Raw genomic sequence first — 349115 nt, 5'->3', positions numbered from 1 at the left:
CAGGTGGTGGCGTTGCTCGCAGCGCAGAAAGATCTCGACGGCTTTGTCGCCACTCCCGGAACGAACGCAGCGGTCCTTGCCCAGATCGATGGTGTCGCCAAGAAGCATGGTTTTGCAAATTACGCCGAGTATACGATCTTGTTCGACAATATCGGTCTCGCAATGGCGGGCATCGATCCGAAGACGAAGACCTATGTGGGGCCGGTTGCCGTGATCAAGCAGAAGATCGCCACCGTTCAGGCGGACAAGAGCCTGTCAGCCGAAGACAGGAAGGAGGCGATCGACGATCTCAATGCCAAGATGGCGTCGCCACCGCCAGCTGTTGAAAACAAGGGCAATATCGATCTCGCGATCAAGTATTACGACAAGCTCGCCGTCGCGCTGAAGGACGACTGATCGTCGGAATGGCGGCCTGCGTTGTTGGTCGTACATGCACCATAAGCGGGTAATGGCCGGAAGATCGGTAACCGAGCAGCCGGGGGAAGGGACGACCGGCCGCTGCGATCATTCAGCCACGATTCAGCTGCAGCATTCCATCCTCTGCCAACCGGGCTCGTTGAACCGGTTTCGCTCCGCGATCGACTTTCCCTGGTCGCTCCAATTTGCCGAGGAGATCTTCATGCGTTCCATCCTTCGCCCCGCCATCGTCGCCCTGACCATCGCAGGCCTTGCGACGATTCCCGTCACTGGCGCTGCATATGCGCAGGCGCAGAAACAGCCCGCCGCAAAACAGACGCCGCCCACGCCGGCACCCACCGCAGCTCCCGCACAAAATGCGCCGGCGCCAAAGCAGATTGCGCTGACTGACAAGCAGATCGAGCAGGTGCTGGCCGCACAGAAGGATCTTGATGCGGTGACCGCAAAGCTGCCGCAGCAGGCGCCAGACAAGCCGGATCCCAAAGTGGTCGCGCAGCTCGATGACGTCGCCAAGAAAAACGGCTTTGCGAACTACGGCGACTACAACGACGTCGTCGAAAACATCATGCTGGTGCTGGGCGGCTTCGATCCGCAGACCAAGAAATATGTCGGCCCCGAAGTGGTCTTCAAGCAGCAGATCGCGGCCGTGCAGGCCGACAAGAAGATGCCGGCCAAGGACAAGAAAGCCGCGCTCGCCGATCTCAACGCCGCGCTCAAATCGCCGCCGCCAGCAGTCGAGAACAAGGGCAATATCGACCTCGTCGGCAAATATTACGACAAGCTGGCCGCAGCGATGCAGAACGACGAGTAAGTCCGCCATTGCCATCGCACGGCTTGGACTTCTGAAGATCGGGGCCGCTATGCGGTCCCGATTGTCGTTGGAGGCCTGGCCAACGCTACGAAATAACGCCTTGGCGTGCTCCGAATTGTTGTCTAAGCCCTCGTTATTCCGGCTTTCACGAGCCTTTCATTGACGCGGGAGACCGACATGTCGAATCCGAAAGAAGTTCCCGCCCTCCCGCTGAAGGGCTACAGCCTGTTGGACTTCCAGCCTGATCCGACCGTGGTCGGCATCTCCTTCGACACCGAGGCCGGTGTGTTCATGTTCGTGGCCACCAAGGAAATCCTCGACATGCTCGGCCAGGCCTTCATCCACAAGGCCGCCTCAATGCCGTCACGCGAGCAGAGCTGAGACAAAGCTGTTTGCCACTCCGGAATCGGGTGGCGAATGGCTGAAAATCGTCGCAAACTCCGGACCTCACCACATCGGATGCTGATGCGATCGATGGAGGCTCATATGACCGACGTTCAGTTCACTCTCTTCGACACCGCCATCGGCCGCTGCGGCATCGCATGGGCCGATCGCGGCATCGTTGCTGTGCAATTGCCGCAGCCGGACGAAAAACAGACCCGTGTGCGCATCAAGCAGCGCCATGCGGAGGTCGTCGAAGCCGCGCCGCCGCCTGCGGTACAGGCAGCCATCGACGGTATCGTCGAACTGATGACCGGCAAGCCGGTCGATCTTCTCGATATCGATCTCGATCTCACCGACGTCCCCGAATTCAATCGCAACGTCTATGCGATTGCCCGCCAGATCCCGCCGGGCGCAACGCTGACTTATGGCGATATCGCCAAGAAGCTCGGCGGTGTCGAACTGTCACGCAATGTTGGGCAGGCGATGGGGCAGAATCCGTGTCCGGTGATCGTGCCGTGTCACCGGGTGCTGGCTGCCGGCGGCAAGCCGGGCGGATTTTCGGCCAATGGCGGCGTCGAGACCAAGCTCAAGATGCTCGCCATCGAGGGCGCGTATGTGAATCACACGCCCTCGCTGTTCGACTAGATCTGCCGCAAGATTGCCGCAGGCCTGACGCAGGATTTTCGCAAGCTGACGTGAAATCGCGTCAGGCCGCTTTTCGACCCTAACCCTTTGGCGGAACGGAAATCTTGACCGCTTCCCGTTGCAGCATCTTGTTGTGGAAAGCGTCGAGTTTCGGGAACGCCTTGTGCCATCCGCAATCCGGGAAGCGGAAGTCGGCATAACCGAGCACGCAGACGAGCGCGATCTGCGCCGCATCCAGCGGACGCGTCAGGATGTCCGGATGATTTTCGAAACGTGCGAGCCCCTGCCAGGCGCGATCCCACTGATCGTCATACCAAGCCTGCCACAGAAGCTCTTTCGGGCGCACGCCGACCTCGTAGCGGCACAGCAGCATCGCATCCGTCATGCCCTGCAGCATCGAATGCTCGCTCTTCACCTTCCAGCGCGCCGGACCCGAGGCCGGGATCAGCTTGTTGCCGCCGGCGAGCTCGTCGAGATATTCGGTGATGACATAGGAATCGACGATGACATTACCATCATCGAGGATCAGCGCCGGCAATTTCCTGACCGGGCTGATGTCATGCGAATAGGTCTCGTTCTTCTGCGTCGGTGCGACTGAAGCCGCCACCAGTTCGATCTTGTCGATCAGTCCGAGTTCGATCGCCGCGATGCGCACCTTGCGTGCAAAGGGCGAACCCGGAGAAAAAGTCAGCTTCATTTTTGGTCCTTTACTCAGTTCTATTGGTCGTCATTGCGAGCGCAGCAAAGCAATCCAGTCCTTGCTTTGTGGCCTTCTGGATTGCTTCGTCGCTTTCGCTCCTCGCCATGACGAGGAGAGTGATGCGCCTTAAGCCGCAACCACTTTCTGCTTCTGCTCGCCGAGCTTCTCGATGCCGAGCGTCATGACGTCGCCGACTTCGAGGAATTTCGGCGGCTTCATGCCGAGGCCGACGCCGGGCGGCGTGCCTGTGGTGATGATGTCGCCGGGCATCAGCGTCATCATGCCGGACAGATACGAGACAATCTGCGGCACGTTGAAGATCATGGTCGCAGTCGAACCCGTCTGGCAGCGCTTGCCGTTGACGTCGAGATACATGCTGAGCTTGTGCACGTCGCCGACTTCGTCTGATGTGACCAGCCACGGGCCGAGCGGGCCGAACGTGTCGTGTGACTTGCCCTTGGTCCACTGACCGCCGCGCTCGATCTGGAAGAAGCGCTCGGAAACGTCATTGCAGACGCTGTAGCCGGCGACGTGCTTCAGCGCATCGGTTTCGGTCACATATTTGGCTTTGGTGCCGATGACGATGGCGAGTTCGACTTCCCAGTCGAGCTTGGTCGAGCCGCGGGGCTTTTCCACATCGTCATTGGGGCCACACAGGCTGTTCAGCGCCTTCATGAAGACGATGGGCTCCGACGGAATTGGCATGTTCGATTCAGCGGCGTGGTCGGCATAGTTCAGGCCGATGGCGATGAACTTCGGCTTGCCGCCAACGGGCGAGCCAATGCGCGGCGAGCCGCTTACGGCAGGCAGCGACGCCGGGTCGAGCGCAGCGAGCTTGGCAAGATTGGCAGGCGCAAATGCATCGTCAGCCAGATCTTTCACCTGGCCGGAGAGGTCACGCAGCTTGCCGTCCTTGTCGATCAGTCCCGGCTTTTCGCTGCCGAACGCGCCGTATCTTACGAGCTTCATTGTCGTCTCCCTTGGGGCTTGCCTGAAAGGTTGTGGAACAGGGCGCGGGGAAATTCAACCGCGCGACAGAAAGGTCAGAGCCGCAAAAATCAGTGCTGCAGCGCGGCAAATCTGAAAGCATCGCCCTCGCGCATGATGTGGCCGGCACCGAAGTGACCGCCGATCACCAGTGTCGGCGTATCCGCAAAACGCGAGAACAATGCGCGCCGCGATACGGCGGATTGCAGGGGATCGGCATCCGCCGTGGACGACCAGTCGAGATGCGCCATCTGCACCGGATGATGTGCGGCGTCGCCGGTCAGCAGCGCTTCCTCGCCCGCGGATTTGATATGCACGCTCATATGGCCGGGGCTGTGGCCCGGTGTCGGGATCAGCGTGACCTCGTCCGAGAGTTGCGCATCGCTGGCAACGAGATCCATCAGCCCGGCATCGGCGATCGGCTTTACGGAATCGTTGAACACGGCGAGATGCGACGCCGTATCGCTATGCGCCGCCCAGTAGTTGTATTCGTGCTGCCCAAACACATAGCGTGCATTCGGGTATGTAGGAACCCATCGGCCATCGACCAGTTTTGTGTTCCAGCCGACATGATCGACATGCAGATGCGTGCACAGCACCGTGTCGATACTCTCCGGCGGGAAGCCCGCCGCCGTCATGTTCTCGAGGAACGGCGTGTGCAGGTCATTCCACGTCGGAACTGAACGGCCCTGCTTGTCGTTGCCGAGACACGTATCGACGACGATGCGCTGCGTCGGTGTTTCCACGACCAGCGCATGGATCGACATTTTCAGCCGGCCTTCAGGAGTTGCAAATTCCGGCATCAGCCACGGCAGCGCATGGACCTCATCGGGGCCAACCTGCGGGAGAATGAAGCGTGTGCTGCCAATCGTCTCGCCTTCGATGATCCGCGTGATCCTGACCTTGCCGACCGTCCATTGCATCAGGCGTTCACCCCATTGTTCTTTTTAGGGCTGGAAAGATGCGGGTTTCCGGCGTGGCGCGCAATGGATCATCTCGCCGGGCTGCGCGTTGTCAGAGTGCAACACCGGGCCCTGCAGCGAGGAGCGTGCGATGCCAGAACTAGCGATTTCATCCGAGAAAGTCGGCTTCCTGATCGAGAAGGCGCGGCAGTTCGATGCCAAGGATATCGCCTCGGATTCCGATTCCGGTTCGAACGGCGCCGATGACGATATGATCGATGTGTTGGAGGACAATGGCGAGGATCCCGTGGCGCGGGAAATCGCGGGCTTCATCAGCGCGCTCACCGAAGACGAGCAGATCGATCTCGTCGCCCTGATGCGGCTGGGACGCGGCGACGCCACTATCGAGGAATGGAGCGACTTGCGCCGCGAAGCCGCAGAAGGCCGCAACGGGCGCACCGCGCGCTATCTGCTCGGCGAGCCTTTGCTCGGCGATCTCCTCGCCGAAGGCCTGGAAGAATTCGGCGTCGATTGGTCCAGCGAACGCACCACGCCGGTCCATTGAGCGCGTAACACAAAAACAAAAGGCGATCGGCATGCGAGCCGATCGCCTTTTCGCGTCTTGAGATGTCGTCGAGTTACATCGTGCCGGGGAAAGCGCCGCCGTCGAGAACGATGTTCTGGCCGGTGATGAAGCCGGATTTCGAACTGCACAGCCATGCACATGCCTGACCGAATTCATCGGCTTCACCGAAGCGACCCGACGGATTTTCGGCGGCGCGCTTGGTCAGGATTTCGTCGACCGAAAGACCTGTCGCCTTGACCTGACCGGCGGCAACGCCCTTCAGGCGGTCGGTGTTGAACGGGCCCGGCAACAGGCCGTTGATGGTGACATTCGCGCGCACGGTCTTGCGCGACAGGCCGGCGATGAAGCCGGTAAGGCCGCTGCGGGCGCCGTTCGACAGGCCGAGCACATCGATCGGCGCCTTCACGGCGGCCGATGTGATGTTGACGATGCGGCCGAACTTGCGCTCCATCATGCCGTCCACCGTCGCCTTGATCAGCTCGATCGGGGTCAGCATGTTGGCGTCGATGGCCTTGATCCAGTCGTCGCGGGTCCAGTTGCGGAAATCGCCGGGCGGCGGGCCGCCGGCATTGTTGATGAGGATGTCGATCTGGCCGGCTGCCTTCAGCGCGGCTTCGCGGCCTTCGACCGTGGTGATATCGCCGACGACTTCGGTGACCTCGACGCCGGGATAGGCCTTGCGGATATCGGCAGCGGCCGCCGCCAGCACGTCACCGCCGCGTGCAGTCATCGTGACATGCACGCCTTCTGCGGCCAGCGCTTCGGCGCAACCACGGCCGAGGCCCTTGCTGGATGCGCAGACAAGCGCGCGGCGGCCTTTGATTCCAAGATCCACGATATCACTCCTGAAGTTGTCGAACTGGCGAAGAAAAGAGGGGGCCAGTCTAGCCCGTCGCAAGCGGCCTGATAAGGGCGCCGATGTCAGAGCCGATGCGCGCGTTTCCATTGCTCTATGGTGGCAGTCACGTCCGGCGGCAGCGATTTGACGCCCTTCTGCCCGGCCAGCGACAGCAGGGGCCGCAGCTGTGAGCCGGTCATATAGGCTGGCTGCCTGTCGGCCGGCACAAGCTGGTCGAAGATCAGCACCAGCGTCACCGCGATCAGGCCGACGCGAATGGCGCCGAGCAAAGCGCCGCCGAGCCTGTCGCCGATGCCGATCTCGTGGCCGATCATGTCGTTGATCGCCATGCGCAGCAGCGAGCCGAGCACGATGCCCGACACCAGGAAGATCGCGAAGAACAGCAACGAGTTCTGCGTGGTCGGGGCGCTTGCGCTACCGGACAGTTGCGGAGCGATCAGCCCGGTGATCCAGACAGCCATCGGCATGGCGATCAGATAGCCCAGGATGGTGACCGCACTGCGCAACAATCCGGCGCGAAAGCCGATGACCATGGCGACGATCAGGCCGACATAAACGACGACATCGAAACTGTTCATCGCGGCTTCGTCCCCATGCGGCAATTCCGCGTCAAAGAAATCGGCGGAGCGCGGCGGTTTGCGATCGCGGCAATGCCGGGTATCACTAGGGCAAAATCAAAGGGAAATGCCATGTCCGGGATATTCGACGTCAGTAAAGAAACCATCCTCATCACCGGAGCCTCGCAGGGCCTCGGCCGGCAATTTGCGCGCGTGCTGTCCGCGCATGGTGCAGCTGTGGTGCTCGCAGCGCGGCAGATGGGCAAGCTAGAGAGCCTGCAGAAGGAAATCACGGACAAGGGGGGCCGCGCTGTCGCGGTGTCGATGGATGTCACCGACAATGCCTCGATCGCAAACGCGTTTGATGCCGCTGAAGCTGCGCTCGGGCCGGTCAGCGTGCTGATCAACAATGCCGGCATCGCGGTGGAGAAGATGGCCATCGATCAGACCGAGGCGGATTGGGACGCGGTCATCGGGGCCAATCTCAAGGGCGCCTATTTCGCGGCGACCGAAGCCGCGCGCCGCATGATCGCGCATAAAGTGGAGGGCAATATCGTCAATATCGCTTCCGTCCTCGGCTTCGGGCTGACCAAGGCGGTGTCGCCTTATGCGATCTCCAAGGCCGGCATCGTGCAGGCGACCAGGGCACTGGCACTGGAACTCGCCGCGCACCGCATTCGCGTCAATGCGCTGGCGCCAGGCTACATTGATACCGACATCAACCACGCCGCGTGGGACACGCCCGTGGGCGAGAAGCTGGTCAAGCGCATCGCGCAGCGCCGGGTCGGTCATGAGAGCGATCTCGACGGTGCCATTCTGCTGCTGGCCTCGCAGGCCTCGCGCTACATGACCGGGAGCGCCGTGACTGTGGATGGTGGCTTTCTGCTGAACTAGGCCGCCAAAGGGCGTCCAGCGGGCCTGAAAAGCGAGCTTCGGCGATTGCAATTCGTGCTGCGCCGGGTTGTGCCGAAACAGGGCAGATCGGCGTTTTCCCGGACCGTCATAAAAGCGCAAAAAGATCGTCGCTGCCCCTTTCCAAAGCCGGCCGGCATTGGTACATACCCCTCGCACCGAGGGCTTTGCCCCGGTTGTCTTCTCAGGAAGCCTCCGGACTGGGATCGATCGACGCCTTGGCGTTGGCCGACTTCGTTTCGTCTCTGGTTTTCCGAAAGGTTTGGCGCGGGGTGGAGCAGCCCGGTAGCTCGTCAGGCTCATAACCTGAAGGTCATAGGTTCAAATCCTATCCCCGCAACCAAACATTCGCCCGCTATTCCAATAGGATAGCGGGTTTTTTGCTGCCTTGAATTCCCTTGGGTCATTCGGCAAATCGTCACCGTGAAAAAAATGTTGCGCTGAGATGGTGGACCTCGTCCGATATCAGTTAGATCACGCATCAGGGCGATTTCGCTCTGAGGTGTTTTCACCGCCTGCCAGAGTTCATCGTCGATAATCCTGAGTTCTGGAACCTCAACGACAATCCACTCTGATTCCGCGTTCCTGCGCGACACCCGCCGCCCGGTGCTCGGGTCTTTGACGTGGCGCTGTCTGTTCCACACCAGCCCGCCGACATACAACTCATGTTGATGAGGCCAGTGCCGCGCTTTACGTGTCCGCGGATCGTTGTGCCATTCCATAGATTTTCATCGGGACTGACGGTACTCTCAGCATTTAGAGCTTCGCGATCGCGCGCAGGCTGATGCCAGACGCGAATTCCTTGAAAATGCGTCGCGCCACAATTGCCTGCGCTTCATCGATCTCGCGATCGCCGCGGATCGGCTCGCCACGTTCGTCCAGCTTTTTGACGATGCGATAGCCGTAGCAGAGTCCACCGCCGGACTTCCCGTCTTCGACGCGGCCACGCAGGCCTCTATGTCGTCCACCGCTCCACGACTGGTGCGTATCGCTCAAATTCCAAAGCATGCCTTGCCAACAGACCCAGGTTCAGGATCTAAGCGCCCGTGCAATCACCGGGTCAAATCGTTCATAGTGACATTGAAGATACTGCTCGCTCCATGCTGTCTTGATGTTGTTCAACCTGCGCTGCCAGCGGATAGGGCTTGGCAAATAGAGTGCAGGCCGCAACAAGACAATGAGTGCGAAGTTTTCCTGCGCTAGTATGACGGCTGATAGCTGTCCCTCGTTCCTGAGCAACGGAGCTGCGGGGCAATCTTGTGAAAGGCTCCAAGCTAAGGGTGGGCTCCAATGGATGGTCGGCGTAGTTTACGGGGAGCCATCTATAGCTATCGAAGAAAAGCGCCGGCATTGGTTGATGCTGGCGCCTTGAGGGAATCTCGATCTACCCAAGGTGGGGAAGAGGCTTACGTTAGCCTTCGATGACCCCAGTCTTGAAAGCCGAACAGGTCAGAATCCAGGGGTATGAATAAAATCGGCTCAGAGGATTCGATGAGAAGCAAACCTTCCAAAAATCTGACAGGGCATGGCCGAAAGAGAGTGGGGTCAGACGAGATTCTCCCGGTGACAGAAAGCATAGGCTATCAGATTCGAATGACCCATCGGGTTCTACAGAGATATCTGCAGACAAAGATCGAGCCACATGGGGTCACCTTGGGCATGTGGTATTACTTGCGGACGCTCTGGGAAGAAGATGGGTTGACCCAGCGGGAACTCTCGCTGCGCATCGAAACCATGGAGCCAAGCACACTAGCCGCGATCCAAGTGATGGAGCGTAAGGGGGTAGTACGGCGAGTCCGTAGCCTAGAAGACCGGCGCAAATTGCATGTGTTCTTGACGCCCAAGGGAAAGGCTCTCAAGACCAAATTGCTTCCTCTCGCTAGGCAGGTAGCTGAGGATGCGACGGTTGCACTCAGCCCGTCAGCAATTAAGGCTCTGTTTCACGCTGTTGCGGAAATCCGAAAACAGGTCAAGTTCAAGCTGACCGAAGCTGAGCTCGACAAGAGCTAATATACGGCCGTTGCTGCCGAGCGATCGAATACAGCGGGAGACCTTGGTGAGAAGATCGAGTCTCTCGGACTTGCTACGTCAACAGATCGTTCGAGCAAGGACGGATGTGCGTCGGCGGTCTTTCGGGTTGAAATCCTGAGGATCTGCATGTCAACGATCGATCGCCACATCGTAACCGAACAGCTCACGGCACTGGGGTGATCTTTGCCGACCCGCCGGCAATCCCGATAGTCCGGCAACCGGAGATTTCCGCGATCTGACCGACCGCCGAGCCCACCGTGCCGGCCGCGGTCGATACGACTACAGTATCACCGGGACGCGGACATCCGACGTCCAGCAGTCCGAAATAGGCGGTCACCCCGTTGAGGCCGGTGACACGTAGCGACAGCGAAAGCGGAAGATCGTCTTCTCTAACCCTTCGTGCAGCATCGATGAGGTGATCGCGGACGGCCGAGCCGACACGCCCGTCCGATCTATCCGACTTCATCGCCGCCAGAGAATCCTATTTGCGGATGTGTTCATACGCGAACGCCTGGATGCCGTCATCTCCCCGCAGATGCGCACCGCGCTTGCTCCGCTGCATGGCGGAGACATCATCCACGAAACCGCGGTCTGCGAAATCAATATTGCGGGCTGTCCCGGCGTGACGGTACCGGCTGGTATTACGCATCCGGCGCGCCGTTCTGGCTGATTGTCGTGGGGCACCAATGGGCCGAGGCCGACTTGCTGGCTTATGCCTATGCTTATCAGCAATCCAGCTGACACCGACGCGCGCCGAAGCTCGATTGAGCCACAGGTAATCCTGCAGCCTGCACGCACAAAACGCGGGCTGGACCGAAAGCGTCCCGGGGCTGTTCGTTCGGACGCAGGGGGCAGTCCGCTGCAGAGGTCCGCCAGTGTCTGCAGACTGCGAATCTGCAGCGTGACCGCGGACTGTCTCAGATGCAGTTTTTTGGCCGCAGCCGTGACCGAGCGATCGCGGTGAACGGCGGTCAGCGCGCAACTGGCGACGGATCAATTCCCGCGGAAACCGGCTCACCAGCCTCGCAACTTCTATAAGGAAAACTTTGCTCCGGCCAAAGATAAGAATATTTTACTAATTCTACAAACTGGGATGTTGTTGGTGCGCGGACGGCCGAACGGCACGACGCTTTGAAAATGGCTCCGCAGAGGGCAGCGATGAGGGAACGGCTATGGATGAACGCGTGACATTGCGTTCGCATCTCGATCGCGCGGGGGCGAAGACGCCGAACCGGCTTGCGATCGCCGCCGTGATCGAGGGAATCGCCGCTGCATCCATCGACCTTGCCGACGTCATTGCCGACGGCCCGCTGGCCGGCATTACGGGTCGTCTCAGCGGCGTGAATTCCGACGGCGACGCGCAGAAGGACATCGATCTTGTCGCGGACAGGATGATGCGCCGCGCGCTGCTCGTGACCCCCGTCGCCGCCATTCTGTCGGAAGAGGCAGAATTGCCCGAAATCCTCGATGTCGCCGCGCCGCTCTGTGTCGCGATCGATCCGCTGGATGGCTCCGCCAATCTTGAGAACAACATCTCGGTTGGCACCATCTTCTCGATCCGTCCGCGCGGTAACGATGTGGTTTCCACCTTCTTCGAGCCCGGCACAGCCCAATGCGCCGCGGGCTTCGTGGTCTACGGTCCCCAGACCACGTTGGTGCTGGCGCACAACGGGCGCGTCGATATCTTTATTCTCGACCGCCGCGCACGTGAATTCCTGCTTGTCGCACAAGGCGTCAGGATTGCGCCCAATACGCCGGAATTCGCCATCAACGCGTCGAACCGGCGGCACTGGCACGGTCCGGTGCGGACCTATATCGACGAATGCCTGGCCGGCATTGGGGGCGACGGCGGTGCCGATTTCAACATGCGCTGGATCGGCTCGCTGGTCGCCGAGTCACTTCGCATTCTCGTCCGCGGCGGCGTGTTCCTTTATCCGGCCGACGCGCGCCCCGGATACCGCGAAGGGCGCCTACGCCTTTTATACGAAGCGCACCCGGTGGCTTTGGTCATGGAGTGGGCCGGAGGCTCCGCAACCACCGGCCGTCGCCGCATCCTCGAAGTTTCGGCGCGAACACCGCACCAGCGCGTGCCGCTGATCATGGGCTCGATGCGCGGCGTTCGCGACGTTGCGGCCGTTCACGAAGGCATCGAACCGATGTTCGACAATAGCGACGCACCGCTGTTTGCGCGGCGCGGCCTGTTTCGCTGAGCCGGGGGCAGAGCAAAATGTCGCGCAGCTATCCCATTATATCGATCACTGGTTCGTCGGGTGCTGGCACCACCTCGGTGAAAAAGACGTTCGAGAACATTTTCCGTCGCGAGAAAGTCGCCGCCGCCTATATCGAGGGCGATGCGTTTCATCGCTACAACCGCGTCGAGATGCGCACGAAGATGCTGGAGGAAGGCGAGAAGGGCAACAAGCATTTCAGCCACTTCAGCCCGGAAACCAACCTGTTTGAGGAGCTGGAGAAAGTCTTCCGCGACTACGGCGAATCCGGCACCGGCACCGCCCGTCATTACGTGCACGACGAGGACGAAGCCAAATTATACGGAGCGGCACCGGGGACCTTTACCGAATGGGGCCCGCTGCCGGAAAAGTCCGACCTGCTATTTTACGAAGGCCTGCATGGCGCTGTGGTGACCGACAAGGTCAATATCGCCCAGCATGCTGACCTCAAGGTCGGCGTCGTTCCCGTCATCAATCTGGAGTGGATCCAGAAGCTGCATCGCGACCGCAAAGATCGCGGTTACACGCAGGAAGCCGTCACCGACACCATCCTGCGGCGGATGCCGGACTATGTGAACTACATCTGCCCGCAATTCGCCGAGACCGACATCAATTTCCAGCGTGTGCCGACGGTCGACACCTCGAACCCTTTCATCGCGCGGTGGATTCCGACGCCGGATGAATCCATGGTGGTGATCCGGTTGAAGAATCCGCGCGGCATCGATTTCCCCTATCTGCTGTCGATGATCCCCAACAGCTTCATGTCGCGTGCCAACTCGATCGTGATCCACGGCTCGAAGCTGGATCTGGCGATGCAGCTCATCCTCACCCCGCTGATCCTGCAATTGATGGAACGCAAAAGGCGCACGGTATGAATATTCAGAGTCCCGCTCCCCAGATGGATCAAACGACCGTTCCGCACGCGGATATGGCGAATGCGATTCGCTTTCTCGCGATCGACGCAGTGGAAAAGGCGAAGTCGGGCCATCCCGGCATGCCGATGGGTATGGCCGACGCGGCGACGGTGCTGTTCTCGCGCTTCCTCAAATTCGATGCCGCCGATCCGTCCTGGCCAGACCGCGACCGCTTCATCTTGTCCGCCGGCCACGGCTCGATGATGCTCTACGCGCTGCTGCATCTGACCGGATCGGCGGAGGTGACGCTCGATCAGTTGCAGTCGTTCCGGCAATGGGGCTCGAAGACACCCGGCCATCCCGAATACGGCCACACCGCGGGCGTCGAGACGACCACCGGCCCGCTCGGCCAGGGTTTAGCCACGGCGGTCGGCATGGCCTTGGCCGAACGCCTGATGAATGCGCGCTTCGGCGATGGTCTCGTCGATCACTACACTTACGTGATCGCCGGTGACGGCTGCTTGATGGAGGGCCTCAGCCACGAGGCGATCTCGCTGGCGGGACATCTGCGGCTCAATCGTCTGATCGTGCTGTTCGACGATAACCAGATCTCGATCGACGGCGCGACCTCGCTGTCGTGTTCGGACGATCAGCTTGCGCGCTTCGCTGCATCGGGATGGTCGGCCTGCCGTGTCAACGGCCATGATCCCGAGGCCGTGGCCGCGGCCATTGCACGGGCGCGCGACAACGACCGCCCATCGCTGATCGCGTGCCGCACGGTGATCGGCTTCGGCGCGCCGAATCGGCAAGGCAGTGAGAAGGCGCATGGCGCGCCGCTGGGCGCGGACGAGGTTGCGAAGACGCGTGACGCGCTGCACTGGCCGCACGCCCCGTTCCACGTTCCCGATGTGGTGGCGCGACAATGGCGCGCGGTCGGGGCGCGCGGACAGACGGCGCATGCGGAATGGGTGGGGCGCGTTGCGCGTCTCGACGGCGCTGTGCGGGATTACTTTCAGGCCGCGCTGAAGGGCCAGCTTTCCGGCGGATACGACAATGCGCTGGCCAAGATTCGCGCCCATTTCTTGCTGGAGCGACCGAAGATCGCCACCCGGCAGGCCTCGCAACTCGTCATCGATGTCATTGCCGATGTCCTGCCGAATCTGCTCGGCGGATCGGCTGACCTCACCCATTCGAATCTCACGCGCGCCAGGATGCAGGCGCCGATCCAGCACGATGCCTTCGACGGCAGCTACGTCCATTACGGCGTGCGCGAGCACGCCATGGCGGCGGCGATGAACGGCGTCGCTTTGCATGGCGGCCTCATTCCCTATGGCGGCACCTTCCTGTGCTTTGCCGATTACAGCCGCCCTGCGATCCGGCTGGCCGCGTTGATGGGCATCCGCGTCATTCACGTGATGACGCATGACTCGATCGGGCTTGGCGAGGACGGCCCGACCCATCAGCCGGTCGAGCACTTGGCTTCCTTGCGCGCGATTCCGAATCTGCTGGTGTTCCGCCCCGGCGATGCCGTCGAGACCGCCGAGGCCTGGGATTGCGCGTTGCGGACGCCGCATGCGCCGTCGGTGCTTTGCCTGTCGCGTCAGGCGCTGCCTGTGTTCCGCGAGGGCATCGATTCCACCAATCCTGTCGCGCGCGGTGCCTATGTCGTCATCGAGCCGGAAGGTGGTCGCGACGTCACCCTGATCGCGACCGGCTCCGAAGTGTCGATCGCGATTGTCGCGGCCAAGCTGCTTGCCGATGACGGCATCCGCGCCGCGGTGGTGTCGGCGCCGTGTTTCGATCTGTTCCGGCAACAGCCCGGCGACTATCGGGCGGCAATTCTCGGCAGTGCTCCGCGCGTCGGTGTCGAGGCTGCGATCGAAGGCGATTGGGCGCGCTGGCTTGGCGATGGCGGTGAGTTCGTCGGCATGACCGGATTCGGCGCCTCGGCGCCTGCGGATGATCTGTATCGCGAATTCGGTATCACCGCCGCGGCGGTCGCAACGGCGGCGATGCGCTGCATTGCCCGCTCGCGCATCGCTGCCGCCGAATGAGTTGTTCGGGACAAGACAACGAAATGGAGGACCTATGGCACGCATTACACTGAGGCAACTGCTCGATCACGCCGCCGAACATGGCTACGGCGTGCCGGCCTTCAACATCAACAACATGGAGCAGGGTCTGGCGATCATGGAGGCCGCCGCCGAGGTCGATGCGCCGGTCATCATCCAGGCCTCGCGCGGCGCGCGCTCCTACGCCAACGACTTCATGCTGGCGAGGATGATCGATGCGCTGGAAGAGATGCATCCGCAGATCCCGCTGTGCCTGCACCAGGACCATGGCAATGAGGAATCGACCTGCGCTACCGCGATCAAGCATGGCTTCACGTCAGTCATGATGGACGGCTCGCTGAAGGCCGACGCCAAGACTGCTGCTGACTACGATTACAATGTCGACATCACGCGTCGCGTGGTCGATATCGCACACTGGATCGGCGCCTCTGTCGAAGGCGAACTCGGCGTACTCGGTTCATTGGAGCATGGCGGCGGCGAGCAGGAGGACGGCCACGGTGTCGAGGGCAAGGTCAGCCACGACCAGTTGCTCACCGATCCGGATCAAGCGGTCGATTTCGTCCGTGCCACCAAGGTTGACGCGCTGGCGATCGCGATGGGGACTTCGCACGGCGCCTATAAGTTCTCGCGCAAGCCGGACGGCGATATTCTCGCCATGACGGTCGTCGAAGAAATTCACCGCCGGCTGCCGAATACGCATCTGGTTATGCACGGCTCGTCATCGGTGCCGCAGCCGCTGCAGGACATCTTCAATCAATTCGGTGGCGAGATGCCGCAGACCTGGGGCGTACCGGTCGAGGAAATTGTGCGCGGCATCAAGCACGGCGTCCGCAAGGTCAATATCGACACCGACTGCCGCCTCGCAATGACCTCCGCCTTCCGGAAGGTTGCCGCGCAAACCAGAAGCGAATTCGATCCGCGAAAATTTCTGAAACCGGCGATGGATGCGATGCGCGACCTCTGCCGCGAACGCTTCGAACAATTCGGTACCGCGGGCCACGCCGCGAAGATCAAGGTGATTCCGCTGGCCGAAATGGCGAAGCGTTATCGCAGTGGCGCGCTCGACCCGAAGATCGGCAACATCGCGCAAGCTGCCGAGTGAACAGACCTTATTCCATCCGGTGACGCCGGATCCAAACGAGGAGGCCACCATGAATGAACATGCTTCGATCACGATCCGCGGCAAAGACCGCTACAAGTCCGGCGTCATGGAATACAAGAAGATGGGCTATTGGGAGCCCGACTATGTACCCAAGGACACCGACATCATCGCATTGTTCCGGGTGACGCCGCAGGATGGCGTCGATCCGATCGAGGCTTCGGCAGCAGTGGCCGGCGAATCTTCGACCGCGACCTGGACCGTGGTGTGGACCGATCGCCTCACGGCTGCGGAAAAATACCGCGCCAAGTGTTTTCGGGTCGATCCGGTGCCGAATTCGCCCGGCCAGTACTTTGCCTATATCGCCTACGATCTCGACTTGTTCGAGAACGGCTCGATCGCCAACCTATCGGCCTCGATCATTGGCAATGTGTTCGGCTTCAAGCCGCTGAAGGCTCTGCGATTGGAAGACATGCAGCTTCCGGTCGCTTATGTGAAGACGTTCCAGGGCCCGGCCACCGGCATCGTAGTCGAGCGAGAGCGTATGGACAAGTTCGGCCGCCCACTGCTTGGCGCGACTGTGAAGCCGAAGTTGGGTCTGTCCGGTCGAAACTACGGCCGCGTCGTTTATGAGGCGCTGAAGGGCGGGCTCGACTTCACCAAGGACGACGAGAACATCAACTCGCAGCCCTTCATGCATTGGCGCGAGCGTTTTCTCTATTGCATGGAGGCGGTCAACAAGGCGCAGGCGGCGTCCGGTGAGATCAAGGGCACCTATCTTAACGTCACCGCCGGCACCATGGAGGACATGTACGAACGCGCCGAATTCGCCAAGCAGCTCGGCTCCGTCATCATCATGATCGACCTCGTGATCGGCTACACTGCGATTCAGTCGATGGCGAAATGGGCGCGCAAGAACGACATGATCCTGCATCTGCACCGCGCAGGGCATTCGACCTATACGCGGCAGCGCAATCATGGCGTCTCGTTCCGCGTCATTGCCAAATGGATGCGGCTCGCCGGCGTCGATCATATCCATGCCGGGACGGTCGTCGGCAAGCTCGAAGGCGATCCGGCGACGACGCGCGGCTATTACGACATCTGCCGCGAAGACTACAATCCGATTCGGCTCGAACACGGCGTGTTCTTCGAGCAGAACTGGGCCAGCCTCAACAAGATGATGCCGGTCGCATCGGGCGGCATCCATGCCGGCCAGATGCATCAGTTGCTCGATCACCTTGGCGAAGACGTCATCCTGCAGTTCGGTGGCGGCACCATCGGCCATCCGATGGGTATCCAGGCCGGCGCCACCGCCAACCGTGTCGCGTTGGAAGCGATGATCCTCGCTCGCAACGAAGGCCGCGACTACCTGCATGAAGGCGAGGAGATTCTTGCCAAGGCGGCGATGACCTGCACGCCGCTGAAGGCGGCGCTGGAGACTTGGAAGAACGTCACCTTCAACTACGAATCCACTGACATGCCTGACTACGCCCCCACCGCTAGCGTCTCGCTATAAGGAGCACGATCATGCGCATTACCCAGGGCTGCTTCTCGTTCCTGCCCGATCTCACTGATGAACAGATTTCAAAACAGGTGCAGTATTGCCTCGCCAATGGCTGGGCCGTGAACATCGAATTCACGGACGATCCGCATCCCCGCAACAATTTCTGGGAAATGTGGGGCCTGCCGATGTTCGATCTGCGCGACGCCGCTGGCGTGCTGATGGAATTGACCGAATGCCGCAAGGTGTATGGCGATCGCTACATCCGGCTGTCGGCGTTCGACTCGAGCCATGGCTGGGAATCGGTGCGGCTCTCCTTCATCGTCAACCGTCCGAAGGAAGAGCCAGGCTTCCGGCTCGAGCGGCATGAGGTGGAAGGCCGCAACATCCGCTATACGACCAAATCCTATGCCGTCGATCGACCCGAAGGCCAACGCTACGGTGGGTCGTGAACACGCTGACGGTGGTTGATAGCGTCGGCGACGTGTCGCCCACGACGCAGGTCGATCTGCGCCGTGAGTTCGACGAGGTCGGCATCGGCGAGGTGCTCGATCAGCTCGATCGTGAATTGATCGGGCTGAAGCCGGTGAAAACGCGGATTCGCGAGATTGCTTCGCTGCTGCTGATCGAGCGCATCCGCAAGCGCATGGACCTGGCGTCGGGCAACCCGACGCTGCACATGTCGTTCACCGGCAATCCCGGCACCGGCAAGACGACGGTGGCGCTGCGCATCGCCAGCATCCTGCATAAACTGGGTTTCGTGCGGCGAGGGCAGGTGGTGTCGGTGACGCGCGACGAACTGGTCGGGCAATATATCGGCCATACCGCGCCGAAGACGAAGGAGATACTGAAAAAGGCGATGGGCGGCGTGTTATTCATTGACGAGGCCTATTACCTGCATCGGCCTGATAATGAACGCGATTACGGCCAGGAGGCGATCGAGATACTGCTGCAGGTGATGGAATCGCAGCGCGAGAATCTGGTGGTGATCCTCGCCGGCTACGGCGACCGCATGGACAAGTTCTTCGGCAGCAATCCCGGCTTCCGCTCGCGCATCGCCCACCACATCGATTTCCCCGACTATGCCGACGACGAATTGCTCGCCATCTCCGAATTGATGCTCGGGGATATGAACTACAAATTCAGCGCCGATGCGCGCGCAGCGTTCGTCCGCTACATCGCGCTGCGCAAGACCCAGCCGCTGTTCTCCAACGCCCGTTCGATCCGCAACGCGCTCGATCGCATGCGGTTGCGTCAGGCCAATCGGCTTGTCGCCGATCTCGACCGCGTACTGAGCGTCGATGACATCATGTCACTGGAGGCTTCGGATGTGCTCGCGAGCCGGGTGTTCTCGAACGGTTCTGGCGGGTAATCGCGCCCGACCGAGCACGCTGCCGACTAGTCGAGGTCTATTTTGGTGAACCTTGGTCTTCCTAGCAGCACGGCTCAAACGAAAACACCAACAGATTTCCGCGCCAATGTCTTCCGCGTGGCACTGATCTGTCCCTGCATAGCCAGACCAGGCTCAGCGCAATAGCATGAAAGCTCAATGAAACGCCGTGAAAGAGACATAGCTCTATCAAACCCCAGCTGAGAAGTTTGCAGAATGTGTTGCAGCGATTTTCGAGGAAGGCAAAATCGACCTTCCTAAGGGAGAGCGGCGACATTCTGAGCGACACGGTGGTGGCAACGAGCATCTCGTTTCGCGAGAACCAGATCGGGAGGGGATTTCGCGCCCCACAATGCGCCGACGCAGCAGTTGGTGATTACTCTAGAGGTATGCTCGCATTCAATACTGCGACTGGCACGATCCTCACAGTGATGACGGATAACGTTGTGACCGCATCAACTATTCTCCCGGCGATGTCGGCAGGACCAATCGCACCAAAAGTGCTTTTCGACAGCGCGGTTAGCATGTTGCTCAAGGAGAGAAGCGGCCGGTGATTGCTGGCGCGATATCAACTGGATACTTATGCTGGCTAGAGCGCTTTAGTGACGGATTCTGGCGCAAAGCAGACGCTTCGGTCATCGATGCATAATTTGTTTGAGGAATGCACGGGTTCGATCCTGTTTCGGATCCGAAAAAAAGCCGGCCGGCGCGCCTTCCTCGATGATCCGTCCAGCGTCCATGAACACCACGCGGTCGGCGACCGTGCGCGCGAAGCCCATCTCGTGGGTGACGCAGACCATGGTCATCCCTTCGCGGGCGAGGCCGACCATGACGTCGAGTACCTCCTGGATCATTTCCGGATCAAGCGCGGAGGTAGGCTCGTCGAATAGCATGATCTGCGGTTTCATGCACAGCGCACGCGCGATGGCGACGCGCTGCTGCTGGCCGCCGGAGAGCTGGCTCGGATATTTATTGGCCTGTTCGGAGATCCGTACGCGCTCAAGAAAATAGCGCGCGACCTCGTCGGCTTCCTGCCTCGTTGCGCCGCGGATCTTGCGTGGCGCGATGGTGAGGTTCTGCAGCACGGTCAGATGCGGAAACAGGTTGAACTGCTGGAATACCATGCCGACATCGCGGCGGACCACGTCGACATTGCGCGTCGAGTGATCCAGCTCGACGCCATTGACCATGATGCGGCCGTCGCGATGTTCTTCCAACCGGTTAATGCAACGGATCATGGTCGACTTGCCGGACCCCGAAGGCCCGCAGATCACGACGCGCTCGCCGCGCGCCACCGTGAAGTCGATGCCCTTGAGCACCTGGACGTCGCCATACCATTTGGTGACGCCGGACATCTGGATGATCGGCGCGGATGTATCCGCAGGCGCTTGCTCCATGGTGCTCTCCGAAACGTTGCTCATGACGCCATCCAGCCGCCATCGACGAGAATGTTTTCGCCCGTCATGAAAGTTGCCTCGTCTGAGGCCAGAAACAGCGCTGCATTGGCGACGTCGTCGGGACGGCCCAGCCGCGGCATCGGCGTACGGCTGGTGGAGTAGTCCATCCAGCGCGGCTCCGCGGCGCGGCCCGGTTTGCCGGTGACGATCTTGCCGGGCGCGACCGCGTTGCAGATGATGTGATCCTTCGCGTAGTCCGCCGCGATCTGCCGCGTCATGTAGACGACCCCGGATTTGGAGGTGCCATAGGCGATGTCTTCCGGGCAGGCGATCATGCCGTGTTGCGAGGAGATGTTGACGAGGCGGCCGCGGGCCTCATTGCGAATATCCTGCGTCAGCATCTGGTTGACGGCGGCGCGCGACATCAGGAATACGCCAGTGAGATTGACCGCCAGCGTCCTGTCCCATTCGGCGAGGCTGGTGTCGGTCAGACGCTTGCCGGTGCCGATGGCGGCGTCGTTGACGAGCACGTCGAGGCGGCCGTAGCGCGCAACGGTCTGTTGGACGGCGCGGACGGTGTCGTCCTCCGAGGCGACGTCGATCTGGATGAAATCGACCTCATAACCGTCTGCACGCAGCAGCTCCAATGTCGGAGTGCCGCCTTCGCGCACGTCCATGGTGAGATCCGCGAGCATGAGCTTCGCGCCCTCGGCAGCAAACCGGCGGGCGATGGCGCGGCCGATGCCCGAGGAGGCGCCGGTGATCAGAACCGACTTTCCAGCCAGACGTTTGCTCAAGCGGGTTCTCCTGCCTGCGGCAACCAGCCGAGATAGTCGCGCGCCGCATCTTCCAGATGATACTGAGGCGCGAATCCGGCATCCGCGGCCAGTCGCGCAATGTTCAGCGGCGCACGGTCCTTCGGCAGGCCGTAGATCACGTTGCCCTCCGCCTCGATCTCCGCCATCCGCCAGCGGAAGCCGGGCATGTGCGTCGCGATGATCTCGCACCATCGTGGCAGATCGGACAACACACCGCCGCTGACGTGATAGGTGCGGTGCTTCAGCGTGTCGGAGGCGCTCACCCTCGCGACGCCGCGGGCAGCGTCGCGAGAATAGATCCAATCGCCGGCCATGCTGCGCGGGAGAATCGCTTCACGGCCGTCGAAGGCCATACGGAGCACCTGATAATGCGGACTCAGCGCATCGCGAACACCGGTCTGTAATTCCCATGGGCCAAAGACCGGCCCGAGCCGAATCACGCGTACATCGAGCTTGTGAAGGTCGGCGATCCGCAGCGCCGCCTGTTCCGATGCAAGCTTTGTGATGCCGTAGAGCGCGGCTGGCGCCGGCGGCGACAAATCCTCCTCGAACAGGCCCGACGCGGCCGGTTGCGAGAAGCCGTACACTGCGACCGAACTGAGCACGGTGATGCGCTTGATGGCGGGTCGCAATGTTACGCGTTCGAGCAGATTGACGGTGCCACCGATATTGACGTCGACGATCTGGCGCGCAGCGTCATGCTCGCGCTGGGCATTCGGCGTCATCGCGGCGGTGTGGATCACGCGGTCGATGCCGGCCGTGTTCAACGCGCGGTCGACGTCGTCGGCGCTTGTGACATCGCCGGTGACCAGCGTAGCGCCGGCAAGCTCGGCGCGCATCAGCATGTCGTGGCCGGGGGCCGAGAGGTCGAACAAGATAACGGTCTCGCCGTCGGCGATCAGGCGTTCGGCGAGCGCGAGCCCGATGAAACCGCTGCCGCCGGTGATCAGTGTGGCCATGTCAGCGGGCTTTCAGTGCTTGCCGTTCCAGCCGCGCCACCCAGCGCGCGAACGGATACAGAATGACGAAGAAGATCACCGCGGCCGCCATCAGCGGCGTCGGGTTGTAGGTTTGCTCCTGGGCGACGCGGGCTGAGCGCAGCAGTTCAGGCAGCGCGACCAAGGCGGCAATTGGTGTCGCCTTGACGAGTTCCAGCGAATTGCTGGCGAGCGGCGCCAGCACGTTGCGGATCGCCTGCGGCAACACGATGGAGAACACCACATGCAGCGGCTTGAAACCGAGCGCTCGGGCAGCCTCGGTCTGGCCGTGGGGCACGGACAGGATGCCGGCGCGGAAGATCTCGCCATAATAGCCGGAATTGTTGAGCACGATGGCCAGCACCGCCGCGGTGAAGCCGCCGAGCGTCAGGCCCAGAAACGGCATGCCGTAGAAGATCAGGATCAGCAGCACCACTACGGGAAACGACCTGAACAGGTCGATATAGATCAGTAGCGCGATATTTACCCAGCGGTTCTTGAAGCTGTACAGCACGGCGATGGCGAGGCCGGCGAGAATGCCGAGCGGCAGCGCCACCACCGCCAGCGAGACAGTATAGATCAGCCCCTGCAGCAGCAGCGGATAGACCCGCAACAGCGACTCCCAGTTGGCGAAATTGTCCAGGAAATCTTGCATGCGATCCGCTCAACGCCCCGTGCTGTAGCGATATTCGATCCACCGGCTGGCGATCACCAGCGGCAGGAAGAAGGTGAGGTAGAACGCCGCGGCCAGCGTCAGCGGCGAGGGATTGGCGACCAGCGCCATCACGCTCTGCGCCTGTCCTAGCGTTTCCGGGAGCGATACGGCGGTGCCGAGCGCAGTACCCTTGCTGATGGAGATGGCGCGGTTGGTCAGAAGCGGGATCGCGAGGCGAACGGCCTGCGGCAGGATGATCGTGATCAGCGTCCGTAGCCGGCTGAAGCCGAGCGCGCTCGCGGCATCCCATTGTCCGCGCGGCAGCGCCATGATCGCGGACCAGAAGATCTCGGTAGCGAAGGCCGACAGCACCATGCCGAGTGCCAGCACAGTGGTTGCGAAGGGGGACAGCGTCGGGCCCAGATAAGGCAGGCCAAAATAGATGAAGACGATCACGACGAGCTGCGGCAGCGTGCGCAGCACATCCACATAGGCCGTGATGGCAAAATTGACCGGGCGCAGGTTCGCACATCGCACCAGCGCGAGCAGCAGGCCGAACAGCGTGCCGCAGACAATAACGAGCAGCGAGACGATGACAGTCGTGCGGAAGCCCGCGAGCACCTGCGGGAAGGCAGTCGCGATGACCTGGGCGTTGAAGTAGTATTCGACGATCCGATCCATCGGGTCTCCGCTCCAGCAACTGGATCGGAGCGGTGCCGATCCAGTTCAGGCAGCTATCTTGTCAGAGCAAGTGCCTTACTTGCACTTCGGAACGTGCGAGGTCGGCTCGAAACCCTTGAAGCCGGGAGGGCCGTAGCCGAAATACACGGTGTCGATGGCTGAGCCGGCATCGGGCGCCGCGCCATACCACTTCTCGTGTAGCTTGCGCAGACGGCCATCCAGCTTCATGCATTCGATGACGGTTTCGACCTTGTTGCGATATTCGGTGTCTTCCAGCCGGAACGCATAGGCAAAGTTGCGGCCGTTGAAGTCCTTGAAACCGACCTTGATCGCCTTGTTCTGGCTGGCGGCATAGACGGTGGTCGGGATCTCATTTAGCGCTGTGAAGGCGCGGCGCGTCAGCACGGCCTGTACTGTGTCGGGGAATACATCGTAGCGCTGCACTTCGAAGCCGTATTTCTCGGCATTGGCGGTGGCCCAGGTATCCGAGATGGTGCCGCGATTGACAGCGACCGCCTTGCCCTTGAGGTCCTCGAAACCCTTCATCTCTTCGGCGGCGCGGATGATGAAGCCGTTGCCGGTGGAGAATAGCGGCTCGGTATAGAGCATGCGTTCGGAGCGTTCGGCAGTGAGGTTGAGCGGGTTGACGAGGAATTCGGCGCGCTTGGCGAACAGCGCTGCGAACAGGCCGGAGAAATTGATGTCGACGATCTCGACCTTCGGGCGGCCGAGATCTTTGCCGATCTCGTTGATCAGATCCGCACCGAAACCCTCGGGGCCGTTGGGGCCGCGCACCATCCACGGCGCGACGCCGAAGTCGGACGCGACCACCATCGGCTTGTCGGATGGATGATCGGCTTCCTGCGCGCTGGCGCCGCCGGCGAATGCCGCAGTCGACAGCATCAGCGCGAACAGCCAATCCGTGGGTTTCAGTCTCATGGGGACGTCCTTTCGGGTGCGGATGTGGTGGAGATCAGGGCGTGGGGGGATGAGTGGCCTGCCAGTGACGGGCGATGTCGCCGCGCCGGCAGACCCAGGTGTTGTCGTGCCTGGCGACGTGGTCGAGGAAGCGCTGTAGGCCGGCGGCGCGGCCGGGATGGCCGATCAGGCGGGTGTGGAGTCCGACCGACATCATCTTCGGCGCGGTGGCGCCTTCCGCGTAGAGCATGTCGAAGGCGTCGCGCAGATAGACGAAGAAATCATCCGCCGTTGCCATCGCGCCGCGGCTGAACTTTGCGTCGTTGTTGGCAAGACCGTAAGGCACTACGAGATGCGGCTTGCCGAGCACACGTGTCCAGTACGGCAATTCGTCGTTATAGGCGTCGGAGTCGTAGAGGAAGCCGCCTTCCTCGACCACGAGGCGCCGCGTGTTCACACTCGGCCCATAGCGGCAATACCAGCCGAGCGGACGCTCGCCGGTGGTGCGCGTGAGGCTCTCGACGGTCTTGCGTATGCGCTCGCGTTCGTCGGCCTCGGACAGCAACGGATGCCGCTCCCAGCGCCAGCCATGGGCGCAGACGTCGTAGCCATATTCCTGAATGGCGGCGCAGGCCTCGTTGTTGCGTTCCAACGCCAGCGCGCAGCCCATGACGGTGGCGATCATGCCGCGCTCGGACAGAAGGCGCAGCACGCGCCAGAAGCCTATGCGGCTGCCATATTCGAACATCGACTCGGCGGCGAGGTCGCGGCCCTCGAAGCCGCCACCGCCACCTTCGGTCAGGGCTGCTTCGGTGACGCCGTCGCCATCGGCGAACGACGGCTCGGAGCCTTCTTCGTAGTTGATGCAGAAGTTGAGTGCGATTCTTGCTGCGCCCGGCCATTGCGGATGCGGCGGGGTGCGGCCGTAGCCGACGAAGTCGCGGGTGAGGTGATCATCATGCGGCATCATTGCGATCCCTATGCGCTCGGCGGCATCACGGCGCGAATGTCGCCAGCGATATCGACGAACACGTCGTCGTCCTGACGGCCGGTCATACCCATGGCGACGGCAAATTCCATGGCCGCGCCGAGAACGGTCATGGGATGATGCCAGACATTGCGGGCGAAGGTGATGCTTTGATGCGCTCCGGCGATGAAGCACCGCAGGGTGGCCACATCAGGCAGGCCATCCGGGCCGGCATTGCACACGATCGCCAGGTATTGGCTGCTGCCGAGCGGGATGAAAGTCTGGGCGGAGAACGGATGACGCTCCAGCGTCGTGATTGGCAGGGGCAGACTGCCGAGCCTGGCGGCGCTGCTGATCCAGAAGGAAAAGGTGGCGGCGTCCTCGGTGCGATCGTCCGATGTCGGAAGATAGCGCCGGCGCACGTCGATCGGTCGCTCAGCTACATCGCCGAAGGCGGCAAAGGCGGCCGGGGACAGCGATTCGGCCGCGACGGTGTGGGAAGCAATGTGGTTTGGCGTCATTCAGGCGGGACATCTGGTTGGTCGGCGTTGCGGAGCGGCTTGATATTCCACTGGTATACCAGTGAACCGCCCATGCTGATTTCAGTCAAGCTGCGAAGCCCGGGAAGCTGCGTCAAATTTGGACGGAGTCCGACAAAATTGCGGGCAGCTGCAGAATTTTCGGACATGCACCCGCAGGGATTCTGCCTGATCTCGACCTAACCGTGAGGCTCGGGCAGGAAGATCCCGAACCGTTCGAGCAATCCCTGCCGCACATTAGTGAGATGCAGGATCATCGCCTGACGGGCTGCGGCAGCATCACGATCGATGATGGCATCGATAATCGCCAGATGCTCGCGGGTGGCGGGCAGCAGCCGGCCAGGCTGGCGCTCTACATTGCACATCCGGATCTTTTGCCGGATTTCTCCAATCAGCTTCTCAAGCGAGCGATTGCCGCAATGCCGCGCGATCTGGTCATGAATTTCATCGTCGAGGGTCCAGTGAGCCGTCCCGGACACTGTCGACGCAGCAATGATCTTCTCCAGCGCAGCCCTGATCGGTGCAAGGATATCCAGCGCGATGCGGGTCGCCGCAATGAACGTCGCTTCGCTCTCCAGCACCATGCGAAGATGGACCAATTCGAGCAATTCCGCCATCTCGATTGTGCGGACCACCACAGTGCCGTTGGACAATTGCTCGAGCCTGCCTTCGCCCAGCAACCGGCTGATGCCAGCCCGCAGCGGTGTCCGCGAGACTTTCAGCCGCAGTGCAAGCCGGCGCTCTTCGATCACCTCGCCGGGCTGCAGCTGTCGCGACTCGATCAGGTTGTGCAGCTTCAAATAGGTTGCGTCTGTTATGCTGCCATTGGTCCGTGCCGGGCGTTTGCTGGTTGATTTCTTTGCTTTGTTGACAGAAGGCACGGACGTTGCTTTCGACGATTGGATAGAAATGCCGCCATATCGGTAGACGTACGGTACGTTCTCGCCGCTGGCCGAGCCGAAGCTCTGGATGAGCCATCCATTCTCAATTGGTGTCACCTTTTATGCAAGACTTCGCGAAATTCAGACGAAGCGCTCGTCAGCCAGTTCTCATGGAGCCCGACGATCAGGTCGCGCATACGCGGCGACTGCGCACTGATGCGACCGTGGGCGCCGTAGGGCGCATTGTCGGATATCTGCTCCCGGATCGCGGCCATCACGGCGTCGATGCGGCGCAGGCTGGCCTCTGCGCGCGGGCGAGTTGCATTCTCGTCCATCGCGACGCTGAGCTGTTCGAGCCTGGTGAGTACCCGCCCCTGCAACTGGCTAAGAGAGGTGCAGGCCTGGCTAGCTACGCCATTAGCGCCTCGACAGCAATGCGATGACAGTTATAGCGAGCAGCAGCGAGAGGCCCTTCCAGACCATGTTCGGATTGCGCTCCAGGAGAGGCACGGTCGGCGGATTGAGAAACTCCGCCTTCGGATTGCGCAGGTCGTAAACATATTCGGAGAGTTCGTCGTAGCGCTTCGCCGGGTCGGCGTGCACGGCCTTACGCAACACGCCGTCGATCCATTCCGGGATATCGCTGGCATTGTTGAGCAGCGATCGATAACGCAGCTTGCGGTGCTGCGCGGCGTTCGTAGCCTTCGCGACCTCCGCTCCGTAAGGCAGCGTCCCGGACAGCATCTGATAGGTGAGGGTCCCAAGCGCATAGAGGTCGGATTGCGATGTGGCGCGCTTGCCGAAAAACAACTCGGGTGCGGTGTATTGCGGCGTGCCGAGAATGTCGCTGTGCTTGCCGGGTGAATCAGCTTCGGCGACGCCGTTGACGCGGGTCGAGCCAAAATCGATGATCTTCACCGTGCCCGTCTTGTCGATCATGATATTGTCTGGCCGAATGTCCTGATGGATCATCTCCATCCGATGGAACGCCTGCAAGCCGCGTGCTATCTGCTCGGTGATGCCGCGCACGGTTTCCAAATCCGGCTTCGGATTGTCGAGCATCCACTGCTTCAGCGTCTGGCCTTCGATGAATTCGGCGACGATGTAGAGGTAGTTGCGCTTGCGGGACTGTCGGCACGGCTTCAGCACATGCGCGCTGTCGATCCGCCGCGCCACCCATTCCTCGATCATGAACCGCTTCAGATAGACCGGGTCGTCGCGCAGATCGATCGACGGAATCTTGATGACAACCTGTTCGTCGCTCTCGAGATCGACCGCGAGATAGATGTGGCTGCGGCTGCTGCCATGAAGTTCGCGCACGATCCTGTAGCCGTCGAACACCGCGCGAGCTTCGAGCAGTGGCGGCAGCGGCAATTGCGGCATCAGAATGTCGCTGGCCTCACCATCCGGCACCGCATCGATCCGCACGATCTGCACGGTGAGGTTGTCCGGGCTGTTCTGCGCATAGGCCTCGTCGACGATCAGCCTCGCGGCAGCATCGAGATCGTCGGCGTGATCGGCAATCGCCGAAGTGATGAAGCGCGCCCCGACGAAATCATAGACGCCGTCGGTGGCGAGGACGTAGACGTCGCCGGCATCGATCTGCAGAGCCTGATAGTCGATCTCGATTTGCGGGTTCACGCCAAGCGCGCGGGCGAGGTAGCTCTGCTCGGATGAGATTACGACGCGATGGTCGGTGGTAAGTTGCTCGAGTGCGCGGTCCGATGCGCGATAGATGCGGGAATCGCCGACATGAAAGAGGTGCGCTGCGCGTGCGCGTATCACCATTGCACTCAGGGTGCAGACATAGCCGCGATCCTTGTCGTAATGGTAGCGGCCGCGCTGGGTCTGGGATTGCAGCCACGAATTGGTCGCAGCGATGACGCGTTGCGCCGATGTCTTCACGGACCAGGATTCGGAGGTGCAGTAATAATCGGTGAGAAATGACTTGACCGCAGATTCGCTGGCTTCGCCGCTGACCGCGCTGCTGCTGATGCCGTCGGCGATGACGACGGCAATGCCTTTGAGGCTCAACAGCGGCTCGGTCGGAATCAGGGCGCCGTGGAAATCCTGATTAGTGTCCTTGCGGCCCTTGTCCGAATATTGGCCGACCGAGATCGTCAGTTCACGCGGCATGGGTCACACTAATAAAATGACGCCCCAGCTGGAGAAGCCGGGGCGTCGTGTTGCGAGGATTGCGGGTCGGCCTAGCGGGCGAGACTAGCAACGCGCTTCGGAGCTGTCTTGATGTGCGTTGCATACAGCGTCAGGCCGGTAAAGGTAAGGCCGCCAATGAGGTTGCCGAGCACGGTCGGAATCTCGTTCCAGATGATGTAATCCATGATCGTGAACTTGCCGCCGAGCATCAGGCCGGCGGGGAACAGGAACATGTTGACGATCGAATGCTCGAACGTCATCGCGAAGAAGACCATGACCGGCATCCACATCGCGATGACTTTGCCGCTGACTGTCGTTGAGATCATCGCGCCGACCACGCCGGTTGAGACCATCCAGTTGCAGAGCATGCCGCGGATGAACAGCGTCAGCATGCCGGCTGCGCCATACTGCGCATAGCCGAGCGTCCGGCCTTCGCCGATATGGCCGATCACCTGACCCACCTTGTCCGGCGGCGTCGAGAAACCGAAGGTGAACACGATTGACATCATGATGGCGACGATGATCGCACCCATGAAGTTGCCAACGAAGACGAGCCCCCAATTGCGCAGCACGCCGCCGACAGTGACGCCGGGGCGCTTGTCAAGCAATGCGAGGGGCGTCAGCACGAAGACGCCGGTGAGCAGGTCGAAGCCGAGCAGATAGAGCATGCAGAAACCGACCGGGAAGAGGATCGCGCCGATAATCGGATAGCCTGTCTGCACCGTGACGGTGACGGCGAACACCGCGGCGAGTGCCAGGATAGCCCCGGCCATGAAGGCGCGGATGATGGTGTCGCGTGTGGACATGAAGATCTTGGATTCGCCGGCATCCACCATCTTGGTCACGAATTCTGAAGGGACGAGATAGGCCATTACTTGGAAACTTTCCTTGGAGCGGGGTTGGTTGATGGGGCGTGCGCCTATGGGGCGGCGGCGACGCTCATATTGAGATAGATGCGGCCGTTCTCGAGTTTGACCGGGAAGCTGCGCGCGCAGCCTTTGTCAGCGCCCGAGGCTTCGCCATCATCGAGGTTGATGATCCAGTTGTGCAGTGGGCAGGCGACCTTGCGACCGTGCACGATGCCTTCGCTAAGCGGACCACCCTTGTGCGGGCAGCGATTTTCCAGCGCGAACACCTCGTCGCTGGCGGTGCGGAATACCGCGATCTCGCGCCGCGGAGTCTTCACCGTGCGCGCGCCGCGTTGCGGGATCGCGCGCAGTGGGCCGACGTCGAACCAGAAGTCGTTGGATGGGACCATTGTCATGTTCATTCTGCCGGGACGGCTATAATCGAGTTGAGTGTTGCGAGCGGCGTAAATTCATGCTGTTCGCGGCCGGCGGCGCGTTCGGCCCAGGGATCCCTGCGGACCGCGCGCTGTGATTTTTCGAAGCGCGCCAGCAGCGCGCGGCGGTTGTCGGCATCATCCATGATCGCCGCGCGTACCTTGTCGAGGCCGGCATTTTCGACCCACTTCCAGACGCGCTCGAGATAGCCCGCTTCCTCGCGGTACATCTGCATGAAGGCAGCGATGTACTCGATCGCCTCGTCCTCCGTATCGACATGGCCGAGCAGATCGGTCTGGCGGACATGCAGGCCCGCCGCACCGGCGATGTGGATGTCGTAACCGGACTCGACGCAGATCACGCCGATGTCCTTCACCGTGGATTCCGCGCAGTTGCGCGGGCAGCCCGAAACGCCGAGCTTTACCTTCGCAGGCGCCCATGAGCCGCACATGAAACGTTCGAGCTTGACGCCGAGACCAGTCGAGTCCTGCGTGCCGAAGCGGCACCATTCGGAGCCGACGCAGGTCTTCACCGTGCGCAGGCCCTTGGCATAGGCTGCGCCGGAGACGAGGCCCGCACTGTTGAGTTGCGCCCACACCGCGGGCAGATCTTCCTTGCGCACGCCCAGCAGATCGATGCGTTGGCCGCCGGTGACTTTCACCGTCGGAATCTTGAAGCGGTCGGCGACGTCGGCGATGGCGCGCAATTCGTCAGGAGTAGTCAGGCCACCCCACATGCGCGGTACGACGGAGAAGGTGCCGTCCTTCTGGATGTTGGCGTGGACACGCTCGTTGATGTATCGCGACTGCGCATCGTCAGTATATTCGCCCGGCCACGCGCAGAGCAGGTAATAATTCAGCGCTGGGCGACAGGACGGACAGCCGCAGGAAGTTTTCCACGCCAATTCTTGCATCACGGCGGGAACGGACTTCAACTCCTTCGAGAGAATGAAGCCACGGACTTCGCTGTGGGTGAGGTCGGTGCATTTGCACATCGGCTTGCGGCCGGCGGCGGAGTAATTGTCGCCGAGCGTGGCCGCGAGCAGCGATTCCACCTTCGCCGTGCATTGGCCGCAGGAGGCCGATGCCTTGGTGCGGGCGCGCACATCGTCGAGGGTGGTGAGGCCGTGTGCGGTGATCGCCTGCGTGATCGCGCCCTTGCACACGCCGTTGCAGCCGCAGATTTCGGCATCGTCCGACAACGCTGCAACAGCAGCGACCGGATCGAGTGCGACGCCGCCCTGATAGGCCTGGCCGAGGATCAGAGCGTTGCGCATGGCGCCGATATCGACGTTCTTTTTGAGCAGGTCGAAATACCACGAGCCGTCGGCCGTATCGCCATAGAGCACCGCGCCGATGATGCGGTCGTCGCGCAGGACGACACGCTTGTAGATGCCGCGGGCAGGATCGCGAAGCACGATCTCATCTTTGACGTCGCCTTCAGCGAAATCGCCGGCCGAGAACAGATCTACGCCGGTGACTTTCAGCTTGGTCGAGGTGGTCGAGCCGATATAGCCGTCTACGGTTTCGCCGGCGAGGGTCGCCGCGAGGGTCTTCGCCATGTCATACAGGGGCGCGACAAGGCCGTAGCACTGGCCGCGATGCTCGACGCACTCGCCGACCGCACAGATGCTGTCGTCGCTGGTCCGCAGATGATCGTCCACGACGATACCGCGCTTGACGTTGAGGTCGGCGAGCTTGGCGAGTGCGGTGTTTGGGCGGATGCCGACCGCCATCACGACGAGATCGGCCGGTAGGGTCCGACCATCGTCGAGCCGGACTGACTCGACACATGTGTCACCGAGGATGGCTGCTGTGTTGGCTCCGGTCAGCACCTCGATGCCGCGCGCCTCGATCGCCTTTTGCAACAGATAGGCGGCGTTGGGATCGAGTTGGCGCTCCATCAGTGTTGGCATCAGATGGACAACGGTCGTTGTCATGCCGCGCATGGCCAGGCCGGCTGCAGCCTCGAGGCCGAGCAAGCCGCCGCCGATGACGACGGCGTGGCCGCCCTTGCCAGCTGCATCGAGCATCAAGTTGACGTCGTCGAGATCGCGATAGGTGACGACGCCGGGTAGTTCCGCGCCGGGTACCGGAATGAGGATCGGCTTCGAGCCGGTTGCGATAATCAGCGTGTCATAAGTCTCGACTGCGCCGGCCTGTGTGGTGACGGTTTTCGCAACGCGATCGATCGCGACGACGAGTTCGCCGCGCCTGAGATCAACCTTGTTGGTTGCGTACCACTCATCGGTGTGGATCAGAATGTCGTCATATGCCTTCTCGCCGGAGAGCACCGGCGACAGCATGATGCGGTCGTAATTAACACGCGGCTCCGCGCCGAACACCACTACGTCGTAGCGGTCTGGTGCGCGTGCGAACAGCTCGTCCATGACGCGGCCGGCGGCCATGCCGTTGCCGAGGATGACGAGCTTCTGCTTCTTTGCGTTCGGTTGATCGAGCATGTGCAAACCTGTTTGGACCGCTGTCGATCGGAAACAGGAACTCGCACACCAAACCCGGTAGGGATGGAGTCACGATGACCGCTTCGCACCTGACAATCAGGAAGCGAGCTGTGTCCCTGCGCTTGAAACCAGCAGCGGTTTCAGCATCCGGCGGACGGCGGTCATCATTGACGTGGATATTATTAGCAAATGGCGTGCCAACGTACCTGTCGTCTAACATTCTGATTTTTCGACTATTTCTAAATGAGCTCGGCTGTCGCAGATCAGTCGTGCCATTAAAACGAGCGGCATTACTGATTTCCTAGGCAGGTGATTAAATCTTGTGCGGTGCGCTTCAGGTTCGAGGTGGCTCCCGATCTGTGCAGACAACAGGTTCGAAGGCGGACGCGCGCTGGCGAAGATCTCGTCAATTTATTGGTGGTTTGTTGCGGTAGTGAGCTGGCCGTTCTCGGTGCTCGGCCGGGCACGGCGACGCAGCACGTAAAGCGTGCCGAGGGCAGGGCGCCCTGCTTCGAGGCGCAGCTCGGAATTCTCCTTGCATGCGATTTCGAAGTCCTTCGCGGCGCAGGTTTCGAAATATGTCTCGCTATGGGCGAACCTGCCTGACGAGAGCAACGTGAAGTCGCCGTGACCCGCGTCCTCGATGCTTGCTGCGAAGAGGCCACCCGCAGGGAGCACGCGCGCAATCAGGCCGATGAGTTCTTCCAGCCGGCCGAGATAGATCAGAAGATCGGCAGCGAAGACGAGGTCGAAGCTGCGCGGGCTGTCCGCGAGATAGCTCACGACATCGGCCTTGATAAGGTCGTGATAGGCGTTCCGCCGTGTTGCGATGGCGAGCATCTTCCCCGACAGGTCGATGCCGGTCAGTCGCGCGCCGAACCGCCCGAGTGGCTCTGCAGCCAACCCCGTTCCGCAGCCGAGATCCAGAATGGTCGCGAGTGTCGGTCGGCACGACGCAACCATATCGGCGAGTTGCTGCGGCACCTTATAGCCAAGAATGTCCACAAGCTTGCTGTCGAAGCCTGCGGCGAATTCGTCGAAGTGCGCTTCGACATAGGCTGCCGGCGCGCGATCATGTGTCTGTCCACCGACGGCATCCAGCAAGTAGCGTTGGACAGGATCGTCCGGCTGGCCTTCCAGTCGCAGATGTCCGACCGTGGCAGCGGCTTCATGCATGCCATAGGCGCTGAACAACGCGAATGCGGTGCGCAAGACCTCATCCAGTGGTTCGGTCTCTTGTTCCGCAAGCGTCGGGTAGCGGTCGATGGCGCCCTGAATGTCACCGTCCAGCATCGAGGCAAAGGTACGCGCACGGGCGTAGAGACGCAGTGTCACGCCTTCCAGCGGCACAAAGCCGTTTGCGGTTGCCAAGGCATCGGCGCTCTCGCCAAACCGGCCGGCCATGTAGAAGGCTTGTCCGAGGCAAAGATACGTGACCGCGTCGATGCCGCCCCAGGATAGTGCGTATTGCAGATGCATGATCGCCTGCTCGGGACGGCGGGAGCCGAGATACAGCACGCCCAGGCCGAGATGAGCGTCGCCAAGCGAGGCATCGCCCGACAGAGCGCGCAGATAGGCCGCTTCAGCATCATCGATACGCTGCAGCCGGTAGGCGAGGCTCGCATATTGCAGCCATGTCGTCGCGTGGTCCGGATCGATGGCGAGCGCGCGCAACGCACTTGCTTCCGCCAGTTCGTCGCGACCGCTCAATTGATAGTCCGTCGCGAGCTCACGCCAGGCGGTGACGTCCGTCGGCATCAGTGCAAGTGCAGCAAGAAGCGCGTCGATAGCGACGTCATGCTGGCCATGGTTGCGGTTGATCGTTGCAAACTGCCGCAGCACAGAACATGCATTGTCGGAATGCTCCATCAGCAGCGCGAAGACGGCGTGCTCCTTCATCCAGCGATGGATCTGATCAGCGGCGTGCTGGGCATCGGGGAGTTCAGGCGTGGCGGAATTCATCGAGACGATCGGGAAGTTTGATCCAGAGGCGTGCGCTATGCTGCTTCTGCCCAATGCGCGCCACGAAGGCAATGTCTCGATAGTTCCGTAGAGGTTGTGTCGTGATCGAGAGGTTGTGTGCGAGTACTCGTCTAAGGTTGGATGATCTGATCTGTTGCCGCAGGTTTCAATCCGTATAAGCTGGCTGAAAAGAAACCGATCACTGGGTGGAAATGGAGAAGGCGCGGTGAAATCACCCGTCGTAAAGCGATCGATCGTCGTTGCCGGACACAAGACGAGCGTCAGTCTTGAAGAGGCGTTCTGGACGGCGCTGAAGGAGATCGCCGGCATGCGCCGGATCACGATGTCGCAGCTCGTCGGCGAGATCGACAAGAACCGACAGCAGAACAACCTGTCCTCGGCGATCAGGCTTTACGCGCTGGCCCATTACCAGGCCCTCGTCCCGCAGTCCGGGCTGTCGTAGACGTCCGGTAAGCCCTGCGGCGGACCGGCTGGCGGCAAGGCGCATCTGCGCCTACATTCGGTCCAGCCACTTCCACATCAGTCAGGGCCTCTGCATGACCGTTCACCAGCGCAATTTGTCCACCCCCATCGATCCCGTGAAGCTCGACCGTCTGGCCGAAGTCGCCGTGAAAGTTGGGCTGCAACTGGCGCCGGGGCAGGATCTGCTGCTGACTGGCCCCGCCGCGGCGCTGCCGCTGGTGCGCAAGATCGCTGAACATGCCTACAAGGCCGGCGCAGGCCTGGTGACGCCGTTTTTCTCCGATGAAGAGATGACGTTGGCGCGCTACCGCTACGGCCACGATGTGTCGTTCGATCGCGCCGCCGGCTGGCTTTATGAGGGCATGGCCAAAGCGCTCGGCAACAACACCGCGCGCCTTGCCATCGTCGGCGACAATCCGATGCTGCTGTCGAACGAAGATCCCGCCAAGGTCTCGCGCGCCAGCAAGGCGAATTCCATCGCCTATCAGCCGGCGCTGCAGAAGATCGCCGGCTTCGACATCAACTGGAATATCATCGCTTATCCCACGCTGTCCTGGGCCAAGCAGGTGTTTCCCGGTGACGAAGACGACGTCGCCGTGCAGAAGCTTGCGGACGCGATCTTCGCGGCGTCGCGCGTCGACAATGCCGATCCCATCGCCGCCTGGGCCAAGCACAATGCTGCGTTGCGTAGCCGCACCGAATGGCTGAACGGCCAGCGCTTCCATGCGCTGCATTTCACCGGGCCGGGCACCGATCTTGTGGTGGGTCTTGCCGACGGCCATGAATGGGAAGGCGGCGCGTCGACCGCCAAGAACGGCATCATCTGCAACGCCAATATCCCGACCGAGGAAGTCTTCACCACACCGCATGCTGCGCGTGTCAACGGCCATGTCCGATCAACCAAGCCGCTATCCTATCAGGGCACACTGATCGACAACATCGCGGTGCGCTTCGAGGACGGCAAGATCGTCGAGGCGAAGGCCTCACGCGGCGAGGAAGTGCTCAACAAGGTGTTCGACACCGACGAAGGCTCGCGTCGGCTCGGCGAAGTGGCGCTGGTGCCGCATTCGTCGCCGATCTCGGCGAGTGGCCTCTTGTTCTACAACACGCTGTTCGACGAGAATGCCGCCTGCCACATTGCGCTCGGCCAGTGCTATTCGAAGTGCTTCGTCAATGGCGGCGATCTCACGCCCGAGCAGATCGCGGCGCAGGGCGGCAACAAGAGCTTCATCCATATCGACTGGATGATCGGCTCCGGCGAGATTGACATCGACGGCGTCGACACCGACGGCCGTCGCGTGCCTGTGTTCCGCAAGGGCGAGTGGGCGTAACGCTGCAGCTATGATCTGAACGGGCGCGGAAACTGAGTCTTCAAATCTATGGCCCAGCCCCACCGCGTCGGCTTTCTCCTGATCGACGGCTTCGCGCTGATGTCCTTCGCCTCGGCGATCGAACCGCTGCGCGCCGCCAATGTGCTGGCCGGCAAGAAACTGTATCAGTGGCTGCAGATCTCGACCGGCGCCGACGCGATCCTGGCGTCGAACGGATTGTCGGTGGCGTCCGATCACACCATTGCCGACAGCGTGCGTTACGACACGGTGCTGGTTTGTGCCGGCGGCAATCCCGCTGGTTTCGATGATGCCAAGACGCTGGCGTGGCTACGTCGCCTCGCGCGCTCGGGCTGCGCCATCGGCGGCGTCTCCGGTGGGCCGTTCATTCTGGCCAAGGCCGGCATACTCGATGGCGTTCGCTGCACGATCCATTGGGAGCATCTCGATGCATTCATCGAGGCCTTTCCCGAGATCGAGCCGACGCGTACGCTGTTCGAGATCGATAGCAACCGGCTCACCTGCGCCGGTGGTGTCGCCGCGCTCGACATGATGCATGCCATCATCCGCCGCGATCACGGCCAGGCACTGGCAGCGAAAGTCAGTGACTGGTTTCTGCAAACCGCCGTGCGTCTCGGCGACGACAGCCAGCGCATTTCATTGCGCGAGCGCCTCGGCACCAGCAATCGCGCCGTGCTCTCGGCGATCACCGTGATGGAACGGCGTCTGGCCAGCCCTGCGCCGCGCGACGAGCTGGCGAAGGCGGCCGGTGTGTCCGTGCGCCAGCTCGAGCGGCTGTTCACCGCGCATCTCGGCGTAACCATCGAGCAGCATTACCTGACCCTGCGTCTCGCCAAGGCCCGCGCGCTGTTGCAGCAGACCAGCATGCCGGTGGTCGAGGTCTCGGCCGAATGCGGCTTCGCCAGCGCCAGCCATTTCGCACGGATGTATCGGCGGGCCTTCGATGTGCCACCGTCGCAGGACCGGATGTCGGGGAAGAGCAAGGCGAAGTGAGGCCTAGCTCCGCCGCGGATAAATAATCACAGACAAATACGTCATAGGCGCCTTCACCAGTTCTTCCGGGCCGTGCCGCGCGGCTGCGTCGAAGAACAGCGTGTCGCCGGGCTCCATCAGATAGGTCTGATCGGCGTGGCGATAACGCACCTTGCCGGTCAGCATGTAGATCATCTCGACGCCGGCATGGCGGAAGTTGCTATAGGCCTCGGCATCCTCGTTCAGCGTGATCAGATAGGGCTCGACGCCGAGCTCGCCGTGGATCGACTGGCCAAGCAGTTGATAGTGATGGCCGGACTTGGTGCCGCGTCGCTCGATCTTGACGCCCGTACCGGCTTTCACGAAAGAGCAATCGCGCTCTTCCTCAGTCTCGCGAAAGAATCTGGAGATCGGAACGTTGAGCGCTTTTGAGAGTGCATTCAGCGTGCCCAGTGATGCGGAGATGCTGCCGGTCTCGATCTTTGACAGCATGCCGGTCGAGATGCCCGCCGATGTGCTGAGCTCGGCCACCGTCAGCTCCAGCTCCTTGCGGAGCTGCCGCACTTCATTGCCGATCTTGGATTCCAGCGAGCCACCGACTTCCAGCGGCGCGTTCGAACCGGTGCGCAGCTCCTCCAGCTTTGAGCGCGCGGGCGATGATTTCGTTGTCTTCGGTTTCGCTTTCACGATGGCGTTTCCTGCAGCGTTGATTTCCCGACAATAGCAATATTTCTTGTCAGGAAAACTATTTTCTCTGTGGTTGACATGGCGGTTTTGTTTCGGGCAAGGTCCTCGCGCATTCAACGAGCGAGACGCGAGCCATGTGCGGCATTGCCGGTCTGTTTCTGAAAGATCAAAGCCTCGCGCCTGAGCTTGGCGGGCTGTTGTCCGGAATGCTCGAAGCGCTCAGCGATCGCGGCCCGGACTCGGCAGGCTTTGCAGTCTATGGCGACGGCGATGTCGGACAGATCAAGCTGACGCTGCGTGCCGCGCCGTCGTTTGATTTCGCTGCATTGGTGGCGTCGCTTGGCAAGGTCGCCGGTGCGCCGATTGCGTATCAGGTGCATGATACTCACGCCGTCATCAGCATCCCCACCGATCGCGAGGCTGCCGTCGCATCTGCGCTCCTCGGCCTGAAAGATGTCGATATGGTCGCGCGCGGCAAGCGCATGGCCGTATTCAAGGAAGTCGGTCTGCCCGCCGATGTGGCGAAGCGTTTCGGCCTGAACGCGATGACCGGCACCCATGCCGTCGGTCATACGCGCATGGCAACTGAGTCCGCCGTGACAACCAATGGCGCACACCCCTTCACCACGGGCACGGACCAGTGCCTCGTGCATAACGGTTCGTTGTCGAACCACAATGACGTTCGCCGCGAGTTGATCCGCCAGGGCATGACGTTCCGCACGGAAAACGATTCCGAGGTCGCCGCGGGCTATATCAGTTCGCGGATGGCGGCAGGCGCATCGCTGCAGGACGCGATGACGTCGTCGCTGTCCGCGCTCGACGGCTTCTACACATTCGTGATCGGCACCGAGTCAGGATTCGGCGTGCTGCGCGATCCCATCGCCTGCAAGCCGGCCGTGATGGCCGAGACAGATCGCTGGGTTGCTTTCGGCACCGAATATCGTGCGCTGGTCGATCTGCCGGGTATCGATGTCGCCAGGGTCTGGGAGCCCGAACCCGCCAAAGTCTATTTGTGGGAGCGTCACTGATGCCCACGGTCGATCTCGCTTCGTCGCCGCTGCGTGAACTTAACGGCGCTCTGCACAGGCTGACACCCAGCACCAACGAGACACACTGGACCGTCACCAATCCGCGCGGCCAGCACAATATCGCGGTCGGTCTCGATTTTCCGGTCGAGATCGAGATCGACGGACACGTCGGCTATTACTGTGCCGGTATGAACAAGCAGGCGCGCGTTACCGTGCGCGGCAACGCCGGGCAGGGTGTCGCCGAAAACATGATGTCGGGCCGCGTGCATGTCACCGGCGATGCCTCGCAGGCTGCTGGCGCCAGCGGCAATGGCGGGTTGCTGGTGATCGACGGCAATGCGTCCGCGCGTTGCGGCATTTCCATGAAGGGTATCGATATCGTCGTGAAGGGCTCTGTCGGCCATCTCTCGGCCTTCATGGCGCAGGCCGGCAAGCTCGTGGTGCTCGGCGATGCCGGCGAGGCGCTCGGCGACTCCATCTATGAGGCGCAGCTCTATGTGCGCGGCTCCGTCGCCAGCCTTGGGGCGGATTGCATCGAGAAGCCGCTCAAGGACGAACACAAGACCGAGTTGAGGCGGCTGCTCGATGAAGCCGGCGTCGAAGGCGTCAGCCCCGACGAGTTCAGGCGCTACGGCTCGGCGCGTAAGCTCTATCACTTCCACATCGATAACGTCGGATCATACTGATGAGCGCGCAAGACCGCTGGATCCATACGCCGCCGCGCAAGTCCGCGACCTTCGACGATGCTGCGATCGCGGAAATCCGTCGTGCGGCCGCGACCGGCATCTATGACATCCGCGGCGCCGGCGCCAAGCGCAAGCTGCCGCATTTCGACGACCTGCTGTTTCTCGGCGCCTCGATCAGCCGCTATCCGCTCGAGGGCTACCGTGAGAAATGCGCCACCGATGTCGTCATCGGCGCGCGTTTCGCCAAGAAGCCGATTCATCTGAAGATTCCGATTACCATCGCCGGCATGAGCTTCGGGGCACTGTCGGGTCCCGCCAAGGAAGCGCTCGGCCGCGGCGCGTCGGCGGTGGGCACGTCGACCACGACAGGCGATGGCGGCATGACGCCGGAGGAGCGCGGTCATTCCGATCTGCTGGTCTATCAGGTGCTGCCGTCGCGTTACGGCATGAACCCGGATGACCTGCGCAAGGCCGATGCCATCGAGGTCGTGGTCGGGCAGGGCGCCAAGCCCGGCGGCGGTGGCATGTTGCTCGGCCAGAAGATTACCGAGCGCGTCGCCGGCATGCGCCGTCTGCCCGTCGGCATCGACCAGCGCTCGGCCTGCCGGCATCCGGACTGGACCGGGCCTGACGATTTGGAGATCAAGATCCAGGAATTGCGCGAGATCACCGACTGGCAGATCCCGATCTATGTGAAGGTCGGTGCCTCACGCCCGTATTACGACATCGCGCTCGCGGTGAAGTCCGGCGCCGATGCCATCGTGCTCGACGGCATGCAGGGCGGCACGGCTGCGACGCAGGACGTCTTCATCGAGAATGTCGGCCTGCCGACCATGTGCGCGATTCCGCCGGCGGTGAAGGCGCTGCAGGACCTCGGCATGCATCGCAAGGTGCAGCTCATCGTGTCCGGCGGCATCCGCAATGGCGCTGACGTGGCGAAGTGTCTCGCGCTCGGCGCGGACGCGGTGGCGATCGGGACCGCCGCACTGATCGCGCTCGGCGATAACGATCCGGCATTGGAAGCCGAATACCAGAAGCTCGGTACCACCGCCGGCGCTTATGATGACTGGCATGAAGGCCGCGATCCCGCTGGCATCACCACGCAGGATCCTTTGCTGGCCGCGCGGCTCGATCCCGTGATCGCCGGCCGCAAGCTCGCAAACTATCTCTCTGTGATGACGCTGGAAGCGCAGACCATCGCACGCGCCTGCGGCAAGAGCCACGTCCACAATCTCGAACCGGAAGATCTGGTGGCACTGACAATGGAGTCGGCAGCCATGGCGAGGGTCCCTCTCGCTGGAACGAACTGGATCCCCGGCAGCAATATCTAACGAGCCGTTATGGCTGGATGACCTTCGGAGCGTGTGTCAATGACGACCTGGACCGAACTAGCCAAGCAACACGATCTCAAATATTTCCTCATTGCCTTTGTCGATCTGTTCGGCGGCATGCGCGCCAAGCTGGTGCCGGCCACGGCCATGGACGGCGTGGCAAAGTCCGGCGCGGGTTTCGCGGGATTTGCAGCCTGGTTCGATATGACGCCAGCCGACCCCGATGTCCTCGTGATGCCGGACATGGATACGCTCACATTGCTGCCATGGAAGCCCGGCGTCGCCTGGGTTACGGGCGATCTCTATATGGGCGGCAAGCCCGTGGCGCAGAATCCACGTCAGGTGCTGAAAGGCCTCATTGGGAAGGCGGCGGAGCAGGGTGTCGAACTCAAGACCGGCGTCGAATGCGAGTACTTCCTGATCTCGCCGGACGGTACCGCGATCTCCGATCCCGCCGATCAGCAGGCCAAACCGTGCTACGACCAGCAGGCGCTGATGCGGCGCTACGAGATCGTCGCCGAAATCTGTGATGCGATGATTGCGCTCGGCTGGAAGCCCTATCAGAACGATCATGAAGACGCCAACGGCCAGTTCGAGATGAACTGGGAGTTCGACACCGCGCTGAAGACCGCCGATCGCCACGCGTTCTTTAAGTTTATGGTCAAGTCGATTGCCGAAAAGCACGGCTACAAGGCGACCTTCATGCCGAAGCCGTTTGCCAATCTCACTGGCAACGGCTGCCACGTCCATGCGTCGCTATGGTCGACCAAGGACGGCTCGAACGTATTTGAAGATGAGGCCGGTGAACTCGGTCTGTCGAAGACCGCCTATCACTTCATCGGCGGCCTCGTTCATTCGGCCGAAGCGGTTTGCGCTATCACCAATCCCACGGTGAATTCCTACAAGCGCATCAATGCGCCGCGCACGCTCTCGGGCGCGACATGGTCGCCGAACACGGTGACCTATGGCGGCAACAACCGCACGCATATGATCCGCATTCCCGATGCGGGCCGTTTTGAATTCCGTCTGCCCGATGGCGCGGTCAATCCGTATCTGCTGCCTGCGGCACTGTTGGCCGCCGGCCTCGACGGCATGGCCAACAGCCGCGATCCCGGCCCGCGGCTCGACATCAATATGTATACGGAAGGCGCGAAGGTACCGAAGGCAAAGCAGCTGCCGCTAAACCTGCTCGATGCATTGCGTGCGCTCGAAGCATCCGACGTGTTGAAGGATCAACTCGGCGAGGCCGTGGTCGGTTCGTACCTCAAGCTCAAACACAGCGACTGGAATGAGCACTGCCGTCAGCTCACCGAATGGGAGCGGCAGACGACTTTGGACTGCTGATACCGCACGTCTGTCGAAATTGCGTGCTATGAGTTCTGCCTCAGGAGTGTCATTGGGTTGACGCAACGTTGGCGCAGGATCATTTCACACCATGACCACCGGCGTCAGCGCGTTTTACGACGGCATTTCAATATTTTACGGCTTCGACCGGGTGATGGACCCGGCGTTGTACAAGCCGCTGCCGGATGACTGGATCATCGGCGTCGCCGATATCGTCGAATCCACCAAGGCCATCGCCGAACAGCGCTACAAGGCCGTCAACATGGCCGGCGCTGCCGTCATTGCTGCCGTGACCAACGCGTTGGACGGCCGCGAATTCCCGTTCGTGTTCGGCGGCGATGGCGCGAGCTTCGCAGTCTCACCGGACGATCTCGATCGCGCCCGCGGGGCTTTGGCGGCGACGGCCACCTGGGTGAAGCACGATCTCGATCTCGTCATGCGCGTGGCCCTGGTGCCGATCAAAGACATCCGCGCGCAGGGGCTGGATGTGCGCGTGGCGCGCTTCGGTCCATCGAACAACGTGTCCTATGCGATGTTCTCCGGTGGCGGTTTGGGCTGGGCGGAAGCTGCGATGAAGCGCGGTGAATTCGCGGTGACGCCGGCACCGGTCGGGACCTATCCCGATCTCTCCGGGCTCTCATGTCGTTTCGAGGAAATTCCATCGGCGCACGGTTTGATCCTGTCGGTGCTGGTGACGGCCGCAGCGGGCGCCGAGCCATCCGCATTTCGCCGCGTCATCGAAGACATTATCGCGCTGGTCGAACGCAGTCCAAATGCGGGCCGTCCCGTACCCGCAGGCGGTCCCGCGATGACGTGGCCGCCCGCGGGTCTCGGCTACGAAATCCGAGCTGGCCGCGGCGCGAAATCGCTTTCGCGCTTTCGTATCTGGGTGACGACGCGAACGCTGTTCGTTTTTGTGTTGATGCGTTTTGGCATTAGCGTCGGCGGCTTCGTGCCGAAGACCTATGTGCAGCAGTTGGTCGAGAACTCGGATTTCCGCAAATACGACGATAGCCTGCGCATGATCCTGGATTGCACACCCGATCTCGAACGTGCGCTCGAGCAGCATCTTGTCACGGCAGCCGCGGAAGGAACGGTGCGCTATGGCCTGCATCGGCAGGATGCGGCGATGATGACGTGTTTCACGCCGTCAGCCATCCGCAGCGATCACGTTCATTTCATCGACGGCGCGCGCGGCGGTTATGCCTCGGCGGCCACCGCGTTGAAGGCCATGTCAGTCTGAGAGAAGCGAACTGAGTTACCGGCCGACGCGGGTCCAGTTCTCGCCACCGCAGAATGCGCCGACACAGCCTTCGACCTTCAGCGTGTTAGGGCCGACCAGCGCCACGTTGCTGGTATAGATCTTCCCGTCATCGGCATTATAGATCCGGCCCGACCACGTGTTCGCTCCGGTAGGGCGCATGTCGTAGAAGAGATGAATGCCAATCATCGAGCGCTTGGCCAGCGCGGGATCGGGATTCTTGTCGTCGATCGGCGGTTTGCCGGTCTGCGGATCGATCTTGTCGCGCAGCGAAACGACGGTGCCGCACAGGATGGTGCCGCATTTGCTGACCCGCACCTGTGCATCGCCGGCCTGGGTCTGCCAGACACCCGTTGCTTCGCCGCCCGATTGGGCTTGCGCAGCGGAGCCTGCGAACACTGCACCCAGCAATGCGATCATAACAGTGAATCTGGCGGCCATGCGTGTCTCCTCGGATCAGGCGGTCTGCATAACAAGAAATGGGATTTGTGCAATGCCGCGGCGATGCGTTTGAGACTACTCAGTGTCTCAAATGATCATGATCGATTCAATTTGACGCAGCTTGCTCAGGTCAACCGGTGGCGGTCACCACGGCAGCCCGCACAGGTCCATCTCGCCTTCATGCGGCGCTCGCTTCAGGTAGGAGACCAGCGGCGTCATGACATCGAAGCGTACCCGCTCGCCGTGCTGTTCGGCATAGACCTCGCCGATGAACGGCTTCCAGTTGCGGCGCGTGTAGAAATCCAGATTGTGCGGTTCACAGAATAGCAGCGCAAAATCGGTGGCGCGTTCGTCTTTCAGCGTATGGAGTGCGGCGGTGAGCGCCAGACTGGCCAGACCGCGACGACGATAGTCGGGATGCGTCACAACGCCGCCGATGCCGCCAATCCGCGTCTTGCGATCCTTCCATATGCCTTCGCGCCGATACAGGCCGACATGGCAGACCGGCTGTCCGTCGTCCTCCACGATGACCCGCAATTCGGGATAGGCGAAGACCACGTGTCCCCAGGGCAGTTTCTCGACCGCCTCGCGCGGCCAAACCAGGTCGAACAGCGGTTTGACGCTCGGCCATGAGGCATCGCCGGTCACAATCTCGATTTCGATGCTCATTTCGGTCGCCACCTCTGCGCTTTGTGCAGCCCTTATAGGTCGGTCCGAGGGTAGTAAACCTGTCGAATCCAGTGCTTATCTGAGAATAATATTCTAGGGATCAAGGAAACGTTGGAATGACTGAGGCGGAGCTCTCCAAATACCAGCGCTGGGCGATTTTGGCCGGCGCGGCGACGCTGCTCAGCTTGGCCATGGGCATGCGCCAGAGCTTCGGCCTGTTTCAACCCTCGATTCTGCGCGACACCGCCATCACCACCGCCGACTTCTCGCTGGCTACAGCTCTGCAGAACGTCATCTGGGGCATCTCGCAGCCTTTCATTGGCGCCATCGCCGATCGTTTCGGCACCCGTCACGTGATGATCACCGGCGTTTTGATTTATGCCGCCGGTCTCGTCTTGATGATGGTCGCGACCACGCCGTTGGTGTTCACGCTTGGCGCCGGCCTGTGCGTCGGCCTCGCGCTGTCCTGCACGGCATCGAGCATGACCATGACGGTGGCCTCACGCTCGGTGTCCGCTGCCAAGCGCAGCGTCACCATGGGTGCTGTGTCGGCCGCCGGTTCGCTCGGTCTCGTCATCGCGTCGCCGCTGGCGCAGACGCTGATCTCGACGGCGGGCTGGCAAGTGGCGCTGATCGGCTTTCTCGGCCTCGCTGCGGTGATGCTCCCCGCTGCGCTGTTTGCCGGTCAGTCCGACAAGATCGAACGCGCACCGGCGGATGAGCTGCAGCAATCTTTGGGAGAAGTGGTGCAGTCCGCGCTCGGCCATTCCGGCTATATCGTGCTGGCGCTGTCGTTCTTTGTCTGCGGCCTGCAGCTTGTATTCATCACCACGCATCTGCCGAATTATCTGGCGATCTGCGGCCTCGACGCGTCGCTTGGCGCCACCGCGCTGGCAATAGTCGGTCTGTTCAATGTGTTTGGCTCCTATGCCTTTGGCTGGCTTGGCGGCCGTTATCCGAAGCAGATTTTGCTCGGCGGAATTTACATCGTTCGCTCGTTGGCGCTCGCCACTTATTTCTATTTTCCGGCGACGCCGACCACGACCATGGTCTTCGCAGCCGTGCTGGGATCGCTGTGGCTCGGCGTGGTCCCGCTGGTGAACGGCCTCGTCGCGCAGCTGTTCGGGTTGCGCTTCATGGCGACACTCACCGGCATCGCCTTCCTCAGCCATCAGGCAGGATCTTTCCTCGGCGCCTGGGGCGGTGGCATGATCTTCTCGCATCTCGGCAATTATGATCGCGCCTGGCAATTCGCCGTCGTGATCGGGATGATCGCCGGATGCTTCCAGATGCTGATGAATGTGAAGCCGCCAGTGCGGCGCGATGCCGTCTCCGCCGCAATGCCGAGCGCGGCCTGATCGCGAAGCGATCGGGGATCGCAAAGATGGGAGTGTCGGAGCCGGGCGGAACCTTCTATAAGGGTTCCCGTTAAGCCAACTCTCCCATTATTGCGGATCTTGACCCATGACCTTCACGCTTCCCAATCTGCCTTACGCCTATGACGCGCTCGCGCCGCATATGTCGAAGGAAACGCTGGAATTCCATCACGATAAGCACCATCAGGCTTACGTGACCAACGGCAACAACCTGCTGAAGGGCACCGAATTCGAAGGCAAATCGCTTGAAGAAATCGTGAAGGGCTCGTTCGGCAAGAATGCCGCGCTCTTCAACAATGCCGGCCAGCACTACAACCATCTCCACTTCTGGAACTGGATGAAGCCGAACGGCGGTGGCGACAAGCTGCCCGGCCGTCTGGAGAAGAAGATCACCGAGGATCTCGGCGGTCTCGAGAAGTTCAAGACCGACTTCGCCGCTGCAGGCGTTGGCCAGTTCGGCTCCGGCTGGGCCTGGCTCTCGGTCAAGAACGGCAAGCTGGAAATCTCCAAGACCGCGAACGGCGAAAGCCCGTTGGTCCATGGCGCGACCCCGATCCTCGGCGTCGACGTCTGGGAGCACTCCTACTACATCGACTACCGCAACCGTCGTCCCGACTATCTCAAGGCGTTCGTCGATCACCTTGTGAACTGGGAATATGTCGACGAGCAGTTCGGCAAGGCGGTCTGATCGCTTTCGATTTGCGTTTAATGACGCGCGGGAAGGGCGGTGGCGCAAGCTGCCGCCTTTTTTCGTTGTCGTGACGTTTTCGTGTCTTGCTCGGCCCGCTGCGACTTGCCGCCGCAGACACGCTGCGGCAAAACGGAATGACGGGAGCCACCAAGCGCAGCGGGTATTCGATGAATTATGTTTTGGTTTTTGTCGGCGGCGGGCTTGGCGCCACCTTGCGCCATGTCATCAACATGACCTGCGCTCGCTGCATGGGAGCGGCGTTCCCGTGGGGCACCTTCATCATCAACATCACTGGCTCCACGGTGATGGGCCTGATCGCCGGCTATCTGGCTTACAAGGGCGAGGCCTCGCAGCCCTGGCGCCTGTTCCTGATGACCGGCATTCTCGGCGGCTACACGACCTTTTCGGCCTTTTCACTGGATACGGCAGTGCTCTATGAGCGCGGCGAATTGGGCCTCGCCCTGGCCTATGTGCTGGGCTCGGTGGTGCTGTCGATTGCCGGGCTCTTTGCCGGCCTGGCGCTGGTCCGCCATTTCGCCTGATCCGCTCCGGGCTTGCGGTATGTTATAATATAACATAAATGACAGTGAGGCGTTTTGGCGCCGGGTTTCCACTGGCTCAGGCCCGATTTCATGGCGCATTCCCATTCCCACGGTCATGACCACTCCCATGGTCACGCGCACGGTCACGGTCATGCCCACAGCCATGGCCCGGCAAGCCCGCATCCGGCCCAGCCCGCGCCCTGGTCGATCCTGCGCATGACGTTGCCCGCACGGCTGGGGGCTGCGCTGGCGGTCTCCGCAGCGCTCTGGGCGGTGGTTCTGCTGGCGATGAGGCCGTCATGACAGCACAGCTCGCTTTCCAGAACGTCACACTGGGCTATGACCGGCATCCGGCGGTGCATCACCTCAATGGCGAGATCGCCGCTGGCAGTTTGCTCGCGGTGGTTGGGCCGAACGGCGCCGGCAAATCCACGCTGTTTCGCGGCATCGTCGGCATCCTGAAGCCGCTGACGGGCGCGATCACACTTGGCGGCCTGAAGGCGCGCGACATCGCCTATCTGCCGCAGAGCGTCGACATCGACCGCACATTCCCTATCTCGGTGTTCGACTTCGTCGGCACAGGGCTTTGGCGCACGACCGGGATATTCGGCGGCCTTGGCAAGACCGCACGCGAGCAAATTGGACGGGCCCTCACCGCTGTTGGCCTCAACGGATTCGAGAACCGCAATATCGGCACGCTGTCCGGCGGCCAGATGCAACGCATGCTGTTCGCACGTGTGCTGCTGCAGGATGCACGGGTGATTGTGCTGGACGAGCCGTTCAACGCCATCGACGCGAAGACTTCGGCCGACCTGATCGCGCTGGTGCGCCACTGGCACGCTGAAAAGCGCACGGTGCTGGCGGCGTTGCACGATATGGAGATGGTGCGCGCGCATTTCCCGGAGACGCTGCTGCTGGCGCGCGGCTCCGTGGCCTGGGGATCGACCCAGCAGGTGCTGACGGCGGATAACCTGCTGGAGGCGCGGCGCATGTGCGAAGCCTTCGACGATGGCGCCGGCACCTGTGTTGTCGATGCCGCACACTCGCGGGCGGCCTGATCGACATGCTCTACGATGCGCTGATCGCGCCTTTCCTCGAATTTGAATTTATGCGGCGTGCGTTGGCCGGCGTGGTGGCGCTCGCGCTTGGTGGTGCGCCGATCGGCGTCTTCCTGATGCTGCGGCGGATGAGCCTTGTGGGCGATGCCATGGCGCATGCGATCCTGCCAGGGGCGGCGGTAGGCTTCCTGTTCTCCGGGCTCAACCTGTTTGCGATGACGTTTGGTGGCCTGATTGCAGGCTTTTCCGTCGCACTGCTCGCTGGTCTCGTGTCGCGCGTGACGGTTATCAAGGAGGATGCGTCACTGGCGGCGTTCTATCTCGTCTCGCTGGCGGTGGGTGTCACCATCGTTTCGATGCGCGGCACTAATATCGATCTGCTGCATGTGCTGTTTGGCAATATTCTCGCACTCGACGATCAGACGCTGCTTGTGATCGCGTTCAACGCGACGATCACGCTGGTGGTGATGGCGGTGATCTATCGTCCACTGGTGATCGAATGCGTCGATCCGGTGTTTCTGCGCACTGTCTCGCGCGCCGGTGCACCCGCGCATCTGGCGTTTCTCGCGCTGGTCGTCGTTAATCTCGTCAACGGCTTTCACGCGCTCGGTACGCTGCTCGCGGTGGGGCTGATGATCCTGCCGGCGGGCATCGCGCGGTTCTGGTCGCGCGATATCACGGGGATGATGATGATCTCCGTCGCGAGCGCGATGATCTCCGGTTACTTCGGTCTGGTGCTGTCGTTTCAGACCAAGGTGCCGTCCGGTCCCGCGATCATTCTGGTCGCCGCGGTGCTCTACGTATTTTCGGTTTTGTTCGGCAATGTCAGTGGCTTGGTGAGGCAGTTATTCCCCGGCCGGCATCTTGAGGCGTAGGTGTGTCAGTCATGCGGAAATCCAGCATATTCGTGCTTTCTGCTATCATGTCGCTCGTCGCTGCGATCGTCCCGGCGCGTGCGCAGGACAAGATCGATGTCGTCGCGAGTTTCTCCATCCTGGGTGACTTCGTGCGCAATGTCGGTGGCGAGCGAGTCGCTGTCACGACCCTGGTCGGCCCGAATGGCGATGCGCATGTCTACACACCGACGCCGCGTGACGCGAAAAAGATCGCCGACGCGAAGCTCGTTATCGTCAACGGCCTCGGCTTCGAAGGCTGGCTGCCGCGGTTGGTGAAATCATCGGGTGGTAAGGCTGTCATCGTCACCGCAACCCAGGGCATCGCACCGCGCAAGCTCGATTCGCACGAGGATCCGCACGCCTGGCAATCGGTGGGCAATGCCAAGGTCTATGTCGCAAACATTCGCGATGCGCTGGCCAAGGCCGATCCGGCCGGGGCCGACATCTACAAGGCGAACGCCGAGGCCTATCTCGCGAAGCTGACTGCCCTCGACAGTGACGTGAGGGCGGCTGTGGCTTCCATCCCCGCGGCGCACCGCAAGGTGATCTCGACCCATGATGCCTTCGGCTATTTCGCGGCGGCCTATGGTATCGAATTCATCGCGCCGCAGGGCGTTTCGACGGATTCCGAGCCCAGCGCCAAGGATATCGCGGTTATCATCACTCAGCTCAAGATCTCGAAAATTCCGGCGGTTTTTCTGGAAAACATCGCTGATCCCCGGCTGATGCGCCGGATCGCCGCCGAGACCGGGGCAAAAATCGGCGGAACGCTGTATTCGGACAGTCTGACGGCCGAAAACGGCGATGCACCCACTTACATTGATATGGTCAGGCACAATATAAAGGCGCTGACGAGCGCGCTGACCAGTTAGCGCAGGGGCACCCCTGCCGCCGGCGCTGCCCACAAGCTGCAAAGACCCGCCGGAGAGATCATGTCTGAAGCGACTGCCAACAAAATTCCCGTGACCGTGCTGACCGGCTATCTCGGCGCCGGCAAGACCACGCTGTTGAACCGCATCCTGTCGGAAAACCACGGCAAGAAATACGCTGTGATCGTCAACGAGTTCGGCGAGATCGGTATCGACAACGATCTCATCATCGGCGCGGATGAAGAAGTGTTCGAGATGAACAACGGCTGCGTCTGCTGCACTGTCCGCGGCGACCTCGTGCGCATTCTCGACGGTCTCATGAAGCGCAAGGGCAAGTTCGACGCGATCATCGTCGAGACCACGGGCCTCGCGGATCCGGCCCCGGTGGCGCAGACCTTCTTCGTCGACGAGGACGTGCAGGCCCATGCGCGGCTCGATGCCGTCGTGACCGTGGCCGATGCCAAATGGCTCAGCGACCGCCTCAAGGACGCGCCGGAAGCCAAGAACCAGATCGCCTTTGCCGACGTCATCGTGCTGAACAAGATCGATCTCGTGTCGAAGGCTGAGCTCGCCGAAGTCGAGGCGCGCATCCGCGCCATCAACCCCTACGCCAAGCTGCACAAGACCGAACGCGCGCAGGTGAAGCTGTCCGATGTGCTGGAGCGTGGCGCCTTCGATCTCGATCGCATTCTGGAGATCGAACCGGAATTCCTCAACGCGGACGACGGTCACGATCATCATGACCACGATCACGGCCATCATCACCATCATGATCACGGCCACGGTGGTCTGAAGCACTATCACGACGAGGATATGCACTCGATGTCGCTGCGTACCGACAAGGCGCTCGATGCATCGACCTTCATGCCGTGGCTGCAGGATCTGATGGCCAAGGAGGGCGGCAAGATTTTGCGCTCCAAGGGTATCCTGTCGTTCTCCGGCGACGACGACCGCTACGTGTTTCAGGGCGTGCACATGATGCTCGAAGGCGATCATCAGCGGCCGTGGAAGGACGGCGAGAAGCGCGAAAGCCGTCTTGTCTTTATCGGTCGCGATCTGCCCGAGCAGCTGATCCGCGACGGCTTCGAACGCTGCATCCCCGCCTGATGATGTCCGATTTCAATCCGCTGCAGGAGCAGGAATCCATCGTTTCGGTCACCGACCGCGTGTTGCCGGTGGCCATCGGTGCGTCGGTCACATCCGTGCATTTTCTCGGCGACAAGGCAGCCTTTGTCGGCGCCGAAGAGAAAGTCACGCTGGTTGATCCGGCAGGCGCGATGTCGCCGGTCGAGGTCGCGTTCGGTGGCATCCTGTGCTCGACCTCCGACGGCAAGCGCATCGTGATGGGCTGCGACGACGGCAAGGTCGTCGTGCTCGACCGCGACGGCACAGTCTCGACCTTTGCGACCGACGCCAAGCGGCGCTGGATCGACAGTGTAGCTTTGCATCCCGACGGCGCTGTTGCGTGGTCGGCGGGCAAGACGGCCTTCGTGCAGGCGCCGAAGGGCGAAGTGAAATTCTTCGAGGTGCCATCGACCGTTGGCGGTCTGGCATTTGCACCCAAGGGGCTGCGGCTCGCGATTGCACATTACAACGGCGTGACGCTGTGGTTTCCCAACATGGCCGGCAATGCCGAAGTGCTGGAATGGGCCGGTTCGCATCTCGGCGTGACTTTCAGCCCGGACAACAAGTTTCTGGTCACCGCGATGCATGAGCCGGCGCTGCATGGCTGGCGTCTCGTGGACGGCAAGCACATGCGCATGACCGGCTATCCCGCACGCGTGCGCTCGATTTCCTGGAGCGCCGGCGGCAAGGGGCTGGCGACCTCGGGCGCGGATACGGTCATCATCTGGCCGTTCGCGAGCAAGGACGGCCCGATGGGCAAGGAGCCGGCGATGCTGGCGCCGCTCAAGGCCAAGGTCACCATGGTGGCCTGTCATCCCAAGCAGGACATCCTGGCCGCCGGTTACAGTGACGGCACCATCCTGATGGTCCGCATGACCGATGGCGCGGAAATTCTGGTGCGGGCCAACAAGGGGCAGCCCGTCAGCGCGCTGGCCTGGAATGCCAAGGGTACGCCGCTGGCTTTTGCCGATCAGGACGGCGACGCCGGGCTGCTGGAGCTGTAGCTCTTTCGCCTCCCCTGTGGGGAGAGGGAGTTCACGACGGTTGGTGCGAGGCGGCATTGTCATCCGCCCGTCACTTCCTGTACGCATGCAGACATCATGCGATTTTTGGCGACATTCCAGACTTACGACTTCCTCGACACGCTGCTCAGCCTGGCCACGGCCTTTGTGCTGGGCACGCTGATCGGTGCTGAGCGACAATATCGCCAGCGCACCGCGGGCCTGCGCACCAATGTGTTGGTGGCGCTCGGGGCGGCCGCTTTCGTCGATCTCGCAATGCAGCTGCACGGTGCCGATGGCGCGGTGCGCGTGATCGCCTATGTCGTCTCCGGCATCGGCTTTCTCGGCGCGGGCGTCATCATGAAGGAAGGCACCAATGTGCGCGGCCTCAATACGGCGGCGACGCTGTGGAGTTCGGCCGCGGTGGGCTCCTGCGCCGGCGCGGACATGATCGCACAGGCTATCGCGCTTACGTTTTTCGTGCTGGCCGGCAATACGCTGCTGCGGCCGCTGGTTAATGCGATCAACCGGGCGCCGCTGGACGCGAAGTCGTCGGAAGTGACCTATTACGTGCGGCTCACGGTCTCGCCCGAGGTGGTACCCGAGATGCGCGAGCGCCTGCAGGAGGCGCTGGAAGCCGCAAAATATCCGGTCGGCGATGTCGATGTGATCGAGCAGAGCGACACCCAGCAGGAGATCGTCGCCACGCTGGTCTCGACGGCCGTCGATCCCAAGGAGCTGGATGCCGTGGCCGCCCGGCTCGAGGCGTATGCCGGCGTGCGCAACGCCACATGGGACGTCAGCACCAAGGACTAGCCGTCCAGAAGAAGTCCAGGGCGCCATAGGCGATCTGCGACTTTCCGGCTCGGGAACTTTGGCGGCCGGCTCCCGTTGTCACGGCACATTAACTGCGGTGGATGCCATGATCCCGACGACCCAGACGCGCGTGTTCCGGACGTATTTCACGATCGCGATCTTGGCGACCGCAGCAGGATTGGGCGCATCGACGTCGGCAATGGCGCGGCTCACGCTGACGCCACCATCCGCTCGATTTGCCCAGGCGACGCCGCCACTGCAGTCGACGCCGGGTGCCGAAAACAAGCCGTCGGCCCCCGCAGAACCCGCGACCACCGGCCAGCGCCCGCAGGAAACGCCGCCGCAGCCGGCGCGTCCGGATGCAGAAGCACGCGATGCCGGCGCCAAGCCGGCACTGCCGCCGGCGCCGGCTGAGAAGACCGCGCCGCCGATCACCACGAAATAGCGGAGCTTTCCAGGTCGCTGTCAAAGTCCCTCATGGTGAGGAGGCGCGTTTGCGCCGTCTCGAACCATGAGGCCGGGTTCTCCCAGTGTGCCGCCATCCTTCGAGACGCGCGCGAAGAGCGCGCTCCTCAGGATGAGGACGGTGTTTGTTGACGCTGCCCGCACAATAGTCTCGCCAGTTTCATCGACCGCCTTCATACTCCCTGCCAACAGTTTCATAGGGGGCACCATGAAGATCGAAGATATCAGGCGTAACGCCTATTCGATGCCGCTGACCAATCCGTCATTCCCGCGCGGGCCCTACAAATTCTACGACCGCGAATATTTCATCATCAGCTATCGCACCGACATGGACGCGCTGCAGGCCGTGGTGCCGGAGCCGCTGGAGATCGTCGATAACATCGTCAAATACGAATTCATCCGCATGCCGGACTCCACGGGCTTCGGCGACTACACCGAAACCGGGCAGGCGATTCCGGTCCGCCTCAACGGTGTCGAGGGCGTCTATATCCACTCGATGTATCTCGACGACGATGCGCCGATAGCCGGTGGCCGCGAGCTGTGGGGCTTTCCGAAGAAGCGCGCGACGCCGAAGATCGCCGTGGAAAGCGACGTGCTGGTCGGCACGCTGCATTACGGCTCGGTGCTCTGCGCGTCAGGCACCATGGGCTACAAGCACCGGCCGGTGGATCATGACACGGTGATGCATGCGCTGACGGTGCCGAACTTTATTCTGAAGATCATCCCGCATGTCGACGGCTCGCCGCGCATCTGCGAACTGGTGCGCTATCACCTGGAAGAGATCAATCTCAAGGAAGCCTGGACCGGGCCTGCCGCGCTTGGCCTGTTTCCACATGCGCTGGCGGATGTGGCGCGGTTGCCGGTGAAGGAGGTCGTGTCGGCGCTGCACTTCAAGTGCGACCTGACGCTGGGATTGGGCGAAGTGGCGTTTGATTATCTGGCGAAATAGGAAGCGGGCGCCTCTGCCCGACCCTCATGGTGAGGAGGCGTTCTTGCGCCGTCTCGAACCATGAGGCCGAGGTGTCGAAGTGTGCGGCCATCCTTCGAGACGGCGCTGAAGAAGCGCCTCCTCAGGATGAGGGCTGAGCATGTGGTGGTTTCCGTAAGTGAGGTAACTTGCGTCGAGCAAGTTGCTTCAATATCGCGAAGTCGCCACGGATCAGCGCTTCTTTCTTCGCCCTGCTCCAGCGCTTGAGTTTACGCTCATTCTCGATCGCGTCGGTGATGCGCTCAAACCATTGCGAATACAACAGTTCGACAGGTCTGCGTGTCGACGTATAGCCCGGGAACGTGCCGGCGTTGTGCTGGGCTACTCTGATGTCGAGCGAGGTGCGTGTGATGCCGATATAATAACTCCCGTCGGCACACCTCACGATATAGAGAAACGCACCGTCCAGCATGGATCGGCTCCATTCTCTGAGAAATTGAAAGTTCCAATCTCAAGAATGGAGCAGTCGTTCGCACTGTCAAGTTGCTCTGCAGCCCAACCCTCATGGTGAGGAGGCGCTTCTTCAGCGCCGTCTCGAACCATGAGGGCACGGAGCCGAAGCCCGCGGCCATCCTTCGAGACGCAAATGGCGGCTGCGAGATGCAGCCGCCATTTGCTCCTCAGGATGGGGCGGAGTGTTCGCTACCGCACCAGCACGTTCTTGAACTGCCACGGATCGCTCGTATCGATATCTTCCGGGAACAGGCCCGGGCGGCCTTCGAGCGGCGTCCAGTCGGTGTAGTAGCCCTTCACCGGGCCGAGATAGGGTGTCTGGATCTCCAGCAGACGCTCGAAGTCGATCTCGTCGGCTTCGACGATGCCTTCGGTCGGGTGCTCCAGCGCCCACACCATGCCGCCGAGCACGGCCGAGGTCACCTGCAGGCCGGTGGCGTTCTGATAGGGCGCGAGTTCACGCGTCTCCTCGATGGAGAGCTGCGAGCCGAACCAGTAGGCATTGTTGTCGTGGCCGTAGAGCAGCACACCGAGTTCGTCGATACCGTCGACGATTTCGTTTTCGTCGAGGATGTGGTGCTTCGTCTGCATCTTGCCGGAGCCGAACATCTCGTGCAGCGACAGCACCGCATCGTCCGCCGGGTGATAGGCATAGTGGCAGGTCGGCCGAAACACCGCGGCGCCCGACGCGTCACGCACCGTGAAATAATCGGAGATCGAGATCGACTCGTTGTGGGTGACGAGGAAGCCGTATTGCGCGCCGCGCGTCGGGCACCAGGTGCGCACGCGCGTATTGGCGCCGGGCTGCATCAGGTAGATCGCAGCGCCGCAGCCGGCCTCATGGGTGTGTGCATTCTCCGGCATCCACTTTTCATGGGTGCCCCAGCCGAGTTCGGACGGCTGCACGCCTTCCGAGAGGAAGCCTTCGACCGACCAGGTGTTGACGAACACCTCCGGCGGCTTCGGCGACTTGGAGCGCTGCGTGTCGCGCTCAGCGATGTGGACGCCCTTGATACCGGCCTGCCGCATCAGATCCGCCCATTCGGCCTTGGTCTTCGGTTGCGGGGCATTGAGCTTCAGGTCGGAAGCGACATTCAGCAGCGCCTGCTTGACGAAGAAGGAGACCATGCCGGGATTTGCGCCGCAGCAGGAGACCGCCGTGGTCGAGCCGGGCTTGCGGGCCTTCTTGGCGGCCAGCGTCGTTTCGCGCAAAGCGTAGTTGGAGCGCGCTTCGGCGCCCTTCGATGCGTCGAAATAGAAGCCGAGCCAGGGCTCGTTGACCGTGTCGATGTAGAGCGCGCCGAGCTCGTTGCAGAGCTCCATGATATCGACCGAGCCGGTATCGACCGACAGGTTGACGCAAAAACCCTGGCCGCCGCCCTCAGTGAGGAGCGGCGTCAGCAGTTCGCGATAATTCTCCCTGGTCAGCCCCTGCTGGATGAAGCGCAGGCCATGCTTGTCGCACAGCGCCTTGCGGCCTTCATCCTTGGGGTCGAGCACGGTGATGCGCGACTTGTCGTAGTCGAGATGCCGCTCGATCATCGGCACCATGCCCTTGCCGATCGAGCCGAAGCCGACGATCACGATGGGGCCAGTGATCTTCGCGTAGATCGGCGAGGCGGGGGATGAGGACATCAGCTTCTAACTCCAGACAGGATCAAGATGAACGCGCTGCGTCGTGCGCGGTTGGGAAAGGACAGTGACGATGTGACATCAGAATGAAATTTCGGGAATGAAATCTCGATGCCGGTATTAAATGCAGCTCAGCGCCGTATGCCGACCGAGAGAACGGTCAGCGAACGTGGTTCCCCCGAGGGCGTCTCGAATGTAATGGACTGCCCCGCAGAAAGGCCGATAAGCGCGGCTCCGATCGGGGTCAATACCGAAATTCGCCCGGTGTCCACGTCGGCGGAGGTCGGATAGACCAGTGTGACGTGCTTTTCCTGCCCGCTGATATCGTCGCGGAACGTCACATCGGACTCCATGCCGACGATTCCGGGCAATGGATGAGTGTCGGGCACGATCGTCGCGCGCTCAACTTCGCCGGCCAGAAAGTCGGCGGTCACAGGGTATTTCTCTGCAGCGGCCTCGGCCAGTACGCCGAGACGCTCACGGTCGCTGCGGCGGAGTGTGATGGGCGGCAGCTCAGTGCGAAGGGAATGGATCATGGGTTTCACAGCCAAATGACGCCCGGCGCGCAAAGCGCCCGAGCATGCCAAGAATGATGAGGATGCTGAAATCGAACAAGCCCGGACGGCACGCGCGCGTGCGCCCGGGTCACATTCCTGCTTGAAGGTGACCGGCGCGGAGCAGTAAGCGGTTGCGGGGCAGGTTCGTCATGATGGCCGAAACCTATGTATCCTGCAGTGAAAGTCAACCGGCGATGGCGCCGTTGCTAGCAGCGACGTCCAACGGGTGTGTCTGACGCGCGGTTGACGATCAGCTGCGCCGCTTGGCGGTGACTTCGATTTCGACTTTCATCTCGGGCTTGTAGAGCCCGGAGACCACGAGGAGCGTGGCAGCGGGCCTGATCTCGCCGAGATGCGCGCCGGTCACCGCGAACACCTTGTCGGCGTCGCTGGCGTCGGTGATGTAGTAGATCGCACGCACGATATCGGCCATGGCAAAGCCGGCCTCTTTCAGCGCGGCTTCAATGGTCTTGAAGCAGTTCTGTGTCTGTGCCGTGACGTCGGCCGGCAAGATCATGGTGGTGTAATCGTAGCCGGTGGTTCCGGACACGAAGCAGAAATCGCCATCGACCACGGCGCGGCTGTAGCCAGCGGTCTTTTCGAATGGCGATCCGGTGGAAATCAGTTTGCGCGTCATTACCGGGCTCTCCTGCAGAGGTGAGCTCCGCAATGCCGTGTCTTGGTGGTCAAATCAAGCCGCGTGGGCCAGATCGGCAGGCTCAGCAGCCTTGCGGACCCATTTACCGCTTCCGAAGATGATGCCGCGGGCGCCATCCAGCGCTCCGGGCTTCAGCTCGAGGCCGAGCAGGCGATCACGCTCGAACGGCCCGGGCAGCGCCAGATCGGTCATTTTCTGGGGCATGAAGCCGAAGCGGGCGTAATAAGGCGGATCGCCGAGCAGCACGATGGCGCCATGGCCGCGCGCCGAGGCCTCGGCGATCGCGTGATTCATCAACGCGGCGCCAAGGCCAAGGTCGCGGGCACCCGGATCGACCGCCAGGGGGCCGAGCATCAACGCAGCTCGGCCCCCGGCATCGACATGCCAAAGCCTGATCGTGCCGACCAGCCTGCCTTGCACCACCGCCGAGAAGGCCAGGCCTTCGGCGGGCAGTCGTCCGTCACGCAGTCGCTGGCAGGTGCGGGCATGGCGCGAAGCGCCGAAGCACACATCCAGCAGAGATTCACGGGCGGCGACGTCGGAGCCACGTTCCGCACGGATCTCGTACGAAGGGGCTGCGATGGGCAAAGCAACAGTGTTGTTGGTGGCGGTCTCGTGCAGATCGGTCATGGCATGTCGGTCCCCACTCCGTTTTTCACACGGAGTGTTGTCATCCAGAATTGGAAGGTGACGGGATGAGAGCCGGCGGGCCGGCTCTCCGATTAGTCATATCCGGGGTGGATGCCGGATATAGTGAGCGAACTTAAATTTGCAACGCTCAGATATGGAAGGTGCGCAGCGGCGGGAAGCCGTTGAACGCCACTGCCGAGTAGGTCGACGTATAGGCGCCGGTGCCTTCGATCAGCAGCTTGTCGCCGATCTCGAGAGTCACAGGCAGCGGATACGGCAGCTTCTCATACATCACGTCGGCCGAATCGCAGGTCGGGCCGGCGAGCACGCAGGGCGTCATCTCGGCGCCGTCATGCGGCGTCTTGATGGCGTAGCGGATCGACTCGTCCATGGTCTCGGCGAGACCGCCGAACTTGCCGATGTCCAGATACACCCAGCGCACGTCGTCCTCGTCGCTCTTCTTCGAGATCAGAACGACTTCGGCTTCGATGATGCCGGCATTGCCGACCATGCCGCGACCCGGCTCGATGATGGTCTCCGGGATCGCGTTGCCGAAATGCTTGCGCAGCGCGCGGAAGATCGAACGGCCGTACTGCACGACCGCCGGGACTTCCTTGAGGTACTTGGTCGGGAAGCCGCCGCCCATATTGACCATCGACAGGTTGATCCCGCGCTCGGCGCAGTCACGGAACACCGAGGAGGCCATCGCCAGCGCACGGTCCCATGCCTTCACCTTGCGCTGCTGCGAGCCGACATGGAACGAAATGCCATAGGGCTCCAGGCCAAGACGCTTGGCGAGGTCCAGCACGTCGACAGCCATTTCCGGATCGCAGCCGAACTTGCGCGACAGCGGCCACTCGGCGCCGGCGCAATCGTAGAGAATGCGGCAGAACACGCGGGCGCCAGGAGCCGCACGCGCGATCTTCTCGACCTCAGCGGCGCAGTCGACCGAGAACAGGCCGATGCCGAGCGCGTGGGCGCGCGCGATATCGCGTTCCTTCTTGATGGTGTTGCCGAAGGAGATGCGGTCCGGCGTGGCGCCAGCGTCGAGCGCCATCTGGATTTCCTGCACCGACGCACAGTCGAAGCACGAGCCCATCGAGGCCAGCAGCGACAGCACTTCCGGCGCCGGGTTTGCTTTCACCGCGTAAAACACGCGGCTATCAGGCAAAGCCTTCGCAAAGCTCTGGAAGTTGTCGCGCACGACTTCGAGGTCGACGACGAGGCACGGCTCGACATCGGTGCCCTCGTTGCGGCGGGCGCGGAGGAATTCCTGAATACGTTCGGTCATAGCACTCTCCCAAACGGCCCCGCGAAAGGGTCACGTTCAAAAAATGATGACGGTTCAGCGCTTTCGGACCCAGGCACGCGATGGAGGCGTGACAAAGCCAAAAGTACAGACCGTAAGTGCTGCCGTGGATTGGTTGGGGGTGACCCTACCGCACACCTGGCAATGAAGGACAAGCCTCTTCGGTATTCGCGCTGGCTGTTGGAAAGCCAGCAGAGACCAAAAAAGCCCGCTCCGTCGTTGCTTTAAGTCGCGTCCCCCGTTGAGAACGAGGTGCGCCGGTTCGCCTCCGGCTGCCAGTCACGGTTGCAAAGAACAAAGTCACCTTCAACGGCATCTCTGGAGAGAGATGCTGGCCTTTCGCAAAACTCCGCGAACGACCCTCGGCTTCTTCATCCCTTGGCGGCTGTCCGGCCTCTTGTCCGGATACCTACCGACTGACACACGACCACAGGCACGTGCGAAATTGGGCAAGACCGGAAATAGGTTCTTTGACCCTGGTACGCAACAATTTTTTTGGGCTGTGGGGCATTTTATTCAACGCCATCGCGCAGCGTTGCAAACGAGACGCACTCAGCGCGCTCAACATGAACGGATGTTAAGTTCAGTTAAGGAATTGGCGTAGTCTGGGGCTGGTGTGGAGTGCTGAACTACACCAGCGTCATGGTCCTGTAGTCGTCCTCTCGTCCCGCTGTCATCTCGCTCTCGGTTGTTGTCCTTCGCGAAAGCGGAGAATCCCATAAACGCTGTAGCCAGCGACGAATCGCGAACCGCGTCGGTTACTGGGGCGCTCAATTCAAGCACGCAATTGCGCGCCTGGCCGGGCGATGACAGTCGAGTGTGAGGAAGCCGGAGAGTGGAGCTGCGCGGGCGCAGAGCGATCAGCCGCGGCGGGTGAACGGCTCGATCCGTGCGGCGGTGCGCAGGAAGGCGACCATGATGGCGACGCCGCACAGGAACAGGCAGACCTGCAGGATGTGCTCGCCGGTGGTGGAGAGGCCGAACAGGATCGACAGCGCCCAGCCACCAGCGAAGGCGGCGCCGAACACTTCCGCGCCGATCAGGATCGCCGCCGAGATGACGGTGATGACGCTGGGCCAGTAGATGCGGCGAGGGGCGGTGGAGGTGGTCATAATCTCAAGGTCCTGTTTCGAGCCGCAATCTAACGAAAAAGCCTGCTGCGGCAAGCACTAAAGGGCCCAAAAAAGCCCCATCGCGTGGTATAGATCGACGCATTCTCTGGGCTTCAAAGCAGGATTTCTTATGTCAGAAACGTCGATCTCGCCGGTTGCGTCGAAAGGTCTCGAAAATCCGCTTCTGAAAGCCTGGCAGACCCCGTTCGAGACCCCGCCGTTCGACGAGATCAAGCCCGAGCACTTCATGCCGGCCTTCGAACAGGCGTTTTTCGACCATTCGGCGGAGATTGCCGCGATCGTGAACGATCCGGCCGCGCCTGACTTCGCCAATACGATCACGGCGCTGGAGCGCTCCGGCAAGTTGCTCAGCCGTGTGGCGTCGGTGTTCTACGATCTGGTGTCGGCGCATTCCAATCCGGCGATCCTGGAGATCGACAAGGACGTGTCGTCGCGGATGGCGCGGCACTGGAATCCGATCATGATGAATGCCGTGCTGTTCGGCCGCATCGTGGCGCTGCACGACAAGCGCGCCGAGCTCGGCCTTACCACCGAGCAGATGCGTCTCCTGGAGCGGACCTATACCCGCTTCCACCGCTCCGGCGCCGGCCTCGACGAGACCGCCAAGGCGCGGATGGCCGAGATCAACGAGCGTCTCGCGCATCTCGGCACCAGTTTCAGCCATCATCTGCTCGGCGACGAGCAGGAGTGGTTCATGGAGCTGGGCGAAGGCGATCTCGATGGGCTCGCCGAGAGCTTCGTCGCCTCGGCCAGGGCCTCGGCTGACGAGCGCGGCATGACTGGCAAGGCGATCATCACCACGTCGCGGTCCTCGATGGAGCCGTTCCTGAAAAGCGCGGCGCGGCGCGACCTGCGCGAGAGGGCCTACAAGGCCTTCATCCAGCGCGGCAACAATGGCAATGCCAATGACAACAACGAGACGATCGTCGAAATCCTGAAGCTGCGCGAGGAGACAGCGAAGATCCTGGGCTTCCCGACCTTCGCGGCCTATCGCCTGGAAGACTCCATGGCGAAGACGCCGGAGGCGGTGCGCGGTCTGCTGGAGCGGGTCTGGAAGCCGGCGCGTGCCCGCGCGCTGGCCGATCGCGATGCGCTGCAGGAGCTGATCGCGGAGGAGGGCGGCAACTTCAAGCTCGCCGCCTGGGACTGGCGCTATTATGCCGAAAAGCTGCGCCAGCGCCGCGCCAATTTCGATGATGCGGCGATCAAGCCGTATCTGACCCTCGACAACATGATCGCGGCGCAATTCGACACCGCGACGCGCTTGTTCGGCATCACCTTCGCCGAGCGCAAGGACGTGCCGGTCTGGCATCCCGACGTCCGCGTCTGGGAGGTCAAGGATGCCAAGGGGGCGCTCAAAGCCATCTTCTATGGCGACTACTTCGCCCGCCCGTCGAAGCGCTCCGGCGCCTGGATGACCTCGCTGCGCGACCAGCAGAAGCTTGACGGCGACGTGGCGCCGCTGGTGCTGAACATCTGCAACTTCGCCAAAGGCACCGACGGCCAGCCATCGCTGCTGTCGCCGGACGATGCGCGCACGCTGTTCCATGAATTCGGCCATGGCCTGCACGGCATGCTCTCCAACGTCACCTATCCCTCGCTGTCGGGGACGTCGGTGTTCACCGACTTCGTCGAACTGCCGTCGCAACTCTATGAACACTGGCAGGAGCAGCCGCAGGTGCTGCAGACCTTCGCCAAGCACTACCAGACCGGCGAGCCGCTGCCCGACGATCTGCTCAAGCGCTTCATCGCGGCCCGCAAGTTCAACCAGGGCTTTGCCACGGTGGAGTTTGTGTCATCGGCGCTGATCGATCTCGAATTCCACACCCAGCCGGCCTCGGCCTCCGCCGATGTCGCGGCCTTCGAGAAGAAGGAGCTGGAGAAGATCGGCATGCCCGAGGAAATCGCGCTGCGACACCGGCCGACGCAATTCGGGCACATCTTCTCCGGCGATCACTACGCGTCTGGCTACTACAGCTACATGTGGTCCGAAGTGATGGATGCGGACGCCTTCGGCGCCTTCGAGGAAGCCGGCAACATCTTCGATCCCGCAGTGGCCAAGCGGCTGCATGACGACATCTATTCGTCGGGCGGCTCGGTCGATCCCGAAGCAGCCTATATCGCGTTCCGCGGCCGTGCCCCCGCGCCGGATGCGCTGCTGCGGCGGCGCGGTCTGCTGGAAGAGCCTGAGGCGGCGTGAGGCAGGTGTCGTGACCTCTCAATTTGTCATCCCCGCGAAGGCGGGGATCCATAACCTCCGAGCATGTGATGAAGCGATGCGGTTAGCCCCACGGATCAACAGTAAGACGGCGTGTATGGATCCCCGCCTTCGCGGGGATGACATGCGGAGGTTGTTGAGGTCGCTAGCGGGAATCTTCGCCCTGCTGTTCGCCTTCACAGCCGGCATCACCGTTGCCTCCGCCCATCCCCACGTCTTCGTCACGGCATCCAGCGAACTGATCTACGCGCCGGATGGCACCATCACCGGCGTGCGCCATGCCTGGGTGTTCGACGACATGTTCTCGACCTATGCGCTGCAGGGAATCGAGAGCAAGACCAAGGGCGTTTATACCCGCGAGGAGCTGGCGCCGCTGGCCCAGACCAATGTGGAGTCGCTGAAGGAATTTGCCTTCTTCACCTTCGCCAAGGTGGAAGGCAAGAAGCAGCGCTTCAACGATCCCGTCGACTATTATCTGGAGAAGCGCGACGCCGCGCTGGTGCTGCACTTCACGCTGCCGTTCAAGACACCGTTCAAGGCCAAGAAGATGGAACTCGAAATCTTCGATCCGAGCTTCTTCGTCGATTTCGGCCTCGAGAAGAAAGACCCCATCAAGCTGGCCGGCGCGCCGGCCTCCTGCACGATGGCGATCCAGCGCCCGTCGGACGGCGCCGCCAAGGCGCAGACCATGAATGAAGACACTTTCATGAATGGCGAGAACAGCAATTACGGCGCGATGTTCGCCAACAAGATCACGGTCGATTGCCCATGATGCTCCAGAAAATGACGATGCGCCGCGTGCTGTTGGCTTGCGCTGTGCTGGCCGCAGCGTCAGTGATTGCCGATGGCGCGCTGCATGATGTGTTGGCGCAGAACCCGTTCGGTGCGCCGAAGGGTGTGCCGGACTCACAAGTTGGCGGCATCATTGGCTGGCTCCTGACGAAGCAGTCCGAATTCTATCGCGCGATGTCGGCGACCATCCGTGCCGCCAAGTCCGACGGCAGCGCGGTGTGGACGCTGCTGGGGATCTCCTTTGCCTACGGTATCTTCCACGCCGCCGGCCCCGGCCATGGCAAGGCGGTGATCTCGTCCTATCTGGTCGCCAATGAAGAGACCGCCAAGCGCGGTATCATATTGTCCTTCGTCTCGGCGCTGATGCAGGCGCTCGTCGCCGTGTTGATCGTCGGCATTGGCGCATGGTTGCTAAATGTCACAGCCAAGACCATGTGCAGCACCGAGCGCTGGGTGGAAATCGCCAGCTACGGGCTGATTGCGGCATTCGGCGCGCGGCTGGTCTGGAGCAAGGGGCGCGGGTTCTTCCGCGCCTTGCGGCCGTCGCTGCCGGCTGCGGGGGCGCAGCTCGCGATGGCGCATGCCAGTGCGTCCGCGCATTCCCACGATCATGGCCATGACCACCATCACCACGAGCACGCTCACGGCCACGCGCATGCTCATGCGCACGCCCATACGGCGCATGCCGAGGCGACGGCTTCAGCACATGCGCACCATGAGCACAGTCATCACGATCACGTTCATGACGAGCATTGCGGCCATTCCCATGGCCCGACGCCGGATCAGCTCGCTGGCCCCGGTGGCTGGGCGCGTGGATTATCGGCGGTGTTCACGGTGGGCATCCGGCCGTGTTCCGGCGCGATCCTCGTGCTGGTCTTCGCGCTGGCGCAGGGGATGTTCTGGGCCGGCATCGCTGCGACTTTCGTGATGGGCCTGGGAACCGCGATTACCGTGGCAACCATTGCCGTCATCGCCGTCTCCGCCAAGGGTCTCGCCGGCCGTTTGGCCGGGGGCCGCGATGGCAGTGGCGCGCTGGTGATGCGGGGGATTGAGTTCGGCGCGGCGGCGCTGGTGATGCTGTTCGGCGTTGGCCTGCTGCTGGGTTATGTCGCGGCCGAACGCGTCACCTGTTTCTGATCGCTGTCCTGCCCTGATGGACAGTCCGTCGTCTTGACAAGGTCCAGCCAAAGCGCGAAGCCACCGGCATCATGACAAATGTCGTTTCCCTCGAGCAGCCACTGGCCTCCACCCTGGAGATACCGGAACGCGTCGGCGTCTTGCTGGTCAATCTCGGAACTCCCGACACCGCGGATACCCGCGGCGTGCGCGTCTATCTGAGAGAGTTCCTGTCCGATCCGCGCGTGATCGAGAACCAGGGCCTGCTGTGGAAGCTGATCCTCAACGGCATCATCCTGACCACGCGCCCGCGCCGCAAGGCCAAGGACTATCTCAAGATCTGGAACACGGAGAAGAACGAATCTCCGTTGAAGACGATCACCCGTGCGCAGTCCGACAAGCTCGCGGCGTCACTCGATAGCCATACCCATCTCGTGGTGGATTGGGCGATGCGCTACGGCAATCCGTCGATCCGTTCCCGCATCGCTGACCTGACTGCAAAGGGCTGCGACCGCATTCTGGTGGTGCCGCTCTATCCGCAATATTCGGCGGCGACGTCTGCGACGGTCTGCGACGAAGTGTTCCGCGTACTCGGCACCATGCGTGCGCAGCCGACGCTGCGGGTCACGCCGCCCTATTATGACGAGCCGGATTACATCGGCGCGCTGGCGACCTCGATCGAGAAGCATCTGGCGACGCTGTCATTCGTGCCGGAAATGATCGTGGCGTCGTTCCACGGCATGCCGCAGAAATACATCGACAAGGGCGACCCCTATCAGGCGCAATGCGTGGCCACAACCGAAGCGCTGCGCAAGCGGCTCGGACCGGACGCGCCGAAGCTGCTGCTGACCTTCCAGTCCCGTTTTGGCTTCGATGCCTGGCTTCAGCCGTATACGGACAAGACCATCGAGCAGCTCGCCAAGGACGGCGTGCGTCGCATTGCCGTCGTAATGCCTGGCTTCTCGGCCGACTGCCTGGAGACGCTGGAAGAAATCGCGCAGGAGAATTGCGAGATCTTCATGCACAATGGCGGCGAGCAGTTCTCTGCGATCCCCTGTCTCAACGACAGCGACGAGGGCATGGACACGATCCGCCAGCTTGTGCTCCGCGAGCTGCAGGGCTGGATCTAAGGGCGCTCCAACCCATCCACGTCATTGCGAGCGCAGCGAAGCAATCCAGAAGCCACAGGCGAAGACTGGATTGCTTCGTCGCAAGGGCTCCTCGCAATGACGGCTGAGAGGTCCGTGGCTCGCGATCACGTCGGCGCTCTCGCTTTTCCCGATTTCGAACCTTAAAATCCTCCACGCCGACAAAACAACGAGGCGCCATATGTTGCGCGTCCATTTTGCCGCAGGGAGACTTTGATGTCCGGTTACGACATTTTCGCCATCGCCGTTGTGCTGCTGATCATCTTCACGCTGTTTGCCGGTGTGAAGACCGTACCGCAGGGCTATGACTGGACCATTGAGCGCTTCGGCAAGTTCACCCGCACGCTGTCGCCGGGCCTCAACCTCATCATTCCTTATTTCGACCGCGTCGGTCGCAAGATGAACATGATGGAGCAGGTGATCAGCATCCCCGAGCAGGAAGTAATCACCAAGGACAACGCCACCGTCACCGTGGACGGCGTCGCGTTCTTCCAGGTGTTCGACGCGGCCAAGGCAAGCTACGAGGTCTCCGACCTCAATCAGGCGATCATCGTGCTGACCATGACCAATATCCGTTCGGTGATGGGCTCGATGGATCTCGACCAGGTGCTGTCGCATCGCGACGAGATCAACGAGCGGCTGCTGCGCGTCGTCGATGCCGCCGTCTCCCCATGGGGCCTCAAGGTCAACCGTATCGAGATCAAGGACATCGTGCCGCCGGCCGATCTGGTCGAGGCTATGGGCCGGCAGATGAAGGCCGAGCGTGTCAAGCGCGCCGACATTCTGCAGGCTGAGGGTCAGCGCCAGTCGGAAATTCTCCGTGCCGAAGGTGCCAAGCAGGGCCAGATCCTGCAGGCCGAAGGTCGCCGCGAGGCTGCGTTCCGTGACGCCGAGGCACGCGAGCGTTCCGCAGAGGCCGAAGCCAACGCAACGCGGGTGGTGTCGGAGGCGATTTCGAAGGGTGACGTTGCGGCGCTGAATTACTTCATCGCCGACAAATACATCAAGGCATTCGGCCAGCTTGCGGAATCGCCGAACCAGAAGGTCATCATGCTGCCGGTGGAAGCCATGAGCATGCTGGGCTCGCTGGCCGGTATCGGCGAGATCGCCAAGGCGACCTTCGGCGAGAACTCGACCTCGGCCCAGGCTGCCGCGCGCCGCAGCGGATCAGTGCCGCCGGCGGGTACAACGCCGCCGCGCAGCTAGGGATTTCGCAATGGCCGAAATGTTCGTCACTTTGGGGAGCTGGAACTGGCTGATCTTCGGCGTGCTTCTGATGGCGCTGGAGCTGCTGGCGCCCGGCGTCTTCATGTTCTGGCTCGGGCTGTCCGCATTCCTGGTCGGCGTGCTGTCCTTCATCGTCACGCCGTCCTGGCAAGTGCAGATCCTGCTGTTCGGATTGTTCGCGCTGGCAGCCGTCCCGCTGTGGCGGCGGATTGCGCGCCAGAAGCCCGGCGCCAATCCGAACCCGTTCCTCAACAAGCGCAGCGACGCGCTGGTCGGCCGTATCTGCACGCTGGATCGGCCGATCATCGACGGCGAGGGCATCGTGCGCATCGACGATACGGTGTGGCGCGTCAGTGGCCCGGATACGCCGGCAGGCACCAAGGTGAAGATCGTGAAGGCGGATGGGGCCAGTCTGACGGTGGACGTGGCCTGATCAGTCAGCCGCCAGCGATTTGCTCCACCGCTCCGCAAAGTGATGCAGTGGCAGGAAGGTGTCCTGCAACTCCCGGCCTGTATCCGTCAGCCCATAGCCGTCCGGCTGCAGCGCGATCAGACCCGCGTCTCTGAGATCGCTCAGGCGTGCCTGGAGAACGGTAGGGGAGGCGTCGTCGCAAGCCTTGCGCAGCGCCCGCGAGGTCAGGGAGCGCTCACGCAACTCCCAGAGAATGCGCAGCGTCCAGCGCCGGCCCAGCAGGTCGAGCAGCGCCATGATCGGTCGGCCGGTCGTTGAGCCGCGCACACCGCGTCTGGGCGGCTTGGAAACGGACTTTGCCATCACATTACTCTCTTGCAGGGCGCTACAAAATATGTAGCATGTCGCTACGATTATTGTAGCGCAGGAGTTGGGCATGTCACGCATCGCGCCGCTGCAGCCGCCTTATGCTTCCGACATTCAGACGCAATTCGATGCGATCATGCGCGGGGCGCCGCCGCTGATGCTGTTTCGCGTGATCGCCGGTCATCCGAGGGCATGGAGCAAATTTCGCGCAGCTGGCCTGCTTGATCGCGGACCGCTGTCGCTGCGGGAGCGCGAGATTGTCATAGATCGCACCTGCGCACTGACCGGATGCGAATATGAATGGGGCGTCCATGTCGCAACCTTTGCAGACGCGGCGAAGCTGACGGAAGCGGAGGTGAGGGCGACCGTTGACGGTGACTCACAGGCGACATGCTGGTCGTCAGCGGAACAAGCTCTGATCGCAGCAGTCGATGCGCTGCATCACCGCGCCACGCTCAGCGATGAGGAGTTCAAGACGCTGGCCGCTCACTACGATGACGCGAAAATCTTCGAGATCATCCTGCTGTGTGGATTCTATCGTACGGTGTCGTACATCGCGAACGGCTTGGCATTGCCACTCGAAGCGAATGCGGCAAGGTTCCTGCGAACTGCCAGCTAACGTGGCTTACGCCACGCCTGCCCGCAGCAGATCATGCAGATGCACGATGCCGACGGGCTTTCTGGCGTCCGTCACCAGCAGTGCGGTGATCTTCGACGAGTTTAGGATTTCCAGCGCCTCGCCGGCGAGCAGGTCGCGGCTGATGGTCTTGGGATTCTTGGTCATGACTTCATCGACCGAGACCGTCATCAGGTCGGCGCGCATGTGACGGCGGAGATCGCCGTCGGTGACGATGCCGACCACATGGCCGTTGCCATCGGTGATGCCGACGCAGCCAAAGCCCTTCGAGGACATTTCCACCAGCGCATCGGACATCTTGGTGCCGAGCGGCTTGAGCGGCACGGCGTCGCCCGAATGCATGAGGTCGCGGGTGTATTTCAGCATTGCGCCGAGCTTGCCTCCGGGGTGCAGCACGCTGAAATCCACCGACGTAAAGCCACGGCCTTCCAGCAGCGCGATCGCCAGCGCATCGCCCATCGCCAGCATCATCAGCGACGACGTCGTGGGCGCGAGATTATGCGGGCAGGCCTCGCGCGCCTTCGGCAGCGTCAGCGCGACATCGGCGGCCTCGGCCAGCGTCGAGGTGGCTTCGGAGGTGATCGCGACCACGCCGATCCTGAAACGCTTGGCATAGGTGATGAGGTTCTTCATCTCCGGCTGCTCGCCGGACCAGGACAGCGCCATGATGACGTCGTCGGGCGTGATCATGCCGAGATCGCCATGGCTGGCTTCGGCGGCGTGCACGAAAAAGGCGGGTGTACCGGTCGATGCGAAGGTCGCGGCGATCTTGCGGCCAATATGACCGGACTTGCCGAGGCCCGTGATGATCAGGCGGCCTTTGGCCTTGAGGATCAGGTCGGCGGCCGCGACGAAGGCCGGGCCGAGGTCGGATTGCAGCGCGGTTGCCAGCGCAGTGACGCCGCTGGCTTCGGCCTCCAGCGTACGCAGCGCCGAGGCAATCGCTTCAATGGCCTGATCGCTCATCGCTGCCGTCGTTTTCGTCGGAAGGCCGGGTGTCTTGGAGAGGGGCATCAATCGCATCCTGGGGCCGTAAATTGTCCGGCTGTGTCGCCGTCCTCTTAGCACGGCTGGGCCTGCCTGGCGAAACCCCGCCGATGCGATCTCAACGGGCCATTAACCATAAGCGTTTTAACTCCCTTAACCATGAGTTGTCGCGCGCGCCTCCGGCGTCGCTCTTGGTGGATTTTGTAAGCTTTTGATGGTGTTGGAGTTTTTCTGATCGTGAGGATGGGTCGAGTACGCGACCGCCGTAACCGCGCCTGGGCCAACGGCGCGGTTTCGGCATGTCTGTGTCTGAGCCTCCTGATGCCATCTCCGGCATTCTCGCAAGCATTGACGTCAGACCTGCTAGCGCCGGTCCCGGGCGGCTTCGTGTCACCGCAGAATCTGCCCACGCGCCGGACGACGGATGCGCCGCTTCAGCCAAATGGAACGCTGCAGACCAGCCAGCTATCGCCGGATCGCATCCCGCAGTCGATCATCACGCCGGCGGTGCCCGCTGCATCGGGCGCCGCCGGCACCGGGTTCGATGCGCTCAACCGCAAGCGCAAGCAGACCAAATATTATCCGGGCGCGAAGAAACCGAAGCCGCCAGTGGGGCCTGGCAGTCCGCCGCCGCCGCTGGTGCCCGAAACCCGGCCGTCACCACCATCGGCCAAGGCGGCCAAGCCCCCCGTTGCGCCGTCGGTTGCCGGCACCGTGGTGGGCCAGCCGCCGCGCCGGCGATTGCCGATTGATCCCGATCCTTATGCCCCGACCGGCGTGCGCGTCGGCAGCTTTCTCGTGAAGTCAGCCGTGGAAATCTATGGCGGTTTCGACAACAATCCGGCGCGCTTCGTGCAGCCGAAGGGGTCGTCGTTCTACAAGGTCGCGCCGGAGCTGCTGGCCACAACCGACTGGACGCGGCACTCGATCATCGTGGATCTGCGCGGATCCTTCACCGGCTATGAGAAGCAGTTTCCCGCAGCGCCATTCCAGACTTCGCCGGCACCCGAAAATGTCGATCGCGCCGAATTCAACGGCAAGATCGCCGGTCGTCTCGATGTCGCCCGCGACCTGCGCGTTAACAGCGAAATGCGTATGCGGGTCGGTGCGGATAATCCGGGCAGCCCGAACATTCAGGCCGGCTTGAAGGAGTTCCCGCTGTTCACGACGACTGGTGGGTCGCTCGGGGTCGAGAAGGACTTCAACCGTCTTCAGATCAAGGTCGATGGTCTCGTCGATCGCACCGTCTATCAGGATTCGAAACTGACCGACGGCACCCAGACCAACAACAACGACCGTAATTTCAATCAGTATGGCGGCGTCGGCCGCGCCACCTATGAAGTGCTGCCGGGTCTGAAGCCATTCGCCGAAGTCCAGGGCGATGTCCGTGTGCACGACGATCGGGCGGATCGCTTTGGCTATCTCCGCGATTCCAGCGGCGGCTATATCAAGGCCGGTACGACGTTCGAATTCACGCGTCTGCTAACGGGTGAAGCGTCGATCGGATATGCAGCGCGCAGCTATACGGATACGCGGCTGGAGGTTCTCAAGGGTCTGCTGACGTCAGCGTCGCTGATCTGGACGGCCACACCGCTGACGACCGCGAAATTCGTCTCGACCACGTCGATCGACGAGACGACCGTTCCCGGCGTTCCCGGCATTCTCACGCGCACCTATACGGTCGAGGTCAATCACGACTTCCGGCGCTGGCTGACGGCCACGGGCAAGTTCACTTACGTGACGCAGGACTATCAGGAAAACTTCCGCTTCGATAAGATCTACTCGCTGCAGGGTGATCTCGTTTACAAGCTGAACCGTGAAATCCAGCTCAAGGCGCAGGTGCGCCGCGATATCCTGGATTCAAACATCCTTGGCGCGAGCACGGCCTCGACGGTGGTGATGCTGGGTGTGAGACTGCAGCGATAGCGGTCAAAAATCGCTGGGCGCCACGTCGCTCGTCCTAATTCCACTTCCGCATGAACTTGGCCGTCTTCCGGCGAAATTTCACACCGGAGCCATCGGGCAATCGGATGGCGATGAAGCCGGCTGCGATACAGGCCTCGCGCTGCGGCATGTGCTCATCGGGCGCGCGCTCGGTCTCCCACCACGATGCCCGGTGCGACGCGCGCGGCAGCGCGTCGTCGATGATCTCCTCGATCGCATCCATGCTCAGCACGAATTCGTCCTTGGTCTGGCTGGCCAGGTAGGCACGGAGCAGGTCGTAGTCAGGCACGGAATTGTCCTCGGTATAATCTCGCAAACGTCATACGCGCCCGCGCGATCAGGCGCTACAGCGCGATTTCGGTAAATCGACATCGGAAGTGCGTCATCCGAGCATTTTCCGCAACCGTTCGTTAACGCCGTGTGGAACCCAAAGCCGGTACTTAAGCGCTCGGCAAGCATTCGCGTGCGATCCGTGGGGTACGGAGCACATGATGAAGTCGGGGAATGCAAGCACGGGAATTCGACGCTGGCCGTTATCGGCCAAGCTGTTGATTCTGTCGTCGCTGGTCACGATCATTGGCTTTTCGGCCGTTTGCGGCACTGTGATGCTCGATATGCGCCGCGGCGAGGAAGCGCTCGCGCGACAGACTGCCGAGAACCTCGCCACCTCCATCGATTCTGATATAGGTCGAACCGTTGAACAATACGATCTGTCGTTGCGCGCTGTCATTTCCGGCATCAATACGCCCGAGATCGACAAGCTCAGCAAGGAAATGCGCCAGCTGATCCTGTTCGACAATGCGGCATCAGCGCGCCAGTTTGCATCCATTCAGGTGTTCGATGCGCATGGCGATCTTATCATCGATGCGGCATCGCTCGATCCTGCCAAGCAGAGCAGTGCCGACGAAGAGTTCTTCAAGGTACACAAGTTCGACGGCGAGCGCGGGCTCTATGTCAGCAAACCGATGCTGCACCGGGGCGCGTATTCCGTCGTGCTGAGCCGCCGCATCACCGACGTCGATGGCGATTTTGCCGGCGTCGTCGCGGGTGCCATCCGGTTCGCCTACTTTCATGATCTGTTCGGCCGCTTGCGGCTGAACAAGGACGACAACATCACAGTGATCCGCCGCGACGGCGTCGTCATCATGCGTACGCCGTTCGATCTCGACGTGGTCGGCAGGGATCTGAGCAAGGCCCCCGGCGTGATGCGGGCGCTGAGCCGGTCCAACGGGTCGTATTCGGGCGTCGGTGTCGTTGACCAGATCGAGCGCCTCTACGTGTGGCGCGACAGCGGTCGGCCGTTGCTCGTGATCGTCGGCCGGCCGTGGGCCGGCATCTACAGTCTGTGGTATCAGCAGGCGATCAAGATCGGCGGCATCATGCTGGCGCTGATTATCTTCATCACCGCGGTGACACTGTTCCTGGCGCGCGAAATAGGCCGCCGCGCACACGCAGAGCACAAGCTCGAAGAACTGGCCACGACCGATGGTCTCACTGGACTGCGCAATCGCCGCAAATTCGATGCGGCGATGGAGCTGGAATGGCGCCGTGCCATCAGGCATTCACGGCCGATGGCACTGCTGTTGATCGACGCCGACCATTTCAAGGTTTTCAACGACAGCTTCGGTCATCAATCCGGAGACACCGCCCTGATCGCGATCGCGAATTGCATCGCAGGAGCGGCGAAGCGCGCCGGCGACTGTGCCGCGCGCTATGGCGGGGAAGAGTTCGCCGTGCTGCTACCCGGTGCGACCGTGCAGGATGCCTATGAGGTTGCCGAAACCATTCGGCGCCGCGTCGAGCAGGTGCCGGCGGATCCCGCGATGCTCACGGTCAGTGTCGGCGTCGCCAGCGTGAAGCCGCTGGTGACGATGGAGTGGACGGGATTGGTGGAGGCCGCCGACAAGGCGCTCTATGCGGCGAAGGCCGCAGGCCGCAACCAATGTGTCATCGCAGGCGATGCGCATCAGGCGATTGCAGCCTAGCGCTTACTCTCCGAGATAACGCAGCATTTCGGCGCGCAGACCTTCGCGCAGATCAGGGCGTTGCAGGCCGAACGCGATATTGGCGCGCAGGAAGCCCGACTTCGAACCGCAATCGTGTCGCTCGCCTTCGAATTCCACGCCGTAGAACGACTGGCTCTTGGCGAGGCCGATCATCGCATCGGTGAGCTGGATTTCGCCACCCGCGCCGCGCTCCTGGGTCTCCAGAATCTTGAATATCTCCGGCTGCAGGATGTAGCGGCCGGTAATCGACAGGTTGGACGGCGCGGTGCCCTTCGGGGGTTTCTCGACCATCCCGTCGATGGTGAAAGCAGCCTCGTGGGTTGGGTGGCGCTCGCCGACACCGCAGATGCCGTATTGATGCGTCATGTCCATCGGCACTTCCTCGACGGCAACGAGGTTGGATTTTTCGCCAAGCGCTCCCGCGATATCGACCATCTGCTTCAGGCAGCCCGGGGAATTCAGCACCAGCTCATCCGGCAGCACCACGGCGAAGGGCTCATTGCCGACGATATCGCGGGCACACCACACAGCATGGCCAAGCCCGAGCGGGGCCTGCTGGCGCGTGAAGCTCATGGCGCCGGCGGCAGGCTGGGACAGCGCCAGCTGTTCGATCTCGGCAGACTTGTTGCGGCTCTTGAGTGTCTCGTCGAGCTCGAACATGCGGTCGAAGTGATCTTCGATGATGCCCTTGTTGCGGCCAGTAACGAAGATGAAATGTTCGATGCCGGCCTCGCGGGCTTCGTCGACCACATATTGGATCAGCGGCCGATCGACGATGGTCAGCATTTCCTTCGGCATCGCCTTGGTGGCGGGGAGGACGCGGGTGCCGAGGCCGGCGACCGGAAAAACGGCTTTGCGAATTTTCATCAGGGGACTTTGCAATGACCTTGGAGGGGAACGACGCAGGCAGGCCAACGAAGATTGCGCCTGCTGGTTCCGTTTGCAACCGGGAACAAAGGCGGATGTGTGGTGCCGGGCTACATGTCTGCAATTATCCTTTCTGCCGCGCGGCACGTCCGCCCAGCCAGGCAAAACTGGAATAGTGTTAAGCTGATGGAAACCCTCGCCGGGCCTCCTGTCATGCCACAGTCATGACCAAATTCCGGTCAGATTCCCGAGATGGATAGTGATGAAATCTGCGACGAAGATGGCGCGAAGCCTGACATGCGGTGTAGCTGCGCTCGGCGCAGTTTTGCTTACGGCGGCCCTGCCCGTGGCGGCGCAGGCGCAGAGCAAGAGCGGCCCTTTCAGCCTGTTCGACAATATCTTTAGCGGATCGTCGCAGACCCAGGACCCGCCGCCACAGGCGGCACTGCCCGGCGCGCCCGGAGCGCAGCCCTGGAGCGGCGAGGACGGCGCATCCGGCCATCCGCTGATGACTGCACAGGCAATCCGCGAGGCCGCTGGTAATTTCGACAACTGCATTGCCGGACTGTGGCCTGATGCCGCACGCCGCGGCATCTCGCAGGACAGCTATCAGCGTTTCACCGCCGGGCTGACGCCGGATCTGCGAATCATGGACCTGATGGATTCGCAGCCGGAATTCACCAAGGCGATCTGGGACTATCTCGACATCCTGGTGAACGACAACCGCATGGCCAAGGGCCGCGAGGTGCTGGCGCAGTACAAGACGATCTTCGATGCGGCCGAGAAGGCCTACGGCGTCGATCGCTACATCGTCGCGTCGATCTGGGGCATCGAGTCGAACTACTCGACGATGATCGGCGATCGCAGTGTGCTGCGCTCGACGGCGACGCTAGCCTGCGTCGGCCGCCGCCAGGCCTATTTCAAGGATGAGTTTCTGGTCGCTCTGGAAATCCTGCATCGCGGCGATCTGAGGCCTGAACAGATGCGCGGCTCTTGGGCCGGAGCATTCGGGCCGACCCAGTTCATGCCGACCGCGTTCAAGCGCTTTGCGGTGGACGGCGACGGCGATGGTCGCCGTGACGTGGTGGACAATCCGACCGATCTGATTTTCTCGACCGCCAACAACCTGAAAAAGGATGGCTGGCAGAGCGGCCAGACCTGGGGCTACGAAGTCGTGGTTCCGCAGGGCTTCAACTACATGCTGGCCGACAAGGCCAAGGCGATGACCCTGCCGCAATGGGAGCAGCTTGGCCTCAAGCGTGCCAACAACCAGCCGTTCCCGCGCATGACGGAAAAGGCCTATCTACTCGCGCCCGCCGGTTCGCAGGGGCCGGGCTTCCTGATGCTGACGAATTTCCGCGTCATCATGAAATACAACCCGGCTGAAGCCTATGCGATGGCGATCGGCCATTTTGCCGACCGGTTGCGCGGCGGTCCGCCTTTCGTGCAGCCATGGCCGCGTCAGGAGCGCGTGCTATCCCGCGCAGAACGGCTTGAGCTGCAGCAGCTGCTGGCGCAGCGCGGCTTCTACAAAGGCACGCCGGACGGCCAGTTCGGCGGCCAGACCCGTGAAGCCTTGCGCAATTTCCAGGCCTCCGTCGGCGCGCCTGCTGATGGGTTTGCATCGTCGGAGATGCTGGATCGGCTCCGGGTGAGATAAGCGCCGTGCGCAGAGGGCCATAGCGCATAACATTATACCGCAGTGCAGCATGCATGCTACGCTGGTCCCCTTGGATGCATTCTTTGGGGACTATCGATGTTGAACAGGCGCACGCTGCTGGCCGGATTGTCGGCAAGCCTTCTTCCATTTCAGGCCAAAGCGGCCTGGCCGGAACGGTCCATCACCCTGCTGCACGGTTTCGCGCCGGGCGGCGGCACCGACGCAACCTCGCGTGTGCTCGCCGAAGGTCTGTCGAAAATTCTCGGCCAGACCGTGGTGGTCGAAACCAAGCCCGGCGCCGGCACGACGCTCGCCGGGGCGCAGCTCGCCCGCTCGGCGCCTGACGGCTACACGATCTCGCTGATCACCGCGACCTATGGCGCGTCGTCGGCCTTCTACAAGAGCCTGCCTTACAAGCCGGTCGATGACCTCAAGGGTATCTGCCAGGTCTCCGAAGCGCCCTACATGTTCTCGTGTAATGCGGACGCGCCCTTCAAGAATCTCGCCGAGTTGATCGCTTCTGCAAAGAAGCAGCCGGACAAGCCGCTCACTTACGGCACGCCCGGTGTCGGCTCGGGCCCGCATCTGATCGTCGAGCAGATCGGGAGTTGGCCGGCGTGAAGTTTCAGCACATTCCGTTTCGCGGCGGCGCTCAGGCCGTTGTCGAAGTCCTCGCGGGGCGCATCGACTTCATGGTCGATCCGCCGATCTCGATGATCGAGCAGATCAAGGCCGGCAAGTTCCGCGCACTCGCGGTGACGACGGCTGAACGCTTCCCGTCTTTCCCCGATATTCCCACCGTGGCCGAAGCGGGCTTTCCCGGCTACGCCGCGCCGGGCTGGTACAGTCTCGTCGGCCCGATCGGGCTTCCCGATGACGTGGTGACAAAGCTGAATGCCGCGACGGTGACGCTGCTCAAGGATGAGGGCGTGAAGGAGCGGCTGCTGTCGCTCGGTAGCCAGGCTAAGGCCTCGCAGCCGAAGGAGGTGATCGATCTCCTTGCCTCCGACGTGAAGCGCTGGAGCGAAGTGCTGGAGAAGGCGAAGATCGAGCGGATCTAGAACGCACACAGGCGCGCCGCATCGTGCGGCGCGCCTGTCTTTGAACGGCAGGTTATTCCGCCGCCTGCTGCGCCACGGTCGGCGCATTGCCGGCGACTGTGGCCCGGCGCATGTCGCGCGGCTGCGACTGGTCGTAGCGGCGGACTCGATGCATGGTCTGGCGATTGTCCCACATCACGAGGTCATGCAGCGTCCATTTGTGGACATAGACGAATTGCGGCTGCGTGGCGTGCTCGTTGAGATCGCGCAGCAACACGCGGGCTTCGGGCACCGACATGCCCTGGATCGCGCCGGCATGCGACGACAGATACAGCGATTTGCGGCCATGCACCGGATGCATGCGCACCAGCCGCTGCAGCACCGGCTTGAACATCTCTTTCTCTTCGTCAGTGTAGTCGAGAAAACCGAGCGCGCCGCGCGAGGTCATCAGCGAATGTTCGCAGATCATGTCCTCGATCTCGGCCTTGGTGTCGTTATCAAGCGCATCATAGGCGGCGCGCATGTCAGCGAATTCGGTGTTGCCGCCCTTCGGATTGACCACGCGTGCCGACAGCAGCGAGAATTTCGCCGGAATGGGCCGGAAGGAGCTGTCCGAGTGCCACAGGCAGTTGCCCAGATTGAAGAGATGAGTGCGGCTGTCTTTTGGCAGCGGCTTGCCGTCCTTGCCGAGATTGGATACGTCGGCGAGCCCCGATGTGAGCCGGTAGTCTTCCTTCTTGGTGACGGAGCCGCCTTTTCGGTTCTCTCGCTCGCCGAAATTCTGCGCGAAAGCGAGTTGCTGTTCGTCGGTGATATCCTGCTTGGGGAATATCAGAACAGCGTAGTCATCCATGCCGCGCTCGATGGCAGCGGCGTCATCGGGGCTGATGGGCCTCGTCAGGTCGACGCCGGTCACTTCGCCGACGAACAAGGGATGCAGTTTGCGGATCGTCACGGGCATTGCAGATTTCCTCCGTGTGGAATGGTTGACCCATTCGATTGCGGCTTCCAGCGATGCCGTGCCGCTTGAGAAAAATGCTACGCCCCCAAAGTGCGAAGTCAACCGGTGTGAATGCCGTCACGCATTGCGTGCCATGAGGCCGCCGTCGACCGGGATCACCGCGCCTGTGATATAGGACGCGGCCGGCAGGCACAGGCTTAGCGTCATATGCGCGACTTCTTCCGGATCGCCGTAGCGGCGCAGCACCGTGCGGCGCTTGGCGAAGATCACCTTGTGCTCGTCGCTGATGCGTTCGGTGATCCCCGTCGTGATCGGGCCGGGACAGATGCAGTTTACCGTGATGCCGTCGCGGCCGAGTTCCACCGCCAGCGAGCGCGTGAGACCCGTGACACCGGCTTTTGCTGCGGAATAGGGACTGTGCAGTGCGGTGGCGCCGAGCGCTTCGGTGGACGCGATGTTGACGATCCGCGGCGAGGGCGATTTGCGCAAGTGAGGCAATGCGGCGCGGATGATGCGCTGGTGCGAGGTCAGCATCACGGCAATGGCGCGATCCCATGCGGCGTCATAGCCGTCCTGATCGATCGCGGTACTCACCGAGATGCCCGCATTGTTGACGATGATATCGAGGCTGCCGAAATGCGCGGCGACGTCACTGACCACTGTGCGAATCCGATCGGGATCGGCGACATCGAGGGTCCATGCGTGTGCGCTGCCGCCACCTGATGTGATCGCATCCGACACTGCCGCAATCCCGTCCGCCGAAATATCCGTGACGGCAACATTGGCGCCTTCGTCGCCGAACACGCGCGCCGTCGCGCGGCCCATGCCGCTTGCAGCGCCGGTGACGAGAACTGTGAGGCCGCGCACCGAGCGGCTGAGTTGTTTGTAATCCGACAAGGCATCCTCCGAATTGTGCGCCTTCATGATGAGGCTTGATTGAAGGCTTGCACCGATCGCCGGCGCGGTCAAACATGTGCCGATAAAATCAAGAAGGACGATCAGGGATGAACGAACTCGATTTCAGCGGTCAGCAGGTGCTCATCGTCGGAGGATCAAGCGGCATCGGCAACGGCATGGCGCAGGCATTTCGCGCGCGCGGTGCACGCGTGCATGTGTGCGGTACGCGCGCCAAGGCCAGCGACTACACGATCGATGAAGGTTCCGATCTCGACGGCCTCGGCTACAGCCAGCTCGATGTTGGCAACGCGTCGGCCATCGAGGCCTTCGATCCGAAGCTCGATCGGGTGGATGTGCTGATCCTCGCGCAGGGTGCTGTGATCTATCGCCGCGGTGAATTCGAAATGGATGGCTTCCGCAAGGTGATGGAAGTCAACCTGATCAGCCTGATGGGCTGCGCGACGAAATTTCACGCGCAACTGAAGGCCAGCAAGGGCCGATTGATCATTGTCAGTTCCACCGCGGCCTATCATGCGACCAAGGGAAACCCCTCCTACAATGCGTCGAAGACCGGCGCAGTTGGGCTCACGCGCACATTGGCGCAGGCGTGGTCGGAAGACGGCATCCGTGTCAACGGTATCGCGCCGGGGCTCGTTGACACCAAGATGACAAAGGTCACGACAGCGAATCCGAAGCGGCTGGAAGGCGCGATTGCCAGGATCCCGCTGCAGCGCCTCGGCACGCCTGCCGACATGGCCGGCGCCGCATTGTTCCTGGCGTCGCCGCTGTCATCCTATGTTTGCGGTCATACGCTGGTCGTCGATGGCGGTTTGATCCTTTAAATTGACGGCGTCTGCATCGCGGCGGAACCAGTACTGGCTTCAGGCATTACACCGGCGAGAATTTCCTCACGGAGTAATCGACATGGACAAGGACCGTATTGCGGGCGCAGCCAAGGATGCAGCTGGCAAGGTTGAAGGTGTGATCGGCCGAGCCACGGGCGATGAGCGGACTGAAGCCTCGGGCCGCGCGCGCGAAGCGACGGGCACCGTGCAGAATCTGTATGGCCAGGCCAAGGACGCCGTACGCGATGCATCGGACGCGGCCACCAGCTATGCCAAGGATGCACTCGACAGCGACGTCTATCGCGACGGCACCCAGGCGATCACCGACAAGGTCCGCGACAATCCGCTCGGCTCGCTGCTGATCGCAGGCGGTATCGGCTTTGCGCTGGCGATGCTGATGACGCGTCCGCCGCGCCGTCGTCCGAACCGTTTCGGTTATTGATAGCAGATCACGGCTGACATAGCGGACGCCGCAGAAGCGTCAGCAGCCGCATCCGAGAAAACGTCCAAGAAAATATCCAGAAGCAAAAATCCCTCAGCCCGCAAAGGCTGAGGGATTTTTTTGACTCTGAAATTTCGCGTCGGAATTTTTCGCGCTATTAACGCGTGAAGAAACCGGAGGGGGCGGAGGCGGCGGGCCCGACATTGGCTGGCGGGCGCGGTCCGGGTGCCTGGGCTGGGCGGGGGCGCTGGGGCGCCTGCTGGACGGGCGCGCGGCGCGGCGCATCGTCGAAGCCAAAGAAACTACCGAAGGATGACGGCGCTTCGGTGGCGATGACGGGCTTCGGCTTTTTCTTCGGTGTGGCCGGCGGCGCCATCACCGGAACGATGCCGTCCGGCCCGGTCGCCGCAGCGGTCGTGCCGCTCGTGCCTGATGTGGTCGGGGTGACTGCGGCCACAGGCACATCGCCCTTGGCCTGTTCGCGGCCGATCTCGCGGCGCGGCCAGGCGAAGTCGTCGGCGCGGCCGGCCGGCGCGGCGAGTGGCTCGCCTTTGACCAATACACGCGCGACCAGTGCATCGACACTCACCGGCTTCACGCCGGGGCCGCCGAGCAGTTGATCGGTGCCGACGGAGGAGGCGACCAGCGGCACGATAGGGCCGGCCAGCGGACGCGGCGCCGGCGCGCCGGGCACGGCATTGAGGTCCGGCGTCGCAGGCTCGCTCGGCAGCGCGATCGGCGCGGAGCGGCCGGAGAGCAGGCGGGTGATTTCGCGCTCGACGTAATGCGCCATCTTGCGGGCGCCGGCCTTGGTGAAATAGACGCCGTCGGCCGAACGCAGCCGGCGGATCTGGCCTTCGAAATCCGGGCCCTGCTGCAGGAAGCGGCCGGCCTCGTCGACGAAGCCGTCCCAGATATCGACATAGGTGATGCCGGCCTTGGTCGCGGCGTCGCGATAGAGATTGTCGAGATAGAGCATGTCGGCGGTCGCCTTGGTGCCGCGCACCGCGGGCAGGCCGACCCACAGCACGGGCACGCCCTTCGCCTTCACGACATTGATCATCTCCTCGATCTTCTTCGAGTAGAGCTCGCCCCAGCGCTCGTCGCGGAAATCGACCATGCCGCCGGTGCGCGCGCCGCGCTCGGTGACGATCGAGCCGGGATCGGGAATATCTGCATCGTCAGCCTCGGGCTCGGCCGGCTTGTCGCCGGGCTTCAGTTCGGCGGCGCTGTCCTTCTTCTCGTCCTTCTTGGCGCCCTTCTTCTCGGCGGCCTTGTCGGGCTCGCGGATTGCGACGCGGTCATTAAGCCCGAGCATGACGACAATGGCGTCGGGCTTCTCGGTGGCGAGAATGCCCTTGGCCGCCGCGGCCCAATCGGCGGGATCGCCCTTCGGCTGATAGCGCAGGAGGCCGGAGACGGTCTTGTGCTTGCGGATCACGCCCATGTCGGGCTGTTCGGCATAGGCGTCCTCGAGGCCGTAAGCGAGCCAGTCGGCCATGCTGTCGCCGAGCACCAGTACGTTGCGCTCGGCCGGGGCGTCGCGTTTTTCCGGCGATGGTGCGCGTGAATAGTCCTCGCGCGGAGCGGCCCGTTTCGGCGCCTGTTGTTGTTGGAACGGCGCGAAAAACGGGCTGTCATTGCCGCCGCCGAACCAGCCGAAGCCGCCACCGCCGCCTTGCGGCACATTGCGCTGCGGACGCGGAGGAGGTTGCTGCGGACCGCCGAAACCGAAGAACTGCGCGGAAGCCGGCGCCACGATGCCGATCAGGAGGCCCAGCGCGACGGCGAGCACCATCAGCGTGCCCTTTTCGGCACGCCAGTGATCGATCCGCCATCTCGGCATATTGGGCTTCTGTGACATGCGCCTCGACCGCAATCGCAGGGTCCGCAGACCCGGGTTCCCGCTCGACATACTACCGGATTCGGGCCGCAAGCGGGCAGCCGCGATCCCGCCATCAAGCGCCGCCCGGCGTTAACGTCAAGCAAATCCCGGAACTTTTAGCGGCAGGGTGAACGGCGAGGCCGCCACAAGGCCTGTGCCGAACAAAGCGGCAATCCCGGAGTTGTCGTGACAAATCAGGGAGGTTTGCCATGAAGTCACTGCTGCTCGCCGTTGCGCTCGTTTTCGCGCTGCCCTCATGGGCTTCCGCAGATACCCCGGGCAAGGACTGGATGACCGCACAGCAGGTCACCGAGAAGCTGCGCAGCTTGGGCTACACGGAGATCAGAGAGCTTGAGGCCGACGACGGCCATTGGGAAGCCGATGTCGTGAAGGACGGCCGGACCTTCGAGGTCCATGTCGATCCGCATAGCGGCGCGCTCACCAAGAACGAGCCCAAGCACTGACTCCGGCAGGCTAGTCTATTTCCACAGCCCCAAAGACTGCCATTTGGCGGGCGGAATGACCGTTCCTGTCTTGTAGGTGAAATCCAGCACCGTCTTGTGGTCCGGCGTCGCCTTGCAGGTGAAGGCGACCTGCATCCATTTGCCGCCCGCGCGATAGGCGCCGCCCTTGGCGATCAGCGTATTGCCGAGATGCTGCGGCGGCACCAGCGCGTCGGATTTGGCGCGCTCGACACGCGGGCCGCCCTTGCTGATCCGGCGCATCGCCTCGAAGTCGCAGACCTGCTCCAGCCGGGTCTTCGGATCGAGCTTGCCGAGGGCCGCCATGAAGCGGGCGTCGTTGGCATGGGCCAGGGGGACAAACGCCACAAGGCCGAGCGGAAGAAGCAGGAATTTCATGCGGGACGGGACAACACGTTTGGAAGGGTGAACCGGCGGGATGACATTCGCTTAGCGTGTCCGGAGGTTGCTGGCTACCCACTCTGGGATGCGCTGCGCGCCCGGTCGCGCTGTGCGAGTCCCGGTCATGAATGGGGTCGACGCGCGCACGCGCCGTCTGTCCCGCGCCGCCGCGCAAGTTGGCCTTCCGGTGGTCCCCTTTGATGTGAGGGGGATAGAGCGCCGAAAGGCGCAACTTTGTAGTGACGCCGCAGGAGTCGAAGCTGTGGGTGAAGCTGCGTGCGCTGAAGCCGCTCGGTTTTCACTTTCGACGGCAGGCGCCGACCAAGCACGTCATCGTGGACTTCGTGTCGTTTCGTGAGTGTCTGGTCATCGAAGTCGATGGCGGACAGCATAATTTCGATGAGGCGGCGCGTCGGGATGAAGCGCGGGATGCGTTCTTGCGCGGCGAGGGATTTCGCGTGATGCGGTTCTGGAATTTCGAGGTGGATCGGAATCTGGATGGCGTGATGGAGTCGATAATCGGAGCTCTGGGCTCCCCCCACCCGGCCGGCCTTACGGCCGTCCACCCTCCCCACAAGGGGGAGGGATAAGAAAAGAGCCGCGGCAACTGAGTTGCGCGGCTCTTGAAGCGTGGTGTTTGAAACTGCGGCCCTCACCTCGGCAGCGTCGTCGTCCCCATCAGCGCCTGATCGATGGCGCGGGCGCACAGGCGGCCTTCGCGGATCGCCCAGACCACCAGTGACTGGCCGCGGCGCATGTCGCCGGCGGAGAACACCTTGGGCAGCGAGGTCGCGAAATCGGTCGTCGGGGCGCGGACGTTGCCGCGCTGGTCGAGATCGACGCCGAGGGTCTTCAGCATGCCTTCGTGGACGGGATGGACGAAGCCCATGGCCAGCAGCACGAGATCGGCCTGCAGCGCAAATTCCGAGCCGGGGATCGGCTTGAACTTGTCGTCGACTTGCACGCAGTTCAGCTTGGTGACCTTGCCGTCTACGCCTTCGAAGCTTTGCGTCAGCACGGCGAATTCGCGCTTGGCGCCTTCGGCCTGGCTCGACGAGGTCCGCATCTTCAGCGGCCAGTTCGGCCAGGTCAGACCCTTGTTCTCCTGCTCGGGCGGAGCCGGCATGATTTCGAGCTGGGTCACCGACAGCGCGCCCTGACGCAGCGAGGTGCCGATGCAGTCGGAGCCGGTGTCGCCGCCGCCGATGACGACGACATGCTTGCCGCCGGCCAGGATCTCCTTGACGTCGCCGAGCGGCTCGTTGCCGACGCGGCGGTTCTGCTGCGGCAGGAAGTCCATCGCGAAATGGATGCCGTCGAATTCGCGGCCGGGGATCGGCAGGTCGCGGCCGTGCTCGGCGCCGCCGGTCAGCGCGATGGCTTCATATTCCTTGAGCAATTCGGCGGGGTCGATGGCGCCGGGTGATGTGCCGCCGACAGCCTTGCCGTAATGGAAGGTGACGCCTTCGCCTTCCATCTGCGCGACGCGGCGATCGATGATGTGCTTTTCCATCTTGAAGTCGGGAATGCCATAGCGCATCAACCCGCCGGCCTTGGCGAACTTCTCATAGACATGGACGTCGTGGCCGGCGCGCGCGAGCTGCTGTGCGCAGGCCATGCCGGCGGGACCGGCGCCGATCACGGCGACCTTGCGGCCGGTCTTCACAGCGGAGACCTGCGGCTTCAGCCAGCCATTGTCCCATGCCTTGTCGACGATGGCGCATTCGATGGTCTTGATGGTGACCGGGTTGTCATCGATGTTCAGCGTGCACGAGGCTTCGCACGGTGCCGGACAGATGCGGCCGGTGAATTCCGGGAAGTTGTTGGTCGAGTGCAGGTTGCGCGAGGCTTCTTCCCAGTTGCCGCTATAGACGAGGTCGTTCCAGTCCGGGATCTGGTTGTTGACCGGGCAGCCGGGCGTGCCGGGCTGAACCGAGCCGGTGCCGTGGCAATAGGGAATGCCGCAATTCATGCAGCGCGCGGCCTGATCGCGGGTGTCTTTCTCACTGAGCGGAATGACGAACTCGTTATAGCCCTTCAGGCGCTCGGCAACCGGCGCATACTTGCGGTCGTGACGATCGATTTCCAGAAAACCCGTGATCTTGCCCATTACAACTGACGCCTCTGAACTCTTAAGTTCCAAATTCCGTCCTCATCCTGAGGAGCGGCCACTTGGCCGCGTCTCGAAGGATGCGTGATTTGTCCCTCATGGTTCGAGACGGCGCTGCGCGCCTCCTCACCATGAGGGCCTTTTCCTTACGCGCCGATCGCGATCTGCGGTTCGGCCTCGGCGCTTTTCGCTTTCAACTCGCGCAGCGCGCGGCGGTACTCGACCGGCATCACCTTGCGGAATTTCGGCAGCCAGGTTTTCCAGTCCGCGAGGATCATCGCAGCCTTGGCCGAGCCGGCATATTTCGCGTGACGTGTGATCAGCACATGCAGGCGCTCGATGTCGCTATCGAGCAAGTTGGCGAATACGTCCACCTTGCCATGGGCTTCGAGATCGCCGGAGTGGTGATAGGTGTTCTCGGCGATCATCTCTTCCGAGAGGACCGGTTCGAGTTCGACCATCGCCATGTTGCACAGCTTCGGGAAGTCGCCGGTTTCGTCGAGCACATAAGCCACGCCGCCGGACATGCCGGCCGCGAAGTTACGGCCGGTCTTGCCCAGCACCACGACGATGCCGCCGGTCATGTATTCGCAGCAGTGATCGCCGGCGCCTTCGACGACGGCCACGGCACCCGAGTTACGCACGGCGAAACGCTCGCCGGCGACGCCGCGGAAGTAGCACTCGCCCTCGATCGCGCCATACATCACGGTGTTGCCGACGATGATGGACTCTTCGGGCACGATGGCGGAGTGAGCCGGCGGGCGCACGATGATCTTGCCGCCCGAGAGGCCCTTGCCGACATAGTCGTTGCCTTCACCTTCGAGATCGAAGGTGATGCCCTTGCACAGCCAGGCGCCGAAGGCCTGACCGGCGGTGCCCTTCAGCGACACCTTGATGGTGTCGTCGGGCAAGCCGGCATGGCCATAGATCTTGGCCACCGAGCCCGCCAGCATGGCGCCGGCCGAACGGTTGGTGCTGTTGATCTTGGTGTCGATCTTCACCGGCGCACCGCGGTCGAGCGCGGGCTGCGCCTGCCTGATCAACTCGCGATCGAGCACGGCTTCGAGGTGATGGTCCTGATCCTCGGTGTGATAGATCTTCTGGCCGGGCAGTTCGGGCTGGCGCACGAACAGCTTGGAGAAGTCGAGACCCTTGGCCTTCCAGTGCGATACAAGGGCCGACTGGTCCAGCATCTGCACCTGGCCGACCATCTCGTCGAAGTTGCGATAGCCGAGCTGGGCCATGATCTCGCGGACTTCCTCGGCGACGAAGAAGAAGTAGTTGATGACGTGCTCGGGCTGGCCGGTGAAGCGCTTGCGCAGCACCGGATCCTGGGTGGCGACGCCGACCGGGCAGGTGTTGAGATGGCACTTGCGCATCATGATGCAGCCGGCCGCGATGAGCGGCGCGGTGGCGAAGCCGAATTCGTCGGCGCCGAGGAGCGCGCCGATGACGACGTCGCGGCCGGTGCGGAAGCCGCCGTCGACCTGGACAATGATGCGGCTACGCAGCCGTTCGCGCACGAGGGTCTGATGGGTTTCGGCAAGACCGATTTCCCATGGCGAACCCGCATGCTTGATCGAGGTCAGCGGCGATGCGCCGGTGCCGCCTTCGAAGCCGGCGATGGTCACATGGTCCGCGCGTGCCTTGGCGACGCCCGCGGCAACCGTGCCGACGCCGATTTCCGACACCAGCTTGACCGAGACCTGGCCCGTCGGATTGACGTTCTTGAGGTCGTAGATCAGCTGCGCGATGTCTTCGATCGAATAGATGTCGTGATGCGGCGGCGGCGAAATGAGACCGACGCCCGGGGTCGAGTGGCGCACGGCGGCAATCGTCGCGTCGACCTTGTGGCCGGGCAACTGACCGCCTTCGCCGGGCTTCGCGCCCTGCGCCATCTTGATCTGCATCATGTCGGAATTGACGAGATATTCCGTGGTGACGCCGAAACGTCCCGACGCGACCTGCTTGATCGCCGAACGCATGCTGTCGCCATTCGGCATCGGCTTGTAGCGATCCGACTCCTCGCCGCCTTCGCCGGTGTTCGACTTGCCGCCGATCCGGTTCATGGCAATGGCCAGCGTCGTATGCGCCTCGCGCGAGATCGAGCCGTAGGACATGGCGCCGGTCGCAAAGCGCTTGACGATGTCCGCGGCGGATTCGACTTCGTCGAGTGGCACAGGCTTGCGCTTCTCGTCTTCGGCCGTCTTGATCTTGAACAGACCGCGCAGCGTCAGCAGACGCTCGGACTGTTCGTTGAGGATCTTGGCAAAGGCCTTGTAGCGATCCTGCGAGTTGCCGCGCACCGCATGCTGCAGCAGCGATACCGACTCGGCGTTCCACGCATGGTCTTCACCACGGCTGCGATAAGCGTATTCGCCGCCGACATCGAGCGCGGTCTTGTAGATCTGGATTTCGCCGAACGCCTCGTTGTGGCGGCGCACGGTTTCCTCGGCGATTTCGGCGAGGCCGACGCCTTCGATCTTGGTGTGGGTGCCCGTGAAGTACTTGGTGACGAATTCCTGACGCAGGCCGACGGCGTCGAAGATCTGCGCGCCGCAATAGGACTGGTAGGTCGAGATGCCCATCTTCGACATGACCTTGAGCAGGCCCTTGCCGATCGACTTGATGAAGCGCTTGACGATTTCGTAGTCGTCGAGCTGCACCGGCAGCCGGTCCTTCATGGCGATGATGGATTCGAAGGCCAGATATGGATTGATCGCTTCCGCGCCATAGCCGGCGAGGCAGGCGAAGTGATGCACTTCGCGCGGTTCGCCGGATTCGACGACCAGGCCCACCGAGGTGCGTAGGCCGGTGCGGATCAGGTGGTGATGCACGGAAGCGCAGGCCAGCAGCGACGGGATCGGAATGCGATCCGAGCCGGCCATGCGATCGGACAGGATGATGATGTTGACGCCTTCGCGCACCGCAGCTTCGGCGCGGGCGCACAGTTCATCCAGCACCTGCTCCATGCCTGCCGCGCCGAAACCGGCATGGAAGGTGGTGTCGAGGGTGCGCGAGACGAAGTGCGACTCGGCGACATCGGTGATCGAGCGGATTTTTTCGAGATCCTGGTCGGTCAGGATCGGCTGGCGCACTTCGAGACGCTTGGTGGTGGCGACGCCCTGCAGGTCGAACAGGTTCGGCCGCGGTCCGATGATCGAGACGAGGCTCATGACGAGCTCTTCGCGGATCGGATCGATCGGCGGGTTGGTGACCTGCGCGAAGTTCTGCTTGAAATAGGTGAACAGCGGCTTCGGCTTGCTCGACAGCGCCGAGATCGGCGTGTCGGTGCCCATGGAACCCGACGCTTCCTCGCCCTGCGACGCCATCGGCGTCAGCAGGATGGTGACGTCTTCCTGGGTGTAGCCGAAGGCCTGCTGGCGATCGAGCAGCGGCAGGTTGGAGCGCTGGCCCTTGGCCGCCGCGTCCGGGAGTTCTTCCAGAACGATCTGGGTGTGTTCAAGCCACTCGCTATAGGGATGACTTGCGGCCAGCGTCGCCTTGATCTCGTCGTCGGGGATCAGACGGCCCTGGACGAGGTCGACCAGCAGCATCTTGCCTGGCTGCAGACGCCACTTGGTGATGATGTCTTCTTCCGGAATCGCCAGCACGCCCATTTCGGACGCCATCACGATGCGGTCGTCCTTGGTGACGAGATAACGTGCGGGGCGCAGACCGTTACGGTCCAGCGTCGCGCCGATCTGGCGACCGTCGGTGAAAGCAAGCGCAGCAGGACCGTCCCACGGCTCCATCATCGCGGCGTGATATTCGTAGAAGGCGCGGCGCTGCTCATCCATCAGGGGATTGCCGGCCCAGGCTTCCGGAATCATCATCATCACGGCGTGGGGCAGCGAGTAGCCGCCCTGCACCAGGAATTCGAGCGCGTTGTCGAAGCAGGCGGTGTCCGACTGGCCTTCATAGGAGATCGGCCACAGACGGCTGATGTCCTTGCCATACAGTTCGGACTCGATCGACGCCTGACGCGCCGCCATCCAGTTGACGTTGCCGCGCAGCGTGTTGATTTCGCCGTTATGCGCGACCATGCGGTAGGGATGCGCCAGCGACCAGGTCGGGAAGGTGTTGGTCGAGAAGCGCTGATGCACGAGTGCCAGCGCGCTTTCGAAATCCTCTTCGTGCAGGTCGGCATAGTAGCTGCCGAGCTGGTCGGCGAGGAACATGCCCTTGTAGATGATCGTGCGACACGACATCGAGCACGGATAGTAGCCGGCAAGGCCGCGCTCGCGGCGCTGATAGATCGCCTGCGAGATCGACTTGCGGAGAATGTACAGACGACGTTCGAATTCGTCCTCGTCGGCGATCTTGGCTTTGCCGATGCCGATGAAGACCTGCATGTTGGCAGGCTCGGTCGGCTTCACGCTTTCGCCGAGCGAGGCGTTGTCGGTCGGCACGTCACGCCAGCCGAGCAGCTTCAGGCCTTCGGCCTTGATCTGGTCGCCGATGATGCCCTGAATGACTTTCCGCCACGCGGTATCACGCGGCATGAACAGCGCGCCGATGGCGTATTGGCCAGGCTCCGGCAGGCTGAAGCCGAGTTCCGCCGTCTTGCGGACGAAGAACTTGTGCGGGATCTGCACCAGAATACCGGCGCCGTCGCCAAAGCGCGGATCTGCGCCGGTCGCACCACGGTGCTCGAGGTTGCAGAGGATGCTGATCGCGTCAGACACGATCTGATGCGACTTGCGGCCCTTGATGTTGGCGATGAAGCCGACGCCGCAGGCGTCCTTTTCCTGCGACGGGTCATAGAGGCCCAGCGCCGGCGGACGATAGGTATGGAGTTCCGGTTTGATGGCGGTGTCTTTCACGTTAGCCGATTTGATAGCCGGGGCCGCCGAATGCGTGCCGGTTTCGATCAATTGGCGCTCGTGCTCTGATCCGCTCATCTTCGTCCTCTCAACCCCCGTCGGGGTTCTGCCACCCTTGTCGGCGCACCTTTGACGCTCGCGGAACCCGTTCGGGCTACCGCTCGCGCGTCTTGCGAGCCTCGTTTTCAGAATTCAGACTGGTGGTGCCCATCGTCCCCGGCGGCCACCCCATATCTCGCCTTAAAGGCATTTCGTCTCAGCAGGCGTGTTTTTAGTCGCGACGCCTGCTTATGTTGCAAACCCCGTGCCGGATTTGCCACCAAAAATTGCGACAGTGATGCTGTCCTAACCAGGACTTTGCCAAATTTTTATCTAGCACACAAGCGCGCTTGAGTCCGTCGTCGCATAGCAACAACGCATGCCAAATTGTCCATGTCTCGAAGACACATTCAGCCCGGAGGTGCCGCGTTCCGGTCAAAGGCTGGCCCAAGGGCTGCCGGATTCAGCAGTGAGGTTGCGCAGTGCTCGTTAACGCCTGTGGCAGCGGTGCTGGCAGGCGAGCGAAGCGTGAGATTCAGGAAGTTGAATACTCTCCGGGCGCGGGGGCGTCGAAGGAGCATGCAATGAAGGTACTTGTGGGATGTCTGGCCTCGGCCGGTCTGTTGCTGGCGAGCGGCGCTGTACAGGCACAGGCGCTGCCGCCGATGCGCGGCGACGTTGCCGCTGTGGCGCAGGTATCCGATGTCGGCGGTCCCTATGCGGCCATGCCGCCCGTGGAATATGCGGAGCCGCGCCCCTATGGCGTGTTGCGCCGCGGTTATGATCTGGCGGTGCTGCCGCTGCGCGAGGTCTATTCGATCCTCCGCGAGGCCGGCTTCTCTGCCCTCGGCATGCCGCAGCAACGCGGCCTCATCTACATGGTTGCGGCGATCGACCTCGACGGCGAGGACGGCCGGTTGGTGATCGATGCGCGCAGCGGACGCATTCTGCGCTTCATTCCGGCCTATCGCATGGGCGACCGGATGAGCGAGGAGATCGACACGCGCTATGGCCCGCAAGGCGCAGTGCCGACCCTGCCGCAATATCGCCGCCCGCCGTTTACGGCCGGAACGGCAACGCCCGCGCCGAAGGTTGCCAGCCGCACGACGAGCGTGCCGCTGCCGAAGCGGCCACCGGTGCGCGCGGTTGCGGCGCCGGCTAAGCCTGTTACGCCAGCCGAGACCAAGCCGGTCGCAGTCAAACCACCTGAAACGCCGCCGGCCGCTGCGCCCGTGCAGCAATCGGCCGTAACTGAGCAGAAACCGGCCGAGACGAAGGCGCCGGAAACGACGGGTGCTGCGCCGTCGACCTCTACTGCCTCGAAGCCGGAGGCCGCAGCACCGACGGTTCCGCCTCCCGCGACGGAAGCAAAGCCTACAGAGCCTAGTAAGCCTGCGGACACTCCTCCGCCCGTCCAGGGCATGGAATAGTTAGTGGAGCGCTGCGCACATAATAAAACGCCCCGGATTGCTCCGGGGCGTTTCATTTACAGCTACACTTACTTTACTTCACAAAGTCGCGGTTACGCGGCGACTTTCTCGGCCGAGCCGTCGACCACCTGCGGTGCGCTCACCGCGCTGGTGGAAATCGGAATGCTGCGCGGCTTCTTGGCTTCGGGGATCTCGCGGACAAGGTCCACATGAAGCAGGCCGTTCTCGAGTGAGGCGTTCTTCACCTGCACGAAGTCGGCAAGCTGGAAGGCGCGTTCGAAGGCCCGCGCGGCAATGCCGCGATAGAGCACTTCGGCCTTGCTGCCATTCTCGTTGGCAGCCTTCTCGCCCTTGATCGTCAGCGTGTTTTCCTTCGCGACGATGGCGAGCTCGTTCTGCGCAAAGCCTGAAACGGCAACGCTGATACGGTATTCGTTCTCGCCGGTGCGCTCGATATTGTAGGGCGGATAGCCCGGCGCTGCGTCACCTGTGCTCTGATCGAGCAGATTGAACAGGCGGTCGAAACCGACGGTGGAACGATAAAACGGGGTGAGATCATAGCTACGCATTGGATAGTCCTCCATTGAGCGACTGTTGCAATAACCCGCCCGCCATAAGGGCCGGGCTTTCGTGTCATGCAGCCTAGAGAGGCCTGCATGAAGCTGATATGGGAGGGGGCTGGCGGCTCGCAAGGGGGCCGAAAGATTCGCGCCGACCTGATCTCCCGCCCTTGAAATCCCGCGTTTTTCGCCTAACCGGTCCCCCGCCATGACGCTCGTCTCCATTCCCGCCAACCCCGTTCCCGAGGGTGCCGTGTCCGGCACCATCAAGACGCCGGACGGCGCTGAGCTACGTTTTGCGCGCTGGGCGCCGACGACCGGGCGCAAGGGCACGGTCTGCGTGTTCAGCGGGCGCGGCGAATATATCGAGAAGTATTTCGAGACCGTGCGCGACCTGCGCGACCGCGGCTTTGCAGTGGCCATGATCGACTGGCGCGGGCAGGGGCATTCGTCGCGGCAGTTGCGCGATGGCCGCAAGGGTTACGTGCGCAGCTTCTCGGATTTCGAGATCGACGTCGAAAGTTTCGTGCAGCAGGTGGTGATGCCGGATTGCCCGCCGCCCTATTTCGCGCTGGCGCATTCGATGGGCGGCGCGGTGATGCTGCGCGTGGCGCATTCCGGCAAGCGCTGGTTCGACCGCATGGTGCTGTCGGCGCCGATGATCGATCTGCCGGGCCGCTCGACGTCACTGCCAGCGCGGCTGCTGTTGCGTGTCATGCGCTGGACCGGGCAGGGCGGCAACTACATTCCTGGCGGCAATGGCGAACTGGTCGGGACCTCGTCATTCCCCAATAACAAGCTGACCAGCGATCCGGTGCGCTATGCGCGCAACGCGGCGATCCTCGAAGAGGATCCGACGCTCGGCATCGGCTCGCCGACGGTGGCTTGGGCCGATACGGCGATCCGTGGGATGCACGGCTTTCGCGAGGCCAGCTATCCCGTGAAGATCCGTCAGCCGATCCTGATGCTGGCGGCCAGCAACGACCAGGTGGTGTCGACGCCGGCCATCGAGGAATTCGCCTATCACCTGCGTGCCGGCTCGCATCTGGTGATCGCCGGCTCCCGTCACGAGATCCTGCAGGAGCAGGATCGCTATCGGCAGCAGTTCTGGGCGGCGTTCGATGCGTTCGTGCCGGGCACGCCTCTGTTCAAGTAACGAAAGCCACTCATGCTCGGTATTCACGGCCTCTGGCTCTTCATCCTCTCCGGCATCCTCCTCAACATCACGCCGGGGCCGGACACGGCCTATATCGTCGGGCGCAGCGTGCAGATGGGCTGGCGCGGCGGCGTCGCGGCAGCGCTGGGGATCAGTGCAGGATGTCTGGTTCATGTCTTCGCCGCGGCGGTCGGATTGTCGGCGCTGCTGGCGGCGTCATCTTATGCTTTCACTGCAGTGAAATGGATCGGTGCGGCCTATCTGCTTTACACCGGCGTGCAGATGCTGCGTGCGCGGGCATCGACAGTTGCAACGAACGACGCCGCGGAAAAGCCGCTGCTGTCGCTTCGGCAGGTGTTCTGGCAGGGCGCCTTCACCAACGCGCTGAACCCGAAGGTCGCGCTGTTCTTTCTCGCCTTCCTGCCGCAATTCGTCGACGTGGATGCGCCCAGCAAGGCGCTCGCCTTCATCGTGCTTGGGCTGATCTTCATCAGCACGGGCACGATCTGGGGACTCGGCACGGCCATTGTCGTTGCGAAAGCCGCCAGCCGCGTCCGGCGATCCGGTCAGGCAATGGTCTGGATCAACCGCGCCCTCGGCGGCGTGTTCATCTATCTCGGCATCCGCGTGGCGATGCTCGAAATACGCTAGCGTTTACTTCAGCACCGCGAAAGTGGCGGTGACGGAGAGATAGATCCCGAGCAGCAGCATCGCGATCAGGAACCAGCGGCGGAACTGCTCGGGCTCCATGCGGTCGCGCACAGCCTGGCCGATGAACATGCCGGCAAAGGCGGTGATCATTGCGACAATGCCGGGCACCGCCGTCGCGGCCGTGAGCAGACCGGCGCTGGTGAGGTTGAACGCCTGGGCCATCGTGGCGACGGTGAAATAGAGGCCGAGCGCCTGCACCAGTTCGTTTTTCTCCATGCCGATTGACTGCATGAACGGCATGGAGGGAATGACCTGCACCCCGGTGGCCGCGGAGACCACGCCGGTCAGCACGCCGGCGATACCGCCGACCCACTTCTCGTTTTGCGGCGCCGTCTTGAACTGGAATTTCACCAGCGTCACCACGGCATAAATCACCAGCAGTACGCCGAGCACGATCGAGCCGTATTTGGCGTAGGGGCCGGTCATCAGGCTGCCGCAGAGCCAGATGGCCACCGCAGTGCCGATCAGCAGCGGCCACAGCCGGCGAATGATGTCGCGCAGATAGGGGCCGGCGAAGGTCTGCCAGATATTGGTGACGATGGCGGGCACGATGACGATGGTCAGTGCCTGCACCGGGGTCATGGTCACCGCCAGCAGGCCCATCGAAACGGTCGGGAGGCCGAGGCCGATGACCCCTTTGACGAAGCCGGCAAGAGCGAAGACTGCAGCAATCAGAATGAGCATGGAATCGATCATGGTGCGACACATTGACCGATCGGCCCGGCCGGCACAATCTGGAGGTTACGGAGACTGCCTTCGTTCAGAACGAAGGCAGATACGGAGAGTGTCATGCATGCCGACCTTGTCGATCTCAGGCTGTTCGTGGCGGTCGCCGAGGCGCGCAGCATCACCGCGGGTGCCGCCGCTGCCAATCTGGCGCTGGCTTCGGCGAGTGCGAGGATCAAGGGGCTGGAGGCAACGATCGGCGTGCCATTGCTCAAACGCGGGCGGCGTGGTGTCACGCTGACGGCGGCCGGCGAGAGCCTGCTCGGCCATGCCCGCATCGTCATGCAGAATGTCGAGACCATGCGCGGCGACATGGCGGCCTATGCCAATGGCATGAAAGCCAGTGTATCGATGCTGGCTAATACGGTGGGCCTGTCCGAGCATCTGCCGAAGGCGCTGGCGAGTTTCCTGCGCGAGCACCCCAATGTCAGCCTCGAGGTCGAGGAGCGCGAGAGCGCCGATATCGCCCAGGCGATCGCCGTCGGCATCGCCGATTTCGGCTTCGCTGCCGAGCATACGCTGCCAGACAGTCTGGAACGCTTCACCTTCAACGAAGACCGGCTGATGTTGGTAACGGCGCCGCGCAGCGATCTCGCTGGCCGCCGACATATCGATTTCCATGAGATCATCGACCGCGACTTCATCGGCCTCACCAATGCGACCGCGCTGCAGAACCACATCGGCAAATATGCGGCGAAGCTGGGCGCGCGACTGCGCTACCGGGCGCAGATGCGGGATTTCGATGCGATGTGCCAGATGGCTGCGGCGGGGGTCGGCATTGCGATTGTGCCGGAAGTCGCCGCACGGCGCTGCGCACGGTCGACGGCGTTGGCGTTGATCCGGATTCGCGATCCCTGGGCCAATCGAAAGCTGGCGATCTGCTTTCGCAGCCTAAAGACGTTATCCCGTCCCGCGCAGCAGATGATCGAGCATCTGCGGGCTGCAGCGCGGGCGTAGCAATGCCCGATCAGGCGTTGAGGATCTTCAGCGCGGCCTCATGCACGCGCGGGTCGCCTGCAGCGACGATGCGGCCACCGTTCTGCGCGGGTTTGCCCTCCCATGTCGTCACGACGCCGCCAGCGCCGGTGATGATCGGGATCAGGGCTGCAATATCGTAGGGCTTCAGCTCGGTCTCGATGACGAGGTCGAGATGGCCAGCGGCGAGCATGCAATAGGAATAGCAATCGCCGCCGTAGCGCGTCAGCCGCACACCTTTTTCGACGTCGTGAAATTTTGCACGATCGGCGTCGCCCATCAGCCGCGGGCTGGTGGTGAACAGCGTGGCGTCTTTCAGCGATGCGCAGCGGCGCACGGCAAGCTTGCGGGTGGTGTTGTTGGCACCCTGGTAGCGCGCCGAACCACTGTCGCCGCTGAAGCGCTCGCCGATATAGGGCTGGTGCATCATGCCATAGACCGGTGTGCCCCGATGCAGCAGCGCGATCAGCGTGCCCCAGATCGGGAAGCCGGAGATGAAGGATTTGGTGCCGTCGATCGGGTCGAGCACCCAGACATATTCGGCGTCTTCGCGTTCGGTACCGAATTCCTCGCCAACAATGCCGTGCTGGGGGAAGTTGGCCTTGATCAGCCGGCGCATCACCGCTTCGGCGGCGCGGTCGGCTTCCGTGACCGGGTCGAAATCGGTGCTGTTCTTGTTGTCGATACTCAGCGAGGTGCGAAAGAACGGCAGGATGGTCTCGCCCGACGAGGTCGCAAGACGACCAATGAAGGCGTTGAAGTCGATGACCGTCACGGAGAGGTCCTTTGTTGCGGCTGCTGATGGGGACGTATCGCTTCCTATACAGCGCAGGGCAACGACTCGCATCTGCGGTGATCGAAATCTCTCTGCGATTCCCTAAGCCACAGCACTGAATCGGATTGCGATTTCCCTAAGATTCCTGATGTCCGGCATCAGAAATTGGCCAATGATATGAATATGTGATCATTTCTTAAATAGGTCAAAGCTACTGTCATTTCTATATCGCATTGATTTTGCTTGTAGAAATTATGACGCCTATGCCTGAACGGTGCGATCACCATGCGAAATTTGCATGGAAATTTGCCCGAAAACTCTTGCACTTGGTGCGTCGCGGCTGCATATTGTTGCGGTGCGGTAGCGCTTGCGCTATCGCTGCCCTCCTTGGGCGTTTCCTCCCTAGACTTGGACCGCTTGCTATCGCAAGCGGTCCTTTTTTCTTGTCGGAGGAGTTTTGCATCACGGCGTGCCGACGTGGCTGCCGGCGATTGTCTTGTGTCGCCTGGCCTGTTCGTCGTCTGGCACCCCGACAGCCTCGGGCCCATTGCGACGTCAGTCATCAAGCAAGACTTATTCGGCTGAGAACCTCAAGCCGGTGTCCACGTCGTGGCGGTTACTTCAGCGACGTATTGATGTCGCTGAACTTGCCATTGAGGTTGGTGCCGAGTCCGTTGACGACGGCGATGATGGCCAGCGAGATGCCGGCGGCGATCAGCCCATATTCGATTGCAGTCGCTCCCGATTCGTCCGACCAGAATTTCTTGATCATGTTCTTCATGTTCTCTCCTGCCATGTTGCACGGTTCCAATCCGCGGAACCACGCTGGCGTGGATAACCTAAAGTTGTATGAATCGCGGTGGTAGAATCCTGCCCCATCTCTAAATCCAGCGAAAATTGACAATTTGTCGCACGAAATAAGCGCTGTCGTGACCCGGCGGTCACGGTTCCAAATACCCCACCTGATTGAGTGACGGTTCGAACCCCGGCGAGACGTTCGGCCCCGGCCTATTCGGCGGCGGCCTGGAATGGGCCCAGGCTGTCCAGCGGGATCTTCGCCAGCGCATCGGCCAGGACGGTAAAATCGGCAGCAATCTGATCGAAGCGGGCAGTTCGCTCACGGCGGCGTTCGTCCATATAGATCGCCCGGTTCAGCTCGATCTGGATGGCGTGCAGCCCGCTGGCCGGGTTGCCGTAATGCTCGGTAATGAAGCCGCCGGCATAGGGCTTGTTACGGCCCAGCGAATAGCCGAGGCCGCCGAATGTGCCTTCGACCACCTCGGCCAGGATAGTGGCGCAGCTGGTGCCATAGCGGTCACCGACGACCACGTCCGGGCGGCGCGGCTCCTCACGGGAAATTCCGATCGAGGGCATCGAGTGGCAATCCACCAGGATCACCGTGCCGAATGTCTGGTGCGCCTTGTTGATCAGGCGGCGCAGGGCGCGATGGTACGGCTTGTACAGCGCCTCGATCCGGGTGAGGGCGTCATCGACGTCGAGCCGCTCGCGGTAAATCTCCTGGCCGTCGCCGACCACCCGGGGAATCGTGCCAAGGCCGCCGGCGACCCGCATCGAGCGGGTATTGGCAAAGCTGGGCAGCCGGCCGTTGAACATCCGCGGATCGAGCTCATAAGGCTCGCGGTTGACGTCCACATAGGAGCGCGGGAAGTGCACCCGGACCACCGGGAAGCCGTGATCGCTCAATCCCGCGATCAATTCGTCCATGAACGAATCTTCCGAGCGGCGCAGTGCCGTCACGTCGATGCGGGACGCACTGAGAAACTCCGCTGGATAGACCGAGCCGGAATGCGGGGAATTGAAAATGATCGGGGCGCGCCAGTTGGCCGGCTCGACGATCTCGAAGGGAGGCGACAGCTCACCGTCAAACTGGGTCATCGTCGCGCATCGTCCCTGCAGCCGCATTCTTCGGTTTGCCCAGTCTGGCAGAAAACCGGCGCTTTGTGAGGCTGCATTGTCGATAACCGAAACAAGTCTGCCAAGTTAAAAACCTTCCGCAGGCGCGGCGATCACGAGAAACGCGCTCATTTGTTGTGTTTCACGACGTTCTGGCGCACCATCTTGAGACGCTTATGCACAGTCTGCGCCGATCACCTTCACCCGAAATTTACCAGACCTCGGGCTTAGTGGGCGAACAGGTCCTCTCATTCGGGTTCGACGTCCAACCGCCATGCACAAAATCCTTCTCGCAGAAGACGACAACGACATGCGCCGCTTCCTGGTGAAGGCGTTGGAAAACGCCGGTTTTCAGGTGTCGCACCACGATAACGGGATGTCAGCCTATCAGAGACTCCGCGAGGAACCCTTTGAAATGCTTCTAACGGACATCGTGATGCCGGAGATGGACGGGATCGAACTGGCGCGCCGCGCCAGCGAACTCGACCCCGACATCAAGATCATGTTCATCACCGGTTTCGCCGCCGTGGCGCTGAATTCCGACTCGGAAGCGCCGAAAAACGCCAAGGTGCTGTCCAAGCCGGTCCACCTGCGCGAATTGGTCAGCGAAGTGAACAAGATGCTGGCGGCCTGAGGGCAGCCCGCTTTCCTGGATTTCTTTCTTGGATTTCCTGCAAATCAGGCAAGGATTGGTACTCCGCCGTCCTTGCTTGTCCGGGTTTGACCCGTTATAGACCCCACACCCGTAACGACCGGTTCTTAGGGCGCGTAGCTCAGCGGGAGAGCACTTCCTTGACATGGAAGGGGTCACAGGTTCGATCCCTGTCGCGCCCACCACGCACCTCACACTTTCGAAGACTGCCGGATTGGCGCCTTTTCAGGCGTCGGGAGACGTTTCTTTCCCTAATGCTCCGATTAGTGACAGTTTTATTTCGGAACCAGTCGTGTTCATGCCGTGACTCGGCTATAGCTCAATGGTCCAGCACTTTTCGACCGGAAGCTGATGCCAACGAAGACCCGGCCGGTAATCGGCGTGATCGGCAACGCGTATCGCATTGAGAACAGGTTCTCCGTCCAGGCGGTCGGAGAAAACAACCTTCGTGCGGTTGCTGAAGTGGCCAATGCCCTGCCGATGATGTTTGCCGGCACCCCCGACATCACCGATATCGGCCAGGTGCTCGATCTGGTCGATGGCATCCTGCTCACCGGCGCTCGGGCCAATGTCCACCCGACCCGGTTCGGCATGGAAGCCCATGCCCGTCACGAGCCCTATGACAATGGCCGCGATGCGGTGGCTCTGGCCATGATCGAAGCTTGTGTCGCGCGCGGGGTCCCGATCTTCGGCATCTGTCGCGGATTGCAAGAGATGAACGTTGCGTTCGGCGGTTCGCTGCATCCCGAGATCCGCGAGATTCCTGGCCGCATCAATCATCGCATGCCGCGGCTCGAGAGCGGCGAGATCCATCCCGATCCGGCGGTCGTATTTGCCGATCGCCACGACGTGCATCTGACCAGCAACGGCACCTTCGCCAGCCTGCTGGGGCGCGAGACCATCACGGTCAATTCCCTGCATGGTCAGGGCATCGATATCCCTGGCGAGCGAGTGGTGATCGAGGGTATTGCCGAGGACGGCACCATCGAGGCCATCCGCATTGCCGATGCGCCGAGCTTCGCGCTCGGTGTGCAATGGCACGCCGAATATGATCCGCAGATCAATCCGATCAACCGCACGCTGTTTCAGGCGTTCGGCGAGGCGGTGGCCGCTCGCAGGCAGCGTGGGGCCTTCACGGCTGCGGCCGCGCCGCTATCAGCAGGAATGCGCTGAGCGCGGCTGCGACACAAAGCACAGCACCCGCGACCGTCGCTGCGGCAAATGCGGTGATCAGCGCCGGCCCCTTTGCCGCCATGACCGATCCGATCAGCGCCGTGACCACAAGGCCGCCTGTGCGTGCGACCGCGCTGTTGAAGCCCGATGCTGACCCGGTGTGACGCGCATCGACGGACATCAGCACGGCCGTCGTCAGAGGTGCGACAGCGCCGGCCATGCCGATGGCGATGACGACCATGGCGGGGAAGACGCTGGTCCAGTAGCTGGTGTCGGGACCGATTCGGAGCGCCAGCAGAAAACCCATCGCCACAATCACCGGTCCCAGCGTCAGCATGATCCTCGGGCCGGTTCTGGCTGCGAGCGAGCCAGCGAGCGGTGATGTCAAAGAGATGACAAGCGGCAAGGGCAGCAGCGCGGCACCGGCCTGTGTCGCCGTGTAGCCGGCGGCTTCGATCAGGAGAAAAGGCATCAGGACGAACAGCCCACCGAGTGCGCCGTACAACAAGAATGTCAGCAGCGTCAGGCCGACGAAGCTCGCCGACCCGAACAGTGCGAGCGGCATCATCGCGCGTTCGCCCTTACGGCCTTCGATCCACACGAACACAAGCAAGAGCAGGGGTCCTGCGACGAGCGCGCCAAGCGTGAAACCCGTCCAATCATGTGACGTAGCTTCGGTCAGACTCCAGGTCGTCAGGCCAAGTCCCACAGTCGCGAGGATGGCGCCGAGACTATCGAGCGGCTCGTCGCTGTCGTGTCGATCGCGGGGGATGCCTAGCCAGGCAAGCGCCATTGCCGCCAATGCGATCGGCACATTGATGAGAAAGATGAGATGCCAGCTGCCGATGTCGATCAGCCATCCGCCCAACACCGGTCCGAGCGCGCCGGCGGCAGCGCCGCTGGCAGCCCAGATGCCGATAGCGCGGCCCTTGGCTTCGCCGGAAAACGTCTGGCCGAGGATCGCCAGGCTGTTCGGCATCAGCATCGCCGCGCTGACGCCCTGAAGGAAACGCGCGGCCAGCAGCAGAGGCAGGCTGGGCGCCACAGCGCAGGCCAGCGAGGCCAGCGCGAACAGGCCGACTCCGCAGATCAGAAGCCTGCGGCGGCCGAAGCGGTCGCCTGCTGCACCGCCGAGCAAAAGAAGTGCACTGAGCGGCAGCAGATAGGCATTGATCACCCATTGCAGGTCGACGGCATCGGCCTGAAAACTCGCAGCAATGGCCGGAAGTCCGACATTCACCACCGATCCGTCGATGAAGGCCAGGCTGGAGGCCAGAATCGTGGTGGTGATCACCAGGCCGGGATGGCTGATATCATCGATCTTTTCCGTGGCGCCGGCGGCGCCTGCGTCACAAAGCGCATGCAAGGCGTTACTCATGACCGGGTTGTAGGGGGAACGGGAGCTCAGAACAAACCATTGTCCTCCGATCGGGCAATTCCGTTTTGGCCCCGATTGTGCAAGCATCCCGGGCGGTCGTGCCGGGGCGCTCGGTAAGAGAGTCGTCGGCGTGAGATCGGACTGTGTTGAGGAGAGGGACTATGAAACGAATTTATCTGTTGGGGACCATGATCGCCGCGGCGGTCTGCACGACGCAGGCGGGCGCTCAGGAGCTCACCGGCACGCTCAAGAAGATCAAGGACACCGGCGCCATCACCATCGGCTTCCGCGATTCCTCGGTGCCGTTCTCTTATCTGGATGACAATCAGAAGCCCGTCGGTTTCGCCATGGATATCTGCTACAAGATCGTCGATGCGGTGAAGAAAGAGCTGAAGAACGACAAGATCGAGGTGAAGCTCAATCCGGTGACCTCTGCCACCCGTATTCCGCTGATTGCCAACGGCACCGTCGACCTCGAATGCGGCTCGACCACCAACAATGCCGATCGCCAGAAGCAGGTCGCGTTCACCAATACGCACTTCCTGACGGCCAGCCGCTTCGTTTCGAAGAAGGCCGCCAAGCTCGACAAGATCGACGATCTGAAGGGCAAGTCGGTGGTCTCGACCTCCGGCACCACCAACATCAAGCAGCTCACCGAAGCCAATGCCGCGCGTAATCTCGGCATCAACGTCATTCCCGCCAAGGATCACGCCGAAGCATTCCTGATGGTCGAGACCGACCGTGCTGTGGCCTTCGTGATGGATGACATCCTGCTTGCCAGCCTTGCTGCCGGTGCGCGCGATCCGAGCGCCTATGTGATCTCCAAGGACGCGTTCTCGAAAGCTGAGCCCTACGGCATCATGCTCCGCAAGGACGATGCGCCGTTCAAGAAGGTTGTCGATGCGGCCACTGCCGAGCTCTACAAGAGCCCAGAAGGCGCTAAGATCTATGACAAGTGGTTCACGCAGAAGATTCCGCCCAAGGGCCTCAATCTGAACGTTCCGATGGGAGCCGAGCAGAAGAAAGCGTTCGCCAGCCCGTCGGATTCGCCTGATCCCGACGCCTACGCAGCCAACTAACTCTTGCTTACCTCTCCCCGCTTGCGGGGAGAGGTCGTCTTACATGCGCGTAGTGCGTGTAAGACGGGTGAGGGGGAGGCAGCGAGTAAAACACTGGCTCCCCCTCACCCGTCTCGAACGACCCTCGGTCGTTCGATCCACCCTCTCCCCGCAGGCGGGGCGAGGGAAGAAGCAATGGCCCGGCCATTGCATGGGTTTCTGCCTGAGGTTGCCAGGTTTTCGCGTGGACGGCGCGTGGGGGTGAATGCGTGAACTATAACTGGAATTGGGGAATCTTCTGGGATCAGACGCCTGATGCGACGGGGACCTATTTTGGCTCGCTGATGAGCGGCCTTCAGGTCACGATCCTGCTCGCACTCTGCGCCTGGTTCATCGCGTTCGTGATGGGCTCTCTGATCGGCATCATGCGGACCCTGCCGGCGCGCTGGGCGGTGTTTGTCGGCAATGCCTATATCGAGATGTTCCGCAACATTCCGCTGCTGGTGCAGCTGTTCATCTGGTTCTTCGTCGTTCCCGAACTTTTGCCCGGCGATCTCGGCATCTGGATCAAGCAACTGCGCAACGGGCCGTTCATCGCCGCGATGCTCGGGCTTGGCTTCTATATGTCGTCGCGCGTCGCCGCGCAGATCACCGCCGGCATCAACGCGCTGCCGAAAGGTCAGCGCATGGCCGGCACGGCTATCGGCCTCACCACCTGGCAGACCTATCGCTACATCCTGCTTCCGCTGGCCTATCGGATCATCTTTCCGCCGCTGACCTCCGAATTTCTCAACACCATCAAGAACACGGCGCCCGCACTCACCATCGGTGTGCTTGAACTGACGGCACGGGCGCGGTCCATGCAGGAATTCTCGTTCCAGGTGTTCGAGGCCTTCTCGGCCGCAGCCGCCATCTACCTCGTCCTCAGCGCCGTCGTGACGATCGGAATGCGCATCCTCGAAAAGCGCCTGGCGATCCCCGGCTTCAACGAGGGGAAATAAGCGATGTTCAGCAATTTCGATTACGACGTCATCTGGCGCAGCCTGCCCTATCTGTTTCAGCAGGGCATGGCGTTCACCCTCACGCTGACGGCTATTGCGACGGTCTTCGGTCTCATCCTCGGCACCTTGATCGCGATGATGCGGCTGTCGTCCAGTGCCGTGCTGTCGGGCTTCGCGGTGAGCTACGTTAATCTGATGCGCTCGCTGCCGCTCGTGCTGGTGATCTTCCTGTTCTACTTCCTGATGCCCTATGTCGGACAGTGGATCATCCGCTCCGATCAGCCCGTGCAGGTTGGCGCCTACGCCTCGACCATCGTCACCTTCACGCTGTTCGAGGCAGCTTACTTCTCGGAGATCATGCGCGCCGGTATCCAGTCGGTGCCGCGGGGGCAGGTGATGGCCGGCTATGCCATCGGCCTCAACTATCGTGAGGTGATGCGCCATGTCGTGCTGCCGCAGGCATTCCGCAACATGCTGCCGGTGATCTTCACCCAGACCATCGTGCTGTTCCAGGACACATCGCTGGTCTATGTGCTGTCGATCACGGATTTTCTGGGTGCAGCGTCCAAGGTCGCACAGCGCGACGGTCGTCTCACCGAAATGTATCTATTCGCGGCGCTGGTCTACTTCCTGATCTGCTTCACCGCGTCATTCTTTGTGAAGCGCTTGCAGAAGCGCATCAGCATCATCCGCTAGCCACTTTCGCTTTCAGTCTTTGCCTCCAACTATCGGTCGCTCATCATGCCCATGATCACCATCGAAAAAGTCAGCAAGTGGTACAACCCGCAGTTCCAAGTGTTGAAGAACTGCACGACGGCCGTTGAGAAAGGCGAGGTGGTCGTCGTCTGCGGTCCCTCGGGATCTGGCAAGTCGACGCTGATCAAGACCGTGAATGCGCTGGAGCCCGTGCAGCAGGGCACCATCATGGTCGATGGACTGAATGTGACGACGATGAAGAAGGACCTGCCGAAGCTGCGCTCACGCGTCGGCATGGTGTTTCAGCACTTCGAACTGTTTCCGCATCTGAAGATCGTCGAGAACCTGTGTCTCGGCCAGACCATCGTGCTCGGCCGCTCGGAAGATGCGGCGAAGGCCAAGGCGATGAAGATGCTGGAGCGCGTCGGCCTCACGGCGCATGCGCAAAAATATCCCGGCCAGCTCTCCGGCGGTCAGCAGCAGCGCGTCGCCATTGCGCGCGCACTGGTGATGGATCCGATCTGCATGCTGTTCGACGAACCGACCTCGGCGCTCGATCCCGAAATGATCAACGAAGTGCTCGACGTCATGGTCGAACTCGCAAAGGAGGGCATGACGATGATGGTGGTGACCCACGAAATGGGCTTCGCCAAGAAGGTCGCCAACCGCGTCATCTTCATGGATGCCGGCGAGATCGTCGAGGACGCGCAGAAGGAAGACTTCTTCGGCCATCCGCGCAGCGATCGGGCGCAGCAGTTCCTGTCGAAGATCCTCGCGCACTGACGCATGCAGTGTGGCGCTTGTGCCTCAAGTTTATGCAGATTCTTGAATGCTGCATGACGGGGCAATTAACGAATGTGTCAGAAATGGAGTGGTATCCTTCAACCGTGAGGGCGAGGGCCTGTTGGTCCGCTGATTGAACTCCACCGGAGCGATCGGGTCTTTGTCCTCACGGACAGTTCCGCGACGCCCCGTTCTCTGCCTCTGCCCAATGCTTCTCTGACCGTCATCCAACGACCCGAGCCGAGGCTGCGCGAGCCATGCTTGCGCGCGTCCTGACTTGGCCCTTCTCCGGAAAGTGCATCGCATGATCAAGATCAACAGTGTCGGCAACAAATTGGGTCTTGCCGGTCTCGTTGGCATCTTGCTCTCGGCGGGCGTTGTCGCAAACCAGATGAGGACCGAGAGCGCGATCTCGGAGGTCAATCGTCTGGCTGATGTGCAGCAGAAAATCGCCGATAGCGCGATGGAGGCCGACGGCCAGATGCGCGCCATGCAGGTGGCCAGTCAAGGCCTGCGTATGGCCATCACGACGCCCGAGATTGACAAGAACGCGGCCGAGATCAGGGCCGCCAAGGCTGCGCAGGACCGCATCATCGATGCCGCGTCCGCCCTGGCGACCAAGCAGGAATACAAGGACAATTTCGCGAAGATCAAATCGCTGACGTCAACCTATCTCGCCGCTGCCGACGAGATCGTCGGTCTGCAGAAGAAACTGCTCGAGCTCTATCGCAACCGCAACGTCGCCGTCATCGACTGGAACCGGCATCTCGACCAGCTGCGCCTCACCACTGCCGTGACCGAGGCGACGAACTGGCCTGAAGTCGATGGACAGCTCAAGATCGCGGACAATGCCATCAACGCTGTGCAGGCAGCCGCATGGCGTTATGCGTCGATGAATGAAGTCACGCAGAAGGGCCAGATCATCACCAAGGCCAAGATCCTCACCGATGCGCTGGCCAAGGCCAGCGTTTTCGAAGACAGCGAGCTCGTGCAGAGCGGCCTGATCCAGCTCGGCACCGACATGAAGAAGTTCATGACGGCCACCGATGAAGCGATCGGCAGTAACGACCAGAAGACCGATATCGTCCGCACCAAAATCACGCCCGCCGCTGCGGCAGCATCTCAACTGGTCGCGCAATCGGTCTCGTCGGCCAAGGCTGCGGTTGGAGAGGCCCGGGCGCAGGCCGCCGAGGAAATGGCACGATCCGGCCAGGTCAATCTCGCGCTCGGCCTCGCGGTCGTGCTGGTGCTGATCTGCACCATGGTGTTCTCTTTCGTCGGCGTCGCACGGCCGATGACGCGTTTGAATGGCGCCATGGGCAAGATGGCGGCCGGCGATCTCGATGTCGTCATCCCCGGCGCCAAGCGTGGCGACGAAATCGGCGATATCGCCAAGACCGTTACGGTCATTCGCGCCAATGCCGAACAGAAGGCACGCGACGAGGCGGCGGCCCGCGTCGATCAGGACAATCTGGCCGCGGCGTCGCGCAAGCGCGAAATGGTCGAGCTCGCCGGGACGTTCGAACGCGCCGTCGGCAATATCGTCGACAACGTCTCCTCGGCGTCGAATAGACTCGAGGAGTCCGCGGGCGCGCTGACGGCAACGGCTGAACAGGCTAAGGAGCTGACCGCTGCAGTCGTTGCTGCGTCGGACGAAGCATCCACCAATGTTCAGGCGGTTGCGTCATCGACCGAAGAGATGTCGTCATCGGTCAACGAGATCAGCCGGCAGGTCCAGGAATCTGCGAATATCGCCAACTCCGCCGTGGCGCAGGCGCGCAAGACCAATGACCGCGTGGCGGAGCTGGCCAAGGCTGCGGCCCGGATCGGCGATGTCGTCGAGCTCATCAATACCATTGCCGGCCAGACCAACCTGCTGGCGCTCAACGCCACCATCGAAGCGGCGCGCGCCGGCGATGCGGGCCGCGGCTTTGCGGTGGTTGCGTCCGAGGTGAAGGCGCTCGCCGAACAGACCGCCAAGGCGACGGGCGACATCAGCCACCAGATCAATGGCATCCAGGCGGCGACCCAGGAATCCGTCGGCGCTATCAAGGAGATCGGTGACACCATCGGCCGCATGTCCGAGATCGCCTCGACCATCGCCTCTGCTGTCGAGCAGCAGGGCGCGGCAACCCAGGAAATCTCGCGCAATGTTCAGCAGGCCGCGCAGGGCACGATGCAAGTGACGTCGAACATCACCGATGTACAGCGCGGTGCCAGCGCGACCGGATCAGCTTCGACGCAGGTGCTGTCGGCGGCGCAGTCGCTGTCCGGCGAAAGCGCGCGACTCAAGCTCGAAGTCGGCAAGTTCCTGGACTCCGTCCGGGCCGCATAGATTCGTGCTTCTCCCATGATGGGGGAAGCCGCAACGAAGACGGCGCCCGTCGCCGAAGCCAGATCAAGTCCTACCTAGGAAGCCAATGATGTCGCTGTTCAATCTCCGTATCCGCGGTCGCCTCTATGGCGGTTTCGGCGCGTTGGTTCTGTTTGGTCTCGCCAGTTCGGGATTTGCCGTCTGGCAGATGACGGAGGTTGGAACGCAGGTCGATTCCCTGAATATTCTTTCGGCCAACACGATCCGGGCCTCGGAGATCGCCTCCGAACTGCACGCGATCCGCGGTGCCGTGTTGCGCTATTCATTCGATCAGGATGAAGCAGCGCTTGCGGACGCCGACAAGCGTCTCGCCGGCGTCACCGCCAGCCTGGATACGGTGATCAAGACCAGTCGTTCGGAGGAACGCCGCGCCGTCTACCGAACCATCGAGAAGGACGTTGCCGACGTGAAGGCGCAGCGCCAGGCGCTTGGCGAGGCCATCAAGCAGATGGTCGCCGGCCGGGAAGTGCTGCAGGAAGCCGGCGACAAGCTGTCATCCAGCCTGCGTAAGCTGGTGATCAGCACGCGCAACACCATGTATGGCCAGGGTTCGACCAAGCTCGAATCCGACACGCTGATGGTGCAGATCGCGAATTGGCGCTTCTTCGTCAGCCGCGACGAGAAGCATATCGAATCTTTCAAGGATCACGTCCGCATCGCGGAGCACCAGATCGGCGAAATGGAAAAGATGCAGATGCCGCCGACGCTCAGCGCGTTGTTCGGCACCATCCGCAGCAACCTGAAGAGCTACGCCGCCCAGTTCGAGAAGGCTGCCGCCAGCCTGCAGACGGCAGACGGCATCTTCAACAAGTCGATCAGCCCGACCGTCGTGAAAGCGATCGGGAAGGTCGAGACCATCAAATCCGACATCCAGCAGGTTCAGTCGCAGACCGTCGCCGCAACCAGCAACCGCATGTCGACGACTAGCATGCTGCAGCAGATCGTGGCCGGCGTCGCTACTGTGGTCGGTCTAGCGATTGCCTTCCTGATCGCGCGCGGCATTATTGGCCCTCTGTCGGGCCTGACGGCTGGCATGAAGCGGCTCGCCGACGGGGATTTCAGCGTGGTGTTGCCGGGTCTCGCCCGCAAGGACGAGGTCGGCGACATGGCACGCGCAGTCGAGACCTTCAAGGTACGGGCCGAGGAGAAGGCACGCGCCGAGGCCGAAGCCAAGCTGACGCAGGACCAGCAGGCAGCGATTCAGCGACGCCGGGACATGATCCGTCTCGCGGACGATTTCGAGGGCGCCGTCGGCAGCATCGTCGAGAACGTGTCATCGGCCTCGAGCCAGCTCGAAGAATCGGCGGGCGGACTGACTGCGACCGCCGAGCAATCCCGACAGCTCACCGCCATGGTGGCCGCAGCCTCCGACGAAGCCTCGACCAATGTGCAGGCGGTGGCGTCATCCACCGAGGAGATGTCGTCCTCGGTCAACGAGATCAGCCGTCAGGTTCAGGAGTCGGCCAATATCGCCAACTCCGCGGTGGCACAGGCCCGCAAGACCAATGACCGCGTGGCTGAGCTTGCCAAGGCCGCCGCGCGGATCGGCGATGTTGTCGAGCTGATCAACACGATTGCCGGCCAGACCAATCTGCTGGCGCTCAATGCCACCATTGAAGCGGCGCGCGCCGGCGATGCCGGTCGCGGCTTCGCGGTTGTTGCATCGGAAGTGAAGGCGCTCGCCGAACAGACGGCCAGGGCAACCGGCGACATCAGTCACCAGATCTCCGGCATCCAGGCCGCGACCGAAGAGTCGGTCGGCGCCATCAAGGAAATCGGCGACACCATCGGCCGCATGTCGGAGATCGCGTCGACCATCGCATCTGCCGTCGAGCAGCAGGGCGCGGCGACGCAGGAGATTTCGCGCAACGTTCAACAGGCGGCGCAAGGTACAATGCAGGTGAGCTCGAACATTCTGGACGTGCAGCGCGGCGCGAGTAACACAGGTTCGGCGTCGTCGCAGGTCTTGTCCGCTGCGCAATCGCTGTCCGGCGAAAGCGCGCGGTTGAAGCGCGAAGTCGGCAAGTTTCTGGACTCCGTTCGCGCGGCATAGGACAAAACGTCACACGATCACGCGCTTTCGCCTGACGAGTAAGATACAACTAGCAAACAGCCTGGATGCGTCATCGCATCCGGGCTGTTTGTTTTGGTGAGTCAAACGATGACACGCGCGACAAAAAGTCATTCCACTTTAAAGCGTTTGCGCGGCTGAAATTAACCCGAAGTTCTCGCAACCTAACGATGATCGGATTCGAGATTGCCTCTTGCGTTGCGGGCGCGATTCGCGACGTGCAAGGTCGGCTATCAGTGGTTCTCCCAAGAAGGGCACGTCGCATGTCGCTATTCAATCTCCGCATCCGTGGCAGGCTGTATGGGGGCTTCGGTGCGCTCGTCTTGTTCGGGTTGGGCATGGCAGGTTTCGCCGTGTGGAAACTCACGGAAATTCGCGACGACGTCTCGGCGATGAATGCCCAGTCCGCCAATGCGATGCGCTCGATGGAGATTTCGGCGGAACTCCAGGCACTTCGCCGCGCGATGCTGCGCTACACGTTCGATCAGGACGAGGCGTCATTCGCTGAAGCCGAAAAGCTGCTGACTCAGGTCGGTGGTGTGCTGGAAGAGACGATCAAGGCGAGCTCGGAGGAGCGTCGCGGGGTCTATCGCGAGGTCGAAAAGACGATCAATGATTTGAAGAGCAAGCGAGTCGATCTCGGCAACACCGTCAAGGAGATGATCGACGGCCGCAAGGCGCTGCTTGCCGAAGGTGAAAAGCTTCAGACGGACCTGAAGAAGCTCGTGCTCTCGACCCGCAGCTCACCATTTGCGCAAGGGGCGACGACGCTGCAATCCGAAACCCTGCTGGTCCAGATGGCGAACTGGCGGTTCTTTGCCGGCCGCGATCAGGACAATGTGACGCTGTTCGCGAACAGCGTGAAGAATGCGCAGCAACAGATCGCCGAGATGGAAAAGTTCGACATGCCGCCAAGCCTTGCGGCGCTGTTCGAGTCGATCAAGAAGGGACTGGTCAGCTACTCCAGCGTGTTCGATAAGGCGTCCAACAACCTGTTGAAGATGGATCAACTCTATTACAACGCGATCACGCCGATGGTGGTCAGCGCCATCCGCAAGACCGACGGCATCAAGGCCGCGATCCAGCAGGAGGTCGTGAGCGCGACGACAGCCAATGAGCAGCGCATTTCCGGTACGATCACGCTGCAGCAGATCGTGGCGGGTGCGGCGACCATCACTGGTCTGCTGATTGCCTTCCTGATCGCGCGCGGAATCATCGGGCCGCTGTTGGGTCTGACGGCGGGCATGAAGCAGCTCGCCGAGGGCAATTTCGGCGTGGTGCTGCCGGGGCTCGGCCGCAAGGACGAGGTCGGCGACATGGCGCAGGCTGTCGAGACCTTCAAGGTCAAGGCGGAAGAGAAAGCCCAGGCGGAAGCCGAGGCACGGATCGCGCAGGATCAGGCGGCGGCCTTGCAACGCAAGCAGGATATGATCCGGCTCGCCGACGATTTCGAAGGTACGGTCGGTGAAATAGTCGAGGCGGTGTCGTCCGCGTCGACCGAATTGGAAGCCTCGGCGAGTACGCTGACGTCGACAGCGGATCGGTCGCAGCAGCTCACCACGGTCGTCGCAACGGCGTCGGAAGAAGCCTCCACCAACGTGCAATCGGTGGCGTCTGCCACTGAGGAAATGGCGTCGTCCATCACCGAGATCGGCCGTCAGGTCCAGGAATCCGCACGTATTGCCAACGAGGCCGTGGACCAGGCGCAGAAGACCAATGATCGCGTCGGCGAGTTGTCGAAAGCTGCCGGCCGCATCGGTGCGGTGGTCGAACTGATCAACACCATTGCGGGGCAGACCAACCTGTTGGCGCTCAACGCCACCATCGAGGCAGCGCGTGCAGGAGACGCCGGCCGCGGCTTCGCAGTGGTCGCGTCCGAGGTGAAGGCGCTCGCCGAGCAGACCGCCAAGGCCACCGGCGAGATCAGCCAGCAGATCGCGAGCATCCAGACTGCGACCGATGATTCGGTCTCGGCGATCTGCGAGATCGGCACGACCATCGGCAAGATGTCGGAGATCGCGTCCACGATCGCTTCGGCTGTCGAAGAGCAGGGCGCGGCGACGCAGGAGATTTCTCGTAACGTGCAGCAGGCTGCGCAAGGCACGATGCAGGTCTCGTCCAACATCATCGATGTGCAGCGTGGCGCGAGCGAGACCGGCGGCGCGTCGTCTCAGGTGCTGTCCGCAGCCCAGTCGCTCTCGTCGGATAGCAACCGTCTGAAGCATGAAGTCAGCCGCTTCCTGAACTCGGTGCGCGCGGCCTGAGTTCTCCAACATCGCAATTCACTGGCTTGAGTAACGGTGCGTTCTCCGCACACCGCCACTCAAGCCGCTGTATGCTCCGAGAGAATTCAGGGCCTCGAAATATCCCGTGCAGGGCATTGCATGATGAGATTGCAATTTTAGATCGTTAATTCAGAACCTTTGATGCCTGAACTCGAACTCCATCGCTGTCTGAAAAGTCCGAATTACTCGATGACCATTGCGGTACCGGCTCAATTTGAGTGATTGCATCATCGGCGCGTTAACGTTTGTGTCAGAAGCGCGGTGGTAGGTTCCTGCCCATGAGCAGGTGATTTGATCGATCATCGAACGTATCGCCCGCTCATATGAGCCGATGACGCTTCTCGTTCAGGATCGGCTCACGCCAAGCTTCGCGGGCCCGTCGGATTGCCGCCGGGCTGCGCCAAAAATGACAACCGCTTAGCATTCGACCATTTCACGCGACGCCGGACTCCGTCCGGCGAAGGACGACCCGACTCATTTTTCTGCCGCTTCATTCCCAGGAACTGTCATGGCCTTCATCCAGAATCTGCGTATCGGCACGAAGCTCGCGATTGCGTCCGGGCTCGGCATCATTCTCCTCGGTGTCATGATCTATATGCAGACGATGGGAAGCGCAGGCGTTCGCCAGTCATATCAGACGGCCGGCATCTATCAGGGCATTGCGCAGAACGCTGCCGAGGCCAAGGCCTCGTTTCGCGGGATGCAGATCGGCGTGCGTGACTTTCTCGGGGCAACGAAAGTGGCCGATGTCCAGAAGGCCGCCGACTATTTCACGGCGCGTACTACCGCCGGCCTTAAATTTTCGGCTCAGATGCTCAAGCTTGCGACCGCACCGGACGAGCGCGAGCGCATCGGCAAATTCCTCGACATGATGACGACCCTCGGTAAGGGCGGCGACAAGATCGGCGTAATTCGCACAGATATCTTGAATCTGCAGGCGACGCGCAACGAAGCTGGCGAATTGTCTGCGGATGCCTCCGCGCGCATCACCGCACTGGGTGCGGAGATCGTGAAGCTCCGCACCGACGTGCTGCTACCCATGAGTGCAGAACTCGACAAGCTGGCCGATACGATCGTCAATCTGGCTAAGGAGAAGGTCGAGCAGCAGACGAACGCTGCGGCGAACGAGGCCGCTGCGACCGAGCGAGACTCGCTAATTCTCGGTGGTGTGGTCGCCCTGATGCTGATCGGGACCTGTGTGTTCTCGGTGTTCACCATCGGGCGTCCGATGCGCGCGCTGAGCCGTTCGATGGAAGAACTCGCCGAGGGCAATTTCGGCGTGGTGTTGCCGGGCTTGGGCCGCAAGGACGAGATCGGCGACGTCGCTGGCGCCGTGGAGAAGTTCAAGGTCAAGGCACAGGAGCGCGCCCGCGCCGAAGCCGACGCTCAAAAGCAGCAGGAGCAGATCGCCGCCGAGCAGCGCAAGCGCGAGATGATCACGCTGGCGAACAATTTTGAGAGTGCGGTCGGCGAGATCGTCGAAACAGTGTCGTCTGCATCGACCGAACTCGAAGCGTCGGCGGGCACGCTGACGTCGTCTGCCGAGCGTTCGCAGCATTTGACCACCATGGTGGCAGCCGCTTCGGAAGAGGCCTCGACGAACGTACAATCCGTGGCATCGGCGACCGAGGAAATGGCGTCATCGGTGAACGAGATCAGCCGCCAGGTTCAGGAATCTGCGCGCATTGCCAGCGAGGCCGTGCAGCAGGCCCAGAAGACCAACGACCGTGTCGGCGAGCTATCCAAGGCGGCCAGCCGTATCGGCGACGTGGTCGAGCTGATCAATAGCATCGCGGGGCAGACCAACCTTCTGGCGCTCAATGCGACCATCGAAGCCGCCCGCGCAGGTGAGGCGGGCCGTGGCTTCGCCGTGGTGGCGGCCGAGGTGAAGACGCTCGCGGAACAGACCGCCAAGGCGACCGGCGAGATCAGCACGCAGATCGGCAGCATCCAGTCCGCAACAGACGAATCGGTCAGTGCCATCCGCGAGATCGGCGTCACCATCGGCCGGATGTCGGAAATTTCGTCCACGATTGCTTCGGCCGTCGAAGAGCAGGGTGCCGCCACCCAGGAGATTTCCCGCAACGTGCAGCAAGCCGCGCATGGCACCCAGCAGGTCTCGTCCAACATTACGGATGTGCAGCGCGGCGCCAGCGAGACCGGATCGGCCTCGTCGCAGGTTCTTTCGGCAGCACAGTCGCTGTCGTCGGACGGCGCGCGGCTAAAGGTCGAAGTCGCGCGGTTCCTCAACTCTGTTCGCGCGGCCTAGGCCGTGCGGGACCAGAACTGATCATTCTATCGAGCGATAACAGGACGTCCAGCCATGCTCTCGAACATCTCTATCAAAGCCAAGATCACCATCGTTATCGCTTTTCTGTTAATCGCAATGACTGGGATGGGGGCGCTTGCTGTCAGCAAGATGCAGACGATTAACGCCAATGCGTCGGACATCCAGAAGAACTGGCTTCCAAGCGTCCGTGTGCTCGGCGGGCTGCGGGCGACGACCATCGATTACCGCAATCTAGTGCGCGCACACATCCTCGCAGCCAATGCTGACCAGATGCAGAAGACCGAGGCTGGTATCGACACCATCGTCAAGCGGGCCGCCGATGAGCGGACTGCCTATGACAAGTTGGTATCGAGCCCTGAAGAGCGCGCAATCTTCAACGACTGGAGCAAGGAGTGGGACAACTACGTATCACGCAGCCAGGAAATCTTTGTCCTCGATCGCAAGAATCTTGGCAAAGGCAGTCAGGAAGCCCATGAGCTCAATCTGAATGTGATCAATCCGCTGGGATCCAAAGCCGATTTTGCCCTGCGCAAGGCCATCGAATTCAACGACAAGGGTGCGGCAGCATCGGGACAGAAGGCCGATGAGAGCTATGGTTCGGCGCTGATGACGGTAATCGTGATCATTGCGGCGACCGCGGTCATCGGCATCGGTGTCGGCATTTATCTGGTCAAGGACGTGTCGTCGGGTATCGCTTCGATCGTGCAGCCGATGCAGGCGCTGAGCGCTGGCGATCTCACGGCGCATGTGGCGCATCAGGGCGAGAAGACCGAGATCGGCGCGATGGCCGACACGCTTCAGGTGTTCAAGCAGGCGCTGATCGACAAGCGCGCGGCAGATGAAGCTGCCTCTGCCGACGCCGAAGCCAAGATCGAACGCGGTCGCCGCGTTGACAACATCACCCGCGAATTCGAATCGATGATCGGCGAAATCGTGGAAACCGTATCGTCGGCATCGACCGAACTCGAGGCCTCCGCAAGCACGCTGACCGCGACTGCCGAACGTTCCCAGGACCTAGCCACTACAGTGGCGGCAGCGTCCGAAGAAGCCTCCACCAACGTCCAGTCGGTGGCGTCGGCCACTGAAGAAATGGCCTCGTCGGTCAACGAGATCAGCCGACAGGTGCAGGAGTCGGCGAGCATCGCCAATCAGGCGGTCGACCAAGCGCGGCGTACCAACGATCGCGTCAGCGAACTCGCCAGCGCTGCATCGCGCATCGGGGACGTCGTCGAGCTCATCAACAATATCGCCGGCCAGACAAACCTGCTGGCGCTCAACGCAACCATCGAGGCGGCGCGTGCCGGTGAAGCGGGCCGGGGCTTCGCGGTCGTGGCTTCCGAAGTAAAGGCATTGGCCGAGCAGACCGCCAAGGCGACCGGCGAGATCTCGACGCAGATTTCCGGTATCCAGGCGGCGACGCAGGAATCGGTCGGCGCCATCAAGGAAATCGGCGACACCATCGGCCGGATGTCCGAGATTGCCTCGACCATCGCATCGGCGGTGGAAGAGCAGGGTGCCGCGACGCAGGAGATTTCGCACAACGTCCAGCAGGCGGCACAGGGTACCATGCAGGTCTCGTCGAACATCACCGACGTGCAGCGTGGAGCGTCCGAGACCGGCTCTGCGTCGTCGCAAGTGCTTTCGGCCGCACGGTCGCTGTCATCGGACAGCACACGTCTCAAGAACGAAGTGGGCAAGTTTCTGAACTCGGTGCGCGCTGCCTGACGGGCTTGAACACAAGTGTACAGCGTAGGAAAGCCGGCGCGTGAGCGTCGGCTTTCCTACGCGATAGTGTTGTTATGCGTGTGCGCCACACTCATTCGAGAAGTCATGCACAAGAAGCAGTCATGATGCACCGCTCCTTAACTTTATCCGGACAATCTCGATCACGAGATCGTTGAAAGCTATCGACGCTCGGCCGGCAGCTCCAATGCATGCCGCGTCTTCAAACCCAGAAAATGCCATTCGTGCAGTTGCGCGCCAACGGTCAAAAACCGAGGGACCATCACCTATGTTTGCCAGCCTGTCCATCCGCACCAAGATCACTCTTGTCGTCTCGTTCCTGCTGCTTGCCATGTCTGCAATGGGCGCGCTGGCCATCAAGCAGATGTACACCATCAACGGAGCGACATCCGACATCGTCACGAGCTGGCTGCCGAGCGTGCGCGCTCTGGGTGAAGTCCGCGCTGCAACGATCAGCTATCGTTCGGTGGTTCGTGGACATCTGCTTGCGACCGATGCCGCAGATACGAAGGTCCAGGACGACACGCTGGTGCGTTACGCCGAGATGCTCGACAAGGCGCGCAAGAGCTATGAGCCGATGATTTCGTCGCCCGAGGAGCGCGCGATGTATAGCGAATTCAGCAAGCTCTGGAGCGAATACATCGCGGCGTTGCAGCCGGTTCTTGCGTTGTCGCGCAAGAACGCTCGTGATGAAGCGCGAGATATGAACGTGAAAGTCAACCAGATTGGCTTCAAAGCGGACGAAGCCCTGCAGAAGGATGTCGAGCTCAACAACAAGGGAGCTTTGACAGCCGGAGAACTGGCGACGGACAGCTTTGGGGTCGCCATCAAGATGGTGATCGGTTCGCTCTTGTTTGCGATTGTTGTCGGCATCGGTGCGGCTATCTTGCTGGTGCGCGATGTCTCCGCCGGCATTACGTCGATCGTGCTGCCGATGCAGGCGCTTGGCACAGGAGATCTGACAGCAAATGTTCCGCATCAGGGCGAGAAAACCGAAATCGGTACGATGGCGGATTCGCTTCAGGTATTCAAACAGGCGCTGATCGACAAGCGCGCGGCGGATGAAGCCGCAGCGGCCGATGCAGAAGCCAAGATCGAGCGCGGTCGCCGCGTCGATAGCATCACCCGCAACTTCGAATCGATGATCGGTGAGATCGTCGAGACGGTGTCGTCGGCATCGACCGAACTGGAAGCCTCGGCAGGTACGCTGACCGCCACGGCGGAGCGCTCGCAGGAATTGACCACGACGGTTGCTGCAGCCTCCGAAGAGGCATCGGCCAATGTGCAGTCAGTGGCATCGGCAACCGAGGAAATGGCCTCGTCGGTCAACGAGATCAGCCGACAGGTGCAGGAGTCGGCTGCGATCGCAGGGCAGGCGGTCGATCAGGCACGCAAGACCAATGATCGCGTCGGCGAGCTCGCCAGCGCTGCGTCGCGGATCGGCGATGTGGTCGAGCTGATCAACAACATCGCAGGCCAGACGAACTTGCTGGCGCTCAACGCCACCATCGAAGCGGCGCGTGCCGGCGAAGCCGGTCGCGGCTTCGCCGTCGTCGCCTCCGAAGTGAAGGCCCTCGCTGAGCAAACTGCCAAGGCGACTGGCGAGATCTCCACGCAGATTTCCGGTATCCAGGCGGCGACGCAGGAATCGGTCGGCGCTATCAAGGAGATCGGAGACACTATCGGCCGGATGTCCGAGATTGCCTCGACCATCGCATCGGCGGTGGAAGAGCAGGGCGCGGCGACGCAGGAGATTTCGCGTAATGTCCAGCAGGCGGCGCAGGGCACGATGCAGGTCTCGTCGAACATCGTTGATGTGCAGCGTGGTGCAACGGAGACTGGATCTGCCTCGACTCAGGTTCTCGCTGCGGCGCAATCACTGTCCTCGGACAGCACGCGACTGAAGGATGAAGTCAGCAAGTTCCTGAACGCGGTGCGGGCGGCCTGATCATGGCTTGTAGGGTGGGCAAAGGCGCTCTTGCGCCGTGCCCACCGCAGCGCTTTCGATGATGGTGGCGGGCACGCTGCGCTTTTGCCCGCCCTGCGGAGGTCGAGCGTTCTATCTCGTACTCGCCGACACCAGCCCCGCGATGTCCATATAGGTGCGCACCAGCGGGGCGACGAAACGATGCGCCGATGTCTTCGACACCAGCGTATCGTGCAGGATCAGGTGATCGATGCCGGTATTGATGAAACACGCCATGGCATCGCGCGGGGTCTCGACGATCGGCTCGCCCTTCACGTTGAACGAGGTATTGAGCAATACCGGCACGCCGGTGAGCGCATCGAATTCCTTCAGCAGCCGATAGAGCACCGGATTGGTATCCTCCGTGACAGTCTGGATGCGCGCCGTTCCATCGATGTGCACGATGGCTGGAATCTTCTCGCGCCATTCGGGGCGCACCGGGGCGGCGATCAGCATAAACGGCGAATCCTGATCGCCTTCGAAAATCTCTCTGGCGCGCTCGGCGAGCACAATCGGCGCGAACGGACGGAACGGCTGACGGTGCTTCACGCGTGAGTTGAGGATATCCTTCATCTCCGGCCGGCGCGGATCGGCGATGATGCTGCGATTGCCGAGCGCGCGTGGGCCATATTCCGAGCGACCCTGAAACCAGCCGATCACTTTCTGGTCGGCGAGTAGCCTGGCCGTATCGCGGCAGATATTGTCGCTGCTTACCGCACTGGTCTGCGCCTTGACCAGCGTGCGCTGGGTCGCTGCCTCGACGTCGCGATCTGTATAGGCACGGCCGGTGTAAGAGTGGGTCATTACATAAGAGCGCGGCTGCTTCTGTACCTCCAGCAGGCCGTAATAGGCGCAGCCGATCGCGATGCCGTTGTCGCCGGCGGCGGGCTGGATCCAGACATTCTCGAAGCCGGCTTCGCGGGCGATGCGGCCATTGGCGACGCAGTTTAGCGCGACGCCGCCGGCGATGCAGAGGTTCTTTGCGCCGGTCGTTTCGCGCAGCCAGCGCGCGCGGGCGAGCAACACCTTCTCGGTGTCGTCCTGCACGCGCCAGGCGAGATCCTCCCAGTGCCGCATGGACGGATGGGTGTCCCACTTGCCGTCGCTGTCGGCGATATAGGGCTGGTTATATTCGGGGGTCCAGCGCGGCACGCTGAGCACGTTGTCGGTGATGTCCATCAGCGGCTTGACCTGGTCGCGGCGGCCATAGGGCGCGAGCCCCATCAGTTCACCGCATTTGTTCCAGTCGCCGAACACATAGGTTGAAGCCCTGCTGTAGAGCGCCCCAAGGCCCGGCATGTTGTAGAATTCGTCGCTGAGGAAGCCGCGGTCCGGCTCCATCCAGACTTTCTTCAGACAATCGAGCTGCGTGCCTTTGAACGTGTAATAGCTCTCGGATTCCCGGGCGAGCTTTGAACCCGGCTCGCTGTCCGGATAGGCCTCCATGACGTCGGAGCGATAGCTGCCGACGCCGTCGACAATCATGATTGCTCCCTCCTCGAAGGGGCAGACGGCAAACGCGCTATAGGCGTGCGCCAGATGATGCGAGATCGTTTTGACCTTGCCGGTGCGCGCCCGAAACAGCGGATGGACGCTGGCGTCCTGCCGTTCATATTCGGGCAGGAAGCCCGGCATGTCCTGATAGATCAGGCGGTCTTCCATCTCCGGAACCGGCAGGATGTAGCAATTGCTCACAACCAGCTCGACGTCGTCCAGCGTGATGCCTTCGGCGTCGAGGACGTAGTCGATCACTTCCTTGTAGAACCCCGTCGCGTGTTTCTCGCGGGTAATCCGCTCCTTCTCGATCGCATAGGCCAGCGCGCCGTTGCGCAGCAGGCAGGCGCTGACGTCGTGATCGTAGGTGTTGAGACCGAGGATATAGCTGGGTTTGGGCATGAATCAGCTTCTGACAATTCGCGGGAAGGGACGAATGATGGGATCGAGCTGCTAACGCAGACGCGGCGGGTGGGGCTGACCGCATATTCGCAGTTGCGAGGTGCAGCGATCAGCATAGTGCGAGGCAATATGAAGAGAAGATGAACGCAGGAGGTCAAAAGCGAGGTGACGCGTGAAGGTGCGCATTCGTTCGTAGTGACAGCGTTGCCGGCAACTTGACCGCCGTTCGAGCTTGACCCTATTGTAAAGTTGTTCGTGCGTGCACGCCTTGTGATGGCCATATTACTATTCTGGTTTCAGCACCTGTGTGAATCAAGAATTGCTCACTGAACGATTCGAGGCCGGAAGCATTCTAAAGCCGTGCTTCTGCAGAATGGGAGTTCCTAAGAATGGCTCAAACCAAAACGACGCGCCATAATATCGTGACCCGCTGCCTGGCAGCGATGGCGCTTGTGTCTGTCTACTGCGTTGGTCTGATCGGCGCATCCACGGTGTTGCTCACCACGAGCAGCACCTCGGCGGAAGCCCGTGGCGGTGGTCGCGGTCGTGGCGGCGGCGGTTGGGGCCGTGGACGCGGTGGCGGCTTCTATCGTGGCGGCGGTCGTGGCTATGGTCGTGGCTATGGCTTCTACGGTGGACCGCGCTTCGTGGCGCCGGGCTGCTATTTCAGCCGTCGCTGGGGCCGGGTGGTCTGCCCGTACTAAGTCATAAGCGCTACGGCGCTGAATGAACGAGATAGAGAGGCGCGCCGGGTAACCGGGGCGCCTTTTGCTTTCCAGGCTCGCCTTTCTCCAGGAAACGGGCCTCTCCTCCGAGAATGATTTGTCGAAAGCTGCCCTCCTTGCACAATGCTGAGGTCGCTTTTGGCATGCCATCTTGTGCTTTCTCATCCAAATTCCAATGTGGGCATGGCAAGCTTGCGCGCCCGCGCATGGCAATTCGGTCCTCCCATCCTGGAACCTTCATGAGCGCCCTGTTCTCTCCCTTCAAGCTGCGCGACCTCACGCTGCCAAACCGCATCGTCATTGCGCCGATGTGCCAGTATTCTGCCGAAGATGGCCGGGCGACCGACTGGCACATGATCCATCTCGGCAATATGGCCCTGTCGGGCGCCGCAATGCTGGTGATCGAAGCGACCGCCGTGGAAGCCATCGGCCGCATCACACCCGGCGATCTCGGCCTCTATAATGACGCGACCGAAGCCGCGTTGAAGCCGGTGCTGGCGGCAATCCGCAAGCATTCGAACATTGCCGTTGGCATGCAGATCGCTCACGCAGGCCGTAAGGCGTCGAGCCACGCCCCATGGGATGGCGGCCAGCAGGTCCCGCTCGACAAAGGCGGCTGGGTCGCCCAGGCGCCCTCGGCCATTCCGCAGAAACCCGGCGAACTGGCGCCGCAGGAGATCGACGTTGCCGGCCTCAAGCGCATCCGCGATGCCTTCGTGGCCACGGCGAAACGCGCCGAGCGGCTCGGCATCGATGCGCTCGAGATCCACGCGGCGCACGGCTATCTGCTGCACGAATTCCTGTCGCCGATCTCCAACCAGCGCACGGACAATTATGGTGGTTCGCTGGAAAATCGCATGCGCTTTCCGCTCGAAGTATTCGACGCTGTGCGCGCAGCGTTTCCGGCCCACAACCCGGTTGGCGTCCGGGTCTCGGCGTCGGACTGGGTCGAGGGCGGTTGGGATGTCGAGCAGACCATCGTCTTCGCCAATGAGTTGAAGAAGCGCGGTGTCGACTGGATGGACGTGTCGTCCGGTGGTGTCTCGCCGCAGCAGAAGATCGCGCTCGGGCCGGGTTATCAGGTGCCGTTCGCCGAAGCCGTGAAAGCGGCGACGGGACTGCCGACGATTGCGGTGGGGTTGATCACCGAAGCGCAGCAGGCTGAAGACATCGTGGCCTCCGGCAAGGCCGATCTGGTCGCCATCGCACGTGGCATTCTCTACGACCCGCGCTGGCCGTGGCACGCGGCGGCGCATCTCGGCGGCCAGGTACAGGCGCCGCCGCAATACTGGCGCTCGCAGCCATCGACGCAAAAGGCGCTGTTCGGCGATACGACGTTCGGCGGCCGCTGAGCCACTTCAAGGCACCTCACTTTCAACACCCACACATTGTCCCGCAAGCCGGGTGCGATGTGTGGGTGTTTGTCGTTGCTCCGCGTCCACTCCGCGAATGGCAGCCCTGCGGCAGCATCGTGTTTACATGACAGAATGTCGCACCTACACAGCGCAAAATTCTGCGCCGTAAAATAATCGTGGCATCCGGCGCTGCCCGCCTGTCGAGAGGAGCCCCGCCATGGCCCGCCATTTCTTATGGCTTCTGCTGATCCCCTTCGTCGGCCTGCTCTGGGTCCCGTTCTACAATTTTCATGATCCGGTGCTGTTCGGCTTTCCGTTCTTCTACTGGTACCAGCTCGCCTGGGTGCCGATGACCGCCTTTCTGACCTGGCTCGCTTACCGGACTTACGCCAATGAAGACTGAGCTCGATATTCCCGCCGTTGCGGTCTTTCTGTTCTTCTTCGCGCTCGTCACCGTGATGGGCTTCGTCGCCTCGAAGTGGCGCCGCCCGAAAACGCTGGCCAGTCTCGACGAATGGGGCCTTGGTGGCCGCCAGTTCGGCACCTGGATCACCTGGTTTCTGGTCGGCGGCGATTTCTATACCGCCTATACGGTGATCGCCGTGCCGGCACTGGTCTATTCGGTCGGTGCTTACGGCTTCTTCGCGCTGCCTTACACGATCCTGGTCTATCCCATCGTGTTCATGGTGATGCCGAGGCTGTGGCAGGTCGCCAAGGACAACGGTCATGTCACTGCCGCCGACGTTGTGCATGGCCGCTATGGTTCACGCATGCTGGAAGCAGCAGTCGCCATCACCGGTGTCGTCGCCACCATGCCCTATATCGCGCTGCAGCTGATCGGTATGGCCACGGCTGTGAAGGCGCTTGGTTTCGAAGGCGAACTTCCGCTGATCGCGGCCTTTGTCGTGCTGGCGCTCTACACCTACTCGTCGGGCCTGCGTGCCCCGGCGCTGATCGCCTTCGTCAAGGATATCATGATCTATATCGCCGTCATCGCGGCAGTGTCAGTGATCCCCGGCAAGCTCGGCGGCTATGCCGCAGTGTTCGACGCCGCCGATCAGGCATTCAAGGCCAAGGGCTCGGGCAGCATCCTGCTGCAGCCCAGCCAGTATGTCGCCTATGCCACGCTGGCACTCGGTTCGGCGCTCGCAGCCTTCATGTATCCGCATACTCTCACGGGCATTTTCGCCAGCAAGAGCGCCACGACCATCCGCAAGAACGCCGTACTGTTACCGGCCTATACACTGATGCTCGGCCTGCTGGCGCTGCTCGGCTATATGGGCCACGCCGCCAAGTTGAAGCTCGCCAGCAATAATGACGTGGTACCGGCGCTGTTCCAGACGCTGTTTCCGAGCTGGTTCGCAGGCTTCGCTTTTGCGGCGATTGCCATCGGCGCGCTGGTCCCTGCGGCCGTGATGAGCATTGGTGCGGCCAATCTCTTCACCCGCAATTTCTGGAAGGCCTATGTCAATCCGCAGGTCGATTCAGCGGGCGAAGCAGCCGTTGCCAAGATCGCGTCGCTGGTGGTGAAGGTCGGCGCGCTGCTGGTGATCATCTATCTGCCGACGCAGTTCGCGCTCGACCTGCAGCTTCTCGGAGGCCTGTGGATCCTGCAGACGTTGCCGGCCTTGATCTTCGGCCTGTTCACCCGCTGGTTCACCGCGCCGGCATTGCTGACCGGATGGGTAGTCGGCCTGTTTGGCGGCACATATCTGGCCTGGACGGACGGCCTCAAGCCGCTGCACATGCTGTCGATCGGCAGCTTCCAGGCGACGGTCTATGTCGGGCTGATTGCCCTCGTCGCGAATATCGTGGTCGCAATGCTGGTCAATCTGGTGGTGCCGAAGCCGGTCGCAACGGCCGAGGCGGCAAGCACGTAAGGGCGTCCCCGTAAAGCCCGCGCGCGCATTGTTTCCGGCGCGCGCTGGCTTTATTGTCCGCGCGAATGCCCGCCATCCCTGTGCGGGACCGCCGGATGGAGCTTGCCTGAGTGACTGAATCGATGCGCATCGGCACGCGCAAAAGCACCATGGCGCTGGCCCAGACCGAAGAGATCGCGCGCCGGCTTGCGGTTGTCGCGCCGGAACTGGCCGTCGAGATCGTGAAATTCGAGCCGGTCGGCGACCGTGACCAGACCAGCAATCTCCTGAAGCATGGCGGCAAGGGCGGCGCTTTCGTCGGCGAAATTCGCGCGGCCGTGCTCAAGGGTACGCTGCATGCGGCGATGCATTCGCTGAAGGACATGCCCGGCAATGAAGACACGCCGGGTCTCGTGATCGGCGCCACGCTGGTGCGCGATCCGCCGACCGATGCGCTGGTGCTGCGCGAAGGCGTCAGCCTCGACCATCTCAAGCGCACGCATGGCAAAGGCTTCAAAATCGGCACCAACGCCGTGCGCCGCGCGGCCTATATTCGGCGGCTATTTCCCGAAATCGAGGTGATCCACTTCCGCGGTGCTGCCGATACGCGCGTGCGCAAACTCGACAATGGCGAGATGCAGCGGCTGCCTGATGGTGACGAGGTCGGCCCCGCCGACGCGCTGATCATGGCGCGCTCGGGTCTCGAGCGCGTTGGATTGGCGTGCCGCATCGCACGTGATTTCACGCCGCAGGAGATGTTGCCGGCCGTGGGGCAGGGCATCGTGGCAGTCGAATGCGCGGCGCATGATTGGGCCTCGCGGCGTCATCTGTCGTTGATCGACGACCCTGCGGCGCATCTGTCCTGCGATGCCGAGCGCGAGGTGCTTTGGGTGCTGAACGGCCACTGCAATTCGCCGATCGCCGGTTATTCGGTGATCTCGGGGCACGAGATGTCGCTGACCGCATCGGTTCTGGATGAAGCCGGCGGGCAGTTCATTGAGGTAACGCGCATCGGGCCGGCGGATCGTCCGCGCGAACTGGGGCGGGCCGTCGGGCTGGAGCTGCTCGACAAAGGCGCCGGCGCGCTGATCGAGGCCAATCGGCCGGCGGAGTAGGTTCTTCCTGACCTCGCCCCGCTTGCGGGGAGAGGTCGATCATTACATGCGAAGCATGTGATGATCGGGTGAGGGGGAATCAGTGTTTCTCTCGCTGTCTCCCCCTCACCCGTCTTCGCTTCGCGAAGCCACCCTCTCCCCGCAAGCGGGGCGAGGGCACGAGCGTCCCGCTATGTGCTCTCCGCTATCCCCACCGACCACAGTGCAAACGCATAGACGATCGCGATCTCATCCAGCCGGTTGAATCGTCCGGACGCGCCGCCGTGACCGGCGCCCATATTCGTCCGCAGCAGCACCGGGCCTCCACCCGTCATCGTCGCGCGCAACCGTGCGATCCATTTCGCCGGTTCCCAATAGGTGACGCGCGGATCGGTGAGGCCGCCCATCGCGAGGATCTTCGGATAGTCTTTCGCCGCGACCTGATCGTAAGGCGAGTAGGACAGGATCGTCTTGAAATCCTCCGGGCTTTCGATCGGATTGCCCCATTCCGGCCATTCCGGCGGGGTCAGCGGCAGCGTGTCGTCGAGCATGGTGTTGAGCACATCGACGAATGGCACTTCGGCGACGATCCCGGAGAACAACTCACCGGAGCGGTTGGCGACCGCACCCATCAACATGCCGCCGGCGCTGCCGCCGTGGCCGACGATGTTTTTCTCCGAGGTATATTTCGCGGCGATCAGCGCCCGGGCACTCGCGGCGAAATCATCGAATGAATTCGTCTTCTTGTCGCGCTTGCCGTCGAGATACCAGCCCCAGCCCTTGTCGGCGCCGCCGCGGATATGCGCGACGGCATAGACGAAGCCGCGATCGACCAGCGACAGCCGGTTGGCGGAGAACGACGCCGGCATCGCCATGCCGTAGGAACCATAGCCATAGAGCAGCAGCGGAGCCTTGCCGTCCCGTGCCAGGTCCTTGCGATGTAGGATCGACACCGGGACTTCGGCGCCGTCATGTGCCTTGGCCATGATGCGCGTGGTGACGTAGTCAGCGGGGTTGTGGCCGGACGGGATTTCCTGACGCTTCCGCAAGGTGCGTTCGCGCGTTGCCATGTCGTAGTCATAGACTTCCGACGGCGTCGTCATCGAGGAATAGGCGAAGCGAAGCGTGGTCGTATCGAATTCGTAGCCGCCCATGGTGTCGAGCGAATAGGCGGCTTCGTCGAAGGCGATGGCGTGTTCGTCTTTGGTGGTGAGATCGCGAATCACAATCGACGGCAGCGCATTGGCGCGCTCCAGACGGACGAGATGGCCGGCAGTGAGATCCATGTCGAGGACATAGATGCCCTCGCGATACGGGATTAGATCTTTCCATTTGGCGCGCGCGGGCGATGTCAGCGGCGCCGTCACGATTTTGAAGTCGATGGCGCCGTCGGCATTGGTCAGGATGAACAGCTCGTCGCCGCGATCGGCCAGCGAATATTGCACGCCCTCTTCGCGCTTCGCCACGAGGCGGGGGGGCATGTCCGGTGCTGCGAGATCAATCAGTTGCTGTTCGGAGGTCTCATGATCGCCGCCCGCGATGACGCAGAAGCGGCCGCTGGCGCTTTCATGGATGTGGGTGAACCAGCCGGAATCCTGCTCCTCGAAGATCAGCCTGTCGTCGGCCTGTTTGGTGCCGAGCTTGTGCAGCCAGACCTGCATCGGACGATGATTGTCGTCGAGCTTCACATAGAAGAAGGACTTGCAATCGAGCGTCCACACCACGCCGCCATCGGTCTCCTCGACCACGTCGTCGAGATCACTGCCGGTGGCCCAGTCACGCACGCGAATGGTGAAATATTCCGAGCCCTTGACGTCGGCACTCCAGGCTTCCAGCGCATGATCGGGTGAATGGCGGGCGCCGCCGAACTTGAAATATTTGTGGTCGGCGGCAAGCCTGTCGCCATCGAGAATGATGGTGGCCTCGCCGCCATCCCGCGGCATGCGGCCGAATAATTCATGCTGGCCGCCCTCGCGGAATTTCCGCAAATAAGCATAAGGGCCATCCGGCGACGGGACGCTGGAATCGTCTTCCTTGGTGCGGCCGCGCATTTCCGCAACCAACTTGGTCTGCAGCGCCGCCGTGCCGCCGAGCAGGCTCTCGGTATAGGCGTTCTCGGCCTCCAGATAGGTGCGGATCTCCGGCTCCAGCACGCTGGGATCGCGCAACACCTCCTGCCATTTGGCATCCTTCAGCCAGGCATAGTCATCGGTCACAGTGATGCCGTGGGTCGTGAAGGAATGCGGATGACGCGGCGCAACCGGCGCGGGCATGGAGGATGTCTGCTTTGTCATGAACGCTCTTTTCGCGGAAGCCTGATCGGATATGATTACGGAACACGCGCGCATCGGCGCCTGCCCCGCATATTGGATATTCCATGGATATAGAGATTATCGACCGCCTTGCCATCCGCGATCTGATTGAAAACTGGGTAGTCTGGCGCGATGCCGGCGACTGGGATCGCTTTCGCACTGTCTGGTTTGACGATGGCCGTATGGTGGCCACCTGGACCCAGGGCACGGCCGACGAGTTCATCGCCATGAGCAAGGCTGGCTGGGCCAAGGGCGTCTCGATCATGCATTTCCTCGGCGCGCAATCGATCGATCTCGCTGGCAACCGCGCAATTTCGCAGACCAAGATGACCATTGCCCAGCGCGCGCTGGTGCACGGCGTCAATGTCGACGTGATGCTGACCGGACGCTTCTATGATTTCCTCGAAAAGCGTGACGGCAAATGGGGCATGGTGCTGCGCCAGCCGATTTATGAAAAGGACCGCATGGATCCCGTCGTACCCGGTGCGCCGCTGAAGCTCGATACGGATCTGCTCGCGAGCTTCCCCGAGGGCTATCGCCATCTCGCTTATCTGCAGAGCCAGATCGGTTATCAGATCAAGCCAGACATGCCCGGGCTGCGCGGCGACGCGGTGGAGGCGCTTTATGCCAGCGGCCAGAAGTGGCTGAACGGCGAAAAGCTGGATCGGTAGCCGCCTTACCCTCAGCCGTCATTGCGAGGAGCCTCTTGGCGACGAAGCAATCCAGTCTTTCCTTGTCGCTTTCTGGATTGCTTCGTCGCTCCGCTTCTCGCAATGACGTGGATAGTTGATAAAGAACAAAAAAGACTGGGAGAAACAACATGCCCGACTTCATCACCCTCGATGCACTGGTCCGTAACACCGCCGCATCCAAGCCGACCAAGATCGCCGTGATCGACGCTGATCGCCAGATCGACTACGCCGCGTTCGACGCACTGATCGACCGTATCGCCGCGTCATTGCAAGCCAGTGGCCTCAAGCCGCGCGATGCGATCTCGATCTGTGCACTCTCCTCCATCGAATATGCTGCGGTCTTCCTCGGTGCACTGCGCGTCGGTGTGGCGGTGGCGCCGCTGGCGCCGTCATCGACACCCGCGGATTTCGCCGCAATGGTGAAAGATGCTGCGGCAAAAATCCTGTTCATGGATGACTCGACGGCGGCCTCCTTTGCGGATGCTGCGATCGATCCGTCGGTCCAGCGCATTGCGCTTGACGGCGGCAAGGCTGGAAAACCGTTCGCGCAATGGCTCGCGCCGGAAGGTGCGACGCCAGCGCCAGTGACGATCGATCCGGAATGGGTCTTCAATATCATCTATTCCTCGGGCACGACCGGTACGCCGAAAGGCATCATCCACACCTGCTGGATGCGCTGGCGGCAATATGGCCAGCTCGATCCGCTCGGCTACGGGCCGGATGCGGTCACCGTGCTGTCGACGCCGCTCTATTCCAACACCACGCTGGTCTGTTTCAATCCGACACTCGCCGGTGGCGGCACCCTGGTGCTGATGAAGAAGTTTGATGCGCGCGGCTTCCTTGAACTCAGCGCCAGACATCGGGCGACCCATGCGATGCTGGTGCCGGTGCAGTATCGCCGCATTATGGCGGTGCCGGATTTCGACAGTTTCGATCTGAAGTCCTTCGTGATGAAATTCTCGACCTCGGCGCCGTTCGGGGCAGCGCTGAAGACCGACGTGCTCAAGCGATGGCCTGGTGGACTAACCGAGTATTACGGCATGACCGAAGGCGGGGGCACCTGCGTGCTGCTGGCGCATGAACATCCGACCAAGTTGCACACCGTCGGCCAGCCAGCGCCAGATCATGAGATCCGCCTGATTGACGAGGACGGCAATTTCGTTGCCCAAGGCGAAATTGGCGAAGTGGTCGGGCATTCGCCCGTCATCATGCAGGGCTATCTCAACCAGCCCGGCAAGACCGCCGAGACGTTCTGGCACGACGCTTCCGGAAAGCGCTATGTCCGCACCGGCGATGTCGGGCGCTTTGACGAAGACGGCTTTCTGCAGCTGATGGACCGCAAGAAGGACATGATCATTTCCGGCGGTTTCAACATCTATCCGAGCGATCTCGAAGCCGTGCTGACGAAACACGACGACGTGCTCGAAGCCGCTGTTGTGGCCATGCCCTCGGAAGAGTGGGGTGAGACACCGGTCGCCTTCGTGGTGATGAAGGCGGGTGCCTCGGTCGATGCGCCGGGACTGAAGGCTTGGACGAATGAGCGTGTCGGCAAGTTCCAGCGACTCAACGATGTCGTGCTGGTCGATGTGTTGCCGCGCAGCGCCATCGGCAAGGTGCTGAAGCGCGAGTTGCGAGACCGCAAGCTGGCGGCGGATTTGTCGGTTTAGAGCACTGGCCTATCAGGTGTCGTCCCCGCGGAGGCGGGGACCCATAACCACGGTCAGTATGGTTCAAGCGGCAGAGTTATAGCCGCAGCGTCTTTTCTAACTCTTCGGCGTGTATGGGTCCCCGCCTCCGCGGGGACGACGGCTGAGTTTGGGGTCGCCGCCTCAATAATGCGGCGGAGGTTCATTCCGCGGCGCACCGCTGTTGCTTTCGGCCTCCTGCAGCCGCTCGCCGAGCGTGGCAACCTGCCGCGTCAGCATGTCGATCTGTTTCCACTGGGCGGTGATCGTCGTATTCAGCGTCTCGATCGTGTCGTCCTGATAGGCGACGCGAGTTTCGAGTGCGTCGATACGTTCGCGTAAGCCTGTCAGGTCTTTTGCGGTATCACTCATCGGATGCGCTCTCCCGCAGCATCGCAAAATCTTCCGAATTGATCGGCAAGTCAGGCTTGATCGACTGGCTTTCGACGAGGCCATGACCGAGCGCGACGCGCTGGTCAAACACGAAGCATTCGCCGCGCCAGCGGCTCTCGGCCTCAGGGATCTCCTCGAGATACTTCAGGATGCCACCCTTGAGGTGATAAACGTCGGCGAAGCCGCGCGACAACAGATACGAACTCGCCTTCTCGCAGCGGATGCCGCCGGTGCAGAACATCGCGATTTTCGTGTGCTTGGCGGGATCCAGCGTACGCGCCACGAAATCCTTGAACTGGCCGAAGCTTGCGATCTCCGGATCGACCGCGCCCTCGAACGTGCCCATCGCCACTTCGAACGCGTTGCGCGTATCGAGCACCAGCGTGTTCCCGTTAGCGATGAGATCGTTCCAGTCGGCGGCGTCCACATAGGTGCCAACCGTCTTGGTCGGATCCGTCTGGGGATCGCCGAGGGTGACGATCTCCTTTTTCAACCGCACCTTCATGTGCAGGAACGGCATCAAGCTGGCGCGGGAGAATTTCAGCTCCAGATGGTTCAGTCGGCCGCTGAACATCACGCCGGTCTCAAGTTCGTGCACCAGCGCATCGATGGCGGCGTCTGTCCCGGCCACGGTGCCGTTGATGCCCTCGTCGGCCAGCAGGATCGAGCCTTTGATGCCGAGATTGACGCAGAGTGCGCGCAGCGGCTCGCGCAATTGCCGAAAATCCGGCAGCGCGGCGAATTGATAGAGGGCGGCGACCTTGAACATGGCGGGGGTTTACCAGCCGGACCCGCGAGGGGGAAGTCCGGGAACTGGCCGAAATATCGTTGCCATCAGGGCTTTGGGCCGGATGCTCCCCTGCGCAGGTATTGACCTATGTCATACCCGGCGAAACCAGCGCAACGCGTAGTGCCAGAACGCAAAAACCGGCCCCTTACGGGACCAGCTTCTTTTGCAGCGTCACCTGCGACCGACGAGGAGTTAAAACTCCGCCGGTTGGAATTGGTTAAAGTTTGCGGTTCGCAAAATCCGACGCCTTGTCGGCGGCGTCCTTGGCAGCCTGCTTGGCATCGCCGACGGCCTTCTGCGCGTGGCCCTTGCCTTCCTGGATCAGGCCTTCGCCCTGCAGGCGGTCAGAGCCGGTCGCTTCACCGATGCCCTGCTTGGCCTTGCCGATGGCTTCGTTTGCGGTTCCCTTGATCTTGTCTGCGGTGGCACCCATGGGATACTCCTGTCATGTAGCAGACGCAGTTCCGAGACCATTCTCGATACGCGCTGCTTGAGCTTCGCAGAGACAATTGCCAGCTCAATTGAATGTTCCTCACTCCCGGGGGCGTGATGCCGCATGCGGTGGCAGCATTTCTTCGGAACCCAAGAAGGCATTGAAATGTCCGGTCACGGCCACGATCACACTCATCCGCACGATCACGCGCATGATCATTCTCACGACCATGATCCGGATCGCTGGAAGCACGACGGCATTCGCGTCATTCCGGCTGACAACCTCGATACCAACGTGCCCTCGACGAAAGGTATGGACCGCGCGGCCGCGATCAATTTCGCGCGCGTCGGTGCGCAGAAGCTCTGGGCCGGCACCGTGTCGATCCAGCCGGATGCCAAGACTGGAGCGCATCATCACGGCCATCTCGAAAGCGTCATCTATGTGGTGAAGGGCAAGGCGCGGATGCGCTGGGGCGATCGCCTGCAGTTTACCGCGGAGGCCGGTCCTGGCGATTTCATCTTCGTGCCGCCGTACGTGCCGCATCAGGAGATCAATGCCAGCGCTGAAGAAGTGCTGGAATGCGTGCTGGTGCGCAGCGACGGCGAAGCGGTCGCCATCAATATCGATATCGAGCCGGTGGAGAAGCCGGAGACGGTGTTGTGGGTCGATCCTACGCATCCCGATGGGGCGGTGAAGAAATAGTTATCTTACCTCGCCCCGCTTGCGGGGAGAGGTCGCTTTCCGCATGCGCAGCATATGGAAAGCGGGTGAGGGGGAGTCAGTGTTTCACTCGCTGACTCCCCCTCACCCGTCGCGACAAGCTTCGCTTGCCGCGCCACCCTCTCCCCGCAAGCGGGGCGAGGGAAGAAGGCTATTTGATCTCGGGCAGTCCCGGCGAAAACGCCAGCGCGCTCTCGATCCATTTTGCCACGCGCAGCGTGCGCAGATCGTTCAGATAGGGGCCGACCACCTGCAGGCCGAGCGGCAGATGGTTCTTGCCGAACCCAGCCGGTAGCGACAGCGCGGGCACGCCGATCAGGGTCCATGGCGCGCAATATTCGGCATCGCCGGTATAGCTCAGCCCTTCCGGTGCTTCGCCATAGGCCGGCAGCGTCAGCACCGCATCGTAATTCGTCATCTGCGCGGTGAAGTCCGCGCGCAGCTTCATCTGCAACGCCTTGGCCTTGAGATAGGCTGCCACGCTGATGGTGCTGCCGGTCTCCACCAGCTTCTTCAGGTGATCGCTGGTCTTGTCGGGATAGCGCGCGACGAGATCGCCGAAGATCACCGCGCCTTCGGCGGCCAGAATGATGTTGATCGCGTCCCAGTTGCTGCGATCGAGTTCGGGCAGTTCCAGTTCTTCGATGACAGCACCCGCGCTGCGCAGTCGGGCAACGGAGGCTTCGAACACCTGTTGCTGTTCGCTCTCGGCCTTGGCGAATTTGGCAAAGCGCACCACTGCAAGACGCGGGGACGGCAGCGGCGGTACACCGCGCTCGACGGAGATTTCGAAACCCGGCACCGGCGCGCCATGCGGATCGCTGTCGCTGGTGCCTGCGATCAGTGACAGCGCATAGGCGACGTCATCGACCTTGCGCGCGAAGAAACCGATGTGGTCGAGCGACTGGCTGAGGTGGTGTGCGCCGCTGCGGGGGATAGCGCCGAAGCTCGGCTTGAAGCCGACGACGCCGTTGAAGGCAGCGGGACGGATGATGGAGCCCAGCGTCTGCGTGCCCAGCGCCAGGGGCACGATGCCGGCAGCGACGGAGGCTGCCGAGCCGGAGGACGAGCCACCCGGTGTGTGCTTGCTGTTCCATGGATTGGTGGTCGGGCCGGGATGGCGCCAGGCGAATTCGGTGGAGACGGTCTTTCCGAAGATGGTGGCGCCGAGATTGCGCAGACGTTCGACGACCCATGCATCGGCCGTTGGCACGTGATCGGCATAGACGGCCGAGCCATTGGTGGTCGGCATGTCGGTGGTGGCGATGATATCCTTGACGGCGACGGGAATGCCGGAGAGCGGCCCTGGCTTGCGCACAGTGTCGGTGGGGAGGACCTCAAAGGCCTTCAGTATGGGCTCGGCGGCCTTGGCCTGTGCGAGCCGCTCCGATGCGTAGTGATCTGCCGCAGATGTATTGCCCTTGAACAGCCGCAGCAGGTCCAGAACCCCCGCGCCAGATGTTGCAGTGCGCGCGGTTGCATTCGTCATGTCGTGTCGTCCTGAACGTTTCTTCTGGGATAAAGAGAGGCGCGCGGCCGCGAGGCTGCGCGCCTTCGATATTACTTCATCGCCAATGCGGGCTCGATATATTTCTTCACGACAAACTTGTCATAGTCGGGCTGGGCCGCGAGATTGCCGAGCGCGATCTGGGTATCCATGGAGATCTTCAACGAAGGAGCAGAAATATCGACGCTGTCCGGATAGACGCCGTCGGCCAGCATACGCTTGACGGCGGATTCAATCACGGCCGGATCCAGCGTTGGAAATTCCTTCTGCGCAATGGCTACGGTCTTGGCAGGATCTTTCTTCATGAAGCGCATCGCCATTTCCATGCCGTTGGTCACACGTTGCGCCAGATCCGGATTGACGTCATTGCGCGCCGTCACCGACGAAAATGCATAGGCGCCGTAGCTCTTCGGGAAGCCGTAGACCACCTTCATGCCCTTGGCGACCACCTGATCGAGGCCGGGTTCATACATCACGGCGACGTCAGCCTGCTTGGCGAGGAACGGACCCGGTTCGCTGCCGATCGCGACGGGGATCATCTCCACATCGGTCTTGCCGTCCATGCCGTTCTCCTTCAGCAGCTTCAGGAACAGCGAGGTGCTGGTGGTCGGCATGGTGCCGACGACCACTTTCTGGCCTTTCAGGCTCTTGACGTCAGTGAACTTGAAATCCGGCGCGGTCGCGATCCACACGGCGGCGCCGTTGACCACATTGGCGATGATGTCGACCGGCGCGCCCTTGGAGGCCGCAATGGCTGTCCATTCCGGGCCATGGATCGAGAACTGCGCGCTGCCGGAGATCACCGCCGAGAGTGCGACTGTGGGCGAGCCTGCGGTTTCCTTGGTGAGGTCGAGGCCCTGCGCGGTGAAGAAGCCCTCATTGATGGCGACATAGAGCGGCAGGTACAGCATTGACTGGAAGGCCTGCGACAACACCACCTTCTTGTTCTGCGCCATCGCTGGCGTGGCGAGCAAGACTCCAGCCAGCGCGACTGCGCCGGTGATACGCTTCAACAACGACATAGAACGTCTCCGTTATGGTGGAAGAGAGGGGTTAAACCTGGACCTGATGCGAGGTGGTCGCTTGCTTCCACGGCAGCGAGGTGCGCTCGATGATGTCGATGACGTAATAGAGCACGAAGCCGAGGATCATCAGCGTGAACAACCCGACCCAGACCGAGTTGAGGTCGTACAGACTGGAGGCGAGGAAGATCATGTGGCCGAGGCCGCGCTGCGACGAGATGAACTCGCCGACAACGGCGCCGACCAGGCCGAAGCCGATATTGATGCGGAAGGTGGCGATAATCGACGGCAGTGTGGACGGCACCACGGCCTTCCAGAACACCTGATGCTTGTCGGCACCCATGGAGATCATCAGCGACTGCAGATCGACGTCGGCATCCTTGGCCGCCTGATAAGCGGCGATCAGCGCTACCAGTGCAGTGAGTGAAACGGCAAGTGCGACCTTCGATATCAGGCCGGTGCCAAACCACAGCACCACGATGGGCGCGAGCGCGATCTTCGGCACGGAATTGATGGCAACGATGAAGGGCTCGACCAGCTTCGCGACGAACACCGAATACCACAGTGCGAGACCGAACAGCGATCCGAAGATGGTGCCGATGATGAAGCCCAAAATGGCCTCGAATAGCGTGTACCAGGAATCCGACAGCAGTTCGCCGCTCAGGATCAGCTTGTAGAACGTGGCGAAGATGCCAGATGGCGACCCCATCAAAAATGCCGAGATATAGCCGGCATGGACGCCAAGCTCCCATAGCGCGAAGAACACTGCGACGGCGAGCAATTGCAGCACGGCGCGGCCGAGCGTGGTGTCGAAGGTCGATCGCTTCTTGCGGGACTTGCGCGGAACAGACTTTTTGCGTGCAGGCGTACCGGACATCACGAGGGTCATGATGTTTTCTCCGTCTGGATATCGAGTTCGGCGCAGAGCGTCTTGAAATAGGTCGAGAATTTCGCGTCGTTGCGCGCGGTGATGGGCGAGGTTGCCTCGATGTCAATCTCATGCACGACCTTCACCCGCGCCGGGCGGCCGGAGAGCACGACGACGCGCTTCGACAGCGCGACCGCCTCGTCGATGTCATGGGTCACGAGGATGACCGTCTTGTTGTAGGTCTGTACGGCATCCTTCAGCACGCCTTCGAGATACAGCCGCGTCTGATAATCCAGCGCCGAGAATGGCTCGTCGAGCAGCAGGATGTCGGGATCCATGATCAGCGTACGGATCAGCGCCACGCGCTGGCGCATGCCACCGGACAGGGTCTTGGGATAGGCGTTCTCGAAGCCGGCGAGGCCGAACTGCCTGAGATACTCGCGCGCTTTCTCCTCGGCCTCCTTCTGGTCGACGCCGCGAGTCTCCAGCCCGAGCAGCACATTGCCCATCACCGTGCGCCACGGAAACAGCAGGTCTTTCTGCATCATGTAGCCGACGCGGCCGCGCAGGCTTTCGATTTCCTTGCCGCGATAGGTGATAGTGCCGCCATCGGGCTCCAGCAGGCCTGCGATGATGTTGAAGATCGTCGTCTTGCCGCAACCGCTAGGACCAATAATGCTGACGAAATCGCGTTCGTTGATGGTGAAAGAGAGATCGTCGAGCACATTGACGTCGCCGCCCTTGCCGGCAAACGACTTGCTGATGTTCTGGACGGTGAGTTGAACTTGTTTCGGCGACATGATGCGGTTTCCTGGGTACCGCACACACGCAAGCTGCGTGCCATCTTGGGCACGAAAAAGCCTCAAGCAATCGCGCAGGTTTTCTGCTGAGTGCTTGAGGCTTGAAGTGTTTTGCCCCGGCTTTGGGCAGGCTGGATTTATTCTCGGCGATAAATTGAGCAGGTGTGGCGAAGTGTATTTTTGGCGAACACTTTAGGCGACCTCGCGCTCCGTTCTCTCGTTCGTCATGGCCGGGCTTGTCCCGGCCATCCACGTCTTGCTCGCCTCGGCCAAAACGTGGATACGCGGGACAAGCCCGCGCATGACAGCTGATAGGTCCGAGATCAGCCAGTCACCGCCATCACTGCTTCCTTGATCTTCGCCAGCGCGTAATTGCCGACCATGGCGGCGTCCACATGCGGCAGGTTTGGGATTTCGTCGGCAGCGACCACGCAATCGACGATGGCGGGTCCGTCACAGGCCAGCGCGTCGGCGATGGCCTTCTTCAGATCGCCCGGCTGCTTGGCCGTAAAGCCCTGCGCGCCGCAGGCACGCGCCAGTGCGGCGAAATCGGGATTGGGGAATTCGATGGCTTCGCGGAACGGCGCCAGGCCGATGCTTTCGGCTTCCAGCGTGATCAGACCCAGTGCCGAATTGTTGTAAACGATCACCTTGATAGGCAGCTTGTGCTGCACAGCGGTCATGAATTCGCCCATCAGCATGTTGAAGCCGCCGTCGCCGGTGAGCACGATCACCTGTTTGCTGCGATCGAGGATCTGCACGCCGTTGCCCTGGCCGACGGACGTGCCGACCGCGGCATTGTTGAACGAGCCGATGATGCGCTGGGTGCCGTTCTGGCGGATCCAGTTGGCCGACCACAGCGTGTTCAGACCGGTGTCGAACACGAAGATTGCATCGGGCCGTGCGAGATCGCTGGCGATGCGCGCGACGGCCTGCGGGTGGATCTTGTTCTTGCTACGGGCCGGGTCGGCCTGCTTGTCGAGCATCTCATCCCACTTCTTGCGGGCGTGACTGGTCGTCTCGAAGAACTGGCCGTCGGTCTTGGTCTGCACCCTGTCCAGCAGCATCTTCAGCGCTGGCCGTGCCGAGCCGATGACGCCGAGGCTCGTCGGTGTGCGCCGTCCCAGTGCTTCGGCGCGGACGTCGATCTGGATGACATTGCCCTTGCGCGGCAGGAAGTTGGAATAGGGATAGTCGGTGCCCACCATGACGAGCAGGTCGCAATCATGCACAGCATTGTAGACGGCCTTGGTGCCGATCATGCCGAGACCGCCCATCCATCGGACGTCATCGAACGCCATGATCTCCTTGCCGCGCACCGAATGCACCAGTGGCGCCTTCAGCCTGTCGCTGAGCGCACGCAGGAGTTCGGCGCTGCCGATGGCGCCATGGCCGCACATGATGACAACGCTGCCGGCTTCGTCGATGCGGCGGGCGGCTTCCTGTATGGCGGCATCATTCGGCAGAATCTCGCCGCGCGGTACCAGCGTGGCAAGGCTCGCGGTTGCGCCTTCGGCTTTCGAAGACAGCACGTCGACAGGCAGCGTCAGATGCGCGACGCCGGGCCCTGCATAGGCGGTGGAGATGGCCTGATGGATCACGCCGGGCGCCTGCGCGGCGGTGGTGATGGTCTGGGTGTAGAGTGCGACGTCGCGAAACAGCAGGTCCGGCTCGGTGGTCTGGAAAAAGTCAACGCCTTTTGCTGCTCGCGCCATTTCGCCCGAGAGTGCCAGCACCGGGGCATGATCGCGCGCAGCCTCATAGAGGCCGGCGACGAGATGCGTGCTGCCGGGCCCGGTGGAGCCGGCGCAAACGCCGAGCTTGCCGGTGAGCTTGGCCTGGCCTGCGGCGGCCAGCGCCGCGCCTTCCTCATGCCGTACCCCGACCCATTCGATCTTGCTGCGCCGGACCGAGTCCGCCAGCGGATTAAGCGAGTCGGCGATCAAGCCGAAAATCTGCTGTACGCCAATCGTCTCAAGCACATGGACAATCTCATCCGCGACAGTTTTCGACATGGGAGCTCCGATTTCTAGAATTGGCTCTCCGCCGGGAGGCGGGCTGATGCAGCTATGCGGTCGGTCCAATTGTGATTGAAACCGAATGGTCGCACAGCAGCAATAGCTGAACCGCGAAACGGTTTCATGATGGTCAATTATGTTTGCGCAATGCTTGGAGAAATGCGCGATGTGTTGAACGTTTGTTACGTGTATCGGAAGATCGGATCGTCATAGGCGATGGCCGGAAATACGTCCTTGTCACTCCAGTAGTCCTGGTTGTGCTGCCACTCCTGCTTGTCGCCGCGCTTCGGCAACAGGTGCATGCCGCGCATGATGTAGCCGGGATTGAAGTCCTCCGGATCGATCCAGGGCAGTAGCGGCATGTCGCTGTCCTCCGGCCGCAGCATCGGCGTCACCATGGTCGTGCCGGTCTCTTCCATGTGCTTCAGCAGCCCGCAGACGAAGTCGGCGACGAGATCGACACGCAATGTCCAGCTGGCACGGAGATAGCCGAAGATCCACACCATGTTCGGCACGCCGGTGAACATCATGCCGCGATAGGTCACAGTGTCGGAGAAATTCAGCGGTGCGTCATCGATGGAGAAGGCGATATCGCCGAGCATGTTGAGATTGAAGCCGGTGGCGGTGACGACCACGTCGGCGTCGATCGTCTTGCCTGATTTCAGCGTGATGCCGTGTTCGGTGAAGGTCTCGATCTCATCGGTGACGACGGTCGCCTTGCCGGCCTTGATGCTCTGGAACAGATCACCATCGGGGATGAAGGCGATGCGCTGGCGCCAGGGCCGATAACGCGGCGTGAAATGAGTGGCGATATCGTATTCCTTGCCGAGATAGGCCTGTACGCCCTTCAGCAGTTCCTCTTTCACCACCTCCGGTTCACTGTTCGTCCGCTTGGTAAAGGCCTGCTGATCGAACAGGATCTTGCGGCGGACGATCTCATGGACCCATTCTTCGTCGACATCCAGCTCGCGCAGCGTCTCTGCCAGCGCGTTGGCATTGCGGCCGGTGATGAAGAAGGTCGGCGAGCGCTGCAGCATGGTGACTTCGGCACATTTATCGGCAATGGCGGGCACCAGCGTCGCGGCAGTCGCGCCGGAGCCGATCACGACAACCTTCTTGCCGGTGACGTCGAGATCTTCCGGCCAGGTCTGCGGATGCACCAGGCGGCCCTTGAACCGGGTCATGCCCGGCCATTGCGGCGTGTAGCCCTGATTGTGGTTGTAATAGCCCTGACACATCCAGAGAAAACGCGTGGTGAAGTTCAGCGTCTCGCCGGTGTCGTGACGGATGACGGTGAGCGTCCAGAGCTTGTCGGCATTCGACCAATTGGCAGATAATATCTTGTGCCGATAGCGGATATGCCCGTCGAGGCAGTTCTCCATGATGACGTCGCCCATATAGCGCAGGATTTCCGCGGCGGTGGCAATGGGCGCTGAGGTCCAGGGCTTGAAGCGATAGCCGAACGTATGCAAGTCGCTGTCGGAACGGATGCCGGGATAGCGATGGGTGTGCCATGTCCCGCCAAAGCTCTCCTGCGTTTCCAGAATCAGAAAACGCGTATCCGGATTCTGCTTGGTGAGATGATAGGCGGCGCCGATGCCGGAGATCCCAGCACCGACGACGATGACATCGACATGTTCGGCTGCGTTTTCGACGGACGAATCTGTGGCGATTTTCCCCTGGGCGTTCATGGGCTCCCGATCTTTTTCGCGCCGCCTCCTTGCTGAGGGCGGTTTGGGACAAGGGTAAGTGCCGGGAGAGCATTGCCGCAAGGGCTATTCCAGGGGAGCTGACAGGTGCGAGTAAACAGCACAACCCCACGCGGACAATAATTCCAGGAAATCAACGTTTGAAGACGATATTTCATTGGGTTGCGCCAGGTAATTCGGCACCTTTAAGGAGAAATTTAGATCGTCTGGGCAGGATGGCACGCGTCAAGTTGAGGAGTGTGCATCGTGATCAGCCCTGCATCCTGGACGCCTTGGTACCAGCCATTCGCGACGCCTACAGCACCGTCTCCGCCCGATGCTGCAATGCCGTCGCCGCCAGCCACGGCCGACTTCGATGTGCCGGACGCAACGGGCAAACCTGCCAAGACGACGACCGCGAGCATCGGCGTGTCGCCGGTGGTTCTCGCCTTTTTGCTGCGGATGCAGGAATTCAACCTCAAGGTCCTGTCGGGGACCGATGGCAATGACGTGATGCGTGCCGGGGGTGGCGCGCTGGTCGACGCCGGCGATGGCAACGACCGTATCCACGTCTGGTCAGACAGCGTGGTCGATGCAGGCGCCGGTGATGACGTGGTCAAGGCATGGTCGGGAGCCGGCTTCTTCGGCGGCTCAGGCAATGATCGCATCGATGTCTGGTCTGACAGTATCGTCGATGCAGGTTCGGGCGATGATTTCGTCAGGGCCTGGTCGAACGCCCGGGTGTCGGGTGGTTCCGGTCATGACCAGATCGCGGCATGGTCCGACAGCCAGGTCGATGGCGGCAGCGGCGATGACATGATCTCAGCCTGGTCAAACTCCATCGTCGCAGGCGGCGCCGGCAACGATGTCATCAGTGCATGGTCTAACAGCCGCGTGGCGGGCGGAGCCGGCGATGATGCGATTTCAGTGTGGAGCGATTCGGTGGTGAGTTTCGCCGCCGGCGATGGCCGGGACACAATCAACGCGTCGATGAATACGACACTCGAACTCGGCGCCGGGATTTCCCGTGACAAGACCCATGTCGCAATCTCGGGCAGCACGGCAACGATCACCTTCGATGGCAGCGAGGATCAGATCACGTTGAATCTCGATCCGCGCAGCCCCGCGATGCTGGCTTTTGCCGATGGCTCGACCATGGAGGTCAAGTCCGAACCCATCCGATTGATGCGCCTCGCCTGACGGCGAGGCTAGCCACGCGGGCGGCTTATGTTTCGGCCGCTGGAGCCACTGTCGGCGCCTGGGCCTTGCGCCTCGAGAACAGGATGCGCTGATACAGCCAGCCGATGGCCACCAGCACGAGGCCGAGGCACATGAAGGACAGTGCGCGATAGACGCCTGTCAGCGACGACATGTCGACTAGGAACGCTTTGAGGATCGTCAATGCGATGACCACGGCGGAGGCGAGCCGCGCGCGCTGCGAGTTGAACAGGATGCCGATGCCGAGCAGCACGACGCCAAAGCCGAGCCACGCGATCGACAACGTATATTGCTCGGCGTCGGTGATTGAAGCGTTGTAGAAGATCGGTCCGTGATAGATGCGGCGGATTTGCAGCGTCACATAGGCCAGCGCCAGTACGAGCGCACCGCCAGCGATGGTGTTGCCATAGGCGGGCTTGCGACGGCCCGCTACGGCGTAGGACAGCAGCAGAGCGAGCACCGCGGGCAGGGCATAGCCGAGCAGCAGCAGGTTGAAGATTACGCCGCCGACATCGATACGCCAGATGCCGGGATTGGTGATGAACAGCAACCCGCCGAGACTTGCGACGCCGGCGAACAATGTCAGCAGCCCGGCACTGACGCTGTGCACGATGCTGCGGCTCCGCTCCCACAGGCGTTCCAACCCGATTGCCATGGCCAGCGCGACGCAGACCTGCAGCGCGACTTCGGTGAGGCTCGAGGAGGACCGATAGACATCGCCGCCATTTACGAAGTGGCGGATCTCCATAAAGGCCAGCAGCACCGTGAACAGGATCGCTGCGGACTCCACCATGCGCAGCGGTGCATCGTCGCCGCGCCGGCGCATCAGGATGCTGGCGGCCCAGAACGATGCGGCGGGCACGCCGTAACCCCACAGCAGCCAGTTGAAGATCGGCGTGGTGCCGACGAGATCGCCGACAACGCGGGGTTCCCAGCCCATCCGGGCGACGACAATGCCAGCGAGGATGGCTGCGAGCCAGCGCAGGAACGGGATCGGCCGTTGCATGGAGATCCAGGCGGTGCCCAGCGCCATCAGCGACAGCGCGATGGTGAGCCAGCCCTTCTCCAGTGCAAAGGTCAGCCCCAGCGCCAGCGCGCCGAGCGTCCCGGTGGCGAACAGCGCGGTGGAGATCGTGAGACCCGGACGTGGCTCGCGCTTGCCGAGCAGTTCGGTGGCAGCCGCGAAGGCTGCGCCGATGATGATGGCGAGAATGGCGAAGGGGATCGAGCGATCGAGATGCGCGATGCGGGCATAGAGCGCGATCAGCAGCGCCAGCGGCGTGAATACCGCTGCGCCCGACCAGATCACCGGAATAACGGCGCTAACGGATCGGCCCTGTGCGAGGAAGCCGAGCACGCCGAAGCCGAGGGCGAAAACCGCCGCGGAGGCGAGATGCAACGACACCGAGCTTTCCACCGGGCTGGCGCCGATGCCCGCCAGTGGCCCGCCGGGCAGCACCAGCATGTCGAGATTGCCCTGGATGGCCCACGCCAGGAAGACCACGGCGACGAAGCCAGCGGCCACGGCAACCGCCGCGGTGGCCGCTTGTGCGTACCATGCGACGAACAGCGTGCCAGCGACGATCAGCGCGAAGGTCACCATGGCCATGTCGGCATGGAAGCTCGAGAGCACCACCAGTGTCGCGCTGAGCAGGCTCGCACTGAGGGCGCCTGACGAGATGCCTTCGATGCGGCCTTCTTCAGCCGGCGGGCCGTACAGGAAGCCGCAGACGACCAGCAGCGAGGCAAGCAGGAAGCCGGCCAGGACATGGAACGCATGAGGCGCGAGTGCCGGTGTGCCGGCGTCGAGGCCCGGCAGGGTCCACAGCGTCGCGAAGACGATGGTGGTCAGCGCCAGCCAGCGCCACAGCCGGATACGCGCGAGGCTGAAGGCAGCCGCCATGACGATGGCGAGATAGATATACAGCGCCCAGTAGTCCGGCTTGCCGGACGACACCAAAACCGGCGTGACGAAGGCGGCGGCAATGCCGAGGCCCGCGAGCGCCGGGCCGTGCAGCAATGCCGCGGCCATGGTGCACATGGCGACGATGCCGAGCAGGGCGAAGGCTGTGCCGGGGACGAGGAAGTTATACAGCGCATAGGCCGCATAGACTGTCGCAAAGGCGACGGCGGTGCCGGCCGCTGTGAGGATCGCCGGAATATTGGCGATGGGCAGCGGTGCAATCGCAGACAGGCTTTCCTTGCGGCGCGCAAATTCGCCGACGGCAAGCAGTGCCAAGGCGAACAGGCCGCCGAGCAGCACGCGCACTTCGGGGCCGAGCAGGCCGGCCTCGATGGAATAGCGCACCATGAAGAAGCCGCCGAGTGCCAGCGTGAGGCCGCCGACCCAGACCACCCAGCGCGTGCCGATGCGTTCCTCGAAGCCGGGGCCAGCCGTAGGGGCTTCCACAGGCGCGGCGGGTTCGGGCGCAGTGCGAGCAGGGACGTCCGGCTGGATCGAGGGGGCGGCCTCGCGGATTACCTCGGTCGATGTCTCTGAGAGAGCAGGTGCGGATGCAATGTCCGGTGCGGTCGCTGTGAGGTCCGGTGTTGCTGCGGCGATCGTGGTCGCCACACGCGGTATCGCCTCATAGGCGTCGACCCGGGCGCGCAGCACCTTCACTTCATTGCGCGCCTTGCGCGCGAAGATGAAGGCAACGATGGCAATCACTAGCGTGACGAAACCGAAATCATCGAACATCGACTATCAAACCTTCAGGAAGCAGGGCACACGCCAATCATGCCCCGGAACGGCGCCCGGGGACATGGCCATCGGTATGTGTTGTCGTGGAGAACTTTAGTTCACGCGCTGCGCGTAATTGCTGGAATTAATCCAGATCGAGGCGGAACGGCTTGCCGATCACGGTCAGATTGCCGGGGCCCATCTCGTCGAGCGCGCGGACCATACGGCCGCCGCGGCCCAGCGCCTTGTCGGCGAGGGTCACGAGCAGGCGGTTGGGGGAGGCGATTGGCGAGGCCGCGCGGATTCGCAGCGCGATGTCGCGCTCGTCGCGGTCCGGATTGAGCATGCAGGCGGCGGCAAAGGCGCTGGCGGTGGAACGCGAGATGCCGGCATAGCAATGGATCACCAGCGGCGAGGCGCGATCCCAGCCGCGGACGAAGTCTAGCACCTGCGTGATGTGGCCTTCGTTGGGCGCGACAAAGCCGTCCATCGCCTCGGTGATGTCGTCGACCTGCACCCTGAGATGATTGGCCTCCGAAATAGATGGCGGTCGCTGCACCTGCGCGACATTGGCCATGATGGTGAGCACGTGGCTCGCAGCCGTGTCCTTCACGGTGGGATGCAGATCGGCGAGCGAGCAGACGTGGATCATCGGGGAACCTTTTGTTGAGCGTCGTTATAACGCTCCGTTCTCTCCACGTCATGCCCGGGCATGACGGAGTTTAAATTACGCCAGCAGCGCCTCAAACCTTGCCAGAAACCGCTTCTCAGCCTTCCCCGCCGACCACGGCGTCAGGTAATCTTCCACCATGGCTTCCGAGAGGCCGGGATCCTTGCCGAACAGACGCTTTGCCTCGGCTTCCTTGAAGCCTGCAAGGCGTGTGGCTTCCAGATAGGCGGCGCCCATATCGGCGGCCTTGATCTGTTTGGTGATCCCGGGCTCCAGCGCCGGCGGCAGGCCGAAGCGGATGTGGATGGCGCCGAGCAGGCGATTCTCGATCACCTTGTAGTCGCCGCCAATCACCGCCTTGAACGGCGAGATCATGTCGCCGATGACATATTCCGGCGCGTCATGCAGCAGGGCCGCGAGCCGCACGCGCTCGTCGGCGCGCGGCATCTGCTCGCGCAACACGGCTTCCACGAGAAGCGTGTGCTGTGCCACCGAGAAAATATGCGCGCCGTGGGTCTGCCCGTTCCAGCGCGCGACGCGCGCGAGCCCGTGGGCAATATCGGCAATTTCGATATCCAGCGGCGAGGGATCGAGCAGATCAAGCCGCCGGCCCGACAGCATGCGTTGCCAGGCGCGTGTGGCGACGTCGCGGGAAAATCTTTGGTCGAATTTCGATTTGGCCATCGGTTCTTGTTCTTGAGTTTTTTGCTGCTACTTCGCCTTGAGGCGCGGCTTGCGCTTCAGGCCCATGCAGGCCTCGTGGCAAAAGCAGGTCACGAGATGATCGTTGACCATGCCTGTGGCCTCCATAAAGGCATAGACGATGGTCGGGCCGACGAATTTGAAGCCGCGCCCCTGCAGGTCTTTCGAGATCTTGGCCGATAGCGGTGTCGAGGCAGGCACGCTGCCATGGGTCTTGAAATTGTTGACCAGCGGCTTGCCGTCGACGAAGCCCCACAGATATTTCGAGAAGCCGGCGCCTTCTTCCATGATTTTCAGATAGCCCTTGGCGCTGAGGATCGCGCCTTCGATCTTGGCGCGGTTGCGCACGATGCCAGCATCATTCATCAGCGCGTGAACTTTTTTCTCGCTGTAGCGCGCGATTTTTTCCGGCTGAAAGTCATCGAATGCTTTGCGGAAATTGTCGCGCTTGCGCAGGATGGTGATCCAGGAGAGGCCGGCCTGGAAGCCATCGAGGATCAGCTTCTCGTAGAGCGCGCGGTCGTCATATTCGGGGACGCCCCATTCGGTGTCGTGATAGGCGACATAGAATGGATCTTCACCCGGCCACGGGCAGCGCGTCTTGCCGTCGGCATGCGTGATCGCGGGTTTGCTCATGCCGAGATCTTTTTCATGCGGGGGTCTTCTTCGTGGCTAGCGCGCGCACGGCAGCGGCGTCGGCGAGATGAATAGCGATGTCGCCGGCCAGGAAAGCGGCATCGGCATCGAGCGCATCACTGGCGCGGTCGGTGCGGATCATGGCGAGGCCACGGCCATCGGCAGACGAGCCCATGGTGCCGATGGGCTTGTCCGCAGCGCGGATTTCGGTGCCGGCGGCCGGCGCCGCGCCATCCAACGTGACGCCGACGATGCGCGTGCGCGCGGTGCCGCGATGCTGCATGCGGGAGACGACCTCCTGGCCGATGTAACAGCCCTTGTCGAAATCGACGCCGGAGAGCTTGTCCATATTGGCTTCGTGCGGGAACGCATCGCCATAGGCGAAGTCCGCGCCCCCACGTGGCACGCCGAGGCTGATGCGATGCGCCTCATAGGCCGGCGCATCGACCAGTTCGGCACCGACCAGCGCGGCCGTCTTCGCGGCGAGATCTGCCGGCACGAGGATGCGGTAGCCGAGCGCGACGTTGCGCGGATCGGCAAAGGCGAGGTCCGGCTTCATGCCGGGCTCGCCGTCCCACACCGCAAGCACGCCGAGCGCGTCGGAGAGATTTTCCACGGTCACCTTGGCGCGCAGCTTGTAGAAGCCGAGCTTGGTGGCCAGCGGTTGTGCCAGTTCGCGCGGGCAGTCGATCAGGAGGCCGCCGCCATGGCCGGCCGGCGCTTCGGTGATGAGGAAGTCGGCGATGATCTTGCCCTGGGGCGTTAGCAGCGCGCCAAACCGTGCGGTGCCCGGCGTTACCACCTCGATCTCGGAGGTTACGAGGTTGTTGAGGAAACCGCGGGCGTCGTCGCCGGCGATTTTCACCACACCCCGATCGGGGAGAAACGCTGCTTTCATTGGGAAAATCTCGAAAAATCCAATAAACGAGCCAGGAAACGAGGGTGAATCACGGCTGGCGGATATGACAGCTAAAGTTAAGCCGCTAAGATGCCGACAACAAGGCCCGCGCTCATCCTGCGCGGCATTCACAGGCTGTGACGAGACCAGATGACCCAGACATTCGATACGATTTTGAAGAACGGCACCGTCGTCAATCAGGACGGCGAGGGTGTGCGCGATATCGGCATTCGCAATGGCCGAATCGCGGCCATCGGATCGCTCGGTGCGGCCTCGGCCGCTGAAGTGATCGACTGCAAGGGGCTGCACATCCTTCCGGGCGTGATCGACACCCAGGTGCATTTCCGCGAGCCGGGCCTCGAGCAGAAGGAAGACCTGGAGACCGGATCACGCAGCGCCGTGATGGGCGGCGTCACCGGCGTGTTCGAAATGCCGAATACCAATCCGCTGACCATCGACGAGGCGACCTTCACCGACAAGGTGAAGCGGGGTCATCATCGCATGCATTGCGATTACGCCTTCTTCATCGGTGGCACCCGCGAGAACGTGAAGGACCTGCCGGAGCTCGAACGCGCGCCCGGCTGCGCCGGCGTGAAAGTATTCATCGGCTCGTCCACCGGCGCGCTGCTGGTCGAGGACGATGACAGCCTGCGCCGCATCTTCCAGGTCATCAAGCGCCGCGCCGCCTTCCATGCCGAAGACGAATATCGCCTCAATGAGCGCAAGAACCTGCGCATCGAAGGCGACACCCGTTCGCACCCGGTGTGGCGCGACGAGACTGCGGCGCTGATGGCGACGCAGCGGTTGGTCAACCTTGCGCGCGAGACCGGCAAGCGCATTCATGTTCTGCATATCTCGACGAAAGAAGAGATCGAATATTTGCGCGAGCACAAGGATGTCGCGTCCTGCGAGGCGACGCCGCATCATCTGACCATGGCGGCGCCGGAGTGCTATGAGCGCCTCGGCACGCTGGCGCAGATGAACCCGCCGGTGCGCGATGCCAGCCATCGCGACGGCATCTGGAAAGGTATCAGTCAGGGCATCATCGACGTGCTCGGCTCTGATCACGCCCCGCACACGCTTGAGGAAAAGAAGAAAGTCTATCCGGCGTCGCCCTCGGGAATGACCGGCGTGCAGACGCTGGTGCCGATCATGCTGGATCACGTCAATGCCGGCCGCCTGTCGCTGGCGCGCTTCGTCGATTTGTCGAGCGCCGGTCCCGCACGGCTCTACAACATCGCCATGAAGGGCCGCATCGCGGCGGGCTATGATGCCGACTTCACCATCGTGGATCTCAAGCGCACCGAGACCATCACCAATGACTGGGTAGCCTCGAAAGCCGGCTGGACGCCCTATGACGGTGTGAAGGTCACCGGCTGGCCCGTCGGCACCTTCGTGCGCGGCCGCCGCGTGATGTGGCAGGGCGAGCTGGTCACGCCGTCGCAGGGCGAGACGGTGAAATTCCTGGAAACGCTGAAGGCTTGAACTCTTCACCCTCCTCTGGAGGGGGAGGGCGATGCGAGCGAAGCTCGCAGCGGGGTGGGGTGAAATCACGAGCGACGTAGTGTGTGGCCTCACCCCACCCCGTCTCGCATCCGCTTCGCGGATTGCTCACCGACCCTCCCCCCTTCGGGGGAGGGTAAGAAATCTTACTGCCGTGCCAGTGTCAGCGAGAACTCGCCATTGCGCACGCGGCCCGGAAGACCCTCGACAAACTTCGCCACGGCGTCTTCGCCATAGGTGCCGACGAGCTCGGCAAAGGCTGCGAACAGGCTGGCCTGCGCGAGGCAATCGCCATCGACGCCGTCATGCCGTGCTTCCGCCCAGGCTTCGTTGAGATAGCTCAGCGCGGCCTGCTTCTGTTCCTGATCCGGTAGCGGATCGCGGGCGGGGCGGTACGACAATGATTCGCTCATGAAATTCCCAAAACGGTCTTCGGTGCGCATCAAAGCGAAGCGCGCCTCGCAAGTTCGAATCGAGATTTACCACGCGGAGCAGGTTCCGCGAGCGACATCTTTAAGAAAGGTTAACGACAGTGACTCACATTGTCCGACATTATGTTAACAGCGGGAACCGGTCATCTTGACCGGTTGAGGAAGCCTATGGACGCAAACAGTTTTTCGTCTTTCGCGAGTCCCGGCGATGCTGCGCGCGCAGCAGAGTTGCGCCGCGTCAAGGTGATTGCGGCGCTGGTGCTGGCGAGCTGTCTGGTGGTGTTCATAACGGCAAAAATCCTGCTGCCGATTCATCCCGCGTTCGGATTCGTTGCGGCCTTTGCAGAAGCGGCGACCATTGGCGGATTGGCGGACTGGTACGCCGTTGTCGCGCTGTTCCGTCGGCCGCTGGGTCTGCCGATTCCGCACACCGCGATCATCCAGGCGAATCAAAATCGCATCGCCGACAAGCTGGGTGAATTCATTGAGGTGCATTTCCTCGAAGCCGGGCCGGTCGAGGCCAAATTACGTGAGGTGGATTTTGCGAGTTTCGTTGCAGACTGGCTGAGCGATAAAAAGCGTAGCGCGGATCTCGCGCGTTTCTTGCTGCGGCTGTTGCCGGAGGCGATGTCGGCGACGGAAACGTCTGGTCTCAAGACCTTCATCACGCGCCGCGTGATGACCCAGCTGCAGTCGGTTGATCTCGCGCCCATCGCTGCCGGCACCATGCGCGGCTTCATCCGGGATGGTCGCCATCAGGGCCTGCTCGACAATCTGCTCGGCGCGATGCATGGCGCGCTGACCGAGCCGGACACGCTGGCTGTCATCAAGAACAAGATTCGCGACGAGCTGCCGACGTTGCTCAAACTCTATCGCGCCGATGCGTTCCTGCTGAAGCGCATCGTCGCGTCGGCCACGACCTTCTTCGATGATGTACGCAAGGATCCTGCGCATCCGTTCCGTGGTGAGTTCGACCGCATGCTGTTGTCCTTCGTCGATCGGCTGGAGACCGAGCCCGGCTTCACCGGTCGCATCGATGGGTTGAAACGCGATCTGCTGGCGCGACCCGAGCTTGCCGAACTTGGACGTAATCTCTGGAACAATGCGCGCAGCTTCATCGAGCGCAGTGCATCAGGTGAAAGCAATGTACTGGCGCATCATCTCGCCAATGTATTCGTCGAGGCCGGTGCAGCGCTGCGCGCAGATGCCGAGATGCGCGGCGAGATCAACCAGGGCATCGTCGTGGTGCTGCGCACGTTCATCGCCGATCAGAAAAGCGGCGTGTCGAGTTTTATCGCCGATCAGGTGAAGGGCTGGGACATGCAGCAGCTGATCGGTGTCATCGAAGTCAATATAGGCCGCGATCTGCAATATATCCGCTTCAACGGTTCGCTGATCGGCGGGCTCGCCGGGCTGGCTCTCTACACGATCGAATATTTTTTGCGACTGCTGTGAGAGCAGTTTCGCATTGCGGAAGTGAGGCGCGGGAGGGGGTATCGGGATGCGCTTGAACTACCGCAAACCCGACCTTAACTTGAGTGAACTGATAGTTGTTTCGGTGCGTTGTGTGATTCCCGCCCCGTGAGGCTGCTTTCAAATCAATCGATATGACCGGCCAACGCGCCGGCGAGAGGAAATCAGATGTCGGCTACGGCCCAGGCGCAACGTCCCCCATCGAAAACCCTGATGTTTCTTGAAGGCCGTGCGGTTCACGAATTCGGCGCCTTTCTCGGCGCGCTGCCGCTGTTGAATCTTGCGCCGCGTGGCGATGGTCATCCGGTACTGGTACTGCCGGGCCTTGTGGCCTCGGATGTTTCGACAGGTCCGCTTCGCACGTTCCTTAAGGGCCGCGGCTATGCCGTCAGCGGCTGGAAGCAGGGCCGCAATCTCGGTCTGCGCGACGGTGTGCAGGGCAGCATGGTCGAATTGCTGAAAGAGATGAACGAGACCCACGGCCGCAAGGTAAGTCTGGTCGGCTGGAGCCTCGGCGGCCTTTACGCACGCCAGCTTGCCAAGATGATGCCGGACCGCGTCCGCTCGGTGATCACGCTGGGCAGCCCGTTTGCCGGCCATCCGAAATCCACCAATGCCTGGCGCGTCTATGAATTCGCCAGCGGCAAACGCGCCGATAACACCGACGACGATTTCGGTGGTTCGCTTGCCGATACGCCGCCGGTCCCGACCACCGCGATCTACAGCCGCACCGACGGCGTCTGTGCCTGGCAGGGCTGCATGGAGAAGCAGTCGGCGATGTCCGAGAGCATCGAGGTCGAGAGCAGCCATTGCGGCATGGGCCATCACCCCGCCGTCGTCTATGCAGTGGCGGAGCGTCTCGCGCAAAAGGAAGGCGCGTGGGCACCGTTCGATCGCTCTGGCTGGCGCAGTTTGGTTTATCCGGATCCGAACAGATAGAGGCACACACTCCACTTTCCGCCGTCATTGCAAGCGTAGCGAAGCAATCCAGAAGGCCGCAAGCGAAGACTGGATTGCTTCGTCGCAAGGGCTCCTCGCAATGACGTGGAGAGGTTCGCGGGTTACTCAGCCGCCTTGGTCACGATCCTGATCTCAGATGTCAGTGTCCGGTGTACCGGGCACTTGTCAGCGATCTCCATGAGCTTTGCGCGCTGCTCGGCGTCGAGCTTGCCGTCGATCGTGATGACGCGCTCGATCTGGTCGAGCATGCCGTCCTTGGTCTCGCATTCCTCGCAATCCCTGGCGTAGATCTTCTTGTGGTTCAGCGTCACCGTGACGTGGTCCATTGGCAATGCCTTGCGTTCGGCATAGAGCCGCATGGTCATCGCGGTGCATGCGCCGAGCGCGCTGAGCAGCAGATCATACGGACCGGGTCCGGTGTCCTCGCCGCCGGCGGCGATCGGCTCGTCGGCGAGTATCTGATGCGGGCCGACAGTGATGACCTGCTGGAATTTGCTGGCGCGCGTCTCGCTCACCACCACCTTGCGCGGCTCTTCAGGCAGGCTCGCTACGGGCGTGACGGCGACCGCATTGAGATAGCGTCCGGCCCAGGCGGCGATGACATCGGCGACATAGATCGCGTCATGCTTTTGCGTGAGCAGATGATCGGCGCCGGCCAGCGAGACGAAGCTCTTGGGATGTTTGGCAGCGACGAAAATCTTCGTGGCGTTGTCGATGCCCACTGTGTCGTCGGTGGGCGCATGCATGATCAGCAGCGCCTTGTGCAGCCTGGTCACCTTTGTGATCAGATTGTGCTCGGCGATATCGTCGAGGAATTCACGCTTGATGCTGAATGGCCGGCCGGCGAGCTTGACTTCCACCTCACCCTTTTCGCGGATCGCGTCGACATGTTCGGCGAACATGTCGGTGACATGCGCGGGATCGGAGGGCGCCGCGATGGTGACAACGGCCTTGGCTTCCGGCACCTGTTCAGCGGCGGCGAGGATCGCGGCGCCGCCGAGGCTGTGGCCGATCAGGATTGCCGGTGCCTGGCGTATTTCCCGCAAATGGTCGGCGGCCTTTACGAGATCGGCGATATTCGACGAGAACGTGCTATTGGCGAAATCGCCCTCGCTGGAGCCGAGGCCAGTGAAGTCGAAGCGCAGCACGGCGATGCCCTTGAGCGTCAGCGCCGCGGAGATACGCCGAGCCGCGAGCACATCCTTGCCGCAGGTGAAGCAATGCGCGAACAGCGCATATGCATGGACAGCGCCATCGGGCAGGTCCAGCGCCGCCGCCAGCATATGGCCGGCCGCGCCGGGGAATTGAAAGCGTTCAGTTGGCACGGTGGGCTCCTGTCGTGACAGATGCCTCTTTCTACACCGATTCCATCCAATCAATCAGCGGGTACCCAACACCCGTGCGAAAATGAGGCCGAGCTGCCGCTCTCTTCGCGCTGCACCTCGGGTTGAACTTTAGTTCTGCGCGGCCACTCGAGCACGCGCTTGCCGGCCTCCGATGTCGGTGCTAGATGTCGGGTCATCGTACAACTTTTGGGGTGCGCAGCCGACACAAGCTGATGGACGGCGGGCCGGCACGCTCCTAGAATTGTGACAAGATCGACCCCGCAAAGGGGCGAACCAGAATAATGGCCAACGCGCCGCATCGGGAAATTCACAGGGAGGATTTCGTCCATGAAGAGAAGAGATGTCGTCAAAGGCGGACTGGCCGCGCTCGCGGTTGGCGCTACCGGTCTTGGGCGGTTCACGCCTGCGCAGGCGCAGGCCAAGATGGTCCTCAAGGCCTCTGACGTCCACCCGCTCGGCTATCCCACGGTCGAATCCGTGGTCCGCATGGGCAAGAAGCTGGATGCCGCCACCAGCGGCCGGCTCACCATCCAGATGTTTCCCTCCATGCAGCTTGGCGGCGAGAAGGAAGCCATCGAGCAGGCCCAGGTCGGCGCTCTGCAGATCGCGCGCATTTCCGTCGGCGCCGTCGGCCCCGTGGTCGATGACGTCAACGTCTTCAACATGCCGTTCGTGTTTCGCGATTCCAAGCACATGGAAGCGGTTCTCGATGGCGAGATCGGCACCGAGCTGCTGAACAAGATCACGGCCAACGAAAAAACCGGTCTGGTCGCGCTTGGCTGGATGAATGCCGGCTCGCGCAACATCTATAACAGCAAACGCCCGATCAAGACGCTCGCCGATCTCAAGGGTCTCAAGATCCGGATGATCGGCAATCCCTTGTTTATCGACACCATGAATGCGCTCGGCGGCAATGGTGTCGCCATGGGCTTCGATCAGGTGTTTAGCGCCATGCAGACCGGCGTCGTCGATGGGGCCGAGAACAATCTGCCATCCTTCGTGGCGCAGAACCACTTCCAGGTCGCCAAATACTTCTCGATGACAGAGCATCTGATCATTCCGGAATTGCTGGTGTTCTCGAAGGCATCATGGGCGAAGCTCACGCCGGACGATCAGGCGCTGCTGAAGAAATTCGGCCGCGAAGCGCAGCTCGAGCAGCGCGTGCTCTGGTACGAGGCGGAGAAGACCGCGCTCGACAAGATGAAGGAAGTCGGTACCGACATCGTCACGTCCATCGACAAGCAGCCGTTCCGCGATGCCGTGAAGCCGGTGTGGGACAAATATGGTGCGAAATACGCCGAGATGACCAAGCGCATTGCTGCGGTGAGCTAGCGGCATGTTCTCAATGTGTCGTCCCCGCCTTCGAGGGGACGACAGGATAGGCCAGCGCTTCCGTCGCGTTACCTGAGGTCTTCATGTCTGACGTTATTTCCAAACTGCCGGCTGCATCCAATCATCACGCAGATACGGCCAGCCATGGTGCGGCTTACGCGTTCCGCCGCGCCATGAACTCACTGTACTGGTCCGGTGCCGTGTTTTCTTGCCTGGCGCTTGTGCTGATCTCCGCGATTATCCCTTGGGCTGTTTACACCCGCTACATTTTGAACAGCGCGGCGTCGTGGCCGGAGCCGCTGGCGGTGTTGCTGACGATAGCGGTGACTTTCATCGGCGCCGCCAACTGCTATCGCCAGCGCATCCACATGAACATGACCGTAGGTACCAACCTGCTGCCGCCTCACGCGCGTGTCGTAGCTGCTTTCATCAGCGAGTTGCTGATGGCTGCGGTGGCACTGTTCATGGTGATCTGGGGCATGAAGCTGGTGATGACCACCTGGGGCAATTCGGTGGATGAATTTCCCTGGTTGTCTGTCGGGATCACCTACATGCCGATCCCGGTTTCCGGCGCGATGATGTTTCTCTTTGTCGTCGAACGCCTGACCATCGGTCCGCCGCCGCAGGATGGCAGCGACGCACACATACCTCTCGACTAGCTTCGCCGATCAGCTCCAGCCAGAACAAAGAAAATCCGACATGGACATCGCCGTTCTTCTGCTCAGCATGTGTTTGTTCTTCGCCGTCGGTATGCCGATCGCCTTCGCGCTGGCGCTCTCGGCGCTGGTCGGTGCACTGTGGATCGATCTGCCGGTCGCGGCCGTGATGCAGCAACTCTCCAGCGGCGTCGGCAAGGTGTCGATGCTGACTGTGCCGTTCTTCGTGCTGGCCGGCGCCATCATGGCAGAAGGCGGCATGGCGCGGCGGTTGGTGGATTTCGCTGCCGTGGTGGTCGGCTTCACGCGCATTCGCGGCGGCCTCTCCCAGGTCAATATTCTGGCCACCACCATCATGTCCGGGATCTCCGGCTCGTCGGTCGCGGATACGTCGGCGATTGGCTCGGTGATGATCCCGCAGATGGCGGCGAAGGGTTATCCACGGGTGTTCGCCACTAACGTGACGATCTCCGCCTCGGTCCAGGCGATCCTGGTGCCGCCGAGCCACAATGCAGTGATCTATTCGCTGGCGACCGGCGGCGTGGTCTCGATCACCAGTCTGTTCCTGGCAGGCATCGTGCCCGGGCTACTGCTTGGCTTCGCAATCATGCTGTTGTGTCTCTACTTTGCCTATCGCGATGGTCATCCGAAGGGCGAGCCGGTGCCAGTGAAGCAGGCGCTGAAGATGCTGGGGGATGCCACCTGGGGCATCGTCACGCTGGTGATCGTACTCGGCGGCATTCTCACCGGCGTGTTCACGCCGATCGAGGCTGGCGCTGTGGCGTGCGTCTGGGCCTTCTTCGTCACGATGTTCATCTATCGCGACTACAAATGGTCCGAGCTGCCGATGCTGACCTACCGGACGCTCCAGACGGTGGCGATGGTGCTGACGCTGGTCGCGACCGCGTCATGCTTCGGCTATGTCGCTGCGATGATGCGGATGCCGGCGCATATGACCGAGTTCTTCGTCGCCATCTCGTCGAATAAATACGTGCTGCTGATGTGGCTCAATATCATGCTGCTGATCCTCGGCACTGCGCTCGATCTCGCGCCGCTGCTGCTGATCTGCACGCCGATCCTGCTGCCGGTGGTGAAGAGTTTCGGGATCGACCCCGTGCATTTCGGCATCGTGATGCTGCTCAATCTCGGCATCGGCCTGCTGACGCCTCCGGTCGGTACCACGCTGTTCGTGGGCTGCGCCATCGGCAAGGTCTCGGTGGACGAGGTGATGCGCGGGATCTGGCCGTTTTACTGGGTGATGTTCGCGGTCTTGATGCTGGTGACTTACGTACCGTGGTTCTCGATGGCGCTGCCGCACGCGTTCGGCTTCAGGTGAGCTACTGGACCGGATCGACTGACAACTGCTTGTAGCGTTCCTTGCCGTTCAGCAAATGCCGGCGCATCGCATCGCGAGCCTTGCGCGGCGAACGGGCGCTGATCGCATTGACGATGACTTGATGCTCCTTCTCGATGCTCTCGAGATAGCGCTTCTGCAATTCGACTTTGCCATCGAAGGTGCGGATGCTCTGGCGCGGGATGATAAGACCGCCAAGGAATTCCAGAAAACCGACAAAGCGCGCATTCTGCGTGGCGACAGCAATGGCGAAGTGGAAGTCAAAGTCCTCCTTCACCGCACGGTCGCCATTGGCGATGGCGCGGCTGAAGGTAGCCGCGGCCTTGGCAATGGCTCGGATCTGGGCAGCGGTGGCGCGCTCGCTGGCTATAGCCGCGGCCTCCATCTCGACGGCCGTGCGCAGTTCAAGAATTTCGATCACGCTGCCAAGCGAGCCCAGGCCGTCGGGGTCGATGGCATAAGGCTGCTGATCGGGCTCGCTGTTGACGAAGGCACCGGCGCCTTGCCGGGTGGTTACAAGACCCCGGGCGCGGAGTGCCGCGATCGCCTCGCGAACGACCGTGCGGCTGACGCCCATGGCCGCCATCATGGCCTGCTCGGTCGGTAGGCGCGCGCCTGCGGGCAAGCGGCCTTCGATGATCTGGGCAGCGATGCGCTCGACGACTTCCTCAGTACGGCGGCGCACGGGATTGAGCGGTCGCAGCAAAGGCGTGCCTGCGGCCCCATTGGTTGTCTTGCGCTTGGTGCGTGGCTTAGCTTGTCCGGTCATCGTACAACCGGGCTATCATCGCCGATGTCGCTGCGCAAGCTTGCGGCACGCGTCATTGCGCTGCACGCTCTTACATTGTTTCGAGTTCGGGGAGCTTGAGATCGCATTCGACCCAGGCGCCGTTAATGGTGAAGCGCTGGAACGGCGAGTTGGGCACCGGAGCCTGCAATGGGGCGAGGAACTGCGCGTCGGCGGGGCTGCGGAGGTGAAACTGGATATGGCTGGCGGAAAGGGCGTTGCGCGACAGCCAGATCATGCCGGAAAACAGCTCGATCAGCAGTTGTCCGTATTTATCGAGACCGGCACTCCCGAAGTCGTAGGTCGGCGACACGGTCATGAAACGGCAACGCAGCACGGGACCTTCGAATTTGGGCATCAGAAGTTTGCTGACCTGACAGAAGGCCTGCGGAACGGTGCCGTCGTAGAGACCGTACAACCCACCCTTGCCGCCCTGCATGACAGGGTCCAGCGCCGCGAAAATACCCTGGGTGTAAGTGGAGAAGTCTTCCTCGGCTGCCTCGGCAGCCTTCCGCCACTGCGACTTCAGTGAAGCCCAGCTTCTGTCGGCGTCGGTGATCGGCACGAGCCGCATCTCGAGGTCCCCCCGCCGATTTACACACGGCCGGATGCAACCCTAGCTATATACCCTCAAGATTTTGATAACGCGGGAACTTGGCGCCAGCGGCGTTTGCGCGCCAGCGGACGTCTACAGCGCGTTCAGGCGCCAGCGGACTGTAGTCCGGCTGCAGCTGCGGCCACGATCGACGCCACCACCTGCTTCCAGGTCTTCGACGACTGCGGGCGATGAGAGGAGGCTTTGAAGCGCATGGTCTTGTCCGGTTGGGCCGCGCATATTGCTGCGCAGCCGAGCGTCCTCAGGGACGACACCCGGAAAATCGTGCCTTGCGCGGGGGAAGTCGATCCCCCGGCAAAAATAGCAATACCCGCGCTGCTCTCGTGCCGGACGGCGGTTGGCTTGTTCTCTGCCGGCAATGAACGGCAGTGAATTATTCTCGCTGCCTCAACCCATCGCGGGAGCTTGCTCCTGCACTGCCGCCGGTTCCTGGCAAACATCGACCCAGCTGGCCCCGGTCAGTTCGGCCATCCGTGCCGGGGACATCCGCACCGAACTGTTGACCGAGCCCGCCGCCGGCCACACCTCGGCGAATTCCCTCAGCGACACGTCGCAGTAGACTTGTAATGGCGTTGCCAGGCCGAACGGGCAGACGCCGCCGACCGGATGGCCGGTGAGGGCAACGACCTCATCGGCCCCCAGCATGCGGGGCTTGCCGCCAAGTGCATCGCGTGCCTTCTTGTTGTCGAGCCGCGCTGTACCCTTGGTCACCACCAGCACCACCCGGTCGCCGACCCGCACCGACAGCGTCTTGGCGATTTGGCCGGGTTCGACGCCCAACGCCTCGGCGGCGAGAAGGACCGTGGCCGAGCTTTTGTCAGTGACGGTGACGAATAATTCGGGGGCGTTGGCAGTTAGAAAGGCGCGGACGGACTCAAGGCTCATGATGCGGTCTCGGTGACATACCGCCACGCCCTCTCACATGTCGCCGACAAAGTGAAGTCACATCCGTGCATTGGGGAACTGGGGCGGCGCTGCCGCGCCATTCCCTCACGCCGGTTTTGACCTTATACGGGCTCTTGTCCGGCTGACCGTGCCGGGCGATGTTCTGGAGCCTACCCCTCGATGCTGCCGGCCTATGTGATCCATGCCAAGTCGTTGCCCGAGCGCACGGAGCATATCCAGCGTGAGCTCGACCGTGCGGGCATCAAGTTCGAGTGGGTGCTGGATTTCGATGCCGACGAGATCACCTCCGATGTCGATCGGGCTTATTTCGCCGAAGGCGCCGATCTCACGCTGCGGCAGAAATCCTGCGCGCTGAAACATGTCGTCGCCATGCAGCGCATCCGCGAGCGCGGCCAGGATCTGGCGCTGATCTTCGAGGATGACGCATTGCTGGTGCCGGATTTCTGCGACCAGTTGAAGCGCGTGCTCGATGAAGCTGAAAAGTGGCCGCGGCCGCGAATTCTGCATCTTGGCGCCGCGACCAATTTTTACACCCCGGCGTCGGAGTTGCGCCCGGGGCAGATCGTCTATCCCGGCAATCGCGTGCGCAACATGGAAGCCTATGTCCTGGGCGCGCCGGAGGCCTCGGCGCGACTTGACTGGATCGCGCGGCATCCCATGCACGAGCCTATCGACATCGCCTTTAACACCGGCGATCCTGCCATGGGCATCCCGTTCCTGTGGCCAGAACCGCCGCTGGCCGAGCAAGGCTCGCTTAATGGCGTGTTCAAGAGCTCGCTTGATCGCAAAGGGCATGCGCAATTGCAGCTGCGCATACAGTTTGCCGTGCAGAAATTCAGGCGGCGTTATTTGAAGCGGTGGCTGAAGCTGAAGTAGTTGGCGGCTTCCGGTCGGTCATTCCGGATGGAGCATTGCGCACCAACGCGCCGAGCAATCCCACTGCCAGACAGTACAGCATCCCCTGCGTCACCGCCGAGATGTGGCTGTTGAATAAAGAGCCAATCACGTTCTGCAACACGACCGCCTGGCCGAGGATGCTTGCATAATCGCGCGCGAGAAAAAGCCGTGCATGCGCGATCCACATGGCCCATAGCAGCAGCCCGCCGATCAGGCCGACCTGAAGCACGGTATGAAGCGTTTGATTGTGCGGATCGGGCGTGGCTTGGCCATAGGGCGACGGCTTCGTCGCCTCCATGCTCTGATACAGCGGCTTGATGCTCCCCGTGCCGTGACCGACGATGGGCGAGGCCTTCACGAAGCCGACTGCCTTACTCCAGAAATCCAGCCGCGATGCAGTCGAGATTGTTTCGCCGCCTGCGGTCTGGCCGCTATTGGCGTTGATGTCCGAGTTGATCTCTGCGATCCGGCGCTGGGCTTGTGGCGAGGTCAGCAGTGCGATGCCGATCACGATCACGGCTGCGACCGCGACCATGGCGGAGCGTCGCCAGCCGCCGGCGTGTATGACGAATAGACCGAGCAATGCGGCGGCCATGATTGCGCCGGTCTTCGACACATAGATCAGGAAAATGTCGGCAAAGAACAGAAGCGCGAGCACGATCATCGCAATGGCGCGGCGGGTATCCTGCATCCAGATACGCGTCGCGCCGATCGCCAGAGCGAAGGCACAAAGTGCGAAGCAGCCGGATTGAACCGCGTTGTCCTTGAAGGGCACGCCGGGCGCCTTGAACCAGCCCCACGGTCCCGTGGGCCACAGGAACGCAGCCCATGACAGGGCGAGAAGACAAATACAGGCGGCAAGAAAGCCATAAGCGATTTGTAACGCTTGTTTCGGCGTAAATGCCGTTGCCATCACCAGTGGGATCAGCAGCAGCTTGGCGTAGGGACCAACCCATCTGATCGCGCCGCTGAGCGGCTGCATCGACCAGAGCACGCCGACCAGGATCAATGCGAACAGCGCGACCGGCAGATAGGCCGCCGGCCTCCGCAACGCGGCGATGAAACGATCGCGGTCGAGTGTCAGCAGCGCGAGCACTGCAAAGATCGACACCGCGATAGCCTGACCGCTGGTTGAGAACGGCAGCGAGAAGCCGGTGGCAATGGCAGCGATCTGCCGGGCATCCGCAAGTTTGCGCGGCAGATCGTTGTTCGTCATATGCCCAGGAGTTTCCGTGCGTTGTTCTTCAGGACCTTCGGACGCACCTCGTCGCGAATGTCGAGCTTGGCGAAATCGGCCATCCAGCGATCCGGCATGATCACCGGCCAGTCGGAGCCGAACAGCATCTTATCCTGCAGGATAGAATTGATGTAGCGCACCAGGATCGGCGGGAAGTATTTCGGCGACCAGCCGGACAGGTCGATATACACGTTGGGCTTGTGGGTCGCGACCGACAGCGCCTCTTCCTGCCAGGGGAAGGAGGGATGCGCCAGAATGATCTTCATGTCGGGAAAGTCGACCGCAACGTCGTCCATATACATCGGGTTGGAATATTTCAGCCGCATCCCCATGCCGCCTGGCATGCCGGAGCCGACGCCTGTCTGGCCGGTGTGGAACAGCGCGATAGCGCCGCCTTCCTGGATCGCCTCATAGAGCGGATAGGCCATGCGGTCGTTGGCGTAGAAGCCCTGCATGGTCGGATGGAACTTGAAACCCTTCACACCGTATTCGGAGATCAGCTTGCGTGCCTCGCGCACGCCGAGCTTGCCCTTGTGCGGATCGATCGACGCGAACGGGATCAGCACGTCGGCGTTCTCTTTGGCGATCTCCAGCATCTCGTAGTTGTTGTAGCGGCGGAAACCGGTCTCGCGCTCGGCGTCGACCGGGAAGATCACCGCGGCAATCTTCTTGTCGCGGTAATAGGCGGCTGTTTCCTGCACTGTCGGCGGATGCTTATGCGGCGACTTGAAATACTCGGCCATGCGGGCCTGGAAATCATCATAGCCGTCGTCGGCGTGGCAGCCGCATGGCTCTTCCGCATGGGTGTGGATGTCGATGGCGACAAGGTCGTCCGGATTGAGCAATTTCATGTCCCGCGTCTCCCGCACTTTCATCATTATCGTTGGCGGTTGCTCTAGCAAACCGGCCTGCTGAATGAAAGGCGCGGAACGCTGCCGACCTAGCCGGTGGAGAAGGACTGTGTCCGGATATCCTGCGCGGTGCGGCGGAGCGGGATCAGGTATTTCTCCTTTGCCGTCGCCTCGTCCATTGTGCCCGAAATGGCATTCACGCTGATCGCCGCGACGACCCGGCCGCCGTGGTCGCGGACGGGGACGGCGATGCCGCAGATGGCTGGATCGAGTTCACCATCGACCCAGCCATAGCCTTTGGCCTCGACGCGTTCGAGCTCGCGTTCCAGCAGCACGGGATCGGTGATGGTGCGTGGGGTGATATGTTTGAATTCGGTGGTGGCGAGATAGTGCGCACGCTGGTCCGGTGGGAGGGCCGCCAGCAGGACGCGGCCGAGCGACACAACGTGGGCGGGTAAGCGGCTGCCGACGGCGAGATTGGCCGAGAGAATGCGCTGCGCCGGCAATCGCAGCGCATAGACGATCTCGGTCTCGTCCAGCACGGCCAGCGAGCAGGATTCGCCGATTTCGTTGCGCAGGTCTTCCAAAGCGCGTTGCGCGTAGCCCCAGTAAGGCAGTGCATTGAGGTAGGAAAGGCCAAGCCCCAGCGCCCGCGGGCGTAGGCTGAAATAGCGGCCATCGGCTTCGCAATATTTCATCACGATCAGCGTCGCCAGCATCCGGCGCGCCGTCGCGCGGCTGAGGCCCGCGATCGCGGCGACTTCCGAGAGCGTGTGTCGGCCCGGTGGGCGACCCAGCGCTTCGACGGCCGCAAAACCACGGGCGATCGCCCGAACGAAACCGTCACTGTCTTTGGCCATGCACCATCCTACCGGTTCGGACTTGTCAGTCTTGGGAAACCGCGCCTATAATTGTTCGTAAGGCGGCCATAAAGTTCGCCTGGTGAACGTTAGTGGAGAAGGCGCTATGGCGCAAGCGGAAGTTTTTGAAACCGATTTCTGGAAGGACGCGAACCTGCGCAAGGTCTGGGACGAGATCGTCCCGGGCGAGCCACGCAAGACGCTGCCTTATGTCCTGACGAGGGAGGCGATCCAGCTTTATTGCCGCTCGGTCGGCGAGAACCACCCATTGTATTTCGATGAGGCTTACGCGAAGGCGTCGCCCTATGGCGGTCTGATCGCGCCGCCATCGATCCACATCCTGCTCATGTTCTCCTGCACGCCGGCCGACGACTGGATGCGCACACCTGGCACCGTCAATGCCGGCCAGTCCTGGAGCTACAACATCCCGGCACGGCCCGGAGACACCATCACCCTGCAGGCCCGCGCGCTCGACAAGTTCATCAAGCGCGAGCGGCTGTTCGTGGTCCACGACAACGTGTTCTTCAACCAGCGTGGCGACGTCATCTGTTCTGGCCGCGGCCAGACCATCCGCCCGATGTGAGCGTGGCAAGGAGATCAACCATGACAATCAGCTTTGACAAACTCTCCACCGGCGACACCATCGACGGTCCGAGCTTCGCAGTGTCCCGCGAGTCGATCCGGTTCTTCTGCGACGGATCGCTCGACTACAATCCGCTGCATCTCGACGACAACTACATGAAGAACTCGTTCGGCAAGACCAATTTCGGCGGCATCATCATGCATGGCATGAATAATTTCGGGCTGATCACCCGCATGCTGACCGACTGGGCCTATCCCGCAGGTGCAATCCATCGCCGTCTCGAGACGCGCTGGGTCAAGCCGGTGAAGCCCGGCGACACGATCCAGCCGGTCGGCATCATCAAGGCCAAGCAGACCACCGAGAAATCGCGCTGGGTGCTGATCGACGTGCTGGTGAAGAACCAGAACGACGAGAAGGTCGCTGTTGGCGAGGCGATGGTTGAATTTCCGCTGACAGCCTAGTGGCTCAATGCAACGGCGTGCGGCATAGTCCGCACGCCGGACAAGAACAGGCAAGGGATCGAAATGAAGAAGCTCACGAGGCTCGCCCTGTCGTGTCTGGCGATGACTTTTGTCATGTTGTCAGGCGCGCTGGCGCAGAATTTTCCAGTCAGTCAGATCAAGATCATCGTGCCGTTTCCGGCAGGCGGCACGACGGACATTCTCGCACGGTTCGTTGCGCAATATCTCGGCGAGAAGCTCGGTGTCACCACGATCGTCGAGAACCGGCCCGGCGCATCAGGCACGATCGGTTCGGAAGTTGTGGTGAAGTCGCCTGCCGATGGCAGCGTGTTGTTGGTCACGGCCACGCATCACGTGATCAATCCAAGCCTGCGCAAGAGTCTGCCTTACGAGACACAGAAGGACTTCTCGCCGATCGCCCTGATCGCGACGGCGCCAAATGCGCTTGTTGTAACCAGGGACTTTCCGGCTAAGTCGGTCGCCGAGTTGATCGAACTGGCGAAGAAGCAGCCCGGCAAGCTGTCCTTCGGATCGGCCGGCGTCGGCGGCGCCAATCATCTGTCGGGCGAATTGTTTAAGCAGATGGCTGGAATCAATATCGAGCACATCCCTTACAAGGGCGCCGCACCGGCGATGAACGACCTGATCGGCGGCCATATTCCGATCATGTTCGATACGCTGCCGACCGTTTTGCCTGCTGCGGAGGCGGGCAACATCCGTGTGCTCGCGGTTACCAGCCTGACCCGAGCGGCCTCGCTCCCCAACGCCCCGACCCTCGATGAGGCCGGCGTAAAGGGGTTCGAGGCGACCGCCTGGTTCGGCATGTATATGCCGCAGACCAATGGCAGCCCGGCCTATACGAAGCTGGTCGCGGCCATGAAGGACATCCTGGCGGCCCCCGCGACCCGCGAGAAATTCGCCACCCAAGGCGTCGAGCCGGGCAAGCTGACGGGAGCTGCATTCACGGCTTTCGTCGATTCGGAAATCAAGAAGTGGGGCGCCGTGGTGAACACCGCGAATGTCCCGCGAGAGTGATCCCGTACCGGTTTGAGGGTTCGGCGGCTGTTCCCGGACCCTCAAGCCACCAAAATACCTGCAAATATCGATCCGGTGGTCGCCAGATGCCCGGATCGGATTGACAGTCCGGCGCCCGATGGCTTAGAAACCGCGGGTCCCGGGCGACTTGGTCGCCAGCGGGTTCAAGCTCATTTTCGCTGATTTCGGCCTGCTGCGCACGGCCTTTGACGTCAGTATCGCAAGCTATCAGGATTGACCGATGAAAGTCCGTAACTCGTTGAAATCGCTGCGTGGTCGTCACCGCGACAACCGCCTGGTCCGCCGCAAGGGCCGCGTCTATGTGATCAACAAGACCCAGCGCCGTTTCAAGGCTCGCCAGGGTTGAGTTGCTGAGCGGCCGGCATTTTGCCGGCTGGCCTCACGACATCACAGGTGTTTGACGCGCTGCTGCTTTGCAGCGCGTTTTTTCGTGTCTAGACTTGTGGCATGGCATTGAGAATCCCGGCCGCAGGTTTTGGAATTCTGCTGAGCGCATTTCTGGGCGCAGCACCCGTCTACGCGCAGGTCAAAGATCCGCAGATCGTGACCCCGGATGCGCCGAAGAAAATTCCCGAGCCACCCGCCAAACTGCCGAAGGTCAACGCCGACAAGACGCGCGGCCTTGATTTCCTGTTTGGTGCGCTGAAAGCGGCGCCGGACGAAGCCAGTGCCAAACACGTCGAAGGCCGGATCTGGGCCCTGTGGTCGCAGACCACGAGCGACACGACCGCGCTGCTGATGACCCGCGCCAAGACAGCGCTGGACGCCAAGCAGGTCGATCTGTCGCTGCAGTTGTTGAGCGCGGTGGTGAAGCTGCGCCCCGATTACGTCGAGGGCTGGAATCGGCGCGCGACGCTGTATTACCTGCAGAACGATTACACCCGGTCGCTGCAGGATATCGAGCAGGTGCTGATACGCGAACCCCGGCATTTCGGTGCTCTGGCAGGGCTTGGCATGATCATGCAGGAGCTTGGCGACGACAAGCGTGCGCTTGATGCGTTCCGCAAGGCGCTTGCGGTCAATCCGCATCTCGAAAAGGTGCCGGAGCTGGTCAAGACCCTGACCGAGAAGGTCGAAGGCCGCGATATCTGAAATTCCCCGAAAGTTGGGGCGCTCGCTGGACATCGCGGGAACGTCGCCCTGCTTTGATGCATCCCTGCTGCCCGCGATGGAAAAACAAGACATCGTCGCCGGGGAATCAAACTTCTGACACAGGAAACGGGCGAAAAGGGCGTTTTCCGAGCCACAGGAAGGGACACCTTTTGGCGCCGAAGTCATTTCCGCTATTTGCTTTGCTATGTGTGTTGATGGCCGCGCCGATGGCTGCTGTGACCAGCCCTGCGCTGGCGCAGAAAGCTGATGCGCCGCCTGCACCTGCAGCTTCGACGCTGTCCCCCGATCAAGCCAAGGCTGCGCTCGACACGTTGCAAGACGACGTCAAGCGCAAGGAAATGATCGATAGGCTGCGCGCGATCGCCACGGCGACACCCGCATCGCCGGAGAAGAAGCCTGCCATTCCGCTCGACGCCGACAGTCTTGGCGCGCAATTGCTGGTGACGATTTCCGATCAGCTCGGCGATATTACGCGCGAGGTCTCGACAGCCGTGCAATCGGTCACGCGCTTTCCGGCCCTATGGTACTGGCTGCAGCGCAGCGCCAACGACCCCGCCACGTATCATCTTCTGTTCGACATCGCCTGGAAACTTGTTGTCGTATTCGGCGGTGCGCTGGCGGCGGAATGGCTCATGGTCTGGCTGCTGCGCAAGCCGCAGGCCGCGCTTGAGGCGCGCATTCCTTTCGTCGCCCGTGCGCCGTCCTCGCTCATCGAACGTGCCGATCCACCGTCGTCCACGGCCGACTTCACCGAGGCGCCCGATCTCAACAAACGGCGGCGCAGCCTGACCCGGGCGTGGCAATCGCTGCTGCGGCTTCCCTATGTGGTCGGGCGTCTTCTCCTCGAATTGTTTCCGATTTTCGTCTTTACCGGCACAGTATCGCTGCTGCTCGGCACCCAGATCGGCGATGCCGGGATCACCCGCCTCGCGATCCTTGCGATCGTAAACAGCTATGTGGTGGCGCGCGCCATCATCTGCGCGATGCGCGCCTTGTTCGGGCCGCTCGCTCTGTTCAGGGTGAAGGAGGAGACCGCAGCCTATCTCGAAATCTGGACGCGTCGCATCGTCGGCGTCGGCGCCACCGGCATCGCGATCGCCAATGTTGCCCTGATGATGGGCCTCTATCGCTCGGCGCATTTCGCGCTGATCAAGCTCGTGATGCTGGTCGTGCATCTGTTTGTCGTCGTCATCGTCCTGCAGTGCCGGAAGCCCGTGGCCGATGCACTCCGCGCGCCGATCGGCGCTACCGGCTTCCTGAGCGCGATGCGCAATCGCCTCGCCAGTCTCTGGCATGTGCTGGCGATCGTCGTCGTGATGGCGGCTTGGACCATCTGGGCGCTCAATATCCAGAACGGTTATTCATTGCTGCTGCGATACATCGTCGGCACGGTCATTGTCGCGCTGGTGGCCCGGCTTGTCTCGATGATTGCGCTGAGTCTCATTGATCGCGGTTTCCGCATCAAACCGGAAATCCTGCAGCGCTTTCCCGGCCTTGAGACGCGTGCCAATCGTTATCTACCCCTGTTGCGCAAGGTCGTCGCAACGATCATCGCGGTGATCGGCCTCGTTGCCTTGCTGGAAGTGTGGGGCGTCAATGCCATTGTCTGGTTCTATGGCGGCCAGATCGGGAGTCGGGTCGTCTCGGCTGTCATCACCGTCGGCATCGCGGCCATTGTCGCTGCGGTTGTGTGGGAAGGTAGCAATGCGCTGATGGAGCGGCAGCTTGCGGCGCTGACGCGCGATGCTCATTTCGCCCGCGCGGCGCGTCTGCGCACGTTTCAGCCGATGCTGCGCACGACATTGCTCGGCGTAATCATTGCGGTGGTTGCGCTCACCGCGTTGAGCGAGATCGGTGTCAATGTCGCGCCGCTGCTTGCTGGTGCCGGCATTCTCGGCATTGCCATCGGCTTCGGTTCGCAGAAGCTGGTGCAGGACGTGATTACCGGCTTGTTCCTGCTGCTGGAAAGCACCGTGCAGGTCGGAGACAACGTCACGGTGTCGGGCCTGTCGGGTGTCGTCGAAAACGTCTCGATCCGTACCATCCGGCTGCGTGCCGGCGATGGTTCGGTTCACATCATTCCCTTCAGCGCGGTGACCACCATCACAAATGCCAGCCGCGGTGCAGGCAACGCGGCCGTCAGCGTCAGCGTCGCTTACAAGGAAGATACCGACCGCGCCGGCCAGTTGCTGAAGGACATCGTCGAGCAGATGCGCAATGAGGCAGCTTTCAAGCCGCTGATCCGCAGCGATCTCGAATTGTGGGGCGTCGACAAGGTCGATGGTTCGATGGCGACGATCGTCGGGCAGATCCGGTGTACCGATTCTGGCCGCTGGGCGGTGCAGCGCGAATTCAATCGCCGCATGAAAATCCGCTTCCAGGAAGAAGGTATCGAGATCGCGTCACCCGGACAGACCGTCCTGATGCAGTTGCCGCCGCCCACCACTGAAGCTGCAGAGGACAATGACGCCGATATCCAGCAGAGCAAGTCAGCGCAGCGCCGCGCGGGCTAGTGATTGTCGCGGCTTTTCGAGGATGCGGTAGCTCCGGATTAGCCAAAGTTGCGGCTACGTGGGGGCGCAATGTCAGCCATATTCGCCATCCCGCCACGGCCTCTCTGGCAGATGGACGAGCCGGAAGACAAGGACAATCCAGAATAGGTGCGTTGGTCGATCTAGTGCAGGACGTTATTGCCGTGCCGGATAGCACCGAACTGGGGTGAAGCGGCATAAAGTTGCTGCAACTCCGCTTCCAGTTGCTCGTTGACCATCAGCAAAGCCTTGAGCGCACCGCGCAAGTCGCCATTGCAGGTAGAAATGATTTCGTCGATCACAGCATCGGTTGGGCGGGCGGTCATGGGACTATCTCCAGTTCGGATCATGGCGTCAGTCCGCCGCCTGATCGTGGCGATAACCGGGCGGGAACGAATGCGTTCCTGTGGATAGTGTGGACAGTCCTTGCAGGCCGTTTGTCGCGGTCGCCGTGGCAAAGCCGCCAAACGCCCCCATATCCACAATATTGTTTCCCGCCACGGGCCTTTCCTCAGTGAGAAAATTTGTGATTGTGCTGCTCGCGCTACTCGTTGTTCCCATCGTTGTGTCGGCCGCCAGATACTGGATGGGTGATCGCTCGGTAGATTGGCAGAGCGCGGATCGTTCCAGCGCGGGCCTGTTGCCACCGCCCGCCGCGCATCCCGAGGCGCTGGTGCGCGTCTTTGCAGCGCGGACGGTGCGCTGGCGCGGTATTTTTGCGGTCCATAGCTGGATCGTATTCAAGGAAAAGGGCGCGTCGCGCTACACCCGCTACGATTATACGGCGTGGGGCGAGCCGATCCGCCTGAATGGTTTTGCCGCTGACGGCCGCTGGTTCGGTGACGTGCCGAGCGCCATCGCGTCCGCCGATGGTGACGCGGCCACGGCGATGATCCCGAAAATTCAGGCGGCGATCGCTGGCTATTCCTGGCGCTCCTACGGCGACTATCGGGCTTGGCCGGGGCCGAACTCCAACACCTTCGTCGCGGCAGTTTTGGCCGCCGTGCCCGAATTGCAGGTGGCATTGCCGCCCACCGCCATCGGGAAGGATTTCCCCTATGCCGGCAATGCCTTTGGCTGGACACCTTCCGGCACCGGCGTGCGCGCCACATTGGGCGGCTATCTCGGTGTTACCGCAGGCTGGGTCGAAGGGGTCGAGCTCAATCTGCTGGGTGCCGTATTCGGCCTCGACATCCGCCGGCCCGCGATCAAACTGCCGGGCATTGGTCGTCTTGGCGTCAGTGCGTAAATGACGCGCGGCGCGAAACCCTCAGGGTACCGTCGCGTAGCTGAACCGTGCACAAAATTCCTCGGATATCGGCGATGATATCGGTCACTGTGGTGGCCGTGCTATGCGTGCTGGCCGTGGCCACGCAGGTCGGCGTGCTGGTATTCGAGCGTAAATATCGGCCAACGGGTGAGCTTGTCGACGTCACGGGTGGCCGTCTGCATGTGGTGCAGATCGGACCACGCGACGCATCAGGCCCGCCGATTGTCCTCATCCACGGTGCCACGTCGAGCATGGAGACCATGCGGCTGCCGCTCGGCAATATGCTGGCAGAAAAACACCGCGTTATCCTGATCGACCGTCCCGGCTTTGGCTGGAGCACGCGTGACGATTTGTCGAACTCTTCTCCGGCGATGCAGGCGAGGATGATCGATGAAGCGCTTGAAAAACTCGGCGTCGATCAGGCGATCGTTGTGGTGCATTCGCTTGCCGGCGCACTCGGCGCGCTGATGGCGCTGGACTATCCGCAGCGTTTCGCAGGACTGGTCATGCTGGCGGGTGTCACTCATCCCTGGCCCGGTGGCGTTGGCATCTATAACGAGGTCGTCACCACTCCGGCCATAGGCAAGCTGCTGGCCTATACGATCACGCTGCCGCTCGGCTATTTCTTGACGGACATGGCCGGACGCGCAGTGTTTGCGCCGCAGCCGATGCCGGAAGGCTATATCGCGCAGACCGCGACGCAACTTGTACTGCGGCCGCACAACTTCCTTGCCAATGCCTGGGATCTAGTAACGTTGAAATCTGCCGTCATGGCGCATGCATCGCGCTATGCCGATATCAAAGCTCCGACCGTCGTGATCGCAGGCTCTGCCGACACCATCGTATCGCCGGAGATTCATTCGCGTCATTTCGCGAAAACCGTGCCGGGCGCCAAACTAATCGTGCTGCCGAACGTTGGTCATATGGTGCAAAACGCTGCACCTGATCTTATCATGAGGGAGATCGAGGGCATGATCTCGGCCGCTGACACAAAACCGAAGGCCGCCTTGCGCTAACCTCCCGTTCGATCGACTTCAACCCAAATTGAGGAGAATTGCATGACCACGACTTTCGGTTCGGCCAAATGGCAGGGCGGCATCAAGGACGGCAAGGGATCGATTTCCACCAAGAGCGGCGCGCTCAGTGACTATCCGTATGGTTTCGCCAGCCGCTTCGAAGGCAAGCCTGGCTCCAATCCTGAAGAGCTGATCGGTGCGGCCCATGCCGCCTGTTTTACCATGGCGCTGTCGCTGATCCTTGGCGAAGCAGGGTTCAAAGCCGACAATATGGAAACCAAGGCGGATGTGACGCTGGAGAAGCAGGGTGACGGCTTCGCGATTACCAAAGTGCACCTCACGCTGTCGGCCTCTATTCCCGGCGCCGACAAGGCGAAGTTCGACGAACTCACCGCCATGGCAAAGGCCGGCTGCCCGGTGTCGAAGGTGCTGAACGCAGAAATCACGCTCGACGCGACACTGGTGTAGTTCTCAGGGTCTTGGCACCTGCCGCGCACTCCCTCGCCCCGCTCTTGCGGGGAGAGGTGGGGTGAGGGGCTCTTCGATCCGTGAGTGAAGTGCGTATGGTGGGCTTTGTGCGATGCCTCTCACCCGCCGCTAGACGCGGCGACCTCTCCCCGCAAAGCGCGGGGAGAGGTTAAGCAAGTGAACTACATATCCGCGTCGTTTGGCCCGACATAAGCGATGCGGACCATGTTGGTCGCACCTGGTGTGCCGAGTGGCACGCCAGCGACAATGATGACCCGCTGGCCGGCTTTGGCGAAGCCGTCTCGGAAGGCGATGCGTCCGGCGCGATCGACCATGTCGTCGAGGTCCTTCGCATCCTCCGCCACCACGCAGTGTACACCCCACACGACCGAGAGCTTGCGACCGGCGGCGAGGTTCGGCGTGATCGCTACCACCGGCGGCTTCGGCCGTTCACGGGCGACGCGGACGGCGGTGGATCCTGAGCTGGTCCAGCAAATGATCGCAGACAGATCCAACGTCTCTGCGATTTGTCGTGCGGCGTCCGCAATGGCGTCACCGACGGTCGGCTCGGGTTCGGGGCGCTGGGCCATCAGTACGGTGCGATAGGTCGGATCGCGCTCTACTTCCTCGCCGATGCGGTTCATCGTTGAGACGGCTTCGACCGGGAATTTGCCGGCGGCGGATTCGGCCGACAGCATGACGGCGTCCGCGCCTTCATAGATGGCCGTCGCGACGTCGGAGACTTCGGCACGAGTCGGCACTGGGCTCTGGATCATCGACTCCAGCATCTGCGTAGCGACCACCACCGGTTTGCCGGCGCGGCGCGCCATGCGCGTCATGCGCTTTTGTAGACTTGGTACCCGTTCCAGCGGCAGTTCGACGCCGAGATCGCCGCGCGCGACCATCAGCGCGTCGGACGCTTCCAGAATGGAATCGAGACGGTCGATCGCCTGCGGCTTCTCGATCTTCGACATGATGGATGCGCGGCCGCGCACCAGCCGCTTGGCTTCATGCACGTCCTCGGCGCGCTGCACGAAGGACAGGGCTATCCAGTCGATGCCGGTCTCGAGTGCGGCTTCCAGATCCAGGCGGTCCTTCGGCGTCATGGCCGACACCGGCAGGTCTGTATCGGGCAGGCTGACGCCCTTGCGGTCGGAGATGCGGCCGCCGACCACCACGCGCGTTACCGCGCGGTCGTTCGATGTCTCCTCGGCAATCAGCCGCAGTTTGCCGTCGTCGATCAGCAGCGCATGGCCCGGGCGAAGTGCAGCGAGAATTTCCGGATGCGGCAGGTGCACGCGGGTGGCGTCGCCGGGCGCGGGATCGGAATCCAGCACGAAGCTCTCGCCGTTCTTGAGCTGCACACCGCCTTCGGCAAAGGCGCCGACGCGCAGCTTCGGGCCCTGCAGATCGACCAGAATGCCGATCGGGCGGCCGTAGCTGCTCTCGACATTGCGGATGGTCTTCACCAGCTCGCGCATCTTGTCATGCGGCGTGTGGCTCATATTGATGCGGAACACGTCGGCACCAGCCTCGAACAGCTTGCGGATCATCGCGCTGTCCGAGGAGGCAGGGCCGAGCGTGGCCAGAATCTTGATGCGGCGTTGACGTCTCATTGTTTGCCTCCCGGCGGTACTGATGGCGGCAGGGTCGTTGACCCGCCCGGGGGCGCGCCACCTGGCGTGTTGGGCAGACCGGGGAAGCCCGCGCCGGGGGCGCCCGGAGGCGGTCCGGTCGGCCCCGGAATGCCCGGCAGCTTCGGCGGTTGTTCGTTGGTTTCGGTCAGTTGCACCGTCCAGGCGCGCTGTTCGCCGGTGTCGACCTCGAAGAAGCCGGTCCGGTCAAAGCCGCGCGCGAGGCAGTTTTCGGTGCCCTTGATGGTGAATTCCTTGTCGCGGGAGCACATGAAGGCCTGACCCGACCACTCACCACCCCGGTCGTAATCGAGTGCGTAGATATAATAATACCGCGCAACCAGGGTTCCGCGCAGCAAGGTCTCGCAGGCTCGCGACGAGACATTCCACCAGCCCTCGGTGGTCCAGCCTTCGGCATCCTTGTAGCCCAGCGCGATCCCGACCCGGCTCGAGGTGTTGTTGCACAGCCGGAAATCAGCCGCCGCGGGGGTCGCCCACAGGCACGACAGGGCCAGCGCCAGCACCGGCAACAGGCCGGCGAGGGGGACGCGTCGAAAGGGGCGGGAATGGGAATCTCTTGCGGTCATGCGGCGAAGCTATCTCAATTCGTTGACGATTTCGCTTGACCCGGCGGGCCTGTCAACGGTCGCGGAACCAATTCTGTCCCGTCAGGCGGTTTGCGTTGTGATATGGCAAAATCTGTGACAGCGCCCATGTTACACGAAGACGACAGGCCGGTATCGGGTGCAACAGCGAGACCATTCATGGCGATTGACGACAAGATCCAGACCGAACTCGAGGCCGCCGCCTTTCGCAGGCTGGTTGACCATTTGCGCGGTCGCACCGATGTGCAGAATATCGATCTGATGAATCTGGCCGGCTTCTGCCGGAACTGCCTGTCAAACTGGCTGAAGGACGCTGCCGACGCCAAGGGCGTGGCGATGACCAAGGATGAGAGCCGCGAAGCGATTTACGGCATGCCTTACGAGACCTGGAAATCGCTGCATCAGGCCGAGGCCAAACCCGAACAAATTGAGGCCATGAAGAAAGTGCACAGCGGGCACTGACGATTTCTCGTCTTTTTGAGGCATGAAATCAAAGCTGTGGGGGCGCTGTGGATGACCGCGAAGGCGCCTTGACGCAAGGCGCCGTGGTCTTGAGTGTCATTTCCTTAAGATTAATGCGCGCATAACGCTGCGCACTAAACCCACCCCATATCCGCTTAAAGCAACATCAGTTCACCAGGAGTTTTCGATGGCCACCTCTGCTGCGTCCGTGCTGGACGATCAGGCGACACATTCTTTCGCCAAGGATCAGCTCAAGGCTATCGTCGAGCGTATCGAGCGCCTTGAAGAAGAAAAGAAGACGATCTCCGACGACATCAAGGACGTCTATGGCGAAGCCAAGGGCAACGGCTACGACGTGAAGGCGCTGCGCACCATCATCCGCATGCGCAAGCAGGACGCCAACGAGCGTGCCGAGCAGGAGACGATCCTCGAGACCTACCTGCAGGCTCTGGGAATGTTGTAAGGCGCTTAGCGCGCCAATACTCAGCCAAACACTCAGGTGTCATACGCGGCCAAAAGCGCGAAGCGCGTCTTCGCGCTAGACGACCCGCGTATCCATCTAGCCACAAAAAATCGATGGATGGCCGGGTCAAGCCCGGCCATGACACCATTATAGTCTGAGAAATTCGCGCGTTTAACGCAGCGACGCCGTGCGCATCACAAATGCTGTCGTCGCAAGCGAGGCTGTTGCCGAGCCGGTGAAGCGCTCGCAGACCAGACCGAGCTGCGGATCATCCGAGAAAGTCATCGCCACCACCGCCTGCGGCTTGACGAAGTGTGCGCGCAGGATGGTCATGTCGCCGTCGCCCATCACTGAGGCTGACATCGACGTGGTGGCGCTCGGCGCGAGGATCATTGCTCGCATCCAGACATGGTTGTCGGGAATGACTGCTGCGGTCAGCCGGGTCGCTACGGTGACGGTGCTGTTCTGGCCTTGAGCGCCCTTCACGACGACGGTCGTGATGTTATTCACCGCCATCGGGTTCTTGGCCACGGAGGCCGGACGCATGCTGCGTGGGATCGGCGCGCTGGCGGCAACGACATTGGCGCGATCAACCGGGGAGTTGGCCGGCGGCGCATAGGCCATCGCCTTGGCGAAGCTGGACTCGGTGGCGGCCGGCTGCGGATCGACCACATTGGCCAAGGCCTGGCGTGCGGTGATCGCGGCGACCTGCTGCGGCGTGGCCTGTTTCGGCGCCGGCATATCATCCCAGAAGCCGCGGGCATTGATAATATCGGCCGGCGTCTGCGGCCGGTTGTCGGCCTTGGTCGCGGGCGCCGGAATCGGTGCCTTCGGGCGCGGTACCGGAACGGTCTCGGTGTCAGCCGATGCGAGCTGATAGGTTGCCGCTGCGGCCGGCTTGGAGCGCGGCATCGGAATGGGGTCCGAAGACTTCGCCTCAGCCAGCTTCGTTTCGGCCTGCTTCGTGTCGACCGGTTTCGCAGGCATCGCGGCGGCCATCATGCCGACAGGCGATGGCTTGGCGGGTGCGATCGCGGCCGCTGCGCTCTCGTCTTCGTCGTCATTCGACTTGCCACCACGGAACAGCGAGGCGAACAGGCCCGGCTTGCTCTTGGCGAAAGCTGCACTATCGCCATCGCCGCGCTTCTCGATCTCAGCCATCGCCAGCTGATAGCCTGCCAATGGACGGCCGTCGGTGGGGAGATGCACGGTGCGGCCGTCGGGGAAGACGCGCGCCAGCTGGTCATGCGTCATACGCGGCCAGTGACGGATGCTGCCGGTGTCGAGATGTACGAAAGGCGAGCCGGAAGTCGGATAGAAGCCGACGCCGCCGCGCTGCAGGCGCAGGCCGGCGAAGCGGATCTTTTCCAGCGCCACGCCGGGAATGAAGAAGTCCATCGCATGGCCGAGCATATGCTGGCTGGCGCGAGCGACGCCGGACGAGCGGCGGCGGAGCATGGCGTTGGTGGTGGGAGAGCGATAGGCGGAGATAATCTGGATCGGCGCCTTGCCGTCGACGTCGCGGTAGACCTCCCAGAGGATGTCGAACAGGCGACGATCCATGTTGGTCTGGTCCTGGCTGCGCCAGTCGCGGAGGAAGTAGTTGATCTTCTTCATCCCGTCGTCGTCATAGCGGCCGTTGCGCTTGAACGTGACGGTGAGGTCTTCGCCTGAATGGGTGTGGTGGAACGAGAGGGTGCGGGTTTCGTCGAGAGCGGTGGCGTTATGGACGGAGCTGGCGCCTGCCATCAGCAGAACTGACGCGAGGCCGGCATGAAAGCCAGCGCGCGATGTTCGCAATCTCGTTTTGCGTGCGAAACCGCTCAGCACGTATGAACCCACCCAAGTCGACAACTCTCTCGCTACCCCATGCGGCGACAGAGAGTGAACGTACTCTTAAAACGGGAGGGTTAACCGAGATTTACAACCCATCCCCCCAAGCGGGCTTTTCAGCCAGCCATTAAACTTAACCCATTGAGTATGGCGAAAAATAGCCCGCTGCCGGGTTCCAGATGGACGATGGTTAATCTGGATAAAGGGCGAAACGTAAAAAGGGCTCCACCGGAAGGTGAAGCCCTTGATAAGTCTTCAGAATATTAGCGCCGACGTCGCAGTTTAGCGGGTTACCGTGCGGCGCGGCTTCTGGCCGGGTGCCACCGGTTGAGGTGCCGGGGCACCGCCGCCGAACAGGCGCTCGAAGAAGGACAGGCCGCCATTGCTGGCCATGCGCGAGCCGTTGTCGTTGAAGGCCACGCCTTGCGGGATATCCGCGCGCGGGCGCGAATAGCTCGGCTGGGCCCGGGCGACGACCTGTTCCAGATCCTTGTTCTTGCCGCCGCGGAGCAACTGCATCATCTGCGCGTCACGGCCGTAGATGTCCTTGCGCAGCTGCAGCTTGCCAGCGTCATCGACGAAGGCGGTCTGGTACGTGATGTTCACCGGGATCGGCGTCGGGAATTTCAGATCGATCTCGCTGCGGCCATACATGCCGCGAACCTTCTCTGGCGTGTAGTGCTCGTTCGGCATCGTGATGTTCAGCAGCGTCGCGGCATACTGATCCGGATTCTGCACGCGCATGCAGCCGTGGCTGAAGGCGCGCTCGTCGCGGCCGAACAGGTTCTTGTCCGGTGTATCGTGCTGATAGACGAGGAACTTGTTCGGGAAGTTGAAGCGGATGCGGCCCAGCGCGTTGGCTTCACCGGGCGGCTGCGCAATGTGGATGCTGCCGTCGGAATTGCGCGTCAGCTTCAGGCCCATGCGGTCAAGCACCGTCGGGTCCTGCTGCAGAGCGGGCAGGTATTCGTTGTAGATGATGGACGGCGGCACGTTCCAGGTCGGGTTGACCGTGATGTACTTCATCGTCTCGGTCATCAGCGGCGTGGCGTGATTGCCCGGCTTGCCGACGACGACGCGTGTGGTCCAGACCTGCGCGCCGTTCTGCATCACTTTCAGCGTATAGTCCGGGATGTTCAGCATCACATAGGCATTGCCGACTGCGGACGCGCCGAGCTGGCGTGGCAGCCAGCGCCAACGCTCCATGTTGACCAGCACCGTATCGATGTGGCGGTCGCGCTTCGGCGAATTCATCGCACGCACGGTGGCCTCGTCCAGCACGCCGGTGGCCTTCAGATCGTTGCTGGCCTGATACTTGCGAACGGCTTCGGCGACGGCAGCGTCGTATTTGGTCTCGGCCGGAGTCTCGACATTGAGGCGCGCGCGCAGCAACGGCACGCGCGGGTCGTCCATCACGGTCGGGTTCGGATTTTTCTTCGTGGCCTTGGCGAAACGCAGAGCCGGGCCTTCGCCGATCGGCTGTACCGCCGTTGCGGTTTCGCCGCGCAGTTCCGCGAGCTTCTTCTTCAGCTCCTGATAGCCCTTGTGCGGCGGGTTGTAGGCGTCGAGGGCTGCCGAAGCGTTCTTCGCCGTCGAGATATTGGCGAGCACTTCCGCCGGATCGGTCGGATGCTCCGGATACATGATGTCGCCAGTCACCTGCGACCAGTGCATGCGGCCGCTCTGTGCCTGGCGGGCGTAATCGAGCATGCTGGCGGTGAGCTTCAGCTCCGCCTCGGCGAGCGCATCGGGCGTATTCGCCGCGGTGAAATCCGGCACCGGATAGTCGGCGGCGTCGAGGCCGTCAGAAGCGGCGTCCTTGAGGCGCGCAATGACGCCCTTGGCGGCAGGGGTCGTTGCGCCGCCCTGGGTCCAGATCGGTGCGAAGTCACGTGCGGTGTAGAACTTCTCGACCGCGGCGCGCTCGCCCTTGCGGTCGAAATAGCGAGTGGACTTGGCGACGAACATATCGCGCAGTTTCTCGGCGACGGGCTGATCGCTGGACGCAACGGTGGTCGCGGGCTTGGCGATGTCCTTGGCGACATCCTTCGGCGGCTCGGCTGCGGGCGCAGGAGGTGCCACGGCAGTCGTGGCAGGCGGTGTCGCAGCGGCGGGCGCGGTTACAGCCTCGCTCGGCTTCACATCCGCAGGCGCTTGCGCGGCCTCAGTTGCCTTTGGCGTATCGGTCGAGACCGAACCGATGGTCTTCTCGGACGTCCGGGTCGCGTCCGGCACGGACGCGGTGGTCTCGGCCTTTGGTGCATCGGCCTTGAAGTCGGCAGCGGTCGGCGGGGCAACATTGGCGGGTTCGGGGCGCGGCACCGCCGCATCGATGGCGAGTTCGGAGACACTGTCGCGGGGCGCTGCGCTCTGGGCAGCAGCTGCGGCGCCAGCGGAAACCGTCAGGAATGTCGCGGCCACGGCCATCAGCACGCGGTCGAATCCCGAGCGGCCCTTGGAATAGTCTCGCATTCTCGCACCTCGTTAGGTGAGCTGTTCCGGCATGGAACAGTTCTAGTCTGACATCATCAGCTTCGGTTGAAGCAGTCGCGCTGTTTTGCCTGCTCGCTCCGATTCAGAGCTCTTTCTGTGCAGACGATACACGCGCCCGGCACAAGCGCTAGCGCTTGTCGGACAAGTCACAACAAACTGACCTCAACCTCCCCGGTTTGCAACGCATACCGAGGTTTCACTGATGCTTTTGACTTTGTGTGTCACCAGACCGCAACGGTTCAAGTTCCATAGCGATCGCAACAACATGTTCAATCGCGTGGGAGGCGAGAAGTTCAGTTCGACGGTGCGGAATCCGCAATCGATGAATCTTTCTCCGCTGCCTCATCGAGCTTGCGGTAGAGCGTCGACCGGCCGATTTTGAGGCGTCGTGCGACTTCCGACATCTGGCCGCGATAATGCGCAATGGCAAAGCGGATGATCTCGGATTCGAGCTCTTCCAGTGCCCTTACCTCGTTCTCCGCTGTCAGCATGGACAGGCTTCCCGCGGCGAGCGATATCGGGGCTGCGTCGATGCCCGGTACCATGGTCGGCGCCATCGTGTGGAAGACGGGGTCTACAATCAGCGGCGCGACCGCCGATGCCACGATCGATGGAGCGTACGCGGTCGTTTGCGGGAAGTCGGCCAGTCCGAGTTGATCGCCTTCGCTCATCACCACGGCGCGGTAGACGGCGTTTTCCAGCTGCCGGATATTGCCCGGCCAGTCGAGCTGCGTGAGCATCGTCATGGCGTCGCCAGCGATGCTGGTAATCGGTTTGTTCTCCTCGGCGCAGAAGCGCGCCAGGAAATGTCGCAGCAGATACGGAATGTCCTCGCGGCGCGCCCGGAGCGGCGGCACCGTTAGCGGCAGCACATGCAGGCGATAGAACAGGTCTTCGCGGAATTGCCCGGCTTTGACGAGATCGAGCAGCTTGCGGTTGGTAGCCGAAATGATGCGGACGTCGACCTTGACCGGCTTGCGCCCGCCCACGGCCTCGACCGAACCTTCCTGAAGCGCGCGCAGCAGCTTCACTTGTGCCGATAGCGGTAGTTCGCCGACTTCGTCGAGAAACAGCGTGCCGCCGTGCGCCTCGACAAACTTGCCGAGATGCCGGTCGGTGGCGCCGGTAAACGCGCCCTTCTCGTGGCCGAACAGGATCGACTCCACGAGGTTGTCGGGAATGGCGCCGCAATTCACGGCCACGAACGGCTTGCTGCTGCGTTCGCCCGAGCCGTGGATGGCGCGCGCGATCAATTCCTTGCCGACGCCGGACTCGCCTTCGATCAGCACGGGGATCGTAGATGTCGCCGCCTTGCGTGCGGTGCGCAGCACGGCGTCCATGCCGGCATTGCGGGTGATAATGTCGGCAAAAGTGAGTTTGCCTTCGCGGCTGTGCCTGATGCGCTGCAATTCGCCTTTCAACGCACTGGTATTGAGCGCATTGCGCAGGCTCACCTGCAGACGTTCGACGCCGACAGGTTTGACGACGAAATCATGCGCGCCGGCGCGCATGGCGGACACAACATTCTCGATACCGCCATGGGCGGTCTGGACGATGACGGGGATGCTGAGGCCGCTATCGCGGATCTTGTCGAGCACGCCCATGCCGTCGAGGCCGGGCATCATCAGGTCGAGGACCAGAGCATCGATGGCGACCGCTTCGGGATCAATCAGCCGGGCCATGGCAGCGTCGCCGCTATCGACCGTGATGGCCTCATAGCCGCAGCGCTGCACCATGTTTTCGAGGAGGCGGCGCTGGACGGCGTCGTCATCTGCGATGAGGATTCGTTCGGCCATGGCAACTCCAGAGCGGGTATGTCCCGATTTGAGCCACCATGGCGATCAAAGCCTTAATGCTTTCATAACACCGGGGCGAGGTAAGCCGTCGCATAGGGCCAGACTTCGCGGGCACCGCGATAGATCATGTCACCCGCCACATAGAGAATGATGGCGAGGCCTACATAGGCGATCCAGCGGTGCTTCTGCAGCAGCTTGGCGATGAAGGAGGCGGCGAGACCCATCAGTGCGATCGACAGCACCAGGCCGAAGATCAGGATGCTCGGGTGTTCACGCGCGGCACCGGCGACCGCGAGCACGTTGTCCAGCGACATCGACACATCGGCGACGGTGATCTGCCAGATCGCCTGGCCAAGCGTCTTGCGCGGGCCGTTAGCCGTGCCATCGGCATTGAGCTGGTTCTCGAGCGCGTCGAAATCGTGCTCATGCCCGGCGCGCAATTCGCGCCACATCTTCCAGCACACCCACAGCAAGAGGATGCCGCCGGCCAGAAGCAGACCGATGATCTGCAGCAGTTGGACGGTGATGCTGGCGAAGCCGATGCGCAGGATGGTGGCGGCGATGATGCCGATTAGGATGGCTTTGCCGCGCTGTTCCTTGGGAAGGCCGGCGGCCGCAAGGCCGATCACGATGGCGTTGTCGCCGGCGAGAACCAGATCGATCATCACGACCTGGAAAAGTGCAGTCATAGCTTCAGCGGTGAAGAAGTCTGTCATGTGGGCCACTCCGTATGAACGTCCAGTCCGACATCACAGTTCGGGTGAACTGCCAGAGGGGCCCGGGCCAGGACGTGCTTGTTAAAAGTCGTGCTTGCAAACATGCGGGTTTGATCCCGCGGTTGATCCGATCCGTTACTCGGGTTGATCCGAGAGGGTGACAAGCCGAACCATCTGGTCGGGCTCGATGAGAATGGTGATGCCGACCCCGATGAAGGTCAGGACGCCGGCGACATCGAACCAGGTCGCGCGCCGCGCGAAGTTCCGCGGAATCAGCGCGCCACCGGCCATCAATGCTGCAAGTGCGAATAGCAGGGTGGCGACCGTCGGCGCCAGCGCATCGAGCGAGACAAAAGCGCGCAAGGCCAGTGCTGCGGTCAGCGCCAGCAAAAGGGTTGCGGCAAACAGCTCCTTGACCCGGTGAGGGGCAGGAGGCGCATAATTGCGGCCAATGCTATTGCGATCCGTAAAGGCCATCGTTGTCCTGTCGGGTATCGTTTCATCCCGTCCGCAACGTTCTTGCAGCTCGATAGTCGTGCTACAGGAAGTCGTCAGATCTTTAATTCATACTGGATAGTTTCGTAATCATGAAACGTGGCGAAAATCAAGAGGATTTCGCTGGAGTGCAGCGCGGCAAAGCCTTGCCGGAAGCGCGGCAGTTGCGAAAACAGGCTGGGGATTGGCTAAAAGCGCGACGCGCGGAAGCCGGGTTGTCGCAGGTCGATCTCGCCGCAAAACTTGGTCTCAAATATTACACGTTCATCTCGCAGGTTGAGAACGGCTTCAGTCGGGTGCCCACCGAAACGATGGAAGCATGGGCCATTCAGCTCGGTCTGGAGCCGGCCGCCTTCGCAAAACATTTGCTGGTCTATTACGAGCCGGAATTGCACCGGCTGCTGTTTGGAGCACCCAAATGAACGTCATCGCATTTCAGCGCAAACCGCTGCAGGGCGCGTGGAGCGAGACCGAGCTCGCAACGCTTGCCGACACGATCAATCTCGGGCATCGCGGCCGCGAATGGGAGACTGGCATCACTGAGAACGGCGATGCGCAGCTCTATCTGCTGGGACCGCAGCCGGAGCAGGCCTGCGAATTGTGCGTATCGCGCGTGGATGGCCAGTACATTCTCGAAGACGGCACCGGGCGCTTGTTGTTCGAGCATTGCAGCCTGCCGCTGGTGGCGGCGCATGCCCGCACTGCGCTGCGCGGGACGCGATGGTGGCTTGTCGCACGGATTGTCATGGTGTGGTGTACGATTCGCCATATGCTTCATGACGAGATCGAACCCTTGATGACCGAGGGCGAAGAACTGCTTGTCCATTTCGCTCCGCAGCTCGCTGCTTTCGTGTGACGGCTGCATCCAACCGAAAGTATTCATGACGAAATCTGCGACTGCTCGGACTGCCAAGCCTGCTCGAAAGACCGCTTCTCGCAAAACTGTTTCGCGCAAATCCGCTCCGGCCAAAAAAGCGGTGAGCAAGCTGGCGTCGAAATCATCGACCAAATCGCCGGGGGGCAAGCTGCCGGAATGGAATCTTGCGGATCTCTACACGGCGATCGACGCGCCGGAGATTGCCGGGGATCTCGACAAGATTGACGCCGAATGCGCGGCATTCGAAGCCGATTACAAGGGCAAGCTCGCGGAAGAGACGGCTAAGCCCGGCGGTGGTGTGTGGCTCGCGGGCGCTGTTCGCCGTTATGAGGCGATTGACGATCTCGCCGGCCGGCTCGGCTCCTATGCCGGTCTCGTCCATGCCGGCGACAGCGTCGATCCTGCGATTTCGAAATTCTACGGCGACGTCTCCGAGCGCATCACCGCGGCGTCGGTGCATCTCCTCTTCTTCGGCCTCGAACTCAATCGTGTCGACGATGCCGTGATCGAGCAGGCGATGCAGACGCCCGAGCTTGGCCACTACCGGCCGTGGATCGAAGACAGCCGCAAGGACAAGCCCTATCAGCTCGAAGACCGCGTCGAGCAGCTGTTTCACGAGAAGTCCCAGACCGGTTATGGCGCCTTCAACCGCCTGTTTGATCAGACGATCGCAGGTCTGCGCTTCAAGCTCGGCGGCAAGGAGCTGGCGATCGAGCCAACGTTGACCATGCTGCAGGACCGCGCGCCGGCCAAGCGCAAGGCGGCCGGGCAAGCGCTGGCGAAAACCTTCAAGGCCAATGAGCGCACCTTTGCGCTGATCACCAACACGCTGGCCAAGGACAAGGAAATCTCCGACCGCTGGCGCGGTTTCCAGGACATTGCGGATTCCCGCCATCTCAACAATCGCGTCGAGCGCGAAGTCGTCGATGCACTGGTGTCGTCGGTGCGCGCAGCCTATCCGCAGCTGTCGCATCGCTATTATCAATTGAAGGCGCGCTGGTTCGGCAAGAAGAAGCTCGCCCATTGGGACCGCAACGCGCCGCTGCCATTCGCACCGACCGGCACGATTCCATGGTCGGACGCGCAGGACATGGTGCTGACCGCCTATGGCGCGTTTTCACCTGACATGGCCAATATCGCCAAGCGCTTCTTCACCGATCGCTGGATCGATGCGCCGGTGCGCCCGGGCAAGGCGCCCGGAGCGTTCTCGCATCCGACCACGCCGTCGGCGCATCCCTATGTGTTGATGAACTATCAGGGCAAGCCGCGCGACGTGATGACGCTCGCCCACGAACTCGGCCATGGCGTGCATCAGGTGCTCGCCGCCCGCAACGGTGCGCTGATGGCGCCGACGCCGTTGACGCTGGCCGAAACCGCCAGCGTGTTCGGCGAGATGCTGACCTTCAAACGGCTGCTGTCGCAGACCAAGAGCGCCAAGCAGCGTCAGGCGCTGCTGGCGGGAAAGGTCGAGGACATGATCAACACCGTGGTCCGGCAGATCGCGTTCTATTCATTCGAGCGCGCTGTTCACACCGAGCGGCGTCACGGCGAACTCACCGCGCAGCGGCTTGGCGAGCTTTGGCTCAGTGTGCAGACTGAAAGCCTCGGGCCCGCGATCGAGATCAAGCCGGGTTACGAGAATTTCTGGATGTACATCCCGCATTTCATCCACTCGCCGTTCTACGTCTACGCCTATGCCTTCGGCGATTGTCTCGTGAACTCGCTCTATGCAGTCTACGAGAACGCCCAGGAAGGTTTTGCAGAGCGCTATCTCGCTATGCTCGCGGCCGGCGGCACCAAGCACTATTCCGAACTGCTGAAGCCCTTTGGTCTCGACGCCAAGGACCCGGCTTTCTGGGATGGCGGCCTCTCGGTCATCTCAGGGATGATCGATGAGCTGGAAGCGATGGGGTAGGGTGGGCGTAAAACATTTGTTGAACGGGCATCTAAAAAGGTGTATTCTGGCATTTCTCAACTAAGTTTAGGGTGTTCGCCATGAATGAGATGCCTCGCAAATCCGCGACAGCAGAGGGCGAGTTTGTTCAGATCAAGAAGATCGGCAACTCTCTCGGCCTCATCTTGTCGAAGGATATTCTCTCTCGCCTCAAGTTGAGCGAGGGCGACAAGCTTCATATCGTCGAGCAGACTGAGCGGGGGATCAAGCTCTCGCCGTACAACCCGAAGCACGCCAAGGCGATGGAAATCGCTCGGCGTTCGTTCAGCACTTACGCTGACACTTACAAGGCACTCGCAAAATGAGTGAGCCGGTTTGGCTCGATGTGGAGATCCTCATCGATCTCCACTCCGAGCAACTGGCGCTTTTCGGTGGTCCTGAAGGCATTCGCGATCAGGGTATGCTTGAGTCGGCGTTGGGGCGGCCTGTCAACAAGTTTGCGTATGGTGAGACTGATCTCGCCGCGCTTGCAGCCGCTTATGTCTTTGGCATCGCGCGCAATCATCCCTTTGTCGATGGAAATAAGCGCGCGGCCTTTGGTGCAATGATCGTCTTTCTGGGTCTGAACGAGATCGATTTTCTTGTCGCGCCCGAGAGCGCCACGGCCATGATCCTTTCCGTTGCGGCGGGCGAAGTCAGCGAAGCGAGTCTCACCCGATGGATTCGCGATAACTGGCCCGCATCATAATGCCCGCCTAATGCACTGCGGTATGCAAAGATTGCCGTGGTATGCCAGCAACCGTTGCTCTCCATATCCAATTGCGCTAATTCCGTGGCAACATACGAAATACGAGGCGGGAGACCCTGATGTCCGATCACAGCGAAGTCGCTTACACCACGGCCGATGGCAACGACTATCCGGCGCATGAGCAGACCTATGAGGGCTTTCTCATGCTGGTGAAGTGGGGCACCATCGGCGTCATCGCCATCGTGGCCCTGATGGGCATCTTCCTCACCTGATCTATCGCCGATTGCGCCGCCCGACACGGGTGGCGTCCTGTCCTATTTGCTCACGCGCGTGCCTTGCGCCGCCGGAGGCCCCATGAAGATTGCCGTTGCCAAGGAAATCGATCCGTCCGAACCGCGCGTGGCGATCTCGCCCGACACGGTGAAGAAGTTCAAGGCGCTCGGCGTCGATGTGGCGATTGAGCCTGGCGCCGGCATCAAGTCCGGCCTGCCCGATTCGGAATACACGGCCGTGGGCGCCACCATCAGCGCCGATGCGGTGAAGGACGCCGACATCGTCATCAAGGTGAAGCGTCCTGAGGTGTCCGAACTCGCCGGTTACAAGCGCGGTGCGCTGGTGATCGCGATCATGGACCCCTATGGCAACGACGCCGCACTGAAGGCAATGGCCGATGCCGGCGTGTCGGCCTTCGCGATGGAGCTGATGCCGCGCATCACCCGCGCGCAGGTGATGGACGTGCTGTCGAGCCAGGCCAATCTCGCCGGCTACCGCGCCGTCATCGAGGCCGCCGAAAGCTTCGGCCGCGCTTTTCCGATGATGATGACAGCCGCCGGCACCATTCCGGCCGCCAAGGTATTCGTAATGGGCGTCGGCGTTGCCGGCCTGCAGGCGATCGCGACCGCGCGCCGCCTCGGCGCCGTGGTCACCGCGACGGATGTGCGCCCGGCCACGAAAGAACAGGTCGAGAGCCTCGGCGCGAAATTCCTGGCCGTGGAAGACGACGAGTTCAAGAACGCGCAGACCGCCGGCGGCTACGCCAAGGAAATGTCCAAGGAATATCAGGCCAAGCAGGCCGCGCTCACCGCCGAGCATATCAAGAAGCAGGACATCATCATCACCACGGCGCTGATCCCGGGTCGTCCGGCGCCGCGTCTGGTCACCGCCGAGATGGTGGCGTCCATGAAGCCCGGTTCGGTGCTGGTCGATCTCGCGGTTGAACGCGGTGGCAATGTCGAAGGCGCCAAGCCCGGCGAAGTCGCTGACGTCAACGGCATCAAGATCGTTGGTTATACCAATGTCGCCGGCCGCGTCGCCGCCTCGGCGTCGAGCCTCTATGCGCGCAACCTGTTCTCGTTCATCGAAACGTTGGTCAACAAAGAGACCAAGGCGCTCGCGGTGAACTGGGACGACGAGCTGGTCAAGGCAACGGCTTTGACCAAGGACGGCGCCGTCATTCATCCGAACTTTCAGCCGAAGACCGCTTAAGGAGCGCTGCCATGGATCATGCCTCGCTGGTCAGCCCGTTCGTCTTTCAGCTCTCGATCTTCGTGCTCGCCGTGTTCGTCGGCTATTTCGTGGTGTGGTCGGTGACGCCCGCGCTGCATACGCCGCTGATGTCGGTGACCAATGCGATCTCCTCGGTGATCGTGGTCGGCGCACTGCTCGCGGTCGGCGTCAACATGGTCGGCAGTGGCGGCGCCTTGGCGCGCGGCTTCGGCTTCGTCGCGCTGATCTTTGCATGCGTCAATATTTTCGGCGGCTTCCTGGTCACGCAGCGCATGCTTGCGATGTACCAGAAGAAAAAGAAGTAAGGGCAGCCCGATGAACGCCAATCTCGCCGCACTGCTCTATCTCGTCGCGGGCATCCTCTTCATCCTGTCGCTGCGCGGGCTGTCCAGCCCGGCGTCCAGCCGGCAGGGTAATTTCCTCGGTATGGCCGGCATGGTCATCGCCGTGGGCACCACGCTGGCCGCGCATCCGCCGGCCGATGGGCTCGGCTGGGTCCTGGTGATCCTCGGTATCGCCATTGGTGGCGGCATCGGCGCGGTCATCGCCAAGCGCGTGCCGATGACCTCGATGCCCGAACTGGTCGCGGCCTTCCACTCGCTGGTCGGCATGGCCGCTGTGCTCGTTGCCGCCGGCGCGTTCTATGCGCCGGAAGCCTTCGGCATTCTCGATCCGGTCACCAAAAAGATCGTCGGCGCGAGCCTCGTCGAAATGTCGCTCGGCGTCGCCATCGGCGCGCTGACTTTCACCGGCTCGGTGATCGCGTTCGCCAAGCTCTCCGGCCGCATGAGCGGCTCGCCGATCATCCTGCCGGCGCGTCACATCATCAATATCGCGCTCGGCCTGGCGCTGGTGTTCTTCATCTTCGGTCTGGTCCGTTCGGGCAGTGCCGTCGACTTCTGGCTCATCACCGTCATTGCGCTGGTACTCGGCGCGCTGCTGATCATCCCGATCGGCGGCGCCGACATGCCGGTCGTGATCTCGATGCTGAACTCCTATTCCGGCTGGGCAGCCGCGGGCATTGGCTTCACGCTGGGCAATTCCGCGCTGATCATCACCGGTGCGCTGGTCGGCTCGTCCGGCGCGATCCTGTCCTACATCATGTGCCACGCGATGAACCGTTCCTTCATCTCGGTCATCCTCGGCGGCTTCGGCGGTGAGACCGCGGCGGCCGGTGGTGGCTCGGGCGAACAGAAGCCGGCCAAGCTCGGCTCGGCGGACGACGCGGCCTTCATCATGAAGAACGCGCAGAAGGTCATCATCGTGCCCGGCTATGGCATGGCGGTGGCGCAGGCCCAGCATGCGCTGCGCGAAATGGCCGACACGCTGAAGAAGGAGGGCGTCGAGGTGAAATACGCCATTCACCCGGTGGCCGGCCGTATGCCGGGCCACATGAACGTGCTGCTGGCGGAAGCCAACGTGCCTTATGATGAGGTGTTCGAACTCGAGGACATCAATTCGGAATTCGCGCAGGCTGACATCGCCTTCGTTATCGGCGCCAACGACGTCACCAATCCGGCGGCGGAAGACGACAAGACCTCGCCGATCTACGGCATGCCGGTGCTGCAGGTGTGGAAGGCCGGCACCGTGATGTTCATCAAGCGCTCGCTGGCGTCCGGCTATGCCGGCATCGACAACCCGCTGTTCTATCGCGACAACACCATGATGCTGCTCGGCGACGCGAAGAAGGTGACGGAGAACATCGTCAAGGCGATGTAAGTCCCACCCTGATGACCTTCATCAAAACGCCCGGCTACAAGCCGGGCGTTTTTTGTTTGAAAGGTCAGCTCGCAGCGTCTTCCTTTGGCAAGCGATACAGCGCGCACAGCTTGTTGCCGTCGGGGTCGCGCAGATAGGCCAGATAAAGCTTCACGCCGCCTTCGCGGATGCCCGGCGGCTCTTCGCAGGTGGTGGCGCCATTGGCGATGCCGGCGGCGTGCCAGGCATCGGCTTCTTCCTGCGATTTGGCGAGAAAGCCGATGGTGCCGCCATTGGCAGCGCAAGCAGGCTCGCCATTGATCGGCTTCGACACCGAGAAAGTACCCGTCTTGGTCCGCCAGAAAACCCGGTGGCGATCGACGGCGCCGGGCGGGACGCCCAGCGTGCCGAGCAGCTTGTCATAAAACGACTTCGCGGCTTCGAGGTCGTTGGTGCCGATCATGACATGTGAAAACATCTCGCTTCCTCTCCCACTTTCTTGCAAACTCACCTTCAGGCGATACGCAACTATACGCATCATATGCAGTTTGGCGAGACGGCATGATCCCGCCGCGCAATCGGTTTTGTGGGTCTGCAATGGCGGCGTGTCGCTTGCTGCCGAACCCGTTTTCAATCAGGACACTTGCTTGATGTCAGCACATCCCATGCCCAGATCGTCCTGGATTTTCCCCACGTTGGCCGTTCTGCTTTTTATCGCGACGTCGATCCCTTCGCTCGGGATCGGATTCACGGAGACGACTGCTGGCATTGTGTTCGCGGTTGTTCTGCTGGTCATCCTGTTCGGCACGGTGTTCGCCGCCGTGCATCATGCCGAAGTCATCGCACACAAGATCGGCGAACCGTTCGGCACGCTGTTGCTGACACTGGCCGTGACTATCATCGAGGTGGCGCTGATCGCCTCCATCATGCTGGGTGACAAGGCCGTCCCGACGCTGGCGCGCGATACTGTCTTCGCGGTGGTGATGATCGTTTGCAACGGGTTGGTTGGCATCTGCATCCTCGTCGGAGGGTTGCGTTACCGAGAGCAGGATTTTCAGGTCACGGGCTCGAATATTTATCTCAGTGTGCTGATTGTGATGGCGACGATCACGCTGATCCTGCCGAATTACACCCTGACCACTCCGGGACCGTTCTACTCGAACGCACAGCTCGCTTTTGTCAGCGTCGCCACCATCATGCTCTATGCGGTGTTTCTCTACACACAGACCATCCGACATCAGGATTACTTCGTCGCAGACGGAAGTGGCGAAGGTGCCGTAGGCGGGCATGTTTCCAACCGTCTTCTGGCCGTCAGCGCCGTTTTGCTGCTGGTCTCGTTGTTGGCGGTGGTGCTGCTGGCGAAGAAATTCTCGCTGGTGGTGGATGCCGGCATTGAACGGATCGGCGCGCCGGAAGCCTTTGCCGGTATCCTCGTGGCGCTGCTGATCTTGCTGCCGGAAAGCGTCGCCGCCATTTCTGCCGCGCGTGGCAACGATCTGCAGAAGAGCATCAACCTCGCACTCGGTTCATCGCTCGCCACCATCGGACTGACGATACCTGCGGTTGCGGTGGCAGCCTATGCGTTGAACAAGGAACTGGTGCTCGGTCTCAGTGCGCAGAAGATGGTGCTGCTGGTGATGACCTTCGTGCTGAGCATGCTGACCTTTGGCACTGGACGCACAAACATCCTGTTCGGGCTGGTTCACTTGGTTGTGTTTGCGGTATTCATCTTCATGGTATTTGTGCCGTGACCACTTTGGAGAATGAGACGATGCTCGCTGCCCAGTCCGACGTTCAGCAGGACACGCCCGAAGTTCGCGTCACCGAATGGCGGCTCGCGCCTGGCGCGGCGACTGGTCACCACACCCATGGGATGGACTATGTGATCGTTCCGATCACCACGAGCGTGATGACCATCGTTGCGCCGGACGGCACCCGTTCGCAGGCGCCGATCACGACCGGCAAATCCTATTTCCGCAAGGCAGGCGTCGAGCATGACGTTCTGAATGAAACCGACAAGGAAATCGTGTTTCTCGAGGTCGAGGTTAAGAAAGCTTAACCTGGTCTGCCTCCAGCGGCTGCCGGTTCATTGTGTTTAGCCTGCTGAGGACGACCTGAAACAATTCAATGCGACGGATTGGAACTTTGCCTTCGATCCGTCGCGATTGATCCCTGAATCAGCCTCAAATTCCCAGCATGAAGCAGCTTGGGGAAGAGGCCGGTCCATGCTGCACAAGTATCTCTCGAAGTTCACCATCGATATCTTGCCGTCGATTCTGGCGACGATCGTGGGTGCCTACATCGTCAATCACTACATCATCCCGAAGGCGAGCCCGGATCGGCCCGCTGCGGCTGTCGCATCGACGCCTGCCGAGCCGAAGCTCGACACCAAGGCAGCGACAGCCAAGCCCGCCGAGAATTCTGCCGACCTCGCCAATCTGCCTGAATCGGTCCCGACCAAGGCCGGCGACAAGCCGGTGGTCGAGAAGGCCAGCATCGAAAAGCCCGAGGCGGCCACGACACCCGAGCCGCGCCGCCATCAGCCGGCATTGCGCGAGAAGGCAGCGGCCAAACCCGCGCCGGCTCCGGCCGCGCCTGCGCCAGTCCTTGCCACCGTGGGCACTGCGCCGGCGGCGAATGCCAGCGCGGATGAACGCCGCGACGCCAACGATCTCGCCCGTGCTGCCATCGAGCGCCTGAATCGCAGCGAGCCGCGACCCCAGGAAGCTGCCCGTGCGCCTGAGACTCCGCGTGCACCGGAGGCGCCGCGGGTGCAGGAAGCCGCGCGGACTGTTTCCCCTCCGTCGATGCAGCAGCTGCCGCCGCCGATCGTGGTGGCGACGCCAAGCGTCGAGAAGCTCGATCCTATGCCTTCGCCGCAGTCTGAGCGTTCCGAAGCGCGGCGCATGCGTCCGCCTGGCGAGATCCCGGCGCCGCAGCCGGTGGACCTGCAGGGGGATGCTGCTGGCACACCGCGATCTGAGCGCACCAACGTGGCCGAAGATGTGCTGTCTGCGGCAAAGTCGGTGTTCAATTCGGTGATCCCGCGCCCGTTCGAGCGGTAAGGGAAACTGTGGATTTTCCGCGCCCCGCTCTCACGCATGCAGGGCGACGTCGTATTGGTATCAGCCTGACTCCTGCCAGCTTTAGCTAGCCCGCGCGTCCACCCATGCGGGCGAGGCCGCTCCGCGCTGCATCGTCCTTCGGGCGCAGCGCGACAGCGCGGCTGTAGGAGTCTGCGGCCTTGGCCCTGTCGCCAAGCTTCTCATAGGTCGCGCCGCGGGTCAGCCAGACCTGGGCATTGCCCGGTGCCACCTGCGAAGCCTCGTCGAGATCCGCTGCGGCTTCCTGATGTTTCCCGAGGGCGAGATAGCATTGCGCGCGGCCGAGCAGGGGATCCGCCTGCTGCGGCGTCAGGCCGTTGGCTGACGTAAAATCCGCGATGGCGAATTCATATTTCTTCTCGGACTGATAGAGCAGCCCGCGTTGGTAGAAGGTCTGCGCACTGTGCGGATCGAGGTCGAGTGCCTGATTGAAGGCCAGCAGCGCGTCATCGGGTTTGCCGGATTGTGCGAGCGCCTGCGCGCGTGCAGCGTGGATCTGTGCATCCTGCGGATTGGTCTTGCCGGAATTCGCGGGCGGCGGGGGCGCCAGAGCCGTGGTCTTCGGTTCGTCCTTGTCAGACCCTGGTGTTAGTGACGACAGGTTGAACGAGCATCCGGTGCCGCACAGACCCGTAACGATAAGGGCAATCGCGGTAAGGCCGCGGGCGCCGAAGCGGGACGGGGACTCGCGGACGGGACATTCCATGCAGGGCCAATCTCACGCAGCGACCAATGACCTATTGGTAGCGCGACATCGGGCAAAATGCACCCGATCAAGACCAGCGCGCCAAAGAAGTAGTTCGCGCAAAAAAAAAGCAACTGCGCAAAAAAATAACGCGGGCTTTGGCCCGCGTTATCAAACTCGGTGGATGAAGTGCGCTTAGCGCGCCGGACGCGGAGCGCCCGCGCCGCCAGCGCCAGGACGGCCGCCACGATCGGCGCCAGGACCCGCGCCGAACACCGGCTTCGGCTTCATCGGCAGCAGGCCTTCACGCTGCAGCTTCTTGCGAGCCAGCTTGCGTGCGCGACGCACAGCCTCAGCCTTCTCGCGAGCCTTCTTCTCAGAGGGCTTCTCGTAGTGACCGCGGAGCTTCATCTCGCGGAAAATACCCTCGCGCTGCATCTTCTTCTTCAGCGCCTTGAGAGCCTGATCGACGTTATTATCGCGAACGAGAACCTGCACGCGGCATCCTCTTTTCAATTGATCGGATTTGAATTTCGGTAAAGTGAAGGGCCGACAAAGGCCATGCCCTTAACCTCAAGGGCGCCGATGTACCAGATGAAATGGCGAATGTCCACCTTGCGGCGCCGTCATTTTAACCTTCTGGGCCGGGAAAATAACGTATTTTTTCCGAATTTTCCCGGGTGGGGATAGGGCAGGTTCCCTGTCTCGACAGGTATTGGAGCACGGACGCATAATTCCCGCGGCGACTCAGCCGGGACGCCGATTACGACCGGAGAGCATCATGAATGGGAAAAAATACGCGGCCGAGCTGATTGGCACCTTTTGGCTCACATTTGCAGGCTGCGGCAGTGCCGTAATCGCGGCAGCATTTCCGCAGGTCGGTATCGGTCTCGTCGGCGTCTCGTTGGCCTTCGGCCTCAGCGTCGTGACCATGGCCTATGCCATCGGCCACGTTTCGGGCTGCCATCTCAATCCTGCGGTCACCGTGGGCCTTGCGGCGGGTGGACGTTTTCCCGCCGGCCAGATTCTCCCTTATGTGATTGCGCAGGTCGTCGGTGCGGTTGCAGGTGCGGCCGTGTTGTATGTCATCGCCAGCGGCGCTGCCGGTTTCGACCTTGCCAAGGGCTTTGCGTCGAACGGCTACGGCGATCATTCGCCCGGCAAATACAGCATGGTCGCGGGCTTCATCATGGAAGTGGTGATGACCATGATGTTCCTATTCATCATCATGGGCTCCACGCACGGCAAGGCGCCCGCGGGCTTTGCGCCACTGGCGATCGGGCTTGCGCTAGTGATGATCCACCTTGTCAGCATTCCGGTCACCAACACGTCGGTGAATCCGGCGCGCAGCACGGGGCCGGCATTGTTTGTCGGCGGCTGGGCACTGCAGCAGTTGTGGCTGTTCTGGGTGGCGCCGTTGGTTGGCGGTGTTCTCGGCGGCGCGATCTATCGCTGGCTGAGTGACGAGCCCGCTGGCGTAGTGGAAGGCAAGGCGGCCACCTAACGCATGAGGCGGTGAAGCCGGCGTCGTTACGTCGCCGGCTTCACCTCAACCACGTGGCCCATCTTGCGGCCGGGCTTCGGTGCGCCCTTGCCATAGAGATGCACGGTGGCGCCGGGGACGGTGAGCCACTTGCCGTAGTCGAGAATATCGTCGCCGATCAGGTTGATCATGGTGACCTGGCCGTGGCGGACGGGTTTGGCGAGCGGCCAGCCGGCGATGGCGCGGATGTGCTGTTCGAATTGCGACACCGAGGCTCCATCGAGCGTCCAGTGGCCGGAATTATGCACGCGCGGCGCAATTTCGTTCACGACAAGCGTCGCGCTGTCCTTACCGGGCACGACAAACAGTTCGACGGCAAAGACGCCGACATAACCCAGCGCAGTGCCGATCTTCTCGGCGATCTCACGCGCCTTTGCGGCAAGCGTGTCGGAGATGCGTGCGGGCGCATAGGAGAATTTCAGGATGTGATCGCGATGCTCGTTTTCGGTGACGTCGAAACATTCGACATGGCCGTCGGCGCCGCGTGCAGCGATGACCGAGACCTCGCGTTCGAACGGCACGAAGGCTTCAAGGATCGCGGAGTTGGTGCCGAGATCCTTCCAGACCTGATCGAGATCGTCACCCTCGCGGATGATTGCCTGGCCCTTGCCGTCATAACCGAAGCGACGCGTCTTGATGACAGCTGGCAGACCGATCTTCTTGACCGCTGCATGAAGCTCGCCAGCGTTCGAAACGCCTGCGTAATCGGCCGTGCCGATACCCAGTGACGTTACAAAATCCTTCTCGGCCAGACGATCCTGCGTGGTCTGCAGGATTGTCTGTGCGGGCAGAACCGGGCGCCGCGCGTCGAGGATCATCGCGGTGGCGGCCGGCACGTTCTCGAATTCGTAGGTGATGACGTCGCAATCACTGGCGAACAGTTCGAGCGCCTCTACATCAGCATATTCAGCGCATGTCGCGTTCTGCACCACATCGAAAGCCGGCGAATCCGGATCCGGTGAAAAAACCTGACAGCGGAGGCCGAGGCGTGCTGCGGACATCGCCAACATGCGACCGAGCTGGCCGCCACCGAGAATGCCGATCGTATCGCCCGGCTTGAGAACCTTCGTCACCACAGCGCTCACGCTGCACCTTCCGGCTTTTCAGCCACAGCATCGGTCTGCGCCTTGCGCCAGGCGGCGAGCTTTGTCGCCAGTGCCGTGTCGTGCAGCGCCAGCACGCTCGCTGCGAGCAGTGCCGCATTGATCGCGCCGGGCTTGCCGATGGCCAGCGTGCCGACGGGCACGCCGCCCGGCATCTGTACGATCGAATAAAGCGAGTCGACGCCGGATAGCGCCTTGGATTCCACTGGCACGCCGAATACCGGGAGTTCCGTCAGCGCCGCGGCCATGCCGGGCAAATGCGCAGCGCCGCCGGCACCGGCGATGATGATCTGGAAGCCCGCCGCCTTGGCGCCCTTGGCGAATGCGACCAGCCGGTCCGGCGTACGGTGGGCCGAGACGATGCGCGCCTCATGGGATACGCCGAGCGCGGTCAGCGTTTCGGCGGCGTGGCGCATGGTTTCCCAGTCCGACTGGCTTCCCATAATAATGGCGACGGGCGCGGTCATTCCGTATTTTCTTTCGCGAATCCAGAAAGATAGGCTGGAAATACAATGTCGTCCCCTTGCGTGGCAAGGAGCGTGGCAAACATGATCTCGTCTTGGTGAAGACTGGCAAGCCTTGTAACAAATCCCATGCAAAAGAAAACCCGAACGCCTGCTGCAAAGTCGGTCAAACGTTCCATGAAGCCGGCATTTCGGGGTTCCAAGGCGTTGGTGTCGCTGCCGAAAAGCTGCGCGTCGGCGGCCGCGCTGACGATCCGGCGGCTGGAGGCGCAACTCACGGAGGCGGAGGCGAAGATTGCCGAATTGCGCGCTTCGGCGGAAACCGATTTCCTGCTCGACATTCTCAACCGCCGTGGCTTTGCCCGCGAGCTGACCCGCGCCGTGGCCTTCATCGCCCGCTATGGCGGCGACGGGTGCACTGATTGTGCTCGATGTCGACCGCCTCAAGCCGATCAATGACGCCTTCGGTCACGCGGCCGGCGACATCGTGCTAAGGCCGTGGTTGGCGTGTTCCGGTGGCATGTCCGCGCATCCGACGTGATCGGGCGGCTGGGTGGTGATGAGTTCGTGCTGTTGCTGTGGAATGTCAGCGAAGCCGATGCGCACGCCAAGGCGCAGGTTTGGAAGCCGCGATCAACCAGCTCACTTTCGTTTTCCGCGACATCAACGTGTCGGCTGGCGCCTCTGCAGGCGTCGCACTGCTGAGTCCTGATGCCGATGGCGAAGCCGCGTTGGTTCAGGCCGACAGGGCGATGTATGTGCGCAAGACCGCGCGACGTGTGAAAGTGTAGTTAGCCGATCGCCGGCGTTGGCGCCTTCACAACGCGCTGAGGTCGCTTGGCACTTCGCCAAAGGCGCGGATCACCTGGGCGTCGCCGAACTCGCCGATCATCGGATCGCCGGTACGGCTGAAGGCCAATGCGCCGATTGAACCTGGCGCACGGGACAATAGTTCGGCGCGGCTGATGGCGCCGGATGCGCTCTGACATTCCTCGGCGGCACCGGCGGCCGGCGAACCAGAGTCGTCGTGCAGGAAGGGCAGTGCGACATAATAGGTGATATCGGCCATGGTGCCCTCACGAGTCGATTGATCTCGGCACAAGAATGTTCTTATTTTGTTCTTATTGTCAAGTTTCGACAGCGCGTTTGCAGTCGCCCCATTCCGCTCCTGTTAGGCCGCAATAGCTGGCTTGCGCGTTGCGAGCGTCACGTCGGCTAGCGCGAGCGCCATGGCGATCAATTCGCGGAGCCCAGCAGTTTTCACCGCGCCACAATGCGATGCTGGCCAGAATTAAGTCTGGCTGTCGTGCCTACGATGCCGCGCGAAAAGAGCGGCGGCCGTCGCGAAGCAAGGTTTTGACGACGGGCGAGTTCAACGCCCAGCCTGCTGCATTCACCGCGAGTTAAAGAAAGCCGATCCATCGATCATCGCGCGTTGAGTTCGCAGTCCTGGCCGTTCTTCAACCCACAGCCACAGCGCGACGCGTTGTCTCAGGCAATAATATCCGGGGTGATCTGGTCTTCGATAAAGGAGATCCGGTCTTTCAGCTGAAGCTTCCTCTTCTTCAACCGTTGCAGTCGCAAAAGATCGGGTGCCGGTGAATGTTGCAAGGCATCGATAGCGGCGTCGAGGTCGCGATGTTCCTGCTGCAATCGGGCGAGTTCTAACGGGAGTTCGCGATCTTCGTCGTCGTTCATGTTTCTAGCTGACTGGATTCGCAAGTCATTTGCGAGGAATTTCTAGGATGACTATCGCCGGTGCAGGCGCACCACGCAAGCCGTCCGGTTCCATGTTTTTGCGGCGCGATCAGGTCACGATTCGTTTCACACGATACCCGAAACTCAAAATACACTTTTCAATACCCATCGACAGATGTCCACTGTCATGTAGAATTCATCGTCCAACCGAACGTATCCTGAGGTTCAATCCTACCGAGGAGTTTTCGAATGGCACTACAGGCGCATCTCGTCGAACTGGAACGCAAGCACAAAGTTCTCGAAAGCGAATTGCACGAAGCGCTCGTGCACCTGTCTACCGACGATCTCCGCATCGTCGAACTCAAGCGTCGAAAACTGATGGTCAGGGACGAAATCCAGCGTCTCAAAAACGGGGCCAGCGAAACGGTGCACTGATCAACGGCTGCACTGATCAGCGAACGATAAATCACAGTATCGACATCGCCGTCTACGTCACTGCTTTTGCTTTTGCGTAGGTGCGATGACGTCTTCCCCTCATCCCGCGATAGGTTTGCGACGAAGCTCCAGTATTCGGTTGGCCTGGATCGCTTCGCCTGCAACCTTTCGCGTTCAATGTCCCGCCATCTCAGCCACGTAGTCCGCGATGGCCAGCGATGATGTCAGCCCCGGTGACTCGATGCCGAACAGGTTGATAAGACCCGGCACACCATGGGTCTGGGCACCTTGGATCATGAAATCCTGCACCGCGACTGCGGGCGGCACGATCTTCGGCCGCATTCCGGAATAACTTGGCATCAACGCGCCGTCCGGCAAACTCGGCCAGTAACGCCTGATGGCCGGATAGAACCTCTCTCCGCGTGCCGGATCGACCGTGTAGTCGATGTGATCCACCCACTCGACGTCAGGGCCGAAACGCGCCTGGCCGGCCAGATCGAGCGTCAGATGCACCCCGAGGCCGCCCGGTTCCGGCACGGGATAGATCAGCCGCGAGAACGGTGCTTTCGCATTGCAGCTGAAATAACAGCCTTTCGCCAGATAAGCGGGCGGTATCAGGTCGAGCGGCATGCCGTCGAGCATGCGGGCGATCGCGGTTGCGGACAGGCCTGCGGAATTGATCAGCATGTCGCAGGCTAGTGTCATCGGAGCTTCGCCGCCGACATCCAGTTCGAAACCGTCGGCGGTGACCCGGCCACGTTCCAGGGGAGCGAGGAATGCGAAGGCCGCGCCGGCGGCTTCCGCTTCACCGCGCAGCGACAACATGTAGCTGTGGCTATCGACGATCCCCGTGGAGGGGGACAACAGCGCGGCTTCGCAAGCCAATGCCGGCTCCAGCGCCCGTGCCTCTGTCCCGGATAATTGCTCGAGATCAGCGACGCCATTGGCTTCGGCATGCGCTTTGATCGACGCCAGTTTGGCGATCTCCTTCGGACGTGTGGCGACGATCAGTTTCCCGGAGTTGCGATGTGGGATGCCGCGATCGCGGCAATAATCATAGAGCGCCTGTTTTCCAGCGACGCAGAGCCGTGCCATCAGGCTTCCGGCCGGATAATAGATGCCGGCATGGATGACCTCGCTGTTGCGCGACGAGGTCACGGTACCAATCGCGTCCGCGGCCTCCAGCACGATCACCTCGCGTCCCGCTTCCGCCAGTCGCCGGGCGATCGCAAGACCCACGACGCCGGCGCCCACCACCACGCATTCAACCTTGTCCATGTCGCGTCCGATAGTTTGCTGCGCCGGTCAGCTGCGGTTCGACCTTGCGCATATGGCGCATTAGTAAAACATTAAGCATCACAGCTAATTACCACCAAATTTCGCCGCATTCTGCAGGTGCGACGATACGCATTTACCTGATCCACATACCTGTAACCAAACACTCACGCTGCGAATACGCGGGTGTGTAATGACTGGCAAGATCGGGCGATCAGACAGCAAGGCGGCAGTGTCCGTCATCGCAGTCGCGTGCCTTCTCGGCAGCATTGCCGGAGCCCACGCAGAATCTCCGGCGGTTCATTATATCAGTGAACTCGACCCGCAAATGATTTGGCAGATCCTCATCGGTGGATTTGTCGCGCTGGCATTTCTCGCCGCCATTGTGCTGTGGGTCGCCTCGGCACTGCGCAATGTGCGTCGCGAGCAGCATCGTCGCAATGCGTTTGTCGGTTCTGCCCTCAATCATCTCGGCCAAGGCATCGTGATGCTCGACGACCAGAAGCGGGTCGTGTTTTGCAACGATCGCTATCTTGAGATCTACGACCTGACGCGCGCCGACATCACCAAGGATATTACCGGTCCAGAATTGCGTGAGTTACGCCGCCAGCGTGGCAAGCTCGATCTGGCCACCCAGAGCTTCTACGAGCAGACTGTTTCCGCCGGCGAGTACATTGCCGAAATGCCCGGCGGGCAATCCGTTCACGTCAAGTTCAGCCGGCTTCCCAATGGCGGCGCCATTGGCATTCATGAGGACTGCACCGAGCAGCGTTTCCTGCAGCGCGAGCTTGCGACCACCAAGCAATTCCTCGAATCTGTCCTTGATCACGTCCCGATCTGCGTCGCGGCCAAGACCATTGACGATGGCCGCTATATCTTCGCCAACCGGGCTTTCGAGACCTTCTCTCGGCTCTCGCGCGATAAGATCGTCGGCAAGCGACCGGATCAGATATTCTCCGCACAGTCTGCGAAAGCGATTGCCGAAGCCGATGCCCTGGCAGTGGAGACGCGCAGTCAGTGTCGCAGCGAGTTCAATGTGGAGATTGGCTCAGACCTCCGCACGCTGGATAGCAATCGCGTGATTGCCTTTAACGAACGCAATGAGCCGGCATTTCTGATTGCGCTGTTCGAGGATGTGACCGACCGCAAGTCGCTGTCCAAGGAACTGGAGAACGCCAAGAAATTCCTTGAGACCGTGCTCGACAACATTCCTGTGTCGCTAATGGTGCAACAGATCAGCACCGGTCGTTATCTGTTCGCCAACCGCGGCGCAGAGGTCATTTTGGGTCGCAAGCGCGAAGACGCTATCGGTCTGACCGTTCCCGAAATGCTTCGCCCGGAAGAAGCGAAGCTGATCGTCAGCCGGGATCAGGCGGCGATCAGGGGCCGAACACCGATTGCGGAAGAGCATCCGATCAGCACGCGCGACGGATTGCGGCTGTTCCTGACCCGGCGGGTCACCGTGCTCGACGAAGCAGGCGAGCCGCAATATCTGATCAAGACCCACGAAGATGTCACCGACCGCCGCCAGACCGAGGCGCGGATGGCGCATATGGCCTATCACGACGGCCTGACCGATCTGCCGAACCGCGCGGCCTTTTTGCAGGCTCTGTCGCAGATGATCGATGCCTGCGGCGAAACCTCGGAGGAATTCGCCGTGCTGTCGATCGATCTCGACGGCCTGAAGGAGGTCAACGATGTCTTCGGCCATGCCATCGGTGACAAGCTGCTGATCGAAGTGTCGCGTCGTGTCGATGCAGCCGTGGGCGGCGGAGTTGTGGCGCGGCTCGGCGGTGACGAGTTCGGCGTGATCATCGACGGCGCGCAGCCCGCGGCCGGGCTGTTGATCGCAGAGCGGATCTCCGCGGCCCTTGCGGAGGAATTCCCGATCGAGGGCAAATCGGTGCGGACAGGCGTCACCACGGGCATCTCGCTGTTCCCGCGCGACGGCCATGACCCGGCCGCGTTGCTGGCGAATTCCGGCGCGGCGCTGTTCCGTGCCAAGTCGCAGTCGCGCGGTTCGATCAGCATCTTCGAGCCGCAAATGGACCAGCAACTGCGCGATCGCCGCGTGCTGCATCAGGACCTCTCGGCCGCGATCCGCAATGGCGAATTGTCGCTGCACTACCAGCCCCAGGCTCGCGCTGGCCAGACCGTCGTCGATGCCGACATTACGGGCTTCGAGGCGTTGGCGCGATGGATTCATCCGACGCGCGGTTTCGTGCCGCCCGGAGACTTCATTCCGCTGGCCGAAGAAAGTGGCCTGATCGTCGAGATGGGCGAGTGGATCCTGCGTCAGGCCTGCCTTGAGGCGGCCTCATGGCCGGTACCGCTGCAGATCGCGGTCAACCTGTCGCCCGCCCAGTTCATGCATGGTGATCTCGTCGGCCTCGTGCATTCGATCCTGCTCGAAACCGGCCTGCAGCCCGGTCGCCTTGAGCTGGAAATCACCGAGGGTGTGCTGATCGAGGATTTCGATCGCGGCGTCGCGTTGCTACGGCGGTTGAAGGCGCTCGGCGTGCGCATCTCGATGGACGACTTCGGCTCCGGCTATTCCTCACTGACCTATCTGCAGGCATTCCCGTTCGACAAGATCAAGATCGACCGCGCTTTCGTGATCAATCTGGGGCTCAATCCGCAGTCCGCCGCCATCGTGCGCGCGGTCATCGGGCTGGGCCATGGCCTCGACGTCGCGATCGTTGCGGAAGGCGTCGAGACCCACGAGCAACTCTGCTTCCTCGCCAGCGAAGGCTGCGACGGCGTACAAGGCTATTTCATCGGGCGTCCTGCCCCGATTGCGCAATATGCTGCGCTGGTCGGACGGATTGCCGCCGCTGCGCCCGCCGCGCGCATGGTCGGTTGAGCGACAGACCGTTGCGAAGTGCTGATGCTGTTGAGCCCGCGGCGTTCCGCGGCTAGCTTGCGGTTATGACGAATCTCACTGCGACAGTCGCGGATCCGGCGGCCAGCGATGCGCCGGCCATCGCCTATCCCACGCCCTTGCTGCGGATCGACGGCGTCACCAAGAAATTCGGCGCGCATAGCGCAGTCGACGATCTCTCTTTGGACATCAAGGCCGGTGAATTCTTTGCGCTGCTTGGCCCGAGCGGCTGTGGCAAGACCACGTTACTGCGCATGCTGGCTGGTTTCGAAGCGCCGGACACGGGCAAGATCGAGTTGAACGGCGAGGATATCGCCGCGGTCTTGCCGCATCAGCGGCCCGTCAACATGATGTTCCAGAACTACGCGCTGTTTCCGCATCTCAACGTGCGCGACAATATCGGTTTCGGTCTCAAGAGCGCTGGCCTGACGCGTCTCGGCATCGATACGCGGGTTGCCGAGATGGTGGCGCTGGTCAAGCTCCAGGGACTGGAGAAACGCCGGCCGGATCAATTATCGGGTGGCCAGAAACAACGCGTGGCGCTCGCCCGGGCGCTGGCGCGGCATCCGCAATTGTTGCTGCTTGATGAGCCGCTGGCAGCTCTCGACAAGAAACTGCGCGAGGAAACCCAGGTCGAATTGATGGCGCTGCAGCGTCAGCTCGGCACCACCTTCGTGATCGTTACCCACGATCAGGAGGAGGCGATGACCATGGCCGACCGCATCGGCGTCATGAATGATGGTCGCCTGCAACAGGTAGCGACACCGCGACAGCTTTATGAGGTGCCCGCATCGCGCTGGGTCGCGGAGTTCGTCGGCGACATCAACATCATCGAGGGCGGTATCACGCACCGTGATAGTCATCGCCTGACCATTGCAGGCCGCGATGTCGGAACCCTGTTTGCGATCGAGCCGCGACAACCTGTCGGCGACGCGGTCATCTGCGTTGCGATCCGCCCGGAGAAGATCCGGTTGTCGCGTCGCGGGCCGGCGACGGACCTCGTCAATAGCGGCGCCATGAACAGCCTTGAGGGTGTCATTTCCGACGTCGGCTATCTCGGCGGTCGCTCGCTCTACAAAGTGAAGCTCGACCGTGGAGCCACATTGCGGGTCGCTCTCGCCAATACGGCGCGGCTCGATGTCGATGCCTATTCGATCGGCGAGCGCGTTGCGGCATGGTTTGCCCCCGATGATTGCGTGGTGCTGGTTCAATGAGCGCGCGCCGCATCTTCACGGCGCCGGCGCGGCTCGCTGCCATCCCGCCCTATGTCTGGATGATGCTGTTCTTTCTGGTGCCGTTCGGTTTCGTGCTGAAGATCAGCCTGTCGCAGACAGCGATTGCGCAGCCGCCTTATCTGCCGGTGTTTGGTCTGTCCGAAGGAATCGCCGGGCTAAAGGCCTCGTTTGCGGCGCTGTCGCTGGATAATTTCCGGCTGCTCGTTTCGGACAATCTCTATCTCGCATCCTATCTGCGCAGCGTCCTCGTCGCCGTCGTGTCGACCTTGATCTTGCTCGCGGTCGGTTATCCCATCGCCTATGGCATGGCGCGTTTGCCGCGACGCTGGCAGGGCATTGCGATGATGCTGGTGATCGTGCCGTTCTGGACCTCGTTCCTGATCCGCATCTATGCCTGGATCAACATCCTGCAGCATGACGGCTTGCTCAATAAGGTCCTTCTTGCGCTGCACGTCGTATCGACGCCAATCGTGTGGCTCTCCACCGACAGTGCGATGTATCTCGGCATCGTCTATTCCTATCTGCCTTTCATGATCCTGCCGCTCTATGCCACGCTGGCGAAGCAGGACCCGTCGCTGATCGAGGCCGCCGCCGATCTCGGCGTCTCGCGCATCGACGCCTTCTGGCTGGTGACGGTTCCCTTGTCCCTGCGCGGCGTCGGCGCCGGTGCACTGCTGTGCTTCATTCCGATCATGGGCGAATTCGTCATTCCCGATCTGCTCGCCGGATCGAATTCATTGATGATCGGCCAGACGCTGTGGCTCGAATTCTTCACCAACAAGGATTGGCCGGTCGCCTCTGCCACTGCCATCGTGTTGCTTGGACTGCTGTTGATCCCGTTATTGGTCTATGACCGGCTGCAGCGCCGGCAGTTGGAGGCGCGCTGATGGCCGTGCATCCGCTCCGCCTGTCGCGCTTCAATGTCACGTCGCTGGTGCTTGGCCTGGCGTTTCTCTATCTGCCGATCGTCATTCTTGTCATCTACTCGTTCAACGCCTCGCGGCTGGTGACGGTGTGGGGCGGTTGGTCGACACGCTGGTACACCGAATTCTTCAACGACCGTGCGATGCTCGATGCTGCCTGGATGAGTCTCCGTGTGGGTGTCGTGTCGGCAACACTGGCAACGCTGCTCGGCACTTTGGCCGCGATAGCGTTGACGCGTGGTGCGGGGTTTCGTGGTCGCATGCTGATGTCCGGGATGCTCTACGCGCCGCTGGTGATGCCCGAGGTGATCACCGGCCTGTCACTGCTGCTGCTGTTCGTGGCGCTGGATGCCGGGCGCGGCTTTGTCACGGTGACCATCGCCCACACCACACTGACCATGTGCTTTGTCGCTGTCGTGGTACAGTCGCGTCTCGCCGGGATAGATCGCAGCCTCGAGGAAGCGGCGATGGATCTCGGCCGCGATCCGCTCCGCGCCTTTATAGCCGTTACGTTGCCGCTGATCTGGCCGGCCATTGCCGCCGGCTGGATGCTGGCCTTCACACTGTCGCTCGACGATCTCGTCATTGCGAGTTTTACGACCGGGCCGGGTTCGGCGACGCTACCGATCCGGATCTATTCGGAGGTGCGTCTCGGCGTGAAGCCGGAGATCAACGCCATCTGCACGCTGATCGTCGGTTTCATCGCCGTCGTTATCGTGCTGGCATCGCTGGTGTCTAAACTGTCGAGCGCCCGGGGCGAAAGCGCCGCGCCGTTGTAAGGCAAAAAGTTAATTCGCCTTTGGTGCTGCATCCGCAGGTGCCGCCGCCGCAGGCGCATCGGCGGGCTTATCCGACTCTGCGGCGGGTGCCTGCTTCGGCACGCCCGTAAAGCGCTCGATCACCGAGCGTACGGCGTCGCGGGTCTTGCGATCCTTCACTGCATCCAGCAAAGGCGCCGCACCCGGCGATCGGCGGATCAGGCTTTCCGGATCGGGAAAGATCAGCGGATCATCCCACGGGCCCTGGATCACGAAAGGCAGCTCGAAGCCGCCGGTGCCGTTGGTTGCCGGATTGAGACTGGCAATGCCCTTGAAATCATATTCGCGCGCCGGCACCGACGCGGTACCGGTCAGCGTCAGTTTCGCAGCGGGACCATCGATACGGATATCCTGTGCGGTAGCGATGCCGTCGTTGAATTTCACGGACATGTTGAGCGTGTTGAACGGCGTCGAACCCGAGCGGAAATTACCGGCGCCGGACAGCGGACGTCGCTCCAGCCTTTTCAAAAGCTGTTCGACGTTGAAGCCGCTGATGGCGCCGTCATGACCGGTCAGCGTCGCGGTGCCGTCAAGCGATTGCGCGAGACCGAAGGGCGATGAGCCCGAGGCCTCCAGCATCATGCTGAGATTGCCGCGTCCGGTGAGCTTGTTGACGCCGAACAGATCGCTGGCACAGGCCTGCAGGTCGACATCGCTGAACTGGAACTGGGCCTTCACATCGGCGACTGCATCGGAATGGGCAACGTTGAACGAACCGCGGACGATGCCGCCATACATCTGCGCTTCACCCACCGACAGCGCCAGTGTACCGCCGCGCAGATTGGCGCCGAGCGCGGTGCGGCCAAGCACTGAGGAGCCGACGGTGACTTTGGCGGCCGACAGGCGCATGTCGAGATCGGTGGTGGACAGCGCGTTCAGGTCGAACAGCTGCCGGTTCCAGTCACGCGCGCCGGAGGCCAGCAGCCGCACGGTGGACACGTAGGGCGTGAAGTCGAGCGCGCCGGCGGCCAGCGTCGCCTGCAGCGTCTGACGGCCGGTGTTGCTATAGGTCATGACGCCTTCGGCGCTGTTGCCGTCGAGTTCGACATTGACGTTGGTCAGCGCGATCGACGGGCCGACCAGGCTGGCGCGTGCCTTCAGGGCAAAGCGGCTGAAACCGCCAGAGCCGGGTGGTGCCTGACCGACCCAGCGCAGCGCATTGCGCAGCGACATGCTGTCAGCGGTCAGCGTGCCTTCCATGACCAGGCTGGCCTTGTTGGCGACGGTGCCGTCGAAGGCCAGCTTGATCGGCGCGCCGGCGATGCGTGCCTTTACGCCGGAGCGTTCGCCGGACAGTGCCGCAATGAAGTCGCTGACGCTGAGGCTGCCGTCGATGCGCTCGCCGCGCCAGTCGAACTGGCCTGTTGCCGCGAATGAGCGTGAGATCGATGGCCAGGCCAGTGAGAGGTCGATGTCGCCAAGACGCTCGGTGTTATGCGGATCCTGATAATGCAGCACGCCGTCTTGAATCCGGATCTCGGAGAACGACAGCGGCTGCTCGGCACCCGGCCTCATGGTGCGGGCGATGGACTCGATGAATGGCGTCCAGTTGCTTTCGCCGGAGGCCTCGCGGATCACGCTGATACGTGGCCGCAGCATCATCATGTCGGCGATCTCGAAGCGCTGCAGCAGCAGCGGCAGCAGCCGTAGATTGGCTGTCAGCACATCGACCGTCAAAGCGGGATCGATCGACCCGCCGCCTTTCAGGCCGACATCGTGAAACGAGACATAGCTGCCCGGAAAAACCGAGACATCCACCGCGCCGTTGACGACGAAGTCCAGCCCGGTTACGGCCCGGATCTGTGCCTCCACGGCATGACGCAGCGTATCGCGGTTGAGCAACCACGACATGGCAAACAGCCCGATCACTGCAACACCCAGGAGCGCCGCAATCGGCATCCCCAGGCGTCTTATTCCTTGGGCACTCGTCAATGAACTATCCGGGTTTGTTGGTGGTCACACATAGCGGGGCGGCATCCATGTGCGCCCACGTCCAAGGCCCTCAATTTGAAGGGTTTTCTTGACGCTTTCAAGGCCATAGCGGGGGTGATGGGGTCGCAGTCCCCCGCGATTGACCTGCCGCGGAGTTTCCGCCTAATAATCCACGACATAGCCGCCCGCGCCCGCTGGGTTCTCAGCGCATTCCTGCATCAGGTCGATTCCCATGAACAAGGTCTACCCCGACGCCAAATCGGCACTCGACGGCATTCTCAAGGACGGCATGATGATCATGTCCGGCGGCTTCGGCCTCTGCGGCATTGCCGAGGACCTGTCGGACGCCTTGCGCGATTCCGGGGTCAAGGACCTGACTGTGGTGTCCAATAACGCCGGCGTCGACGGCATCGGCCTGTCGCGCCTGCTGGAAACCCGCCAGATCAAGAAGATGATCTCGTCCTATGTCGGCGAGAACAAGCTGTTCGCCCAGCAGTATCTGGCCGGCGAACTGGAACTGGAATTTTCCCCGCAGGGCACGCTGGCCGAGCGCATCCGTGCCGGCGGCGCCGGCATTCCTGGCTTTTACACCAAGACCGGCGTTGGCACGCTGATCTCGGAAGGCAAGCCGACCATGGAATTCAATGGCGAGACCTACATGCTGGAGCGTGGTCTGTTCGCCGACATTGCTATCGTGCACGCCTGGAAGGGCGATACCGCCGGCAATCTCGTCTATCGCAAGACCGCCCGAAACTTTAACCCGATGATGGCGACCGCCGCCAAGATCACCATTGCCGAAGTCGAGCATCTGGTGCCGGCCGGCGAGATCGATCCGGATCACATTCACACCCCCGGCATTTTTGTGAAGCGCATTGTCGAGGTCGGTACCGGCAAGAAGCGGATCGAAAAAGTTACCTCGCGTCAGCGTCCCGCGTAACCGCCAAAAGCAAAAACAGGAGAGAACGATGGCTTGGACCCGTGATCAAATGGCAGCGCGCGCGGCTAAAGAATTGCGCGACGGATATTACGTCAATCTCGGCATCGGTATTCCGACGCTGGTGTCGAACTACATTCCCGAAGGCGTGGACGTCCAGCTGCAGAGCGAGAACGGCATGCTCGGCATGGGCCCTTTCCCCTATGAGGGCGACGAAGATCCGGACCTCATCAATGCCGGCAAGCAGACCGTCACCGAACTGCCGGAGACCAGCTATTTCTCGTCGGCGGATTCGTTCGGCATGGTCCGTGGCGGCCATATCGATCTGTCGATCCTTGGCGCCATGCAGGTCGCCCAGAATGGCGACCTCGCCAACTGGATGATCCCAGGCAAGATGGTGAAGGGCATGGGCGGCGCGATGGACCTCGTCGCCGGCGTCAAGCGCGTCGTCGTCGTGATGGAGCATTCGGCCAAGGACGGCGCCAAGTTGCTGAAGAGCTGCAACCTGCCGCTGACCGGCGAGCGCGTCGTCGACATGGTCGTGACCGATCTGGCAGTGTTCACCATCGACAAGCACGGCAACGATGGCATGGCCCTGATCGAACTCGCCGATGGCGTGACGCTCGATGAGGTGAAGGCCAATACCGAAGCTGAATTCCGGGTCGCGCTGACCAACACCTGAACGATTGCGCATTCCGAACGTTGACATGATGCCCGGCCTCGTGCCGGGCATTCGTGTTAGTATCTGCCTTTTCATCTCTTTAGTTGAGCATGATCTTTCGGAAAACTGGTTTCCACTTTTCCGGGTCATGCTCTAGGAAGCCGACATGCGCGCCAGTCTCGAAGACCGTTTCTTCCTGCTTCTGATCGTCGTGGTCACGTTGGCCTTCGGCTGGATCATGAGCTCGTTCTACAGCGCGATCCTGTGGGGCGTGGTGATCGCGATCATGTTCGCACCGATGCACCGGCGCCTGGAGCGCCGGATGCCGAAGCATCCAAATTCGGCAGCTCTGCTCACCGTAGGTCTGATCGTGTTGATCGTGATCCTGCCGCTGACATTGGTTGGCGCATCGTTGGCGCAGGAAGCGGCCGTCGTCGTCGGTAAGATGAAGTCGGGTCAGTTCAACCTCGGCACGTTTCTGCAGCAGATACTCGATGCCGTCCCGCAATGGGCGAAGGGACTGCTGGATCGCTTCGGCGTTGCCAATCTTGGCGGCATGCAGGACAAGCTGACTGAGGGCCTCGTCAAAGGCAGTCAGTACTTTGCATCGCAGGCGCTGAACATCGGTCAGAGCACGTTCGACTTCATCATCAATCTCGGCATCATGCTTTATTTGCTGTTCTTCCTGTTCAAGGACGGCGAAGCGTTGTCGGAGCGTGTGAAGAATGCCATTCCGCTGCGGCCGGAGTTGCGTGACGATCTGATGGAGAAGTTCACGGTGGTGATCCGCGCCACGGTGAAGGGCGGCATTCTGGTCGCGCTGGCACAGGGCGCGCTCGGCGGGTTGATCTTCTGGATCCTTGGCATCAATGCCGCGTTGCTGTGGGCCGTGCTGATGGCGTTTCTGTCGCTGTTGCCCGCGGTGGGGGCTGGCCTCGTCTGGATGCCGGTCGCGCTCTATCTGCTGGCTACGGGCTCCGTCGTTCAGGGCGTGATCCTGATCGCCTATGGATTTCTCGTCATCGGTCTGGTCGACAACATCCTGCGCCCGATGCTGGTCGGCAAGGACACCAAGCTGCCGGATTATCTGGTGCTGATCGCGACGCTCGGCGGCATCGACGCCCTAGGCCTGAACGGTTTCGTTGTCGGTCCCGTGATTGCGGCGATGTTCGTGGCGGCCTGGGCGATCTTTGCGGAGTCTAGAAAGAGTGTGGACAGAGAAGTCGCTTAATCTCGGAGAAGAGCAATGAGCGACGTTTCTCGTGAGTACAGGGACATTATTGAAGCCTATCTCAGTGAGAAAATGGCCATAGGCGATCTCGTTGATGTTTACCTGAGAAAGTTCAAGAGCGACTATCGCAAGATTCCGGATGAGGAATTTTACGTGCTCGATGAAATTTTTGCTTGCCTCGATTGCTTAACAACAGACGTGGATTTGATTGCAGAAAAACCGGATTTCTACTCAATGAAAATCAACTGAAGGATCACCTAGTCAAAGCTCTCGCGCGGCTTTCGTAAATACCGCAGTCTGGACTTACACTGGCCCGCTAGGCACGTCGGCGAAGCGGGTCAGCCACACGACGGGACCGATGCTCGCAGCGACGACCAGCAGTGCGGCGAGTGCGCCCTCTTCGAAGCTGCCCCGACTGGCATATTGATAGATCGATGTCGCGAGCGTTTCGACATTGAGCGGTCGCAGTAACAGCGTTGCCGGCAATTCCTTCAGGCAATCCACGAAGACGACGATGACGGCGCCGAACAATGCCGGACGCAATAGCGGCAGTTGAATCACGCGCAGCGTGGTGATTGCCGGCGCGCCGGCGGCGCGGGCGCTGTCGTCGTAATCGACGGGGATGTGCTCGAAGCCGGCCTTGATGAAACCGGTCGGCACCGCCAGGAACCGGATCACATAGGCGATCACCACGGCGGCGCCAGAGCCGACCATGACAAGCCCGGGCGAAGCGAGACTGAGCCATCCGGCGAGCTTGCTGAATCCATTGTCGATGAACAGCACCGGCGTCAGCAGACCCAGCGCCAGCACCGTTCCGGGCAGCGCATAGCCGGTCTGAGCGACAGCGACCGACAGGTTGGTCAGCCGCGAAGCACGCCAGCGCTGAGCGACGATCACCACAAGCCCGAGAAGCAGCGCGGCTCCCGTGGCAATTGCGGCCAGTGCAATGGTGTGGCCGGCATCGCGCCAAACCGTCGTTTCCATCGACAGCAGACCGCGACGCAGGCCTTCACGCAGCAGATAGAGCAAGGGCACGGCGAAGCCGAGCAGGGAAGGGATGAGACAGGCGGTGAAAGCGAGCCATCCGCGTGCACCCGTCAAAGGCGTGCGCGGTGCCAGTCTCGGATTCTCCGAAGAGAATTCCACGCTGCCTTCGCGGCGGCCGAAGCGCTCGATGGCGATCAGCACCCCGACGATGGCGAGCATGAACAATGACAGCTGCGCAGCACCTGCAAGGCTGCCGCGGTTGAGCCAGGTCGTGAAAACCGAGACGGTGAGCGTACGAATGCCCAGATATTCGCTGGCGCCGATATCGTTCAGCGTTTCCAGCGATACCAGTGCGAGGCCCACAGCGAGGGCGGGGCGCGCCATCGGTAGCGAGACACGGCGGAACGTCGTCCAGCGATCCGCACCGAGTATCTTCGCGGCTTCAGCAAAATCGGCGCTGCGATGCTGGAACATCGCGCGGGCAGAGAGATAGACGTAAGGATACAACACGATGCCGATTACGAAGATGGCGCCGGGCAACGAACGCAGGCTCGGCAGCCACCCGATCGCGCCGGGCAACGACATTGCCGTTGCCAATGCGCGATGGACGAGGCCCAGCGGCTCGAACAGGTCCACATAGACGTAAGCGGCGAGATAGGTCGGAATCGCCAGCGGCAGCGGCAAGAGCCAGAGCATGAGCGTGCGGCCGGGGAAATCGTGCGCCGAGACCAGCCATGCGGTGCCGGCACCGACTGTGAGCGTAACGATACCGACGCCGATCAGGAGGGCTGCGGTGTCGCGCAGCGCCTGCGGCAACACATAGGCGATCAGATGCTGCCAAAGCTCAGGCTCCGGCTGCATCGCCAGTAGCGCGATGCTGATGACAGGCGCAGCCACAAGGAGCGCGGTCGCGAGTGCAATGAGGATTGCTGTGAGTTCGGTGCGGGAAGGCCTCACGGGCGTGCATGCCCGCGTGAGCACTCTCCACATGTCATCCCCGCGAAGGCGGGGATCCATACCCCAAGGAGAAGTAAGTCAGAAATTGCCGTAGCCACAGCGCCCTACCGAGAGTTCGGTGCGTACGGGTCCCCGCCCTGTGTGCGCTGCAGGCACACAAGGCGGGGACAACATACTGATAGGCTGTGTATCATCGCGTCCTACGGAGCAATAGCCGGGCTCAATTATCAAACCCGACCTTGTCCACCAGCGTCGACGCGGCCTTGCGGTTCGCAGCAATCTTGGCGATGGGCATCGGGTCGGCATTGAGCTTGCCATAGCCCGCGATCGTCGGATTGATCGTGATGCCGGCACGCACGGGATATTCGTAATTGGCGTCGGCATAGACCTGCTGGGCATGCTCGCCGGCGAGCCATTCGATCAGTTTCATGGCGTTGGCCTTGTTCGGCGCATGTTTGGCAAGCAGCACGCCGGACAGGTTCACATGGGTGCCGCCGCCTTCGAAGGTCGGCAGGATCACTTTGGTGGCTTCGGCCCATGGCTTCTTGTCGGGATCGGCATTCATCATCAGCGCCCAGTAATAGGTGTTGCCGATGCCGAGATCGCATTTACCGGCCGCAACATCTCGCGCGGTCTCGCGGTCGCCGCCCGAGGGCTTCTGCGCCAGATTGGCCTTGACGCCGCGCAGCCATTCTTCGGCCTTGGCTTCGCCGTGCTTGGCGACATAGGCGGCGAACAGCCCGTTATTGTAGATGTGTTGGCCGGAGCGGATGCAGATCTTGCCCTTCCACTTCGGATCGGCCAGTTCCTCATAGGTGATGGCGTCCTGCTTGACGCGATCCTTCGACGCATAGATCACGCGGGCGCGCATCGAGATGCCGGCCCAGTGGCCGTCGGGATCGCGATATTGCGCCGGCACGACCTTCTCGATCACCTCGGATTTCATCGGCTGCGTCACGCCCGCCTGCACGGCCTCGTCGATGCGGCCGATATCTACGGTCAGCAGCACGTCCGCCGGGCTGTTGGCGCCTTCGGCCTTCATGCGTTGCTCGAGGCCCGAGCTCGCCGAGATCACATTGACCTTCACACCGGTGTCCTTGGTGAAGGCCTCGAAGATCGGCTGCACCAGCTTGGTCTCGCGATAGGTATAGACATTGACCTCTTCGGCCGCCTGCAGTGCGGATGAGCCAAGGGCGGCGAAGAGGACGGCGGTGGCAAGGGCGTGGTGCTTGATCATGAAATGGCTCCGGCAAGGGGCATATCGACAATGTCAGGTGGAGTAGCGCAGTGGGCGTTCGAATGTCAGTGACTGAACGTCGCGTGACAAAAGATTAGATTGATTCCAGATTCGAAAGTGGGCCGCAGATAAGCAACAGCTTACCTGCGGTCCGAGATGAGAGATCTTAGAAGTTAGCCGTCACCGAAGCCCGGAACGCACGCGGCGAGCCCGGCGTGATGTTGTTGGCCGCATCGGCGGTGGCGTAGTAGCTGGTATCGAACAGGTTCTCGATGTTCAGCTGGGCACGCCACGTCTTGTCGAGCCGGAAGTAGATTGCGGCATCGACGCGGGTGAAGGCTTTCAGCTTCACTGTATCATCCGACGTAGCGAAGAAGTCGTCGTAATGGATGATACCGAGGCCGGCACCCCACATCTCATTGAACTGATATTTGTTCCACATGGTGAAGGTGTTGAACGGCACCAGGCCGACGCGGTTGCCCGCGACGATCGTGGCGGAGCTGGCATCGACGATGCGTGCGTCGGTGTAGGCGTAGCCGCCGGTGACTTGCCACTGATCGGTGACATAGCCGGTTAGGCTGAGCTCAGCACCCTTGGTGTTGGTCTTGCCAAGGGCGACGACCTGGCCGCCCACGATGAACCTCTGGTTCTCCCGGTCGAGGTCGTAGATTGCCGCGGAGGCCTGCAGCCGCGGGGTAATGTCCCACTTCACGCCGACTTCGTTATTGATGAACTTCTCCGGCACGGTGACGGCGAGCGATGGCGTCAGCGAGCTGAACTGGTCGCCGGCGCTTGGCAGATACGAAATGCTGTAGCTGCCATAGACCGAGACGTTGTCGACCGGCTTGATAATCACGCCGGCGCGTGGCGACACCAGGTTATCCACGCGGCTGTCTACGGTGCCGCCCGGATTGAGGTTCTGCGACGTGAGGTCGAAGCGATCGTAACGAACGCCGCCGATGAACTGCAGGTAACGGCTGACCTCGATCTGGTCCTGAATGTAGAACGATGCGACGTCGAGTGTCGCATAGGAGTTGTTGTCGGAGGCGTTGTTGTGGATGAACGACCACGGGGCAAAGGTGGTCGGGCTGGACGCGGGAACGAGCAGGGTCGTGCCGCCGTTGATCTGGCCGGTGTTGCGGAGGCTGAAAGTGTTCTGTCGCCCGAACTCGGTACCGAAGACGATGGTGTGTAGCACGGGGCCGGTATTGGTCTTGTAGGTCCAGTCGGTCTGGTTGAACAGGTTCTCGCGCTGAGCCAGGTTATTGTAGGCCGAGATGGACGCGCGCCCCGCGGGGTCCACGAAGAACGTCGTGGTCGGGAAGACGTTCTGGTAGAACTTGTCGTAATTGGCGTAGCGCGATGAATTCTTGACCGAGAGACCGTTGTTGAAGTCGTGGTCGATCACGGCGTTTGCGATATGGACGTCCTGCTTCGAATAGCTCTGGTCCGGATTGCCGAAGAAGGTTGAGGCATTGGTCGCAAACGGCACGGTCGGGCGTGCATTCGTGGGAGCCGGCACGGTGCCCTGTGCCGGGATGCCGCGATCCGCGGTGCGGTCGTCATGCAGATATTCGTAGCTGAGCTTGACCTTGGTGTCCTCGCCGCGAATCGTCACGGTCGGGTTGATGCCGTAACGCTCAAGATGGCCGTAGTCGCGATAGGTTCCGGAATTCTCGTACATTGCGTTGATACGCGCAGCGACATTCTCGTTCACGGCGCCGCCAGTATCGATGGTGACGCGCTTGTTGTCGAACGATCCGCCCTGAACCGTCACTTCGCGGATCGAAACACCATCGGCTTCCTTCTGCACGCGATTGATGACGCCGCCGCCGCCGCCGCGGCCGAAGATCATGGCGTTCGGCCCCTTCAGGACCTCGATGCGCTGGGTGTTGTAGAGATCGCGGAAATACTGCACGTCGTCGCGGATTCCGTCGATAAAAAAGTCGGCATTGGTGCGCTGGCCACGAATCACCACGTCATCGCGATTGCCTTCGCCCTGATGCGGAACGACGCCCGGCACATAGCGAACCGCTTCGCCAATGCTGCGGAAATCCTGATCCCGGATGAATTCCTTCGTCAGTACCGTGACGGATTGCGGCACGTTGAGGAGCGCGGTGTTGGTTTTGGTGCCGCTCGAAATATTGCGGGTGATGTAGCCGACCTGGCCGGACTGTGCGTCCTGAGGGTTGACGCTGAGCGGCTGGCGAACCGGCTGCGGCGCGACGGGACGCGTGCGTGCGTGGCCGGATGCGGCGCGCTGCGGCTGGGCGCGGCGCACGCGCGGTGCGCTGGGAGCGTCGACTTGCACCGGCGGCAATGTCGATGCGCCGGAATTCGCATTCTGTGCAATCGCCGGCTCTGCGATACAAAATCCCGCCGCGATGATGGCCGCCGCGCTCGTCGAAATCAGAAAAGCTTTGCGCGCCGCCGTGCCGCGCCCCCCGATAGAAGTCCTGGAAGTCATTACTACGCCCCTGAAATATTCTCCGCTCATGCAAATGCCGGCGGTCCTTGTGCTTCCTCGGAAACACTTGGACACATCTGCAATTCGGAGTATTAGGCGCGAATTAGATGGCGTTTAGAATAAATCGAACTTCGAGGGATATGCCCAAGGTGTGTGATCTACGCACCAATGGCGTCTATATAATTTGTAATCGTTCTAAACGAGGAGAGGCGGCTAGCCTGCGCCAAACGATTGGTTACTGGACAAGCGCTGCAATGCGCGTAAGCGCCGCAGTCACCGACACCTGGGATAAGGGAATATCGGGATGCCTCCGATGTTGTCTGACTGACTGCTTTCCGAATGTCCCGCAGGCACGAGATTGAATGATGCGTGTTCTACTGATCGAAGACGATGCCATGTTCGGCAAGGCGCTGGTGCGCGGCCTGAGCGAGAATGGCATGAGTGTCGACTGGGCGCGCAATGGCCGCGATGGCTTCGCCGCGATGGACCGGTCGGAATATGCGGTCGCACTGATCGATATCGGTCTTCCCAAGATGTCCGGCCTGGACGTGCTCAAGGCGAAAAGGAAAGCCGGCATGACCACACCGGCCCTCATCATCACCGCGCGGGATGGCGTGTCCGACATGGTGGCGGGCCTCGATCTCGGCGCAGACGATTACATCGTCAAGCCGTTTGAATTGCCGGTACTGCTCGCGCGAATCCGCGCAGTCACGCGACGTGCGAATGGCCGCGTGATATCGCTCATGACGTCCGCGGAGATCACGCTGGATCCATCGACGCAGGTGGCGACATTCCGCGATATTAAGCATCTGCTGTCGGTGCGCGAATTTGCGGTGCTACAGGCTTTGATGGAACGCCCCGGGCAAATCCTGTCGCGCAGCCAGATCGAGAGCCGGATCTACGGTTGGGGCGAGGAAGTCCAGAGCAACGCAGTCGACGTGCTGATCCACGGACTGCGCAAGAAATTTGACAAGGACATTGTCCGCAATGTCCGCGGTGCGGGCTGGATGGTGACCAAGGAGGGCGCATGACGTCGTTGCGAAAGACCGTGATGACTTACGTCACGGGACTGCTCTTCTTCGTCGGCGTTGCTGCGGCCGTCACGTCCTATTATTTCGTCAAATACGAGGTGAACAGTTTTCAGGACAACGCTCTTCACGAGGTTGCGCTTACGGCGGGCATGGTGTTCCGGCATGATATCGAGCCGCGGATCGATGCCGAATTGGAAGACCAGCTGGTGATCCAGATCTGGGATCAGGCAAAGCAGCCCATTCATCGTTCAGGCCCATCGGTCGATATCCCGTTTCAGTCGGAACTCGGCTATGCCGACGTGACCGCGGGTGGAGAGCGCTGGCGCGTGTTCAGGTCGCGCGACGCGACGCATGCGATCCAGGTCGCGCAGCGCTGGAGTGCGCGCGAGGAAGTGGCCGCCTATGCGGCCGCGGGCGCCGCGGTGCCGCTAATCGCCGCCATTCCGATCGCATGGTTGATGATCTGGTGGGCCGTGAAGCGCGTATTGTCCGGGCTTGGAACACTGTCGGCTGATATCGGCCAGCGCAGCGCCGATGCGAAGGATGCGCTAAGTCTCAAGGACGTTCCGGTCGAGGTCGCTCCGCTTGTGACAGCGATGAACTCGCTGATCGAGCGACATCAGACCGCGCTGGAGACCCAGCGTCGCTTCGTGTCCGATGCGGCGCATGAATTGCGGACTCCGCTCGCGGCGCTTCAGATCCAGATCGATAATCTGCGGGTACGGGAGCTCAATGCGCCTGAACGTGAGATCGCGCAGGACCTGCTCGACGGGATTCGAAGGGCCTCCTATTCGGTCAACCAGTTGATGACCATGGTTCGCGCCGATGCCGGCATCGAAAGCGCAGCCGAGATTGTCGATGCGGAGGCATTCGTGCGGCTGGTAGTGTCCGGCTTCGTTTCCATCGCGGAGGCCAAGGGCGTCTCACTCGCGATCGAGCCGGGGACGCGTGATGAATTGAATGTTCGTGCCGCCGATCTCCGGCTGATCGTCTCGAACCTGCTCGACAATGCGGTGCGCTACACGCGCGCCGGCGGCGCGGTCAGCATCAAGGCTGAGCGCCGAGGCACGGATTTCGTCATCGAGGTGATCGACAGCGGATGTGGAATACCGGAATCCGCCGTGCCGTATCTCTACGACCGCTTCTTCCGTGCGGCGCCGATGGATATCGACGGCACGGGGCTCGGATTGGCGATCGCCCGGACGGCGGCGGATCGTAACGGCTTTAGCCTCGATATCGCAAACCGCGACGATGCTCAGGGCGTCAGGGCTGCCGTCTCGATCCCACTCGGAGACGTGTCGAATGAAGTCAGGCAGTTCGAAGCCGCGTAATCGCGTTACGCGTCGTCACCTGGAAGAGCGTTGGCGAGCGCACGCAATGCCTCGGGTTCGCGCAGCACGATGCGCTGCCGGCTGCTTTCGATCAGCCCGCGCTGTTCCCAGGTGCTGAGCGTGCGGCTCACGGTGAAGATCGTGGCGCCAGTCATCTCAGCGATATCCTGCCGGCTCAACTGGAAATCGATCTCGATACCTTGCGCGGTCTTGCGGCCTGATTGGTTCGCCAGTCGCAGCAGGGCGTGAGCAACGCGCTGCTCGACCTGCTGGGTCGACATCTCGACCACGCGCGTATGAGCCTCCTGCAACCGGCCACCGACGGTCTTGAGCGTATTGGCGGCGAGGGCGGGATAGTCGGCAACCAGCCGCGTCCAGATCGTGGTGGGCCACACCAGAACTACGCTGTCATCCACCGCCGTTGCGGTTGCCGGATAAGCCGTCAGTCCCATCGCCTGACCGATCCCGAAGATCTCGCCGGTCGCGACATAGCGCACGATCACCTGTTCGCCGGCGGGCGTCATCTTGGTCGCGCGGATATGGCCATGGAGCAGCAGATAGAACGAATGGACGTCCTCGCCCTGCTCGAAAATCACCTTGTTCTTCGCGACGCGGATCGAATGCGCCTCGCGCAGGATCGCCTCGCAGGCTGCGGTGTCGAGACTCTCGAACAGCGGCAGATGCGCGACCATGGAGCTGTCGACCGCCGACATGCGTTCTCCGTCAAATTCCCGTTCCGGTCACTTCTAGACCGTGATTGCGGGCGTCGATCAAGCGGAAGTTTGCGCTGGCGCAATGTCGAGGCCGGGCGGCAGGCCTAATTTGGCGCATCCGGCTGAAATGACCGGAGTTTACGGAGAAATACGATGCGCAAGGCTCTTATGCTTGCAACCGCCGCCGTCCTTTTCGCTCTGACAGGCGCCGCCGGCGCTGCGGAGGTCGAGGTCAAAATGCTCAACAAGGGCGCTGACGGGGCCGCCATGGTGTTCGAGCCCGCATTGGTCAATGTGCAGCCCGGCGATACCGTGAAATTCGTGTCGACCGACAAGGCGCACAGCGTTGAATCGGTCAAAGGCATGCTACCCGCCGACGCGACGCCCTTCGTTGGCAAGATGAGCCAGGACCTCGTGGTGACCTTCGACAAGCCCGGCGTCTACGGCGTGAAATGCGCGCCACATTACGGCATGGGCATGGTGGGACTGGTGGTGGTCGGTACGCCAACCAACGCGGCTGAAGCCAAGGCAGTGACGCATCCCGGCAAGGCCAAGACAGCGTTCGCGGCGCTGTTCGAGAAAGTCGCTGCGAAGTAACACGCCCCAAACGGGAGAGTAACGATGACGCTTCTTCGTGTTCGCTCCATCGCCGATTGGCCGTTGCTCTCGGCCGGCTTCCGCCCTTTCTTCCTGCTCGGTGCGTGTTATGCCGGCTTGGGAATTCTGGTCTGGATGCCGGCCTTCCATGGCCGGCTGGCGCTGGCCACCGGTTTTGCGCCGCGCGACTGGCACATTCACGAGATGCTGTTCGGCTTCATGTCGGCCGTCGTCACCGGCTTTCTGTTCACGGCCATTCCGAACTGGACCGGCCGGTTGCCAATCCGCGGCTTGCCATTGCTCGGGCTGGTCGTCCTCTGGATCGCGGGACGGATTTGCCTGACGTTTTCGGCCTATACCGGCTGGCTCGTGGCGATGCTGGTCGATGTGAGTTTCCTGACGCTGGTCGCTGCCGCTACAACCCGCGAGATCGCGGCGGGCCACAACTGGCGCAATCTGCCGGTGGTCGGCATCGTCGCGTTCCTGCTGGTCGGTAACATCGCCTTTCATATTGAAGCTCATCTTGCGGGCGCCGCAGACGTCAGCATCCGGATCGGCGTCGCGGTCGTGGTGTTGCTGATCTCGCTGATCGGCGGCCGGATCATTCCGAGCTTCACCCGCAACTGGCTGGTGCGTGAGAATCCCGGTCGGCTTCCAGTGCCGTTCGCGCGTTTCGATATGGTTGTCATTGCCGTCAGCGCCGCTGCGCTGGTGCTGTGGATCGCGCGACCCTTTGCCGAACTAACGGGAGCAGTTCTCGCGCTGGTTGGCTTGTTGCAGATCATGCGTCTCGCGCGCTGGGCCGGCAATCGGACTTGGCGCGAGGGCCTGCTGCTGATCCTGCATATTGGTTACGCTTTCGTGCCGCTGGGTTTCCTGCTGAATGCCGCAGCGGCAGCAGGATGGGTCGCGCCCAGCGCCGGCCTGCATGCATGGATGGCAGGTGCGGCCGGCGTGATGACGCTGGCTGTCATGAGCCGCGCAACACTGGGGCATACTGGCCAGGCACTGCGCGCCTCACGCACGACGCTGATGATCTATGCTGCCGTCATCGTGGCGGCACTGGCGCGGATTGGCGCCGTGATCGCGCCGGCTTACAGTCCGCCGCTGCTCCATGTTGCAGCATTGACGTGGGTCGCGGCCTTTATCGGCTTCGCCGTCTCATTCGGTCCGCTGCTGATCGGCTATCGCAAGCCACGCCGTTCCGACGCGGCGATGGCGCTCAGTCGCTAAATCGGTGAAGGCCGCTCAGGCTTTCATTGCTGCATTCGAAAATGCCACCTCGATCAGCGTGCCCGAGCTCGGCGCGGTCTTGATCTGGAAGCGAGCGTTGTTGGCCTCGACGAGGGCCTTGGTCAGCGACAGGCTGACACCCGAGCTCTCCGAAGAATCAGCCGGCGTCGAACTCCGGAACGGCTCCATCGCGGCGGCGAGTTCGTTGTCGTTGAGGCCGTGACCGGTGTCTCGGACGCGCAGTACGATCTCACCGAAGTCCGACAATGCGGTGGAGACGATCACCTGACCGCCGGCATTGGCGAGATGGATCGAGTTGCCGATCAGATTCAGTGTGATCTGCCGCAGCGCGCGGGCGTCGGCAACGACGGTCGGCAGCAGATGCGCCAGCGAGGTACGGATGATGATGCGGCCGCGATTGGCCTGCGGCTGCATCACCGCGACGCATTGCTCCACCATCTCGTTGAGGTTCTGCGTGGTGAAAGCGAGGTCGATCTTGCCGGTCTCGATGCGTGACAGATCGAGCAGATCGTTGACGATCGCGATGACGCGTTCGCCCGAGGCGCGAATGTCTTTCATGTATTCGACATAGCGCTCGTTGCCGAGCGGGCCGAAGCGCTGGTCGACCATCACTTCCGCGAAGCCGATGATGGCATTCAGCGGTGTACGGACCTCGTGGCTGATCCGCGCCAGCACATCCGCCTTGGCCGTTGCCGCACGATCGGCCTGGCGGCGTGCATTCAGCAGTTCGGTTTCGGTCTTCTTCGTCTGCGTCAGGTCGCGGAACACGGCAAAGAAGTTCGGTCCATCCGTGCGCGTGCGGCCGATGGTCATCGACAGCGACACGAGGCCGCCGGCGCGCACCTGGCCCAGCGCCTCACGGCCATGATCCATCAGGCTGGCTACGCCGGATTCCTTGACGCTTGCGAGATAGTCCTGCACCACGCGGCGGCTTTCTGCAGCGAACAGGTCGGTCAGATTCCGCTGCGTCAGTAATTCGCCGCTATAGCCGAACAGCGCCTCGGCGCTGCGGTTGCAGGAATTGATGTTGCCTTCGGCGTCGAACATGATGACGCCTTCGGCCGTGGTATCGAGGATGGTGGCCAGATCTTCGGCATCGATATGGCCGGCGGGCAAGGGCGCGTCCGCAACGGGCGGAGCGATCGTAACAGGGGCGGCGACAGGCTCTGCCTTGGGCGGAGCGAAAATCAGCGCATGTGCCGGTTCGTTGTCCCATGAAATCGTGTACAGGCGCGCTTCGGCGGGCACGGTGTTGCCGGACTGGTCACCGCCTGAAATCGTGACGGCGGTGCCGTCATCGGAGGTGCTGGCTGCAGAAGAGACATCAGCTCCGACATAGAGCGCATCGAGGCCACCCGCTTCTTCCAGCGCGTTCAGGCTCGGATAGTTCATCCGGGCGAGGAAGGCGGGATTGGCGAATAGCAAGCGATCGAGGCGATAGATTAGGACGCCGACCGGCATCAGGTCGAGCAGCACCTTGTCGCGCATCATCTCGCCGCGCGGTGCAGCCGGTGGCGCTGTCAGCCAGGCAGCCTGTGACGCCGCCTCAGTTGGCTGAGACAAGGTCTGGGCAGCCGTCGGTGCATCGTCCGTCTCGCTGTCCGCTTCGGGTGTGTTCGTGCTCGTGATCAGTCCCGTTTCCGACTCAAGCCGCGCCGACAATTGCCGCGCAAGCTCGTTGAAGGCGCTGTTCTCGACAGGCGTCAGTGCCGGCGATCTGGGATCGCCTGGTCGAAATGGCACGACGTTCTCGGGTGGTTGCACGGTGCTGTCCGGTGTGGTTGGCGGTGGTGTCTGTTCTGGTATCGGGGTGGTGGTGAGGGCAATCGGTTCATCGAGACTGTCGCCGACAGGGCCGGCCTGCGCGACATCGGCGGATAATGGTCGGGGCGGTGGATCGCCGATGTGATCATGTCGACGTTGCTCGGCGAGCCGCGTCATTCCATCGAGATCACGGCAAACACCGAAACCGCGATAGCCGGTGAAATTGCGCTCGTGATCGAACAGCGGCAGGCCAGAGAGTTCGACAGGCAGGCGGCCACCGCCATCCACCGGCCAGAGCAGCGTGATGCCACTCCATGTCTGCTGCGTGGCCATCGCCTTGACGACGTGGCTGTCGGGATCGAGGTTGAATTCGGCTGTGAGATCGTTCCACTTGTGGCCAAAGCTTGCCGCTGTGCGCGGGCCGATCAGGTGGATGAACTCGTCAGAGTTGAGTGTGAAGCGCTTCTCCGCATCGATCTGCCATACGAAACGGAGCGGCGTCGTGCGCGGCTCGATCTCTGGCAGCGCAACGGACGCAGGTTGGTCGGCAACGGCTTCGACGGCGGGCGACTGCGCATCAGTCTCAGTCGGTGCGTCGGCATGTGCGATGGTTTCGGCGATCACCTCTTCGAGATGTACGTCGCGATCGATCTCGGCGTTTTCCGGCTCGATCGGAGCGTCGATGTCGATAGCGTTTTCGCTCGGGTCTTTTTCCCCGGGGGCTTGGTCGAATTCGACGAAGAGGTCGCTCGGCTCTGTAAGGGCGCTCTGCGGTTCAACGCTGGCTTCCGGCTCTGCCGGAGCCTCGAGTTCTTCTTCGCTCGGTGCCGGATGCACAGCGCCCGGCGCGATCAGCGCCACCAGTCCGACATCGGCGCCGCTGCCCACGCGCTGCAGTACCATGCGGCCAAAGCCGATAGGCGTTTCTATGCGCCCGTCCTTCAGCGCGCCGTCGCGCGCATGATCGAGGCCGGCATCGGAGAGATTGCGAAAACCGAGCAGCGCCCGAGCCATTTCGTTGGCGCCGACGAACAGGCCGTCGCGTGCAAAGGCGGCGATCGGGGTGTCGCTTCCCTCGACGAGATTTTGCAGCCGTTCGACCAGCGGCATGCCGCGGCCGCCGAGCGGCTCCGCTGCGACAACGAGAATGCCGCTGCCGCCATCGGGAAATTCAAGCTGCGAGCAGGCGCAGGTCATCAGGCTGCCCAGCGCCGCGCCGAAGCCGCGCAAGCGCTCCAGCCGCATTGCGCCACTGGCCGGCAGCCGTGAGCCGAGCTGGGCTATCTGGCGGCGATGGGTATCGGCGGGGCCGAAAGTCCTGGCAAACAGGTCCGCTGCATTACGGGCGCCGAACAGTCGCGCGCCGACCGGATTGGCCCACAGCACACGGGTGCCGTCACGCGACCACAGCCAGACCGGCTGGTTGCTGGTGGCGTGTACGGCCAGCCGTGCATCGCCAACGCCCCGCAACTGAAAATCCGCATTGTTCATCGGCACTTCATGACTGACTCGTTGGGCGCCCGTCCGGTATCCGCGTCACAGATTGCGGGCCAAACGATGACATCCTTAATAATTCGTTAGTATCGCCCGCGCGGACGCGCAGGTCCACGTCCCCCGCCCATTCCAGCAGGCCAAAGCAGCAATAACGTTAATCCGCTCCGAGGGTTCGGCATTCTGCCGAACGGAGGGGCTGGGCCATGCGTTGGCAGTTGCAAAACAAAAACAAAGGTCCACGATGGGATCGGACGAGGACGGGACGCCGCGTCACATCGGCGATGCCAAGCTCGGCTAGATTGCAGTGGGCGACACGGGAGACGGGGCCGTGGACGGCTTCGTCAATGCAAAATGGAGCGGGACATGACCGACCAATTCGAAATTCCGAAGGAAATGCGCGCAATGGCCGAAGCCAGCTTCGACCAGGCCAAGCAGGCATTCGAGAAGTTTCTGGCCAGCGCCCAGAGCACGGCGTCGTCGATCGAGAACCGCGGTGAGACCGTGCGCGCCGGCGCCAAGGATGTCAGCACCAAGGCGATCGCCTATGCCGAGAAGAACGTCGCTGCGTCGCTGGATTATGCCCAGCAGTTGCTGCACGCCAAGGATCTCGGCGACGTCATGCGGCTCCACAGCGAATACGTGCAGTCGCAGATGAAGTCGTTGGCAGAGCAGGCCAGCGAAATGGGCCAGATCATGAGCCGCGCTGCCATGGACGCCGCCAAGCCCAAGAGCTGACCGACCCCTGCGCTCTCCGTTCTGCAATCAATGGTTGATATTGAGCGAGTTCCATGACGTGGGCGCGCATTCGATCCGGGTCTCATGCGATTCTGCGGTGCAATATTCTGTTGCGCCGCACAATTCCGACATGATATTGCGGTAAGCACAATGACGCATCGCTGATGGCGATGCCGCTCTGTTTCCCGCCAGCTGATGAAAGGCACCGGTGCCTTTCGCAGCCTCCACGGGTTTATTGATTTCACCCCCCACCACGAAGGATGCACGCTATGGCCGAATCGACCGATCCGTTCTCATCTTCCGTTATCCCGTTCCAGGTGCCGGAGCAGGTCCGCGCATTCGCCGAAAAGGGCGTCTCGCAGGCGCGCGAGGGTTATGCCAAGTTCAAGGACGCTGCCGAGACCCATAACAGCACGGTTGAAGCTGTGTTCGGCACGGCCACCAAGGGCGCTGCCGAATATTCGGCCAAGCTGCTCGACATTGCCAAGACCAACACCAATGCGGGTTTCGACTTCGCCCAGTCGCTGATCGGCGTGAAGTCGCCGTCGCAGGCGATGGAGCTGTGGACCGCTTTTGCGCGCAGCCAGGTTGAAACCTTCACCGGTCAGACCAAGCAGCTCGCCGAACTCGGCCAGAAGATCGCCACCGAGACCGCCGAACCGATCAAGACCGGCGCTTCGAAGCTGTTCCAGCCGGCCGCCTGAGCCGATCGCACCGCCAAATAATCGAAAGCCCGGGCCGCAAGCCCGGGCTTTTGTTTGCGCCAAAAATCATCATCGCGGCCTTGCCAAAGTGATGCGTTGCACCTAGTTTCCCGCCTGTTCGGGACCCCCTGATTTTGGGGCCGGTCAGGATGCAGTTGTAGCTCAGTTGGTTAGAGCGCCTGTTTGTGGAGCAGGAGGTCGGTGGTTCGAGACCACCCAACTGTACCATACAAATCAATCATTTAGCCGATTCGAGCGTGGCCGTTGCTTTGGGCTGCGACAATGTCTGACCGCTTGGGTCGGGCCGGCAATGCCGGCGCGCCGGTCAGATCATTCAGCGTGCCCACGATCTGCTCGGGGCTGTAGGGCTTGGGCACGAACAGCCCGCCTTCGGGCAACTCGACGTCGTAAATGCCCGCGTGCTTCCGCCAGGCCGGTCGTGGAACTCGATTGCCATCGTTCCGTTGGCTTCCCAACGACAGGGAGGCAATCATGATCGACGCTGATATCAGCAATACCGCTATTGCGATGATGTGCGACATCGCGCGCGCCTCTGGGCCCGATCTCAATGCCGAAAAACGTGCCGTGCTTGACGGGCTGATTGCTCAAGGGCTTGTCGAGGTAATCGATCAAGCCAAGCCGGCAGCGGGGCCGAAATTTAGGATCACGTTGAAAGGGCAGCAGCTCCTTGATGAGCGCGGCGTTGGCGTCAATGAGGCCTGATGCGGTTTTCTGCGTTGTTGTTACTTGCCTTTGCAGAGGACGTCGCTGACCCCGCCGAGAACCGCCTTGGTCCAGATTGCATAGCCGGCATCATTGAGGTGAATGCCATCGGTTGTGTATTTCGCCGGCATGGACGGGATGGTGACAAGGCTCGCGCCAGCATCGCCAGCGATGGTTGGCAGCAACGCGTTGTAGTTGTCGATCGCCTGATCGTTGATGCGCGCGCTATCAGATTTGCCGGCTTCAACAGGTGTCACAGTCGCGATGGCCATTCGTGGAGCCGTGGATTTCAGCGTCGCGAGCAAAACGAGATAGTTGGTCCTGTATGAGTCCGCGTTCACAGGGACCGCAGCATCGTTGAGTCCGAGGGAGACGACGACCATTGCGGCCTGTTTCCCACCAAGTGCTTTTGTCAGCATGGCATCGAGACCGCTCGATGTCGTTGATCCGTCGATTCCGGCATTGACGATGGGCCGACCGCAGACGGCACGGGGGAAGGTTGCGCGTTTGACGATACTGTCGCCGAGGATGATGACGGGATCATCGACCTGTTTCAATGCTGCCCTGATCAGAAGTGGGCGCGGCGGCGTCGCGTCATTTCCTTTGGGCCATGCCGCCCAGCCGCACAACCCCACGAAGCCGATAATGCCAATACGGGTCCAGTTCATGATCGTGGACCGCCCGCGCAGGTTCGGAGTATCGCTTTTGTCTCACTGTTCATCTTGGACCGTCTCTCGCACGAGGTCGCGACGGGGCAACGGCGCCGCGATGTCCGGGAGAAACTACAGGGCCGGCGCGAAGGCAAGCCCGATCCCCGTCACGTCCACCTTGCCAAGCTGGCAATCGTCTCCGACACTCCCACGATAACGTGCAACCAGGGGGGACTAATGTCGGTACGTCCAGGGATTTTGAGCGGGTCGCTCGCCATGTCACTCATGATCGGCGCGTCGTTCTTGGCGACGCCGTCGCAAGCCTATACCGAGGATCAGCAACAGCTCTGCACCGGCGATGCCTTTCGGCTCTGCAGCTCAGCCATTCCCGATGTCGATCGCGTGACAGCCTGCATGATCCAGAAGCGGGCGCAATTGAGCCCGGGCTGCGCGCAATTCTTTCGGGCAACGCCGGCCAGCGTGCGCAAGCCCGCGGTCAAGTCGCGAAGGGCGAAAAAACCGACTCGCTCGAGCTGATCAGGCTTCGCTTTCATGTGAATGGACGTTTAGTCAGCATGCAGAACGGCGTGATCTCGCCGAGTCGCTGCACCGTGACGCCATCGATCGTGGCAAAAAAGTGAACCCGTGACAAACTGACACGTTGGGTATCACGACACGAAACAACATCTCCAGACCACGAGGAGCGTCATTTTGAGCAGCGAAACCAATATCGACTACAAGGCCGAACTCAATCGGCATTTGGCCTGGTTCGAAACCAAACTTCCGCCCCGACCGGCTCGATTTGTGGGTTGGTTGCGCAAGCCCTCATCGAAGCTCGTGCGATTCCCGCTTGGCATTTTGCTGATTGTCGGTGGGATTTTCAGCATTCTTCCTGTGCTCGGCCTCTGGATGTTGCCGCTCGGACTCATCCTCATCGCGCAGGATATTCCGCCGCTGGAAAAACCGGTGGCGCAGTTTCTCGGTTGGCTTGAGCGAAAGTGGATCGAACGTCAGCGCGCGAAGGGCATTGCTATCGAAGGCCCGGATTCAACTCGTTCCAACGGCGCTGATAGCAAGATTTGAGCGTCTGACTTGATACCAGAGTGCGACAAAGTGGCGACAAGCGTACTACACCTGACTCATTTCGGGCCTGTTGCGCCGCACTGTGTGACTCAAAAACCAACATTCCAAACAAATCAGGCACATATCCTTGAATTACGCGTAAATATGACTTTAACGAATCAGCAGACTGATTCATTTTCGCCTCCTGGGGTCAATCTGGAGGCCAACATATGAACGTCATAGTTTTCGCATCGCGTAAAGGCGGCTCGGGGAAGAGTACCCTGGCTGCACATCTTGCTGCTCAAGTTCATAAATCAACGAAGCCTTGCTTGCTCATCGACGCGGATCCACAGGGTTCGTTGACGCTGTGGCACAAGCTGCGGGGAACAAATGAACCGCCGCTGAAGATCGCAAATCGCAGCGTGACCGAAATGGTTGCCGCCGCGAAGCGTGACGGTTTCGAATGGGTATTCATCGATACGCCGCCGAACACATCGGCTGTGGTCGACGATGCCATCAAGAACGCGACCATGGTGATCATTCCTGCGCGTCCCGGCGTGTTCGACGTCGATGCGGTGCAGGCGACGATCCAGTCCTGCCGTTCGGCCCGCAAGCCCTATGCGGTTGTCATCAACGGTGCGCCGGCACGCCGTGACGATTCCGAAAGCCGTATCGTGACGATCGCCCGCGAAGCGCTCGCCAAGTTCAAGGCTCCGGTGTGGTCCGGTCAGATCACCAACCGTGCAGATCTCCTGCTCGCGCTTGGCAACGGCGAAGGCGCCCGCGAATATCAGGCAGAAGGTCGCGCAGCCAGCGAGATTGGGAAGCTGTGGGCGGCGATCGAACGTTCGATCAAGGCTATTCGCGGCAACGGATCGGCGACCGGCGCGATGCACAAGCAGGCGGCCTGATAGCCGTTCTGCTCTTTTGACCCCAGAAAAAGCGCGCGAGACCTTCGCGCGTTTTTTGTCGTTGGTATGGCCGCGACGGTGGGGTGTTCACGCCTATGCTGAAATGGCGATATCTCCGGTGGGCGAGGTCACCCCTTGGGTGACTTCACGGAAGTTGTCTATGTCAGCCGGACGGCCGAGCAGATAGCCCTGCGCCTCGTCGCATTTCTCGTCGCGCAGGAATGCGAACTCCGCTTCGGTTTCCACGCCTTCGGCGAGCACCGGCAGCCCAAGCCCGCGGCCGAGGCCGAGGACGGCGCGCACGATTGCTGCTGCTTGACTGTTGGTGTTCACCGACCTGATGAACGATCCGTCGATCTTGATCTTGTCGAAAGGGAATGCGCGCAGGTTCGACAGCGACGAGTAGCCGGTGCCGAAGTCATCCATGGCGATGTGAACGCCGAGCGCCTTGATCCGGCGAAGTGTCAACAATGCGCGATCGAAGTCGCGGATCAGCGCAGTCTCGGTGATCTCCAGTTCGAGCCGATGCGGGGGCAGGCCGGTTTCCAGCAAGACCTCATGGACGGTTGCGACAAAGCTATCGTGGTGGATCTGAACCGCCGAGACATTGACCGCGATGGTCAACGGATGCTTCCACGTCGCTGCTTCACGGCAGGCGGCGCGCAGCACCCATTCGCCGATGCCGAGAATGGCGCCGGTGTCTTCCGCAATCGGAATGAAGATGTCGGGGCGAATATTGCCGCGGACGGGATGATTCCAGCGCAGCAGTGCCTCGAAGCCGATCACACGGCCCGACTCCATGGTGCCCTGGGGCTGATAGACCACTTTCAGCTGATTGGCATCGATGGCGTTGCGCAGATCGTGTTCGAGCAGCCGGCGGTCGCGCACGGCTTCCCCCATTGCAGGTTCGAAGAAGCGCCAGGTCGCGCGTCCTTCGGATTTGGCACGGTAGAGCGCGGTGTCGGCGCAAGCGAGCAACGTGTCGCGATCACTGGAGTCGTCTGGGCAGAGTGCGATGCCGACACTGGCGGTGACGCTGCCGAGTTCGAAGGTGGCATCCTTGCTCCGGAATGCTTCCAGTATCCTGTCGGCGAACTGACTCGCAGCTGCGGGCGAGGTCAGGTTCGGCAAGAGAATGGCGAACTCGTCGCCGCCAAGACGCGCCATCATCTCGCCTTCGCCAAGCAGGGCGGTGATGCGTGCCGTTACGCTCTTGAGGACCTTGTCGCCGGCGGCGTGGCCGAACAGGTCATTGACCTGCTTGAACTGATCGAGATCCAAAGCGAGTACGGCGAGCGAGCGGTCCTTGGATAGTGTCGCAATCTCCTGATCGATTCGATCATGGAAAGTGCCGCGATTGGGTAGTCCGGTCAGGGAGTCGTAGTGGGCGAGATAGCGGATGTGCTGTTCGGCCTGCTTGCGTTCGCGGAGGTCACGTACGGCGATGACCTGATGTGGCTTCCCCGCAAAGTCGATTCCACGCAGGATCAATTCAACCGGAATCGTCTGGCCGTTGCGCTGCCGCAGGCTCGCTTCCACCGATTTGTCAGGCTGGCTCATGATCTGCGTCCGCGTATCTCCATCGGGGAAGCAGTCTTGCAGACGCCCGCCAATCAGCAATTCAGCGGACGATCCCGCCAGCGCGGCGAAGGACGTGTTGACCGTGACGATCGCGTCGCCGTCGCACACCAGCAGGCCTTCGACGGCAGCATTGGCAAGTCCGCGCATGCGGTCGGCTTCGAGATCGGAGCGGCGGTGATCACGGATATCCAGCACGATGCCAGCCAGCGCCAGGCCAATGATGGCGAAGCTGATCAATGAGACGCCAAGTGCGAGCCATCCGGCGGGGATGGTCAGCGGCGAGACGGCGATGGTCGGATCCGGGGTGATCGTGACCGCACTCATCGCCGCGAAATGGTGACTGCAGATCGCGAGCGTCAGCAGCAGCGCGCCGCTGATCTTCCAGCGCAGGGTGGCGCCATGCAACCCTACCGGAAGCGCGATCGCACCGAGCACGGCTCCCAATACAATCGAGACGATGACGAGCGTCGTATCCCAGTCGATGCGCGCCTGAAGTTCGAAGGCGGCCATGCCGGTGTAATGCATCGCCGCGATGCCGCCCGCGACGACGGCGCCGCCGATCCAGAGGCCGGCACGAAAATTCGGGATCAACGATACGGCGAGGCCGGCGCCGGTCAGCAGCAGCGCGGCGATCAGCGAGACGACCGTAAGTACAATATTGTAGCCGCTCGGCATCCCCGGCGAGAATGCCAGCATCGCTACGAAATGCGTGGCCCAGATGCCGAAGCCCGTGGAGATCGCGGATACCGCGAGCCAGACGAGGCGCATCTGGCCTGTGGCGCTTCGCGCATGACGGAGCAGGTTGATAGCAGCGAGGGACGCGATCGCGCAGATGATGGCCGCGAGTCCGACGAGCCTGAAATCATGGGCATTGGCGATGCAGTTATAGATCGTAAGCATGTACAGATACCGCGAGCGGGATTACCGCAATTGCGCGGGACGTTAGATATAAGTACGTAAAGACACGTAAATACCGGCGATCGGCGCTATTAGATCGCCCCGTGCGCTATCGCTGCGCATGCTTATCCAGTCGTAAATTTTGCGGATATTCGCCGGCCCTTGATGACCTAAAGGTGTGGCCGCATTTCAGCGCCACCCTCACCGGGCAAAAACCGTAACGACTGATCAACCGTCTTCTAACATCGTGCCCGCACGTCGCATTCGCGTCACCGGTCGACGCGGCTGACCACGTCCATCAACTCGGCAATCTTGCGGCGTTGATCGGCCTTGTCGCCTGACGAGATCGCGTGCTCAACGCAATGCGCGACATGGTCGCGCAGGATCTCTTCCTCGACGCGTCGCAACGCTGCGCGGGCCGCGGCGATCTGCGTAACCACATCGATGCAATAGCGGTCGGCCTCGACCATGCCGGCCAAGCCGCGGACCTGGCCTTCGATCCGTTTGAGGCGTTTTAAACAGGACGTCTTGATCTCGCTGCGCATGAGGTCCATATACCCCCATAGGGTATATGTTTCAAGAGGCGAGGTCGCGGTGGCAGAGACAACTCACACGCATACGGGGCACGATGCCCACGCCGGTCACACGCATGGCGCATGCTGTTCGCATGGTCACCATCACGCCGAGGCTGCGCCGACCAAAGTGCTCGATCCGGTCTGCGGCATGACCGTCGATCCCGCCACCGCCAAGAACCGTCTGATCTATCAGGGCCATGAGTATTTCTTCTGCAGCGCGCGCTGTCGCGAGCGGTTCAATGCGGATCCCGAGAGTTTTCTGAAGCCGAAGGAGCCCGCGCCGCCCGCGCCAGCCGGCACCATCTATACCTGCCCGATGCACCCGGAGATCCGTCAGGAAGGACCCGGGAGCTGTCCGATCTGCGGCATGGCGCTGGAGCCGGAGCAGGTCTCGCTCGACGACAAGCCCGATCCTGAACTGATCGACATGACCCGGCGCTTCTGGATCGCGCTGGCACTGACATTGCCCGTGTTCGTGCTGGAGATGGGCGCGCATCTCGGCCTGATGCAACTGGTATCGCAGACCACATCGAACTGGATCTCGTTGGTGCTGGCGACACCCGTGGTGCTGTGGGCCGGCGCGCCGTTCTTCGAACGTGGATGGCGCTCGGTGGTAACGCGCAATCTCAACATGTTCACGCTGATCGCCATGGGCACCGGTGTGGCGTGGATCTACAGCGTCGTGGCCACCTTCGCGCCCGGTCTGTTTCCCGACACGTTCCGTGACCATCACGGTGCAGTGGCGGTCTATTTCGAAGCCGCTGCGGTCATCACAGTGCTCGTTTTGCTCGGACAGGTGCTCGAGCTGCGTGCGCGCAATCAGACGTCAGGTGCGATCCGCGCGCTGCTCGGGCTTGCGCCGAAGACCGCGCGGCGCATTGGCAAGGATGGTGATGAGGACGTTGCGCTCGACGCCATCGCCATCGGCGATTTGTTGCGGGTGCGGCCGGGCGAGAAAATTCCGGTCGACGGCGTCGTTACCGAGGGGCGTTCGTCGGTGGATGAATCCATGGTCACCGGCGAGTCCATGCCGGTGAGCAAGGCCGAAGGCGCGCGCGTCATCGGCGGCACCGTCAACCAGAGCGGCGGCCTCGTGCTGCGGGCCGACAAGATCGGCCGCGATACGATGTTGTCGCGGATCGTCGACATGGTCGCGAAGGCACAGCGCTCGCGCGCACCGATCCAGCGTCTCGCTGATCGTGTCGCCGGCTGGTTCGTGCCGGCCGTGTTGGTTGCTGCCATTCTGGCATTTGTGGCCTGGGCGATGTTTGGCCCGGAGCCGCGGCTCTCGTTCGCGCTTGTTGCTGCGGTCACTGTGCTGATCATCGCGTGCCCCTGCGCGCTCGGTCTCGCAACGCCCATGTCGATCATGGTCGGCGTCGGTCGCGGTGCCCAAGCCGGCATTCTGGTGCGTGACGCGCAGGCGCTGGAGCGGCTGGAAAGCATCGACACCATTGTGATCGACAAGACGGGTACGCTGACGGAAGGCAAGCCGAAACTGCTGAGCATCACGCCGGCGGAAGGGTTCAACGAAAGCGACATTCTGCAACTTGCGGCAAGTATCGAACGTTCCAGCGAGCATCCGTTGGCGCAAGCCATCGTCAATGAAGCAAAGCAACGCAATGTGGTGCTGAGCGATGCCAGTGACTTCGCCTCGCCGTCCGGCAAAGGTGCGTCGGGTGTGGTCAATGGCAAGCGCGTTGCGCTGGGCAATGCGATGCTGATGGACGAATTGAAAGTGGACACGACGCGCTCCGACGGCGTCGCCGAACTGGCGCGGCAGAACGGTGCGACTGCCATCTTCGTTGCTATCGATGGCAGCGTCGCCGGTGTGATGGCGATTGCCGATCCCGTAAAGCCATCGGCGCAGGACGCCTTGAAGAAGCTGCGCGCCGACGGCCTGCGGATCGTCATGCTCACCGGCGACAATGCGACGACGGCTAAAGCCGTGGCAAAGACACTGGGTATCGATGAGGTCGAGGCGGGTGTGTTGCCGGAGCGCAAGAGTGACGTGGTCACACGTCTGCGCGGCGAAGGCCGCCGGGTCGCCATGGTTGGCGATGGCGTCAACGATGCGCCTGCGCTGGCTGCTGCGGATGTCGGCATCGCCATGGGGACCGGCACCGATGTGGCGATCGAGAGTGCTGGCGTGACACTGCTGACCGGCGATCTGATGGGGCTGGTGCGCGCGCGCGAACTATCAAAGGCTGTGATGAGCAATATCCGTCAGAATCTGATTTTCGCCTTCATCTACAATGCGGCCGGCGTGCCGATTGCGGCCGGTGTGCTGTATCCGATCTTCGGCATCCTGCTGTCGCCGATGCTCGGCGCTGCCGCGATGGCGCTGTCCTCGGTGAGCGTGATCGGCAATGCGCTCCGGCTGGCGAAAGTGAAGCTGGACTGACAATTCGCGGGCGCAAAAAAAAGCCGGACTCAAACGAGTCCGGCTCTGAGGTATTGGCCTCGAGAGGCCGACACAATCACCTTCCAAGAGGGATTACTGAGACTTCGCACCACTGGAGGAGGGGGACAAATGCGCAGCGCAAAATCTCAGCGTCTGAGAAGTATGATCCCTGAAGGTGGCATGCAGCAACGCATCACTTGGCATGTCTGACATGCTGGGAAGCGTGGGCATATCTGCCCTGAAATATTGCGGGTTAGGACGGCCAGCGCTGCGCCTTGCTGACGATGAAGTCGCGGAACACCTGCACACGGGCGACCGTCTTCAACTCTTCGGGATAGACAAAATAAGTGTCGAGTTGAATCGAGTCCGACTCACTGAAGAGCTGAACCAGACGATCGTTTTCTTCGACCAGGTAGTCCGGCAATGCTGCAATGCCCAAGCCCTGCTGGCAGGCGCGCATCAGGCCCAGAATATTGTTGACCTTGAAGTAGGGTTCGCGCGGGCCGGAGCCGTTGCGCCCGGCATCGATCAGCCAGCTGCGGTTTTGCAGGTGCGGTGACACCTGGGCGTCGCTGAGCATGATGATGCGGTGCCCGTCGAGTTCGTCGAGGGTGCGCGGGGTGCCGAAATGCTTGATATATTCCGGCGAGCAATAAGCGTGGAATCCCATGGCGAACAGCTTGCGCTGGATCAGGTCCGGCTGGGTCGGCTTACGGGTGCGGATGGCCACATCGGCTTCGCGCATCGACAGGTCGAGTTCTTCGTCGGTGACGATCAGCGAAATGCGGATTTCCGGATAAAGCGCGGTGAACTCGCCAAGGCGCGGGATCAGCCAGTTGATGCCGACGCCCGGGGTTGTGGTCACCTTGAGGTCGCCGCTCGGCCGCTCGCGGCTGTCGGTCAGCTTTGCGCGGGCCGCCTGGAGTTGCATGAACACGTCATGGGCGGTGCGGAACAGCAGGTCGCCCTGTTCGGTGAGGATCAGACCGCGGGCGTGGCGGTGGAACAGCGAGACCGCCAGCTCCTGCTCGAGCGCGCTCACCTGTCGTGAGACTGCCGACTGCGACAGGCCCAGTTGCTCGCCTGCATGCGTGAAGCTCCCCGCTTCCGCCGCCGCGTGAAACACCTTCAGCTTGTCCCAGTCCATATCTGTAAATCCGTCGCGGGTTCGTTTGATCATCATTCGGCCGCTGCGCGGTCATGAGCATGCGCGGCAAGATAGCGTTCGGCTTCGAGGGCGGCCATGCAGCCCATGCCGGCGGCGGTGACCGCCTGCCGATAGGTTTCATCCGCCACATCGCCGGCGGCGAAGACGCCGGGCATCGAGGTTGCGGTGGAATTCGGAGCCACTTCGACATAGCCCGAGGGCTTCAGCTTGATCTGGCCCTTGATGAGTTCGGTCGCGGGCGCGTGGCCGATGGCAATGAAGACGCCGTCGGCTGGCACCTGAGTGATGGCGCCGGTCTTGACGTTTTTTAGGCGCACATGGGTGACCTTGGCCGGGCCTTCGGTGCCGCAGATCTCGTCGAGCGCCGAGTCCCAGACCACCTTGATCTTCGGGTGCTTGAACAATCGCTCCTGCAGGATGCGTTCGGCACGGAAATGGTCGCGGCGATGCACGACGGTGACCTGCGAGGCGAAATTGGTCAGGAACAAAGCTTCCTCGACGGCCGTGTTGCCGCCGCCGACCACGATCACTTCCTTGTTGCGATAGAAGAATCCGTCGCAGGTGGCGCACGCTGATACGCCGCCGCCCTGGAATTTCTCTTCCGACGGGATGCCGAGCCAGCGCGCCTGTGCGCCGGTGGCCAGGATCACGGTTTCGGCCAGATAGACGTCGCCGCTGTCGCAGGTCAGGCGGAACGGGCGGTGGCTCAGATCCATGTCACTGACCAGATCGGTGACAATCTTGGTGCCGACATGATGCGCCTGCTTCTCCATCTGCTCCATCAGCCAGGGACCCTGGACGACGTCGGCGAAGCCCGGATAGTTTTCGACATCCGTGGTGATGGTCAGCTGGCCGCCGGGCTGAATCCCCTGGATCAGGACGGGCTCGAGCATCGCGCGTGCGGCGTAGATAGCGGCAGTGTAGCCAGCCGGGCCTGAGCCGATGATGACGACTTTGGCATGGATGGGGGCGGCCATGGTCGAGTCCCTTTCTGAAGGGAAATTGGTCATTGCTGAGGCGAAATGTGCCGGCGAACACGTCGCTGCGGCGTCGAAAGTCTTGTCTGCTAGTGTAGAATATCTGGCGAGCCATGCAAGAATTGCAATTCGTCCCGGCAATTTTTCCCCCGGAGACGCTTAATTTCTGCGATGCACGCGCAATAAAATTGCGCAAGTTGCGGCTCCTGCGCTAAGAGAGTTCAAACGGTTTGTTTGAATACCAGCCAGGATCCGCGCCGCGTGCCGAAAAGCCTAGACGACATCGACCTCAAAATTCTCAGCGAAATCCAGGCCGACGGCCGAATCACCAATGTGGAACTCGCCAAGCGCGTTGGCATCTCGCCGCCGCCCTGCCTGCGGCGGGTCCGGACGCTGGAAGAGGCTGGCTATATCCAGGGCTACCGCGGGTTGCTGGATCCCCGATTGCTCGGTTTCGACGTTACCGTGTTCGCCTCGGTCCACCTGTCGAGTCAGGCCGATGCCGATCTCAAGGCGTTCGAGGATTTCGTCCGCAAGGAGCCGTTGGTGCGGGAGTGCTGGATGCTGTCGGGCGAGATCGACTTCATCCTGAAATGCGTGGCGCCCGACATGGCGACCTTCCAGGATTTCGTCGGCCATCTCACGGCCGCGCCGCATGTCCGCAACGTCCGCACGTCTCTGGTTCTGCAGAATTCGAAATACGCAGCCGCCGTGCCGCTCGAGCTGAGGGCCGCGGATTAGCAGTACTTTCTAAGAGCGAAGGGCGCTGACCGTGAAGTCAGCGCCCTTTCTTTGTGTAGGATGGGTAGAGCGAAGCGAAACCCATCACCTGAATGTGTGCACCGATGGGTTTCGCGAAGACGCTCTACCCATCCTACCGTTCAATCAGCTCTTCTTGCGCAGTATCGCGTCGAGGCTGATCGGGCCCCCGCCTGACGTCGCAAGATAGAGGCAGGAGAAGCAGAACAGGATGGCAGCGGTGCCGCCGTTCAGCAGCGGCAGGAAAACCGGATCCGCGCCTTTAAACATGTGGCCGAGGAAGTAAGCGAAAGCCATTTCACCGGCGAGGATGAACGCAACTGGACGCGTGAACAGGCCGAGCAGCAGCAGCGCACCGCCAACGAGTTCAAGCGTTGCGGCGACCTGGATCAACGGCGGAATATTCGCGAAATAAGGCAGAACCGGAAATTTGAAGATCTTGGCGATGCCATACTGCAGCAGCAGCAGGCCGGTGATGAAGCGGAAAAGGCTTAGTGCAGCAGGCTGAAATTTAGCGAAGGCTTGGTCCATGTCATTAGTCCCCCTGTGATGACCATCGTTTCTAGCATTACTGCAATGCAAAATGCTGGTCACTCTCGTGTGAAAACACGTGAGCTGTGGAAGTATTCCAGAAGTTTCCGTGAGTAGCGATGGCTGGATACCGCCATCGGGGGATAATAAAAAAGCCGCGCATGATGCGCGGCTTTCTTGTTTCGCGTTGAGCGCTGTCGATCAGCGCCACTCGACCTTGGTGATCTCATAGGCCTTGGCCCCGCCGGGAGCGACGACTTCGACCGATGCGCCTTTGCTCTTGCCGATCAGCGCACGCGCCAGTGGCGAGGTAATCGAGATGCGACCTTTCTTGGCATCAGCCTCGGGCTCGCCGACGATCTGCCAGACCGCCTTCTTCTCGGTGTCCTCATCGATCAGCGTCACGGTCGCGCCGAACTTGATGGTATCGCCGGACAGCTTCGAGATATCGATGATATCGGCGCGGGCGAGCTTGTCTTCGATATCGCTGATGCGGCCTTCATTATGCGACTGCTCTTCCTTGGCGGCGTGATACTCGGCATTTTCCGAGAGGTCACCATGGGAGCGCGCTTCGGCGATCTGCTCGATGATCCGCGGACGGTGCACCGACTGACGTTCCTTCAGCTCGACCTCCAGCGCAGCGTAGCCACCTGCTGTCATCGGGACCTTCTCAACCATTCTCTTCGTCCTCTAACGTCATGCGGAACGCGGCGGCGCGCGCATGAAACCATTCGTTCTGCAAGATGTCGGCTTGGCTGCGCTTGCAGCCAGTTCAGACGCCGGCTTCGAGTGCCGAAACAAAACAAAGACGCGACCGGTGAGTTCCGGTCGTGCCTTGCCTAGCTGATCTCGTCGGACCTGCAGTCCGCCCGAATTCAGGCTTCGGAAAAGTAACTCTGCAATGTGCGGACCTCAAGGTCCCCGCCCAGATAGGCCCGGACGCCCTGTGCAGCCGCCACGGCACCCGAAAGAGTGGTGTAATACGGTACTTTATGCAAGAGGGCAGCCCGCCGCAGCGAGCGGCTGTCGGCCAGGGCCTGCGGCCCGTCGGTGGTGTTCAGAACCAGCTGAATCTCGCCATTGGTGATGGCATCGACGATGTGCGGCCGGCCTTCCAGCACCTTGTTGATCTTCTCGGCGGGGACGCCGTTGTCGACCAGGAAGCGCTGGGTCCCCGACGTCGCGAGCACCTTGAAGCCGTTCGACGAGAGCAGCTTCACGGCATCGAGAATGCGCGTCTTGTCGCTTTCGCGCACGGACACGAATACGGTGCCACTGCGCGGCACGCGGGTGCCGCCGCCGAGCTGGCTCTTGGCGAAGGCGATTTCGAACGAGCGATCGATGCCCATCACTTCGCCGGTGGAGCGCATCTCCGGGCCGAGCACCGTATCGACGCCGGGGAAGCGCGCGAACGGGAAGACCGATTCCTTGACGCCGACATGGTCGAGCTTGCGCTTCTTCAGATTGAAGTCGGCGAGCTTCTCGCCGGCCATGATACGCGCGGCGATCTTGGCCACCGGCATGCCCATCACCTTGGCAACGAAAGGCACGGTGCGCGACGCGCGCGGATTGACTTCGAGCACGTAGATGTCGCGATCCTTGACCGCGAACTGCACGTTCATCAGTCCGACCACGTCGAGGCCGAGCGCCATGTCGCGGGTCTGGCGTTCGAGCTCGGCGATCATGTCGTCGTCGAGCGAATGCGGCGGCAGCGAGCAGGCCGAGTCGCCGGAGTGAATGCCGGCTTCCTCGATATGCTCCATGATGCCGACGATGAAGGTGTCCTTGCCATCGCACAGGCAGTCGACGTCGACTTCGATGGCATCCGACAGGTAGCGATCGAACAGCAGCGGATTGGTGCCGAGCACCGTATTGATCTGGCCGGTCTTGTCGTTCGGATACCGCGCCTTGACGTCGCCGGGCACCAGCTCCGGCAGCGTGCCGAGCAGGTAATCGCCGAGCTGGCTTTCCTCGCGAATGATCTGCATCGCGCGGCCACCGAGCACGTAGGACGGACGCACCACCAGCGGCAGGCCGAGATCGGCTGCGACGAGGCGGGCCTGTTCGACCGAATAGGCGATGCCGTTCTTCGGCTGCTTCAGCTTGAGCTTGTCGAGGATACGCTTGAAGCGATCGCGATCTTCGGCAAGATCGATGGCATCCGGCGAGGTCCCGAGGATCGGCACGTCGGCGGCTTCCAGCGCGCGCGCGAGCTTCAGCGGTGTCTGGCCGCCGAACTGCACGATCACGCCATGCAGCGTGCCGTTCTGACGTTCGGTGTCGATGATCTCGAGCACGTCTTCGGCAGTCAGCGGTTCGAAATACAGGCGATCCGCCGTGTCGTAGTCGGTCGACACGGTTTCCGGATTGCAGTTGACCATGATGGTCTCGTAGCCGGCGTCAGCGAGCGCGAAGCAGGCGTGACAGCAGCAATAGTCGAACTCGATGCCCTGGCCGATACGGTTCGGGCCGCCGCCTAGAATGATGACCTTGTTCTTGTCCGAGGGCTGACTCTCGTCAGCGAAGGCGCCGGCGAAGGACGACTCATAGGTCGAATACATGTAAGCGGTCGGCGAGGCGAATTCGGCGGCGCAGGTATCGATACGCTTGAACACCGGACGCACATCGAGCGAGCGGCGCAGGGCCTTGACGTCGGCCTCGGTCTTGCCGGCGAGCACGGCGAGGCGCGCGTCGGAGAAGCCCATGGCCTTCAGCGTCCGCATGCCGAAGGCGTTGGCGGGCAGGCCGTTGGCCTTCACCTTGGCTTCCATCTCGACAATGCCGCGCATTTCCGCAAGGAACCACGGATCGATCTTGCAGGAGTTGAAGATCTCCTCATCGGTCCAGCCCAGACGCATGGCCTGGCCAACCTGCAACAGACGGTCCGGCGTCGGTGTGCCCAGTGCAGCGCGGATGGCGTTCTTGTCGTCGCCGCGGCCGAGATCCTCGATCTCGATTTCGTCGAGGCCGGTCAGGCCGGTTTCAAGTCCGCGCAGCGCCTTCTGCAGTGACTCCTGGAATGTGCGGCCGATGGCCATCACTTCGCCGACCGACTTCATCGAGGTGGTCAGCGTGCGCGATGCGCCCGGGAATTTCTCGAAGGCGAAACGGGGAATCTTGGTGACGACATAGTCGATGGTCGGCTCGAACGACGCAGGCGTTGCGCCGCCGGTGATGTCGTTGGCGATTTCGTCCAGCGTATAGCCGACAGCGAGCTTCGCTGCGACCTTGGCGATGGGGAAGCCGGTGGCCTTCGAGGCCAGCGCCGACGAGCGCGACACGCGCGGATTCATTTCGATCACGACCATGCGGCCGTCGGCAGGATTGACGCCGAACTGCACGTTGGAGCCGCCGGTCTCGACGCCGATCTCGCGCAGCACCGCCAGCGAGGCGTCGCGCATGATCTGATATTCTTTATCGGTCAACGTCAGCGCCGGCGCGACGGTGATGGAGTCGCCGGTATGCACGCCCATCGGATCGAGATTCTCGATCGAGCAGATGATGATGCAGTTGTCCTTTTTGTCGCGGACGACTTCCATCTCGTACTCTTTCCAGCCGAGCACTGACTCTTCGATCAGCACTTCGTTGGTCGGAGACGCGTCGAGGCCGCGCTCGATGATGTCGAGGAATTCTTCGCGGTTATAGGCAATGCCGCCGCCTGTGCCGCCCATGGTGAAGGACGGGCGGATGATCGCCGGCAAACCAATTTCGGACAGCGCCATCAGCGCCTGGCCAAGGGCGTGCTCCTGATAACGCTTGCGGCGGTCACCTTCATGCAGCACCCACTGGCGTTCATGTTCGGCCAGCGCGTCGCCCGTTAGCTTGGCTTTTTCGGCCTGGTGCTGCTCGCGATACTGCTTCTTCAGCGCGGATGCGTTGGCGAGCCGCGACTTCGGCGTCTCCAGCCCGATCTTCGTCATCGCCTCGCGAAACAGCTGGCGGTCTTCAGCCTTGTCGATGGCTTCGGCGGTGGCGCCGATCATCTCGACGTCGAACTTCTCCAGCGTGCCCTGCTGGCGCAGCGACAGAGCGCAGTTCAGCGCGGTCTGGCCGCCCATGGTCGGCAGCAGCGCAAAACCCTTGGAGCGGTCGCCGCGCTCCTTTTCGATGATCTTGGCGACGATCTCGGGTGTGATCGGCTCGATATAGGTCGCGTCCGCCAGTTCCGGGTCCGTCATGATCGTGGCCGGATTGGAATTGACCAGAACGATCCGGTAGCCCTCTTCCTTGAGCGTCTTGACGGCTTGCGTGCCCGAATAGTCGAACTCGCAGGCCTGGCCGATCACGATAGGACCGGCGCCGATGATCAGGATGGTGGATATGTCGGTGCGTTTTGGCATTTAAACTCGCGGTGGTGACAAATCGGCACAAAAAAAGGGCGCGCATACGCGCGTCCCTCGGGCCCGGGCGCCAAACCAGCCATTGACCCCTCAGGGAGCCATAGGCCGATCCTCGCGCGCGGCTGTCTTTAGACCACTATAACGGGGCGGGGAAGGCTTTTGAAGGTGCCATCAACCGGCAATTTGGGCCGGTTTCGGGCGCTTCAGAAGGTGTCCGGCGAGGACGAGCACGAGGGCTGCCGCCTCGGCGCAGCCGCCGATCCAGCCGAGGTGGTTGGAGCTCAATGTCGACAGCACCACGCCGCCCAACGCGCTGCCGCCGGCAAAGCCGATATACATGGCCGAGGCGTTCAGCGAGAGCGCGATGACCGAGGCTTCCGGCGTGATGCGCACGAGATGTGCGACCTGTCCGGGATAGAACATCCAGCCGGCAATGCCCTGGGTAAAAATGAAGACCAGAAACAGCGCACCCGCGGTGGCGGGCGGCGCAAATATCAGGGCCACCGACTGCAGCGTCAGTGACAGCATCATGCCGATCAGGCCCAGCGTCGAGGTCCGGAGCGGCCCGATACGGTCGGACATCGCGCCGCCCAGGGTATTTCCGATGGCCGCGGCGACGCCAAAGACCAGCAGTGCCAGACTGATTCCGTTGGCGTCAAAGCCAAGTCGGTGCAGCGGCACAGCCAGGTAGGTGAATGAGGTAAAGCCTCCGAGGCCCCACATGCAGGTCACAGCAAGGGTTTTCAGCACTTCGGGATGGCGCGCGACGGCAAGCCTCTGACCGAGTGTGGCAGCAGTGCGTGGCAAACCGCGGGGCAATCCCAGCAGCAGCCCGGCCAATGCGACGGCGCCGAGCGCAGCGACCATCACGAACGTCGACCGCCAGCCAAAATGACTGCCGACCCAGGTTCCGAGCGGCACGCCCAGAACCGTCGCCACCGTCAGGCCGGAGATCACCAGCGACGCGGCGCGGCCACGGCGTTCCGGTGCAGCGATCGCGATTGCGACGGCCATGGCGGTTGGCATGCACAGTCCGGCGCCGACAGCCATCAGCATGCGCGATAGCAGGAGAGTGCCGAATGTGGTCGCAACGGCGGCCAGAAGATTTCCGACGATAAAGCAGACCAGCGCCAGGGAGACGACGGTGCGGCGGTCAAAATTGCTGAACAGCACAGCCAGGATCGGCGAGCCGATGGCATAGGTGATGGCGTAAACGGTGACCAATTGTCCCGTAGCCGCCAACGTGACGTTCAGGTCCGTTGCCATGATTGGAAGAAGACCAGCAATTACAAATGCTTCGGTCCCAATCGCAAATGCCGCAAGGGCCAGCCAGAAAACGCTCATCGCCAAATCCTTAGTTCAAGGTCTGTTGAACTATTGATGCGGCGGTGCAGAATGTCAAATGGTTCAAGAAATATTGAACATTGCGGCAGCCGGCCGGAATCAGTATTGAGGAGTCATGAGCCGCATTCTCCCGCATCCCGCGCGCGAACAGATCGAATTGCCTGGCGTGATGGATTGCCTGAGCGATCCGATCCGGCTGGCGATCGTCTACAATCTGGCCAAACGCGAGAAAGAGGTCGGAGAATTGCGCTGCGGCGATTTTTACGGCCTCAGCGGCAAGTCCAATCTCGCCTATCATTTTGCGAAACTGCGCGAGGCCGGCCTGATGGAAACGCGCGCGGTGGGGACGGCGAGGTTGATGAAACTGCGCCGCGAAGATCTCGAGAGCAGATTTCCGGGTTTGCTGGATGCGGTGCTCGCATCGGCCGAGCGCGATGCCGAGCGCCTGCAGCTTCCGGTGCTGGAATTCACCGAAGCCTGACAGCGCCGACCCACTGGTAAATGTCTGAAAGGTTGGAGGCCCAGCCTGGACTTGAACCAGGATAAAGAGCGATGCATCGCCCCCGCGTAGACATTTCCGCCACCGGGCCGAGCACAATGTTACCGATCACGGGGTGGCGATCCACCTCAAGTTTCGTAAACCGTCTGTTAACCTTAATCGTCCGTTTGCCCCAGCCGATACCTCAGAATGCGTGATGGGCGACAAAGGTCATGCGCGAGGAATTGTGGCCGATATTGACCGGCGCCCGCGAGGCCCGGAAACCGGCCGCGGTCAGCTTGGCCAGCATCTCCGCCTCGCTGTAGCGCTGCAGGCCGACCTTGGTGCGCAGCTGGCGGTAGTCCGAGAGGGCCGTGCGCACGAGGCCCACGAAAGCATCCCAGAGAAAGCCGTGTTCCCGGGCGAGCTTCAGCAACGCCATGACGTCGGTCGCCATGCCGACATCGGGCTGCAGGATGTCGCCGACTACCAGCTTGCCGCCAGGCGCCAGCAGCCGCTTGATGATCGCAAAGGCATCGTCGAGTTCGGGGCCTGTCATGTACTGAGCCACCGAATTCATGACAGCCAGGTCGATCGACTGCGCCGTCATGTTGCGCAACTCTTCCAGCGACCGGACCCGGATTTTGGTGTTGGGCGCGAAGCGGGCGACCAGTCGGCCGCGAACGCCAGGCGCGGGCTCTGCCAGGATCAGCTTGCTGCAGGCATTGGCCACTTTGGCGGCCGAGAGTGCTTCGCCGCAGGCGTAGTCGAGCACGACGGCATCCTGAGAGGCGATGTAGCCAATGATATCGCGGGCGATGACCTCGAAATGCACGTCACGATGCAGCTTGCTCGCATAAATCGTATGCGTGGAATCGTAATAATCGATCCAATCTTCCATCGTCTGCCCGGCCCGATTGTTGTTCCCGTGTCGGGAACCCCTATATTTGTGATGCGTTGAAACGGTCTAGAGCGTTTTCAGGCGCGTGGGAAACCGCCTTTCCTTCAAGAACCGCAGTTTTCGGAAATTTGCAGTGCTTTCCGTCAAGACCACTCCGATTTTTCCTGAAATCTTCCGCCCTGACGACAACCCTCCAGCCATCAAATCATCCGACACGGGAAGGTAAGTAACGTGAGCACCAAGACATCGAAAATCGCTGCCGAAATGAATACCCCGACTGACCTCTCAGCCGACGCCGTGGAGAAGGTGGCCAAGGCGCTGAACGGGTTGCTCGCCGACGCTTTCGCGCTTTACCTGAAGACCAAGAATTTTCACTGGCATCTCAGCGGGCGCCATTTCCGCGACTATCACCTGATGCTCGACGAGCAGTCCGACCAGATTTTTGCGACGACTGACCCATTGGCAGAGCGCGTGCGCAAGATCGGCGGTCGCACGCTGCGTTCGATCGGCGAAGTCGCCAAGCTGCAGACCATCAAGGACAATGACGAGGCTTATGTGCCGCCGGTGGAGATGCTGCGCGAGCTGATGAACGACAACAAGAAGATGGCAGCGGCGATGCGCAAGGCTCACGAGGTCTGCGACGACGCCAAGGACATCGCCAGCGCCAGCCTGCTTGAAAACTACATCGACGACACCGAGCGCCGCACCTGGTTCCTGTTCGAGGCGTCGCAGCAGGAAGGCGGCAACGAGGCGTAAGCTTCGTTCCCGATTGAATATGTCAAAGCGCCCGCTTCACAGCGGGCGTTTTCATGTGGAGATGCTGCCGTTGTTCGGCACAAGCGCTGGGCCGCGGTTATTCAGGCTGAATACCGAGCTCCTGAATCGTCTTGCCCGTGGCGACAAGCTCGGCGTCGAAAAAGCGCTTCGCGCCCGCAGGCGTCACCACGTCACCGGAGGCGACATCGAAGCCTAGCACGGGCGCGCGCTCCTGCACGTCCGGCGATTTCAGTGCCTGCGCAATCTCGGCACTGAGTTTGTCGACGATCTCGGCAGGTGTCCCGGTCGGGGCCATCATCATGAACCAGCCTTGCAGATCCGCGCCCTTCAACGTCTCGGCAACTGCGGGCACATCCGGCAATGAATCGACGCGCTTGTTGCCGGCAATGGCGAGTGCCCGCAGCGTACCGGCCTTGATGAAGGACTCAGCCACCGATGCGGACTGGATCGTCACCTGGGTGCGTCCGGTCAGGCTGTCCTGGATCGCGTTGGTGATGGTGTTGTAGGGGACCAGCACGAAACTGGTGCCCGCCTGCTTGTTGATGGTCTGTGCGATCAGGCCGGAAATGTTGCGCGCGCCGTCGACCGCCATGCTCAGGGAACCGGGGGCGGATTTTTCGAGCGCAATCAATTCCGCCAGCGTCTTTGCTTTCACTTCGGGATTGACGAGCAGCACGTGGTTGCTGCGCGCCACCATCGCCACCGGCACGAAATCCTTCACGGGATCGTAGGGCAGCTTCTTGAACGTATAGGGATTGGTGACCAGCGCCGCCGACGTCGCGAACAGGAAGGTGTAGCCGTCGGGCGCGGCGCGCGCGACCGTCTGTGCGCCGACGAGGTTCGCGGCGCCCGGGCGGTTCTCAACGATGAATTGTTGTCCGAGCGAGCGGGAGAGTTTTTCGGCGACGATGCGGCACAGCACATCCGGGCTGTTGCCCGCCGCTTGCGGCACCACGATCGTCACCGGCTTTTGCGGCCATGATTGCGCATAGGCGGGCAGCGAGAGGCAAAGAATGCCACCGGTCAACAACAAACGACGGGACAATGTGAGCATGGATTTCCTCCTGAAATGGTTGGCCTGCGATTTTTGATCGCTTGTTGAGGCGTGCTTTTTGAACGAGCGGGTCTTGTCGTGCGAAGCAGCCCGCGGCGCTGGTGGCGCGTGCTGCCGCTTGCATCAGGCCTCGTCGGCCACGCCGTTGCGCAGCACGCCGAGCCGATCGATCTCGACTTCGACGATATCGCCCGGCTTGAGCCAGAGCGGAGGCGTGCGCTTGGCGCCCACGCCGCCCGGCGTGCCGGTGGCGATCACGTCGCCCGGCTCAAGGCGGGTGAAGGACGAGCAGTATTCAATCTGACGCGGGATATCGAAGATCATCTGATCGATGGTGGCGTCCTGTACGACCTGGCCATTGACGCGGGTCTGCAGCCGCAGCGGCGCAACATCGCCGAGTTCGTCCGGCGTCATCATCCAGGGGCCGAAGCCGCCGGTCTCCGGAAAATTCTTGCCGGGCGTGAACTGATGGGTGTGACGCTGGAAATCGCGCACGCTGCCTTCATTGTAACAGGCATAGCCGGCGATATGGCTCCACGCATCGGCCTGCGTGATGTGTCGTCCAGGCTTGCCGATGATGATCGCGAGTTCGCCTTCGAAGTCGAGGTGGGTCGAGACCTTCGGCCGGATGATATTGGTGAGATGGCCGGTCTGGCTGTTGGCAAAGCGGCCGAACACCGTGGGATTGTCGACTTCGGCGCGTCCGGTTTCCTTGCGGTGCATTTCATAGTTCAGGCCGATGCAGAGGATCTTGTCCGGATTCGGAATCACCGGCAACCAGGTGATGTCAGCGGTCGGGATGCGCTTGGCCTTGCCGGCTGCATCACGCACCACGGACAGCGCGTCGGCTGCAATGACGGATTTGAGATCGGGATAGCGCGCTCCAAGAACCGCGCCGATGTCGAGCGCCTCGTCGCCCTCGATCACACCCCAGGTCTTGCTGGTGCCGATCTGAAAACTTGCCAATTTCATCGTGATGTCCTCGCTCTGGAAGCTGTGTGTCCGTGGGGAATGTTGGTGTGGCGACGCTGTGCGGCCGGTCTGATCATCGGAGCCGCTCCGCAAGATCGGTGAGTAGCGCGTCGAGCGCGCTGGTCTCGCTGGCGACGCCGAAGACGTAGTGGTCGGGCCGCACGATTGCGGCGCGACAGTCGTGACGGTCGAACCATGCGGCGAGAACGCCGTCCTCTTCAGTAAGTACGTCATCGGCGGCGGGGCCGATACGAATTGGCCTGATGTCCAGCCGAGTCATGATCGCTTGCAGGTCGGGACCGGGCTCCAGTTCGTTGCGCATATCGAGCACAAGCCGCCATCCGGTGCCGGCGACGCTATCGAGACGGCGCCGTCCTTCTGCGGTCCTGATCCATGGCTGTGGAAACAACGTGCCATGCGCTGCGCAAAGCGGGAACGCCAATAAACCAGTCTGCAATGGCGGCACGATTTCCTGACGGGTGATGGTGCGGGGTTGGCCGCCGCCCTCCGCAAGAATGCGCTCGTCGCGTGCTGCTGCGGCGTCGGGATCGCGTTCGCAGATTACATGGCCGATGGCCTTGATGTGGGAAGTGAGCTGGCGCACATGCTCGCCGCGCTCCTCGCCGTAGCTATCGAGCAATTTTGCATTGGATTGTCCGCGGAGTACGCGGTCGAGCTTCCAGACGAGATTGCCGACATCGCGGATGCCCTGGCACATGCCCTGGCCGATGAACGGCGGCTGCTGATGCGCGGCATCGCCGGCGAGGAAAATGCGGCCGCGTCGCCATTCCTGCGCGACCAGCGCGTGAAACCGGTAGCTTGCAGCACGCCACAGCGTGGCATCATCGGGCGTAATCCAGCGCGCGAGCAATCGCCAGACCTGCGCGGCCGTTTCCATCTCGCGCGGATCTTCGCCGGGCAGCAGCATGATTTCGAAGCGGCGATGATTGCCGGGGCCGATGATGAAGGTCGTGGGCCGCGACGGATCGCAGAATTGCGCGGCGGTCTGCGGCAGTTTGCTGAGGGAGGCGTCGTTGACCTGAAGATCGACGACAAGCCAGGGCTCATCGAAGACAAGATCCTCGAATGCGATGCCAAGCTGTTGCCGGGTGCCGCTCGATGCGCCGTCGCAAGCGATGACATAGTCCGCGGTGACATCGCGCGTCGTACCGCGACCGTCGCGCAAATGCAGTGTCACACGATCGGTCGATTGTTCGAAGCCGAGCAGTTCGGTGCCCAGCTCGACCTCGACGCTGTCATAGGCCGCGGCATGTTCGCGCAAGGCAGCTTCGACCGGCGGCTGCGTGAACACCATGCTGGGTGTGTAGCCGAGCGGATAAGGCTCCGCGACCATGTCGATGCGGCGGATCAGCTGCCCTTTGGCGCCGAAATGTTGGGAGGCGGGGAACGGAGCAACGTAAGGCAGCACGCGCTCTGCAGCGCCGAGATTGTCGAGCAGGCGCAGGATCTCATGATCGATCGCGATCGCACGCGGCTTGTCATAGACCTCTAGCTGACGGTCGATGGCTAGCGTGCGGATGCCCAAGTCGCCAAGGAGACTGGCCGCGACGGCGCCCGATGGGCCGTGACCGATCACGACAACCTGGAAGTCGTTCTGTGGCCGTTCGGATGAAAGTGTCACGCGGCACTCCAGTCAGCATAGGGAACCGCGGTCTGTGCCGCCTTGACGTGATCGGCCTTGGGCGGGGCGATGCCCCAGTGATCGGTGCGGCCGGGTGGCCAGACCCATTCCGACGGGCCGCGCACGACATAGCTGTCATCGACCTGCAGAACTTCGGCGGTATATTCGATGACGATCCCGACCGGATCGATGAAATAGGCAAACACATTGTCGCCGGGGCCGTGGCGGCCGACGCCCCAGGCAATGGGAAATCCGGCATCGATCATGCGACCCGAGCCCCGCATCACCGCTTCGAGATCCGGCATCAGGAAGGCGACGTGATTGAGCCCGTTCACGGCAGCGTCGGCGATGACGATGGCGTGGTGGTCGCTGTTGCAGCGAACGAAGGCCATGATCTTCGAGCGGTCGGTGAGACGAAAGCCGAGGGCCTTTTCGTAGAACGCGGCGAGATCATCGACACCGGTGCTGTTGATGTTGACATGCGCGAGGCGTGTCGGCCGGTTGGCCGATGACGGAGCTTCGGCATGTTGCAGGTCGCCATGAATGAAGCGCAGTACGCCGCCGTCCGGGGCGCGGATGGTCATCAGTGTGCCCCCATCTGGCGCCGGATTTAGTGCCGGGCCGGAGAGCAGCGTGGCGCCGTGTTTCACCGATGCTGCGGCGACCGTGTGGAAATCGGCATCCGAATGCAGCCGGAACGTAATGGCCCTCAGCGCGGGGCGATCGCCCTGCTGCAAGGCGACGACATGGTGATCGGTGCCGCTGGCCCGCAAGTAAGTGACGCCTTCGTGGCGCGTCACGAGGTCGAGTCCCCACACAGATGTGTAGAACTGCTCGGATCGCTGCAGGTCGGGCGTGTCGAGATCGACACTGCGCAGGGCTGTGATCGGGAAATGGGTCATTGCGAAGCCTGCTCGTCAAGGCCGAGGAAACGTCTTGCATTGGCATGAAGGACGAGATTGCGCGTCGCCTCGTCGCCGATCGCTGATGCGGCGCGCGTTGCCGGCGCGCGATCGTGAAATGCGAACGGGTAGTCTGTGCCGAGCATGATCTGCGTCGCGCCGAACTTGGCGATCAGATGCAGCAGCGTCGGGTCGTCATAGACCAGCGCGTCGTAATAGAGCCGGCGTGCCTGCAAGATCGGCGATTCCTGGATGCTCTCCTGCAGCACAGGAAATACCTGATATCCCTCCTGAAGCCGCGGCAGCAGCGAGGCGAGCGTGCCGCCGCCGTGGCTGAACGCCATGCGCAGGCGCGGGTGGCGCAGCAAGAGGTTCGAGGTGATGACGGATGCCGCGGCAAGGCCGACATCGGTCGGATAGGCCAGTACCTGCTGCAACTGCGCGGGGCCGACGAGGCGATCCATGCCGCAAGGCCGCAGAGCATGGACGAACACCGCCATGTCGAGCTTCTCGACCTCGGCGAAGAATCCGTCGAAGTCGGGAGACCCGATCGGCTTGCCGTTGATGTTGCTGCCGATCTCGATGCCCGCAAAGCCGAGTTCGTGCTTCAGCCGATGCAGCTCGGCAATGGCGCGGTCGATGTCCTGCAGCGGTACCGCGCCGAGGGCGACGAGGCGGCCACCGGAATGCATGACCATCTCGGCCATCTGGTCGTTGATGTAGCGGAGGAGATCATTCGCCGCTGCGGGCTCCATCCAATAGGACAGTAGCTCCGGCATCGGCGAAATGGCCTGCACGCCGAGTCCCATCTCCGCCATATCCGTGACGCGCTTGGCGACATCCCAGCAGCGATCCGACACCGTGCGATAGATGCGGCCGGCCATCATCACATGCTTGTGGCAGGGTTTGGCATCCGCCATCGACGGCCAGTCGGCCGGCACCGCCGCGCCCAGGTAGGAAGGGAAGGAGGACGGCACGACATGTGCGTGGACATCGATCCCGCAGCTGCATGGGGAGATGGCGCTCATAGGCACTGTGATCGGGCAATGCGCGGCTGGACAGTTGCGAAAACTGCCGATGCCTCAGGCGCTTGCTGAGCCTTGCCAAACATTGTCGCGCCTCCCGCCAGTCATCTCTCAGGACCTTGGGGAACTAATATCTATAGAAATCGGCTCGTACAATAAAAATTTATAGATTTTTCTGAAATCAGAAAAAGTGTATAGAAATCGAAGCCGACAGGCAGATGATTCCGGGATTGAAGCACGTGGACACAACCTCACTGGAATTGGCTTCGCCGCCGTCCTCGACCCAGGCCAGCACGGTCTATGACCGGTTGCGGGAGGACCTGCTGTCCGGACGGCTCGAGCCGAGCCGGAAACTCCAGATGCGTTTCCTGACCGAGCTGTATCAGACCGGTCAGACGCCGCTCCGCGAGGCGCTCAACCGGCTGACCGCCGATGGTCTGGTGGAGTGCCGCGAGCAGCGCGGATTCTATGTCGCGGATATCAGCCGCAGCGAACTGGCCGAACTGACCAAGACCCGGTGCTGGGTCGAGAGTCTGGCGCTGCGGGAATCCATGGCGGCCTCGACGCCGCAATGGGAGGAGCAGCTTCTGCTCGCGCAACATCGCCTCGGGCGAACCCCGCGCTCGCTCAATGCCGAACACTTCGAAGACAATCCGGAATGGGAGCGGCTGCACCGCGTCTATCACCGCACCTTGATCGGGAATTGCGGTTCGCAGTCTCTGATCGCGTTCTGCGGACAACTCGCCGACCAGCTCTACCGCTATCGGCGTCTGTCGATCCGCAAGGCCTTCCCGTCACGCCATGTGACGGACGAGCATCAGGCGATCATGACTGCAGTTTTGAGCGGCGATGCGGACCACGCCGTGGATCTGCTCACCGCGCATTACAGGCAGACCGCTGAAGTCATTCTCCAGGACAAGCAGATCTTTTCTGAACTGCATGAGGGCGAAGACGCGGCATCGTAGCGGGCACGGACGCAGGCCGAGCAAGCACCTCTGCGGACATGAAAAAGGCCTCGCGACGCATGCAAGGCCTTGGAAACATGTCTGCAAGATTTGGTAGGCAGAAAATTTGGTAGCGAGGAGTGGACTCGAACCACCGACCCCAGGATTATGATTCCCGTGCTCTAACCAACTGAGCTACCCCGCCACGGCATCCGGAGGGGACAAATTGTCCCCTGGCGAATGCGCGGCATATAAGAAGTCGAGGGACTCGATGTCAAGCAAAGTAGCGCCTCAAATCGGTGCCTGAATAGATGTTCCCGCAACCCGGCCGCCGATTTGGAGATCGGGCAGCTATCGCCGCCCGATCAGGCACTTATGGCCACGTCTAGCCGCCGTCGAAGGCCTTTTTCAGGGCGGCCAGATCGAGCTTGACCATGCCCATCATGGCCGTCATGGCACGCTTGGCGCCCTCGCCATTCTCGCTGGCAAGCATTTCAGTAAAGCCGTTCGGCACGATCTGCCAGGGCACGCCCCAGCGGTCGTTGATCCAGCCGCAGGCATTTGCCTTGCCGCCATTTGTCAAAATGGCGTCCCACACACGATCGACTTCGGCCTGGTCTTCGCAATGGATGGTGAAGGACACGGCCGTGCTGAATGTGGCGGGGCTGCCGCCATTGAGGCCAATGAAGCTTTGGCCGGCCAGCGTGAAGCCGACCACCAGCACGTTGCCTGCTTTGCCGCCGGGATAATCGATCGGGGCGCGCTGCACGCGATCGATGGAGGAATTGGGCACCAGCGAGCAGTAGAATCTGGCGGCTTCCTCGGCCTCGGTCTCGTACCAGATGCAGGGTGAGATCTTTGACATCGCTGCTATCCCTCTCTCGATCAGGCCTGAGCCATCGCAGATTGCGCGGCGGCCATGTCCATCCACATCACTTCCCAGATGTGACCGTCGGGATCCTCGTAGCTGCGGCCATACATGAAGCCGAAATCCTGCGTGGGTGTTGGATCGGCGCTGCCGCCCGCACCCACGGCCTTCTTCACGAGACCATCGACTTCGTCGCGGCTGTCGGCGGAGACGCAGATCAGCACTTCGCTCGAGGTCTTCGCATCGACGATCTTCTTCGAGGTGAACTGGCGATATTTGTCATGGGTCAGCAGCATCGCGTGAATGGTGTCGGAGAACACCATGCAGGCGGCGGTGTCGTCGGAGAATTGCGGGTTTTTGGTCGCGCCGACCGCTTCATAGAAGGCGACCGCGCGGGGCAGGTCGGTGACGGGCAGGTTGACGAAGATCATTTTGCTCATCGGATGAACTCCAGTGGGTATGCGTTGTGAGTGTTCTCTTGGCGATTGTCCCGCAAAGGACGGTTGGCCCGGCCGCGATCCGACATCGGCTCCAAAATTCTTTCGATATTTTTGCCGGCGGAATTTTTCTCCCCTGCGATCAATATTCTAGCCCGGCGATCTCCGCGTGCAGACGGAATGTCGCATGGCTCATCCCGATTGCGAATTGCGGCGGCGGTGAAATCATCGTTGATTGCCAAAGACGCAAGACGCGTTCGCAGTCAGGTTCGAAACATGTCCTTTTCCTGGGTTTGTTCCGGGCTAGACTGAACGACAATAAAAATACAGCCGGTCCGGGCATCACCCCCGGAATCGCAGAGGGAGAAACACATGTTGCAACGCAATCGCCTTGCTATGTCCGCTGCTGTCGCGCTCATCGCGGCCGCCACCCTGTTCAGCGGTGCAGCCCAGGCGCAGGACTATCCGACCAAGCCGATCACATTGATCGTGCCATGGCCCGCCGGTGGCTCCACCGACATCTCGATGCGCGCAATTGCGGACGCGGCGTCGAAACACCTCGGTCAGCCGATTGCCATCGACAACAAGGGCGGCGGTGGCGGCACGGTCGGCCCGGCCACCATGGCGGCGGCTGCGAAGCCGGATGGCTACACCATCTCGCAGATTCCGATCACCGTGTTCCGCCTGCCGCTGATGCAGGACGTGTCGTGGAATCCGGACAAGGATTTCTCCTACATCATCCATCTCACCGGCTACACCTTCGGCATCACCACCAATGCGGAGTCGCAGTTCAAGACCTGGAAGGACGTGGTCAATTTCGCCAAGGCCAATCCGGGCAAGGTGACTTACGCGACGCCGGGCACCGGCACATCGCTGCATGTCGGCATGGAGCAGATCGCCGCCATGGCCGGCATCAAGCTGACGCAGGTGCCATTCAAGGGCGGCGCTGAAACCAACGCTGCGGTGCTCGGCAATCACACCATGCTGCAGGCGGATTCCACCGGCTGGCGGCCGCTGGTCGATGCCGGCAAGCTGCGTCTGTTGATGGTGTGGACCGACAAGCGCTCGCCGAATTTCCCGGATGCGCCGACGCTGAAGGAAAGCGGCTATCCGATGGTCTATGACTCGCCATTCGGCATTGCCGGGCCAAAGGGCATGGATCCGAAGATCGTCGCCAAGCTGCATGACGCCTTCAAGAAAGCCATCGAGGATCCTGCCGTCATCGCGACGCTGGCGAAATACGACATGGTGCCGAACTACAAAAACACCGAGGACTACAAGAAATTCGTTGTCGAGGTCACCAATTCAGAGCGCAAGGTGATCGAGGGAATCGGGTTGGGCAAGAAGCCGAATTGATCGTCGAATAACGACGTCAGGCGCATGCGATGGGGTTCATCGCATGCGCCTTCATTTCATGTCGATGTCCCGGGACAGAAACGATGACTGATCAAACCCGCCCGCCATTCCGGCTCAACAATTCAGAACTCTGGACCGGCGTGCTCGGCATTGCGCTTGGCGTGTTCGTCATTCGCTCCGGCCTCAAGCTGAAGCTCGGCACCATCAACGATCCCGGCTCCGGCTTCATGCTGTTCTACATTGGCCTGCTGATGTGCGCTTTCGCGCTCACCATCATTCTTGCTTCGGTAACCGAAGGCGGACCGACCTTTGGCTCGCGGTGGGAAGGTGCAAGCTGGGGCAAGCCGGGCGCGATCATCGTCATCCTTTCGGCCTATGCTTTCGCGCTCGAACCGCTCGGCTTCCTGATCTCGACCATTCCGTTGATGCTGCTGCTGTTGCGCGTGATCGATCCCGTGCGCTGGACGCTGGCGATCCCACTCGCGGTGCTGGCGCCTGTTGGTGTGTGGTGGGTGCTGAAACGTGGCCTGCTGATCCAGTTGCCTTCGGGCATGTTTGAAATCGGCTGACGGGAAACACGGATCATGGATGTTCTCGTCAATGTCATGCACGGCTTCGGCGTCGCGCTGCAGCCCGTCAATATTCTCTACTGCTTCATCGGCGTCTTCATCGGTACCCTGGTCGGCGTACTGCCCGGCATCGGGCCGATCTCGGCGATGTCGCTGCTGCTGCCGGTGACTTTGTCCGGCACGCCGGAATCCGGCATCATCATGATGGCCGGCATCTATTACGGCTCGATGTATGGCGGCTCGACCACGTCGATCCTGGTCAACATCCCCGGCGAGGCGGCCTCCGTCGTCACCTGTATCGACGGCCACCAGATGGCGAAGCAGGGCCGTGCCGGTCCGGCGCTCGGCATCTCCGCGCTCGGCTCCTTCATCGCCGGAACTTTTGCGCTGGTGATGCTGATGCTGGTGGCGCCGTCACTCGCTTCGGTCGCCATTGCCTTCGGCCCCGCGGAATATGCCAGCCTGATGGTGCTCGGCTTGGTCGTGCTGACCTTCCTGACACAAGGCTCGATGGCCAAGGCGCTGCTGATGGCCTGTATCGGCATCGTACTTGGCCTCATCGGCCTCGACAGCATCACCGCGCAGCCGCGGCTGACCTTCGGCCGGATCGAGCTGATCGATGGTATCGGTCTCGTGCCCGTGGTGATGGGTCTGTTCGGGCTCGGCGAGGTGCTGCTCAACACCGAGCAGGTGATCAAGCGCGACATCATCAATGCCAAGATCACGCAGCTATTGCCGAACAAAGAAGACTGGAAGGCCAGCGCCGGGCCGATCGGGCGCGGTACCATCCTCGGCTTCTTCCTCGGCATCCTGCCGGGCGGCGGTGCCGTGGTCGCGTCCTTTGCGTCCTATGCGCTGGAGAAGCGGCTGTCGAAACATCCGGAGCGCTTCGGTCATGGCGCGATCGAAGGCGTTGCCGGACCTGAGGCAGCGAACAACGCGGCCGCCGGCGGTGCGTTCATTCCGCTGATGACCCTCGGCATCCCGCCGAACGTGGTGATGGCGCTGCTGCTCGGCGCTTTCGTCATTCACGGGCTGCAGCCCGGCCCGCTGCTGATCACGCAGAACCCCGGACTGTTCTGGGGCATCGTTGCCAGCATGTATATCGGCAACCTCATGCTGCTGGTGCTGAACCTGCCGCTGATCGGCATGTGGGTGAAGCTCTTGAAGCTGCCTTACAACGTGCTGTTCCCGCTGATCATCCTGTTCACGATCATCGGCGTCTATTGCAGCAGCAACAATGTGTTCGACGTCTATGTCATGATCGGCTTCGGCGTGATCGGCTACTTCATGCGCAAGTTCGGTTACGAGCCCGCGCCGCTGGTGCTGGCCTTTGTGCTTGGTCCGCTGCTGGAGAACAATCTGCGCAAATCACTGATCCTGTCGCAGGGCAATCTCATGACGTTCATCGAGCGGCCGATCTCGGCGGCTTGTTTGCTGCTGGCAGTGGTGCTTCTGATCGCGCCGCTGCTGCCTGCACTGCGCAAGAAGCGCGAGATGGTCGCGCTCGACGAGGGCGCGTAGCCGGGAGGCATTTTTCATGGACACCGAACTGGCCAGGACATTCCTTGCTGTTGTGAGCGCCGGGAATTTCGTAACTGCGGCGGACAAGCTCCATGTCACGCAGTCCACGGTCAGCGCGCGGATCCAGACGCTGGAGCAGTTGCTGCGCGTGACGCTGTTCGTCCGCAACAAGGCCGGCGCGACGCTGACACCCGCCGGCCGCCAGTTTCAGAAACACGCGTCCACGCTGGTGCGAACAGTGGAACATGCGCGGCAGGATGTCGGCATTACGAAAGGCTTCAGCGGTACGCTGACCGTCGGCGGTCGCATCGGGCTGTGGGAGGAGCATCTGCTCCACTGGCTGCCGCTGATGCGCGCGAAACATCCGGATATCGCGATCCGCGCTGAGAGCGCTCTCGAAGCCGAATTGATGCAGGGCCTCGTCGAAGGCAGGATCGATATCGGCGTGATGTATACGCCGCAGAGCCGGCCTGGCCTCAAGGTCGAGCAGTTGTTCGATGAGCAGCTCATTCTGGTCTCGACGAGCACGCACAGCGCGCCGGAGCCGCAGTCGGGTTACGTCTATATCGACTGGGGCCCGGAATTCTACGCACGCCACATGGCGCTGTTTCCGGATTTCGCCGGGCCATCGCTCACCGCCAATATCGGTTGGCTCGGGCTGCAGCATGTGCTGGAGAATGGCGGCTCCGGATATTTCCCGCGCCGCATCGTTGCACCCCAGCTGAAGGCTGGGCGGCTGCATGCCGTCGCCGATGCGCCGGAATTCTCGATGCCGGCCTATGTCGTCTATCCCGGCGATCGCGACGATGCGATCATCGCCGAAGCGGTCGCACTCATGCATCGCCTCGCGCGTGACGCGGCCAACAAAAAGCCCGTGCCTGCAGGGCAGGCGAGGGCGCCGAAACGTCCGGAAAGGCGGACGTGATGCGGGGGGCAGGCGCGGCTAGGTGCCGGACGGATATCCCGATGTCGCAACGATGGCCGCGATCTGATCGGCGCTATGCCGGGAGCGCTTGGTGGCTGTCAGGCGTGCGATGATCGCCGCTGCAAAGGCGAACAGCGCGAGAGCGACCGATACGTCGGGGTGGATGATCGTTTTCATGGTCGGCTCCTGCACGATCGAGGGGCGGCATCGCTCCTCGGGTTCCTTCGAGCCTAGGACTGCTATAAATTTTGACAACCGAATATTATTGACGCTTGCAATCGGATTTATCGATTTTAAATCGACCCGAGCCGAATGACACCCGATCGTCTTGCACGACGTCGCGCTGCTGCGCCTTCGGCACGCCGTTCAGGTCGCAGCAGATAGTTGGCAGGGCTCCGGGCATCGCCGTCAGTCCATCGATTGAAGGAGATCGCTGCAAGAAGGATGTGGCCATGTGCGCGCACAGCCATCAGCGCTGCGCGCGATTCAAACCGCGTGTGGAAAACAGGATATCGCGATGTGCGATGAGACAGAGCGGGCGATCGATGTGATCGCAAGCGTCCGCGTTGCATTCGGACAAGGCCGCCGCGCCTAACGCATGCGATGGGATGCAATTGATTCAATGCGAGGACGAACAACGCGCGCTCGACAAATATCAGCCGCAGATTCGTCCGATTAAAGATTCACGCTCCGGCGAAATGAGTGGGGGCTGCATCATGGCGTTTGTCGGACCTGAATTTCCCATCAATTCCACCACCGCCAATGACCAGGCGGGCGCAACCCAAACGCTGTTGTCCGACGGACGTATTCTTGTCACATGGACGGCGACGGACGCCAGCGGTCATCAGCCGCATACAATTCAGGGCCACTATTTGTCGGCGGACGGTACGCCTCAAGGACCTGATTTTCAGATCACGATCGATCGTAGCGGGGATCCGGGAGCGCCTTCGGTCACCGCGCTCTCCGACGGCCGCGCCTTTGTCGCATGGCAGTCCTATATCGCCGCCGACAATGTCACCGAAGTTCGCGGCACCCTCATCGATGCGGAGGGGCATCCCGTTGCAGATATGGTGGTCAATTCATCAACTGCGATTTCGCCGCAAATGCCTTCCGTCACGACGCTTGCCGATGGCCAGATCTTGCTGACCTACGTGTCCGCAGACGGCGGGGATCCGAAATATCTCGGCGATATCCGCGGGAGGATCCTCCACGACGACGGGACCGTTGCTGTCGACGACTTCACCGTGAATACGACCACTTGGGGTACGCAATATGATCCAAAGGTGACGGCGCTGCCCGACGGGCGGGCGTTCGTCACATGGAGGTCGTACGATCCGGACGAGGGGCGCTACAACGTTTCCGGCCAGTTCGTGAACCCCGATGGCAGCGCGAGCGGGCCGGACTTTCGCATCGTGCCGGGAGCCCAGTTCAATCAGAGCGACGCGTCTGCCGCGGTTCTCGCGGATGGACGCATTCTCGTGGCCTGGACCGCGCAGGAACCGGATGGTGACAGCAACATTCATGCGCGCCTGCTGAACCCGGACGGATCCGTGGTTGTGTCCGATAATATCGTCAATGCGAATTTTGACGGCGGTCAGGATTCCCCGTCGATCGCCGCACTGCCGGATGGTCGCGCCGTCATCATCTGGCACGCCACCGATCCCGTCACCGGAGCCAGTGATCTCTATGGTCGCCTGCTGATTCCGGGCGCTTTCCCGATCGGCAACGATTTCCTCGTTAATTCGGCAGGTGGCCTGGCGGAAACCGGACCGCATCTCCTGACATTGTCAGATGGACGTATTCTCGCGACCTGGACCTCGTTCGAGCAGGGACCGGCTGCAGACGACATCCACGGCCGCATCATGTCGTTCAACACGATCGCGAATGGTACGCCCGGCGATGACGTGCTGCCCGGCACCGCGGATAACGATATCATTCACGGCGGCGATGGTCGCGACACAATACATGGTGCGGCGGGAAACGACGTCCTGCATGGCGACGGCGGCAACGACTTTCTCTACGGCGATGCGGGCAATGATTTTCTATTCGGCGGCGATGGCGACGACCGTATGTGGGGCGGTGACGGCAATGACATTTTCGTCGGCGGCAAGGGCGCGGATGCTTTCGCCGGCGCGGCCGGCATCGATACGGTGCGCTACGAGACATCGTCTGCCGGTATTCATGTCGATCTGACACTCGGTACGGGCAGCGGTGGCGATGCGGCCGGTGACAGTTTCAGTTCGATCGAGATCGTCATTGGTAGTCGCTTCGACGACACGTTGATCGGCGACGGTGCCGCCAACACGTTGTCAGGCGGCAGCGGCAAGGATGTGCTGGACGGTCGCGCCGGCAATGACGTGCTGGATGGCGGCGAAGGCAACGATGCGCTGACCGGCGGCGCCGGCAATGACATCCTGCACGGCGGTGCCGGTAACGATCAGCTTTGGGGCAATGCGGGTGACGATATCCTCGCCGGCGGCGCAGGTGCCGATGTGCTTGCTGGCGGCGCCGGCAACGATACGGCGGACTACAGCACGTCCATCGCCCAGGTGAATATCAATCTGGCGACAGGTGTCATTCAATGGGGAGATGCCGAAGGTGACCGGCTCAGCTCGATCGAAAATCTGATCGGGAGCGGGACTATGGACCTGCTGACGGGTGACGCAGGCGACAATCGGATTTCCGGTGGCGGCGGGAACGATCTGATCGATGGTGGCGGCGGAAACGATAGTCTTGATGGCGGCACCGGCAACGATACGCTCACAGGCGGGCTCGGCGCCGACATCCTGACCGGTGGAGCTGGCGCGGACAGTTTTGTATTCAAAGCTGTGCAGGACAGTCTGCCCGGAGCTGCCGATCAGATCACCGACTTTTCGTCGATCGTCGCAGACACGGCCGACTGGATCGATCTGTCGGCAATCGATGCCAACAGCAAGGCCGCCGGTGATCAAGCGTTCGCCTTCGTCGGAAGCGCCGCTTTCACACATATCGCCGGCGAATTGCGCTTCGCCGATCATCTTCTTCAAGGCGATGTCGATGGCGATGGTGCGGCCGACTTCGCGGTTCAGGTGAACAGCGCTGTCTTGAAGGCAGGTGACTTCGTCTTGTGATGTCCGCGATGTGAGTGTCGTCGCGCGGCCACCGGCGTCGCGGCCGCTTTCGCGTTACGCTGCGGTCGACGTCCGCGACGTGACGCCCGGCATCAGCTGAAACGGTTGCTCGATCACGATGCTCGGGCAACCCAGCGACGCCGCGACCTGGCTGGTCGAGGCGACCACCGCATGGTCGATCTGCGAGCCGGGAATCTGGGCCACGATCAGTTGCGCGATGCAGAGCTGTTTGGTGCCGCGCAGGTCTAGATCGACCCGGTAGGCAAACAGCGCATGGACGATGTCGCGCCGGTCGCGGATCACGATCAGCCCGTTGTCGCCGCCGTCGGCATCGGTTCGCCGGCGCACGAAATCCAGCCATGTGTCCAGCGTAACGCTGGCATCGTGCAGATAGACGAGCGGATAGGCCGCGCGAGCGTCCGCCCAAGCCATTGGTTGCGCCTGATATTCCTCATTCATCGCCGGATTCCCGCATGGCCTGCGAAATTGGCGGGGATGGGCTGGTTCGGCATTGATATGGGTCAAAGCGTCCACGATTGATCCATGTCAAATGGTGTAGAGTGATTTTCAAGACCTGCCACATATGACCAAACCGAAGATGGACAGTGCCATGACCTTCGCGGAACCAGCGGCCGAGACCTGTGCCGGAGAGCGCGACTGCAAGCACGGCCGCAGCACCAACGGCTGCGACGATTGCAAGGTGCGCCTGTTCAGCGTCTGCGGCGCATTGGAACCGGCGGAACTCGACGAGCTCGATCGCCTCAGCCAGGTCAAGAATTTCCCGGCCAAGGCCATGCTGTTCGATCAGGGCGCGCTGGCCGGTAGCGTGTTCAACGTGACCGAAGGCATCGTCCGGCTCTACAAGTCGCTGCCCGATGGCCGTCGCCAGATCGTTGGCTTTGCGCTGCCCGGCGACTTTCTCGGCCTTGCGCTGATGGACCGCTATGGCGTCGCCGCCGAGGCCGTAACGCCGGTGCGAGTCTGCCGTTTCTCCCACGCCCAGTTTCTCAGCTATGTCGACGGCAAGCCGCATCTGCTGCGCCGCCTGCATGAATTTGCCGGCCATGAACTCAGCCTTGCGCAGGACCAGATGCTGCTGCTCGGTCGCCGCACGGCTGACGAGAAGGTCGCCGCCTTCCTGCTGAACCTGCAGGCGCGCTATGGCCGCATCGGCGCGATGTCGGTCAACGTGCCGCTGCCCATGAGCCGCCAGGACATCGCCGACTATCTCGGCCTGACCATTGAAACCGTCAGCCGCACGCTGACCAAGCTCGCCAAGGAAAAGACCGTGCTGGTGGTGCCCGATGGCGTGCGGCTGCTGTCCACCGACCGGCTGGATCAGCTCGCCGCGGCGTAATGCGGCTCTGCATTTTGATGCAGCTCAAGGTGAGCGTGTCCTGCCGCGCTCACACTCTTCTCCGTCACTCAAGGAGAAGAGATATGCCTTTCGACAGTATGCTGGTCGCCGCCGCCGTGGTCACGATGTTCGTCTGCTTCGCGCTGCCGCTGGCCTGGGTCTCGCGCCGAACCTTCGGGCATTCCTGAGCACTTCGGCAGCCTGCCGATGCCCCTCATAACCGGCTGATTTGTCCTCCAAAACATGCCATGAGTCCTGACCCCGGCGACGGTTGCGCCGCGTCTGGGCTCTTGTGTGTGCGAAGGAGAACAAATGGCTGCTCATGTGAGTCCGCTGGCCGGCAAAACCATCGATCCGTCCCTGCTGGTCAACGTGCCTCGGCTGGTGACGGCCTATTTCGTCGGCAAGCCGGATCCGTCCATCCCCGCCCAGCGCGTCGCTTTCGGCACCTCCGGCCATCGCGGCTCCGCGCTCCATAATTCCTTCAACGAGAACCACATCCTCGCCGTCAGCCAGGCGATCTGCGATTACCGCAAGGGTGCCGGCATCGACGGCCCGCTCTTCATCGGCATCGACACCCATGCGCTGGCTGAACCGGCACTGGTCAGCGCGCTGGAAATCTTCGCCGCCAATGGCGTGCATGTGCGGATCGACCAGGATGACGGTTATACGCCGACGCCAGTGATCTCCCACGCTATCCTCACCTACAACAAGGGCCGCTCGTCTGGTCTGGCCGATGGCGTCGTGGTCACGCCGTCGCACAACCCGCCGGAAGACGGCGGCTTCAAATATAATCCGCCGAACGGTGGCCCGGCCGATACCGACATCACCGGCATCATGGAGGAAGCTGCCAACGGCTTCCTCGAGAACGACATGGCCGGCGTCAAGCGCATCCCGATCGCGCGTGCGCGCAAATCCGAATTCGTGAAGCGCTATGATTTCATTACGCCCTATGTGACCGACCTCGCTGATGTCGTCGACATGGAGGCGATCCGCGCATCAGGCGTCAAGATCGGCATCGATCCGCTCGGCGGCGCCGGTGTGCATTACTGGCAGCCGATCATCGAGCGATACAAGCTCGATGCGACCATCGTCAATACCGCGATCGATCCGACCTTTCGCTTCATGACGCTGGACTGGGACGGCAAGATCCGCATGGACTGTTCATCGTCCTATGCGATGGCCAAGCTGATCGGCATGCGCGACCGGTTCGACGTCGCTTTCGCCAACGACACCGATGCCGACCGCCACGGCATCGTCACCCGCACCGGCGGCTTGATGAATCCGAACCATTATCTGGCCGCGTCCATCGACTATCTGTTCGCGCACCGTCCGAACTGGCGCAAAGATGCGGCGGTGGGCAAGACCATCGTCTCCAGCGCCATCATCGACCGCGTGGTGAACAAGCTTGGCCGCAAGCTCGTCGAGACGCCGGTCGGCTTCAAATGGTTCGTGAACGGTCTCGTCGATGGTTCGTTCGGCTTCGGGGGCGAGGAAAGCGCCGGCGCCTCGTTCCTGCGCAAGGACGGCACGGTGTGGACCACCGACAAGGACGGACTTATTCTGGGCCTGCTCGCTGCGGAGATCACCGCGGTGACGAAGGAGAATCCGAGTCAGCGTTTCGAGAAGCTCACGCAAGAATTCGGCGTGCCCTATTACGAGCGCATCGACGCCGCGGCCACGCCCCAGCAGAAGAATGTGCTGAAGAAGGTCACGCCGGAGCAGATCGGCATGACCGAGCTCGCCGGCGATGCGGTGACCAAGACCGAGAGCAAGGCGGCCGGCAACGACCAGTCCTTCGGTGGCATCAAGGTCTCGACCGCCAATGGCTGGTTCGCCGCGCGTCCGTCGGGCACGGAGGACGTTTACAAGATTTACGCCGAGAGCTTCCGCAGCGCGGATCATCTCAAGCAGATCCAGCACGATGCGCAGGCGGCGATCGGCAAAGTGTTTGCCAAGTAATTCCACACGCAATCACAAACTCGTCGTTCCGGGGCGCGCGCTTCTTCGCGCGCGAACCCGGAACCTCGTGGTGTTTGGCGCGATCAGAGATTCACAGAATGAGGTTCCGGGTTCGCTCGCAAGAGCGAGCGCCCCGGAACGACGAGTATGTTTCTCAATGCCCGCTTGTCCGCCACCGCAGCAGGCGCTGCTCGACGATCGACATCGCCAGCGCGGTGACATAGCCGATCACGACGAGCAGGATCACGCCGGCGAACAGATCCGGCGAACGAAACGCGCGCGCGGAGAGCAGCACCCAATGGCCGAGGCCGTCGAGGCCGGCGAGGATTTCGCAGACCACCGCCAGGATCAGCGACACGGTCAGGCTCAGTCGCATGCCGGAGATGATGTCGGGACTGGCAGATGGCAGAGCTATCTTGAAGATCACCGCGAGGCGCGACATGTGCAGCGAGCGCGCGACCTCATAGAGACGCGGCTCTACTGCGCCGAAGCCGTGGACGGTCGCAAGCAGCATCGGCCAGATTGCGCCGAAAGCGATGACGAACAGGGCCATGCCCTGGGTCAGCCCGAACAGAGCGATGGCGACGGGAATGATCGCCGATACGGGCAGGGGCCGCAGGAATTCCAGCGACGGAGCGACATAGCTGCGCATCGCCTTGGACGAGCCGATCATGGCGCCGAGTGCGATACCGACGACCGATGCGACCAGCCAGCCATAGAACATGTGTTCGAGGGTGCCGATTGTCTTGTCCAGCAACGTGCCATTGCTGAAGCCGCGCATCAGCGCGGCCCATGCGCGATCGGGGCCGGGGAGGAACACCGGCGAGACCAGTTTCAGATTGGCGATCAACTGCCATAGCGCGATCAGGCCTGCAGCAACGGCGAAGCTGGCAAGGCGCCAGAGGGTGAGTGCCCAGTTCATCGGACCTCTCCCGCCAGCGCTGCGGGACCAAACAGATGCTGCTGCGCTGCCAGCAATCCGGCATTGAGTGCATAGCCGATCAGGCCGATCCATAGCAGATAAGCGAGCATCAGGTCCGGGCGCAATGCTTGTTGCGCAATCATGATGCCGGCGCCGAGTCCGATGGGATTGATCGCGATCTCCACGGTGACCGCGACGATCAGCGCGATGCCGGCGGCGAGGCGGAAGGCGAGAAAGATGCGCGGCAGTGCTGCGGGAATGATGATCTTGCGGACGCGGTCGCCTGGCGATAGCCGCAGCGCGCGGGAGACTTCGATCAGTCGCGGCTCGATGCTGCGCACGGCAGCGCGGCTGAGGATCAGGATCGGCCACACACAGGCAAAGGCGACGATCACAATTTCCATGCGATAGCCGAAGCCGAGCGCGATCAGCGCGATCGGTAGCAGCGCGATGGAGGGGATCGGCCGCAGGGATTCGATGGTGACTTCCATCAGCCGATCCAGCGGCTGGAAGATACCGAGTGCAATTCCGAAGAACAATCCGATGGCGCCGCCGACCACGAGGCCGGCAAAGGCCGAAGCCAGCGTATCGCGTGTGGCTGCCAGGATCGAGCCGTCGCCGAACGCCTGAAACAGCGCCAGCACCACGGCGCTCGGCGGTGCCAATGCATCGCTGTGGATATCGACAGAGCGCGCCCAGATTTCCAGCGCGATGAGCAGGCTCATCGGAAGGATCGCCGCTTTCAGGCGCTCGGACCTCATGCTTCCGATGCCTTGATGAAGTCGAACAATTCGCGGCGCAACCGCAGGAATTCCGGGTTCTCGCGCGTGGTCAACTGATCGCGCGGGCGCGGCAGGTTGATCTTGAGATCGATACCGATGCGGCCGGGATGCGGCAGCAGGCCGACGACGCGGTCGCCCAGATAAATGGCTTCTTCGAGATCGTGAGTAACGAAGATCACCGTAGCCTTGCTGGCATCGAGCAGCGACAGGACCTCGTCCTGCAGGCCCTGCCGTGTCATGGCATCGAGCGCGCCGAACGGCTCGTCCATCAGGAGCGCTTTCGGTTCCTGTGCCAGACATCGCGCGATCTGCAGCCGCTGCTGCATGCCGCCGGACATCTCGGCGGGATATTTCCCGGCGTGATGGGGCAATCCGACTTTCTTCAGCAACTCGTCGATGCGGGCGGGGCGTTGTGCCTTCGGCATGCCGATGGTTTCGAGCGCCAGCGCGATATTGCCGGCGGCGGTGCGCCATGGCAGCAGTGCCTTGCCGTAATCCTGGAACACGATGGCGACATCGCGCCGTGGCGCGCGCATCGGCTCGCCGTCGAAGCTGACATGTCCGGATGTCGGTTGGTACAGGCCGGCGGCGAGGCGAAGCGCCGTCGTCTTGCCGCAGCCGGAGGCACCGATGATGCAGAGGAACTCGCCGGGCTTCACGTCGAGGGTGACGTTTTCGATGATCGTCTTGCCGCCGAGATCCAGCGTGACATGGGAAAACGTGATCTGCGACTTTTCGAGTTGGGCCGGTGGGATGTCCTTGCGGAGGGCAATGGATGTCATCGCGCTCAATCTCCCTGTCCGGGCGGATAAACGTAAGCGAGCGTCGAGTGCAGATGCGACGTCAGCATGGCCTGCGCAGCACCAGTCTCGCGCGCAAGCACGCGATCGGCCAGAAGCTGATGGGCCGCGACAAAGCGGCTGCCGCTGTCGAAACCGCGCATCATCACCCGGCGGTAGCGATAGGCCTGATCGTAGAGCTCCGAATGCGCGGCGAGCAGGCGCTGCGATCCGCAGGCCGCCAGCAATGCGGTGTGAAATCCCTTATGGAGCTTGTCAAAATCCGGCGCGCCTTCGCGGAATTCATCGCCGGTCCGGTCGATATGCCTGCGCATCTGGTGAAGCGCGCCGAGGATGCCAGCCTCCCAGGCATCGTCGCCATGTTCGATGGCCAGCCGCAGCGCCTCCATCTCCACCACGCTACGCATTCGTGTGATGTCGGCCAGATCCTCCCGGCTGATGTCGGCGACGCGAAAACCGCGCTGGCCGATGCCGATAATGAGGCCGCGTGAGATCAGGCGTGACAGTCCTTCGCGCATCGGCGTGGCGCCGATCTCGTAACGCTGCACGAGATCGACGATGCCAAGCCGCGTGCCTGGCGCGAGATTGCCGGCAATGATGTCATGCTGGAGCAATGTCGCTGCACGTTCGCTCAGCGTATCCGAGCCGGATACATCGATTGGACTGCTAAGGGGCTGGCCCGCCATTCAGTTTGACCTATTTCAGAATCAGTTTGTTGAGATCGAGTTTGGTCTCCAGCATTTTCTGCGAGGACATGACGTCGATCCACCATGCCAGTTGCTCGGGCTTCAGCACCGGCTCTGACTTGTTCGGCGGCGATGCCTTCACCAGTTCGATGGTCTGTTTGGTGAATTTGGCAATCGCGGCTGAGGTCTTGTCTTTGTCGCTGTTCACGATCGCCGCACCTTCGGCGATGGCAGCGCGAAATTTCCTGACGGTGTCGGGATTCTTCTCGGCCCATTCGCGCGAGGCCGCATAGAAGATGATCGGCTCCGTGCGCTCGAGTTCCGACGCGTAGCGTGCGCCGATGCTGCCGCTACCAGCCGCCAGCATGCGCGATACCGTCGGCTCGGCGGTCAGCACGGCATCGACACCGCCGGACTTGATGATGTCCGGCATGGTCGGGAAGGTCACTTCGACGAAATTGACCTTCCTGGGATCTACACCCTTGTCGACCAGCCATTTGACGAACAGCACGTGAAGAAACGCACCGAGGCCCGGTGCGCCGACCTTCTTGCCGATGAAATCCTTCGGCTCCTTGATCGTGATGCCGTTACGCACGAAGGCGGTGATATTGGCGTTCGAGGTCGGGCTCATCACCGTTGCGCCGGCGACCGCGACGAGATCGAGGCCGCCGTCGGCAGCCTGCAGGAAGACGGTGGAGGTCGGACCGCCGATCTGGATCGAGCCGGACAGAATGGCCGCCGGGATATTGGAGTTGATGCCGATGGGAATCATCTCGGCATCGAGCCCGTGCTTCTTGAAGATGCCTTCATCGACCGCGACCATCGCCGAGGCGCAGTCTGTTGTTGCAGTGCAACCAATCTGGAGCTTGGTCTGGGCATGCGCGGTGCTCGTCACAGCGAGCGTGGCCAATAGGGCTGCCACCGTCCACCTGGTCATGGTCGTCTCCCTCACCCGAGCATTTTTCGATCGTGAAGCAATCTTTGCGATCGCCTCTTGTTTATCGATATTTTTTTTGATCATATATTTTATCGAAAAACAAGCAAGTGGGAGAACGCTCGTGAAGCTCGCGACATTTCGTGCCGGCGGTCAGCAGGATGGCCAAGCCAGGGTCGGTATCGTTCACGCCAACGATACCAAGCTGTTCGATCTCGCCGGCGCCGCGGCCCGCGATGGAGGCAATCCGGCCTTCGACTCGATGCTGGCGCTGATCGATGCCGGTGAGGCTGCACTCGATGCGGCGCGCAGTGCCTTCGAGAAACACGGCAACGACGCCTCGCTGTCCGTGAATGTCGCCGGTACAGACATTCTTGCGCCATTGCCCGAGCCGCGGCAAATGCGCGATGGCATGTCGTTTCCGCTGCATATCCGGCAGTCGCCGCGTGGCCAGTTGAAGCTGGCCGCCCGTGCGAAGGGTGACATGGAAGAATTGGCACGGCTGGAAGCCGAGCCGCTCGGCGAATTGCCCGAAGTGTATCGCCGCCAGCCGATCTACTACATCACCAATCGCTTCAGCGTACGCGGCACCAACACCACGGTGAAGTGGCCGCGCTACAGCAAGGTGATGGACTACGAACTCGAATTCGGCATCGTCACCAAGACCAAGGGCGCCAATATTTCTGCGGCCAAGGCGAAGGATCACATCTTCGGCTACACCATCTTCAACGATTTCTCTGCGCGCGACGCGCAGCGGTTGGAGATGGAAGGCCGGCTCGGCCCGGCCAAGGGCAAGAGCTTCGACGGCGGCAATGTGCTGGGGCCGTGGATTGTCACGCCGGATGAGATCGGCGATCCCTACAGACTGAAGATGGAATGCCGCGTCAACGGCAAGGTGCGCTCGTCCTCGACCAGCGAGGGCATGTTGTTCTCCTTCGAGGAGATCATCGCCCATGTGACGCAGGACGAGACGCTAATGCCCGGCGAATTCATCGGCTCCGGCACCGTCGGCAACGGCTGCGGCCTCGAACTCGGCTGGTATCTCGAACATAATGACGACATCGAGCTCGAGGTCGAGAAGATCGGCGTGCTGAAGAACAAGGTCGTGCGGCAGGACGTGTAGTTCACCTCCGCCACATACTGTCATTCCGGGGCGTGCGTGCATCTTGCACGCGCGAACCCGGAATCCCCGCATGTTTTGCGCCGAACATTTCGAGATTCCGGGCTCGGTCCCGTCGCCTCCGGCGCCGGCTCCGCCCCGGAATGACGAGCTAGATCAAAATAAAAACAACCCAGAGGAAATCCCATGTCCCGTCGCCTCATCGACATTTCCGTTCCCCTGCAGAACGACGTCCCCGCCGATCCCCCGGGCAATCATCCCACCATCAATTATGTCGATCACCAGCAGGGCCTGCCGCGGATGCTGCAGTTTTTCGACGGGCTGAAGGCCGAGGATCTGCCGGACGGGCAGGGCTGGGCGGTGGAGCTGGTGCAGCTCTCGACCCATAACGGCACGCATCTCGATGCGCCCTATCATTTCCATCCCACGATGAATCGCGGTGAGCGCTCGTGGACCATTGACGAAGTGCCGCTGGACTGGTGTTTGCAGCCCGGCGTGAAGCTCGACTTCCGGCATTTTCCGAACGGCTATGTCGCGACGGCCAAGGATGTCGAGGACGAGCTCAAGCGCATCGGCCATACGTTGAGCCCGCTGGAGATCGTCGTCGTCAACACATCTGCCGGCGTCAAATACGGTCAGCAGGACTATGTCATCTCCGGCTGCGGCATGGGCTATGAGGCCACCATGTATCTGCTGGAGCGCGGCGTGCGCCTGACCGGCATCGATGGCTGGAGCTGGGATGCGCCCTTCGTTTACACCGCGAAGAAATATGCTGAGACGAAAGATGCGAGCCTGATCTGGGAAGGCCACAAGGCCGGCCGCCACATCGGCTATTGCCATCTCGAGAAGCTGCACAATCTCGAACAACTGCCGTCCACCGGCTTCATGGTGTCGTGCTTCCCGGTGAAGATCGAGAAGGCATCGGCGGGATGGACAAGGGCGGTAGCGATTATCGATTGACGCGAACTGCCCGGGCCCTTGCTCGGAGATGTACTGACAGACTCCGTTCTCTCACAACGTCATGGCCGGGCTTGTCCCGGCCATCCACGTCTTGGCAGCGTGTGCAAAAGACGTGGATGCCCGGGACAAGCCCGGGCATGACGGCGTGTTAAACGGCCGCTTCATGCCCAAAATACGCCCGCTCCAGCCGCTGCGGCAGGTGCGCTTCCGTTGTCGCAGCTTCGAGCACAATACGCCCCTGGGACAGCGCATAGACGCGGTTCGCCGCAGCCAGCGCTTTCTCCACCAGTTGCTCCACCAGCAGTACGGCGGTGCCTTGTTTCTGCAATTGCGCGATCACCGTCAGCACGCGGTCGACCAGCACCGGCGAGAGGCCCGCAGAGGGCTCGTCCAGCATCAGCAGCCGTGGTCGCCGCACGAGACCCTGTGCCACCACCAGCATCTGCTGTTGTCCGCCCGAGAGCGACGCCCCGCGCTCGTGGCGTTTCTCCGCGATCTCCGGAAAGAACGACAGCGCCTCATCAACACGCGCGTTGCGCTCGCCGCGTGGCAGGTCATAGGCGGCGAGCAGCAGGTTTTCGGTCACCGTCTGCTGCGTGAACACGCGGTGGCCCTCGACCACATGCACGAGGCCAGCACGCGCCGCCTCGCGCGGCGTTCCGTTGCTGATATCGCGGCCGTCGAAGCGCACGCTCGCAGCATTGACCGGCAGCAGGCCGGAGATGGCGCGCAACAAGGTCGACTTGCCGGCGCCGTTGGGGCCGAGCAATGTCACCACTTCGCCGGCTGCGATATGCAGGTCGATGCCATGGAGCACGCGGATCTTGCCGTAGCCGGATTCCATCGCGGTGACTCTGAGCAGCGGTTCAGCCTCCGAGGTAAGCACTGACGACCTCCTTGTGAACGCGGATTTCCGCCGGCGTACCGGCGGCGAGGATCTTGCCGAGGTTCAGCACCGTGACCTGATCGCAGATGTCGAAGATCAGGTCGGCGTGATGTTCCACCAAGAGTACGCCGGTGCCGCGGCGGCTGATGGCCTTGATCAGCGCGCCGAGCCTCGTGATCTCGTCGCTGGAAAGACCGGCGGCAGGTTCGTCCAGCAGCAGGAAGTCCGGCTGCAGCATCAAGGCCCTCGCGATCTCGATGAAGCGCAACTCGCTGTGCTGCAGGCGATCGGCGCGGACATCGGCCAGCGCCTCCAGCCCGACAACGCCGAGCATCGCGCGCGCCTGTGCGGTCAGCTTGCGTTCGTCGCGGTGATGCCGCGGCAGCGACAGCAGCGCCTCGGCAAATGTCGCTTCGCCCTCGATGGTGCCGCCGACCATCACATTTTCAAGCACCGAGGCTTCGCCGATCACGCGGGGTGTCTGGAAGGTACGCGCAATGCCCTTGCCGGCGCGCAGCTCGGGCATGCCGGGCGGCAGCGCGTCGTCGCCGAGCGTGATGGTGCCGCCCTTGGCGGCGTAGTAGCCGGAGATCACGTTCAGCGTGGTGGTCTTGCCGGATCCGTTGGGGCCGATCAGGCCGTGGATCTGGCCGGGCTTCACGTCGAGGTCGAGCCCGTCGATGGCGCGGACATTGCCAAAGGTCAGGACAACGTCACGCAACGTAAGAGTCCTGGTGGTGGCCGTCTTGCGCAGGACGTCTGACAGTCCCGCGATGCGCGGCACGATGGCGCGGTTGCTGGCGAGCGGACGGCGGCTCTTGAAATCCAGCAATGCCGCGATGCCGCCGGGCATCACCAGCACGATCAAGAGCAGCAGCACCGCATAGAGGAAGGTCGACCACGCCGCGAGCGGCGCGGCGATCTCCGGCAAGATCGTGAGAATGATGGTGCCGAGCATCGGGCCGAGGATGGAGCCGCGACCGCCGATCAGGATGGCGATGAAGAACAGGACCGAGAGGTCGAAGGTGAAAGCGTCCGGCGTGATATAGGTTTGCAGGCTGGCGAACAGCCCGCCGGCAAAGGCCGCCATCGCGCCCGCCAGCAGGAAGATCGACACCAGTAATTTCGGTTTCGAGATCCCGGTGGCTTCCGCCGCGACATCCGCATCGCGGATCGCGATCAGTGCGCGGCCGAACCGGCTATAGGCGATATTGGCGCTGAGCCATGTCGCCACCGCCGCGAAGCCGATGCACAGATAATAAAAGCCCCATGGCGTGTTGAACGGCGCGGAGAATTCCGGGCCGACGATGCCGATGCCGCCGCCGGTGACGCTCTGCCAGGCCAGCGCGATCTGTGTCACGATGGTGGCGAAGCCGAGTGTGGTCATGGCGAAGTAGAAGGTGCGCAGCCGCATCGCCGGCAGGCCGACGATGACGCCGAACACCGCGCCGACGCAGCTTGCAATGATCAGCGCGCCATAGATCGGCACCGGCGGCAGCACATTGCCGGCGGCGAGTACGCTGGTCGTGTAGGCACCCAGCGTCAGCAGCGCCACATAGCCGATGGCGAGATGGCCGGCGAAGCCGACCACGAGATTGAGCCCGGCGACCAGCACCCAGTAGATCGCAGCACGGGTGCCGATCAGTGCCCAGTAGTCGTTGCTGACGAAGGGCAGGATCATCGCCAGCGCGAACACGCCGAGGAACGGCAGCAGCGCGGGCAACACCGAATGCTTCGTCGTGACCTCGCGCGATGTCGGGATATCGGTGATTGCCGTCATCACACCCTCCGCGCCGTTGCGGAGCCGAACAGGCCCGAGGGCGCTGCCAGCAACACGATGATGAAGATCGCGAACACCGCGACCGACGAGAAGATGCCGCCGACCAGGAAATTCGCCGCCTGCTGGAACAGGCCGAGCGCGAGGCCGCCGATCAGCGCACCGCGATTGTTACCGAGGCCGCCGAGCGCCACCGGCACGAAGCCGTAGAAATTCAGCAGCGCACCATTGGCGAAGAAGGCCAGCATCAGCTCGCCGCCGGCGAAGCCGGCCACGCCGCCGATCACGCCGGCTAGGGCATAGCTCGCCACGCGCAGGTTACGCTCCGGCAGGCCGAGCGCACGCGCCGCAAAGTTGTCTTCCGCGATGGCCATGAAGGCGTGGCCCACCAATGTGCGGCGATAGAGATATTCGAGGCCGAGAATGGTGAGGCCGCAGGCCACAACAGGGAGCCAAAACTTTTCGTCCCACACGCCAGTACCGAGACCGACGATGCGCGGGAAGGGCTGCGGCTCGGTGCCCCATTTGATCGCGGTGAGCTGCTGGATCATCAGCGCCAGTGCGAGCGTCGACAGCACATAGAGATGCTGTTCGAGGCTTTTCAGCACCGGCCGCACCGCGACGAATTCCGTGATGACGCCGATGATCGCACAGGCGACCAGCGTCAGGGCGAAGCCGACCAGCGTAGGCATCCCCATTTTCAGCATGAACAGCGAGCCGAACACGCCGCCAAGCATGGCGAGCTGTCCGGCGGTGAAGCTCATCACCCGCGAGGTCGAGAACATCGTGTTGTAGGTGATGCCGACGAGCGCATAGATTGCGCCCGCCGCGAGGCCTGAAGCTATGATCGAGCCGAGCATGTGTGTCGTCCTCGCGCCGGCTTACGAGTAGCCGGGGGCGAGGGCGAAGGTGCCGTTCTTGGCGGAACGCGCTTCCGACATCACGATCTCGTCGGTCGGATAGCCGTTATGCTGGGTGGGTGAGAACGAGTAGTTGCCGAAATAGCCGGGATATTTCGACAGCGAGTTCCAGTATTTGACGATGCCCTCGCTGTCGGTCGATCCGCTGGCTTCGACAGCCCTGGCGATCAGCTCGACGGCGTCGATACCGCCCGCGATCCACCACAGCAGCGTGTCGTTGAGCGGCACCTTGGCCTTGTTCAGGCGATCGACGAGATCCTGACTCTTCGGCGGCAGTTTGCCGGCTGAATCATAGCTGCAGCTCTTGTAGCCGATGGCGTAGACCTTCTCCCAGTTGGCAGGCTTCTCGATCAGGCTGGCGAGTTCGCCGGATGCCAGCGACGGATGACCGACAAAGGCAACGTCCCAACCCATTGATGCGCGGGTGTTGAACATGCGCGCTTCCATGCCGGTGGAGACGCTCCACACCACGATGACCTGCGCAGCGGCATTCTTGGCGCGCAGCATGTCCGGCGTCATGTCGGGCTGCGTCGCGTCGATATTGGCCTGATAGACGACATCGGCGCCGTCTTTCTTGAAGGCCTCGACCGAGGCTTTCACGGCGGTGACGCCGTAGCCGGTGGTGTCGCCGATCACGGCGATCTTGCTGACTTTCAGCACCTTGAGACAGTAGTTGCGCACCGCATCGTCCCACTGGCCGTTGGACGGCGCGATCCGAAACGCGGCGGGGAATTTCGCGGGGTCGATCAGCGTATCGACGACGCAAGGGTGCAGGTCGGGCATCTTGGCGCGGGCCATCAGTGGCGTCGTGGCCAGGGCTTCGCCGGAATTCACCGGCCCCCAGATCGCATGGACCTTGGCCTGGCTGATGAGTTCCTGCGTAGCGTTGACGGCCTTTGTGGGATCGCCCTGCGTGTCACGGGTGATGATCTCGATCTTGCGGCCCTTGACGCCGCCGGCGGCATTGATGGCTTCCGTGGCAAATGTGACGCCGCGGTTGAAGCCGACGGTCGGCGCCGAACTCGGTCCGGTCATGGCCGCGAGCCAGCCGATCTTGATCGGTTCGGACGATTGCGCAATGGCGGGACGTGCGAGTGGAAAACTTGCTGCGCCGAGTGCGCCGGCGCCGCCCAATAGAATTCCACGACGAGAAATGCTCATCTTGACTTCCTCCCTGTGTTTTCCCTTTGCGGTGCCTGTCATTGATGCAGGCATCCGTTTCGTCCGCCCGGTCACTGCCGGATTATATGTGTGGGTGATGTCGTTGGTCGGTCAGATACTCCGGATCGTCATGACATATGCCGATGTTGCGCGGTGGCAGAGCGCGACGCGCAGATCCATCTCCATCGCCTCAGGCTGACCTGTCGCGGTGGCTTTGGCAATCGGCTTGTGATCTTTGACGATGGCAAGGACGTTGCCAAGGGGCTGGTCGTTGCAAGTCACACGGTGCTGCCCTGCAGTCCCGCTCGTCTGTTGCAACGCAATGATGCGCGCCGTCGTCAGGTCGCGCTGAAGCCGCCATCTGCCGATAGCACATGGCCGACGATATAGCCGGCATCGTCGGACGCGAGCCACACCACGGCTTCGGCCACTTCATGCGGCTGTCCCATACGCCGGATCGGCAGGCCTGCTGCGACGGCCGACATGTCGGCGATCCCCGAGGCCAGCATCATGTCGGTGACGACGCGGCCCGGTGCCACTGCATTGATGCGGATGCCGCGCGGCCCGCATTCCATCGCTGCCGAACGCATCAGTGAGATCACCGCGGCTTTCGATGCGGAATACAGCGCGAGACCGGGATTGGGATTGCGGATGCCGCTCACCGAAGCATTGATGACGATGCGGCCGCCGCCATTCAGTTCCATGGCCTGGATCTGGTGCTTCAGGCCAAGAAACACCGAGCGGACATTGGCGTCGAACACGGTGTCATAGACCGCCTCTGTCTGCTGCTCGACCGGCGCTCGCCGTTCCTGATAACCGGCATTGTTGAAGGCCACGTCGAGCCGCCCGAAACGGGACATCACAGCCTGCACCAGGCTGGCGACCTCGGCCTCCTCGGTCACGTCGGTGCGGACGAACAGCGTTTGGGCGCCGAACCGGCCGCAGTCTTCGGCGGCAGCCTGTCCCTCGGCCTCGCGGCGGCCTCCGATCACCACTGCAGCTGCGCCTTCCTGCGCCATCAGCAGCGCGGCCGCCCGGCCGATGCCGGTGCCGCCGCCGGTCACGAGGCAGATGCGTCCGGCCATGCGGTCGCGGGGGCGGAACTGGGCAGCGCTGGTTGTCATGGTCATTCCTTGCACGGACCGTGCTAACACGGTCGTTATTCGTCGCCAGCAATATAGTTGTATCATGCAACTATCGTCAAGGAGCCTGCGATTGTCCGATATTGACGCCGATTTGATTGATCACATCCGCGCCGCGTCGCGTCTGATGGTGCGCGAACTCGGTTTCATGCAGGCAACGGTTGCAGCGACCGACTATCCGCCATCGGCGGTGCATACGCTGCTGGAGATCGGCGCGCGCGAGGCGATGACTGCGGTCGAATTATCCGCGTTTCTCGGGCTGGAGAAATCCAGCGTCAGCCGGATGATCCGCAAGCTGATCGACGCGGGCGAATTGAAGGAAGCCGCCAGTGCCGGCGACGGCCGCGTCAAGCGGCTGTTGCTGACGGCCAAGGGGCGGCGGACCCGCGAGGCGATCGAGGCCTATGGGCAGCGGCAGGTCACCAATGCCTTGCAGCAGCTGGCCCCGGCCCAGCGTCAGAAGGTGGCCGAAGGTCTCGCGCTCTATGCGGAGGCGCTGGAAGCGCATCGGCTGGCAGATGCACAGACGCCGGACCGGACATTGGCCAGGCGGTCTTGAACCGCTACAGTCGAATCCGGCACACTCGACCGGCTTGACTGGTTCGCATCGTGCAAAAGTAAGTCGTGCCAAAGCAAAAAGAAACAGGGATGGAATTATGCCGGGCCACAAGAAGACCCCCGATCAACTCCGCAGCGCACGCTGGTTCGCGCCGGACGACCTGCGTGCCTTCGGCCATCGCTCGCGCGCCATGCAGCAAGGCTATGCGCCGGTGGAGTGGGCCGGGCGTCCCGTCATCGCCATTCTCAATACCTGGTCGGAAGCGCAGCCGTGCCACATGCATTTCAAGACCCGCGTCGATGACGTCAAACGCGGCATCCTGATGGCCGGTGGCTTCCCGATGGAGCTGCCGGCGTTGTCGCTGTCGGAGAGCTTCCTGAAGCCGACCACGATGCTCTACCGCAACATGCTGGCGATGGATGCCGAGGAATTGCTGCGCGGCCATCCCGTCGATGGCGTGGTGCTGATGGGTGGCTGCGACAAGACCACGCCGGGGCTTCTGCTTGGCGCCACCAGTGCTGGCTATCCCGCGATCTATCTGCCGGCTGGCCCGATGCTGCGCGGCAACTGGAAGGGCAAGACGCTGGGCTCCGGCTCCGATGCCTGGAAATACTGGGACGAGCGCCGTGCGGGGAAAATCTCCGACAAGGAATGGGTCGAGGTGGAGGGCGGTATTGCCCGCAGCTACGGTACCTGCATGACCATGGGCACGGCCTCGACCATGACGGCGATCGCGGAGTCCATCGGCATGACGCTGCCCGGCGCCTCGTCGATCCCCGCTGCCGATGCAGGCCACATCCGCATGGCTAGTGAATGCGGCCGTCGCATCGTCGAGATGGTGTGGGAAGATCTGACTCCGCAAAAGATCCAGACGCGCAAGGCCTTCGAGAACGCCATCACTGTGGCGATGGCCATGGGCTGCTCGACCAATGCGATCATCCATCTGATCGCGCAGGCGCGCCGCGCCGGTCAGGATATCGGCCTTGACGATTTCGAGATCGCCAGCCGCAAGGTGCCTGTGATCGCCAATGTGCGCCCGTCCGGCGACACCTATCTGATGGAGGATTTCTTCTATGCCGGCGGCCTGCCGGGACTGATGAGCCGCATCAAGGAGCATCTGCATCTCGACGTGATGACCGTCACCGGCAAGACGCTGGGTGAGAACATCGCCGGCGCTGAAGTCTATAACGACGACGTCATCCGAACCGTCAAAGATCCCATCTACGCCGAGGGCGCGCTCGCGGTGCTGAAGGGCAACCTCGCGCCCGATGGCTGCGTCATCAAACCGTCAGCCTGCGAGCCGCGCTTCCTCAAGCATACCGGCCCGGCGATGGTGTTTGACGACTATCCCAGCATGAAGAAGGCGATCGATGACGAGAGCCTCGATGTGACGGCCGATCATGTGCTGATCCTGCGCAATGCGGGTCCGCAGGGCGGGCCGGGCATGCCGGAATGGGGCATGCTGCCGATCCCGAAGAAGCTGGTGAAGCAGGGCGTGCGCGACATGGTCCGCTTGTCGGATGCGCGCATGAGCGGCACCAGCTATGGCGCCTGCATCCTGCATGTTGCGCCGGAATCCTTTATCGGCGGTCCGCTGGCGTTGGTCGAGAATGGCGACATGATCACCCTCGACGTCGATGCGCGCACGATCAATCTCGACATCTCCGATGCCGAAATGGAAAAGCGCCGCGCGGCGTGGAAAGCCCCGGAACGCAATTACGAACGCGGCTATGGCTGGATGTTCACCAAACATATCCAGCAGGCCAATGAAGGCTGCGACTTCGACTTCCTGCGCACCGACTTCGGCGCGCCGGTCAAAGAACCCGTGATTTATTGAGTGAGTGATCCCATGACCAAGCTCAGCGACGCGACCCGCGCCAAACTCAAGACCATCTCCACCGCCACCGTGGCCACCGCGCTCTACAAGCGCGGCTTCCGCAATCAGTGCATCCAGGACGTCCATCCGCTCGGACCGAACCAGCCGACACTGGTGGGCGAGGCCTTCACGCTGCGCTACATGCCGGCGCGCGAGGATCTCAACAAGCTCGACGTGTTCAGGGATCGCTCGCATCCCCAGCGCAAGGCTGTCGAGGATTGCCCGCCCGGTGCGGTGCTGGTGATGGACAGCCGCAAGGATGCGCGTGCGGCCTCCGCTGGCGCGATCCTGATCAACCGGCTGGCGCAGCGCGGCGTTGCCGGTGTCATCACCGATGGCGGCTTCCGCGACTCCGCCGAGATCGCCAAACTCGGCTTCCCCGCCTATCACCATCGTCCGAGCGCACCGACCAATCTGACGCTGCATCAGGCCATCGAGATCAACGGCCCGATCGGCTGCGGCGATGCGCCGGTGTTTCCCGGCGACGTGATCCTCGGCGACAGCGATGGCGTCATCGTCATCCCCGCGCATCTTGCCGACGAGATCGCCAACGAGGCCTTCGAGATGACGGCCTTCGAGGATTTCGTCACCGAACAGGTGCAGAAGGGCAAGGGCATCTTCGGTCTCTATCCGGCGACGGATGAGCAGACGCTGGTGGATTTCGCGGCGTGGCGGAAAGAGAAGGGGCGGTAGGCATCGCGTCAGGATGGAACCAGAGGCGGTTCTTGGCTTTGTCTTGGAGAGGTGCGCCGGTGCGCATCATCCATCACTCAGCCGGAAAGAGACGCTATGCGCAGCCTCATCGTCGCGGTCGGACTGTCGCTGCTGGCGCAGGGCGCAGCCCTCGCCAAGGATTCCGACAAGCCGTCCAGGGCTTTCAATGCCGAGACGATCAACGCCGCCAATTTCACCGGCAAGCTGCCGCCCGACGAGAAGCTCAGCCCGCTGGCGGTGAAGCTCCAGGTGCTGCTCGATCGCGCGCATTTCTCGCCGGGCGAGATCGATGGGATGTTCGGCGACAATGTGGAGAAGGCACTGCTGGCTTTTGCGGAAGCCAACAGCCTGCCGTCCGGCAAGGCGCTGACGCCGGAGATCTGGGCGAAGCTGCAGGCGGGATCATCGGACCCGGTCATGACCGACTATGTGCTGACCGAGAAGGACGTGAAGGGCCCATTCCTCGACAAGCTTCCAGTCAAGATGGAAGAGATGAAATCGCTGAAGAAGCTGGACTACACCAGCGCCCGCGAAGCCCTCGGCGAACGCTTCCATATGAGCCAGGATCTGCTCGAGACGCTCAATCCCAAAGCAAAGTTCGACAAGGCCGGTGAGACCATCACCATCGTCAAGCTGTCGGATCGCAAGCCCGACAAGGTCAGCCGCCTTGAGGTCGACAAGGTCCGGCAGACCGTGAAGGCCTTCGCCAAGGACGGCGCGTTGCTCGCCTTCTATCCCGCCAGCGTCGGCAGCGATGAGAAGCCGACGCCATCGGGTGCACTGAAAGTGACCTCGGTTCACGCCAACCCGGTCTATCGTTACGATCCGAAATACAAGTTCAAGGGCGTGGAATCGTCGAAGCCCTTCACCATCAATGGCGGCCCCAACAATCCCGTCGGTGCCATGTGGATCGGCCTGTCGGAGAAGAGTTATGGCATCCACGGCACGTCGGATCCCTCCCGCGTCAGCAAGAGCGATTCCCATGGCTGCGTGCGTCTCACCAACTGGGACGTGGAACGCCTCGGTGCGTCCGTGAAGAAGGGTGTGGAAGTCAGCTTCGTCGACGGCAAGCAGGCGGCGAAATAGGTTCGCCGGCACAGCGCAAGTTTCCTGCGGTCATTCCGGGGCGTGGGCGGCGCCAGCCGCACGCGAACCCGGAATCCCGGAGTGTTTTCCGCTGAACATGCTGGGATTCACCGCCACTCCAATTGGAGTGGCTGAGGTTCGCCATACGCCGCCTTCGGCGTCTCCTCGCGCCCTCAGGCAAACCAATTGGTTTGCCGGGGAATGACGGTGTGGGGCGGCAAGACAGCGGTCAAACATTTTTTCCTATATCGTTGACAATATCCCCATCAGGTTTATATTCCCCTCCGTCCTGCCCCACCGAGAGGGGCGATCGCGATCGTCACGTTCGCGGGGTGGGATGCGGTGGACGCCGGAGATGCGGCGTCACGCGGTTCATGGGGGAACGTCTGTCTTCGGGCAGGACGGATCTGCGCCAGCACTGCCACTGGCAAGGAGACGGCCGACCTTGAGATGGACAGAGCCCTGGACAGTGTGACGGACGACCAAATCGAAACGCGTTCGGCCAAGAGCTTGAGGCTACCCTGTCCCTCCGCCCTGGGACACTAATTTTGGTGATGGGGCCGTTCGCCAAGGCAGATGTGCAGGCAACCGAAAAAACACCGCAGGCGGAACGCCGGGCACTCGCTCGGCGCCTCCGAAAGTCCTGATGCACTCACAATTGCGGAAGACCGCATTCGCATCAGGCCCAAGGGTGCAACGGGCACCCGGCGTTCCGCACGCCCTCTCGCAAGGGGGCGGGAATGCAAACCACGACGGCGCCCCCGCGCCGCAAACAATGGGGGCGATGACGCATGTCTGATGAGCAGTGGCTGTTTGACATTCTCGGTTTGCGATGGCGCGACGGCGCCAGAAATATCCCTCCCCCGCGCGAAGCGAAGCTTCGCTAGGTGGGGAGGGTCGGCCGATAGGCCGGGGTGGGGGAGCCACAAGCGACGCTCTCACGTGGGGCACCCCCACCCGTCACGTTTGCTCGCTGCGCTCGCAACGCGCCACCCTCCCCGCAAGGGGGAGGGAGAAGGAAGATGCTATCCCCTGAAATCCCGCACCCGCTTCACCATCTGCTCCACATGGGCGATCGGCGTTTCCGGCTGGATGCCGTGGCCGAGATTGAAGATGAAGCGTCCGCTGGCATAATTCGCCAGCACGTCATCGACAGCGCGATCGAGCGCGGCGCCACCGGCGATCAGTACCAGCGGATCGAGATTGCCCTGCACCGCGACGTGGCTCTGCACCCGCTCGCGTACGAAGGACGGCTCGGCGGCCCAGTCGATGCTCACAGCATCGACACCGGTTGCGCCGACATAGCTCGGCAGCAGTGCGCCCGCGCCGCGCGGGAAGCCGATGATCTTCGCATCCGGCACCTTGGCGCGCACGCCGGCGATGATGCGCTTGGTCGGCTCCACCGACCAGCGCTGGAATTCCGCTGCCGGCAGCACGCCGGCCCAGGTATCGAAAATCTGCAGCACATCGGCGCCGGCCTTGAGCTGGCCGAGCAAGTAAGTGATCGAGTTCTCGACGATGGTGTCGATGATTTTTGCGAAGGCCTCCGGATGCCGATAGGCCATCATCCGCGCCGGCGCCTGATCCGGCGTGCCCTTGCCGGCGACCATGTAGGTCGCAACGGTCCAGGGCGCGCCGCAGAATCCGATCAACGTAATTTTCGGATCGAGCTGCGCGCGCACGCGGCGCAGTGCTTCGAACACCGGCTCGAGCTTGGTGAAATCCGCTTCGGGCGAAAGCGTCGCAACCTTCTCGGGCGTATCCAGCGGATCGAGCCGCGGGCCTTCGCCGACCTCGAAGCGCACCGAACGGCCGAGCGCATAGGGGATCACCAGAATATCCGAGAAGATGATCGCGGCATCGAAGCCGAAACGCCGGATCGGCTGCAGCGTCACTTCGGTGGCGAAATCCGGATTGAAGCACAGATCGAGGAAACCACCGGCCTGCGCGCGGACCTCGCGATATTCAGGCAGATAACGCCCGGCCTGTCGCATCATCCAGAGCGGCGGCACCGCCTGGCGCTGGCCGGCGAGGACATCGAGGAACGGCTTGCGGGGCGTGGACTGGGTCAAATGCTTGGGTTCCGGAAACTGGTGCCGAACGGCATGATTTTGCCGCCTCTGATACACCGCCGCTTCGCTCTTGGCGAGGCGCGGCAATTCCGCAAAACCGGCGATTCACCTCACGTTTTGACGCATCTCAAGGTGCCATCGCGCTGCAAGCGGCATATAGACTGTACGAACATCATGAGCGAAAAGACCATGAACATCATGACCCCGATCGTCAGTCCAGAAATCGAACAGAATCGCACCCGTGCCAAGGTCTGGTTCGAATCCCTTCGCGACCGTATCTGCGCCGAGATCGAGGCGCTGGAGCGCGAGGCGCCGCAGGCGCTGTTCCCGGGCACGCCGGCCACGTTCACCTACAAGCCGTGGACCCGCGCGACGGGCATCGGCGGCGGCGTCGGCGGCTTCCTCTCGGGCGGCCGGCTGTTCGAGAAAATCGGCATCCATACGTCATCCGCGAACGGCAAGCTGTCGCCGGAGATGGCGCGGCAAATGCCGGGCGGCGGATCGCAGCTCGATTACGTCTCCAGCAGCATCAGCCTGATCATGCATCCGCGCAGCCCGCGCGTGCCGACCGTGCACATGAACACGCGCTTCCTGTCGACGGCAGTGGGCTGGTTCGGCGGCGGCGCGGATCTGACGCCGATGCTGCCGGAGCAGCGCAAGGTCGATGCGCCGGATACGATCACGTTTCACGATGCGATGCGCGGCGCCTGCGATGCGCATGACCCCGCTTACTACAAGAAGTTCAAGGCCTGGGCCGACGACTACTTCTTCCTGCCGCATCGCGGCGTGGCGCGCGGCGTCGGCGGCATCTTCTTCGATCAGCTCAACACCGGTGATTTCGAGAAGGACTTCGCGTTCACGCGCGATGTCGGCTCCGCCTTCCTCGATGTCTATCCGCGCATCGTGCGTGCACGGATGCAGGAAGCCTGGACCGAGGAAGAGCGCGCGCAGCAGCTCGAAACGCGCGGCCTCTATGTCGAGTTCAATCTGCTCTACGACAAAGGCACGATGTTCGGCCTGCAGACCGGCGGCAACGTCGAGAATATTCTGAGCTCGATGCCGCCGCTGGTCAGCTGGAAGTAATTTCCTTCTCCCCGCTTGCGGGGAGAAGGTGTCTTGAATGACCGAAGGTCATTCAAGACGGATGAGGGGGAGCCAGAGAGTGAAACACTGGCTCCCCCTCATCCGTCTTCCACATGCTTCGCATGTGAAAGTCGACCTCTCCCCGCAGGCGGGGAGAGGCTAAGAAGCCACCTGCTCCGCTTCGATCGCACCCTGCACGGCCCAGGACAGATCGGTGTTGAGCTGGAACGCGACCGAGCCTTCATCGATGATCGCCTGCGGATTCTTGGCAAGCTTGCCGGCTTCGTCGAGCGCGCTGCGATAGTCCGACTTCAACGCGGCGAGATCGGCATAGGCCGGGAAGTCGTAGAACGACAATTCCTCCGGCGCGAGGCCGGGCTTCTTGGCGAGCAGGCGCTTGAGAATCTGGCCGCCGGAGAGATCGCCGAGATAGCGCGTATAGGCGTGGGCAATCAGCAATTCGCCGTCGCCCTTGGCGGCATCCGCGATGCGCTTGGCATAGGCTTCGCCGGCGGGCAGCATCGGCACAGCCGAGAAGTCGCCATCGCACAGCACGTTGAGATCGGCTTGAATGGCCGATGCACGATCGAGCCGATACTGGGCGAGTGCGGCGAGCGCTGGCGTGTCGCGATGGCTCTCAAGTCCGGCTTCCAGCGCCTGATAGGCCGCCAGCAGGTTCCGTTGCAGCAAGACATAGCCCTTGCGGCTGACGTCACCGCGCAACATGTCCTTGATGATGCCGGAGCGCTCGGCTTCGGTGTGAAGCACCTTGGTGCCGAGATAAAGGGCGGTCACGACGCTGACGGGCGCAGTGCTATCTGCCGAGGCAGCAGGCATTGAATTCTCCGATGACTGATAAAGGGATGTGTTGGCGCTCGGGCTGGTGACACCATATCACCCTCGCTGGATGCCACAAGGTGAGGCCAGGCCTGTTGCTACAGCGCGCGGCTGCGGGACTTGCGGCGTACCGGCGCAGATTTGCCGGTTTCCGTCGCAGGCAGGAACTGCGCGCCCTGTGCGGCGAGGAATGCGCGCATCGCCTGCGCCGGCGGCAGCAGCACCTTGTCCTTGCGATTGAGCACGAACCATTGCCGGATGATCGGCAGCCCGATCACATCCAGCATCACCAGTCGCCGCTGCTCCAGTTCGGTGGCCACCGTATGCGCGGAGATGAAGGCGATGCCGAGCCCGGCCATCACGGCCTGTTTGATGGTCTCGTTGCTGTCCATCTCCATGCCGATCGTGGCGCGCAAGCCTGCGCTCTCGAACAATTGCTCCATCAACCCGCGTGTGCCCGAGCCGAGCTCGCGCGTCAGGAAAGTCTCGCTTGCCAGATCGCTCATGGAGAGGCGCGCCTTGCCCGCGAGGCGATGGTCGCTTCGCGCGATGATCACATGCGGATGATCGCCGATCAGGTTCACATCCATGTCGATCCCGGCCGGCGGCCGGCCCATGATCGCGATATCGAGATCGTAGTTGCGCAGGCCTGCGATGGTCTCCTCGCGATTGCCGACCGTCAGCAAGATCTCGATCTTGGGATGGAGCTTCGCGAAGGCGGAGATGGCGAAGGGCACGAAGTATTTTGCGGTGCTCACGGCGCCGATGGAGATGCGCCCGCCGGTCTTGCCGGCCATCATGTCCAGCGATGTTGCGCAGGCGGCCATCGCCGCCTCGATCCGTTCCGACAGCGCCAGCACCTCACGGCCGGCATCGGTGAGGACCATCCCGTCGCCAGTGCGCTGGATCAGCGGCAGGCCGGCGAGGCCTTGCAGGTTGCGCAGTTGCAAGGTGACAGCCGGCTGTGTCAGGCGCAGCTTCAAAGCTGCCGCCGTAATACTGCCGCTGGCGGCGACGGCGGCCAGTGCACGCAGCTGGCGGATCGAGATGTCGCGGAAGCGCTTCGTCATATAAGGAAAACTTTCGCCGCCTGATTTTTACGAAAGTTCCTTTATTTGGCCCAGCCGGTCAATATCTGTGGGCAAAATGGCCCATTTCTGCCATTCCCGGGCCTTCCGGACGCGGCCATGTGCCAGAAGAAGCCCAGTATTTTGCGGAGATTGCGATGACCGACCACATGCCCCTGTCCCGATATACGGCTGACTACGCCGGACAGGACCCGCTGCGGCTGGCCGTGGCTGCTGCGGTCGATGCCTTCGCCAAGGCCTCCATCGAAATCTCCGACCTGATCGGCTGCGGCGCGCTGGCCGGGATCACCGGCGAGGCGCAGGGAGCGCAGAATGCCGATGGCGACGTGCAGAAGGATCTCGATGTCCGCGCCGACGAGATTGTTCGTACCGCGCTGAAGCCGGTGTCCTGGGCCGCGCTGGCCTCCGAGGAAGCCGAGACGGCGGATATCCGCGACGGCGGCGGGCTGCTGGAGATCGCCTACGATCCGCTCGACGGATCGTCGAATATCGAAACCAATATGACCGTCGGAACGATCTTCTCGATCATGCCGACGTCGAAGGACGCTGTGCCGTTCACGCAGAAGGGCAGCGCGCAGATTGCTGCCGGCTTCGTCGTCTATGGTCCGCAGACATCGCTGGTCCTCACGCTTGGTGATGGCGTCGAAATCTTCACGCTCGATCGCGCCGCTGGGAGCTACAAGCGCATTCGCCAGCGCGTGCAGATCCCGGCCGAGTGCTCGGAATATGCCATCAATGCGTCCAACCATCGCCACTGGGAAGCGCCGGTGCGCGACTTCGTCGAAGAGTGCCTCGCCGGCGTCGATGGCCCGCGTGGCAAGAATTTCAACATGCGCTGGATCGCAGCACTGGTCGCCGAGGCTTATCGCATCCTGATCCGGGGCGGCGTGTTTCTCTATCCGTCCGATGCGCGCAAGGGCTATGCCGATGGCCGGCTGCGTCTCGTCTATGAAGCGCATCCGATGGCCTTCATCGTCGAACAGGCCGGCGGCGGCGCGACCACGGGCCGTACCCGTATTCTCGATCTTGCGCCGACGGCAATCCATCAGCGCGTGCCGTTGATCATGGGTTCGATCAGCAAGGTGAGACGTATCGAGACCATGCATCTCGATGCCAGCGCGGGACAAGCGCAGGCTGCAGCTGAATAGCGGTGTGCGCACGATACATCCTGTTTTGAGCCATTCAAAACATGACAGGCTTGAGGGCTTCTAAGTCCAACCAGCCCGAAACAAGTTGAGCATGATGTGGCCGCGGCCTAGACAAACGCAGGGGTCGCAAAGGATACGCGCATGCTTCCGCAGCAGGTCAAGGTCTCCGATATCACCGATGAGAATTCGGCACAGACCTATCTCAACCAGGCCATCATGACGACGTTCTGCCGCGTACTCGACAGTTCGCGTCTGCCGCCCGATGTGGTGATGCGTCTTCTGGCCACCGCGATCGGCGCGACCTATCGCGAAGTTGCTGCTGCCCATCAGGACGGCCAGTGCCCCTGCGGATGGCGCCCGGTCCCGGATGCCGATATCGAGGCCCTGCGATCGTCGCTTGAAGACGCGGCTGCGCCGAAGATGGCAGACGATCTGCACAGTATGGTGATCGCCGGACGGGCGTAACCGCCGGCCGATCTGCCCTGAAATAAGGCTGCATTTGCGCGAAATGGGCCACTGCGGATCACCGCAGAAGGCAATTCTGCGTCTGTTCCGCTCTCCCGATCACGTGATTGGGCCAGCGCGATCGACATATGGCAATCCCTTTAAACCTAAACTACTTTGGCCCGATCCTTGAATGTCGAGGAGATCGCGATCGGTGCAAAGTGACCTCATGACATCCTCATCCGCTGCAGTTCTCGACCACACCCCGGCCAATTCGACCGTCTGGCGCGAAGTCGCACGCGCGATCGCCGATATCGGTGCCAAGCGCTGTTTCGGCCTCGTGGGCGGCGCAAACTTCAAGGTAACGCTCGGATTGACCGAGTTCGGTGTCGAGTTTGTCGCTGCGCGCCACGAAGGCGGCGCGGTGAGCATGGCCGATGTGGCTGCGCGTCTCACGCGCGATCTCACGATCGTCAGCGTAACGGCGGGGCCGGGTCTGACCAATGCGATCACCGGCATCGGCGAAGCCGCCAAGAGCGACACGCCATTGCTCGTTCTCGCAGGCGACGTGGTGCTCGGCGACAAGCAGTCGGCATTTGCCTTCAATCAGTCGGAACTCGTTCACGCGGTCGGCGGCGAGTGGCGGCAGATCGCCGATGCGCAGAGCGCGTATGCCGACACCTGGAAGGCCGCGTCGTTGGCGCTGCGCGAGCGCAAGCCGGTCGTGCTCAGCCTGCCGATCAATGTGCAGGAGATGCCGGTCACGGCGACGATGGGCAAGAAGCATTTGCCTATCATGCCGCGGGTCACGATTAATCCGGCGAAGCTGGATGAACTTGTTGCGACGATCCGGACGTCGAAACGGCCGCTGATTCTGGCGGGTCATGGCGCTGTCGTGGCCGATGCGCAGCCGCTGCTGGTTCAACTGGCCGACAAACTTGGCGCGTTGCTGGCGACGTCGTTGCAGGCGCATGGGATGTTTTCCGGTCATCCGTGGAATCTCGGCGTGGCCGGAGGCTTCTCCTCGAAAGCAACGGCTGAGCTGATCGCGCAGAGCGACATGATCCTCGCCTTCGGCATGTCGCTGAACATGTGGACCACGAAGAAGGGCAAGCTGATCTCGGACTATGCTCAGCTCGTGCAGATTGATGTCGAGAAAGGCCGCATCGGCGTGCATCGCCCCGTCGATCTCGAGCTCGAAGGCGATGCCTCCGCTGTGGCCACTGCCGTGTTGCAAGCGTTTGACAAGACGCCGCCCAGCGAGGCCGGCTGGCGGACGCCAGAGGTTGCCGCGGTGATGACTGCCAGGGGCAACCATAATCTGGCCTATGACGACACCAGCACTGCCGACCACATCGATCCGCGCACGCTGAGCAAGGCGATGGACGATATCCTGCCGAAGGATCGCACCGTCGTTGTCGATGGCGGCCATTTCGTCGGCTGGGTGACGCGCTATATTTCCGCGCCGGACCACAAGGGTTGGTGCATTCCGATTGCGTTCCAGTCCATCGGTCTCGGCCTTGCCGGCGCGATCGGTGCGGCAGTGACGCAGCCGGAGCGGCTGACTGTGCTGGCCGTCGGCGATGGCGGTTTCCTGATGTCGATCGCGGAACTTGAGACCGCGGTGCGGCTGAAGAAGCGCATCTGCATCTTTATCTATAACGACAGCGCCTATAGCGCCGAAGTGCATCACTTCGGGCCGGAAGGCTACAACGCCGGCATGGCGCAATTCCCGGTGACCGACTTTGCGGCCATCGCGCGCGGATATGGCGCCGATGGCGTTGTTGTGCGGACGCTCGCTGATCTCGATGCGGTAAAGCGTTGGGTTGCCGATGGCGCGCAGGGGGTGTTCATCGTCGACGGCCGGATCAATCCGAAGCTGATCGCGGATTGGTACAGCGAAATGTTTAGCGGCGCGAACCTCTAACGAATTTCCTATGCAAATCTCTCCCCACGTCGTGGCCGGGCTTGTCCCGGCCACCCACGCCTTGTTGTGCGTGAACGAAGACGTGGATGCCCGGGACAAGCCCGGGCATGACGGAGTGAATGGGGCGATGAAAAGTTAAACGGCCACGCTCGTTGGCTGTCTCGCCACCTCAAGATTCCCCAACCATTCCTTCGCAATCGTGAGATCTGCCTGCGAAAGCTGATGGCCAACCGGCAGCGTGCGATGCTGCACATCGGCCCCCGCCTTTGTCAGCATCACGGCAAGCCGCTGCGAATTGCTCGGCGGGATGATCGGATCGGATTGGCCCGACACGATCAGTACCGGCTTGCCAGCGAGATCTGCCACCGGTGGTTCATGTAGAGGGACCATCGCCCGCAACAATATGCCGCCGGCCAGCGCCTCGGGGCGCAACAGCATCATTGCCGCGGCGATATTGGCGCCGTTGGAATAGCCGAGCGCGATCGGTGCTTTGAGCCCGTAGCGCTTGCGGGCTTCGACTACGAAGTCTGCAAGGTCATTGGCGCGACGCCGAACGTCGTCCTCATCGAACACGCCTTCGGCGAGCCGGCGGAAGAAGCGCGGCATGCCGTGCTCCAGCACCTGACCGCGGGGCGACAGCAATGCTGCGCCGGGCGCAATCGCCTCGCCGAGCGGCAGCAGATCGCTTTCATCGCCGCCAGTGCCATGCAGCAGCAGGAGCGATGTTGCTTCGTGCCGGTTGCCCGGCACGAAGCGATGGATGTGGGACAGGTCGTTGCTCATGACGCCACCTTTTCGGTATCAAGCGACGGCAATACGCGCTCGATCTCGCCGCGATGCTTTTCGAGAAACGCGGGCAGTTTCAGATGCTCGCCGAGGGATTCGACGGGCTCGTCCACGGCGAAGCCGGGGATGTCGGTCGCAATCTCGAACAGCACGCCGCCGGGTTCGCGGAAATAGACCGAGCGGAAGTAGTTACGGTCCTTCTGCTCCGTCGGCTGCTGGCCGTGGGTCTTCACCAGCTTGTTGGCCATCACCTGCTGATCGGCATCATCGACGGCGCGGAAAGCGACGTGATGCACCGAGCCACGACCCTGACGACCCGGCAGGAAACCGCCGGCCTCGTAGATGTCGACAATGCCACCTTCGACACTGTCGGCACTCAGCCGGATGATCGAACCTTCACGTGCGGTTTCCTTGAAGCCGAACACGTCGGTGAGGATCGCGCTGGTCTTCTCGGCCTTCTCCAGCAGAAGCGTCACGCCATGGAAGCCTCGGATCGCGTGCTCCGCCGGAACGTCGCCATTGCTCCAACCGGGCTCGTTCTCCGCGCCGGCAACGCCGACCAGAGCGAGGCTCATGCCGTCCGGATCGGTGAAGGGCAGCACGGCTTGGCCGAAGCGCTTTTCGAGCGCCTCATGGGCAATGCCCTTCTCGATGAAGCGATGCGTCCAGTAGCCGAGCGAGCGGGCCGGGACCCGGAACGAAGTCTGCTGGGTTTGGCCCACGCCGCCACGGCCGGGGGCCGCATGCTCCCACGGGAAGAAGGTCAGGATGGTGCCCGGCTTGCCGGTCTCATCGCCGTAGTAGAAGTGGTAGGTGCCCGGATCGTCGAAATTGACGGTCTTCTTGACGAAGCGCATGCCGAGCGCGCGGGTGTAAAAATCGAAATTCCGCAAGGCGTTACCGGCGATTGCGGTGACATGGTGGATGCCTGACATGGTCTGTCTCCTGGTTAGGAAGGCGTCTCGTCTTCCGTTGCCGGGATAATTGGGTCATCCCCGTTCAAAGACAATCTGGCCATTTGTGACATGACTGTCTATGAATTGGGGACAGTCGGGAATGCTCCATGGATAAGCTCAACAGCCTGCGCGCCTTCGTCAAAGTCGTCGAACTCGGCAGCTTCTCCGAAGCAGGGCGGCAGCTGCGACTGTCGCGCTCGGCGATCTCGAAATATGTCGGCGAGCTCGAACAGGACCTCGGCGTGCAATTGCTCAACCGCACCACGCGCCATGCCAGCGCGACCGAGAACGGTCAGGCCTATTTCGAGCGCGCGCTGACCATCCTCGCCGATCTCGAAGCCGCCGATCAGGCGGTGGCGCAGGCGCAGTCGACGCCGCGCGGATTGCTACGCGTCAATGCGCCGATGTCATTCGGCACGCTGCAGCTCGGGCCTGCCATTGCCGACTTCATGGCGCAGTGCCCAGAGTTGCAGATTCAACTCGTGCTGTCGGACGATCAGGTCGACCCGATGCAGGGCGGTTTCGACGTGACGCTTCGCATCGCCGATCTGGAGTCTTCAAGTCTCATCGCGCGAAAAATCGTCGCCATCGATCGCGCGGTTTGTGCGTCGCCGGACTATCTCAAGCAACATGGCACACCGAAGCTGCCGGAGGATCTGCGCAGCCACGCGCTGCTCACCTATGGCTTCCTACTCACGGGCAATCAGTGGAAGCTGACCGGCAGGGATGGCAACGATCACTGGATCCAGCCGAGCTGGACGCTCTGCGTCAACAATGCTGAAGTACTGCGCGATGCCGCGATCAAGGGCAGGGGCGTCGCGCTGCTGCCGACCTTCATTGCCGGCGACGCGTTGCGTGCGGGGACGTTGCGCAGTGTACTCTCCGCCTACAAGGCGCCGCCGCTGACGCTCTATGCGATCTATCCGCCCACGCGGCATCTCGCCGTAAAAGTGCGGCTGTTCATCGATTTCCTGGTGGCGCGCTTCAGCGGCGTGCCGGAGTGGGATGAGAAGCTCTAGCGCCAGATCGCACGCATCCGCGAATTGATGTCCATACGCACGCCCTGTGCTGCCGCACGCGCCGGATCTGCCGCAGCCACCTGCGGCCAGGTCGTGCGTTCGAACAGGCCGAGCAGCGCTTCGGGAATGAAGCGGGTGCGCGACGCATAGACGTGTCGGTCACCTTGTGCGTGCTGGCCGTGGGTGAAGAAACGCTGCGGTACCATCAGATGCAGATCGTCCTTGGCGCGCGTCATCGCCACGTAGAGCAGCCGGCGCTCTTCCTCGATCTCCGCCGATGTCCCGGTGCCCAAATCCGACGGCATGCAGCCATCGACCACATTCAGCACATAGACAGACTTCCATTCCTGCCCTTTGGCGGAATGGATGGTCGAGAGGATCAGATAGTCCTCGTCGAGCAGCGGCACGCCGGACTGATCGCTGGTCGCGTCAGGCGGATCGAGCGTGAGTTCGGTGAGAAAACGTTCGCGCGACGGATAGCCTGACGCGATCGCTTCGAGCTGGATCAGATCGGCGCGACGCGTCAGCGAATCCTCATGAATGCGATCGAGATGCGGCTCATACCAGCGCCGCGCCAGTTCCAGTTCGGCGGGCCAGCCCGCACGGCGTGACTTGATCTCGCCGATGACCTCGACAAAGCCGCGCCAGTCGGCTGCTGCGCGGGGCGGGGCCGGCGCGTGAGCGAGGGCGTCGATCGGATCGGGTGCCGCGATCATGTGATCCAGCGCGCGCTGTGCGGAAGCTGGTCCCACACCGGGTAGCAATTGCATCAGCCGGAAACCGGCGACGCGGTCACGTGGGTTCTCCACGAAACGCAGCAGCGCCAGCATGTCCTTCACATGCGCGGCGTCGAGAAACTTCAGGCCGCCAAATTTGACGAATGGAATGTTCCGCCGCGTCAGCTCCACTTCGAGTGATCCGCTGTGCGACGACGTCCGGAACAGCACGGCCTGTTCCTTCAGCTTCATGCCGCCTTCGCGATTGTCGAGCACACGCGCAACGATGGCGCGGGCCTGATCGGTCTCGTCCCGGATGGTGACGAGTTGCGGCTTGGCGGAGGAGACGCGATCGGTCCAGAGATTCTTCGTATAGCGTTCACGCGCGAGATCAATCACGCCATTGGCCGCCGCCAGGATCGGTTGCGTCGAGCGATAGTTGCGGTCGAGCGTGATGATGTCAGCCGGCGGGCTGAACTGCCCGGGGAAATCCAGAATGTTGCGTACGGTGGCGGCGCGAAACGAATAGATCGACTGCGCGTCATCGCCGACAACGGTGAGGCCCGCCCCGTTGGGCTTCAAAGCCATCAGGATCGCCGATTGCAGGCGATTAGTGTCCTGATATTCGTCCACGAGCACGTGATCGAAGCGACCGCCGATATCGCTAGCCAGTAGCGGTTCGCTCGCCATCTGCGCCCAGTATAGAAGCAGGTCGTCGTAATCGAGCACGTTCTGCTTCTGCTTGGCTTCGACATAGCCGGCGAACAGTTCGCGCAACTCGGCTGACCACGCCGCGCACCACGGATAGGATGCGCCGAGCACCTGATCGAGTTCGGTCTCGGAATTCACGCAGCGGGAATAGATCGCGAGGCATGTGCCTTTTGTCGGGAAGCGCGTCTCGGTTTTGGAGAAGCCGAGTTCGTGCCGGACCAGATTCATCAGGTCGGCGGAATCCTCACGGTCGTGAATGGTGAAACCGGGATCGAGTCCGATTTGTTCGGCATAGTCCCGCAGGAGCCGCGCGCCGATGCCATGGAATGTGCCAGCCCAGGCCAGCGCATCGGTCATGACGCCGGTATTGTCGCCCATCACTTGGCGCGCGATGCGCTCGACGCGGCGGCTCATCTCGTTGGCCGCGCGCCGTGAGAAGGTCATCAGCAGGATGCGGCGCGGATCGGCGCCGTTGACGAGCAGATGCGCCACGCGATGGGCGAGGGTGTTGGTCTTGCCGGAACCGGCACCGGCGATGACCAACAGCGGAGCAGACGTGACGCTGTTCCCATGCGGGAACACGCCATGCTCGACGGCACGGCGTTGTTCTGGATTGAGGGCGTCGAGATAAGAGGCTTGAGCGAGCAAGGCATGTATCCGAGGTGACGAATCACGCTCGCTGATTCCTGCTTTGTTCGCAATGGACGGTTTGAGGCGCTTTTTTCTCAGCTGTCATCACCCGCGAAAGCGGGTGATCCAGTAAACGCGGTTGTTTGCGAAATGCGCTGACGGCGCCTTGTACTGGATCGCCCGGTCAAGCCGGGCGATGACATCCGAATTTGTAGCGGCTTAAGCCGCCCGCACTTCGCGGAGGAACACATCCACCTGCGTGCGGAGGTCTTCGCCGTTGCGTGACAGGTCCGCGGCCGACTCCACCACGCGCGACGCGGCGAGGCCGGTCTCGCGGGCGGCGTCATTGACGCCGGCAATGTTTTGCGAGACCTCGCCGGTGCCGCGGGCGGCTTCGGCGACGTTGCGGGCGATTTCGAGCGTGGCTGCGCCCTGTTCCTCGACGGCGGCGGCGATGGCGCTTGCGATCTCGCTGACGCGGCCGATGGTCGAGGTAATGCTCTGGATCGAACCCACCGAGAGCTTCGTGGCACTCTGAATCGCGCCGACCTGTGCCGAGATTTCGTCCGTTGCCTTCGACGTCTGGGTGGCCAGTGCCTTCACTTCGGATGCGACGACGGCGAAGCCGCGGCCGGCTTCACCTGCGCGGGCCGCTTCGATGGTGGCATTGAGTGCGAGCAGGTTGGTTTGCGCGGCGATCTCGCTAATCAGCTTGACGACGTCACCGATCTTCTGCGCGGCCTCCGCAAGGCTCTGCACTTCGCTATTGGTGACGTTGGCCTGCGATACCGCATCGCCGGCGACGCGGGCAGATTCGTTGACCTGCTGTGCGATCTCGCTGATCGAGGCGTTGAGCTCCTCGATAGCAGCGGCGACTGCCTGAGCGCTCTGCGTGGCCTCCTCGGATGCTGCCGCGACAGCTGCGGTCTGCCGGGTGGATTCCTCGGCGGTGGCCGCCATCGATTGCGCGGTGTTGCGGAGTTCGCCGGCAGCCGAACCGACGGCGGTGACTACGGTACCAACGCTGCCCTCGAAGCGCGAGGCGAGAGCACTCATGGTGTCGCGGCGATCAAGCTGGGCGCGCTCGCGCTGCTCTTCCTGGGCGGCGCGCAGCTGCTCGGTTTCGATCAGCCCGGTCTTGAAGATTTCGACGGCGCCGGCCATCGAGCCGATCTCGTCCTTGCGGCCTGCACCCGGCACCGCGATCGTGTGATTACCGCCCGCAATGGTCCGCATCGCAGTTTCGAGTGCGCGGATCGGCTTCGCCATCGAGCGGCCCATGAAGGTTGCGATGGCACCGGCGAGCAGCAGCACGCAGGCAGAAATGATGGCCAGCCAATTCAGCGAGGATCGCATCAGGCTGTGATATCCGCTGGTATCACGGGTGATTTCGAAGACGGCGATGTTGTCGCCCGAAAAGCTCTTGATTGCGCCGAAGGTCGTGGCAACGGGCTTGTTGTCGAGTTCGCCATATTGGGTCACAACTTCGCCGGCAAGCGCGCGACGCAGCATATCGACACCCGGAGCAGCCGACTTCAGGGTGGACGCCAGCGTCTTGCCGGCCTGGCCGTCGATCTGGTGAATGCCGACATCGACACCGAAACGCGACTTCATGGTGTCGACGAAAGTCTTGCCGAACGGAGCGCCGACATCGATCGTGCCGAGAATGGTATCACCATCCATCGCCGGTGCTACGCCAAAGACGTTGAGCGCATCACGGCCGGGCTCGATGCCGCCGACCGACTTCTTGCTGGTCATCGCCTGCACCACCATCTTGCGGCGCTCGGAAACGTTGTCTCCGAAGGTGCCGGGATTGTGGATGCGGGCGAAGCTGATGGCCGGCGGTGTTTGAATGGTGATCAGTTCGAGGCCGCGCGGCTTGATACGCTGATGGGCCTCCTTCAGGTTCGCGAGCGCACTGGCACGATCGTTCGCCTTGATGGCGTCCTTGATCGGCTGTGACGACGCGATCGACTCGGCAACTGCGAGCAGCGTGCGCGTTTCGGCATTCAGCGCTGCCGTGAGATTGGCGTAGTCATCATGCGCTTCGCGACTAAGGGCTGTATCGATGATCGCCTGTTGCTGCCACATGCTGAAGGCAGCGAGCGCGCCGCACGATCCGGCAGCGACGAGCGTGATGGCGACAATCATACGTGCTGAAATAGAATTGAGTGCTTGCATCGACATGCCCCTTGGACCGCGACAAGCAATTTTGCTGCGGCACTGAAATTCCACGTGAAAATAGGGAAGCCGAGTGAAGGAGCCCTTAATTACCTCTGATGTGTAGGTATCCTGGTATCATGATTCCATTATGCCGCAGCAGATTTTGGCTTCGGGCGATGCCAGCATCAGTCGTGATCGAATGTGCGACGATACTAGTGGAGCCGAGACGAGCCATTCCCCGGCGCAAGGCACCGGTCCACATGCGAGAGAAGAACCGCCGATTTGAGGGGCTTCTGGAGGCGACAGACGGCGCCGAGCTCGGTGGACATCGCGAGAAAATCGGGCGCGGACACGCCTGCCGGTGAGGGCGCGTGACCTGACATGACGATGATCGGGATCTCTGGGCGGCACCGATGCGCCAGCTTCATCGTCTCCAGCCCGTTCATCCCGGGCATGAAGATATCGATGATGAGCAGATCGAAATCGGCGTTGCGGAGAATGTGGCGCGCGCGCGGGCCGTCACTCGCGCAGGTGACGCGGTGTCCTTCGCGCTCAAGCATCAATTTGGTGAATATCTGAACGACCTTGTCATCGTCGACGATCAGGATGCTTGCCATCTGCCGGTCCCCCGGATGCCGTCGCGCCAGTGCGGAGCATGGTTGTCTGGTTACGCACGCATCGCTACATGCCACGTTGCAAATGTGGCTTCTCGTTAAACGCCGCATCGAGCAGCGATCTGTGGACCTGAATATGTCCGTCATAGCTGACGAAGCCGAGCTTGCGAAACTTGTTCATGAAGAAGCTGACGCGCGACCGCGTGGTGCCGATCATCTCCGCCAGCATTTCCTGACTGATGTCGATATCGATGGGATGGCTGGCACCTCCCTCGCCATAGTGAGCGAGGATCAGCAACAGGCGCGCGAGGCGCTTCTCGCTTGAATTGAACAACTGATCGATCAAGTCTTCTTCGATGCGGTTGTTGCGCGACAGAAGATAGGCGACGAAGAATTCTGCGAAAGCCGGCTCGTCGCGCAGATGGGCGAGCATCACCGACTTGTTGATGGTAACGATGGTGCAGTCTTCCATCGCCGTCGTTGTGACGGTGCGCAGCGGATGACCATTCAGGCAACCCTCACCCAGGAACTGTCCGGGTTCGAGCAGGCCGACGACAGCTTCCTTGCCTTGTTCGGACAGGACCGTGAGCTTGATACGTCCACTCAGGATGTAGCAAACAGAATCTGCCGTCTCACCCTGACAAAAGATGTTCTGGTTTTTCTTGTAGTCGGTCGTAACCCTTCCGATGCCGGGACAGGTCAGAAAATACGGCGCATCGAACTCGGCTACAGCAGGAACCTTCAAGGCAGCTAGCCGTGTCATCGCGAATCTCCGGAGATCGATCTTTGCAGGTCAGCGTAAATCTATTCAAGGTTGTATTGTTCCCGCCAGATCTAGTTAAATTGCCGGTATAAGAGATCAAAACGCACATGCGTGAGTGGGAGGATTGATGGGGTCATCAATCCCGATGTGCATATAGATACCACCAGGCGCGTGAGGCGGCGTAGTTACGTCATCGGATTCACTGCCTTGAAACAACTTCCCTCCATGTTGCTACGCAACTTAACGCGCAGATCGTCTGTCATGTCCGCAACACACGCTGCCCTAGAATTACGAGGGTTAACGAAACGTTTCGATCGGCCAGCTGTCGACGGACTCGATCTCACGGTTCGTGCTGGCGAATTCTATGCGCTGCTGGGTGCCAACGGAGCCGGCAAGACGACGACATTGCGCATGGTCGCTGGATTGCTGCGTCCCGATGCCGGATCGGTGTCGGTACTTGGTATCGACGCGCTCGCCGATCCCGTTGCGGCAAAGCAGATCATGGCCTGGGTCTCTGACGAGCCGATGATCTATGACAAGCTGACGCCGCTCGAATATCTCGAATTCGTTGCCGGTCTATGGGGCTGCGATGCTGAAACAGCAGAGCGCACGTCGCATGGATTGTTGGCATCGCTAGGTCTTGGTCCACATCTGCATGAGCGATGCGAAGGCTTCTCCAAGGGGATGCGCCAGAAGGTGGCGCTGGCCGGCGCACTGGTGCACGAACCTCGGCTGATCATTCTCGATGAACCTTTGACCGGGCTCGATGCCGTGTCGGCGCGTCATGTCAAAGGCCTGCTGCAGGATCGGGTGCGCTCCGGCTGCACGGTGATCATGACCACGCATATTCTCGAAGTCGCCGAACGCATGGCCGACCGGATCGGCGTGATCGCCGCAGGCAGGCTGATCGCCGAAGGTACGCTTGCCGAATTGCGTCAGCAGAACGGACAGGGCGACACCAGCCTCGAGGACATGTTCGTGGCGCTGGTGGACGGCGCGCCGGTTGCCGCATGACACCATCCGCCAGCGTGATGTGGTTTGCCGGCCATGAAGTCCGGCTGGCGTGGCGAGAGATGCTGGGCATGCTCACGGCGGGCCGTCGCTGGCGTCCGCGCAGCGTTTCGCTTCTGCTGATTGTCTTCGTGATCTTCCTGCATTTGCCGGCTTATGCGGTGGTCGGCCGTTTCGCAGATGTGCAGACGCCGCTCGATCAATCGACAGCGATTGTCATCACCGCCAGTATCTTCCTCGCCTGGGCGCTCGTTCTGTCGCAGGCGATCGAGTCCGTCACCCGCGTATTCTACGCGCGCGCCGATCTCGATCTCATCATGTCGTCGCCGGCGCCGCTCACCAACCTGTTCTCCGTCCGCATCGCGGCCATCGCTTTGACAGTGACCCTGATGGCGGTGCTGCTGGCGACGCCGTTTGTCAACGTACTGGTGATTGGCGGCGGTGCACGCTGGTTCTCCGCCTATGCCGTCGTCATCGCGATGGGCCTTTCTGCATCGGCGTGCGCCATCGCCATCACCGTCGGATTGTTTCAGCTCTGCGGTCCTGCGAAGACACGACTGGTCGCGCAGATTATTTCAGCTGTGACGGGCGCAGGCTTTGTCATCGCATTGCAGGTTGCGGCGATTCTCTCTTACGGCACGCTGTCGCGTTTCGCCGTGCTGACCTCCGATGCCGCAGCCGCCTTTGCACCTGAAGCGAACAGCATCGTGTGGTGGCCCGCGCGCGCGATGCTTGGCGATATCGCAGCACTGGTGCCGCTGCTGGCGGCCGGGTTGATCCTGCTTGGCATCACGATGGCGATCTTCTCGCCGCGATTCAGCAGCTACGTGGCCAGTGCCGTGCCATTGGCGCAAGTTCGTCGCAAGAAAGTCGCAAGACCGTTCCGGACGGGATCCCGGCGTAACGCCTTGCGTCGTAAAGAGTTTATCCTGTTGTGGCGCGATCCGTGGCTGGTCTCGCAAACGCTGATGCAACTGCTGTATCTGCTGCCGCCGGCCCTGATGCTGTGGCGCAGCTTCGGCGAGGGCGCCGGCGCCTTCATCGTGCTGGCGCCGGTGATCGTGATGGCGGCCGGTCAGCTCGCCGGCGGCCTGGCCTGGCTGACGATCTCCGGTGAGGACGCCGCGGATCTGGTGACGACCGCACCGCTTCCGGCAAACACGATCATCACGGCCAAGGTCGAAGTCGTGCTGGTGATCATCGCCGTCGTGTTCACGCCGATGGTCGCAGGTCTGGCGCTGGTCTCGCCGCGGCTGGCGGCAGTGACAGCGCTGGCGACCGTCGTGGCCGCGGGATCGGCTACCGCCATCCAGCTCTGGTTCAGGGTGCAGGCGCGGCGCAGCCAGTTCAGGCGACGTCAGACGTCATCGCGCATTGCGACCTTCGCCGAAGCTTTCTCGTCGATCGGCTGGGCTGCGACAGCGGCGCTGGCACTGGTGCTGCCGATTGCCTCTGTGATCTCGGGTGCCATGACGGCAGGTCTCATGGCGCTGACGTGGAAGATCAGTCCTGTCAGGACCTGAAGCAACAAAGCCATCCGCGGATACGGGTGGCTTTGAAACTAACAACGGTCTCGAGACGACGATCAGGCCACCATCGACATCGGCGCGATGGCGGGGGTGGCTTCGCTAAAAACCTCTTCCGTGACCACGGTAAAACGCACCAGCGGCGTCGGGCCGAAATTGGTGGAGATAGCGACGTCAGCAGCGTCGCGACCGCGGGCCATCACGATGCGCCCGATGCGCGGATGATTGTGACGCGCATCGAAGGTGTACCACTTGTTTCCGAGATAGACTTCGAACCAGGCGCTGAAGTCCATCGGCGCGGGATCGATGGGCACGCCGATATCACCGAGATAGCCGGTGCAGTAGCGCGCTGGAATGTTCATGCAGCGGCACAGCGTGACGGCCAGATGAGCAAAGTCACGGCAAACGCCGATGCGTTCCTCATGCCCTTCGAAGGCGGTGCGATCGTTGCGGGCATGGTGATAGCCGAACTCGATGCGCTGATGCGCGTAATCGACAATGGCCTGAACGCGCGCCGCGCCGTCTTCGATATGGCCGAACAGCGACCAGGCAAGATCTGACAGCTTCTGCGTGTCGCAATAGCGGCTGCCGAGCAGGAAGACCATGACATCGTCAGGCAGTTCGCCAACCGCCTGCAACGGCCCTGATGGCGGAGCTGCATCCGGCAGTCCGCTATCGGAGATGAGAAAGTCATTCTTGATCTCGATCAGCCCGGGCGGCGCGACGATGCGCGTGCAGGTATTGCCGAACATGTCGAGATAGTCGTGCGCCTGTACGTCATGGGAAAACTGGATGCGGTGCGGGCTCTGCAGATCCTTCGCGCGCGAAGGATGGATGCTAAGCATCAGGATCATAGGCGTTTCCTGCAAACACTGGAAAGCGATGTCGTAGCCCGCGCGAATCTTCACTTTTACGTCTCCACTAGCTCGGCAAATCAGGAATTCATCGTTGCCAGACAAGTGTAGTCACCAAACATCGTTCCGAGGTTCAGTGACAGGAATGTGCAGAAAATGTGGGCAGCGAGGCCGCACCAGCCCCGCTGCGCCATAAGCTACTTCTTCAGGGACAACAGCAGCAGCGAGCGGGCGGTCACCTGATACATGTGGCCGAACGGGAAATCCTCGCCACCCTTCGTATCGGGAATGTTGGTATCCACCAGAAGTTCCCAGGCTTGTCCGCCAAACGCCTCAGGCATCGTGAAATCGACCAGTCCTTCGAAGCCGTTGAGAATCATCAGCATGGTCTGATCCTCCGCCGGCTTGTGAATGCCGGTCTTCTGTGCACGGCCGTCCAGCAGCATGCCGAAGCATTTCATGTTGCCGTCTTGCCAATGTGCGTCTTCCATCGGGCCGCCATTGGCGTTGATCCATGTCACGTCGCGAACATCGAGGTCAGGGTCGTGCTCGCCGGTCAGGAAGCGGCTGCGACGCAGGACCGAGCAGCCGCCGAGCAGTTTGATGAGCCGCTTGGTGAAAGCGAGCAGGTCCTTGCCCTCGGTCGTCAGGCTCCAGTTGAACCAGGAAATCTCGCTGTCCTGGCAATAGGCATTGTTGTTGCCGTTTTGTGTGCGGCCGAATTCGTCGCCGCCGAGCAGCATCGGCGTGCCCTGAGAGAACAGCAGCGTCGCCAGCATATTGCGCTTCTGGCGCTCGCGCAGGGCGATGATGGCCTTGTCGTCGGTCGGGCCCTCAACGCCGCAATTCCATGAGGCGTTGTTGGAGGAGCCGTCCTTGTTGTTCTCGCCATTGGCCTCATTGTGTTTCTCGTTGTAACTCGCCCAGTCGTTCAGCGTGAAGCCATCGTGGGCGGTGACGAAATTAATGCTGGCCCAGGCGCGGCGACCCTGATGGTTGAACATGTCCGCAGACGCGACGAGACGCGGTGCCAGAGCCGAGACCGGCGCTTTGCCGCGCCAGAAGTCACGCGCAGTATCCCGAAACTTGTCGTTCCATTCCGCCCAGCCGGGCGGGAAACCGCCGACCTGATAACCACCGGGGCCGATGTCCCAGGGTTCGGCGATCAACTTCACTGTCGTCAGCAATGGGTCCTGATCGACGGCTTTCAGGAAGCCGCTCTGTTCGGTGAAGCCATAGACTTCGCGCGCCAGGATGGTGCCGAGATCGAAGCGGAAGCCGTCGATATGCATCTCCCGCACCCAGTAGCGCAGGCTGTCCGCCACCATCTGGATGACGCGGGCATTGGACAGGTTCACTGTGTTTCCGGTGCCGGTGTCGTTGATGTAATAGCGTGGCTTGTCCGGAAGCAGCCGATAATAACTGGCATTGTCGATGCCCTTGAAGGACAGGGTCGGGCCAAGCTCGTTGCCTTCGGCGGTGTGATTATAGACGACATCGAGGATGACCTCGAGCCCGCCGGCATGCAGCGCTGACACCATCTCCTTGAACTCGCGCAGCGAGTTCGGCACGTCCGACGCGTAGCGCGGATCGGGCGCAAAGAAGCCGATGGAATTGTAGCCCCAGTAGTTCACCAGCTTCTTGTTCAGCAGATAGTCGTCATTGATGAAAGTATGGATCGGAAGCAGCTCGACCGAGGTGATGCCAAGGCCGCAGAGATAATCCACCACAGGCTTGCTGCCGAAGCCGGCATAGGTGCCGCGCAGCTTCTCGGGCACGTCGGGATGCAGCCTGGTGAAGCCCTTGACGTGGGTCTCGTAGATGATGGTCTGGTCCCATGGCACCGGCTGCCGGCCGGCCTCGCCAGCCCAGTCGAAATCGCGATCGACAATCACGCATTTCGGCATGAAGGGCGCCGAGTCGCGCTCGTCGAAGGTGGTGTCGTCGCCGGTTTCCATCTTGTAGCCGAACACGGCCGGATTCCATTCGAGCTGACCGGCATGGGCACGGGCATAGGGATCGAGCAGCAGCTTATTCGGATTGAAGCGATGGCCCTTTTCCGGCTCATAGGGGCCATGGACGCGGTAGCCATAGAAAGTGCCGGGGCTGACGTCGGGGATGTAGCCGTGAAACACCTCGTCGGTATATTCCGGCAGCTCGATTCGCGTTTCCTTGTCGCCGTCGAACAGGCAGACCTCGACCTTGGTGGCGTTGGCGGAGAAGAGCGCGAAGTTGGTGCCCTTTCCGTCCCAATGCGCGCCAAAGGGATAGGGAAGACCTTCTTCGACTACTCTGTTCGTCACGATTGCCCCACTGTCTGGTGATGAAAATGCGCGGGATAACTGCGTCGCCGCATTTCCGTTGCAATGCAATCAGGTTGTTTCGGAATATATCTTGGCCTGCGAGGGTCGCTAGCCCGGAGTTTTGCTTATGACCGACGTCTCCCGTCACAAACGCATCGCATTGCTGGGCGCGCCAGTCGAAGTCGGGGCCTCGCAGCGCGGGACCTTGATGGGGCCGGCGGCCATGCGGACGGCAGGCCTGGGGCCGCTGCTGGAAGAGCTTGGCTTCGAGGTGGAAGACCACGGTGACCTCATGCCACCGTCTGTGCCTCTGTCGACCGATGCGCCGCCGGAGAATGCCAAGCATTACCGTGTGATCCAGAGCTGGATCCAGGCGCTGAGTGCGCGTGCCTACACGCTTGCCAAATCGGGCGCGCTGCCGATCTTCGTGGGCGGTGATCACAGCCTGTCTATGGGATCGGTCAATGGCGTGGCGCGGCACTGGCACGAGCAGGGGCGCGAATTGTTCGTGCTGTGGCTCGACGCGCATGCCGATTACAATACGCCGCACACGACCATCACCGGCAACATGCACGGCATGTCCGCGGCCTTTCTGTGCGGCGAGCCCGGTCTGGATGGATTACTCGGCGCTGAGCCGCGCGCATCGATCAAGCCCGATAATCTCGATCTGTTCGGCATCCGCTCCATCGATAAGCTCGAGAAAGAGCTAGTCCACACGCGCAAGGTGGCCATCGCAGACATGCGGCAGATTGACGAGTTCGGTGTTGGCGTCCTGATCCGCCGCGTCATCGAGCGGGTCAAGGCGCGCAACGGCGTGTTGCATGTGTCCTTCGATGTGGACTTCCTCGATCCCGCGGCAGCGCCCGGCGTTGGCACCATGGTGCCCGGCGGCGCCACCTATCGCGAGGCGCATCTGATCATGGAGCTGCTGCATGATTCCGGGCTGATGTGCTCGCTGGATGTCGTCGAGCTCAATCCGTTTCTCGACGAGCGCGGGCGTACCGCACGGGTGATGGTCGAGCTGGTCGGCAGCCTGTTCGGGCAGCAGATCACCGATCGGCCGACACCGAGCAACGCAATTATACCGCCCGGCTAGCTCGCGGTCGGCAAAACCTCGATTGGTTCCGGGTCTTTGCGCGCGTTACGCATGATCGTTTTGTTATCGTCTCGGAACTAACCCTGCAGCGCGGGATTGCTCCCTCATGGTTCACACACGAGGAGCACGTCATGATTAAGCATCTTGCCATCATCGCCGTTGCTGCGGCGGGCATTAGCAGCGCAATTCCAGCCAAGGCCCAGGAGTTCGGCGTTGGCGTCGGTCCGGGAGGCGTTACGGTTGGCGCCGTCGGCCGCGACCGCTATCGCGACGACTATGATCGCGGGTACTACCGCGATCGTCGTGACCGCAATGAGACCGTGATCATCAAGCGCAGCCGCGACCGCGATCGTGGCTATTACGATGGCGGCGTCGAACGTCGTACTGTCATCGAACGCTACTAATATTGCACCGAACGAGAGGCGGCCCTTCCTCGGAAGGGCCGTTTTTTCGTGCGTGATGGAAGCCTCAGAACATTGAGTGACAGGACCATGGCAACTGCAGCGACAGTCTGGTGGCAGGCCGGCACCATCTATCAGATCTATCCGCGATCGTTTCAGGACTCCAATGGAGACGGTATCGGCGATCTCGCGGGCATCGTCGGCCGGCTTCCTTATCTGCGGCAGCTCGGCATCGACGCGATCTGGCTGTCACCGATCTTCCCATCTCCGATGGCAGACTTCGGCTATGACATATCAGACTATATCGGCATCGATCCGATCTTCGGTACATCGGCCGATTTCGACGCGCTGGTGGCTGCGGCTCACGGTCATGGTCTGAAGATTATTCTCGATCTGGTGCCGAACCACACCTCGGATCAGCATCCGTGGTTTGTCGAAAGCCGGTCGTCACGCGATAATCCCAAACGCGATTGGTATATCTGGCACGATCCGAAGCCGGACGGCAGCGCGCCGACCAACTGGATGTCCGAATTCGGCGGCAGCTCCTGGCAGTATGACGAGGCCACAGGGCAATATTACTATCACGCCTTTCTCGACAAACAGCCGGACCTGAATTGGCGCAATCCTGCTGTTCGCAACGCCATCTATGAGGTGATGCGGTTCTGGATGCGACGCGGCGTCGACGGCTTCCGCGTCGACGTGATCTGGCATCTCATCAAGGACGAGGAGTTTCGCGACAACCCGACAAATCCGAGTTTCACGGCCGGGCGCCCGCCACACGAGGCTTTCCTGCCGCTCTATTCGACCGATCGGCCGGAGACGCTGGACGTGGTCGTCGAAATGCGCCGCGTCGTCGATGAATTCGACGATCGCGTGCTGATAGGCGAGATTTATCTCCCCTTCGATCGGCTGGTCGCCTATTACGGCAGTGACCTGTCAGGCGCTCATCTGCCGTTCAACTTCGCACTGCTCTCCGCGCCGTGGAATGCTTTCGCCATCGGCGAATTGATCGCGCGCTACGAAGCCGCGCTGCCGCTCGGCGCCTGGCCTAACTGGGTGCTCGGCAATCACGACCGGCCGCGCGTCGCCAGCCGGGTTGGCATGGCTCAGGCGCGCGTCGCCGCGATGTTGTTGCTGACGCTGCGCGGGACGCCGACGCTATATTATGGCGACGAGATCGGTATGAAGCAGGTGCCTATTGCACCGGATCAGGTTCAGGATCCGTTCGAAAAGAACGTGCCTGGGATCGGTCTCGGCCGCGACGGATGCCGCACGCCGATGCAATGGGGTGCCACCGAGCACGCGGGTTTTACGACCGGCGAGCCCTGGCTGCCGCTGGACACGGACTACCACCATCAGAATGCGGCTGCTCTCGCGGCCGATCCCCATTCGATTCTCAGCCTCTATGTGAAGCTGATCGACTTGCGCAAGCACATGCCTGAACTGGTGTTCGGCGGCTATGAGCCTGTGGACGCTGAGGGCGATGTGCTGGCCTATCGGCGCGTCTATGACGCGCAGACGGTTCTGATCGCCCTCAATCTCAGCGGTGAGCCCGCATCATTGCATGTGGGGGGCGGTGAAATCCTGCTGGCGACAGGCCTCGATCGCCATGGTGAGAATGTTTCGGGCGCACTGGAGTTATCAGGCAATGAAGGCGTAATCGTCAGGCTGCGGTAGATATCCGCGTTCCGCGACCACATGCACGGCAAGAAAAAGCGCCGCCGATTGCTCGGCGGCGCTTCCTGATTTCGCAGTGGACCAGAGAGGCTCAGTCCAGACCAATCGTGGTCAGGTCCTGGAACCAGTGCTGGGCCTGCACGAACTTCTTCACCTTCGGCGACAGCGCATGCGGGTTGGTGTCGTGAACGACCCAGACCAGCACGGCGTCGTCGACGATCTGCGCATGGGCTTCGGCCAGCAACTCGTCCTGCTTCTTCGGATCGAAGGTGTTCTTGGCTTCGTCGATCAGCGCATCGACCTTCGGGTTCTTGTAGCCGCCCCAGTTCACGCCGACCGGTGCGATCTGGCCGGAGTGAAAAAAGCGGACGATGGCGTACAAGGGATCCGAGGTGACGTAGGCGATGTTGTTGGACGTGATGCCCTTCATGCTCTCGTCAGCCGCGCCCTTGCGCCACGCGGTGTAGAGCACTTCGAGTTCGACGACCTTGAATTCGACCTCGACGCCGATTTCCTTGAAGCTCTGCTGCAGGAATTCGTTGATCGGCAATGACAGCATTTGGCCGGTGCCGCCATTGGCGATGATGAAGGTCGCCTTCAGCGGCTTCTCCGGGCCGTAGCCGGCTTCCTTCACCAGCTTCTTGGCTTCGGCCAGATCATATTTGATCTTGAAGGTCGGCTTGCCGAACCACGGGCTCGACGGATCGACCTGGCCGATGGCGGGCTTGGCGAGACCGTTCATCAGCGCGACGACGGCATCGCGATCGATGGCGAGGTTCAGCGCCTTGCGCAGGCGGACGTCGGTCCAGGGCGAACCCGGCAGCACGCTGAGGTGATAATTCCAGACATGCGGCGTGACGTTGTCGACGATCTTCATGCCGGCGCCCTTGAGCTGCGGCACAGCGTCGGGAGCAGGGGTCTCGATCAGATCGACCTGACCGGCGAGCAGGGCATTGGTGCGGGTGAGCGCTTCCGGCATCGGGACGAGCACGAGCTTGTCAGCTTTCGGGATACGCTTCTTGTCCCAATAGTCGGAGTTTTTGCTGAGTTCGGCGAGTTCACGCGGCACGAGCTTGGTCAGCTTGAACGGACCGGTGCCCGAGGGCTGCGATGCGAACTTGTCCCAATCCTTGCCGACCTTCTCGTACTGCGCCGGGCTGGAGACCAGGAACCAGAGCATCTGATAGGGGAAGAAGGAGTCGACGTTCTTGGTGGTGATCTCGACGGTGCCGTCATCGATCTTGGCGTAGCTCGCGACCGAGGGCAGACGGGTCTTGACCTGCGCGCTCTGGCGCTTGTCGAATTGCGGCGCCTTCTCGTTCAGCACCTTGTCGAGATTCCAGATCACCGCATCGGCGTTGAAGTCGCTGCCGTCGTGAAACTTGACACCCTTGCGCAAGGTGAAGCGCCACTTGGTCTTGTCGGTATCGTCGACCTTCCATTCGGTGGCGAGGCCGGGAATGAGTTTGCCGGGACGATCGGCGACATCCATTTCCCAGGCGACGAGCGGATCGTAGATCGTGTAGCCGGTGAACTGGTAGCCTCCGGCGCCGCGATCAGGCTGGCCTGTGGTCAGCGGCACGTCCGCCATCGAGATGCCATAGCGCACCACCGTTTCGGCTTGCGCCGGCGCGGCTGCGCTTATGACGGCGGCGATGGCCGCAACAAATAACGAGCTTCGAACGCGCATAAACCAGACTCCGTATGGTGGGATATTGTCCGCTAGATACCTGCAATCCTGATGCCAGATTGGGCATATCGGACGGTTGGTGTGTGCTGGTGTGCTGCAGTGCCGCAGTTTGAGTCATTGCGCTGCAAGGTTGCAGGCCTTGGCACAAGCGTTGCATAAGAATTAGCCAGTTTAGAACAAGCCAACACTGGCGAAAGCCAACGTGTCATCCAAAGCCAAGAGGGACTGATTACGATGCGTATCGAAAAGCCGACAAAGAGCCGTCTCGCGACAGCAGTCACCTTGCTGACGCTCGCCACGGCCCTGACCTTGCCACAGGTGGCGCGCGCCGAGACGGTGCTGCGCATCGGCATGACCGCTGCCGATATTCCGCGCACGCTTGGCCAGCCCGATCAGGGCTTCGAAGGCAATCGTTTCACCGGCAATACGATGTATGACGGCCTGACCGGCTGGGATCTGTCGTCCGCGACCAAAGCGAGTGTTGTTATCCCGGCGCTCGCCACTGAGTGGGCAGTGGACGACGCCGACAAGAAGAAGTGGACCTTCAAACTGCGTCCCGGCGTCACTTTCCACGACGGTTCGGCCTTCAATGCGGATGCCGTGGTCTGGAATGTGGACAAGGTGCTCAAACAAGATGCAGTCCAGTTCGACGCCAGCCAGGTCGGCGTGACCGCCTCGCGCATGCCGACCCTGGTGTCGGCCAAGAAGATCGACGACATGACCGTCGAGCTGACCACGAAGGAGCCGGACTCCTTCCTGCCGATCAATCTCACCAACCTCTTTATGGTGAGCCCGACGAAGTGGCAGGCGCTGTTCGACAAGGCCGAAGGCGCCGATGCCAAGGCCAAGTCGCAGGCCGCATGGGCGGCCTTCGCGCGCGAAGCCTCCGGCACCGGCCCGTGGAAGATGTCGAAGTTCACGCCGCGCGAGCGTCTCGAACTGGTGAAGAACGACGCCTACTGGAACAAGGACCGCGTTCCGAAGACCGACAAGATGGTGCTGCTGCCGATGCCGGAAGCCAACGCACGCACCGCTGCGCTGCTGTCCGGTCAGGTCGACTGGGTCGAGGCGCCGGCGCCTGACGCGGTCAAGGAAATCACCGCACGCGGCTTCAAGATCGAGAAGAACGAGCAGCCGCATGTCTGGCCGTGGCAGTTCTCCCGTGCCGAAGGCTCGCCGTGGAACGACATCCGCGTCCGCAAGGCCGCCAATCTCTGCATCGATCGCGAAGGCCTGAAGGACGGTCTGCTCGCCGGGCTGATGGTGCCGGCGACCGGCACATTCGAGCCCGGTCATCCATGGCGCGGCAAGCCGAGTTTCGAGATCAAGTATGATCTGAAGGCAGCACAAGCGTTGATGAAGGAAGCCGGTTACGGTCCCACCAAGAAGCTCGAAGTGAAGACGCAGACCTCGGCGTCCGGCTCCGGCCAGATGCTGCCGCTGCCGATGAACGAATATCTGCAGCAGGCGCTGGCGGAGTGCTACTTCGACGTCAAGCTCGACGTCATCGAATGGAACACGCTGTTCACCAACTGGCGCCGCGGCGTCAAGGATCCCTCGGCGAACGGCTCCAACGCCACCAACGTCACCTATGCGGCGATGGATCCGTTCTTCGCACTTGTTCGCTTCCTGCAGTCGTCGATGGCGCCGCCGGTCTCGAACAATTGGGGCTTCATCAACAATCCGAAGTTCGATGAACTGGTGACCAAGGCACGCACCACCTTCGACGCGACGGCACGTGACGCGGCGCTCGCCGAGCTTCATGCTGCTTCGGTCGACGACGCAGCCTTCCTTTACGTGGCCCACGACGTCGGTCCACGTGCGCTGAGCCCGAAGATCAAGGGCTTTGTGCAGCCGAAGAGCTGGTTCGTCGACTTCTCGCCGGTGTCGATCACGCCGTAAGCAACAAGTGAATATCGGCCGCACATTGTGCAGTCGATATTCGCACGAACCTCTCCACGTCATGGCCGGGCTTGACCCGGCCATCCACGCCTTCTTCGCTGCAAAGACGTGGATGCCCGGGTCAAGCCCGGGCATGACGAACGAGGAGGCAGAGTTTCTGAATCGAAGGTGATCAGTGTTCGTCTACATCGCGCGACGCGTCGTCTATGTGATTCCTATCGTCCTCAGCGTGGCGCTGGTGTGTTTCCTGCTGGTGCACATCACGCCTGGCGATCCTCTCGTTGCCATTCTTCCCGCTGACGCATCGCAGGAGCTGGCGCAGCAACTGCGCGTCGCTTACGGCTTCGATCGTCCGCTGCCTGTTCAGTTCGGCCTTTGGCTGTGGCGCGCGCTACACGGCGATCTCGGCAGCTCCATCGCCACCGGACGTCCTGTTCTGGCGGAGGTGATGAAAGCCGTCGGCAATACCGTGACGCTGGCCATCGCCGCCGCCGTCATCGGTTTCACGCTCGGTTTGTTTTTCGGGCTGATCGCCGGCTATTTCCGCGATACCTGGATCGACAAGGTCGCGACCTCGATCGCCATCGCCGGCGTGTCCGTGCCGCACTACTGGCTCGGTATGGTGCTGGTCATCATCTTCTCGGTGCAGCTCAACTGGCTGCCTGCGGTAGGCGCCGGGCCAGGCGGTTCGGGCTCATGGGCCTGGGACTGGGAGCACATCAAATATCTCGTACTGCCGGCGATCACGACCTCGGTCATTCCGATGGGCATCGTGACACGTACGGTGCGTGCGCTGACCGGCGATATCCTGTCGCAGGATTTCGTCGAGGCGCTGCGTGCCAAGGGCCTGCAGGAAACCAAGGTGTTTCGTCACGTCATCAAGAATGCGGCGCCGACGGCGCTGGCCGTGATGGGCCTGCAGCTCGGCTATATGCTCGGCGGTTCGATCCTGATCGAGACCGTGTTCTCGTGGCCCGGTTCGGGGCTTCTTTTAAACTCCGCGATCTTCCAGCGCGACCTGCCGCTGCTGCAGGGCACGATCCTGGTGCTGGCGCTGTTCTTCGTGTTCCTCAATCTTCTGGTCGATATCGCGCAGGCGTCGATCGATCCGCGCATCAAGCGGAGCTGACCATGCTGGATATCCTCTCATGACCGCGATGACGGACACTGCATTGCAGGCGGCGCCTGCCACCAAGGCTCGCGGCTATTGGGCCACGGTGGGCCGCCGCATCGTGCGCGACAAGGTCAGCATGGCCTGCGCGTTCATTCTGCTGCTGATCTTCCTGGCGGCGATCTTTGCGCCCTATCTGCATCTCGCAGATCCCTATCAGGGCTCGATGATTCGCCGTCTGCGTTTCATCGGCACACCCAACTATCCGCTCGGCACCGACGAACTCGGCCGCGACATGCTGGCGCGCCTGATCTATGGCGGGCGACTGTCGCTGCTGATCGGCATCCTGCCGGTGATCCTTGCCTTCTTCATCGGGACGGGGCTTGGCGTTGTGGCCGGCTATGTCGGCGGGAAGCTCAATACCGCAATCATGCGTACCGTCGACGTGTTCTACGCGTTCCCGTCGGTACTGCTGGCCATTGCGATTTCCGGCGCGCTGGGTGCCGGCATCGTCAATTCGATCGTGTCGCTGACCATCGTCTTCGTGCCGCAGATCACGCGTGTCGCTGAAAGCGTCACCACCGGCGTGCGCAACATGGATTATGTGGAAGCCGCGCGTGCCTCCGGCGCGAATGCCTTCACCATCATGCGGGTGCACATGCTCGGTAACGTGCTGGGCTCGATCTTTGTCTACGCCACCGGCCTGATCTCGGTGTCGATGATCCTCGCTGCCGGCCTGTCGTTCCTCGGCCTCGGCACCAAGCCGCCGGAGCCGGAATGGGGTCTGATGCTGAACACGCTGCGCACCGCGATCTACGTCAATCCATGGGTAGCAGCACTCCCCGGCGCGATGATCTTCGCCGTGTCGATCTGTTTCAACCTGCTGAGCGACGGCATGCGCAGTGCCATGGACATCCGGAACTGATGGCATGAGTGATATTGTAGAAGAAATCGACAAGCTGGAGCCGCTGGAAGACATCGGCGGTGTTGCGCAGCCGTTGTTGCAGGTGGTCAGCCTGACCAAGCATTTCCCCGTGCGCGGCGGGCTGTTCGCGCCGAGCAAGACCGTGCGCGCGGTGGACGATGTGTCGTTCGCCATCGCCAAGGGTGAAACCGTTGGCATCGTCGGCGAGTCCGGCTGCGGCAAATCGACGACGGCGCGGTTGCTGATGCATCTAATGCCGCGCAATTCCGGCGATATCATCTATGACGGCCGCACTGTCGGGCGCGAGCTCTCGTTACGCGAGCTGCGCCGCGGCATGCAGATGGTGTTCCAGGACAGCTATGCCTCGCTCAACCCGCGTCTGACCATCGAAGAATCGATCGCCTTCGGACCGAAGGTGCACGGCATGGCGGATAAGGCCGCGCGGCTGCTGGCGCGCGAACTGCTCGGAAAGGTCGGTCTGCGGCCCGAGACGTTCGCCAATCGCTATCCGCATGAAATCTCCGGCGGCCAGAGGCAGCGCGTCAACATCGCGCGTGCGCTGGCGCTGTCGCCGCGTCTCGTCATTCTCGATGAAGCGGTCTCGGCGCTCGATAAATCGGTCGAGGCACAGGTGCTCAACCTGCTGGTCGACCTCAAGCGCGAATTCGGCCTGACCTATCTGTTCATCAGCCACGATCTCAACGTGGTGCGTTACATCTCCGACCGCGTGCTGGTGATGTATCTCGGCGAGGTCGTTGAACTCGGCCCGGTGGACGAGGTCTGGGACGGGCCGGCGCATCCCTATACGCGGGCGCTGCTCGCCGCGATGCCGTCATCCGATCCCGACAATCGCACGGAAACGCCGCCGATCACAGGCGATCCGCCGAACCCGATTGATCCACCGTCTGGTTGTCGTTTCCACACACGCTGCCCCTTTGCCGAAGCGATGTGCGGCGAGGCGACGCCGAAGCTGACGGAAATCACCGTGACCGGCCACCAGGCCGCCTGTTACATGGCGATCCGGGGTTCGGGACACAGCAAAGCACCTGCTGCAGGAGCGCACTGACATGACCAAACCGACTGCCAAGCAGATCAAGGCGCTGACCGAAGTCAGCGGCCTTCCCGCATCCGACGAGGTTGCGGAGCGCATCGCCAATTCGATCGGCCCGGCCTTTGAAGGCTTCGCGGCCGTCGCCGGGACGCTGCCGTTTGATCTCGAGCCCGCGACCTTCCTCTCTGTTCAGAATACGAAGGCTGCCAAATGAGTGTCGCCGAACCCGCATTGCTGTCGCTGACGGACGTCGCTGACGCGATCGCCACGAAGAAAATTTCGTCGCGCGAAGCTACGCAGTCCTGCCTCGATCGCGCTGTGAAGTCTCAGCCGAGCCTCAACGCCTACATGTCGATCGAGGCCGATGCAGCGCTGAAGGCGGCGGACGCGGCCGATGCGTCGCTCGCCAAGGGGCAGAGTCGCGGCGCACTGCACGGCGTGCCGCTGGCGCACAAGGACATGTATTACGACGAAGGGCACGTCGTGACATGCGGCTCGCATATTCGCCGCGACTGGGTTGCGACCACGACGGCAACGTCACTGCAACGCCTGAAGGATGCCGGCACGGTGCGGCTCGGTTCGTTGCAGATGGTTGAGTTCGCCTATGGCCCGCTCGGTCACAACGTGCATTACGGCGCCGTGCATAATCCCTGGCATGTCGATCACGTCACGGGTGGTTCGTCGTCGGGTTCGGGCTCGGCCGTCGCAGCGCGTCTCACATTTGCGGCGCTCGGCTCCGACACCGGCGGCTCGATCCGTCTGCCGGCACATTTCTGCGGCGTGTCCGGCTTGAAGACAACGGTGGGTCTGGTTAGTCGCGCCGGCGCGATGCCGCTGTCGCAATCGCTCGATACCGTCGGCCCGCTGGCACGTACGGTAGAGGATTGCGCGCTACTGACCGGCCTGATGGCTGGTGCCGATCCGCTCGATCCAACCACCAGCACGCGCCCTGTGCCGGACTACATGGCGGCGACGCGTGCGTCCGCCAAAGGCATGACGGTCGGCATTCCCAAGGCATTCTATGTCGACGATCTCGATGCCGATACCGCTGCGATCCTGCAGAACACCATCGCGACGCTGAAGGATGAAGGCGTCAAGATCGTCGAAGTCGATCTGCCCAATCAGGGCCAGCTCACGGCGGCCTGCCAGTTCGTGCTCGCGACGGAAGCTGCGGCGATGCACAAGCGCTGGATGATCGAGCGCCCGCAGGATTACGGCGCGCAGGTCCTGATGCGGTTGCAGAACGGTCTCGCGATCACCGGCGTCTCCTATATCGAGGCACTGCGCTGGCGCGGTCCTGCACTTGCGGCCTATCTTGCTGCGGTGACCGGCACTGATGCGGTGCTCGCTCCGGTCTCGCCTGGCGCGGCTCCGACCATTGCCGAGACCGATGTCGGCAACAGCTCGGGTGCTGAAGCGATGATCCAGCGCCTGACGCGCTTCACGCGCCCGATCAATTATCTCGGTCTGCCCGGTCTCTCGATTCCGGCGGGTTTCACCAAGTCGAAACTCCCGGTGGGCATGCAGCTGATCGGTCGCCCGTTCGATGAAGCGACGTTGCTGACCATCGGTGCGGCGTTCCAGCGCGCCACGGACTTCCACAAACAGTGCCCGGAGTTGGCATGAGTAATCTCATCGAGGTTCGCAATCTCAACGTCCGGTTCGGCGGCGAACGGACCGTCTATGCGGTGAACGATCTCAACCTCACGCTCGGCGAAGGCGAGGTTCTCGGCCTGCTCGGCGAGTCCGGTTCGGGCAAGAGCGTCACCTTGCGCGCGCTGATGCGGCTGCTGCCGAAGAAGCGCACGCAGATCACTGGCACGGTCAATGTGCTCGGCAAGGACGTGCTGGCACTCAACGATGACGAACTCTCGGCATTTCGCGGCCAGACGGTGTCGATGATCTTCCAGGAGCCGGCGCTGGCGCTGGATCCGGTCTATACGATCGGCCAGCAGATTGCCGAAAGTGTGATGCGGCACGAGGGGAAGAGCCAGGCCGAGGGCGTGAAGCGCGCGCTCGAAATGCTCGAAGTCGTGCGCATTCCGTCGGCCAAGCGTCGCCTCGATGCCTATCCGCACGAGATGTCCGGTGGCATGCGGCAGCGCGCAATGATCGCGCTGGCGCTGGCCTGCAAGCCGAAGATCCTGCTCGCGGACGAGCCGACCACTGCGCTCGATGCCACCGTGCAGATCCAGATCCTGCTGCTGCTGCGCGAGCTGCAGCGCGAATTCGGCATGTCGATCATCTTCGTCACGCACGATATCGGCGTGGCCATCGAAATCTGCGATCGCGTGGCCGTGATGTATGCCGGCCAGATCGTCGAGCAGGGCACGCTAAGCCAGATCGTACGCTCGGCCGTGCATCCCTATCCGCAGGGGCTGCTGGCCTCCACCGTGCACGGCGCCAAGCGCGGGGCGCGTCTGGAGACGATTCCGGGTACGCCGCCGTCGCTCGACAAGCCGCCGGTGAATTGCTCCTTCGCGCCGCGCTGCAAATTCGCCCAGCCGCGTTGCGTCGAGGCGGCGCCGCCGAATGTCGAACTCGCCGACAATCGCGTGGTGCGGTGTATTCTGGCGGAGCAGGCGGCAGCGGCACTGCCGGCCTGACGCCTTCTTACCCCGCCAAATTCTTCAGCAGGAACGTCAGCGCCGTCTGCGCGAAACTGTGCATGTTGCCGGAGCGGTCGTTGCTGCCGGTCTCCAGCGTCATGACCTCGTTTCGCGGGCCGGCGACGGCCATGCAGCTATGGCCTGCGGCGTCGCCATAACGATTGCCGGAGGGGCCGGTGGCGCCGGTTTCCGACAGGCCCCAGTCACAGCCGAGGCGGGTGCGGATCTGCGTCGCCAGCAGTTGTGCGTAGGGCTCTGAAGACGAGCGCATGCCCGGTATCCGAAACACGTCATCGGAAATATCCATCAATACGCGCCGTGCATCGCGCGTATAGATCACGCCGCCGCCGATGAAATAGGCGGAGGCACCGGGCACTGCGAGCAGTGCAGCGGAAATCAAACCGCCGGTCGAGGATTCAGCTATGCCGATGGTCTGCTTGCGCGCGATCAGCTCAATGGCAATCTTCTCGGCGAGGGGAATGAGATCTCTCATGACTTCTTCCCCCAAGGTTTTGACCAGGGCCTGATCCACGGCTTCTTCGCCAGTGCCCCATAGACAGCGCGAATGAAATTCTTGCTGGCGGTCTCGTTCGGTGCCCATTTGGCGTCGAGATCGGCAAATGGCTTAGCCGCCAGAACCTCGTCTTCCGTCTTGCCCTCCTTGATCAGCTTGGCCATGCGATCGCGCGCCGTCACCAGCATGGTGCGATAGTCGACCAGCGCAGCCTTGTTCGCCAGCGGACCGTGGCCGGGAACGATCTTGGTGGTGTCGTTCGCCAGTTTCAGATAGGCGTCGGTCGCTGCAATTATGCCCTTGATATTGCCGCCGTTGAGAACGTCGATATTGGGATAGCGGCCATTGGTGAATGTATCACCGGTCGCAATGACATTGGCGCTCTTGAAGTAGACATAGGTGTCGCCATCGGTATGCGCGTTGTCGGGATGGCGCAGTTCGGCGATGCGGCCGCGCAGGCTGAGCTTGAGCTGATGCGTGTAGGTGTTGGTTGGCAGCGCCGCCTTCGGCGCGGGCGGATTCTGTGCGCCGGTCAGGAAATTCGTGGTGCCTTTTTTCAGGCGGGTTCTGACCTTGACGTTGGCAACGATGGTCGCGCCTTCGTTGGCAAAGGCCTCGTTGCCGCCGGTATGGTCGCCGTGGAAATGCGTGTTGACGAGATACTTGACCGGCTGCGGTGTCACCGCGGCGATGGCCGCCTTGATCTTGTCATGCAGCGGGGCAAACTGGCTGTCGACGAGGATGGCGCCCGATTTGGCCGTGGCCAGCGTCATGTTGCCGCCCTGGCCTTCGAGCATGTAGACGCCGTCACCGAGATCCGTGGTCTTGATCTCGACCTTTGAGAAGTCGGGTGGCGGCGGTGCTGCCGGCGGTGTGGACGCCTGCTGTGCGAGCGCGGGCGCCAGCGCCAGAAGGGTGAAAACCGCGGCCAGTGTCGTCCGATTCATCGCAAGCTCCATTCCGAAACAGGCCAGACTTCTAGCATGTTTCGGATGGCGATCTGCTCGCGAACACGTGATGTCGACGATGCCGATCAGCGGCCAGAACTGTCACGTTCCGGCGGGACCTGCGAGAGCAGCCAGTCGCGAAAGGCCTTCAGCTTCCGCGAGTCGGAAGAGGCTTCGGGGGACACCAGATAGAAGCCGGCGTCGGCGGGCATGCGCATGTCGAAGGGCACCACCAGCCGGCCCTTGGCGAGATCGCCCTCCACATAGGTGGTGCGGCCGATGGCGACGCCGAGCCCGTCGATCGCAGCCTGCAGGGTCATGAAGATCATGTCGAAGGTCAGGCCGGGCTGTTTCGAAATATCGGTTGGCAATCCGGCCGCGGTGAGCCAGAGCCGCCAGTCATCGTCATAGCCGCCGCTCGAATGCAGCAGCGTATAGCCGGCAAGGTCCTGCGGCTGTCGCAGCGCCTTTTTGCCGGTCAGGAGCGCCGGGCTGCACACCGGAAACAGATGATCGGCGGTGAGCCAGTCGGCACGCAAGCCCGGCCACTGGCCGCGACCGTAGCGGATCGCAGCATCGACATCGCCGCTCTTGAAATCGACCATGCTTGTCGACGTCGTGATGCGCACATCGATATCGGGATGGGCTTTCTGGAACGCTGAGATGCGCGGCAGCAGCCATTTCGACGCCATCGATGCCAGCGTGCTCACGGTCAGCACGTGATCATTGTCGCGGCGCTTGAGTCGGTCTGTGGCAAGACGCAGGTCGTTGAAGGCGGCGCGAACGCCCGGCAGGTAGTCGTGTCCTTGCGGGGTGAGTGCGAGCGCGCGGTTCTGCCGAACGAACAGTTTGAGACCGAGTTCGTCCTCCAGCCGCTTGATCTGATGGCTGATCGCCGTCTGCGTGACGTTCAACTCGCTCGCCGCATTGGTGAAGCTCAGATGGCGTGCGGCGGCTTCGAAGGCGCGCAGCCCGTTGAGTGACGGCAACCGGGTGCTCATCCGCGCTCTCTCCCTGGCGATCCACTGCTCTTGCCACACATGAGTTTGTGTCATGTGACGCGGTGCACAATGTCGTTTGTGCAATGTGAGAATGAAGCCGATATTTTCTAAGTAAATTTAGCTTCAGGAGAGCAAAATGTCTACTTGCACCCATGAATCGATGACAAATCATCATGCCCCGCTCAGCGTGGCGGCCATCGCTGAGACATTCCACGTCTGGCGGGAGCGCGCCCATCAACGCCGCGAACTGGCCCATTGGAGCGAGCGTGACATCCACGACGCCGGCCTTTCGGTGGGCGACGTGATGGCCGAGGCCAGCAAGCCGTTCTGGCGCGCGTAAAGACGGTCCGATCGTCCGGGAGCAACTGTCATGCAACATCTCGACCTCGATGACCTCGGTCAGTATTCCGATGTGGTGATGTCACGCAGTGGCGCCGCGGTGACGGTTCGGTTTGTCGAGCTTCACGATGCGGACGCGTTGCAGGCCTATTTCCGCGGCCTGTCGGTGCGGTCGCGCTACAATCGCCTGATGGGCGCCGCCAGCGAATTGCCGGCGGGGCAGCTCGATAAGTTCATCCATGTCGGCGAGGCCGACAGTTTCTCGGTCGTCGCGACGATCTCGCGCGATGGCTCGGAGACCATTGTCGGCGAGGCCCGCTACGCGTTCGATGAAGCGACGTCCCATTTCGAACTGGGCCTGTCCGTGGCCGATTCCATGCAAGGGCAGGGCATCGGCGCGGCACTCATGTCCAATTTGGAATGCCGTGCTGCTGCGCTCGGAGCCGACCACCTCTTCGGAGATACATTGCGCTCAAACGAGGCAATGCTCGTACTGGCCCGCAAGGCCGGCTTCACATTCGCGCCGACGCCGGGCGATTGGAAGCAGGTGCGCTTCGTAAAGCAGATCGATGCGGCGCCAACCGCAAACCCATGTGCGGTCTGGCGCCTCGCAGCGCAATCCCTGCAGCCGATACTTGCCTAAGCGCGGCAACGCTCGCCACGTTCAGGCAAGGTGTGATGCGACGAAGCAATTCAATCCGTCTCTAGCTCAGGATTGCTTCGTCGCATCTGCGTGTCTTGAAGACGGCGCCTATGCCGTTCCTTTCGCGAAGTCTGTCGATGTGGCCACGTCGCGCCACGCAGCCAGTTCCTTTTCGACAAAAGCATGCTTGCTCTCAATCCGCGCAACCGTGTCGCTGCCAAGCGGCAGACGGATCGGAGGAGTCTTGGCAGCTGCAAGCTGCATGAAGGTCTTCGCCAGCTTGCTGGGATCGCCGGGCTGCGCGTGATTGACGTCGGCGGCGTGGTTGCGGGTCTTGCCGACGGTGGCGTGATAGTCGCCGATCTCCAGTGCGGTACGCACCAGCGAGTTATCGTCCAGAAAGTCGGTGCGGAAGAAGCCGGGTTCGACCACCGTGACATGGATGCCGAGCGGCGCGACTTCGGCGGCCAGTGCTTCACTGATGCCTTCGACCGCGAACTTGGTCGAGCCATAGACGCCCCAGCCGGGGAAGCCGGCATATCCGCCGACGGATGAAATGTTCATAATGTGACCCGAGCCCTGCCGGCGCATATGCGGCAGCACGGCACGGGTGACGCCGAGCAGGCCGAACACGTTGGTGGCATAGAGGCGTTCGACTTCCTTGGCACTGGCTTCCTCGATCGCGCCGAGCAGGCCATAACCGGCATTGTTGACCAGCACATCGATGCGGCCGAATTTCTTCACGGCCTGACCTGCGGCCTCATGGGCCTCGGTCTCGCTGGTGACATCGAGCCGCGTCGCCAGTAGGCGCTCATGGGTGCCGAGACGTGCATTGACAGCATTGGGATCGCGGGCCGTTGCCACAACGGCATCGCCCTGGGCCAAGGCTTCTGCCGCGATGAGGGCGCCGAAACCGCGGGATGCTCCTGTGATGAACCAGACACGCATGGTGGTCTCTCCTGTGTTGGCCCCGCGTTAGTACAGGGCTGATGGGCAACACTTAGCGGCTCGCCAGAACTGAAATAATCCTCTATTTATTCCATGTGTTCATGAGCTGGATTCAATAATGAGCTTGATCGGCCCGGCTGACCTCGCGACCTTTCTGGCGATTGCCCGGCATCGCAGCTTTCGCAATGCCGCCGTTGAACTTGGCGTGTCCGCCTCCGCGCTGAGCCACGCCTTGCGCGGCATCGAGGAGCGTCTTGATGTCCGGCTGGTCAATCGCACCACCCGCAGTGTCGCGCTGACGGAGGCGGGTGAGCGGTTGTTCGCGCGGGTCAGTCCGGCATTCCAGGACATCAATGATGCGCTGGAGGACCTCAATCATTTTCGCGGCAAGCCGGCGGGGACGTTGCGCTTCAATGCCGCCCGGCAATCCGCACAACTCGTGCTGCTGCCGATCGTCACGCGATTCCTGAAAGCCTATCCGGAGATCAATGTCGAGATTGCCGTGAATGACGGTCTTGTCGACATGGTCTCTGCCGGTTTCGATGCGGGCATCCGCTTCGGCGAAACCGTTGCGGCGGACATGATCGCGGTGCCGATCGGCCCGCGGCAGCGATCGGCGGTCGTTGCGTCACCCGGCTTCCTCAAGCAGCACAAGCTGCCGCAGACGCCGCATGAGCTGAAAGATCTGCCGTGCATCCGCTATCGCTTCTGGGGTGGCGCGCTCTATCGTTGGGAATTCGAGCGCGGCGGCATCGAGGTCGAGATCGACGTCGCGGGCGCGCTCACACTGAACGATCAGGATCTGATGGTGGACGCCGCGCTGGACGGAGCCGGACTGGCTTACGTGTTCGAAGGGCAGGTCGAGGAGTTGATCGCCAAGCGAAAGCTTGTTCGAGTCCTCGCTGACTGGTGCCCGGCCTATCCCGGCTTCTTCATGTATTATCCCAGTCGCCGACAATTGCCGGCGGCACTGCGGGCGTTTGTCGATTTTGCCAGGACGGTGGGTTGAAGTTTCATGCGCTTTGCTCTCAGTCGTCATACGCGGGCTTGACCCGCGTATCCATCTTGACCGCATGCGCATCGTTCCGACAGGTGGATTGCCGGGTCAAGCCCGGCAACGACGTGGGAGAGGCTATTCCCTAGTTGCCAGAGAAGTTTGGCTTGCGCTTCTCGATGAAGGCTTGCACCGCCTCGCGGTGATCTGCCGTCATGGTCGTGCGGATCAGCCTCTCCGCCTCATGATCCCGCGCCGTCGTGAAATCGAATGCGAGCGCTTCGTCGAGATTGTCCTTCATGTAGCGCAGCGCCAGCGTCGGCCCCTGCGCCATGCCGCGCGCCAGTGTGAAAGCCTCGTCCTGCAGCCTGTCGTCTGGCACCACGCGGTTGAACAACCCGATGGCTTCGGCGCGGCTTGCATCGACTTTTTCGGCGGTGAACATCAGCTCGCGCGCGCGGGCCGTGCCGACAAGACGCGTCAACAGCCAGGCGATGCCGTAATCGCCGCTGAGACCAACGCGCAGATAGCCTGTCGAGACGAAAGCCGATTGCGCGGCGATGCGGATATCGCAGGCCATGGCGATGGCAAGACCGGCGCCGGCCGCGGGGCCGGGCAGGGCGGCAATGGTTGGCTTGCGTACGGCAACGAGGGCGCCGGTCAGCAGGCGCTGGCGCTCCTGCAGATCGGCGACACGCTCGTCAAACGACATTTCCAGCACGGCCTGCTTGCGATGGGCGCCCATGCCCTTCACGTCGCCGCCGGAGCAGAAGGCGGTGCCGGCGCCGGTAATCAGTAGCGCGCCGACATCAGGATTTTCGCCGCAAGTGCGGATCATTGTGCGCAATGCAGGCGTGAGATGGTCCGACAGCGAGTTGCGCGCTTCCGGCCGGTTCAGGGTGATGACGGCAACGCGCTCGCGGATCTCGCACAGCAGCTCACCGGTGCCGGTGTCGATGACCTGTACGGCTTCACTCATGTGTCTCGCCCCCGCTATCGCGTCAGAATTTTTCGACCCATGGACGGATTTCGAGCTCCGAACTCCAGGCACTGCGCGGCTGCTGTAGCACGTTCCAGTAATTCATGGCGATGGCATCGGGGTCGAGCATCGAGTCCGGCCTGTCCGCTGGCTCAACGCGGACTGAACTGCGAATGCCGCCATCGATGACAAAGTGGGCGATGTGGATCCCTTGCGGTGCAAACTCGCGGGCCAACGACTGCGCCATTCCGCGCAACGCGAACTTGCCCATGGCGAAGGGTGCCGATTGTGCGAAGCCTTTGATACTCGCGGAGGCACCAGTGAACAGGATGGCGCCGTGCTTGTTGGGCAACATGCGCTGCAATGCCTGTTGCGCGACCAGAAATCCGCCGAAGGCGCTAACGGCGATGGATTGTGCAACATCGGGAGGTGCGAGCTCGATGAAGGGCCCACGGGCGCGTTGGCTGGCGTTGTAGACGACGATATCGGGCGCGCCGATCTGGCGTTCGACATCTGCAAACAGTTTGGCGACATCCGCGGCCTGGGTCGCGTCGCAGGCAAAGGCCTTGGCGCCGGTTTCCTGGCACAGCGCATCCAGCTTGCCGGGATTACGGGCGGCGAGTGCGACGCGGATGCCCCGTTTGGACAGCAGCCTCGCCAGCGATGCGCTGATGCCCTCACCGACGCCGACGATCAAAGCGGTTTCGTAATGCGGAATTTCCATGGATCAAATCTCCGGCTGGGGCACTTTATTCGCTGGCGCGGCAGGCGCATGATGAAGATGGAAACGCAACTGCCAAACACAAGAGGCCGTCATGAACGCCCACGCCCAGATTGCCGCCAATCTGATCGCACCCGACACGTCCGGCATGAATTTCTACCGGGCCGATCCGGCACTGACCGATTTGCTGCGTATTCATCTGCCGGAGGATCTGTTCAACCATATCGAGCCGCATCTCGATCGGCTGGGCGGTCTTGTCGGTGGGCCGCTCGATGAAGCCGGGCGGATGGCCGACAAGCATGGACCCGTGCTTCACCAGCGCGACAAGTTTGGCCAGGACGTGCAGTGGGTCGAATATCACCCGGCCTATCGCGAGCTTGAGAACGCAGCTTTCGGTGAGTTTGGCATTCACGCTTTGTCGCATCGCAAGGGGATCATGGGCTGGCCCTCGACCTATCCGGTGACAGCCAAGCACGCCTTTACGTTCCTGTTCAATCAGGCCGAGTTCGGCATGGGGTGTCCCATCAATGTCACCGATGGCGCAGCGAAATTGCTGTCGAATTACGGCGACGATGCGCTGAAGGCCAAATATCTCGACAGGCTGACGCAGACCGACATGAGCAAGCTGACCCAGGGTGGTCAGTTCATGACCGAGAAGGAAGGCGGCTCCGACGTCGGCAAACTGACGACATCTGCCGTGCAGGACGGCGATCACTGGCGTCTCACCGGCGAGAAGTGGTTCTGCTCCAATGCCGATGCGAAGGTCGTGATGCTGCTGGCGCGGCCGGAAGGCGCGGTCGGCGGCACCAAGGGTGTCGGCCTGTTCCTGATGCCGCGGACGCTCGATGACGGCACGCCCAATCACTACCGGATCGTGCGCCTGAAGGACAAGCTCGGCACGCGGTCGATGGCATCAGGTGAGATCAAGCTTGAGGGCGCTATCGCTTATGCCGTCGGCAAGCTCGATCGCGGCTTCGTGCAGATGGCCGAGATGGTGAATTCGTCGCGCCTGTCGAATGGCGTGAAGTCGACCTCGCTGATGCGCCGCGCCTGGCACGATGCGATGGCAGTCGCGCGCGGCCGTGTCGTGTTCGGCCAGCGCATCATCGACATGCCGCTGGCGCGGCGGCAATTGATGAAGATCATGGTGGCGACCGAGCAGGCGTTGTCGATGAGCTTCCTCACCGCGGATGCGCTGGACCGTGCCGAGGCCGGCAGTCAGGATGCTGCGGCACTGCTGCGTATCCTGACGCCGACGCTGAAATTCCGGGCCACCCGCGACGCGCGCAAGGTCTGCGGCGATGCGATGGAGATACGTGGCGGTGTCGGCTATATCGAGGAATTCGCCACCGCGCGGCTGCTGCGCGATGCGCATCTCGGCTCGATCTGGGAAGGCACCGGCAATATCGTTGCGCTCGATGCGCTGATGCGTGCGGTTGGGCGGCATGGCGCGGAAGCCGCGCTTGCGGCCGATCTGCATGCGCGGCTGGACGATTCTCCGAGCGTGCCACAGGCATGGCGGGATCGCCTGCGCGGTCTGGCAGACAAGGCGATCGACTTTGCTCGTGAGGTGGCTGCACGTTCGGACAATGAGGGCGATGCCCGTCGCGCAACGAGCTCACTATATCATGTGGCTAGCGCCATCGCGATGACATGGGAAGCGCACCGCATCCACGAGCAACGTGGCGATGCGCGGCGCCTGCTGCTGTCGCGCCTCGTCATCGATCATCGCCTGATGACGCCCGATCCGTTTGCTGTGATCGAAAGCGAAACGCAGAAACAGATCGTCGCGCATCTGCTGGGTGAGTGCGATGTCAGCATGGAGGAGGCCAGTCGGCTGATGCTGGCCTGACCTGATCGCAGGGACTATGAGCGCGGACCGTTATCTTTCAGGAACTTGAGCAGCAAGCGGCTGACCTCTTGTGGTTGTTCCTGCTGCACCCAATGGCCTGCGCCGTCGATCAGGTGCACCGCGCGCATATTCGTGCAGGCGCTGTTTTGCATCGTCTCGATGGCGCCGGGACGCTGATAGATGCCCCAGTCCTGCTTGCCCGAAATGAAAGCTGAAGGGACGTCGATGGTGCGACCGGCAAACGTCTCGTAGTCGGCATTGAACGCGCCTGTCGTGTTGCAGCGGTACCACTGCAATCCGCCCTGGAAGCCGGTGCGGGCATATTCATCGGCATAGAAGGCCAGTTCATTGTCCGGCAGCCATTTGCATGATGCGATCTGTTCAGGCGGCGGCATCTCTGCCGCGACGGTCTCGGCCATGGTCTGGTCGCGGTCCATCACATAATAGGTCGGCAGTTTCGCCAGCTCACTCGCGGTCCAGCCTTGCAATGGAGTGGGCGTGTTGCCCGGCCAGTCCGCGCTCTTGTGATGATAATAGGCGCGCAGGAAATCACGCACGCCTTGCGGCGCGTGTTGCATGTGAGCATTGGCTTCGCGTGTGGCGTAGTACCACTGATAGTGGATACGCGGCCGCGGCAGTGCGACGAGGTCGCGATGCACGGGATCTTCGGCCTTTGGCAGTGCCGGCTGATCGGCGGTGCCGAATGGCAGCGGCGGAGGCCCGGCAAAGGGCGCGCTCATCAGCACGACGGATCTGAAGATGTCCGGCCGCACCAGCGCACACCAGGCTGCGACCGAGCTGCCATAGTCGTGTCCGACCACGGCGTCGACATGGCGATAGCCGAAGGCTGCGACCAGCCCGACCGCGTCGCGCACGAGGTTGAGCAGATTGAAGGGACGCAGATCGCCATCATAGTCCGCGCTCCAGCCGGTGGTGCGGCCATAGCCGCGCTGGTCCGGCGCGATGACGTGATAGCCGGCAGCGGCAAGCTGCGGCATTACTTTGCGCCAGCTGAAGGCCAGTTCGGGAAAGCCGTGCACCAGCAGGATGCAGGGCCGGCCCGTGGTTTCGAAGCCGGCCTCCAGCACATGGACGCGCAAACCGTTGATGTCCTCGACAAAGCGCGAGCGAATTCCAGCCGGCAGAATGTTGGGATCGATGGGTGTCACGTCGCCTCCATGCTGCACTTGTGCGGCAGCGTGAGTGCACTCCAGCGCAAGCACCGTGAAAAGACAACTAGCGTTTGAAGCGGGCTACCAATTCGATATGGGGCGTATGCCGGAACTGGTCCACGGGTGTGACGCGGTCGAGCTTGTAGCCGCCATCGATCAGGATCTTTGCATCCCGTGCGAAGGTCTGGACGTTGCACGACACGGCGACGACGACGGGGATCTTGCTTGCCGCGAGCCGTTCGACTTGTGCCTGCGCACCCTGACGCGGCGGATCGAACACGACAGCGTCAAAGTCGCGTAATTCCTGCGGCACCAGCGGACGGCGAAACAGGTCGCGCATCTCCGCCTTGATCGGCTTCAGGCCCTTGGTCTCCTTGATGGCCTGCTGCAGCGAGGTGATGGCGCCACCGTCGCTGTCGAAAGCTGTAATCTTCGACTTGGTGGCCAACCGCAGCGCGAAGGGACCGATGCCGCAGAACAGGTCGGCAATGTTCTTCGCGCCTTTGCAGAGTTGGAGCACAAGCGCCGCCAATGTCTCTTCACCGGCGGCCGTGGCCTGCAGGAATGAGCCCGGCGGCAGTGTAACCTGCGCGCTGCCCATCGTGACCATAGGCGGTACGCGCATCAGCACGAGTTCACCATGCCGCGTGAGGCGTGCCAGTTTGTGCGCCTCGGCGATGCGCGACAGCGCTGTGATGATCGCGGTCGGCAATGGCCCGGTGCCGCGGACGTCGATATCGAGTCCGTTACTGGCCGCTGTTACCTGAATGTCCAGTGGCTTGCTGACCGGCTTCAACACCTCGGCCAGCGCGCGCGCGGCATCGAGCGCGCCATCCAGTGCTGGATCCAGGATCGGGCACGCGTCGATGGCGATGATGGCGTGGCTTGCCGATGCCGCGAAGCCGACACGCAGTCCGCCATCGCTGCCACGGCGGGCATGCAACGTCACGCGGCGGCGGCCTGCACCATGGGCATCGACGATCGGATCGACCGGGCAGGTGATCTTCGCCTGTGCCAGCGTGTCGATCACGATCTGGCGCTTCCAGGTCTGATAGGGATCGGGCTGCCAGTGCTGGATGGCGCAGCCGCCGCAGCGCGTGAAATAGGTGCAGAACGGATCAATTCGTTCCGGGCTGGCGGTGTCGATCTGCAGCAATCGTCGGCGCTCCGGATGTTCGTCGTCGCGTTCCGTCTCGACGATCTCATGCGCCAGCGTGTAGGGCACGAACAGCGACGCGCCACTGGTGAGGCTGACGCCGTCGCCGCGCTGGCCGACATGATCGATGGTCAGGCGTTCAACCACGCCGGGCACCCATGAAGAACTCGATATTGCCGTCACCGCCGGTAATCGACGACGGGAAGACCTCGATATCGGTGCAGCCGAGCGTCCTGGCAAAATCCGTGATGTCGTCGCAGATGGCCTGATGCACGGCAGCGTTCTTGATGATGCCGCGCTTGGATTGCTTCCGGTCGGCCTCGAATTGCGGCTTGATCAGCGCCAGCAGACTCATCGGCGCCGCGGCGAGCGATAGCGCGACAGGCAGCACCGCCTTGAGCGAGATGAAGCTGACATCGATCACAACCACATCCGGGCGGGCCGGCAGGCGCTTGTTCTCATAGCTGCGGATATCCGTTTCTTCCATCGAGATGATTTTCGGATGGCCGTGCAGCGATGGATGAAGCTGACTGTGCCCGACATCGATGGAGAACACCATGCTGGCGCCGTTGGCCAGCAGCACTTCTGTAAAACCGCCGGTGGAGGCGCCGACGTCGAGGCAGACGTGGTCCTCGATCTCGATCGGATATAGCTCGAGCGCGCCGGCCAGCTTGACGCCGCCGCGCGAGACCCAGGGATGCGCCGGTTCAGCCTCGATCGCGGCGTCGAGCAGCAGCGGTTCTGACGCTTTAGCGACTGCTTTGCCGTTGGCCTTCACAAGCCCCGCTTCGATGGCGGCTTGCGCACGCGCGCGGCTTTCGAAAATTCCGCGGTCGACGAGAAGAGTATCGGCGCGTTTGCGCGGCGCGGCAGCAGTGTTCTGAGATTTCGTCATGGTCAGTACGATGCAGCAAGTTTCAAACAGGCTTCGAAGCTCGTCAGATCCTGCCAGAGATCATCGGGTGCTTCACGGGGGACGATCATGGACGCGCCATAGAGATCGAGCGCGTGGATCATCATCAGATTGTCGGCGAGGCCGAAATTTTCGACGGTGAGCCCGTTCGCATCGACCAGATGGCCATCCTGCTCGGTGATCTCCGTCATACGGCGGACGCGGTCGAGATAGAGCGCAGGGTCGTTGCAATAGCCGAAGCAGAGCTTGCCGTGCCCGGCCATATAGCCAAGCTCGAACACGGTGCCGGCATCGGCGCTGGGGCCGCGAAACGGCGTGAGATTGGCGATGATAATGTCGCAGTGGTTCATCATCGCTTCGTTGCCATGAAATATCTGGCGTGAGGCGTCGCCGGCATTGATGTCGATGGCGTTATCGAGCGGGAAGAACCCGTGTGCGCCGTAGCGCTTGCAGAGCGCAACCTTCTGCCGGCCGATCTCGGCGGCATTGGGCAGGAACACGTCGGGGCCTGCGAGATAGATATTCATATGGTCCCCGTCTCATGGTGAGCCGCGCCGACATTGACGAGCCAATTCAGACGAGAACGAGGCAATCCGGCGGTTCCTGCCGAATTGCCTCGTTGTATTCTCTTCGCAATTGCAAACGCGATGTCGCGTTCAGATCAAGCGAGCTTGACGGTCTCGGCCTTGAAATCCTTGCCGAGGGTCTCGAACACCTTCTTGACGATCCCCTTGGAGTCCAGACCCGCTTGGGCATACATCGCTGCCGGCGTGTCGTGATCCTGGAACATGTCGGGCAGCACCAGCGAACGCATGCGCAGACCGCCGTCGAGCATGCCGTTGTCGGCGAGCAGCTGCATCACATGCGAGCCGAATCCACCAATCGAACCTTCTTCGACGGTCAGAAGGATCTCATGATCGCGGGCGAGCTTGAGGATCATGTCAGTGTCGAGCGGCTTCATGAAGCGCGCGTCGGCAATCGTGGTCGACAGGCCGTGGGCGGCGAGTTCGTCGGCGGCCTTCTCACATTCGGCAAGGCGCGTGCCGAACGACAGAAGAGCAACCTTGCTGCCTTCGCGGACGATGCGGCCCTTGCCGATTTCCAGGGGGATGCCGACTTCAGGCATCTCGACGCCGCGGCCTTCGCCGCGGGGGTAGCGCAGGGCGCTCGGTGAATCGTTGATGGCGACCTGGGTCGCGACCATGTGCACCAGTTCGGCTTCGTCGGAGGCGGCCATGATGACCATGTTCGGCAGGCAGCCGAGATAGGCATTGTCGAATGAGCCCGCATGGGTCGCACCATCCGCACCGACCAGTCCGGCGCGGTCGATGGCGAAGCGCACGGGCAGGTTCTGGATCGCCACGTCGTGGACAATCTGGTCGTAGCCGCGCTGCAGGAAGGTCGAGTAGATCGCGCAGAACGGCTTGTAGCCTTCGGTGGCGAGGCCAGCCGCAAAGGTCACCGCATGCTGCTCGGCGATGCCGACGTCGAAGGTGCGGTTCGGGAACGCCTTGTTGAAGATGTCGACGCCTGTACCCGACGGCATGGCCGCGGTGATGGCGACGATCTTGTCGTCCTTCTCGGCTTCCTTGACGAGGCTCTGGCCGAACACGTTCTGATAGGCCGGGGCGTTGGGCTTGGACTTCGACTGGGTGCCGGTGGCGACGTCGAATTTGACGACCGCATGATATTTGTCAGCGGCGGCTTCGGCCGGACCGTAGCCCTTGCCCTTCTGGGTCACGACGTGAAGAAGGATCGGGCCGGTCTCCATGTCGCGGACATTCTGCAGCACGGGCAGCAGGTGATCGAGGTTGTGGCCGTCGATCGGGCCGACATAGTAAAAGCCGAGCTCTTCAAACAGCGTGCCGCCGTTGACCATGAAGCCGCGCGAATATTCTTCGACGCGCTCGGCACGGTCAGCGATCAGTTTCGGCAGATGTTTGCCGAGCTGCTTGGCAGCATCGCGCAGCGAGCGATAGGTCTTGCCCGAATACATGCGCGACAGATAGGCCGACATGGCGCCGACCGGCGGCGCGATCGACATGTCGTTGTCGTTGAGGATGACGATGAGGCGGGAATTCATCGCGCCTGCGTTGTTCATGGCTTCATAAGCCATGCCGGCCGACATCGAACCGTCACCGATCACGGCGATAACGTTGTTCTTGCCGCCGGAGAGGTCGCGGGCGACCGCCATGCCGAGGCCGGCGGAGATCGAGGTCGAAGAATGCGCGGCGCCGAACGGATCGTATTCGCTCTCGCTGCGCTTGGTGAAGCCGGACAGACCACCGGCGGTGCGGAGCGTACGGATACGGTCGCGGCGACCGGTGAGGATCTTGTGCGGATAGGCCTGATGGCCGACATCCCAGATGATGCGGTCGCGCGGCGTATCGAAGACGTAGTGGAGGGCGGTGGTCAGTTCGACAACGCCGAGGCCGGCGCCGAAGTGGCCGCCGGTGACGGACACCGCATCGATGGTTTCCTGACGAAGCTCGTCGGCAACCTGACGAACCCGCTCGATCTTCAGCTTCCGGAGATCTTCCGGAGTCTTGATGGTATCGAGCAACGGTGTCTTACTAAAATCGGTCACGGCACTATTCCAATTTTACATGTCCGGGACTGCGTCTGGCTTCGGGGCCGTCGCGTTTCCGCGCGCCCACCGGACAACCGCAGCCTCCAGAACCGGGAAGCCTGTTTCGAGGCCTTATAATGGGCTTCGATTTTTCAGTGTGATATCTAACATGCTTGGCGGCGACTTCATCTGATCATTTTTGCCAGATGAATGAAGCGCTTATCTACGTTAACGGCCGGCGTTTCAGCCTGCTCGTCAGCGCATAGTCCTAGTCCCTTTACACCAAAGCGATGGCCAAAGCCAACCGCCGTGCCCGCGGGGGTGGCAGCACAAAGGCGCTATGGACATTCGCGCGGTGTGCCTAGCCGATGCGCCGGGCGACCGGTTCCGTCTCATGGGAACCCGTGTGGGGAGGGCTCTTCACGCCCAAATCGAGCTTTTTCCATGCGTTTTCGCGGGTAGTGGGGGGGCCATCGACCAACGCCAAAGTTGTAGCCGGCTGACTGACACGCCCCCTGAGAGGCACAGGCCCGCAAACGATCATGAAGAAATCGTAGGCATGCGGCCGCTCATTGGCCATGACGAACTGGAAGTGCACCCGGAAGAACTTCCAGCGGAACCGGTTGTAATGTTCCGGGCGGATGATTTCGCGGAACCGGACGGGGACGATGGTTGGATTCCGCCGGGCCGGGCCGGCGTCGATCCCGTGACCGGCGATGGGATCGAACGGAAAGAAGTTCATCACGTCCTTGCGGGATTGGCAGTCGATCCAGTCGATGGAAGGCTCCACGGCCAGCAGCCGCAAATTGTCGCGAAAGCCTTGCGCGACTCTATGGAAGCCGACGATCGGCATATTGCCGCCGAGCGTCAGCAGCACGACACGAGGGCCGTGGCTGCCGAGTTCCGGATCGAGCTTCAGCGCGCGGGCGAGGATTTCGGAGCCAAGGAACGAGCCGGAGCTGTGACCGACCAGCACGATTTCCTGCGCTTTGGTAGACTTGGCGACCTGGACCAGATGCTGGGCGAAGCGGTCGATCCGGGCGTCCCAGTCCGGCCGGTTGCCGTGGGAAAACTGCCAGGTGAAGATCGTGTCGGCCATCAGATAGAGCAGATAAGTGTGCTTTTCGGTGTATTTCAGCAGCGAGCCGAGCACCGCCACGAACACCGCCACAGCGCCGCAGCCCACCAGAAATCCGTGTATTCCAAGCGCCTGCAGCCCTAGCGCGAACAGCCAGGCGATGCCCGCCGACCAGATCGCTCCGTTGAGCAGTAGGACGTGGGGCCAGCTGATGAAGGTGGCGAAGCGCCAATGCGCCTTCCAGAACCGGCCCATCGTGCCGGAGAAGACAAGGCCCCAATAGATGGCGATGGCGTGGATCAGCGTGCGCCAGATAGGCACGGCCAGATCACGCTGGATCATGTCTTCCCAGCGCAGGAAGTCGTAATCGGTTGTGGTCTGCCAGCCGTCGCCGGAGGTTTCGATGCGCCAGGAGGCGGATTCATGCGCGAATTCGCCGTCCGTATGACCTTTCGGCCGGCTGACCGAGGTGGTCAGGCCGTAGAGCCGACCGAACTTGCGCAGTTCGGTCCGAAACATGCGGTAATACTGCGAGAGGCCCCGCGGATCGTATCCCTGCACATAGATGACATGACGGTGCTGGACGCGCACGCTGGTTCCCCGGACTGACGGCGGACTATAAACAGGCCGCGCCATGCGCCAAGCGCTAATTCGGCCGCGGGGTGGTGCGAGGTCTCAGCCCGCGCGATTTCCTACTGGACGTCCAGCGGCTCGGTGCCGACCGCTTTGCCGGTGGAATCCGTGGTGATCTTGTCCACGCGGGCTTCGGCCTGACGCAGCAATTCATCGCAGCGCCGCTTCAGCGCCTCGCCGCGCTCATAGATGGCGACCGACTCTTCCAGCGGCACCTTGCCGTCTTCGAGGCGCTTCACGATCGATTCCAGTTCTTCGATCGCGGTCTCAAACGTCAGCTTCTTGACGTCAGCATGGGTGTTCTCGGCCATTCGGTTTCCCGTGTGCGCATTTTGGAAGGACGGAGTCAAAGATATGTTTGAGGGCGTATTGTGGCGGGTACGTTTTGCGACCTGCGCCCCTTCAGCGCGATGCCCCCATCAGCGCAGAAACATGGGCCGCAGCCGATTCTTTCAAGCCCTGCAGATCATAACCACCCTCGAGTACCGAGACAATGCGGCCACCGGCGGTGCTGTCGGCGAGATCCATCAGCTTGCGCGTCACCCAGCCGAAATCCTCGGCGTCGAGATTGAGCGACGCGAGCGGATCGCGGCGATGCGCATCGAAGCCTGCGGAGATGATCAGCAGTTCCGGTGCGAATTTCTGCAGTTGCGGCAGGATGAGATTGTCGAAGGCAGAGCGGAATTTTGCACTGCCGTCGCCATCATGCAGCGGTGCATTGACGACCGTGTCGTGCTCGCCGCGCTCCTGCGATGCACCGGTACCGGGAAACAGCGGCATCTGATGTGTCGAGCAATACATCACTGTGGGGTCGGCCCAGAAAATGTCCTGCGTGCCATTGCCATGGTGGACGTCGAAATCCACGACGGCCGCGCGGGTAATGCCGTAGGTGCGCTGCGCATACCGCGCTGCAATCGCGGCCTGATCGAAGAAGCAGAAGCCCATCGGCTTGTTGTGCTCGGCATGATGGCCGGGCGGGCGCGTCGCGACGAAGGCATTGCTGTGCTCGCCTTTCATCACCGCGTCGGTCGCCGCGATTGCGCCGCCGACGCCGCGCATCACCGCTTCCCAGGTGCCGGGGGACATCGACGTGTCGCCGTCGAGATAGACGAGGCCGCTGCTCGGCGCGACATGGCGCAATTCATCGATGTAATGATTGTCATGACAGAGGCTGACGACGTCGAGATTGCCCTCCGGCGCGTCGCCCCGCACCAGCGCGTTAAAGCGGTCTTCGCTGAGTGCCTGCGCCACCGCGCGCATACGGTCGGGGCGTTCAGGATGGCCGGGCGGGGTGAGGTGATCGAGCGAGGCCGGATGGCTCAGAAGAAGTGTCGTCATGCAAATGGTCCGCAAGCGCAGGGTGCGCTGGTATGATGAGACGATAACCTAGCCGGTCAGGTCAGGTTCCGATAGGGGGGCATCGTTGGTGCGGTCGTCCCCTAACAAAGCTACCGATCAGAATTATGGATCGCTTTCTTCACATTCGATTCATGTCATTTCATCGACACCGCCTGACGCCGCGGAATTGAAACGCGCGTTAAGTCGCGGCTGCTATCGGTGGAGGCCGCGGCATTCTGCGGAGAAGGTGCGCATATTCCATCGTCGGACTCCGCAGTTGTGCTCGCGTCTGGGGTGTTCGTACGCGATGAGTGAATCGAAATATCCAAGGCGCGTACCCCATCTCTTGCGTTCGGTGTGGCCGTTCGTTGCCATCGTCTTGCTGCAGGCATTTCTCGCCGGCACCAGCATCCACATTCTGTCGTCGGTCCGCGCCTATGTCACCGGCGAAAGCCGATGGTCGAAGGGGCAGATGGAGGCGGTGCATTCGCTCAGCCTCTATGCCGAGACCGGCGACGACAAATATTATCGTCTCTATCAGGCGAGCATCGCCGTGCCGCTCGGAGATCTCATCGCGCGCCGCGCGCTCGAACAGCCGGTGCCGGATCTGCGGGCTGCCTATGACGGATTCCTGCAAGGCGGCAACGATGCCGCAGACATCCCCGGCATGATCTGGCTGTTTCGCAATTTCAGCAAGGTCGTCTATCTCGCCCGAGCCATCGAGACCTGGCACGCCACCGATCCCGTGATCCAGAATTTGGTGGATACGGCCGACGCCATTCACGCCAGCGTCACCGATGGCAAGGTGGGATCGATGCGCCTCGCAGCCCTGAAGGCGCAGATCGACCAGATCAATGAACAGACCTCGCCGCTGGCAGTGGAGTTCTCCCGGCGTCTCGGCATCGGCTCCCGCGCCATTCAAGGCATTCTGCTGGTCGCCAATGTGTTCACCGCGGCGCTGTTGATCCTGCTCGGCATCTGGCGGACACGTAATCTGCTGATCCAGCGTCAGCGCTTCGAGACGGCGCTGAAGATCGAGAAGGAGCGTGAGCAGAAATACATCTCACGTCTCGCGTTCCAGGCTTCGCATGATGCACTGACGGGGCTGGCGAACCGCCGCGAATTCGAGCGTCGGGTCCAATACGCATTGCCGCGGATCGACGCCGATGCGCGGCCGCATGCACTGATGTTCCTCGATCTCGATCAATTCAAGATCGTCAACGACACCTGCGGCCATGCTGCCGGCGATCATCTGCTGCGGCAGGTCTCGGGCATACTGAAAAAACATCTACGCCCGGACAATCTGCTGGCCCGCCTTGGCGGCGATGAATTCGCCGTGCTGCTGGAGCGCTGCGAGCCGGATCGTGCAGCGGCGACCGCCGAGCGATTGCGGCGGACAGTGGAGGAGCTGAACTTCGTCTGGAACGGACGTTCGTTCAACGTCACCGTCAGTATCGGCCTCGTCTGTATCGCGCAGCCCGAGGTGACACTGGAAGAAGCGCTGCGCGCGGCCGATGCAGCTTGTTACATGGCCAAGGAGAAAGGCCGCAATCGCGTTACACTGCATCAGCCCAGCGATTCCGAATTGCTGCAGCGGTTCGGCGAAATGAACTGGGTACAGCGCATTCACGATGCGCTGGAACAGGATCGCTTCTGTCTCTATGCCCAGAAGATCATTCCGCTCAGCGAGCGCGAGGATGGCACTCTGCATGTCGAACTGTTGTTGCGGCTGCGCGACGAGGCGGGGCAACTGGTTGCGCCCGGCCATTTCATTCCCGCGGCGGAACGTTATGGTTTGATGACGCTGATCGATCGCTGGGTGGTCAGGAATGCGTTCATCATTCTCGCCGCGCGATTGGTCGAAGGTGCGACGCCGGTCTCGACCTGCGCCATCAACCTGTCCGGCGCGACATTCAAGGATGAAAGCTTTCTGGACTATGTCCGCGAGCAGTTCCGCATCTATCGGATACCGCCGACCATCATCTGCTTCGAGATCACCGAGACAAGCGCCATCGCCAATCTCGCCGACGCCAATAAATTCATCCAGGTGCTGCAGCAGATCGGTTGCCGCTTCTCGCTGGACGATTTTGGCAGCGGCATGTCGTCCTTCGCCTATCTCAAGCACCTGCCTGTGGACTATCTCAAGATCGATGGCTCCTTCGTCAAGGACATGCTCACCGATCCGATCGACCGCGCCATGGTCGAGATGATCAGCCATATCGGCAAGATCATGGGCAAGCGGACGGTGGCGGAATTTGTCGAGAGCGACGAGATCATCACGGCGCTCACGGAGATCGGCGTGGACTTTGCGCAGGGCTATGCGGTGGGCCGGCCGGAGCCGTTCGATGTCCATAGCGAGATCGACCGGAGGAACGTGGCGTAGAAGGTGAAGGCCGTTCAATTTCATGATCGTCATGGCCGGACAGCGCGAAGCGAGCTTCGCAATATTCCCAGGCCTCTCCCCACGTCATGGCCGGGTTTGACCCGGCCATCCACCTTGTCTTGTGCGACGGTGGGCGGGCCAAGCTGGATCCCCGGGTCAAGCCCGGGGATGACACCTGTGGGTGCGGTGCCTCCATCGCAGATTCAAATTTCAAACAGCCACTGCGCTCCAGACATGCGTCATCGCCCCCATTGTTTGCGGCGCGGGGGCGCCGTCGTCTCTTGCATTCCCACCCTCTTGTGAGAGGGCGTGCGGAACGCCGGGTGCCCGTTGCACCCTTGGGCCTGATGCGATGCGGTCTTCCGCAATTGAGAGTGCATCAGGACTTTCGGAGGCGCCGAGCAAGTGCCCGGCGTTCCGCCTGCGGTGTTTTTTCGGTTGCTTGCACATCTGCCATGGCGAACGGTCCCATCACCAAAATTAATGTCCCAGGGCGGAGGGACAGGGTAGCCGCAAAGCACTTGGCCGAACGCGTTTCGATTTGGTCGTCCGTCACACTGTCCAGGGCTCTGTCCATCCCAAGGTCGGCCGTCTCCTTGCCAGTGGCAGTGCTGGCGCAGATCCGTCCTGCCCGAAGACAGACGTCACCCATGAACCGCGTGACGCCGCATCTCCGGCGTCCACCGCATCCCACCCCGCGAACGTGACGATCGCGATCGCCCCTCTCGGTGGGGCAGGACGATGGGGAATATAAACCTGATAGAGATGCTGTCAACGGGATTTAGGAATAAATGTTTTGGTGCGTTCCGCGCGGGTCTATCTCACACTCGTCATTCCGGGTCGCGGGCGGCTCTCGCCGAACGCGAACCCGGAATCTCGACATGGGACTCTCTGATCGTGCCAAACACACCGGGATTCCGGGTTCGCGCTCTGCCGGCTTCGCCGGCGACGCACGCCCCGGAATGACGAGCTTGGATCGAGATTCCGGGGCCGGAGAATGACGAGCCATGATGATTCCGGAATGACAGCCTGGGGCAGACAGTCGTTCCGCTAATCCACCCGCGCAATTCGCCCCAGCGGCATCGGCGACACCGGGCTGTTGGCCTTCATGTAGGCGTTCAGCGCATCGACATCATAGACGCCGACCAGCGGCTCCTTGCCTTCCTTCAGCACCGTGAAGCCATCGCCGCCGACGGCGAGAAAGCCGTTCACGGTGACGCGATAGTTGGCCGCGGGATCGATCACCTTGCCGTCCAGCATCATCCGCTCGGGTGGAACGCGCTGGCCGGCGGCTGCACTGTTATTCCAGGCGTAGCTGAAGCCTTTCGATACCTGCAGGATGCGCGGCCGACTCGGCGTGTTCCATTGCTGTTCAAGCATCGCCTTGATCTGCGCACCTGTGAGCGTCAGCGTCACCAGCTGATTGCGGAACGGCTGCGCCGCGAAGACGTCGCCATAGGTGACGGTGCCATCCGACGATTTCACGATATCGGCGCGGATGCCGCCGGGATTGGTGAAGGCGATCACGGCGCCGCCGAGAGTGCTCGCGGATGTCGCCGCAAGATGTGCGTCGGCTATGATATTGCCAAGCGGGCTTTCGCCGGTCGTCATGTCGGGCATGCGTGACAGCGTTGCGGTGATCGACCCCGCAGGACGGCTGGCGATCGGCGCGGCAACCTTGTCGTAGGCGGCAAGCAAGGCCGTCTGGGCGGGATCTGCGGGATAGGTTGCCGTGCGCACGATGACGTTGTCGGCCTTGGCGCTGATGACGTCCTGCGTCGTGCGATCGAGCTTGAGATCGATGGTGGTAACCAGCGTGCCGTATTTGTCGCCCGACGTGACGAGTCGTCCGTCGATCTGGCAAGTATAGGCGCGGTGGGTGTGACCGCTGACGACGACGTCGACCGCCTTATCGAACTTCTTCACAATATCGACGATCGGTCCGGAAATACCCGGACATTCATTGTAGTCGCCGGTGGGGAAGCCGCCTTCATGGATCAGCACCACGATGGCTTCAACGCCCTTTGCCTTCAGTTCGGGCACCAGCGCGTTGACGGTGTCCGCTTCATCCCTGAATTCGAGACCGGCAATGCCGGGCGGCGCCACGAGGCCGGGCGTGCCTTTCAGCGTCAGGCCGATGAAGGCGACGGGAATGCCGTCGAATGTCTTGATCTGATAGGACGGCAGCAGCGACTGGCCGGTCTTGGTATCGATGGTCGAGGCGGCGAGATAGTTGAACGTCGCGCCGGCAAAGGGATGCGGGCCTTGGCAGCCATCGACGGGATGGCAGCCACCGTTCTGCATGCGCAGCAGCTCCTCGCGCCCTTCGTCGAATTCGTGATTGCCGACCGAGGCGATCTCAAGGCCCATCATCGACAGTGCCTCGATGGTCGGTTCGTCATGAAACAGCGCGGAGAGAAATGGGCTGGCGCCGATCAGGTCGCCCGCGGCCACGAATACGCTGTTCGCTTTGCCGGCGCGGAGCTGCTTGACCAGCGTCGCCATATGCTCGGCGCCGCCGGCGGGCACGGTGATCTTCTTCGTCCTGTCGGCGGGATCGTCGATACTGATACCGCCGGGGGCAGGGCGCAGATTGCCGTGGAAGTCGTTGATGGCAAGGACGGTGACGTCGACGGGGGTGGGGGGTGTCTGGGCGTGGGCGGCCGGTGCTGCACATAATAGTGCGCCAGCTAGAACAGTGCACGCAGCGAGCGCTGCATTCTTAACCTCTCCCCGTGCTTTACGGGGAGAGGTCGGATCGCTCTTGCGATCCGGGTGAGGGGCGGCGCAAGGGCATTGCCATTCGGGAGAGCTATCGGGTCGCATGATTTTGAGCATCTTGTGTCGATGATTGAGGACTTTGGCGTCTCAGTGCGACAGCGATGTGATCCGCTAGATCTCCATCGATGCTGGCATGGTGCCATGCCCCTCACCCGCCGCGAAGACGCGGCGACCTCTCCCCGTAAAACACGGGGAGAGGTTAGATTACCCCTTCTTGCGCGCGAAGAATGCCTTGAACGCCGCGCTCGCTTCCTGCGACTTCATGCGCTCGCCGAACAGATGGCTCTCCTGATCGATGCGCCGCGTGAGATCCTCGGGCGGGAGCTTCAGCAGCCGGCGCGAGATTGCCACGGCTTCCACCGGCAGTGCGCAGATCTCGCGGGCGACCTTGCGCGCCTCGACTTCGGTGTGACCGGGCGGCACGATTTCGTTGATGAAACCAGCGGCCTGGCCATCTTCCGCCGTCATCGTGCGGCCCATCACCAGCGCGGCGAAGGCCCGCTGATGACCCATGGTGCGCGGGAACAGCAGGCTGGAGGCGGCTTCCGGCACCAGGCCGAGATGAATGAACGGCGTTGAGAAGGTTGCGGTGGTCGAGGCCAGCACATAGTCGCAGTGGAACAGCATGGTCGTGCCGATGCCGATGGCAATGCCATCCACCGCGGCGATGATCGGCTTGGTGTTCTGCGCCAGCGAATACAGAAACTTCACGGCGTTCGACGCGCGTGGGGACTCGGCCTTTTCGGCGCTGTCCTTCAGAAAATCCTGCAGGTCGTTGCCCGCGGTGAAGGCGCCGGAGCCGCCGGTGATGATCATGCAGCGGATATCGGGATTGTTCTGCGCGGTGTCGATCGCGTCCGACATGGCGTGATACATGTCCTGCGTCAGCGCGTTCTTCTTTTCCGGCCGGCGCAGCGTGATCACGCGCGTGGCCTCGTCGTCGGTCACGATCAGATGTTCGGTCATGTCAATTCCCTGGCATAGCCCATAGCGCCCCGCAAAAAGCGCGGCTGCCGCGTTTCCTCTGCCGGATATTACATCAATCCGCTGCGGCCGATATGGTGGGCGATGGTTTATGCCAGCAAAACAGCATCGGCCGACATCACGGATTCACTGGAGTCCATCACGGTGCGTTCAAGCGAACCAGCCTGCACCGCAACATTCTCGGCGAAGAACCGCGCAACTGTCACATAGCGTGCAGCGTCGCCGTCGCCATCGCGTGCGGCAAGGGCTTCGTTGGCCAGCATGCATCCGCCGAGCGCGGAGCCGAACAGCCGCAGATAGGGCGTGGCGCCGGACAGTGCGTCGTTCGGCGCCGAGGCCAGCTTCTCCAGCAGCCACTTGCTCGAACGCTCCAGCGAGCCGAGCGCGTCGCGGAGTTTTGCGCCGGTGGTGCCGAAGGCGGGATCGTTGGAGGCCTCGACGCGCGACACGATGCCTCCGAGTTCGTCCAGCAGTGCCCATACGGATTCGCCGCCCGATGCCGCGAGTTTGCGCGTGACGAGATCGATCGACTGGATACCGTTGGTGCCTTCATAGATCGCGGTGATGCGCGCATCGCGGTAGTGCTGCGCAGCGCCGGTCTCCTCGATGAAGCCCATACCGCCATGGATCTGCACGCCCAGTGACGTCACTTCATTGCCAATATCGGTGGAGAAGGCCTTGGCAATCGGTGTCAGCAATGCGCCGCGCGCGGCCGCTTCGGTGCGCACCTTGGCGTCGGGCGAACGTGCGGCGATGTCGAGCGCCACGGCGGTGGCGTAGCAGATGGTCCGCGCGGCGGCGGTGAGCGAGCGCATCTGCATCAGCATGCGCTTGACGTCGGGATGCACGATGATCGGGTCCATGCCCGCAGTCTTGCTGCCGATGCCGCGGCCTTGTTTACGCTCCTGCGCGAAGGCCAGTGCCTGCTGATAGGCGCGGTCGGCAATGCCGACGCCTTCAAGCCCGACGCCGAGCCGGGCCTGGTTCATCATCGTGAACATGCAGAGCATGCCGCGATTTTCCTCGCCGATGAGGTAGCCAACCGCGCCGCCCTTGTCGCCCATGGTCATGGTGCAGGTGGGGGAGGCGTGCATGCCGAGCTTGTGCTCGACGCCGGAGGCATGGATGTCGTTGCGTTCACCGAGCGAGCCATCGGCATTGACGAGAAATTTCGGGATCAGGAATAGCGAGATGCCCTTGGTACCGGCGGGGGCATCGGGCAATCGCGCAAGCACGAAATGCACGATGTTGTCGGTCATGTCGTGATCGCCATAGGTGATGAAGATCTTGGTGCCGGAGATGCGATAGCTGCCATCGGCCTGACGCTCGGCACGCGAGCGCAGCGCGCCGACATCGGAGCCGGCCTGCGGCTCGGTGAGCTGCATGGTGCCGGTCCATTCGCCGGTGACCAGCTTTTCCAGATAGATCTTTTTCAGCTCGTCGCTGCCATGGGCGTCGAGCGCCTCGATGGCCGACAGTGTCAGCAGCGGGCAAAGGCCGAAGGCGATGTTCGACGCGCTCCAGATTTCGGTGCAGGCGGCATTGATCGCCAGCGGCAGGCCCTGGCCGCCGAAAGCTTCGGGGCCAGAGACGCCGTTCCAGCCGGCGGCAGTCCAGCGCGCATAGGCATCGGGCCAGCCGGGGGCGGTGGTGACTTTATTATCCGCGAGCTTGATACCGTTCTTGTCGCCCACGGTATTGAGCGGCGCCAGAACGTCACTGGCAAAGCGGCCGGCCTCTTCGAGCACGGCAGCGGTCATATCGGCGTCGAAATCGCCGTAATGGCCGGCTTTCAGGGCCGCCTGCAGGCCGGCGCCGTGATTCAGGGCCAGCAGCATGTCGTTGATCGGTGCTCGGTAGGTCATGGCATCTCGCTCCCAGAAATTCTTTGGGTACACTTTTTCAGCTTTCCGCCGTCTTCCCACGAAACGGGCGGCTCCTCAACACGCCAAAGGGCGCATCCGGGGCCCGCTGTGGCTAGGGCGGGAAGATTCGACCCTTCGCAAGGGGAGGCGAGATCCGCCAACTTCTGCTGCAATATCAATGGCTATTCTGAAGCTGACTTGTGCGATACGAGGCATTCATGTTGACGCGGATCAAAAGCTGGGCACGACACATCAAGACGGACACGCATGCCGTCTATCTCGCCGCGCGCGATCCGCGGGTGCCGTGGTTTGCGAAAGTTCTCGCGATCGCTGTCGCCGCCTATGCGCTGTCGCCGATCGATCTCATTCCGGATTTCGTGCCGGTCCTTGGCTATCTCGACGACCTGATCATCGTGCCGCTGGGTGTCTGGCTCGTGGTGGCGCTGGTCCCGGGCGAGGTGATGGCCGAGTACCGGATCAAGGCGCGCGAAGCTGCAGAACGCCCGACCAGCAGATCGGGCATGATCGCCATCATCGTGTTGTGGCTCGCCAGCGCACTCCTGCTCGGGTGGCTCGGCTATCGCTACTGGACGCGGACCTGATCGCCCACGCCCGTCAGAACCTGACCTTCACACCGGCATAGAAGGCACGCGGCCGCGCCGGGCTGACCGAACGTGCGTCCGTGAACTGGGCGCCGCCATTGGCAAAATTCGGCACCGAGTCGGTCTCGAAGAAAGTCCCGTAGGTCGAATAGCGTCGGTCGAGGATGTTGTCGACGCGGGCGAAGACCTGCACGGATTTGTCGATCTGATACGACGCGTGGGCATTGAAGACGGTATAGGCTTCAAGTTTCGGCGCCTGGTTGGAATCGTCGCCGACGAAATACTGGCTGCTGACGAACAGCGCATCAGCCCCGACCTTGAAAGCGTCGGTCAGTGCATAGTCGAACCCGGCCTTGACGCGGTGACGCGGGATCGCCGGAATCTGGTTGCCGGGCAGGATCTGGACGTTGCCGTCGTCATCCTTGAACGGGCTGTTTGATCCGATCGCGAGCGGATCGAGGAAGCGCGCATCGACGAAGGCATAGCTCGCATAGAGCTGCAGGGTCGGTGCACGCAGCGTGACCTCCGCCTCGATACCCTGCCGGCGCGTCGAGCCGACATTCTGAAAATAGCCATAGCCTTGCAGCACCGGGCTCGGGATTGCGAGAATGTCATCGGTGTTGGTGGCGCGGAAGGCGCCGAGCTTCCAGCCAAGCGTGCCGACATTCAGCTCCTTCGTGCCGCGCAGACCAGCTTCGATCGTATGCGAAACCACCTGCTTGAGCGGCGGATCGGAGATCAGGAAGGCACCGACGATGCAGGGATTGGCAGGGTCGGCGCAGCCGAGTTCCAGCGGGGTCGGCGCGCGGTTGGCTTCCGAATAGCCGGCATAGGCCGTCAGCTCAGGCGTGATCTTGTAGGTACCGCCGATGATCGGATTGAAGCGATTGAAAGTGTGGTCACCGTTGAGCGCGGTGCCGATCTGATCCTCGAGCACGATCTGCGCCGTGTTGAAGCGACCGCCGCCGGTGATCGAAAAGGCATTGGTCACATCGAACGTGTCGAGCGCGTAAATGCCGCCATAGCGATTGGTGGTCCGCAACGACACCGGGCCGATCGCGATCGGGTCGCCGGACTGACCGAGGGAAATCCCGCTGCCGGTGACGATGTAATCCGGGCCGATGGTGCCGAGTTCGGCGCTGGCCGTGAAGTGACTGGCGCTGGACGAATAGCTGGCGCCGACGACAAAGCGGTTGTTATGGCCGAACAGCTGATCGGTATTGGTCGCCTGCAGGGAGCCGCCCACCGTGGTCGAGCGCGTCGAGGTGCGGTCATTCTCGCCAAGAACCGCGCCGGGCGCGAAGGGATTGGCGATTTGTGCGCCGTTCAGGCCGTTGGCCGGCGTGTCGTCATCGCCGAAGCACAAGAGGGTCGGATCTTCGCAGGGCTGGGTGCCGGTTGGATTGCCATCCTGGGTCTTGTTCCGGAAGAAGCGAAGATGCGCCGCCGCCTCCACCGTCCAGGTCGGCGTCGCCTCGACCTTGCCAGTGAAATTGAGATAGCCGACGCGGTTATTCGAGGTTTGCGGTGTCGTATAGGTGGCGCCATAATTCTGCTGCAGCAGTTCGACCGGAACGGTCGCCGAGGCGCCAAACTTGTTGTTGGCGACGCCCATATTGAGGTGAAGCTCGCTGCTGTCGCTGCGATAGCCGACATCGCCGTAGAAGCGTCGGACGTCCGACGTCGCGAAGTTGCGAAAGCCCTTGTCATGCAGGCCTTCGAGCGCGCCATAAACGGCGAAGCCCTCGACCTGCTTGCCCCATTGCGCCGAGCCCTGGATGCGGCCGAACGAGCCGCCCATCGTGCTGAGCTCGGCTCCCTGATAGTTGAAGCCGTCCTTCATCTGGATGTTGACCGCGCCGCCCAGCGCGTTGAGGCCGAACGCGGGATTGTTGGTGACCACGGTGACCGATCGGATTGCCGCGGTCGGGATCAGGTCCCAATTGACGGTGTCGCCGAAGGCCTCGTTGATACGCACGCCATTCTGGTAGACCGCGAGCCCCTGCGGCGTACCGGCCACCGGCGACGCCACGAAACCGCGAAATTGCAGGTCGGGCTGGAAGGGATTGCCCGCGACTTCGTTGATCAGAATGCCGGGCACTTGCTGCTGCAGCGCATCCGTGACGTTCAGGGAATTGGCACGTTCGATCGCGCGGGCATCGACATAATTGATACTCGCCGTGACCTTGTCGACGTCGATGCCGGAACGCGACGTCGGTGTGGTCGGATAGACGTAGACCGTACGCGGCCGCTCGGCGACCCGCTGGGTGGTCTGACGCCGGGGGCCGCGTTTGCTGGCGGTGGCGGGGGCGGACACCACCACCGGAGGCAGCACCTGCGGCTCTCCAGGTGGACTTTGCGCAAAAGCCGTTTCGGAAACCGGTAGAAAACCCGTCGACAGCGAAGCCACGACCAGCACTCTTACGCGCATCTGTTTCACCCCATTCCGCGTCGGCGCTCTGATGGCACCGTTCGGTAGCGTGATACTAGCGAGTGTGAGAGGCTGCGCTATCTGCAAATGTCGAAATCCGTCTCAGTTATTTTCCCGATAAAGTCGGGACAAATTCCCGATCGCGCGTTACAGGCGGATTTGGCAGCGGCTCCGTCACGGGAATGATAGCCTCGACAGTCACGCCGTCCACGTCAGATCTGACCGTGAGCGTCCCGCCCAGGGCCCAGACCCGCTCTCTCATGCCGACCAGACCAAAGCCGCCATTGCGATCAGGATCGAGGCCGCGGCCATTGTCACGCACGCGGACCAATACATTGTCATAGTCAGGCTTCGCCGCCGCCCCCATCACCGGTTCGATCACCACGCTCACGGCAGAGGCTTGCGCGTGGCGAAACACATTGGTGAGTGCCTCCTGAACGACGCGATAGGCGGTTAGTTCGGCAACCTCACCAAGGGGAGCAAGCGTCGGCGATACCAGGCTCTCGATCATGACCTCCGGATGGGATTCGCGCCAGAGACGCAGCAAGACCGTAACGGCACCGGACAAGCCGAGATCCGTCAGCCCGACTGGCCGCAATCGCTCGAGAATGCGGCGATTGAACTGCTGCAAGACATCGACCTGCGCCAGAATGGCAGTGCCATGCCTCGACAAGGCACCCGTGCCCGACGGATCGTGATCGGCGAGGCGCATCACTGCGCCCGCATGGGCGCGCAGGGCGAACAGATACGGCCCGAACTCGTCATGCAGTTCGCGTGCGATATCCTTGCGCTCGATATCCTGCAGCGAGACGGCCCGTTGCGCCAGACGCCGCCGGTCCTCGAGCACATCGCCCAATGTGGCAGCGAGATGATTGAGCCGAATGCAGAGTGCGGCGAGTTCCGGCGCGCCCGCGGGGGCGACGCGTGCCTGATAGTTCCCCGCTTCGATATCGACCATGGCCTGCGACAATGCATCGAGCGGCGCCAGCGCCCGCCTGACGACCAGGCTCGTGACGACGAACAACACCATTGCAACGATCAGACTGAGTGTCAGCTGGGTGACGATGCCGTCCCATATCTCCCGCATCTCGTCATCGGGATGCGAGGTGATCAGCAGCGTCTGCCGCTTCTCGCCAACCATCACCGATGCCGACTCCGATATCCGCTCGGGATGGATCAATGACACGAACCACGATGGCGGAGAACCTGCACCGTCGCTCCGATCCCGGCCGTCACTCTTCGGGGACGGCATGTTCCCATCGCTTTGCCTGATAATACTGACATGTCGCAATCGATTGAGATCGGCGACAATTTTATCGAGCCGCGCATTCGGATCCTGCGCTTCGCTCAGGCCGGTTCCGATACTTTCGATGACTTCACGCGTCAGCCGGATCACGCTCTGGTCCTCGGCCTGGACGCGCGGGCCAGCTTCCAGCGCGAGCCGCACGACATTGGCGACCAGGCCAAGAGCGAGCACGAGCGCCACCAGAAGATTGATCCGCGCGCGCAGCGAAAGATTCTGCCACATGACCATGCTTTCACTCGCATCTCGCCTGCATGCCGCGACTATAAACTTGACAGCGAAATTCGACGGCGATCATATCGGATCGAGGCGACCTTCGATTGTCAATCATGTCACTCCAAAGGCGCGCGGCTGATGCAGCGCAGCAATCGAGGAGCAGGTCGAGACTTGCTGACAGAGTTTCTGGCCGACAGAGTTTACGGGGTTAACCCATGCGCGTTCTGATCGTCGATGATCACCCCATCGTCACATCGGGCTGCCGCGCTGTGTTCGCGGACGATCCGGAGATCGAACTGCTGGAAGCCTCCGATGCCTCCAGTGGAGAGCAGGTTTTCCTGACCGGCGACCCCGATATCTGCATCATCGACATCAATCTACCGACAGTGTCCGGATATGAACTGGCGCGGCGCATCCTGCTGCGCGACGACACGATGCGCATCATCATGTTCAGCATGAATGACGACCCGATCTTCGCGGCCCGCGCGATCGAGAGCGGCGCCAAGGGCTATGTCTCCAAGACCGGCGACCCCCACGATCTGCTGGAGGCCGTCTATGAGGTTGCGCGCGGCGGCGTGTATCTCCCACCGGCGATGGCGCGAAGCCTTGCCTTTGCCGGACCTGCACTGACGCAAAGCCCGCTGTCGAAGCTGAATTCGCGCGAGATGGAGATCCTGCGACTGCTCGGTGCCGGCAAGAGTCTCGCCGAGATTGCATGGATGGTTCACGCCTCCTACAAGACGGTCGCCAATACATCGTCACTCATGCGGCAGAAGCTCGGCGTCCGCAGCTCAGTCGAACTGGTGCGCTTCGCCATCGAGCGTGGCATCGCCTGACCGGGCGTCCCTGACCAGACATCACTTGTTTCGGCGATGTCGCATCGCTGCCGCACCCAACCTGTAGAGTCATGACCATGCAGACAGTTTCGCTCAATCGATCATATGGCGGCACACAGGGTGTCTACAAACACGCCAGTCGCGAGACCGGAACTGACATGACATTCTCGGTCTATGTGCCGCCGCATCAGGACGGCGCCAGGCTGCCCGTGGTCTGGTATCTCTCGGGCCTCACCTGCACCCACGCCAATGTCACCGAAAAGGGCGAGTTTCGCGCCGCATGCGCCGAATTGGGGTTGATCTTCATTGCGCCGGACACCAGCCCGCGCGGTGCCGATGTTCCCGGTGACGCCAACAATGCCTATGACTTCGGGCTCGGCGCCGGCTTCTATGTCGATGCCACCCAGGAGCCGTATGCGCGCAACTATCGCATGTGGAGCTATGTGACCGAAGAGCTGCCACAGCTTGTGGCCGATCAATTCCCGATCGATGGCAGTCGTCAGTCGATTCTCGGCCATTCCATGGGCGGGCATGGCGCGCTGACCATTGCGCTGCGTCATCCCGATCGCTACCGCGCGGCCAGCGCTTTCGCTCCGATCGTGGCGCCGTCGCAGGTGCCGTGGGGGATCAAGGCGCTTGGCGGTTATCTCGGCGACGACAAGTCTGCCTGGCGACAGCACGACGCGGTTGCTCTGATCGAGGACGGCGCGCGATTCCCCGAATTGCTGGTCGATCAGGGCGACGCCGACAATTTTCTGACCGAACAATTGCGGCCTGAATTGCTGCAGAGCGCCTGCGACAAGGCAGGCATTGCGCTGACGCTGCGCCATCAGCCCGGCTACGATCACAGCTACTATTTCATCTCGACCTTCATGGCCGATCATCTGCGCTGGCACGCGGCGCGGCTCAAGGGGTGAGCTGCGGCTCGCGTTACTGGGGCTGCGGGGCGCCGTAATTCGGAGCGAGCAGGCGGTTGCGCACCAGATAGCTCGTCGCGCGCGACCAGCTTTCGTCGGTGTTGCCGCGCAGGTCAGCGCTCATTGTGGCGACCAGCCGCCCGGTGTGAACATTTCGCAAGGTGATGTTCATATTGAGGATCAGGTTCGAGACTTTCTGTACGAGCCCCGTAATGACGAGGTCGGCACCGATCTGCTGCGCGAGTTGTACGTCACAGCCGCCGCATGCCTGTAAGTTCCGGCCTTGCGCCGCAACATTGAGGGATGACATGTCCAGCAGCTCGAAACGGCCGGATTGCTTCATCTCCTCGCGAAGCTGGTCGGCAGCATGGAGTAGTCTTGCCTGCTCGTCGCTGCGGCGTCCCTTCACCTCGCCTTCGAGGCTCGTATCCAGCCATTCGAAATTGAACACCGCCACTTTAGGCGCTGCGGCGTGAGCCGTCGCTGTCATCATCAGTAACAGCACGGTGATCGATAGGGCTCTCATCGCGGACCTCGCATCATTAAAATGCAACGCGTCGGCAGAATCCGAGGTTGCAAGCTACGATAATTGGTTCATGTTTCAAGCACGAGACCCTTCACCGGCGCCAAGCCGGGAAGGAGTATCCGGAGGGAACATGATACGGTGGTTGATCGGCGCGATCAGTCTCTGCGCCGTGACGTCGTCTGCGCTGGCGGCCGAGCCGCTGACGATCAGCATCGGTTATCTCGGTCAGGTCGGCATCAAGGCAACTCTTTCGCTGGTCGAATTACCGTCCGAGAACGATGGCATCGCCGGCGCGCGGCTCGCCATCGAGGACAACAACACCACTGGCAGGTTCCTGAAGCAGCAGTTCGGGCTGGACGAGGTCCGTGTGAAGGAGGGCGACGATGTCGCCGGAGCCGCACGCGATCTCGCTGGCCGCAGCACCTTCATCATTGCCGACCTGCCGCCCGATGCATTGCTGCAGGCGGCCGACGCGGTGCGTGACCGCGGCGGCATCCTGTTCAATGTGGGCGCTGCCGACGATCGGCTGCGCGAGGCGGACTGCCGGGCCAATGTGATCCATATTGCGCCGACGCGATCGATGCTGGCGGATGCACTGGCTCAGTATCTGGTGTGGAAGCAGTGGAAACGCTGGCTGCTCGTGGTCGGCTCGCATGACGACGATCGGCTTGAAGCCGACGCCTATCGCCGTGCCGCCGCCCGGTTCGGCGCCAAGATCGTGCAGGAACGTGTCTTCGAGGACACTGGCGGCGCACGGCGTACCGATAGCGGCGTCACACTGATCCAGCGCCAGATCCCGGTCTTCACACAACAGGCACCGGCCTATGACGTCATGATCGCCGCCGACGAGAGCGAAGTCTTTGCCTCCTATTTGCCGTATCGCACCTGGGATCCGCGGCCGGTCGCGGGATCGGCGGGCCTGGTGCCGACTAGTTGGCATGCTGCACAGGATCAATGGGGCGCGGTGCAGATCCAGAACCGCTTCACCAAACTGAATGCGCGCCGCATGACAGCGCGCGACATGCAGGCCTGGCTCGCGACCCGCATGATCGGCGAAGCCGCGTCCCGCACGAATTCGGGCGACGGCAAGGCCATTCTGGCGTTTCTGAAGTCGCCCGATTTCTCCATCGCCGGCTTCAAGGGGCAGCGGCTCACGATCCGCGACTGGAACCTGCAGCTACGCCAGCCGATCCTGCTGGTCGACGGGCGCATGGTGATCTCGGTCTCGCCGCAGGACGGCTTCCTGCATCAGGTCTCGGAGCTCGACACGCTCGGTATAGATCGTCCGGAAAGCAAATGCAGGCTGCAATGATGATGAACAGATCGAAGATGCTGTGTCGTGTCTGGCTATGTGGAGCGGCGGCATGGCTTGCAACGGCAGTGCCTGCATCGGCCTTTCTCGCTTATGTGTCGAACGAGAAGAGTAACACTGTCTCGGTGATCGACACCGATAGCTGGACCGTCACCGCGACCATCAAGGTCGGTCAGCGTCCGCGCGGCATCGAACTGACGCGCGATGGCAAATCGGTACTGGTCGCGGTCGGTGACGACGACACCATCCAGATCATCGACGTCGCCAGTCAGAAGGTGGTCGACTCGCTGCCATCCGGTCCGGATCCCGAGCTCTTTACCCAGGATGCCGCGGGCAAGATTCTCTATGTCGCCAACGAGAACGACAACACGGTGACGGTGATCGATCTCGAAAAACGCGTGCGCATGGGCGACGTGCAGGTCGGTGTCGAGCCGGAAGGCATGGCGATCAGCCCCGATGGCAAGATCCTGATCAACACGTCCGAAACCACCAACATGGCGCATTTCATCGACACCGCGACGCGCGAGATCGTGGCCAATGTCCTGGTCGACGCGCGCCCGCGCTTCGCCGAATTCAAGCGCGACGGCTCGGAACTGTGGGTGTCGTCCGAGATCGGCGGCACGGTGTCCGTGATCGATCCCGCCAAGCGGGTCGTGACCGACAAGATCGAGTTCAATATTCCCGGTCTGCGGCGCGAAGCCATTCAGCCGGTTGGCATCGGCATGACCCGGGATGCCAAAACCGCTTTCATCGCGCTCGGCCCTGCCAACCGGATCGCTATCGTCGATGCGGCGACCCACAAGGTGATCAAGTATCTGCTGGTGGGCCAGCGGGTCTGGCACATGGCGTTTACCCCCGATGAGAAATATCTGCTGGTCACCAATGGCGTCTCCAACGATGTCTCGGTCATCGACGTCGCGGCGCAGAAAGTCATCAAGACCATTCAGGTTGGCGAATTGCCCTGGGGCGTCGCCATGGCACGGCCATGACCACAATCGACACATCCCGCCCTGAACAGATCGCGCACGACGCGCCGGAGCCAATTGACGTTTCGGCGATCACACCCGCTCTGTCGGTCGCAGGCATCAGCCATTGCTATGGCCGTCGGCAGGCGCTGTCGGATGTCTCC

General features: G+C 61.9%; 327 protein-coding genes, 4 tRNA genes and 4 pseudogenes (2 of these 335 cut by a window edge). 176 read left to right on the top strand and 159 right to left on the bottom strand.

Going from position 1 to position 349115, the window contains the following annotated elements; translation table 11 throughout:
* The 4 genes from AB8A50_RS17775 to AB8A50_RS17760 form a co-directional block, all read left to right on the top strand.
* Positions 1-396, top strand: the 3' portion of a protein-coding gene (locus AB8A50_RS17775; RefSeq protein ID WP_439078462.1) for a hypothetical protein. The gene continues 144 nt to the left of window position 1, outside the view; only the last 396 of its 540 coding nucleotides appear in the window; the start codon falls outside the window, past its left edge; it ends in the stop codon at positions 394-396.
* A gap of 223 nt (positions 397-619) precedes the next feature.
* The gene (locus tag AB8A50_RS17770) at positions 620-1228 is read left to right on the top strand and encodes a hypothetical protein (RefSeq protein WP_439078461.1); all 609 of its coding nucleotides are present in this window, start codon (positions 620-622) and stop codon (positions 1226-1228) included.
* A gap of 177 nt (positions 1229-1405) precedes the next feature.
* Positions 1406-1609: a hypothetical protein gene (locus tag AB8A50_RS17765; RefSeq protein ID WP_068729147.1), complete on the top strand. Its 204-nt coding sequence runs from the start codon at positions 1406-1408 to the stop codon at positions 1607-1609.
* A 105-nt stretch (positions 1610-1714) separates the two neighbouring features.
* Positions 1715-2257 carry a methylated-DNA--[protein]-cysteine S-methyltransferase gene (locus AB8A50_RS17760; RefSeq protein ID WP_093757381.1) on the top strand — a complete coding sequence of 181 codons (543 nt, stop codon included), beginning with the start codon at positions 1715-1717 and terminating at the stop codon, positions 2255-2257.
* Positions 2258-2336: 79 nt separating this feature from the next.
* Here AB8A50_RS17760 and AB8A50_RS17755 read toward each other — a convergent pair whose 3' ends face one another.
* The 3 genes from AB8A50_RS17755 to AB8A50_RS17745 all read right to left on the bottom strand — a co-directional run bounded on the left by AB8A50_RS17755 (position 2337) and on the right by AB8A50_RS17745 (position 4867).
* Complete coding sequence (locus tag AB8A50_RS17755; RefSeq protein ID WP_439078460.1) at positions 2337-2954, bottom strand: glutathione S-transferase family protein; 618 nt, start codon at positions 2952-2954, stop codon at positions 2337-2339.
* A 129-nt stretch (positions 2955-3083) separates the two neighbouring features.
* A complete protein-coding gene (locus AB8A50_RS17750) occupies positions 3084-3926 on the bottom strand; it encodes a fumarylacetoacetate hydrolase family protein (protein WP_439078459.1) in 843 nt (280 codons plus the stop codon).
* Positions 3927-4015: 89 nt separating this feature from the next.
* The gene (locus AB8A50_RS17745) at positions 4016-4867 is read right to left on the bottom strand and encodes an MBL fold metallo-hydrolase (protein ID WP_439078458.1); all 852 of its coding nucleotides are present in this window, start codon (positions 4865-4867) and stop codon (positions 4016-4018) included.
* A gap of 130 nt (positions 4868-4997) precedes the next feature.
* Here AB8A50_RS17745 and AB8A50_RS17740 point away from each other — a divergent pair, with 130 nt between their 5' ends.
* Positions 4998-5411: a DUF3775 domain-containing protein gene (locus tag AB8A50_RS17740; protein ID WP_439078457.1), complete on the top strand. Its 414-nt coding sequence runs from the start codon at positions 4998-5000 to the stop codon at positions 5409-5411.
* Between the two features lie 73 nt (positions 5412-5484).
* Here the strand turns inward: AB8A50_RS17740 and AB8A50_RS17735 are convergent, their stop codons facing one another.
* Both AB8A50_RS17735 and AB8A50_RS17730 read right to left on the bottom strand, forming a co-directional pair.
* Entirely contained in the window at positions 5485-6267 is a 783-nt protein-coding gene (locus AB8A50_RS17735) for an SDR family oxidoreductase (protein WP_120287227.1), read from the bottom strand.
* 86 nt (positions 6268-6353) lie between these two features.
* Positions 6354-6869 carry a CvpA family protein gene (locus AB8A50_RS17730; RefSeq protein WP_439078456.1) on the bottom strand — a complete coding sequence of 172 codons (516 nt, stop codon included), beginning with the start codon at positions 6867-6869 and terminating at the stop codon, positions 6354-6356.
* 111 nt (positions 6870-6980) lie between these two features.
* Between AB8A50_RS17730 and AB8A50_RS17725 the strand changes: the two genes are divergently transcribed.
* Positions 6981-7742, top strand: a complete 762-nt coding sequence (locus tag AB8A50_RS17725) for an SDR family NAD(P)-dependent oxidoreductase (RefSeq protein ID WP_439078455.1) — start codon at positions 6981-6983, stop codon at positions 7740-7742.
* A 284-nt stretch (positions 7743-8026) separates the two neighbouring features.
* Positions 8027-8103: transfer RNA gene (locus tag AB8A50_RS17720), tRNA-Met, on the top strand.
* On the opposite strand, the gene AB8A50_RS17715 is transcribed toward AB8A50_RS17720, so the two are convergent.
* Both AB8A50_RS17715 and AB8A50_RS17710 read right to left on the bottom strand, forming a co-directional pair.
* Positions 8060-8482, bottom strand: a complete 423-nt coding sequence (locus tag AB8A50_RS17715) for a recombinase family protein (RefSeq protein ID WP_439079990.1) — start codon at positions 8480-8482, stop codon at positions 8060-8062. The genes AB8A50_RS17720 and AB8A50_RS17715 overlap by 44 nt on opposite strands.
* A 34-nt stretch (positions 8483-8516) precedes the next feature.
* On the bottom strand, positions 8517-8768 hold the full coding sequence (locus tag AB8A50_RS17710) for a hypothetical protein (RefSeq protein ID WP_439078454.1): 252 nt from the start codon (positions 8766-8768) through the stop codon (positions 8517-8519).
* Between the two features lie 456 nt (positions 8769-9224).
* Between AB8A50_RS17710 and AB8A50_RS17705 the strand changes: the two genes are divergently transcribed.
* Positions 9225-9770 (top strand): MarR family winged helix-turn-helix transcriptional regulator, encoded by a 546-nt coding sequence (locus AB8A50_RS17705; protein WP_439078453.1) that lies wholly within the window; start codon positions 9225-9227, stop codon positions 9768-9770.
* A 202-nt stretch (positions 9771-9972) separates the two neighbouring features.
* On the opposite strand, the pseudogene AB8A50_RS17700 reads toward AB8A50_RS17705, so the two are convergent.
* Positions 9973-10152: pseudogene (locus AB8A50_RS17700) on the bottom strand (NADP-dependent oxidoreductase); the annotation flags it as partial.
* 67 nt (positions 10153-10219) lie between these two features.
* Between AB8A50_RS17700 and AB8A50_RS17695 the strand changes: the two are divergent.
* Positions 10220-10532 (top strand): annotated as a pseudogene (locus AB8A50_RS17695) (amidase); the annotation flags it as partial.
* 147 nt (positions 10533-10679) lie between these two features.
* On the opposite strand, the pseudogene AB8A50_RS17690 reads toward AB8A50_RS17695, so the two are convergent.
* Positions 10680-10766: pseudogene (locus tag AB8A50_RS17690) on the bottom strand (helix-turn-helix domain-containing protein); the annotation flags it as partial.
* A gap of 197 nt (positions 10767-10963) precedes the next feature.
* Between AB8A50_RS17690 and AB8A50_RS17685 the strand changes: the two are divergent.
* The 7 genes from AB8A50_RS17685 to cbbX are packed head-to-tail and all read left to right on the top strand — an operon-like array spanning position 10964 to position 18917.
* Positions 10964-12001 carry a class 1 fructose-bisphosphatase gene (locus AB8A50_RS17685; RefSeq protein ID WP_439078452.1) on the top strand — a complete coding sequence of 346 codons (1038 nt, stop codon included), beginning with the start codon at positions 10964-10966 and terminating at the stop codon, positions 11999-12001.
* 17 nt (positions 12002-12018) lie between these two features.
* Positions 12019-12894 carry a phosphoribulokinase gene (locus tag AB8A50_RS17680; protein ID WP_184511866.1) on the top strand — a complete coding sequence of 292 codons (876 nt, stop codon included), beginning with the start codon at positions 12019-12021 and terminating at the stop codon, positions 12892-12894.
* Entirely contained in the window at positions 12891-14927 is a 2037-nt protein-coding gene (gene tkt, locus AB8A50_RS17675; protein ID WP_439078451.1) for a transketolase, read from the top strand. The genes AB8A50_RS17680 and tkt overlap by 4 nt, the downstream gene beginning before the upstream one ends.
* 34 nt (positions 14928-14961) lie before the next feature.
* Entirely contained in the window at positions 14962-16047 is a 1086-nt protein-coding gene (gene fba / locus AB8A50_RS17670) for a class II fructose-bisphosphate aldolase (protein ID WP_439078450.1), read from the top strand.
* A gap of 49 nt (positions 16048-16096) precedes the next feature.
* On the top strand, positions 16097-17560 hold the full coding sequence (locus tag AB8A50_RS17665) for a form I ribulose bisphosphate carboxylase large subunit (protein WP_439078449.1): 1464 nt from the start codon (positions 16097-16099) through the stop codon (positions 17558-17560).
* Between the two features lie 11 nt (positions 17561-17571).
* Positions 17572-17997: a ribulose bisphosphate carboxylase small subunit gene (locus AB8A50_RS17660; RefSeq protein WP_068729086.1), complete on the top strand. Its 426-nt coding sequence runs from the start codon at positions 17572-17574 to the stop codon at positions 17995-17997.
* Positions 17998-18002: 5 nt separating this feature from the next.
* Complete coding sequence (cbbX, locus tag AB8A50_RS17655) at positions 18003-18917, top strand: CbbX protein (protein ID WP_439079989.1); 915 nt, start codon at positions 18003-18005, stop codon at positions 18915-18917.
* A 653-nt stretch (positions 18918-19570) separates the two neighbouring features.
* On the opposite strand, the gene AB8A50_RS17650 is transcribed toward cbbX, so the two are convergent.
* The 15 genes from AB8A50_RS17650 to AB8A50_RS17580 form a co-directional block, all read right to left on the bottom strand.
* On the bottom strand, positions 19571-20356 hold the full coding sequence (locus tag AB8A50_RS17650; RefSeq protein WP_439078448.1) for an amino acid ABC transporter ATP-binding protein: 786 nt from the start codon (positions 20354-20356) through the stop codon (positions 19571-19573).
* Entirely contained in the window at positions 20353-21129 is a 777-nt protein-coding gene (locus tag AB8A50_RS17645; protein ID WP_089266337.1) for an SDR family NAD(P)-dependent oxidoreductase, read from the bottom strand. The genes AB8A50_RS17650 and AB8A50_RS17645 overlap by 4 nt, the downstream gene beginning before the upstream one ends.
* Positions 21126-22109, bottom strand: coding sequence for an NAD-dependent epimerase/dehydratase family protein (locus AB8A50_RS17640; RefSeq protein ID WP_439078447.1), 984 nt, complete (start codon positions 22107-22109; stop codon positions 21126-21128). Before AB8A50_RS17640 ends, AB8A50_RS17645 begins: the two co-directional genes overlap by 4 nt.
* 1 nt (position 22110) lies before the next feature.
* Complete coding sequence (locus tag AB8A50_RS17635; protein ID WP_320447159.1) at positions 22111-22782, bottom strand: amino acid ABC transporter permease; 672 nt, start codon at positions 22780-22782, stop codon at positions 22111-22113.
* Positions 22783-22791: 9 nt separating this feature from the next.
* A complete protein-coding gene (locus tag AB8A50_RS17630) occupies positions 22792-23463 on the bottom strand; it encodes an amino acid ABC transporter permease (protein ID WP_439078446.1) in 672 nt (223 codons plus the stop codon).
* A gap of 75 nt (positions 23464-23538) precedes the next feature.
* Positions 23539-24402 (bottom strand): substrate-binding periplasmic protein, encoded by an 864-nt coding sequence (locus AB8A50_RS17625; RefSeq protein WP_439078445.1) that lies wholly within the window; start codon positions 24400-24402, stop codon positions 23539-23541.
* 34 nt (positions 24403-24436) lie between these two features.
* Positions 24437-25348, bottom strand: a complete 912-nt coding sequence (locus AB8A50_RS17620; protein ID WP_439078444.1) for an allantoinase PuuE — start codon at positions 25346-25348, stop codon at positions 24437-24439.
* Positions 25349-25359: 11 nt separating this feature from the next.
* The gene (locus AB8A50_RS17615) at positions 25360-25869 is read right to left on the bottom strand and encodes an ureidoglycolate lyase (RefSeq protein ID WP_231077836.1); all 510 of its coding nucleotides are present in this window, start codon (positions 25867-25869) and stop codon (positions 25360-25362) included.
* A gap of 197 nt (positions 25870-26066) precedes the next feature.
* Entirely contained in the window at positions 26067-26687 is a 621-nt protein-coding gene (locus AB8A50_RS17610; RefSeq protein ID WP_231077835.1) for a GntR family transcriptional regulator, read from the bottom strand.
* A gap of 194 nt (positions 26688-26881) precedes the next feature.
* Entirely contained in the window at positions 26882-27103 is a 222-nt protein-coding gene (locus tag AB8A50_RS17605) for a hypothetical protein (protein WP_439078443.1), read from the bottom strand.
* Between the two features lie 82 nt (positions 27104-27185).
* The gene (locus tag AB8A50_RS17600) at positions 27186-28904 is read right to left on the bottom strand and encodes a protein kinase domain-containing protein (RefSeq protein ID WP_439078442.1); all 1719 of its coding nucleotides are present in this window, start codon (positions 28902-28904) and stop codon (positions 27186-27188) included.
* 71 nt (positions 28905-28975) lie between these two features.
* Positions 28976-29797, bottom strand: a complete 822-nt coding sequence (locus AB8A50_RS17595; RefSeq protein WP_089265759.1) for a formate/nitrite transporter family protein — start codon at positions 29795-29797, stop codon at positions 28976-28978.
* Positions 29798-29844: 47 nt separating this feature from the next.
* On the bottom strand, positions 29845-30189 hold the full coding sequence (gene nirD, locus AB8A50_RS17590) for a nitrite reductase small subunit NirD (protein WP_374725601.1): 345 nt from the start codon (positions 30187-30189) through the stop codon (positions 29845-29847).
* Between the two features lie 2 nt (positions 30190-30191).
* The gene (gene nirB, locus AB8A50_RS17585) at positions 30192-32669 is read right to left on the bottom strand and encodes a nitrite reductase large subunit NirB (protein WP_439078441.1); all 2478 of its coding nucleotides are present in this window, start codon (positions 32667-32669) and stop codon (positions 30192-30194) included.
* 411 nt (positions 32670-33080) lie between these two features.
* Positions 33081-34631, bottom strand: coding sequence for a methyltransferase domain-containing protein (locus AB8A50_RS17580; protein WP_439078440.1), 1551 nt, complete (start codon positions 34629-34631; stop codon positions 33081-33083).
* A gap of 226 nt (positions 34632-34857) precedes the next feature.
* Between AB8A50_RS17580 and AB8A50_RS17575 the strand changes: the two genes are divergently transcribed.
* The 3 genes from AB8A50_RS17575 (at position 34858) to AB8A50_RS17565 (ending at position 37456) form a co-directional block, all read left to right on the top strand.
* Complete coding sequence (locus AB8A50_RS17575; protein ID WP_089265762.1) at positions 34858-35094, top strand: ribbon-helix-helix domain-containing protein; 237 nt, start codon at positions 34858-34860, stop codon at positions 35092-35094.
* Positions 35095-35188: 94 nt separating this feature from the next.
* Positions 35189-36445: an aminopeptidase gene (locus AB8A50_RS17570; RefSeq protein ID WP_439078439.1), complete on the top strand. Its 1257-nt coding sequence runs from the start codon at positions 35189-35191 to the stop codon at positions 36443-36445.
* A gap of 48 nt (positions 36446-36493) precedes the next feature.
* Positions 36494-37456, top strand: coding sequence for a GlxA family transcriptional regulator (locus AB8A50_RS17565; RefSeq protein ID WP_439078438.1), 963 nt, complete (start codon positions 36494-36496; stop codon positions 37454-37456).
* Positions 37457-37459: 3 nt separating this feature from the next.
* Here AB8A50_RS17565 and AB8A50_RS17560 read toward each other — a convergent pair whose 3' ends face one another.
* Positions 37460-38122, bottom strand: a complete 663-nt coding sequence (locus AB8A50_RS17560; protein WP_115032930.1) for an XRE family transcriptional regulator — start codon at positions 38120-38122, stop codon at positions 37460-37462.
* A 134-nt stretch (positions 38123-38256) separates the two neighbouring features.
* Between AB8A50_RS17560 and AB8A50_RS17555 the strand changes: the two genes are divergently transcribed.
* The 5 genes from AB8A50_RS17555 to AB8A50_RS17535 all read left to right on the top strand — a co-directional run bounded on the left by AB8A50_RS17555 (position 38257) and on the right by AB8A50_RS17535 (position 43754).
* The gene (locus AB8A50_RS17555; RefSeq protein WP_439078437.1) at positions 38257-39150 is read left to right on the top strand and encodes a class II glutamine amidotransferase; all 894 of its coding nucleotides are present in this window, start codon (positions 38257-38259) and stop codon (positions 39148-39150) included.
* Positions 39150-39836, top strand: a complete 687-nt coding sequence (locus tag AB8A50_RS17550) for a protein glxC (protein WP_439078436.1) — start codon at positions 39150-39152, stop codon at positions 39834-39836. The genes AB8A50_RS17555 and AB8A50_RS17550 overlap by 1 nt, the downstream gene beginning before the upstream one ends.
* On the top strand, positions 39836-41167 hold the full coding sequence (locus tag AB8A50_RS17545; RefSeq protein ID WP_093757228.1) for an FMN-binding glutamate synthase family protein: 1332 nt from the start codon (positions 39836-39838) through the stop codon (positions 41165-41167). The genes AB8A50_RS17550 and AB8A50_RS17545 overlap by 1 nt, the downstream gene beginning before the upstream one ends.
* 39 nt (positions 41168-41206) lie before the next feature.
* Positions 41207-42511 carry a type III glutamate--ammonia ligase gene (gene glnT, locus AB8A50_RS17540; protein WP_439078435.1) on the top strand — a complete coding sequence of 435 codons (1305 nt, stop codon included), beginning with the start codon at positions 41207-41209 and terminating at the stop codon, positions 42509-42511.
* A 91-nt stretch (positions 42512-42602) separates the two neighbouring features.
* Positions 42603-43754 (top strand): DUF3095 domain-containing protein, encoded by a 1152-nt coding sequence (locus tag AB8A50_RS17535; RefSeq protein WP_439074591.1) that lies wholly within the window; start codon positions 42603-42605, stop codon positions 43752-43754.
* A 15-nt stretch (positions 43755-43769) separates the two neighbouring features.
* On the opposite strand, the gene AB8A50_RS17530 is transcribed toward AB8A50_RS17535, so the two are convergent.
* A complete protein-coding gene (locus AB8A50_RS17530) occupies positions 43770-44213 on the bottom strand; it encodes a DUF2147 domain-containing protein (protein ID WP_092145969.1) in 444 nt (147 codons plus the stop codon).
* A gap of 144 nt (positions 44214-44357) precedes the next feature.
* Positions 44358-44882, bottom strand: coding sequence for a GNAT family N-acetyltransferase (locus tag AB8A50_RS17525; RefSeq protein ID WP_093757224.1), 525 nt, complete (start codon positions 44880-44882; stop codon positions 44358-44360).
* 116 nt (positions 44883-44998) lie between these two features.
* On the opposite strand from AB8A50_RS17525, the gene AB8A50_RS17520 reads away from it, so the two are divergent.
* The 12 genes from AB8A50_RS17520 (at position 44999) to AB8A50_RS17465 (ending at position 54670) form a co-directional block, all read left to right on the top strand.
* On the top strand, positions 44999-46240 hold the full coding sequence (locus AB8A50_RS17520) for an MFS transporter (RefSeq protein ID WP_093757223.1): 1242 nt from the start codon (positions 44999-45001) through the stop codon (positions 46238-46240).
* Between the two features lie 106 nt (positions 46241-46346).
* The gene (locus AB8A50_RS17515; protein ID WP_093757222.1) at positions 46347-46946 is read left to right on the top strand and encodes a superoxide dismutase; all 600 of its coding nucleotides are present in this window, start codon (positions 46347-46349) and stop codon (positions 46944-46946) included.
* Positions 46947-47116: 170 nt separating this feature from the next.
* Positions 47117-47491: a fluoride efflux transporter CrcB gene (crcB, locus tag AB8A50_RS17510; RefSeq protein ID WP_089265774.1), complete on the top strand. Its 375-nt coding sequence runs from the start codon at positions 47117-47119 to the stop codon at positions 47489-47491.
* Positions 47492-47581: 90 nt separating this feature from the next.
* Positions 47582-47794 (top strand): hypothetical protein, encoded by a 213-nt coding sequence (locus AB8A50_RS17505; protein ID WP_439065090.1) that lies wholly within the window; start codon positions 47582-47584, stop codon positions 47792-47794.
* On the top strand, positions 47791-48549 hold the full coding sequence (locus AB8A50_RS17500) for a metal ABC transporter ATP-binding protein (RefSeq protein ID WP_439078434.1): 759 nt from the start codon (positions 47791-47793) through the stop codon (positions 48547-48549). The genes AB8A50_RS17505 and AB8A50_RS17500 overlap by 4 nt, the downstream gene beginning before the upstream one ends.
* A 5-nt stretch (positions 48550-48554) precedes the next feature.
* On the top strand, positions 48555-49424 hold the full coding sequence (locus AB8A50_RS17495) for a metal ABC transporter permease (protein ID WP_439078433.1): 870 nt from the start codon (positions 48555-48557) through the stop codon (positions 49422-49424).
* A 47-nt stretch (positions 49425-49471) separates the two neighbouring features.
* Positions 49472-50317, top strand: a complete 846-nt coding sequence (locus AB8A50_RS17490) for a metal ABC transporter substrate-binding protein (RefSeq protein WP_439079988.1) — start codon at positions 49472-49474, stop codon at positions 50315-50317.
* 60 nt (positions 50318-50377) lie between these two features.
* Entirely contained in the window at positions 50378-51421 is a 1044-nt protein-coding gene (locus tag AB8A50_RS17485; RefSeq protein WP_068729004.1) for a CobW family GTP-binding protein, read from the top strand.
* Complete coding sequence (locus AB8A50_RS17480) at positions 51421-52443, top strand: WD40 repeat domain-containing protein (RefSeq protein WP_439078432.1); 1023 nt, start codon at positions 51421-51423, stop codon at positions 52441-52443. Before AB8A50_RS17485 ends, AB8A50_RS17480 begins: the two co-directional genes overlap by 1 nt.
* Before the next feature lie 96 nt (positions 52444-52539).
* Entirely contained in the window at positions 52540-53256 is a 717-nt protein-coding gene (locus tag AB8A50_RS17475; protein WP_089265780.1) for an MgtC/SapB family protein, read from the top strand.
* 106 nt (positions 53257-53362) lie between these two features.
* The gene (locus AB8A50_RS17470; protein ID WP_175367751.1) at positions 53363-53701 is read left to right on the top strand and encodes a hypothetical protein; all 339 of its coding nucleotides are present in this window, start codon (positions 53363-53365) and stop codon (positions 53699-53701) included.
* Positions 53702-53929: 228 nt separating this feature from the next.
* Positions 53930-54670 carry an acetoacetate decarboxylase gene (locus AB8A50_RS17465; protein WP_184512077.1) on the top strand — a complete coding sequence of 247 codons (741 nt, stop codon included), beginning with the start codon at positions 53930-53932 and terminating at the stop codon, positions 54668-54670.
* Positions 54671-54791: 121 nt separating this feature from the next.
* On the opposite strand, the gene AB8A50_RS17460 is transcribed toward AB8A50_RS17465, so the two are convergent.
* The 7 genes from AB8A50_RS17460 to AB8A50_RS17430 form a co-directional block, all read right to left on the bottom strand.
* Positions 54792-55121, bottom strand: a complete 330-nt coding sequence (locus tag AB8A50_RS17460; protein ID WP_439078431.1) for a GIY-YIG nuclease family protein — start codon at positions 55119-55121, stop codon at positions 54792-54794.
* A gap of 230 nt (positions 55122-55351) precedes the next feature.
* Complete coding sequence (locus AB8A50_RS17455) at positions 55352-56797, bottom strand: homospermidine synthase (protein ID WP_089265782.1); 1446 nt, start codon at positions 56795-56797, stop codon at positions 55352-55354.
* Between the two features lie 128 nt (positions 56798-56925).
* A complete protein-coding gene (rnk, locus tag AB8A50_RS17450; protein WP_309942932.1) occupies positions 56926-57330 on the bottom strand; it encodes a nucleoside diphosphate kinase regulator in 405 nt (134 codons plus the stop codon).
* Positions 57331-57601: 271 nt separating this feature from the next.
* A complete protein-coding gene (locus AB8A50_RS17445) occupies positions 57602-57988 on the bottom strand; it encodes a RidA family protein (protein WP_089265784.1) in 387 nt (128 codons plus the stop codon).
* 54 nt (positions 57989-58042) lie between these two features.
* A complete protein-coding gene (locus AB8A50_RS17440) occupies positions 58043-58639 on the bottom strand; it encodes a GNAT family N-acetyltransferase (protein WP_439078430.1) in 597 nt (198 codons plus the stop codon).
* Positions 58640-58787: 148 nt separating this feature from the next.
* The gene (locus AB8A50_RS17435; protein WP_068728986.1) at positions 58788-59930 is read right to left on the bottom strand and encodes a type III PLP-dependent enzyme; all 1143 of its coding nucleotides are present in this window, start codon (positions 59928-59930) and stop codon (positions 58788-58790) included.
* Between the two features lie 878 nt (positions 59931-60808).
* Positions 60809-61060, bottom strand: coding sequence for a hypothetical protein (locus tag AB8A50_RS17430; RefSeq protein WP_068728984.1), 252 nt, complete (start codon positions 61058-61060; stop codon positions 60809-60811).
* Positions 61061-61190: 130 nt separating this feature from the next.
* Here AB8A50_RS17430 and AB8A50_RS17425 point away from each other — a divergent pair, with 130 nt between their 5' ends.
* The 6 genes from AB8A50_RS17425 (at position 61191) to AB8A50_RS17400 (ending at position 68015) form a co-directional block, all read left to right on the top strand.
* Positions 61191-63281: a M3 family metallopeptidase gene (locus AB8A50_RS17425; protein WP_439078429.1), complete on the top strand. Its 2091-nt coding sequence runs from the start codon at positions 61191-61193 to the stop codon at positions 63279-63281.
* A 142-nt stretch (positions 63282-63423) separates the two neighbouring features.
* Entirely contained in the window at positions 63424-64071 is a 648-nt protein-coding gene (locus tag AB8A50_RS17420) for a DUF1007 family protein (protein ID WP_175367759.1), read from the top strand.
* Positions 64068-65228, top strand: coding sequence for a nickel/cobalt transporter (locus tag AB8A50_RS17415; protein WP_439078428.1), 1161 nt, complete (start codon positions 64068-64070; stop codon positions 65226-65228). The genes AB8A50_RS17420 and AB8A50_RS17415 overlap by 4 nt, the downstream gene beginning before the upstream one ends.
* 71 nt (positions 65229-65299) lie before the next feature.
* On the top strand, positions 65300-66337 hold the full coding sequence (gene hemH / locus AB8A50_RS17410; RefSeq protein WP_439078427.1) for a ferrochelatase: 1038 nt from the start codon (positions 65300-65302) through the stop codon (positions 66335-66337).
* Positions 66338-66571: 234 nt separating this feature from the next.
* A complete protein-coding gene (locus AB8A50_RS17405; protein WP_089265787.1) occupies positions 66572-67561 on the top strand; it encodes an SPFH domain-containing protein in 990 nt (329 codons plus the stop codon).
* Positions 67562-67571: 10 nt separating this feature from the next.
* Positions 67572-68015, top strand: coding sequence for an NfeD family protein (locus AB8A50_RS17400; protein ID WP_089265788.1), 444 nt, complete (start codon positions 67572-67574; stop codon positions 68013-68015).
* Here the strand turns inward: AB8A50_RS17400 and AB8A50_RS17395 are convergent, their stop codons facing one another.
* Positions 68016-68357: a winged helix-turn-helix transcriptional regulator gene (locus tag AB8A50_RS17395; protein WP_089265789.1), complete on the bottom strand. Its 342-nt coding sequence runs from the start codon at positions 68355-68357 to the stop codon at positions 68016-68018.
* A 73-nt stretch (positions 68358-68430) separates the two neighbouring features.
* On the opposite strand from AB8A50_RS17395, the gene AB8A50_RS17390 reads away from it, so the two are divergent.
* Complete coding sequence (locus tag AB8A50_RS17390) at positions 68431-68979, top strand: carboxymuconolactone decarboxylase family protein (RefSeq protein WP_089265790.1); 549 nt, start codon at positions 68431-68433, stop codon at positions 68977-68979.
* Positions 68980-68985: 6 nt separating this feature from the next.
* On the opposite strand, the gene AB8A50_RS17385 is transcribed toward AB8A50_RS17390, so the two are convergent.
* Positions 68986-69963, bottom strand: a complete 978-nt coding sequence (locus AB8A50_RS17385; RefSeq protein ID WP_410001886.1) for a KpsF/GutQ family sugar-phosphate isomerase — start codon at positions 69961-69963, stop codon at positions 68986-68988.
* A 342-nt stretch (positions 69964-70305) separates the two neighbouring features.
* Between AB8A50_RS17385 and AB8A50_RS17380 the strand changes: the two genes are divergently transcribed.
* On the top strand, positions 70306-71910 hold the full coding sequence (locus tag AB8A50_RS17380) for an outer membrane beta-barrel protein (protein ID WP_439078426.1): 1605 nt from the start codon (positions 70306-70308) through the stop codon (positions 71908-71910).
* A 34-nt stretch (positions 71911-71944) separates the two neighbouring features.
* Here AB8A50_RS17380 and AB8A50_RS17375 read toward each other — a convergent pair whose 3' ends face one another.
* Positions 71945-72217 (bottom strand): hypothetical protein, encoded by a 273-nt coding sequence (locus tag AB8A50_RS17375; protein WP_089266229.1) that lies wholly within the window; start codon positions 72215-72217, stop codon positions 71945-71947.
* A 199-nt stretch (positions 72218-72416) separates the two neighbouring features.
* On the opposite strand from AB8A50_RS17375, the gene AB8A50_RS17370 reads away from it, so the two are divergent.
* Complete coding sequence (locus AB8A50_RS17370) at positions 72417-73913, top strand: sensor domain-containing diguanylate cyclase (protein WP_439078425.1); 1497 nt, start codon at positions 72417-72419, stop codon at positions 73911-73913.
* Positions 73914-73916: 3 nt separating this feature from the next.
* Here the strand turns inward: AB8A50_RS17370 and AB8A50_RS17365 are convergent, their stop codons facing one another.
* Positions 73917-74801: a UTP--glucose-1-phosphate uridylyltransferase gene (locus AB8A50_RS17365; protein WP_068728967.1), complete on the bottom strand. Its 885-nt coding sequence runs from the start codon at positions 74799-74801 to the stop codon at positions 73917-73919.
* A gap of 262 nt (positions 74802-75063) precedes the next feature.
* Between AB8A50_RS17365 and AB8A50_RS17360 the strand changes: the two genes are divergently transcribed.
* The 3 genes from AB8A50_RS17360 (at position 75064) to AB8A50_RS17350 (ending at position 77522) form a co-directional block, all read left to right on the top strand.
* On the top strand, positions 75064-76461 hold the full coding sequence (locus AB8A50_RS17360) for a lytic murein transglycosylase (protein ID WP_439078424.1): 1398 nt from the start codon (positions 75064-75066) through the stop codon (positions 76459-76461).
* Between the two features lie 96 nt (positions 76462-76557).
* A complete protein-coding gene (locus tag AB8A50_RS17355) occupies positions 76558-77082 on the top strand; it encodes a Bug family tripartite tricarboxylate transporter substrate binding protein (protein WP_439078423.1) in 525 nt (174 codons plus the stop codon).
* Positions 77079-77522 carry a Bug family tripartite tricarboxylate transporter substrate binding protein gene (locus tag AB8A50_RS17350; protein WP_439078422.1) on the top strand — a complete coding sequence of 148 codons (444 nt, stop codon included), beginning with the start codon at positions 77079-77081 and terminating at the stop codon, positions 77520-77522. Before AB8A50_RS17355 ends, AB8A50_RS17350 begins: the two co-directional genes overlap by 4 nt.
* Positions 77523-77574: 52 nt before the next feature.
* On the opposite strand, the gene AB8A50_RS17345 is transcribed toward AB8A50_RS17350, so the two are convergent.
* Complete coding sequence (locus tag AB8A50_RS17345; RefSeq protein ID WP_439078421.1) at positions 77575-78462, bottom strand: TauD/TfdA dioxygenase family protein; 888 nt, start codon at positions 78460-78462, stop codon at positions 77575-77577.
* A 117-nt stretch (positions 78463-78579) separates the two neighbouring features.
* On the bottom strand, positions 78580-79359 hold the full coding sequence (locus tag AB8A50_RS17340; RefSeq protein ID WP_439078420.1) for an SDR family NAD(P)-dependent oxidoreductase: 780 nt from the start codon (positions 79357-79359) through the stop codon (positions 78580-78582).
* Positions 79360-79466: 107 nt separating this feature from the next.
* Between AB8A50_RS17340 and AB8A50_RS17335 the strand changes: the two genes are divergently transcribed.
* Both AB8A50_RS17335 and AB8A50_RS17330 read left to right on the top strand, forming a co-directional pair.
* Entirely contained in the window at positions 79467-80201 is a 735-nt protein-coding gene (locus tag AB8A50_RS17335) for an SDR family NAD(P)-dependent oxidoreductase (RefSeq protein ID WP_439078419.1), read from the top strand.
* 82 nt (positions 80202-80283) lie between these two features.
* A complete protein-coding gene (locus tag AB8A50_RS17330) occupies positions 80284-80646 on the top strand; it encodes a CsbD family protein (protein ID WP_089266232.1) in 363 nt (120 codons plus the stop codon).
* A 157-nt stretch (positions 80647-80803) separates the two neighbouring features.
* On the opposite strand, the gene AB8A50_RS17325 is transcribed toward AB8A50_RS17330, so the two are convergent.
* Positions 80804-82492: an SGNH/GDSL hydrolase family protein gene (locus AB8A50_RS17325; protein ID WP_439078418.1), complete on the bottom strand. Its 1689-nt coding sequence runs from the start codon at positions 82490-82492 to the stop codon at positions 80804-80806.
* Between the two features lie 248 nt (positions 82493-82740).
* Between AB8A50_RS17325 and AB8A50_RS17320 the strand changes: the two genes are divergently transcribed.
* A complete protein-coding gene (locus AB8A50_RS17320) occupies positions 82741-82995 on the top strand; it encodes a PepSY domain-containing protein (RefSeq protein WP_093757199.1) in 255 nt (84 codons plus the stop codon).
* A 15-nt stretch (positions 82996-83010) separates the two neighbouring features.
* On the opposite strand, the gene AB8A50_RS17315 is transcribed toward AB8A50_RS17320, so the two are convergent.
* A complete protein-coding gene (locus tag AB8A50_RS17315; protein WP_439078417.1) occupies positions 83011-83391 on the bottom strand; it encodes a DUF930 domain-containing protein in 381 nt (126 codons plus the stop codon).
* A gap of 269 nt (positions 83392-83660) precedes the next feature.
* On the opposite strand from AB8A50_RS17315, the gene AB8A50_RS17310 reads away from it, so the two are divergent.
* Complete coding sequence (locus AB8A50_RS17310) at positions 83661-83984, top strand: endonuclease domain-containing protein (RefSeq protein ID WP_439078416.1); 324 nt, start codon at positions 83661-83663, stop codon at positions 83982-83984.
* 62 nt (positions 83985-84046) lie between these two features.
* On the opposite strand, the gene AB8A50_RS17305 is transcribed toward AB8A50_RS17310, so the two are convergent.
* Positions 84047-85504: a glutamate synthase subunit beta gene (locus AB8A50_RS17305; RefSeq protein WP_231079153.1), complete on the bottom strand. Its 1458-nt coding sequence runs from the start codon at positions 85502-85504 to the stop codon at positions 84047-84049.
* A gap of 146 nt (positions 85505-85650) precedes the next feature.
* Complete coding sequence (gltB, locus tag AB8A50_RS17300) at positions 85651-90408, bottom strand: glutamate synthase large subunit (protein WP_439078415.1); 4758 nt, start codon at positions 90406-90408, stop codon at positions 85651-85653.
* A 545-nt stretch (positions 90409-90953) separates the two neighbouring features.
* Between gltB and AB8A50_RS17295 the strand changes: the two genes are divergently transcribed.
* Positions 90954-91799, top strand: coding sequence for a hypothetical protein (locus tag AB8A50_RS17295; RefSeq protein WP_439078414.1), 846 nt, complete (start codon positions 90954-90956; stop codon positions 91797-91799).
* A gap of 92 nt (positions 91800-91891) precedes the next feature.
* On the opposite strand, the gene AB8A50_RS17290 is transcribed toward AB8A50_RS17295, so the two are convergent.
* A complete protein-coding gene (locus AB8A50_RS17290) occupies positions 91892-92368 on the bottom strand; it encodes an Hsp20 family protein (protein WP_170849586.1) in 477 nt (158 codons plus the stop codon).
* A 199-nt stretch (positions 92369-92567) separates the two neighbouring features.
* Here AB8A50_RS17290 and AB8A50_RS17285 point away from each other — a divergent pair, with 199 nt between their 5' ends.
* Positions 92568-93515 carry an alpha/beta fold hydrolase gene (locus AB8A50_RS17285; protein ID WP_439074617.1) on the top strand — a complete coding sequence of 316 codons (948 nt, stop codon included), beginning with the start codon at positions 92568-92570 and terminating at the stop codon, positions 93513-93515.
* Between the two features lie 12 nt (positions 93516-93527).
* Positions 93528-94166, top strand: coding sequence for a LysE family translocator (locus tag AB8A50_RS17280; protein ID WP_439078413.1), 639 nt, complete (start codon positions 93528-93530; stop codon positions 94164-94166).
* 3 nt (positions 94167-94169) lie between these two features.
* On the opposite strand, the gene AB8A50_RS17275 is transcribed toward AB8A50_RS17280, so the two are convergent.
* The gene (locus tag AB8A50_RS17275) at positions 94170-94922 is read right to left on the bottom strand and encodes a sulfite exporter TauE/SafE family protein (protein ID WP_439074619.1); all 753 of its coding nucleotides are present in this window, start codon (positions 94920-94922) and stop codon (positions 94170-94172) included.
* Between the two features lie 93 nt (positions 94923-95015).
* Between AB8A50_RS17275 and AB8A50_RS17270 the strand changes: the two genes are divergently transcribed.
* A complete protein-coding gene (locus AB8A50_RS17270) occupies positions 95016-95909 on the top strand; it encodes a LysR substrate-binding domain-containing protein (RefSeq protein WP_439078412.1) in 894 nt (297 codons plus the stop codon).
* 10 nt (positions 95910-95919) lie between these two features.
* Here the strand turns inward: AB8A50_RS17270 and hisN are convergent, their stop codons facing one another.
* The 3 genes from hisN to AB8A50_RS17255 all read right to left on the bottom strand — a co-directional run bounded on the left by hisN (position 95920) and on the right by AB8A50_RS17255 (position 98598).
* Positions 95920-96702, bottom strand: a complete 783-nt coding sequence (gene hisN / locus AB8A50_RS17265; protein ID WP_439074621.1) for a histidinol-phosphatase — start codon at positions 96700-96702, stop codon at positions 95920-95922.
* Positions 96703-97318: 616 nt separating this feature from the next.
* A complete protein-coding gene (locus AB8A50_RS17260) occupies positions 97319-97483 on the bottom strand; it encodes a Flp family type IVb pilin (RefSeq protein WP_170849584.1) in 165 nt (54 codons plus the stop codon).
* Between the two features lie 227 nt (positions 97484-97710).
* Positions 97711-98598, bottom strand: a complete 888-nt coding sequence (locus tag AB8A50_RS17255) for an N-formylglutamate amidohydrolase (protein WP_089265808.1) — start codon at positions 98596-98598, stop codon at positions 97711-97713.
* 292 nt (positions 98599-98890) lie between these two features.
* Between AB8A50_RS17255 and cpdR the strand changes: the two genes are divergently transcribed.
* The 3 genes from cpdR (at position 98891) to AB8A50_RS17240 (ending at position 100441) form a co-directional block, all read left to right on the top strand.
* On the top strand, positions 98891-99250 hold the full coding sequence (cpdR, locus tag AB8A50_RS17250; RefSeq protein ID WP_015669438.1) for a cell cycle two-component system response regulator CpdR: 360 nt from the start codon (positions 98891-98893) through the stop codon (positions 99248-99250).
* A gap of 128 nt (positions 99251-99378) precedes the next feature.
* Positions 99379-99453: transfer RNA gene (locus AB8A50_RS17245), tRNA-Val, on the top strand.
* 166 nt (positions 99454-99619) lie between these two features.
* Positions 99620-100441 carry a gamma-glutamyl-gamma-aminobutyrate hydrolase family protein gene (locus AB8A50_RS17240; protein ID WP_089265824.1) on the top strand — a complete coding sequence of 274 codons (822 nt, stop codon included), beginning with the start codon at positions 99620-99622 and terminating at the stop codon, positions 100439-100441.
* Here the strand turns inward: AB8A50_RS17240 and AB8A50_RS17235 are convergent.
* Positions 100401-101819 carry a DHA2 family efflux MFS transporter permease subunit gene (locus AB8A50_RS17235; protein ID WP_439078411.1) on the bottom strand — a complete coding sequence of 473 codons (1419 nt, stop codon included), beginning with the start codon at positions 101817-101819 and terminating at the stop codon, positions 100401-100403. The genes AB8A50_RS17240 and AB8A50_RS17235 overlap by 41 nt on opposite strands.
* 161 nt (positions 101820-101980) lie before the next feature.
* Between AB8A50_RS17235 and AB8A50_RS17230 the strand changes: the two genes are divergently transcribed.
* The 10 genes from AB8A50_RS17230 (at position 101981) to AB8A50_RS17185 (ending at position 118068) form a co-directional block, all read left to right on the top strand.
* Entirely contained in the window at positions 101981-102898 is a 918-nt protein-coding gene (locus tag AB8A50_RS17230) for an amino acid ABC transporter substrate-binding protein (RefSeq protein WP_093757187.1), read from the top strand.
* A 248-nt stretch (positions 102899-103146) separates the two neighbouring features.
* Positions 103147-103878, top strand: coding sequence for an amino acid ABC transporter permease (locus AB8A50_RS17225; RefSeq protein ID WP_068728920.1), 732 nt, complete (start codon positions 103147-103149; stop codon positions 103876-103878).
* Positions 103879-103881: 3 nt separating this feature from the next.
* Positions 103882-104574 (top strand): amino acid ABC transporter permease, encoded by a 693-nt coding sequence (locus tag AB8A50_RS17220; RefSeq protein ID WP_068728918.1) that lies wholly within the window; start codon positions 103882-103884, stop codon positions 104572-104574.
* A 51-nt stretch (positions 104575-104625) separates the two neighbouring features.
* Entirely contained in the window at positions 104626-105357 is a 732-nt protein-coding gene (locus tag AB8A50_RS17215) for an amino acid ABC transporter ATP-binding protein (protein WP_120288011.1), read from the top strand.
* 304 nt (positions 105358-105661) lie between these two features.
* Entirely contained in the window at positions 105662-107692 is a 2031-nt protein-coding gene (locus tag AB8A50_RS17210; RefSeq protein WP_439078410.1) for a methyl-accepting chemotaxis protein, read from the top strand.
* A gap of 88 nt (positions 107693-107780) precedes the next feature.
* Positions 107781-109784 (top strand): HAMP domain-containing methyl-accepting chemotaxis protein, encoded by a 2004-nt coding sequence (locus tag AB8A50_RS17205; RefSeq protein WP_439078409.1) that lies wholly within the window; start codon positions 107781-107783, stop codon positions 109782-109784.
* A 281-nt stretch (positions 109785-110065) separates the two neighbouring features.
* Positions 110066-112066 (top strand): methyl-accepting chemotaxis protein, encoded by a 2001-nt coding sequence (locus AB8A50_RS17200; protein ID WP_439078408.1) that lies wholly within the window; start codon positions 110066-110068, stop codon positions 112064-112066.
* A gap of 529 nt (positions 112067-112595) precedes the next feature.
* Positions 112596-114356, top strand: a complete 1761-nt coding sequence (locus tag AB8A50_RS17195) for a methyl-accepting chemotaxis protein (RefSeq protein WP_439078407.1) — start codon at positions 112596-112598, stop codon at positions 114354-114356.
* Positions 114357-114410: 54 nt separating this feature from the next.
* Complete coding sequence (locus AB8A50_RS17190) at positions 114411-116102, top strand: methyl-accepting chemotaxis protein (protein WP_439078406.1); 1692 nt, start codon at positions 114411-114413, stop codon at positions 116100-116102.
* 286 nt (positions 116103-116388) lie between these two features.
* Positions 116389-118068 (top strand): methyl-accepting chemotaxis protein, encoded by a 1680-nt coding sequence (locus AB8A50_RS17185; RefSeq protein ID WP_175367783.1) that lies wholly within the window; start codon positions 116389-116391, stop codon positions 118066-118068.
* A gap of 111 nt (positions 118069-118179) precedes the next feature.
* Here AB8A50_RS17185 and AB8A50_RS17180 read toward each other — a convergent pair whose 3' ends face one another.
* Positions 118180-119982 (bottom strand): carbamoyltransferase family protein, encoded by a 1803-nt coding sequence (locus AB8A50_RS17180; protein WP_439078405.1) that lies wholly within the window; start codon positions 119980-119982, stop codon positions 118180-118182.
* A 389-nt stretch (positions 119983-120371) separates the two neighbouring features.
* Between AB8A50_RS17180 and AB8A50_RS17175 the strand changes: the two genes are divergently transcribed.
* The 5 genes from AB8A50_RS17175 to hemC all read left to right on the top strand — a co-directional run bounded on the left by AB8A50_RS17175 (position 120372) and on the right by hemC (position 125036).
* Positions 120372-120686: a hypothetical protein gene (locus AB8A50_RS17175; RefSeq protein ID WP_089265834.1), complete on the top strand. Its 315-nt coding sequence runs from the start codon at positions 120372-120374 to the stop codon at positions 120684-120686.
* A gap of 260 nt (positions 120687-120946) precedes the next feature.
* Entirely contained in the window at positions 120947-122059 is a 1113-nt protein-coding gene (locus AB8A50_RS17170; RefSeq protein ID WP_439078404.1) for an NADH:flavin oxidoreductase/NADH oxidase, read from the top strand.
* Positions 122060-122279: 220 nt separating this feature from the next.
* The gene (locus tag AB8A50_RS17165) at positions 122280-122465 is read left to right on the top strand and encodes a DUF3311 domain-containing protein (RefSeq protein WP_093757178.1); all 186 of its coding nucleotides are present in this window, start codon (positions 122280-122282) and stop codon (positions 122463-122465) included.
* Positions 122455-123942 carry a monocarboxylate uptake permease MctP gene (gene mctP / locus AB8A50_RS17160; protein ID WP_439078403.1) on the top strand — a complete coding sequence of 496 codons (1488 nt, stop codon included), beginning with the start codon at positions 122455-122457 and terminating at the stop codon, positions 123940-123942. Before AB8A50_RS17165 ends, mctP begins: the two co-directional genes overlap by 11 nt.
* Positions 123943-124052: 110 nt before the next feature.
* The gene (gene hemC / locus AB8A50_RS17155) at positions 124053-125036 is read left to right on the top strand and encodes a hydroxymethylbilane synthase (protein WP_439078402.1); all 984 of its coding nucleotides are present in this window, start codon (positions 124053-124055) and stop codon (positions 125034-125036) included.
* Positions 125037-125206: 170 nt separating this feature from the next.
* Here the strand turns inward: hemC and AB8A50_RS17150 are convergent, their stop codons facing one another.
* Positions 125207-127309 carry a S9 family peptidase gene (locus AB8A50_RS17150; RefSeq protein ID WP_439078401.1) on the bottom strand — a complete coding sequence of 701 codons (2103 nt, stop codon included), beginning with the start codon at positions 127307-127309 and terminating at the stop codon, positions 125207-125209.
* Positions 127310-127392: 83 nt separating this feature from the next.
* On the opposite strand from AB8A50_RS17150, the gene AB8A50_RS17145 reads away from it, so the two are divergent.
* Both AB8A50_RS17145 and AB8A50_RS17140 read left to right on the top strand, forming a co-directional pair.
* Entirely contained in the window at positions 127393-127998 is a 606-nt protein-coding gene (locus tag AB8A50_RS17145; RefSeq protein WP_439078400.1) for a nuclear transport factor 2 family protein, read from the top strand.
* A 149-nt stretch (positions 127999-128147) separates the two neighbouring features.
* On the top strand, positions 128148-129686 hold the full coding sequence (locus tag AB8A50_RS17140; protein ID WP_439078399.1) for a class I adenylate-forming enzyme family protein: 1539 nt from the start codon (positions 128148-128150) through the stop codon (positions 129684-129686).
* A 162-nt stretch (positions 129687-129848) separates the two neighbouring features.
* Here the strand turns inward: AB8A50_RS17140 and AB8A50_RS17135 are convergent, their stop codons facing one another.
* The 3 genes from AB8A50_RS17135 to AB8A50_RS17125 all read right to left on the bottom strand — a co-directional run bounded on the left by AB8A50_RS17135 (position 129849) and on the right by AB8A50_RS17125 (position 131320).
* A complete protein-coding gene (locus AB8A50_RS17135) occupies positions 129849-130076 on the bottom strand; it encodes a SlyX family protein (RefSeq protein ID WP_439078398.1) in 228 nt (75 codons plus the stop codon).
* On the bottom strand, positions 130069-130866 hold the full coding sequence (trhO, locus tag AB8A50_RS17130; RefSeq protein ID WP_309943049.1) for an oxygen-dependent tRNA uridine(34) hydroxylase TrhO: 798 nt from the start codon (positions 130864-130866) through the stop codon (positions 130069-130071). The genes AB8A50_RS17135 and trhO overlap by 8 nt, the downstream gene beginning before the upstream one ends.
* A 238-nt stretch (positions 130867-131104) precedes the next feature.
* Positions 131105-131320 carry a CsbD family protein gene (locus tag AB8A50_RS17125; protein WP_089265843.1) on the bottom strand — a complete coding sequence of 72 codons (216 nt, stop codon included), beginning with the start codon at positions 131318-131320 and terminating at the stop codon, positions 131105-131107.
* 165 nt (positions 131321-131485) lie between these two features.
* Between AB8A50_RS17125 and AB8A50_RS17120 the strand changes: the two genes are divergently transcribed.
* The gene (locus AB8A50_RS17120; RefSeq protein ID WP_184512042.1) at positions 131486-132022 is read left to right on the top strand and encodes a cupin domain-containing protein; all 537 of its coding nucleotides are present in this window, start codon (positions 131486-131488) and stop codon (positions 132020-132022) included.
* A gap of 169 nt (positions 132023-132191) precedes the next feature.
* Here AB8A50_RS17120 and AB8A50_RS17115 read toward each other — a convergent pair whose 3' ends face one another.
* From AB8A50_RS17115 to AB8A50_RS17090, 6 genes are all read right to left on the bottom strand, one after another.
* Positions 132192-133529 carry an amidase gene (locus AB8A50_RS17115; RefSeq protein WP_439078397.1) on the bottom strand — a complete coding sequence of 446 codons (1338 nt, stop codon included), beginning with the start codon at positions 133527-133529 and terminating at the stop codon, positions 132192-132194.
* A 71-nt stretch (positions 133530-133600) separates the two neighbouring features.
* A complete protein-coding gene (locus AB8A50_RS17110) occupies positions 133601-134569 on the bottom strand; it encodes an ABC transporter substrate-binding protein (protein ID WP_439078396.1) in 969 nt (322 codons plus the stop codon).
* A 31-nt stretch (positions 134570-134600) separates the two neighbouring features.
* A complete protein-coding gene (locus AB8A50_RS17105; RefSeq protein ID WP_439078395.1) occupies positions 134601-135458 on the bottom strand; it encodes an ABC transporter permease in 858 nt (285 codons plus the stop codon).
* Entirely contained in the window at positions 135455-136237 is a 783-nt protein-coding gene (locus AB8A50_RS17100) for an ABC transporter ATP-binding protein (protein ID WP_439078394.1), read from the bottom strand. The genes AB8A50_RS17105 and AB8A50_RS17100 overlap by 4 nt, the downstream gene beginning before the upstream one ends.
* Before the next feature lie 323 nt (positions 136238-136560).
* Positions 136561-138252: a thiamine pyrophosphate-dependent enzyme gene (locus tag AB8A50_RS17095; protein WP_439078393.1), complete on the bottom strand. Its 1692-nt coding sequence runs from the start codon at positions 138250-138252 to the stop codon at positions 136561-136563.
* A 185-nt stretch (positions 138253-138437) separates the two neighbouring features.
* Positions 138438-139946, bottom strand: a complete 1509-nt coding sequence (locus AB8A50_RS17090) for a flavin-containing monooxygenase (RefSeq protein WP_439078392.1) — start codon at positions 139944-139946, stop codon at positions 138438-138440.
* Positions 139947-140210: 264 nt separating this feature from the next.
* Here AB8A50_RS17090 and AB8A50_RS17085 point away from each other — a divergent pair, with 264 nt between their 5' ends.
* Entirely contained in the window at positions 140211-141143 is a 933-nt protein-coding gene (locus AB8A50_RS17085) for a hypothetical protein (protein WP_439078391.1), read from the top strand.
* A gap of 25 nt (positions 141144-141168) precedes the next feature.
* Here AB8A50_RS17085 and AB8A50_RS17080 read toward each other — a convergent pair whose 3' ends face one another.
* The 5 genes from AB8A50_RS17080 to ygfZ all read right to left on the bottom strand — a co-directional run bounded on the left by AB8A50_RS17080 (position 141169) and on the right by ygfZ (position 146750).
* Positions 141169-143862, bottom strand: a complete 2694-nt coding sequence (locus AB8A50_RS17080) for a DUF2339 domain-containing protein (RefSeq protein WP_439078390.1) — start codon at positions 143860-143862, stop codon at positions 141169-141171.
* Positions 143863-143989: 127 nt separating this feature from the next.
* Positions 143990-144496, bottom strand: a complete 507-nt coding sequence (locus tag AB8A50_RS17075) for a tyrosine phosphatase family protein (protein WP_089265850.1) — start codon at positions 144494-144496, stop codon at positions 143990-143992.
* Between the two features lie 75 nt (positions 144497-144571).
* Positions 144572-145198 (bottom strand): YfbR-like 5'-deoxynucleotidase, encoded by a 627-nt coding sequence (locus AB8A50_RS17070; RefSeq protein WP_439065046.1) that lies wholly within the window; start codon positions 145196-145198, stop codon positions 144572-144574.
* Between the two features lie 27 nt (positions 145199-145225).
* Positions 145226-145852 (bottom strand): DNA-3-methyladenine glycosylase I, encoded by a 627-nt coding sequence (locus AB8A50_RS17065; RefSeq protein WP_439078389.1) that lies wholly within the window; start codon positions 145850-145852, stop codon positions 145226-145228.
* 13 nt (positions 145853-145865) lie between these two features.
* Positions 145866-146750, bottom strand: a complete 885-nt coding sequence (gene ygfZ / locus AB8A50_RS17060; protein WP_439078388.1) for a CAF17-like 4Fe-4S cluster assembly/insertion protein YgfZ — start codon at positions 146748-146750, stop codon at positions 145866-145868.
* Positions 146751-146900: 150 nt separating this feature from the next.
* Here ygfZ and AB8A50_RS17055 point away from each other — a divergent pair, with 150 nt between their 5' ends.
* Entirely contained in the window at positions 146901-148235 is a 1335-nt protein-coding gene (locus AB8A50_RS17055; protein ID WP_439078387.1) for a dihydroorotase, read from the top strand.
* Between the two features lie 164 nt (positions 148236-148399).
* Here the strand turns inward: AB8A50_RS17055 and AB8A50_RS17050 are convergent, their stop codons facing one another.
* The gene (locus AB8A50_RS17050; RefSeq protein ID WP_068730348.1) at positions 148400-148666 is read right to left on the bottom strand and encodes a hypothetical protein; all 267 of its coding nucleotides are present in this window, start codon (positions 148664-148666) and stop codon (positions 148400-148402) included.
* A 186-nt stretch (positions 148667-148852) separates the two neighbouring features.
* On the opposite strand from AB8A50_RS17050, the gene AB8A50_RS17045 reads away from it, so the two are divergent.
* Positions 148853-150139 (top strand): DUF445 domain-containing protein, encoded by a 1287-nt coding sequence (locus AB8A50_RS17045; RefSeq protein ID WP_439078386.1) that lies wholly within the window; start codon positions 148853-148855, stop codon positions 150137-150139.
* 186 nt (positions 150140-150325) lie between these two features.
* Complete coding sequence (locus AB8A50_RS17040) at positions 150326-151096, top strand: esterase/lipase family protein (RefSeq protein WP_439078385.1); 771 nt, start codon at positions 150326-150328, stop codon at positions 151094-151096.
* 122 nt (positions 151097-151218) lie between these two features.
* Here AB8A50_RS17040 and AB8A50_RS17035 read toward each other — a convergent pair whose 3' ends face one another.
* Positions 151219-152442, bottom strand: a complete 1224-nt coding sequence (locus tag AB8A50_RS17035; RefSeq protein ID WP_439078384.1) for a bifunctional alpha/beta hydrolase/OsmC family protein — start codon at positions 152440-152442, stop codon at positions 151219-151221.
* 348 nt (positions 152443-152790) lie between these two features.
* On the opposite strand from AB8A50_RS17035, the gene AB8A50_RS17030 reads away from it, so the two are divergent.
* The 3 genes from AB8A50_RS17030 to AB8A50_RS17020 all read left to right on the top strand — a co-directional run bounded on the left by AB8A50_RS17030 (position 152791) and on the right by AB8A50_RS17020 (position 155787).
* On the top strand, positions 152791-153795 hold the full coding sequence (locus tag AB8A50_RS17030) for a TRAP transporter substrate-binding protein (RefSeq protein WP_089265858.1): 1005 nt from the start codon (positions 152791-152793) through the stop codon (positions 153793-153795).
* A gap of 83 nt (positions 153796-153878) precedes the next feature.
* Positions 153879-154454, top strand: a complete 576-nt coding sequence (locus AB8A50_RS17025) for a TRAP transporter small permease (RefSeq protein ID WP_439078383.1) — start codon at positions 153879-153881, stop codon at positions 154452-154454.
* Between the two features lie 40 nt (positions 154455-154494).
* On the top strand, positions 154495-155787 hold the full coding sequence (locus AB8A50_RS17020; protein WP_089265860.1) for a TRAP transporter large permease: 1293 nt from the start codon (positions 154495-154497) through the stop codon (positions 155785-155787).
* Position 155788: 1 nt separating this feature from the next.
* Here AB8A50_RS17020 and AB8A50_RS17015 read toward each other — a convergent pair whose 3' ends face one another.
* From AB8A50_RS17015 to AB8A50_RS17005, 3 genes are all read right to left on the bottom strand, one after another.
* A complete protein-coding gene (locus AB8A50_RS17015) occupies positions 155789-156574 on the bottom strand; it encodes a FadR/GntR family transcriptional regulator (protein ID WP_089265861.1) in 786 nt (261 codons plus the stop codon).
* 70 nt (positions 156575-156644) lie between these two features.
* A complete protein-coding gene (locus AB8A50_RS17010) occupies positions 156645-157166 on the bottom strand; it encodes a hypothetical protein (RefSeq protein WP_089265862.1) in 522 nt (173 codons plus the stop codon).
* A gap of 429 nt (positions 157167-157595) precedes the next feature.
* Positions 157596-158093: a YbaK/EbsC family protein gene (locus AB8A50_RS17005; RefSeq protein WP_439078382.1), complete on the bottom strand. Its 498-nt coding sequence runs from the start codon at positions 158091-158093 to the stop codon at positions 157596-157598.
* A gap of 180 nt (positions 158094-158273) precedes the next feature.
* Here AB8A50_RS17005 and AB8A50_RS17000 point away from each other — a divergent pair, with 180 nt between their 5' ends.
* A complete protein-coding gene (locus tag AB8A50_RS17000) occupies positions 158274-158990 on the top strand; it encodes a glycosyltransferase family 25 protein (protein WP_089265863.1) in 717 nt (238 codons plus the stop codon).
* On the opposite strand, the gene AB8A50_RS16995 is transcribed toward AB8A50_RS17000, so the two are convergent.
* From AB8A50_RS16995 to AB8A50_RS16985, 3 genes are all read right to left on the bottom strand, one after another.
* Positions 158950-160227 carry an O-antigen ligase family protein gene (locus AB8A50_RS16995; RefSeq protein WP_439078381.1) on the bottom strand — a complete coding sequence of 426 codons (1278 nt, stop codon included), beginning with the start codon at positions 160225-160227 and terminating at the stop codon, positions 158950-158952. The genes AB8A50_RS17000 and AB8A50_RS16995 overlap by 41 nt on opposite strands.
* The gene (locus AB8A50_RS16990; protein ID WP_089265865.1) at positions 160224-161099 is read right to left on the bottom strand and encodes an amidohydrolase family protein; all 876 of its coding nucleotides are present in this window, start codon (positions 161097-161099) and stop codon (positions 160224-160226) included. The genes AB8A50_RS16995 and AB8A50_RS16990 overlap by 4 nt, the downstream gene beginning before the upstream one ends.
* A gap of 89 nt (positions 161100-161188) precedes the next feature.
* Positions 161189-161959 (bottom strand): IclR family transcriptional regulator domain-containing protein, encoded by a 771-nt coding sequence (locus AB8A50_RS16985; protein ID WP_089265866.1) that lies wholly within the window; start codon positions 161957-161959, stop codon positions 161189-161191.
* A 106-nt stretch (positions 161960-162065) separates the two neighbouring features.
* Between AB8A50_RS16985 and AB8A50_RS16980 the strand changes: the two genes are divergently transcribed.
* The 6 genes from AB8A50_RS16980 to AB8A50_RS16955 all read left to right on the top strand — a co-directional run bounded on the left by AB8A50_RS16980 (position 162066) and on the right by AB8A50_RS16955 (position 167685).
* Positions 162066-162542, top strand: a complete 477-nt coding sequence (locus tag AB8A50_RS16980; RefSeq protein ID WP_093757153.1) for a MaoC family dehydratase — start codon at positions 162066-162068, stop codon at positions 162540-162542.
* Positions 162543-162562: 20 nt separating this feature from the next.
* Positions 162563-163003 carry a MaoC family dehydratase gene (locus AB8A50_RS16975; RefSeq protein ID WP_439078380.1) on the top strand — a complete coding sequence of 147 codons (441 nt, stop codon included), beginning with the start codon at positions 162563-162565 and terminating at the stop codon, positions 163001-163003.
* 63 nt (positions 163004-163066) lie between these two features.
* Positions 163067-164038, top strand: a complete 972-nt coding sequence (locus tag AB8A50_RS16970; RefSeq protein WP_439078379.1) for a Bug family tripartite tricarboxylate transporter substrate binding protein — start codon at positions 163067-163069, stop codon at positions 164036-164038.
* Positions 164039-164279: 241 nt separating this feature from the next.
* Positions 164280-164405 carry a type B 50S ribosomal protein L36 gene (ykgO, locus tag AB8A50_RS16965; RefSeq protein ID WP_055038661.1) on the top strand — a complete coding sequence of 42 codons (126 nt, stop codon included), beginning with the start codon at positions 164280-164282 and terminating at the stop codon, positions 164403-164405.
* A 101-nt stretch (positions 164406-164506) separates the two neighbouring features.
* The gene (locus tag AB8A50_RS16960; protein WP_089265870.1) at positions 164507-165151 is read left to right on the top strand and encodes a tetratricopeptide repeat protein; all 645 of its coding nucleotides are present in this window, start codon (positions 164507-164509) and stop codon (positions 165149-165151) included.
* 227 nt (positions 165152-165378) lie between these two features.
* The gene (locus AB8A50_RS16955; RefSeq protein ID WP_439078378.1) at positions 165379-167685 is read left to right on the top strand and encodes a mechanosensitive ion channel domain-containing protein; all 2307 of its coding nucleotides are present in this window, start codon (positions 165379-165381) and stop codon (positions 167683-167685) included.
* Positions 167686-167846: 161 nt separating this feature from the next.
* Here the strand turns inward: AB8A50_RS16955 and AB8A50_RS16950 are convergent, their stop codons facing one another.
* Positions 167847-168029, bottom strand: a complete 183-nt coding sequence (locus AB8A50_RS16950; protein WP_439078377.1) for a hypothetical protein — start codon at positions 168027-168029, stop codon at positions 167847-167849.
* Between the two features lie 200 nt (positions 168030-168229).
* Between AB8A50_RS16950 and AB8A50_RS16945 the strand changes: the two genes are divergently transcribed.
* The 3 genes from AB8A50_RS16945 (at position 168230) to AB8A50_RS16935 (ending at position 170457) form a co-directional block, all read left to right on the top strand.
* Entirely contained in the window at positions 168230-168952 is a 723-nt protein-coding gene (locus AB8A50_RS16945) for a DUF3750 domain-containing protein (RefSeq protein ID WP_439078376.1), read from the top strand.
* 74 nt (positions 168953-169026) lie between these two features.
* Positions 169027-169989 carry an alpha/beta fold hydrolase gene (locus tag AB8A50_RS16940; protein WP_439078375.1) on the top strand — a complete coding sequence of 321 codons (963 nt, stop codon included), beginning with the start codon at positions 169027-169029 and terminating at the stop codon, positions 169987-169989.
* Positions 169990-170031: 42 nt separating this feature from the next.
* Complete coding sequence (locus tag AB8A50_RS16935) at positions 170032-170457, top strand: OsmC family protein (RefSeq protein ID WP_175367812.1); 426 nt, start codon at positions 170032-170034, stop codon at positions 170455-170457.
* 182 nt (positions 170458-170639) lie between these two features.
* Here AB8A50_RS16935 and pyk read toward each other — a convergent pair whose 3' ends face one another.
* Both pyk and AB8A50_RS16925 read right to left on the bottom strand, forming a co-directional pair.
* Positions 170640-172073, bottom strand: coding sequence for a pyruvate kinase (pyk, locus tag AB8A50_RS16930; protein WP_089265874.1), 1434 nt, complete (start codon positions 172071-172073; stop codon positions 170640-170642).
* Positions 172070-172678 carry a DUF1036 domain-containing protein gene (locus AB8A50_RS16925; protein WP_439078374.1) on the bottom strand — a complete coding sequence of 203 codons (609 nt, stop codon included), beginning with the start codon at positions 172676-172678 and terminating at the stop codon, positions 172070-172072. The genes pyk and AB8A50_RS16925 overlap by 4 nt, the downstream gene beginning before the upstream one ends.
* Positions 172679-172855: 177 nt before the next feature.
* On the opposite strand from AB8A50_RS16925, the gene AB8A50_RS16920 reads away from it, so the two are divergent.
* A complete protein-coding gene (locus AB8A50_RS16920; protein WP_089265876.1) occupies positions 172856-173158 on the top strand; it encodes a DUF1244 domain-containing protein in 303 nt (100 codons plus the stop codon).
* A 187-nt stretch (positions 173159-173345) separates the two neighbouring features.
* Positions 173346-173621, top strand: a complete 276-nt coding sequence (locus AB8A50_RS16915; protein WP_068728829.1) for a DUF2312 domain-containing protein — start codon at positions 173346-173348, stop codon at positions 173619-173621.
* Positions 173622-173792: 171 nt separating this feature from the next.
* Here AB8A50_RS16915 and AB8A50_RS16910 read toward each other — a convergent pair whose 3' ends face one another.
* From AB8A50_RS16910 to AB8A50_RS16890, 5 genes are all read right to left on the bottom strand, one after another.
* Positions 173793-175451: a DUF882 domain-containing protein gene (locus tag AB8A50_RS16910; RefSeq protein WP_439078373.1), complete on the bottom strand. Its 1659-nt coding sequence runs from the start codon at positions 175449-175451 to the stop codon at positions 173793-173795.
* Positions 175452-175736: 285 nt separating this feature from the next.
* Positions 175737-177926: a L,D-transpeptidase family protein gene (locus tag AB8A50_RS16905; RefSeq protein ID WP_439078372.1), complete on the bottom strand. Its 2190-nt coding sequence runs from the start codon at positions 177924-177926 to the stop codon at positions 175737-175739.
* A gap of 314 nt (positions 177927-178240) precedes the next feature.
* A complete protein-coding gene (locus tag AB8A50_RS16900; RefSeq protein ID WP_439078371.1) occupies positions 178241-179743 on the bottom strand; it encodes a sigma-54-dependent transcriptional regulator in 1503 nt (500 codons plus the stop codon).
* 62 nt (positions 179744-179805) lie between these two features.
* A complete protein-coding gene (locus AB8A50_RS16895) occupies positions 179806-180459 on the bottom strand; it encodes a TerC family protein (protein ID WP_439078370.1) in 654 nt (217 codons plus the stop codon).
* A gap of 135 nt (positions 180460-180594) precedes the next feature.
* Complete coding sequence (locus AB8A50_RS16890) at positions 180595-180936, bottom strand: hypothetical protein (RefSeq protein WP_439078369.1); 342 nt, start codon at positions 180934-180936, stop codon at positions 180595-180597.
* A gap of 110 nt (positions 180937-181046) precedes the next feature.
* On the opposite strand from AB8A50_RS16890, the gene AB8A50_RS16885 reads away from it, so the two are divergent.
* The 9 genes from AB8A50_RS16885 to AB8A50_RS16845 all read left to right on the top strand — a co-directional run bounded on the left by AB8A50_RS16885 (position 181047) and on the right by AB8A50_RS16845 (position 187698).
* Complete coding sequence (locus tag AB8A50_RS16885) at positions 181047-181376, top strand: helix-turn-helix domain-containing protein (protein ID WP_089265882.1); 330 nt, start codon at positions 181047-181049, stop codon at positions 181374-181376.
* A complete protein-coding gene (locus AB8A50_RS16880) occupies positions 181373-181810 on the top strand; it encodes a hypothetical protein (protein ID WP_439078368.1) in 438 nt (145 codons plus the stop codon). The genes AB8A50_RS16885 and AB8A50_RS16880 overlap by 4 nt, the downstream gene beginning before the upstream one ends.
* Positions 181811-181835: 25 nt before the next feature.
* Complete coding sequence (locus AB8A50_RS16875) at positions 181836-183746, top strand: M3 family oligoendopeptidase (protein ID WP_439078367.1); 1911 nt, start codon at positions 181836-181838, stop codon at positions 183744-183746.
* 80 nt (positions 183747-183826) lie between these two features.
* Positions 183827-184090 (top strand): AbrB/MazE/SpoVT family DNA-binding domain-containing protein, encoded by a 264-nt coding sequence (locus tag AB8A50_RS16870; RefSeq protein ID WP_244527965.1) that lies wholly within the window; start codon positions 183827-183829, stop codon positions 184088-184090.
* Positions 184087-184473: a type II toxin-antitoxin system death-on-curing family toxin gene (locus AB8A50_RS16865; protein ID WP_439078366.1), complete on the top strand. Its 387-nt coding sequence runs from the start codon at positions 184087-184089 to the stop codon at positions 184471-184473. Before AB8A50_RS16870 ends, AB8A50_RS16865 begins: the two co-directional genes overlap by 4 nt.
* A gap of 119 nt (positions 184474-184592) precedes the next feature.
* Complete coding sequence (locus AB8A50_RS16860) at positions 184593-184745, top strand: aa3-type cytochrome c oxidase subunit IV (protein ID WP_089265886.1); 153 nt, start codon at positions 184593-184595, stop codon at positions 184743-184745.
* 82 nt (positions 184746-184827) lie between these two features.
* A complete protein-coding gene (locus tag AB8A50_RS16855) occupies positions 184828-185958 on the top strand; it encodes a Re/Si-specific NAD(P)(+) transhydrogenase subunit alpha (RefSeq protein WP_120287134.1) in 1131 nt (376 codons plus the stop codon).
* Positions 185959-185969: 11 nt separating this feature from the next.
* Positions 185970-186284, top strand: a complete 315-nt coding sequence (locus AB8A50_RS16850; RefSeq protein WP_089265888.1) for a proton-translocating transhydrogenase family protein — start codon at positions 185970-185972, stop codon at positions 186282-186284.
* Between the two features lie 10 nt (positions 186285-186294).
* Complete coding sequence (locus AB8A50_RS16845) at positions 186295-187698, top strand: NAD(P)(+) transhydrogenase (Re/Si-specific) subunit beta (protein WP_093757128.1); 1404 nt, start codon at positions 186295-186297, stop codon at positions 187696-187698.
* Between the two features lie 64 nt (positions 187699-187762).
* On the opposite strand, the gene AB8A50_RS16840 is transcribed toward AB8A50_RS16845, so the two are convergent.
* Positions 187763-188155 (bottom strand): VOC family protein, encoded by a 393-nt coding sequence (locus tag AB8A50_RS16840; protein ID WP_089265890.1) that lies wholly within the window; start codon positions 188153-188155, stop codon positions 187763-187765.
* Positions 188156-188327: 172 nt separating this feature from the next.
* On the opposite strand from AB8A50_RS16840, the gene AB8A50_RS16835 reads away from it, so the two are divergent.
* The 3 genes from AB8A50_RS16835 (at position 188328) to AB8A50_RS16825 (ending at position 190742) form a co-directional block, all read left to right on the top strand.
* A complete protein-coding gene (locus tag AB8A50_RS16835; RefSeq protein WP_439078365.1) occupies positions 188328-189428 on the top strand; it encodes a calcium:proton antiporter in 1101 nt (366 codons plus the stop codon).
* A gap of 20 nt (positions 189429-189448) precedes the next feature.
* Positions 189449-189736, top strand: a complete 288-nt coding sequence (locus AB8A50_RS16830; protein ID WP_068730343.1) for a cupin domain-containing protein — start codon at positions 189449-189451, stop codon at positions 189734-189736.
* A gap of 166 nt (positions 189737-189902) precedes the next feature.
* The gene (locus AB8A50_RS16825; protein ID WP_439078364.1) at positions 189903-190742 is read left to right on the top strand and encodes a hypothetical protein; all 840 of its coding nucleotides are present in this window, start codon (positions 189903-189905) and stop codon (positions 190740-190742) included.
* Positions 190743-190827: 85 nt separating this feature from the next.
* On the opposite strand, the gene AB8A50_RS16820 is transcribed toward AB8A50_RS16825, so the two are convergent.
* Together AB8A50_RS16820 and rpsU are read right to left on the bottom strand one after the other, a co-directional pair.
* On the bottom strand, positions 190828-191487 hold the full coding sequence (locus tag AB8A50_RS16820; protein WP_244558428.1) for a tetratricopeptide repeat protein: 660 nt from the start codon (positions 191485-191487) through the stop codon (positions 190828-190830).
* A gap of 174 nt (positions 191488-191661) precedes the next feature.
* Positions 191662-191964: a 30S ribosomal protein S21 gene (gene rpsU / locus AB8A50_RS16815; protein ID WP_089265892.1), complete on the bottom strand. Its 303-nt coding sequence runs from the start codon at positions 191962-191964 to the stop codon at positions 191662-191664.
* 283 nt (positions 191965-192247) lie between these two features.
* Between rpsU and aqpZ the strand changes: the two genes are divergently transcribed.
* Complete coding sequence (gene aqpZ, locus AB8A50_RS16810) at positions 192248-192970, top strand: aquaporin Z (protein ID WP_120287132.1); 723 nt, start codon at positions 192248-192250, stop codon at positions 192968-192970.
* A 26-nt stretch (positions 192971-192996) separates the two neighbouring features.
* On the opposite strand, the gene AB8A50_RS16805 is transcribed toward aqpZ, so the two are convergent.
* A complete protein-coding gene (locus tag AB8A50_RS16805; RefSeq protein WP_439078363.1) occupies positions 192997-194082 on the bottom strand; it encodes a 5-(carboxyamino)imidazole ribonucleotide synthase in 1086 nt (361 codons plus the stop codon).
* Between the two features lie 8 nt (positions 194083-194090).
* Positions 194091-194579 (bottom strand): 5-(carboxyamino)imidazole ribonucleotide mutase, encoded by a 489-nt coding sequence (gene purE, locus AB8A50_RS16800; RefSeq protein ID WP_068728790.1) that lies wholly within the window; start codon positions 194577-194579, stop codon positions 194091-194093.
* 126 nt (positions 194580-194705) lie between these two features.
* On the opposite strand from purE, the pseudogene AB8A50_RS16795 reads away from it, so the two are divergent.
* Positions 194706-195367: pseudogene (locus AB8A50_RS16795) on the top strand (GGDEF domain-containing protein).
* 26 nt (positions 195368-195393) lie between these two features.
* Here AB8A50_RS16795 and AB8A50_RS16790 read toward each other — a convergent pair.
* Positions 195394-195645, bottom strand: coding sequence for a hypothetical protein (locus AB8A50_RS16790; RefSeq protein ID WP_439078362.1), 252 nt, complete (start codon positions 195643-195645; stop codon positions 195394-195396).
* A gap of 422 nt (positions 195646-196067) precedes the next feature.
* Positions 196068-196274 (bottom strand): YdcH family protein, encoded by a 207-nt coding sequence (locus AB8A50_RS16785; protein ID WP_068728782.1) that lies wholly within the window; start codon positions 196272-196274, stop codon positions 196068-196070.
* 249 nt (positions 196275-196523) lie between these two features.
* On the opposite strand from AB8A50_RS16785, the gene AB8A50_RS16780 reads away from it, so the two are divergent.
* The gene (locus AB8A50_RS16780) at positions 196524-196709 is read left to right on the top strand and encodes a YdcH family protein (protein WP_068728781.1); all 186 of its coding nucleotides are present in this window, start codon (positions 196524-196526) and stop codon (positions 196707-196709) included.
* A gap of 174 nt (positions 196710-196883) precedes the next feature.
* On the opposite strand, the gene AB8A50_RS16775 is transcribed toward AB8A50_RS16780, so the two are convergent.
* Positions 196884-197987, bottom strand: a complete 1104-nt coding sequence (locus AB8A50_RS16775; RefSeq protein WP_439078361.1) for an NAD(P)/FAD-dependent oxidoreductase — start codon at positions 197985-197987, stop codon at positions 196884-196886.
* Positions 197988-198177: 190 nt separating this feature from the next.
* Here AB8A50_RS16775 and AB8A50_RS16770 point away from each other — a divergent pair, with 190 nt between their 5' ends.
* The 4 genes from AB8A50_RS16770 (at position 198178) to AB8A50_RS16755 (ending at position 203802) form a co-directional block, all read left to right on the top strand.
* Positions 198178-200847: a sensor domain-containing protein gene (locus AB8A50_RS16770; protein WP_439078360.1), complete on the top strand. Its 2670-nt coding sequence runs from the start codon at positions 198178-198180 to the stop codon at positions 200845-200847.
* 65 nt (positions 200848-200912) lie between these two features.
* Positions 200913-202079, top strand: coding sequence for an ABC transporter ATP-binding protein (locus AB8A50_RS16765; RefSeq protein WP_439078359.1), 1167 nt, complete (start codon positions 200913-200915; stop codon positions 202077-202079).
* Positions 202076-202987, top strand: a complete 912-nt coding sequence (locus AB8A50_RS16760; protein WP_089265900.1) for an ABC transporter permease — start codon at positions 202076-202078, stop codon at positions 202985-202987. Before AB8A50_RS16765 ends, AB8A50_RS16760 begins: the two co-directional genes overlap by 4 nt.
* The gene (locus AB8A50_RS16755) at positions 202987-203802 is read left to right on the top strand and encodes an ABC transporter permease (protein WP_175367826.1); all 816 of its coding nucleotides are present in this window, start codon (positions 202987-202989) and stop codon (positions 203800-203802) included. Before AB8A50_RS16760 ends, AB8A50_RS16755 begins: the two co-directional genes overlap by 1 nt.
* Before the next feature lie 9 nt (positions 203803-203811).
* Here the strand turns inward: AB8A50_RS16755 and AB8A50_RS16750 are convergent, their stop codons facing one another.
* Entirely contained in the window at positions 203812-205740 is a 1929-nt protein-coding gene (locus AB8A50_RS16750; protein WP_439078358.1) for an AsmA family protein, read from the bottom strand.
* Between the two features lie 265 nt (positions 205741-206005).
* On the opposite strand from AB8A50_RS16750, the gene AB8A50_RS16745 reads away from it, so the two are divergent.
* From AB8A50_RS16745 to AB8A50_RS16730, 4 genes are all read left to right on the top strand, one after another.
* On the top strand, positions 206006-206710 hold the full coding sequence (locus AB8A50_RS16745; protein WP_068728766.1) for a CoA transferase subunit A: 705 nt from the start codon (positions 206006-206008) through the stop codon (positions 206708-206710).
* Between the two features lie 28 nt (positions 206711-206738).
* Entirely contained in the window at positions 206739-207389 is a 651-nt protein-coding gene (locus tag AB8A50_RS16740; protein ID WP_068728764.1) for a 3-oxoacid CoA-transferase subunit B, read from the top strand.
* A gap of 145 nt (positions 207390-207534) precedes the next feature.
* Positions 207535-208599, top strand: a complete 1065-nt coding sequence (locus AB8A50_RS16735) for an AI-2E family transporter (protein ID WP_439078357.1) — start codon at positions 207535-207537, stop codon at positions 208597-208599.
* 15 nt (positions 208600-208614) lie between these two features.
* Positions 208615-208848 (top strand): colicin immunity domain-containing protein, encoded by a 234-nt coding sequence (locus AB8A50_RS16730; protein WP_439078356.1) that lies wholly within the window; start codon positions 208615-208617, stop codon positions 208846-208848.
* A 54-nt stretch (positions 208849-208902) separates the two neighbouring features.
* On the opposite strand, the gene AB8A50_RS16725 is transcribed toward AB8A50_RS16730, so the two are convergent.
* From AB8A50_RS16725 to AB8A50_RS16715, 3 genes are all read right to left on the bottom strand, one after another.
* On the bottom strand, positions 208903-210576 hold the full coding sequence (locus AB8A50_RS16725; RefSeq protein WP_439078355.1) for an ABC transporter permease: 1674 nt from the start codon (positions 210574-210576) through the stop codon (positions 208903-208905).
* 187 nt (positions 210577-210763) lie between these two features.
* A complete protein-coding gene (locus tag AB8A50_RS16720; protein ID WP_089265904.1) occupies positions 210764-211780 on the bottom strand; it encodes a Fe(3+) ABC transporter substrate-binding protein in 1017 nt (338 codons plus the stop codon).
* A gap of 166 nt (positions 211781-211946) precedes the next feature.
* The gene (locus AB8A50_RS16715) at positions 211947-214247 is read right to left on the bottom strand and encodes a TonB-dependent receptor (RefSeq protein ID WP_439078354.1); all 2301 of its coding nucleotides are present in this window, start codon (positions 214245-214247) and stop codon (positions 211947-211949) included.
* 365 nt (positions 214248-214612) lie between these two features.
* Here AB8A50_RS16715 and AB8A50_RS16710 point away from each other — a divergent pair, with 365 nt between their 5' ends.
* Positions 214613-215278, top strand: coding sequence for a response regulator transcription factor (locus AB8A50_RS16710; RefSeq protein WP_175367893.1), 666 nt, complete (start codon positions 214613-214615; stop codon positions 215276-215278).
* Positions 215275-216609, top strand: a complete 1335-nt coding sequence (locus AB8A50_RS16705; protein WP_439078353.1) for an ATP-binding protein — start codon at positions 215275-215277, stop codon at positions 216607-216609. The genes AB8A50_RS16710 and AB8A50_RS16705 overlap by 4 nt, the downstream gene beginning before the upstream one ends.
* A 5-nt stretch (positions 216610-216614) precedes the next feature.
* On the opposite strand, the gene AB8A50_RS16700 is transcribed toward AB8A50_RS16705, so the two are convergent.
* On the bottom strand, positions 216615-217322 hold the full coding sequence (locus tag AB8A50_RS16700) for a Crp/Fnr family transcriptional regulator (protein ID WP_439078352.1): 708 nt from the start codon (positions 217320-217322) through the stop codon (positions 216615-216617).
* A gap of 153 nt (positions 217323-217475) precedes the next feature.
* Here AB8A50_RS16700 and AB8A50_RS16695 point away from each other — a divergent pair, with 153 nt between their 5' ends.
* Together AB8A50_RS16695 and AB8A50_RS16690 are read left to right on the top strand one after the other, a co-directional pair.
* Positions 217476-217919, top strand: a complete 444-nt coding sequence (locus tag AB8A50_RS16695; protein WP_439078351.1) for a pseudoazurin — start codon at positions 217476-217478, stop codon at positions 217917-217919.
* 24 nt (positions 217920-217943) lie between these two features.
* The gene (locus AB8A50_RS16690; protein ID WP_439078350.1) at positions 217944-219152 is read left to right on the top strand and encodes an NnrS family protein; all 1209 of its coding nucleotides are present in this window, start codon (positions 217944-217946) and stop codon (positions 219150-219152) included.
* Between the two features lie 15 nt (positions 219153-219167).
* Here the strand turns inward: AB8A50_RS16690 and AB8A50_RS16685 are convergent, their stop codons facing one another.
* Positions 219168-222428, bottom strand: a complete 3261-nt coding sequence (locus tag AB8A50_RS16685; RefSeq protein ID WP_439078349.1) for a PAS domain-containing protein — start codon at positions 222426-222428, stop codon at positions 219168-219170.
* A gap of 366 nt (positions 222429-222794) precedes the next feature.
* Here AB8A50_RS16685 and AB8A50_RS16680 point away from each other — a divergent pair, with 366 nt between their 5' ends.
* The 3 genes from AB8A50_RS16680 (at position 222795) to AB8A50_RS16670 (ending at position 224098) form a co-directional block, all read left to right on the top strand.
* Positions 222795-223166 carry a phasin gene (locus tag AB8A50_RS16680; protein ID WP_115033036.1) on the top strand — a complete coding sequence of 124 codons (372 nt, stop codon included), beginning with the start codon at positions 222795-222797 and terminating at the stop codon, positions 223164-223166.
* 269 nt (positions 223167-223435) lie between these two features.
* Complete coding sequence (locus tag AB8A50_RS16675; protein ID WP_068728746.1) at positions 223436-223870, top strand: phasin; 435 nt, start codon at positions 223436-223438, stop codon at positions 223868-223870.
* A gap of 151 nt (positions 223871-224021) precedes the next feature.
* Positions 224022-224098, top strand: a tRNA-His gene (locus tag AB8A50_RS16670).
* A 14-nt stretch (positions 224099-224112) separates the two neighbouring features.
* Here AB8A50_RS16670 and AB8A50_RS16665 read toward each other — a convergent pair.
* Complete coding sequence (locus AB8A50_RS16665) at positions 224113-224364, bottom strand: hypothetical protein (protein WP_439078348.1); 252 nt, start codon at positions 224362-224364, stop codon at positions 224113-224115.
* On the opposite strand from AB8A50_RS16665, the gene AB8A50_RS16660 reads away from it, so the two are divergent.
* A complete protein-coding gene (locus AB8A50_RS16660) occupies positions 224363-224593 on the top strand; it encodes a hypothetical protein (protein WP_089266247.1) in 231 nt (76 codons plus the stop codon). The two genes, AB8A50_RS16665 and AB8A50_RS16660, sit on opposite strands and share 2 nt — an antisense overlap.
* Before the next feature lie 20 nt (positions 224594-224613).
* Here the strand turns inward: AB8A50_RS16660 and AB8A50_RS16655 are convergent, their stop codons facing one another.
* Positions 224614-225261, bottom strand: a complete 648-nt coding sequence (locus tag AB8A50_RS16655; RefSeq protein ID WP_439078347.1) for an SGNH/GDSL hydrolase family protein — start codon at positions 225259-225261, stop codon at positions 224614-224616.
* 54 nt (positions 225262-225315) lie between these two features.
* Between AB8A50_RS16655 and AB8A50_RS16650 the strand changes: the two genes are divergently transcribed.
* The 3 genes from AB8A50_RS16650 (at position 225316) to AB8A50_RS16640 (ending at position 227216) form a co-directional block, all read left to right on the top strand.
* Positions 225316-225780, top strand: a complete 465-nt coding sequence (locus AB8A50_RS16650) for a hypothetical protein (RefSeq protein WP_439078346.1) — start codon at positions 225316-225318, stop codon at positions 225778-225780.
* A gap of 174 nt (positions 225781-225954) precedes the next feature.
* Positions 225955-226326 (top strand): hypothetical protein, encoded by a 372-nt coding sequence (locus tag AB8A50_RS16645; protein ID WP_439078345.1) that lies wholly within the window; start codon positions 225955-225957, stop codon positions 226324-226326.
* A gap of 209 nt (positions 226327-226535) precedes the next feature.
* Positions 226536-227216 (top strand): ParA family protein, encoded by a 681-nt coding sequence (locus tag AB8A50_RS16640; RefSeq protein ID WP_068728738.1) that lies wholly within the window; start codon positions 226536-226538, stop codon positions 227214-227216.
* Between the two features lie 93 nt (positions 227217-227309).
* Here AB8A50_RS16640 and AB8A50_RS16635 read toward each other — a convergent pair whose 3' ends face one another.
* Both AB8A50_RS16635 and AB8A50_RS16630 read right to left on the bottom strand, forming a co-directional pair.
* On the bottom strand, positions 227310-229697 hold the full coding sequence (locus AB8A50_RS16635) for an EAL domain-containing protein (RefSeq protein WP_439078344.1): 2388 nt from the start codon (positions 229695-229697) through the stop codon (positions 227310-227312).
* 266 nt (positions 229698-229963) lie between these two features.
* Positions 229964-230239: a metal-sensitive transcriptional regulator gene (locus AB8A50_RS16630; RefSeq protein WP_089266249.1), complete on the bottom strand. Its 276-nt coding sequence runs from the start codon at positions 230237-230239 to the stop codon at positions 229964-229966.
* Between AB8A50_RS16630 and AB8A50_RS16625 the strand changes: the two genes are divergently transcribed.
* Complete coding sequence (locus tag AB8A50_RS16625; protein WP_439078343.1) at positions 230238-232673, top strand: heavy metal translocating P-type ATPase; 2436 nt, start codon at positions 230238-230240, stop codon at positions 232671-232673. The two genes, AB8A50_RS16630 and AB8A50_RS16625, sit on opposite strands and share 2 nt — an antisense overlap.
* Positions 232674-232926: 253 nt before the next feature.
* On the opposite strand, the gene AB8A50_RS16620 is transcribed toward AB8A50_RS16625, so the two are convergent.
* The gene (locus AB8A50_RS16620) at positions 232927-233820 is read right to left on the bottom strand and encodes a LysR family transcriptional regulator (protein WP_089266250.1); all 894 of its coding nucleotides are present in this window, start codon (positions 233818-233820) and stop codon (positions 232927-232929) included.
* Between the two features lie 32 nt (positions 233821-233852).
* The gene (gene trxB / locus AB8A50_RS16615; RefSeq protein ID WP_439078342.1) at positions 233853-234818 is read right to left on the bottom strand and encodes a thioredoxin-disulfide reductase; all 966 of its coding nucleotides are present in this window, start codon (positions 234816-234818) and stop codon (positions 233853-233855) included.
* Between the two features lie 261 nt (positions 234819-235079).
* On the opposite strand from trxB, the gene AB8A50_RS16610 reads away from it, so the two are divergent.
* The gene (locus AB8A50_RS16610; protein ID WP_068730339.1) at positions 235080-235559 is read left to right on the top strand and encodes an Lrp/AsnC family transcriptional regulator; all 480 of its coding nucleotides are present in this window, start codon (positions 235080-235082) and stop codon (positions 235557-235559) included.
* A gap of 144 nt (positions 235560-235703) precedes the next feature.
* On the opposite strand, the gene AB8A50_RS16605 is transcribed toward AB8A50_RS16610, so the two are convergent.
* The 4 genes from AB8A50_RS16605 to AB8A50_RS16590 all read right to left on the bottom strand — a co-directional run bounded on the left by AB8A50_RS16605 (position 235704) and on the right by AB8A50_RS16590 (position 241792).
* Positions 235704-236108: a DoxX family protein gene (locus AB8A50_RS16605; protein ID WP_093757105.1), complete on the bottom strand. Its 405-nt coding sequence runs from the start codon at positions 236106-236108 to the stop codon at positions 235704-235706.
* Positions 236109-236309: 201 nt separating this feature from the next.
* Positions 236310-236786: a transcription elongation factor GreA gene (gene greA / locus AB8A50_RS16600; protein WP_068728727.1), complete on the bottom strand. Its 477-nt coding sequence runs from the start codon at positions 236784-236786 to the stop codon at positions 236310-236312.
* Between the two features lie 197 nt (positions 236787-236983).
* Positions 236984-240448, bottom strand: coding sequence for a carbamoyl-phosphate synthase large subunit (carB, locus tag AB8A50_RS16595; protein ID WP_089265918.1), 3465 nt, complete (start codon positions 240446-240448; stop codon positions 236984-236986).
* 171 nt (positions 240449-240619) lie between these two features.
* The gene (locus AB8A50_RS16590; RefSeq protein ID WP_439078341.1) at positions 240620-241792 is read right to left on the bottom strand and encodes an MFS transporter; all 1173 of its coding nucleotides are present in this window, start codon (positions 241790-241792) and stop codon (positions 240620-240622) included.
* Positions 241793-241907: 115 nt separating this feature from the next.
* Between AB8A50_RS16590 and AB8A50_RS16585 the strand changes: the two genes are divergently transcribed.
* The gene (locus AB8A50_RS16585) at positions 241908-242273 is read left to right on the top strand and encodes an ArsR/SmtB family transcription factor (protein WP_439078340.1); all 366 of its coding nucleotides are present in this window, start codon (positions 241908-241910) and stop codon (positions 242271-242273) included.
* A 202-nt stretch (positions 242274-242475) separates the two neighbouring features.
* Here the strand turns inward: AB8A50_RS16585 and AB8A50_RS16580 are convergent, their stop codons facing one another.
* Positions 242476-243171 carry a class I SAM-dependent methyltransferase gene (locus tag AB8A50_RS16580; protein WP_439059835.1) on the bottom strand — a complete coding sequence of 232 codons (696 nt, stop codon included), beginning with the start codon at positions 243169-243171 and terminating at the stop codon, positions 242476-242478.
* A gap of 264 nt (positions 243172-243435) precedes the next feature.
* Between AB8A50_RS16580 and AB8A50_RS16575 the strand changes: the two genes are divergently transcribed.
* Entirely contained in the window at positions 243436-243927 is a 492-nt protein-coding gene (locus AB8A50_RS16575) for a Dps family protein (RefSeq protein ID WP_089266251.1), read from the top strand.
* Positions 243928-244024: 97 nt separating this feature from the next.
* Here AB8A50_RS16575 and AB8A50_RS16570 read toward each other — a convergent pair whose 3' ends face one another.
* The 5 genes from AB8A50_RS16570 to AB8A50_RS16550 form a co-directional block, all read right to left on the bottom strand.
* Positions 244025-245002 carry a Bug family tripartite tricarboxylate transporter substrate binding protein gene (locus AB8A50_RS16570; protein WP_231079296.1) on the bottom strand — a complete coding sequence of 326 codons (978 nt, stop codon included), beginning with the start codon at positions 245000-245002 and terminating at the stop codon, positions 244025-244027.
* A gap of 123 nt (positions 245003-245125) precedes the next feature.
* Entirely contained in the window at positions 245126-245974 is an 849-nt protein-coding gene (locus AB8A50_RS16565; RefSeq protein WP_439078339.1) for a fumarylacetoacetate hydrolase family protein, read from the bottom strand.
* 73 nt (positions 245975-246047) lie between these two features.
* Entirely contained in the window at positions 246048-247616 is a 1569-nt protein-coding gene (gene mhpA / locus AB8A50_RS16560; protein ID WP_439078338.1) for a bifunctional 3-(3-hydroxy-phenyl)propionate/3-hydroxycinnamic acid hydroxylase MhpA, read from the bottom strand.
* Complete coding sequence (locus AB8A50_RS16555; RefSeq protein ID WP_439078337.1) at positions 247613-248518, bottom strand: VOC family protein; 906 nt, start codon at positions 248516-248518, stop codon at positions 247613-247615. Before AB8A50_RS16555 ends, mhpA begins: the two co-directional genes overlap by 4 nt.
* Entirely contained in the window at positions 248515-249546 is a 1032-nt protein-coding gene (locus AB8A50_RS16550) for an amidohydrolase family protein (RefSeq protein WP_120287103.1), read from the bottom strand. The genes AB8A50_RS16555 and AB8A50_RS16550 overlap by 4 nt, the downstream gene beginning before the upstream one ends.
* A gap of 236 nt (positions 249547-249782) precedes the next feature.
* On the opposite strand from AB8A50_RS16550, the gene AB8A50_RS16545 reads away from it, so the two are divergent.
* Positions 249783-250508 carry a GntR family transcriptional regulator gene (locus AB8A50_RS16545; protein ID WP_374725611.1) on the top strand — a complete coding sequence of 242 codons (726 nt, stop codon included), beginning with the start codon at positions 249783-249785 and terminating at the stop codon, positions 250506-250508.
* 107 nt (positions 250509-250615) lie between these two features.
* On the opposite strand, the gene AB8A50_RS16540 is transcribed toward AB8A50_RS16545, so the two are convergent.
* The 3 genes from AB8A50_RS16540 to AB8A50_RS16530 form a co-directional block, all read right to left on the bottom strand.
* Positions 250616-250692 (bottom strand) — tRNA-Met (locus AB8A50_RS16540).
* Between the two features lie 180 nt (positions 250693-250872).
* A complete protein-coding gene (locus AB8A50_RS16535; protein ID WP_089265928.1) occupies positions 250873-251352 on the bottom strand; it encodes a VOC family protein in 480 nt (159 codons plus the stop codon).
* Between the two features lie 20 nt (positions 251353-251372).
* On the bottom strand, positions 251373-251795 hold the full coding sequence (locus AB8A50_RS16530; protein ID WP_093757095.1) for a VOC family protein: 423 nt from the start codon (positions 251793-251795) through the stop codon (positions 251373-251375).
* Between the two features lie 393 nt (positions 251796-252188).
* Between AB8A50_RS16530 and AB8A50_RS16525 the strand changes: the two genes are divergently transcribed.
* The 4 genes from AB8A50_RS16525 to AB8A50_RS16510 all read left to right on the top strand — a co-directional run bounded on the left by AB8A50_RS16525 (position 252189) and on the right by AB8A50_RS16510 (position 256166).
* On the top strand, positions 252189-253148 hold the full coding sequence (locus AB8A50_RS16525; protein ID WP_439079987.1) for a tripartite tricarboxylate transporter substrate binding protein: 960 nt from the start codon (positions 252189-252191) through the stop codon (positions 253146-253148).
* A gap of 83 nt (positions 253149-253231) precedes the next feature.
* Positions 253232-253717, top strand: a complete 486-nt coding sequence (locus AB8A50_RS16520; RefSeq protein ID WP_439078336.1) for a tripartite tricarboxylate transporter TctB family protein — start codon at positions 253232-253234, stop codon at positions 253715-253717.
* Positions 253718-253732: 15 nt separating this feature from the next.
* Complete coding sequence (locus tag AB8A50_RS16515; protein ID WP_309943462.1) at positions 253733-255241, top strand: tripartite tricarboxylate transporter permease; 1509 nt, start codon at positions 253733-253735, stop codon at positions 255239-255241.
* Positions 255242-255257: 16 nt separating this feature from the next.
* Positions 255258-256166, top strand: coding sequence for a LysR family transcriptional regulator (locus AB8A50_RS16510; RefSeq protein WP_439078335.1), 909 nt, complete (start codon positions 255258-255260; stop codon positions 256164-256166).
* A gap of 18 nt (positions 256167-256184) precedes the next feature.
* On the opposite strand, the gene AB8A50_RS16505 is transcribed toward AB8A50_RS16510, so the two are convergent.
* Positions 256185-256343, bottom strand: a complete 159-nt coding sequence (locus AB8A50_RS16505) for a hypothetical protein (protein ID WP_170849580.1) — start codon at positions 256341-256343, stop codon at positions 256185-256187.
* A 539-nt stretch (positions 256344-256882) separates the two neighbouring features.
* On the opposite strand from AB8A50_RS16505, the gene AB8A50_RS16500 reads away from it, so the two are divergent.
* Positions 256883-259276: a calcium-binding protein gene (locus AB8A50_RS16500; protein WP_439078334.1), complete on the top strand. Its 2394-nt coding sequence runs from the start codon at positions 256883-256885 to the stop codon at positions 259274-259276.
* A gap of 54 nt (positions 259277-259330) precedes the next feature.
* On the opposite strand, the gene AB8A50_RS16495 is transcribed toward AB8A50_RS16500, so the two are convergent.
* On the bottom strand, positions 259331-259708 hold the full coding sequence (locus AB8A50_RS16495) for a hypothetical protein (protein ID WP_439078333.1): 378 nt from the start codon (positions 259706-259708) through the stop codon (positions 259331-259333).
* Positions 259709-259859: 151 nt separating this feature from the next.
* Here AB8A50_RS16495 and AB8A50_RS16490 point away from each other — a divergent pair, with 151 nt between their 5' ends.
* Both AB8A50_RS16490 and pgm read left to right on the top strand, forming a co-directional pair.
* Entirely contained in the window at positions 259860-260633 is a 774-nt protein-coding gene (locus AB8A50_RS16490) for a Crp/Fnr family transcriptional regulator (protein ID WP_439078332.1), read from the top strand.
* Positions 260634-260945: 312 nt separating this feature from the next.
* On the top strand, positions 260946-262595 hold the full coding sequence (pgm, locus tag AB8A50_RS16485) for a phosphoglucomutase (alpha-D-glucose-1,6-bisphosphate-dependent) (RefSeq protein ID WP_439078331.1): 1650 nt from the start codon (positions 260946-260948) through the stop codon (positions 262593-262595).
* Positions 262596-262749: 154 nt separating this feature from the next.
* Here pgm and AB8A50_RS16480 read toward each other — a convergent pair whose 3' ends face one another.
* From AB8A50_RS16480 to AB8A50_RS16460, 5 genes are read right to left on the bottom strand one after another with little or no spacing between them, the layout of a single operon-like run.
* Positions 262750-263517 carry an ABC transporter permease gene (locus AB8A50_RS16480; protein WP_439078330.1) on the bottom strand — a complete coding sequence of 256 codons (768 nt, stop codon included), beginning with the start codon at positions 263515-263517 and terminating at the stop codon, positions 262750-262752.
* Positions 263514-264242, bottom strand: a complete 729-nt coding sequence (locus AB8A50_RS16475) for an ABC transporter permease (RefSeq protein ID WP_439078329.1) — start codon at positions 264240-264242, stop codon at positions 263514-263516. Before AB8A50_RS16475 ends, AB8A50_RS16480 begins: the two co-directional genes overlap by 4 nt.
* A gap of 32 nt (positions 264243-264274) precedes the next feature.
* Positions 264275-265081 (bottom strand): ABC transporter ATP-binding protein, encoded by an 807-nt coding sequence (locus tag AB8A50_RS16470; protein ID WP_439078328.1) that lies wholly within the window; start codon positions 265079-265081, stop codon positions 264275-264277.
* A gap of 5 nt (positions 265082-265086) precedes the next feature.
* Positions 265087-265785: a GntR family transcriptional regulator gene (locus AB8A50_RS16465; protein WP_439078327.1), complete on the bottom strand. Its 699-nt coding sequence runs from the start codon at positions 265783-265785 to the stop codon at positions 265087-265089.
* Between the two features lie 10 nt (positions 265786-265795).
* Positions 265796-266722, bottom strand: a complete 927-nt coding sequence (locus tag AB8A50_RS16460; RefSeq protein ID WP_439078326.1) for an ABC transporter substrate-binding protein — start codon at positions 266720-266722, stop codon at positions 265796-265798.
* A 121-nt stretch (positions 266723-266843) separates the two neighbouring features.
* Here AB8A50_RS16460 and AB8A50_RS16455 point away from each other — a divergent pair, with 121 nt between their 5' ends.
* Positions 266844-267842: a fumarylacetoacetate hydrolase family protein gene (locus tag AB8A50_RS16455; RefSeq protein WP_439078325.1), complete on the top strand. Its 999-nt coding sequence runs from the start codon at positions 266844-266846 to the stop codon at positions 267840-267842.
* Positions 267843-268025: 183 nt separating this feature from the next.
* A complete protein-coding gene (locus AB8A50_RS16450) occupies positions 268026-268799 on the top strand; it encodes a cyclase family protein (protein WP_439078324.1) in 774 nt (257 codons plus the stop codon).
* A gap of 148 nt (positions 268800-268947) precedes the next feature.
* Here the strand turns inward: AB8A50_RS16450 and AB8A50_RS16445 are convergent, their stop codons facing one another.
* The 5 genes from AB8A50_RS16445 to AB8A50_RS16425 all read right to left on the bottom strand — a co-directional run bounded on the left by AB8A50_RS16445 (position 268948) and on the right by AB8A50_RS16425 (position 274667).
* On the bottom strand, positions 268948-269685 hold the full coding sequence (locus AB8A50_RS16445; protein ID WP_439078323.1) for an ABC transporter ATP-binding protein: 738 nt from the start codon (positions 269683-269685) through the stop codon (positions 268948-268950).
* The gene (locus AB8A50_RS16440) at positions 269666-271465 is read right to left on the bottom strand and encodes a branched-chain amino acid ABC transporter ATP-binding protein/permease (protein ID WP_439078322.1); all 1800 of its coding nucleotides are present in this window, start codon (positions 271463-271465) and stop codon (positions 269666-269668) included. Before AB8A50_RS16440 ends, AB8A50_RS16445 begins: the two co-directional genes overlap by 20 nt.
* Positions 271465-272322: a branched-chain amino acid ABC transporter permease gene (locus AB8A50_RS16435; RefSeq protein WP_089265945.1), complete on the bottom strand. Its 858-nt coding sequence runs from the start codon at positions 272320-272322 to the stop codon at positions 271465-271467. Before AB8A50_RS16435 ends, AB8A50_RS16440 begins: the two co-directional genes overlap by 1 nt.
* Positions 272323-272343: 21 nt before the next feature.
* Entirely contained in the window at positions 272344-273543 is a 1200-nt protein-coding gene (locus AB8A50_RS16430; protein WP_439078321.1) for an ABC transporter substrate-binding protein, read from the bottom strand.
* A 338-nt stretch (positions 273544-273881) separates the two neighbouring features.
* Complete coding sequence (locus AB8A50_RS16425) at positions 273882-274667, bottom strand: SDR family NAD(P)-dependent oxidoreductase (protein WP_439078320.1); 786 nt, start codon at positions 274665-274667, stop codon at positions 273882-273884.
* 91 nt (positions 274668-274758) lie between these two features.
* Here AB8A50_RS16425 and AB8A50_RS16420 point away from each other — a divergent pair, with 91 nt between their 5' ends.
* The 4 genes from AB8A50_RS16420 to AB8A50_RS16405 all read left to right on the top strand — a co-directional run bounded on the left by AB8A50_RS16420 (position 274759) and on the right by AB8A50_RS16405 (position 278920).
* Positions 274759-275244 carry a MarR family winged helix-turn-helix transcriptional regulator gene (locus tag AB8A50_RS16420; protein WP_374725612.1) on the top strand — a complete coding sequence of 162 codons (486 nt, stop codon included), beginning with the start codon at positions 274759-274761 and terminating at the stop codon, positions 275242-275244.
* 97 nt (positions 275245-275341) lie between these two features.
* Positions 275342-277081 carry an L-arabinonate dehydratase gene (gene araD, locus AB8A50_RS16415; protein WP_439078319.1) on the top strand — a complete coding sequence of 580 codons (1740 nt, stop codon included), beginning with the start codon at positions 275342-275344 and terminating at the stop codon, positions 277079-277081.
* A gap of 12 nt (positions 277082-277093) precedes the next feature.
* Positions 277094-277813: a ribonuclease activity regulator RraA gene (locus tag AB8A50_RS16410; RefSeq protein ID WP_089265949.1), complete on the top strand. Its 720-nt coding sequence runs from the start codon at positions 277094-277096 to the stop codon at positions 277811-277813.
* Between the two features lie 96 nt (positions 277814-277909).
* Positions 277910-278920 carry a L,D-transpeptidase family protein gene (locus tag AB8A50_RS16405; RefSeq protein WP_439078318.1) on the top strand — a complete coding sequence of 337 codons (1011 nt, stop codon included), beginning with the start codon at positions 277910-277912 and terminating at the stop codon, positions 278918-278920.
* A 1025-nt stretch (positions 278921-279945) separates the two neighbouring features.
* Here AB8A50_RS16405 and hemE read toward each other — a convergent pair.
* On the bottom strand, positions 279946-280992 hold the full coding sequence (hemE, locus tag AB8A50_RS16400; protein WP_439074834.1) for a uroporphyrinogen decarboxylase: 1047 nt from the start codon (positions 280990-280992) through the stop codon (positions 279946-279948).
* Between the two features lie 189 nt (positions 280993-281181).
* Here hemE and hemF point away from each other — a divergent pair, with 189 nt between their 5' ends.
* Positions 281182-282075, top strand: a complete 894-nt coding sequence (gene hemF / locus AB8A50_RS16395) for an oxygen-dependent coproporphyrinogen oxidase (RefSeq protein ID WP_439078317.1) — start codon at positions 281182-281184, stop codon at positions 282073-282075.
* A gap of 159 nt (positions 282076-282234) precedes the next feature.
* Here the strand turns inward: hemF and AB8A50_RS16390 are convergent, their stop codons facing one another.
* Together AB8A50_RS16390 and AB8A50_RS16385 are read right to left on the bottom strand one after the other, a co-directional pair.
* Positions 282235-282912, bottom strand: a complete 678-nt coding sequence (locus AB8A50_RS16390; protein WP_439078316.1) for a heme oxygenase (biliverdin-producing) — start codon at positions 282910-282912, stop codon at positions 282235-282237.
* A gap of 98 nt (positions 282913-283010) precedes the next feature.
* Positions 283011-283982, bottom strand: a complete 972-nt coding sequence (locus tag AB8A50_RS16385) for a LysR substrate-binding domain-containing protein (RefSeq protein ID WP_439078315.1) — start codon at positions 283980-283982, stop codon at positions 283011-283013.
* A 155-nt stretch (positions 283983-284137) separates the two neighbouring features.
* Here AB8A50_RS16385 and AB8A50_RS16380 point away from each other — a divergent pair, with 155 nt between their 5' ends.
* The 3 genes from AB8A50_RS16380 (at position 284138) to AB8A50_RS16370 (ending at position 287519) form a co-directional block, all read left to right on the top strand.
* Complete coding sequence (locus AB8A50_RS16380; RefSeq protein ID WP_093757072.1) at positions 284138-285148, top strand: class 1 fructose-bisphosphatase; 1011 nt, start codon at positions 284138-284140, stop codon at positions 285146-285148.
* A gap of 141 nt (positions 285149-285289) precedes the next feature.
* Positions 285290-285613, top strand: coding sequence for a hypothetical protein (locus tag AB8A50_RS16375; protein WP_439078314.1), 324 nt, complete (start codon positions 285290-285292; stop codon positions 285611-285613).
* Positions 285614-285821: 208 nt separating this feature from the next.
* Positions 285822-287519: a thiamine pyrophosphate-binding protein gene (locus AB8A50_RS16370; protein ID WP_439078313.1), complete on the top strand. Its 1698-nt coding sequence runs from the start codon at positions 285822-285824 to the stop codon at positions 287517-287519.
* Positions 287520-287654: 135 nt separating this feature from the next.
* Here the strand turns inward: AB8A50_RS16370 and AB8A50_RS16365 are convergent, their stop codons facing one another.
* Together AB8A50_RS16365 and AB8A50_RS16360 are read right to left on the bottom strand one after the other, a co-directional pair.
* Positions 287655-288302: an alpha/beta hydrolase gene (locus tag AB8A50_RS16365; protein ID WP_439078312.1), complete on the bottom strand. Its 648-nt coding sequence runs from the start codon at positions 288300-288302 to the stop codon at positions 287655-287657.
* Positions 288299-289240 (bottom strand): ring-cleaving dioxygenase, encoded by a 942-nt coding sequence (locus AB8A50_RS16360; RefSeq protein WP_439078311.1) that lies wholly within the window; start codon positions 289238-289240, stop codon positions 288299-288301. Before AB8A50_RS16360 ends, AB8A50_RS16365 begins: the two co-directional genes overlap by 4 nt.
* A 128-nt stretch (positions 289241-289368) precedes the next feature.
* Between AB8A50_RS16360 and AB8A50_RS16355 the strand changes: the two genes are divergently transcribed.
* On the top strand, positions 289369-290280 hold the full coding sequence (locus tag AB8A50_RS16355; protein WP_439078310.1) for a LysR substrate-binding domain-containing protein: 912 nt from the start codon (positions 289369-289371) through the stop codon (positions 290278-290280).
* Here the strand turns inward: AB8A50_RS16355 and AB8A50_RS16350 are convergent.
* The 4 genes from AB8A50_RS16350 to AB8A50_RS16335 form a co-directional block, all read right to left on the bottom strand.
* Complete coding sequence (locus AB8A50_RS16350; protein WP_439078309.1) at positions 290277-292355, bottom strand: ATP-dependent helicase; 2079 nt, start codon at positions 292353-292355, stop codon at positions 290277-290279. The genes AB8A50_RS16355 and AB8A50_RS16350 overlap by 4 nt on opposite strands.
* 201 nt (positions 292356-292556) lie before the next feature.
* The gene (locus AB8A50_RS16345; protein WP_439064981.1) at positions 292557-294518 is read right to left on the bottom strand and encodes a methyl-accepting chemotaxis protein; all 1962 of its coding nucleotides are present in this window, start codon (positions 294516-294518) and stop codon (positions 292557-292559) included.
* Between the two features lie 194 nt (positions 294519-294712).
* Positions 294713-295117, bottom strand: a complete 405-nt coding sequence (locus tag AB8A50_RS16340) for a response regulator (protein WP_439078308.1) — start codon at positions 295115-295117, stop codon at positions 294713-294715.
* 64 nt (positions 295118-295181) lie between these two features.
* On the bottom strand, positions 295182-295877 hold the full coding sequence (locus AB8A50_RS16335) for a Crp/Fnr family transcriptional regulator (protein WP_120287070.1): 696 nt from the start codon (positions 295875-295877) through the stop codon (positions 295182-295184).
* A gap of 225 nt (positions 295878-296102) precedes the next feature.
* Between AB8A50_RS16335 and AB8A50_RS16330 the strand changes: the two genes are divergently transcribed.
* Together AB8A50_RS16330 and AB8A50_RS16325 are read left to right on the top strand one after the other, a co-directional pair.
* Positions 296103-296891 (top strand): ABC transporter ATP-binding protein, encoded by a 789-nt coding sequence (locus AB8A50_RS16330; protein ID WP_439079986.1) that lies wholly within the window; start codon positions 296103-296105, stop codon positions 296889-296891.
* Positions 296888-298411 carry a permease gene (locus AB8A50_RS16325; RefSeq protein WP_439078307.1) on the top strand — a complete coding sequence of 508 codons (1524 nt, stop codon included), beginning with the start codon at positions 296888-296890 and terminating at the stop codon, positions 298409-298411. Before AB8A50_RS16330 ends, AB8A50_RS16325 begins: the two co-directional genes overlap by 4 nt.
* Positions 298412-298473: 62 nt before the next feature.
* Here the strand turns inward: AB8A50_RS16325 and AB8A50_RS16320 are convergent, their stop codons facing one another.
* Both AB8A50_RS16320 and glgX read right to left on the bottom strand, forming a co-directional pair.
* Entirely contained in the window at positions 298474-299322 is an 849-nt protein-coding gene (locus AB8A50_RS16320) for a transglutaminase-like domain-containing protein (protein WP_231079354.1), read from the bottom strand.
* Positions 299323-299465: 143 nt separating this feature from the next.
* On the bottom strand, positions 299466-301571 hold the full coding sequence (gene glgX, locus AB8A50_RS16315; protein ID WP_231079355.1) for a glycogen debranching protein GlgX: 2106 nt from the start codon (positions 301569-301571) through the stop codon (positions 299466-299468).
* 127 nt (positions 301572-301698) lie between these two features.
* On the opposite strand from glgX, the gene rocF reads away from it, so the two are divergent.
* From rocF to AB8A50_RS16300, 3 genes are all read left to right on the top strand, one after another.
* Entirely contained in the window at positions 301699-302667 is a 969-nt protein-coding gene (gene rocF, locus AB8A50_RS16310; RefSeq protein ID WP_184511930.1) for an arginase, read from the top strand.
* Between the two features lie 131 nt (positions 302668-302798).
* Positions 302799-303071, top strand: coding sequence for a hypothetical protein (locus tag AB8A50_RS16305; protein WP_120287064.1), 273 nt, complete (start codon positions 302799-302801; stop codon positions 303069-303071).
* A gap of 87 nt (positions 303072-303158) precedes the next feature.
* Positions 303159-304745 (top strand): alpha-amylase family glycosyl hydrolase, encoded by a 1587-nt coding sequence (locus tag AB8A50_RS16300; RefSeq protein WP_231079356.1) that lies wholly within the window; start codon positions 303159-303161, stop codon positions 304743-304745.
* A gap of 91 nt (positions 304746-304836) precedes the next feature.
* Here the strand turns inward: AB8A50_RS16300 and AB8A50_RS16295 are convergent, their stop codons facing one another.
* Positions 304837-306435: an ABC transporter substrate-binding protein gene (locus tag AB8A50_RS16295; protein ID WP_439078306.1), complete on the bottom strand. Its 1599-nt coding sequence runs from the start codon at positions 306433-306435 to the stop codon at positions 304837-304839.
* Positions 306436-306669: 234 nt separating this feature from the next.
* Here AB8A50_RS16295 and AB8A50_RS16290 point away from each other — a divergent pair, with 234 nt between their 5' ends.
* The 7 genes from AB8A50_RS16290 (at position 306670) to AB8A50_RS16260 (ending at position 314030) form a co-directional block, all read left to right on the top strand.
* Positions 306670-308337, top strand: coding sequence for an ABC transporter substrate-binding protein (locus AB8A50_RS16290; protein ID WP_439078305.1), 1668 nt, complete (start codon positions 306670-306672; stop codon positions 308335-308337).
* Between the two features lie 175 nt (positions 308338-308512).
* On the top strand, positions 308513-309466 hold the full coding sequence (locus tag AB8A50_RS16285; protein ID WP_439078304.1) for an ABC transporter permease: 954 nt from the start codon (positions 308513-308515) through the stop codon (positions 309464-309466).
* A gap of 28 nt (positions 309467-309494) precedes the next feature.
* Entirely contained in the window at positions 309495-310373 is an 879-nt protein-coding gene (locus AB8A50_RS16280) for an ABC transporter permease (protein ID WP_170849596.1), read from the top strand.
* 4 nt (positions 310374-310377) lie between these two features.
* Complete coding sequence (locus tag AB8A50_RS16275) at positions 310378-311439, top strand: ABC transporter ATP-binding protein (RefSeq protein ID WP_439078303.1); 1062 nt, start codon at positions 310378-310380, stop codon at positions 311437-311439.
* A gap of 1 nt (position 311440) precedes the next feature.
* Positions 311441-311638 carry a hypothetical protein gene (locus AB8A50_RS16270; protein WP_089265973.1) on the top strand — a complete coding sequence of 66 codons (198 nt, stop codon included), beginning with the start codon at positions 311441-311443 and terminating at the stop codon, positions 311636-311638.
* Positions 311635-313050, top strand: a complete 1416-nt coding sequence (locus AB8A50_RS16265; RefSeq protein ID WP_439078302.1) for an amidase — start codon at positions 311635-311637, stop codon at positions 313048-313050. Before AB8A50_RS16270 ends, AB8A50_RS16265 begins: the two co-directional genes overlap by 4 nt.
* Complete coding sequence (locus tag AB8A50_RS16260; protein WP_089265975.1) at positions 313047-314030, top strand: ABC transporter ATP-binding protein; 984 nt, start codon at positions 313047-313049, stop codon at positions 314028-314030. Before AB8A50_RS16265 ends, AB8A50_RS16260 begins: the two co-directional genes overlap by 4 nt.
* Before the next feature lie 7 nt (positions 314031-314037).
* On the opposite strand, the gene AB8A50_RS16255 is transcribed toward AB8A50_RS16260, so the two are convergent.
* The 3 genes from AB8A50_RS16255 to AB8A50_RS16245 all read right to left on the bottom strand — a co-directional run bounded on the left by AB8A50_RS16255 (position 314038) and on the right by AB8A50_RS16245 (position 316495).
* Positions 314038-314526 carry a CinA family protein gene (locus AB8A50_RS16255; RefSeq protein ID WP_089265976.1) on the bottom strand — a complete coding sequence of 163 codons (489 nt, stop codon included), beginning with the start codon at positions 314524-314526 and terminating at the stop codon, positions 314038-314040.
* Entirely contained in the window at positions 314523-315494 is a 972-nt protein-coding gene (locus AB8A50_RS16250; protein WP_439078301.1) for an MBL fold metallo-hydrolase, read from the bottom strand. Before AB8A50_RS16250 ends, AB8A50_RS16255 begins: the two co-directional genes overlap by 4 nt.
* Before the next feature lie 86 nt (positions 315495-315580).
* A complete protein-coding gene (locus AB8A50_RS16245; RefSeq protein ID WP_439078300.1) occupies positions 315581-316495 on the bottom strand; it encodes a transcriptional regulator GcvA in 915 nt (304 codons plus the stop codon).
* A gap of 136 nt (positions 316496-316631) precedes the next feature.
* Here AB8A50_RS16245 and AB8A50_RS16240 point away from each other — a divergent pair, with 136 nt between their 5' ends.
* Complete coding sequence (locus AB8A50_RS16240; RefSeq protein WP_120287053.1) at positions 316632-316835, top strand: DUF1127 domain-containing protein; 204 nt, start codon at positions 316632-316634, stop codon at positions 316833-316835.
* Between the two features lie 30 nt (positions 316836-316865).
* A complete protein-coding gene (locus AB8A50_RS16235; RefSeq protein WP_439078299.1) occupies positions 316866-317477 on the top strand; it encodes a GNAT family N-acetyltransferase in 612 nt (203 codons plus the stop codon).
* 108 nt (positions 317478-317585) lie between these two features.
* On the opposite strand, the gene AB8A50_RS16230 is transcribed toward AB8A50_RS16235, so the two are convergent.
* Entirely contained in the window at positions 317586-318425 is an 840-nt protein-coding gene (locus tag AB8A50_RS16230; RefSeq protein ID WP_439078298.1) for an oxidoreductase, read from the bottom strand.
* 118 nt (positions 318426-318543) lie between these two features.
* Here AB8A50_RS16230 and AB8A50_RS16225 point away from each other — a divergent pair, with 118 nt between their 5' ends.
* The gene (locus AB8A50_RS16225) at positions 318544-319434 is read left to right on the top strand and encodes a LysR family transcriptional regulator (protein ID WP_439078297.1); all 891 of its coding nucleotides are present in this window, start codon (positions 318544-318546) and stop codon (positions 319432-319434) included.
* A gap of 130 nt (positions 319435-319564) precedes the next feature.
* On the opposite strand, the gene AB8A50_RS16220 is transcribed toward AB8A50_RS16225, so the two are convergent.
* Together AB8A50_RS16220 and AB8A50_RS16215 are read right to left on the bottom strand one after the other, a co-directional pair.
* Positions 319565-320398 carry an enoyl-CoA hydratase gene (locus AB8A50_RS16220; RefSeq protein WP_439078296.1) on the bottom strand — a complete coding sequence of 278 codons (834 nt, stop codon included), beginning with the start codon at positions 320396-320398 and terminating at the stop codon, positions 319565-319567.
* Positions 320399-320420: 22 nt separating this feature from the next.
* The gene (locus AB8A50_RS16215; protein WP_439078295.1) at positions 320421-321122 is read right to left on the bottom strand and encodes an SDR family NAD(P)-dependent oxidoreductase; all 702 of its coding nucleotides are present in this window, start codon (positions 321120-321122) and stop codon (positions 320421-320423) included.
* Between the two features lie 91 nt (positions 321123-321213).
* Here AB8A50_RS16215 and AB8A50_RS16210 point away from each other — a divergent pair, with 91 nt between their 5' ends.
* A complete protein-coding gene (locus AB8A50_RS16210; protein WP_439078294.1) occupies positions 321214-322971 on the top strand; it encodes an acyl-CoA dehydrogenase family protein in 1758 nt (585 codons plus the stop codon).
* Between the two features lie 14 nt (positions 322972-322985).
* Here the strand turns inward: AB8A50_RS16210 and AB8A50_RS16205 are convergent, their stop codons facing one another.
* The 8 genes from AB8A50_RS16205 to AB8A50_RS16170 form a co-directional block, all read right to left on the bottom strand.
* On the bottom strand, positions 322986-324131 hold the full coding sequence (locus tag AB8A50_RS16205) for an alpha/beta fold hydrolase (RefSeq protein WP_439079985.1): 1146 nt from the start codon (positions 324129-324131) through the stop codon (positions 322986-322988).
* A 76-nt stretch (positions 324132-324207) separates the two neighbouring features.
* The gene (locus tag AB8A50_RS16200) at positions 324208-325446 is read right to left on the bottom strand and encodes a class I SAM-dependent RNA methyltransferase (protein WP_439078293.1); all 1239 of its coding nucleotides are present in this window, start codon (positions 325444-325446) and stop codon (positions 324208-324210) included.
* Positions 325439-326194 (bottom strand): TlyA family RNA methyltransferase, encoded by a 756-nt coding sequence (locus tag AB8A50_RS16195; protein WP_093757044.1) that lies wholly within the window; start codon positions 326192-326194, stop codon positions 325439-325441. Before AB8A50_RS16195 ends, AB8A50_RS16200 begins: the two co-directional genes overlap by 8 nt.
* Positions 326195-326196: 2 nt before the next feature.
* Positions 326197-326739: a nucleoside 2-deoxyribosyltransferase gene (locus AB8A50_RS16190; protein ID WP_120287045.1), complete on the bottom strand. Its 543-nt coding sequence runs from the start codon at positions 326737-326739 to the stop codon at positions 326197-326199.
* Between the two features lie 134 nt (positions 326740-326873).
* On the bottom strand, positions 326874-328799 hold the full coding sequence (gene dxs / locus AB8A50_RS16185; protein WP_089265987.1) for a 1-deoxy-D-xylulose-5-phosphate synthase: 1926 nt from the start codon (positions 328797-328799) through the stop codon (positions 326874-326876).
* 343 nt (positions 328800-329142) lie between these two features.
* A complete protein-coding gene (locus AB8A50_RS16180) occupies positions 329143-330450 on the bottom strand; it encodes a hypothetical protein (RefSeq protein ID WP_439078292.1) in 1308 nt (435 codons plus the stop codon).
* 101 nt (positions 330451-330551) lie between these two features.
* On the bottom strand, positions 330552-330803 hold the full coding sequence (locus AB8A50_RS16175; RefSeq protein ID WP_149533944.1) for an exodeoxyribonuclease VII small subunit: 252 nt from the start codon (positions 330801-330803) through the stop codon (positions 330552-330554).
* A 91-nt stretch (positions 330804-330894) separates the two neighbouring features.
* Positions 330895-331830, bottom strand: a complete 936-nt coding sequence (locus AB8A50_RS16170) for a histone deacetylase family protein (protein WP_439078291.1) — start codon at positions 331828-331830, stop codon at positions 330895-330897.
* A gap of 307 nt (positions 331831-332137) precedes the next feature.
* Here AB8A50_RS16170 and AB8A50_RS16165 point away from each other — a divergent pair, with 307 nt between their 5' ends.
* Positions 332138-334213 (top strand): putative bifunctional diguanylate cyclase/phosphodiesterase, encoded by a 2076-nt coding sequence (locus tag AB8A50_RS16165; RefSeq protein ID WP_439078290.1) that lies wholly within the window; start codon positions 332138-332140, stop codon positions 334211-334213.
* Positions 334214-335263: 1050 nt separating this feature from the next.
* Here the strand turns inward: AB8A50_RS16165 and AB8A50_RS16160 are convergent.
* The 3 genes from AB8A50_RS16160 to AB8A50_RS16150 all read right to left on the bottom strand — a co-directional run bounded on the left by AB8A50_RS16160 (position 335264) and on the right by AB8A50_RS16150 (position 339843).
* Positions 335264-337039 carry a bifunctional metallophosphatase/5'-nucleotidase gene (locus tag AB8A50_RS16160; RefSeq protein WP_439078289.1) on the bottom strand — a complete coding sequence of 592 codons (1776 nt, stop codon included), beginning with the start codon at positions 337037-337039 and terminating at the stop codon, positions 335264-335266.
* 159 nt (positions 337040-337198) lie between these two features.
* Entirely contained in the window at positions 337199-337960 is a 762-nt protein-coding gene (locus tag AB8A50_RS16155) for a crotonase/enoyl-CoA hydratase family protein (protein WP_089265991.1), read from the bottom strand.
* Between the two features lie 107 nt (positions 337961-338067).
* On the bottom strand, positions 338068-339843 hold the full coding sequence (locus AB8A50_RS16150; RefSeq protein ID WP_439078288.1) for an acyl-CoA dehydrogenase: 1776 nt from the start codon (positions 339841-339843) through the stop codon (positions 338068-338070).
* Between the two features lie 218 nt (positions 339844-340061).
* Here AB8A50_RS16150 and AB8A50_RS16145 point away from each other — a divergent pair, with 218 nt between their 5' ends.
* Positions 340062-340445 (top strand): YkvA family protein, encoded by a 384-nt coding sequence (locus AB8A50_RS16145; RefSeq protein WP_231079377.1) that lies wholly within the window; start codon positions 340062-340064, stop codon positions 340443-340445.
* Between the two features lie 13 nt (positions 340446-340458).
* On the opposite strand, the gene AB8A50_RS16140 is transcribed toward AB8A50_RS16145, so the two are convergent.
* Both AB8A50_RS16140 and AB8A50_RS16135 read right to left on the bottom strand, forming a co-directional pair.
* Entirely contained in the window at positions 340459-342876 is a 2418-nt protein-coding gene (locus AB8A50_RS16140) for a TonB-dependent receptor (protein WP_439078287.1), read from the bottom strand.
* A 106-nt stretch (positions 342877-342982) separates the two neighbouring features.
* A complete protein-coding gene (locus tag AB8A50_RS16135; protein WP_439078286.1) occupies positions 342983-344404 on the bottom strand; it encodes an ATP-binding protein in 1422 nt (473 codons plus the stop codon).
* Between the two features lie 206 nt (positions 344405-344610).
* Here AB8A50_RS16135 and AB8A50_RS16130 point away from each other — a divergent pair, with 206 nt between their 5' ends.
* Positions 344611-345231, top strand: a complete 621-nt coding sequence (locus tag AB8A50_RS16130; protein WP_439078285.1) for a response regulator transcription factor — start codon at positions 344611-344613, stop codon at positions 345229-345231.
* Between the two features lie 71 nt (positions 345232-345302).
* Positions 345303-346148: an S-formylglutathione hydrolase gene (gene fghA, locus AB8A50_RS16125; protein WP_439078284.1), complete on the top strand. Its 846-nt coding sequence runs from the start codon at positions 345303-345305 to the stop codon at positions 346146-346148.
* Between the two features lie 13 nt (positions 346149-346161).
* On the opposite strand, the gene AB8A50_RS16120 is transcribed toward fghA, so the two are convergent.
* Complete coding sequence (locus tag AB8A50_RS16120) at positions 346162-346674, bottom strand: DUF3280 domain-containing protein (protein WP_410001845.1); 513 nt, start codon at positions 346672-346674, stop codon at positions 346162-346164.
* Positions 346675-346804: 130 nt separating this feature from the next.
* On the opposite strand from AB8A50_RS16120, the gene AB8A50_RS16115 reads away from it, so the two are divergent.
* The 3 genes in view from AB8A50_RS16115 to AB8A50_RS16105 are tightly spaced (each overlapping or abutting the next) and all read left to right on the top strand, a layout consistent with a single transcriptional unit that may run on beyond the window.
* Positions 346805-347986 (top strand): ABC transporter substrate-binding protein, encoded by a 1182-nt coding sequence (locus AB8A50_RS16115; RefSeq protein ID WP_439078283.1) that lies wholly within the window; start codon positions 346805-346807, stop codon positions 347984-347986.
* Positions 347986-348975: a YVTN family beta-propeller repeat protein gene (locus tag AB8A50_RS16110; protein WP_439079984.1), complete on the top strand. Its 990-nt coding sequence runs from the start codon at positions 347986-347988 to the stop codon at positions 348973-348975. Before AB8A50_RS16115 ends, AB8A50_RS16110 begins: the two co-directional genes overlap by 1 nt.
* Positions 348972-349115, top strand: the 5' portion of a protein-coding gene (locus AB8A50_RS16105; protein ID WP_439078282.1) for an ATP-binding cassette domain-containing protein. Its footprint extends 678 nt past the window's final position; only the first 144 of its 822 coding nucleotides appear in the window; the start codon lies at positions 348972-348974; its stop codon lies off the right edge, out of view. The genes AB8A50_RS16110 and AB8A50_RS16105 overlap by 4 nt, the downstream gene beginning before the upstream one ends.

The organism is Tardiphaga sp. 841_E9_N1_2 (assembly GCF_051811065.1).
In the GTDB taxonomy this organism is placed as follows: domain Bacteria; phylum Pseudomonadota; class Alphaproteobacteria; order Rhizobiales; family Xanthobacteraceae; genus Tardiphaga; species Tardiphaga robiniae.
The sequence above is the reverse complement of the archived record's forward strand: the minus strand, read 5'-3'. Positions and strand labels throughout refer to the sequence as shown.

Excerpts from the sequence above, each read along its gene's own strand:
- AB8A50_RS17770 (WP_439078461.1), top strand. The coding sequence starts at position 620 with ATGCGTTCCATCCTTCGCCCCGCCATCGTCGCCCTGACCATCGCAGGC.
- AB8A50_RS17765 (WP_068729147.1), top strand. The coding sequence starts at position 1,406 with ATGTCGAATCCGAAAGAAGTTCCCGCCCTCCCGCTGAAGGGCTACAGC.
- AB8A50_RS17760 (WP_093757381.1), top strand. The coding sequence starts at position 1,715 with ATGACCGACGTTCAGTTCACTCTCTTCGACACCGCCATCGGCCGCTGC.
- AB8A50_RS17755 (WP_439078460.1), bottom strand. The coding sequence starts at position 2,954 with ATGAAGCTGACTTTTTCTCCGGGTTCGCCCTTTGCACGCAAGGTGCGC.
- AB8A50_RS17750 (WP_439078459.1), bottom strand. The coding sequence starts at position 3,926 with ATGAAGCTCGTAAGATACGGCGCGTTCGGCAGCGAAAAGCCGGGACTG.
- AB8A50_RS17745 (WP_439078458.1), bottom strand. The coding sequence starts at position 4,867 with ATGCAATGGACGGTCGGCAAGGTCAGGATCACGCGGATCATCGAAGGC.
- AB8A50_RS17740 (WP_439078457.1), top strand. The coding sequence starts at position 4,998 with ATGCCAGAACTAGCGATTTCATCCGAGAAAGTCGGCTTCCTGATCGAG.
- AB8A50_RS17730 (WP_439078456.1), bottom strand. The coding sequence starts at position 6,869 with ATGAACAGTTTCGATGTCGTCGTTTATGTCGGCCTGATCGTCGCCATG.
- AB8A50_RS17725 (WP_439078455.1), top strand. The coding sequence starts at position 6,981 with ATGTCCGGGATATTCGACGTCAGTAAAGAAACCATCCTCATCACCGGA.
- AB8A50_RS17715 (WP_439079990.1), bottom strand. The coding sequence starts at position 8,482 with ATGGAATGGCACAACGATCCGCGGACACGTAAAGCGCGGCACTGGCCT.
- AB8A50_RS17710 (WP_439078454.1), bottom strand. The coding sequence starts at position 8,768 with ATGCTTTGGAATTTGAGCGATACGCACCAGTCGTGGAGCGGTGGACGA.
- AB8A50_RS17705 (WP_439078453.1), top strand. The coding sequence starts at position 9,225 with ATGAATAAAATCGGCTCAGAGGATTCGATGAGAAGCAAACCTTCCAAA.
- AB8A50_RS17685 (WP_439078452.1), top strand. The coding sequence starts at position 10,964 with ATGGATGAACGCGTGACATTGCGTTCGCATCTCGATCGCGCGGGGGCG.
- AB8A50_RS17680 (WP_184511866.1), top strand. The coding sequence starts at position 12,019 with ATGTCGCGCAGCTATCCCATTATATCGATCACTGGTTCGTCGGGTGCT.
- tkt (WP_439078451.1), top strand. The coding sequence starts at position 12,891 with ATGAATATTCAGAGTCCCGCTCCCCAGATGGATCAAACGACCGTTCCG.
- fba (WP_439078450.1), top strand. The coding sequence starts at position 14,962 with ATGGCACGCATTACACTGAGGCAACTGCTCGATCACGCCGCCGAACAT.
- AB8A50_RS17665 (WP_439078449.1), top strand. The coding sequence starts at position 16,097 with ATGAATGAACATGCTTCGATCACGATCCGCGGCAAAGACCGCTACAAG.
- AB8A50_RS17660 (WP_068729086.1), top strand. The coding sequence starts at position 17,572 with ATGCGCATTACCCAGGGCTGCTTCTCGTTCCTGCCCGATCTCACTGAT.
- AB8A50_RS17650 (WP_439078448.1), bottom strand. The coding sequence starts at position 20,356 with ATGAGCAACGTTTCGGAGAGCACCATGGAGCAAGCGCCTGCGGATACA.
- AB8A50_RS17640 (WP_439078447.1), bottom strand. The coding sequence starts at position 22,109 with ATGGCCACACTGATCACCGGCGGCAGCGGTTTCATCGGGCTCGCGCTC.
- AB8A50_RS17635 (WP_320447159.1), bottom strand. The coding sequence starts at position 22,782 with ATGCAAGATTTCCTGGACAATTTCGCCAACTGGGAGTCGCTGTTGCGG.
- AB8A50_RS17630 (WP_439078446.1), bottom strand. The coding sequence starts at position 23,463 with ATGGATCGGATCGTCGAATACTACTTCAACGCCCAGGTCATCGCGACT.
- AB8A50_RS17625 (WP_439078445.1), bottom strand. The coding sequence starts at position 24,402 with ATGAGACTGAAACCCACGGATTGGCTGTTCGCGCTGATGCTGTCGACT.
- AB8A50_RS17620 (WP_439078444.1), bottom strand. The coding sequence starts at position 25,348 with ATGCCGCATGATGATCACCTCACCCGCGACTTCGTCGGCTACGGCCGC.
- AB8A50_RS17615 (WP_231077836.1), bottom strand. The coding sequence starts at position 25,869 with ATGACGCCAAACCACATTGCTTCCCACACCGTCGCGGCCGAATCGCTG.
- AB8A50_RS17605 (WP_439078443.1), bottom strand. The coding sequence starts at position 27,103 with ATGGACGAGAATGCAACTCGCCCGCGCGCAGAGGCCAGCCTGCGCCGC.
- AB8A50_RS17600 (WP_439078442.1), bottom strand. The coding sequence starts at position 28,904 with ATGCCGCGTGAACTGACGATCTCGGTCGGCCAATATTCGGACAAGGGC.
- AB8A50_RS17595 (WP_089265759.1), bottom strand. The coding sequence starts at position 29,797 with ATGGCCTATCTCGTCCCTTCAGAATTCGTGACCAAGATGGTGGATGCC.
- nirD (WP_374725601.1), bottom strand. The coding sequence starts at position 30,189 with ATGACAATGGTCCCATCCAACGACTTCTGGTTCGACGTCGGCCCACTG.
- nirB (WP_439078441.1), bottom strand. The coding sequence starts at position 32,669 with ATGCTCGATCAACCGAACGCAAAGAAGCAGAAGCTCGTCATCCTCGGC.
- AB8A50_RS17580 (WP_439078440.1), bottom strand. The coding sequence starts at position 34,631 with ATGAATTCCGCCACGCCTGAACTCCCCGATGCCCAGCACGCCGCTGAT.
- AB8A50_RS17570 (WP_439078439.1), top strand. The coding sequence starts at position 35,189 with ATGACCGTTCACCAGCGCAATTTGTCCACCCCCATCGATCCCGTGAAG.
- AB8A50_RS17565 (WP_439078438.1), top strand. The coding sequence starts at position 36,494 with ATGGCCCAGCCCCACCGCGTCGGCTTTCTCCTGATCGACGGCTTCGCG.
- AB8A50_RS17555 (WP_439078437.1), top strand. The coding sequence starts at position 38,257 with ATGTGCGGCATTGCCGGTCTGTTTCTGAAAGATCAAAGCCTCGCGCCT.
- AB8A50_RS17550 (WP_439078436.1), top strand. The coding sequence starts at position 39,150 with ATGCCCACGGTCGATCTCGCTTCGTCGCCGCTGCGTGAACTTAACGGC.
- AB8A50_RS17545 (WP_093757228.1), top strand. The coding sequence starts at position 39,836 with ATGAGCGCGCAAGACCGCTGGATCCATACGCCGCCGCGCAAGTCCGCG.
- glnT (WP_439078435.1), top strand. The coding sequence starts at position 41,207 with ATGACGACCTGGACCGAACTAGCCAAGCAACACGATCTCAAATATTTC.
- AB8A50_RS17535 (WP_439074591.1), top strand. The coding sequence starts at position 42,603 with ATGACCACCGGCGTCAGCGCGTTTTACGACGGCATTTCAATATTTTAC.
- AB8A50_RS17530 (WP_092145969.1), bottom strand. The coding sequence starts at position 44,213 with ATGGCCGCCAGATTCACTGTTATGATCGCATTGCTGGGTGCAGTGTTC.
- AB8A50_RS17525 (WP_093757224.1), bottom strand. The coding sequence starts at position 44,882 with ATGAGCATCGAAATCGAGATTGTGACCGGCGATGCCTCATGGCCGAGC.
- AB8A50_RS17520 (WP_093757223.1), top strand. The coding sequence starts at position 44,999 with ATGACTGAGGCGGAGCTCTCCAAATACCAGCGCTGGGCGATTTTGGCC.
- AB8A50_RS17515 (WP_093757222.1), top strand. The coding sequence starts at position 46,347 with ATGACCTTCACGCTTCCCAATCTGCCTTACGCCTATGACGCGCTCGCG.
- crcB (WP_089265774.1), top strand. The coding sequence starts at position 47,117 with ATGAATTATGTTTTGGTTTTTGTCGGCGGCGGGCTTGGCGCCACCTTG.
- AB8A50_RS17505 (WP_439065090.1), top strand. The coding sequence starts at position 47,582 with ATGGCGCATTCCCATTCCCACGGTCATGACCACTCCCATGGTCACGCG.
- AB8A50_RS17500 (WP_439078434.1), top strand. The coding sequence starts at position 47,791 with ATGACAGCACAGCTCGCTTTCCAGAACGTCACACTGGGCTATGACCGG.
- AB8A50_RS17495 (WP_439078433.1), top strand. The coding sequence starts at position 48,555 with ATGCTCTACGATGCGCTGATCGCGCCTTTCCTCGAATTTGAATTTATG.
- AB8A50_RS17490 (WP_439079988.1), top strand. The coding sequence starts at position 49,472 with ATGTCGCTCGTCGCTGCGATCGTCCCGGCGCGTGCGCAGGACAAGATC.
- AB8A50_RS17485 (WP_068729004.1), top strand. The coding sequence starts at position 50,378 with ATGTCTGAAGCGACTGCCAACAAAATTCCCGTGACCGTGCTGACCGGC.
- AB8A50_RS17480 (WP_439078432.1), top strand. The coding sequence starts at position 51,421 with ATGATGTCCGATTTCAATCCGCTGCAGGAGCAGGAATCCATCGTTTCG.
- AB8A50_RS17475 (WP_089265780.1), top strand. The coding sequence starts at position 52,540 with ATGCGATTTTTGGCGACATTCCAGACTTACGACTTCCTCGACACGCTG.
- AB8A50_RS17470 (WP_175367751.1), top strand. The coding sequence starts at position 53,363 with ATGATCCCGACGACCCAGACGCGCGTGTTCCGGACGTATTTCACGATC.
- AB8A50_RS17465 (WP_184512077.1), top strand. The coding sequence starts at position 53,930 with ATGAAGATCGAAGATATCAGGCGTAACGCCTATTCGATGCCGCTGACC.
- AB8A50_RS17460 (WP_439078431.1), bottom strand. The coding sequence starts at position 55,121 with ATGCTGGACGGTGCGTTTCTCTATATCGTGAGGTGTGCCGACGGGAGT.
- AB8A50_RS17455 (WP_089265782.1), bottom strand. The coding sequence starts at position 56,797 with ATGTCCTCATCCCCCGCCTCGCCGATCTACGCGAAGATCACTGGCCCC.
- rnk (WP_309942932.1), bottom strand. The coding sequence starts at position 57,330 with ATGATCCATTCCCTTCGCACTGAGCTGCCGCCCATCACACTCCGCCGC.
- AB8A50_RS17445 (WP_089265784.1), bottom strand. The coding sequence starts at position 57,988 with ATGACGCGCAAACTGATTTCCACCGGATCGCCATTCGAAAAGACCGCT.
- AB8A50_RS17440 (WP_439078430.1), bottom strand. The coding sequence starts at position 58,639 with ATGACCGATCTGCACGAGACCGCCACCAACAACACTGTTGCTTTGCCC.
- AB8A50_RS17435 (WP_068728986.1), bottom strand. The coding sequence starts at position 59,930 with ATGACCGAACGTATTCAGGAATTCCTCCGCGCCCGCCGCAACGAGGGC.
- AB8A50_RS17430 (WP_068728984.1), bottom strand. The coding sequence starts at position 61,060 with ATGACCACCTCCACCGCCCCTCGCCGCATCTACTGGCCCAGCGTCATC.
- AB8A50_RS17425 (WP_439078429.1), top strand. The coding sequence starts at position 61,191 with ATGTCAGAAACGTCGATCTCGCCGGTTGCGTCGAAAGGTCTCGAAAAT.
- AB8A50_RS17420 (WP_175367759.1), top strand. The coding sequence starts at position 63,424 with ATGCGGAGGTTGTTGAGGTCGCTAGCGGGAATCTTCGCCCTGCTGTTC.
- AB8A50_RS17415 (WP_439078428.1), top strand. The coding sequence starts at position 64,068 with ATGATGCTCCAGAAAATGACGATGCGCCGCGTGCTGTTGGCTTGCGCT.
- hemH (WP_439078427.1), top strand. The coding sequence starts at position 65,300 with ATGACAAATGTCGTTTCCCTCGAGCAGCCACTGGCCTCCACCCTGGAG.
- AB8A50_RS17405 (WP_089265787.1), top strand. The coding sequence starts at position 66,572 with ATGTCCGGTTACGACATTTTCGCCATCGCCGTTGTGCTGCTGATCATC.
- AB8A50_RS17400 (WP_089265788.1), top strand. The coding sequence starts at position 67,572 with ATGGCCGAAATGTTCGTCACTTTGGGGAGCTGGAACTGGCTGATCTTC.
- AB8A50_RS17395 (WP_089265789.1), bottom strand. The coding sequence starts at position 68,357 with ATGGCAAAGTCCGTTTCCAAGCCGCCCAGACGCGGTGTGCGCGGCTCA.
- AB8A50_RS17390 (WP_089265790.1), top strand. The coding sequence starts at position 68,431 with ATGTCACGCATCGCGCCGCTGCAGCCGCCTTATGCTTCCGACATTCAG.
- AB8A50_RS17385 (WP_410001886.1), bottom strand. The coding sequence starts at position 69,963 with ATGAGCGATCAGGCCATTGAAGCGATTGCCTCGGCGCTGCGTACGCTG.
- AB8A50_RS17380 (WP_439078426.1), top strand. The coding sequence starts at position 70,306 with ATGCCATCTCCGGCATTCTCGCAAGCATTGACGTCAGACCTGCTAGCG.
- AB8A50_RS17370 (WP_439078425.1), top strand. The coding sequence starts at position 72,417 with ATGATGAAGTCGGGGAATGCAAGCACGGGAATTCGACGCTGGCCGTTA.
- AB8A50_RS17365 (WP_068728967.1), bottom strand. The coding sequence starts at position 74,801 with ATGAAAATTCGCAAAGCCGTTTTTCCGGTCGCCGGCCTCGGCACCCGC.
- AB8A50_RS17360 (WP_439078424.1), top strand. The coding sequence starts at position 75,064 with ATGAAATCTGCGACGAAGATGGCGCGAAGCCTGACATGCGGTGTAGCT.
- AB8A50_RS17355 (WP_439078423.1), top strand. The coding sequence starts at position 76,558 with ATGTTGAACAGGCGCACGCTGCTGGCCGGATTGTCGGCAAGCCTTCTT.
- AB8A50_RS17345 (WP_439078421.1), bottom strand. The coding sequence starts at position 78,462 with ATGCCCGTGACGATCCGCAAACTGCATCCCTTGTTCGTCGGCGAAGTG.
- AB8A50_RS17335 (WP_439078419.1), top strand. The coding sequence starts at position 79,467 with ATGAACGAACTCGATTTCAGCGGTCAGCAGGTGCTCATCGTCGGAGGA.
- AB8A50_RS17330 (WP_089266232.1), top strand. The coding sequence starts at position 80,284 with ATGGACAAGGACCGTATTGCGGGCGCAGCCAAGGATGCAGCTGGCAAG.
- AB8A50_RS17325 (WP_439078418.1), bottom strand. The coding sequence starts at position 82,492 with ATGCCGAGATGGCGGATCGATCACTGGCGTGCCGAAAAGGGCACGCTG.
- AB8A50_RS17320 (WP_093757199.1), top strand. The coding sequence starts at position 82,741 with ATGAAGTCACTGCTGCTCGCCGTTGCGCTCGTTTTCGCGCTGCCCTCA.
- AB8A50_RS17315 (WP_439078417.1), bottom strand. The coding sequence starts at position 83,391 with ATGAAATTCCTGCTTCTTCCGCTCGGCCTTGTGGCGTTTGTCCCCCTG.
- AB8A50_RS17305 (WP_231079153.1), bottom strand. The coding sequence starts at position 85,504 with ATGGGCAAGATCACGGGTTTTCTGGAAATCGATCGTCACGACCGCAAG.
- gltB (WP_439078415.1), bottom strand. The coding sequence starts at position 90,408 with ATGAGCGGATCAGAGCACGAGCGCCAATTGATCGAAACCGGCACGCAT.
- AB8A50_RS17295 (WP_439078414.1), top strand. The coding sequence starts at position 90,954 with ATGAAGGTACTTGTGGGATGTCTGGCCTCGGCCGGTCTGTTGCTGGCG.
- AB8A50_RS17290 (WP_170849586.1), bottom strand. The coding sequence starts at position 92,368 with ATGCGTAGCTATGATCTCACCCCGTTTTATCGTTCCACCGTCGGTTTC.
- AB8A50_RS17285 (WP_439074617.1), top strand. The coding sequence starts at position 92,568 with ATGACGCTCGTCTCCATTCCCGCCAACCCCGTTCCCGAGGGTGCCGTG.
- AB8A50_RS17280 (WP_439078413.1), top strand. The coding sequence starts at position 93,528 with ATGCTCGGTATTCACGGCCTCTGGCTCTTCATCCTCTCCGGCATCCTC.
- AB8A50_RS17275 (WP_439074619.1), bottom strand. The coding sequence starts at position 94,922 with ATGATCGATTCCATGCTCATTCTGATTGCTGCAGTCTTCGCTCTTGCC.
- AB8A50_RS17270 (WP_439078412.1), top strand. The coding sequence starts at position 95,016 with ATGCATGCCGACCTTGTCGATCTCAGGCTGTTCGTGGCGGTCGCCGAG.
- AB8A50_RS17260 (WP_170849584.1), bottom strand. The coding sequence starts at position 97,483 with ATGAAGAACATGATCAAGAAATTCTGGTCGGACGAATCGGGAGCGACT.
- AB8A50_RS17255 (WP_089265808.1), bottom strand. The coding sequence starts at position 98,598 with ATGACCCAGTTTGACGGTGAGCTGTCGCCTCCCTTCGAGATCGTCGAG.
- cpdR (WP_015669438.1), top strand. The coding sequence starts at position 98,891 with ATGCACAAAATCCTTCTCGCAGAAGACGACAACGACATGCGCCGCTTC.
- AB8A50_RS17240 (WP_089265824.1), top strand. The coding sequence starts at position 99,620 with ATGCCAACGAAGACCCGGCCGGTAATCGGCGTGATCGGCAACGCGTAT.
- AB8A50_RS17235 (WP_439078411.1), bottom strand. The coding sequence starts at position 101,819 with ATGAGTAACGCCTTGCATGCGCTTTGTGACGCAGGCGCCGCCGGCGCC.
- AB8A50_RS17230 (WP_093757187.1), top strand. The coding sequence starts at position 101,981 with ATGAAACGAATTTATCTGTTGGGGACCATGATCGCCGCGGCGGTCTGC.
- AB8A50_RS17220 (WP_068728918.1), top strand. The coding sequence starts at position 103,882 with ATGTTCAGCAATTTCGATTACGACGTCATCTGGCGCAGCCTGCCCTAT.
- AB8A50_RS17215 (WP_120288011.1), top strand. The coding sequence starts at position 104,626 with ATGATCACCATCGAAAAAGTCAGCAAGTGGTACAACCCGCAGTTCCAA.
- AB8A50_RS17210 (WP_439078410.1), top strand. The coding sequence starts at position 105,662 with ATGATCAAGATCAACAGTGTCGGCAACAAATTGGGTCTTGCCGGTCTC.
- AB8A50_RS17205 (WP_439078409.1), top strand. The coding sequence starts at position 107,781 with ATGTCGCTGTTCAATCTCCGTATCCGCGGTCGCCTCTATGGCGGTTTC.
- AB8A50_RS17200 (WP_439078408.1), top strand. The coding sequence starts at position 110,066 with ATGTCGCTATTCAATCTCCGCATCCGTGGCAGGCTGTATGGGGGCTTC.
- AB8A50_RS17195 (WP_439078407.1), top strand. The coding sequence starts at position 112,596 with ATGGCCTTCATCCAGAATCTGCGTATCGGCACGAAGCTCGCGATTGCG.
- AB8A50_RS17190 (WP_439078406.1), top strand. The coding sequence starts at position 114,411 with ATGCTCTCGAACATCTCTATCAAAGCCAAGATCACCATCGTTATCGCT.
- AB8A50_RS17185 (WP_175367783.1), top strand. The coding sequence starts at position 116,389 with ATGTTTGCCAGCCTGTCCATCCGCACCAAGATCACTCTTGTCGTCTCG.
- AB8A50_RS17180 (WP_439078405.1), bottom strand. The coding sequence starts at position 119,982 with ATGCCCAAACCCAGCTATATCCTCGGTCTCAACACCTACGATCACGAC.
- AB8A50_RS17175 (WP_089265834.1), top strand. The coding sequence starts at position 120,372 with ATGGCTCAAACCAAAACGACGCGCCATAATATCGTGACCCGCTGCCTG.
- AB8A50_RS17170 (WP_439078404.1), top strand. The coding sequence starts at position 120,947 with ATGAGCGCCCTGTTCTCTCCCTTCAAGCTGCGCGACCTCACGCTGCCA.
- AB8A50_RS17165 (WP_093757178.1), top strand. The coding sequence starts at position 122,280 with ATGGCCCGCCATTTCTTATGGCTTCTGCTGATCCCCTTCGTCGGCCTG.
- mctP (WP_439078403.1), top strand. The coding sequence starts at position 122,455 with ATGAAGACTGAGCTCGATATTCCCGCCGTTGCGGTCTTTCTGTTCTTC.
- AB8A50_RS17150 (WP_439078401.1), bottom strand. The coding sequence starts at position 127,309 with ATGACAAAGCAGACATCCTCCATGCCCGCGCCGGTTGCGCCGCGTCAT.
- AB8A50_RS17145 (WP_439078400.1), top strand. The coding sequence starts at position 127,393 with ATGGATATAGAGATTATCGACCGCCTTGCCATCCGCGATCTGATTGAA.
- AB8A50_RS17140 (WP_439078399.1), top strand. The coding sequence starts at position 128,148 with ATGCCCGACTTCATCACCCTCGATGCACTGGTCCGTAACACCGCCGCA.
- AB8A50_RS17135 (WP_439078398.1), bottom strand. The coding sequence starts at position 130,076 with ATGAGTGATACCGCAAAAGACCTGACAGGCTTACGCGAACGTATCGAC.
- trhO (WP_309943049.1), bottom strand. The coding sequence starts at position 130,866 with ATGTTCAAGGTCGCCGCCCTCTATCAATTCGCCGCGCTGCCGGATTTT.
- AB8A50_RS17125 (WP_089265843.1), bottom strand. The coding sequence starts at position 131,320 with ATGGGTGCCACCGCAGACAAGATCAAGGGAACCGCAAACGAAGCCATC.
- AB8A50_RS17120 (WP_184512042.1), top strand. The coding sequence starts at position 131,486 with ATGTCCGGTCACGGCCACGATCACACTCATCCGCACGATCACGCGCAT.
- AB8A50_RS17115 (WP_439078397.1), bottom strand. The coding sequence starts at position 133,529 with ATGACGAATGCAACCGCGCGCACTGCAACATCTGGCGCGGGGGTTCTG.
- AB8A50_RS17110 (WP_439078396.1), bottom strand. The coding sequence starts at position 134,569 with ATGTCGTTGTTGAAGCGTATCACCGGCGCAGTCGCGCTGGCTGGAGTC.
- AB8A50_RS17105 (WP_439078395.1), bottom strand. The coding sequence starts at position 135,458 with ATGACCCTCGTGATGTCCGGTACGCCTGCACGCAAAAAGTCTGTTCCG.
- AB8A50_RS17100 (WP_439078394.1), bottom strand. The coding sequence starts at position 136,237 with ATGTCGCCGAAACAAGTTCAACTCACCGTCCAGAACATCAGCAAGTCG.
- AB8A50_RS17095 (WP_439078393.1), bottom strand. The coding sequence starts at position 138,252 with ATGTCGAAAACTGTCGCGGATGAGATTGTCCATGTGCTTGAGACGATT.
- AB8A50_RS17090 (WP_439078392.1), bottom strand. The coding sequence starts at position 139,946 with ATGAACGCCCAGGGGAAAATCGCCACAGATTCGTCCGTCGAAAACGCA.
- AB8A50_RS17080 (WP_439078390.1), bottom strand. The coding sequence starts at position 143,862 with ATGTTCGATGATTTCGGTTTCGTCACGCTAGTGATTGCCATCGTTGCC.
- AB8A50_RS17075 (WP_089265850.1), bottom strand. The coding sequence starts at position 144,496 with ATGATCCACGTCTGCTCGCTCGCCGATCTGCATCCCACCGTGAAGGAC.
- AB8A50_RS17070 (WP_439065046.1), bottom strand. The coding sequence starts at position 145,198 with ATGGCCAAATCGAAATTCGACCAAAGATTTTCCCGCGACGTCGCCACA.
- AB8A50_RS17065 (WP_439078389.1), bottom strand. The coding sequence starts at position 145,852 with ATGAGCAAACCCGCGATCACGCATGCCGACGGCAAGACGCGCTGCCCG.
- ygfZ (WP_439078388.1), bottom strand. The coding sequence starts at position 146,750 with ATGAAAGCAGCGTTTCTCCCCGATCGGGGTGTGGTGAAAATCGCCGGC.
- AB8A50_RS17055 (WP_439078387.1), top strand. The coding sequence starts at position 146,901 with ATGACCCAGACATTCGATACGATTTTGAAGAACGGCACCGTCGTCAAT.
- AB8A50_RS17050 (WP_068730348.1), bottom strand. The coding sequence starts at position 148,666 with ATGAGCGAATCATTGTCGTACCGCCCCGCCCGCGATCCGCTACCGGAT.
- AB8A50_RS17045 (WP_439078386.1), top strand. The coding sequence starts at position 148,853 with ATGGACGCAAACAGTTTTTCGTCTTTCGCGAGTCCCGGCGATGCTGCG.
- AB8A50_RS17040 (WP_439078385.1), top strand. The coding sequence starts at position 150,326 with ATGTCGGCTACGGCCCAGGCGCAACGTCCCCCATCGAAAACCCTGATG.
- AB8A50_RS17030 (WP_089265858.1), top strand. The coding sequence starts at position 152,791 with ATGAAGAGAAGAGATGTCGTCAAAGGCGGACTGGCCGCGCTCGCGGTT.
- AB8A50_RS17025 (WP_439078383.1), top strand. The coding sequence starts at position 153,879 with ATGTCTGACGTTATTTCCAAACTGCCGGCTGCATCCAATCATCACGCA.
- AB8A50_RS17020 (WP_089265860.1), top strand. The coding sequence starts at position 154,495 with ATGGACATCGCCGTTCTTCTGCTCAGCATGTGTTTGTTCTTCGCCGTC.
- AB8A50_RS17015 (WP_089265861.1), bottom strand. The coding sequence starts at position 156,574 with ATGACCGGACAAGCTAAGCCACGCACCAAGCGCAAGACAACCAATGGG.
- AB8A50_RS17010 (WP_089265862.1), bottom strand. The coding sequence starts at position 157,166 with ATGCGGCTCGTGCCGATCACCGACGCCGACAGAAGCTGGGCTTCACTG.
- AB8A50_RS17005 (WP_439078382.1), bottom strand. The coding sequence starts at position 158,093 with ATGAGCCTTGAGTCCGTCCGCGCCTTTCTAACTGCCAACGCCCCCGAA.
- AB8A50_RS17000 (WP_089265863.1), top strand. The coding sequence starts at position 158,274 with ATGCTGCCGGCCTATGTGATCCATGCCAAGTCGTTGCCCGAGCGCACG.
- AB8A50_RS16995 (WP_439078381.1), bottom strand. The coding sequence starts at position 160,227 with ATGACGAACAACGATCTGCCGCGCAAACTTGCGGATGCCCGGCAGATC.
- AB8A50_RS16990 (WP_089265865.1), bottom strand. The coding sequence starts at position 161,099 with ATGAAATTGCTCAATCCGGACGACCTTGTCGCCATCGACATCCACACC.
- AB8A50_RS16985 (WP_089265866.1), bottom strand. The coding sequence starts at position 161,959 with ATGGCCAAAGACAGTGACGGTTTCGTTCGGGCGATCGCCCGTGGTTTT.
- AB8A50_RS16980 (WP_093757153.1), top strand. The coding sequence starts at position 162,066 with ATGGCGCAAGCGGAAGTTTTTGAAACCGATTTCTGGAAGGACGCGAAC.
- AB8A50_RS16975 (WP_439078380.1), top strand. The coding sequence starts at position 162,563 with ATGACAATCAGCTTTGACAAACTCTCCACCGGCGACACCATCGACGGT.
- AB8A50_RS16970 (WP_439078379.1), top strand. The coding sequence starts at position 163,067 with ATGAAGAAGCTCACGAGGCTCGCCCTGTCGTGTCTGGCGATGACTTTT.
- ykgO (WP_055038661.1), top strand. The coding sequence starts at position 164,280 with ATGAAAGTCCGTAACTCGTTGAAATCGCTGCGTGGTCGTCACCGCGAC.
- AB8A50_RS16960 (WP_089265870.1), top strand. The coding sequence starts at position 164,507 with ATGGCATTGAGAATCCCGGCCGCAGGTTTTGGAATTCTGCTGAGCGCA.
- AB8A50_RS16955 (WP_439078378.1), top strand. The coding sequence starts at position 165,379 with ATGGCTGCTGTGACCAGCCCTGCGCTGGCGCAGAAAGCTGATGCGCCG.
- AB8A50_RS16950 (WP_439078377.1), bottom strand. The coding sequence starts at position 168,029 with ATGACCGCCCGCCCAACCGATGCTGTGATCGACGAAATCATTTCTACC.
- AB8A50_RS16940 (WP_439078375.1), top strand. The coding sequence starts at position 169,027 with ATGATATCGGTCACTGTGGTGGCCGTGCTATGCGTGCTGGCCGTGGCC.
- AB8A50_RS16935 (WP_175367812.1), top strand. The coding sequence starts at position 170,032 with ATGACCACGACTTTCGGTTCGGCCAAATGGCAGGGCGGCATCAAGGAC.
- pyk (WP_089265874.1), bottom strand. The coding sequence starts at position 172,073 with ATGAGACGTCAACGCCGCATCAAGATTCTGGCCACGCTCGGCCCTGCC.
- AB8A50_RS16925 (WP_439078374.1), bottom strand. The coding sequence starts at position 172,678 with ATGACCGCAAGAGATTCCCATTCCCGCCCCTTTCGACGCGTCCCCCTC.
- AB8A50_RS16920 (WP_089265876.1), top strand. The coding sequence starts at position 172,856 with ATGGCGATTGACGACAAGATCCAGACCGAACTCGAGGCCGCCGCCTTT.
- AB8A50_RS16915 (WP_068728829.1), top strand. The coding sequence starts at position 173,346 with ATGGCCACCTCTGCTGCGTCCGTGCTGGACGATCAGGCGACACATTCT.
- AB8A50_RS16905 (WP_439078372.1), bottom strand. The coding sequence starts at position 177,926 with ATGCGAGACTATTCCAAGGGCCGCTCGGGATTCGACCGCGTGCTGATG.
- AB8A50_RS16900 (WP_439078371.1), bottom strand. The coding sequence starts at position 179,743 with ATGGCCGAACGAATCCTCATCGCAGATGACGACGCCGTCCAGCGCCGC.
- AB8A50_RS16895 (WP_439078370.1), bottom strand. The coding sequence starts at position 180,459 with ATGACAGACTTCTTCACCGCTGAAGCTATGACTGCACTTTTCCAGGTC.
- AB8A50_RS16890 (WP_439078369.1), bottom strand. The coding sequence starts at position 180,936 with ATGGCCTTTACGGATCGCAATAGCATTGGCCGCAATTATGCGCCTCCT.
- AB8A50_RS16885 (WP_089265882.1), top strand. The coding sequence starts at position 181,047 with ATGAAACGTGGCGAAAATCAAGAGGATTTCGCTGGAGTGCAGCGCGGC.
- AB8A50_RS16880 (WP_439078368.1), top strand. The coding sequence starts at position 181,373 with ATGAACGTCATCGCATTTCAGCGCAAACCGCTGCAGGGCGCGTGGAGC.
- AB8A50_RS16875 (WP_439078367.1), top strand. The coding sequence starts at position 181,836 with ATGACGAAATCTGCGACTGCTCGGACTGCCAAGCCTGCTCGAAAGACC.
- AB8A50_RS16870 (WP_244527965.1), top strand. The coding sequence starts at position 183,827 with ATGAATGAGATGCCTCGCAAATCCGCGACAGCAGAGGGCGAGTTTGTT.
- AB8A50_RS16865 (WP_439078366.1), top strand. The coding sequence starts at position 184,087 with ATGAGTGAGCCGGTTTGGCTCGATGTGGAGATCCTCATCGATCTCCAC.
- AB8A50_RS16860 (WP_089265886.1), top strand. The coding sequence starts at position 184,593 with ATGTCCGATCACAGCGAAGTCGCTTACACCACGGCCGATGGCAACGAC.
- AB8A50_RS16855 (WP_120287134.1), top strand. The coding sequence starts at position 184,828 with ATGAAGATTGCCGTTGCCAAGGAAATCGATCCGTCCGAACCGCGCGTG.
- AB8A50_RS16850 (WP_089265888.1), top strand. The coding sequence starts at position 185,970 with ATGGATCATGCCTCGCTGGTCAGCCCGTTCGTCTTTCAGCTCTCGATC.
- AB8A50_RS16845 (WP_093757128.1), top strand. The coding sequence starts at position 186,295 with ATGAACGCCAATCTCGCCGCACTGCTCTATCTCGTCGCGGGCATCCTC.
- AB8A50_RS16840 (WP_089265890.1), bottom strand. The coding sequence starts at position 188,155 with ATGTTTTCACATGTCATGATCGGCACCAACGACCTCGAAGCCGCGAAG.
- AB8A50_RS16835 (WP_439078365.1), top strand. The coding sequence starts at position 188,328 with ATGTCAGCACATCCCATGCCCAGATCGTCCTGGATTTTCCCCACGTTG.
- AB8A50_RS16830 (WP_068730343.1), top strand. The coding sequence starts at position 189,449 with ATGCTCGCTGCCCAGTCCGACGTTCAGCAGGACACGCCCGAAGTTCGC.
- AB8A50_RS16825 (WP_439078364.1), top strand. The coding sequence starts at position 189,903 with ATGCTGCACAAGTATCTCTCGAAGTTCACCATCGATATCTTGCCGTCG.
- AB8A50_RS16820 (WP_244558428.1), bottom strand. The coding sequence starts at position 191,487 with ATGGAATGTCCCGTCCGCGAGTCCCCGTCCCGCTTCGGCGCCCGCGGC.
- aqpZ (WP_120287132.1), top strand. The coding sequence starts at position 192,248 with ATGAATGGGAAAAAATACGCGGCCGAGCTGATTGGCACCTTTTGGCTC.
- purE (WP_068728790.1), bottom strand. The coding sequence starts at position 194,579 with ATGACCGCGCCCGTCGCCATTATTATGGGAAGCCAGTCGGACTGGGAA.
- AB8A50_RS16790 (WP_439078362.1), bottom strand. The coding sequence starts at position 195,645 with ATGGCCGATATCACCTATTATGTCGCACTGCCCTTCCTGCACGACGAC.
- AB8A50_RS16785 (WP_068728782.1), bottom strand. The coding sequence starts at position 196,274 with ATGAACGACGACGAAGATCGCGAACTCCCGTTAGAACTCGCCCGATTG.
- AB8A50_RS16780 (WP_068728781.1), top strand. The coding sequence starts at position 196,524 with ATGGCACTACAGGCGCATCTCGTCGAACTGGAACGCAAGCACAAAGTT.
- AB8A50_RS16775 (WP_439078361.1), bottom strand. The coding sequence starts at position 197,987 with ATGGACAAGGTTGAATGCGTGGTGGTGGGCGCCGGCGTCGTGGGTCTT.
- AB8A50_RS16770 (WP_439078360.1), top strand. The coding sequence starts at position 198,178 with ATGACTGGCAAGATCGGGCGATCAGACAGCAAGGCGGCAGTGTCCGTC.
- AB8A50_RS16765 (WP_439078359.1), top strand. The coding sequence starts at position 200,913 with ATGACGAATCTCACTGCGACAGTCGCGGATCCGGCGGCCAGCGATGCG.
- AB8A50_RS16760 (WP_089265900.1), top strand. The coding sequence starts at position 202,076 with ATGAGCGCGCGCCGCATCTTCACGGCGCCGGCGCGGCTCGCTGCCATC.
- AB8A50_RS16755 (WP_175367826.1), top strand. The coding sequence starts at position 202,987 with ATGGCCGTGCATCCGCTCCGCCTGTCGCGCTTCAATGTCACGTCGCTG.
- AB8A50_RS16750 (WP_439078358.1), bottom strand. The coding sequence starts at position 205,740 with ATGCCGATTGCGGCGCTCCTGGGTGTTGCAGTGATCGGGCTGTTTGCC.
- AB8A50_RS16745 (WP_068728766.1), top strand. The coding sequence starts at position 206,006 with ATGAACAAGGTCTACCCCGACGCCAAATCGGCACTCGACGGCATTCTC.
- AB8A50_RS16740 (WP_068728764.1), top strand. The coding sequence starts at position 206,739 with ATGGCTTGGACCCGTGATCAAATGGCAGCGCGCGCGGCTAAAGAATTG.
- AB8A50_RS16735 (WP_439078357.1), top strand. The coding sequence starts at position 207,535 with ATGCGCGCCAGTCTCGAAGACCGTTTCTTCCTGCTTCTGATCGTCGTG.
- AB8A50_RS16730 (WP_439078356.1), top strand. The coding sequence starts at position 208,615 with ATGAGCGACGTTTCTCGTGAGTACAGGGACATTATTGAAGCCTATCTC.
- AB8A50_RS16725 (WP_439078355.1), bottom strand. The coding sequence starts at position 210,576 with ATGTGGAGAGTGCTCACGCGGGCATGCACGCCCGTGAGGCCTTCCCGC.
- AB8A50_RS16720 (WP_089265904.1), bottom strand. The coding sequence starts at position 211,780 with ATGATCAAGCACCACGCCCTTGCCACCGCCGTCCTCTTCGCCGCCCTT.
- AB8A50_RS16715 (WP_439078354.1), bottom strand. The coding sequence starts at position 214,247 with ATGACTTCCAGGACTTCTATCGGGGGGCGCGGCACGGCGGCGCGCAAA.
- AB8A50_RS16710 (WP_175367893.1), top strand. The coding sequence starts at position 214,613 with ATGCGTGTTCTACTGATCGAAGACGATGCCATGTTCGGCAAGGCGCTG.
- AB8A50_RS16705 (WP_439078353.1), top strand. The coding sequence starts at position 215,275 with ATGACGTCGTTGCGAAAGACCGTGATGACTTACGTCACGGGACTGCTC.
- AB8A50_RS16700 (WP_439078352.1), bottom strand. The coding sequence starts at position 217,322 with ATGTCGGCGGTCGACAGCTCCATGGTCGCGCATCTGCCGCTGTTCGAG.
- AB8A50_RS16695 (WP_439078351.1), top strand. The coding sequence starts at position 217,476 with ATGCGCAAGGCTCTTATGCTTGCAACCGCCGCCGTCCTTTTCGCTCTG.
- AB8A50_RS16690 (WP_439078350.1), top strand. The coding sequence starts at position 217,944 with ATGACGCTTCTTCGTGTTCGCTCCATCGCCGATTGGCCGTTGCTCTCG.
- AB8A50_RS16685 (WP_439078349.1), bottom strand. The coding sequence starts at position 222,428 with ATGAACAATGCGGATTTTCAGTTGCGGGGCGTTGGCGATGCACGGCTG.
- AB8A50_RS16680 (WP_115033036.1), top strand. The coding sequence starts at position 222,795 with ATGACCGACCAATTCGAAATTCCGAAGGAAATGCGCGCAATGGCCGAA.
- AB8A50_RS16675 (WP_068728746.1), top strand. The coding sequence starts at position 223,436 with ATGGCCGAATCGACCGATCCGTTCTCATCTTCCGTTATCCCGTTCCAG.
- AB8A50_RS16660 (WP_089266247.1), top strand. The coding sequence starts at position 224,363 with ATGATCGACGCTGATATCAGCAATACCGCTATTGCGATGATGTGCGAC.
- AB8A50_RS16665 (WP_439078348.1), bottom strand. The coding sequence starts at position 224,364 with ATGATTGCCTCCCTGTCGTTGGGAAGCCAACGGAACGATGGCAATCGA.
- AB8A50_RS16655 (WP_439078347.1), bottom strand. The coding sequence starts at position 225,261 with ATGAACTGGACCCGTATTGGCATTATCGGCTTCGTGGGGTTGTGCGGC.
- AB8A50_RS16640 (WP_068728738.1), top strand. The coding sequence starts at position 226,536 with ATGAACGTCATAGTTTTCGCATCGCGTAAAGGCGGCTCGGGGAAGAGT.
- AB8A50_RS16635 (WP_439078344.1), bottom strand. The coding sequence starts at position 229,697 with ATGCTTACGATCTATAACTGCATCGCCAATGCCCATGATTTCAGGCTC.
- AB8A50_RS16625 (WP_439078343.1), top strand. The coding sequence starts at position 230,238 with ATGAGGTCCATATACCCCCATAGGGTATATGTTTCAAGAGGCGAGGTC.
- AB8A50_RS16630 (WP_089266249.1), bottom strand. The coding sequence starts at position 230,239 with ATGCGCAGCGAGATCAAGACGTCCTGTTTAAAACGCCTCAAACGGATC.
- AB8A50_RS16620 (WP_089266250.1), bottom strand. The coding sequence starts at position 233,820 with ATGGACTGGGACAAGCTGAAGGTGTTTCACGCGGCGGCGGAAGCGGGG.
- trxB (WP_439078342.1), bottom strand. The coding sequence starts at position 234,818 with ATGGCCGCCCCCATCCATGCCAAAGTCGTCATCATCGGCTCAGGCCCG.
- AB8A50_RS16605 (WP_093757105.1), bottom strand. The coding sequence starts at position 236,108 with ATGGACCAAGCCTTCGCTAAATTTCAGCCTGCTGCACTAAGCCTTTTC.
- greA (WP_068728727.1), bottom strand. The coding sequence starts at position 236,786 with ATGGTTGAGAAGGTCCCGATGACAGCAGGTGGCTACGCTGCGCTGGAG.
- carB (WP_089265918.1), bottom strand. The coding sequence starts at position 240,448 with ATGCCAAAACGCACCGACATATCCACCATCCTGATCATCGGCGCCGGT.
- AB8A50_RS16590 (WP_439078341.1), bottom strand. The coding sequence starts at position 241,792 with ATGAGCGTTTTCTGGCTGGCCCTTGCGGCATTTGCGATTGGGACCGAA.
- AB8A50_RS16585 (WP_439078340.1), top strand. The coding sequence starts at position 241,908 with ATGAGCCGCATTCTCCCGCATCCCGCGCGCGAACAGATCGAATTGCCT.
- AB8A50_RS16580 (WP_439059835.1), bottom strand. The coding sequence starts at position 243,171 with ATGGAAGATTGGATCGATTATTACGATTCCACGCATACGATTTATGCG.
- AB8A50_RS16575 (WP_089266251.1), top strand. The coding sequence starts at position 243,436 with ATGAATACCCCGACTGACCTCTCAGCCGACGCCGTGGAGAAGGTGGCC.
- AB8A50_RS16570 (WP_231079296.1), bottom strand. The coding sequence starts at position 245,002 with ATGCTCACATTGTCCCGTCGTTTGTTGTTGACCGGTGGCATTCTTTGC.
- AB8A50_RS16565 (WP_439078339.1), bottom strand. The coding sequence starts at position 245,974 with ATGAAATTGGCAAGTTTTCAGATCGGCACCAGCAAGACCTGGGGTGTG.
- AB8A50_RS16555 (WP_439078337.1), bottom strand. The coding sequence starts at position 248,518 with ATGACCCATTTCCCGATCACAGCCCTGCGCAGTGTCGATCTCGACACG.
- AB8A50_RS16550 (WP_120287103.1), bottom strand. The coding sequence starts at position 249,546 with ATGAGCGCCATCTCCCCATGCAGCTGCGGGATCGATGTCCACGCACAT.
- AB8A50_RS16535 (WP_089265928.1), bottom strand. The coding sequence starts at position 251,352 with ATGTCAAAGATCTCACCCTGCATCTGGTACGAGACCGAGGCCGAGGAA.
- AB8A50_RS16530 (WP_093757095.1), bottom strand. The coding sequence starts at position 251,795 with ATGAGCAAAATGATCTTCGTCAACCTGCCCGTCACCGACCTGCCCCGC.
- AB8A50_RS16525 (WP_439079987.1), top strand. The coding sequence starts at position 252,189 with ATGTCCGCTGCTGTCGCGCTCATCGCGGCCGCCACCCTGTTCAGCGGT.
- AB8A50_RS16520 (WP_439078336.1), top strand. The coding sequence starts at position 253,232 with ATGACTGATCAAACCCGCCCGCCATTCCGGCTCAACAATTCAGAACTC.
- AB8A50_RS16515 (WP_309943462.1), top strand. The coding sequence starts at position 253,733 with ATGGATGTTCTCGTCAATGTCATGCACGGCTTCGGCGTCGCGCTGCAG.
- AB8A50_RS16510 (WP_439078335.1), top strand. The coding sequence starts at position 255,258 with ATGGACACCGAACTGGCCAGGACATTCCTTGCTGTTGTGAGCGCCGGG.
- AB8A50_RS16505 (WP_170849580.1), bottom strand. The coding sequence starts at position 256,343 with ATGAAAACGATCATCCACCCCGACGTATCGGTCGCTCTCGCGCTGTTC.
- AB8A50_RS16500 (WP_439078334.1), top strand. The coding sequence starts at position 256,883 with ATGGCGTTTGTCGGACCTGAATTTCCCATCAATTCCACCACCGCCAAT.
- AB8A50_RS16495 (WP_439078333.1), bottom strand. The coding sequence starts at position 259,708 with ATGGCTTGGGCGGACGCTCGCGCGGCCTATCCGCTCGTCTATCTGCAC.
- AB8A50_RS16490 (WP_439078332.1), top strand. The coding sequence starts at position 259,860 with ATGACCAAACCGAAGATGGACAGTGCCATGACCTTCGCGGAACCAGCG.
- pgm (WP_439078331.1), top strand. The coding sequence starts at position 260,946 with ATGGCTGCTCATGTGAGTCCGCTGGCCGGCAAAACCATCGATCCGTCC.
- AB8A50_RS16480 (WP_439078330.1), bottom strand. The coding sequence starts at position 263,517 with ATGAACTGGGCACTCACCCTCTGGCGCCTTGCCAGCTTCGCCGTTGCT.
- AB8A50_RS16475 (WP_439078329.1), bottom strand. The coding sequence starts at position 264,242 with ATGAGCCTGCTCATCGCGCTGGAAATCTGGGCGCGCTCTGTCGATATC.
- AB8A50_RS16470 (WP_439078328.1), bottom strand. The coding sequence starts at position 265,081 with ATGACATCCATTGCCCTCCGCAAGGACATCCCACCGGCCCAACTCGAA.
- AB8A50_RS16465 (WP_439078327.1), bottom strand. The coding sequence starts at position 265,785 with ATGGCGGGCCAGCCCCTTAGCAGTCCAATCGATGTATCCGGCTCGGAT.
- AB8A50_RS16460 (WP_439078326.1), bottom strand. The coding sequence starts at position 266,722 with ATGACCAGGTGGACGGTGGCAGCCCTATTGGCCACGCTCGCTGTGACG.
- AB8A50_RS16450 (WP_439078324.1), top strand. The coding sequence starts at position 268,026 with ATGTCCCGTCGCCTCATCGACATTTCCGTTCCCCTGCAGAACGACGTC.
- AB8A50_RS16440 (WP_439078322.1), bottom strand. The coding sequence starts at position 271,465 with ATGACGGCAATCACCGATATCCCGACATCGCGCGAGGTCACGACGAAG.
- AB8A50_RS16435 (WP_089265945.1), bottom strand. The coding sequence starts at position 272,322 with ATGCTCGGCTCGATCATAGCTTCAGGCCTCGCGGCGGGCGCAATCTAT.
- AB8A50_RS16430 (WP_439078321.1), bottom strand. The coding sequence starts at position 273,543 with ATGAGCATTTCTCGTCGTGGAATTCTATTGGGCGGCGCCGGCGCACTC.
- AB8A50_RS16425 (WP_439078320.1), bottom strand. The coding sequence starts at position 274,667 with ATGACAACCAGCGCTGCCCAGTTCCGCCCCCGCGACCGCATGGCCGGA.
- araD (WP_439078319.1), top strand. The coding sequence starts at position 275,342 with ATGCCGGGCCACAAGAAGACCCCCGATCAACTCCGCAGCGCACGCTGG.
- AB8A50_RS16410 (WP_089265949.1), top strand. The coding sequence starts at position 277,094 with ATGACCAAGCTCAGCGACGCGACCCGCGCCAAACTCAAGACCATCTCC.
- AB8A50_RS16405 (WP_439078318.1), top strand. The coding sequence starts at position 277,910 with ATGCGCAGCCTCATCGTCGCGGTCGGACTGTCGCTGCTGGCGCAGGGC.
- hemF (WP_439078317.1), top strand. The coding sequence starts at position 281,182 with ATGAACATCATGACCCCGATCGTCAGTCCAGAAATCGAACAGAATCGC.
- AB8A50_RS16390 (WP_439078316.1), bottom strand. The coding sequence starts at position 282,912 with ATGCCTGCTGCCTCGGCAGATAGCACTGCGCCCGTCAGCGTCGTGACC.
- AB8A50_RS16385 (WP_439078315.1), bottom strand. The coding sequence starts at position 283,982 with ATGACGAAGCGCTTCCGCGACATCTCGATCCGCCAGCTGCGTGCACTG.
- AB8A50_RS16380 (WP_093757072.1), top strand. The coding sequence starts at position 284,138 with ATGACCGACCACATGCCCCTGTCCCGATATACGGCTGACTACGCCGGA.
- AB8A50_RS16375 (WP_439078314.1), top strand. The coding sequence starts at position 285,290 with ATGCTTCCGCAGCAGGTCAAGGTCTCCGATATCACCGATGAGAATTCG.
- AB8A50_RS16370 (WP_439078313.1), top strand. The coding sequence starts at position 285,822 with ATGACATCCTCATCCGCTGCAGTTCTCGACCACACCCCGGCCAATTCG.
- AB8A50_RS16365 (WP_439078312.1), bottom strand. The coding sequence starts at position 288,302 with ATGAGCAACGACCTGTCCCACATCCATCGCTTCGTGCCGGGCAACCGG.
- AB8A50_RS16360 (WP_439078311.1), bottom strand. The coding sequence starts at position 289,240 with ATGTCAGGCATCCACCATGTCACCGCAATCGCCGGTAACGCCTTGCGG.
- AB8A50_RS16355 (WP_439078310.1), top strand. The coding sequence starts at position 289,369 with ATGGATAAGCTCAACAGCCTGCGCGCCTTCGTCAAAGTCGTCGAACTC.
- AB8A50_RS16345 (WP_439064981.1), bottom strand. The coding sequence starts at position 294,518 with ATGCAAGCACTCAATTCTATTTCAGCACGTATGATTGTCGCCATCACG.
- AB8A50_RS16340 (WP_439078308.1), bottom strand. The coding sequence starts at position 295,117 with ATGGCAAGCATCCTGATCGTCGACGATGACAAGGTCGTTCAGATATTC.
- AB8A50_RS16335 (WP_120287070.1), bottom strand. The coding sequence starts at position 295,877 with ATGACACGGCTAGCTGCCTTGAAGGTTCCTGCTGTAGCCGAGTTCGAT.
- AB8A50_RS16330 (WP_439079986.1), top strand. The coding sequence starts at position 296,103 with ATGTTGCTACGCAACTTAACGCGCAGATCGTCTGTCATGTCCGCAACA.
- AB8A50_RS16325 (WP_439078307.1), top strand. The coding sequence starts at position 296,888 with ATGACACCATCCGCCAGCGTGATGTGGTTTGCCGGCCATGAAGTCCGG.
- rocF (WP_184511930.1), top strand. The coding sequence starts at position 301,699 with ATGACCGACGTCTCCCGTCACAAACGCATCGCATTGCTGGGCGCGCCA.
- AB8A50_RS16305 (WP_120287064.1), top strand. The coding sequence starts at position 302,799 with ATGATTAAGCATCTTGCCATCATCGCCGTTGCTGCGGCGGGCATTAGC.
- AB8A50_RS16300 (WP_231079356.1), top strand. The coding sequence starts at position 303,159 with ATGGCAACTGCAGCGACAGTCTGGTGGCAGGCCGGCACCATCTATCAG.
- AB8A50_RS16295 (WP_439078306.1), bottom strand. The coding sequence starts at position 306,435 with ATGCGCGTTCGAAGCTCGTTATTTGTTGCGGCCATCGCCGCCGTCATA.
- AB8A50_RS16290 (WP_439078305.1), top strand. The coding sequence starts at position 306,670 with ATGCGTATCGAAAAGCCGACAAAGAGCCGTCTCGCGACAGCAGTCACC.
- AB8A50_RS16280 (WP_170849596.1), top strand. The coding sequence starts at position 309,495 with ATGACGGACACTGCATTGCAGGCGGCGCCTGCCACCAAGGCTCGCGGC.
- AB8A50_RS16275 (WP_439078303.1), top strand. The coding sequence starts at position 310,378 with ATGAGTGATATTGTAGAAGAAATCGACAAGCTGGAGCCGCTGGAAGAC.
- AB8A50_RS16270 (WP_089265973.1), top strand. The coding sequence starts at position 311,441 with ATGACCAAACCGACTGCCAAGCAGATCAAGGCGCTGACCGAAGTCAGC.
- AB8A50_RS16265 (WP_439078302.1), top strand. The coding sequence starts at position 311,635 with ATGAGTGTCGCCGAACCCGCATTGCTGTCGCTGACGGACGTCGCTGAC.
- AB8A50_RS16260 (WP_089265975.1), top strand. The coding sequence starts at position 313,047 with ATGAGTAATCTCATCGAGGTTCGCAATCTCAACGTCCGGTTCGGCGGC.
- AB8A50_RS16255 (WP_089265976.1), bottom strand. The coding sequence starts at position 314,526 with ATGAGAGATCTCATTCCCCTCGCCGAGAAGATTGCCATTGAGCTGATC.
- AB8A50_RS16250 (WP_439078301.1), bottom strand. The coding sequence starts at position 315,494 with ATGAATCGGACGACACTGGCCGCGGTTTTCACCCTTCTGGCGCTGGCG.
- AB8A50_RS16245 (WP_439078300.1), bottom strand. The coding sequence starts at position 316,495 with ATGAGCACCCGGTTGCCGTCACTCAACGGGCTGCGCGCCTTCGAAGCC.
- AB8A50_RS16240 (WP_120287053.1), top strand. The coding sequence starts at position 316,632 with ATGTCTACTTGCACCCATGAATCGATGACAAATCATCATGCCCCGCTC.
- AB8A50_RS16235 (WP_439078299.1), top strand. The coding sequence starts at position 316,866 with ATGCAACATCTCGACCTCGATGACCTCGGTCAGTATTCCGATGTGGTG.
- AB8A50_RS16230 (WP_439078298.1), bottom strand. The coding sequence starts at position 318,425 with ATGCGTGTCTGGTTCATCACAGGAGCATCCCGCGGTTTCGGCGCCCTC.
- AB8A50_RS16225 (WP_439078297.1), top strand. The coding sequence starts at position 318,544 with ATGAGCTTGATCGGCCCGGCTGACCTCGCGACCTTTCTGGCGATTGCC.
- AB8A50_RS16220 (WP_439078296.1), bottom strand. The coding sequence starts at position 320,398 with ATGAGTGAAGCCGTACAGGTCATCGACACCGGCACCGGTGAGCTGCTG.
- AB8A50_RS16215 (WP_439078295.1), bottom strand. The coding sequence starts at position 321,122 with ATGGAAATTCCGCATTACGAAACCGCTTTGATCGTCGGCGTCGGTGAG.
- AB8A50_RS16210 (WP_439078294.1), top strand. The coding sequence starts at position 321,214 with ATGAACGCCCACGCCCAGATTGCCGCCAATCTGATCGCACCCGACACG.
- AB8A50_RS16195 (WP_093757044.1), bottom strand. The coding sequence starts at position 326,194 with ATGACGAAATCTCAGAACACTGCTGCCGCGCCGCGCAAACGCGCCGAT.
- AB8A50_RS16190 (WP_120287045.1), bottom strand. The coding sequence starts at position 326,739 with ATGAATATCTATCTCGCAGGCCCCGACGTGTTCCTGCCCAATGCCGCC.
- AB8A50_RS16175 (WP_149533944.1), bottom strand. The coding sequence starts at position 330,803 with ATGGCCGAGAACACCCATGCTGACGTCAAGAAGCTGACGTTTGAGACC.
- AB8A50_RS16170 (WP_439078291.1), bottom strand. The coding sequence starts at position 331,830 with ATGACGACACTTCTTCTGAGCCATCCGGCCTCGCTCGATCACCTCACC.
- AB8A50_RS16165 (WP_439078290.1), top strand. The coding sequence starts at position 332,138 with ATGAGTGAATCGAAATATCCAAGGCGCGTACCCCATCTCTTGCGTTCG.
- AB8A50_RS16160 (WP_439078289.1), bottom strand. The coding sequence starts at position 337,039 with ATGCGACCCGATAGCTCTCCCGAATGGCAATGCCCTTGCGCCGCCCCT.
- AB8A50_RS16155 (WP_089265991.1), bottom strand. The coding sequence starts at position 337,960 with ATGACCGAACATCTGATCGTGACCGACGACGAGGCCACGCGCGTGATC.
- AB8A50_RS16150 (WP_439078288.1), bottom strand. The coding sequence starts at position 339,843 with ATGACCTACCGAGCACCGATCAACGACATGCTGCTGGCCCTGAATCAC.
- AB8A50_RS16145 (WP_231079377.1), top strand. The coding sequence starts at position 340,062 with ATGTTGACGCGGATCAAAAGCTGGGCACGACACATCAAGACGGACACG.
- AB8A50_RS16140 (WP_439078287.1), bottom strand. The coding sequence starts at position 342,876 with ATGCGCGTAAGAGTGCTGGTCGTGGCTTCGCTGTCGACGGGTTTTCTA.
- AB8A50_RS16135 (WP_439078286.1), bottom strand. The coding sequence starts at position 344,404 with ATGTGGCAGAATCTTTCGCTGCGCGCGCGGATCAATCTTCTGGTGGCG.
- AB8A50_RS16130 (WP_439078285.1), top strand. The coding sequence starts at position 344,611 with ATGCGCGTTCTGATCGTCGATGATCACCCCATCGTCACATCGGGCTGC.
- fghA (WP_439078284.1), top strand. The coding sequence starts at position 345,303 with ATGACCATGCAGACAGTTTCGCTCAATCGATCATATGGCGGCACACAG.
- AB8A50_RS16120 (WP_410001845.1), bottom strand. The coding sequence starts at position 346,674 with ATGAGAGCCCTATCGATCACCGTGCTGTTACTGATGATGACAGCGACG.
- AB8A50_RS16115 (WP_439078283.1), top strand. The coding sequence starts at position 346,805 with ATGATACGGTGGTTGATCGGCGCGATCAGTCTCTGCGCCGTGACGTCG.
- AB8A50_RS16110 (WP_439079984.1), top strand. The coding sequence starts at position 347,986 with ATGATGAACAGATCGAAGATGCTGTGTCGTGTCTGGCTATGTGGAGCG.